Here is a 457,329-nt window from a genome sequence, read left to right on the forward strand (position 1 = left end):
CGCTCCCTGCTCCCCCGGGAACGCTGGGCGGACCTGTCCCTGGCGCAGGTCTACGCCCTGGCCGACTACACCAGCCGGGACTCCGCCAAGGACCCCGTGCTGTCCGCCGCCCTGCTCACCCGGATCGGCCGCGACATCGGCCGGCAGATCGGCCAAGGCATCCGCCAGCCCGGCACGTTTGTCCCGTCCACCGGTTGCACCGCCCAGTAGCATCGGGAGAGGGAACACCGAATACTCCCTGTCCGGCTGGGTACCTTTCCACGGGCAAGGGGCTACGGAGCATCCATGCCAGCACGGAGACGAGCAGTGGAAAGAGGAGCTTATGCGGGAGCCGGGGACCAGCGAGCGCGTTTCGGATGCGGATAACACCGCCGGAGTCGGGGAAGGGGAGGCAGCCGCCACGGAGCCGGCAGCGGACCTGGAAGTCACTTTCGACGAACAGTTCTTCGCCGCCCGGCCAAAAGCGCTGCGGCCCGTCGCGAGGCGGCGCCAATTCGTGGGCAACAGGCCCTCCTTCGAATTCGACGGCCGGAACGCTGCGTACGTGGATTGGCTGCGCAACCAGGCCATGCTCGGTGACGCCAACGTCCTGGCCCGGCAATTGTCCGGCCAGGCCAGCATGTGGCAGAACTCGTACGCGCATCCGAACCCCCGGGCCGCCGTCGAACGCGCCCCTGTCTGGTTCACCGCTTACCCGCTGTCCTTCATCACCGAGCCGGGCCGGTCCTTCCTGTCCGCCCTGGGAGACAAGGCCATGTGGGAAGCCTTCCGCGAGATCGGCATCCGCGGCATCCACACCGGGCCGGTGAAACTGGCCGGCGGCATCAGCGGCTGGTCGCACACGCCCAGTGTTGACGGGCACTTCGACCGGATCAGCATGGCGATCGATCCGGTCTTCGGCACCGAAGAAGAGTTCCGCAGCATGTGCGAGGTCGCTGCCGAGCACGGCGGCACGGTCATTGACGACATCGTCCCGGGCCACACCGGCAAGGGCGCCGACTTCCGGTTGGCCGAAATGAACTTCCGCGACTACCCCGGGATCTACCACATGGTGGACATTCCGGAGGAGGACTGGAACCTCCTGCCCGATGTCCCGGAGGGGGCAGATTCGGTCAACCTCAGCCCTGATTCTGAACAGGCGCTGCAGAAAGCCGGGTACATCATCGGCAGGCTCCAGCGCGTCATCTTCTACGAACCCGGGGTGAAGGAAACCAACTGGAGCGCCACCCGGCCCATCGTGGACACCACCGGCAAGACCCGCCGCTGGGTCTACCTGCACTACTTCAAGGCCGGGCAGCCCTCCATCAACTGGCTGGACCCCACCTTCGCGGGCATGCGGCTGGTGGTGGGCGACGCCCTGCACTCCCTGGTGGACCTGGGTACCGGGGCGCTCCGCCTCGACGCCAACGGGTTCCTGGGCGTGGAAAAGAGCGCCGAGGAACAGCCCGGCTGGTCCGAGGGCCACCCGCTGTCCGAGGCCGCCAACCAGCTGATCGGATCCATGATCCGCAAGGTGGGCGGGTTCTCCTTCCAGGAACTGAACCTCACCATCGACGACATCAAGGCAACCTCCGAATCGGGTCCCGACCTGTCGTACGACTTCATCACCCGGCCCGCGTACCACTACGCCCTTGTCACTGCGGACACCGAATTCCTGCGGCTGACGCTGCGCCTGTCCATGGAGATCGGGGTGGACCAGGCCTCCCTGGTCCATGCCCTGCAGAACCATGACGAACTGACCTACGAGCTCCTGCACTTCGCCGCCGGGCACCGGGAGGAGATGTTCGAACTCAACGGTGAGGAACTCACCGGCGCGCAGCTCGCCGAGCAGGTCCAGCAGACCCTGCGGGACCGGCTGACCGGTGAGAACGCACCGTACAACGCGGTCTTCACCACCAACGGCATCGCCTGCACCACCGTCAGCTTCATCATGGCCGCCCTGGGCATCCAGGATCCGGACGCCGTGACCCCGGAGCAGGAGGCACAGATCCGGGACGTCCACATCCTCCTGGCCATGTACAACGCGCTGCAGCCGGGAGTCTTCGCCCTCTCCGGCTGGGACCTCACGGGCATCCTGGCCCTGGACCGGAGCAGCGTCCGGGAACTCACCTCCCAGGGCGACACCCGCTGGATCAACCGCGGCGCGCACGACCTCATGGGGACCAGCCCGGACGCCACCACGTCCTCGGCGGGCATGCCGCGGGCGCGCAGCCTGTACGGCACGCTGCCGGAGCAGCTTCAGGATGCGAACTCGTTCGCGCGCAGGCTGCAGCGGATCCTTGCCGTCCGCGAGGACAACGGGATTGCCACGGGCACGTTGCTCGATGTCCCCGACGTCTCCAACCGCGGGGCACTGGTGCTGGTCAACCAGCTCCAGGACGGCGCCTTGCAGGTCACGGCGCTCAACTTCTCCGGGCAGGACATCGCCGGCAGCATCCAGTCCAACGAGCTGCCCTCCGGGGCGAACGTCAAGGACCTCTTCAGCGGCGAGACGGTGGGGCAGGTGGACGACCTGCACAGCTTCTTCCTCGAACTGCCGGCCTACGGCGGGACGGCACTGCTCCTTACCGAGGCACGGGAGCTGGACGCGGAGGCTTAACGGAGGACGCCGGGCGGCGCCGGAGGATTCGTTCCCAGCGCCGCCCGGCACTGCTCTGTGCTACCCCGCGATCGCGCCCGCCAGCGTGGCTTCGATGATGGCCGGCGAGAGGACGTACTGGGTGACCAGCTGGCTCGCCCCGAGGACGGCCGCCTGGTCGCCTGCCCGGGAGACATTGATGCGCAGGTGCGAGGTGGCCAGCGGCGGGGAGCGCCGGTACACCACCTCACGGATTCCCGCCACCAGGTGCTCGCCCGTCTCGCCGAAGCTGCCCCCCACCACGATGACGGACGGGTTGAGCAGGTTCACCGCGGTGGCAAGCACCTCACCGATGTCCCGGCCGGCCTGCCGCAGCGCCTGGATGGCCTGCAGGTTGCCGTCGGCGGCGAGCCGGAGCACATCCGCGCCCCTGGCGACGTCCACGCCCTGGTCCCGGAGGGAGCGTGCGACGGCGGGCCCGGACGCGAGTGCCTCAAGGCACCCGTAGTTTCCACAGGCACAGAGGACCTCCGCGCCGCGGGCCACCTGGATGTGGCCAAGGTCGCCGGCCGTGCCGTTCGCGCCGCGCTGCAGCTGCCCGTTGCTGATGATGCCGGATCCGATGCCGGTGGCCACCTTCACGAAGAAGAAATTGTTGTGCTCGGGCCAGTGAGCGGACTGCTCCCCCAGCGCCATGATGTTCACGTCGTTGTCCACGAGCACATGGACGGGCAGGGACCGCTGGACGTAGCTGACCACGTCGAACCCGTCCCAGCCAGGCATAATGGGCGGCTTGACCGGTTTTCCGGTGTCGTGTTCCACCGGCCCCGGAAGCCCGATGCCAATCCCGGCGAGTTCGGTGACGCTGCGTCCCGCGGACGCCAGCAGTTCCTTGCCCTGCGCAACCACCTGGTCCAGCACAGCTTCCGGCCCGTCTGCCACCTGCAGGGACAGCCGATGCTCGGCGAGGATTGTCCCGCCAAGGTCGGTGACGGCGACAATCACGTGCGTGGCACCGACGTCGACGGCCAGCACCAGGCGGGCGGACGGGTTGAAAGCAAAGCGCGACGGCGGCCTCCCGCCGCTGGAGAGTGCCTCACCGGCAGGTCCCACCAGGCCGGAGAGCATGAGCGCGTCGATCCGGGAGGCAACCGTGGACCGGGCGAGGCCCGTGCTTAGGGCGAGCTCGGCACGGGTACGGGCCCTGCCGTCCCGCAGCAGCTGGAACAGGTCCCCCGCGCGCGACAGATTGCCGGCGTCGGATTCCTTTCCGAGCTGTTTCCCGGCGGGTGGAGAAGTCATGCACTAAGTCATAACACTCTTACTTAGCACTGTCATCACGCCAGAAGAATAACGAGAAACAAGCAACTTTTGCTTGACGCGCGGCAAAAGTAGTTCTACCTTGTGACTCAGGGCACATTCGTGAATCCGATGGCTGGTATCCACCACGGTGATCCCACCACTGCAGAGTCCGCTTACGAAGAGGTAATTGAACTTGTCCCATCACACCGCGCCGACAGACCAGCCCTTGGGGGTTGGCATCCTGGGGGCAGGACCGGTGACCCAAGCTATCCACCTTCCCGCCCTGGCCCGGCTCCGCGATGTCCTCGAGGTACGGCACATCATGGACGTCGACGCAGCCGTTGCGGCTTCCGTGGCGGCGCGCGTCGGGGCAACGTCCAGCACCAGCATGGACGAGCTGCTGGGCGATCCGGCCGTGGACATCGTCGCGATCTGCAGCCCCCACCAGTTCCACGCGGACCAGGTCATCGCCGCATGCCGGGCCGGCAAGAAGGCTGTCCTCTGCGAAAAGCCGTTTGCAATGAACGCCGAGGAAGCCACCCGCATCTCTGCGGTCAGCACCGAAACCGGGGTCCCGATCGTCGTCGGCGCCATGCACACCTTCGATCCGGGCTGGCTCGCAGCCGAACAGAACTGGGGCGACCTTCCCGAAACGGCCCACACCATCCGTTCCTCGATCGTCCTGCCACCGAACGCCCGGTTCGAAGACTTCGCCACGGAAATCCTCACCCGCCCCGCCGCCGGGCGGCCGGACTACTCGGACATCGAGGTCCTCAAAGCCGCCCTCCACGGCGGGATCATGGGCCTGGCCATCCACGACCTTCCGCTGGTACGCCGGTTCACGCCCGATTTCGAGCACGTCGACGTCCTGCAGGCACGGCACGTCCGCCCGTTCGGCTACGCGGTCTCGCTCCGGACCCCCTCCCGGGTCATTGAACTGCGGGCCGTCATGAACGGCACCTGGAAGCCCGAGTGGACTTTCGAGGCCATCGCCGACGATTCCGCGCTCCGGATCGACTTCACACCCTCCTACGTCCAGGCCGGCTCCGCTGTGGCCACCTTTACCCGCAATGACGGCAGCGAGACCACCAGCTTCGGCCCGTTCGGCCTCAACGGCTACGAGGGCGAGTGGCGCGAACTTGCCGGGCTCGCCAACGGAACCCGGCAGGCCCCGCCCGCCCAAACCCTGATCGACGACCTCACGTTCGCCCTGGCCATCGCCGAGGCCACGGTGGAAAGCGCCGCCCTGGACCATGCGGCCGCAGCCGACACGGCAGGAGTTTCCGCATGAGCGCCCACTTCACGGTGCACGCCACGCCCGCAGCCCGGGAGGCAGGCGCCGTCACCGAGACCGTGGCATCGCTGCCTGCAACGTTCGGCCCTATGCCGGCCGGCCATTCCGGGCAGGCCGACGTGCGGGTGGTTGCGGGCAGCAGTGGATGGGCCGCCGAAGCCGCCGGCGCCGTGCAGGCAGGGGCCCGCGGCATTGTGGTGGCCAACCCCGTGCCCGAGGACACCTCGGAGCTCGCGGCTGCCGCGGACGCGGCGGGGGCCGTCGTCGTCCTCGATCTCCGTTGGGCAGCGAACCCGGCCCTGGTTGGCGAAGGTTCCGGCGCGGATGCCCGTGGCGCAGTGCGCAGCGGGCTGGGCAGCGCCTCGCTGCTGGACAGCGTGGCGACGGCGGCGCCCGGCACCGATCCACGGCAACTCCTCAGCGACCACTTCGCCGCCTTGCTTGCCGTGGCGGGCCGCCTGGACGGCGTGGCCATCCTGCGCCTGGACACCTCCGGTTACACGGCCAGCGGCAGGCTGGCAAACGGTGCGCCGTTCACCGCCCAGGGGTTGCTGACCGCCGCCCGGCCCGCCGGCGTCGACATCCGCCTTTACACCGCCGACGGCGGGGTTGCCGTCCGGGTCCCCGACCCTGACGCCGCTTGGCCTGCCGAGGTCCGGGTTACCGGGCCGCACGGCGACCTCCTGCTTCCCACCCTGTACGAATCCGCCCACCGGTTTGCGTGGCGGCGCCTGAAGGAACACCTCAGCGCCGGCACCAGGCCGGACGACCTGGCCGGGTTCGCCCGGCTGACCGACCTTTACGCAACCCTTACCGCCACGTAACCACCTTTTAGATACGCAACCGAACACAGCAGCCCAGTCCCACCTCCACTCTCAACGATGAGCAGGACCGTACCCACGGCACACTGCGTCCGACGGTCCCGAAAGGACACACCATGAATGCATCTTCCGAACCACGCCGCTCCTTCTCCCGCCGCGGTTTTCTGGGCCTGACGGCTGCCGCGGCCTCCGTGCCGCTGCTGGCAGCCTGTGGTGGCGGCTCGGCGTCGCAGGGCGGCGGGGGCGGGGCCGGCGGGACCGTCAAGTTCTGGGACATGCCCTGGGCAACGCCGGCCTACAATGATGCCGCCAAGAGCATCGCCGAGGGCTTCTCCGGTGCCAACGGCAGCAAGGCCAGCTACCAGATCATCCAGTGGAACAACTTCTACCAGACCTTCTCCTCCGCGATTGCTTCCAAGACCGGTCCCGCGGTTTCCACCGGCGGCGGCTTCCAGGCGTTCCAGTTCGAGCAGCAGGGCCAGATCGCCTATGCGGACAAGGTGATCGACAAGCTGAAGGCGAACGGCCAGTTCGATGACTTCCTGCCCGGCGTGCTGGACCCCTTCAAGTCGGACAAAGGCTACGTGGCTGTTCCCTGGCAGCTGGACATGCGCGTCTTTTGGTACCGCAAGTCCCTCTTCGAGAAGGCAAACGTTGCCCTGCCCACGGACTGGCCGTCCCTCCTTGAAGCCGGCAAGGCCCTGAAGAAGGTCGGCGCGTTCGGCTTCACCACCGGCGCAGGTGCCGGCAACAACTACGCCAACCACTCCATGATCATGATGATGGTCAACAACGGCGGCGGCGTGTTCAACAAGGACGGCGAGCTGGACCTGTTGAACGACCGCAACGTCGAGGCCATGGAGTTCGTCCTGGAGCTCGTGTCCAACGGCATCGTGGACCCCGCCGCGGTCAGCTATACCACCGACAACATGTCAGCCCAGTGGAAGGACGGCAAGGCGGGCTACGGCCTGTTCCAGGTGAACGTTCCGCAGCGCGTGGGCGACACCTCCGGCGACCTCCTGGTCGCTGACCCGATCAAGGGCCCGCACGGGGACAAAGCCACCATCGTGTTCCCGAACAACATCATGATGTACACCAACACCCCGTCCCAGGACGCCTCCGAGGAGTTCCTGGTGTACTACCTGGGCCAGCTCAAGCAGCTGTGGCAGAAGAAGCTCATGTCCGCACTGCCGGTCTTCAAATCCATCACGGAGATGCCCGAGTTCGCGGACGACCCCAACAACGTCAAGATCGTCAAGGACTGGCAGCCGATCGCCAAGACCTTCGCCTCCCAGGGCAGCAAGCTGAACGCGAATCTTGCCGCCCTCGACGGCGGCCAGGCCCTGAACCAGTTCAGCCAGACCATCATCACCGGAAAGGCCGACGCCAAGACCGCCCTGCAGACCTTCCAGTCCGGCCTCGAGTCCGTCCTGAAGAAGTAAGCGCCCGCCATGTCCTCCACCACTGCACAATCCGGCCTCGCCCGGGCCCGCCGCGGGCTTGCCCCCGGCGGGTCCGGGGCCGCCCCCGGCAAACGCAAGAGCAAGCTCTCGGCCCAGGCCACCAGGACCTTTTTCTGGCTCCTGCTCCCCTCTGTGGTCCTCCTGGTCCTGATCCACGGCTACCCGCTGATCTACGCCGCGGTCCAGGCTACGCACGACGGCGACCTGCTCCAGACCGGCAACTTCGTGGGCGTCCAGAACTTCTCCACTGTCCTGAGCTCACCGGCGTTCTGGAAAGCCGCCCAGTTCACCCTCTGGTTCACCATCGTCGGCGTGTTCGGATCCTGGCTCGTGGGCCTGGGCCTCGCCCTGCTCCTGCGCACCAAGATCCCCGCCGGCAATACGTTCAAGGTCCTGCTGCTCCTGCCCTGGGTGGTGCCGATCGTGGTGTCCTCCACCGCCTGGAACTGGCTGGTGGCCACCCCGGACAGCCTGATTCCCGCGCTGTTCCGGAACCTTGGCCTGGGCACCCCGCTGTTCCTGGCAGACCCCACCCTGGCCTCCATCACCGTGATGGTCTTCAAAGTCTGGGTCAGCTTCCCGTTCATGATGATGATGATCTCCGCCGCCCTGGCCTCCGTGGACACCACCGTCTATGAGGCCGCCAGCATGGACGGCGCCAGCCGCTGGCAGCAATTCACCCAGATCACCCTGCCGCTGATCGCCCGCTCCACCTACATCAGCTGGATCCTGATGACCATCTTCTGCGTCAACGACTTCCCCACCATCTACCTGCTCACCGGCGGCGGACCCGTCAACGCCACCACCTCCCTGGTGGTCTTGGCCTACCGCACCGTGTTCCAGGACTTCGCCACAGGCCCCGGCGTGGCCATCGCCTTCCTCATGACCATGACCCTGGTGGTCATCTCGGTCATCCTGTACCGCCAGATCCGAAAGTCGAGTGTCGAATAATGAGCGCAGCAGTCCACGCCCATCCCCAATCCGGCCCGGCCCTGGGAGTCGGCCAGGCAGGCAACACCCGCCGGGTACTCTCCGAAGCCGGCCAACGCGGCCGCTGGTGGCGGTTCATCGCCATCCTCATCATCACCGCGATCGTGCTGGTGCCCATCATGGTCACCATCGTGCTCGCCTTCACCCCCGGTCCCAACAGCACCGCCACCGGCCTGACCTTCGAGAACCTCAGCAACGTGTTCTCCAAGACCCTTGCCGCCACCTGGCTGAAGAACAGCCTGGTCACCACCCTCTCCACCGTGGTGGTATCGGTGGCGGTGGCCGCACCCGCCGGCTACGTCCTCTCCCGCGGCCGGTCCAAGGCCGTCTCCGGCTACTCCCTGCTCCTGTTCGTCATGCAGTCGCTGCCCATCATCACCTCGGTGGTGCCGCTGTTCATCCTGTTCGCCGGGATGGGCCTGGTGGACAACCTCCTGGGCCTGACCATCATCTACGTCGGTTCCACCATGACGGTGGCCACCTGGATGATGGCCGCATACTTCGACTCCATCCCCATCAGCCTCGAGGAAGCGTCCTGGATCGACGGCTGCTCCGTCTTCGGATCCTTCACCAAAGTGGTCCTCCGAAACTCCCTCCCCGGCGTCCTCTCCACCGCCATCTTCGCCTTCCTCTTGGCCTGGAACGACTACCTCGTGGCCATCGTCTTCCTCCGCTCCAACGAAATCTTCACCCTTCCCATGGGCGTGCAGTCCTTCTTCCAGCAAAACGCGACAGACTGGACCTCAGTCATGGCCCTGGCCGTGGTCATGATGCTTCCGCCCGTCATCGTGTTCGCCGCCCTGAACAAATACTTCAGCGTAGGTGGCATCGGCGGCTCCCTCGCCGGCCGCTGACCGCCGCATTCGACCAACCGCTTCCCAACACCGCTAAGGAAACCCATGTCCTACTCGCTTCAGCTCTACACGCTCCGCAACGCCATCTCCGAGGACCTGCCCGGCACCATCAAGAAGGTTGCCGATATCGGCTTCACCCAGGTGGAGCCCTACAACTTCGTAGCCACGGCCAAGGAACTCGGCGCAGCCCTGAAAGAGAACGGCCTCACCGCACCGTCCGGCCACGCCCCGCTGATGAGCCAGGACCAGGACGAGATCTTCACCGCGGCCAAGGAACTGGGCATCAGCACGGTCATTGACCCGTTCCTGCCCGCCGAGCACTGGCAGAAGGCCGAAGACATCCAAGCCACCGCCGAAAAGCTCAACCAGGCTGCCAGGAAGGGGGCCGAGTACGGCATCCGGGTGGGCTACCACAACCACGCCTGGGAGCTGGAGTCCATCATCGACGGCCGCACCGCGCTGGAATACTTCGAATCCCTGCTGGACCCGGAACTCGTCCTCGAAGTGGACACCTACTGGGTAGCCGTGGGCGGGCAGGACCCGGTGGACATCCTGGCAAAGCTGGGTGACCGGGTGAAGTTCATCCACATCAAGGACGGCCCCCTCACCAGGGACAACAAGGCCCAGCAGCCGGCGGGCCAGGGCAAAGTGCCGGTCATGGACGTGATCGCCGCGGCCACGTCGCTTGAAGTGGGAGTCGTGGAGTTCGACGACTACGCCGGTGACATCTTCGAAGGCATCGCCGAAAGCCTTGCTTTCCTGAACAGCAACACCGCAGCCGAGGGGGCCAACGCATGAGCACGCCCGCAGCAAAATCTTCCCGCAAGGGCCCGGTGGGCGTCGGCGTGATCGGCGCCGGGGTGATCAGCAAGCAGTACCTGGACAACCTCACTGCGTTCCCGGACTTGAAGGTCCACGTCATCGCGGACCTCTTCGAGGAGGCCGCCGAGGCGCGGGCCAAGGAGTACGGCATCCCCGAGTGGGGCGGGGTGGAGAAGGCCCTGAACCACCCCGACGTCGAAATCATCGTCAACCTCACCATCCCGGCAGCACACGTGGAGGTGGCCACCGCCGCCGTCAACGCCGGCAAGCACGTCTGGACCGAGAAGCCCTTCTCCTTGGACCGCGAGTCCGGGCTGGGCCTGCTCAAGACGGCGGACACCGCCGGTATCCGCCTGGGCTGCGCCCCGGACACGTTCCTCGGTGCCGGGATCCAGACCGCCCTGCGCCTGATCCAGCGCGGCGACATCGGCACCCCGCTGACGGCGATGACCACGTTCCAGACCCCCGGCCCGGAGTCCTGGCACCCCAACCCGGCGTTCCTCTTCCAGCACGGTGCCGGCCCGCTGTTCGACATGGGCCCGTACTACCTCACCACCCTGGTCCAGGCGTTCGGCTCCATCCGCAAGGTGGCCGCCGTCGGGTCCAAGGCCAAGGATGTGCGCGTGATCGGTTCCGGCCCCAAGGCGGGCGAGAAGTTCACCGTCGAGGTGCCCACCCACGTCTCTGCCATGGCGCAGTTCGAGTCCGGCGCCTCCTCGCACAGCGTCTTCTCCTTCGAGTCCCCCCGGACCCGGATGGGCTTCGTGGAGATCACGGGCACCGAAGCAACCCTGTCGCTGCCGGACCCCAACTACTTCACCGGCGAGATCAAGCTCTGGCGCGCCGGCGACGAGGACTGGACCACCGTTCCCGCCACCGGGCCCGCTAACGGCCGCGGCATGGGCGTGCTGGACATGGCTCGCTCACTGCGGGCAGGAACAGCCCACAGGGCCACCGGCGACCTGGCGTACCACGTGCTGGACACCATGGTTTCGATCAGTGAGTCCATCGACTCCGGCACGTTCATCGACGTCGAAAGCTCCGCCCCGGCATCCTCCGCCATCCCGGAGGACTGGGCTCCGGAAACCGCCACCCTCTGACAGGCAGCAGGAACGCATCATGAGCACACCCGCACACCCCTCCGATTCCACGCCCTCCCGACGGTCCGGCCGCCCGTTGGGTGTGGCCGCGATCGGTTACGCCTTCATGGGCAAGGCGCACTCCAACGCATGGCGGAACGTGGCCAGCTTCTTCGACGTCCCGGCCTTCGAGCAGAAGGTCCTCGTGGGCCGGGACGCCACCGCCGTGGCCGAGGCCGCGGCCGCGTACGGCTGGGCGGAGTCGGCCACCGACTGGCGCGCCGTGATTGAACGGGATGACATCGACATCGTGGACATCTGCGCGCCGGGGTGGATGCATGCCGAGATCGCGATCGCAGCGCTGGAGGCGGGCAAGCACGTGCTGGTGGAGAAGCCCCTGGCCAACACGCTGGCCGAGGCCGAACTCATGACGGCCGCTGCCGCCAAGGCCCGTGCCCGGGGCGTGCAGTCGATGATCGGCTTCAATTACCGGCGCGTTCCGGCACTGGCCCTGGCCAGGGAACTGATCGCCGAGGGACGCCTGGGCACGGTCCGGCACGTCCGCGCCGCCTACCTCCAGGACTGGCTCGCCGATGCGCAGGCACCCATGACCTGGCGGCTGCGGAAGGAAACGGCCGGGTCCGGCGCACTGGGGGACATCGCCAGCCACGCCATCGACCAGGTCCTCTTCCTCCTCGGCGACCAGGTCAGCGAGGTCAGCGGCCGGCTGCACACCTTCGTGGACCGCCGTCCCGGCACAAGTGGTCCCGCAAGCGGCCTCGAAGAAGTGACGGTCGACGACGCCGCCTGGGCCACGCTGTCCCTCACCTCCGGGGCGGTCGCCTCAGTGGAGGTCTCCCGGGTGGCCACCGGCCGGAAGAACTCCCTCCAAATCGAGGTGTACGGCGAGAAGGGCAGCCTCCTGTTCGACCTGGAAAACCTCAACGAACTCGGCTTCCTGGACGCCACCGCCCCCGCCCGGGAGCAGGGCTTCCGCCGCATCCTGGTCAACGAACCCGAGCACCCCTACCTGGAAGCGTGGTGGCCGCAGGGACACATCATCGGCTGGGAACACACCTTCACCCACCAGGTCCGCGACTTCCTGCTGGCGGTCCGGGACGGAACCCAGCCATCGCCGTCGTTCGAAGAAGGACTGAACGTCCAATACGTCCTGGACGCCGTGGAGGAATCCGCAGCCAATAAGAGCACCCTCACCGTCGTGCGCCACTAGCGCCCCACCACCAAGGAGCCCCCATGCCCCGCCCCTTCACCCTGTTCACCGGCCAGTGGGCCGACCTGCCCTTCGAAGAAGTCGCGCGCCTGGCCTCCGGCTGGGGCTACGACGGACTGGAAATCGCCGTCTCCGGCGACCACCTGGACGCCTGGCGCTGGGACGAACCCGGCTACGTCGAGTCCAAACTCGAGATCCTGGACAAGTACAACCTCAAAGTCTGGGCCATCTCCAACCACCTCAAAGGCCAGGCAGTCTGCGATGACCCCATCGACTTCCGGCACCAGGCCATCGTCGGCTCCAAAGTCTGGGGCGACGGCGACCCCGAAGGAGTCCGCACCCGCGCCGCCGAGGAAATGAAACACACCGCCCGGCTCGCCAAAGCACTGGGCGTGGACACCGTGGTCGGGTTCACCGGCTCCGCCATCTGGCAGTACGTGGCCATGTTCCCGCCCGTCCCGGAAAAAGTCATCGACGCCGGCTACCAGGACTTCGCCGACCGCTGGAACCCCATCCTGGACGTCTTCGACGAACAAGGCGTCCGGTTCGCCCACGAAGTCCACCCCTCCGAGATCGCCTACGACTACTGGACCACCGTCCGCACCCTCGAAGCGATCGGCCACCGCGAATCATTCGGCCTGAACTGGGACCCCTCGCACATGATGTGGCAAGGCATCGACCCCGTCTCCTTCATCTGGGACTTCAAGGACCGGATCTACCACGTGGACTGCAAGGACACCAAGATCCGCCAGACCGGACGCAACACCGTCATGGGCTCCCACCTGCCCTGGGGCGACCCCCGCCGCGGCTGGGACTTCGTCTCCGCCGGACGCGGCGACGTCCCCTGGGAAGCCTCCTTCCGGGCCCTCTCCGCCATCGGCTACAACGGCCCCATCAGCATCGAATGGGAAGACGCAGGCATGGACCGCCTCCACGGAGCCCCCGAAGCCCTCGCCGCCCTGAAAAAGTACGACTTCCCCGCCTCCCAAACCAGCTTCGACGCCGCCTTCAGCAGCAACGACTGACGACGCGTGCGGACCCTCCGGCCGGGGCAGCAGTGCGAGGTGTGGATCGCATCCTGATGGCGAAACCATCTTCCTGTCCGCCAATGACGGCCACACGGAGTCTTTCTCGACCACGCACGGCCATGTCCAGCTCGCCCGGGTCCGTGCAGATGCCACCGGCGTCGAACAACTCCCACGGAGGCTGATACAGCATAAGCCCATACAGCAAAAACGGTGGCCCCTGGTTCCAGTATCTGATCCAGGGGCCACCGTCTTAGGTCGCTTTATCCGGCGTCGAAGCTCTCGTCGTCGTCATTGGGCGATTCCTCCTGCGGGAGGTCGTTTCCGCTGCCGTCCGGAAGGCCCGTGGCTTCCTCGCCGGATTCGGACGAAACCGGCGCCGAACCTTGGGAATCGTCATTCGACTCATCGATTTCCGCGGCGCTGGACGGAAGGTCCATGTCGTGGGGCACCGGTTCCTGGCCCGCTCCCTGCTGCGGTTCGTTGGTGTCCGCGCCGGCGGAAGACCCGCCACCGGACCCCTGGCCCTGCGTACCGGCCGCTTCCTGCTCGGCAGTGGGGGTGCCGTAACCGCCCGGGGCGGACTCGGGTTCAGCCTGCTGGTTTTCCTGCGTCATGCTTCCTCCTGTGTGCCAACTGCGGGTGATAATCAGCAAACTTATCAAATATGGGTGCAAGTGCAACGGGATGCCTTGTTTCCGGGTACGGGAGGAGTAGAAAGAAGACCTGGTACTTGGCCTGCAAGGAAGGAGCACCGGTGTCCGATGTTGAGGACTACACGGGCCGGACGGGACGGAATGAGACCCGCGAGGAGCAGCTGGACCGCAACTGGGCAGAACTCCTGCAGGAGCTTCGCGTGCTCCAGACCGGGGTGCAGATCCTGGCCGGCTTCCTGCTGACGCTGCCGTTCCAGCAGCGCTTTGAAACGCTTGATGGCGTAGAGGTGGCACTCTACCTCGCGAACGTCGTAGTGGCGGCCCTGACCACCGCCTTCATCCTCCTTCCGGTGAGCGTGCACCGCAGGCTGTTCCGCAAACGGTTGAAGGAAACACTGGTTTCCAGCGCGGACACCATCACCAAGATTGCCCTTGGCGGCATCGCCCTGCTCAGCGCGGGCACGGCAGCCCTCGTCTTCGACGTCGCGGCCGGGCGCTCGGCCGGAGTTACTGCCGGCGGAGCTTTGCTGGGCATCATGGTGGTGCTGTTGGTATTCGTTCCATTCCGACTCAACAAGCGGGCTTCGGGGAAGCCCGCTCCGCTCCCTCCCGGCAAGGCGCAGTAAGGCGGACTTGGGCCCCTGCAACCCCTCGCCGGCTAGGCGCCTTCGAGCACCTGGCTTGTTGCCCAGGCGAGGTACTTGCCCGCGTTGGCGACGGCGTCGTCCGGGCTCCCTGCCACGTCCAGCAACTGCGCCGCCGCCACCACACCATGCCCGGCGAGGTCTTCGAGGGTCACCAGGATCCGGCCGGCCACCACGATGACCGGAATCCCGCGCTCCCGGGCTGCATCCGCGAGCGCAATCGGCGCTTTGCCGGTCAGCGACTGCGAATCCATGGACCCCTCCCCCGTAATCACCAGGTCTGCGCTGTCCAGCTGGCCGGCCAGGCCGGTCAGGCCGGCCACCAGCGCGAAGCCGCCCTCCAGCGTGGCGTCGGTGAAGGCAAGGAACGACGCCGGGAAGCCGCCGGCGGCGCCCGCCCCGGGGACGTTCACGTCCCGGCCCGTCACTTCCCGCAGTATGGATGCCCAGTTGCGCAGGCCGGCGTCAAGTAGTTCCGCAGCTTCCGGGCCCGCACCCTTCTGGGGGCCGAAGACGTGGGCTGCACCGGACGGTCCATACAGCGGGTTGCGGACGTCCACGGCGATCCGGAAGGTGGTGGCCGCGAGCCTCGGGTCCAGCCCGGATGTATCCAGGGACACGGCGTCGGCCAGCGACCCGCCGCCCAGCGGCACCACATTCCCGGCACCATCAAGCGGCTTCAATCCCAGGGCGCGCAGGGCGCCGCTCCCGGCGTCGGTCATTGCCGAACCGCCCAGGCCCAGCACGATCTCGGTGGCGCCCGCGTCCAGGGCGGCGGCGATGAGCTGGCCGCAGCCGTAGCTGTGGGCGCGCAAGGCGTTGGCAGGGGTCGGTTCCATGTCGGCCAGTCCGGACGCCTGGGCCGTCTCGATCACTGCCGTGACCGTGCCGTCGGCCCCTTTGTGGATGGCCCAGGCGGCGCCGACGGGGGCAAGGATCGGTCCCACCACGGCGTTGAGCCGCTCCTCGTACCCGGCCGCGACTGCGGCCTCCAGGGTCCCCTCTCCGCCGTCGGCGATGGGGAACTGGGTGGCCACGGCATCCGGGTAGACCCGCAGTGCCCCTTCGGCGATGGCGGCGGCCGCTTCTGCCGCCGTGAGGGACCCCTTGAATTTGTCCGGAGCAATAAGAATGCGCATGCGCTCCATCATGCCAGCATCCGCCGGGAAAGCGCTTGCCATCGTAATACGGACGCCCATGGCGCCGGAAGTGCTGTTACCCCTGGCGCCAGTCGTCGCCGGCGAGGTGGGAGCCCGCTTGCGGTCCCATCTGCAGCATTCCGCCATCCACCACCCAGGCCGCACCGGTCACGTAGCTGGAGGCGGGCGAGGCGAGGAACGCAATGACGTCGGCGATCTCCCGCGCGTGCCCCGGCCGGCCGAGCGGGACACCGGGCCGCCTGATCGTCGTCGGGTCCTGGTCCTCCTGCCCCGTCATGGGCGTGGCGATCTCGCCTGGGGCCACCGTGTTGGCCGTGATGCCGTACTGGCCCAGTTCCAGGGCAAGCGTCTTCATGAGGCCGCCGAGGCCGTGCTTGGAGGCATCGTAGGCGGAGGAGCCGACGCGGGGCTGGAACTCATGGACGCTGGACACCGCAATCAGGCGCCCGCCGCTGCCGGCGCGGACCATGTACCGGGCCGCGGCCTGCAGGCAGACGAAGGCCCCATTGAGGTTGGTATCCAGGATCCGCATCCAGTCGTCGATGCCCATGTCCAAAAACCTGGTGTTCGCCCCGGTGCCGGCGTTGTTCACAAAGACGTCCAGGCCACCCAGCTCCCCGGCGAGGTCGTCGATGACTCCGGCGGCAGCACGGAGTTCGGTGGTGTCCAGCTGCCGGACTACGGCCCTCCGGCCCAGGCTCCGAACTTCCTCGGCAGTACCCTCGGCACCCGCCCTGTCCGTATGCCAGGTGACGCCAACATCCAGGCCGGCGCGCGCGAGCGCCACCGCGGTGGCCTTGCCGATCCCGGAATCGGAGGCAGTGACGATGGCAGCGGTAGGCGTGAAATTGCTGGTGTCCGGCATGGCGGGCCTTTCATCGGGGGCAGGCGGGTAGCAGGTCAGGCGGGGCGGCGGAGTTCCGGCTCGTAGGGCCCGTCGGTGCCGCTGGAGCGCCCGCGTGGTCCGGCGGCCAGGGTGGGCGGGCTCTCGGGCGCAGACATCCACGGCACGGCGAACGTCACCACGGGCCGGCCGTCGTCGTCCGCGGACCTGACGGTCAGGCTTCTGGTGCCGGGAGGCACCGACGGGGCAAAGACCTGCAGGTTGCGGGTGCCCACCGTGGCCGAATCCTGCAGGGTGTATTCGGTCCCGAAGTGATCCTGGAGCGTGAGCCGCGGCTCGGGCGCACCGTCCGAGGGCAGGTGGATGTTGACCACCAGCCCGGACGCCCACACCTCCACGGACAGGATGGTGAATTCGGCAACCTCGGTGACATGCCGCCCGTAGGTGGGCGGGAGCAGCAGCCTGCGGAGCGCCCCGGACGGAATGAACTGACGGGTGCTGTTGCCTTGGTCCCCTGCCACAGCTCTTTCCTTTCCTGCGGCCAATTGATAAGCGTACTTACCATAGAGCCTCCGGATCCGCTCCATGTCAAGGACCCGCGCCAGGACTGTGTGGATGGCCTGCGGAGATACCCACAGGCCTGCGGAAACGTGCGGAAAAGCAGGCCCAGCGCGCTACCGCCGGGGCCGGACCACCGCGTAATATCCGGGCACCCGGTCCTGCCCGGGGACGCCCGTGACCGGATTGGTTTCGATGGCAGCGTGGCCGTCTTCCAGGAGTTCCCAGTCCGACGGCGGGAACGCCCGTTCGCGTTCTTCGGGGCCGAAGTGGCCGGGCATCGGCAGCCCGCGGATGGCCAGTTCCAGCGGCGCCGGGATGCCGCGCGTGGTGGCACCGAGGTGGGACACGTACTCCACCGGGTTCCCGTGGAAGTTGGTTTCCGCCATGAAGACGGTGCCGCGGTTGCCGGCCAAGGTCCCCAGGTTTTCCACGAGCGCCTTCTGGTGGGCGGGATCGAGGACGTGCAGGACTCCGCGAATGAAGACGTTGGCGCCATCAGCACCCGCATGGATTGACTCTGCCAGGGCAGCGCCGGCGCCCGGTGCAGTCATGTCGAGCGCTCCGAAAGCAGGGTTGGCAGCTCCTGCGGACTGCCGCCGCGCTATGTCAACCGCGTGCGGCGACACATCCACGCCAATTACCCGCGGGAAGACACCCGCGAGCGCCCGGGTGAAACCGCCGTGGCCGCAGCCGGCGTCCACCACCGGGAGGGCCGGGTCCAGGTACCGCAGGAGGTTGTCCCGGTAGCCGAGGAACTCGTGGTCGCTGCCCGAATCCCACAGGACCTCGCCGCCCGGGCCCGTGGCGGTGATACCGGCCCAATACTGGTCCCACGCCTTATGCCGGTCCTTCGGAGCACTCCGGGACAACCTGACGAGCTTGGGGATCAACAAGTACTTCCGCCAGGCGGACGACGTCGATTTGGTTCGGGAGGACACGGCTCAAATATATGTTCCCGCTCCCGCAGGCGGCGCACCTTGCGCTACATTACGGCGCGCCCCGGCGCGGGGCGGCGGTTGGGGCGCGGGACGGCCGTAGTGGCCCCCTGCACCCTGCATCCCCCTACAATGTACTCAACTGGGAGGGAAGGGAGCACTGTGACGGCTGTCCCGAGTGATGTGCGCCTGCCCCGCACCGCCGTCGTGGCCGATCCCGACGCCGGGCGCCTGGCCCTTAACGCACACGCCCTGCGGGAGGCCGGCTACACCGTCCTGGAAGCCGCCGACGCCGCGTCCCTGGCCCGGCTGCTGGCTGCCGGCGAGCCTTCCATCATCGTCGCGGACGCGCCGCTGTCAGCGGTCCGGACGACCGCCCCGGTCCTGGTGATGGTGGACCTGGACGATCCGGCGGACATTGGGGCAGCGAACCCGCCCGGCATCCACGACTGCATCACCAAGCCGCCCGCACCGCAGGAACTGGTCCACCGCGCGTCGGTCCTTATCGAGCAGGTATCCCGCCGCCGCGCGTCACGGGAGGAGGCGGAGGGGCTCCGCGAACAGCTGCGTGAAGTGTCCGCGGCGGTGCGCGCCACCAACAATCCCCAGGAAATTGCCGACCACGTCGTTGCCGGATTCGGCCGGACCTTCAAGGCCGATTACGTTGTCCTTTCCACCTTCGAGGACCACAGGGTCCCGGTGATCACGGCCACCTGGCGCCGGGGCGGGCTCGTGGAGCTGCGCCCCGAAGCCCTGCCTGGCGAGGACGAAGCCCGTGCCACGGCGGATGCGCTCTGGGCGGGCACGGAAACGCTGTCTGCCGACGGCAGCGAGGCCGATGCGGATGCCCCCGCGAGGCCCGCACCCGCTGTAGCCGGGGCCGCCTCCACCCTGGCAGTTCCCATCGGCGAAGGAAACTCGTCCCTGGGCATCATCTGGATCGCCATGATGGAGCGGCCCAGGACCTGGTCCAGCGCCGAGCTCGGGCTGATCCAGCACGTGGCGGGCAACGCCGCGTATGGACTGATCCAGAGCCACCTGATCAACAGCCAGCAGCAGGTGGTCAAACAGCTGCGGGAACTCGACAAGGCAAAGACGGACTTCCTGGCCACCGTGAACCACGAGCTGAGGACGCCGCTGACCTCGATCATGGCCTACCTGGACATGATCCAGGAGAGCACTGAACACCCGGTATCCAAGGAAGTCCACCAGATGCTGGACATCGTGGTCCGCAACACTGAACGGCTGCGGACGCTCATCGAGGATATGCTCAGCGTCTCGCGTGGCGGACTGGATGACACCGTGATGCACTTGGCGCCCGTACGCCTGGGGCAGACCCTTGACCTGGTGGCCGCCGCACTGCGGCCGCTGGCCACGCTGCAGAACGTCACCATCGACGTCGATCCCGTTCCAGAGGATCCGGAGATCCTTGCCGACGAGGTACAGCTCCAGCAGGTCTTTACCAACCTGGTGTCCAACGCCATCAAGTTCACCCCCAGCGGCGGACGCATCGAGGTGGGCAGTGAGTCCTACGCCGGTGCCGACGGATCCAAATGGGCCACTGTCCGGATCGCCGACACCGGAATCGGCATTTCCAGCGACGAGATCAACCATGTGTTCACCCGCTTCTACCGGGCCTCCAACGCCATGAACGGGGCCATCCCGGGCACCGGCCTGGGCCTGGCCATCTCCAAGGACATCGTGGACCGCCACGGCGGCAGCATCGATGTGGCCTCCACCCTGGGCGCCGGGACCACGGTGACGGTCAGCCTTCCCCTAGGCACCGACCACGCCCAGGTCAACTAAGCGGGAAGGAGGACTGGCAATGTTTGCCGACGACGACCCCCGGCTTTCCCAGCTGCTGGAAGGCATTGTCCGGCTCGCTTCCGGCGACCTCACCTCCCGGATTGAGGTCTCCCCCGCCCGGGACGAGCTGGACGCCATCATCATGGGCACCAACCTGCTCGCCGAGGACTTGGAGATCATCTACCAGGAACTCGAACAGCGGGTCCAGGTCCGGACCCAACTGCTGCACGAAGCCCACCTGGAAATGCAGAAAATGGCGATGCAGGACCCCCTGACCGGCCTGGCAAACCGGTCCGCCCTCATCGAAGCCCTTCGGACCGCGCTGCTGGCCGTGGACGGAAGGACCCTGGAACCGGCCGGCGAGTGCCCGGCAATCCTGCTGATGGACCTGGACTCGTTCAAGTCGATCAACGACAGCCTCGGACATACCGCCGGCGACCAGGTGCTGGTGACCGTGGGCGAACGGCTGCGGGGCGCGGTGCGCGTTTCCGACGTCGTAGCCCGCCTGGGCGGGGACGAATTCGCCATCGTGATGCCCACGGCATCACCGGACCAGGCCGCCATCGTGGCGCACCGCATCCTGGCGGCGCTCAGCGAACCCATCGAGCTCCCCGGCCGCAGCGTGCGCTGCGGTGCCAGCATCGGGCTCAGCCTGGGCAGCGAAGGCCAGAGCCCTGAGGACATGCTGATGGAGGCCGACGTCGCCATGTACGCCTCCAAGGCGGAGGGCCAGAACAAGCTGCACCGGTTCGAACCCGCGCTGCTGCTGATGCGGCGCCTCCGCAGCCAGCTGGTGGATGACCTGCGCGCAGCCATCAAGGAGGATGGCCTGACCCTCTACTACCAGCCGGTGGTTGAGCTCAACACCGGACGCGTCGAGGGCGTGGAGGCGCTGGTCCGCTGGAACCATCCCACCCGGGGCTTCATCATGCCGGACGAGTTCATCCCGCTGGCGGAGGAGGCGGGGCTGATCTCCGAGCTGGGCCTGTGGGTCCTCAGGACCGCTGTGTGGCAGCTGCGGGAATGGATCGACAGCTCGCTGGTGGACAGCGATTTCTCCGTGCGGATCAACATCTCCGCCACGGACCTCCAAAGCCTGCAGTTCATCGAGGACGTGCGCAACGTCCTGAAAGAAACCCGCGTGCGGCCCGACCAGGTGGTCCTGGAACTGACGGAAGTGGCAATCGTCAAGGGCAATGAGCTGGACCGATACTCGCTGGGCGGCCTGCGGGGCCTGGGCGTGGGCATTGAAATTGACGATTTTGGCACCGGCTACTCATCCATCAGCTACCTCCGCCGTTTGCCGGTGGACCGGGTCAAGGTTGACCGGTCGCTGATCACCGGACTGGAGAGCGATCCCAGCCAGCCGGGCCTGGTGGCAGCAGTCCTCCAGCTGGTGCGTGCCTGCGGGCTGGAAGCTGTCTGGGAGGGCGTGGAAACGGCGGAGCAGGCGGAAATCCTTCGCAACCTGGGCTGCCGCAGCGCCCAGGGCTACTACTTCGGCCGGCCGGTCCCACCCGACCAGATTCCAGGTTTATTGAAAGAGCGGGCGGAAAGCGCTAACCAGTAGTGCGCAAACTACTGCGCTTTTGTGGCCGCCGTTATACGATCAGCGTGCGGTGTCCGGCTTTTTCGTCGCCGCGGAATTTCAGGTCTCACAGCAGCACCGGACTCTAAAAGGCGTTTTTGAAATTGAACATTAATGGGCCAATGGGTCATTACTTCGTCAACTGGGGGCGTAGCTAATGTCGGTTCGTGTACAAGCATGGGGAATTATCGCCGCAGTACTCTCGGATACGGATCCCGCGGGGGCCGCTGTCCGGCAGCGGCTGAGCGACAGCCTCGATGAGAATCCCGGCGTGCCCGAGCGGGCCCTGCTGGAATATCTCCTGGAGGCCCGGAGGAGCGACGCCAACACGGCGGAAACCATTGAATCCGTACGGCAGATGCGCCTGGCGCCGCCCGTACTGCCACCGAAGCTGGCCGAACAGTTGGACGCCATCCGCAGCGCCTCCCGGATCAGCGCCCTGCTGGAAAACCACATGCTGATGACCGCCTTCCAGCCCATCTACGGGCTGGAAGGAAAGGCCGTGGTGGGTGTGGAGGCGCTCTCGCGCTTCGTCAGCGACGACGGCGCCACCGCGGAACTCTGGTTTGCCGAGGCAGAGGCCGTGGGCCTGGGCGCGAACCTCGAGTTCTCAGCCCTTGGCTCGGCTGCAGCAGCTGCCCGTGACCTGCCCGGTTCCCTCTACGTGTCCCTCAACATCTCCCCCACGTCCTGCATGGACCCGCGGCTGCCCGAACTGTTCGAGCACATCGAGCTCCCCATCGACCGGGTGGTGCTCGAATTGACGGAAGACATTCCGGAAGAGGAATACCTTCAGTTCATCTCCGCACTCAATCCCCTCCGCGAAAAGGGCCTCCGGATCGCCGTGGACGACACCCACACCGGAGCCGGCGCCCTGAGCCGCATGATCCACCTGCGCCCGGACTTCCTCAAGGTGGGCCGCAACGTGATCGGTGACGTGGACAAAGACGGCGTCCAGCGCGCCCTCGCCGCTTGCCTGGTGGACTTCACGGACCAGATCGGCATCACCCTGGTGGCCGAAGGCATTGAGACAGTGGGCGAGCTGAAGGTCCTGACGGAACTCGGCATCAGCGCCGGCCAGGGCTACCTGCTGGGCCGCCCCTCGGTACGGCCTGAGGACTGGGCCAACTGGAACACCCGCCTGGACGTGGACGGCCTGGAACGCCACCTGGCCAGCCCCGGCGAGTAGCCGGCACGGAACCTACCGGGGTTCCTGCGCCGGCGGCCACTGGCCGCGTGCACTGAGCACCTCGCGCAGCAGGTCCGCACGGTCCGTGACGATGCCGTCCACCCCCAGCTCGAGGAGGCGGTGCATCTCAGCGGCCTCGTTGATGGTCCAGACATGCACCACCAGGCCAAGGTCGTGGGCGCGGCGGATGAAGCCTGCGGTGACCACGGGGACCCGTCCGTACCGCACGGGAACCTGCAATGCCTGGATATCGCGGAGCGGCCGGCGCATGATCCGGCGGAAGGCCGCCCGCGGAAGGACAGGTCCCAGGAGGGTGAAGAGGGCATTCGAGGCCACGCCGGCGGAGGAGGCCACCGGCCGGCTGAGCAGCTTCAGCACCGCCCGCCGCCGCCGGTCCGAAAAGCTGGTGACCAGCACCCGGTGGTGCACCTGGTGCCGCTCGATCGCGGCGGCAGTGCTCCGCACCGAATCCCAGTCCTTGACGTCGAGGTTCAGCCTGGCCTCCGGCAGGCCGGTGACCAGCTCGTCGAACGTGGGAATGGGTTCACGGCCGTCGATCCGCGCCTTCGCCACCTCTGCGGCGGCAAGATCCCCGACCCTGCCTCTGCCGTCGGTCACCCGGTCCAGGAATTCATCGTGGAACAGCAGCAGCACGCCGTCCGCCGTGGTGTGGACATCCGTTTCGAGATAGCGGAAGCCGAGTTCGATGCCGGCGCGGAACGCGGCCATGGAGTTTTCCAGCCCGTCCACCGAGAAGCCCCGGTGGGCCATGGCGATGGGAAGCTGCCGCCCGGCGTCGTCGGGGTGTTGAAAAAAGGGCAGGGTCACCCTGCGAGCGTACCCGAGGCCCGCACCGTCAGTCCCGGCAGTCGGTCTCGCCACAGGGCAGGATGTCCACGCCGTCGCCGCAGTGCAGCAGGACGCGTCCGCGGCCGCCATCCAGGTGGACCCAGACGGCGCTGTGGTCTGCGGTAATGGTGTCCACTACCCCGCTCGCTTGGAAGCCGGGTGACAGCAGGACGCGGACCCTGTCGCCCTGGCGCAACTGCTTCCAGTGCGGATCAGGCGTTGCCTTGCGCAGCGGCGCATCTGCTGCGCGCTGTTTGACGCTTCGTGCCATCGGAACCCCCTGTGAGCCGGCCGGTGAGGGGCGAACCCTCCAGCCTTGACGGTACAGACGAAAGGTAAACGCCAGGTGAGCGCCAGCTGGAAGTACGGGGCGGGAGTCAGGAAAACTGGACGCCCAAGGCTGCCAGCCTGGCCTCCAGGACCTGGGCCACGCCGTCGTCGTCAAAATGCGGTGCCTGCCGGCCCGCCGCCCTGATGGCCTCGGGGTGGCCGCTGGCCATCGCGTAACCGTGACCGGCCCAGCGGAGCATTTCGATGTCGTTGGGCATGTCGCCGAAGGCGACCACGTCGGCGGCATCGATGCCCAGTGCGGCCGCGTACTCGGCCAGGGTGACGGCCTTGTTCACGCCAGGGAGGGACAGTTCCAGCATGGCGACGCCGGGCGAGGAGTGCGTGGCGGCGGCCAGGTGTTCGACGGCGGGCGCCACCTCGGCGAGGAAGTCGTCCGGGGTGCCCTCCCGGACAATGGCCAGGAATTTGACCACGGAATCGTCCCCGGTGAGCGTTTCATGGAGCGGCGCCGGAGTGAATTCGGCGAGGAGTTCGCTGGATTCGTTTTCGATGAAGCCCGGCTCAAGGTGGAACCCGGTGAGCGTTTCGGCGGCGAACAGCGCGGCGGGACGGAGTTCCTTGATGACGCGGCGGATTTCCAGGACAGCAGCGGTGGCCAGCGCACGGGCGGATACCAGTTGGTCCGCTTCCAGGTCCCAGACGACGGCACCGTTGGAGCAGATCACCCGTCCGGCGTGGCCCAGCTGCTCCTCAAGCGGGTGCAGCCAGCGCGGAGGGCGCCCGGTGACGAAGACCAGTTCGACGCCGGCATCCCGGCAGGCGTGGAAGGCGCGTATGGTGCGCGGGCTGATTTTTCCGTCGTGCCCAAGGATCGTTCCGTCAATATCGCTCGCAACCAACCGCATCCTGCAAGTCTACGTTGGCCGCCGGCTCCCGTTGTCGGCCTGCGGGGCTACACTGAAGTATCGAACATATATTCGAATAAAGGTGTGTTGTGGGCGTTATTATTGGTCCCCGCGTGATAGACGCGGGCGTCTCCTTGTTATCGGTGCTGATCTCGCCCGTGGCAGTGGCGGCGGGGTTTCCGTCGCCCGCACAGGACTACTTCGATGGCCGGATCGACCTGAACGCCCACCTGATCAAGGACATCACCAGCACGTTCGTGGTCCGGGTAACCGGGGACTCCATGGAAGGCGCGGGCATCAGCGACGGCGATGAACTCATTGTGAACCGGGCCCTGGAACCGCGGGACGGGTCTGTGGTGATCGCCGTCCTGGACGGAGAACTGACGGTCAAGCGCCTGCGCATCACCGGCAACGGCGTGGTGCTGCAGGCGGAAAACCCGCGGTATCCGGACATCCGGGTACCGGCCCTGTCCGAGCTGACCATCTGGGGCGTTGCCACCCGGTGCCTCCATCATGTGTGAAGTGCATCGTGGCTAAGCCGGCCCCCATGCGGAGGATGCCGCAGATCGCCCATGTGGACGTCAACTGCTTCTACGCGTCGGCGGAGCGCGCCTTCGATCCCTCCCTGGAGGGCCGGCCGCTCGTGGTCCTGTCCAACAATGACGGCTGCGCGGTTACCCGGTCCCCCGAGGCGAAAGCCCTCGGCATCTCCACCGGGGAGCCCTGGTTCAAGCTCGCGCCGCGGGCCAAGGAATGGGGCCTGGTGGCCAAGTCCAGCAATTATGAGTTGTACGGGGACATCAGCGCCCGCGTCATGGAACTTCTCGGCCGCTACTCGGCGTGGCTGGAGGTCTACAGCATTGACGAGGCATTCCTCGGCGTCAAGGGCGAACCGGACCAGCTGTTGGTCCTTGGCCGCCGGATCAAGGAGGCCGTGCTGCGCCACGTCGGGGTTCCGGTGTGCGTAGGGATAGCTCCCACCAAAACACTGGCCAAGCTGTGCAACAAGTGGGCCAAGAACAATCCCGCATTTGGCGGGGTGTGCCTCTGGGAGTCAGTGCCGCCGCCGGTGCGGGAGGGCTTGATGGGCCGGTTGCCCGTGGACGAGATCTGGGGCGTCGCCGGGCGCCTGGCCAAGCGCCTGAATGCCATGGGGATCTTTACCGTGCTGGACCTGATGCACGCCGACCCGGTGGCGATCAGGGGCAAGTTTTCGGTGGTGCTGATGCGCACCGTCCTCGAACTGCGCGGCACTGCCTGCATTCCCATGGAGGAGGAGCGCGTTGGCCGCGACCAGTTGATCTTTTCCCGCTCGTTCGCCACCCCGGTGACCACGCCTGCCGGTGTGCGGGAGGTGCTGGGCATTTACAGCCAGCAGGCGAGCGCACGGCTGTCCAGACACGGCCTCCAGGCAAAGGTGCTGACGGCGTTCGCAGCCACCTCGCCGTTCCGGAACCAGGAGCAGGCGTATCCTACGGTGTGCGTCCGGCTTCCCATGCCCACCGCGGATCCGCTCCTGCTCACCAGGGCCGCGCACGCGCTGGTGCCGAAAATCCGGGAAGGGCTCAAGTATGCGAAGGCGGGCCTGATGCTGACCGATCTTCGGCCCACCGGCAACCAGCCACCGCTGGAGCCTTTCGAGAACCGGCACGAGGAACGCGGCATCGGGCCGCTGCTGGAGGACGTCAGCCGCCGCTTTGGGCGCGGTTCCATTGGATTGGGGTACGCAGGCGTCAAGTCCGGCCTTGACTGGACCATGAAGCGCAATATGCGTTCACCCCGGTACACAACCCACTGGGACGAACTGCCGCTGGTCAAGGCCGCCTGACCTTCGGGTCCCCGCCGGCGGCACCAAGGCCGGCGGCGGGGACCCTCGTGGCCATCAGGCGCGGGACCTGCCGCGGACAAAGTGGAAGATCAGGACTACCACGGCAACAACCAAAAGGATGTGGATGAGCCCGCCGCCAATATTGGCGAGCAGTCCGAGGAGCCAGAGAACGGCGATGATAATAGCGATCCAAAGCAACATGAATTTCTCCTGCATTGTTATTGGCTGGAACTGCTGCATGTGCAGTACGGCGCCTTAGCCGGGCCTACTGCAAGGAATACACCCCTACCTCCCGTTCCAGGCCCCCATGCCGCTTCCGTTCATCAGCACGGCCGGTAAAACGTCGCAGTGGCCTGCTGAATCGCCACACCAAAATTGTGTGGCAAATCCCAGACTATTTCAGGACGCCCCTGCTGGAAATGGCAGGGCGTCAAAAAAAATAGACGTGTCCCCTTTGTGCATGATTTCGGGCATGGATGCAAAATCCCCGCAGCTCTCCTGGAACGCACCGGGGCCGGGCAGGATCAGGCGGTGGTGAACCGGGCAGTTGCCCCGCCGTCGAGGGCCCCGCTGGGCAGCCGGCGGTCCATGAGCACCATCAGGAGGTGGTGGGCGGCGCCGCGGAGGGGCTCGCCGTCGCCGAAGGCCCAGTCCAGGTCTGTGGCTTCGAGCCGGACGCCGGCCAGGTCAAGCCGGAAATGCTTCCGGCTGAGGGGGCTGGTCGCATGGTCGAGTACCGTGCGGAGGCTTGCATCACTGACCGGGTGTTTGAGGCCGAGCGGGATGGTGATGTCCAGGCCATGGACGATGTCGTGGGTAAGGGCTCCCTGGAGTCCACCGCCGGGCGGTTTCCACAGCGTGTCCTCGTTCGCGCGCCGGCGGTGAAGCAAGGTGCTGACCGGCTCCTGGGCGTCGTGGCGGGCGACCCGATCCGCCATGCGGGCGAAGTTGCCGCGCGAGCGGAGCAACTCGCCGATGAACCGTGGGGTGGAGAAGCGCAGGGGCATGGCCATGTGCGCGACGACTTCCCGCACGCGCCAGCCGGCGCAGAGCGAGGCGGCGTCCCACGCCTGTTGCGGCAGCACTTCCAGGATTTTGGTAAAGGCCCGCCGCTCGGCTGCTATGTTCGCCATGGAGTAGCTGCCCGCACTCATCGGTGGGCTCCGGCGTGCTGTGCCAGGTAGGCCTCGAAGCGGTCCAGCGAGGTGAGGAATCCGGCCTGGGCGGCGGGATCGAGCATTGGCTCCGGAACGTTCGTTTGTTCGATGTCGACTTGGGTACGGCGCGATCCCAGCTCGGTGAAGGTGATGGTCACGGTCATCCCCGAGTGGTCCTCAATCCACGACAGGCGCTCCGGCGGGGTCACCTCAACGTACCGTGCGCTGGTCGGGTAGGTGCTGCCGTCGCGGTCGTTGACCATGACGGTGGTGAAGGCACCCCCGACGCGGGCATCCACGGTGATTGTGTCCAAGGGCGTGGTGACGCCGGCCGGACCCCAGAAGTGGGTCAAATGCTCGGGTTCGACCATGCAGCTGAAGACCAGTTGCCGTGGCGCCTCGAAGATGCGGGTGAAGCGGAGGGTGTTCTCATTCATGGCGGTCTCCATTCGGGGGTTCCTGCAGGTTGCGGAGGTGTTGGTCGAGCTTGTCGAAGCGCTCGGACCAAAGGCGCCGGTTCTCCTCGATCCAGCCGGCAGCGACATCGAGGGCCTGCAACTCCAGGCGGCAGGGGCGGAACTGGGCTTTCCGGCCTCGACTGATCAATCCCGATCTCTCGAGTACCTTCAGATGCTTGGAGATACCCGGAAGGCTCAAGTTGAACGGTTCCGCCAGTTCGTTGACGGTGGCGTCGCCGGCGGCGAGCCGGACCACGATGGCCCGGCGCGTCGGGTCGGAAAGCGCACTGAACATCGCGTCGAGCCGCTGATCTTCCGCAACTGTCATGCGGGGCTCCAGAATTTCTCCATCCTTATATTTTACTTATTAGCTAATTAACCGTCAAGCAAAATAAGATGGCTTCCGGGCTGGCGCTGCCACCCGCAAAAAGACGCTTCACGACGTTTTTCGACGCCTCGCGACGCCACGTTGCGCGTTCGCGTCGCCGGGTGAACCAGTACGACACGAACGATTGTGGGCCTGGTGGGCGCTCCGTAACCTCGTCTCAGCATCCGCCCCAGCAAAGGAATCCCCATGACCAACCCGCAGGACAACGGTCCGCAGAAGTCCACACGCATCGTGGCCGGCCAGTCAGCCAAACCCAAGCGCCCCCTGGGCCTGAAAATCGGCATTGCCGCCGCAATCCTGGCCCTGGTTGGCGGTGGCGCCGCCGTCGCCTCAGCCGTCAACACTGGCGCCCCGGCCGCAACCCCGGAAAGCGCCCCGGCCGGCAATCCGGCAGCCGAGCTGAAGCTGGGCTATTTCGGCAACGTCACGCACGCCCCGGCCCTGGTGGGCGTCAGCAAAGGCTTTATCGCCGGGGAACTGGGCAGCACCAAACTCAGCACCCAGGTCTTCAATGCCGGTCCGGCCGCCATCGAAGCCCTGAACGCAGGCGCCATCGATGCCACCTATATCGGCCCCAACCCGGCCATCAACTCGTTCGTCAAGAGCCAAGGCCAATCGGTGAGCATCATCGCCGGAGCCGCCGCCGGCGGGGCGCAGCTTGTGGTCAAGCCGGAGATCACCTCCGCCGCAGACCTCAAGGGCAAGACCCTTGCATCCCCCCAGCTGGGCGGCACCCAGGACGTCGCCCTTCGGGCCTGGCTCTCATCACAGGGCTACAAAACGAACGTGGACGGCAGTGGCGACGTCGCCATCAACCCCACCGAGAACGCCCAGACCCTCAAGCTGTTCCAGGACGGAAAGCTCGACGGCGCCTGGCTGCCCGAGCCCTGGGCATCCCGCCTGGTGCTGAACGCCGGCGCCAAGGTTCTGGTGGACGAAAAGGACCTGTGGGACGGCTCGCTCTCGGGCAAGCCGGGCGAGTTCCCCACAACCATCCTGATCGTCAACCAGAAGTTCGCGGCGGACCACCCGGACACCGTCAAGGCGCTGCTGAAGGGCCACGTGAAATCCGTTGAGTGGCTGAACAACGCCTCTGCCGCCGACAAGGCCACAGTGATCAATTCCGCCTTGAAGGAAGCCGCCGGCGCGGAGCTGAAGCCGGATGTCATTGACCGGTCCCTGAAGAACATCGTCTTCACTGTGGACCCGCTTGCCGGAACCTACCAGAAACTGCTGGCCGACGGCGTGACCGCCGGTACCACCAAGCAGGCCGACATCAACGGCATCTTCGACCTGAGGGCGCTCAACAGCGTGTCCGGCGAGAAGACCTCGGCAGCCGGGCTCGGCAAGGAATAACTCCTACCCTTGCTTGCTCCGAAGGTGCCGTTTTGTGCACCTACAGCGACTCCTGCGGAGCGCCGTTCACAGCGCGGGGCCGCCCGAACCAGGACGACGCGACGCCCGTGCAAGGAGGGCTCCCCGCAGAGGGCAGCCGGTTAGCTGCCCGGTCCCAGGTGGATGGTGACGATGGTCCCGTACTCGGGGGCGGGACCGAGGTCAAGCCGTCCGCCGGCCGCAGCGGCAATCCGGGCACAGGTTGCCAGGCCCAGGCCGGATCCGGGCGGGTCGCCCTGGCGGTCAAGGCGCACCAGCGGATCGAGCACGCGCTCGCGGTCGCCGGAGGCGATGCCCTTGCCGTTGTCGATGACGCGCAGGACCGCACCGTCCTCGCCACGGTGGCCGGTGATGTGGATGACCGGCGGGACGCCAGGACGGCGGTAGGCCAAGGCGTTGTGGATGAGGTTCTGCAGGAGCACCCGGGTCTGGACCGGGTCAGCGGTAAATACCAGCTCCCCAGAGTCCACGGACGCCCCCGACTCCTCCACAGCGGCGGCCAGGTCCACGATGACATCCCCCACCAGGTCCGCCAGGGAAACCGCGGCCGGCTGCAGGTCGCCGCCGATCGTGGCGAAGGCCAGGACATCCTCAACCATTGCCAGCATACGCCGGCCGGTCCGGCCCACAATGCCAAGGTACTCCGGAAGCCGGGCGTCGTCGCCTGCTTCTGCGTCCATTTCGCCCAGTTCCACGAATCCGAGGATCGAGGTCAACGGGTTGCGGAGGTCGTGGCTGATCCTGCCGGCAAACTCCGCCAGGAGGGTGTTGCTCCGCTCGGCTTCGGCCAGCGCATCAGCCAGGCGGCGTGCGCGGTGCTCCAATTGCAGGACGTCGACGATTTGGGCGGCGAGGATTTCAAGGCCGCGGAGTTGTTCGCCGCTGAGCCGGCCGGTTTCCCGGGCGCCGGCACAAAGGGTGCCAAGGACAAACCCGTCGTCGGTCACCAGCGGAATGGAGGCATAGAACCTGACACTGCTGCGCCGGCCGTCCACGTAGGGGTTTTCGCGGTACCGGGGATCCAAGGAAGCGTCCTCAAGGACGGTGGGTTCACCGCTAAGGAACCCCACCGCGCACATCGAGTCTTCCCTGGTGCACAGATACGGTTCCATGCCCGCGGTGGCTGCCTGGTACTGGAGGTCTTCGGTGATGATGTTGATGGCTGTCACGGGCTGGCCACAGACCGTGCGGGCCAGTTCAACAAGGTTCTGCAAGCGTTCCGACGCAGCCGGAACGTCGACATGTCCGTCCGGGCCTGGAATGGGCAGTCCGGTTCCGGCAAGGACCGCGTCTCGGACCATCTCGTTCACCGTCATGGCCTGCGCGCCTTGTTATCAGCGCGCGCGAACCACCGGCCATCCGCGCGCGCGGTGGCCAAGCCTTCCATGCCGGGATCGTCCACCGGTCCAGCATCCCATACCGGCGTCGCCGCACGGGGAGAACACAGGAGGGCCGGCTCAAATCCATGAGGCGGCCCTCCTTGCCTTCCCCGGCACAGCGGCGTCACGGGGAAGGTGAACCAATCAGCCCGGGACGTTCCGGGGATCGTTGCCGTAGCTGTACTTCTCCCCGATCTGGCCATCCTGGTTTTTGACGACGTGTTCCACCTTGTCTGCTTTCGCGGCGTCGCGACCGGCGGCTACCGCCTCTTCCTTGATGCCGTAGCCGGCACCAAACGCGCGGTCAGCGCCTTCGCGCTTGTTCTTCCACTGGCCGTCTTCGTAGTACGTCTCGATATCGCCCTGAGCCATTGCACACTCCCTCTGCTGTTTGGTTCCAAGACGCCTGCTGCGCAAGCGCGGAAAGCGAAGAGCCCCGCAATACATGTTGTTGTAGAGCGGGGCCTTCGTGGCAACCACTCCGCCTGTTGGGGGGCCGGCGGAGGAGCTGACACCAAACTAATAGAAAGCATGCTTAGTTTTCAAGCCGGCAGATAACTCCTGGGAGCGCCGCTTCCTGCCGTGGCCGTACTACAACCACGAAGGGTAGCGGCTACCCGCCTACGGCGTTCAGCTCAGCCCGTGTCGGCGGGTTGGCGCCCGGGCGCGATACCGTGACGGCCGCCGCACGGGCAGCGTACGCCAGGAGTTCGGCCAGCCCTTCGGCGGGCAGGCAGCGCAGTTCCTCGCGGTTCTGCGCGCCGTCCAGCTCCCGGTCAACCAGGCCGGAGAGAAGTGCGGCCATGAACGAGTCGCCGGCGCCCACGGTGTCCGCCACCTCCACTTTGGGTGCGGGCACCGACGCTTCCCCGGCGCGGCAGATACCCCAGGGCCCGTCCGCGCCGCGGGTGACCACCACCAGGGCAGGGCCCTCCTCCCCGCCAAGCGCCAGCCAGGCGCGCGCGGAGTCCAGCACACCCTGGCCGGGGTAGAGCCATTCCAGGTCCTCGTCCGAGGCCTTGACCACGTCCGCCAGGCTGACGAACTTCTCCGCCTGCCGGCGCGCATAGTCCACATCGGTGATGATGCTGGGGCGACAGTTGGGATCGAAGCTGATGGTGGCGGACGGGTGGGCATGCTCGACGGCGGCCAGCACCTCGGCGGCGCCCGGCGCCAGCATGGTGGCAATGGAGCCGGTGTGCAGAAGCGTGGTGCCCTGCAGCATGAAGCCGAGCCGGTCCACGAGGCCGGGCAGCTCCCAGGCGAGGTCGAACGTGTAGGTGGCGGCGCCGTCGTCGTCAATCAATGCGGTGGCAACGCTGGTAGGCAACTCATCCGGAGGCAGCGGCAGCATCACGGAACTGGCGCGAAGGTGCGCAGCCACAGAATCGCCGTAGGCGTCCCGGCCGTAGCGGCCGATGAACTGCACCGGATGGTCCAGCCGGGCCAGGCCGACCGCGACGTTGAGGGGGCTGCCGCCGACGTGCGCCTCGATTCCCGAGGCACGCTGGACGACGTCGACAAGGCCTTCGCCAATAACTGTGAGCATGGTCATACTCTGCCAGAAAGCGGGCCGGCTCAGCAGTTCATGTCAGCCCAGCAGCCGGGCCGCCAGTTCGCGGCATACCGCATACGCCGGGGACTTGGGATTGATCAGGTCGAAGTGGTCACCGGGCACCATGACCAGGTGCGCCGGCACGCCTCCGGCCCCGCTTGCGTCCACGTACAGCGCCGACATGGCCAGCGGCACGTCGTCGTCCGCCTCTGCGTGCACCGCGTAGACCGGCACATCCAGCGGCAGGGCGCCCATGGGGTCGGCGCAGCGGTAGCGTCGGGGAAATTCCGATGACGATCCGCCAAGCAGGTTGGCCGCCGCACCGTTGCTGAGGTTCAGGCGTTCGGCCTCGGCCAGGTTCAGGACGCCGGATTGGCTGACCACCCCGGCGAGGCGGACGCCGCCGGGGTCTGCGAGCTCCGCGCCCGGACCCGGCCCGGCCAGGTGCCCGCGGCCCGCCGCCCAGACGGCAAGATGTCCGCCGGCAGAATGGCCCACGGCCACCACTTTGCCGAGGTCAAGCGAGTGCCGCCCTGCCAGTTCAGCGAGTTTGTCGATCCCGGCCAGGACATCCTGGAAGGTGGCAGGCCAGCCGCCGCCGTTGCCGGCGCGGCGGTACTCCAGGTTCCAGGCGGCCATCCCATGTTCGGCAAGATCTACGGCAAGCGGCTCCCCAAGTTCTGCCCCGTACGTTGGGCGCCAGTAGCCGCCATGGATCACCACCACTACCCCCCGAAGCTGCCCGGCCGCGGGAGGATCTGGCAGGAAGAGCTCGCCCCATTGGCTGGGGTCCGCGCCGTAGGAGTACTTCAGCCGCTGCACCATGTGCCAGAGACTACAGGGACCGGGCGTGGGCGGAAGCCGCGCCGGCGACAGCTGCAAACGATCCAGCATAAGCGAAAGTTCCCTCTTGCTTAGTTTTTCTATTTGCTGGACTTGGCCTAAGACCTGTGCCTATGCTTGGTGCTGCTTGTAAGAGCAATCTCTGGGGGGAGGCGTTCTGAGTGAAGTCACATCGTAATCCGTGGGCTTTTCTCCGCCCCCTCCTGCTTGCCCTCGCCGCTACTGCCGCCTGGGTAGCGTTGTCCGCCGGCGGCGCTTCTGCTGATACCGGTGCGGACGATTCGGACTCCCGGCATTCCATGCTTGGATCGGTCGGATCATCCCTTCGCTCCGTCACCACCAACGTTGCGCATCAAGCCAAAGGTGCCTTGGAACCGGTGGAGGCCACCCTCAAGGGCGGTCCGGACAATGCGCCTGTCGCGAGTGTTCCGGCGTTGATCCCCGCGCCATCCCTGGGCCCGGCGGTGAAAGACGTCACCGGACTTGCCGACCAGGTGGTGCAGGCCGTTCCCGTCGTCAACCGCGTAGTGCCTGCCGGAACGGTGGGCACGGTGGTGGACCCGGTTGCCGGCACTGTCGATACCGTGCTGGACCGTGCGGTGGAAACCGTGGCCCCAATTGCCGGCGCTGTTCTTGAGCCCCTTGAGCCTGTTGTGGAACCTGTCACCGACGCCGTTCCCCTTCCCGGCGTTAACCCGGCTGACTCCGGCCCGGTTCCCCCCGTGGTCACCGACGCCATCGACACTCTCACCTCTGATCCGGCGTCGACCCCCGCTCCTTCCGTGACCGGCCTTCCGCAGGCAGGCCACGAAGCGGATGCGTCTGTCACGGTCGCAAACGCCGATGCCGCCGGCACCGCGCCGGGTCGAGCCGCGATGATTCTCGGAGACGCCCTGCCCGGAACCGGCCAGGCCTGTGACACCCGAATGAATTCGGTGGCAAACGCCCCGGCACTTGCCGAAGCCGGCCCGGACCACGCACCAATCCATGAACCTTCTGATTCCCTGCCGGGCGTGCCGGGTGCCACTACCGGCGGAAGCAGCTCCTCCGGGGGCAACGGCCCGGTCGTCCCCGCATGGCTCAACGCCCACCATTTCTACGTTCCTGCGGCGGGTACCGCCGCCATCGAGGGCCGTCTGCTCGCAGCCCCGGCACCGGTGTCCTTCGACCCCGGATCTTCCCCTGATTAGTTGAGGCCCCTCCGCGCACTCACGTGCGGAAACTGAGCCATTTCCGGGCCCAAGAAGTATGCCCAAATCAACTTTTCAGGAGAACTTAAAATGATGCATCGCAACATTCGCAGGTGCCTGCTCGGCACCGCATTTGCCGGCGGACTGCTGGCCTTCGGCGGTGTCGCCGCCAACGCAGCAGACACCACAACCTCGGGAAATGACGGGCTACTTTCAGGCACTCAGGTGGTGGCCCCGGTCAACATCCCGGTCAACCTCGGAGCCACTTCGCTGGGACTTATTGGCGACTCCGCAGCGAGCACACAGAATGCCGGAGCACCGGCAGCACCCGCTCCGGCACCCGCCGCATCCACTAACGGCGGCGACGGCATCGCATCCGGAACCCAGGTAGTGGCGCCGATCACCGTTCCCATCACCCTGGGGGCAACCTCAGTGGGCGCTGTTGGCGACTCGGCAGCAAGCACCCAGAACCCCGCCACTTCGGGCACGGCACCGGCAGCCCCCGCTCCAGCACCCGCCGCGAACACCACCGGTAGTGACAGCATCGCGTCCGGAACCCAGGTAGTGGCGCCGATCACCGTTCCCATCACCCTGGGGGCAACCTCGGTGGGCGCTGTTGGCGACTCGGCAGCAAGCACCCAGGACCCCGCCACTTCGGGCACGGCACCGGCAGCCCCCGCTCCGGCACCCGCCGCATCCACAAACGGCGGCGACGGCATCGCATCCGGAACCCAGGTAGTGGCGCCTGTAACTGCGCCGATCAACCTCGGGGCCACGTCCGTGGGCCTGGTCGGGGATTCAGCTGCAAGCACCCAGAACCCCGCCACTTCGGGCACGGCACCGGCAGCCCCCGCTCCAGCACCCGCCGCGAACACCACCGGTAGTGACAGCATCGCGTCCGGAACCCAGGTAGTGGCGCCTGTAACTGCGCCGATCAACCTCGGGGCCACGTCCGTGGGCCTGGTCGGGGATTCAGCTGCAAGCACCCAGAACCCCGCCACTTCGGGCACGGCGCCGGCAGCCCCGGCGCCCGCGGCGACCACCACCGGTAGTGACAGCATCGCATCCGGAACCCACGTAGTGGCGCCTGTAACAGCGCCGATCAACCTCGGGGCCACGTCCGTGGGCGCTGTTGGCGACTCGGCAGCAAGCACCCAAAACCCCGCCACTTCGGGCGCGGCACCGGCAGCCCCGGCGCCCGCGGCGACCACCACCGGTAGTGACAGCATCGCATCCGGAACCCAGGTAGTGGCGCCTGTAACAGCGCCGATCAACCTCGGGGCCACGTCCGTGGGCCTGGTCGGGGATTCCGTCGCCAGTGTTGAGGGCTCCAGCACCGCGGGCACCACGACGGCACCCGCTGGACCCATTACCACCGGCGGAACCGACGGGGTCCTCTCCGGAACGCAAGTGGTCGCGCCGATCACTCTTCCGGTCTCCCTTGGCGCCACCTCTGTGGGCGTGATCGGTAATTCAACGGCCACAGTAGTGAACCCCCCGGTTGTCACGCCGCCAGTTGTGACCCCGCCGGTGGTGAACCCCCCGGTGGTTACTCCTCCGGTCGTGAATCCTCCGGTAGTTACCCCGCCGACCATCACCACCCCGACGGTCACCACTCCGTCCACCGAGGTTCCGGCGGCCCAGCCGGGGGCCGGCGCTGCTGACATCCGCGCCGCAGCGGCTCCGATGCAGGCCAACTATGCTGCAGCCCCGACGGTCCTGGCCAACACGGGGGTGAACACCGGCTTGTTGCTGGTGGGCCTGCTGTTCCTGGCCTTCGGCGGTCTCCTCATCCTGGTCCTGCGTCGGAAAAGGGTCTAATCCCGGTCATGGCGTGAATCGTCTACGCACCTGAGAAGACGCCGGGAGTCGTGGAATTACAGTGGACCCAATCCGGCCGGGAAGGATGAATGGTTACAGCTGTGGCGCCGGGCGGTCGGGACAACGAACCGCTCGGCGCCGCTGCACGACCCGGTCCGGTCCCCCGGAGCCGTTAGCCAGGCGGACGCCTGCGGCCCTTCTTGGTCAGGTATGGAAGGGCCGCCTGGACATCACGGAGTGCCTGGGGGCGGCCGTAGAGATACCCTTGCCGGTAGTCGCACCCAATTCGATTCAGGTAATCGGCCTGCTCGTTGGTTTCGATCCCTTCGGCGGTAACCGCCATGCCAAGGTTGTGCGCCATGTCCACCATGGAGACCATGATTGGCGAGTGGTAGGCACCGCCGGTGATGAGCCGGGTAAAGGACTTGTCCAGCTTAACGGCGTCCACAGGCAGCTCGTGCAGACGGCCAAAGGATGAATAACCCGTACCAAAATCGTCCACGGAAATCCTAACGCCCCGGCGACGAAGCTCCGCCAACTGCGTGATGACTTCGGTCTCCTCACCGAGAAACACACTCTCGGTGACCTCAAGAACCAGTTGTCCCGGATCAACCCCGGCGGTCTGCAAAATCCGCAGCACCGATCCCGCATACTCCGTGTCACGGATTTCCAGCCCCGAAACGTTGATTGCAATGCTGCGCCCGGCATCTTCCGCCAGCCATCCGGACATGTCCGTGCAGGCCTTGGTCAGCATGGCCGCACCGAGGTCCCGGATGAGGCCCGTGCTTTCGGCATGGGAGATGAAGTCGGAGGGCAATCGCAGCTTGCCCTCATGCTGCCACCGGGCCAGCGCCTCCAGCTGGACCACTTCCCCGCTGCGCGCCACCACCACCTGATAAAAGGGGACAACGGCGCCCGTGGCAAGTGCTTTTCGGAGGTTCTCCTGCAGTGCAGCGCGCTCGATGAGCTTGCTCATCATTTCTGGCTGGAAACTCACGAAACGGCTCTTGCCCGCGGCTTTTGCCGCATACATGGCGATATCGGCCCGCCGCAAGAGGTCCTCGCCGCTATCGCGCCCAGGACAATCAGTACCGGACCGTGCTATCCCGATACTCAGGCTCGGCGTGATCTGGACACCCCCCACATCTATGGGTCGACGGGACAGATCTACGAGCCTCTCCGCGATACTGTCCGCGTCGCAGCCGTCTGGGATGATCACGACAAACTCGTCGCCCCCTATCCTGGCGACAATGTCGTCGTTACGGATAACGCCACGGATACGTCGGGCGAGCTCGATGAGCATCCGGTCTCCGGACTGGTGCCCATAGACATCGTTGACCTCTTTGAAATCATCCAGGTCCAACAGCAGCAACGCCGCATGCTGCGGACCGCCGGAGCTGCATGCGCTTCGCAATTCCTCATTGAACAGCGCCCGGTTCCCCAAGCCAGTCAGCGGATCGGTAAACGCGAGCCTCCGCAGGTCATCTGCCCTTTTGGCCAGGTCGCGCATGGCTTGATCGGCCTTGACCTCAGCCTGCCGCTTCGCAGTAACGTCCCGGAAGCTCCATACCCTCCCGACGATTCGATCCCCAATCATCTGGGGGCGGGAAAAACGCTCGAAAACCCTGCCGTCCTTGAACTCCAAAACATCCAGGCTCTCGGCCTGCGGCTGGTCATAGAGCTCCCGGACCTTGGCCAGGAATGCGTCCGGTTCCTCCAGCTGCTCTACCACCAGATCAATCACTGCTTGATCGTCGTGGGTCGCCAACATGGTGCGCGGAATCCTCCACATAGACGCAAAATTTGCGTTGATGCCGGTGATCCGGCCATCCACTCCAACGACCAAGAGCCCGTCAGCAGTAGACTCAAGCGTCGCGTTTAGCAGCGAGACGAGATTCTGCAGCTCTGCCGTTCCACCCTCATGGTCCCGCAGTTCACGAATGGTGAGCACCACGTACGGGTCCCGGCTCGATCCGCCGAAGCCGACTTCAACCGTAAAGCTGTGGCCCCCTACCCACTGTCCACGCGTATGGAAAACGTCGGGGTCGCCTGCGGGTTCATTTGCCCCGGCGACACCCGTGGTTGTTTGCATCTTCCACTCAGGAAGCAGGGACGTGACAGGTACTTCGTCAAGCTCTCCCGGGCCGCGCCCGAACAGTTTTTCCGCGGACGGATTCGCCGAGACGATAATCCCGTCTTCCCGCCTCAGGACGAGAATGGCGCACCGCGCCAGCTCAAGTACCTTCATGGCCGAAAAGGCGGGCCGAACAGCTGCCGCGTGACTGTCCATAAACCCCTCACATCCTCGAATCAGTTGCTGTCCAAGGTAACTTACTCCCGGGTAACCATGTGTGCCGGGTCCTCAGCACGCGTGGCGGGACCGCACGTTGTGCGGGGTGGCGCGTCCTAGGTGTGCGTTGAGCGGATGACGTCAGCGACGCTTTCCAAGTGCACCCGCATCGCATCAGCGGCCGCATCCGGATTGTGCGCGCAGACGGCGTCGATGATCGCAAGGTGCTGGGGCAGCGAAACTGCCGGCCGGCCAGGCTGCCGGGCGAGCCGGAACTGGAAGCGAATGGCCTGGCCGCGGAGCCGGTGGATGGTAGCTGCGGCCGTTTGCTGTGCGCTGATGTCGATGACCCTGGCATGCAGGATCTGGTTGCACTCCGAATAGGAGTCCCGGTCGCCGCGTTCCACGGCGTCCTTCATCCGCCCGGCAAGCTCCTGAAGCTCGACGGCTTCATCGTCCGTGATCCGTTCGGCCGCCTTCCGTGCGCAGAGCGCCTCGAGGGCGGCACGGACCTCGGTGATCTCAACCGCCTCTTCCACGGAAACAGCGCGCACGCGGGCGCCGCGGTTCTGGACCCGCTCCACCAAGCCTTCGACCGTCAGTTCTGCCAACGCCGCCCGAACATTTCCCCGGCTGGCTCCATATTCGGCGGCCAGGTCCGCCTCCACTAAGCGCTGGTTTGGCACCAGGTCTCCGCCCACGATGGCAGACCTCAGCATATCCACCAGTTCGGCAACCGTAAGGGACGGCCGGGCCGTGGTACCTCCCAGGGTTTCCATGCTTCGCCACCTCCGTGCGCCTGTCCAAGGCAAGCAATATTGTCAACAACTTTGTACCAGCCTACTTGCCCCTCCTTCCAGGGACATCCACGGCAAAGCGGACCGTCAACATAAATGTATAAGAAATTGTTGACAATCTTGAATGTAACTTGGTTCACTTGAGGCGACGGCGTCGCAACCGAGGGCGCCCTCCCACATCACCGAAGGACAGACCATGGATGAGGGCATTCCCTTGACGGCGAGCGCAGGCCGTGTGGACCCAGTGGCGCCGCATACCAAGCATGCTCACGTCGGACAGCCAGACGGGGGCCAAACCCCCATACCCTGTTGGCTTATGCGCGGCGGGACGTCGAAGGGCCCGTTCTTCCGTGCCACCGATCTCCCGGCCGACACAGCCACCCGGGACGCGGTCCTGCTTGCTGCCATGGGCTCGCCGGATCCGCGACAAATCGACGGACTGGGCGGCGCCCACCCATTAACCAGCAAAGCCGGTATTGTCTCGATCTGTGATCGGGATGGGGTGGACCTTGAGTTCCTGTTTGCTCAACTCCAGCCGGACAGCAGCCAGGTGGATACCACGCCCAACTGCGGTAACATGCTGGCGGCCGCGCTCCCGTTCGCGATTGAGTCAGGACTTCTAACTCCCGACGGCGACACCACCACGGCGCGGGTCCTCACCGTGAACACCGGCATGGTCGCCGAGATTACAGTCCGGACGCCCATGGGGCCGGCAGGACGGTACGTCGAATACGCCGGAGACGCCCGGATCGACGGTGTTCCCGGCACGGCCGCGCCAGTGACCATCAACTTCCTGGACACGGCGGGCTCGGTCTGCGACTCACTGCTGCCCACCGGCAACCTCCGCGACACCGTGGATATCGCCGGGGTGGGGGCGGTGGAGGTGACCTGCATCGACAATGGCCAACCGCTGGTGATCATCAACGCCGGTGACCTGGGCCGCACGGGGCGGGAGTCCGTCGTCGACCTTAACAAGGACACCGAACTCAAGGGCCGCCTTGAGGACCTGCGGCTGGCATGCGGAAAACTCATGGGCCTCGGCGACGTGACGGGCAAGAACTACCCCAAAATGACCCTGGTCTCAGCGCCGGCCTCCGGCGGTGCGGTCAATACCCGCAGCTTCATCCCGCACATCTGCCATGAATCCATCGGCGTGCTCGCCGCGGTCACGGCCGCCACCGCCGCAATCCTCAAAGGGACTGTGGCGCACGACGTCGCCGTACTGCCAGACGGAACCGCGCCCACGGTCGCAGTTGAACACCCCAGCGGTGAATTCACCGTCGAGCTCGGCCTGGACGCCCACGACCCCACCAAAGTGGTCAAATCCGCGCTGATCCGCACGGCCCGGCTTCTCATGGCGGGCGCCGTCATGGTCCCCGCCCATCCCTCATTCCAGGAGCACACACTGTGATTATCGACATCCACGGCCACTACACCACGGCCCCGGCCGCCCTGGGGCAGTGGCGGGACCGGCAGGTCGCCGCACTGCAGGATCCCGCCTTGGCGCCGTCCCCGTCAGATTTGAGAATTTCCGACGACGAACTCCGGGAGAGCATCGAAGCGAACCAGCTGCGGCTCATGGACGAACGCGGGATCGACCTCACCGTCTTCTCGCCGCGGGCTTCCTTCATGGCACACCACATCGGTTCCTTCGAGACCTCGGCCGAGTGGGCGTCGATCTGCAATGAGCTCTGCTACCGGGTCAGCCGGCTCTTCCCGGACCGGTTCGTCCCGGCCGCGATGCTTCCCCAGTCCCCCGGCGTGGATCCGGCCACATCCATCCCGGAACTCACACGCTGCGTTGAGGAATACGGAGCCGTGGCCTTGAACCTGAACCCCGACCCTTCCGGCGGGCACTGGACCGCTCCGCCGCTGACGGACCGGTACTGGTACCCGATCTACGAAAAAATGGTCGAATTCGACATCCCCGCCATGGTCCATGTCAGCACGAGCGTCAATCCAGCCTTCCACACCACGGGCGCGCACTACCTCAACGCCGATACCACCGCTGTCATGCAACTCATCCAGGGCGACCTGTTCACCGACTTCCCCACCCTAAGACTCGTCATCCCGCACGGCGGCGGTGCCGTCCCGTACCACTGGGGACGCTTCCGGGGCCTGGCCATGGCACTGGGCAAACCGGCCCTCGAAGAACACCTGCTGCGCAACGTCTTCTTCGATACCTGCGTCTACCACCAGCCCGGGGTCGATCTGCTCCTGGACGTCATCCCCACCAGGAACATCCTGTTCGCCTCCGAAATGATCGGCGCCGTCCGGGACATCGACCCCTGCACCGGCCACAATTTCGACGACACTGCCCGCTACCTCGACGCCGCCGGGCTGAACGAAGCCGACCTGGCCGCCGTCCACGAACAGAACGCCCGCACCGTCTACCCCCGCCTCAACGCCCTGCTCAAGCAGCAGGGCCGCTAGCCATCCCAGGAGCCCGAACATGCAGGAACTCGGCGTGGTCCACACCACCATCACCCGCGCAGCGGAACAGGACGTCAAAGCCCTCTCCGCCTTCGGCGTCAGCACCATCCACGAAGCCATGGGCCGGCTGGGCCTCATGCGCCCCTACCTTCGCCCCGTCTACCCCGGCGCCGCCATGTGCGGCACCGCCGTCACCGTGCTGCTCCAGCCCGGAGACAACTGGATGATGCACGTCGCCGCCGAACAGGTCCAGCCCGGGGACGTCGTGGTGGCCGCGTGCACCACCGAAAGCGAAGACGGCTTCTTCGGCGACCTGCTCGCCACCTCACTCAAAGCCCGCGGCGCACGCGGATTGCTCATCGACGGCGGCTGCCGCGACGTCGCCGCGCTGGAGGAGATGGACTTCCCGGTCTTCAGCCGCGCCATCAACTCCAAAGGCACCGTCAAAGCCACCCTCGGATCCGTCAACATCCCCGTTATCTGTGCCAACGCCCTGGTCAACCCGGGCGACGTAGTGGTCGCGGACGTCGACGGCGTCGTCGTCGTCCCCGCCGCGCGCGCCGCGGACGTCGCGGAGGCTGCGCGGAAGCGCGAAGACAACGAAGAGGCGAAACGCCTCCGTTTTGCCAACGGAGAACTCGGACTCGACATTTACAACATGCGCGGACCCCTCGAAGCGGCAGGCCTGCGCTATGTCCACTGACGCACGCGGGACTGCCGCCCATTCACCTGCCGGCCAAAGGAACCCCATGGACAGCACCTTCACCAAGTCACCCGGCTGGCTCGACTGGTACAGCAACCCCTCCACGCCACGCTTCACGCTTCCGGCGGGCACAGTGGACGCGCACTGCCACGTCTTCGGGCCCGGGAACGAGTTTCCGTTCGCGCCGGAGCGGAAGTACACGCCCTGCGACGCCGGCAAGGACCAATTGTTCGCCCTGCGGGACCACCTGGGCGTCAGCCGCAACGTGATCGTGCAGGCCACCTGCCACAGCGCCGACAACAGCGCCATGGTGGACGCCGTCCGAGCCTCCAAGGGCCGCGCCCGCGGAGTGGCCACCGTCCGCCCGGACATCAGCGACGCCGAGCTGGAACGGCTGGACGCCGCAGGGGTGCGCGGTGTCCGGTTCAACTTCCTGAAGCGGCTGGTCAACGCGGCACCGCAAGAGGAACTGGCCGCAATCGCCCGCAGGATCGCCCCGCTGGGCTGGCACGTGGTCATCTACTTCGAAGGCCAGGACCTCGAAGGGCTGGAAGGTTTCTTCGGTTCGCTGCCCACGCCGCTGGTGGTGGACCACATGGGGCGCCCCGACGTGGCCAAACCGGCGACCGGGCCGGAGTTCGGCAGGTTCCTGCGCTTCGTGGAGAACAATGACGTCTGGGTCAAAGTCAGCTGCCCGGAACGGCTCAGCGTCTCCGGTCCGCCCGCGCTGGACGGGGAGCCTGCCCCGTACCGCGACGTTATGGCGTTCGGCCGCACCGTCGTCGAGGCTTTTCCGGAGCGTGTCCTGTGGGGAACCGACTGGCCACACCCGAACCTCACGCACCACATGCCGGACGACGGACTCCTGGTGGACTACATCCCGCACGTGGCCACCACCCCGGAGCTCCAGCACAAACTGCTCGTCAGCAACCCCATGAACCTCTACTGGCCCGGCGAAAACGCCTAGCCTGCCTCCCTCTTGCCCCAAGGATTCCAATGATGCATTCCAACGCCGCCAACCGCCTTGACCGGTTGCCAATCTCAAAGTTCCACAAGATCGCCCTGGTGGCCGTCTCGTTCGCTTACTTCTTCGAGTTCGCCGACATCAACAGCTTCGCCACCACCGTGCCCAAACTGATCAAGCTGTGGGGTGTCAGCGTCAACGAGGTGGCGTACGTGACGTCCGCTTCCTTCGTTGGCATGTTCTTCGGCTCACTCATCGCCAGCTGGATGGCAGACCGCTTGGGCCGCAAGAATGCCCTGGTCATCACCACCCTCTGGTACGCGTCCTTCTCGCTGGTAGCCGCGTTCTCCTGGGACATCGTGTCGCTGGGCTTCTTCCGGATCCTCACCTCGGCCGGGCTCTCCGCCATGACCGTGGTGGCGGTCATCTACGTCAACGAACTGTTCCCCGCGGCCAAGCGCGGCAAGTACCAGGCATACGCGATCGTCATCGGCATCTGCGGGACACCGGCCACCAACCTCATCGCCAGCCTGGTGGTCCCCCTGGCGGACTGGACCTGGCGGCTGGTCTACGTATGGGGCGCACTGGGCATCCTCTTCATCCTGTTCACGCGGCGGCTCAAGGAATCCCCGCGCTGGTATGAAAACAAGGGCGACTACGCCAAAGCAGACGCCATCCTCAAGGAAATCGAGGCCACCGTCAGCGCGGAGAAGGGAGCCCTCCCCGCGCCCGCCGCCCCGGTCGAAACTCCCGCCGCCGCCAAGGCACCCCTGACGCTGCTGCTGCAGAAGAAATACCTGGCACCCACCCTCCTCCTCACCGTCCTCTGGGTCACCCAGACCATCGGCTTCTTCGGCTACTCCAGCTGGGCACCCACGCTGCTGGCCAAGGAAGGCTTCAGCGTTGAAAACTCCATCTTCTACGTGGCACTGACCACGGTCGGCGCACCCCTCGGCTCCTACCTCGCGTCCCTGGTCACGGACCGCTTCGAGCGAAAGTGGTGCCTGGTGGTCTTTGGCACCATCATCGCCGTATGCGGCCTCCTCTACGGCCTCACGTTCAACCCGGTGCTGATCGTCCTGTTCGGCTTCCTGGTCAACCTGTTCGAGCGCGGCTACACGGCACTTGCCTACGCCTACTCGCCCGAACTGTTCGACACCAACGGACGCTCCATGGGCACCGGCGTGTCCTACGGCCTGGGCCGGCTTTCCAATGCCGCCGGTCCGCTGATCATCGCTGCCCTCTATAACGGCAGCGGCTACCAGAGCGTCTTCTTCTTCATCGCCGGCACCTGGCTGTTCGGCGCCGTCGCCCTGGCCATCTTCGGCCCGGCAACGCGGAAGGCACGCCTGTTCGCGGCAACGCGGGCAGACCCCGCAGCCGGCCCGGTTGAAGGCGCCGCCGCCGTCGGGACGCGCGACGGCGGCATCCGCCACTAGTCTGGGGACAACACCACCAATCCGGGAGGACCCAGTGGCACGCATCTTCATCACCGGCTCCACTGACGGGCTGGGCCTGGCGACGGCGGAGACGCTGCTCCGGGACGGCCACGAGGTGATCGTGCATGCGCGGTCCTCCCGGCGGCTCCCCGCGGTGCAGCACCTGCTGGACCGCGGGGCGCAGAGCGTCGTCGGTGACCTGGCCGTCCTGGCGGACGTCAGGCAACTGGCGGCGGACGCCAACGGAATCGGCGGCATCGACGCCGTCATCCACAACGCCGGCGTACTCAGCGGCCCGGCGCTGCTGCCCGTCAACGTGGTTGCCCCTTACCTGCTGACGGCCCTCATGCCGGGTCCGCGCCGCCTGGTCCACCTGAGCAGCGGCATGCACCGCGGCGGCGACGCCGGACTGGCAGGCCTGGACTGGGAAGGGCGCACGACGACGGCCTCCTACTCCACCACCAAGCTCCAGGTCACTGCGCTGACCTTGGCGCTGGCCCGGCTGGTGCCACACGTCGCCAGCAACGCCGTCGACCCCGGCTGGGTGCCCACCCGGATGGGCGGCCGGTCGGCGCCGGACAGCCTGGAACTGGGCCACCGCACCCAGGAGTGGCTGGCCACCAGCGATGATCCGGAGGCCTTGGCCAGCGGCGGCTACTGGTTTCACCAGGAGCGGCAAACCCCGCACCCGGCAGCCGGCGATCCCCGCTTCCAGGATGCTTTGCTGGCGCAGCTCGCGGACTGCACCGGCACCACCCTGGAAGCGCTCAGCTAGACCGTTCAGAAGGCACGGATGGTAATTCCGGAAAATACGGCCGGTCCCCCGTCGCTGTAGAACGAGATGCCGGTATCGCCGTCGGTGAACTGCACCTGCTGCGACAACACCGTGTGCCCGGCGTTCACGAACACCTCCACGCTCTGGGTATCCACGAAGATGCGCAGGTGCACGGACCTGGCGGCGGCGTCAATGGGGGCCGCGGCACGGGTATACGGCACCAGTGAGTAGCCGGCAAGGTCCGAGGGCGCGCGGTCGACGTAGAGCTCAGCACCGTATTTGCCGATATTTGTGTGGCGGGCACCGTCCGCGGAGCGACCGACAGACACGCCAACGTTCGCCGCGGTGCCCCAGGAGATGTCCAGCTCCAGCTCATAGGCCCTGCCATTCCAGGGCAGGACAACACTGCCGTCCACCGTCCGGTCCGGGAGCACCGTGGTGGAGGTGGCGTAGCCTGCGAGCGCGGGAACCGGGCTGCTCAACAGGCTGTACCAGCCTCCGCCCTGGCGCACCAGGCGAATTTCGCGGACGATCGAGTTTTGGCCGTTGTACCCGTCGGTGGCGTCTGTGGGAACATCCCGGGCCGCGTATTTCCAGTTGTTCATCCAGGCGACGGCGTACCGGCGCGTCTCCGGCGCATCCGGCACCGGCCAGGTCACCGCCGCATACCAGTCCCAGCCCCAGTCCAGCCATTGCGGATTGTCCACGTCGTCGGCAAGGAACTGGTTACCGTCCCAGGTTCCGGTCCAGTAGGCGTACGTCATGGGCAGCCCGATGCTGTAGGCGTCCATGCTGGCGCCCAGCACCCAATGCCAGGTGCCGTCGTCGGCCTTCATCTGGAACAGGTCCGGACACTCGATGCCGCCCAGCGCGTGGTTGGGGTAGTCGAAGTTGCGTTTCAGCTGCCAGTCGCGCAGGTTCACGGATGTGTAGAAGGCGGCGTACCGGGCGCGGCCAATCACGCACACCCATTCGTTGCGGGCAGCGTCCCAGTGGATCTTCGGGTCCCGGAACCATTCCGCGTTGTCGATCTCTGCCTGTGTGGTGGCCGCCCGGCCGTCCGTGTTGACGATTACCGGGTCCGCGAGGGCTGTGAACGTGTAACCGCCGTCGGTGGACCAGTAGAGATATTGCTCCTGGTATTTCCTGATGCCGTCCGTGGGCTGCGTGGCGAGCACGACGATCGCTCCTGCGCCGAAGCCTGCGGTGTTGGCGGTGTCCACCACTGCGGATCCGGACCACACGGGAAAATCGGGCTGCAGCGGCAGCGCCACGCCGTGATGGGCGAAGGCCACGGCGTCGGTGGTGCTGGCATGGTCCCACCCGCCCTGCCCGTTGTTTTGCGTGGAATGCAGGTAGTACAGGTGGTGGGCCCCGTTGATGAACACCGGCCGCTGGGGGTCGCACAGCCATCCCGATGGCGGGGTCATGTGGAAGACCGCGCGCAGGGAATCCAGGGCGTGCGCAGGTGGGGCGGATATGGCTCCGGCCGCCAGGAGGGCGAACGCTCCTGCTCCGGTGCCTTGCAGGATGTGGCGGCGGGACATGGCATGGGTCATCATTGACTTCCTCTCGCGGGGGCGGCGGCTCCGCCGCCGGGCGCTCAGTGGGGAACCCTCGTTGGTCCGCACGGTCACCGCAGTGATTAAGCGCTTTAGCAGGACAAGATACCCAGCGGCGGCCGGATGGTCAAGCGTTTCAGCAAAGTGGCCCACGTCATAAATGGAGCCGTGGGCCCCTCGGAAAGTATTTTTGCTAAAACGCTTGATCAGCGCCTGCTTTCACGCTAGTTTCTAGGTGATCAAACGCTTTAGCAGAACGGACATCACCGCTGATGAGCTACCCAGTCTTCTTCCAGCCCGCCGATGCGTGGGTTGGAGACCTTATCCCCTTCCAGAAGGATGGCGAGTTCTGGCTCTTCTATCTTCATGAAGTGCGCGCCGATCCGAAGCCCGGTACGGCGTGGAACTTGGTGACCACCAAAGACCTCACGCAGTTCCAGGACCATGGCGTGGCCCTCCCCCACGGCACCGCAAACGACCTGGACTTCAACTGCTATACCGGCAGCATCGTCGCCGACGAGTCCGGCGTCCACCACCTCTTCTACACGGGCCAGAACCCGGCCAACCTCGGCCCCGGCGGACTGCCCCTGCAACTGGTCATGCATGCCACCAGCACCGACGGGCTGGCCACCTGGTCCAAGCACCCCGAACTCACCTTCGGCGCCCCGGTCGGGTACGATTCCGCAGACTGGCGGGACCCCTTCGTCTTCCGCGATGAGGCGGCCGGCGTGTGGCGGATGCTCCTTGCCGCCAGGCACTCCACCGGACCGGAACGCCGCCGGGGCGTGATCGCGCAGTGCGTCTCCACCGACCTGATGACCTGGTCCCACGCCGAACCCTTCTGGGATCCCCGCCGGTACATCACCCATGAGTGCCCCGACGTGTTCCAGTGGGGCGGCTGGTGGTACATGGTCTACTCGGAGTTCTCCGAAACCTTCACCACCCGGTACCGGATGGCCACGAGCCCCGACGGCCCGTGGACCGTTCCGGCCCGGGACAGCATCGACGGGCGCGCCTTCTACGCTGCAAAAACGGCGGAGCGGGACGGCAGGCGGTTCTTCTTCGGCTGGATCGCCAGCAAGGAAGGAAATTCCGACGACGGCGCCTGGCAGTGGGCGGGCACCATGGCCGTGCTGGAGGCCCGCCAAAACGCCGACGGGACGTTGGCGTTCGGGTTCGCCGACGAACTGGTGGACAGCTTCTGGGACGACGTCCCGCTTGAGCTTGGAAGCGGGCTGCCCCTCCGGCTGGACGTCCCGGACGGCTACGCTGCCGCCATGTCTGCGAATCCGATGCCCACGCAGTTCTACGCCAAAGCGGTGCTGGACATCGGCCCCGGCACCACGGAATGCGGGCTGCTGCTGCGGTCGACCGCGGACGGCGACCACTCCTACGTCCTCCGCCTCGAACCGAAACGCGGCCGCCTGGTGTTCGACCGCTGGCCACGAGCCGTCACCGGCGAAGCCCAATGGCACGTCTCGGGCGACGTCCCGTACGCCATAGAACTTGAACGCCCGTGCGACCTCGCACCCGGACGCCACACGCTGGAAGTGGTGGTGGACGGCGATCTGTGCGTCGCCGTCGTGGACCGGCAGGTGGCCCTGAGTACCCGCATCTACGACCTCCCCACCGGCGCACTGGGCGTGTTCGCCGGCGAAGGTTCGGTCACTGTCACAGATCTCGAAGTCCGCAAGCGCACCGACAACTGAATACCCATCCTCCATTCCATCCGACCCGTTCCAACGATCCGTTCAATCAAGGGAGATTGCCCCAAATGAAAAACCTGCTCCGCGCTGCCGCCGTCGCAGCCGCCACCGCCCTGGCACTGACCGCCTGTGGCGGCGGCAGTTCCACGAATTCCTCCGACGCCAGCCCCACCGGCGAGATCAAGCCCCATGAAATCTCCTGGCTCCTCTCCCGCCCGGCAGATGGCGCCGTCATCAACATCATGAAGAAGCTGGCCGACGAATACGCCGCGGACCACCCCGGCTTCAAGCTGAACCTGATCACCACCCCTGACCGGCCCTCCTACATCCAGAAGCTTGAGACCCTGGCCGCGGCCAACAAGCTTCCCGAACTTTTCGACACCGATGCCACCCCGTTCGCCCAGCAGCTGGCCAAACAGGGCAAGATGCTCGACGCCGAGAAGCTGCTGAAATCCCTGGACATCTACGGCAACTACCGCCCCGGGGCACTGGACTACCAGCGCTTCGACGACGGCTCCCTTTACATGATTCCGTTCCAGTTCGAGCTGGAGTTCATGTGGTACAACAAGGCACTGCTGGCCAAGGCCGGCGTGGCCGTACCCAAGTCCCTGGACGATATCCCCGCCATGTGCACCGCCCTGCGCAGCAAGGGAATCACCCCCATTGCCATCGACGGCCAGGACCAATGGCCGCTGGAGCGGTACGTCGCCTACCAGCCGTTCCGCGAAGCCGGCCCCGACTTTGTGCAGAAACTGAAAAAGGGCGATGCCAAGTTCAGCGATGCCGCCGGGCAGAAGACCGTCAACTGGATGGCCGAACTGGGTAAAGCCAAGTGCTTCCAGGACGGCTTCTCCGCCCAGGGCTACTCCGACGCGCAGAACCAGTTCACCTCCGGCCAGGCCGCCATGTACAACATCGGAACCTGGGAGCTGCCCAGCCTGGCCACCGACAAGCTCAACCCCGCCGTCCGCAACGACGTCGACTTCTTCACCCTGCCCACCACCGCAGGATCGGTGACGGCTGCGAACGAGTTCGTCTCGCCGTCGGGCATTGGCATGGCCGTCAACGCCAAGACCTACGATCCCCTGGTCAGCGACTTCCTGAAGTTCGCCCTGAAGAAGTACCCCGCCCAATACGCGGCCACCGGCGCACTGTCGCCCACCACCGACGTCCAGACCACCGTCCCCGCCAACGCCACGCCGCTGTTCCAAAAGGCCCTGGACCAGGCAAAGGACCTCGGGTCCAAGCAGGCCATGCCGTGGGACACCCAGCTGGACCCCACCACCAACGGCCGGCTCCAGCAGGAACTGGTCCTGCTGGTCCAGGGCGAGGTCACTCCCCAGCAGTTCACGGAAACGCTGGACAGCACCATCGCCCAGAATGCCCCCAAGTTCTTCAAGTAAAGGTCCGCCATGCTGCCCAACAGGTCACGGACATCGGTCCTGGTCTTCCTGCTCCCGCCGCTGCTGCTCTATGGCGCTGCGGTCCTCTTCCCCATCCTGCAGTCCCTGTTCCTGAGCTTCTTCTCCTGGAACGGCATCAGCGAGATGGAATTCGTCGGCCTGGCGAACTACATCCGGATGTTCGTCGGCGATGACATCTTCTGGCGGGCGTTCCTGAACGCGCTGATCTACCTCGCCATCTGCCTGGTGCTGCAGCTCGGCGGTGCCCTGGCAGTCGCCAGCCTCCTTACCTCCCTCCGCCGCGGACGGGAGCTCATCAAGACCCTCTACCTGCTGCCGGCCGTGATTTCCACGGTGGCCATTGCCTTCCTCTTCGTCCGGATCTACTCGCTGGAACCAGTGGGGCTGCTGAACCAGCTGCTCCACTGGATCGGGCTGGGCAGCCTGGAACGGCCGTGGCTGTCGGATGTGAACACGGTCCTGGCGGCCGTGTCCGCTCCGGAAGGTTGGCGGTTCACCGGGTTGTACATGCTGATCATCTACGCGGCACTGCTCGCGGTGCCCAAGGAACTGGAGGAAGCGGCCGTCCTGGACGGCGCGTCCCGCTGGACGCTGTTCAGCAAGATCCGGTTCCCGTACATCCGCCCGGTGTGGATCACCACCACCATCATGGCCACCACGTACGGCCTGCGGGGGTTCGACATCCCCTACCTGATGACCAACGGCGGTCCGGGGCAGTCCTCCGAACTGCTCACCACCTATATGTACAAGACGGCGTTCACCAGCACGGACTTTGGCTACGCGAGCACCATCTCGGTGTTCATCGTCATCGAGTGCCTGGCCGCCGTCGGCCTCATCCTGTTCCTGCTGAAGCGAAAGGCAGACGCATGATCACCCAGGCAGCCCCGCCCGCCCAGCCGCCCGCCGTCGTACCTCCCACGCCCGCCGTGAGGCGCCGCAAGCGCCGGCCGGACCTGTTCCGCACACTCTCCCGCGTGCTGATCATGCTCATCGTGATCGTGCAGGTGTATCCGCTGGCGTGGCTGTTCCTGACCAGCCTGCGCAGCGAACACGACTTCGCCACCGGAGACCCCTTCGCGTTGCCGAGTTCGCTGACGTGGGAGAACTACGCCCGGGCCTTCGAAACCGGCGACCTGGGCCGGAACATCCTGAACAGCTTCGTGGTGACCATGGGCGCCAACGTGCTCATCGTCCTGCTGGGGATGATGGCCGCCTATGCCATCCAGGTGCTGGGGTTCCGGCTCAGCAAGCTGGTCCGCGGGCTGTTCCTCATCGGCATCATCGTCCCGGTGCAGATCGCGCTGGTTCCGCTGTTCATCGACTACTCGCAGGTGAACCTGCTGGATACGTACCAGTCGATGATCATCCCGCTGGCCGGTTTCTCCCTGCCCATGTCCGTCTATCTGTTCTCCTCGTTCTACGAATATATTCCCAAGGAGACATATGAGGCGGCGTCCCTGGACGGTGCGGGACCGTACCGGATCTTCGGCCTGATCACGCTGCCACTGTCAGTGAACACGGTGGTCACCGTGGTCCTGGTGAACAGCATCTTCATCTGGAACGACTTCATTTTCGCCAACACGTTCGTGCTCTCCGAGGACCTCAAGACCATCCCCCTGGGCCTGCAGAACTACATCGGCGCCATGGGCAAGGTGGACTGGACGGCAACCTTTGCGGCCGTATGCGTGACCATCACCCCGCTCCTGCTGGTGTTCCTGGTGCTCAACAAGGCCATGATCCAGGGGCTCGAGAGCGGAGCGACCAAGGGATGACGGCCCCTGCTGCTGGATATACTCCTGAAGGAGGGCAGATGAGTTCAATGGAGAATGGTGCAGGCGCGGCCGGCGGCGTGCCGCAGGATCCGCCGCACGCGCCGGAGCGGGCCCACCCCGTGACCCTCCGCGAGGTCGCGGAAGCGGCCGGTGTTTCCACCGCCACGGTATCGCTGGTGGTCAACAAGAAGAAGGACGCCCGCATAGCCGAGGAAACCCGGCGGCGCGTGAAGGAGGCCCTCCGCACCCTGGGCTACCGGCCCAACGCGATGGCAAAGACCCTGGTCAGCGGCACCTCCAAATTCATCGGGCTGGTGGCCGACGGCGTGGCCACCACGCCCTTTGCCGGCCAGATCATCCACGGGGCGCAGGACGAGGCGTGGAAGCACGGGTATGCGCTGCTCATCGCCAATACCGAGGGCAATGGCGAGCTGGAGCAGGATGCCATCAGCATGATGCTCGAATACAAGGTCCGCGGCATCCTCTACTCCACCTGGTTCCACCGGGCCACCGATATTCCGGCCCCGTTGCGCGAAGCCGACTTCGTCCTGGTGAACTGCTTTTCCGATGAGCCGGGCGCCCGGGCCGTCGTCCCGGACGAGGTCCAGGGTGGCCGGTCTGCCACGGAGATCCTGCTGCGGAACGGCCACCGGCGCATTGCGTTCATCAATGCCACCATTCCGGCGCCGGCCAAGGATGGCCGGCTGGCCGGATACCGGCGGGCCCTTGAGGAGGCCGGTGTCCCGTTCGATCCGGCCCTGGTGATGGAGTCCTATCCGGACCAGGAAGGCGGCTACCGGGCCACGGCGGAACTGCTCACACGGGATGTCACCGCTGTGTTCTGCTACAACGACCGGATGGCCATGGGCCTCTACGACGGCCTGCGGGAACACGGCCTGGCCATCCCGGAGGACATGGCGGTGGTGGGGTTCGACAACCAGGAAGTGATTGCCGCCCACCTGCGCCCGCCGCTGTCCACGGTTGCCCTGCCGCACTACGAGTTGGGCGCTGCGGGTGTCCGGATGCTCCTGGGCCTCGACCCAGCCGTCGGCGGGGCAGCGAAGATCCACTGCCCCGCCGTCGAGCGGACCTCCGTCCAGACCAAGGCCCGGGCGTAACCCCCGGCTGATCCCGCCGGCGGCGTCAGGACGCGCGGAGGCGGCGTTCGACGTCGGCCGTCTCCGGATACGCCGACTGGGTGCCTTTCCGGGTGGTGGCCAGGGCGGCCGCCACAGAGGCGAAGGCGGCAGCTTCGGCGAGGGCGTCTCCGGCGGCCAGCCGGACGGCAACCGCTCCCGTGAAGGCGTCGCCGGCCCCGGTGGTGTCCACGGCGTCCACGCGCGTGGGCGCCACGAAGGTCACCTGGGCGCCGGGAGCCGCCTCCGAATCCAGCACCACGGACCCGTGCGCGCCGAGGGTCACCAGGACCTGCCGGATCCCCCGCCCGGCAAACCGCTCCCGGACCGTATCCCATTGCGCCGCGTGGGCGTCCGCGCCCGGGACCGAAGCCCCGGGGCCAAGGAACAGCGCCGCCTCGTGGGCGTTCACCAGCAGGACGTCTGTCAGTTCAGCCAGCTCCGCCGGAATGTGCGCGTACGGTGACAGATTCAGCAGAACCGTTGCGCCGGCGTCGTGCCCTGCCTGGGCTGCGGCCAGCACGGTGGGCATGGCCACCTCCAGGCAGAGGCTGACGACGGCGGCACCGTCCAGGACGTCCGCGGCGCCGGCGACGTCGGCGGGGGACAGCGTGCCGTTGGCTCCTGCGGAGATGATGATGTTGTTCTCGCCGTGGGCGTCCACGGCAATCACCGCGACACCGGTGGGTTCGCTGGAGGTCCGCACGTGCCCTACGTCCACCCCTGCACCGGCAACCGAGGCCTGGAGCATGTTGCCGTTGGCGTCATCCCCCACGGCGCCCACCAGGCTGACGTGTCCGCCGAGCCGGCCCGCGGCCACGGCCTGGTTGGCGCTCTTGCCGCCCGGGTTCACGGCGAATCCGTTGCCGTGCACGGTCTCGCCGGGCTGCGGCAGGCGTTCGCAGTAGATGGTCAGGTCTGCATTCAGGGAGCCGACGACGACGATCCGGCCGGTGTTCTGCGCCGCGGCACTCACGGGGCCACCTCGGCCTCAACCGGCTTGGGGATCAACAGCGAGGCGGCGAACGCCGCGACGGTGAGGGCCAGCCCGACAAGCACGACGGTCAGGTAGGAGGCCTTCGCATCGCCGAGCGCCTGCGTGGCCACCAGGACGGCGGGCAGGATGAGGAAGCTCAGGCCCGCACCCAGGTTGAAGGCGCCGGCGTTCATGCCGGGCAGGAAGCCGGGGTTGCCGGCGGGCGAGAGGACAACGCCGAGTCCGTTGAGCATGATGTTGACGGTACCGGCGTACATGATGCCCAGCAAGACAGTGCCGGCAATCATCATCGGCAGGCTGCCCAGGCCGAAGAAGGCGATGACGGCCAGTGCGGCGATGCTGCCGAGGAGCCCGATCCGCAGCACCTTGGTGTACCCGAGGACGGGGGCCAGCCGCCCGCTGAGCGGACCCACCAGCCAGCCGAGCAGGGCGTACGGGGTGAGGATGATCAGCGACATTTCGGTGGGGCCGATGCTGAAGCCGGGCGCCGCGGCCTGGACGTAGGCCGGGACGATGCCGTTGATGACGGCGAAGATGCCGGTCATGGTCAGGGTGGTGGTGAGCAGAGGGGCCCAGGTGGCGCGCTGGCGCAGGTGCACGGTTTCCACCATCGGCTGGGCGGCCCGCTGTTCGGTGCGCCAGAACGCGAAGAAGGCGACGGCGGAGACGAGGACCAGCGCCAGGCTCAGCATCAGCGTGGCGGCGGAGAAGCCGGCCACCAGCTTGGAGCCTTCGTTCAGGGCGGTCAGCAGGGCGCCCACGGCCACGACGATGAAGAAGACGCCGCGCCAGTCCATGGTGGTGCCGGCGGCAGGCTTGCTCTCCCTGGCAAGGACCAGGACGAGGGCGGTGGCGGCAGCAGCCAGGACCACCATCAGCCAGAAGATGCTGCGGAAGCCGAAGTGCTCGGCGAAGTAGCCGCCCACGAAGGAGTCGACGCCGGCCACGCCGCCGTTGACGGCGGTGATGAGGCCCATGAGCGTGCCGTATTTGCGCGGGTTGCTCACCGCGGAGCGCAACATGATCAGGCAGAGCGGGACGGTGGGTCCGCTGACGCCCTGGATGATGCGGCCCACGAAGAGCCAGGTGACGTCCGGGGCGAGCGCGGCGATGACGGAGCCCGCGGCCATCAGCACCATCATGCCCACCAGGACCTTCTTGCGTCCCACAATGTCGCTGAGGCGGGGCAGGAACAGTGAGAACAGGGCGGCGGCGGTGAAGAACCAGGTCTGGGAGAGGCCGATGACGGCCTGGTCGGTCTTGAGTTCCTCGCCCATGGTCACCAGGGCGGGGCTGAGCATGGAGGCGTTGAGCTGGAACGCCACGCAGGCGGCCAGCAGGGCGGTCATGAGGGCTGCGGTATTGCCGCGGCCGGTGGCGGTTTCGGTGGTCATGGCAGTCATTTACTTGACCCCTCCGGCGGTGAGGTGGGCACTGTGGCCGGGTTCGACGTCGGACGCGGTGCCGTTGTCCTTAAGGTCACCGGTGCCGGGCTCGCCGATGCGGACCAGTGCGTCGGTGACAAGATCCCAGAACCGTGCGTGGTCCAGGTCCACGGCAACGCTGGTGTGGCAATCGGCGGGAGCGGGGGCGCGGAAGTCGGCCACGGTCATGCCGAGGGTGAGGGTGCCCTGCAGTTCGATGTTGACCGGCACCTTGCGGGTGCTGACGATGCTGGGATCGATCACGTAAGCCACGGCGCAGGGGTCGTGGACGGGCGGATAGTCGAAGCCCTGGGCGTCCTTGTAGGTGTGGGCGAAGAAGTCCATCAGTTCGGTGACGAACTTCGCCGGGGTGGTGCCGATGGCGGCGATTTTCGCCACGACGTCCGGGGTGGCGAGCGCTTGGTGGGTGAGGTCCAGGCCCACCATCACCACGGGCCACTTCTCGTTGAAGACGATGTGGGCTGCCTCGGGGTCGATGATGATGTTGAACTCGGCCACGGCGCTCCAGTTGCCCACGTGGTAGCCGCCGCCCATCAGGACCACTTCCTTGACCCGTTCCACGATGCGCGGTTCCTTGCGGGCGGCCAGGGCGATGTTGGTCAGGCCGGCGGTGGGGACCAGGGTGACGGTGCCGGGTTCGTGGGCCATGACGGTGTCGATGATGAGGTCCACGGCGTGGCGCGGGTCCAGCTCGATGGTGGACTCGGGCAGGGCGGGGCCGTCCATGCCGGACTCGCCGTGGATGTCCGGGGCGGTTTCGATGCTGCGGACCAGGGGCCGCGGGCAGCCGGCGGCGAAGGGGACGCCGGTGATGCCGGCGATGGTGCCTACGGCCAGGGCGTTGCGGGTGACTTTTTCGAGGGTCTGGTTGCCCACCACCGTGGTGACGGCCAGCAGTTCGATGTTCGGGTTGCCGTGCGCGAGCAGCAGGGCTACGGCGTCGTCGTGGCCGGGGTCGCAGTCCAGGATGATCTTCCGGGGCTGGTGCTGACTCTCTTGCGGGTTTGGTTCCACGATGGTTCTCCACGTCATTGGGGCCTGCCGGGGAGGCAGGGGTCCAGTATTCCGGGAGTGATCATGGCACCGTTTTGTGGTCTGCGTCAAGCGCTTAACGTGGCGGTGGCGTTTGCCCACGTCAAACGCTTGATGCCTTGCGGCTGCTGACTGGCCCAGCGGCTGCCTAACCGAAGGGATTCCAGGCCGCATCCGGGAAGAGTGCCGCCAGTGCGGCCCGGAGCATCAGGAACCCCACAATGCCTGCCACCCACAGCACCGCCTCTCCGGCCACGCGACAGCCACGCGCCAAGGCGCGCCAGCGGGGCATCCAGCACGCTGCCAAGGGCAAGCCTGCCGGCCACCAGGAGCCCGGCAGGCAGCAGCATCACCAGGCAGTAGGCGCCAAGCAGGGCAGCGGAAAGGGCCCAGCCAGCACTGGAGGTCGTCAGCAGCCCAATTGCGCCGACATACGGCAGCATGGTGGGCACCTCGAGCAATCCCGCGAGCAGCGCCAGGCCCAGCAGTCCGCCGGGGGTACCCACTGCACGGCCGATCCTCCGCTGCCACCGGGCCTCGACCGGTGATGGCCCGGGCTCCTGCGCAGCGGCCACCCCGCTGGACCGCTCGGCACGGGCGCCGCGGCCCTGGAGGCGTGCAGTGTCCGGGGAACCGGTCATCCTGCTTGGAAAGGGCGGCTCCGTCGCCGTGGAAACCCCGCGCCCGGGCCTTCCTCCCAATACGGCCCACGCCAGCAAGCCGCCGCCCGCCACCAGCATTCCCCACTGCACCGCAGGCAACCCGCCGAGGGCCCCGAGGTCCGCACCCCACGCCCCGGCGGCCCCGGCCACACCTGTCAGCAGGCCAAGTCCGAGCAGGAAGTAGAAGAGCCCGATGGCTGCGAGGTAGGCCGCCGCCTTTCCGGTGACGGCTGCCCGCCCCCCGGAGTCCCGGCGCAGGAGCAGCCACACGGGAATCACCAGCGTGCCGATGCTGGTGCTGTCGATCAGGGCGAGGATGGCCAACTGGGCCAGGAGTTCTGCAGTCACAGGAAGAGTCTTCGCCAACCTGCCTCCTGGCGCGTCAGGCATCGGGGGGAGGGCGGACTCATCCTTTAGTCGCAGAAACTGCGCTTGAGACAGGCCGGCGCTCCCCTCTGCGGCAGGATGGGACCATGCATTCAACACCGGGCACCATCCGCCGTGAGGACGTGGTCCTGGCCCTGGCTTACGCGGGGCTCACCTGGCTGCTGCACTCACTGGGCATTACCGCTACCGGCGCCCCGGCAGTCCCTTCGCTGGAGCCATGGTGGCCCGCGCTGGCGCTGGCCGGATCCGCCGTTGTGGTGCTGCGCCGGAGCACCACCCGGGTAATGGTTCCGGTTTCCCTCCTCGCAGCGGTGGCGCTCCTGCTGGCGGGGGCGGCCGGCGGGTTCTTCCTGCTGTTCGAAGCCGTCTTCTCACTGGTGTTGTTCGGCACCGCGAAAGCGGCCAAGACGGCGGAGGTGGCGGTCCTTCTCCTGTGCGCGGCCGGAGGGGCGGCGGCATGGCTGGCAGGTGGGTCCTTCGCCGATGGCGTTGTAGCGCTGCTCGCCGGTGCCATGGTGCTGCTGCTGCCGGCCGAATGGGCAGGGAATGTCCGCAAGGCCAGGGAACTGGCCGTCAGCGAGGGGGCGCGTGCCGCTGCAATCCGGGGCGCGGCACGCGACCAGGCACGGCTGGCGGCCCGTGAGCACGAACTTGAGCTCGCCGGCGCGCGGCAGGAGATGGCGCGTGAGCTTCACGACGTCCTTTCGTCCAGGCTGTCCGCGATCGCGTTGCAGTCGGCTGCTGCGCTGAACACCGCGGACCCGGCATTGGACCGGGAGGTCCTGGCCCACGTGCGCCGCGAAAGCGTAGCGGGGCTGCGCGACCTGAACGCCATGATCCGGATGTTGAACGCCGGGGAGCCGCGGGCCCTGGCCGGCGATGTCGGGGATTTGGACGCCGTCATTGCCGGCCATCGCGCTGCCGGGATGGACCTCGAATGGAACAACACCCTCCCCGGCGGAGGCGAGGACCTTCCCGGCGGCACGCAGGCTGCCATCCACCGGTTGATTGCCGAATCACTGGTCAACGCCGGGCGGCATGCCGCGGGAGCCAGCGTCCGGGCCAGCCTTGAGGAAGTTCCTTCCGGCATCCGGCTGAGGGTTGCTGACGATGGCGGCACCGAGGAACCGCGGGGATACACGGCCGGAACAGGGACGGGACTGCCCAGCATGAAGGCCCGGGCTGAGCAGCTGGGCGGGTATGCGATCGCCGGCCCTGAAGGCCACGGCTGGAGAGTAGAGGCGTTCCTTCCGACAAACGGCACGGGCACGGTGGAGAACGAGGCACCATGAGCGGACGAATCTCGGTATTGCTCGCGGACGACCATGCCGCCATCCGTGTGGGGATCAGGATGGTGCTCCACGGGGCACGCGGGTTCGATGTGGTCGGCGAGGCAGGTGATGGTGCCACCGCCGTCGCCATGGCCCGGACCCTCCGGCCGGACATCGTCCTGATGGACGTGCGGATGCCGGTGAGGGATGGAGTGTCGGCTACTGCCGAAATAGTCTCTGCCGGGTTGTCGAAAGTCTTGGCTTTGACCACGATTCCTATCTTTTTGGCATGCTGTCCGCCGGCGCCGCCGGCTTCCTGTTGAAGACCGCTGAACCCGCAGAAATACTCCATGCGCTGGGCCGCGTCCACGACGGCGGGACTGTGATCGCCCCCGAAGTGGCCGGGAAGCTGGTGTCGGCGGCCATCAATGGAGCAGCGGCGGCACCCACCCCGGCAGCGCCGGCCGGTGAGCTGACCGCCCGGGAACGGGAGGTGCTGGACTGCCTGGGCGATGGCCTCAGCAATGCCCGCATCGCACGCCACCTGTCCATCTCGGAAGCAACGGTCAAGACCCACGTTTCGAACGTATTGGCAAAGCTGCAGGTGGAATCCCGCCTGCAGGCTGCGTTGGTTGCGAGGACCCTGTAGCGGGAACGGCGCCATACCGCGACGGCGCGTCCATGGCAAGCGGCCCGATCAGCTGCCGGCACCGGGTCGCACTACGATCGAGGTATGGATTCCGGGGAACAGGTTCAACAGCGGGCGCGGCCCCGGAGGGTGACGGCGGCCATGGTGGCCGCGCGGGCCGGTGTTTCGGTTGCCACGGTGTCGCTGGTGGCCAACGGCAAGACGGCCGGCCGGGTCTCCGAGGACAACATTTCCCGGGTGCAGGAGGCAATTGCCGAGCTTGGCTACGTGGTGGATGGCATCGGCAGCTCGCTGGCCAAGGGCGTCAGTTCGATCGTGATCCTGGTGGCACCGGATATCTCCAACCCATTCTTCGCCAAGGTGATCAGCGGGGTCCGGGAATCGCTGGGGCCCAATTACCAGCTGCTCCTCTCGGTCACGGACTCAGGTGAATTTCCCAAGGCTGCGGACGTCCGGAAGCTGATGTCGCTGCGGCCGGCAGGGCTTTTGGTTGATGCCCCGAATGCCGGGTTCCTGGCGGACCTTTCGGTGGCCGGCCCCCTGGTCCTGCTGGATGCTCCCGGCCTGGAGTCATTTGCGCCGGCCGTGAACCTTGACGTCGCCCAGGGTGCGCGGGAGCTGGCCGCGCACCTTGCCGGGGCGGGCCACCGGCGCGTGGCCTACCTCGACAGCGTTACCGGAACCGCCACGTTCACCATCCGCCGGGAGGCCTTCCTGGCCGAAGCCGCATCACTGGGCATGACCGTGGATCCGGACCATATGCCCGCTACCACCATCGATGTGGGTGCTGCCGCGGCTGTCTTCGCCGACGCGTGGCCGGACTGGCAGCGCGCGGGGGTGACCGCCGTCGTCTGCGCCACGGACACCCATGCGTACGGGGTGCTGCAGGAAGCCCGTGTGGCCGGGGTGCGCATTCCCGCGGAGCTGGCCGTGGCGGGGTTCGATGACCTGCCGTATTCGGCGACCAGCAGCCCGGGCCTGACCAGCGTGCACCTGCCGGCGGCAAGCCTGGGGCTGAAGGCTGGTGAACAGCTGCGCCGGCTGATGGAAGGGCGGGCGTTGGAGCAGGAGGAACTGGTCCTGGAAAGTTCCCTGGTGGTGCGCGGCTCCACGTCGGCAGGCGAAACGTAGCGGCGCCGGCGGGTTCCTGTCGGACCCCGGCCGTAAGCTGGGATTATGCCGAGTAACTGGGAGAGTCTGGACGCGTCGCAGCGTGAGTCGGTACAGCACAATGTGGAGATCTATGAGCGCGTCCGCCCTGCCCTGAAGCTCATCACCCGGGACGTCCTCCTCACCCTTCGTGACATGCTCAAGGGTACCGAGGTGACGCCGCTGTTCGTCAGCGGCCGCACCAAGACCGTGGAGTCCTTCAAGGAAAAGATCTCTCGGACCGAAGAGCCCCTGGAGCCCGGCGGCCCGCGGCTGCTCAAGTTCCCGGACCCGTTCCGGACGCTCAATGACATGGTGGGCATCCGGGTGATCACCAAGCTCCCGGCGGAGAACGCCGTGGTGGCCAACATCATCAAGCGCCAGCGGCAACTCTTCGACTGCCGTGGCGACCGGGAGAAGGACATCGGCTCCATCGAATCCGGCACCTACGGATACTCCAGCCGGCACCTGATCCTGCGGACCATCCAGAACGAGGCCGTCAAGGAGTACCAGCAGGTCTTCAACCCGGACGCCGTGCCCAACGGCAGCTACTTCTTCGAGTGCCAGATCCGTACCATCTTCGCCCATGCGTGGAGCGAGATTGAGCATGACATCAGGTTCAAGGCCGAGGATCCGCGCGCGTGGACACCGCACTTCGACCGGCAATTCACGGCCACCGCCGCCATGCTGGAGACCGTGGAGACGGCTTTCGCGGACCTGCATGAACGGTACGAGGAAGTCCGCAGCTTCTGGGACATGGACGGGGAAGGCGCGGCAGCCCTCACCCCGAACCGGATCCGCGACGTCTGGCGGACCCTGCTCCCGCACGTTGACCGGAAAGTGGACGACGACTGGGGCTGGGCCGCGGAACTCCTGGCCGCCCACGGCCTCAACCAGACCGTGCAACTGGCCGGCCTGCTCAGCGCCAACCGCATCACCGAGGTCCGCAAGGCCCTGGACCACCGCTACTCCCCCGGCCCCGACCGGCTGATGGACGACCTCCTGCTGTGGCAGTACGGCACCAAGCACATCGACCTCACCGCAGAACCGGCCGACGCCGTCCCGCACCCCCGGCGCGACAGCCTCCTGCGGCGGCTGCGGCAGATCGAGCGGTACAGGATGACGAAGACGTAGGGGTTCGTGTTAGGAGCATTTGGCTGCTCCATGGGGCGAAACCCTCTTCCCAGGCCGTTCAGGAAAGGTTGTGGACTGCCCCGGCCCAGCGGGGGCCGGAGACGGCCCGGCGGACAGCCCGGGCGCGGGCGTGGAAGTCGATCTTTGGCATTCGCGGAGAAGGGTCAGCGCGACTGCCGGGATCATTCAAGGTGGGGGGCGGTGCCGCTTTGGCGGCTGTTGTGCTGTGGTCGGCGATCAGTCCCATGCCGGCGTATTCGCGTACAGCGGCGATGCCGGCAACGGCGTCGGTCTTGGTATCGAAGGGCTTGGACACTGCCATAACGGTTCCATCGGGTGCTGTCAGCCGGAACCTGAACGCTGATTCTGCGTCGATAAATAGTTCGAACATTCCTGCCATTGCGATCCTTTCGTCTGCGGGATCTTGAGGCGGCACCGTTGCCGCCAGAGGGGCACGAGGCATCGTTGCCTTCGTTTTCCCTGGTAGATCCCGCCGTCCAAATCTTCATCAATTCAGCATGCGTTCCTCGAGTTTCTCGTGGGACCGCTTGCCGGCGCAAGGTGTCCCTCGGCATCCGGTAGAAGTGATCACCCGCTCTCGGGTGCGGGCGCACTTGCTTTCACGAGACGGCGTCGGCTCCCCGCATGTCGTCAACACATGTTGACCCGACTTCCACGCGTCAACTAATGTTGACGCATGGAGGTGGAGCAGATGAAAACTTTGGTTGCATCCATGGACGGGAAAGGACCGGCTGAAGCACTGCAGGCAGTCGCCCAGTTGCAGAAGGAAGTCGGGCGCGCGGAAGCGTCCCTGGTCAGGAAAGCCCGGCAGGCCGGCCTCTCCTGGGAAGCCATCGCCCTATGCCTGGGCGTGAGCAAGCAGGCCGTCCACCGTAAATACGGGAAGCGGTAGATGCTTCCGACTCTTGGCTGCGGGCGGCGAGGTGGCTTCAGCTTTGCGTAACGTCGGTTATCGGCCCTTTAAGACGAGCGGGGGAGTGGCCCCAGAAGGTGTCGTGTTGCTGTCGTTCCTGGCAATTTTTCCTGGGGACACGGGAGGTCAGAACTGCTCTGCCAGTGCTCGGTTTATGGCAGAGATGTCCAGGAAGGCTGGGTCGAATGGTTCGGCAGATCCGGTCATGTCAGCCACCCATGCGGAGTGTTCGTTGTGGTAAGGATGCGACGGATCGGCCAAGGCATCCATGATGTCCTCGTAACCCGGCAAACCTCCGGAATCTTCCAGCGGGCCGCGCCGGGCGCCGTCGATCAAGCGGGCCGGCGGAATGTCGTCGTCTACTGGCCGGCGCGAAACCAGCTCGAGCCGGTGAAGCCAGCTGTCACCGAAGTCGTATTCGTAGAACGCTTCACCCGACCCCAGTGCGGCGTGCCTGGGATTTGGCGTCGATTCGAGCTCCGGGGCTACCTGACTCTAAGCCAGGTACATCAGGTCCTGCAGGCAGCATTTGGCTGGGAGGACGCGCACCTGCACAGGTTTGTAACAAGCGACCCGTTCGCGCCGCTGCGGCCGGTCGACGGTGAATTTCCGGAAGTCCCGCAGTGGCTTCCAAGGCAGCAGTGTGAAGAACCGGGTGACAGGCCCGAGGAGAACTGCACTCTGGATCAACTACTATGTCGACGAGGGCCACGCGAACCTCCAGGACGGAGCCTTGTCCATGTCCAATACCCGGTCTCGCCTCTGAGTTGTCCATGGCACCCATTTTTACAGGCCTCACGGCCCCGCCGTAGGAGGCAGGCCCCTTCCCCCAGCCTCGGCCGTTAGCTTGACGAAAGGTCAATTATCGGCGTTCGCAAATCGGCCCGGGAGGAGCCCTAAGAGTGGTGCTTTCGAGCGTTTCGCCAGGCTTCCCCGACCTCTGCCATCGAAGGCTGGTGCTGGCTAGCGGCTTTCCACGCGTGCGCGCACAGTTCGGTAGGCGAACTCTACGAGGTAGTCGTTGAGGGCATGGCTTGCTTTTTCGGCGTCCTCTGTTTCGCTGTTGAGGATGGCGCGGAGGATTTGGGCGTGTAGGCGTGATCCCTGGCTGACTTCGGCTTGTTCGTCCCGGACGTGGGTGATCCAGAATCGGCGCGAGAGTCCTTGGAGGGGGGCCATGGCGTCGGCGAGGTATTCGTTATGGCTCGCGGCGACGATCATCTGGTGGGTTTCCTTGACTGTGTCCAGGTACTGCCTGAGCGTGAAGCGGTCTGCCTCGAGCAGCTGAACCATTTCCTGCATTGCGTTGCGCTCAAGGCTGGTTGCGGCTTCACAGGCCAGACGCACCGCCAGGGCTTCGAGTACCCGCCGGAGTTCGAGCATCCTTAACTGGGCTTCTACCGAGGCGGGTGGGACGAGTACGCCTTTGTTGGGGTGGATCTCCACGAGCCGGTTCCGGGCCAACTGCTGCAGGGCCTCCCGCACCGGGGTCCGGCCCAAGCCGGTCTTCTCCATCAGGACCGCCTCGGAGACAAGTGAGCCGGGAGTAAGTTCCTGGAAGACGATGAGGCGTTCAATCTCCTCGTAGGCTTGGGCGGCTTTTCCTTGCTGCATCATGCTCCCACTTTAGCCGAACCCCTTGCACAACCGGTATATCGGTCGCATACTGGTGTGACTGGCTTCACCTCCCCTTCCCACTTTCAACAGATTTGAGGTCTGCAATGGCGAAGACCCTTACCGTCGAACGGCGTTCCATCGACTACATCCCACCTGAAGAGCGCCATGGCAAGCCCAGGAGCCTGCTCTTCGTATGGTTCGCTGCCAACACATCCATCACCGCAGTCGTAACAGGTGCCCTGTTTGTCATCTTGGGCAACAGCGCTCTCTGGTCGATCCCGGCCATCATCCTGGGCAACGCGGTAGGCGGGTTTTTCACCGCCCTGCACTCCGCCCAGGGCCCCAAACTCGGTGTGCCACAGATGATCCAGAGCCGGGCGCAATTCGGCTACTTCGGGGCGATCCTGCCGCTGGTCCTGGCCCTGATGATTTACGTCGGCTTCTACGCCACGGGCCTGGTCCTTGGCGGCCAGGCGATCGGCACCCTGCTCCACGTCCCGCCGCAGGTGGGCGCCATGGTCTTCGCACTCATGTCGGCGACACTGGCCATCATCGGCTACGGCTACATCCACAAGTTTTCGCACATCGCCGCCGTCCTGAGTGCCGTCGTGTTCGTCATCCTCCTCGTCCGCATCATCGCCGACGGGAACATCGGCCCAGTCGTGGAGACCAACGCGTTCGATGGGGCCGCGTTCGTCCTGGGCATCTCCCTCTCGGCCTCATGGCAGCTGACCTTCGGACCGTATATTGCGGACTACTCGAGGTACCTACCCGAGGACACCCCCAAGCGCGCCACGATCGGCTGGACCTTCCTGGGCAGCGTCCTGGGCGGCTCCCTGGCCATGACCCTGGGCGCTCTCGCCGCGGCCCTGGGCGGCAAAGCCTTCGGTCACGACCAGGTCGGCTACCTCGCCGGGCTCGGCGGCGCCATCTGGCCGCTGGTCCTGCTCGCCGTGATCCTGGGCAAGCTCACCGGCAACACCCTCAGCTCCTACGGCGGCTACATGTCACTCGCCACGATCATCACCAGCCTCACCGGCCAAGACCGGGTCAGCCCCCGTCAACGCTCGCTCTACGTCATAGCGATCTCGGTCGTTTCACTGGCCATCGCGTTGGCGGCCACCAACAACTTCCTGACCAACTTCACTAACTTTCTGTTGTTCCTGCTCTACTTCATGACCCCCTGGTCGGCCATCAACCTCGTCGATTACTACTGGGTCCGCAAGGAGCGCTACAGCATCGCCCAACTCTTCCTCCGAAACGGCGAATACGGCCGTTTCAACAAAGGCGCCTTCCTGGCATACGCCGTCGGAGTGCTCATCCAAATCCCGTTCATGAACAGCTCGCTCTACGTCGGCCCCATCGCCAACCTGCTCGGAGGCGCAGAAGTGGCCTGGCTCATTGGCCTCGTCGTCGCAGGCGGCCTGTACTACGCCACCTCCCGCGCCGTCCGGAACCGCGCCAGGACCTTTGAATCAATTTCAGAAAAGCCGCATGGGACCGCTGTCCCCGCAACGGCAACCATCACCTCTGAGGAGACCTTGTGAAATACGACCCCGCGCTCGAGCGCAGCCCCCTTCCCTACTCGCCCTTCAAGAGCTGCACCGTTCCCCGACCCATCGGCTGGCTCTCCAGCATCAGCCCGGACGGCGTGGAAAACCTGGCCCCTTACAGCCAGTGGCAGAACCTGACCTTCGACCCGCCCATGGTCATGTTCTCCGCCAACCAATACCCGGACGGGCGGCGGAAAGACACCGTCCTCAACGCGGAGCAGACCGGCTGGTTCATCTGGAACATGGCCACCTACGACCTCCGTGAGGCCGTCAACATCAGCGCCATGGCACTGCCTTTCGAGGAAAACGAGTTCGACCGCGCCGGCATCAGCAAGCGATACGCCGAGCTCTCCCCCACACCCATGGTTGCCGAGAGCCCCGTTCATTTCGAATGCAAGTACCTCTCAACACACAGAATGACAGGCAACTCCAACGTCGGGACCATCGACATCGTCTTCGCACAGGTCGAACGGATCCACATCAACGACGAAGTCCTCACCCCCGACGGCCGACTCGACATCCCGAAAATCCGGCCCCTGGCCCGAATGGGATACCACGACTACACCTCCATCACAGAGACCTTCGAGATGAAAATCCCCCAAGCGTCCGACGACGAGGCATACGGCCTCGCCGGCCAACCCGCCTAACAAACCCCGCGATCCCGAAGACCCTGCACTCCCCCTGCAGGGTCTTCGGCTACACAGCGGAAGTCACCCAATCGGACAAACTACTCCCGGCTCGGCCCAGCCGGTACAGATTTACAGAATCACCATTATCGGTGCTTCGAATAGGCACTAATCTGACGTGAAAATCACGCAGCGGTCGGGTGCGACGCTGTAAAAATTCAAGCGACCGGCGATCTATTGAGCCACTGAGCCACTGGAATCTTCCCTGGTCCTGTAGGTAGTCAGTAACCTTGACTTGCGAATGGGTGTCAGCAGAGAGGCATCGCACTCCACTCCCACTTATGAACAAAGGTCGCTAAACTCCCGGTTCCAGTTGCCGAGTGGCTACCGAAACATCCTGCGCACGTCCACATTATCGGCCGCGGTGGAGAGGCACAAAATCCCGCTGGCCTTGACCGATGTCCACCTCATCCCGAAGCAAGCACACCTCTGCCACCGATCTGATCGCTGCCACCGATAACAAGCAGTCTGCGGCGATCCCCCTCGTCCTTGCACCCTGTGGGGTGAGCCCTATCTTCTGCGTCCTGAAACATCGAGACTGCCCCTTCATCCAACGGTCCACCAAGGTATGAAACAGTGGCGGAATTTTCGGGTCAGGCACGTCTGAAGTTCTCACTCCCACCTCGCCTCATCCCGAATTGGGGGGGGAGGGGCTCGATACCCTCCCTGCAAGACGGCTCCTCTTGATCCGTATTGCGGAGGCTCTTTAATTCGTAGTACCCGTTTCTTGAGAACCTTGTGATCCCGGAACCGTTCTTCGCGTGTTGAAACATCTGTCTGCCTCTTTGTGATTTTCCTTAGCTTGTATAACGTGACCTCGAGTAACCGGCCTCTCTGCTTTTCCACAAGTGAGCGGAAAGGCCGAGGACTGGATTTAAAAAAAATATCAGCTATAAATAGAGGAGTGAGATTTTCCTTTGCGTGATTGCCTGTGAGGAAAATATGATGCTTTTTATTAGTAGTGATCGTAAAATTCAAAAACTGTACCAGGGCGGGGAACTTTCGGCGGCCTCGGGGATGGGGCTGCCTCCGGCGAGGCGTCCCGGCCATTGCGGTGCCGACATGGAGCTCACCATGCAGAGCTCGGCTGCGGCAGGGGATTTCTTGTCGCCCATTTTGGGCGGTCCGGTGCGGGATCTGCATCTGGTGTGGCAGTGCCGATGCGGGTTCCGTCTAGATCCACGGTCGGATCCGAGAAATAAGGTGTGGGCGGCCGCTGCTGCAGTTGAAGGCTGTCAGTGGGAGATGGATCATGCCGTCCTACAGCTGGATATGGCTCTTCGTGCAGCATCGGCAATGGGTGTGGCAGATGAGTTGCTTGCAAAATGGGCCCAGCTATCCCCTCGTGAAATTAAGAGAATTCTCGATCAAAATGCGTGAATTGAGGTTGCCGGAGACGGCGTCGAGCGTATGGAATAAACCGGCTGATCGTAAAGACGAAGGAGTGGAAATGCTGACAAGGGGGCACTCTGTGGTAGACGGAAAGAAGCAAGGAAGAGCTATTGAAGAGTAACGATCTGAAAATCGTGCCAAGCACGTGGAAGCCTCTACGCCGATACACAGAAAGGGCCTCTAAAAATAAACGGACGGGCGTCGGGCCCGCGCAGGCATCCACGTCGGGGAGCTCGACCCCCAGGATCCTCGTCAAGGCCTCAGGCCTCCCGTTTCTGCTAAAGAATAGAAAGGAATAGCTAGCCATGACCACGGCGGCGTGTACCGCGCTCATCATCCCAGCTTCCCTCCCCCAGCCCATACGCGTCGAAGGGATCGTTTTGACCGTTGCCAAAAGGCAGGTCTTGGTGCAAGGAAATTTCGAAGCAATTAGCTACAGAGATTGGCACGTTTACCTAAACGACGAAGCGGACCATATCCCTCTCCCCGTCAACCCGCGGGCCGAAGTGTTGATCAGGGAAGCAGGAGTTGATATCGAAGGGGATATTAGGGGGGCCGCAGTGTTCTTGGGTCACAGCAACGACGGTAAGGATACAGACATACCGACACCCCTGCTTCAACTCGCGGAACGTCTCTTTGACATGGGTCCGGCCCGGTAGCGGACCTGAGGTGAGCCGCTTAACACAGTGTTCCTTCCCTGCCTGATCTGTAGATCCCGGGTGTCGTTCCGCCCCTCAGATGACGGATGCTCCTTAGGTACTCTTGTGGCTGTCAACATGACGGGGACGGACTGCCCGAGGGCTACTTGGGAATTCATTATCAGCGCTCGAACCACGGGATTAGAAGCAGCTCCGAGAGGTTTCGTTTCAGGCTCATTATATGGGCGCATCTTCGTCGAGTAGCGGCAGGCACGGCCCGGCTCACCCATCTTCTCTATCATCCCCGGCTAATCCTCGCCCTGATGCGGGTAAGTGATCCCGCCGTTTTCGACCCGTGCGAACGCATTCATGCTGGCTTGACGAGTTACGGAGATGGACATTATGTCGAAGACCTTTACGCCTGCGACAATGAGTGCATCAGAAATCAGCCGCCTATGGCATCGCCATGGAACAGCTTCGCTGCACATGATCGCAGGCACCCCCTGACTCGCGATCCTCACCAGTTCAGCGAGTCCGGAGCTGAAATTCGCGGTTGCCATGTAATCGGCGTAGTCGCGGAACGCTTTGATTCTCCACGCACCGTTCGGACTGATCGAACCCGCCGGCGTATGTCGGCGGCCGCCGAGGTCCCGAATCCATCTGTACTCGATCTCCTGGGGCATGGCTTTCTGGATCTCCAACTGGTTCCACTGTGGATACTTCCGGGAGGATGGAAACGAACGCACGTCAACCAAATGCGTCACATCGTTGGAGTGCAGCATCGCAATCACCTCGTCAAAGCTACGAGTGGAATGACCAATTGTGTATACTCGCGGTTCCAAGGATCTCGCTCTTTTCCGCTTGTCATCAACTCCCCCATTGCTTGCACGCTACAGAATGAGCATCCTGAATCGGGTCGTCGAGCAAGCTTAGTCCGGCAGACTGAGAGTCACTGCGACTCTCTACTGTGGGATGGCATGGGGCGACCGGAACCCCGATGAATACCGGCGGTCACGTTCGCCCACCACCGGTGATCTGTTTCCATCTGCTGCGCCTGGATGTGAATCAATCAAGGCCATCATTGCCGGCCAGGTTGAGGAGTTCGCTGAGTGGAGGCCGCGGTTCACGGCGCAACCGGATAGCCTCGGGTAGGCCGTGCACGTCGACCGATCCGTCATCGATGTGAATCGAGATCCGTCCTTCCCCAGAAAATGGAACGTTATCGAAGTGAAAGTGCGTGTTCTCTGCCGGCATGGTCGGGGCCAGCCATACTTCGTCCCAGGGTAGGCCGGGGTCAAAACGCAGCAACGTGCGGATGAGCTGGACAGGTGCCGCCGATGCCCAGGCCTGTGGTGAACATGAAGCAGGATAGGGGACAGGTTCAGGGTATTTTGATCGGTCCAGGCCGCAAAAAAGTTCCGGGAGCCTGCCATTGAATCGGTCCGCGGCTTCAAGTAAGGCATAGGCAACTTTGCGGGCTTCATCGACGAAACCGTGCCGCATGAGCCCTGCAGCGGCAATCGCGTTGTCGTGGGGCCATACTGATCCGTTGTGGTAGCTGGCCGGGTTGTATGCACCCATGTTGGCCGCCAGCGTCCGGATCCCCCATCCGGTAAACATTTCAGGGGACAGCAAATGTTCTGCCACCCTGGGCGCCTTGTCTTCGTCAATTATTCCCGTCCACAGGCAGTGGGCCATGTTCGAGGCCACAGCGTCAACAGGTGTCTTATTCCTGTCTAGGGCAACAGCAATATATCCATCCTCGGGCAGCCAGAACTGGTCGTTAAACGCCTTTTTCAGCTTCAATGCCTTCGTTATACAAGAATCAGCGGTCTGCGGATCACCTGCAGCCCTGGCTAATAATGCGCGGCCAACGTAGGCGGCATAAGCGTAACCCTGTACCTCACACAGTGCGATGGGAGGCTCGGCCAAGGTGCCATCTGCGAAATTTATACCGTCGCCGGAGTCCTTCCAGCCCTGGTTTCGCAAGCCCTTGTCTGTCTTCCGCTTGTATTCGATGAATCCGTCACCGTCCAGGTCGCCATAGTCCTCCATCCACCCCAACGCCCTGTCTGCTACAGGAAGAAGCCGGCGCATTGCCTCGTCATCGAGTCCCCACCGGCTTAGCTCAGCCAGGACAATAACGAAGAGCGGCGTTGCATCAACACTGCCGTAATACACTCCGTGGCCGCCCAGCGCCAAACCAGCAGAGGCTCCCAAACGGACTTCGTGAAGGATCCTGCCGGGTTCTTCCTCTGAATCGGGATCGACCTTCGTTCCCTGGTGATCCGCCAACGTCAAAAGCGTCCCTTTGGCCAGCGAAGGGTCCAGGAGTAAGGACATGAACGAGGCAAGCAGGCTGTCCCTTCCAAACAAGGCCATGAACCATGGTGCGCCGGCGGCCACCACCGCCCGGTCCGGATGATCGGGGTTATAGATTCGGAGCGAACCTAGATCTTCCTGGCTGCGCTCGATTACCCGCTCTACCGCTTCATTCCGCAGCTTTGCTGTTGGCATGGACTTGCGCCACTCCATGACGCGGCGCAGGGCATCCTCGCCCGAATCGCCTGCTCCTTTGTGCCCGGGGCCAAGGGGAAGATCCACCACGGGCGTGGCAGTGATGGTGCCGGACCACTGCGCGTGCCCCGCAATGACGACGTCCAGGACCAGAGCTTCGCCCTCATTCCTGGAACCGGGAAACGCCACAGTGATCCACTGTTCCTGACCTTCGCGTCCGGAATCGAGCATTAGTGCATCCCTGCCCGACTTTCGAAAACAATGCCCCTGTTGCACGCGCCCTTCCTTTACTTCAAACAAACTGGCAAAGTCCGAGTCGGCCAACAACTCAACCCGGCATCGCACGGGGTTCTTGGAATAGTTGTGCACCGTCACCGTCTCGACAAGCGCTGCCCCCAGCGTCCGTTCCCGGTCAATGAGCAGCGAAGAGTCGGTGTGATCATTCCTGCGGGCCCTACCAACGAAAACGCAGCGAAAGGGCTCAGGAACGGTAAACGACAAGCCCTCGACCGGGAAGCCCTGAACCTTTAGCGTCCAGTCGCTGATGAATCGGGTGTCCCCGAAGAACACCCCGTGCGGTAGGCAGCCCGACATATCCCCGTTGAACGATGAGATACAGAATGAAGTTCCCTGCACCAGCGTCACCGCTCCCGGCCCGGCTGAATCGGCGCTACTTTCGTTCCCCTGAGTCACTTTTTTGCTTCTTCCACGCAAACACGCTGGAGGACCACTGCCCTTCCTAAAGTGAGGAAGACGCACTCCCCCGGCAATGGGGCAATGCCCTATTGCCAAACCCGGCAGCGGATCGCCGGAGACGGTTTGAGTCTTGATAACCAGGATGTCTCCTGCCGCCACCGGATATCGAACAGTGGTCGTTAAACCCGCTCAGTTGACGCAGTGATGGCAGGAGGCACAGTTGCGTTCGACGGCAGCCGTAAAATCGGTCTGCCATGCTGCCGGTCTGTGGACTGCTGCAAAGTCACAGCAGGTGAGGTGCCTATCAGTTTCATCACGACGGCCCCCACGTGGGTTCGTCACCTTCGAGAACTGCTTCTTGTAGCCCCCGATTCCCGGCGCCAGCCTCGCCGGCTGCTTCTGGGGTCATACCTGCGGGCCAGTTGCGCCAGCGCCAGGGCGGCGACGAGGAGCCCAAAGTCACGGAGGGCAATGTCATAAAAACCAGAAAATGTCAGCAGGTTGATGATGATGCCCGTTAGCCAGAGCGCCACCACGTACGCTGCATAGCGCGGCTTGATGGCCATCATGATTCCGGCTGCAATCTCCACGATACCTACGATGAGCATTGCCGTATGCGCGCTGAAGGGCAGCAAGTCGACAAGCCATGGAGCCAAGTACCGCTCCCAGTCAGTGAGGATGTTGGTGAACTTGTCAAGGCCGAAAACAATGGGCAGGATAACGAAGCCGGTCAACAATGTCAGAAACGCCCCGTACGTCGGTTCTGTTCGCGCCCTATCTAGCACTCGGCTGATCCATCCGTTGCTGGAAGCGGGAATTGGGTTCGCAACCACGATGATCTCCTTATGGCACTGATATTAATATGAGGTGAGTCCCGGAACGCGTCCTCGGGAACCTGCCCGTCTTCGCTTAAGAGAAGGGAAGGGGTGAGTTCCCGGGAGGCTTCGCGAGAAGTGGACGTTCCGCCCGTGCGTCAATGTATGTCGGCGTACCGTCTGTGGCCGCTGATAGGTCCAACGTTTATACACTCCTTCAGCCAATTCCGGGTTTCCCCTCCGCTCTGGAGTCGGCAGAGGCATCAAGGCGATGATGGTTTCCCTGGCTTGGGTCGCCCTGCCAGGTTGATGGGGCTGTTCCCCACAAGAAGGTAGGTGCCTATTCCCATCAGGAGGAAGCCCAGGACGCCGACTGCCGTCACTTGCGAGGCGATTCCTGCGATGAGCAACACAACGCCGATCAGGCACGCCATGACGGCGAAGTAGGTAGTGGCCCCAAATCGTCGTTCGATCAACCCGGAAGATAGTTCCTCGGCCAGACGCGGGTCCTTGGTGACCAGGTCGAGTTCCAGTTCGTCGAGCAGTTTCTGCTCTTTGTCTGACAAAGGCATCTGACGCCTCCCCTGATACCGCTGCCGGGCCTTTTGAAGGGCCCTGCAGCTCAGCCTTTCAAGTAGCATGTGAGCCGTTGAAGGATTCTAAATCTAACATTTCAAATGTTAGTAATCTGACCATAGGAGGGTTCCTGGGGGAAGTCAAGGACTCTCCTCCAGACAGCGAGGGTGGCCGGATCAGCCGGCGCCGTGGTCTTATGGCTCACGGTCTTCTTTGATCAGGGTGCACAGGACTGCTGCTTCACTGATGGCAGGCTCCCTTATCGCCGTCAACAGCGTTAGTGGCCGGTGTTCGGCCAGGACGCGGAGGCGTTCAAGGACATCGGCAGCTTCGGGCGCCCGAAGTTCGGACTGGTATCGCCGGTTGAACTCCTCAAAAAGCCCGGGATCGTGGCGCTGCCGGTTCATTCATGCCTCGCTTCCGCACCGTTTTTCTGGCAACTCCGCCGGAGTTGTCACGTTAGTGGCGTGAGTTCTTCCAGGGTGGCATGTGAGGCCGGGCGGCCGGGGCGGCCTGTGGTTTTCATTGCGTCTTTGATCCTGCTCAGCCAGGCCTGAAGTTTCCACTCCATCTTGCCGCATCCGGAATTGGTAGTCCGAATACCTTCACCGTGCGGCGGAGGTCCTCTTCAGCAACATGGCAAAGCCGTTCCAGTTCATCGAGTCTTTCCTTCGGTATCTCACCAAGCTTGAACTGCACTTCCGCATGCCTAAAAAGTCGTTCAGCCTCTTTAAGGTTGGCTTGAGCTTGTGAAACGGGGTCCACGGCTACCATGACCCCATGATGGCACTTCTATTGACAAAGACCTATAGGCCGGGTGTTCCTAGGCGCTCAGAGGAATAGGTGGCTGTCGAAGACCGAGCGCGGTTGTTGTGCGGGATCGGGGTGGGTGATGACAACGCGCAGTCCGTCAGGGTCGCGTCCTTCGACAAACGTGACGTCGCCAGCGGTGTGAGTGTCGACGTAGTTGCCGGTTTCCTGAAGCGCCTGCTTCAAATTTTCCAGGTCTTTCTGGTTGTCCGTTGCCCACATGAGCAGGTGGAATCCCAAGCCGCTCGGATGGCGTTGAGCATGCCGGCCGCGTTCGATGATGTACAGCTGGAACCCTTCTGTGGTCAGCAGAAGGGCAGCCTCCGCCGATCGGAGGGTTACTTCGCATCCGAATAAGTCGCGGTAAAAGGTCACGGACCTGTCGAGCTCGGATACGTACAGAACGGAAGAGGCTGGTTTGGCCGGGTATCCCATTGAGCCATTGTTGACCTGGAACGTGCGTTTGGCCAGAATTGCGGAAGTTATCCATCGGGACTTTACTCCAGCCAAACGACAGCGGGCAGCCAAAACCAAATGACCGCGGGCCGCAACTCCTGCTGACCGCTGGTTTTCCGCCGGCGGCGTGCTGGGACGATTATTCGGTTGTAGTTGTGAGCCTGGCGCAGCAGGCGGAGCCGTCGGGGGCGGGGGCGACGCGGTGTTGCTGGTCGTTGGACCCATCCAGGGTGCCTTGCAGGAGGGCGGCACTCAACCCGCAGACAAGCTGGGTGTGGTCGGCGGCAAGACGGCGGAACGGGCAATTACATAGGACCAGACCTTGCCCGTCCCGCTCGGGTGCGTAACCGTTGTCAGTCAGAGCCTTTTCGAGATCTCCCGCAACCAGCCCACGTCGATGACCTTCAGCGTAGGCCGCTGAGGCGACGGACATTTCCACTGGTTCTCCGGTCTCGGCGGAGGTTTCGATTGCCGAGGCCAACAAACGCCCTGCCAACTCGTACTCGCGTGCAGGAATCGATAGCTGGACTTCATCCAGTGCCGGGCTGTAGAGCTTGCTGGGCCGGCCGGAACCGGGACCGGTCCGGGATCCGAGCTTCTTGCTTTCGGTCTTCAGGAAGCCGTCTTTAACCAGTTTCTCAAGATGGAAGGACGCCGTACTTGGCGCGAGATTCAACATCTTGACGAGTTGGTCGCGTGTGAGGGGGACCGGGCTGCGTATCAATGCCTGGTAAAGAGCGCGCCTCACGGGGTCGGCGAGTGCACCGACGTCGGGGTTTCTGATGTTGATTTGCGAGGACTTCATAGGGAAATTCAATCACCTCCGGAGGAGCTTGACGGAAAATATTATACGCTCTAAATTCAAAGTAGCCGACTTTAGAGAGGGCGCCATGTTATCTGAGTACTCCACACGGCAAAGCGTGTACTCCGCGCCGGTTGGTGAACTCGACCGGCTCGATCTTGAACGGACAGCACCGACGGGAATTGACCTGGAAGGGGCCCGCGCAGCCGTCACAGACTTGCTGGTTTCGCTGGGCCGGGACGTTTCGGATCCCCATTTGTCGGAAACTCCGCGGAGGGTGGCGCAGGCGTTTGCCGAGATGCTTACCGCCCGGCCCGCTTCGTGGACCACTTTTCCGAACAGTGAGGGGTACTCGGAGTTGGTGATTGTAAAGAACATTCCTTTTCATTCGCTGTGCCAGCACCATCTGTTGCCATTCCGGGGCGTCGCCCACATCGGATATCTTCCGGGCAGCAGGCTAATAGGACTGTCAAAACTTGCCCGTGGTTTGGAAATGTTCGCCCGGGATCTGCAGGTTCAGGAACGACTCACTGTGCAAACGGTCCAATGGCTGATGGACACGTTGGATGCCCGCGGCGCGGGAGTCGTTCTGGAAGCCGAGCACCTGTGCATGTCCTTGCGCGGCGTGCAGGTGGCCGGAACAACCACGACCACGGTGGCCTTCCGGGGGGAGCTTGCGGTACCGGGACCTTTGTCTGACCGCTTCTTTACCAGGTAGGACAGGTGCCCGGCCTGTCGCGCTCGGGAACAGGAGGAAAGAGTCATGATGAGAGACGTAGTAATCATTGGTGGTGGCCTTGCCGGGGCCACGGCAGCGCAAACTCTCCGCGCCGAAGGTTTCCCAGGAACCATCACTGTCGTGTGCCAGGAGAATCGGTACCCGTATCTGCGTCCGCCGCTGTCGAAGGATTTTTTGGCAGGCCGTGACGAAGAGGCTGCCCTCCTGCCGTATACCGTGGAGGATTACAGCAAACACGGCATCGAGGTGCTGCTCGGCGAAACAGCAGTAGCCATCGATCGGGACGCGTCGATCATCACCTTGGCGCAGGGCCAAGTGCTTGAATTTGACCAGCTCCTCCTGGCAACGGGTGCATCCCCCCGTACCCTCGGCGTTCCGGGATCCGGCCTGCCGGGCGTTCATTACCTACGCACCCTGGAAGACAGCCGACACCTCAGGGATGAACTGCGCCGGCTGCGTACAGGACAAAAACGGTGCCAGGTGGTTCTGATCGGTTCGGGCTGGATCGGCATGGAAGTCGCAGCGACGGCGAGGACCATGGGAGCCGAAGTCACGGTAGTGGGCAGGGATAAGGTCCCCTTGCAGGCCGCGATTGGCCCGGAACTGGGGACAGTTTTCATGGAACGGCACAAAGAGGCCGGTGTTGTTTTCACCACCGATACCGCCGTCACGGAGATTGTTGAAGGCAGCGGCAGAGCCGCGGGCGTCATCACCGGCAGCGGCCAGTATCTGCCTGCTGACCTGGTGGTCGTCGCTATTGGGGTCAACCCCAACACGCTGCTTGCAGAAGCCGCCGGGCTAAGCATTGACAATGGTATTCTCACAGACTCGTCATTACGGACCGACGACCCGCGGATCCTCGCAGCCGGTGACGTGGCAAACGCCTTTCACCCTTTCACGGGCAGCCATCTTCGGAGCGAGCATTGGGCAAACGCCATCAACGGCGGCAAAGTAGCCGCCAGGACGATGATGGGTATGCCGGCCGCGTTGGATGAGGTTCCATACTTCTATACTGACCAGTTCGACCTGGGGATGGAGTACTCGGGCTACTCCTCGCTGACGCCCGACGCGAAGATGATCCTGAGGGGAGACCCGGCGGCACACAAGTTCATAGCGTTCTGGCTCATCCCTATGTCATCCACCAAGGGAAGGGTCGTGGCGGGAATGAGCGTTAACGTCTGGGATGTTCAAGACGACATAAAGTTCCTGATATCCAGCGGACAGGAAGTCCAGACGCTGCAGCTCAGGGATGCTGACGTTCAGCTTCGAGAGTTGTCATGACGTCGGCTGTGCCCTTGGCAGGGGAAAAGCCGGAAGCGGCTGGGCATGGGGCGTGCCCGGATATCGCCTACTCGCCGGCGCTCCTTCACCCCGTGCATTGCTTCGGCGCCAGAATCATGGATTTCCGCAGGCAGACCGCCCTTATGGCCATCATCAACCGAACCCCTGATTCGTTCTACGACGCAGGACGAACCTTCGACCTTGAAGCTGCCGTGCACGCTGGCCTGGAGGCGGTGGCGGCAGGAGCCGACTGGATAGACATCGGTGGCCAGCCCTTCGCCCCAGGCAGGCCCTTGACGACAGGAGAGGAAGCAGACCGTGTCATTCCTGTCATCGAGGCGATCCGTGGCCAGTCAGACACGATCCTCTCCGCCGATACGTTCAATCCGGAGGTGGCCGCACTGAGCATCGAAGCAGGCGCGAACGTTATTAATGACACCTCCGGGCTGAGAAATCCGGACATGGCTGCTGTCATCGCAGGGTCAAAGGCCCACCTGGTCATCACGCACAGCCTCGCCCCGCCAAGGACGCCCTGGCCGGGACCTCGCTATCGGGACATCGTTCAGGATGTCCGCGACTTCCTGAGACGGAAAGTCGATCAGGCCGTTGACCTCGGTGTCGCAGAGGAACAAATCATCATTGATCCTGGGCACGATTTGAACAAGAACACCCTTCATTCGCTGGAACTCACCCGCCGGCTTGATCTCATCGCGGCTTTGGGTTTCCCCGTCCTGGCGTCAGTGTCGAACAAGGACTTCATCGGCGAGACACTGGGCAAGGGCAGCCATGAACGGCTCGAAGGATCTCTGGCAGCAGCAGTCATCTGCGTACTGAAAGGGGCACGTATCCTTCGAATGCATAACGTTGCCCCTGCCATATCAGCGCTGCACCTCACAGAGGCAGTCTTGGGTTGGCGGCAGCCACTCTCGCTCCATCACAACATAACCAGTGCCCAGTCTTGCCATACAGGGGGCCAGCCGTGATCGACCGATTGATTCCCAGCCCGATCAGGGGCGCCACTGACGCCCAACTCCTGAGCTGGTACACCCAGCCGCCAGCTCAGAGCACCCGCGTGAGCTTCAACTTTATCTCCAGCCTGGACGGTGCAGCCACCCTGAACGGCCGCTCGGGAGGTTTGGGCAACGCAGCGGACCGTCGAATCATGGTCCTGATGCGCCGCACCGCAGACGTTCTTCTCCTCGGCGCAGGCACGGTCAGGACTGAGGGGTATTCAAGGGATCTGATCGGCACGGCCGGCGTGGAATGGCGTCAAAGCCAAGGTAGAAGCCCACAACCAACCCTGGCCGTCGTCTCCGGCAGCCTGCGGATAAACCCTGACCTGCCCTTCTTCACGACAGCGCAGGAGCCACCCCTGGTGATCACCACGGCCGAGGCCAACAGGGTGAGGAGAAAAGCATTGGAGAAAGTCGCCGAGGTCGTCGCCTGCGGGCAGCGGCGCTTGAATGTGGACCTTCTGATCCAGGAATTAGAGCGGCGCGGTCATTCGCGGATCCACTCCGAGGGAGGACCCCGCCTGTTCGGAACATTCCAACAGGCCGCGCGGGTTGATGAGCTCTGCCTGTCGGTCAGCCCTTTGTTGACAGCAGGTCCCGGCGCCCGTATAGCTGCCAGCTCGCAGGAAAACCTACCCCCTCGACGAATGCGTCTTCAACACGTGCTCCGCTGCGGAGATATGCTCTTCCTCCGCTACCTGGCCCGGCAACCGCACGAGTTGCCCGAAGAGCCACCTGCCGTCAGCAACCGCTTTTAAAGAAGATCAAACAACCCCGCACGGGAAGCCCAGGCAGAGCTCTTCGAGCAGGTACACGGAAGGAGGCGGAACATGGTTCCGCACACGGTTGCCCACAGGTCCCCAGGCACACCGCGGCCAGGGCCAGGAAGGGACTCGGTCCCCTGGGCGACAGCAGGGCCGAAAGTGCCAAGCATGCTTTCCTGGCTCCTGCGTGGTCGACACGGCGGCTGTTGACATGGACTGGTCCGGGTGGGCCCTTTTCGGGCTGTTGGCCACGGGTGGGCTGACGGCCGTGATGATCACAGCCCAAATGGCCGGCTGGACGCGACTGGACCTCCCCCTGGTGCTCGGCACGATCCTGACTCCTGATCCTGATCGGGCCCGGGTCGCCGGATTCCTCATCCACTTGGCCGTAGGTCAGGTTTTTGCCTTGGGCTACGCTGCCGCGTTCGCGCTTCTTGGCTCGGCAACCTGGTGGACAGGTGCGCTTCTTGGACTCTTTCACGTCGCCGTAGCTTTGACAGTGATCCTGCCGCTGCTGCCGGGGGTCCACCCCAGAATGGCATCGACCAGGGCCGGACCTGCCAATAGGGCCGTTCTGGAACCTCCAGGCCTGCTTGCCCTGAATTACGGCATACAAACCCCGGTCATCACGGTCGTCGCCCACCTTCTCTACGGAGCAGTCCTCGGAGTCCTGTTAAGGACCGCGTGACTGGGTGGCGTCTGCACGAGACTGCCGAACAGGAAGTAACAATGTCAAGCCACCACCACACCACGCCGTGGCAGCCTTCCCCCATCGCCGACTACGGGCTGGTCGGTGACACGCGTACGGCAGCCTTGGTTTCCGCTCGAGGTTCTGTGGACTGGCTCTGCGTCCCGGCCTTTGACGGCACACCGGTCTTTGGCGCGCTCTTGGGTGGCGCACAGGCCGGCTCGTTTCTGGCCGGCCCATCCGAGCAGGCACAGTCGGCTACCCGCACGTACCGTCACCACAGCGCCACCCTGGAAACCGTGTGGTCAATCGGTCAGGGTCAACTCATCCTCACCGAGGCCATGATCGCCGAAGTGGCTGGCCAATTTCTGCCCACCACGTTACTCATCCGAAGACTCAGCGCCACGGGGTGCCCCGTGCCCGCTGTCATTAATTACAATCCGCGGCTGGGCGAACAGCATCGTCGTCCCCACATTCGCCGGGGACCCAATCTCGTCTGCGACTGGGGCCCACTGGCCCTGTCCCTGGGATGCAGCCAGGAATTGAGCGTGGAACCGGGCCGGGCGACACACGTCACAGTTCACCCAGATCGTCCTCTGACCCTGGTATTGGCCATCGCCTATGGGGAACCCCTGATCCACGTGGACCCATCAACGGCTTGGGCCCTCGTCGAAGCCGACGAAGCAAAATGGCGTGCGTGGACGGAAGACATCGATGAGGGGATACCTTTCCGGGAAACGGTTCTACGCAGCCTGCTCACCCTCCAACTGCTTACGTACTCGCCTTCCGGCGCGCCAGTGGCCGCCCCGACCACATCCCTTCCTGAGGACCCCGGCGGGGTCCGCAACTGGGACTACCGGTACGCCTGGCCACGGGACGCCAGCATAGGGGTGGGTGCATTCCTCGCTGTAGGCAAAACACCTGAAGCACGAAAATTCTTCGGCTGGCTGCTGCACGCCAGCCGGCTCGAACGCCCCCGCTTGCCATCACTGCTAACACTTGCCGGAGGACATGTCCCGGCGGAACGTAGCCTTCCAGATTGGCCCGGATTCGCCGGGAGCACGCCCGTCCGCACCGGCAATGGTGCCGCTGGCCAGCACCAGCTCGACGGCTATGGTTGGGTCCTGGACGCCGCCTGGGTCCTCGTCAAAAGCGGCCACCGTCTGTACTCAGAGACCTGGCGGGCGATGCGAGGCTTCGCGGACCTGGTAGCAATGCGCTGGCAGGACCCAGACGCAGGGATCTGGGAAATCCGCGATGACGCCGCCCACCACGTGCATTCCAAGATAATGGGCTGGCTGGCCCTCGACAGGGCCCTGCGGATCGGACGAACCCACCGCCTCGGAGCGCGGCAACGGAATCGCTGGCAAAAGGCAAGGCTCGATCTTGCCGAGGCGATCAGGGCAAAAGGCTTTGATCCGGTCAAAAACACCTACACCCGCACCTACGGATCCTCTGACTTGGATGCTGCGCTGCTGCTCCTTCCGGTCACGGAGTTCGAGGACCCCGGCTCTAACCGAGTTAAAGGAACAGTGGATGCGGTCAGCGAAGAGCTCTCTGCCGGCTTTCCCTTCCTGTACCGGTACCCTCCGGGCCAGGACGGACTCCCTGGAAAGGAAGGGGCCTTCCTGCCCTGCTCCTTCTGGCTCGTCCAAGCCCTCGCCCTCACGGGAAGAGGCCACGAGGCGACAGAACTTTTCAAAGCACTCCTCGAGCACGCCAACCCCGTCGGACTCTACAGCGAAGAAATCGACCCCATGACAGGAGGTTTCCTTGGAAACTTCCCGCAGGCTCTGACTCATGCATCCCTTATCCAGGCCGCCCTCGCCCTGCGCGACTCCAGCAAAGGAAGCCCGACTTGCCCCAGCCCCGCTTCCTGCACCAGTAAGGCACACCCCACTTAACTCCACCACAACCCGCACAACGGAGAAAACCAATGGTTGCTCATGAAGTGAAAGTACGACGAATCTATGAAGAACCCCTCGACACAGATGGGTACCGTATCCTTGTGGACCGGCTTTGGCCACGGGGCCTTAGCAAAGAAAAGGCACACCTCGACGAATGGTGCAGAGCCATAGCCCCGTCGGATGAGCTACGCCGATGGTACGGCCACGATCCCGGGCTTGTTGAGGAGTTCAACCGGCGATACCAGTCCGAACTTCGGGTGCCCGAAGCTGCCGATGTCCTTGAACGCCTCCGCGTCCTGGCCGAACACCGGCCACTAACGCTGTTGACGGCGACGAGGGAACCTGCCATCAGTGAAGCAGCAGTCCTGTGCACCCTGATCAAAGAAAACCGTGAGCCCTGTCTGGAGGAGAGTCCTTGACTTCCCCCAGGAACCCTCCTATGGTCAGATTACTAACATTTGAAATGTTAGATTTAGAATCCTTCAACGGCTCACATGCTACTTGAAAGGCTGAGCTGCAGGGCCCTTCAAAAGGCCCGGCAGCGGTATCAGGGGAGGCGTCAGATGCCTTTGTCAGACAAAGAGCAGAAACTGCTCGACGAACTGGAACTCGACCTGGTCACCAAGGACCCGCGTCTGGCCGAGGAACTATCTTCCGGGTTGATCGATCGACGATTTGGGGCCACTACCTACTTCGCCGTCATGGCGTGCGTGATCGGCGTTGTGTTGCTCATCGCAGGAATCGCCTCGCAGGTGACGGCAGTCGGCGTCCTGGGCTTCCTCCTGATAGGAACAAGCACCTACTTTCTCGTCGGCGACGAACCTGATCTCCCCGACGGCATGTGGCCCCCCCTCTGATCAACAGCCCGGAAGACAAAAGGCAGCGGAAACTGACTCCACAGCATGACCTCGCAAGTAGGTACCCGTACAGGGAAGAGAGGCTCCAAAATGGGAAATTCAAGTACAGACAATATACGGGTGCACAGCGAGGCACCGGCTGAGGGAGATAACTCCCGGGAATATCCCGAAATACGCTCCCACTCCCAGGACCCGGCCGAAGGCGCGGATCGGGCCCCGGAAACAGAAGACCTCAAACTCCGTCCGGTCAGTCCAGTTGAAACAACAAATCAAGCACCCGTCACAAGGACAAGCGCAGCCAGAGCCGGCACGTTCGAACTCTTGCTAACAGACCCCGGGGATTTTGAGTTCAGACTACTCTCCCCAGCCGGTGAAGTACTGGCAGTGTCCGGTGTGTATTCGAATCGGAACTCGGCGATTGCTGGCATCCGAGATGCACGGGAATGTGCCGCAACAGCTCTGTTCAAGGACCACACCACACGGCTTCCATCAACCACGAAGCCAGTAAAGCCCGGGCAGCAGGGCCCATCGCGATGGTTCGGATGACCTGAACCAGGTGTCGCTCGAGGGCGTCGATGCCGCCAGTGGCACTTCGAACCTTCACCATGAACCGGCCCTCTCAGTAATGCCTCTGGAGGAGCTTGGGGCACCAAGATATCCGAAACATAAACAAGGCGGACAAAATGTTTCACATCGAGAACTCGCACCTCGCGGCAGGTTTACGAATTCGCTGGAGCGACTAATAATGAACCTGTTTGGACCGCCTGATAGAAGTCCGATCGACATGCCCATCATTCACAAAAACGATGATGCTGAAGCCTCAGCCGTGCAACAGCTCATGGACATAGAGATAGAGCGCGACGACGAAGGGAACGTCTGGGCGGAACGGAAAGACCACACCGTTGCTGACCAGGAATAAGTCGGCTCAGGCACAGTTGGGACAGCGATGACAGCCCAAGAGTAGGAGGGCTAGGCGTTGTCTGGGAGCGGAAGGGACGGAGCCTGTGGATAATTCGTTCAAGATAAAACTTGTAAACGCGAACGAGTACTTGGTGCGGGCTGACGCGGAGGGACAAACCGTGGAGTCTCTCGTCCGCTTAAATCCCGACTTTCTCGAGGAAATCGGCTTGGGAAACCGTGACGAGCAGAAGATTATTGAAGAAACGCTGCAGTTCATGGCCGAGCACCAGTCGGTCGTTGACTTCCCTCCGATGGTTGACCTTGAAGACGTCGCCGCGGCCTACAGCGACTATGCCTCCGAGCTCCGGCGCCGGCTTACTCCTCCCACCGGGTGACCTTATCGCATCCGGCACCATACCAGGCTTCCGAAACCCGGCAACGTGGGCTCTTTCATGGAACTCTCCTAGGGGCGTTGAACCATTCGCAATCGCCCGAGACAGGATCCACGACATTCCTTGATGAGGACCTACAAACCATCACCATCCGGCCCGACCCGGCTGGCACCTACGGCCTCGCCGGCCAGCACGCACAACACCCAATGACCCGCAGCCCCCTGCTTACCCCCCCTTGAGCAGGAGGCTGCGCCAGGAGTACCAGAACCGACAAAGTGGTGCCGCGCCTAAGAGTGAATGCAGATAATGGCGATGTCAAGCACGACTTCCGCACCACGAGTCCGCAAAATCCGGAGCACCACGATAACGCTGACACCCGCAAATAGAAGTACCTGAGACAGCTTTTTCGCGTCCGTTCCCCTGAGACCCTCTCAGCTCGAGCTACACCCCAAGCTGACGTCCCGGGCGTCTGACAAGGGAGGACTCCGCGCGCGAGCGGAGCCATGGCTTGTTTCAGACGCCCGCCCGGTCCCAACATGTGACACAGCCACCCCTTGCCAGGTCAATTCATCAAAAACCAACATTCGTTGGGCTATTACGACTACTACCCACTCGGATCTTCTGCTCCTCCGACTGTCAGGGTGGGATCTGAGAACATGAAGAACCACTGTCTATAAAACGGAATTCCGCACTATTCTGACGCCAGCGTCCGTACCTCAGGCCAACTGCTAGGCATGCGGAACGCGTGCGGGCGGTGCGGACCGCTGCCGCGGCATGCTTAAGGGCCGAAAACCGGCGCAGGCGCGCACGGCCGCTGCCCTGGTCCTGAGTGAAGGGGGTCCGAGCACCGACGCCTTTACTACCGTCGTCATCGCTACCGTGGTGGCCACCGCCCTTGTCATCGCTACCGTGGTGGCCACCGCCCTTGTCATCGCTACCGTGGTGGCCACCGCCGTTGTAATCCCCGTGGTCGTCGTCGGTGCCGCAACTCGCGCTCATTCATGAATAAGCAGGGCAGTATTCATACTTGCTTGCTAAAATCTGAATAAGAGTTTGCCTGTTCAGGGTTTCTGGGAGGACGTCATGGGCGATTGGCCGACACATGGCAGCTTGGTTATGCCTTGGAAATCTCAGGGCAGGCCGCCGCGGGAGGACCGTGAATTCACCGAAGTCATGGTGTCTGTGCCTCCAAAGATCGCAGAGTGCTGGTTCGAGCCGGGACGGGAGACGATCGTTGCCTTGGAAGAGGCCGCTGTCGCTGTCGCTTCACTTGACGTAACGGCAGGTTCCAGGATGGCTGCCATCAGCGGGTTTCTGCTGCGCAGCGAGGCGGTGTCCTCATCAAAAATCGAACAGGTAGACGCCAACCGGAACGACTATGCCAAGGCCATGATCGGGCTCAGGGCAAGTGACAACGCCAAGTCCATGGTTGCCGCTGCCGAAGCTGTACAGATGATGATTACTGACGCAGGAACGACGGGCGAGATCAGGATGGAGGCCATACTCGCAGCCCATCGTGCACTGATGAAGGATGATCCGGTCGATGCGGCCTATGCGGGCAAGATCCGGGATATGCAGAACTGGATCGGAGGCAGTGACTATTCGCCGCGCGGCGCCATCCACGTCCCCCCTCCGCCGGAGCGGGTGCCAGGTCTCATGGCCGACCTGATGGCCTTCTGCAACCGGACCGACGTTCCGATCATGGCCCAGGCAGCGATCGCCCACGCCCAATTCGAATCCATCCACCCTTTCACCGACGGCAACGGCCGCATCGGCCGGGCCCTGATCGGCGCGATCTCGCGGCGCCGGCGCCTGACGAGAAACACTGTCACCCCTATCGCCTCAGCCATGGTCGCTGATGTGGACAGGTACTTCGCCTTGGTCAACAACTACCGCAACGGTGTGGCTGATCCGTTCGTCCTGTACCTGGCCAGGTGTGCCGTCCACGCATCGGAAGCGGCAGCGGAGTCCGTCAAAGCCTTGGACGCCCTGCCGGCCATGTGGTTGGAGCTTGCCCGTCCCAGAAAGAACTCCGCGGATGCGAAGATCATCCCGTGGCTGCTGGAACGGCCCGTCTTCGAAGCGCATAGCGCCGCATACGTCGCCGGCGTCGAGGAGAGGTCCGTCTACGGCGCCTTGGAGCGTTTGACCACGGCCGGGGTCATCACCCAGATCACCACCTCACTGAGGAACCGTGCCTGGGCGGCCACGGAAGTACTCGACGAGGTGGACAGGCTTAACGCCCGATTGGCGCAGGCGGAGGCCGGCAGCTGACCCTATGGGGTCAGCGCTGGCGCGCTGCGTCGCCGAAGACCCCTCGCCCTGGAAAGGCCGGAGTTGTGCATACAGCTGGGATCAGTCCACGCTCAGAGACCTGCAAATGCTGAACCATTTGAGTGGTCACTTCTTGACGAAATCTCCATTATCGGCGTTTGAGGGGACCTGGCTTTAGGGCTGCGATCCAACCTTTATGCTCCTGGTTTGCTCGCAAATGACCCCGGCCAAGTGCGCAGCTGCAGGACAAGGGCGGCTTAAACGGACATGCTGACGTACTGCTTCTTGAAGTGCTCGTGAATCTCCCATACACCGCTCCAGCCATTCGGAATTAGCACGATATCGCCGGCTTTGTGGTCCACCCGTTCACCGGTATCCGAAACGAGAGTGCCTTTGCCCTCGAGCACGAAGATCACTTCATTGATGCCATTGCGGGCAGTCTTGAAGCTGCCTGGAGAGCACTCCCAGAATCCGAGGTCGACCAGGCTTGCGTTGATCGTCAATGCGTTATCGGTGGCATCTTTTGGTTTAGATCCATTGACCGTTGTTGCTTTCTCGACGAGGTCCGGGAAGGACAGGGTGCTTAGGGAACGGAGAATTTGTGCTTCGGCGCTCATCGTTCTGTGGTGTTTCCTTGTCGTCGGTGGTGGGCGGTGCGGTCAGAACGGCAGCGGCAGTTTCGCTGTCCTGCCGCCGTCGAGGGTGATGACCCCACCGGTGAGGAAACCTGCTCGATTGCTTGCCAGAAAGACGGCGAGGTTGCCTATGTCGGCGGGTTCTCCGAGTCGTCCGGCCGGATGCAATTCATGCAGGGCCTCGCGTGCGGCGGCTGGGTCTGGTTGGGATGCCAAATATATTTCGCTGAGTTCTGAGGTAATCCAGCCCGGGGCTATGGCGTTGCAGCGGATGTTGTCAGCGCCCAGGTCGATTGCCAGGGCCTTCGTTAGCCCGTGTATCCCGGCCTTGGAAGCGCAGTAGACGGTGTGCTCGGGGTTGGCGGCCAGACCTTCGATGGAACCGATGTTGATGATGGATCCGCCGCCTCGTTTGCGCATGTGCGGCAGGACGGCCTGCGTGAGGAACAGTGGCGCGCGCATGTTCAGCGCGATCATCCGGTCCCATTCGTCCGCCTGAATATCGGAGACGCTTCGCTCGAACATGATGCCGGCGTTATTAACCAGTACGTCCATGCCACCGAAGCGGCCAACGGTTTGCTGGATGATGGCCGGGATCACGGCGGGGTCGGTGAGGTCTGCTTGGATACCGAGAACAGCGGGATGGCTATCGAGTTCCCGGTCCAGCGGACGCCTCTGGACCACGGCGACCTGGGCGCCCTCGTTCAGGAAGCACTCGGTGATGCCCCGGCCTATGCCTTGTCCCCCGCCTGTGACCAGTGCTATTGAGCCTTCGAGCTGCATGGTTTTCCTAAGTTGTCGTTGGGGCAGCATACCGCTTCGGCTTAGTCCGTTTCGGGGCTGGTGCAATAGAAGCAGTTGTTGGAGTCGCAGTCGTCTTCTGCGGATGCCTGGACAGATCCTGCCGCGGCTTCGGTGTACAACAGGGTGCTCAAGGGCTTGGGCCTTGACCTACTCGCCGTACATCAGGCTGGCAAGGAACGACTCAAGCTCCCGGTGGGTCGCGGCCTGGGGCGCTTCCGTTACCGGCTGTGCCTGGTCAAGATAGAGACCCTCCCATGGGGAGCACTTCAACTCCCCTGTCCCTTCTGTGGACGGTACGTCTGCGTCTTTCCTGGGGGAAGGTGCGGCCACAGTGACGGGCCGGATGGCGGTGTGGCGGTGGCCGAATGCGTTGAAGATGGCCCGATGGCCGAGAGAGATTGACATGAGATCTTCCCTTCTATGCAGGGTCATTGAAACGGCTGTGTTTCAACGACGGTCACTGCCATTTTCCTTAAGAATGAACGTGACGTTCAAAAAATGAACGTAGAATGATTGTGGCACGCCTCACGTCGGAGGGCAAGCTTTAGTCTGTATTTTTCGCCGGGGCGATGACGGTGACTTGTGGCCGGTCGGCGCTGCAGACCATGACCCTCCCGAGTCCGCCGTCCTGGATGATCCAAAAGATTTTGCGGTCCAGGGCCACCATGTCGATACGGCCGGTTGTTATCGTGCCGTCCCTGCGGGCCACTTGTACCGCATCATTTTTTGAGAGCTGGGACCAGTCGGGCACGGGCCTGTTCGCGACAACGCTGCGGCGGGTGCGGGTGGTGATTGGGTGACGATACATCCTTGTGCTCCATTTCCTGTGGCTGGGTCGTGCGCCCGTTTGCGTCGGGTACGTGATCGGGGACACAATAAATAAGTGTTCACCAAATGAACGCCACGTTCAATAGTTACGGCGTAAGCCGTGAGACCTGATGGAGTGACGATGAAGTACCGGCGCCAGCTGCCGAAGCGAAAGCCCCGCCGGCCGGTGGCCGAAATCATTCGGGACAGGCACGAGCGCACAACGGAGGCGCTAATTGCCTGTGTCAGTGAAATGGCCCGGCGTCATGGACCAGGGGCGGTCACGCACAGGGTAGTCGCGGAGCGAATTGGCGTTCCTGTGCGGTATGTGGAGTGGAAGTACCCGTCGGTGGAGACACTGCTTGCAATGGCGGAAGCGTCCCGTGTGGTCGGCGCTTAGGAGAGGGCTTTGGCCACTTCAGCGGCAGCCTGACGCAGTGCTTCGATGGCTTCCTGCAGCTTTTCGGACCGGAAGCGCTGGACGGGACCCTGGGCGGCGAGCACGCCAATGAGCGCGTCCGCATCGTCACGTACGGGGTAGGCGACGGCGAAAAGGCCTTCTTCAAGTTCCTCGTCAATGACGGCATAGCCGTTGGACCGGACGTCGCGGATCTCCTTCAGGAGGGCTTTCCGGTTGGTGATGGTCCGGGTGGTGAATGACTCGAGTTTGTCCGGAAGGCTCGCGGCGATTTCGTCATCGGTGAGTTCGGACAGGAGGAGCTTGCCGGTGGCGCTGGCGTGGGCCGGGTAATTTCCGCCCACATAAAGGTGCGAGGCATTCAGGTAGCGCGAACCGGATGCTTCGGCGATGACGTCATACGTCGTTTCGCTTCGGACCATCGCGAAGCTGATGGTTTCGTTGAGGGTGGTTGCGCACTCGTCAAGGATGGGCTGGATCCGGGCGACGGCACCCGCGTAGGGGTCGGCGAGGCGACCGAGCCGGGCCATCTGCCATCCGAGCATGTAACGGTTGTCCACGCGGTCGACGAAGCCTGTCTGTTCCAGGCTCAGGAGCAGGCGGAACGCGGTGGGGCGGGTCATTCCCGCCGCTTGCGCCAGCTCGGTGACGGTGATGCCTCTGCGGTGGCGTCCGAGCTCAGTGAGCAGGACAGTGGCCTTGACGACTGACTTGTTGGTGAGGTCCACGGCGTCGCTGGCCGCGGCCGCCTGCTCTTCATCCGCCACTGCCGCCTGCACGTCGACGTCTGTTTCCGTTGCCATACCCGTCCCCGATTCGGTTCGCGTGTCAGGGCGCACGCCGCCCTGACTGGTGTCTGAACCCATCCTATGCTCTTCCCCCTGGTTTCGAACGGGACGTTCAGTAGGAGCGTGCCGCAACGTGGGCATCAGGTCCTTGCGGAACCGCCGGCGCTTGTCGTCTCGGTCTTCATGGCGCGGGCCAGGCTCCGCGCTGCGGCTGAGCTTCTTGGCATGAAGGACGCCACACGGAGGGATCTTGCAGGTAGGGGCTGGGCTTATCCACTAAATGCAGCCTCCTGGTGGGCCCGAGTGAGTCGGGGCCACCAGGAGGATGCAGATGCACAGGACATGGTGACATCAGAGAGCAGTGCTCGGCGGGCAGGCGCGGCTGGTGAGGTTTTGGTGGTTCAGATGACTGCTTTTTCTGCCTTCAACGGTGTGGAAGCTAGGACGGCGGTGTGTGCTGCCGCGGCCAGTAGCCCGGTGTCGGTGGCCGTGGGCATGAAGCGGAAGCCAAGTGATTTCATGGTGTCGGCCAGCTCCAGTTCGCCTGCGTAGATGCCGGGTGTGATGCCGGCGGCGGTGCAGCGGCGGGCGATATCTGCGAGGATCCCATCAGGGCCTTCGCCGGTAAGTTCTTCGAAGGTGATGCCAAGGCTGAGGGAGAGGTCGTAGGGGCCGACGAAGATGGCGTCCGGTCCGGTGGCCAAGATGTCGTCGAGGTTGGCCAAACCTGCCGCTGTCTCGACCATCAGGATGCACCGGGCGTCGTCCATGGGATTTCCGGGATCGGGCGTGGGTTGCCAGGGGCGCAGCTGTGTGGGCCCGTAGCTGCGCGCTCCGCGCGGTGCGAAGCGGGTGGCGGCGCCTAATGCTGCGGCCGTTGCGGCGTCCTCCACGGTTGGGAAGATAATTCCGGCCGCGCCTGCGTCCAGCACGCGTGTGATGGTGGCCGTGTCATGGCCCGGTACCCGGATGAGGCAGGGGACGCCGCCCAGGTGGGCGGCCTCGATTAGGGGCTGGAGTTCGGATGTTTCGGGGCCGCCGTGTTGGCTGTCGACGCAGATCCAGTCGAATCCCGCCGCGGCGAGAACGTCAATGACCAAGGAGTCTCGCAGGCTGATCCAGGCGCCCGGATGGGTGCCGCCGTCGTTGAGGGTCAGGGGCGGTGTTACCTGTCGGCTTGAGTGCCCGCGTGCAACGTACGTGTTCATGATGGTCCTCTGCAGATCTGGGTGTATGGGCAGTCATGATGACTGATGCCTGGCCGGGTGCCGGCCAGGCATCAGTAGTTGGAGGTGAAGTTAGGAGACCGCGGCTTTGCCCAGGGGTGCGGAGGCTGCGCCGAGGCTAAGTCCCTTCGTTTCGGGTGCCAGGTACTGGGAAATGACCGCGCCCAGGACGCAGATGCCGGCGGCGATGAGCATCGTGGCGCCTACGCCCAGGCCGGCGACGGACATCGGAAGGATGAAGGTTCCGATGGCGGCGCCGATGCGGGAGAAAGCGGTTGCGAAGCCTACGCCCGCGCCGCGGATTTCGGTCGGGAAGACCTCTCCCGGGTAGACGCCGGTCAGCGCGGTCGAGACGGCGTTGAAGAAGGAGAAGATCATGAAGCAGACCAGGATGATGATGGGCGAGACGTGGGCGAACAGGCCGATCACGACCAGGGCGATGGCGGCGATCCACATCGGGGGGATGGCGAGTTTGCGGCGGCCTACGCGTTCGATGAGGAACATGGACAGCAGGGAACCGGCGACGACGACCCCGTTGAGCAGCAGGGCCCCGGCGAGTCCGTCTTCCACCCCGAGGCTTTCAAGCACGATCGGGGCGAACGTGGCGATGGCGAAGTAGGGCGTGACGTTGCAGACCCAGTACATGCAGACGAAGACCGTGGATTTGATGTACTGCGGGGAGAACAGCTTGCCGAAGCTTGTCGTGCCCTGCTTTTCGTTCAGCATCTCCGCGATGTCGACTTCCTCCATGTATTCCTTGGCTACGGCCATGCCCTCTTCGACGCGCCCCTTGCTCAGCAGCCAGCGGGGGGATTCGGGAGTGCCGAGACGCAGCAGGAAGACGATCAGGGACGGGATGGTGCTCATGCCGAGAATGATCCGCCAGTCGGCGTGGATTGCCGAGGACATGAAGTACCCGAGGGCGTAGGACAGCAGGTAGCCGACGTACCAGGCAACTTCCTGGAAGGCCAGGAGTTTGCCGCGCAGCTGAGCGGGTGAGAACTCAGCCAGCAGGGGCCAGCCGATGGCGTAGTCGGCGCCGATTGCCATGCCCATGACGAGGCGGATGACAAAGAGGTGCCAGGGCTCGGCAACGAAGAACTGGGCGGCCGAGCCGACCAGGAAGATTGCCAGGTCGACGATGAACATGGGCTTGCGCCCGATTTTGTCGGCAAGGTAACCGCCGATGGGTCCACCGAAGAAAATGCCGATCAGAGCGGAGGCGCCGATCAGGCCCTGCCACACGGCGGAGAGTCCTAGGTCGGCGGTCAGAGCGGGCATCACCAATCCGATGCCACCGAGAATGAACCCGTCGATGAACATGCCGCCGGCGATGATGGCGCTCAGCCGGTACAGGAACCGCCGTTTCCGCGGATCGTAGGACTGGTCCGAGCGTAGCGATGGTCCGGAGATCGGTGTTGCAGATGAATTCACGATGGACTTCCTTGTGGATCGTGCTGTCTGGAATGGAGGAACCGCCGGGCGGAGAAGCACCTGGGGCGAATTGGGGGGCCTCTGGAAGGGCCCGAGATCGTTCAAAATTCGAACGTCGTGGTCAAAATATGGCATGCGCCACATTGGCTGTCAATAGCGACTGTTATGTTTCATCCCTCTCACCCAGGGGCCTTGACAGTGAGGTGGCTTACACTCCAAACTGAACGCAGTGTTCATAAAATGAACGTCGAAATCTCCTCCACGGCATAGTCCGGCACGAGTCCAAGGAAGCACTGCTGCCATGAAAAACGAACCTTTGAGCCTCTTCGCTTTTGACGTCTTCGCCCCGTCCCACCTCACCTCCGGGTCCTGGCGCGACGAACGGGACCAGAGCTACCGCTACACCGATCTGCAGTACTGGACCGGCATCGCCCAGATGCTGGAAAACGCCGGCTTCGACGGGATCTTCTTCGCCGACAACGTCGGCTACCACGACGTTTACCGCGGTAACGGTGACGCCGCCCTGAAAGATGCGGCACAGTTCCCCATCAACGACCCCACCGTGCTGATCAGCGGCATGGCAGCTGTCACCAAGCACCTGAACTTCGGCGTCACCGTCTCGGCCACCTACGAGCCGCCGTACCTGCTCGCCCGCAAGTTCAGCACCCTGGACCACCTCACCGCAGGACGTGTCGGCTGGAACATCGTGACCTCCTACTCCGAGGCCGCCGCCCGCAACCTCGGCAAGGAACAGCAGCTCACACCGGCCGAGCGCTACGACATGGCCGATGAGTACATGGACGTCGTCTACAAGCTTTGGGAAAGCTCCTTCGAAGAGGACGCCGTGGTCCGGGACGCAGCATCGGCGACCTACCTTGATCCGGCCAAGGTGCACCCGATCAACCACGCCGGTGACCACTTCACCGTTCCCGGCTTCGGCCTCTGCGAGCCCTCCCCCCAGCGGACCCCCGTGCTGTTCCAGGCCGGATCCTCATCCCGCGGCATGGAATTTGGCGGCAAGCACGCCGAAGCCGTGTTCATCCAGAGCACCTCGGTGGAAGGCGCCAAGCGCACCGTTGCCAAGCTCCGCCAGGCCGTGGCCGACGCCGGCCGCGACCCCCGCGATGTCAAGATCGTCATCCTACTCACCGTCGTGGTGGCACCCACCGACGAGGAAGCCCAGACGAAGTACCAGAAGGCCGTGGACAACGCGCCCATCGACGCCGTCCTCGCCCGCTTCAGCGGCTGGACCGGCATCGACATGTCCGAGTACGAGCTCGACACTCCCCTGCGCTCGGTCGGCACGAAGGCCGGCCAGTCCATGGTGGACATGTTCTCCAAGGCAGACCCTGACCGGGACTGGACCCCCCGCCAGATCGCAGAGTTCCTCGCGGTCGGCGGCACCGGTTCGACCATCGTCGGTTCCCCTGAAACCGTCGCCGCCGAGCTGCGCCGCTGGCGCGACGAAGCCGACATTGACGGCATCAACCTCAGCTACACCACCAAGCCCGGCGGCTGGGAAGACTTCATCGAACTCGCCCTGCCCGAACTGCGCGCCCAGGGCATCATCGCCCCGGTCCGCGACGAAAACCAGGCACCGGTCACCCTGCGTGAAAAGCTCTTCGGCCAGAAATACACCCTCGACGGCCACCCCGCCACGGCACAGCGCGCCCAGCACCTGAGCGACGCAGCCCGCTAAGGGCGCTGCACCAACGGAATCAACACCAAAGGATTTTTCAATGACTGAACAAACTGACGTCGTCGTCATCGGTGCCGGCCTCGCCGGCCTCATCACCGCACGCGAGCTCGGCAACCGCGGCCACAAAGTCGTTGTCCTGGAAGCCCGGGACCGGATTGGCGGCCGGCTCTGGACCGAAGACCGTCTCGGCCAGAAACTGGAGCTCGGCGGCAACTGGCTGCACTGGACCCAGCCGCACGTCTGGGCCGAAGTCACCCGGTACGGACTCGAGGTCTCCCGCGGCCCGCGCTCTGAGGAAACCTACTGGCTGGCCGGCGACGAAGTGCGCCGCGGCAACCTGGATGACTTCATGGAGCTGATCGATCCGGGCATGACCCGGCTGCTCGAAGACACCATGAAGTGGCTGCCCCGACCGGATGCACCCCTGACCGTGGAGAACCTCGCCGAGGTCGATCAGTACAACCTGCAGGAAATGCTGGACAAGCTGGACCTGTCCGAGGACGAGCGCAACGCCAACGAGGCCGCCTGGGTGGGCCACTTCAACGCCCCCCTTGAACAGTGCGCCTACGTCAACGCCCTGCGCTGGACCGCCGGAGCCTCAGGGCACTGGCACCTCATGCACGAAGCCTCAGCGATCTACCGCCTCAAGGCCGGAAACGACACCCTGCCCAACGCAATCGCAGCAGACACCAACGCAGACATCCGCTTCGAAGCCCCCGTCACCGCGGTCCGCCACCACAGCAGCGGCGCCACCGTCTTCTACGCCGACGGGCAGGAAATCGAGGCAAAAAAGGTCGTCATCACCCTGCCGGTGAACATCCTGCACAAGCTTGATGTCCAGCCCGCCCTGTCCGAGGGCAAGCTGGCTCCGAGCCGGGAAAAGACCGCATCCCAGGGCGTCAAGGCCTGGATCCGGGTCAAAGGCCCCATCAAGCCGTTCTTCGCCTACTCCGCCCAGGACAAGCCCCTGTCAGTGATCCGCACCGAGTTCGTCAGCGACACCGACGCCGTCCTCGTTGGCTTCGGCGCCGACGGGAACCGGATCGACGTCACCGACAAAGAGCAGGTCCAGGAAGCCATCAAGGTCTGGCGCGACGACCTTGAAGTCATCGAAGTCACCGGGCACAAGTGGGGCGAAGACCCCTACGCCGAGGAAACCTGGCTGGTCCAGCGCCCCGGCCAGCTCACCAAATACCACGCCGCGCAGCAGGCCAGCGAAGGTGCCCTGCATTTCGCCAGCGGCGACATCGCCAACATCTGGGCCGGCTTCTTCGACGGCGCCATCGAATCCGGCCTGCGCGCCAGCCGCAGCGTCCACGCAGAACTGACGGAACAGTCATGACCGCCACCGCCCTTGCGCCCAGGACCATCGACTCCGACACCTACCGCGCCGTCATGCGGCACCTGCCCACCGGTGTCGCAGCCCTCTGCTCCACCGACCCGGTGACCGGCACCAAGAACGGCATGATCGTGGGAACCTTCGCCTCGCTGTCCATGGAACCGGCGCTGGTGACCTTCAGCGTGATGCACTCCTCCACCAGCTGGCCCAAAATCTCCGACGCCGGGACGTTCAGCGTCAGCCTCCTCGCCGAGGACCAGCAGCAGGTCTGCCGGGCCCTGTCCGCCAAGGGAGAGGACAAGCTCAACTCTGTCGGCTGGTCCGAATCCGCGTGGGGCACCCCGCACCTGCACGGCTCCCTTGCCTGGTTCGATTGCCGCGTTGAACAGCAGTTCACGGTCGGGGACCACATCGTCGTCATCGCCAGCGTCCTGGACATGACACCCGCTGAGCGGACACTCGCCCCGCTCAGCTTCCACGGCGGCCGCTTCGGAAGCTTCCGCGAAACCGCCTGAATCCATCCACCTGGCCCCATCCATTTGATCAAGGAAGACTGATATGGATATCACCCCAAGTCCCGAAAAAACTCCGGACAACGACATCACTCCCGCGCTATACCGCCAGATCCTGGGGAAGCTGCCCACAGGAGTTACCGCGATCACCGGCATCAACGACGACAACGAAAAACTCGGTCTCGTCGTGGGCACCTTTCAGTCCCTCTCGCTCGATCCGCCTCTGGTCATGTTCTGCGTGGACAAGTCCTCCTCCAGCTGGCCGAAGCTGCGCAAACTGCAAAAGTTCACCGCAAACATCCTTTCCGATGACCAGATCAGCAGCTGCAGGTCACTGTCACGGAAAGGACCGGAGAAATTCTCCGGCCTGCCCTGCACCCCCGGTCCCCTGGGAACACCGCACCTGGACGGCGCCACCGCCTACATCGACTGCATCGTCACCGCAGAGGTCGTCGTCGGCGACCACTACATGGTCGTCGGCTCCGTGACTAACATGACCGAGGGAACCGGCGAAGCCCTGCTCTTCCGGGGCGGAAAGTTCGGACAGTACCTGCCCATCGAAATCCCCGCACCCGTGCCCGCCGCCCCTGCGGCACCGGAAACCGAACCTGCAAGGAGCGCATCATGAGCCGCCGCGATACCATCCTGAACGCGTGGAACGGTGCCTGGGGCGACGGGGACCTTGCCGCCTTCGAACAGCTCCTCGCACCCGACTACGTCCGCCGCTCCAAGTCAGGCAGCGAGGACTACGCCAGCCTGAGCAAAACCATCGAAGCGATGCACACCGCATTCCCCGACTCCAGCACCGACATCCTGGAGATCGTGGAGGACGGCACAAAAGTGGCCGTCCACTGGCAAACCACCGGCACCCACCTCGGCGAATTCATGGACGTGCCCCCAACAGGCAGGTCCATCACCGTGACCGGCGCCTCCTTCCTCCGATTCGACAGCGACAAGCTCGCCGAGGAATACGTGGTTTGGGACCCTCGGGAGCTCCTCTCCGCCCTCGGCATCTGGCACCTCGGCCCCGGCAACGCCTGAGGCAGCCGGCAACCCCGCCAGCCGAAGAGACGCCAGCAACCCGGGCCTCTGCCCGCACCCCCTTCATTGTCTTCAGGAGACGTATCAATGACGCTTAACGGACATTCCCTCATCGGAGGGAAGACCACCGCCGGAACAGGCGGCACAACCTATGGGATTAACCCGGCCACCAACGAACAGCTCGAGCCGGCCTACTCACTGCTCACCGAGGACCAAGTCAAAGCCGCCACAGAAGCGGCCGCTGAGGCCTACCCTTCCTTCAGCACCCTGGATCCGGAAACACACGCCGCTTTCCTTGAAGCCATCGCGGACAACATCGAAGCCATAGGCGAGGAACTGATCACCCGCGCCAGTCAGGAAACGGGGCTTCCGGCAGCCCGGCTCCAGGGCGAACGGGCACGCACCACCGGCCAGCTGCGGCTGTTCGCAACCGTTGTCCGCACGGGTGACTTCCGCGGGGTGCGCATCGATCCTGCGATTCCAGACCGCACTCCCCTGCCCAGGGCAGACATCCGGCAGCGCCAGATTCCGCTGGGCCCCGTTGCAGTGTTCGGTGCCAGCAACTTCCCGTTCGCCTTTTCCACCGCCGGTGGTGACACCGCCTCAGCCCTGGCCGCCGGGTGCCCGGTGGTTTTTAAGGCTCACAACGCCCACCCCGGCACCGGTGAACTCGTGGGCCAAGCAGTCGTCAAGGCCGTCAAAGACTTCGGCCTGCATCCGGGCGTCTTTGCACTGGTTTACGGTCCCGGCGCCAGCATTGGTCAGGCCCTCGTCGCCGACCCGGCCATCAAGGCCGTCGGTTTTACCGGATCACAGGCGGCCGGCATCGCACTCATGAAGACCGCCGGAGCACGCCGCGAGCCCATCCCCGTCTACGCCGAAATGTCCTCGCTGAACCCGGTGTTCGTGTTCGAAGGCGCCCTTAAAGGCGATATCGACGCCCTGGCACAGCAGTACGTCACCGCTGTCACGGGCAGCTCAGGCCAGCTCTGCACCTCCCCCGGACTGCTCCTTGCCCCCGAAGGCGAGGCAGGGGACAAACTCGCTGCCGCCGTCGGTCGTGCTGTCTCCGCATGCTCCGGCCAGACGATGCTCACCGAAGGCATCGCCGGGTTCTGGAACGCAGGGACCGAAGCGCTCAGCGCCGCAACAGGGGTGAACCTGATTGGGAAGGGACTGGAAGGGGAAACTAGAAACGCCCCGGCGCCCACCATCTTTGGAACCCAGGTCCGCGACTTCGTGACCAACCACGTCCTGCACGAAGAGATCTTCGGCGCAGCGTCCCTGGTCATCCGCTACACCAGCACACAAGACCTGGTCGAAGCTATCAGCAGGCTGGAAGGTCAGCTCACCGCATCACTGCAACTCACGGAAGAGGACTACTCCACCGCGGCGCCCCTCATCCCCGCACTGGAGCAGAAGGTGGGTCGCATCATCATCAACGGCTGGCCCACCGGCGTCGAAGTCGGCCACGCGATGGTCCACGGTGGACCCTTCCCCGCCACCTCCGACTCCCGAACCACATCGGTTGGAACCCTCGCCATCAACCGCTTCCTGCGCCCCGTCGCCTACCAGAACATTCCGCAGGAACTCCTCCCGGCCCCACTGCAGGACGAAAACCCCTGGAAGGTCAACCGCCTCATCGACGGCCACCAGGAACAGAACTGAACCGGAAGCCTTCCGCTTCATCCTGAACTTCCGGTCCCGGGCACGCCTCCCGCAACGAGTCGCCCGGGGTCGGAAACCCAAGCGACGTAGGGGGCCGCTGATCCTATCCGGGAACGCTTGTCCTCTTGCGTTGTGCTCACGTACACCCCAACCTGACGTTGGAGCCGTCCGACATGGGAAGACTCGCCCCGTGCCCGGTGGATGGGTCTGACGCCCTGTGCCGGCAGAGCCGCAACAGGTGGCATCGCGCCGTTCGTCCCGAGTGGGTGTCATCATTTCCTGATGCTTTGGCCTGATTCGACCGTTCTCGAGCCGATGGACGTGCTTGCGTTGGTTGCGGACTGTCAGCTTGAGATCTGAGATGATCCGCAGCACCTGTCAGTACATCGATTCTGGACATTATTCTTACGCAATGCACCGCTTGAGGCGTCAGATATGCCCTTATTTTCAGCTCGTCAGGGCGGCTGCCCAGGCAATGGCGTTCCGTTGCCGGTAGTCCAGCACATCGATGTCCTGATCGCTCTGGACAAGGGCCAAGTCGATCGATGCCAGCCGCTGCTGCAGAACTACTGGGTCAATCAGCCGGGCGTCCACCAGTGCTCGAACGAACTCGAAGTCCTTTTCGCGGTGTGCCATGAGCTTCGCAACGCAAAGGTCATGGGGGTCCAGGCAGAGCCCTGTGGCGTTGTTTGTGGCTTCGCTGCGCACTCCGACCAGACGGTATTCCCAGTCGGGAGGCAGGATCGCGGTTCTTTTGCCGACCCCTTCGATGTAGAAGCCGTAGGTCGCATGGAGCTCCGACCACTCCCCCACGTCGAAGCTGAGCTGATCACTCAGGGCATCGGCGTCCGCATCACGCATCGGCGCGATGTCAATCTCCGGGGACATCGTGGCCTCGGCGGGCAGCTGATCCTCAGTGTAGGAACCGAGGATCGACTGGCTGCCGATGATGATGACCTGGTCATCTTTGATGATCTGCGTCGCGGCACGGATTGCGTGCTCGAGTTCATCCCTTCGCAAGTAACTGCGCCTTCTTCATCGCAACCAGCCTGTCCTCGGGGCTTAGTGCCCCGGCAAAGGGGCTGATCTGGCGCAGGTCCCTTCCCTCCTCGTCATCGGCCAGCATCGCCTTCTCCAGCTCGTCATCAGGCAAGCGAAGAAGTTCTTCCCACCGGTCCAGCCACCGCTCAGCGACAGCCGCCCGCGGAGTGCGACGCAGACGTTCAAGATTTTCCCGCGCGAGGCCCCGCAGCCGCGACGGATTCTCCCGCAACCTCATCCCCAGCATGACATGCAGTTCAAACGGGAACCGCTCCTCACGCCGCGCTTGCGGATGCCGTCCCTTGGCTGTGCGGATCGCGTCCTGGATCACCGAAGCACTGCTTCCCAACCGCTCGGCGATTCCCCGCACCGACAGGCCCGAGGCGTGAAGACCCAGAATGCACTCCTGCCGGCCACGGGCCAGGACCAGCATCCGCTGCCGGGCCACCTCCGACTCCTCAGCCAAAGCCCTGGCCTCTGCCGATAGCCGCGTGATCACATCATCCATACATGTATGGTACCCCCATACAGTCGCTTCCAGCTTTACGGAATCACCATTATCGGCCTTCGATCAGGGCAATCACCAAACGACAGAATCTCTCACCTGAGTGCCCGGGGTAGGAATCCTACACAGCGTCACCACTTAGCAAGCGGTTATTCGCAAAGTCGATCGGTGTGAATCTTTAGGCATGCCGCCCCGCCCTGCAAAAATGCAAGTTGTGTACGCCCGTACTAGACAGTAACTTTATGGAGGCGACTACCGCACCATCCCCCGTGTCTGAAGGCGCCAGCTGAAGACCCCGAGACGTCCCCCACGCCTCGGGGTCTTCCTGCTTATCCAGCCGGTTATGTCGTCGCTAGCATTGGTGCCGGCACACGCAGGTGCGCTTCCCGCCGGCAGGGGCGGCGTGCGGTCCTACCGCGTTATTTTGTTCATTCGGCGGGCGCCTTGGACCGTTCAGACTTTGAAAGTGGCATGCTTCAAAGTACTTTTGCCGAAGCAATAACGAACGTATCCCCACGTGCGGAGCAGCTAAATGGAAGACCCTCATGGATCGAGTCAACGGACGTAAGGGTCTTTCTCCGTCTCCCGTTGCAACTTCGGGGACGTAGGCCTCCCACAACGAACCGTGCTCCGGAAAGTGAATGAGGAAGGGCGCCACCATCGCGGCGAAGAAGAACATGAGCGCCACGATGATCACCGTTCACGCTAGCACGTCATGTCCACTCAAAATGGGAACGATTCAGATCCACGGCCGACCTCTGCGAGCAGAGACGGTCACGACGATTTCACCGTGTCATTCCACGGCAGTGAGGGTTGATTGCCTGGGCGCCTGCGGGCGTAGTTCTCCCACTTGCTGGCCTGGTGCTCGCCCTCCACGAAACGGATGGTTCCGGACTTGGAACGCATCACGAGGGACTGGGCCAGGACCTTGTCCTTGGAGTAGCGGACGCCCTTCAGAAGGTCACCGTCGGTAATGCCGGTGGCGGCGAAGTAGCAGTTGTCGCTGGAGACCAGGTCGTTGGTGGAAAGCACCCGTTCGAGATCGTGCCCGGCGTCGATGGCCTTCTGCTTCTCTTCGTCGCTGGTGGGGCACAGGCGGCCCTGGATGACGCCGCCAAGGGACTTGATGGCACAGGCCGCCACGATGCCCTCGGGGGTGCCGCCGATACCCATGAGCGCGTCCACGCCGGTGCCGGAGCGGGCCGCGGCAATGGCGCCGGCGACGTCGCCGTCCATGATGAATTTGGTGCGGGCACCGGCTTCGCGGATCTCCTCCACCAGCGGGCGGTGGCGGTCGCGGTCGAGGATCATGACGTTGAGCTGGTTGACCTTCACGCCCTTGGCCTTGGCGATCAGGTGCAGGTTCTGCTTGACCGGCAGGCGGAGGTCCACCATGTCTGCGGCTTCGGGGCCGGTGACGAGCTTTTCCATGTAGAACACGGCAGAGGGATCGAACATGGAGCCACGCTCGGCAACAGCCAGGACGGCCAGTGCGTTGTTGATGCCAAGGGCGGTCAGGCGGGTTCCGTCGATCGGGTCGACGGCGACGTCCACCTCGGGGCCGGTGCCGTCGCCAACGCGCTCACCGTTGAACAGCATGGGCGCTTCGTCCTTCTCGCCCTCGCCGATGACCACGACGCCGTTGAAGTGGACGGTCTGCAGGAAGGACCGCATGGCGTCGACGGCGGCGCCGTCGGCGGTGTTCTTGTCGCCGAAGCCGACCCAGTGGCCGCCGGCGATGGCCGCCGCTTCGGTGACGCGGACAAGTTCAAGGGCAAGGTTGCGGTCCGGCTCGTCGTGGCCCACAGCAAGGGACGGTGAGAGGGTTAGATAGCGGGATGGTTTGGAAGCGATGGGCAAAAGTTTCCTTCTTGAGCGTTAGGAGATGGGTGGCTGCCCTGGCTGGATCGGTAGGGCAGCCCCATGGGTTGCGTGGTCACGGGGCTTTAGCGAACGTCCTCGTCGACCCAATCCATGGATTTGGTGACTGCCTTCTTCCAGAGCCGCATCTGGCGTTCCTTTTCGACCTGGTCCATCTGCGGTTCCCAGCGCTTGTCCTCGGACCAGTTGGCCGAGCACTCGCCCAGGTCCTTCCAGAAGCCAACCGCCAGGCCTGCCGCGTAGGCAGCCCCCAGCGCCGTGGTCTCAATGACCTTCGGGCGGATCACCGGGACGCCAAGGATGTCCGCCTGGAACTGCATCAGGGCGTCATTGGCAACCATGCCGCCGTCGACCTTCAGCTCGCTCAGGGGCACGCCGGAGTCCGCGTTGACCGCGTCCAGCACCTCGCGGGTCTGGAACGCGGTGGCTTCCAGCGCTGCCCGGGCGATGTGGTTCTTGTTGACGAACCGGGTCAGGCCCACGATCGCGCCGCGGGCATCGGAGCGCCAGTACGGGGCGAACAGGCCGGAGAACGCCGGGACGATGTACACGCCGCCGTTGTCCTTGACCGACGCGGCAAGGGTTTCCACCTCGGGGGCGCTGCTGATCATGCCCAGGTTGTCACGCAGCCACTGGACCAGTGAACCGGTGACGGCGATGGACCCTTCCAGGGCATAGTGCGGCTTGGCGTCGCCCAGCTTGTAGCCCACCGTGGTGAGGAGCCCGTTCTTCGAGTGGACGATTTCCTCGCCCGTGTTGAAGATCAGGAAGCAGCCGGTGCCGTAGGTGTTCTTCGCTTCGCCGGCGTCAAAAGCGGCCTGGCCGAAGGTTGCGGCCTGCTGGTCGCCCAGGATGCCCGAAACCGGCGTCTCGCGGAGCAGCTGGGATCCGTGGACCTCGCCGTAGACCTCGGAGGAGGACTTGATCTCCGGCATCATGCTGCGGGGCACACCGAAGATGCCGAGGATCTCGTCGTCCCACTGCAGGGTGTCAAGATCCATGAACAGGGTGCGGGACGCGTTGGTGACCTCGGTGACGTGCACACCGCCGTCCACGCCGCCTGTCAGGTTCCACAGGACCCACGCGTCGGTGTTGCCGAACACCAGGTCCCCGGCCTCTGCCTTTTCGCGGGCGCCGTCAACGTTGTCCAGGATCCATTTGATCTTGGTGCCCGAGAAGTAGGTGGCCAGCGGCAGGCCCACCTTCTGTTTGAAGCGGTCTGCTCCGCCGTCCTTGGCCAGCTGGTCCACGATGTCCTGGGTGCGCGTGTCCTGCCACACGATGGCGTTGTACACCGGCTTGCCCGTGGTCTTGTCCCACACCACGGCGGTTTCGCGCTGGTTGGTGATGCCGACGGCGGCAATATCGTGCCGCGTCAGGTTCGCCTTGGAGAGAGCCGAGCCGATGACCTCGCGGGTGTTGGTCCAGATCTCCGAGGCGTCGTGCTCCACCCAGCCTGCCTGGGGGAAGATCTGTTCGTGTTCCATCTGGCCGGAGGAGACGATGGCGCCGCTGTGGTCGAAGATGATGGCGCGGGTGCTGGTGGTGCCCTGGTCAATGGCGATTACGTACTGGTTCATAATGACGTCCTTGTCTTGTTATTCGAACTGGGTGCCGGGGTTTAGGAAGCGGCGGTGACGATGATCGGAGCGATCCGGGCAACAACTCCGGCCAGGGCGCCGCCGACAAGCGGACCCACCACCGGAATCCAGGAGTAGCTCCAGTCACTGGAGCCCTTGCCCTTGATGGGAAGCACTGCGTGGGCGATGCGGGGTCCGAGGTCGCGGGCCGGGTTGATGGCGTAGCCGGTGGGCCCGCCAAGGGAAACACCGATGCCGACCACGAGCAGCGCGACGGCGAATGGGCCGAGCCCCGAGGGGGTACCACCGAGGGTGAGGATGACGAAGACCAGGACAAAAGTGCCGATGATCTCGGTGATCAGGTTCCATGGGGTGGACCGGATGGCAGGGCCGGTGGAAAAGGTCCCGAGCTTGCCGGCAGGCTCCGGCTCGTCATCGAAGTGCTGTTTGTAGGCCAGCCAGCAGACCACGGCGCCGAGGAACGCGCCCAGCAGCTCGCCTCCGAAGTAGGTCAGGGTGGAGGCGAAGTCGACGGCGACTCCCGGAGCGTATTCGGACTTGCCGTTGAGCAGCAGGCCGAGGGTCACGGCCGGATTCAGGTGGGCGCCGGACTTGGCAGCGACGAAGACGCCACAGAAGACAGCGATACCCCACCCCCATGTGACCATCAGGAATCCCCCGTTGTTGCCCTTCGTCCCCCGCAAAGCCACGTTGGCAACGACGCCGCAACCCAACAGCGTCAGCGTGGCCGTGCCGAAGAGTTCGGAGAGGAAGACTATTCCTAGAGACATCTTTGACTCCTTCTTTGTTATTGGTCCTATTCAGTGAGACAGCTGGGCTAGCGAGGCGTTTTAATCACGCCGGTAGGCTTGTTCAACCCTCTGGTTATCCGTTTCCACGCGATGAAAACGCTGCAGCACGTACTTCGCGTGCAGGATTTCTGCGTTCCGGTCTCCCGCAAGCCAACCAAGGGGGACGGAGAGCACCTCGGCCACTTCGTTGAGGAGGTCATCGGTAACCAGGCCGCGGAAGGCCAGGGAGGTGCGCCGGATGAAGACATCCACCAAGTGCCCCACTTGTTCGTTGGTCGCCATGAACTCCAGTTCCCGGACGCTGAGTTCCCGGGTGGACCGCAGGACGTGGTCGGGCTCGGCGTCGAGGTAGGCGATCACGGCTTCGGCGCGGGTCCCATAGCGGGTCAGCAGGCCGGCCGTCCGGTCTGCGTCGCGGCCGTCGGCCATGTGGGCCTTGATCCATTTCTGCACGCCTGCCTCGTCGGCTGGGAAGCCGGCGCCGCCGCCGATGGGGAGCTGCGCCGTCGAAAGCTTCCGCTGTACGCCGAGTTCGGTGAGGACCTCGTTGGTCAGGTGCTCTGAGAGGGCGCGGAAGGTGGTCCACTTGCCGCCCACCAGGCTCAGCACGAGTGCCCCGGTTCCGTTTGTTCCGGAGGCGCGGCGTTCGATGCGGTAGTCGCGGGAGACGAAGCCCGGCTGGGTGGCGTCATGGCTCGGCAGGGGGCGCACACCCGAGAACGTGTAGACGATGTCGTCAGGCGTGACGTCGATGGACGGGAACACGTGGCCGATGAGGTCGAAGAAGTACTGGATCTCCTCATCGGTGCAGATGGCGTCTTCCGACATGTCCGCATCAACGTCGGTGGTGCCCACCAGCACCCGGTCACCCATGGGGTAGATGAGGACAATCCGGCCGTCGGTGTGTTCAAAGAAGATTTCCCGCCCGCGGCAGGCGGCGAGGAGGCCCGGGTGGTCCAGGACGATGTGCGAACCCTTGGTGCCGCCCATGAAGGCCGACGCCGCGCCCATGGCCTCATTGGTCAGGTCCACCCACGCCCCGGTGGTGTTCACGATGATGTCAGCCGTGAAATCGAACTCTTCCCCGGTGAGTTCATCGCGGAGCCGGACGGTGCTCCCCCGGCCGGTCCGCGGGTTGGGGGTGGAAGACATGGACTGCAGCGAGAGGTAGTTGCTGGCGCGGGCCGTGTCACCCTGCGCGCTGGTGCCCCTCGCGTTACCGGCGCGGCCGGCCTTTTCGCCGTCCTGGAGGACGTCGAGGGTCAGCCGTTCAGGGTTGTGCACGGAGGCGTCGAAGTAGGTGGCCGTGTATTTGACGTCCGGTCGAAGGGCGGGAAGTTCCTGGAGGGCTGCCTTGTGGGTGCGGAACTGATGCCGGGGCACCGTGCCGCCGTCCCGGGAAAACGAATCGTAAAGGCTGAGGCCCGCCTTGATGAGGAACGCACCGCGCTCCTTGGGCTTGCCCTGCTGCTTGTGGGTGAGGAAGCGCAGCGGCGCGGAGAGGATACCGGAGAAGGTGCTGAAGATCGGGATGGTGGTCTGCAGCGGCTTGACGTAGTGCGGGGCGATTTTCAGCAGCCGGTTGCGCTCCACCACTGATTCGCGGACCAGGCGGAACTCGCCGTTTTCGAGGTACCGGATGCCGCCGTGGATCATGTGCGAAGACGCGCCGCTTGCGCCCTGGCAGTAGTCGCCGCGCTCCACCAGTGCAACGTCGACGCCCTGCAGGGCCAGGTCACGGAACGTGCCCACTCCGTTGATGCCGCCGCCCACCACCAGCACCTTCGCGTGCGGACGGCGCCGCAGGCTTTGAATGGAATTTCGTTCCGCCCCAACTCGTGCAGCCGTGAGCGATGGGGACGATGAATTATCGGGATTCAAAAGACTTCCTTGGCTTTGGGGACGCCAGCGAGGCGGCTGGCGGGGTCATCACCATTGTTCGAAGAGGCGGAAAATCGGGTCAAGCAATTTGCACAAACGTGCACGAACTGTTTTGTTCTTGCTGGGGAACCACTGGAGGGGGAGCTAGAAGGGCCTAATTGCAGGCACAAAACCGGAACAGCCGAGGTCCTACGGCTAAGCGTGCGCTGTGTCAGCCCGCAGTTAGGAGCACGCGCTTATCCCTGGGAGTACTTTCGGTAACAAGGGAACTCAGCGGCGGCGGCAAACGAATTGCGGGCTTGCTGGAGCCTAAATGAACGCCGCGTGCAAACAGAGCAGGCTGGAAACTACGGCCGGGCTGAATGATCATGACACCGTTCGCGAGCCAGCGATTTTCCAAATCCAAAACGTCCTCCCCGTTTCGGCCTCCTCTGATCGTCATGGCTATGAGGACCAGAGGAGGCGATTCGGGCTGGCTGACTCAGCAGAGAACGCCCCTGGCCGTTTCTTCAGCCGTCCTGCCCAACCGAAAGCTCTCTATCACTGACATCTTCTGATGATTCGTCCTGTTAGACAGCAAATCGGGCGACCAGGGACTTACCTGCTAGTCCGGATGCGTTAAACGAGATCTGGACATTGGGACTCAGCGCCACGACAGTGATGCCAGGGTCGGTTTGCAGGGTGCTGGTGGCCGGCCCGTCAATGGTTACCGTTACGGAACCGGTGACCTTTTGTGTGGGATCGGTGACGGCGATCGAGAGCTGCCCGTTTTTGCGTGTAGCGACGATGGATGCCCTGTTGTTGGACTGTATGCCCGCAGTCTTCGGGGGCGTAGGTGACCAGAAATTAATCATGGTGGTGCCGGTGCTCGAACGGGTGGCGGCCTGAACATCGTTATTGTTGGCAACCACCGCGATGTCGTTTGAGGACGCCATGCTTGAGGTTTGCGCTTGGGTTGCCGCAGGCAACTGAATGTAGGAGTAGGTGCTGTTGCTGGGGTTCACTCCATGATCTATCCACAGCGTGATGAATCGTCGGCTGTAAGTGGTCGTGTCATCATAGACGCCGCGGTTGTCCATGTCGGTCCACTTGCCTGTGCGATCTTCCCGCAACGCTTTAATCGATGTTCCCGAAGTAAACACGTAGCCGCCGACATTGGGAATCCAAACCCAGTTGGCAGTGAAGGAGCTCGGGGTTGGGCTTGGCGTAGTCAGCACCGAGGTTCCGTCCAGGATAGGAACGGTTGCGCCATTGGGGCCGATGTTACGGTTCTCAATTATGGTCTCCACGGTGTCGCCATCTGTGCTGCTGATGGCACCCCCGAGGCACACGATTGCGTCGTCCATGCAGAACCAGGATTTGCGCCCGCTCAGCGTCTGGGAGGCTGGTTTAAGTCCCATGCCAAGTGCGATATTCCCATCGAGTAAGGCGCCCCCCGCCCACGTATTGAGCGACGTGCGTGTAGCTGCTGGAGACAAGGGTGTTGTCCCGACGGTGGTGCCGGGAATGCGGTACTTGTTGGCCGTGGGCCAATATTGGTTGGCCCAGTGTGCGTTCTGACTGGAAAGGTTCAGGTAGACCGCCCCCTCTCCGGTGTACCAACCGAGACGATTCTCGCCACCGCTCTCGTAAGGCTTGATCACCGTGCTGTCCATTGCCACGGCGTAGGCGAATGTTGGCCGGCGGTGGACTGCTCTGGCCATCGATGTTGCCACGACACTCTGGGTTGATTCGGCCGCTGACGGAATGTTCGTGTCGGCTACGAAAGCTCGTCCCTTCACAATGGAGGGCAGCCGCACCTGTTCAATCGGGACACTGTCGTAGACAAAGAACGGAAGGAACTGGTCAGCGTTGATCCAACCCTTGCACTGCCCCCGAACGACCAGGGCTTGAGCGGCGGGAAATACGGACGCGAGCTGTAGCAGCGTGGCGATCGTTAGTCTCCCTACCCTGTGGTCGGTCTCGTAGAACCGCGAAATTCCTCTGCCCCGAGTCATGTCCATAAAGCCGCCCCCGAAAATCCAGGGGACATAGTTGTCCTGCACCCAGTCGTAGACCTCAGCAATCTGTGCAGCATTGAAAGCCCATGGCGTGCCCAAGGTAGCGACCATGGAGTACGTGAGGTACTGCAGAAGTGAGACGGCGTATCCCCCGTTGTAGGAGAAATACTGGTGTTGAATGAAGCCGCCGTCTGCATAGAACCCGTCGCCCGTCGAGACGTAAGGGAAGATTGCCGCGTAGGCCGTCATTGCACCAGAAATCGTTGCACTGTCCTCGCTGAGGGCACCGCGGACTATGGCTATCGAGCAGGCCCAGTTGCGGTTCGCTCCGGTGGAGGTGCTGCCTGCGGTGATAGTGGGTGTAGGGGCATACCGCTTGATAGCAGCCATCGCGGTAGCAACCAAGGTGGCTGAAAGATCCTCGTAGAGCAGGACGCAAAAGTCGTTGAGCGCCAGGGGAATGCCGATTTGGAAGTCCCACCAGTTGTCATACTGGTTGGTAACACCGTATTTGTTGCTCAGGAACCAATCGAGGGCCGAGGCGATGTCGGCCTTCAGCTGTGCGTTTTCGTAGAGGGAGGATCCCGGAGACTTCAACGCGAGAGCCAGCGTCCGAAGCCGGCCCATGTTGTTCCGTTGAATCGCTGAAATGCTACTGCTGTTGAGGTCGGCCCAAAGGTAGGTGCGGTTGGAAGCAGTCGACAAGGTGTCCCACAAGGACTGTGCTTCCGCCGCTGATGCCGTGACATATTGCTGGACCGTAGAGTCGGAAAGGTCGTAGGTCGAAACCAGGGTGGCGCGCCACTGTGTGCGGACCTGGTCAAAATCCGTGGCCGTCGCAGCCCGGGCTGGCGCCGTGAATAGCGCGCCGACTGCCAGCATGGGGACCGCGGCTGCACCCGCAAGTATCAGCGAGCGACGGGAAACGCCTGGATTAAGAGATGCGCCCCTCGAAAAGGCATCTGAGAACGGCAGTGAATTTGTAGGCGACATAGCGGTCCCTTTCATGATGAGGTGATGGCCAATGCGCCCAAGTACGCGATCAGCTCCCTATCCCCCGATCCTTTGATGCTCCACTGCCCGGCATTGAACCGTCAATAAGATAATACCTATTATCAGAGAGTACCGACTACGGCTCCTCTATGATGATTTGTATTATCAAGTGCTTGGAAAGGAACGCCGATGACGTCGAGCCAGGGGGGAAGAGTTACGCAGCGCAAGATTGCGGAACTCGCGGGGGTGAGTCAAGCGACTGTTTCGCTTGTGCTGAACGGCCGTACCGACAATGGTGTGCGCATACCGGAAGAGACACGGAAACGTGTCCTTGACGTCATCAAAGCGACGACTTATGTTGCCGATCCTGTTGCCCGCAGCTTGGTGGGCGGGATGAACAATCTTGTCGGGGTGTTCACCTACGAACATGCATTTCCCAGCGAAACTTCAGACTTCTATACACCCTTGCTGACCGGCATAGAGAGTGCAGCCGAGGCTTTAGGCCTGGACTTGTTGATGTTCACCAGCGCTCCGCTGGTTGAGGGACGCCGCCAGATATTCCATGAGAATAGTCGGCTCCGCCTGGCTGACGGATGCCTACTGCTGGGTCGGAAGATGGACAACGACGAGCTTGCCAGGCTGCGGGACAGCGGGTACAAGTTCGTTGCTATCGGCCGCCGGGATGTTGAAGGCATAGCCTATGTCGGGGTTGACTATGGCACGCCCACTCGCGAACTGGCTCGTCAAGCCATCGGGGCCGGCCATGCGGCTGCTTTCTACGCCAGGCTGTCTCTCGCTGGCGAATCTTCCCGTGACAGGCATGACGCCCTGACTGACGAACTGGCAGCTGCGGGTATTGCCCTGGCACAGGCAGAGACTACGGCGGTCGGTCTGGCTGAGGTGTGGCGGCGCGTGCGCGCAGAAGGGGCTACCATCCTCTTTGTTGAGGATCCCAAGGACGCAGAAGAGCTTTATGCCCTCGCTGCCGCCGATGACGTCTCCGTTCCTAAGGACCTGTCATTCGTGGTCCTGGGTGAGCGAGATCGTAAAGGCGGGCGGGGGGTTGATTTTACCTGTTTCAGCGCTCCGCGCACCGAGCTTGGGGCGCGCGCCGTAGCCCTTCTCGATCACATACTCAAAGGGGTGCAGGGGCCGACGTTGTCTACCAGGCAGCTGCTGGAGTGCAGGGTGCTTCCGGGAAGAACCCTCGGCGTGCCATCGGTGCGGAGCTACCGGTGAATGCAGGTATGGGCCATTGTTGAGATCATCCCAGCCGGCGCTGCATCCCCGCCCCGGCCACGGAGGTGGATGTTGCTGGTCAGGAGATTTTCGTGGACTCTCGAGTGCATGCGTGGCTGACGCCAGTTGTCAGCAGCACCGTTGTCCTCTCCGGCGCGGACGCAGCTGGCCGAAGTCGCACGTCGTAACCTCCCCTAAAGTCTGCCTGCCCGGCCGTCACAGTTCCCTTTCCGCCCCCGGTGCACCTATATGTAATATGCATGGCTACTAACCTCACCCCTGCACTGGCATGGCGCCGACTGCGCGAAGGCAACGAACGTTTCGTCAACGGCGAGTCCTGCCACCCGAACCAGGATGCCTCACGGCGCTCCTCGTTGGTGGAGACCCAGAATCCGTTCGCCGTGATCTTCGGCTGCTCCGACTCCCGGCTTGCAGCCGAAATCATCTTCGACGTCGGCCTCGGCGACGTCTTCGTGGTCCGCACCGCCGGACAGGTAATTGACGACGCCGTCCTGGGCTCGCTCGAATACAGCGTCGCCGTGCTGGGGGTGCCGCTGATCGTAGTGCTTGGACATGACAACTGTGGCGCCGTCACGGCAACCAAAGACTCCGTTAACACCGGCCAGATGCCGGCAGGATTCATCCGCGACCTCGTCGAACGCATCACCCCCTCCGTCCTGACCTCCCTGCGGAACAACCAGCCCGAGGTCAACGACATGGTGGTGGAGAACGTCAAGCAGATGTCCCATCGCCTCGCGGACAGTTCGCGTGTGATTTCGGACGCAATTGAAAACGGCCGCGCCGCGGTGATCGGCCTCTCCTACCGCCTGGCAGAGGGCCGCACCGACCTTGTGTCCGGAATCGGCGAGCTCTAGAAGCACCCTGCCGGCGGTCCCCCGGGCCGCCGGCAGCAGACCAGATCGCCATGCGCTAGCCCATGCCGAACGCGTCCGGTCGTGGGCGAGGGGCAGAAGGGCTACCGTTTTCTCTGTTGAGGATCAAGGAGGGTTTATGCCCGCGCTGTCGCTGATGGCAGGGGCGGTGACTGAGCCTGTCATCCGCAGTCCGGGGTCAGCGGGAGTGTAAAAGGTCGGGTGGGTGTGCTTCCACATGCCTCAACGCTCCGCGCATCGAGCTTCGCGTGCGTTGTAGTCCTTCTCGATCAAATACTCAATGGGGCGCATGGTCATGAGCTGGTTACCAGACAGCTGCTCGAGTCGCTGTCCTTCCTGGAAGAACCCTCAGTGTGCCGTCGGTCAGGAGTTTCGGTGAATGCCGACGCGGAGCCGCCGTTTGCGACGACCGCTCGCCATTTTGCTACTGCACCCCTCGGGGAATAGCACAACCACACATGTGAGATTGCAGCAAACTTTTGGTGGGCCCGACTACCGGGACGGCTGACGCCAGTTGTCAGCATCAGGAGCGAAGCGTCAAACTTGTGGCGCACTCCGAGCGACGCTCCGAATTTCCTCTAGCGCTATCCGGAGAAGTTGCCGCTGCAGCTGGGGAAGCGTGGCGCGACCCCGGAGGTGGCACTCGAGGACACCATCCCTGGCGTTTCCTCCGATACCTACATAGTGCAGCCATAGCTGATGAGACTGGATGCAATCTTCCATCACCCCGTCGTTGAGGCAGCGGATTTTATCCAATTCGTTGGGGGGTAATCTCATTTACTCATCGCCCCGTAAGGGGAAAGGCGATCACGCCCCCTGAGAGGCATGGCAGTTCAGTGCAGGTTGCCCGGTGACTCATGGCCGTTCTCAGCTGGTTGGCGACTGCGTCCGCAGGCCTATGTGCGCATCCCACCTAGCGGTAGCTTCAGCCAACCCAAACTGTAAACGGAACGTGCGGCAGAACTATTGAAATATCGGATCATACGCATTATCGTGATCTACATCATTAGATAATACGCATTAGCGCATGAAAGGGAAGGATCCTATGAGCGGGCAAAGGGGTGCGGGGAGGATGACGCAGCGCCGCATCGCTGAGCTCGCCGGTGTAAGCCAAACCACCGTGTCATTGGTGATGAACAACCGGGTAAATGCGACGGGGCGAATCGCGAAAGAAACACGGGATCGTGTAATGGAGGTGATCCGGGCGACAACCTATGTTGCCGATCCTGCTGCACGGCGTCTCGCCGGTGGCGAGAACCAGATTCTCGGTGTGTTCACATATGAGGCTGCTTTCCCTCATGAAACCGCGGACTTCTATACACCGCTTTTGACAGGGATTGAGTCCGCGGCAGAGGCGCTGGGTTGTGACTTGCTGATATTCACCAGCGCCCCCGTCGTCAACGGGCATCGACAAATTTTTCATCAGAACAACCGCCTGGCGTTTGCTGACGGATGCATTCTCCTGGGTCTGGAAATGGACACCGAGGATCTGCGGAGACTAGTCGTGGGTGGCTACTCCTTTGTCGCCATAGGTCGAAGGAGTACCCCCGGGGTACCGTACGTCGGCGTGGATTACGTTTCCTCCACGAGGGAGATCGTTGGGCGAGCCCTGCGGTTGGGTCATCGGCGGTTTTTCTATCTGGCGAGGGACAGCCGGGGAGAGTCCGTGCTGGATCGTCGGGCAGGCTTCCGGGAGGCCGTTGCAGGCTTTGCAAATGCACAACACATGTTCTACACCGTCTCGGGGAAGGGCCTGAGGGAGGCATGGAAAGTCACTAGGGCCTACGGCCCTACGGTCCTGTTCCTCGAGTCCGAGGACCATTCCGCGGGACTGCTGAAACTGGCCGCCGAAGCAGGTTATTCGGTACCCAGGGATCTCTCGATCATTGTTCTTGGGGATCCCCCACGGTCAGGTACCACCGATATCGATTTCACACGCCTCAGCGCTCCCAGGGAGGACCTGGGGGCCGGAGCTGTGAAGCTTCTGACAAAAATCATTGCGAGCAAAGAGCGGATTCCTGATTCCGAGCTGCGCGTTCTGCTGAACTGCCGCTTCGTGCCAGGCTCCACTCTTGCTGCACCCAAAAACGAAAGAGCCGCCCAATGAACTATCTCAACACCGACATTCTTATCGTCGGAGGGGGCCTTGGTGGCGTCGCAGCCGCACTGGCTGCACTCAGGGCCGGCCGCCGCGTCGTCCTGACAGAGCAATTTGAATGGCTGGGTGGACAGCTCACCAGCCAAGCGGTTCCAATGGATGAACACGCATGGGTGGAACAGTTCGGCGTTACAGCTTCCTACAGGCAGCTGCGGGAGGGCATCCGGGACTACTACCGTGCATGGTATCCGCTAACGGAGGAGGCTCGGGCAAAAAGCGATCTCAATCCCGGTGCAGGCTTGGTCAGCCGCCTTTGCGCGGAGCCCAAGGTCGCTGTTGCAGTTATTGACGCTCTGCTGGCACCGTATCTGGGTACGGGCCGCCTGACAGTTCTTCAACCTTCGATTCCAGTTGAAGCGGAAGTGTCGGACGCCCGAGTTACGAGTGTCACCGTCAGGGATGCGCGCACGTCAGAACGCACCCAAATCACCGCAAGGTTTGTCCTGGACGCGACTGAAACAGGCGAACTACTCCCCCTCGTCGGAGCGGAATACGTTACCGGCAGTGAGTCGCGGGAGCAAACAGGTGAGCCAAGCGCTCCCGAAACTGCCAGCCCGGATAATATGCAGGCTTTTTCGTGGTGCTTCGCGATCGATCACGTCCCGGGAGATCACACCATTGAGAAACCGCGGGATTACGACTACTGGCGCAACTACCAACCGGAGTTCTGGGGAGCGCCCATGCTCTCGCTCACGGGGCCTGATCCGCGCACCCTCGAGATCGTCACCCGAGAATTCACACCTACAATCGACGATGATCCGCTCGCCATCACCGCGGACCAGAGCCAGGCCGCCGGGGACCGGGAGCTATGGACCTTCCGCCGTATCCTGGCGCGGAAGCTTTTCACCGACGGGCACTTCGACAGTGACATAGTCCTGGTCAACTGGCCGATGATTGACTACCTTGAAGGCTCTATCATTGACAGCCCGGCCCCGGAAAAGCACTTGGAAGGTGCCCGGCAGTTGTCGTTGTCGATGTTCTACTGGTTGCAAACTGAAGCGCCGCGGCCCGACGGCGGAAAGGGTTGGCCCGGACTCCGCCTTCGCGGGGACGTCACCGGAACCACCGACGGTCTTGCCCAGGCACCCTATATACGTGAGTCCCGCCGCATCAAGGCGGAATACACAGTGGTGGAGAACGACTTGTCCGTCGCCGTACGAGGCAGTGGCAAGCCCTCCACTTTTTTCGACAGCGTCGGAGTTGGCATGTACCGAATCGACCTGCACCCCTCCACCGGCGGTGACAATTACATTGACGTCCCATCGGTGCCCTTTGAAATTCCCCTCGGAGCACTGATTCCGGTCCGTCTGGAAAACCTGCTCCCGGCGGGAAAAAACGTTGGTACAACACACCTCACCAATGGAGCCTTTCGGCTCCACCCCGTGGAGTGGAATATCGGCGAGGCAGCAGGTTGGCTGGCAGCCTTCTGCCTGGAGCGGGCGATTGAACCCCGAGCCGTACGTAACACTCCTTCCATCCTGAAGGACTTTCAGACCTTACTCGTCGGGGCCGGTGTCGAATTGCACTGGCCCGACATCACCGGCTACTAATCAAGGAGCACTAAATGAAACCAGCAAAGAAGCTGACAGGAGTGGCGCTGCTGGCAGCAGCGGCATTGACTCTTGCCGGCTGCGGAGGATCGACCGAAGCGAGCAGCGCTCATACTTCCGCCGCCCCTGGAAGCGTCACCCTGCGCATGACCACCTGGACATCGGACGCGACACAGCTCGCCTTGTTCAAATCCATTGCAGATAGCTACAAGAAATCACACCCCGAAATCAAAGAGATCACGTTTGATTCACTGCCGGTGGCGGACTACACGTCAACGCTGACCACGCAGATCGCCGGTGGCAACGCACCCGACATGGCGTGGGTCCTCGAAAAGGACGCGCCAGATTTCGTCAAATCCGGAGCTCTCGCACCTCTCACCGACACCCTGAAAGCAGCCCCTGACTACAACTACGCAGACCTGAACAGCGAAACGACAAAGCTCTGGACCCAGGACAACCAGCTTTACGCATATCCCTTTTCGACCTCCCCCTTGGTGATGTTCGCCAACGACAGTCTGCTCAAACAGGCCGGCCTTCCAACATCGGCAGAGCTGCAGTCACAAGGGAAATGGAACTGGCAGGACCTGGCAGCCCTCGGTTCGGTGGTTAAGGCCAAAACGGATAAGGACGGCATCATCATCCGTGACTTCAACTACTCCGACTGGTCCAACCTCGCCTCTGTGTGGAACGCCTGGGGAGCCGCTCCCTGGAGCAGTGACGGGAAATCCTGCACCTTCAACTCTCCCGAGATGAATACTGCCTTCACCTACATCCACGACGGCATCTTCAAACAGCACGCATTTCCCGGGCCTGGGACCAGCCCGGACTTCTTCGCAGGCGATTCCGCATTTACCGTCACCCAAATTTCGCGTGCTTCACTCCTGAAAGACGCCAAGTTCGGCTGGAACGTCCTGCCGCTACCAACCGCTACCAAAGGCTCCTACTCTGTCGTCGGGCAAGCCGGCGTCGGAGCGCTGGCGAAGGGCGCCCACGTCCAGGAGGCGGAGGACTTTATCGCTTACCTCACCAACCCCTCCAATGCCAAGCAGCTCGCCCAGTTCTTCCCGCCGCCCCGGACCTCGCTTCTGACGGCCGACACCCTGGCGGCCACGAATAAGCTCCTCTCCAAAGAGCAGATCCAGAATGCAGTCATCAAGGGCATCGCAGAAGGCCAAACCAAAGCCAGCCACACCAACTCGGCTGAAATCTCCCAAAAAGTGAAGGCCGCCCTGGACCCGATGTGGCAGCCCACAGCCGACGTGTCGAGCGTGCTCAACAATGTCTGCAGTGCGATCAAACCCCTCCTGGCCGGTTAGGAACGCGCGTGTCTGTTCTAAGCAAGGTAACGCCGGTCCGGGGGGCTCCCCCGGGCCGGTCCACCACCCGTCAATCCCGCTGGCCCTCCGGGCTGAACCGCCGCCGCCGCGACGCTGTCACCGGCTATCTTTTCGTGGCACCACAGGTTCTGGGGATCCTCACCTTCGTGATCGTCCCGCTGTCTCTCGTTTTTTATTACAGCTTCAACGAATGGAACGTGCTGGCAGGAACATTCAAATTCGTCGGAGCAGGGAACTACCAGCAGCTCGTCTCGGACCCGCAATTTGGTGAAGTAATTCTCGCTACTGTCATATTCTCCGTTGGTCTAGTTGCGATCAACATCCCCCTGGCCCTGCTCCTGGCGGTTATGCTCAACCGCCAGGGACGAGGAATAGCGGTGTTCCGAACACTCTTCTTTTCCCCCGTCGTCGTCTCCCTGGTCGCGTGGACCCTCGTCTGGGGATTCCTGCTCCAGGACAACGGGGGGATCAACGGGATTCTGCACGCTGTAGGCATACAAGGACCCAACTGGCTGCAGAGCGGGCCGACCGCCATGGCTGCCGTGATCGTCGTGCAGATATTCAAAAATGTGGGGTTGAACATGGTCCTGTTCCTGTCCGCCCTACAGGGTGTTCCGACGGAACTCTATGAAGCAGCACGGGTTGATGGGGCAACAGCCCGCACCGTATTTCGCCGGATAACTCTCCCGTTGATTTCGCCCACGCTACTATTGACGATCATTATCACCATCGTCGGATCCCTTCAGGTATTCGCGCAGATCGCAGTGCTCACCCAAGGAGGCCCAGGCCTCTCCACCACGGTTCTCGTGTACTACCTTTTCCAGCAAGCCTTCGATTTCCACCACTTTGGATACGGATCGACCCTAGCCATCGTTCTCTTCCTCGTGGTCCTGGCGCTCACTGTCCTGCAATGGCAAATGCGCAAAAGATGGGTATTTCATGAGAACTAGTCAGTTGACCGGTGCACCCTCCATTGGGACCGGGCTGCGGTTCGGAAAGCGATGGACCAGGGCAGCGCTATACCTGCTATTGGCTGTTATGGCCGTTCCCTTCGTCTTCCCGACCTGGTGGATGATTACCTCATCCTTCAAATCAATCAACGAAATCCTTGCCTTCCCGCCCACACCCTTACCGGTAGAACCTTCCCTCCAGGGGTACCTGCAGGCTTTCACCTTCCAACCGTTCGCCAGGCAGTACTTCAACAGCCTGTACATCGCGGCAGTAGTCACAGTCCTGACCATGCTCGTTTCCTCAATGGCCGGATATGCCTTCGCAAGGATCCGTTTCCGGGGGCAAAATATCCTTTTTCTCCTCGTGCTTGCAGGTCTGCTTGTGCCCAGTGAAGTTACCATCGTCCCGCTGTTTCAGATGTTCAATGCCGCTGGACTGGTCAACACCCACTGGCCGCTCATACTGGTGACATCTTTTGGCGCGCCAAGCGTCCTTGCCACATTCATCATGCGCCAATTTTTCATCGCCCTGCCGACGGAACTTGAGGAGGCAGCACGGCTGGACGGACTCGGAAGGCCAGGAATCTGGTGGCGGATCGCGATGCCCCTGGCACGGCCTGCTCTGGCAGCTGTTGCAATTTTCACGTTCTTGAACGTGTGGAACCTGTATCTGGAACCAACGGTTTATCTCTCCTCCCCCGATCTCTTCACGCTGCCACAGGCGCTGACCCGATTCACTGATGCCTACAGTGGGCCTATGTGGAACGTACAACTGGCCGCCGCCAGCATGACCGCCGTGCCTGTGCTGATAGTTTTTGTCATCGCCCAACGCCAGTTCGTAGAAGGGCTCGCCCAGTCCGGGCTAAAGGGATAAGCAGCCGGGTGTCACCGGTCCTAAGGAGCGGTGACACCCGACCTCCCAGACCGAAGTGGTGACCGCATCACGGTCAAAGGCCCTTAGAAAAGTACGAGGCACAGCTTAGACGCCTGTGATGACAAAACCAGCTCCCGCCTCGAGCCGTCAGCAACAAGAGGTCCCTTTCAACTCTCATCGTCGACCAGGAGCATGCCATGGCGCTATTTGACCTATCCCCGGACCTAATGCGTGACTACGCGGGATCGGGGAAGGAACCGGCTGATTTCGATGCATTCTGGCAGCGGACCCTTGCCGCTGCCCGAGCGTTTGATTCCGCGCCGGAAGCAACGCTCGTGGAGACGCCGCTGACGACAATGGACGTCTACGATGTACGGTTTCCCGGATTCGGGGGCCAGACGATATCTGCCTGGCTCCGGGTTCCACGCGGTGCCCACGGACCCCTCCCCACCGTCGTGGAATACGTCGGATATGGAGGGGGGCGAGGTTACCCGGAAGAGTCCCTTTTTTGGGCGTCCAGCGGGTTCGCCCACTTTCAAATGGACACCCGGGGACAAGGCGCGGGATGGTCTGTGGGTAACACGGGAGACGAAGGGCCCAGTGGCCCTTCCCATCCTGGATTCATGACCCGGGGAATCCTAGATAGGGACCATTACTATTACCGCCGGCTGATCACGGATGCGGTTCGTGCCATCGATGCGGCACGAACATTGCCGCAGGTGGATCCGACGAGAATCAGCGTCGTCGGCATCAGCCAGGGCGGTGGATTAGCCCTGGCGGCCGCCGGCCTGGTTCCCGATCTCGCCGCCGCTGCTGCCCTGGTACCATTCCTGTGCGACTTTCCGCGGGCGGTCAATATAACTGATCGCCCACCGTATGGCGAGATCGGCAGCTATCTGCGTGTTCGGCGCGACGAGGTAACAGGTGCCATGGAAACACTGGCAAATTTTGACTGCGTATTTTTCGCGCGCCGCGCTGCGGCGCCGCTCTACGTCTCGGCCGCACTCATGGACACCACATGCCCACCATCGACCGTCCACGCCGCCTTCAACAACTACGCCTCCACCGATAAACGACTTCAGCTCTGGCCCTTCAACGGGCACGAAGGTGGCGGCATAGTCGACCTGAAAAACGCCCTGGACCATGTCACCGTTCACGCGCCTCAACACGCATAACTACCCCGTGACAGTCATGCGTCAGGGAGATTTCACAAAGTTCTCCCACCTCGAACCCTGTTGCTCCAGCATGCATCCACCCCTTCCTGCCCATGCCGGATGCCGTTATGCCGGAAAACGGCAGCGAACTGAAACCCGGTGTGCAATCAGGACGCTTCCAGAGAAAGAAGACCAGCAATGCCGAAAGAACAAAACAAGGTGCTGCCGGAATCGTTAGAAGTTGCGGTCAGGACAAGAAGCGAGCTTGACTCCGCGTTGGACGCCGCCGTCAGAATCTTGCAACCTGCCGCAAGACAAAAGAAAGTGGGCGTAGCTGTCACCCGTGTCGCACCAGGACAATACGTCGTAGCTCTGAGCGCCGAGGTTCCCTACGGCCTCACCTGCGAACGATGGCATGAGCTGGCCGGCAGCCCGCCCACGATCCCGCCCGCTGCCCCGGCAGCAGACAGCAACCGCACGGACCGACAGGATTACAGCATTCGACATTCGTCGGCCGTGCCTTCGGGGGACGTGGTGAGGTCAACCCAGCTCACCTAACTCCCGGGTTTAAACCTACCCACTGCACGCCCTGTGCATACTTCCGCTCAGCAAACCGCGAACCACCACCGACGTCACTCAACCCCGACCTCAGTGAAAACACTGCCAAAGGCAGTCACAGGGTTCGGCGTCCGCCCATCACAATCGGACGCAACCACGGTCTATGCCTCCTCCGGGCATTCCGCAGGAACGCATAGTGATTCCCCTCCCCTAATCGACGGTTCAACCCGCATTCCTTCTTGCATCCGTGGACGCTTCTGCATATCACTGGACTCTACTTTTCATCGCTGCGAAGAATGGCGAGGAATCACGCCGCCGCATCCTGCCCGGTCCCCAAAACCTAAGGAGGAGGTCTTTTGACCGCAATCACTAATTTCTACTACCGCGCGCAAAAGCGCCTCCCGCAGCGGTAAAACAAAGATCAATTCAAAGCCCGAAAATACGCCAGCCAACTCTGCAGCGCTAGTTGGATAACATTCACAATATTTATTTGAACACGGAGCGCCCATGGGTAGTTCAAACCCCATCATTGCCATCGACGCCGGTCAATCATCGATTCGCGCCAGGCTGATATGCAGCGGTAAAACGCAGTTAGAGCGACATTTCCCTCCAGTTCTCACCGACATGTCGCTCATGCCGCAACTGGAACGTGTAGTCTGCGAGACCCTGTCAGGTCTGAATCTTGGGAATATTCAAATCTCCGCAGCGATGTCGGGGCTAACAGCGAGCAACTCTGATGCGCAAGCCGTCCTCCGCAGCTGCCAGGCCGTTGGCGTGGTTTCAGTCCATTTGGCCCATGATTCGGTGTCCAGTTACCTCGGTTGCCTCGGCTCTCGACATGGCTCTGCAATTGCTGCTGGAACTGGAGTAGTAACTCTGGCCACTGGCGCAAACACCTACGCAAGGGTGGATGGTTGGGGGCACATCATGGGGGATGCCGGGAGTGGCTACTGGATAGGTCGGGCAGGCCTTGACGCCGCCATGAGAGCCTACGATGGCAGAGGAGAGGAGACAGCCATTCTCCACCTGATCAAGCGGGACTTCTCAAACATAGAAACAGCTTACGTAGATATTCAGTCCGACGTTGAAAGAGTGTCGTTAGTTGCTTCCTACGCCAAGCAGATAATTGAACTTTCTGCACGGGATGCGGTAGCTGCGCGCATTGTCGATCAAGCTGCGGGCGAATTGGTGCACTCAGTTGGAGTAAGTCTTCGACGTACAGGCTGGCTCCCTGGATCGCAGCCATATGTCAGCTGGGCAGGAAGCATTCTTTCTAATCCCGTTATAGGCATGCCTTTTCGTTACAAGATGGGCAGGGCCTGGCCCAACGCTCTCCTTGTATCTCCATCTGGGAGCGCTTTGGACGGCGCTGCTAAATTGGCCGAACTCACGGCGCACCACCCTCTGTATCACTTGCTTGACGTAGCAGCTTTAGAAACTATAAATGTCTAGTTCCCATTCCGCCCCCTCTGCTGCGCAGTCTGCGAGCTCCTGCACGGGTTATGAAACCGCTTATAAGGCTGTTAGCGAAGGTGACCTGCAAACCCGCTCCGGACCAATCACCCTGGCCTGTAGTCCGCAGTGATTTTGGGCCGACGTGCTCCGATCGGGGCACGTGTGGCCGAAGAAAGCGGTAACCACCACGGCCAAGCAGAAGACAACCTCGTTGAGGAGCAAAACTTATATGCCAGCTACTGAAAGGCTGCGGCACTCCTGCGGTAGCGGATCCATACCTTCCGTTTCTCCAGGGCCGATAACGTACCCACAGCCGGAAAGTGTTGTGGTGATCCTGGGCGTGATGTATCCCAGTATCCTCCCTCAACCCAGCGAAAACGACGCCGGGCTTGATCCTGCACTTCCCTCTTCCTGCTTCGATGCCAACAGACAACGCGAAGACGTGATCCTTTACGACCCCTGTCTTACAGCATCGATAGTGGGGCTTCAGGTCCGGCATCACGAGAAAAATTGAAGGCTAGTGGATACGCAGATCGTGTGGAGGCCCAGAGGATTCTTGCCTGCGATCTTCTGTTGTTGTCGCTGCAACGTGCCGGCAGGCAAGGCCTGGACAATTTTTTACCGCCCTAGCCAACGCAGACGTCGTCAGCGAGTCTCTGGCCGGGTTTCTTGAGCCATGCGGGGAGTTGGCTCAGGCATCGTCAACCAGTACGAACACGCCCTTTAACTTGGAACTCGCCTCGTATCCAGCGTCGGTCCCCCCTCTTAGACGTCCGCTGTTCAGCTAAGACCAAGGCGCCCCTTGGCCAAGGCTTGCCATCCAGACGCTAACCAACCCAACCCGATGGAGGAGTTATGCCAAACCTTGGCCCTAGCCTGAGCACGGACGACTGGGTCTTCCTAAACGCAGGTGACCGTGTTCTTGTCTTGCGCCCAAACGAGCCCCCCTGTTGTGGGACCATAGACGACGTCTCAGAGGACGCGTGCATCATCTGGGTTTGGCTCGACGGCATAGGCCGCATTCTCGTAACTGAGCACGACGCGGTGACCTTCAGACACCCATACAGACCTAATAAATGGGTTAGGTTATGAACCATCCGCGGCAAGCAGCACTTGCAATGTTGCAGCAGAACACGGCAAGCATCGAACAGCTCTGGCTGAGGTACTACGCCAACGGCGGTAACGCCGATCCCCTGGAGTTCGAAGCGTATATATATGGCCTTTTGCCCCACGACGACTTAGACGCCCTAATTCTCCCCTGGGCAATCGAGGACGTAGCCACCGGGTAAGGAATGCCCATCGCCGCTGAAAGGAGTTGCAGGGGTCCTTAGGCCGTAGTTGGAGCGCCCTCACCCCGGCCATACTTCCATATGGCCTACATTGTGAAGTACCGGACCGGAGCCAGTACCGGCTGGTTCAGGGTGGAAGGCATGCACCTCAGCGACGCCGTGGCCAAGGCGAAAGACGCTCTACGCGGTTTGAATTGCGCCTATGCAGTGCTGCTTTTCTCCATCTGCCCAACTCAGCCCAGCGGTGAAGTCTCGGTCGTCGCGACTTACACCCAAGTCGAGGGATGGAGCGTCCAAGAAACTTGGCCGGAACACTAGCCGGCCCCGAAGGGCACGAACTCGCTGACCCACTGGGGTCCGCGCTGCAACACAAAGCGTTGAAAAAGACCGACCATCTATCGCAGGCTCAAATAATGCGCATTCGAACAGGTACCGTGAGTCACAACTACACCCCAACCTGACGTCAGGCAGGAACGAAATATGCGTCTGTATAGGGTCAAATCCAGCTCTCTCTGACAGGTCGCCCGCAGAGTCTTAGGCCCTAATCTGACGATTCGCATATGGACGGCGGCGCAACCGAAGCCCTGGAACCGCCCGCCACCAACTCTCCGGCTCAGCGCAACGGCTCCCTGCAGCGCCCGCACAACTCACTGGATGGAAGCCGCAGGGCCAATGGTCACCCAGGGCGACTGCCGGCTGCGGCTCATGGAGCGGGATGGGACCACCGAGACTGCAACCGATACGACCGGCCGGGCAACCGAACGGCAAGGCTAAGACCCGGCCTAAGGAACTGGACAGACAACAACCGGGGGGCCGTATCCCGAAACCCACGGCACCCCATCCCGGCGACCGCCAGACGTTTCCTAGAGCGCGGCCAGGAGGGTTCGTGCGGAGTCGAGGTATGCCGTTTCAGCATCCTCTCCTGCCAGGGCCGACTGGATGGCACAGCCTTGGATCAGGCCCATGACTGCCGGGGCGAGGCGGCGGGCCTGTAATTCCGCGTCTTCGGAGGGGCGAGAGGCGCGCAGCCACGCCTCCAAATAGGTCTCGATGTGCCCCCGAATTTGGGTAAGGATGCTGCGCGCCACCTCTCCAAGGCGCTCGTTGCGGACGGCTTCGCCCCACACCTGGACCGCGACCCCGGGGAAGAAATCCATCTGCATCAGTCCGGCCATGAGCGCCACAATGGCCTGCTCAGGCGGCGGGACTGAGTCCTGCCCGCCAAGCCCCTCCAGCGCTGCCATCCTTTCGGCGAAAAGCCGCCGGCCCGCATCAACAATCAGTTCTTCTTTGCTGCGGTAGTACACGTACGCGGCGCCAGCAGAAAGGCCCGCTTCCGCGATGATGTCCCCCATCGAGACATTCGAGAAGCCCTTTTCCGCCACGCACTCCAGCGCAGCCTGCTGGATACGCTCACGCATGGCAAGCCGGTGTTCTTCGCTCACTTTCGGCATGGGTACATGCTATGACAAAAGAAAACGAATGATCATTCTTGACGATTCGGCGAGGATGGATCCAAAATGAAGAACGAACATTCTTTTTCACCATTACACCTCGAGGGGCAGCCACTCCATGTCCACACTCACTGAACGCAGCCAGGCTCCCGGCCACCGGCAGGCCCCCACGCCGGGCACTCACACCCCATGGCCGCACGCGCTGCGCACCGCCTTGCTCGCCGCAGCTGCCGTCTGCATCGTCCTGCTGGCCTTTGCCTGGCCAAGCGTCACCGCAAAGGTCCAGAATCTTCCCATCGCGGCGGTGGGAAACCCAGACCAGATTTCCCAGATCACCGCCAAGGCTCCCGCCGGAAGCCTCAACGTACGCACGGCTTCAAGCCGCGATGAGGCTGTAAAGCTCATCGAACAGCGCGAGGTGTACGGCGCGATTGTCCTGGGTGCTTCACCCGAGATCCTGGTCGCCAGTGCAGGCAGCCCGGTCGCATCGCAGGCACTGACCCAGATGGGTGCCCAGATGCAGGCCCAGATCCAGAGCCAGGCCATCGCCAAGCTTCAGGAAGCCCTCACCCAGGCGGCAACGAAAGCTCAGGGCGGCCAAACGGGGCACGCCCAGCAAGGCGCACCGGTCACGGTCCCCCAGGTAACCGTGACCGACGTCGTACCACTCTCACCTGACGACGCGCGCGGCACCGGACTCGCCGTTGCAGGCCTTCCGCTGGCCATGGGCGGCATGATCGGGGGCGTGCTCATTTCCCTCCTCGTCTCGGGGACATGGCGACGACTAGGGGCGATCCTCGCCTACGGCGTTATCGCAGGCGCTGGCCTCGCGGGAATCCTGCAGGCCTGGTTCCACACCCTCCAAGGCAGCTACTGGACGAATGCGGGCGCGATCGGACTGGGAATCGTTGCAACGGCTGCCATCATCGTGGGCCTCAATGCACTCATCGGGCAGCCGGGCATCGCAGTTGGCGCGATCATCACCCTCTTCATCGGCAACCCGCTTTCCTCACTGACCCAGCCCAAGGAGTTCCTCCCCGCACCGTGGGGTGATGTCGGCCAATGGCTGGTCCCCGGCGCCTCCGGGACGCTCCTGCGCGATCTCTCCTACTTCCCCGACGCTGCCACCGCGTTTCCATGGCTCGTACTGGCCGGCTGGGCCGCCACCGGGGCAGTCCTGGTCGCCGTTGGCCACTTTCGCAACGCCCCGGCCATCGCCGACATCTAGAACTGCCCTGCTCTCCACGGGAACAGGACGGACCGAACGGCTTGAAATTCCCGCCCGCGATCCTTTTGCACTAGCGTCACAAGCCGGGCTCAGTGGTTGCCCCGGGAATGCCGGATGCATAACTCATGCAACTATTCGGAACCGTCGTCTGCTGCTTCAAGGTGCTTGGCCATGGCTTCAACTGCCTGGTTCCACCGTAGGGTAAGAGCTTGCCTGCTCAGCGGTTCGAACATGCCGGTCAGGACTTTCTCCAGCGCATCATAAGCGGCGTCTTTGACGCGTTCCTGAGCCGCCGGGCTGTAATAGTTCATACCAATGATTCGAGACTCCACCCGCGAAGGATGGCCGCCTGCGGCCATCCTCCCGGGACCCGTCCGCGGGGGCAGCGGGCACGAATCATCAGTAGAGAGGGCGATACCGTATCGGCCAAGACCTTTTGGAGGGGTGTTCTCGTGACGCGACGATTAACCCAAGCGCCAGCATCGCCCTCACGCCGTCTTGTGATGACGGTAGTAGCGGCCGTATCGATGTTCGCTTTGGCAGGATGCGGCGCGGGTCCTGGTAACCCCGCGTATGTTCCAGGCACGTCGGCAGCGGCCCCAGCTGTTGCAAGCTCCCCACCAGCAGCAGCGCCGTCCGATATTCCCGCTACGGACGCTGGTGGGCCGTCGGGGGCTGCATTGATGGTCTGCGGCGACGAGACGCGGGGCAGCATCAGCCGGATCCTGGCTCTCCCCGCTGCTCCTGCTACCACAGCCTCCTGGGCGGACAAGCTCTACACCTGCACCTACGCGCTTCCCGCCGGGCCCCTCGTCCTCTCGGTCAAAGAAGCCGCGGACCCGGATACCGCCCGAGCCGACTTTCAGGACCTGCAGCAGACCACACCGGCGTCCGCACCGATCGAAGGATTGGCCAACCTCGGATTCCCGGCATTCCAAACGCCCGCCTCCGCCGTCTTCGCGAAGGACAACTTCGTGTTAACCGTGGACGCGGCAGCCCTCCAGGAAACAGTTGGACCAAACCAAGTCACGCGCGCCGCGTTCGCCTACCAGGTGGCGACTACAGTCCTTGCCTGCTGGTCCGAATAGCACCAAATTCCCCCGGCAGGAACTCCAAGCCCGCCTGGTTGGGACGAGGCGTTTCCCGGCAGTGACCAATCCGTGATCCAGGCCACAACGAATTGCTGAAGTCACAGTCATGGGCGTGCCCATCAGGGGAGCGTTCACTGTCAACGGAGGAAACTCGTCATGAAGAAATCCGCTTTCCTGATTGCCCCGGTCCTGGCCCTGGGCGCCCTCGCGCTCTCCACCAGCCCGGCCCTCGCCGCAGACAACACGATGTACCAGGCAAACCTCGCAGCTATCAACGGCAGCAATGCCTCTGGAACCGTCATGATCACCGTCAACGGCGACCAGGCCACCGTGACCGAGAAGGTTTCCGGCCTCGCTGCGATGTTCAACGGCAGCCCCTACCCGCACGTCCAGCACATCCATATCGGTGCCAAGGGAACCTGCCCGGACATGTCAGCTGATACCAGCAAGGACGGCGTCATCAGTACCACCGAGGGCGCCCCCTTCTACGGCGGGATCGGCACCACCTTGTCCACCAGCGGTGACACCAGCCCTGCTGCCGGAACCGACCTGAAGGTCGCCGGGATGGGTGCCTCCTACACCTATAACCGGACCTTCACTCTGGACGCAAAGACGGCTGATTCGCTCAAGGCCGGGACCGCCGTCGTCGTCGTCCATGGCTTGGATCCGGCAACCCTGCCCGCCGCCGCGCAAAAAGAACCCAGCGATCTGGTCCCGTCCCTGCCGCTGGCCGCTACCTCGCCGGCCCTTTGCGGGACGCTGAAGGCAATGCCTGCCGGAGCCCCGGGCACAGGCCTCGCCACTCCGGCCCCGGCTGGCCCGGACCTGGGACTCCTCGCCGCCGGTGGCGGCCTCTTCCTGGCAGCCGGCGGAGCCTACGCGCTGCGCCGCAAGATGGCAGCCTAAGGGCCGAGAAGCAAAGGGAATTTCAGGGCTCTGATGGGATCTGAAACGAGCAGCCGCCGCGGACGCCTTGTCGCGTCTGCGGCGGCCGCCATGCTCCTGGCCGGCGGCATCACCGCCATCGGCCTGGGCCTGCACGCCGAACCACCCAACCCTTCTCCAACCAGCAGGGTGACGGCTGCAGCACCATCTCCCGACCCAACGATTCAGGCGCCCCCTTCGTCGCAGGCGGCTGTGGATCCGGCAGCGACCGACCCGACCATGCTTCCCGCGCCGCCGGACGCCGCCCTGCCGGCCTCCGTCCCGGTCCGGGTCCAAGTCCCCTCCATCGGGGTCGATGCAGGCCTGATTCCACTGGGCAAGCAAGCGAACGGCGAAATCCAGACCCCGTCCGGTGAACCGGGTTCTCCCGGGGGCTGGTACCAGGACTCACCCACCCCCGGCCAAACGGGGTCCGCGATAATCCTTGGCCACGTGAACGCCACCAACAGCGATGTCGGGCTGTTCTACCGGCTTCACGAAGTCACCCCAGGCCAGGACATCACCATCACCCGCGCAGACCACACAGCTGCCGTGTTCACCGTGGACAAGGTCGATGTCTACCGCAAAGCCACGTTCCCCACGATCGAGGTCTACCAAAACGCGGACCGCCCCGAAGTCCGGCTCATCACATGCGGCGGCTACAACCCCACTACGAGGGAATACCTGGACAACACCGTCGTATACGCACACCTCACCTCCAGCCACCCCGCATCCTGATGCCTGCACCGCCCGCCCGTTCACGGTCGGCCTCGGTCCCAGGGCTTTCCGATGCCGATCCCGAAGGCCAACTCCATGAAGACCATCAAGACCAGCCAACGCCTCACCCTGACCCTGATAGGCGCAGCGACGATCATTGGGGCCAGCGCGTGCGGAACCGCCAGCGGCACAAGTTCATCGCCGGCGTCGTCAACAGCGGCCGGATCCGCCAGCGCCTCCATGGATCCAGGCATGAACATGGGCTCCTCCCCAGTGGCTTCGGCAACACCGTCGTCAATGGGAGAGGCCAGCAGTACCGCCGGGACAGCGGCTGAGATGACGATCCACATCAAATCATTTGCCTACACCGGCGCGGACAGTGTCCTCGCAGGGTCAACGGTGACGGTGATGAACATGGACAACGTGGCCCACACCGTGACCGCGGACGACGGATCCTTCGACGCAGTCGTCAAAGCCGGGACCAGCACTACCTTCACCGCCCCGGCAAAGCCTGGCACCTACACCTACCACTGCACCTACCACTCCAACATGCACGGAACACTGAACATCAAATGAGCCGCAGCTTGCCCTATCGCGGGGCCCTAAGCATACTGATGAAACACCACTGAATGAGTGCGACAGGAGACACATGAATCTCGAACAGGACCCCTATTCCCGCCTGCCTCAACTTCCCGAGTTCACGCTGTCCAGCACAGACATTTCCGACGGCGAGAAGCTTCCGGTTGCGCAAGCGAGCGGCAAAATGGGAATAGAGGGAGGCAAAGACCAGTCCCCCCAGCTCGCCTGGGAAGGATTCCCTCCGGAAACCCGCAGCTTCGCGGTCACCGTATTCGATCCCGACGCTCCCACCGGCAGCGGGTTCTGGCACTGGGCGGCGTTTAATCTTCCGGTATCCACCACGTCCTTGCCCTCGGGTGCGGCAGATTCCGGGCTGCCAGCCGGCGCCGTGCAGTTGGCCAACGACGCCGGCATGCGCGGTTTTGTAGGGGCTGCTCCCCCACCCGGCCACGGCGTGCACCACTATCACGTCGTCGTTCACGCCGTTGACGTCGAACACCTGGACATCCCGGCCGATGCCAGTCCCGCCTACCTCGGCTTCAACCTCTTTACCCACGCAATAGCGCGGGCCCGGATAGTGGCAACCTTCGAGCAGCCCTAGCAGGCGGCCTGGCGAACGAAACAGGTCACTCCTGTGGGGCAGCCACCCAGCCCGCGGTCAGGCCGGTGACCCGGCTGCCGTCCAGGTCGGCCAGTTTGGTGGCCACGAAGTCGTGCGCCCAGGACGAGGTCTGGATCCGGAAGGCCGGCTCAGCGCCTTCCATGGTGGCCAGCACCACCGCCGCGACATCCGCCGGTTGCTGCGCGCTGCTGCTGGCGAACTGTGTGCTGGTTCGTTCCAGGTAGGCCGAGATGGCAGGGGTGTAGGAGCCGGCCGTTTCCAGCAGGGCCGGGACATCGATCCCGGCGTTCGCCACGAAATTGCTGGACACGGCACCGGGTTCAATGACGTGCACCCCGACGCCAACGGTCTTGGCCACGGGCTGCAGGCTTTCCAGGAATCCCTCAACGGCGAATTTGGCGGCGCAATAGGCTTCGTTGAAGGGCTGGCCCACTATCCCGCCCACCGAACTGATGGTAACGACACGTCCGCCGCTCTCACGCAGGTGCGGCAGGGCGGCGCGGGTCAGGGCCACCACGCCAAAGAAGTTAACCTCCATGGCGCTGCGGAAATCTTCCAGACCCAGCATTTCCACCGTACCCACCGCCGCACTTCCGGCGTTGTTGACCAGCACGTCCAGCCGGCCGTAGGAACTGATGCAATACGCAATCTCACGGTCGATGTCCGCCGTGTCCGTAACGTCAAGCCGACGAATGTCCAGGGATACTCCGGCCTCATCGGCCGCGGCCCGAAGCGCGTCCGCGCGCTGCAGGTCGCGCATGGTGGCAATGACCGTCCAGCCTGCCCGCGCGGCCTCCACCGCGGTGGCAAGGCCTATGCCCGTGGACGTTCCGGTAATCAGCACCACACCCTTGGCCGGCGTAGGTGACGGGTCAACGTTCTGATCGCTCACGGGCGCTCCTTGGTGCTGCTGGTGCTTGGGCCATTGGATGCCTTCAGTTTCTCCGGCGTCCCCGGATCCAGCAAGGCGCAGGCAGCCTTACCCCTTCCGCTCCGCCCGGTACGCGCTGGGGCTGATCCCGTGCAGCCTGCGGAACTGGCGGGAGAAGTAGAACTGGTCCTGCAGCCCCACCTCGCGGCCCACCTGCGCGATAGTCAGGCCCGTGGTATCCAGCAGGTGCCGCGCCCGCGCCATTTTCAGGGACGTGTGGTGTGCCAGCACTCCCCCGCCGGTCGCCTCCCGGAACAGCTTGCTCAGGTGCGACGACGAGACACCCACCAGCGCGGCCAGGTCAGCCAGCCGGATGGCGCCGTCCGCCCGCTCCTCCAGGTAATTCATGGCCTGCTGCAGCGGCGTCCCCTTCTCCGGAACCCGGCGGTCCACGGCCAACATGGCCAGCAGCTTCCACGCCATTCCCGCCGTGGCAACCAGGCGGGCGGGTGACTGGTCCTTCTCCAGGGCGCTGACGATCTCATCCAGCATCGCCGTCAGCCGGTCTGCCGCCACCACCGGAACAATGCACCGGCCGGGCCTGACCCCGGCTCCCTCAACCAGCTCCGCCGCATCCGTTCCGCGGACGTGGCACCACCAGATCGTCCATGGATCATCCCCGGCGGCACCATACGCGTGGGCCTCGCCCGTGCCGCCGGGAAGGACGACGGCGGTCCCCTTGCCGACGTCGGTCCGCGCACCGGCGGTTTCCACCCACCCGCGTCCGTCAACACACAGGATGACGATGGTTTCGTCCGCACCCTGTGGCCGGTAGCGGCCATGGTCCGCGGCGGCGGGAAACAATCCTGCGTCGGTGACTACCAGGCGCCGGGTGATGGGACGGTTGAGGGCTTCGAGGACCAAGGGCCGGGGAACCACCACCAGCCGCTGATTCTGGAATCCATGCGCCCGTTCCACCTGCGTCCCCTCCGTCAAGAAACGTCCATCCTACGACGGCGGGCGGGCTCAGCCCAGGTCTTCCCGCCAATCGGACCAGCACACCAGCTGCACCCTTTCAACGGCAAGCAAGTCCCCAGACGTGGCGTCCCGCAGGCGCTGGGCCGCGGCGGGCAGCCCCACCTCTGCATCTTTGGAAAGCGGCAGGACCTGGAGCAAGACCTCCGAGCCGGCGCGGATGCCGGCATCGCCGGTGTCGATGACCCACTCCGATCCGTCCCAGAAGCGGTCGGCCACCACACGGCCGTCCACGAGCAGCCGGGCAACGTCACCCGCCCAGGTGACCTCCAGCTCGGTGGGCGCACCGCCGGTGGCGGCGTCCGTCGTCGGAAGTTCAATCCTGTACTCCGCGGAGAGCTCCGCCATCGCTTCCCGGCCCGGCGCGGCAGCCCGGCCCGCCAGCGAGCCGAAGGACGCCGGAATGGCGGCCGCAGCGCGGACCGGCACCAGGGGAACGTCGCGGCGGGCAGGTGCCCTCAACTGCATTGCGGCAGATACAGCCTCAAACCGCCCGGTTTCGCGTGCATACCGCCGGACCGAGGGCGCGCCCAGCGAGCGGCCCGCCAGCAAGCCGCCGGCGTCCATCCATACCGGTTCAGCGGACAGCACCAGCTCCCGGCCGCGCGGCGTCTCCAGCACCCACGCCTGGTCCGCCGACGAAGCAGGGAGGACCAGGATCTTCAAGGCATCCCCGGAACACGTCGCCGTCACCGGAGTCAGGGACGGCCGGACAGCCCAGGCATTCCCGCCCAGCGGAGCAGCCTCGCCTTCCAGCACCGCCCCCTTGGGCAGGCACAGCCGCGGTTCGATGCCGGCTTCTGCGGCGAGCACCAGCGTCGGCGATCCCCCGGGATCGAGCACTGTCAGCGCGGACGCGGTGGCCCAGCGCAACCGGACGCCGCCAACCTCCAGGTTCACAGGCCAGGCCGCAATGGTGCCTGCGGGGACGTCGACCGGCACGTCGGGAACCGTCACAGGCCCATCTGCCAGACCCAGGCGGAACTGCGCACCACTATATGCCGGAAGCGGTATATGCGGCTGGTGCCAAGTGAGGAACACAAAGCCGGACGACCCGTCGGAGCGCAACGCCCAGCGCAGCGTCTCCGTGTCATCCACCCCGCACGGCTCCCGGTCCGGCAGAGCGGACGGCATCGGCGCCAGGAGCTCCCCGAACGCGGCGAGGAACGCGTGCTGCCGGCGCAACAAGGCAAAGCCCGGCGCCAGCCTGCCGGATGCACCGATGGGCGCATGGAAGTCGTAGTCGAACTCCGGGAGGTCGTTCGGGTAGCCAGTCGCCTGGGTCTCCTGCAGGCCGGCCGCGGGGTTCGTCCCGCCGGCGAACATGTAATAGCCCTGCCAGCCGGAGCCGCTGCCGATCTTGTTGTTGGACACGGCCGCCACGTCCTTGCCCGCTGGCCATGGCCGGCGTTGATAGGCCGTGGCCATGCCGCCGGTCAGCTCGCAGGTGGCCGCCGGATAAAGGTCGGAGGTGGACCGGGGCGGCGCGGCCTCGTTTCCGGACAGGTGTTCGCGGAGGTCGGCGCCGATGCCGGGGTCGTCCCACTGGTGGCTGAAGAAGTAGTGCTGGCGGAACGTCGGATCCCACGGCGCGCCGGCATCCACCCAGAATCCGTCCCCGTAACCGCCGAAGACCGGCAGCACCTCGGCCCCGGGCAGGTCCGCCCCGCCCCACGCGGTCGCGGTCCAGAGGGGGGCGCCGAGCCCGGCCGCCCGGGCCAGCTCCTTCAACCGGGAAAGATGGGCCGGCTGGTCGTAGAGCTCGTTTTCCAACTGGATGCCGATCACGTTGCTGTCCGGCCCGCACAAGCCGCGCAGTTCGCCCCCCAGCCGGTTGTACCAGTGCTCCACCATGTCCAGGTAGGCGGGATCATTGGTGCGGTGGCGGACGGGGGCCGCCTGCACCCAGTCCGGAAAGCCGCCGTTGCGGACCTCGCCGTGGGCCCAGGGCCCGATGCGCAGGACGACGTCCAGGTCCAGCGCGGCACAGAGCCGGACGAACGCCGCAACATCGAGGTTGCCGTCAAAGCGCGGATCACCTTCCACCGGCTCGTGGTGGATCCAGAAGACGTAGCAGGCCACTACGGTGATACCGCCGGCTTTCATCAGGCGGAGCCTGTCCTCCCAGCGGTTCCTGGGCAGCCGGCTGAAGTGGATTTCCCCGGAGACCGGGATGGCCGGGCGTCCGCCACACTCCAGGTAGTGGTTGGTGACCCGCCACCTGCCGTGCGGATCCTCGGTGTTGCTCATGGCCGGCCGCAGCAGGGCATTGCTGTGCGGCCGGTGGGTGGCGGTCAGGAGGTCAAGGGCCGTGTTCGGGGAGGGCATGGCGGATCTTTCAGGTCACAGGTGCGGTACGGATCAGGTGGTTCATGCGGCGCTGCCAGTCTTCGTCGGCCCACAGGGGGTGGTGCGGCGCAGCATTGGAGCACAGCACCATGCCCCACACGCCGTGCTCCAGGGCGGTGCGGATGCCGTGTTCGGCGAGCTCGCGCCCCACCGGCCCCTCCTCGAAGGTGCCCAGCAGCGGTGTGTAACCGATCCAGCCCTCGCCCACCACCGCGGGAACGTCCTTCCAGCGGGCCCATGCGGCGATGGCGGTCACCCGCGATTCAATCTCGCGCCGCATCACTTCCCGGTAGGGCCCGTATTCGTTGTACAGCCAGGTGTCCCAGGCATCGGGATCGAGCCAGTCGTAGCCGTAGAGCATCTGGCCGGTGACCACGGTGGCGCGGTACTTCCACTCGGGCAGGCGGCCATACTCCGCGACCGAGGGTGCGCCAGGCTTCAGCAAAGCCCGCAGTGCCCGGTTGGGAAACCCGCCGCTCCCTTCGGAACGGATGTCGATCTGCTGCTGCAGGGCGTCCAGCACGCCGTAGCTGTACACGTGGAACTGCGCCGCGCCCAGGCCCTCCGGCAGGGTATGCATGGCAAGGTGCGGCGGCTTGCCGTAGCTGGCCGTGATCAACAGGTCCGGATGCAGCGAGCGCAGCCGCTCCACCTCACTACTGCCGTTGGCGAGCGGCGGGAGGATGGAGAAGTCCACCTCGTTGTGCAGTTCCACCAGGGCGATGCGGTCCCGGTGCCCGGCATCCGACACCTCGCCGATCAGCCGGTCCCAGGCGTCGGCCAGGGCACGGTACCGGTCTTCCAGCGGGACGGCGTCAATGGCTTCGAACCATTCCGGCGATTCTGCGAAGGCGGGTGACTGCTGGTACTCCCAGCTGGCCAGGATCACCACCAGCCCGTGCCGTGCGGCGGCCTCGAACAGGTCCAGGAGCCGGGCCCGCAGGTTGATCCGGTACCCGCCGGGAACGTCATACCAGCGGGTCCCCCTGCCGTATATCCCGCCGTCGGGCGCCGTTCCCAGTCCTTCGATCGCCAGGTCCTCCGCGAGCGCCTCCAGCCCCAGCCCGACCTGGAGCAGCAGCGGTGCGGCGCAGATGCGGACGGCGTTGTATCCGAGCCCGGCGGCCCGTGCGCAGGCGGCGTCCAGGTCCGCGAAGGGTCCGCCGGCCTCGGCGCGGGTATACCAGGAGAAGTCCCAGAGGCTGATGGCCAGGCGGGGCGGAAGGTGCGACGGCGGTGCGCCCGTCAGGGAGCACGTGTCGCCGTGCACCGTGCCGGACCCGAGGTAGCGGGGTGCTTCAGTCATTGGGTTGACACTCCTTCCAGCTTCGGGCTGCCGGTGAGCAGGCGGCCCTGCCCGGCCAACTCCCGCAGTGACGCAGCCGCGGTGCGACGGGATGCAGCGGTGTCGGTGGCGAACAGCAACAGTTCAGGGAGGGATGTTGCGAAATAGTCGGGCGCGGCGGGAGCGGCTTCCAGTTCGTCGGCCCGTTCCTCCAGCCGGCGCCATACGCCTTCGGCGTCTCCACCCCTGCCCAGGCGGGACATGGCAACGCCGCGCCAGTAGTCGGCCGGGCCGGCCGGGCCGGGGTCAACGGCCAGGGGGCCGGCCTGCCGGCAGGGTCGAGTCCAGGCCTCCACCGCGGCCTGAGTGTCCCCGGCACGTTCCAGCGCATCGCCGAGCGCCACGAAGCGTTCAGCCATGCTGTCCCGGGGATGCCGCCCTTCGCCCAGGTTCGCGGGCGCTTCGACGCCCGTGCGCAGCAAGGTGGCGGCCGCCGTCGGGTCCTGCTCCATCAACGTCCGCGCATGCTGCACCGCTGCCCGGTCGTATGCCGCGAGCACCAGGCCCTCACCCCCCTCGAACGGCTGGAACGTGCGGGATCCAAGGAGTGCCAGGGCCTCCTGCGGCCGCCCCGCGTCGGTCAGCAGGTTGGCGTAGAGAACAGCAAGATCGTCCCGCGCCAGGACGGCCGGTCCATGCTGTTCGATGGCGGCGAGCCGCTCCCCGGCGGGCAGCCCGCGGAGTTCCGACAGGACGGACCGTTCGAAGACGAGCCGCGCGTCATCCGGGCTTAGTTCCAGGGCCCGGGCAAAATACGCATCAGCGGCGGCGGGGTCGCCACCGGTATTAACCGTGGCCAGTGCAGCATTGCGCCACACCACGGGATCGGTGGACCCGTGGATCATCGCTTTCTGCAGGTGGCCCAGCGCATCCTTGGTCCGTTCCGCGTCAAGCAGCCAGCAACCCAGCAGCCCGTGCGCCACGGGATCACGCGGGTCGGCTTCGAGGGCCCGGTGCAGCGCATCGAACTCGTCCAGGCCGTGCGGGAAGGCATGGGTGGTGTCCGCCCGCCGCGCCTTTGCCCGATGCGCGGCAGCCTCCTGCGGGTCCAGCAGTTCCGCCAGCCATCCGGCGCGCAAGTAGTGGCGGATGGGCGCGGGGTTGCCGAAGGCCGGGTCAGCACCCGCGGGCGGCGCGCTTTCGGTCAGGTCCAGGGCGAGCTGCCACTGGCCTGCGCGGGCCAGCCAGCAGGCGACGGCCAGGCCGGTCTTGGGGTCTGCGACGTCAAGGGATCCGGCGAGCGAGAGGGCCACGGGATCGAGTGGATCCGCGGCCAGGATGTCCTGCAGCAGCCGGGCGCTGTCAGCCCTGCGGCCCAAGTTTTCCAGGGCCAGGTACCGGAGATGCCTGGCTTCCGGGCTGGTTGATTCCAGGGCCAGCGCGGCATCGGCATGACGGAGCCCGGTGGCCGGCTCACCTTCCCGGAGGGCCAACCGGGCCAAGGCGAGGCGGGCAGGGTGCGCCCAGGCCCTGTCCCAGGCGGCCTTCCCGAAGCGTTCACGGGCCTCAGCGAGCCGGCCCGTTCGTTCCAGGACCAGGCCCAGCCGGTAGCTTGCCTCCCCGCTGGGAGGGTTCAGGTTGCGGCCGGTCAGCCGGTCCAGGGCGGTTTCAAGGAGCTTCCGGGCCCCGGCATAGGCCCCGGTCCGATACTGGGTGGCAGCAAGGGCGGTGGCGGCGCGGGAATCCCCTGGATCCCGGCGGAGCATCTCCTCAAGGTAGGGCTGGGGCCTCCTGGTGGGGTGCCGGTTTTGGGCCAGGTGGGTTGCGGTGACATGGAGCTCGTCAGCGCTTTCGATCTCCCGCGGAGGCGCTGGTTCGGTGGCTGCCCAGGGCTCTGCGGGACGGTCCGTTGGCTGCCGTGGGGTCCAGGAGATGAGTTCCCTGGCGCCTTCCATGACGCTGAGGGCCAGGTCCGTTTCCTCGGCCGGGGCGGGCAGCTGAACCGTGGCGGTGAAGGGCCGGTCCGGGGATAGTCCGGCGGTCCACGTGTGGAGGGTTTCGCCATGCAGGGCCAGGACCACCGTGGCATTTTCCGTATGGCCCGTGCCGGCAACACCCACCGTGGCGGTCCGGCCGGCGTCGTCAAGGGTAAGCGCGACGGCGGCCTCCAGGTTCGCCTGGTGCGCCGGGCCGATGTGCCGGATGGGGTACCAGTACTGGCTGAAGGTGCGCATCTCGCCAGGAGCGAGGTAGCTGAAGTCCGGCTGGTTGTCGGTGAAGACGCCGGCCATCAACTCGACGTACGGGCCGTCGTCGTCCGTTAGGTGCTTGTCCCAGGCCTTGCCCACGGAACCGTTCCCCCACGTCCACTGTTTCTTGCCGGGTGCAATGCTGCGGTCCGCCCAATGCACGAAGCCGGCCTTGGCGTCGTGGTCGTATCCGCCGAAGAAGCTGTCAGCCGTGTCTGTGACCATGTAGGACGTGGGGACGGGGATGTTGGCGTAGAAATCGAGCCGGTCGGCATCCGGGGTTCCATGCTGTCCGGCGAGCGCGGGGTAGTCCACGCCGTAGTAGGGCCGGTCGGCGCGGGGGAAGGCCGTGATGGCGCGGCGTGCATGGTCCGCCACGTGGGACACGTCGGTGGGGAAGAAGGACTGGTAGTTCCCGTGCACGCGGGCGGCGGCGTTCGCCCACCACAGGAAGGTTTGGGGCTCGTCCGTACGGTTGTAGAGCCGGGCCTCCACCTCGATGAGGGAGCTGCCTGGCCGGAGGCGGACGCCATGGGTTCCGCGCATCCGCTGCAACGGGTCCAGGTCCGTGTGCCAGGCGGTGACGCTGCCGTCGCCGGCAGGCTCCACGGCGGTTTCCACCGGCAGGAACGTGCCGGGCCGGTGGTGCTGGGGCCAGTTGAATTCCACTCCGCCGGAGATCCAGGGCCCGGCCAGTCCCACCAGCCCGGGCTTGATCACGTTGTTCCGGTAGAAGAAGTCATAGCCTGCGGTCTTGTCATATCCCACGTGGATGCGGCCGCCGATTTCGGGCAGCAGCATCAGGCGGACGTACCGGTTTTCCAGGTGGATGGCCTGCCACAGCCTGGGCTTCTTGTCCGGTTCGATGCTGTCGATGAACGGCATGGGGTACACCTTGCCGCTGGATCCCTGGTACACCCGCCGGTCAAGGAACAACGGATACCGGTCCGGCTCCCCTGGGGTGTAGGTGTCGATAAGGACGGGTTCGCTCCAGCAGGCCACGCCGCCTGCATCCAGGATGTCCTGCTGGTCCTGCGGCGCATCGGGCAGCACAATCCTGCCCGGCGGGGTAAGTTCGTTGGTCACCCCCAAGGCTATGAAGGCGCCCTAGGCGGTGGCCATGGCAAAAACGCGCGATTATATGGACGATCGTGTACGCGGCGTTGGCCCCGATGAGCCTAAAGCGCCAGCCGCGGCCCGTCCCCGGCGGGATGGACCGACGGCATGACCGGCAGGGACCCGGTAAGGGCTTCCACCACAGCGAGCTGGCCGGTGCCGTCCGGAACCCCCGGGTACTGGACCTGCGCCGGTTCGAGGGAGGGGGCCGGGTCTTCCTGCCGCATCCGGACCAGCGCCACCGCGGAGATCAGGAACCAGGCCACGTTCGTGACGACGGACGGCCAGGCCCCGTGCAGGGTTCCGTTAATGATGAAGGCAACGGAACCGAACAGGTTGGCCGTCTGGAAGCCCTTGCCTGCCTTCAGCCAGCCCATGGAAACGGCCAGGTACGCACTGAGTATCGCAACCGCGCCTGCCCAGCCGGCAATTTCCCACAGCAGTTCCATGGCGTCCTTCCAAGGTGGTGCCTGCGCAGTATCCGGGCAGGGCTCAAGATGGTGAATCAAGGGTTGGTTTCGCCGCGTGCCGGACCCGCGGGACCGCTCACATCCAGCTCTGCGTTGCCTCAAGCCCTGTTCGGGCGAGGACCTCATACGCTGGCCGGCGGCATAATCATACCCCGCACCCCGGAGCACTTTTGACGCCCGGTTCCCCGCCGCCGAAGAGGGTGGACAAGACCCCCGCGGCGTAGCACGATCGGAGCTGTGACCAGCAGTCCAGCCGCCGATCCCTACCTCCGGGAACTCACCCAACTCCGCCGCGTCAAGGACCGGATGGACCGGGAGTACGCGCAGCCGCTGGACGTTGAATCCCTCGCCAGGGACGTGCACATGTCCGCGGGCCACTTCAGCCGCCGGTTCAAGCTCGCCTACGGGGAATCCCCGTACAGCTACCTCATGACCCGCCGCATTGAACGCGCCATGGCGCTTCTCCGCATGGGGGACCTCAGCGTGACGGACGTGTGCTTCGCCGTCGGCTGTTCCTCGCTGGGTACCTTCAGCACCCGCTTCAGCGAACTGGTGGGGATGCCGCCCAGCGTCTACAAGCAGGAGGCAGCGAACTCGACGGCGGGGATCCCCGCCTGCGTGGCGAAGCAGGTCACCAGACCGGTCAGGAATCGAGAAGCGCCCGCCCCTGAGCCGTTACTAGCATGACTGCCATGGACATCAACATTTCCTCAACCTTCCTTCCCGCCACCGATCCCGACGCCTCGCTGGCGTTCTACCGCGACGCCCTGGGCTTCGAAATCCGCAACGACGTTGGCCGGGGCACCATGCGGTGGATCACCGTGGGGCCGGCCGGCCAGAAGGACGTCTCCATCGTCCTGCATCCGCCGGCGGTGGACCCCGGCATCACCGACGACGAGCGCCGCACCATCGCCGAAATGATGGCCAAAGGCACCTACGCCACGATCGTCCTCTCCTCCCCGGACGTGGACGCGGCGTTCGCCAAGGTGGAGGCGACCGGCGCCGACGTCGTGCAGGAACCCATCGACCAGCCCTACGGGATCCGCGACTGCGCCTTCCGCGACCCGGCCGGCAACACGGTCCGCATCAACCAGCAGCCTTAGGCATATAACCAGCAACGTATATAACGGACGACGCCGCGGGAGGCAGCCAGCGCAGCCTCCCCGCAGTGCCGCCCAGGACACAGGGGGACACCTTGAGCACCGACACCAGCACCGACGCCGCGCACACCGGAATGCATCTGGCCGACAGCCACGACCTCATCCGGGTCCAGGGCGCACGGGAAAACAACCTCAAGGACGTCAGCCTTGAGCTGCCCAAGCGGCGGCTCACCGCGTTCACGGGAGTATCCGGGTCGGGCAAGAGCTCCCTGGTCTTCGCCACCATCGCCGCCGAATCGCAGCGCATGATCAACGAAACCTACAGTGCGTTCGTCCAAGGCTTCATGCCCAGCCTGGCCCGGCCTGATGTGGACCGGCTGGAGGGGCTCACGACGGCGATCATCGTGGACCAGGAGCGGATGGGCGCCAACCCGCGGTCCACCGTGGGCACCGCCACGGATGCCAACGCCATGCTGCGGATCCTGTTCAGCCGGCTGGGCCAGCCCTACGTCGGGCCGCCCACCGCCTTCTCCTTCAATGTGCCCACCCGCAAGGCCAGCGGCGTCATGAGCACCGAAAAGGGGGGCCGGGTGGAAAAGAACGTGGTCCGCCAGGTGACCTACCTCGGCGGCATGTGCCCGAGGTGCGAGGGCATGGGCAACGTCAGCGACATCGACCGGACCGCCCTGTACGACGATTCGAAGTCCCTGGCCGAGGGCGCACTCACCGTCCCCGGCTACTCCATGGACGGCTGGTACGGCCGGCTGTTCGAGGGTATGGGCCTGCCCATGGACAAACCGATCGCTACGTTCACGGCGAAACAACTGGACACGATGTTGTACGCCGAGCCCACCAAGATCAAGGTGGAGGGCGTCAACCTCACCTTCGAAGGCATCATCCCCAAGATCCAGAAGTCCATGCTGTCCAAGGACGTGGAGGCCATGCAGCCGCACGTGAAGCGGTTCGTGGAACGGGCGGTCACGTTCGCCACCTGCCCGGACTGCGGCGGCACGCGCCTCACGCCGGAGGTGCTCGACTCGCGGATCAACGGCAAGAACATCGCGGACCTGTGCACCATGCAGATCAGCGACCTCGCGCAGTGGATCCGCGGCCTGGACGAGCCCACGGTGCGCCCGCTGCTGGCCGGGCTGCGGGACCTCCTGGATTCCTTCGCGGAGATCGGCCTGGGCTACCTGTCACTGGACCGTCCGGCCGGCACCCTGTCCGGCGGCGAAGCGCAGCGGACCAAGATGATCCGGCACCTGGGCTCGTCCCTCACCGACGTCACCTATGTCTTCGACGAGCCAAGCATCGGCCTGCACCCGCACGACATCGAGCGGATGAACACGCTCCTGCTGCAGCTGCGGGACAAAGGCAACACCGTCCTGGTGGTGGAGCACAAACCGGAGATGATCGCGATCGCCGACCACGTCGTCGACCTCGGTCCGGGCGCCGGTGCCGGCGGTGGTGAGATCGTCTACGAGGGCGACGTCGACGGGTTGCGTGCCAGCGGCACCATCACCGGGCGGCACCTGGGTGACAAGTCCCGGCTGAAGGACTCGGTCCGGGCGGCCCGCGGCGCGCTGGAGGTGCGCGGCGCCTCCACCAACAACCTGCGCGACGTGGACGTCGACGTGCCGCTGGGGGTGCTGTGCGTGGTGACGGGCGTGGCGGGGTCCGGCAAGAGCTCGCTGATCCACGGCTCATTGGCGAAGCGTGACGGGGTGATCGTCATTGACCAGGGCGCCATCAAGGGGTCCCGGCGCAGCAATCCGGCCACCTACACCGGGCTGCTGGAACCCATCCGCAAAGCCTTCGCCAAAGCCAACGGGGTCAAGCCCGCGCTGTTCAGCTCAAACTCCGAGGGCGCCTGCCCCACCTGTAATGGCGCCGGCGTGATCTTCACCGAACTCGGCGTCATGGCCACGGTGGAGTCCACCTGCGAGGAATGTGAGGGCCGCCGGTTCCAGGCCGCCGTCCTGGAGTACACCCTGGGCGGGAAGAATATCGCCGACGTCCTGGACCTGTCCGTGGACGCGGCGCTGGCGTACTTTGCCGACGGCGAGGCCAAAACGCCCGCGGCGCACAAGGTCCTGGAGCGGCTTGCCGACGTCGGGCTGGGCTACATCACCCTGGGCCAGCCACTGACCACGTTGTCCGGCGGCGAGCGCCAGCGGCTCAAGCTCGCCTCGCAGATGGCCGAGGCCGGGGAGATCTACATCCTGGACGAGCCCACCGTCGGCCTGCACCTGGCCGACGTCGAACAGCTCCTTGGCCTGCTGGACCGGCTGGTCGGCTCCGGGAAATCCGTCATCGTCATCGAGCACCACCAGGCGGTCATGGCGCACGCGGACTGGATCATCGACATCGGCCCGGGAGCCGGGCACGACGGCGGCTCGATCGTTTTTGAGGGTACGCCGGCCGATCTGGTGGCCGGCCGGGCCACGCTCACCGGGCAGCACCTGGCGGCCTACGTCGGAGCTTGATCCGGGCGGTGCCGGCGGTTGCGCCTGCCGGCGGTTGCGCCTGCCGGCGGTTGCGCCTGCCGGTGGTTGAGTCTGTCGAAACCTAGCTCCGCTGGAGCTGCCCCAGGAAGGACACGGTAGCTGCAGCGATCTGCTGCTGCGCTGCCTGCCGGCTGATACCGGGTTCGCCGTCACCGGGCTGCGCCCCGTAGTCGCCAAAGAACGCGTGCACCCCGCCCTGGACCGCGGCGAACTCCGTATCCACGGGGAGGAGGTCCCGGGATGCCTGGATCTTGGCGGGGGTGCTGAGTCCGTCCTGGCTGCCGGAAACGGACAGGACGGACAGGCCGGTCCGCCCGCGCAGGGATTCGATCGGGTAGGAAGCGTAGAGAACCAGCCCGCTGACATCGGTGTTGGCCAGGGCGAATGACGATGCTGATACCCCGCCAAGTGAGTGGCCGCCCACCGCCCAGGTCCTGATGTCCGGGTTGTCGGCCATGGCGCTCCTGGCCTGGCTTCCGTCCAGCAGGCTGAGCCCCAGCGGTTCCTTCAGGATGACCACCCGGTATCCGGCCCCCACGGCGGGGGCCAGGATGTCCTGGTACGCCTTGGCGTCCACCCGGGCACCCGGGTAGAAAACCAACCCCTTGGTGGCAGTCCTGCCCTCCGGTGACATGGTGATGGCGGTGGCTGACTCGGTGACGGCGAGGTCCGACGTCGGGCCCGCCTCCGCTGCCTGGCCCGGCTGGTAGGCAAAGGGGCTTAGCCAGGCCAGGCCGGCGGCGAGCGCCAGCACGGCGATCCTGCCCGCCCAGGCGCCGACGGCCCGGACACGGGAGCGGGGCCGCGGAACATCGCGGCGCACCCACAGCAGGATGGCCCAGACGACGCCGGACGCAGCCGCCGCCAGCAGGAGGCCCGGCAGCAGGGGGTGTCCGCCCAGGACGGCGGGATTGCCGGCAAGCATCCACGCGGGAACCAGGATGAGGGCGGCGGCACAGGCCACCGACGCCCAGAAGAGGACGGTCCTGTGCCTGGCGGGCAGAACCCGGGCTGCGGTTGGTGAGGTATCCATGGGTCTGATCTTTCCACCGGGCGGCCGGATTGCGGGGAACGGCATACGCTGGCGGTATGGCTGAAAGCTTCCGGTACGACGTCGAGATCCTGCACCTGCTGGTGTCCCCCGCGCACGCCTACTTCGGCCGTGCCCGGGACGGTGCCGCCGATGTTCCGACCGAAGATGCTGCGCAGGCTGAGGTGGTGGCCGGGAAGGGCATCGTGGGCGACCGGTTCTTCGGCAAGGCCGCCCACATGGACGCAGCGGTGACCCTGTTCGCCGTCGAATCCCTTGAGGCGATCGCCGCCGAGCTGGGCTCGCAGCCGTTCGATCCCCTGCTGACCCGGCGGAACGTGGTGCTCCGCGGGGCGCAGCTGGCGCCGCTGCTGGGCCACGATTTTGCGCTGGAGTCCGGCGGGGACGTGGTGGAGTTCCATGGCGGCAGGCATGCCCAGCCCTGCGCGTGGATGGACGGGATGCTCGCCCCGGGCGCCCACCCGGCCATGCGCGGCCGCGGCGGCATCCGGTGCCGCGCCCTGACCGGCGGGTTCCTGCACCGGGGCCCTGCCGTGCTGGCCAGTCCGGTGCCGCTGGATCCGGGCCGGGCCGGGGAGTCGAGTTTCCTGCGGCCGTCGCGGCTTCCCTAGTAACGCGTACGACGGCGTCACGCACGGCACGCTTTCGGCCCGCCATCGGCGGGGAAGCCCCGGAATCCCGGCCCACCGCCGTCGTCCGCTGCCTGAAAGCGTGCCCTGCGTGACGCGGGTGCGGCCTCAGCTGGCTTTTTGCCCCTCGAGGTCCTCAAGCGACTTGCCTTTCGTGTCCGAGGACATCAGGGTGGCCACCGCGGACACCAGGCAGATCCCCAGCGTGGTCAGGCCGATGGTGAGCGGCACGTTGGTGGAACCGGGAGGAGCGATCGCGGTAAAGATGCTCGGGAAGAATGAAGCGATCATCAGCCCGATGTTCTGCGAGACGGCGAAGCCGGTGACCCGGATCCGCATGGGGAACTGCTCCTGGAAGAACGTGGCGAAGGTGGCGTTCCACATCTGGAAGAAGATGCCCTGCACGATCACGACGCACACGAAGACCAGCGGCAGGCTGCCCTGCTGGATCGCCCACAGGTACCCGGTGACCAGTACGCCGCCAATGACCCCGCCGGCCGCCATGAGCATCCGCCGGCCGATCCGGTCGGACAGTGCACCGAAAAACGGGATGGTGATGACGGCAGCAATGTTGGCTACCAGGGTCACCCAAAGGAACTCGCTGCTGGAGAAGCCGTTGCCGTAGCCCTTCTGGGTGGCGTAGGAGACGCCGAAGATCAGGGTGGCCATGCCGATCACGTTGGTGAACGTCATGGCGACGCAGCGGACCAGGACGCCGGGGCGGGTGCGGAGGAGTTCGATGAGCGGGAAGCGCTGCTTGGCCGGGGCTGCTCCGGACTGCGCGGCGTACGCAGGGGGTTCGGTCACGCGGCGGCGGATCAGGTACCCGGCCAGGATGACGACGGCGCTGAGCAGGAACGGGATGCGCCAGCCCCAGGAGCTGAACTGGTCCGCCGGGAGGAGGGCGGCGAGCGGGAGGAGGACGGCGGTGGCCAGGATCGAGCCCACCTGGGTGCCCTGCAGGCTGAAGCTGGCGAAGAACCCGCGCTTTGCGTCAGGGGAATGCTCCACGATCATGGCGCTGGCACCGCCCAGTTCACCGGCAACGGCGAAACCCTGGATGAGCCTGAGGATCACCAGCAGAGCGGGCGCCAGGAGGCCCACCTGGCCGTACGTGGGGAGCAGGCCAACAGCGAACGTCGCGAAGCCCATGAGCAGCATCGCGAACACGAGCACTTTCTTGCGGCCGTGCCGGTCACCATAGGCGCCGAGCACCACGGCGCCGATGGGACGGGAGACGTAGCCGACGGCGTAGGTGGCCAGGGAGGCGATGATGGCGACGGTGGGGTTCCCGGACGGGAAGAAGATGGCGGGGAAGACCAGGGTTGCCGCCAGGGAGTACAGCGCAAAGTCGTAGTACTCGAGGGCGCTTCCGATCCAGCCGCTCATCGCGGCCTTCCTGGGGTCCCGAACCCCGGCTCCAGCCCCTTGGCTGGTGAGGGGCGCGCGGGTGGGGGTGGTGCTCATGTGCTTGTCCTTCGTCTTCATTGGCAAGGAACCGGAACCGCTGGTCGTCAGCAGGATTCAGGGTTTGGTGTGCTGCGCCGGAGCCGGATCGGGGCAGGAGCGGCAACTCTTGAATCGATTCATCCAATATAGAAGGTGACGCGGATAACGTCAACGGCAAGCGCTATCCCGCGCGGCTGGGGCGCTTTGGAACGGAGCTCCTGCTACCGGCTGGCGTGATAAGCGGCGGCCATGTCCTGCTTGGCGCGGCCCTGGTCCGCCACCCGGTCCAGCCGGGCGGCAGCCGCCTCGGCTCCATCGAGTTTCAGGCCTTCGGCCGCGGCGGCATCGACAATGAGGTGGGCGTCCTTGCGGGCGGTGTCCACGGCGAAGGACGCCGGCTCCAGCCCGTCGTCAAGGATGAGTCCCATCTTGGTGCGCAGGTAGGGCAGGTCCAGCGGACCGCCGTCGAGCACGTTGAGGAACTGCCCGGGATCAACGCCCAGCGCCTGGGCAAGCGCAACCACCTCGCCCGCGGCGTTGGAGGCGGCAATGACCCAGCTGTTGACCACCAGCTTGAGCCGGGCGGCCGAACCCTTGGCGGGGTCCTCGCCGGTCCAGAGGGTGCGGGCGCCGATGGCATCGAGGACCGGCGCTACGCGGGGGCGGATGGCTTCGGGGCCGGCGGCGAGGACCAGCAGTTTGCCCGCCTCGGCGGGCGCGCGGGTGCCGGAGACAGGTGCTTCCACCAAGTCCAGGCCGAGGTCGGCGGCCAAGGCGGCGAGAGCGGGAACGTCCTGCACTCCCACGGTGGCGGACTGGATCCAGGCCGTGCCGGCGCGGATGCCGGGCGCCGCCTGCCGCATGACCTGCGCCACCGCGGCGGCGTCGTACAGCATGGTGAGGACAACGTCGGCGGCTTCCACCGCGTCGGCGGGGCTGGCCGCCCGCAGGGCACCTTCGGCGGCGAGCGGCTCAGTTTTGGCCGGATCCCGGTTCCACACCGACACCTTGTGGCCGGCCCGGAGGAGGTTGCGCGCCATGGCCGCTCCCATGATTCCGGTCCCCAGCACCGCCACGCTCATCGAGTTATCCGAGTTATCCATGCGTCTATTCTCCTGACCCTGCCCTGCTCTCAGGGCAGACGAACAGCAGGTACCCATGCCGGGATGAGCCCAAACGCGGGAGAACGCGCGTCACAAACGGGAGCGGCGCCGCTGGATTGGCGGCAAAGAAGCGGCTACCAGGCCTGGTGTTCCCGGGTGAGGCCGAAGGGGACCGCCTCGCTGAGGGCAACGGTGAATTTGTCCACGCCGTGCCGGGTGACGAGGATACCGTGCCGCTTGCCGGTGAGGGCGTGGGCCTTGGCGGCTGCGACGGCGGCGTCGAGTTCGCTGTCCATGCTCTGGCGGTCGGACACGGTCAGGGTCAGGGGGAAGTTCATTGAATGGCGCCTTATGTCTTTCGTGGGGTTGGGGTGGTCATTCGACGCCCTGCGCTCCCCCTGGCTGCATAGGCGGTAGGCACTCACGTGCCTCGCACCATGGTGCCTGAGCAAATAAGTGCCAGCAACTTTAGATAAAGGCCGCAGGTCAGGCGCGTGGAGTCCCTGGATTGTCCTGACAATTATTGGCGGAGATGCGCCGTGAATTAGAGTTGAACGGGACTGGAACCCGAAATCCAAGGCCTCCAATCTCCATGAGACCCGCTTCGGGGCATGACCCGAGCCATTTTGCGCCGCCGCTGACAGTGCAACGACCTGACAAGGAATCCGCCATTTCCACCGACGCTCTCTTCGGCAACCTCACCCGGATCCGCGACGTCATCCTCCCGGCGAGGGTGCGTACGGCGTTGAACAGCGGGCGCGGACTGCTGGGCGGCTTCATTGTGGTGCACCTGGTCTTCCTGGTGTTCGGCGCATCCTTGTCCCTGCGCGGTGAAGCTTTCAGCGACACCTTCATTTACCGCGAGTGGGCCATGGCCGGCTTCAACGACGCGAACCTCTCCGGCGGCCCCAGCCCCTGGGTCTACCCCATCCTGGCCTTGATCCCCATGGCCATAGCGGGCGTGGCGGGACCGGGGCCGTTCTTCTTCCTCTGGGTCCTCATGACCACGCTCCTCAACGGCTGGGCGCTGCTGAAACTCACGGAGCGGGGCCGCAACACCAACGCCATCCCCGCCGGCTGGTGGTGGCTGGCCTTCACGTTCCTGATGGGCTGGCTGGGATTCGCCCGCGTGGACGGACTCACCGCCCCGCTGGTCCTGGTAGCCCTGGCGTACGGGGTCCAGCGCCCGTTCGTGGCCTCGGTCCTGCTGGCCATCGGCACCTGGGTGAAGGTGTGGCCGGCAGCCATCATGCTGGCCCTCTTCGCGGTGGTAAAGAACCGCCTGCTGGTGGTGCTGGCAGGAATCGCGACGACGGCGGGCGTCGTGGCGCTGGCGGCCGCCCTGGGCAGCGTTCCCAAGCTCCTGAACTTCCTCACGCAGCAGGGCGACCGTGGCATGCAGCTTGAGGCCACCTTCACCACGCCTTGGCTCTGGCTGTCCGTCCTGAACGCGGGCGGTTCCCGGATGTACATGAACACGGACATCAACTCCATGCAGGTGGACGGTCCGGGCACCGCCACCATGTCCTTCCTGATGCAGCCGCTCCTGGTCCTGGCCGCGCTGCTGGTGGCAGGCCTTGCGTTCTGGGCGCTGCACAACGGCAAGCAGCACAAGGTGGCCGGCGGTGTAGACCGCACCGAACTGCTTCTCGCCGGCGCCCTCGCCCTGGCCGCCGCCTTCGTGGTCTTTAACAAGGTGGGCTCCCCGCAGTTCATGGTGTGGCTGGGACCTGCCGTCGCCGTCGGCCTGGCGCACAGCTGGCGCGAATGGCGCGTCCCGGCGGCGATGCTGATCGCCATCGCCGTGGCCACGTACTTCATCTACCCGCTGTTCTACGACGCCCTCAGCCACAACAACCCGTGGATGGCCCTGGTCCTGACCATCCGCAACGTCCTGCTCGTGGTCCTGTTCCTGTGGAGCGTCCGGCGCCTGTACTCCCTGGGCAGGAAGACCGCAGCACCCGCCCCCGCGCTCAAGGAGACCTGAGATTTCCACGAGGTTCTTTGACCGCCTGGTGACGGTCCGCAGCAAAGTCCTCCCGGCCACGGTGGTGGACTGGTTCGCCCGCCCGTCCAGCGTCTGGTGGGGCTTCGCCGTCGTGCACCTGTATTTCCTGGGCTGGATGGCGTCCTTCTTCCTGAACGGCAATACGTTCAGCGACACCGAGCAGTACCGGCAGTGGGCGATGGCCGGCTACAACCCGGCGGACCTGACCGGGAAGATCAGCCCCTGGGTCTACCCGGTGCTGGCGCAGATCCCCATCTTCCTTGCCAACATCGCCGGGCCCGGCCCCTACCTGCTGGTCTGGTTCCTGATCATCACGGCGCTGAACGCCGTCGGACTGCTCTACCTGACCCGCGGACCGCGGACCGTCACCGGTGTTGCCCCGGCCTGGTGGTGGCTGTTCTTCACGGTCTTCATGGGGTACCTCAGCTTTGCCCGGGTGGAAGGGATCACCGCCCCGATCGTCCTGATCGCGCTGCTCTATGTGGCGGAACGGCCCGTGGTGGCAGGCGTCCTGCTCAGCATCGCCACCTGGATCAAGGTGTGGCCCGCAGCCGTGCTGGTGCCCATCGTGATCGCCAGCCACAAGCGTGTCCAAGTGGTGCTCGCCGGCGCCGCTGTGACCGCCGTCGTCGGCCTGGGAACCTGGCTGACCGGCGGCCTGCCGCACATCATGGATTTCCTCACCAACCAGGGCGAGCGCGGCATGCAGCTCGAGGCCACGTTCTCCACCCCCTGGGTGTGGCTCAGCGTCTTCCACATTGCCGGCTCGAAAATGGCGGACAACACCGCCATCAACTCCACCGAGGTCTACGGGCCGGGGGCCGACGTGGCCGCGTTCCTGATGCAGCCGCTGCTCATCCTCGCCGCCCTTGGCGCTGCCATCCTGCTGGTGCGTGCCCTGCGGCGCGGCGCCGAGCGGGAAGAACTGTTCCTCGAAGGCGCCCTGATGATGGTCACCGCGTTCATCGTCTTCAACAAGGTGGGCTCCCCGCAGTTCATCATCTGGCTGGCACCGGTGATCATCGCCGGCCTCACCCACGACTGGGATCGTTGGAAGGTCCCGGCAGCGTTGCTGATGGGCATCGCCATGACCACCTTCGTGATCTACCCGCTGTTCTACACGCCGCTCATCCACGCCCACCCGGTCATGGCGGCCATCCTCACCACCCGCAACGTGCTCCTGGTGGTGCTGCTGTGGTGGTCGGTGAAACGCACCGCGGAGCTGGGCCGGAAAACCGCCGCGCAGGTACCGGCAGGAGCCTAGGGCGCCTCGGAGCGGTCGACGGCGGCGCGGGCTTCAGCCCGTCGCGCAGCCCGACGTTCCACCGCCCACGTCCACGCCCGCCGCGCCACATCCAGCGGCCTGCCTTCGATCAGCAGTTTCCGGGTGTGGACATCCAGGACCAGCAGGTAGAACGTGAAGGCCAGGGCGGTGAAGAATGCCAGGGACGAGGCGTCGATGGGCAGCTCCACGAAGGACCAGACCGAAAGCTGGTCCTGGGCGCCGAACACCACGAAGAACGTCACGCCCACGTACAGCGAGCGGATCTGCCAGTCGTCCCGGATGCCGGTGACGGCCAGAAACGGCAGGAACCACAGGATGTACCACGGCTGGATGATGGGGGAAAGCATCACGACGGCGGTGAACGCCAGGGCCATCCGCCGCACCGCCCGCGAGTAGTCGCCGCGGAACATCAGCAGCAGGACCAGCCCGATGGCCGCCCACTTCATGCCGGTCCGCAGCAGGGTGGCCAAGGTTCCGCCCGGCAGGCCCAGGGCGTTGGCCAGCATCTCCACCTGCTGGCCCAGGAAGCCGGAGGGGGAATAGCCCGTATAGCCGGGGGTGGGGTCCATGATGGCCCAGGTCCAGCCGATGCCCAGGTTGAACGGGATGCCGCTGAGAGCCAGGACGCCAAAACTGATGCCCGCCGTGGCCGCCCACATGAGGAACTTCCGCGGCCAGGTGGCGCCCGGGCCCGCCCACATCAGGCCGATGAACGGCAGCAGCAGCACCGTGATGGGCTTGATGCCGATTGAAGCGGTCACCAGGAGGATGCCCAGGAGGTAGCGGCGGGTGGCGGCCAGGTACACGCCGGCGACGGCGAGCCCCACCATGAGCGCGTCGTTGTGCGCGCTGGCGATGAAGCTGATGAGGAACAGCGGGTTGGCCACGGAGACCCAGAGTGCGCGCGCCCCGTTGATGCCGTGCAGCTCGGCGAGCTTGGGCACGTAGATGACGCAGAGCAGCACGCCGACGCCGGCCAGCAGGCGGAACAGCAGGACGGATGCGTCCGGTTGGGCACCGGTCAGTCCCACCACCCCGCGGGCCAGCCACAAGAAGTAGGGGCCGTAGGGTGTCCGGTTTTCCGCCCAGGCGGGGTCGGCGCCAAGCGCGAACCAGTTGTTGAGGGTGGAGATGCCAACCTCGTAGGGGTTTTGGCCTTCCATCACCAGCCGGCCCTGGCCCGTGTAGGCGTAGACGTCGCGGGAGAAGACCGGGACACAGAACAGCAAGGGCAACGACCAGGCGGAGATGGCCACCACCACGGACCGCAGCGACGAATGGCCCCAGTCCCCCAGCCGCTGGCCCAGCCGGAGCCAGGAGCGCATCAGCAGCATGGCCCCGGCGGTCAACAGGACGGTGGAGACCGCCACTCCCCACCCCTCGGTGCGGAGCGCGATCACCACGGGCTGGCGGATCATGGGCGAGCCGTTGGCAATCCAACCCGTGCCGATCGAACCGACGAACATCATCAGGGCGCCGATGAAACCTTCAATGGTTGCCAGGTAGGCGCGGCCCTTGGCAGGCACGGAAGCATCGGCCGGTTCGCCCGGCCGGCTGTCCGATGTCCTGAGGTGTGACCCGCCTGCCGTCATGATGTGTGTGGTCCCCTACCTTGTTACGGCCCTGGCTCAACCAGCTTCAAGGCCGCCCTGCAACCCGGCCATTTTATCAGCCATGCTTATTGCTGCCCCGGGCCATCCTGCCGGGCACGAAGCAGCGCAAGGAATTCGTCGGCCATGCCAAGTTGTTCCTCCAGCTTGGCCCGGCGCCGGGCAGCCTCCTCGATGAATTCGTTCAGTTCGGACCTGACACTTGCGTCCTCCACGCCCGGTTCGGCCGCCTCCAGCGCGTCGATGACCCGCAAGAGGCCGGACATGGCCTCGAGCGTGAACCCCAGTGGCTTCATCCGGCGGATCAGGAGCAGGCGCGTGAAGTCACGCTCGGTGTACAGGCGGAACCCGCCTTCGGTGCGCCCCGACGGTTTGAGCAGCCCAACCTCGTCGTAGTGGCGGATGGTCCGTAACGACATTTGGGAACGGTCGGCCAGTTCCCCGATATGCATCGTGGCCACCACTTCTTCAGCGGTCATTTCGTTCACCATCACGTCACCAATCCGGCCCAACCCTCACGTTAGGGTAGTGTTGCAGATGCAGCCGAGAGTTCCCGGCGCATTCTCTCTCCATCCCCATTGTCTTCCATGACCGGGCTGGATCCGTGCGCACCGTGGCGCGCAAAACGTTGACCACCCACCCTCCCCTGAGGGCCCACGTCCCTGGAGCCGCCCCTTGTCCATCGCCGACAATCCCCGCCTTCTTCGGAAGCCGGTCACGGTCCTGACCGCGCTGCGCTCCCCGCGGCAGCTTTCCCGCGAGGTCCTTGCCGGCATGGTGACCACCCTTGCGCTGGTCCCTGAAGTCATATCGTTTTCGATCGTCGCCGGTGTCGATCCAATGGTCAGCCTGGTAGCCTCCATCGTGCTGGCCCTGACCATGTCGGTCCTCGGCGGCCGGCCGGGCGTGGTGACGGCGGCGGCGGGCTCCGTGGCATTGGTGATCGCGCCGCTGGTCCACGAGCACGGCGTCGAGTATGTCCTGCCCACGGTGCTCCTCGCCGGCGTCATCCAGATCGTCTTCGGCCTGGCCGGACTGGCCCGGCTGATGCGGTTCATCCCGCGTTCGGTGATGATCGGCTTCGTCAACGCCCTGGGCGTGCTGATCTTCATGGCACAGGTACCGCACGTCCTCAATGTCCCCTGGCTCGCCTACGTCCTGTTCGGCCTGACGTTCGCGATCATCTTCATCCTCCCGCGCTTCACCAAGGCGGTCCCGTCGCCGCTGGTGGCGATCGTCGTCGTCACCGCCATCGCCATCATCGCCGGCCTCGCCGTTCCGAACGTCGCGGACGAGGGCCCGCTCACCGGCAAGATGCCCGGGATCACCCCGTTCCTGTTCCCGGTGAGTGTTGAGACCTTCCAGCTGATCCTGCCTACCGCGCTGAGCGTGGCGTTCGTGGGGCTCATGGAAACGCTCCTCACCGCAAAACTCGTGGACGACATCACGGACACCCCGTCGCACAAGGGCCGCGAGTCCTGGGCCCTGGGCGTCTCGAACATCTTCGCCGGCCTCTATGGCGGCATCGCCGGCTGCGCCATGATTGGCCAGACCGTCCTTAACGTAAAGACCGGGCAGGCCCGCACCCGCATTTCGACGTTCGTGGCGGGGATCTTCCTTTTGGCCCTGGTGACGGGACTCAGCTCGATCATGGGACAGATCCCCATGGTGGCACTGGCGGCCGTGATGATGGTGGTCGCCGTGACCACTGTGGACTGGCACAGCGTCAAACCGTCCACGCTGAAGCGGATGCCGGTCCCCGAGACGCTCGTCATGGGTGTCACGGTCGCCGTCGTGGTCCTGACCGGAAATCTCGCGTACGGGGTTCTGGTGGGCGTCATCCTCGCGATGGTGCTGTTCGCACGCCGCGTGGCCCACGTCATCACCGTTGAGCGGACCTTGGCGGTCGACGGCGGGAGCGTCCGCTACGAGGTGGTGGGGCCATTGTTCTTCGGCAGCAGCAATGACCTCGTGGAGCACTTCGCCTACGCCGACGACCCCGCCTCCGTGATCATTGACCTCAGCCGGGCCCAAATCTGGGACGCTTCAACCGTTGCCGCCCTGGACTCGATCGAGACGAAGTACGCGGATCATGGCGCCGAAGTGGCAATCGAAGGCCTGGACGAGCGCAGCACCGGGTTCCACCGCCGCCTCACGGGGCATTTGGGCGCCTGACCAGCCCAGTCCTGCCTGGGGCATGGCGTCGTGGGTCTACCCTGAGCCATGAGCCTCCAACAGAAGACCTGGCACGAGAAACACAAAGCTTCCCTGAGCAAGGGCCAGCGTGCCGCTGACATCATGCGCAACGGGATGGGAAGCTGGCCCTTCGTTGGCAGCTTCATCGGCTTCATGCTCATCTGGGCCGCCATCAATACCGTGGCACTTGCCGCCAACGCCTGGGACCCGTACCCCTACATCCTGCTGAACCTCCTGCTTTCCATGCTCGCCGGACTGCAGGGCGCCATTTTGCTCATCGCCGCCAAGCGGCAGGACGCCATTGCCGCAGCCATGGCCCAACACGACTACGACACCAATGTCGAGGCAAAAAAGGAGATCGAGCTGCTGATCTCCATGAACCGGGTCCAGCTGGAAATCCTGCAGGAATTGAAGAAGGCGGCCGCCGGATAGGGCGGCGCCCTACTGGGCGGCGTCGTATCCTGCCAGCAGGCGCCGGGACGCTGTCTGCATGTGCGAGCGCATGGTGGCGGTCACGGCGTCGGCATCGCGGGCCGCCAAGGCTTCGTGGATCCTGGCATGCTCCTTGAGGGCGGCCGCAGCATGGCCCTCATCAGTGAGGGCCCGGTCCACCCAGATCCGCAGCAGCGAGCGGATACTTTGCAGGAGTTCCTGGAGAACCTGGTTGCCTGAAGCCGCAGCGATTTCGCGGTGGAAGGCTGCGTCCGCCTCGACGAAGGCGCCGAGGTCATCCAAGGTGCGGGCCATGGTGTCCAGATTGTCGCGCATCCGTGCCAGCGCTTCATCCGTAATGCGCTCCGCGGCCAGCTGGGCAGCCTGCACTTCCAGTCCGCTGCGCAGTTCCACGAGCTCGCGCGTGCGTGGGGCGCCCAACATCATGCCCCAGCTCAGGGTGCGGGGCAGAAGCTCCGAGACACCGTCCCGAAGGTAGGTTCCGGACCCCGGCCGGACCACCACGATGCCCAGGATTTCCAGCGCGGCGAGGGCCTCACGCACCGCAGACCGGCCCACGCCAAGGGAGGCGGCCAGCGTGCGCTCGGCAGGCAGCCTGGTTCCCGGTGCAATGTCGCCGCTCGTAAAGAAGGCCAGCAGGCGCTCGGCCACTTCCGACACTACTGAACCCTGCCCCAGAGAGCCCAGGGCGGCACTGATCTTGGCCGTCGAGGCGGCGGATTCTACGGACACCTCCCAAGCGTAACAACTGGTTGACCACGCCCGACTGCAGGGAGGGTCCGCATGATGACCGCAATGTACTGACACCAACTCGTCAACCGGTTGACCAATTTACTTTTCGGTCCTATGGTGGAACTCACAGCTTCACGCACCGCGGCGCCTCCCAGTCCGCGCGTATCTGAGACAACCCCACGCCTCCAGTGACGGATGCGGCCGGGGCACCAACATCTAGGAGTCAATGTGGACACCACACAATCGGTGGTCGAAAAATCCGCAATCAGGAAAGTGGCGATCCGGCTTGTCCCGTTCGTCGCACTGATGTTCTTCATCAACTACCTCGACCGCACCGCCATCTCTTTCGCCGGCCCCAACGGCATGAACAAGGACCTGGCGCTGAACGCCGCCCAGTTCGGTTTCGCCTCGGGCGTGTTCTTCATCGGCTACATCCTGCTTGAAGTCCCCTCCAACCTGGCGCTCCACAAGTTCGGCGCCCGCCGCTGGCTGGCCCGCATCATGGTCAGCTGGGGCATCGTCTCCCTGCTGTTCACCTGGGTGGCCAACGTTGAACAGCTCTACATCCTGCGCTTCATCCTGGGTGTGGCCGAGGCCGGCTTCTTCCCCGGCGCCATCCTCTTCCTGAGCCTCTGGGTTCCCGCACGGCACCGCAGCAAGATCCTGGCCTTGTTCTACCTGGCCCAGCCGCTCACCACCGTGGTCGGCGCCCCGCTGGCAGGCCTCTTGATCCAGCAGCACGGCCTTTTCGGCCTTGAAGGCTGGCGCGTCATGTTCCTCGGCGTGGCCGTTCCCGCCATCCTGATCGGCATCATTTCCTGGTTCTACCTGGCCGATTCCCCCGCGAAGGCCAAGTGGCTCTCCGCCGAGGAAAAGACCTGGCTGACGGGCGCCCTGGAAAAGGAAAAGCACGAAACGGCCGCCGGCAACAAGCACGTCAGCGTCCGCACCGTGTTCGGCAACGGCCGCGTCTGGATGCTCTCCCTGATCTACTTCGGCTTCATCTACGGCCTGTACGCCCTCGGCTTCTTCCTGCCCACCATCATCTCCGGCTTCGAAGGCATTTACGGCACCAAGTTTGACGTCCTCCAGAAGGGCCTGATCACAGCCATCCCGTACCTGCCGGCAGCCTTCGCCCTCTACTTCTGGTCAAAGGACGCCACCAAGCGCGGCGTCAAGACCTGGCACATTGCGGTTCCGGCACTGGTGGGTGGACTGAGCATCCCGCTGGCACTCTTTGCGGGAAGCCCGGCAGCCACCATCGCCGTCATCACCATCACGGCCATGGCCATCTTCGCGGCACTCCCCAACTTCTGGACGGTTCCCACCCAGTTCCTGACCGGCGCGGCAGCGGCAGCGGGCATCGCCCTGATCAACACCGTGGGCAACCTGGCAGGCTTCAGCGCCGGCTACATCACCGGCTGGCTCAAGGACTGGACAGGCGACTACACCGTGCCGATGTTCGTCGTGGGCGGGTTCATGCTGCTGTCCGCCGTCCTGATGGTGGCCCTCAGCCGCTCCGGCCGTGCCAGCGAGGGCGTCCGCACCGAGGCACTGGATCCCGCCGGCGCCGCACAGCACGCCGAACCGTAGCAGCCCGGGGGCATCCGCCTCATCCGCGGATGCCCCCGCACCATCCCACCCCCCCGAACCAGATCGTCCCCCCAGCCAGGCCCAGGAGCTTTCCCATGACCCGCCTCTTCAACGAACCTTCAGCCTTCGCTGACGAAATGATCGAGGGCTTCGTCGCCTCCCACGGACGCTGGGTCAAACGCGTTTCGGGTGGCGTGGTCCGCAGCACCAAGAGCACCCCGGACACGGTGGCACTGGTGATCGGCGGAGGCTCCGGCCACTATCCCGCGTTTGCCGGCCTGGTGGGCCAAGGCCTGGCGCACGGTGCCGCGATGGGCAACCTGTTCGCGTCGCCGTCGGCGCAGCAGGTTTACAACGTGGCCAAGGCGGCCAACAACGGCACCGGGGTGCTGTTGGGCTACGGCAACTATGCCGGCGACGTCCTGCACTTCACCCAGGCCCAGGAGAAGCTGCGCAGGGAAGGCATCGATTGCCGCAGCATCGCCGTCACCGACGACGTCTCTTCCGCCCCGGTCGAAGAGCACACCAAGCGCCGCGGCATTGCCGGGGACCTGACCGTATTCAAGGTGGCGGCCGCCGCCGCGGAAGCACGCTACGGAATGGACGCGGTGATGGAAATCGCCGAACGCGCCAACCACCGCACCCGTTCCTTCGGGGTGGCCTTCAGCGGATGCACCCTGCCGGGAGCCACCCAGCCCCTGTTCTCTGTCCCCGAGGGCCGCATGGCCGTCGGCATGGGCATCCACGGAGAGCCGGGCATCGACGAAACGGCGATTCCGACGGCGGATGAGCTCGCCGGACTCCTCGTCGCCAAGCTCTTGACCGAGGTGCCGGAGGGCGTGGACCCCAAGGGTGCACGCGTGGTCCCCATCCTGAACGGCTTGGGCAGCGTGAAGTACGAGGAGCTGTTCGTGGTCTACCGCCGCGTGGCGCAACTCCTCGCCGAGGCCGGCCTGCAGGCAGTGGATCCGCAGGTGGGCGAGCTGGTCACCAGCTTCGACATGGCCGGCACGTCCCTGACGCTCTTCTGGCTCGACGACGAACTCGAAGCCCTCTGGAACGCCCCAGCGGACGCCCCGGCCTTCCGCCGCGGCGCCGTCACGGCCGAAGCGCTGCAAGAGACCGTCGACGAGGTGGCCGACGTCGAACTTCCCATTCCCGAGGCGACTCCCGCGTCCCGTGCCGGGGCCGTCCGTGTCCTCGCAGCGCTCGGCGCGGCCAAGGACGTGGTGGACGCCAACGCAGGCGAACTGGGCCGCATCGATGCGGTCGCCGGCGACGGCGACCACGGCATCGGCATGGAGCGGGGCGTCGGGGCCGCCGTGAAGGCCGCGGCAGACGCCGTCGCCCGCGGCGCCGGGGCTGCCACCACCCTCTACTTCGCCGCAGACGCCTGGGCGGACAAGGCCGGCGGCACCTCCGGCGCCCTGTGGGGCATGGCCCTGCGCGCCGTCGGTGACGCTGTGGGCGATGACAAAGCTCCCGACGCCGGTGCCGTCGCCACCGGAGTGGCCGGCGCCGCTGCAGCCATCATGGACTTCGGCAAGGCCAAGGTAGGTGACAAGACGCTGGTGGACGTGCTGGTTCCCTTCCGGGATGCCCTCACCGCCGGCGTGGACAGCGGAAAGCCGTTGTCCGGAGCCTGGGACGCTGCCGCCACCGCCGCGCAGCAGGCCGCCGAGGACACCGCCAACCTGCTGCCACTGATGGGCCGGGCACGTCCGCACGCCGAGAAGAGCCTTGGTACCCCGGACGCGGGCGCCGTCTCCATGGCCCTGATCGTGCGGGCCATCCACAACACCCTCAGCCAGAACACCACCATCAAGGAGAACGCATGAGCGCCAAACTGCGCCTGGTCATCGGAGCCGACGACGCCGGTTTCGACTACAAGGAAGCCCTCAAGGCCGACCTCGAGGCCTCCGACCTGGTCGAGTCCGTCGCTGACGTGGGCGTGGAGGCCACCAGCCACACCCCTTATCCCTCCGTAGCCATCGCAGCGGCGGAACTCATCGCCGCAGGAAAGGCCGACCGCGCGCTGCTCGTCTGCGGAACCGGGCTCGGCGTCGCCATCGCAGCGAACAAGGTCCCCGGCATCCGCGCGGTGACCGCCCACGACAGCTTCTCCGTTGAACGCGCCGTCCTGAGCAACAACGCCCAGGTCCTGACCTTCGGCCAGCGCGTCGTCGGACTTGAACTCGCCCGGCGGCTCGCCAGGGAATGGCTCACCTACACCTTCGACGAAACCTCCGCCTCGGCAGAGAAAGTTTCCCTGATTAAGGACTACGAAGGTGTCACTTCCTGCTAAGCCCCGCACCGGACCCACGGCCATTATCGGTGTCAGCCTGAAGATGTACTTCGGCTACGCCCGCTCGGTGGACTACTGTCGCGATATCGCATCCATCGCCTTCGCCCACCCCGCGGTGCAAAACGGCGACATCGAACTCTTCGTCCTGCCCATCCTCCCGGCGCTCCCGGAAGCGGCACGGATCCTCGGTCCGGCAGGTGCTGCCACCGGAGCGCAGGACGTCTTCTGGGAAGACGAAGGCGCGTTCACCGGCGAAGTCGGCGGCAAAACAGTAGCTGAACTCGGTGGCCGGTACGCCGAGGTGGGCCACGCTGAACGCCGCCGGATCTTTGACGAGGACCAGCGCGTGATCGGACTGAAGACCGCCGCGGCCTACCGCAATGGCCTGACCCCCGTCCTGTGCGTCGGGGAACTGCACCGCGGATCCGTTGAGGAAGCCATCGCCCAGTGCACGGCGGAAATCGATGGCATCCTCAAACGCGCGTCATCGCTGGCAGCGGCCGCCAGGACCATCGTGGCATACGAGCCGCAGTGGGCCATCTGCGCTCCGGAGCCGGCCACGCCCGGGTATATCAACGCCGTCATTTCGGGCCTGGACGAGCACCTGCGCAGCCTCCCGGGGCAGGAAGACAGCCGCGTCATCTATGGCGGCAGCGCCGGGCCGGGCCTGATCACCCAACTCGGTCCCGCCGTCGCCGGCCTGTTCCTGGGCCGCTTCGCCCACGACCCCACAGCACTGAAGGCCGTCCTTGACGAAGCCGCGGCGCGGCTGCAAACGATGGCGGTGCCGGCATGACCTCACGGATTGGGCTGAGCAGTTACGCCTTCTTCTGGCAGCTCTCGGCCAAGGTCTCCCAGCCACTGAGCCTTCATGATGTCCTGGAGCGGACCGCGGAACTGGGCGTGGACCTGTTCCAGGTTTGCGACTACGCACCCCTGGAGGCCATGGCTGACACGGAACTCCGAGCCGTGCGGGACACCGCGGACAGGCTGGGAATCTCCCTGGAGCTGGGCACCAAGGGCATCCGACCGGACCACCTGCGAAGGTTCCTGCACATCGCCGGCATCCTCGGCTCGCCGCTTCTGCGCACCATGGTCCACGCCCCCGGCCACAGCCCCACCACGGAGGAAGCGGTGGCGATCTTCAAGGACGTGCTGCCGGAATTCGAGGATGCCGGGGTGAAGATCGCAGTGGAAACCTACGAACAGGTCCCCACCGCCCGCATCCTGGACGTGATCCGCGGCGTGGACAGCCCGTACCTGGGGATCTGCAGCGACCCCGCCAACACCGTCGCAGCGCTGGAAATGCCCCGCGAGGTCATTGACGCCGTCGCCCCCTACGTCCTGAACATGCACATCAAGGACTTTGCCTTCAGCCGCAAGGACGGATGGGTGGGCTTCACCTACTCCGGCGCGCCGCTTGGCGAAGGCCTGCTCGACTACGCGTACATGGTCGAAAAAATCCGGCCGCACGAAAGAAACATCAACCAGATCGTCGAACACTGGCTGCCCTGGCAGGACACCGAGGCGGACACCATCCGGCTCGAAAACCAGTGGACCCGGCACAGCATCAAATTCCTAAGGAGCAAGTGAAATGTCAGCAGAAACTTTGACCGTCGCCGTCATCGGAGCCGGAGGCAAGATGGGGATGCGCGTTTCCCGCAACCTCCAGAAGTCCGGCCACATCGTCTTCTACAGCGAGAACTCCCCCGCCGGCCAGGAACGCGTCCAGGCCGAAGGCCGCCAGATCACCGCCACGGACGGCGCCGTCAAGGGCGCCGACGTGGTGATCCTCGCCGTCCCCGACACCGTCCTGGGCATCGTCTCCGAAGGTGTGGTGCCGCAGATGAAGGCCGGCGCCATCCTGCTCACCCTTGACCCCGCTGCCGCTTACGCGGGCCTGCTGGCCAAGCGCGACGACGTCGTCCAGGCAGTCGCGCACCCGTGCCACCCGTCGGTGTTCCTGGAGCGCACCACCAAGGAGGAATGGGCCGACACCTTCGGCGGCGAGGGCGCCCCCCAGAACGTCGTCGCCGCCATCGACGACGACGCGCCGGCAGCCACCCGCGACTCTGCGGAGGCCGTCATCCGCATCATCTACGCGCCGGTCATCGACGTGCACTGGGTCACCGTCAAGCAGCTTGCCATCCTGGAGCCCACCCTGGTGGAAACCGTGGCCTGCATGATCGGTACGCTGCTCAACGAGGCGCTGCACGAGACCGTCCACACGGCCGGCGTGCCGGAGGAGGCGGCCAAGGCCATGTTGTTCGGCCACGTCCAGATCGCCCTGACCAACGCCCTGCGCGGGTCCAACCCCTTCTCGGAAGCCTGCGAAATCGCCATCCAGTACGGCAAGGACACCATCATCAAGGACGACTGGAAGAAGATCTTCGACGACTCCGAACTCGACGGCGTCATCGCCAAGATGCTCAAGCTCGAAGCCGTCAAACGCTAGGAATCCCACCCGCACGGCGGCTGCCACCCCGGTCTTTTCGGCCGGGTGGGCGGCCGCCCGTCGTTTAAATCCTGGACCGGGCCAGGCCCCGTGCTCGCCGTCAGTCCGCGGGAGGTGCAGTGGATTCCCGGACGATCACCTGCGTGGCCAGTTCCACGCGGTGCGAATCCAGGACCTCACCGCGTGCTTGCCGCAGCAGCGACCGCAGGGCAGCCCGGCCCATCTCCTCCAGCGGTTGGGCCACGGACGTCAACGCCGGGACGGACTCTTCACCCTGGATGGTGCCGTCGAACCCGATGAGGCTGATGTCCCCGGGGACCCGGAGGCCGTGGTGTGCAGCTTCGGCCAGAACCCCCAGGGCAATGCTGTCGCTTCCGGCGAAGATGGCCGTGGGGCGGTTTTCGAGGCGGAGCAGTGCCTTCAGGCCGGCAACTCCGCTATCCCGGCGGAACCTGCCGCCGGTGACGATGTATTGGGGATCCACGGGCACGCCGTGGGCCGTCAAGGCCGCCATGTAGCCGTGCAACCGGGCCTGATTGCACTCCGCCCGCTCGATTCCGCCGATGTAGGCAATGCGCCGGTGGCCCAGGTCCAGGAGGTGCTCGGTGGCGGCCTTCCCCCCGGCCCAGTTCGTGGCACCGATGCTGACCACGTCCGCCGGCGGCGGATTGAGCGGATCGATGACGACGACGGGAATGTGGCGCCGCCGGAAGGCATGCAGCTGCGCCTCGCTGAAGGCCGAGGTCACCACGATCATTCCCGCCCTGCCATCGTCGACCATGCGCTGGGCCCGGCGTTCAGCGCTTTGGGCGGAGGGTGCCGTGGGGCCCGTAACGCTCAGCATGACCTCGACGTCCTCGGCTGCGGCGAAGTTCAGTACTCCCGCCAGGACTTCGGAGGTATAGGCGGATGTGAGGACATCCACCACCACTTCGATCACCGTGCCTGTCCTGGTGGCGGTACGCCGCTGCACCGGCGACTGGTATCCGGCTTGTTCAAGTGCCCGGAGGATCCGGGCCCGGGTATCCGGTGCCACGTCCTCACGGCCGTTGACCACCTTCGAAACCGTGGGAGTCGAAACCCCTGCCTGCAAGGCAACTGCCGCCAGAGTCGCCTTTTGCGTGCGCTCAGTCCTTACCAAGGGACCATCCCATCCTTCGAAACATTTCGACTACGGCAATCTTGCACCCAATAACCCGAGGGGTCAATGAAGTCCCTGTAAGAATGCAAAAAGAGGCTGCGTGTGGCCCTTGACTGTGATGCGGCTCACCGATACATTTTGACAACCGGCCGCAAGTTTTCGAAATATTTCGAGCTATTGTCGGTGCGACCATCAACCGAATCGATGTGGGTGATCCGCCTCGGAGCCGAGGCAATGCCTGCTTCATACGTTACCGGGACCCAGCGTTGAGCCCGGAGGATGAACGGAAACGACATGACATTTCGAAAGTTGCGTTCGGCAGCCGTGGCAATCACTGCGGCAGGACTGGCAGTCAGCCTCGCCGCCTGCGGTTCTTCAGGACCGGCAGGTTCCAGCGTCAGCAGCGACTCGGCCAGCATGTGGGGCCTGACCGGCGGCAACCAGCCTGTCCTGCAGAAATCGGTGGACGATTGGAACCAGGCAAATCCGGACAAGTCGATCAAACTCGATTTCTTCGCCAACGACGCGTACAAGACAAAGGTCCGCACGGCCATCGGCGCCGGTGAAGGACCCACGTTCGTCTACGGCTGGGGCGGCGGCGTGCTGAAATCGTACGTCGATGCCGGCCAGGTGGATGACCTGTCCACGTTCGTCAAGGACAACCCGCAGGTCAAGGACCGCTACCTTCCATCGGTGCTCAAGAACGGTGAAGTAAACGGCAAGACCTACGCGTTGCCGAACAACAACGTCCAGCCGGTCGTCCTCTACTTCAACAAAGACGTCTTCGACAAGGTCGGTGCCCAGCCGCCCAAGACCTGGGACGACTTGATGGCCCTGGTGCCGAAGTTCAAGCAGGCCGGCATCGCTCCCTTCTCCCTGGGCGGCCAATCGAAGTGGCCGGACCTTATGTGGCTCGAGTACCTCGTGGAGCGCATCGGCGGCCCTGAAGTCTTCGCCAATATCGCTGCCAACAAGCCCGGTGCCTGGTCTGATCCTGCCGTGAAGGAAGCGCTCACGAAGATCCAGGAGCTGGCCGGCGCCGGCGGGTTCATCAACGGCTTCTCTTCGGTGGCTGCCGACAGCAACGCGGACCAGGCCCTGATGTACACGGGCAAGGCAGCCATGATCCTGCAGGGCGGCTGGATCTACCAGGGCATGAAGAAGGACGCCGCGGACTTCGTCAAGAGCGGGAAGCTTGGCTACACCACCTTCCCCACCGTCTCCGGCGGCAAGGGAGACCCGGCGAACGTCGTCGGAAATCCCTCCAACTTCTGGTCCATTTCAGCCAAGGCGACTGACGCCCAGAAGAAGGCCGCCTTGGACTATGTCAAGGACGGCATGTTCACCGACGCGAATACCGACGCCCTCATCAGTTCCGGCGCTGTGCCGGTGGTCAAGGGAATTGAAGACAAGCTGGCCGCCTCGCCGGACAAGGATTTCCTGACCTTCGTCTATGGCCTGGCCAAGAACGCCCCCAGCTTCACTCTCTCCTGGGACCAGGCGCTCAGCCCGGCCCAGGGAGACGCCATGCTGTCGAACCTGGACCAGATCTTCCTGCAGAAGATCAGCCCGGACCAGTTCATCAGCACCATGAACGCCACGATAGGAAAGTAAGCGGCCATGGCGGTTCTTGGTTCTACCAACCGGGGGGTCCGTGACTCGGGCCCCTCGGGGTGGCTCGCGGTCCCGGCGCTGGTCTTCTTCCTCGCCTTTGCCGTCATCCCGCTGATCGGCGTTGTCTTCCTCAGCTTCACAAGCTGGAACGGACTGGGCGAGATCAAGCTGCAGGGCCTGGCCAGCTGGACGACGGTACTGACCGATCCGGTAACGGGCAACGCGCTGGTCGTGACTGCCAAAGTCATGTTCTTCTCGTTCATCGTCCAGGCCCCCGTCAGCCTGCTGCTGGGGGTCTTCACCGCCGGCGGCCAAAAGTACCGGGCGGCCCTTGCCGTCCTCTACTTCCTGCCATTGCTGCTGTCGTCCGCGGCCGTTGCCATCGCCTTCAAAGCCCTGCTCGATCCCAACTTCGGCCTGGGCCCCGGATTCAACCTGCCCATCCTCGCCCAAGACTGGCTGGGCAACTCGGATCTGGTCCTCTTCGTGGTCGTCTTCGTTATTGCCTGGCAGTTTGTCCCGTTCCACACACTGATCTACCAAGGCGGCGTGCGCCAGATCCCGGCCTCGCTCTATGAGGCAGCTGAAATCGACGGCGCAGGCCGGTTGCGCCAGTTCTGGAACATCACCCTGCCGCAGCTGAAGTACACCATCATCACCTCCTCCACCCTGATGGTGGTGGGCAGCCTGGCCTACTTCGACCTGATCTTCGTGCTTACCGGCGGCGGACCGGGCTACAGCACCCGGCTCCTTCCGCTGCATATGTACCTCACGGGCTTCAAGGCCAATGACATGGGCGCGGCGAGCGCCCTCGGCGTCATGCTGATCGTCATCGGCCTGGGACTGGCGCTCCTGCTCCAGCGCCTGGGCGGAAAGAACCGCAACGCGAGCCAATTGGAAGGTGCCTGATGGCGTCCACGACACAACTCCCGATTCCCCCTTCGCCGGCCACCGGAACCATCGCGGAAAAACCGGCTGTCAGGTCCAAGGGGCCAGGCCGGATGCGGCCGAACCTCCTGGGCGGCTTGGGCGGCTGGCTTTGGCTCGCCGTCATCATCGTGCCCATCTATTACGTGGTGATCACCAGCTTCAAGAACCAGGCGGGGTTCTTCACGTCCAACCCGATGCTGCCGGCAACGGAACCTACGCTGGATAACTACAAGCTGGTGCTGGACAACAACTTCGCCAGGTACTTCGCCAACAGCCTGATCGTCACGCTGGGCACGGTGCTGCCGGCGCTGCTGGTCTCCTTCATGGCCGCGTACGCCATCGTCCGCGGACGGGGAAAGTTCCTGAGCCTGACGAACAACCTTTTCCTCCTGGGCCTGGCCATCCCGCTGCACGCCACGATCATCCCCATCTACTGGATGATCACCAAGGCCCACATGTACGACACGTTGCTGGCGCTGATCCTGCCGTCCGTGGCCTTTGCCATCCCGGTCAGCGTCCTCATCCTCTCCAACTTCATGCGGGACGTCCCCAATGAGCTGTTTGAGTCGATGCGTCTGGATGGTTGCTCGGACTGGGCCATGATGTGGCGGCTTGCGCTTCCCATGACCAAGCCCGCCGTCATCACCGTGGGCATCTACAACGCCCTCCACGTCTGGAATGGCTTCCTCTTCCCACTGATCCTGACGCAGAGTCCCGCCACCAGGGTGCTGCCCCTGTCGCTGTGGACCTTCCAAGGCGAGTTCAGCGTGAACATCCCCGCCATTCTTGCCTCCGTCGTGCTGGCCACCCTTCCACTCCTCGTGGTGTACGTCATCGCCCGCCGGCAGCTGCTCAGCGGCCTGACCGCCGGCTTCAGCAAGTAGAAAGGACCGATGCCATGAGCATCGCCAAACCCCTCCGGGTGGGCATGGTGGGCTACGCCTTCATGGGTGCCGCCCACTCCCACGCCTGGCGCACCGCGCCACGGTTCTTCGACCTGCCGCTGCAGCCACAGCTCACCGCAGTGGCCGGGCGGAATGCCGACGGCGTCCAGGCGGCCGCAGACAAGCTGGGCTGGGACTCCGTGGAGACCGACTGGCGGCGCCTGATCGAACGCGACGACATCGACCTCATCGACATCTGCACGCCCGGCAACACCCACGCGGAGATCGCCATCGCGGCCCTCGAAGCCGGCAAGCACGTGCTGTGCGAAAAGCCGCTGGCCAACTCCGTGGAAGAAGCCGAACGGATGACCCTTGCCGCGGAGACCGCCGCGAAGCGCGGCGTCCTCTCCATGTGCGGCTTCAGCTACCGCCGGACCCCCGCTTTGGCGCTGGCCAAGCGGTTCGTCGAACAGGGCAGGCTCGGCGAGATCCGCCATGTCCGCGCCCAGTACCTGCAGGACTGGCTCGCCGACGCCAACGCCCCCATGACCTGGCGGCTGGACAAGGCCAAGTCCGGATCCGGGTCCCTGGGCGACATCGGTGCGCACAGCATCGACGCCGCCCAGTGGGTCACGGGGCAAAACATCAGCGGGGTCTCGGCACTGCTGGAAACCTTCGTCCCCGAACGTCCGCTGGCAGGCGACCTGGTGGGCCTCGGCGGCCACGGCGACGTCAGCAGCGAGGCCCCGCGCGGGAGTGTCACCGTCGATGATGCGGCCATCTTCAGCGCAAGGTTCGACGGCGGCGCCTCCGCGGGCGCGATCGGCGTGTTTGAAGCTACGCGGTACGCCCTGGGCCGGAAGAACGCCATGCGGCTGGAGATCAACGGCACCAAAGGTTCCCTCGCCTTTGACTTCGAGGAGATGAACGTCCTCTCCTTCTACGACGCGGCTGAATCGCCCGACGCAGGATTCCGCCGGATCTTCGTCACCGAGCCCGAGCACCCGTACGTCGGAAACTGGTGGCCCACCGGGCACGGCCTCGGGTACGAACACGGCTTCACCCACCAGGTGGTGGACCTCGTCACCGCCATCGGCGAAGGCCGGCAGCCTGAACCGTCCTTCGCGGATGCCCTGCAGGTACAGCGGGTCCTTGCTGCCGTGGAGTCCAGCGCCGCGAATTCGAGCCAATGGCAAAAAGTCTGAGCGATCCACAGCTCCAAGAACCCAAGGAACACCCAATGACACGACCAATCACGCTGTTCACCGGCCAATGGGCCGACCTGCCCTTCGAGGAAGTGGCCCGGCTTGCCGGCGAGTGGGGTTTTGACGGGCTGGAAATCGCCTGCTGGGGCGACCACCTGGACCCCCGCCGGGCAGCGGAGGACGACAACTACCTCCAGGGCCGGCTGGACATCCTCGAGAAGAACAACCTCCAGGTGTTCGCCATCGCCAACCACCTGACCGGCCAGGCCGTCTGCGACGACCCCATCGATGAGCGCCACCAAGGCATCCTGTCGGCGGAAGTCTGGGGCAACGGCGAGCCTGAAGGGGTACGCCGCCGGGCAGCGGAAGCCATGAAGGACACCGCGCGGGCGGCCGCACGGCTTGGCGTCAAGACCGTGACGGGGTTCACCGGTTCCTCCATCTGGAAGGCCGTCGCCATGTTCCCGCCCGCCACGCAGGCAATGGTCGACGCCGGCTACCAGGACTTCGCGGACCGGTGGAACCCCATCCTGGACGTCTTCGACGACGTGGGAGTCCGGTTCGCCCTGGAGGTCCACCCGTCCGAGATCGCCTACGACTACTGGACCACGAAGCGGACCCTTGAAGCTATTGGCCACAGGGAAAATTTTGGGCTGAACTTCGATCCCTCCCACTTCATCTGGCAGGACCTGGATCCCGTGATGTTCCTCCAGGACTTCGCGGACAGGATCTTCCATGTGCATGTGAAGGAATCCGTCCGGCAGCTGGATGGGCGCAACGGCCGGCTTGGCTCACACCTCGCCTGGGCGGACCCCCGCCGGGGCTGGGACTTCGTCACGGCAGGACACGGTGACGTGCAGTGGAACCGGATCTTCCGGACCCTGAACGCCATTGGCTACGAGGGTCCCACCAGCATCGAATGGGAGGATGCTGGAATGGACCGCCTCATCGGCGCCCCGCAGGCCCTTGCCATGGTCCGGGAACTGGCACGCATCGCCCCGCCCGCAGCCGCTTTCGACGCCGCCTTCGCCAGCCGCTGATCCCTGCTCTTTCCGGCCCGCGAGGCCGGTAGCCAAACAAAGGAAATCCAATGACAGAACGCAAGCATGCACTGGTGGTCCGGGGCGGCTGGGACGGCCACCAGCCCTACGAGGCCACCGAGCTCTTCATTCCCTATCTCAAAGACAACGGCTATGACGTCCGGGTGGAGGAATCCCCCAAGGTCTACGCCGACGCCGCGTACATGGCCGGGGTGGACCTGATCGTGCAGTGCATGACCATGTCCACCATCGAAAAGGACGAGTTCGCCGGACTGCGGGCCGCCGTGGAGAACGGCACCGGCCTGGCCGGCTGGCACGGGGGAATCGCCGATTCCTACCGGAACACCTCCGACTACCTGCACCTGATCGGCGGCCAGTTCGCCTGCCACCCCGGCAAACACCCGGATGAGTGCATCGGCGAGCAGTCGGACAACTATGTGCCCTACACCGTCAATATGCTGCCCGCGGCGGCCGAACACCCCATCACCCGGGGCATCCAGGACTTCGACCTGGAGACCGAGCAGTACTGGGTCCTCTCGGACGACTACATCGACGTCCTCGCCACCACCACCCAAAAAGTCCGCGAGTGGGACCCCTGGCACCGCGAAGTCACCTCCCCCGCCATCTGGACCCGCCAGTGGGGCAAGGGCCGGATCTTCGTCTGCACGCCCGGGCACCGGGTGGAAATCCTGCAGGACCGGAACATACGCACCATCATCGAAAGGGGCCTGCTGTGGGCAAGCCGTTGAACGTAGGGATCATTGGCTGCGGAGCCATCATCGCCCAGTACCTCGCCAACTTCCGGCGCCTGGACCAGATCCAGCTGGTGGCCGTCGCGGACTTGGATCCCGCGCGTGCCCAGGCCGTGGCGGATGACTACGACGGAGTCCGCGCCGTCTCCGTGGACGAACTGCTCGCCGCTGACGACATCGACCTGGTCCTGAACCTGACCATCCCCGCCGCGCATGCTGACGTTGCGCTAAAGGCGATCGCCGCCGGCAAGAGCGTCTACGGCGAAAAGCCGCTGGCAGCCACAACCGAGGAAGCAGGCCAGGTGCTGGATGCGGCACGCGAGGCCGGTGTCGCCGTCGGCTGCGCCCCTGACACCGTGCTGGGCACCGGGATCCAAACCGCCCGCAAAGCGATCGACGACGGCCTGATCGGCGCACCCATCTCGGCCACCGCCACCATGGCAACTCCGGGGCACGAACGCTGGCACCCAAACCCGGACTTCTACTACCAGCCCGGCGGCGGGCCCCTCCTGGACATGGGGCCCTACTACGTCACGGCCTTGGTGACGCTGCTGGGACCGGTGGTGTCCGTGGTGGGTGCCGCCAGCCATACCCGGAACCAACGAACCATCGGGTCCGGACCGCGGCAGGGCGAGCAGGTAGCCGTTAACATCGACTCCCACGTCACGGGCGTCCTGGTCCACGCCTCGGGTGCACTTTCCACCCTGTTCATGAGCTTCGACGCCGTGAAGTCCAAGTCCCCGAACATCGAAATCCACGGCGAACGCGGATCCCTGGTGGTGCCGGACCCCAACCACTTCGACGGCGACGTCCAGCTGTTCTCCCTGGGCGCCGAGGACTGGGAAACACTTCCCGCCTCCGCAGGCTACATCGACTCCGGACGCGGGTTCGGCATCGCTGACCTGGCTTCCACCCCGCAGGGCAAGGAACCGCGCGCGGGAGGTGCCCTGGCCTACCACGTCCTGGAAGTCATGGAATCCATCCTCGATTCGGCCCGCAAGGGCACCTCCGTGGCCATCCAGAGCACCGTGGACCGGCCCGAAGCCGTGGCCCTGACGCTCCTTGCCGGCCAGGCGGACGCCCTCCAGCCGCACTGACCGGCAGTCCGGAGCCGCGCCGCCCTACAGCATCTCGTCGCTGCGGGCGGCGCGGTTCCTGCCCAGCGATTTGGCCCGGTAGAGGGCCGCATCGGCCGAAGCGATAAGGCGGTCCACGCTGGAGGTGCCGGCGTCGTAGACGGAAATCCCGTAACTGGCCGTGGGCAGCTCCAATCCGCCCGGCGCGGCAGCGTCGGCAAGCCGCCTGCTGATCTCCTCCGCGATTGCCTCCGCCCGCTCGGCGCTGGCCCCGGGAACCAGGATGACGAACTCCTCCCCGCCGTACCTCCCGGTCAAGTCCGTGGAACGCACGGTGGCTACGCAGGCGTCAGCGAAGGCCTTCAGGGCAAAGTCCCCGGCAGCGTGCCCGTAGGTGTCGTTGACCGTCTTGAAATGGTCCAGGTCGGCAAGGATCAACGCCCCGGATCCGCGGGTGATGGCGCGGTCTGCGAGCTGCTCGGCAGCAAGGTCCAGGAACGCCTTGCGGTTCAGGAGCCCGGTGAGGTCATCGCGGGTGGCCACCACGCGGAGGGCACGCGTCTGCTGTTCGCTGCTCAGTGCTGCCATGCTGAAGGAGACCACCACCAGCAGCACCATGGTCACCATGGTGGTCACGGCGGACCCGAAGACCGTGACGAACACTGGACCGTCCTGGCCGTCCAGGAGGAAGGCCACCCACCGGAACAAGTAGAAAACGGACAGCCCTCCAGCAGCCACGGCCATGGGAATGCGGACCCTCGAGTAGCCGGGTTCCAGGCGCCACAGCTCATGGGATGCCAGCCCGATGGTGGCGCTCATGGCGGCGAGGAACACGGCGCCACCGGACCATGTGTTGGTGGCCGGGTGGTCCAGCACGGAGGCAACCAGCGTGACCAGCGGGATGCCCGTGAAGGCCCACTTCGGCGGCGGCGCCGTCCGCAGGGAACGTGCCCCGGCCCAGACCGCCACCGCACCGTACACCAGCACCGCGTTACCCAGCGGATTGGCCCAAACCTGGTGGGGGGTGCCGTTCAGCAGGAAGCAGCCCGACCCCGCCAGGAAGAACACCAGCGCAACGCACCACCAGCCGCTGTACGGCGAGCGCGTCACCCGGTAAGCGGAAAAGTAGAAGAGGACCACCAGCGCCAGGGCCATCAGGCCAAACGCGATGCGCAGGGTTGCGGTGTCCAGAACCATATGCAGGAAGTCCCCCCAAAAGCCCGAATGCTGCCGCAGCAAGTATCACACCCCGCCGCGCCTGGCAGAAGAACCCCGCACCATGATTAAGCGCGGAACCCCGCACTGGACGGGATCTGGAACCCGCTGGGAACTTCGCCGGCGGGAGCAGAGTTGAACCGGTTATGGACGACCCTCCTTCACACATGCCCTGGCCCCTCTGCCGCCTGACCGGACCACCGGCCACCACAGGAGAGGGGCGCCCCAATGTATGAATGGATCATGCTGGGCATCGGCCTGGTCCTGACCGTCGGTACCGGCTTCTTCGTCGCCTCCGAGTTCGCCCTGGTGAACCTTGACCGGCATGACCTCGAGTCCCGACAGGCCCGCGGCGAGAAGCGGCTGGGCCCCACCATCAAAGCGCTGCGGATCACCTCAACCCACCTTTCCGGTGCGCAGCTGGGCATCACGCTGACCACCCTCCTCACCGGCTACACCTTTGAACCGGCCATCAGCCGGCTGCTCAGCGCGCCGCTCACCTCGCTGGGCGTTCCCGATGCGGTGGTTCCCGCCGTTGGCTCCGTTGCCGGGATCTTCCTGGCCACGGTCTTTTCGATGGTGGTGGGCGAGCTCGTCCCGAAGAACTTCGCCCTGGCACTGCCGCTGGCTACCGCCAAGGTGGTGGTCCCGTTCCAGGCCCTGTTCACGGCTGTGTTCAAGCCGGTGATCCTGCTCTTCAACAACACAGCCAACCGGATCATCCGGGGGTTCGGGATCGAACCGAAGGAGGAGCTCTCCGGTGCGCGCAGCGCGGAGGAGCTGAGCTCCCTGGTGCGCCGCTCCGCCGTGGAAGGGGTCTTGGACCTTGACCACGCCACCCTGTTGCGCCGCACCCTGCGTTTTTCGGAGTACAGCGCAGCGGACGTGATGACTCCGCGCGTGCGCATGGCCGCTGTCGGGTCCGGTGACACCGCCGAGGACATTGTGGCCCTTGCCACGGCCACCGGCTACTCCCGCTTTCCCGTGATCGGCCGCGACCGGGACGAGGTGCTGGGCCTCCTGCACGTCAAGCAGGCGTTCGCGCTGCCCCTGGACCAGCGCGCCGGGACCACCGCGGCGGGGCTGATGGTTGAACCGCTCAGGGTCCCGGAGTCGATGGGCGTGGACACCCTCTTGGGCCTCCTCCGCCGGCAGGGGCTCCAGGTGGCCATCGTCTCCGACGAGTACGGCGGTACCGCCGGAATCGTCACGCTCGAGGACCTGGTGGAGGAGATAGTGGGCGAACTCGAGGATGAACACGACCGCGCACGGGCGGGTGTGGTCCGGGTTGGCCGGTCCGTCACGTTCGACGCGGCGCTGCGCCCCGATGAACTGCTGGACCGCACCGGCATCGAGGTTCCGGACGGGGAGGAGTACGACACAGTTGGCGGGTTCGTCACAGACCAGCTGGACCGGCTGCCGGAGCTGGGCGACGAAGTGGCGGTCGACGGCGGCACCCTCCGTGTGGAGCGCGTGGCGGGGATGCATGTGGAGCGGCTCCGCTTCACTCCCGCCGGGGCCGCCGAACCGCCGCGGAGCCCGCATGACCGGATGATCGACAACCTGACCCAGGAGCTGGCCCATGAGTGACTACCTTCCCGGCATCATCTGGCTGGCCGTGCTCCTGCTGGTGAACGGCTTCTTCGTCGGTGCCGAGTTTGCCGTCATTTCCGCACGCCGGTCCCAGATTGAGCCCAAGGCGGAGGCGGGGAGCAAGGCGGCCAAAACCACCCTGTGGGCCATGGAGCATGCCACCCTCATGCTGGCCACCAGCCAGTTGGGCATCACTGTCTGCTCGCTGGTCATCCTGAACGTCTCCGAGCCCGCCATCCACCATCTCCTGGAAATCCCGCTGGGCCTGACATCCCTGTCCTATGAGGCGATCAGCATCATCGCGTTCGCTGTGGCGCTGCTGCTGGTGACGTTCCTGCATGTAGTGGTGGGGGAAATGGTGCCCAAGAACATCTCCTTCTCGGTTCCCACCCGGGCGGCCCTGTTGCTCGCTCCCCCGTTGGTCCTGGTGGCCCGGGTATTCAAACCGGTGATCTGGTCGCTGAACGGGATTGCCAATGCCGTCCTCCGGCTCTTCCGTGTGGAACCCAAGGATGAGGCCACCAGCGCTTACACGCTGGACGAGGTCGCCACCATCGTGGAGCAGTCCACCAGGGACGGGATGCTGGCCGACACCAGCGGCACCCTGAGCAACGCGTTCGAATTCACGGCCAAGACCGTGGCAGATGTCCAGGTCCCCATGGCGGAGATGGTGCTGCTGCCGGAGTCGGCCACGCCTGCTGATATCCAGCTGGCCGTAGCCAGGCACGGCTACTCCCGGTACATCCTGACCAACCCGGCCGGGGAACCTGGCGGCTACCTCCACCTGAAGGACGTCATGGACCTGACCACGGCCGGGAAGTTCCACCAGCCGGTGCCGGCCAAGCGGATCCGGCGCCTCGCCTCGGCCTTTGCCGGCGCCGACCTTGAGGATGCGCTGGCCGCCATGCGCCGGACGGGGGCCCACGTGGCCCGGGTGTTCGACGCCGGCGGCAGGACCACAGGGATGCTCTTCCTCGAAGACATCATCGAGGAGCTGGTGGGCGAGGTCCAGGACGCCACCAGCGCCTAGCGGCCGGAAGGGGGTGGATCCACGGGAGTCCGACCCCCTTGTGGTCCAGGCTCTGGTGCCCGACGCCGGCGGCCACTAAAGTGGGACCCGGCCCCATCCTGCCGTTCCCGGCAGGGTGACGGGACCCGCACGAGGGAGAGGAGGTGGCTTTGATGACTGCGACTGCCGCGCGCCGTGAGCGCCCCGCATCAACACCATCAACCATCCTTTCCCGTTGCACGCGCCGTTCCTGAGATTCCTGACCGGTACCTCGCGCCTGCTCCGGGAACCTTTCCGAGGACACCAACGTGCATATTCCTTCAGGCAACGCCCTGGACAACCCTGGCATCAACAACCCTTCAACGGCCGAGGGCCCTTTCGCCTACGGCTACACGCCCGCCGTCGCCCGCCATTTCGCCGCGCATCCCAACCCCGAGGCCACCGGCACCGGGCGGGTGGTGCGCGTGGACCGAACGCTGCTGCTGGTCGCCGTCGCCGACGGGCTGCTCCACCTGCCCTACCCGCTCACCGGCGACCAGCCCGTCACCGGTGACTGGGTCTGGATCGGCCCCAACCGCGCCGGCGGGCGCCAGATCCTGGCCATCCTGCCCCGCCGGTCCGAGCTCAGCCGCAAACGTGCCTTCGAGGACTCGTCCGCCGAGCAGGTCCTTGCCGCCAACATGGACACCGTTGGCGTGGTGGTGCCCGTGGACCGGCCGCTCACCCACAACCGGCTGGAACGGACCCTGGTGGCGGTATGGGACTCGGGCGCCACTCCCCTGGTGATCATCACCAAGGCTGACCTTGCGCAGGTGGCGGACGACGTCGTCGGGAAGGTGGTCCTTCAGGCGGCGGGCGTGGACGTGGTGACCACCTCTGCCGAGAACGGCGACGGCATCGACGAATTGATGGGCCGCATTCCGGCCGGAGGCACCATTGTGCTCCTGGGTCCGTCCGGAGCCGGCAAGTCCACCTTGATCAACGCCTTGGCGGGGCAGGAACTCCAAGAGACCGGTGCGGTGAGGTCCGGCGATTTCAAGGGCAAGCACACCACCACCGCCCGCGAACTGGTGCCGCTGTCCAACGGCACGGTGCTGATGGACACACCCGGCGTGCGGGGTTTCGGGCTCTTCGACGCCGGCGAAGGCCTGGGCGGGATGTTCGGCGACGTGGAGGAACTGGCCGCGGGCTGCCGGTTTGCGGACTGCGCGCACGGAACTGAGCCCGGTTGCGCAGTCCGGGAAGCGATTGACGGGGGCGTCCTGGAGGAACGGCGCTGGAATTCGTACCTGAAGATGCAGCGTGAACTCGCAGCCCTGGCCCGCCGCTCCGACGTTGCCGCCCAGCGCGCTTACCACCGGGAGTGGCAGCAGAAGGTGGTCTCCGCGGGAAAGTCGCAGCGCTCCGCAGAGCGCGAGGCCTTCGAACGCGGCAGCCGGAACGCCGGGAAGGGCCGGAATCGGAAGCGGTAGCGGCCCCTTGCTCCGGCGCAGGGGGTGGGGGGTAGGGTGCGGTCATGGACATCATCCTGGTACCCGGATTCTGGTTGGACGCTTCATCCTGGGCGGAGGTGACACCTGCCCTGGAGGCAGCGGGCCACCGCCCCCACCCCCTGACCCTGCCCGGACTGGAATCGGTGGACTCCAGTCGGGCCGGAATAGGGCTGCAGGACCACATAGACGCCGTGGTCCAGGCCGTCGATGCCATCGGCGGCAAGGTGGTCCTGGTGGGGCATTCGGGAGGTGGCGCCATCATCCACGGGGCCGTTGACGCACGGCCGGACAAGGTGGAGCGCGCCATCTACGTGGACAGCGGCCCACTGGGCGAAGGGGGTGTGATCAATGATGAACTGCCCGCCGAGGGTGACGACATTCCCCTTCCGCCTTGGGAAAGCTTCGATGACGCCGACCTGGTGGACCTGGACGACGGGCTCCGCCGGGCCTTCCGCGAACGCGCCATTCCCGAACCGCGGGGCGTGGCCTACGGCAGGCAGCACCTTCATGACGAGCGCCGCTACGCCGTGCCCGCCACTGTGATTGCGTGCGCGTTTCCCGCGGCCCTGCTCAGGGAGTGGATCGCGGCCGGCAGTCCGTTCGTCGCCGAGCTGGCGCGGGTCCACGACGTCGACTATGTCGACCTGCCCACCGGCCACTGGCCGCAATTCACCAAGCCGGCGGAACTGGCACGGGCCATCCTGGCGGCAGTTGACCGGTCAGGCATGGACTGAATTGGCGTAACCCTTGCGCACGACACATCCGCCTCTCCATAATAAATGAATGTCATTCATTTATTCGACCGCTGTTGGGGCCACCGCCGCCCCCAACCACGTTTCGCCCTCCGCCACCACCGGGATGCCCGCCGAGTGGGAGGCCCACCAGCGCACCTGGATGGCATTTCCGCCACCCAACGAAACCTTCGGTCCAACAGGCAGCCCCACCCTTGACCGCGCCCGCGCCGCGTGGACCAGGGTGGCACAGACCATCGCCAGGTACGAGCCGGTCACCGTGGTGGCCGATCCACGGGACGCCACGGCGGCACGGGAATGGCTCGGCACGGGCATCGACGTCGTGGAGGTCCCCCTCGATGACGCCTGGCTTCGGGACAGCGGGCCCACTTTCGTACACCAACCGGACGGATCAGTGGCCGCCGTGGACTGGATCTTCAACGGTTGGGGCGCCCAGGAATGGGCAGCCTGGGGCAACGACGAAGCAGTGGCAAAGGCCGTCGCCGCCACAACCGGCGTCCCCGTCCGGACAAGTTCACTGGTGAACGAGGGCGGCGGATTCCACGTGGACGGTGAGGGGACAGTGTTGCTGACCGAGACCGTCCAGCTTGATCCCGGCCGCAACCCCGGCGCCACCAAGGACTCCGTGGAAGCGGAGGTTTCCGCGGCCCTGGGGACCAGCAAGGCCATCTGGCTGCCGCGCGGACTCACGCGCGATTACGACGAATTCGGCACCCGCGGCCATGTGGACATCGTGGCAACCTTCGCTGGACCCGGCACCATCCTGCTTCACCGCCAAGACGACCCCGCACACCCGGATCACGCCGTCTACCTCCAACTGAAGGCTGTCCTGTCCGGCCAAATGGACGCCCAGGGCCGGCCGCTGCGCATTATCGACGTTCCCGCGCCCACAACCCTCAAGGACGACGAAGGCTGGGTGGACTGGTCCTACATCAACCACTACGTGGCCAACGACGTGGTGGTGCTGTGCAGCTTCGATGATCCCAACGACGCCATCGCCGCAGGCATCCTCGAGCGCGCGTACCCGGGCCGAACGGTGGAACTGGTGGACGCCCGCGACATCTTCGCCTTCGGCGGCGGCATCCACTGCATCACCCAGCAGCAGCCTGCCCCGAGGGAGGAGGCCGCGTGAAACTGGTCGAGGAGCAAAAGTCCGCGCCCGCAGCCCGCCCGTTCAACGTCGTCGAAGCCGGCATCAGCCGGCTGCGTGCGGCGCTCGAGTCCGGCGAGGTCACCAGCGAGGAGCTGGTGGAGCTGTACCTGGAGCGGATCCAAAAATATGATTCATCGGGCATATGTCTAAATGCCATGGTGGTCATAAATCCGGAGGCGGTGGCCGAGGCGCAGGCGTCCGATCGGCGCCGGGCGGCCGGCTTCACGCTGGGCCCGTTGGACGGCATCCCCTACACGGCCAAGGACAGTTACCAGGTCCGCGGCCTCACCGTGGCCGCCGGTTCCCCGGCGTTCAAGGACCTGGTGGCGCAGCGCGACGCCTTCACCATTGAACGGCTCCGGGCCGGCGGCGCAGTCCTGATCGGGCTTACCAACATGCCTCCCATGGCCAACGGCGGGATGCAGCGCGGGGTCTACGGGCGGGCAGAAAGCCCCTACAACGCGGACTACCTCACGGCCGCCTTCGCGTCAGGTTCGTCCAACGGCTCCGGGACCGCCACCGCCGCCAGTTTCGCGGCGTTCGGCCTCGCGGAAGAGACCTGGTCCTCCGGTCGCGCCCCGGCGTCCAACAACGCCCTGTGTGCCTATACCCCCTCGCGCGGGGTCATTTCCGTCCGCGGAAACTGGCCCCTGGTGCCCACCATGGACGTGGTGGTTCCGCACGCCCGGACCATGGCCGACCTGCTCGAAGTCCTGGACGTCGTGGTGGCGGACGACGCCGAGGCACGCGGGGATTTCTGGTGCGTCCAGCCGTGGGTGCCGGTACCCAAGGCATCAAGTGTCCGCCCGCCGTCGTACGTTGAGCTGGCCGTGCCGGACGCTTTCGCAGCAGCCGGCGTCCTCGCGGGCAAGCGGCTGGGTATCCCCCGGATGTACATCAACGCCGATCCCGACGCCGGGACGTCGGACCATCCGGGCATCGGTGGTCCCACGGGGCAGCGGATCAATACCCGGGACTCGGTGCTGGACCTCTGGAACGCAGCCCGGCAGGACCTCGAGGCCGCAGGCGCGGAGGTCATCGAGGTGGACTTCCCCGTGGTGTCCAACTACGAAGGGGACCGGCCGGGCGCGCCCACCATCGCCACGCGGGGATTCGTGTCCCCGGAGTATCTGCGGCGGGAGATCGTGGACCTGTCAGCCTGGGCGTGGAATGACTTCCTTGATGCCAACGGTGATCCGCGGCTGAACCGCCTGTCTGACGTGGACGGCTCCGCCATCTTCCCAGCCCCTGAAGGTTCGCTGCCGGACCGCTACGACGGGTTCGATGACGACATCAGCGACTATCCCGCCTGGATCCGGGAGTACGGCGTTCCAGTCCTGGCCGATATTCCGCACCTGCCCGAAGGATTGGCGGGGCTGGAGGAAACCCGGCGCGTCGACCTGGAGGAATGGATGGACCGGCTGGGACTGGATGCCGTGGTGTTCCCGGCAGCTGCCGACGTTGCACCCGCCGATGCCGACAGCAACGAGGCTTCCGCAGACATCGCGTGGCGCAACGGCGTGTGGGTGGCCAACGGAAACCTGGTCCCCCGGCACCTGGGCATCCCCACGGTCACGGTCCCCATGGGAGTCGCGGCTGACCTTGCCATGCCCGTGGGCCTGACCATCGCCGGCACAGCGTACAGCGACACGGACCTGCTCCAGCTGGCCGCGGCCTTCGAAACCACCGGCAGCCGCCGCGTCCCGCCGCCGCGCACCACGCAGGCAGGAGATACAGGGACCTCCTGACAGAGCACGCCCGCAGTGGCTATTCTGGACGCAGTGACTTCCATGCATTCCCAGTGACATCCCGCTGCCGGCAGTTCTTGTCCTTCCGTACAGGAACGGTGATTCCGTGCGCCCCGGAGGGGAACCCGAACCCGGGTTCCCCTCCTTTCCGCACCCTTATCGGAACCACCCCAGGGAGCCCCCATGGAACCCACCACCCCACGCCTCACACCTGACTGCACCCAGTGCTTTGCACTGTGTTGCACCGCCTTCGGATTCACCCGCTCCGCGGACTTTGCCATCGACAAGCCGCCAGCCACCCCGTGCCCCAAGCTGGCAGGCGACTTCTCCAGCACAATCCACCGCAGCCTGCGCGCCCGCGGGTTCGCGGGCTGCACAGTCTTTGACTGCTTCGGCGCCGGCCAGGCCGTCAGCCAGCGGCTCTTCGGAGGGACCAGCTGGCGGGACGATCCCCGGTCGGCCAAGGACATGTTTGCCGCCTTCAAGGTCCTGCGGCAGCTCCACGAAATGCTCTGGCAACTGGACCGGGCGGAGTCGCTTGCTTACAGCCCGGAAACGGCACGGGAGGTGGACCAGGTACACAGCCTCGTACAGGGAATCGCCGGTGGAAGCCTCGAAACGGTCCTTGCAGCCGAGGTCGGGTCCCTCCATGAGAGTGTTGGCGCGGTTCTGCGGGAGGTCAGCGAGGAGGTCCGCGCAGGTTGCCGCGGCGCGGGGCAGCGCGGCCACGAGCCTCCCGGCGGGTATCGGACGGCCCGGACACTGGCGGGCCGCCGCCCGCACAGCGGAAGTGCCTTGACAGCCCACTTTGTTAGCGCTGACAGTGGAATGACCCCAACACCAAGCGAAAGCCACTCAATGAAGAACTGGGCAGGAAACCTCCAATACTCCTCCGCTGATGTCCGGCGGCCGGAATCGGTCAGCGAACTGGCTGCCATCGTCGCCGGATCGACGCGGGTGAAGGCCTTGGGGTCACGGCACTCATTCAACAGCGTCGGAGACACGGACGGTGTGCACGTCCTCCTCGATGCACTCCCCCAGCAGGTGGAGGTGGGTGCGGACCGTTCAACGGTCCGGGTCAGCGGCGGGGTGAGCTACGGTGCCCTGTGCCGGAAGCTCGAAGAGGCCGGCCTTGCCATCCACAACATGGCATCACTGCCGCACATCTCGGTAGCCGGCGCGGTGCAGACTGGCACCCACGGTTCCGGCGTCAACAACCCCGCACTGGCCGGCGCCGTGGAATCGATCGACATGGTTCGGGCCTCGGGCGAGCAGGTCACGCTGTCCCGGAAGGACGGGGACGACTTCCTGGCCAGCGTGGTGGGCATGGGTGCCCTCGGCATCGTCACCGGGCTGGAACTGGCGGTACGGCCAAGCTTCAGCATGCGCCAGCGCGTCCTGGAAGACCTTCCGTGGGATGCCGCGCTGGAGGACTTCACCGCCATCGTGTCCAGCGCCTACAGCGTCAGCCTCTTTACGGACTATGCCGGTGACACCGTCAACCAGGTCTGGCGCAAAGCCCTTGCCGGGGAAGAGCCGCTGGCCAACCTGTACGGCGCCACACCGGCCCAGCGCCCGCGCCATCCACTGCCGGACATGTCTGCCGAGAACTGCACCCTCCAGCTGGACCAGCCCGGGCCCTGGCTGGACCGTCTGCCGCATTTCCGCCATGAATTCACGCCGAGCAACGGGGACGAGCTGCAAAGCGAGTTCATCCTGCCCATCGGGCAGGCCCCCGCGGCCCTCCAGGCGGTCCGGGCCCTCGCGGACGAGCTCGCACCCCTGCTCTTCGTCTCGGAGATCCGCACCGGCGCCGCCGATGAGTTTTGGCTCAGCCCGTTCTTCCGGCAGCCGAGCGTGGCCTTGCACTTTACCTGGAAGCCGATGCAACCCGAGGTGGAGGCTTTCCTTCCGGTCCTTGAAGAAGCCCTGCGGCCCTTCGGGGCGAGGCCGCACTGGGGGAAGCTGTTTACCGCGGACGCTTACGACTGGGAGAAGCTCTATCCGCGCTTCGCAGACTTCCGGGCCTTCGCCGCCGGGCACGATCCGGAGGGCAAGTTCCGGAATGGGCTCCTGGACAGCATCCTGGGGGTTCCCGCGCGCCGGTAGGCTGGAAGCATGATCCGCCGCCACGCAGCCCTCACCGCCGTCCTGTCCGCAGGTTTGTTGTTGACCGGATGCGGAGCGGCAGGGGACGCGGCCGGCAACGCGGCCAGCGCCGCCGCTTCCCAGGCCGCCTCCGCCGTTGCCCAGGAGGTCACCAAGCAGATCTGCGCCAGGGTCCAGGACGGACTTGTCAGCGTGGACGATAAGAAGGCGCTGGCAGGGTTGGTGTCCGCGGCCCGGGAGGCCGGGGTCCCGGCGGAAATCACGACGCCGCTCGGCGACGTGGCTGCATCCGGGGACCAGGTGCCGGCGGACTCGGTCAAAGCCCTCAAGGACGCCTGCCAAGCGTAAAGCTCCAAGGGGGGTCGGAAGTCCCTTCAGCGTGCCCCACTCCGCGGCTACGGTAAATTGACGAACCGCACCCGGGGTTGCGTCAGTACGCGCGGAGGAGACCGTCATGGCAGAACAACCTGGTTCGGGCCTGGAAGCGTACGCACACCTCTTCCGCCTGCAAGGTCCGTGGTGCACGGCCTATGTCGCCGCCGGGACCGGGACGGTGGACACCTTGGAAGCCGGCGACGTCAGGCCCGGCAACGCCCAAACCCGGCTTGAAGCACAGGGGGCAACATCCGCCGACATCCAGGCAATGGGCCAGGTTCTGACACCGGCGGCTGGTGTGCCCGCTCCTGCGTCCAGGTTCGTGTTGGTCCGTGCCGGGAAAGCTGAAATCAACGAGGTGCTCCCCGGCAGCCCCATACTCCCTGAATATATGGAAGTTGGGCCAGTCCCGAACCTGATCCCCCTCCTCAAGCACCGGCCGGAAGTAATTCACTACATCGTTGCAGAGGTAAGCCGGGAACACGGAGAAATCAGGTTGTACCGCACCGGGGCGAGCTTTCCAGGCAACGTGCGGGAAGTGGAAGGAAGCTCCGAGCACGTCCACAAATTTCATGGCGGCGGCTGGTCGCAGCTGCGTTTCCAGCACCACACAGAGGAAGTTTGGCGCCGCAATGCCAGCGACGTGGCGACGGAAATTGACCGGGTGGCAAGCGGCAGCCACGCGAGGCTGATTGTTCTCGCAGGTGACGTCCGGGCGCGCGGGCTGGTGCAGGAAAGCCTCTCGGACTCCAGCAGGGCTCTCGTCTCGGAGGTGGATTCCCATACCCATACGGCCGGTGCGGACAGTGCCGACCTGGATGACGAGGTGAACCGGCGCGTAGCCGCGTTGTGGGCAGAGGAGCAGGACGCCGTGCTTGACAGGCTGGCGCTTCAGGGAGGCAGGCCCAATTCGGGTTCCGCCCGCGGAGTCGATGCGGTGGTCAAAGCATTCCAGCAGGCGCAGGTGGAATGCCTGATCATGGATGACGCCGCCTTGTCAGGAGGGACCCTGCTGGCGTTGGATGCCGAACCGTGGGTCGCCGCCGCCCCGGACGAAGCCTTGGCTGCCGGAATTCTTGGCGTAGTTCCGGGCCCTGCGGCACTGGTGCGCGCCGCAGCCCTGACCGACGCCCGAGTCCTGTTGGTACCGGGACCGCTTCTGCCGGGCAACGACCACGTTGCGGCCCTGCTGCGCTGGCATTCCGGACCGGAAATGCCGTCGTCGTAGCACCAAGGGCATGCGCTGGTCATCGAATGATCGACTGCCGAACCGCCGGCACTGCAGTTGCGTGGCCGATTATCCGCCTGGACGGGATTGGTCCCAGCCGCGCAAGCCGCCGGCACGGCTGGCCTGGCCGCGGTGCCCCGTACGGTGTTCGGCCGGCGCGAAGGGAACTACTCCGGAGTCATGGCCCGGCGGGACCGCGTGGACGAACTTCGTCAGCTCCTCGCGGAGGGCTTTCCACGAAATATCGGAGTCGCGCGGGTAGGCGTTGACCTCCGCTTCCCGTGCGGCTTCGACCGCGGCACTGCCCGCATCCGTCAGTTCCACCTTTAGTTGCCGGCGGTCCGTGACCTGGCGGGTCCGGGTTATCAGGCCGGCGGCTTCGAGCCGCAGGAGGACCCGGCCCAGCGTCTGGCTCTGGACCCGGATTTCCTCCGCAAGTTGTTCCTGGTTCAGCGGACCGTCCGTCAACCCTTCCAGGGCAATGACGGCGGCACGGGTGAGGCCAAGGTGCGCCAGGGCATCGTCCTGGCGCCGCTGGATCAGGCGCGCCGCCAACGCGATCAGGCGGTAACTGCTCCGGGCATCAGGATCGAGGTTGCTGGTCATCGGGCCGCGGCCTTCCTGCAGGTGGCAAGGTGCTGGTCACCCCGCGTCGCTACCCTCCTACAATAAGCATGCTTAGCAACATATTCGCAAGTAGACTTATTATTTGGCCGCGACGGACCCGTAAATGATTATCTTTTGCCCTTTTTCCGCGATCCCCTGCCACGGCCCTTGTCCGGGTTGGGAGCATAGCGCTGGGCCACTTTCGGGGCTTTTTTGGTCCCGGTTCCCCGCCGGTCCGGTTTGGGATCCTTCTTTTCCTTGACCGGCTGGGCAGAGGGCTGCCGCGAACTGTGGGCAGTGCGCCCGCGGACGATGCCGATGAACTCTTCAAGGACCTCGTCCGTGGCGTCAACAGGCCAGGCCAGCCCGATTTCCGTCCCGTCCAACCCGGTCAGCCGCCGCGCCACCGTGTCTTTGACGTTGAGGTGGCGCGCCACCGGCATGGGGAGGATCACCAGCCCGGCGCCGGTGGCAACCACCTGGAGCGCCGCCTCCGGTCCACCCAATGAGGCCACATCCAGGATCAATTCCTCTTCCAGGTCGGCGAGCGCCACTTCCTCGAACACGGAGATCTCGTGGCCTTTGGGGGCCACCACCACGGGCTGCTCCTCATACAGCGGGATGACATTGAGGCCGGTCCGGTCCACCGGAAGCCGGACAAAGGCCATGTCCGCCCTGCCGTCGCGAAGCACCTCCAGCTGGTCGCCGTCGTCAACCATGGATGCGCGCAGCGGAATATCCTGCATCCGCTCCTCCCACCGGCGGATCCACTTACCGGGCGTCACTCCTGCCACGTAGGAGATGCGAAGCATCCGCGGCTCTGCGCCGGCAACGGCGTCAGGGGCGTCAGGGGCAGGGGTATTGTCGGCGGGCACGTCTTCACAGTACCCGCCGCCCGGATACCCTTGAAGCATGACCTCTGCAAACTCCCAGTCCATGAAGCCGGCCACCGTTGCCAAGAAACTTGGCATCTACCTGCCTGCTGCGCCGCAGGAGTTCCAGGATTCAACCATCACCCGCGAGGAATTCGCCGAGCTCCAGGCCAACCCGCCGGAGTGGCTCGCCGAGCTCCGCCGCAACGGCCCGCACCCCCGCCCGGTGGTGGCACAGAAGCTGAACGTGTCCATCAGCGGCCTTGCCCGCGGCGGCGTGGAGGAAGCGCTTACGACGGCGGAAATCACCGCCCTGCTGCAGGCACCGCCACAATGGCTGGTCACCGAGCGTTCCACGCACGCTGCCGTCCGCGCCGAGGCCCAGCGGGTCAAGGAAGAGGCGGCGAAAAAGCAGGCCAAGAAGGACCGCGCGAAGGCGGAGTAGCCCTCAGTCCTGGTGGATCTGGATGTAGTTGCCGCAGCCGTCGTCGAACACGGCACTGGTGCCGAAGGGATCCGTGGTGGGCGGCGTCTTGAAGCTGACGCCGGCCGCCGTCAGCCGTTCGAATTCGGCCTGGACGTCCGGGACGCCGAAGACGATGGCGGGCAGGCCCGCTTCGCGCACGGCGTTCATGTAGTCCGCGCCGATCGGGTTGTCGCTGGGCTCCAGGAGCAACCCCGTGGAACTGTCGTCCGCGCCGGGGTCCTTGATGATGTAGAGGTTGTACTCAGGCATGGCCATGAGCGTGTCAAAGCCCAGGGTCCCCGTGTAGAAGGCATGGGCCGCTGCGGGATCCTGGACATGAATGCTGCACATTTTGATACGCATGGGTCCACGCTACCCACCTCCCGATGCTTTGCAGTACCCCCTGTGGCCATTCCCTGACGCCATTGACGCGGTGCCCGGAAGACGATGCAATGGAATGACCAGCCCGGGCGTTCCGGCCGGGGCCTGCGGGCGCTGGAGGTGCACAATGTCAGCCATGGCCGAATTCCTGTTCCAGGGACTGCATCAAGGTGCGTGGGCGGTCCTGTTGTGTGGTCCGGTCCTGGTTGCCAGCGTGGCCGCCACAGTTTTTGCCGTACGACGCCGGGCACTGGGACCCAAGGGCCGCGCCGCCGAGGTGCCGGACCAGCTGTTCTGGGACCTTTTCCTGGGCTCGTGCGTTGCACTTCCGGCGTTGATCATCCCTGCGATGGTGTCCCCCTGGTCCGGGCTTGTCATGGCGGGCGCGGCGGTGGCCGCGGGAATTGCCGCCCACCACGCCACCCCCCGGTACCTGGCCTGGCATGCGGGCCGCCGTGAGCACCGCCGGCAGCTCTCTGCCCATCAGGCGGCGACAGCTCGGCATGACGAGCTTTTGCTCCGCTGGCGCCGCTATGAGCTCGATCCGGCCAGCATGATCGACTACCCCGCCCTGACGGACGTGCGCCTGCCGGAGACCTCCGCCCTGATCAAGGCGATGCGCACGGCGGACCAGCTGCGCACTGCCGCGCACGCGACGTACCCGGACGCCGTCGGGAGCCTGGCGGCGACCCTGGCGGCGGCCGAACGGGCGGCCGGAATTCCATCCCGCCAGCCGGCCGACCAGGCCGGCTGAGGTTAACTGCTGTGTCGGGGGCGGTGGATCGGGCCGCCGCCCCGGCGATAGCATCCGAAGATGAAGCCTGAGGAAGTGCCCGTCCGTGACAAGTTCGGCCGGCTGTTGGAGGACCGTGGAGTCTGGCGCCAAGCCACTACCCTTGAGGCCGCCGGGGAACTGACGGCCCGGTGGCTGGAGGGCGGTAGTTCCTACCAGCCCGGACACTTTGCCCCGGGCTCCGACGACGAGACCAGGCCCATCGCCGGGGCCTTGGCAGAGCTGAACCGGCACGGCCTCTTCACCAAGGAATCCCAACCGGGCATCCGGGACGGTGCGGCGGCGCAACGCGAATACGTCACGGGCTTCTGCAGTGCCGCCACCGCTGGTGAACTGCTGGCGCTGTCCACCCGCACCGAACTGGTGACGGTGGCGCACGCGCCTGGCGAGGCCAGCAGCGCAGCCATCCCCGTGACCATCGCCGGATCGGAAGTGACCACGGTCCTCGGCTCCAGCGAAAACCCGGTGGAAGAGGAACAGATCCGGGACTGGGCCGTGGAAACCAACGATGCCCTGGCCCTGCTCCTCGCGGACTCCTGGTACGTGGAGATTCTGGATCCGCTGTGGGGCCGCAATGACGTGCTGCTGCCGGCAGTCCTGCAGGCGTTGAAAAGGGCGGAGCAGCCGTAGCCGCTCCGCCCCCTGGTTCTGCTAAAGCTCCACGGTTTCGCTCTCGCCAACACTCATCCGACTGTTGGTGACCTTAGACTTCACCCACTGCAGCACGGTGGCCGCAGTGCCACCCGGGCTGGTCCAGTACTCCGCGGAGTCCGATTCGACCCGGAGCAGGCACACTTCGGGGGTGTCCGGACCGTCGGGGAACCACGCCTCGACCACCTGGTTCCACATTTCGTGGATCTTGGCCCGGTCCGTGACCACCTCGGCGGTTCCGGCAACGGAAACCCATTCGGTGTTCTTGCCAAAGGCGACGTTGACGCGCGGATCTGCCCGGACGTGCGCCACCTGCGAGGTGCCCAGGCCGGTGAAGAACCACATATCGCCGTCGTCCATGACCTCCTGGACTGCCAGCGGCCGGCTGACGAGGGCGCCTTCTTCGTTGATGGTGGTGACCATCCCGATCTTGGCATCGTTGATGATCTCAGTAACCTTGCTGATGCTCTGCGCGTCAGTCATGCCTCACCTCGTTCGTCTGAAGTCGGGGACGCTCCCCGCCGCCAGCCTATTAGTAAGCATGCTTATTTACCAGCCGGCGGCAACCGGAACCTTCGCCACCTCGGCGATGCGCGCGGCGGTCAGGCGCCCCATGCGGACGGCACCGTCGACGTGCTGGTAGCCTTCCGCGGCCAGGTCGGACGAGGACCAGTAGATAGGACCCACGGGTGCCAGCTGGTCCTTGCCGTAACGGTGCAGGCCGCCCAGGTCGTAGCTGGCAGCGTAGGCGCCCCGGGTCCACTCCTCCGAGCCCCAGTCGGACTCGTAGTAAACCTCCGGAGCCAGAGCTTCGTCGCCAAGGAAGCCGGCAATGGATTCCAGGATGGCCTTCTTCCGGGCGTCGGCGCTGAGCTCAAAGACGGCGTCCGCCTTCTCATCCGAGACGAAGCCCACCAGCGTGCCGCGGGAATCTCCGTAGTTGGTGTTGTCGTAGACCTCCTGCACCAAAGCATCCGCCCCAAAGCCAGTACCCGAAAGTCCCTTGTCCCGCCAGAAAGGAGTGGCGTAGACGGCGTGGACCTTGATGACCAGGCCCAGGGACTGGTGCTGGTGCATCTGGTGCTGGCGGCGCGGCAACGGCGGGTTGAACGAGACTCGGGAATAGAGGTTGGGCGGCACGGCCATGACCACAAACCGGGCGTTGACGGTAGCGCGGTCAGACTCGACGGCGACCCGGTAGCCGCCGTCGGCATCCTGCTCCCAGTTGATGGTGCGCACCGGGGAGTCCAGGACGACGTCGTCGCCCAGTTCCTGCGCCTGAAGCAGCGAAACCTGCTGCATCCCGCCCACCACGCGCCGGTCGAGGATGAAGTCCTCGTCCGTCAGGTGGGTGAACGAGCCGGCGGAGGCGGCCATCAGGACCGCCTGCAGGGCGGAGAAGGCGTGGGCCGGCTTGGTGAGCATGCCGCCTGCGATGAAGAGGCCAATGTTCTTGCAGGCTTCCTCGTTGGCCGAGTGTTGCCGCAGCCAGTGATGGAAGGAAATGGTGTCCAGTTCGCGGGCCTTCGGGTGGGCCCACGGTTCCGTGGCGCCAATCTCGGCGGCCAGGCCGTCCAGGAGGGCCACCAGGCGGTCCATTTCGACGGCGGTGTCCGCGTCCACGGGGAAGGAATCGCCGGTGTAGCGCACGGGGATGCCGTCCGCGCCGATGTAGATGGACTCGCCGTCGCGGTAGCGCGGGTAGGTCTCCAGGTTCAGTTCCCGGAGGAGTTCCAGGAGGGCGGTCTGGTCCGGGGAAACCCACTGGCCGCCAATCTCGAGCATGGCGCCGTCCACGGTGTCCGTCCAGGTGCGGCCGCCCACGCGGTCGCGGGCCTCAAGTACGGCGACGGTGAGGCCGGCCTTCTTCAGTTCACGGGCGGCGGTGAGTCCGGACGGCCCGGCTCCAACGACCACGACGTCGCGGTTCAGGTTCAGCATGATGTCCTCTCTTCGGTTTCCCTAGTGATGGAAACCACTAAATGAATGGCATTCATTTAGTAGAACTATAACCGGTGGCATCCGGGAGCGGAAGTCCCGGATGGAATAATGCTGGAGACCACCGACGAAAGGGCAGGAATGCCGGCACTATCAGCCGCACAGGGACGCGCCGCCACCAGCGGGGGCGCGCAGAAGAGGCGGGCGGGCAGGCCGTCGGCGGCGGTCTTGGACAAAGCGGGGATTACCTCGGCCGCGCTGAAGCTGGTCAGCCGCAAAGGCTATGACGGGCTGACCATGGCCGCCCTCGCCAAGGTGTTGGACGTTGCGCCGTCCGCCCTCTACAACCACGTGGCGTCCAAGCACGACGTGCTGCTCCTGGTGGAGGACCATCTGATGTCCTTGGTGGATGTCTCCGGATTCGGCGGCAGCAGCTGGGAAGACGCCGTGCGCACCTGGGCCTGGAGCTACCGGGATGTCTTTGCAGAACACACCCCGCTGATTCCCGTCATCGCCGTCCTGCCTGTGACGGATGCCCCGCAGACCCTCGCCATGTACGAGACCGTCAGCAAGGGATTTTCGGACGCCGGCTTTCCCCAGGACCGGATCGTACCCTCCATCGTGGCACTGGAGTCCTTTATCTTCGGCTCCGCCTACGACGTCACGGCGCCCGAGGACATTTTCGACGCCGGTTCAATGGCGGAATCCACGCCCTATTTCACGGCGGCCGTGAGACATTCGGCATCAGGGCAGGAGGCCTCGGCCGGGCAGGAACGCGGCCGCCCGGCCGACACCGCCTTCCGCCTCGGACTCGAGGCGCTGATTGCAGGATTCGGCGCAATCAGGAAATAACGGGCAGTTGCGGACTCAGACTGTGTGATCCACCGTCACCACGATCTTGCCCCGGGTATGCCCCTCCATGTTGAGCCGGAATGCATCCGCCGCCCGGGCCAGGGGAAACACCTCGGCAACCTCCACCCGCATCTTCCTCTCATCCACCAGGTCCGCCAGTTCCTGAAGCTGGGCGCCGACAGGGCTGACCCACATCCAGGTGCCGCCATGCTCTTCAACGTCACTGTCGGCGATCGAGGCATGCCGTCCGCCTTCTGCAAGCACGGCGAGGGTGGCTGCCAGGTTGCCGCCGACAAAATCGGCAACCACGTCCACCCCTCCGGGCCGGAGGGACCGGACCCGGTCGGCAAGACCGTCACCATACGTGACGGGGTGCGCGCCCAGGGAGCGGAGGAAATCGTGGTTCTTTTCCGACGCCGTCGCAATGACTTCGGCGCCCAGCGCCACGGCAATCTGGATGCCCAGGGATCCCACGCCGCCGGCGCCGCCATGGATCAGTACGGTCTCGCCTGCGCTGAGGCCAAGGCGGTTCAGCACCTGGTAGGCAGTCAAGCCCGCCAGCGGAAGGCCTGCGGACCCGTTCCAGTCAAGGGCGGCGGGCTTCCGCGCCAGGAGCCTTTCGGGCAAGGCAATGTATTCGGCGAAGCTGCCGCCGTGGACGTAGTCCTTGCGCCCGTAGGCGATCACTTCGTCGCCAGGTTTGAACTGCCGGGAATCGATTCCCACCGACTCCACCACGCCTGCCACATCCCATCCCGGGATCGCCGGGAACTGCAGGTCCATGGCCGCATCCAGGTAACCCGCCATGATCTTCCAGTCCACCGGATTGACTGCAGCCGCCTTCACCTTGACCAGGACCATTCCCGGACCCACCTTCGGCATGGGCTGCTCGGTGAGCTCAAGGACGTCGGGGCTGCCGTATTCGCTGTAGGTAATTGCTTTCATGCCTGGGTCAACAGCACCGCAGCCCGGCGCTGTTCCTGCCGCGATCCCGGAGTGGTGAGCACAACAAAAGCCCAAACTTGTAATACAAGTTATCAACTTATATCCTAAAGAGGTGGGCGATGGAGCCCAGTCACGCCCCTAGGAGTATCAATGAGTACTGTCGATCTGATCCGGCACGTCAAGCTGTCCACCGCGCGCCTGCCGCTCACTGTTCCCATCAGCGACGCCAAAGTCTTTACCGGCCGGCAGAAGCCCATGACCGAGGTGGTCTTCCTGTTCGCCGAGATCACCACCGAACTCGGGCATTCGGGCATCGGCTTCAGCTACTCCAAACGGGCCGGCGGACCGGCACAGTACGCCCACGCCAGAGAGGTCGCCGAGGGCCTGATCGGCGAGGACCCCAACGACATCGCCAGGATCTATACCAAACTCCTGTGGGCCGGGGCCTCCGTGGGCCGCTCCGGCGTCGCCACCCAGTCCCTGGCCGCCGTCGACATCGCCCTGTACGACCTGAAGGCAAAACGCGCGGGCCTGCCCCTGGCCAAGCTCCTGGGCTCGTACCGCGACTCGGTGCGGACCTACAACACCTCCGGCGGCTTCCTCAACGCCACCCTCGAAGAGGTCAAGGACCGGGCCAGCCGGTCCATCGAGGAAGGCATCGGCGGCATCAAAATCAAAGTAGGCCTGCCGGACAGCACGGAAGACCTCCGCCGGGTCGCCGGCATCCGGGACCACATCGGCCCCGACGTTCCACTGATGGTCGACGCCAACCAACAGTGGGACCGCGCCACAGCCCTGCGCATGGGCCGCCGCCTCGAAGACTTCAACCTGGCCTGGATCGAAGAACCGCTGGACGCCTACGACTTCGAAGGCCACGCCCACCTCGCCCACGTCCTGGACACCCCCATCGCCACCGGCGAAATGCTCGCCTCCGTCGCCGAACACAAAGCCCTGATCAACGCCAACGGCTGCGACATCATCCAACCCGATGCCCCACGCGTCGGCGGCATCACCCAATTCCTCCGACTCGCCGCCCTCGCCGACGAACGCGGCCTGGGCCTAGCCCCGCACTTCGCCATGGAAATCCACCTCCACCTCGCCGCCACCTACCCCCGCGAACCCTGGGTAGAGCACTTCGACTGGCTCGACCCGCTGTTCAACGAACGCCTCGAAACCAAAGACGGCCGGATGATCGTCCCGGACCGCCCCGGCCTCGGCATCACCCTCAGCGACCAAGCCCGCGCCTGGACAACCGAAAGCGTGGCCTTCGGCGCGTAACCTTGACCCATGAGCAGGAACCTCACCGCGGATCTCGCCGCTGACCTTCGCAACCGCATCGTCGACGGTGTCATCCAGCCGGGCGAGAAGCTGCCCAGCGAAAACACGCTCATCAATGATTTCGGCGTCAGCCGCACGGTGGTGCGTGCAGCCCTGACAAGGCTGCAGGCCGAGGGACTCGTTGAAACCGAACGCGGACGCGGCAGTTTCGCCCTCACGCCGCCCTCGGACGCACCGCCGGCCATGCCGGGTGGACGTCCAGTGGCCAGCACAGAGGACAGGCTCCACCTGCTGGAATTCCGCATGGGCGTGGAGACGGAGGCCGCGGCACTGGCGGCCCGCAACCGCACGGACAGGCAGCTGCGGGCCGTCGGCACCGCACTGGAAGCCTTTACCGAAAGCTCGGGCCACCCCGCCCACGCCATGAAGTCGGACTTCGAATTCCACCGGGCCGTGGCGGCGGCCTCCGGCAACCCCTATTACTCCGACTGCCTGGCAGCCCTGGGGCAGACCATGATCGCGATGCCGCGCACCCGCCTGATGACCGGCGTCGAGCATTATGCCCGGGACCATTTCGACCAGGTGGTGCTGGAGCACCGCTCCATCCTGGAGGCCATCGCCGATGGTGACGAGGCGGCCGCGGCAGCTGCCATGCGGAGCCACCTGGCCAATTCACGACGCCGGTTCAAGGCGTCCGCGCGCCCGGCCGCGCAGCAGGACGCTTCGCCGCCGCATTCCTAAGCGTGTTCGCACACCCGCTCTTTATAGGGACGGATCCGCGAACCAGCCCATGAGCGGCCGGGAACGCAAAAAAAGCCCCGGTCCAAGACCGGGGCTTTTCCATATGCGTGCGCGAGGGGGGATTTGAACCCCCACGCCCTTTCGGACACTGGCACCTGAAGCCAGCGCGTCTGCCGTTCCGCCACTCGCGCGCAACTTCTTCCACTCAGTCGGCCCGGATTTCCGTACCTGCACCTCGTAAAAGCAGCGAGATCAAGCATAACGGACACATGCGGCAAATTACCAATTGGCCGCCAGGCCGCCGCCTTCGGCATCCCCGGACCCGGCTGTCGGCAGCGCAAAAACTGCACCGGAACGGGCCTGGGACGCTGCCGAACGCCGGGCCGGCGCGAGGGACGCCCGGGTGTGAAGACGAACTTTTGCCGCCGCCCGGCCGTTGTGGATTAAGGTCATTCACGGGGCTGGCCAGTAGTATCGGATACAGGAGCGGCTGCCGTCGGCAGCCACCCCACAATGCGGCGCACTGCACTGCAGGTGCTGGTCAGGAACAACGGCTTCCCTGGAACCGGGGGGAAAGGAGAAGAACCATGGGTCTGCTGGACAGGGTCGAACGCGGCATTGAAAAGGCCGTCCGCGGTGTCTTCTCCACCGGTTCCAAGGCCCAGGTCGAGCCCGTGGAGATTGCCAGCAGGCTCCGCCGCGAAGTGGACCACAAGGCCCTTACTGTGGCCGCAGGCCGCACATTGGTGCCCAACGTTTTCGATGTCCAGCTCAGCGATGAGGACTTCCGCCGGGCACAGGAGTGGGGCACTCCCCTCGCCGAAGAACTCTGCGACGTCGTCATCAACCATGTCCGCGGCCAGGGCTACATCCTCCAGGGGCCGGTCAGGATATCTTTTCGCCGGGAGTCCGGGCTTCGGGCCGGTGACTTCGAGATCGCTTCCTCGACCGAGAAATCCCAAGGTGCCCCGGCTCCGGCACCCGCCCAGGTGCGGCCCAATGTTCCCGCGGCACCGAGCCGGCAGCCGGCGAGGCTCCAGCCTGTGCTCGATATTGACGGCCAGCGTTATTCGCTGAACGCCCAGTCCATCATCCTGGGCCGGTCCTCCGAGGCAGACATCCACATCGAGGACACCGGTGTCTCGCGCCGCCACCTCGAAATCCGCACGGCCGACGGCGTAACGAATGCGGTGGACCTTGGTTCCACCAACGGCAGCTACGTCAACGGGCAGAGGGTCTCCGGAAGCACCGAACTCACGGACGGCTCCACCATCACGATGGGACGGACAAAGATTATCTTCCGCCTGCTTCCTGCCAGCCCGGGTGGCCGCGCATGAGCGACCTCACCATCACCGCGCTGCGGTTCGGCTTCCTGCTGCTCCTCTGGGTGCTCATCTTCAGCATCGTCTCGGCCATGCGCCGCGACCTCATGGTGGGCCGCAAGGCAGCTGCCGGCGCACCCACGGCACGCCAGGTCCGCCGTAACCCGGAACTGGCCGAACCGCTGCAACAGCCTGTGAAGCAGCAGGCCCGGCAGCTGGTCGTGGTGGAAGGCCCACTCAAGGGCAAAACCCTTCCCCTGGCCGCCAGCCCCATCCTCCTGGGACGCGCCCAGGAAGCCACCCTGGTCCTGGAGGACGATTACGCCTCCGGCCGCCACGCCAGGCTGTTCCCGCAGGGAAGCCGGTGGTTCATCGAAGATCTCGGCTCCACCAATGGAACATACCTGGGAGACCAGCAACTGACCCGCGCCTTGCCGGTTGAGCCAGGGGTACCCGTGAGAATCGGCAAGACGGTCATCGAATTGAGGCCGTAGCCGTGGCCGTCACTGAAAAAACCGCACCCGGACCCGATCCGGCGGAGCGGCCCCTCATCATGCGTTACGCAGCGCGTTCGGACGTGGGCCGGATCCGCTCCAAGAATGACGACTCCGCCTACGTGGGCCGGCACCTCGCGGTGGTGGCCGATGGCATGGGCGGGCACGCAGGTGGTGACGTCGCTTCCGCCGCCACCGTCCTGGACATGATCCACCTGGACCGGCCCGACTACGGCGACGATGCCGGCACCATCCTGGCCGACGAAATACAGACCGCCAACTCCCTGCTCTCCGAACTGGTGCACATCAACCCCAAGCTCGCGGGGATGGGCACCACCGTGACCGCCCTGCTGCTGGCCGGGGGGAAGCTGCACTTCGCCCACATCGGCGATTCCCGCGCCTACCGGCTCCGCGACGGAGAATTCAAGCAAATCAGCGTAGACCACACCTTTGTCCAGCGGCTGATCGATGAGGGCCGCCTCCGGCCCGAGGAAGCCGAAACGCACCCGCACAAGAACGTCCTGATGCGCGTCCTGGGTGATGTCGACGCCAGCCCCGAGCTGGACCTGGACACACTGGAAGCGCGGCAGGGCGACCGCTGGCTGCTCTGCTCGGACGGACTGAACTACGTTGCAGGGCATGCCGTGGAACGGACAATCCGGGAAACCAAGGACCTGCGCGAGTGCGCGGAAACCCTGGTTGACCTGACCCTTGAGGCCGGATCCCCGGACAACGTCACCGTGGTGGTGCTGGACATCGTCCCGGAAACGGCCGACGACGTCAGCACGGCCGCCGTCGAGATCATCATGCCGCCGCCTGGCAGCAAGCCCGCTGCCGCGGCAGCTGCCGGAGGGGCCGCCAAGCCTGCAGCCCCCGCTTCGGATCAAGCCAGGCAGGCTCCCGCGCCGCCGGACACCGGCACCGGCGACGATGCAAAGGACCCTACATCCACCGCAGCCGGCGACGGCGACGCCACTGACCCGGACTCACGTTCCGCCGAGCCCGGCAGCACGGACCCGCACCTGGGCGAACACCTGTCCGCCGAGGTCCTCCGCGAGGAGCTTGCCTCCCGCCCGCATGAACTGGTGGGTGCGGCTGCTTCCGCCGCGGAATCCGGGTCCATCCCCACGGTTGCCGGGCGCACCGTGGCCAGGCGCGCAGCAACATTGCTCACCCACAAAGCGGAACCGGCCGGCGACACCGCGGACACCCTTGTTCCGCTTCGTCCCCGCCGCTGGATCGCGTGGTCCGTTGCAGCCGCCGTGGTGGTCGTGGTGGCCATTGGCCTCTGGCTGGGCTATGCCTGGACTCAAACCCGCTATTACGTGGGCGAGTTTGATTCCCGGGTGGCCATCTACAACGGGGTTTCCCAGCGGCTTGGCCCCATCCAGCTCTCATCCCTCGAAGCCGTGACTGATATCCGGATGGATTCCCTGCCGCCCTTCTCGCAGCAGCGCGTCCGCCAAACCGTGCCGGCGAACGACCTCTACGACGCCCAGCGGATCGTCAAGAACCTCGAGCTGACGGGCAGCACGTCACCGGAAGAGGAATGCCCCAAGCCGTCCGCGTCCGCGTCGCCACCCGCACCAACCGACAGTGCGGCTCCTCCGCCGGCATCAGGCGCCCCCGTACCGGCGCCCACCCCGACGGCACCGTCACCATCTCCCACACCCACCATCACCTGCCAGGGGGCCAAATGAGCCAGGTCAACACCGCCCCCAAGCCCCGCCGCAACGTTGAGCTCCTCCTGCTGCTGCTTGCCCTGACGGTGGGCATCGGCGCGAACATGCTGGTGGGTGTGGACCAGCAGAAGGCCTTTGACTCCGATTTCTGGTTCCAGTCAAGCCTGTTGGCCGCAGCATCCCTGGCGTTCCACGGCGTCCTGCGCTTCCGCGCGAAATATGCTGATCCGGTAATACTTCCACTGGTAGTTGCCCTGAACGGCCTGGGCCTGGCGATGATCCACCGGCTGGACCCTCCCGGCGGTGATACCGGGAACAACCAGCTCCGCTGGACCCTGATCGCCATGGCCGTGGCCATTGCAGTCATCTGGTTCCTCAAAGACCACAGGGTGCTGCGCCGGTTCACGTTTATTTCACTGGCGGCCAGTGCAGTCCTGCTGGTGCTCCCCCTGATTCCAGGCATCAGCGCCGGTGAAATCCTCGGTGCCCGCGTGTGGATCCGGATAGGTCCCATGACCTTCCAGCCCGGTGAAATCGCAAAGATCACCCTGGCGATCTTCTTTGCCGGCTATCTCTCCTCCAACCGGGACCTCATCCTGCTCGCAGGCCGCAAGGTGGGGCCGCTGCAGTTCCCGCGTTTCAAGGACCTCGGCCCCATGATCGCCGCCTGGCTGGTGAGCATTGGCGTCCTGGTCTTCCAGAGCGACCTTGGCTCCTCCGTCCTGTTCTTCGGCCTGTTCATCGTCATGATCTATGTGGCCACCAGCCGCATCAGCTGGGTCGTCATTGGCATGGCGCTGTTCCTGGGTGGCGGCCTCATCGCCTCGCAGGTTTTCTCCCATGTGGGCCTGCGGATCGACGGCTGGCTGAACGCCTTCACCGATGAGGTCTACGGGCGGCAATACGGCGGCAGCTTCCAGATCGTCGAGGGCCTCTTCGGCATGGCCAACGGCGGCCTGGTGGGTACCGGCCTGGGGCAGGGGCGCCCCGACCTGGTTCCGTTCGCCAACAGCGACATGATCATTGCCTCCCTGGGCGAGGAGCTGGGCCTGATCGGACTTTTCGCGGTGGTCCTGATGTACCTGCTGCTGTTCACCCGCGGGTTCCGGGCCGCCCTGGGTACCCGGGACGCCTTTGGAAAGTTGCTGGCCTGCGGACTGTCCTTCGCGGTGGCGCTTCAGTGCTTTGTGGTGATCGGCGGCGTCACGCGGCTGATTCCGCTGACCGGCCTCACCACGCCCTTCCTGGCTGCGGGAGGCTCGTCCCTGCTGGCCAACTGGATCATCGTGGGGCTGCTGCTGATGATCTCGCACACGGCCCGTGGGCCGGTTGACACCACTCCGCTGCCGCCGTCGGCCGGGTCCGAATCAACAGGTATTGATACTCCAACCGAGGCGGTGAAGCACGCATGAACCAGGCAATACGGCACTCATGGGTCGCGGCCATCGCAATGTTCGCCCTGATCTTCGGGGCCATCAGCTACGTGCAGGTGGTGGGCGCCGATGAGCTCAAGGACAACCCGTGGAACAAGCGCGCCATCCTCCAGACCTACTGCAATGACCGGGGTTCGATCATTGTGGGCGGAACTCCGGTGGCGGAGTCGGTGGAGAGCAACTCGGAAACCTGCAAATTCCAGCGCACGTACACCCAGCCCGAGCTGTATGCGGGACTGACCGGGTATTTCTCCCAGAACTACGGCGCCACCGGGCTGGAGCAGTCCATGGGGGCCGAACTGGCAGGCAACTCGGACCAGCTCTTCCTGGACCGCGTAGGCCAGCTCTTCCTGGGCAACCAGCCCAAGGGCGCGTCGGTGGAACTGACCATCGATCCACAGATCCAGCAGTTGGCCTACAGCCTCATCCCGGATGGCCAGCGCGGCTCGATCGTCGTCACCAATCCCAAGACGGGCGCCATCCTTGCGATGGTGTCCAAGCCGTCCTACAACCCGAACCTGGTGGCCACGCAGGATCCCACTGCGGAGAGCACCAACATCAACGAACTGGTCAAGGTGCCCGGCATTAACCTGAACCAGAACGTCAGCGGCCCCACCGGCGCGCTGCTCGCCCCGGGATCCGTTTTCAAGCTCGTGGACACGGCGGCCGCGCTTGCCTCGGGGAAATACAACAAGGACAGCGTGCTGCCCAATCCCGCTGAGATGCCATTTGACGGCATCCAGTACAAGCTGCCCAACTACGCCGGCGGCAACTGCTACACCAGGGACACCGCCACGTTCGCGTTCGCACTCCAGCAGTCCTGCAACACACCGTTCGCGAGCATCGCATTGGACCTTGGCCGCAACGCCATCGCCGACCAGGCTAAGAAGTTTGGGATTGGCGAGGATGTCGGGGACCAGCTCAAGCTCGGCCATGCCCAAGGCAACGTGTTCCCCGACAACCTGGACAAGCCCGGACTGGCCCAGTCCGCCATCGGCCAGAAGGACGTCCGGGTCACGCCGCTGCAGGTCAACATGATGACGAACGCCATCGCTAACGGCGGCGTCCAGATGGCGCCAAGCCTGGTCAAGACCCTGCGGTCCCCGGATCTGCGCGTCATTGACGAGCCCCAGCCGGCACAGCTCAGGACGTCCACCACCCCGGAAATCGCCAAGCAAATCACCGACTGGATGACCAGCGTGGTGACCGACGGCATCGCCAAGGGCGCGGCCGTCCCCGGGGTACAGGTCGCTGGCAAGACCGGCACCGCTGAACTCGGAAACGGAACCAACAACTCGTGGTTCACCGGGTTCGCCCCCGCTGATAACCCGAAGGTCAGCGTCACGATTGTCATGGAAGGCGTAGACATCTACGCGGGAGCAAAGCTGACCAGTCCCAACGCGAAGAAGATTTTTGAGGCGGTGTTGAATAAGTGAGGCCTACAACCGGAATCACCCTCGGCGGCAGATTCCAGCTGACCACGCGGATCGCGATCGGCGGTATGGGCGAAGTCTGGAAAGCCAAAGACCTCGTCCTGGGCCGCATCGTAGCGATCAAGGTGCTGAAGGAGGAGTACACCGGCGACCCCGGCTTCCTGCAGCGTTTCCGCGCCGAGGCCCGCCACACGGCCCTGCTGAACCACGTGGGCATCGCCAACGTCTTCGACTACGGCGAAGAGGAGGGCTCCGCCTACCTGGTCATGGAACTGGTTCCGGGGCAGCCGCTGAGCAGCATCATCGAGCACGAGCAGGTGCTTTCGCCGGACCGTACGCTCTCGATGATCGCCCAGACTGCCCGGGCCTTGGCCGTCGCGCACGCGCAGGGCCTGGTCCACCGCGACGTCAAGCCGGGAAACCTGCTGATCACCCCCGACGGCCGGGTCAAGGTGACCGATTTCGGCATCGCCCGCCTCGCCGACCAGGTCCCCCTGACCCAGACGGGCCAGGTCATGGGAACAGCGCAGTACCTGGCGCCGGAACAGGCCACCGGGCAGACCGCCACCGGTTCATCGGACATCTATTCCTTGGGCGTCATCGGCTACGAGTGCCTCACCGGCCACCGGCCTTTCTCCGGTGAATCGCAGATCGCCATTGCCTTGGCCCAGGTGAACGATGCACCGCCACCGCTCCCGGAGTCTCTCCCCACCCCAGTCCGTGCGCTCCTGATGTCCATGCTGGCCAAGGATCCGAAGAACCGCCCGGCCAACGCCATCAAACTGGCCGAGGCCGCGGAGGCCATCCGGAACGGCGACATCAACGCAGCTCGCGCCGCCGTGCCGGGCATGCTGCTGTTCGATGCCGAGACCGGACCCATCACCGCCCCGGTGGACACAGCCACTGCTCCCACCGGCGTCATCGGCGCGCAGCGTGATTCCGCTCCCACCGCAACGTCGGCATTGCCGGTCCTGGGCGCCGGTGCCGCCGGTGCCGCGGCCGGGGTTGCTGCAGGCGCAGCGGCCGCCGGCGCGGACGGCCCGCAGGGGCATCTCGCGCGCGCCAACGCCCTGGCGGCGGAACGGAACTGGGACCAGGAGGAGGAGAGGTACGACGACGGCCCCGCCGACGAGCCGCGGCGCAAGGGCCGCAGTCCCTGGACTTGGCCTTTGGTCGCCTTAATCCTGCTGCTCCTGTTTGCCCTGGTGGGTTTCCTGTTGAACCAGGTGGGCCTCTTCTCGCCGGCCGGCAACCCGACGTCCGGCACCAGCACCAGCAGCACCCCTTCCCCGTCGGCCACCCCAACCCGCACCACCGCGTCGGCCACGCCCACGCAGACCCGCAGCACACCGACGCCCACGCCCACGCAAACCCAGGACACGGTCAACGTGATTCCGGCGGCCTACCTGGGCAAGGATTACCGGCAGGTCCAGGCTTCGCTGGCCGGTCTGGGGCTCCAGGTGACGGTCCTGCCGCAGGAGAGCACCGCGACCCCGGGAACTGTCCTGGAGCTGAACCCCACCGGAACAGTGCCCAAGGGTTCGCTGATTACGGTCATCTACGCGACGGCTCCGAAACCCGCCCCCACCACGGCGGCTCCGACGCCGGCGCCCACCACCTCACCCGTGGCGGGGCCGACGCCCATCTCACCGCTGCCAACCTGTGCGGCCGGCCAAACGCCCGGAACGCCCCCGACCTGCACTCCCTGACCGCCGGGACCACCAGTGAATGAGTCATCACGCACACCGCTGCACCGGGAGGACAACGTCCCGGTGGATAACCGGCGTGTCCTGAGCGGCCGGTACGAGCTCGGCAGCCTCATTGGCCGCGGTGGCATGGCTGATGTCTACCGGGGAACCGATACCCGCCTCGGCAGGACCGTGGCCATTAAACTGCTGCGCCCGGACATGGCCAGGGACCCTCAGTTCCAGGCACGGTTCAAGCGCGAGGCCCAGGCGGTGGCTGCCTTGAACCATCCCTCCATCGTGGCCATCTTCGATACCGGCGAGCACCTGGTCCACGATGGCTCCGCCGAGGATGTGCGGGTGCCCTACATCGTGATGGAATTCGTTGAGGGCAAGACGCTGCGCGACATGATCCGCGCCAAGGAAGTGACCATAGATCACGCCATCGATTACTGCCTTGGCGTGCTGGCGGCCTTGGAATACAGCCACAAGGCCGGGATCGTTCACCGGGACATCAAACCGGCCAACGTGATGTACTGCCCCGGAACCAATTCGGTGAAAGTGATGGACTTCGGCATCGCACGGGCCATCGCTGATTCCTCCGCCACCATGACCCAGACACAGGCGGTGGTGGGCACGGCGCAGTACCTGTCTCCGGAGCAGGCGAGGGGCGAAACTGTCGACGCCCGCAGCGACCTCTACTCCGCAGCGTGCCTGCTCTACGAAATGCTGACCTCCCGGCCGCCGTTCGTTGGGGACAGTCCGGTATCCGTGGCGTACCAGCACGTTCGGGAAATCGCCGATCCACCCAGCAGCCTGAACCCCGACGTTTCTCCCGCCTTGGATACGGTCATCGCCAAGGCTCTGCAGAAGAACCGCGACGACAGGTTCCAGGATGCCGCAGCTTTCCGGCGTGCCCTGCGGGCTGCGAAGGCCGGCGTGGCCGTGCCGGTCGTGGCGGCGTCGGAGGCGCCAACGGATCCCAACGACCATGTACCCGATGCCCAGCCGCGCACTGAGGCTTTCGCGGCAACGGGCGCAAGCTTCCTTGATGATTCTCCCACCGGGCGGCTGGCTGCCGCCGGCCTGTACCACGACGACGACCCGGCCGGTCCGCTGGAAGTGGCGGACGCGCACACAACGGCTGAGCCGCTCCCGCTCGGCCTCCCTCCGGAACGCGAGCCCAGCAGGCCGCAGAAGTCCCGTCGTCGTGCGTGGATTGCCACCCTGGTGATCTTCACCCTGCTGGTCCTGGCAGGGGCCGGCCTCTGGCTATACGAAACAGTCAACCGGCCGGCGCCCGTGGCCAAGGTTCAGATACCTTCGGTGGCGGCCATGACGGAGAGCGCCGCGCTGCAGACGCTTTACAACGCGAACCTGCGTCCCAAGATCACCAGGCTTCAGAACGATACCGTTGCCAAGGGAACGGCCATCGGCACCGACCCTTCGGCCGGGGCGTCGATGGATCCAGGTGCCGAGGTGGTCCTGAACGTCTCGGATGGGCCCAGTGCGGTGAAGATTCCTGACAGCCTTCCGGGCAAGACCGAGGCTGCCGCACGGGACATCCTTCGCCAGGTGGGCCTGGTGGGCGCTCCATCGACCACCACGGCCAACAGCGTCACGGTGCCGGCGGGAATCGTCATTACGTCGAACCCGGCTCCCGGGCAGAGCGTAGGCGTGGGCACCAGCGTCGAGCTGGTGGTGTCCACGGGCAAGGTGGTGGTTCCAGAACTGCGGGGCCTCTCACGCGAGGAAGCCGAGGCCGCGCTGAAGGGGATCGGTTTGGTCCCCCTGGTGGTGGAGGTGGAGAACTCCCAGGTGGAACCGGGCAAGGTGACGGATCAAAGCGACCCCGTCAACGCCGCCGTCGAACAAGGAAAGACCATCACGGTGGTGGTTGCCAAGGCCCCCGCCCCGGCGCCGTCCCCGACGCCGACCCCCACCGACACGCCCACGCCCACGCCGAAGCCCACCAAGAAGGGCTGAAGCGCCGCCCGGCGGTCCGGTTAGTGCTGGATAAGTGGGCTTAGCTTGGCCGCACGCGCCGCGGCGCCCTTCATGCCCAGGGACTCAAGCCAGTTGCCAAGCATCTGGTATCCGCCCTCGGTGAGGACCGATTCCGGATGGAACTGGACGCCGCAAAGCGGTGCGGTCTTGTGCTGCAGTCCCATCACCACCCCGGACGCGGTTTGTGCCGTGACCTCCAGGACGTCGGGAATGGATTCCCGGACCGCCGCCAGCGAGTGGTAGCGGGTGGCCGTGATGGGGGAGGGGAGGCCGGCGAACACGCTGGTGCCGCTGTGCTCCACCTGCGAGGTCTTGCCATGCATCAACTCCGGGGCATGGGTGACCGTGCCGCCGAACGCCTCCGCCAGTGCCTGGTGGCCCAGGCACACACCGAACATCGGCACGCCGTGTTCACCGCACCACTTGATCAGCTCGATGCAGACGCCTGCCTCGGCGGGGTTGCCGGGGCCGGGTGAAATCAAAACGCCGTCCCGGGCCCCGGCGAGTTCGATCGCCTCGGCCAGGGTGACGTCGTCGTTGCGGACCACCGTGGTTTCGGCGCCGAGCTCCTGGAGGTAACCCACCAGGGTGTAGACAAAGCTGTCGTAGTTATCCACTACGAGGATCTTGGTTGTGGTCATGGCTGGTCTGCTGAACCAATCGTCGAGTCGGTGAATTGGGTGAAGTGGGACATCCAGGGGAACAGGAACTGGACCATCAATACCAGGGCAAGGGCGACCAGTACCAATGAGAAGACAATCCTCAGCCAGAGCGGACCAGGGAGGTGGCGGAATATCCAGGCGTACATGCTCAGCCCTTCCCTGTGGCGGCTGCAACCTGTGCCGCGATCTCGGCCGGCGGGCCGGCGGACGCGGGACGCCAGCTGTCCAGCAGTGCATAGGCAATGATGCGTTCTTCGGCGCCGAAGCGGGGGTTGCAGCTGGTCATGGTCAGGTAACTTTCCGTGGGTGCCACACCGGGTTGGGTGGGTACCGGTTCCAGGACGTCGGTGCGCGACGGCAGCACGATCTGGTTGTTGCGAAAAACGTAGACATAGAAGCCGTCCCTGGTCTGGACGTAGATCTTGTCCCCCGGCACCAGGGTATGGATGTTGTCCAGCACCGCGCCGTGCGTCTGGCGGTGGCCGGCGACCGCGAAGTTGCCCACCGCACCGGGCATGGCCGTGTTGCTGTAGTGTCCCAGCCCCAAGGTGTCCAGCACATCCTGGCTGGTCCCCTGGACAATCGGACGGGTGTAGGTGGCTCCGAACCGGGGGATGTACATGATGCCGATCGTGCCGGCGTGGCCCGGGGCGGTACCCACCACTGGCGTGCCGAAATCCTGCCCGCCTGCCGGTGGCGCGGCGGGTGCTGTTGCTGCCGGGGACGGCGCAGCGGTGCTGAGGTCCTGGGCAAATTCCTTGATGACCTGGCTCTGCTTGGCGTCTGATTCAACGTTGGTCCACCACAGCTGCCACGCCACGAAGAGCAGGAGGATGATGCCGGCGGTGATCAACAGTTCACCGATGACCTGGATGGTTCCACGTAGCAGGGAGCCACGGCGGGCGGGCGGGACCACGGGCCCGGCCTTCTCCTGCAATACCACGCGTTCTCCTCCGGGCGTCCACCCAGGGCACCGGGTGCCCATCAACTGCGGCTAGAATTGGCTGCTAGTAAGAATCCAGATTTGACCAAGATCGCGCAGACCGCTGGCAATTTCCTTCTTGCAGGATATCAAGCCCGGGCCGCCGAGCTTGCCCAGCCTGCCAAGGAGAGCCAGTGCCCGAGTCGAAACCTCGCAAGAAGACTGCCAGCACCGCCCAGCCGGCTTCCACCGATTCATACAAGCCCAACCCCGTCTGGTTCAAGCCGGTGATGTTCGGCCTGATGATCATCGGACTCTTCTGGATCATCACGTTCTACATCAGTGAGGGACGTTTTCCGGTCCAGGCGTGGCAGTCGTGGAACATCGTGGCAGGCTTCGGCATTGCCATCGTGGGGTTCCTGATGACCACCCGCTGGCGTTCCTGACGCGTTCGCAACGCTACTTTCGAGGAGGATCCCCCTGTCTCCCGATTCCGCCGGCGTGATCATTGGCGACGACGGCCTGGCCCGGCCCGCGTGGGCATCCACGGATCCGTTGATGCGCGCGTACTACGACCAGGAGTGGGGGCTGCCCGTCACTGACGAGCAGGGCCTCTACGAACGTATTTGCCTGGAGGGATTCCAGGCCGGGCTCTCGTGGGCCACCATCCTGCGCAAGCGTCCCGGCTTCCGTGCCGCCTTTGCCGGTTTCGATCCCGACGCCGTGGCCTTGTTCGGCGATGCGGACGTGGAACGGCTGATGCGGGACCCGGGCATCGTCAGGAACCGCCTGAAGATCCACGCCGCGGTCAAGAACGCCCGGGCCACCGTGGAGCTTCGAAACGACGGCGGGCTGGTGGACTTTGTCTGGAGTTTCCGCCCGGCGAGCACCCCGCGTCCCCGAGTAGCGTCGGACATTCCCACCCAATCGGCGGAGTCGGTCGCATTGTCCAAGGCGTTACGGAAACGGGGCTTCTCGTTCGTTGGCCCCACCACCATGTTCGCCCTGATGGAAGCCGTGGGAATAGTGGACACGCACCTCCTGGCGAGCCACCGTCGCGGTTCCTCCGGGATCTGGGCCGAGTAGCGCCGCGCCGCGTCGGCTGTCCGCAGCTGTTGGCAAGGTTATCCACAGTGTGGATAACCTTTGTGGCATCGTGCCTCCGAGGTCTCCTGTGGCGCGTTGCTGCCCGACCGGCCGAAATTTGCCCGCAAGATGTGGTTGTTAACAGTGTGGAATACCTGTGGATAACCAGCGTTGCGGCCGGACCCGTCATTACGGACGGCTGCGCCTCACGGGGTGGTGGCTGGTGATGGAAACCCGATTGAAGGCATTCATGGTGACAGCCACCCAGCTCACCGCGGAGAATTCCTCCGCCGTGAGGCACTGCCTTGCATAGGCTTCTTCACTCTCGCGCGATTCCTGGTCGGGGAGTTCCGTAATGCTTTCCACCAACGCCAGCGCAGCCCTTTCCTTGTCCGTGAACAGGGCCGTTTCCCGCCATGCCGGCAGCACCGCGAGCCGCTGTGGACTTTCACCTGCCTCAGCGGCCTTCCGCACGTGCAGGTCCAGGCAGTAGGCGCAGCCGTTGATCTGCGAGATCCGTACATTGAGGAGCTCCAGCAGGCCAGCGCCCAAGCCGGCGGCTTCCGCTGCTTCCTGCACCTTCAGTCCAAGGCCGCTGATCGCCCTCCACAAAGCCGGGTGCTGCTTGTCGAGGTACAGGTGCTCGGTGGCGCTCACGGGAGTCCTTCAAGGTAGTACGGCTGGGCAAGGCACCATCATAGGCAGAGGCGCCTGAGGGGCCGACGACGCGGTTATGCACTTAACAACATCCCGATACCCACAAGTTATCCACAACTGTGGGTAACCCCGTGGAAATCACAGGCGGTTGGGCGGTCTGGCCTACTCGCACCACGGATCCAGCGCGGGAAACTACAGGGTTGTTACTTATTAACAGTGTGCATAATGCTGTCGATAAGTCCGGGTATTGCCTTCTATTGGCGCGCTCGGGGGGTGCTTTGCGGGCAGTTGTCCACATGTTGGTCCCGGATCGTCCGCTTATCCACTTACGCACACCCCTATCCCCACAGGTTATCCACAGGTGTGGAGAAATCGAGGATATCCGGGGCCGAGAAGTAAATCGCTAGCCACTGTCCGGGAAACGGCGCCTGAACTACACCCCTGTAAGTTACCAACACTGTGGATAAGGCCTGTGGAAAAGACGAATGCCCGGCACCTGTGGTGCCGGGCATTCAGGGGTGCTTCTGGACCGCGGGGAGTTACAGGGAGACCCGCAACCATGTCAGGGCAACAAGCAGGGCCACCACCGCGGCGAGCCCTGCGGCCTGGATGAGGCCCTGCCGGCGTCCCCGCGGGGTATAGGCGAGGACGGCTGCACAAAGCCCGCCGGTGACCAGTCCGCCCAAGTGGGCCTGCCAGGCGATTTGGGGGACCAGGAAGCCGATGACACCGTTGATGGCAATCAAGACCCACAGCTGGCGGGTATCGCCTCCGCGCTGGCGCTGGACCAGCAGCATGGCGCCGAAGAGGCCGAAGATCGCTCCGGACGCCCCAACCACCCCGAAGAGTTGCTGGCCGGGAACATAAAGCGGTGTCAGCAGCAGGTACCCCACGGAACCGCCCAAGGCCGAAATAACGAACAGCGCTAGGAACCGCAGGCGGCCCAGGATTGGTTCCAGGGCCTGGCCGAAGATCCACAGCGTGTACATGTTAAGCAGAATGTGGAGGAGGTTGTCCGGCGAGTGCAGGAATGCCGAAGTGAGCATCCGCCATGGTTCGAACTCGTTGTACTTCGGTTCTGCGTAGATGTTGGCAAAGGCCAAGGCCCGGTAGACGCCTTCATTGGGAATGACGAACTGCAGGACCTGGAGAAGCGCGCAGACCGCAATGATGGCAAACGTCACCATCGGCCTGCCGGTGGCCACGGCCCCGCCGTAGACCGTCCGGACTTCGGGCGTCGTCCGCCGGGTTTCGTTGACGCAGTCAACGCACTGGAATCCGACGGCGGCCGCCCGCTGGCAGTCCGGGCACGCCGGGCGTCCGCAACGCTGGCAGCGCACATAGGAGGGCCGGTCCGGATGCCGGGGGCAGACCGGAACCTGCGCGGACGGCTCAGCCGACGGAATTCCGTAACTCATGCTGTGGTGTTAAAGCTGTTCGATGTCGATGCTGTTGATGGTGACATCCTCCACGGGGCGGTCACCCATGCCGGTGCGGACACCCTCGATAGCGTCGACGACCTTCTTGGACTCCTCGTCCGCCACCTCACCGAAGATGGTGTGCTTGCCCTGCAGCCAGTCCGTGGGAATGGTGGTGATGAAGAACTGTGAACCGTTGGTGCCTTTGCCCATCTGGATGCCGGCGTTGGCCATGGCGAGCTTGTAGGGCTGGTTGAAGCTCAGTTCCGGGTGGATTTCGTCATCGAAGCGGTAGCCGGGGCCACCGGTTCCGCGGCCCAGGGGATCGCCGGCCTGAACCATGAAGTCCTTGATGATGCGGTGGAAGATGGTTCCGTTGTACAGCGGAGTGCCGGTCTTGTCCTCACCGGTTTCCGGGTGGGTCCAGGCCTGCTCGCCGGTGGCAAGGCCAACGAAGTTCTTGACCGTCTTGGGCGCGTGGTTCCCGAAGAGGTTAACCACGATGTCGCCGAGGCTGGTGTGGATGGTTGCTTTTGCAGTTGCGATGGCAGTCATAAGCCTCATTCTTCCATGTCCCCTATGGGCGGCAACGGCTGCGGCAGCAGTTCCGCGCTGGGTGAAATCGGCCTAAAATCCGCAGAGTGAATAGCCCGGGGTGGTCCGGGCACGTAGGCTAGCGACAGAACCGTCACATTAATCGGGAGGTAGTTGTGAAGAAATCGGATCGTATTGCCCGTGACCTTGAGCAGTCGGTCACCAGTGCGGTGGAAAATGCCAAGGACTGGGCGGCCCCCCGGGTGGAAGCAGCGGTGGATTGGGCTGTCCCGCGGCTCCAGCACAGCCTGGATACCGCATCTCCCAAAATCCAGGAAGGCCTGAAGACCGCAGCTCACAACCTGGCTGATGGTGTTGCCACCGTGACGCCCAGGATCCAGGACGGACTGGCCCAGTTGGCGCCGAAGATCAACGACGTCGTGGAAAACGCATCACCCAAGCTTCACGACGCCCTGGACAAGGCAACGCCGGTGGTCCTGAACGCCCGTGACCGCGTGGTGGTGGACTACCTGCCCAAGCTCTCCGACCAGATCGGCGTGGCCTCGGAGGCCGTTCACCGCACCCTTGAAGGCGCACCTGCCCGCGTCGACGCCGTCGCCCAGAAGCTTGGCGACGCGGGAATTGTGCACGCCATCCAGGAACAGGCACAGGCCACCGGTACGCAGCTCAAGGCCGCCGCAACCGAGGCTGGCCGCACCGTCGGTATCCAGCTGTCCCAGCCCGAGCCCAAGAAGAAGCGCGGCTGGCTGGTCTTTGGCGTGATTGCCGCCGCAGTGGCCGCGGGCGTTGCCGCGTGGAAGGCTTCCAAGCCCGTGGAGGACCCCTGGAAGACTCCGTCGCCGGTTACCCCCACGCCTGCCCCGGTGCCGGCCACCACCGTCAGCGAGGTCAAGGAACACGTGGCTGACGCCGCAGGTAAGGCTGCAGACGCCGCAGGTTCCGCAGCCTCCGCCGTCGCGGACAAGGCAGCGGACGCCGCCGAAGCGGTCAAGGACAAGGCTGCAGACGCCGCTGACAAGGCCAAGCACGTGGCCGACGACGCGGCCGACGAAGCACCCACCGCCGCAACTGACGCCAAGACGGCTACCAAGAACATCGCGTCGAACATCGGCAACGACGTCAAGGGCACCACCGAGGCCTAGTCCTTCGCCGCGCACAAGGGGCTCCGTTTTGAACGGGGCCCCTTTTGTGTGTCCGCGGAAGCTCATGGGCCACGCCGCGGCAGGACACGGCCCGGATGCTAGATTTGATCTGATGTCAGCCGATCGATCCTCTGGGGATGCCTTGAACGACGCAGCCGAACAGCTCCGCGTGTCCATCGTTATCCCGGCGTACAACGAGGAAAGCGTTATCAGGCAGTGCCTCATCGCTGCCATCTACCAGTCGGTTCCCGCCCACGAAATCATCGTGGTGGACAACCTCTCGAGCGACCGCACTGCCGCGATCGTCAGCCAGATGCAGCTCGAATACCCGGAAAGCCCCATTATCCTGCTCAGCCAGGACCGGGAGCAGGGCCTGATCCCCACCAGGAACTTCGGGCTCGACCACGCCACGGGGGATGTCCTCGGGCGGATCGACGCGGATTCCATCGTCGAACCCGACTGGGTGGAGCAGGTCCAGAAGGCCTTTGCAGATCCCGTCGTCCAGGCCGCAACGGGGCCGGTGGTGTATTACGACATGCCCATGCGCCGTTTTGGGCTCAAAGCGGACGACAAAATGCGCCAGCTCATGCTGAAGCTGGCCAAGCACCAGTACCACTTCCTGTTCGGCTCCAACATGGCCCTGCGTGCCAGTGCCTGGGAAACCATTCGGGCCGAGACCTGCCGGGACGAGAAAGACGAGATGCACGAGGACATCGATTTGTCCCTGCACCTTGCCGACCATGAACTGCCGGTCCGCTACTGGCCGCAGATGGTGTCCGGCATGTCCGCACGCCGGCTTGAGGACTCTCCGCGGGACTACCGCTACTACGTCACCCGCTTCGATCGGACCTACAAAGCCCACAACGTGCGCAAAATGGCATTGAAGGCCCCCATGGTGGTCTTCTTTTCGGTGTATTTCCCGGCAAAGCTCCTGCGGGCCATCCACACCGTCAACACCGCCCAGCCCGTCCGCCGCGGCGGACAGTAAGGCCCGGCGGCGGCAGGCTTCCTGTCAGTCCGTTCCCAGTTCCGCCAACGGACGGCCCGACGGCGGTTCCTCCCCGGGCGGCAGTGGCCGCTTCCCTGCCCTTCCGGACCGTTGCCCCAGGACAACGACGGCGAGTCCCGCCAGGATGAGGCCCAGCCCGGCGTACGTGCCAGCCGGAAGGGTCTCGTGCAGGAAGACGGCGGCCAGAAGTGCGGCCCCGGGAATTTCCAGCAGGATGATCATGGAGACGATGAGGGGACTCATGGTGGCCAGCAGGTGGTTGAAGGCCGTATGGCCCACCAACTGCGCGCAGACGGTGATGGCCGCGATACCCAGCCACCCTGCCGGCTCGAACCCTGCCAGGGGCTGGCCGGCCGCCAGGGCCAGCACCGCCACGAGGACCGCGCACATCCCGTAGCAGAGCGTGGTGTATGTCCCCGTGGTCATGCTCTGCCGGGCCTTGCCGCCTGCCAGCGTGTAGAGCCCCGCCAGCGCGCCGCCGGCCATCGCCAGCAGGTCTCCGGTCAGTGCCTGCGAAGAGGTTCCCAGGTCGAAGCCGGTAATGGCGACAACACCGCCGAAGGCAATCCCCAGTCCAGCGAGGACCTGCCAGCGGTGCCGGGTTCCGCGGACGAGCTGGAAGACGGCAATCCAGCCGGACTGCAGGCACACCAGGGCTGTGGCGGCCGCAACGGAGGTCAGTTGCAGCGAAGTGATGAAGCAGGCGAAGTGCAGGGCGAGGGCGACGGCGGCCAGCAGGGACCAGCGGAACTCGCGGGCCGTGATGCTGCCGAACTTGCGGGGCTCCCGGATGAGCGTGGGGGCAGCCATGACCACGGAACCGATGGCGTTGCGCCAAAAGGCAATGGCGAGGGCGCTGACGCTCGTGGCGCCCAGGGTTGCGGCGATCAAGGGGCCTGACGAGGCGACGCCGAGGACACCCAGGGCCGCGAAGAAGAAGTTCAATGGATACCCCCTGGAGCCGTCCCCGGAGGGAAAGGAGAACAAAAAGTCCCGGCCGGCGTTTCCGCTGACCGGGACTTTCCTATGGTGGAGGCACGGGGACTCGAACCCCGAACCCCCTGCTTGCAAAGCAGGTGCGCTACCAATTGCGCCATGCCCCCATAAGAAGCAACCCGTCCATCATACCCCAGGAACCGCGAGGCCTTGACGGCTTCCTTACCTGGCGCCCAAGCTAGTCAACCGTATCGGTTGACTTGCTCCAGACTGTTTTCCGGGCTTCGGATTCCTGTGCTTTACGGAAGACCAGGAAGCCTGCGATTGCCGCTGCGAGTACCAGCAACTTCTTCACATGCTCCCCGTTCCGGCCGGGTACCGGATGTATCCGGACCAAACCTCCGTTTGAAACCTGCACAGGTTCCGTGGGCGTACCAGGACTTGAACCTGGGACCTCTTCGTTATCAGCGAAGCGCTCTAACCGCCTGAGCTATACGCCCCGATGCCTCATCGGGCCGAGATATGACTTTACAGCACATCCCGGCCCGATCTCAAATCGGGCATTTCCACCGGATTACCCCCGGTGAAACCGGGTTCTTAATCGTCCGTCAAGGTGACGCCGATTCCACCCACCAGCGTGGCGGAAATGTTGTAGAGGACGGCGGAGAGCATGGACAGCGCCGTCAGCAGGACAACGTTGACCACAGCGATGATGGTGGCGAATGAGGCCACCTGCCCCAGCGATGCCACCTTCTTCAGTTCGAAGCCGCCGCTTTCGGAGCCGGCGAGCGTTCCCAGCAGGCTGTCCACCTGGTCGAAGATTCCGGTCAGGTCCAGCACCGTCCACAAGACGATTGCTGCCACCACGGTGACAATGCCAAGTGCCACCGAGAGCAGGAATGCCATCTTCAGTACGGACCAGGGGTCCACCTTGCTGATCAGCAGCCGGGCCCGCCGTACCTTTGCTTTCGGCGCGGGCTTCACCAGGCCGGGATTACCCTGTCCCTGGGCCGGCCGCTGGCCGGAGGCTGCAGGGCGCTGGCCCGGCTGACCCTGGAAGGGCCGCTGGCCGGGCTGCGCGGGGCGGTCGCCCTGCTGCGCGCGCTGGCCCGGAACCGCGGGACGCTGGCCCGGGGCACCTGCGGCCGCTGCCGGTCGCTGCTGCGGACGGACGGGGGCGTTCACGCGGGGCGCCGCTGAAGGCCGGTTCCCGTCAGGAACAGTGCTGTTCGGCTTGGGAAATGAGTCGGAATTACTCACTCGTTACCTCCGTGTTGTCTTCGTTCGGCTCAGCGTCGCCCGAGGCGTCCTCTGACTCAACGGCCGGTGATTCTTCTGCCATTGCTGGCTCGGCGGAATCCCCAGCGGGACCGCCATCTTCAGCCAACGTTACGTCATCCTCAGCGGATTCATCGTCCTCGAGGCCCCGTTCGCTGTTACGCGCCACCTCGATAATCCGGTCATTCTTGTCCGGCTTGGCGAAGATGACGCCCATCGTGTCACGACCCTTGGCCGGAACACCGGCCACGGAGGACCGGACCACCTTGCCGCCCTCCATGACCACCAGGACTTCATCCTCTTCCTGGACGATGAGGGCTCCCACGAGGTGGCCGCGTTCTTCCTGGTATTTGCCTACCTTGATGCCGAGACCGCCACGGCCCTGGAGGCGGTATTCCTCCACCGCCGTGCGCTTGGCGTACCCGCCTTCCGTCACGATGAAGACGAACGAGCCGTCAGTCACCACATCGGCGGCCAGCAGTTCGTCGTCCTCGCGGAACTTCATCCCGGTAACGCCGGAGGTTGCCCGGCCCATGGGTCGCAGGGCGTCGTCCGTAGCGGTGAAGCGGATGGACTGGCCCATGCGGGAGACCAGGAAGAGGTCGTCTGTTTCCGAGACGAGCTGCGCCGACACCAGTTCGTCGCCGTCGCGCAGGTTGATCGCAATGACGCCGGCGGAACGGTTGGTGTCGTAGTCCTCGAGCCTGGTCTTCTTCACCAGGCCCCGCTTGGTGGCGAGCACCAGGTACGGCGCCTGCTGGTAGTCCTTCAGGTCCAGCACCTGGGCAATGTGTTCATCAGGCTGGAATGCGAGCAGGTTGGCAACGTGCTGGCCCTTGGCGTCCCGGCCCGCTTCCATGAGCTCGTACGCCTTGGCACGGTATACACGGCCGAGGTTGGTGAAGAAGAGCAGCCAGTGGTGCGTTGTGGTGACGAAGAAGTGTTCCACGACGTCGTCGCCGCGAAGCTGGGCACCCTTGATGCCTTTGCCGCCGCGCTGTTGTGAGCGGTAGTTGTCACTGCGCGTGCGCTTGACGTAGCCGCCGCGGGTGATGGTGACCACCATTTCCTCTTCGGGGATCAGGTCTTCCATGGACATATCGCCATCGAAGCCCATGAGGATCTTGGTGCGGCGGTCGTCGCCGTGCTTGTCCACGATTTCGGCCAGCTCGACGCTGATGATCTCGCGCTGGCGCTGTTCGGAGGCCAGGATCGCGTTGTATTCGGCGATCAGGGCCTCGAGCTCGGTGTGCCGGTCCTGGATCTTCTGGCGTTCCAGGGCGGCGAGGCGGCGCAGCTGCATGTCCAGGATGGCGCGGGCCTGCAGCTCGTCGATATCAAGAAGTTCCATCAACCCGTCGCGTGCGGCTTCGGTGGTGTTCGAGGCGCGAATCAGGGCGATGACTTCGTCGAGCATATCCAGTGCCTTCAGCAGGGCGCGGAGGATATGGGCTTCCTCCTCGGCCTTGCGCAAGCGGTACCGGGTTCGGCGTGCAATGACGTCCATTTGGTGCGTCACCCAGTGCCGGATGAAGGCGTCCAGGCTGAGTGTCCGGGGCACGCCGTCAACGATGGCCAGCATGTTGGCGGAGAAGTTGCTCTGCAGCTCGGTGTGCTTGTAGAGGTTGTTCAGCACCACCTTGGGTACGGCGTCGCGCTTCAACACGATCACCAGGCGCTGGCCGGTGCGGCCGGAGGTTTCATCGCGGAGGTCCGCGATGCCGGAGATTTTGCCGTCCTTGACCAATTCGGCGATCTTGATGGCCAGGTTGTCAGGGTTGGCCTGGTACGGCAGTTCCGTGACCACCAGGCAGGTGCGTCCCTGGAGTTCCTCCACCGCGACCACTGCACGCATGGTGACGGAACCGCGGCCGGTCCGGTAGGCGTCTTCGATGCCCTTGTGTCCCAGGATGGTGGCACCCGTGGGGAAATCCGGGCCCTTGACCCGCAGCAGCAGTTCTTCGAGGAGTTGCTCGCGGGTGGCGCCGGGGTTGGCCAGGTACCACTGGACCCCGTCCGCCACTTCCCGCAGGTTGTGCGGCGGGATGTTGGTGGCCATGCCGACCGCAATGCCGGAGGATCCGTTCACCAGCAGGTTGGGGAACCTGGCGGGCAGGATGGTGGGTTCCTGGTTCTTGCCGTCGTAGTTGTCCTGGAAATCGACGGTTTCCTCGTCGATGTCGCGGACCATTTCCATGGCCAGGGGCGCCATTTTGGTCTCGGTGTACCGGGGTGCGGCGGCACCGTCGTTGCCTGGTGAACCGAAGTTCCCCTGCCCGAGCGCCAGCGGATAGCGCATGGTCCAGTCCTGGATCAACCGGACCAGGGCATCGTAGATGGCAGTGTCGCCATGCGGGTGGTACTGGCCCATGACTTCGCCCACCACGCGGGCGCACTTGTTGAAGGAACGGTCGGGGCGGTATCCGCCGTCGAACATCGCGTAGAGCACGCGGCGGTGGACGGGCTTGAGGCCGTCGCGGACGTCCGGGAGGGCGCGCCCTACGATGACGGCCATGGCGTAGTCCAGGTAGGAACGCTGCATTTCCGTCTGCAGGTCCACCTGTTCAACGCGGTCGATCAGCACGTCGCCTTCAAGAACGGTGTCCGGTTCTCCGGCCTCGGGGGCGGGAATCTCGGGGGTTTCGTCGCTCATTCTTTATTTTCCGTTTCAGGTATATGTCTGGTTCCGAATACTTTGGAGCGGGTCCTTAGATGTCCAGGAACCTGACGTCCTTGGCGTTCTGCTGAATGAAGTTGCGCCGTGACTCCACGTCTTCGCCCATGAGGACGGAGAAGATCTGGTCGGCGGCGAGGGCGTCATCCATGGTCACCTGCAGCAGGGTGCGGTGGTCAGGGTCCATGGTGGTATCCCAGAGTTCGGTGTAGTCCATCTCGCCCAGGCCCTTGTAGCGCTGGATGCCGTTGTCCTTCGGGATGCGGCGTCCAGCCGCTTGGCCAGCCACCAGTTTGGCGTCGCGTTCGCGGTCGCTGTACACGTAGTCGTGCGGCGCGTTGGACCATTTGATCCGGTACAGCGGCGGTTGCGCCAGGTAGACGTAGCCGTTCTCGATCAGGGGACGCATGTAGCGGAACAGCAAGGTCATCAGCAAGGTGGTGATGTGCTGGCCGTCCACGTCGGCATCAGCCATGAGGACGATTTTGTGGTACCGAAGTTTGGCGAGGTCGAAGTCCTCGCCAATCCCGGTGCCGAACGCGGTGATCATGGACTGGACCTCCGCGTTGCCCAGGGCCTTGTCCAGGCGGGCACGTTCCACGTTCAGGATCTTGCCGCGCAGGGGCAGGATGGCCTGTGTTTCGGGGTTGCGGCCGCGCTTGGCGGAACCGCCGGCGGAGTCGCCCTCCACGATGTAGACCTCGCACTTTTCCGGGTCCTTGGAGGAGCAGTCGGAAAGCTTGCCCGGCATGCCGAACGATTCCAGCGGGCTCTTGCGCCGGGCGTTGTCGCGGGCCTTCCGCGCGGCCATGCGTGCCTGGGCCGCCGAAATGGCCTTGCGGATGACGTCACGGGCGGGACCGGGGTTGCGCTCCAGCCAGTCACCCAGGCCGTCGGTGACCACGCGCTGGACGAATCCCTTGACCTCGGAGTTGCCCAGCTTCGTCTTGGTCTGGCCTTCGAACTGGGGCTCCGCCAGCTTGACGGAAATGACGGCGGTGAGGCCCTCGCGGATGTCGTCGCCCGTGAGGTTGTCGTCCTTTTCCTTGATGATGCCCTTTTCCCGGGCGTACCGGTTTATCAGGGACGTCAGTGCGGCACGGAAGCCTTCTTCGTGGGTGCCGCCCTCGTGGGTGTTGATGGTGTTGGCGTAGGTGTGCACGCTCTCGGAGTAGGCACTGGTCCACTGCATCGCCATTTCCAGGGCAATCCGGCGTTCGGTGTCCTCGGTTTCGAAGGCGATGACGTCCTCGTGGACCACCTCCACCTTCTTGCCCGAGTTCAGGTGCTTGACGTAGTCCAGCAGGCCTTCGTCGTACTGGTACACCACGGTTCGGTGTTCGGCGCTGATCTCACCGTCGGTGCTGAGGTCGTCAAGGTCGAGGTCGCCGTCGGCTTCATCACCTTCGGCGGCACGCTCATCCGTCAACGTTATGCGCAGGCCCTTGTTGAGGAAGGCCATCTGCTGGAAACGGGCGCGGAGGGTCTCGAAGTCAAACTCGGTGGTTTCAAAGATCGCCGGGTCCGGATAGAAGGTCTGGGTGGTGCCGGTGGCATCGGTCTCTTCACCCTGGACCAGGCTGCCCTGCGGCTTGCCTCCGTCGGCGAAGGACATCCGCCAGACGTGGCCCTGGCGCCGTACCTCGGTGTCCACCCTGCTGGAGAGGGCGTTGACCACGGAAATGCCCACACCGTGCAGGCCGCCGGAGACCGCGTAGCCGCCGCCACCGAACTTGCCGCCGGCGTGCAGGATGGTCATTACCACCTCGACGGTGGGCTTGTGCTCGGTGGGGTGCATGTCCACCGGGATTCCGCGGCCGTCGTCGACAACTTTGACGCCGCCGTCGGCCTGCAGGACCACTTCGATATGGCTGCAGTAACCGGCGAGTGCCTCATCCACGGAGTTGTCCACCACCTCATAGACCAGGTGGTGGAGTCCTCGGGGACCCGTGGAACCGATATACATGCCCGGGCGCTTGCGGACAGCTTCGAGGCCTTCAAGGACAGTGATGTCGCTGGCACCGTACTCCCTTGGGCTGGTAGACGCAGCCGGGGTGTCAGGGGTACGGCCATCCTCGACCGCTGTATCTGCTGCCAGAATATCTGTATTGTCGTTAGCCACAGGCGCTGCGACTCCTCTGTTCTCGATGATGGCCGGCTGATTTCTTTTCGCAGGGAAAAGTGACCCGCCAACAGGCACAAACTTATGGCGCCGGTGACTCGATGACGGTCGGTGATCCGCGCTCTGCGTGCGGGACGCGCGCGGAGAACGGACTGAAGTCAACGTTTCATCCGCGCCCAGTTATCTCGGTCAATTCTACCGCGAACACGCCCAGATCCTCGCATTCCAAGGCCGTGGGCGGACGGTGAATGTGCCTGTGCGAGGCTCTTGGCCCCGCCTAGGACGGCCCGGTGGTACGCCCTCCGGGTGCCCATACACGCCGCGGCCCTTACCGGCCTCTATACGCCTTTGGGCGAAGTTTCAAGACCTGCGGCCCGGCTATCCGTAGGTGTCCCGCGGACCACGCCCGTTGACACTGCGTCCACCCTTGCGCCAGCTGGGCGCTGTGGGGCCGAGGACCTGGATCCTGGTGACCACGCCGTCGCCCAGTTCCCGGCGGAATTTCTCCAGCAAGCTGGTGCTCAGCAGCCTGAGCTGGGTGGCCCAGGCCGTGGAGTCACACCGAACGTGCAGGGTGGTGTCGGTGAAGCTTTCGGGTGTGCAGTGGGCTGAAATCTCCGGGCCCACCAAGGTGGCCCACTCCGCCATGACGGAACCCACCGCTACCGGGGAGGTCCAGCCGCGTTCTGCAACCAGCCGCCCAACCACTTTGCCCAGGCCGAGCGGGTCCCGGCCGGTGGCATGAAACTGGCTGAAGCCCCGGGTGTCACGGATACTGCCCTTGGCTTTTTGCGAACCGGGCCGGGGCGCCTTCCTGCGGACTTCGCCGCGGGCGGCAGCCGCCTCCCGCATCCTGTTCAGTGCTGCTTGCGGGGCATCGATGTGGTCAGGTTCGCGGCCGGGCTGCAGCCCGGCATCCTCGTCACTGCTCATCGATTCCTCCCGGGATGACCTTCACCCGCCGTCCGGACAGCTCTTCCGGAATATCGGCGTCGACGGCGGCGGTCACCAGGACCTGTTCCGCGCCGGAGACTATAGCCGCCAGTTTACGCCGCCGCTGGACATCGAGTTCGGCAAAGACGTCGTCCAGGATGAGGATGGGGGCGGACCCGCCGGTGCGGGCGTCATCGAGCATGACGTAGTACGACGCCAACCGCAGGGAGAGGCACATGGACCAGGTCTCCCCGTGCGAGGCATATCCCTTCGCGGGTGCCTGTCCGAGGATGAGCTCCAGCTCGTCGCGGTGCGGGCCGACGAGCGAGATGCCACGTTCCAGTTCTTTCTTCCGTGATTCCGCGAAAGCCTGGATGTAGCGCTCCGTCAGCTGTTCGACACTGAGCAAGCGCAGGTCCTCCTGCGCGGCGGACGAAGCCCCGGCCGTGGTGCGCTGGGCATGTGCGGCCGGGACGCCGTCGTCGTCCATCTGGTTCTGGAGGGTCGAACGGTACAGGGCATCGGCGGGCTTGGAAGCATCCGTCAGCTCGGCGTAGGCGCGGGCGAGGTGCGGGCGGAGCCGTTCCACCAGTTCCAGCCGTGCGTGCAGCAGCTGTGCTCCGGCACGGGCCATGTGCTGGTCCCAAACATCCAGGGTGGCTTCATGGGCAGTCGTGAACCGTCCGGCCCGCGCTGATTTCAGCAGGGCGTTGCGTTGCTTCAGGACGCGGTCGTAATCGCTGCGGGTGGCTGCATGATGCGGAATGAGGCTGGCGAGCAGTTCGTCCAGGAAGCGCCGGCGGTTGGCGGGATCCCCCTTGACCAATGCCAGGTCCTCGGGAGCGAACAGGACGGTCTGGCAGATGCCCAGCAGGTCGCGGGCACGGACCGGGTTGCTGCGATTGATCCGGCCGCGGTTGGCCCGGCCGGCATTGATTTCCAGCTCCAGCACCGTGGTCTGCTCTCCGCGGACCAAACGGGCCCGGACCAAGGCGCGCTCCGTGCCGAACCGGAGCAAGGGGCCATCGGAACTGACCCGGTGGGAGCTGAGCGTGGCCAGGTAGCCGATGGCCTCCATCAGATTGGTTTTGCCGATGCCGTTGTACCCCACCAGGACGGTAACGCCCGGGCCGAGGCTGAGGTCAACCTGGGCGTAGCTGCGGAAGTCCGTCAGGGAAAGATGTTCAAGATACACGCGGTGGTCGGCAATTCTGGAACCGGTGGCGGCTCCTGGTGGATGCTACTTGGCGGGACGGGTTGCATGGCCACCGAACTGGTGGCGCAGCGCAGAAACCATCTTCATCGCGGGGGACGTGTCCTCCCGGGAAGCAAAACGGGCAAACAGGGCGGCCGTGATGGCCGGGGCCGGAACCGCATTGGCGATGGCCTCTTCAACTGTCCAGCGGCCCTCACCCGAATCCTCCACGTAGTCGTCGATGGACTCCAGGCCTGGATCTTCATCCAAGGCTTTGACCATGAGGTCCAGCAGCCAGGAACGGACCACGGTTCCCTTTTGCCAGGCGCGGAACGTGCCCGGCAGGTCCGTGACGATGTCCTTCGCGGCAAGCAGTTCGTACCCTTCGGCGTACGCCTGCATCAGGCCGTATTCGATCCCGTTGTGGACCATCTTGGCGTAGTGGCCGGCGCCGATTCCGCCAACGTGGACAAAGCTGTCAGCCCTGTCGCCCTCAGGCCGCAGGGCATCAAAAACCGGCATGGCGCGTTCAATGTCGCCGGCGTCACCGCCTGCCATCAGGCCGTAGCCGTTCTGCAGGCCCCAAACCCCGCCGGACACCCCGCAGTCGGCGAACCGGATGCCCTTGGCGGCAAGCACCTCACCATGTTTCTGGTCTTCAGTGAACCGCGAGTTTCCACCGTCGATCACAAGGTCGCCGGGCTCGAGTTTGCCGGCCAATTCGGTGATGACGGCGTCTGTCACGGGGCCGGCCGGGACCATGACCCAGATGACCCTCGGCGCCGGGACGGCGGCGATCAGGTCTTCGACGCTTGCGGCATCCGTGACATCGGGATTCCGGTCGTAGCCGGTGACCTCCACGCCGCCCTTGCGCAGGCGTTCACGCATGTTGAAACCCATTTTGCCGAGGCCAATCAGTCCAATGTGCACGGTGAGACTCTTTTCTGCGCTGGTGTGTGAAGGCTGGGAGCCGATGGGTGGACCCACGCCGCCCGGGTTCCCTGGCCGAGCTTGCGAGGCAAGGCGGCGGTGGGGACTAGTTGGGCAGGCGGACAGGCATCACCAGGTAGCGGTAATCATCCTGGTCTTCGCCGTCGGCATCTGCCTGCGCCGTGATCATGGCGGGCTTGGGTGCCGTGGTGAACGAGAACCGGACGAATTTCGTCTCGATGACACTGAGGCCCTCAATCAGGTAGTGCGGGTTGAAGGCCACCGTGATGTCCTCGCCGGACAGCTGCGCTTCAAGCTCCTCCGACGCCTGGGCGTCCTCGCCGGTCCCGGCATCAAGGTTGAGCAGTCCGCTGCTGAATGCCAGGCGGACCGGAGTGTTGCGTTCGGCGACAAGTGAGACGCGGCGGACGGCTTCCACCAGCTCTTGGGTTTGCACCGTGGCATGGATCGGTGTGGATTCCGGGAACAGGGACCGGATCTTCGGGTAATCGCCATCCACCAGCAGGGACGTAGTGGTGCGGCCGCCGCTTTCGAATCCGATCAGCCGGCTGTCATCGTCGGAGAGGGCAAGGTTGATGTCGCCGCTGTTGCCGAGGGTTTTGGCCACTTCGTTGAGGGTTTTGGCCTTCACCAGCGCGCTCGTGGAGATTCCCGGAGTCACAGGCTTCCACGGCACTTCGCGCATGGCCAGCCTGTACCGGTCGGTGGCAAGGAGGGTGATCAGGTCATCCTCGATTTCCATCCGCACGCCCGTGAGGATGGGCAAGGTGTCGTCCTTGCTGGCTGCGATGATCACCTGGGAAACAGCTTGCGCGAAAGCGTCGCCGGGAACGGTGCCGCTGATGGCAGGAAGGGCAGGCAGCGGCGGGTACTCGGCTTCCGGCATGGTGGCCAGGTGGAAGCTGCTTCGACGGCAGGTGAGTGTGACCTTGTTGCCGTCGGTTTCAACGTCCACCGGGGCCGAAGGGAGGCTGCGGCAGATGTCCGCAAGCAGCCGGCCGGAAACCAGGATGGTTCCTTCGTCCCTGATATCGGCGGCGATTTCCAGCCGTGCGGATGTTTCGTAGTCAAAGCTCGAGAGGCTGACTGTTCCCGCTTCGGCCTTCAGGAGCAGGCCGGAAAGGACGGGGACCGGCGGCCGCGGAGACAACGAGCGGGCTGTCCAGGTGACGGCTTCGGCCAGGACGTCCCGATCGACTCTGAACTTCACGGAAGGGTGCCGCCTTTCATTGCTGCTGCCATGTAAACCCGGGAACTTCGCAGTGAAACTCCGGAAGATGTTGTGCGCGCCGCGGCCGGTGCATGGTCCGTGCAGACGGAAACCACACAAAACCCAGGGATGGGAGCGCTGCTGACAGCTTAGCCGGAAGAACCGCGATTAACCCATCCCCAAGCACCCGGCCCGGCCCTTCCAGGGGCCGGAGGGCCCGCCCGGTGGAGGTGCCGATGGATCTTGTTGTTTGAGGGAATTCAATTTTTTGGGATTCGTAGTGTTAATAACTGCTGTGGAAACTGTGGATAACCCGATCCTGGCCCACGTTTCCGGGGTTAAGCCCTGTTCACGGACTGTGCGTTACCTGGGTTTTAAACAGGGTGTGGATGGGGACAACCCAAAGAGCCATTTTTGATGATCCACAGACGGCTTAAGGGTTTTAAGCCCATTAAGCGCGCTTGTCCCCTTAAGTATCCACAGGCTTATCCACATGCCCCTGTTAATAAGGTATAGAGTGCGTGGCCCGGTGTGGATTCAGGAGTCGCGCTGCTGCTGCTTGATCCGGTTGGTCAGTTCCGTCACCTGGTTGTAAATCACGCGGCGTTCGGCCATCAGCTCACGGATCTTGCGGTCGGCATGGATCACTGTGGTGTGGTCGCGGCCGCCGAGTTCCTGGCCGATCTTGGGGAGCGACATGTCCGTCAGTTCCCGGCAGAGGTACATGGCGATCTGGCGGGCGGTGACAAGGGTCCGGGTGCGGGACTTGCTGCAGAGCTCTTCCATGCTGAGCTTGAAGTAGTCAGCGGTCTGCTGGAGGATCTGCGCTGACGTGATTTCCTGCGCACCGTCGTCAGTGATCAGGTCCTTGAGGACCATTTCCGCAAGCGCAACATCCACCGGCTGCCGGTTGAGGCTGGCGAAGGCGGTGACGCGGATCAGGGCGCCCTCAAGCTCGCGGATGTTGCTGGAAATCTTCGACGCGATGTACTCCAGGGCGTCATCAGGTGCCGACAGTCCCTCGCTGAGCGCCTTTTTCCGCAAAATTGCGATGCGCGTTTCGAGTTCCGGCGGCTGGATGTCTGTCAGCAGTCCCCATTCGAACCGCGACTTCATCCGGTCTTCGAACCCGGCGAGCAGCTTGGGCGGCTGGTCCGAGGTGATGACCACCTGTTTGTTGTTGTTGTGCAGCGAATTGAACGTGTGGAAGAACTCCTCCAGCGTGCGGTCCTTGCCGGCCAGGAACTGGATGTCATCGATCAGCAGGACGTCCACGTTGCGGTACGTGGTTTTGAAGCTGGCGCCTTCGTCGTCCCGGATGGAGTTGATGAAGTCGTTGGTGAATTCTTCGGAGTTGACGTACCGGACCCGGATCCCGCTGTAGAGCCGGCGGGCGTAGTGCCCGATGGCGTGCAGGAGGTGCGTTTTGCCGAGGCCGGAGTCGCCGTAGATGAACAGCGGGTTGTAGGCCTTGGCGGGTGCCTCGGCAACGGCGACGGCGGCTGCGTGGGCAAATCGGTTGGAGGAACCAATGACGAACGTGTCGAAGACGTACTTGGGGTTCAGCCGGCCGAATTCATGCGACGTGCTGGGCAGCATGGGCTGCGGCTTTTGTTCGATCAGCTGGTCCGGTGCGAACGCAGGCTCGACGACGGGTTCGGGCTCTTCGTGGATGGGCACCAGATCGGTGTCGACGTCGATGGCGCAGCGAATGTCCTCGGAGAAGACATTGTGCAGAGCATCGTCCAGGGCGTCCTTGACCTGGGTCTGGAGCACTTCGCGGGTGAGCTCGTTGGGGACGGCCACCAGGAGGGTGGAGCCGATCAGGCCTTGGGCCTGGGCGAGGATGACGAAACCCCGCTGGCGCGGTGAAACACGGTGGTCCTGTTCCAGCAGGCTGACAACCCGGCGCCAGGAACTTCCGACAGTATTGGCGTGGTTGGCTTCGTCTACTGTCATCAATCGGTTCCCTCAAAACTTGCTATGCCTGCATTGCCTGCAGCCCAAGTCCGGAACCAGGCTGCTGGCCCAACTTAATCCACAGGGTTATGCACAGTCCGTGGATAATCGGCTACTGGGACACTCTAGGGGATCAAAAGCCTAGAAGATAGCTGGCTATCCGGCTGTGGATAATTACACGGTTGTGGTTCCTTGGAGGCCCCTGTGAGCCACTTCATCCACAGCCTGTTGGGATACTTAGGCACAGCTGGGGATAGCACCGCAGGGCCCTCGCGGTTTGACTCGGGGCCTCGAATTGCCCTAACGTTGTGAAGTCCTTTGTGTCCGCTTTTTGGCCCCATCTGAACTTCCAGGCGCAGTGCGCTTGGACAGCCGGGGGAAGCGTGCATATACAAAACTTAGCGTCGGCCAGTTCTTCCCCATATTGATCGGGTGGGCGCACCTTTGATCCACTGGAGTAACTAACGTGAGCAAGCGGACTTTTCAGCCGAATAACCGCCGTCGAGCCAAGAAGCACGGCTTCCGCCTTCGTATGCGTACCCGTGCCGGCCGCGCCATCCTGGCAGCCCGTCGTGGCAAGGGCCGCACCGAGCTTTCGGCCTAAATAACTGACTTGTCGGTAGACATCCCTTTGCGAGTTTAAGGTGCTGGCCGCCCGCAACCGCCTGAGGACTGCAACCGATTTTTCAATAACCGTACGTTCCGGTGTCCGCAATGGACGCCGGAACGTAGTGTTATATGCGGCAGCCATCGCTGCCGACGAACCCAGCCGGATCGGGTTCATTGTTTCCAAGAGTGTAGGGAACGCCGTGGTCAGGAACCTCGTTAAGAGGAGACTGAGGGAAGCGGCTGCCGCCTCACTGAGTGAACACGCAACTGGACTCGCCATCGTGGTGCGGGCACTGCCCGCCTCCGCGTCTGCCAGTTGGGATCAACTGCTGGCGGATTACAACGCAGCACTGGAAACAACGCAGAACCGGCTGGCCGGACGGCCACCACGGCCTGCCGCCAAAGGTTCGGCCGGTACAACACGGGAGGGGACAACGCGTGCCTAGCACCACTGCCGCCGTCGCCCGCATCCGGAACGTGACCGCCGCCGTCGCAAAGTTCCTCTGGAACCTGCCCCGGAACATCCTCATTCTCTTGCTGATGGCCTACCGCAAGGTGGTTTCTCCCTTGTACGGCCCCGTCTGCCGATTCTTCCCTTCATGCTCGGCCTATGCCCTTGAAGCGGTCACCGTACACGGCGCTGTGAAGGGAAGCTGGCTCGCAGTCAGGCGCCTTGGCCACTGCCACCCATGGAATGCCGGCGGAGTGGACCACGTCCCCGCCGGCGGCCGGGAATGGCCTGCGGGCCGAACCCCCACAATTGTTGTGCTGAACAATCCGGACCGGTACCTGGTTGCTCGGACTGATGAAGAAGGCCGCAGTGCGGCCTGACGAATAGGGATAAGTATGGACTTCTTTGGAACAATCATGGCCCCGTTCAAGTGGCTGGTTTCCATCATCATGATTGGATTCCACGATGGCTTGAGCGCCATTGGCATGCCCGCCGCAAACGGCTGGACCTGGACTCTGTCCATCATCGGACTGGTGCTGGTGATCCGTGCCGCCCTGATCCCCGTATTCGTCAAGCAGATCAAGGCGCAGCGCGGCATGCAGCTGCTCCAGCCCGACCTGAAGAAGCTGCAAGACAAGTACAAGGGCAAGACGGACCAGCTGTCCCGCCAGGCCATGGCCCAGGAACAGATGGCCATGTACAAGAAGCACGGCACCAACCCGTTCTCCGCCTGCCTTCCCATGCTGATCCAGATGCCCTTCTTCTTCGCACTGTTCCAGGTGCTTTCGGGCATTTCCCAGGCGAAAGACCAAGGAGCCGGCATTGGTGCGATGAGCCACGAACAGGTAGTGGAGTTCGATGCCTCCAGCATCTTCGGCGCGCCGCTGTCCGCCGCCCTGCTGCACGGCGGTGCCGGGAACACAGCCGTGGTGGTGCTCTCGATCGTGATGATCCTGGCCATGACGGCGTCCCAGTTCATCACCCAGAAGCAGATCATGGCCAAGAACATGTCTGAAGAAGCCATGGCCAGCCCATTCATGCGGCAGCAGAAGATGATGCTTTACATCCTGCCGGTAGTCTTCGGCGTGGGTGGCATCAACTTCCCCATCGGCGTTCTGATCTACTGGACCACCACCAACCTCTGGACCATGGGACAGCAGTTCTTCGTGATCCGCCGCATGCCGACGCCGGGATCCCCCGCTGCCAAGGCCCTCGCCGAACGCCGCGCAGCCAAGGGCCTGCCGGCCCTTTCCGTCCTCACCGGCAAGCGGGATAAGGCAGCCGACGCCGCCGCGGCTGCCGCCGTGGAAGCCAAGGGACAGCGCGTCCAGCCCCAGCGTAAGAACAGGAAGAAGAAGTAATGTCAGCCGAGAGCACCGAGCACGTCCTTTCCGAAGAGATTGCAGACCAGGACGAGTCCCCCGCTAAGGCCTCTGCGGCCAGCCGCCTCGAGGAAGAGGGCGACGTCGCCGCAGACTACCTGGAGGAACTGCTGGACATCGCCGACATCGACGGCGACATCGACATCGAGGTCCGCAACGGCCGCACCTACATCTCCATCGTCGCGGAGGAAGAAACCGAGGGCCTCGAAGGCCTGGTAGGAGAAGACGGCGAGGTGCTGGAGGCTCTCCAGGAGCTCACCCGGCTGGCCGTACTCTCCGCTACGGAGAACCGTTCACGGCTTGTGCTGGACATCAATGGCTACCGCCAGGAACGTACCGGCCACCTGCAGAAGATCGCCGAAGATGCCGCAGCATCCGTCAAGGAGACCGGTAAGCCGGTTGCCCTTGAGCCGATGAGTGCCTACGAGCGCAAGATCGTGCACGACGCCGTGGCTGACCTCGGATTGGTCAGTGAGTCCGAGGGTGAAGGCTCCGGACGCCACATTGTTGTTTCCGCAGACTAGAGAGTGCCAGCACGATAACCATGGTTGATATCACGGCAGCAGAGCTTCGGGCTGCTGAGAAGATTTTCGGCGACCGCCTGGACCTGGCCAAACGCTATGTTGAGCACCTGGCCACCTCCGGGACCGAACGCGGGCTGATCGGGCCCCGCGAGGTTCCCCGGTTGTGGAGCCGCCACGTGCTCAATTGCGCGGTCATTGAAAGTGAGATCCCCCAGGGAAGCCACGTTGCCGACGTCGGAAGCGGCGCAGGCCTGCCTGGCCTTTGCCTCGCCATTGCCCGCCCAGACCTCGAATTGACGCTCATCGAACCCCTCGAACGAAGGGTTATTTGGCTCCAGGAAGTGGTGGACGACCTCGGACTGGACAACGTCACCGTAATGCGTACCAGGGCCGAACTGGCCGTGGGGCAGGTGGACGCCGACGTGGTCACGGCCCGTGCCGTGTCAGCCCTGACGAACCTCGCAGGCCTGACCATCCCGCTCCTGGCCGGACACGGTGAGGTGGTGGCCATCAAGGGCCGCAGTGCCGGGGAAGAGATCGAAAAGGCCGCGAAGGTCATCCGCAAGCTTGGCGGTGTGCAGACATCGGTGGTCACCGTCGGTGACAACATCCTTGAGGAGCCCACCACCGTGGTGCGCATCGTAGTGAACAAGTCCCAAAAGAAGTCCTAAAGTGGGCCCACTGACGGTGGTCAGACGGGTGGAGCAGTTAGGCTAGACAACGGCAGCAAAATTGGCTGAACGAGAGTGAGTGTGCCCCAGTGACGAGTAGTGAAGCCTCCGCACAACGGATCCCGCCGTTTGTGTCTCTGGGGTCGGCACGTTCCGTCGCTGGGTCCGGGTTGGCCGGTTTGGGAATGGCCCCGGCCCGGGGCGGGAACCATCCACGGCCGGCCACCGGCGCCGTTGGAAGCGGAGTTTCACGTGAAACAACCTCTTCCGGTAGGTCGAACGTCATCGATGCCATTGACGATTCGAGTCCTATCGCCCGTGAGCTCGCACACGAGACCAAACGCCGGGAACGCCTGATGGGTCGCCAGCTCCCGCGTCCGGAGCAGACCCGGATCTTCACCGTCTCCAACCAGAAGGGCGGCGTGGGCAAGACCACGACGACCGTAAACATTGCCGCAGCCCTTGCGGCCGCCGGACTCAACGTCCTGGTCATCGATATCGACCCCCAGGGAAACGCCTCCACCGCCCTCGGCATTGAACACCACGCCGATGTGGACAGCATCTACGACGTCCTGATCAACGACATCCCGCTGGCGGATGTTGTGGCTCCGTGCCCGGACATCGGGAAGCTGATCTGCGCCCCGGCCACCATCCATCTGGCCGGTGCCGAGATCGAGCTCGTCTCCCTGGTCGCCCGGGAACAACGGCTGCGGCGCGCTATCGACGTGTACGCCAAAACCCGCGAAAAGAAGGGCGAAGAGCGCCTCGACTACGTCTTTATCGATTGCCCGCCCAGCCTCGGCCTCCTGACAGTCAACGCCTTCTGCGCCGCCAGTGAAGTGCTGATTCCTATCCAATGCGAGTACTACGCCCTGGAAGGCCTCAGCCAGCTCCTCAAGAACATCGAGATGATCCAGAAGCATCTCAACGCGGACCTCGTTGTTTCAACGATCCTGCTCACCATGTACGACGGCCGGACCAACCTCGCTGCCCAGGTTGCTGCTGAAGTGCGCCAGCACTTCCCTGAACAGGTGCTCTCCGCCGTCGTTCCCCGCTCGGTGCGGATCTCTGAAGCGCCCAGCTACCAGCAGACGGTCATGACCTACGACCCGTCCTCGAGTGGTGCCCTGTCCTATCTGGAAGCCGCCGCTGAAATAGCGGAACGCTAGAATCTTCAATACCGCAACGCATGGAGGCCCGGGTCATCCTGGCTTCACCACTGGAGGGATTTACCCATGAGCGAGAAGCGACGGGGCTTAGGCCGCGGTCTTGGCGCGCTGATTCCAAGTTCCGCCGCAGCCAATGGTTCTGCCAACGGTGCAGCGCAATCGCGGCCAGTGGACTTGTTTTTTCCGGAAGGCCGGAAGAAGACCGAACCCGTAGAGCAGCCTGCACCGCCGGCTGCAGCCAAGGCACAGGAAAAAGAAGGCCAAGCTCCCGCGGCCCGGATTTCCGCAGCGAAGACTACCCCCGCAAAATCGACAGCCACCGACAAGCCCTCCAAAACGGCCGCGGCCGCCAACGGGGCAGCCGACACGAAGGCCCCCGCCAAGAAGGCGCCGGGCCTGCGCTCCAAGGCTGCGGATGGGCCCGCCCCCTCAACGCCACCAGCGAAGGCACCCCAACCGGCTGAAGCCGGCGCAGCGGATAAGGTGGAAGCATCAGCGGCCCCGGAATCCGGCGTTGAGTTGGTTGAGGTACCAGGCGCACGGTTCGCGGAATTGCCGGTAGGCGACATCCACCCCAACCGTAAGCAGCCCCGAAATGTCTTCGATGAAGACGACATGGCCGAGCTGGTGCACTCCGTTCGTGAAATCGGAGTCTTGCAGCCAATTGTCGTTCGTACATCAACCGAATCTGGTAGTGAACCCTATGAACTGGTCATGGGTGAGCGCCGTTGGCGGGCGGTCCAGGCGGCAGGGCTGGAGACCATTCCTGCCATCATCCGTGACACCACCGATGACGACCTGCTGCGCGATGCCCTCTTGGAGAACCTGCACCGCAGCCAGCTGAATCCCCTGGAAGAGGCGGCGGCGTACCAGCAGCTCCTCGAGGACTTCGGTACCACCCACGAGCAGCTCGCTGACCGGATAGGCCGCTCGCGTCCCCAGGTTTCGAACACGCTCCGCCTGCTGAAGTTGCCGCCGCTCGTGCAGCGCCGCGTAGCCGCGGGCGTCCTGTCGGCCGGCCACGCCCGTGCTCTTCTCTCGCTGCCGGATGCAGCGGCCATGGAACGGCTCGCCCAGAAGATCGTGGCCGAGGGCATGTCCGTGCGCGCCACTGAAGAAGCAGTCACGCTCTACCAGGACCCGGCTAAACCGGCCAAAAACAACATCCCCCGCCCCGGGGCGCGGCATGAACGGCTCGACTACTTGGCGTCATCGCTTTCGGACCGGCTGGACACCAATGTGAAGATTTCCCTTGGCGTCCGAAAAGGTAAAGTCAGCATCGAGTTCGCCAGCGTAGAGGACCTCAACCGAATCATGGATGTGCTGGCGCCGGGAGCGACCAACTAGCGCTCACCGTTACTGGAGCCTAGGGAGGCCCGATTCACTGCGAATCGGGCCTCTTTGCGTTTCTGGGACTGTCGGCAAGACGGCCCCTGGATGCGAGGTCTCCGGGGCTGGCGAGAACTGACTCGGTTTAGGACCTTTGATGGCCCGAGTTCGTCTGCCTGCTTACTGGGTCCCCGCTATGGAGCTTTGCCGCATCCGATCGTCCGATGTGGCGGCATGGGTGTACTTCGCCTGCTTCGCGGGCATATTTGTTCTGGTTATGTCCACGTTCCGCTGGGCGTAGGACGTACAGCCGGCGTTGTCTGGGCCAGTCGGGGGCGGTGCGGGTAGTTTGTGGCAAACCGTCGGATCGGGGCCTTGCGGTACCCGCGAGGGCCCTTAGGTCGAATACCAGGCGCAGGATTGTCAGCGCTGGTCGAAAAGTGAGCCATTTCGCTGGCTGAAAACTGAGCCACTTTGACGTTGGTTATTCTGCCGTATTTTCCGGTCTTGTCGAGGGCAGCGAGTCGACCTGAGTGTGTTTGAGCCGGTAGCTGGAGCCCTTGAGGGTGATGACTTCGGCGTGGTGGACGATGCGGTCGATCATGGCTGACGCGACGACCTGGTCGCCGAAGACGTCGCCCCAGCGGGCGAAGGGCAGATTTGAGGTCAGGATCAGCGAGGCGTGTTCGTAGCGCGATGAGACCAGTTGGAAGAACAGGTTCGCGGCGTCCTGCTCGAACGGGATGTAGCCGACTTCGTCGACGATGATCAGTCCGTAGCGGCGTAGCCTGACCAGTTCTTGGGGCAGCCGGCCGTTCTGGTGGGCTGCCTGGAGCCGGGCGACCCAGTCGATGGCGGTGGCGAACAGGACGCGGTGACCGAGCTGGGTGGCTCGTAAGCCCAGCCCGGTGGCGAGGTGTGTTTTGCCGGTGCCGGGCGGTCCGAGCAGGACGATGTTGGACGCTTCGGTGAGGAACGCGCCGGTGGCCAGGTGCGCGATGGTGTCGCGTTTGAGGCCGGGTTGGTGATCGAAGTTGAAGTCCTCGAGTGATTTCCGGGCCGGGAAACCAGCTGCCCGGGCCCTGAGCTCGGCGCCGGAGGCTTCTCTGGCTGCGACTTCCCGGGACAGGACAGCGGCGAGGTATTCCTCATGGCTCCAGCCTCCTTCACGGGCCTGGTCCGCGAGCCGGGTTGCTGCTTCCCGGATCCGGGGTGCCTTCATCGCCCGGGAGTAGTACTCGATCTGGCCAGTCGTTTCTTTGACGTTGGCCATCAGGCGACCTGCCCGTCATCGAGGACCACACCGAAGGCGCGGTCGTAGTCCGCCAGGTCCCGCAGCCCGGTTGTTTCGCCCGCGGGCGGTGGGGTTTGGAAGGCCTTCCGCAATGCCCTTGCCGCCTCGACGTGGGCCGGGTCGGTGATGGTCAGTCCGGAGCCCCACGACCGAGGGTGGGTGCCGACGGATCTGCCGTCCAGGCTGATCATGACGGTCGTCAGGTCCGCGGTGACGTCGACGAACCGGCCGATGGCCTGCGGGTGAACGGAGTAATCATTTGATCCCATCCTGACGTAGTAGTCCCTCGGCAGGCGGACCCGCGCGACGAATCCCGTCACCGGTGGAACCGGCGGCAGCGCCAGCATGGCTGCTTTGTCCGCTGCGAGCAGCTCCGTGGGCCGGGCGCCGATCCGCCTGACCATCCGGGCGTTAGCCTTCGGCAGCCACTGCCCGAGCTGATTATTGAAGTCTTCCGGCGAGGTGAAGATTCGGCCCGGCAGGAAGGACGTCTCCAGGAACTGGTTGGCCCGTTCGACCACGCCCTTGGTTTCCGGGTCGTAGGGTTTGACCTGCACGACCCGGGTGGCCAGGACACCGGCGAACGCGGAAACGCCGGCAGCGTAACTGTTCCGGCGGCCGATGCCGGTTTCGTTGTCCCAGATCAGCCGCCGCGGAACAGCCCCCAATCCACCGAGCAGTTCCCACATTCCGGCCAGCAGGTCCCCGGTCATCCGGGACGGGATCATCCGGGCCATGATGAACCTCGAATGGGAGGAGACCATCACCAGTACCGGCAGCACCCTGGCTTTGCCGGCGCCAACGGGTATTCGGACCTCAGGGAACCACAGGTCGCACTGCGCCTGGTCCCCGGGCTCGTAGCTAACCCGGTCTGCAGGATCAGCTGGGGCATATTCCGGCCGGATCCTGGCCACGTTCTCCCGGAACCAGGCTGCCGATCCGGACCAGCCCACCCGCTCAGCCAATACTGTCGCCGGCATCCGCGGGTTCTCCAGCAGCAGCGCACGAATTGCCGGTTCCACAGCTTTGATCCCGGAGTTCCGCGGCGCACGGACGTACGCCGGCGGACCATCAGCACTGACAGCTTTCGCGACGGTATTCCTGGAGATCCCCAACCGTGCCGCTATCGACCTCATCGACTCACCCTCGGCAAGATGCAACCGCCGAATAAGCGCCCAATCCTCCACTGTGATCACCCACCCAATCGTTTGGAACGGGTGGCTCAGTTTTCAACCGTCACAATGGCTCAGTTTTCGACCGTCACCGACAAGGATCAGGGCTATTGGAAGGCACCCGGCTCCTCAGCGGCTCTCCTGGTGCCGCTGAAGCGCTGCTTCCGGATGTTCGGTCGAGACCCTACTGACGTCGGCGCACAGGGATGTGTGGATGGAAGACGATTATTAGAGGTGTCGGAGCCACACTGGCAGTGCACTTCCGTCCGTTGTTTCACGTGAAACGCGAGCAATGTGCTGCGCTCCTTGATGTGCCGGCCAATTGCATCTCCCCTGTGGGTACATCCGCGGCCGGTTGACTTTTCTCAAGGGTGTGCGGACAAGGGCTTGGGTGCCATAGTTCGCGGGCGAATGTGCTTCTGTCATCGGCAGGCCCAAATGCCATGGTCCTGCCGCAGAAAGTCATCAAGTTTTACTGTGACTATTTGATTGGGCTACCTGGTGATGGATTTCCGTCAATATCGAAAGACGGTTGTGTCCGCAAAGACGGTTGTGTCCTTAGGTTGGTGATATGCCACGTCTGCGGTTCTTGCGCGCGTTGTAGGGCCACCGACTTCGCCGAAGCCGCACCGTGCTGCTAACGGGCTGCTGTGAACCGGGCATCACTAACACTGATCATTCGCGGGTCCTTGTGGCACGAAGCCAAGGACCCACCTGAAAAGAAATCACCAGGCTGGTGTCGCCGATCATCTCGTGACACAGGTGTCGTATCTCACCAGGCAAGTGGTGCATAATCAAAATGCGGCTGTGCGATTTGGTCGAGTGCCCCGATACGGGAGAGTTCGGCTGATGTATGCAGTAGTACTGCTCCTCCTTAGTATCCATACTTGGCGATAGATTATTGGGACGTACTTTGTCGAAAGTAGCCATCCGTGTGGTTCCGTGTGTGCGGAGACCGTAGCTGTCCGCCTTGCACTGCCCGTCAATGTTTCACGTGAAACGGCGCAACTCCGGGTGGTGGCCGGCGCAGTCTAGATATGTTTCACGTGAAACACAATTGGTCGCTACTCATTCTCTCTCGCATAGGGAGTCGGAACTCCCGTGAGAGAGCCGGCGGAGCACGCGCATCCAGCTTCACGCGCTGCACTGCGGATGGACCCGAGAGCGGGGCGGACCTCGTGGCCGGCAAGGAAGGATGTTTCCGATCCACCACCCCTGAATCACTGTGTGGCGTGGATGTCCCACAGCGTCCCGTGCTTCTTAGCGGGGCACATGGGAAGTGCATCGAGTGCAGTGTTCGACTATGGGTTCCACGGTCTTCGTTGGTGATCAGTAGTTCCTGAGGAGTCCTGCATTGGGCACTCGCTCAGTGAGTTGGAGTGCAGAAGCAGAGCTGCGAGGGCGCGTTGGGCCCCGCAATGATCAGGAGTATGACCTAAGCCGTCTTGCTGTTGTTGAGTGCGCTCAATACGCACTATGGGAACAGACATACGGTGTTTGCTTAGGTCGTGGAAGAGTCTCGTGGAAGGCGGATCAATATCGCCACGACGCTGCCCTGGGGCGTGTGCCACCACGGAACGAGTTGGCGCGGTTACTTGCACGGAATCCTTGCGATGAGCATGGGCACCGTGAGTCCCTAGCCTTCGATACCTGCTCCCCGATGACCCTGTCCCCCGGCCTTCGGCGTCGTCCTGGATAACCCATTCTGGGTTTGGTACAGAGGCAAGGCGTGTGGCAATGCACTACCTCCTAGCGGCGCTGCCGACTACAGAGCTGCCGATGGCTATTGTTCGGCGGTGTTGGAACTACGCTCCGGGACGGAGGTTCGAGGCTTCACGGAGGTGTAGTTCCTTCGTTACGGCGCCCAACCGACACTTTGCCGGGCGGAGGTCTTCCACGTCGGATTGGCGTCGCGGGAGGCTGCTGTCCTTAGGAATCTCAAGAACCGCCTGTACGCCGTGCGTCGACGTTGGGCAGCGTTGTTTGAAGCAATGGTGTTGCACCGAGAAGGCCGCCTAGCTCGGCGCGAATGTATCGGCACCGGTGAACCCTGGAAATACCCGGAGCGCAACGGGCGATCCCCCGGAGCGTTTCATCTGTTTCGTTCGGCGGCAGAGTATAGGTGGATATTCCTGTGGATAACTTTGTGAATAAGTTCTGTCCCTTATCCAGAGCTTCGCAGCGCCTTGTGCGTCGCGACTTGCTGCGGGAAGGCTACAAACCTTGCGGCAACGTAACCCCTAAGCGTGACCGCGACGACGGCGTTTCACGTGAAACATCGTGTGGCATTGCACGGCAGCGATAAGCGCACATTTTGAGTGGAAAATGACGACATTTCCGGCGTGTATGAGCTAGATCAGCTCGTACCCTCGCGCGGTCGTTCCCGCGAATAGGCGGACATGGTGTCTAGACGAACACCTTGGGATTCGAATAGGCCGTTGAGGATCTGAGAAACCCTCGAATGGACGATCAGGCTGCCTGTGGATATCGCTGTGAATAACTTGATAGAGGCCCTGTGGATAACGTGTGCGTAACTCAAAGCGGGATTGCCAACGAGCGGCTCGATTGCCAGATCAAAATCCTCGATGGTGTCACTCCCATATAACCAAGAGGGAAACTTGTATCCAAGGTGGATTCGAGATCCTAGTTGTCTTCGAAGTTGAACTGCCCCAGCCGGAGCCCATGGGGCGAACACTGTTCCGCTTGAGGAGCCCCAGGGATGCCGCCCGTGTAAGAGGCGGAGTCTTCATGTCGCACCGCTCACGGCCAATCCAGCGGTGCACCGCAGGTAGATCTTGGACGTGCCAACTCCCAATACCAGTCGGATGCAGGCAGCGGCATGCCCCCACTCCTCCCATAAGATCAAAAGGGATATCGGAACGCGTCTTCGTTTCACGTGAAACATCGAGCCTCTCCGAGTCCAGGTCGACATCAGCGGCCGTACACGGGCAATCTGAAGACACCAATGAATAGCCGCGATGGGATGAATTGCCGTGTAAGGGCGTGTGCGCTGAACTGAGCGCCAACGACGACGAACCATAGAGCTCTTAGGCTCGGCATCGATCCGATGCGTTGGAGGGCCGTTCGATCATTGACGCGGTGTACCGGTGACAGCGCTGCACGCCCCCTGGGCGAGCTCACGACCCGACGAGGATCTGGCTCATGCGTCCGTGTCACCGGGTGGGGCCCGCTGGTCCGGGTCAGGAAAGCGTAAAGAGGGGGCGCGGCTCCGCCTGGTCTCCCCCCAAGCGCTAGGCAAGCGACCTTGAAGGTCCGAGGGCGGTCTGTCTGAGAACCCCGTCCCCGCATGGACCGCATTCTTGCCGGCTGAAGCGTGTATGCCTGGGTCCGGAGCAGGATTCGAAGCGTCAAGTTGTGAAGGAGCTAGGCAGGAAAGCAATCTCCCCGGGCCATGGATGGAGGCGCTGTACATTTGTGCTTTTCGTCTGGGCCTAAGGAATTGTCACCTCACCGGTTCGCGCGGTCGCCGATGCCAGTTGCGATTTCAGCTTGATCTTGGACTTCGTAGGACGATGGGAATGAGACCAGAAGTATCAATCGTCCGTTCTCGATGTGTGCACTTGATGATTGGCTTCTCACAGGAAGCACAAGCAATCTCCAGCTTTGCGCAGAAATATATGCCAAATGACTCGATTCGCACTATCCAAGCCGAGACTCCCCTCCGCTGTGTCCCGTAGACGGCACGCGATCCTATGACCGCATCGGCGCTTGCCATTGGGGTGACAGCGTCTACGATGTTTCACGTGAAACCGCAGGCGCCTCACACACCTCCGGCTCACATATTGCGCACCCTCGTACGCTACCGTGCCAGTGTCCCGCGATGTAGAGATGGCGGCCTCCGACAGCTTGAGGTGAGACGCGATGCCTATTCGGCACCGCACAGGCGTGGCGTAGCAGGCAGCCAGAGACTCCCCTTGGGAGGTAAAGTTCCCCCGCATCTATGCCCCACGTCTTACATAGGTCAGAACCATCGACAAGGGGCCACGTCCAATGGGGTCAGTTAGACGGGACCGGGCGCGAAGGTGTTTCACGTGAAACGAACCTGTCAAGAACGATCTACGGTCACCCAAGCAGTGCCGAATTCAGGGTTGGATAGAAGTAGGCGCTCAAGCACGGCAGGCACTGGACAAAAAAGTGGCCCCCGCCAGGCGACGGGAGCCACTCTTTGACCTACTTCAGGTCAAGCCATATAGGCTGCAGTTCAGGAGAGGACGTCAGAGAATTCCTTCTCAAAGAACTGCTTCGGCTTTGCGCCGATAACAGTGCTCTTCACTTCGCCGCCCTGGAACAGGTAGACGGCCGGGATCGAGGTGATGCCGTATTCGGCAGCGATTGCCGGGTTGTCATCCACGTTGACTTTGACGACGTCGACTTTCTCGCTGTACTCGACCGAGATCTCGTCAAGGATCGGGCCAAGCTTACGGCAGGGGCCGCACCACTCAGCCCAGAAGTCGACGATGACAGGCTTTTCGGAGGACAGGACGTCAGTGCCGAAACTTGCGTCAGTTACATCTTTTGCGTTGCTCATAACCTTGTCTTTCTCTTCGGATAACAGTGTCGCGGATTATGCGGGCAGATCGGCCAGGTAGTGCTCGACGTCAATAGCCGCAACACATCCTGAACCGGAAGCGGTGATTGCCTGGCGGTACGTCGGGTCAACAACGTCGCCGGCAGCGAACACACCCGGGAGGCTTGTCCGGGAACTCCGGCCCTCCACGGCGATGGTGCCCTCGGGTGTCAATGCCAGGACGTCCTTGACCAAATCGGTCCGGGGATCGTTGCCGATGGCGACAAAGACACCCGTAACGGCAAGCTCAGACACTGACCCGTCCACCAGGTTCTTCAACCGCAGTCCGGTGACTTTGTCCTCGCCGAGAACGTCCTCTACCGTGCTGTTCCACGCAAAAGTGATCTTCTCGTGTGCGAGTGCACGGTCCGCCATGATTTTGGAAGCCTTGAGCGAATCACGGCGGTGTACAACCGTTACGGATTTCGCAAACTTTGTGAGGAAGAGGGCCTCCTCCATTGCTGAGTCGCCGCCGCCAATGACGGCAATGTCCTGGTCCTTGAAAAAGAAACCATCGCAGGTTGCGCACCAGCTGACACCATGTCCGGACAGGCGCTTTTCGTTGGGAAGCCCCAGTTCCCTGTAGGCCGACCCGGTGGAAAGGATGACGGCCTTTGCGCTGAAGGTCTCCCCCGTGCCGATGGTGACTTTCTTCACCGGTCCTTGGAGGTCGAGCCCGGTGACATCCTCAAACTGGATTTCAGTTCCAAACCTGGCGGCCTGCTTCTCAAAGTTCTCCATCAGGTCCGGCCCCATGATTCCTTCAGGGAAACCGGGGTAGTTTTCCACGTCCGTGGTGTTCATCAGCTCGCCGCCTGCAGTCACTGAACCTGCGAGCAACAGAGGCTTGAGGTTTGCCCGTGCGGTGTACACGGCCGCCGTGTACCCTGCCGGTCCCGAGCCTACGATGATGACATCACGTACGTCGGACGCCGTGTTTTCTGCGATGGTCACTGGAACGTGAACCTCTTCCTTGTTCGACTCGCCTCCCTTTGGAGGCCGGCCACATGGCACAACCGTGCCCGCGTGCTGAATATTCCAGCGCCCGGACAAGGTGAACCACCGCAAAAGGTACAGGACTATCCTTCGCAGGGCGCTCTTTCCAGATTACATTCCCCGCGCGCGGCGCCTGTCGCGGCTGTAACAACCGCGGCGTCGGGGCTTACTGGACCTTGATTTCTGCCAGGCGGAGACCGTAACCGTAACGGGTCTTTGGAGCCGCCAGCTTGGGAAGCGAATTGATGGAAACAATCACGTACTGCGCCTGGACCGGCTCGGGAAGGGGCATGTTCAGGTCCGTGGAGGTGAAACTGCTGGTGCCAATGGACTTGGCTCCATCCAGGGATGGCTGGTCGTTGGTGTACACGGTGATGTTGCCGCCGGATCCCCCGAGCTGGGAGAGCGTAATGGAAGAAACCGTGGCCTTGCTCTTCAGCTTCACCACCAGCGGAACTCCCTGCGGGGCCAGGCCACCCCAGTTCTCCGTGGCGAACTCCATGTCGGACCAGTAGCTGGCGTTGTTGCCGTCGTAAGCCTTGACCAGGTCGCCATCGAATGTGGCAGCAAAGTCGAAGTTCCCCTGCCGGGTCACACTTTCAATAGCGGGCGGTACCGCCGGCGGAGCTGACGGGGCCGCCTGGGTGGCCGACGCAGACGCCTGCGGTGCGCTGGTGCTGGCGGGCGGAGTGGACTTGGCTTGGGGCTGCCCTGGGGTGAAGAGGCTGCCAAGGTTGGTGACGGCGAAGATCAGGCCTGCAATCAGCACAACGGCCAGGAGGCCGCCAACCAGCCAGCGCATGGAACGGGGCTGGTCGTCGGACTCATCATGGTCGTCGTCGCGATCGGCAAATGCGGTGCCGGCAGCGGCCGGGGCCGCCGCACGGGCAAACAGGGCTGACCTGCCGTTGCCGCTGCGGGGCTCTTGCGGGGCGTCGCCGTCCTGGTGATCGTCGTCGTCGCCCGATTGGGCGTAGTCGTCGTCAGACCACAAGGAAACCTTCGGCTTGCCGTCCGAAACGGACTGCTGTGGATGTGCCTGGGTGGTGTCGGTTGGACCGGTGTCCGTATCCGCAGTGTTTGCCGGCTCGAAGCCGGCGCGCTCGGCTGCAGGCTGTACGGGCTGGGCGGCAGTGGCATCGGGATCCACGTCGGCCGGTCGTCGTCCCGCCGAGGCTGCCGCGGCTGCTGCTGCACCTGCACCTGCACCTGCGGCGCCAGCGGCACCGGTGCGGCCTGAACCCGGGGGAACAGCGGGAGCCTGGCTTGCGGGCCGGACTGTGGGCCTTGGCGGCGCGGCCGGCGCCGAAGGATAAGGATCAACCTGGCTCGGGTGCGAGTCGGCGTAGTTGATGTACCCGGCGTCGACGTTGTCTTCCTCGTCGTAGGGCTCGGGTTCGTGGGAGCGGGCCTGGCCGAAGATCTCACTGCCCAGCGTGTCCGTGAAGAACGGTTCGACGTAGGGCGGGTTGGATGCCACCACAAGATCCAGTAGGTCTGCGGCGGAGGTGTGGTTGGTGATGAGGTAGGTGGTGTCTTCGGTGACGCCGAGGTCCAATACCTGTACCGTGCCGGGGCGTTCGCCGGTGGCCACTTCGCGGGCGCTCTGGGCAACCTGCTCGGTGTTTTCCGGGCCCGCCACCAGGATGCTGACCGGCCGGTTAAGGACCTGGTCCACGCCGTCCAGCACCAGATCGTGGTCGTGGGAGGCCAATACCGTGGCTGTGACCTTGTAACGGCCACCCAGTACTGATCCGACATCGATCGGGTTGGACACGTGTTCCTCCTAGACTGTCCGGGATTGCCGGCCTCAATGACGCAACCGCCGATCAGGAGCCGCGCACGGCCGAACCCTGACTGCAACTACCCCTGTACCTGTTCGATCCTAGCCGATCAGCCCCGGACGGCCGTGGAGAAGACCGGTGCCAGAGCGCCACGGCATCACTTTTTCCGTGGGCGGCGTTTCTTGAAGTACGGGTTCTCGCCGGCCTTGCCCTGGTACGTCCGGCGGCCCGGAAGGGGAATCTGTTCGCTGAGCAGGCCCCCACGCGCCGTGGCGGGCTGCTCCTCACCAGGCAGGTACTCGGCCACCGGCACCTGCTGGCGGCCGTCGTCGTGCAGGTCCTGGCGGCGCACGCCGCGCTCCGGATCCGGACCCGCACGGAACGAGACGGCATCGAACTCGCCGGAAATCCGTGGAATGAGGCCGGTGTCCACGGAGGTGGTGGCCCGTTCAGGACGGTGCCCGGAGGAACCTGGGGCAGGAGCGGACGACGGCGCGTCCCCGGCTTCAGCAGCGGGGGCTTGGCCCCCGCGGCCCAGCCGGCCCAGCAGCGGCCGGAGCATGTCGCCCAGTTCGGTGACCCGGAACAGCCGAAGGAGCACGAAGTAGACGCCGAGCATGACAGGCCCTGCCACCGCGACCGTAAGCAGGGCCTGGAGGCGGCCGCTCCAAGCGAAACCATCAGGGTTGTAGCTGCCCAGCAGCCAGAGGGCGGCCGAACCGGCGACGGCGGAGCCAAGGGCCGCATAGCCCATGCGGATGTACGAATTGGCGATCCGCGGACCGTCCAGGCTGCCCAGCATGCGCCGCAGGAAGACCGCGCTGATGACCACCGAGAGGATGTTGCCCACCATATACAAAACGGCGATGGCGTAGATGATCTGGCCCACCGGCAGGAATTGGATGGCGAACGCACCGGCTACATAGACCACAGCCAGCAGCAGCTGCACGTAGAACGGCGTGCGGGCGTCCTCGTTGGCATAGAACACCCGGGACATCATGAAGTTGGCACTCATGAAGGGGGTGCTGAGGGCAAGGATGGTGAGCGTCTGGGCCAGCATGACGCCGTCCTGGCGCGAGCCGCCGGAGAAGAACATGCCCAGTGGACCCGCCAGCGCAAACAGCGCCAAGGCGCCGAACACCGTGGCGACGGCCATGGTGCGCAGCCCGTGCGAGAGTGCGTCACGAAGCTCCGCCCGGTTGCCGTCCTGCGAAGCCCGGGTCATCCGGTTGAACAGGACGGTGGCCAGGGACAGGGCAATAATCGAGTGCGGCAGCAGGTACAGCTGGCTGGCCACCTCCAGGACCGCGTTGCCGGGGAGGGTGGAGGCGGACGGGTCCCCCGCCTCCTGCAAGCGGATGCGTTCAGCGCCGGGAATGGTGGCGATGCGCATGACATAAAGGAAGGCCAGCTGCCCGACGGCGGCCGTCAGGAGGGTCCATACGCTCAGCCGCGCAGCGTGCCCCAGCCCCACGCCCCGCCAGCCGAACCGGGGCCGGAGCCCGAGCTTCAGACGGAAGACCGGCACCAGCAGGATGGCGGTTTGGGACAGTACGCCGATGGTGGAGAACCCGGCCACCAGGAGAGTCTGCGCAGAGCCCCAGTTATCGATGGTGTGGGCACTGAACTCGTTGGTCCCGAAGATCCAGATGAACATGCCCAGGCCGGCGATGGCCACCAGGTTGTTCAGGATGGGTGCCCACATAGCCGGACCAAACGCGCCGTTGGCGTTCAGGACCTGGGTAAGCAGGGCGTAAAGGCCGTAGAAGAAGATCTGCGGCAGGCACCAGAACGCGAACGTTACCGCGAGGGCCTTCTGCTGCGGCGAATATCCCTGGGTGGTCAGCTCGATGACCCCCGGCGCGGCCAGCGTCACCAGCGCCGTCAGTCCGAACAGGAGCAGGACAGCGAGCGTCAGCAGCCGGCTGATGTAGTCCGCTCCCCTGTCCGGGGCCTTGCTTGCCTTGATGATCTGCGGGACCAGCACGGCATTGAAGACACCGCCGGCAACCAAAAGGAAGATCAGGTTGGGCAGGTTGTTGGCGTTGATGAACGTGTCGTTGACCGTCGAGCCCAGGCCCAGCGCGGTGCCCAGCATCCAGGTCTTACCGAAGCCCAGGAAACGCGAAACGAGCGTCCCTGCGGCCATGATGGCGCTGGAACGGGACTCGCTGGGACCCGCGGCCGCGGGCTGCGCGGTCTCCGGTGCGGCCGCCCCGGCGGTGGCGTCGCCGGGTGCGGCATCATCGGGCCGGCCGGACCGGTCGGAAGGAAAGTTGGTAGCTGACATCGAGTTCATCGTCTCACCCACCGGCCCGTAACACCGCAATGACGACGGCGGCGTCCGGGCTTAGAGGTGTCCGGGCAGGACCTCGCGGGCAAGGTCCGCGATGCGGCGTTCGTTGGGGAAGGACAGCTTCCGGGCCAGTTCCTGGATGGGCACCCAGGCCACATCCACGGCTTCCTGGTCGGGATCGTTCTCGATGGTGAGCTCGCCTCCCGTGGCGCGCAGGAGGTAGTGGTGCACGGTCTTGTGGACCCGGTGGCCGCTGACCGTGAACCAGTAGTCGATGCTGCCCAAGGGCGCCAGGATGTCTCCCTCGATGCCGGTTTCTTCGGCAATTTCGCGGACGGCAGCCTGCTCGTTGTTTTCCTTGCCCTCCGGATGCCCCTTGGGGAGGCACCATTCCAACCGTCCGCCGCGATTAAGGCGGGCGATGATCGCAACCCTCAATTCGGCGTCGGACGTGTCCACCACAACGCCGCCGGCCGAGACTTCCTCAACCGTTGGCAGCGAGGCCGGTGCCGATTGCTGGGCAGGGGCAACGTGCGCCCCGATTGCCGATGGCAATGGTGCGTTCGTCCTCCTGCCGGGAGCGCTCGGTACTGGATGGGCCATGGAGTCCACTCTAACGACTGTTGCCCGTTCGTGATGACCGGAACATGACACCAACATGGACGGGATGTGACGCATTTTGGGGCCGGGAACGTCAATCAGCGCTGATCTTGACGCTTTTTTGGACTGCTGCGCCGCTGGTTTCTGCCAAGCTTAAGGAACTATGTCGCACGCACATCACAAGATTGATTCCCACACCGTTGACTTCAAGGTGGACCCGGTGGTCCTGGAGCTCGGTCAGCGGTTCGTGGATGCCGGCCACGAGCTGTCCCTCGTGGGCGGGCCGGTGCGCGACCTTTTCCTTGGCCGGGTTTCCCCCGACCTCGACTTCACCACGGATGCCACGCCGGACCAGACGGTGGCACTGATCAAGAAGTGGGCGGATAACTTCTGGGAGATCGGGCGCGCGTTTGGCACGATCGGCATGCGCAAGGGCGGCTTCCAGATCGAGATCACCACCTACCGGGCGGAGGCCTACGATCCCGACTCCCGCAAGCCCGTGGTGGCGTTCGGTTCCTCCCTCACCGACGATCTGCTGCGGCGCGACTTCACGATCAACGCCATGGCACTGAAACTGCCTTCCCTGGAACTGGTGGATCCGTTCGGCGGGGTGCGGGACCTGCATGCTTCCCTGCTGGCCACTCCCGGGGCGCCGGAAGGCCTCCTTCTCAGATGACCCCTTGCGGATGATGCGGGCGGCCCGCTTCGCCGCGCAATTGGGCGTCTCGGTCCGCGACGACGTCCGCGAAGCCATGACCCACATGGCTGACCGGATCAAGATCATTTCCGCGGAGCGGGTGCGGGATGAACTGGTCAAACTGATCTGCGGTGCCCGGCCTCGCGTGGGCGTGGACCTCCTGGTGGACACGGGGCTGGCCGAGTATGTGCTGCCCGAGGTCTCCGCCCTCCGGCTCGAAGCCGATGAGCACCACCGGCACAAGGATGTCTACCAGCACTCCCTCCAGGTGTTGGAGCAGGCAGCGGAGCTTGAAACGGACGCCGAAGGCCCTGTGCCGGGCCCGGACTTCGTGCTGCGCTTCGCGGCGTTGATGCACGACGTCGGCAAGCCGGCGACGCGCCGGTTCGAACCGGGCGGGGCGGTGAGCTTCCGCCACCACGACATGGTGGGTGCCAAGCTCACCTCCAAACGGATGAAGGCGCTGCGCTTCGACAATGACACCACCAAGGCCGTTGCACGGCTGGTGGAACTCCACATGCGCTTCTATGGCTACGGCGATGCCGGCTGGAGCGACTCGGCTGTCCGGCGGTACGTCACCGACGCAGGCCCGCTGCTGGAACGGCTGCACCGGCTTACCCGGTCCGACGTCACCACCAGAAACCAGCGCAAGGCCGACCGGCTGTCCTTCGCTTACGACGACCTTGAGTCCCGCATTGCGGCGCTCCGGGAACAGGAATCCCTGGACGCAGTACGCCCGGACCTGGACGGAGCCCGGATCATGGAGCTGCTGGGCCTCAAACCGGGCCCCGTGGTGGGCCGCGCCTACAAGTTCCTCCTTAATGAGCGGATGGAACACGGACCGTTGCCCGCGGACGAGGCCGAGGCGCGCCTGCTCCGCTGGTGGGCCGAACAGCCTGAATCAGCACCTGCCGGGACCGAGCCCGGAACCCCTCCCGCCGACGTCGAACCTTCACCCGCTGAGGAGTCCAAATGACCAATCCCGCCTTCGCTCCGCGCCCCCAGCTGTGGATCCTCCGCCATGGTGAAACCGAATGGTCCAAGAGCGGGCAGTACACGGGCCTCACAGACCTCCCCCTGACAGTGGAAGGCGAACAGCAGGCCGTGGAGGCACGCAAGGTCCTGGACGGCGTCGACTTCGACCTGGTGCTCACCTCGCCGCTGCGGCGTGCACGGCGCACTGCCGAGCTCGCCGGTTTCCCGGATGCCCGGCACGAACCGCTCGCGGTGGAGTGGAACTACGGGGACTACGAAGGCATCAGCTCGGACCTGATCCGCAAGGACAATCCCGACTACCTGATCTGGACCCACGGCGTTCCCAACGGTGAAAGCCTTGATGAGGTGGCCGCGAGGGCGGACAAGATCATCGGCCGGATCCTGGAATCCGGGATGGACAATGTGCTGATCGTGGCGCACGGTCATTTCTCCCGGATCCTTACCGCGCGCTGGCTGGAATTGCCGCCCACGGAAGGCCGCCACTTTATCCTCGGTACCGCCAAAGTATGCACCCTGGGCTGGGATAAGAAGACGCCCGCTATTGTGCGCTGGGGTCTCTGAATCGCCTTTAGTAAAAAACTTTTCCGCATTTCCCGGGAATTGCTGGCCTTTCGCGGATTCCTGGGGTACCTTTATTCCTGACCCCGCGGCAATCTGCCCGGGTCCAAGACCGCATTGCACACCACGCAGCGGACAGCAGAAAAGGAGGTTGGGAAAATGATGACTTTGACTGGCGAATGGAACACCCCCATCAATGCATTCCCGGCCTTTGCTGGTGCTGCGCGCGTTGCTCCGGTCGGCACCGGGTGGCGGTCCGCCGCCTTCCCCGGTTCTCCACGGCGCCGCTAACCGGAACCACGTTCCCCGGGACTTCGCCCTGCCTGGGCCAGTCCCCGGGATAACGGCCGGTACGCCGCCGCACCTCCTGCGCTGACTCCCCGGAACAGCACCTGCCTGAGCCCACGCTTCGCTGACGCCTGAAACCGCGTCCGCGCACTTGAGCGTTCCTGCTCTGCGCCAGGTGCTTGCTTTCCGGCTTTGCCGGCGTCCCCCGGAATTTGTGTTCTTTCCTGCAATTTCCGCCTATTCCCGCAATGGAATTCACGCGCCTTCTTTTCGGGCTTTTTCGCGCCGAAAAGTAGCGCTAATTCGCCATGCACTTTTGTGCCCCATTAAAACGAAAGGAGGTGCCTTCCTTGATGCGAAAGATCCTGGGATTCCTGTCCCGCCCCCTGCAGCGACGCAGTTCGTTCAACAGTGACCTGTTGGAGCAGCATCGAAACGAAGTCTTCGTGCTCATGCACCAGCAGCTCGGCGGCTTGCGCTGACTGCCGGCCCCCGCGCTTTGCGCAGGGGCCGGCTGTAAGCTCGACTCCATGCACGAGACCCAGCCGCCGGAGGGTGGACGACGGCCCCGTATCGTGGTGCCGAGCCGCAGCGATGCGCTGCTCCGTAATTTCACGGAGGTGATCGGCGGGCCACTCGGGGCCAAGGCGGATCCCGGCGTTGCCTCCCCCGGGATCTTCACCGTGGAACGTGTGCTGGTGGTCCTGGCAGCACTGGCCGCCTTGGTGGGCATCCTGCTTAAGGGCTACTGCCGGGTCAACGGCTGGGAGACCCCAACCCAGTTCTACGCCACGTGCTACTCGGACTTCCCGGAGCTGTTCCGGAACCGCGGCCTGGCACAAGGGGTCTTCCCCATCCTCGGCGGCGGCAGCCAGTTTGAATACCCGGTGCTCATCGGGTTGATTGCGGGGCTGACGGCATGGCTGGTTCCCGGAGGAGACGCCAACGCCAGGGCTGTGGCCTACTTCGACATCAATGCCGTGCTGCTGGCGGCCGTGGCCATGGTCACTGTCCTGGCAGTTGCCCGCATGCCCGGCCGCCGTCCCTGGGATGCCGCCATGGTGGCGGTCGCCCCGGGGATTATCCTCGCCGGAACCATCAACTGGGATCTCTGGGCAGCCTGCCTGCTGGCTGTGGGCATGTACTTTTTCGCCAAGAACCGCCCGGTGCCGGCCGGCATCCTGATCGGGCTGGCCACGGCAACCAAGCTCTACCCGCTGCTGGTCCTCGGGGCCATCCTGCTGCTTGCCGCGCGGACCGGCCGGTGGCGGCCGCTGCTGGTGACCGCCGGCAGCGCCGCCGCCACCTGGCTGGTGGTCAACCTGCCGTTCGCGGCGGCCAACCCGTCCGGCTGGGCCTATTTTTTCCAGTACAGCGCGGAGCGGGGCGCCGGGTACAGTTCCCCGTGGTTCGCCTACAACCTGGTGGCCGGCAGGCTGGGCTGGTCCGGGCTGGCACCGGACGGAGTCAGCGCACTGTCAGCCGGACTGTTCGTCCTGTTGTGCGCCGCCATAGCAGCCGTTGCACTGACCGCTCCCCGCCGCCCCCGCCTGGCGCAGCTTGCTTTCCTGATCGTCGCGGCCTTCATCCTCACCAGCAAGGTCTACTCGCCCCAGTACGTCGTGTGGCTGATCCCGCTGCTAGCCCTCGCCAGGCCACGGTGGCGCGACTTCCTGGTCTGGCAGGGGATCGAAGCCCTGCACTGGGCCGCAATCTGGATGTACCTTGGACAGGTGACCAGCGCCGGTTCGTCCCAACACAACCTGGACATGCCGTACTACGTCCTCGCCGTCGCCGCTCACATGGCCGCCGTGGCGTACCTCATGGCGCGCATCGTGTGGGACATCTACGACCCCGCCTTTGACCCCATCCGCCGCCACCATGTTGATGATCCGCACGGCGGGCCGTTCGCGAACGCGCCCGACTGGTTCCGGCTGGATCCCGCCCGGCCCTCGGAATCGGTTACCCCCTGGAAAGCAGGGTCCCGTGCCTGATGTCGCGGTAGTAGGCTCCGGTCCCAACGGACTCTCTGCAGCGGCCGTCATGGCAAGGGCAGGGCTGTCGGTGGAAGTCTTCGAGGCAGCCCAGACCATCGGCGGTGGCACGCGCACCACCGAACTCATGCAGCCCGGACACTTCCACGACGTCTGCTCCGCGGTGCATCCCATGGCGCTGGCATCCCCGTTCTTCCGTGCCTTCGAACTGCCCCGGAGGGTGGACCTGATCACCCCTGAAGTGTCATTCGGGTCCCCGCTGGATGGCGGCCGGGCGGCTTTGGCGTATACCTCGCTGGAGCGGACTGCGACGGAGCTGGGCCGGGACGGCGCTGCCTACCGCAGGCTCATGGAACCGCTGGTCCGGCATATTGGCGACATCATGGATTTCACCCAAAACCAGCTGCTGCGGATCCCCCGCAACCCGGTGATGGCGGGCGTTTACGGATTGCGGACGCTGGAGCAGGGAACCGGATTATGGAACGCACGGTTCCGGGAGGATCTTGCACCCGCCCTCCTGAGCGGGGTTGCCGCCCACGCCATCTCGCATTTACCGTCCCTGGCGGCGTCCGGGGCCGGCCTCATGCTCGGTGCCCTGGGACATGCGGACGGATGGCCCATCCCCCGCGGCGGTTCCGCCTCCATCGCGGCAGCCCTCGCTGAAGACATCCGCGCCCACGGCGGCGTCATCCACACCGGCACCCCCATCGACCGGCTGGAACAACTGCCGGCCACCCGGGCCACCCTGCTGGATGTGGCGCCCCGCGGCCTGCTGGACATGGCAGGCGATGCGCTGCCTGGCCGCTATCGAAAAGCCCTCGAGGCGTTCCGGTACGGAAACGGCTCCTGCAAGGTGGACTTCATCCTGTCCGGTCCGGTGCCGTGGCAAGCCAGCGGGCTTGCCGACGCCGGCACGGTCCACGTGGGCGGGACCCGGACCGAACTGGCGGCTTCGGAGAACGAGGTCAGCGCCGGCCGGCATCCCGAGCGGCCGTATGTCCTGGTGGCCCAGCCCTCCCGGTTTGATCCGGGACGGGCCCCGGACGGGCGGCACACACTGTGGACGTATTGCCACGTCCCCGCAGGCTCCACGCGGGACATGACCGGCGAGGTGATGGCGCAGCTGGAACGGTTTGCCCCGGGATTCCGGGACCTCGTGGTGGAATCGCACGCCATTACGGCGGCGCAGCTGGCGCAGTACAACCGCAACTACGTTGGCGGCGACTTCAGCGCCGGAGTCATGGACGTGCGCGGCCTGGTCCAAAGGCCCGTGGCGTCTCCCGTCCCGTGGCGGACACCTCTGCTGGGCGTCTACCTCTGCTCATCCTCAACGCCACCGGGCCCGGGTGTCACGGGGATGCCCGGGATGCACGCGGCTACGTACGCCCTGAAGGACATTTTCCGGCTGCCTGTTCCGGACCTTTCCCTCGGCTAGGTCCTGCCGGCCGGCAGGACCCGCCACAACCTCCTGGCCCGCGACGGCACGGCACAGCACGGTGCCGGGGCGGGGGATAATGGCCGCATGGGGAAATCAACAAAACTTTCGCTTGCCGTAGCTGCGCTCGTCCTGGGTACCTCCCTGGTGGCCTGCGACGACGGTAAGAGCGGGGCCGAAGCCGCGGCCCAGCAGTTGGCCGGCGCGGTCTCATCGCTTGACGTTGGCTCGGTGGCCTTTGACGGCAAGGACGCCGCCGCGGCCAACGACCAGCTGCACCAGGTCTTCGCTGCCCTGGATCCGCAGAAGCCCGAGGTCCAGGCAGGCGGACTCACCCTCGACGGCGATAAAGCGTCCGCGCCGCTGAGCTATACCTGGAAGTTCGGCGACGCCGAATGGAAGTACACCAGCTCGGCGAACTTCAAGAAGTCAGGGGACAAGTGGCTGACGGTGTGGGACCCGGCCCTCCTGGCACCCGGCCTGACGGACAGTGAAATTGTCACCAAGGGCTCCCAGTCCCCCCAGCGTGCCGACATCCTTGGTGCCGGCGACGTACCCTTGGTCACCTACCGTCCCGTGGTGAATGTCGGTATCGACAAGCCGCAACTGGGCGCCGCAGACCCCTCCGATTCCGCCGGCAAGCTGGCCGCGCTGGTGGGAGTGGACCCGGCGGCGTATGCGCAACAGGTCAAGGCTGCCGGTGCACAGGCTTTTGTCCCTGCCATCACGCTGCGTGAAGAAGGCAGGACCATCTCGGATCAACAGATCCAGGCGATCCCCGGAGCGCGCGGCATCCCCGCGTCCATGCCGCTGGCTCCCAGCAGGACGTTTGCCCGCGCCGTGCTCGGTTCGGTCGGCGAAGCCACCGCGGAACAGATCGATGCATCCGAAGGCGCCCTGGACGCAGGGGATGTCACGGGCATCGGCGGGCTCCAGCAGCAGTACGACGCACAGCTCCGAGGATCAGATGCCGTGGTCATCCGGGCGCAGCGGGCCGACCTGACGCGCGAACAGATCCAGTCCGCCGGCACCGACCCCAGGCGCGTCCTTTTCGAGGTGGCACCCAAGCCCGGTACGCCGTTGAAGACCACCCTCGATCCGCGCCTCCAGACCCTGGCTGAGTCCACCCTGGAGGGTGTGGGCCCGGCGTCGGCCATCGTGGCGCTCCGGCCCTCCACCGGCGCCGTACTCGCCGCCGCCTCCGGCCCGGGCAGCAACGGCTACAACACGGCCATGCTGGGCCAGTACGCCCCGGGCTCGATCTTCAAGATGGTGGATTCCCTGGCCATGTTCCGCAACGGCATGAATCCCGATTCCACCGTCCAGTGCACCCCCACCCTCACAGTAGACGGGCGCACCTTCAAGAACTCCGAGGGCTACCCCGCGACCTCCCTTGGCGCGGTGACCCTCCGGGACGCCTTTGCGCACTCCTGCAATACCGCCTTCATTTCCCAGCGCGACTCGGTATCGCAGAGCCAGCTCGAAGCCGCGGCCACCTCCATGGGCGTCGCGGTGGAAGCGCCGAAACTCGGGGCGGAAGCGTTCTTGGGTTCCGTGCCGGGGCAGGCCCAGGGCACCGAACACGCGGCCTCCATGATTGGCCAGGGCAAGGTTTTGCTCTCCCCCCTGGCTGCTGCGATCATGGCCGGCTCTGTTGCCAAGGGCGCCCCCGTTTCGGCGCAGCTTGTCCTCAACCCCGATGCCGCTGCCCCCGCTGCGGGAACCACCGCGGGGTCCACTGCCCCGGCCGCCGCACCGACTGCCACGGCGACGGCCGAGGCGCCGTCCACGGCGTCGGACAAACCGATCACGGCAGCGGAGGCGGCATCGCTGGCTGACATGATGCGCGCCGTGGTTACTTCCGGGCATGCAGGCTTCCTGTCCAGCGTCCCCGGGGCACCGGTAGGGGCGAAGACCGGAACGGCCGAGTTCGGCACCGAGAACCCGCCCAAGACGCACGCGTGGATCGTGGCCGTCCACGGGGACCTGGCGGTGGCCGTCTTCGTGGAAGACGGCGGCCTGGGCGCCACCACCTCGGGTCCGCTGCTGAAGCAGTTCCTCACCGCCGCCGGCTAGGCTCCGCCGTGGGAGGATTGACGGCGTGGCCCATATTGACGTTTCCGGCATCGACTACTTCCTCTCCGACGGCACCCAGCTCCTGAACGGAGTCACCTTCAAGGTCCCGGACGGTACCAAGACCGCCTTGATCGGGCCCAACGGCACAGGAAAGACCACGCTTTTCCGGATCATCGCCGGAGACCTGGTCCCGGATGAGGGCGTCATCGGGCGGTCCGGGAACATGGGCATCATGCGCCAGTTCGTGGGGCAGGTCCGTGACGGTTCAACAGTCCGGGACCTCCTGGTGTCCGCTGCTCCCCCGGCTTTGGCGGCCGCTGCGCGCGAGGTGGATGATGCCGAGCTGGCCATGATGGAGCACGACGACGAGCCCACCCAGATGCGGTACGCACAGGCCATCGTGGACTGGGGGGACGCCGGAGGCTACGACGTCGAGACCGTCTGGGACGAGGTCTGCATGGCCGCCCTGGGACTGCCGTTTGACCGCGCACAGCACCGCCCGGCGTCGACCCTTTCCGGCGGCGAGCAAAAGCGCCTGGTGCTGGAAGCACTGTTCGCAGGCCCGGACGACCTCCTCCTCTTGGACGAGCCGGACAACTACCTTGACGTGCCGGGCAAACGCTGGCTCGAGGAGAAGCTGAACGAGTCAAGGAAGACCGTCTTCTTCATCAGCCACGACCGCGAGCTGCTGAACAACGCCGCCGGGCGCATTGTCACCCTGGAGCCGGGGATCAACGGAGCCGCCGCATGGATCCACGGCGGTGGATTCGAATCGTACGTGGAGGCCCGCGCGGACCGGAACGCCCGGTTCGAGGAATTGCGGAAGCGCTGGGACGAGGAGCACATCAAGCTCAAGGAACTCGTCAACATGTACAAGAACAAGGCCGCGTTCCGCTCTGACATGGCCAACCGCTACCACGCCGCCCAGACCCGGCTGGCAAAGTTCCTCGAAGTGGGTCCGCCGGAGGCACTGCCGATCGAGCAGAACGTCCAGATGCGGCTCAAAGGCGGACGAACCGCCAAGCGCGCCATCGTTGCCGAACGGCTGGAACTGACCGGCCTGATGAAGCCCTTCTCCACCGAGGTCTGGTTCGGCGACCGGGTCGGCGTGCTCGGCTCCAACGGCTCCGGCAAGAGCCACTTCCTGCGGCTGCTCGCCACCGGCGGCACCGACCCCGAGCGGGAACACCTGCCGGTCTCCGATGTGGAAATCGCCGAGGTCCCGCACGAAGGGACCGTCAAGCTCGGTGCGCGGATCCGGCCCGGGTTCTTTGCCCAAACCCATGTCCGGCCGGATCTCCTGGGCAAGACGCTCCTGGAAATCCTGCACCGCGGTGACGAACACCGTTCGGGGCTGGGGCGGGAGGCGGCCGCCGGCGCCCTGGACGGCTATGGCCTGGCGGGACAGTCCGAGCAAAAGTACGAGTCGCTGTCCGGCGGCCAGCAGGCGCGTTTCCAGATCCTGCTCCTGCAGCTGAGCGGAGCCACCCTGCTGCTGTTGGACGAGCCAACGGACAACCTGGACCTGCACTCCGCCGAGGCGCTGGAGCGCGCCATTGACCACTTTGAGGGCATGGTCCTTGCCGTCACCCATGACCGCTGGTTCGCTCGGACGTTCGACCGGTTCCTGGTGTTCGGATCGGACGGGAAGGTGTACGAATCAGCGGAACCGGTCTGGGACGAACAGCGGGTGGAACGCGCCCGCTGAGAATTCGGTGAGCAGTCTGATGAGCAAATGATCATCAATTGATAGCATTTGATCATGAAGACGGATGAGCGGCACAGGACTATTGCCGAAATCCTCCGGCGGCAGGCCGAGGTGAGCGTCGAAGAACTGATGCTGGCCTGCGATGCTTCCGGGGCCACGATCCGTCGCGACCTTGAAGCACTGGCAGGCAACGGCGTCCTCCGTCGGATCCACGGCGGAGCCAGGAGCCTGATCGGGCAAGGGCAGCACCCCGGCTACGGGCTCCGGGAGCTGGAGGACCGGGACGCCAAGAGGCGCATCGCCGCCGCCGTCGCCGGGCTGCTGCTGGAACGCGAACACGTGTGGCTGGACAGCGGGAGCACGGCAACCGAGGTGGCCCGTGCCGTGACCGGCCGGGAACTGACCTTGATGCCGATGTCCCTGCCCGGACTCAATGCGGCCGCCGGCGGGGACACTGCCGCAGGCTCCAGGCCTGCACTGTTGCTGCCAGGAGGGAGCCTGGTGCCCGGTGAGCTCTGTTTCCGCGGACCCCTGGCGGAGTCCAACATCAGGTCGTTGCGTTTTGATACCGCCGTGCTCACCCCCTGTGCCGTTGACTTTACTGACGGCCTCCTGGCCCACGACCTGGACGATGCCGCGGTCAAGAGGGCCGGCCTGGACGCGTCGGCGCGGGTGGTGGTTGCCGCATCGGCGGCTAAATGGCAGGCGCACGCGAGGGTCCTTATCGGCGGCCTGGACCGGGTTGACGTGATTGTCACCGACCGGAAATTCAGTGGCCGGGAACAAGCCCAACTCGACCAATACTCTGTGGAAGTAGTGAACGTATGAGCACCAACGCCGGCACCGAACAGCACGTTGGACTGAAAGCGGCGGCCGCGGCCACGTTCGTGGTCTTTGGCATTAATGGACTGGTGTTCGCCAGCTGGGCTGCACGGATCCCGGCCGTCACGCAGACGCTGCACATCACCTCCGGCCAGATGGGCACGCTGCTGCTCTGCACGGCCGTCGGGTCGCTTTTGGCGCTCCCCACAGCGGGCATGGTGGTAGGCCGGATCGGAACGGCGAACACGGTCCGCTTCGCCGGCCTGCTGGCGGCCGCCGCGGGCATCGGCATCGCCCTGGCGCTCTCGGCCACCTCCATACCCGGAACCGCGGTCTCGCTGTTCTTCTTCGGAATCGGCATCGGCCTGTGGGATGTTGCGCAAAACATCGAAGGCGCGGACGTAGAACACAAACTCCGCCGGACTGTCATGCCGCAATTCCACGCTGCCTTCAGCGGTGGTGCGTTCGTAGGCGCACTGGTTGGCGCCGGCCTGTCCAGCCTGGGCGTGGACCTTCCCCTGCACCTGATGGTCATTGCCGGTGTGGTGGTGCTGGTGGCCCTGACCGCGCCGCGCTTCTTCCTCCCCCACATTTCCACGGCAGCCACGCCCGGGGAGCCCGAACCTGCCAAGGGCCCCTCGGCATGGCGAGACAGCAGGACGTTGCTGATCGGCGTCGTGGTCCTGGGAGCCACCCTCACCGAGGGGGCCGGCAACGATTGGATCGCCAAAGCCTCCGTGGACGGCCTGGCCACCTCGGAGTCCACGGGCGCACTCATGTTTGCCCTCTTTGTCCTTGCCATGACAGCAATGCGCTTCCTCGGCGGCCGGGTGATCGACAAGTACGGCCGGGTGGCCGTGCTGCGGGCCAGCATGGCGGCCGCAGCAGCCGGGCTGGGCCTTTTCGTCCTGGCGCCGAACATCTGGCTGGCCGGTATCGGTGCGGCACTGTGGGGCGTCGGCGCAGCGCTGGCTTTCCCGATGGGGATGTCAGCAGCCTCCGACGACCCCAGGCATTCGGCAGCACGCGTATCCGTTGTATCCACTTTGGGTTATATATCGTTCCTGGCCGGCCCGCCGCTGCTCGGGTACCTCGGCGACCTCACCGGCATCCACACCGCGCTGCTGGCGATCATGGCACCGATCCTCGTGGCACTGCTGCTGGCCGGTGCCGCCAGGCCCCTGCGGCTGGAGGACACCAAGGAGCCCTGACAGGATCCGGGCCGCCGCGCAGGCAAGGGCGTGGAACCGAATGCTAAAGCGGCAGGGGTTTAGGGTGATCACATGCAAAGCACCAGGCACCGCCGGCGGAGTTGGCCCAGCCGCGTCGACAGATTCCTTCTCCAGCATGTTTCTAACCTTCCCGGCGGCAGCCACGACGTGTTCTTCCGACGGCTCTCGGCCTCAGCGAACCAGGGAAAGCTCTGGATCGGTATCGCAGCCGTCCTGGCGCTGTTCCCCGGCAAATCCCGGCGCGCTGCCGTCCACGGGCTGATCGCCCAGGGCGTCGCCTCGGCCGTTACGAACATGGTGTTCAAGACCCTGCTCCCCCGGACCCGGCCGAAGCCGGAAAATCTCCCGGTGTTCCGCTTCGTCCACCCCCAGCCCCAGAGTTCCTCCATGCCTTCGGGGCATTCAGCGTCCGCCGTCGCCTTCGCGGTGGGCGCCGGCCTGGTCCAGCCCGCCCTTGGCGCTGCTTTGGCGCCCGCGGCCCTTGGTGTGGCCTACTCGAGGGTCCACACCGGTGCGCACTGGCCTTCGGACGTCATCTTCGGTTCGGCCCTCGGTGCGGGCGCCGCCCTGGTGACCCGGCACTGGTGGCCGGTCCGGCCGCCCATTCCGCAGACGGCCCGGACGTGGACCGAGGCTCCAGGGCTGCCCGGTGGGGAAGGCCTCAGCATCGTGGTCAACACCCTGGGTGGATCCTTCAAGGTGGAAACGGCCGCCGCCCTCAAAGATGTATTCCCTAAGGCACATATAAACGTCGTGCAGCCGGACGATGACCTCGTGCAGCAGATCAACGCGACCGCGGACGTCCCCGGGACCCTTGCCCTGGGTGTGTGGGGCGGCGACGGAACCGTCGGCGCCGCGGCTGCTGCCGCCGTCGACCGTTCCCTGCCCCTGCTGGTTCTGCCCGGGGGAACCCTCAACCACTTTGCGCGGGACGCGGGGATCGGAAACCTCAAGGACGCCGTGAAAGCGGCGACCAAGGGTGAGGCCGCACTGGCGGACATCGGCCTGGTGACCGCGGAGCGTGGCCTCGCGGGCCATCCCGAAGTGTCCGAGCTGGTCATGCTCAACACGTCCAGTGTGGGCCTCTATCCCAATCTCGTACGTCGCCGGGAGCACCTGCAACCCGCGCTTGGAAAGCCGCTGGCCGGCGTCGTGGCCATGTTCCGCACGTTCGCCGCGGGAACCCCCATCACTCTTTCCGTCGACGGTGTCCGGCACAAGGTGTGGATCGCCTACCTTGGACGGGGCCGCTACTACCCCCGGGACCACGCGCCGCTCATCCGGCCCGTCATGGACGACGGCGTACTGGACGTCAGGCTGATCACCGCCGACGAGTCGTTCGCCCGCGTGCGGCTGCTCTGGGCCGTCCTGACCGGAACGGTGGCAAGTTCCAGGATCACGCACCTGCGCGAGGCCTCCACGGTCACCATTGATGCCGACGGCGCACCCATGGCCCTTGCCGTGGACGGTGAGGCACTGGCCGGAGTGCGCCGGGTCGCTTATTCAGTGCGGCGCAACGCGCTGACGTACTACTCCCCACGCCCCTGAACAGGGAAGGCTTTGGTCCGGAGCAACCCTGATTCTCCCCTGAATCATCCCTGAGTAGGGCGAAATGCGGCGGTGGCCCCGTTAGCGTAGGGAGTGAACTCCCACAGAACGCCATCTGCAGCCACGCGCTGCCGTCAAAAGGAAAATTCATGATCGAGGCAAACGGGCTGACAAAGGTGTACGGGGCGAAGACCGCCGTGGCCGGTGTCAGCTTCACCGTCAGGGCAGGGCAAGTCACAGGATTCCTGGGCCCGAACGGGGCAGGAAAGTCCACCACGATGCGCATGATCATGGGACTGGACCGGCCGACATCGGGATCGGTCACAGTGAACGGCCTCCCCTACGTCAAGCACACGGCTCCGCTGCGGCAGGTGGGCGCCCTGCTGGATGCGAAAGCGGTCCATACCAGCCGCAGCGCGTACAACCACCTGCTGGCCATGGCCGCCACACACGGTATTCCCAAATCCCGGGTGCACGAAGTGATCGAGATGACCGGCCTCGACGCGGTGGCGCGAAAGAAAGCCGGCGGCTTCTCACTGGGCATGGGCCAGCGGCTGGGCATCGCTGCGGCGTTGCTCGGCGACCCGCAGACCTTGATCCTGGACGAACCCGTCAACGGGCTGGACCCGGAAGGCGTGGTCTGGGTGCGGAACCTGGTCCGTTACCTCGCCGGGCAGGGACGTACCGTGTTCCTCTCCAGCCACCTCATGAGCGAGATGGCCCAGACCGCCGACCACCTCATCGTCATCGGCCGCGGCCGGGTGATCGCCGATGCGCCCATCCGCGACATCATTACCGGCAAGGGCCAGGCCCGCGTCCGCGTCCGCACGGACCAGCCGGACCGGCTGCGGCAGCTGCTGGCCGGCCGCGGCGCCTCGATCGAGGTCCCGGAACGGGAAATGCTGGAAGTGACCGGCCTCGAACCGAAGGCAATCGCCGCGGCAGCCCTGGAAAACCAGGTCATGGTCTATGAACTCACCCCCCTGACGGCCAGCCTCGAGGAAGCGTACATGGAACTGACCAAGGACGACGTCGAATACCACTCCCTGCCCGCCGCGGAGGTAAGCAAATAATGAGCGCCATGACCACAGAATCCACGGCTTCGCCCGAACCGGCATCATCGTCCGCAGGCCACAGCCACGGCCACGGAGGGTCCCTGCCGGGCCCCACGTTCTTCCGGGTGCTCAACTCGGAACTCATCAAGTTCCGGAGCCTGCTCTCAACGCTGATCCTGCTCGCCGCCACGGCGGTTGTGATGGTGGGCTTTGGTGCGCTGTCCGCATGGGGCACCGGCCAGTTCGCCAACGCGGCATCGCGGGATCCGCAGGCGGCCGTGCGGGCAGCCTCCCAGGGCGGGGACCTCGCCATCAGCGTGCCCACCTCGGGGATCGCCTTCGCCCAGCTGATCCTTGGGTCCCTGGGCGTGCTCTTGATGAGCTCGGAATTCACCACCGGCATGGCGCGGTCCACGTTCGCGGCAGTGCCCAAGAGGCTGCCTGCGTTCACTGCCAAACTGGTGGTGGTCATGGTGGTCTCCTTCGCGGTCACGGCCCTCTCCACCTGGGTGGCCGGACTGGTGGCGGTTCCCATCCTGGACAACTACGGACTGAAGCTGGACTTGGCAAGTTCCGAATCCGTGAAACTGCTCCTGGTCAACAGCATCTACGTTGCAGCCGTGGCCGCGATCGGCATGGCCCTGGGCACGCTGCTTCGGAACTCGGCCGGCGGCATCATGAGCCTGGTGGGCATCTTCTTCGTGGCACCCATCGCTTTCCAGCTCATTCCCGGCGACTTCTTCAAGGAGGCCCGGAAATACCTGCCCGGCAACACGGTTGAGCCGCTGACCGCCGCCCAGCACGTGCCGGACACCCTCGAAACATGGCAGGCGGCCTTGGTCCTGGGCGCCTGGGTGGTGATCCCCGTGCTGATCGCCGCCGTCCTGCTGAAGCGCCGGGACGTGTAGGAGGGAGATCCTGCGCCGGCCACCCGGACGTGGCCGGCGCGTGGTTTCCGGCACATTACAAAAGTGCCTGGTGGGAAACATTATTTGCCCATCATGGTTCCTGCTTGGAGTGCCGTCCTGTTAGGCGCAACCAGATCTGTTGGAGTGCACAAAGCAAGGCGCATAATGGCGGACCTAGGGTGAAACGACGATGTGGTGCACCACACGGTCCGCCGCGGTGCACCAACGAACGTCGCACAACCTCTGCAATTTCCCAACAGGACGGCACTTCCATGCATGCTGACCAGCAACTCTCAAAGTCCCTGAAACCCAGGCACCTGTCCATGATCGCCATAGCCGGCGTGATCGGTGCAGGGCTCTTCGTCGGCTCGGGGGCCGCGATCCAGCAGGCCGGCCCGGGCATCCTTGTCGCGTACGCAGCCGCCGGCCTCGTGGTTATCCTGGTGATGCGCATGCTGGGTGAAATGGCCGCAGCCAACCCGGAAACGGGCTCTTTCTCGACCTATGCGGACAAGGCCCTGGGCCGCTGGGCAGGGTTCAGCATCGGCTGGCTCTATGCCTGGTTCTGGATTATCGTCCTGGGCATCGAGGCCACCGCCGGTGCGGCCATCATGCACCGGTGGGTGCCGGGCATCGACCAGTGGGTCTGGGCCCTGGTCCTCATGGTGCTGCTGACCTTGACCAACCTCGGCTCGGTGAAGTCCTACGGCGAGTTCGAGTTCTGGTTCGCCTCCATCAAGGTGGCCGCGATCGTCCTCTTCCTGGTCTTTGGCGCCGCCGCCATCCTGGGCCTGGTCCCCGGCGTCCCGGCCCCCGGCCTGAGCAACCTGCTCAACAACGGCGGATTCATGCCCAACGGTCCGGGCGCCGTCCTGGCCGGCATCCTGGTGGTCGTCTTCTCCTTCTTCGGCGCCGAGATCGCCACGATCGCCGCCGGCGAATCCGAAAACCCCGTGGACGCCGTCAAGAAGGCCGTGAAGTCAACCGTCTGGCGCATCCTGGTGTTCTACATCGGTTCCATCGCCGTGGTGGTCACCCTGCTCCCCTGGAACTCTGCGTCCGTCGCCAAGAGCCCGTACGTTGCGGTCATCGAACTGTTCGGCATCCCCGGTGCCGGCACCATCATGGACGTCGTGGTCCTGACCTCCGTCCTGTCCTGCCTCAACTCCGGGCTGTACACCGCAAGCCGCATGCTGTTCTCGCTCTCCACCCGCGGTGACGCCCCGCGCTCCTGGACGAGGATCTCCCGGCGCGGAGTTCCCGCCGCCGCCGTGCTCGCTTCCACGGTGGTCGGCTTCATCACGGTGGGCCTGAACTACATCGCACCGGACACGGTGTTCCTGTTCCTGGTCAACACTTCCGGTGCCATCGCCCTCTTCGTCTGGCTGGTCATCTCCGTGTCGCAGCTGATCCTCCGCCGCCGGATGGGTGCCGCCGCACAGGACCTCCAGCTGAAGATGTGGCTGTTCCCCTACCTCACCTGGGCAGCAATCATCAGCATCGTGGCCCTGCTTATCGGCATGGTGATCGTGGAATCGACCCGCGAATCACTGTTGCTCTCCATCGCGTTGGCGGTGGTGGTGGTTGCTGTGGGCGTGCTGCGCTACCGGCGCAAGGACGCGGCCATGGCAGCGGAACCGGCAAGGGCATCCGAGGCCGCAGCGCCGGTGGAGTAGGCCGCATTAGACTCGGGACCATGCCTTTGACTTCCTCTGCCGCAGACCACATCCAGGACCTTGGCGCCTTTGTCAGCGCATCGCCGTCGAGCTTCCATGCTGCCCACGAGGGCGGCCGGAGGCTGGAGGAAGCCGGCTTCCTCCGCCTGGACGAGCTGCAGCCGTGGGAGGGCGGGCCCGGCTCCTTCTTCATGATCCGCGACGGCGCCCTGATCGCCTGGGTGGTTCCCGAAGGAGCCGGACCCGCCACCGGCTTCAATATCCTTGGCGCCCACACCGACTCGCCGTCCTTCAAGCTCAAGCCGAAGCCCACCACCGGCGCCCACGGCTGGCTCCAGGCCGGGGTGGAAATCTACGGCGGGCCCCTGCTCAACTCCTGGCTGGACCGGGAGCTCCGGCTCGCCGGCCGGCTGGTGATGCTCGATGGCACGCAACACCTGGCCGCCACCGGGCCGCTGCTCCGCTTCCCGCAGCTGGCTATCCACCTGGACCGGGCAGTGAATGACGGGCTTACCCTGGACAAGCAGCGCCATATGAACCCGGTGTGGGGGCTGGGAAACCCCACCGATGCGGACCTGTTGAGCGTCCTGGCCGCGTCCGTTGACGGCGCCTCCGTTGATCCTGCCGGCATTGGCGGGTACGACGTCGTCATTGCGGACACGCAGGCGCCTGCGGTTTTTGGGGGCAAGGGGGAGTTCTTCGCATCCGGGCGGCTGGACAACCTGTCGGCCACGCACGCCGGGCTTGCGGCCCTGGCCGCGCATGCTGCGTCCGGCACGGCCGGGGGACCCATTGCCGTGCTCGCAGCGTTCGACCACGAGGAAATCGGCTCCAACTCCCGCTCCGGTGCCTGCGGACCCATCCTTGAAGACGTGCTGGTGCGCATCTCCGACGGCCTGGGTGCGACGGTGAGCGAACGGCGGCAGGCCCTCGCGGCGTCGTTCTGCCTGTCGGCCGACGCCGGGCACGCGGTCCACCCCAACTACGCCGAGCGGCACGACCCCGCCAACCACCCCGTGCTCAACGGGGGACCGCTCCTGAAGATCAACGCCAACCAGCGCTACGCCACGGATGCGTTTGGCGCGGCCTTCTGGGCCAGGCTTTGCGGCGAAGCGGGCGTGCCGTACCAGGAATTCGTCTCCAACAACGTGGTGCCCTGCGGTTCCACCATCGGACCCCTCACCGCCACAAGGCTGGGCATCCGGACCGTGGACGTGGGCGTGCCGTTGCTGTCCATGCATTCCGCACGGGAGCTGTGCGGAGTGGAGGATCCCCTCCGCCTCGCCGCCGTCTCGGAGCTGTTCTTCCGCACCCCGGCCTAGCCAGGCAGTTTGTGGCACCACAAAGGTTCGTGCGGGTACCCACATAGGTAGCCTGCCGGACTCCGGCTAGGGGGTTTCCCCGGCCTACGGTGGGGACACACGGATGCCGTTGGGTGTCCGGCCCACGGTTCCGGGCCGGACACCAGGTCCTCGCAGTCCTGCCAACGATGGCATCCGTCGACCACTGACAGATGCGACAGGTGCCGTGCCGGGTGACCGGCGCGAGGCTGAAACGGGGAGTGCAGACCCCTTTTCCAGCCGACGTGCTCCTGCGCTGTGACCATGGAGCCGGAATGACATCTGCACTTGGGCGCCTGCCCCGCCGCATCCACAAACTGGGGATGGCCGGGTTGGTGACACCGCGGGGAACAACGGCCCTCGAGGGCCCGCTGCAGCGGGCTGTCACGCTGGGTGGCGTCAGGGTCGACCTGATGAGCCGTGAGGACGCCCTGGCAGCCATCATGGAACGAGCCGCGGGTGCCCCCGAGACCCCCCTGGGTGTGCTCTCCGCGAACCTGGACCACGTCAACCACTTCGGGACCGGCGGCCGCTGGGAAGGAACGCTGGAGATCCCGCAGTTGGAGTGGCTGACGTTGCTGGACGGCGCCCCCTTGGTGGCCAAGGCGGCGGAACTCACCGGCCAACGGTGGCCCCGCCTCGCAGGAAGTGACCTGATCGGCCACATCCTCGATGACGCCGCTGCACAAGGACGGACCGTCGGTTTCCTGGGTGGGAGCCCGGAAGCCCAGGAATTGGTTGCCACGCGGATCGAAGCGGAGCGCCCCACCCTGCGCGTGGCCGGCTGGTGGGCGCCGTCCCGCCAAATGCTGGGTGATGCCACCGCCGTCACGGAACTGTGTGCAGACATCCGGGCCGCCGGAGTGGACATCCTGGTGGTCTGTTTGGGCAAACCACGGCAGGAACTCTGGATCGGGGAGTACGGGCCGCAGACCGGGGCGAAGGTCCTGCTGGCGTTCGGGGCGGTCGTCGATTTCCTCGCCGGCCACATACGCCGTGCGCCCCGGCAGGTCAGCACCATGGGCCTTGAATGGGCGTGGCGGCTGGCCATGGAGCCACGACGGCTCGCCAAACGGTACGTCGTGGAGGGGCCCGAAGCCTACCTGAAGCTCCGCCGGCACAGTGCCAACGTCGCGCCCGGGCCAAGCACAGGCCCCGCCCCTCGACCCGCTTCCGGTCCCACCCGGCGGGCCGGCACCACGGCAGGGGACTTCACCCCGACCGACCAGCACGCCGATGTTGCCGCTCTGGTGGTGACCTACAACAACGGCGCGGACGTCTGCGGGCTGCTGGAGAGCCTCCGGCTGCAGACCCGGGAACAGTCCATCAAGGTAGTGGTTGCGGACAACTCGCCGAACCCGGAGACCCTTTCCTGCCTGCAGGAGTTTCCAGGCGTGGCCGCCTTCCCCACCGGCGGGAACCTCGGGTACGCGGGCGGCATCAATGCGGCCTGCGCGAAGGCGGGAAGTGCGGATTCGTACCTGGTCCTCAACCCGGACCTTAGGCTCTGCCCCGGCGCGGTGATGGCCCTGCGGAAATCCATGGAGGGCACCGGCGCGGGAGTGGTGGTCCCCTTGTTGCGAGACGACGACGGAAGCGTCTACCCCTCGCTGCGCAGGGAACCGAGCATCTCGCGCGCGCTGGGCGACGCCCTCCTCGGAAGCAGGTTCCAAGGACGCCCCGGATGGCTGACCGAAATGGACTTCGACGCCGAAAGCTACGCCCACCCGCACAAGGTGGATTGGGCCACCGGCGCCGCGCTGCTGATCCGCTCCGACATCGCGAAACAGGTCGGCGGCTGGGACGAGTCCTACTTCCTGTACTCGGAGGAGACGGACTACCTGCACCGTGTCCGCGAGCTCAAGGCCGACGTCTGGTTCGAGCCCCTTGCAGCCATGGTCCATTCCCGAAGCGGGTCCGGGAGCTCACCGTCCCTGGATGCCCTCATGGGGGCGAACAGGATCCGCTATGTCCGAAAATTCCATCACGGAAGCTACGCACGAATCTTCCGTGCCGCCGTCGTACTTTCTGCCCTGCTGCGGGCACCGCTGCCCGCCCACCGGGGAATCCTGGGACTGATCGCCAGGGAGTCACGATGGGCCGACCTGCCGCACGCCGTCGCCTACCCGGGTGGCCCCGGCCAGGAAGGGGATTTCCCCTCCGGGACGGTCATCATTCCAGCACACAACGAGGCCCCGGTCCTCGGGCGGACGCTGGCAGCACTCACCGCACCCATCGCGAGCGGGAAGGTGGACGTGGTGGTTGCCTGCAACGGTTGCACCGACGGAACTGAAGCCGTGGCCGGTTCCGTGCCGGGCGTCCGGGTTGTCTCCGTGGAGGCCGCGTCCAAGACCGCTGCCCTCAACGCCGGCGACCAAGCCGCCTGCGGGTGGCCGCGGCTGTACGTTGACGCCGATATCGAGGTGCCGCCGGCCGCCCTGCGTGCCACCTTGGAGGCATTGTCCGACGACGGCGGGCCCCTTTGCGCCCGCCCCGCCTTCACGTATGACACAGCGGGCGCCTCCTGGCCGGTCCGCGCCTACTACCGGGCACGCAACCGGCTGCCCCAGGCATCGGCATCGATGTGGGGTGCCGGCGTTTACGGCCTGAGCCGCAAGGGGCATGAACGGTTTGGTGAATTTCCGCCCATCACGGCCGACGACTGTTACATCGACCGATTGTTCGACGCCTCCGAAAAAGAAGTCATCGCCTGCCCGCCGGTGACAGTCCGCACGCCACGGACCGGAAAGGCCCTGCTCTCCACCCTGAGGCGCGTATATCGCGGGAACAACGAACTCCGCGATGTTCCGGGCACGCAGTCGGGACGCACGGCCAGTCAACTGGCGCATTCAATCAAGGGTCCCGGCTCCGCGGTGGATGCCGCCGTCTATGCCGCCTTCGCGCTTGCGGGCCGTGCGGCCCGGCGCCGAAAAAACACCGCGTGGGAGCGGGATGACAGCAGCCGCAATTATGAATTGCATTCCTGGGGAGTGGGTTGGGGATAAATTCCCTGAATTAAGGACCGAATTTAATCCCCGCATTCCTCGATAGCCGCCTATTCCTTGATCCGGGTAGTGCAGGCACCTGGCGCTATTCACGTCTCGAAATGGAGTTAAAGTGTTTGCAAAATCAAAGCCCGTCGAAAGCAGGCTGCGTGCGGCAGCAAGTTTTTCCGTATTGTTCCTTATCGCCGCGATGCTGTCTTTCAGTTCCACTCTTTACCAGGCTCCGGCGGCCCACGCCGATGCCTGCACGCCCCCCGTTGCCAGCGCCGTCGCGTGTGAAAACTCACTGCCCGGCACCCCGTCCTCGGACTGGGAGGTTTCCGGATCCGGCGACTCGTCCATCCAGGGCTTCGGAACGGCGATGAGCGTCAACCAGGGTGAATCCATCAGCTTCAAGATCAAGACCACCGCCAGCGCCTACCACATCGACATTCTTCGATTCGGCTACTACCAGGGGAACGGGGCCCGCAAGATCGCCGCCAGCATCCCACTAACGGCCAAACTGCCGCAATCCCAGCCCGCCTGCCTGACCCAGTCCGGGACGGGCCTCGTCGACTGTGGAAACTGGGGGGTTTCCGCGTCGTGGACAGTCCCGGCATCCGCAGTCTCGGGCGTGTACTTCGCCCACCTGGTCCGCAACGATACCGGCGGGGACAGCATGATTCCGTTCGTAGTCCGCAACGATGCGGGAAAGAGCGGCATCGTGGTGCAGACGTCCGACACAACGTGGCAGGCCTACAACACTTACGGCGGCAACAGCCTCTACCAATGCACGGTGGCATGCCCCACCGGCAATCCACAGGCCTACAAGTCAGCGTTCAAGGTGTCCTACAACAGGCCGTTCCTTTCCACGGGCGACCAAGGCCACAGCTGGCTCATGGACACCGAATACCCGATGATCCGCTTCCTGGAGGCGAACGGCTACGACGTCAGCTACATCAGCGGCCTGGACACGGCGACGCGAGGCCCGCTGCTGCTCAACCACAAAATGTTCATGTCCTCCGGACACGATGAGTACTGGAGCGGAACACAGCGCAGCAACGTGGAAGCCGCCCGGAACGCAGGCGTCAACCTGGCCTTCTTCAGCGGCAACGAGGCGTTCTGGCGCACCCGCTGGGAGGCCTCGATCGATGGCAGCCAGACCTCCGGGCGCACACTGGTCTCATACAAGGACACCCACTACAACACGCCCGTAGACCCGGTGGAATGGACCGGGACCTGGCGCGACCCGCGCTTCGGCACGTCCACCGGTGGCGGAAACCCCGAGAACTCGCTGACCGGACAGTTCTTCCTGGTCAACTCCGGCTCCGCGGACATCAAAGTCCCCGCGCAATACGCGGGCATGCGGCTGTGGCGCAACACTGCGGCCGCCAAACTGACGGGAACCCAATCACTCACGCTCGGAAGCGGCCTGGACACGCTCGGTTACGAGTGGGACATCGACGCCGACAACGGATTCCGTCCTGCCGGCGCATTCAAATTGTCCTCAACCACTGTTTCGGTGCCTGAGGCATTCACTGACTACGGCAGCACCACTGCTGCTTCCAGCCAAACACACAACCTGATCATGTACCGCGCCCCCAGCGGCGCACTTGTCTTCGGCGCCGGCACGGTCCAATGGGCTTACGGCCTGGACAACTTCACCATTCCCACGAGTACCCCCGACAAAAACATGCAGCAGGCCACCGTCAACCTGTTCGCCGACATGGGTGTCCAGCCGGTTACCCTGATGACGGGGCTGGTAGCGGCGGCAAAGTCCACCGACACCAGCGCCCCCGTTTCGACCATCACATCGGGGCTAAACGGCCAGACCCTTGCCGACGGCTCCAGCGTCACCATCTCGGGAACGGCCTCCGACGCCGGCGGGGTAGTGGCCGGCGTCGAAGTATCCAGCGACGGTGGAACCACGTGGCGCCCGGCCACCGGGACCACCAGCTGGTCCTACACCTGGACGGTGCACGGCAGCCCGGCAGTGACCGTGAAGACCCGAGCCACTGACGACTCGGGGAACACCGAGGTGCCAGGATCCGGGGCTGCGGTCAACGTTTCCTGCCCGTGTTCCATCTTCGGGTCCAGCATGATCCCCGACACGCCCGATTCCGGCGACGGCGGAAGCGTGGAAGTCGGGATGAAGTTCACCGCCCAGGCGGCAGGAACCGTCACCGGCGTCTCCTTCTACAAGTCAAGCCTGAACAAGGGAACGCACGTCGGCAGCTTGTGGACATCGGGCGGAGCCCGGCTGGCCACGGCAACCTTCACCAACGAGACGGCAACCGGCTGGCAAACGGTCAACTTCGCCACACCAGTGGCCATCACCGCAAACACCACCTATGTGGTCTCCTACTTCGCCCCCCAGGGGCACTATGCGCAGGCCGCAGGCTTCATGTATCCCAACCCGTCGCCCATGCCGGCCGGACACTCGTCCCTTGACAGCGGCGTGCTGCATGGCCTGAGGAACACCCCCAGCTCCGGCAACGGCGTCTACACCTACGGGGCCAGCAGCGTCTTTCCCCAGTCCTCCTACAACGCCGAGAACTATTGGGTGGACGTCAAGTTCGTTCCGTCGGCATCAGTGCCGCCGGCAGTCTCTTCGACCGACCCGGCCAATGCAGCCACCAACGTCGCAATCACCAAGGCGCCGTCGGCTACCTTCAACCAGGCCGTAACGGCGGGCAGCATCACCTTCACGCTGAAGAAACCTGACAACACGGCAGTGGCAGGCAACGCCGCCTACAGCTCGGGCACAGTCACCTTCACCCCTTCCGCCGCGCTGGCGTACAACACCACGTACACGGCGACCGTCAGCGGCGCCACCAATGCGGCCGGCCAAGCAATGGCGAGCCCCTACACCTGGACGTTCACAACCGGGGCACCACCTCCCGCTCCGGCGGTCAGCAGCACATCGCCGGCAAACCAGGCCACGGGTGTGCCCATCTCCGTGACCCCGTCAGCGACGTTCAACCAGGCAGTGGTGCCCACCTCGGTGGTCTTCAGCGTGCTGGATCCGTCCCTGAACTCAGTGCCCGGGACAACCAGCTACAGCTCCGCGACCAACACCTCCACCTTTGCGCCCGGCAGCCCGCTCGCGTACAACACCACCTACACGGCTACGGTCAGTGGTGCCACGAACAGTTCCGGCCAAGCGATGGCAAGCCCTTACTCGTGGACCTTTACAACCGCCACAGCACCTGTCCCGCCCGCCGTGACGTCAACGCTGCCGGCAGACAAGGCGACGGCGATTGGCGTCAATACGGCACCAAGCGCGACGTTCAACCAGGTGGTTACCGCCAACAGCATTACCTTCACCCTCCAGGCCGGAACCACCAGCGTGACGGGTACCAGCAGCTACTCGGGGACCACCGTGACGTTCACGCCGGGCTCAGCACTGGCCTACAACACCACGTACACGGCGACCGTCAGCGGGGCGACGAATGCGGCGGGACAGGTAATGACCGCGCCCTACAGTTGGACCTTCACTACGGTGGCCCAACCCACGGCCAATTGCCCCTGCAGCGTGTTTGCCGCGAACGCCCTGCCCGGGACCATTGACCAGCCGGACGGATCGTCGGTGGAACTTGGGATGAAATTCCGTTCGGATATTGCCGGGAACGTCACCGGCGTCCGCTTCTACAAGAGTTCCGCAAACACCGGCACGCACACCGGAAAGCTCTGGACCAGCGGAGGGCAGTTGCTGGCCAGCGTGACCTTTACCGGAGAGTCGGGGTCCGGTTGGCAGCAGGCAAACTTCTCCACACCCGTGGCCATCCAGGCGAACACGACGTACATCGTTTCGTACTACGCACCCAACGGGCACTATTCGGCGGACGGAGCTTTCTTCACCAAAGGCGTGGACAACTATCCGCTTCACGGCCTGGCCAGCGGGGTGGACGGACTCAACGGCGTGTACCGTTACGGCACCTCCGCGTTCCCCTCCAGCAGCTACAACAACGCCAACTACTGGGTGGATGTGGTGCTGAACGGGTCGGCGTCGGTCAGCGTGCCCACGGTGTCATCCACCTCACCGGCTGCCGGTGCCACCAACGTGGCCACCACCAGCACGGTGAAGGCGACCTACGACAGGGCCGTTGACCCCAGCACCGTGGTCTTCAACGTCAAGGATGCTGCAAACGCCAACGTACCCGGGACCCTCAGCTATGACACGCTGACCAACACCTCGGTGTTCACCCCCGCCACTGCGCTGGCCTACAGCACAACCTTCACGGCCACGGTTTCGGGTGCCAAGGGAAGCAACGGACAGGCCATGGCAGCGCCCTATACCTGGTCGTTCACCACGGCTCCGCAGCCAACGGCCGGCTGCCCGTGCAGCGTCTTCGCTCCCACCGCGGTTCCATCCACGGTCACCGCCCAGGACAACTCATCGGTGGAACTGGGCATGAAGTTCACCTCGGACACCAACGCCACCGTCACGGCGGTCCGTTTCTATAAGGGACCGCAGAACACGGGTACGCACGTTGGCAAGCTCTGGACCTCAGGAGGCCAACTGCTGGGCTCGGTCACGTTCACCAATGAGGGCGCGTCCGGATGGCAGCGGGCAACGTTCGCGACGCCGATTCCTATCAGCGCCAACACGGTCTACGTGGTCTCGTACCTGGCGCCCAATGGGTATTACTCGGCAGACGGCGCCTTCTTTGCCGGCAAGTCGGCGGACAGCGGCATCCTCCACGGTTTGGCTGACGGCACCAGCGGTCCCAACGGCGTCTATGCCTACGGCGCCGGAGGGTTCCCGAGCAACACCTGGAACGCCACCACCTATTGGGTGGATGTGGAAGTCACCACCCCCTAGCAGCCGGGGACAACCGGCGGGGCAGCTGCAGGGGCCCGCGACGCAATCCAGCGTCGCGGGCCCCACCCGTGCCAGGAGCGGGATGGGCGGGACATGATGCTTAGCCTGCGCAGTCGTCTTCCACGAGGTCGACCTTCACAAGGGCCGGGAAAGGGGGGCCTCAGCCAAGGCCGCAGGTGTTGCCTCCGTTGAGGCGGTAGATGTGTACCGCATTGGCGTCGCTGAAGGAGTCCGTAAAGGCGTGGTTCGACACGGGCACCGAACGGTTTTCATCCAGCGCTTCTGCCTGGTCCGGGCCGCCGCACCGAACAGAGAAGGTCACGGACTGGGGCCCGGGACGCGTGGCTGCCGCCAAAATATAGAAGTGGCCCGCATTGGCTTTCACGGAGAAATCAACGTCCTTGCTGTTTGCGGTCACGAGCCCCGTTACCGAACCCGTGTTCAGCGCCGGAGCGAGGGTGGTGATGAGCTTGTTCACGGCGGCTACCGTTGGACGGATCGCGGTGCCGCATTCATCCCGGAGCACATGCTGGGACTGGCACTGGCCGCCAAAATTGTGGTTGAAATAGACGATTCCCCGGGCGCCGTGGATGATGCTGCTCCATACGGCGGACCGAAGCTGGGCGGGACTGATGGTGAGTGAATCACTTTCGGAAAATGGGTGGCCCACCTCGACAAACGCCCAGACCGGTTTGGAGCCGGCGGGCTGGACCAGGGACCGTACCCGGTCAACCGTCCAGCCGTAGTGGGCCCCGGTGCGGCATTCCGCGTCAGTGAGATCCCGCCCATCCGCGAAAACTGCCCCGCCTTCGACATGGCTGCAGATATAGGGATCCGTAAACCAGTAGTTGTCCGCGGAGACGACGTCCTGGTAGCTGTTGACGAATTGCGCGGCCTGCGGATTCTTGAGTTGGAACGTTACGCCCTTGCCGTAATTGGAATAGAGCAACGCCCGGGGCGGGAAGAGTTTCACCAGCGCTTCCTGGACGGTGAAACCGCATTCGGAGGCCACAGGCTCGCAGATCACACCTTCACCTTGGGACTTGCCGGTCCACGAGGAGTTTCCCCCGCCTGCCCACATGTCCACTTCATCGGAGACGACGAACCCGGAAGCGCCGGGGACCACTGTGGAGGGGAGCGCATGAAGGCCGCTGCCCCGCACCAGCTCCACATTCGAGTCATCGGTGAGCTGCACGTAGGTGTTCAGGCCGGCACCGCGGTCCGCGGCGATATCCTCTTCCTGCAGGACGCTTTCAAACCACACGCCCAGGGGAAAGAAGTTCGGCTCGGCCGGCAGGGTCGGCGAGAACTTCCCGTAGAAGCCCGGGCCGCCGTCAATCCCCTGGACGCTGACCCCTTCAGGAAGCGGATCTTGAGCCGATCCTGAGGACGCGGAGAAGGCGCTTGACGACATGCATGACGTTCCTAAAAGGCAAGTCAATAGAATTGCGGTTTTCTTGATGAGTTTTGTGGAATTGCGCATGTCCCGGGCGGTTTTTCCAGGTGCTTCGAACAGGTTTTTCATGGCAATTCCTGTCGTAAAATCATGGGTCAAATGTCATACTGGATAAAAGGGAAATAAGCGGCGACAAGCAATGATTTTGGAGCTACGCTATCACCCTGAACATTGCGTGTATAAGGGTATTTCAACCCCGGCAGGAAGATTGGGGGGATGTGGGAAAGCATCTGCCAGCTCCATCCGCGCTGGGTCCGGAAGTCCGACTGGACACACCCCTGCGCGTTGACGGCGACGAGCAAAAGCCACCGCTGCTCCTGCGGGTGACGGCGGTAGCCTGTTTCGTTTTCCCCTCCAACCTCGTTCTGGAACCGCTGGGTGCCGCCGGCTATGTGGCCCACATTCTTGCGTTGCTGGTTTTCGCGCTGTGGGTGACGTCAGTCATGCTCGGCCTGCACAAGACCATCGACCGCGAGCACCCCGGACGCTTCGCGCTGGCAGCCCTTTTCGCGGTGTCGTGTGCCTCCTACGCCGCGATGTACGTGGGTATCAGCGGGAGCACGACGGATGCGACACGCGCGAGTGCTGACCGCTGGATGTTGTTGATGGTCGCCTCGTCCGGCCTGGTGCTCGTAACCACTGAGACAACGCGGACCGTGGACGCGGCGATGATGCTGGTGCGTGCGCTCCTGCGCGGTGCCGTGTTCTGCAGCATGGTGGCGGCAATCCAGTTCACCACCCATGTGGACCCCATGGCCTGGTTCCAAGGGGTCTTGCCCGGGTTCAAGGACAACGGCGGGAACCAGCCGTTCCAGGAACGCGGAAGCTTCCTCCGGGTGGCCGGCAGCACCTTCCATCCCATCGAGCTGGGGGTCATCGCCTCGATGCTCCTTCCGCTCTCGCTGTGGCGCGCACTGTACGACAAATCGGGCCGCGCCTGGATGCACTGGACGGGGACGGGCTTCATTGTGTTCGCGATCGCCGCCACGATTTCCCGCTCGGCGGTCCTGGGTGTCCTGACCGTGGCACTGGTCTTCCTTCCGTTCCTTCCTTCCAGGTCCAGGCAGTGGACGGTCCTGGGGTTCGCCGGCGCTGCCACAGTGCTCTTCCTGGCGGTTCCCGGATTTGTCGCAACGCTGTTTGGTTCCGTCACCGCGGGGACGGCCGATCCTTCCATCACCGCACGGCTTGAGGACTACCCCAGGGTGGAAGCCATGGTCTCGGCCCGGCCGTGGCTTGGAATAGGTCCCGGGGCGTACCTGACGAGGAACGCCATTGAGGTCCTGGACAACCAGTACCTGAAAACCATCGTCGAACTGGGAGTGCCGGGGTTCCTTGCACTCCTGCTGTACATGGTCGTACCCGGGATAGCGGCCTGGCTGGCGGCCTTCAACGCCAAAGAGGAACGCTTGAAGACACTTGCGGCCGCAGTCGCCGCCGCCTGCCTGGTGGCCGCCCCGGCGTCAGCCGCCTTTGACTCGCTGGGCTTCCCCGTCCTGGCACTCGTGTACCCGATATGCGTCGGGCTCTCCGGGACGGTCTGGTTGCTCGTCGCCGGCGAACGGCGGGCGCTTGGCCCAACTACCAAGGAACAAGGCGCCAGCCTTGCAGAATCTGAAAGGCTCCCATGACTCCCGTCTCGGTTCTTAAAATCCTGTGGCGCCACAAGGTTTCGATGATTACCGTCCTGGTGCTCACCCTTGCTGCGGCAGCCTACGTCTTCTTCTTCGCGCCCCGGAGCTACATGGCGTCGACGGTGTACGTCCTGGTGACGCCCCGCGTGCCCAGCGTGGAAGAAATGCGCACCGATCCCGCCGTCGCCGCCGCAAACTCGGACAACCCCTACCTGCGCTCGGCGGACAGCTCCCTGATCACCCAGGTGATGGCGACAAAGTTGAGCTCAACCGACGTCGTTGACTCGCTTAAGGCCGCCGGCTTGTCACCCGACTACACGGTGACCCTGCCGGCCACCACGGGGGCGGGCCAGCTCATCAGGATGGAGGCCACGGGCCCCAGCCCGCAGCTGGCCATCACGACGGCAGAAGCCTTGGGCCAGCATCTCACCGCCAAACTGCGGGATGCGCAGAAAGTCAACGGGGCCGATGACCGCTACCTCTTCACGGCCCTCCAGATTGATCCCCCGAGCAAAGCGACAGAGCAATTCTCCAGCCGGCTCCGGTCGATGATCGTGGTGCTGATTGGCGGCGTCATCCTCCTGTTCGGCGCTGTTTCGATCGCCAGGATGCTGGAGAATTCGCGGGCTGCCCGGAAGGACGCGGCGGACAAGGGCAAGCCTGTGTCCCGGCGCAGGCGCTCCGCCGACCGCCACGCCGAACCGGCCGCAGTTGCGAACGACCAACAGGACGGCGAACCTGGTGGCGGCAGTGTCGTGGCGGCGCGGGCGGTGAAGGACCGGAAGCCCGCAAGGTATGCGGTTGATGAGCCGCCGCTCCTGTTGCCACAGCCTGGGCTGGAGGACCTTTCCTTCGAGGAGCGACGCTCTGATGTCCCCGTCAAACGCTGACCGGGAGGGGCGAGTCCCGGTCTCTGTCGTCTGCGTCTTCAACAACCCGGCAGTGCTCCAGGAGTGCCTCACGGCTTCCGTCGAGGCCGGCCTCCCATGCGCCGTGGACCTCGAGTACCTGCCCATCGACAATACGGCACGGCAATTTTCCTCCGCCGGAGCGGCATTGAACCATGGTGCTGCCTCGGCGCGGAACGATGTGGTGGTCTTTGTCCACCAGGACGTTTTCCTGCACTCCATCCCGGCCTTGGAGAAGATCGCCGCCGCATTGATGGCAGATCTTTCCCTGGGCATGGTGGGCGCAACCGGGATGACCGGGGAGGGCCGCCTCGTGGGGCAAATCCGCGACCGCATCGTGTTATCCGGCCATCAGGAATCCGGGCTGGCGGACGTGGACAGCCTGGATGAAGTCTTGTTCATGGTGCGGCGGGACCACATCCTCCGGCAGCCGCTCAGCGAGGAGCCGGACCTGTCCTGGCACGCCTATGCCGTGGAATACGGAGCCCGGCTCCGGTCTACCGGCCACCGCGTGGCGGTAGCCAACATCCCCCTGACCCACAACAGCCTCACCATCAATCTTGACCGGCTGGCCGAGGCGCACCAGTGGATCGCCGGGGCGTATCCCAACCAGTTGCCGATCGTGACGACGTGCGGGACAGTGCAGCAACGGCGCCGTGTACCCTCCCTCCTCTCCGGCCTGGTGGACTCGCAGAAGTGGCGGTACCGGTGGCTCCGGGAATCGGTATCGGCGCACAAGCTCCGGAATAAAGCCCCGCTGCGCCCCGTCACGGTCCTGGGTGACCTGCGCCGCGACATTGACGACATCTGTGCCGCAGCGGGCGCAGGCGCTGCCACCGTGATCAATGTGCTCCCCGGCGGACCCGGAGGGCATGAACTGGGGAAGCCCCTGGAGCTGGGGCGGCGAGGTGTCCGGTTCCGTTTCCTTGCAGCGGACGAGCGGGCCGTCGCTGCCCTGGTGCGCGCCCAAGGGCCGGACGTCACCGTCGCCGTGACCAACATCAGCTTTGACACTGCCGGCGAAGTGGTCGGCGCCCTGTCGGGCCGGAAGGTCATCCTGGGATTCCACGAAAATACAGGGCCATGGCTGCTCACCGGCCCGGCGGTTGATGCGGCCGGCGAACACTACCGCACCCCCCGCTCTACGCCCCTCGCTATGAAGGTTGGCTAAGGCGCCTGCGTGAGTCCGAAACCCACGCGCGGCTGTGGTCCGGTACCAACTGTGCCAGGCCCACATGGGGTGACTTCCGCCAGGCCGTCCACTGCCTGATGCGCTGGGCCGTTCCGAGGAAGGGCAGTATGTCAGCCCAGGCCGCATCCAGGCCGGCGAAGCCGGTCTCATGCTGCACCAGCCCCACCAGCTGGTCCAGGGGTCCGTCCGCCCAAGGAGTGGGTCCCGGTGCGATCGGTCCGCTTCGCGCCAGGGCGGCCTCGGTATAGACGCGCTCCGCTGTCTCCCGCCAGGCTGAGGGGCTGTGACCTTCAACGATTGCCCTGCGGGTGGCCGAGCCCCGAGCCGTCCTGGTGGACACCGAATCTGCCAGGTCCGCCAGGGTTGAGACGAAACCCGCCGGAGTCGAGGGCGTGAGGAGGAGGTCATCGAGGCCTGGTGAATCCGAGCCAAGGACCGCACATTCGGCCGGATGGCCCCTGTATGTCACCAGCGGCAGCCCGTGGGCACCGGCCTCCAACATTGAGGTCAACGAAGCGAAGGGAAACGAGTCAACGTAGGCATCGGCGATGGACAGAAGCGACGAGATGTTGGCAAGCCGCCCGACGGCCCGGATCCTTCCATTGGTGGCAGCCGCCGCGGCAGCCCAGGCTCCGGTGGGGGACGGGCCGGCCACGAGGAAGTGTGCATCCGGGCGCCGGAGCAGGAAGGACCGGAAGAGGCCTATCAGCGAGTCCGGGCCAACGGGATCGTATTTGCTGCCTGCCGCGGCGGACACCACGACGAAATCCGTCGCCGGGATGCCCCATCCAGTCCGCGCGGCCAGTTCATTCGATTCCTCCGCAGGCCCGGCAGGCGCAAGTTCGAGGGGCCGGTTGGCCACCATACAGCGGCCGGCATCAACCCCGCGGCGGCGGACGGTCAGCTCCCGGCCGCTTGCCCGCAGGCAGAGGACGACGGCGGCCGCCGAGGTCCCCTGCCAAAAGACGTGGTCAGCGTGGTTGACGTAGACAGCCGGAGGCGCTCCGGGGACACCCAACGCAAGGGAGGGGACGACGTCGTGTGGATGCGCATGCACAACGACGACGTCGGCCGGAGCGATGACCCGGCGCAATGCTCCCGCCCTTCTCATGAGCCCCCCGGGCCGGCGGTCCAGGAGGACCAGGTCACGGGGATCCGGCAGGCACGCGGCAATCTTGGCTGGACATTCGGTGCTGCCTTGGCGGGTGAGGACAACGTGGTGCCGCGAGCCAGGATCCTGGCGGATCCAGTGCGCAATGCTCTGGGTATGGCCGCCGGTCCCGTACAGCTGGGTGGCCACGTGGACCACAAGGCGCCCGGCCGGCTTTCCCGGCGCCGGGGGCGGAGGCTGTGGGATGGAGGACCGGAGCATCCCCAGGACTTCTTCGAGTCCCTGGTGGCCGAAATACCCGGTGTGGTCGGTCCAGGCGAAACGGGCGGCAAGCTGTGCCTGCACCGCCGCCTGCTCCCACCGTCCGGCTGCTGCCAGGCGGCCGGCGACCGCCACCAGGCGTTCAAAGGTGTCCCTGTTACCGCTGATGCCCTGCAAGGCCCCCGCTCCTTCCCAATTTCTTCAACGTGGCAACGTCGGCCCGCTTGAACCAGAGCAGGCCAGCGGTGACGGAGCCGGCTGCTGCCCCGGAGAGCAGGAGTGCCCAGGGGACACCGAAGTCCATCCGGCCGAGGAGGGCAGAGGCGGCCAGCAACGCTGCCGAAGCGGCCGAGGGCAGCAGCAGTTGCCGGATCACCCCGAGAGGCGGGACACCCACTGCCCGCAACCGCCAAAGATACAAGGGCAGGACCAGGGCGGCGACGACGAAGAATTGGGCCATGGCCACCCCGGCGATGCCGGCGCCGGTGCCAAGGAACAGGGCCGGTACCAGGGCCACCAGCCAGCACACCTGGATGGACATGATGGACCCTGTCATTCCCGCAACCACCAGGTAGTCGTAGATCAACTCGAAGAGGATCCGGAACCCGGCCACCATGGCAAGCCAAAACAGGGCGGCGCTTGCCCCCGCCCAGACGTCGCCGTACACAATCCGGACGACGGTTTCGGACTCTGCCGCCAGGAACGTGACAGCAGGGAAGACAACGCAGGACATCACCCCGATCAGGGCGGTGACTGTGGAGCGCATCCTTTCGGGGTCATGCTGCAGCCGGGCCAGCACGACCGGAGCCACGCTTCGCAGCGGCTGGGAGAACATGGTCACCGGCCAGCTCGACAGGTTAAAGGCCAAGACGTACATCCCCAGCATGACCGGACCGAGCGTACTGCCCGTCACCAGTTGGTCCAGGTAGCCGACGCAGAAGACGATGATGCTGGTCCCTGCCAGGGGCAGCCCGAACCGCAGCAACGGCATCAGGACGGTGCGGTCGAGGCCCAGCCGCAGGGGAAGCGGCGACCTGAGGACGAAGAGCAGGCCCCCGGCCACCGTCCCCGCGAGCCGGCCCACCGCCAGGCTCATTGCGCCCATGCCGGCCAACACCAGGCAGATTGAAACGATGGCACCCACCCAGACATTCACCTGGTCGATCAGCATCTTCGTCTTTTGGTCAAAGGCCCGCTGCATCAGCGCTGCCGGTGTGGCGACCACCCCGCTGACCAGGACGCAGCACACCATGACCCGGACCACGTCGGTGGCACCGGGGTCGCCCATGCGGTCCGCGAACCAGGGGGCTGCGGCAAGGCCGGCCCCGCAAAGCACCGCACTGGAGAGGATCGAGATAGTGGTCACGGTGGGTGCGATCCGTGCGGGATCCTCCGGCCACCTCACGATCGCGAGGCTGACCCCCAGTTCGTTGATGGTCAGGACCGCCAGCAGCGCCACCATGGCCACCGCGAAGCTGCCGTACGAGTCGGGCCCCAGCAGGCGGGCCAGGACGATTCCGATTCCCAGCGTGCCGAACCTGGCCACCGCAGTATTCAGCAGGCTCCAGCCCAGTGCGGAGGTGGCGCCGGACGCATTCTGCGAGCCGGTGGGTTGGCGCCCGGCCTCCTGTACGGATGCCAGGCCGGGGCGCTTCATCGCCTTCCCCGCACGGACGGCCTCAACGGACTACTGCTTCGTCACTGCGCATGACAACGCCCCAGCAACCCGTTCCTGCTGTTCGGCAGTGATATGCGGGAACAGCGGGAGGGACAGGATGCGCCCGGCAGCATCCTCGGCCACGGGGAATGAACCGGATGTCCGGCCCGCGTACGCCCCGCTGCGGTGCACCGGAACCGGGTAGTGGATTCCCGCCTGAATCCCCGCCGCGTGCAACGACTCAAGGACAGCGTCCCGGTGCCGGACACGCACCACGTACAGGTGCCACACATCCGCGTTCCCCGGTGCCTCCTGCGGCAGCTCGACACCCGGCACATCCGCCAGCAACGCCGCATAGCGTTCCGCCGCAGCCCTGCGCCGCAGGTTCCAGCCCTGCAACCTCGCCAGCTTCGCTTTCAGGACGACCGCCTGGACGGTGTCCAGGCGCGAGTTGAAGCCGATGGCGTCGTGCCGGTACTTCACCGAACTCCCGTGCGCCCCCAACAACCTGACCTGGGCATCCACGCCGGGGTCGGATGTCAGCACGGCTCCCGCGTCCCCGGCGGCGCCAAGGTTCTTGCCGGGGTAGAAGCTGGTCCCGGCGGCAAGGCCCCAAGTGCCCGCGTGCCGGCCGAACCGTGTTGCGCCCTGGGACTGCGCGGCATCCTCGATGATCACCGCGCCGCAGGAGTCTGCAACGGGGATCAGTTTTTCCACGAAGGCGGTTTGCCCGAACAGGTGCACCGGCACGATCGCCTGCGTGCGGGAGGTTACGGCGGCCGCGGCGGCGTCGGGATCGATCAGGAGGAAGGAAGGGTCGACGTCGACAGGCACCGGGACTGCCCCGATCCGGCTGACCGCCTCGGCCGTGGCGATGAAGGTATTGGCCGGCAGGATGACTTCCCCGCCCGGCCGCACGCCCCCGGCACGCAGGGCAAGTTCCAGCGCATCCGTTCCGTTGGCAACGCCGGCGCAGTGCCGTGCGCCCAGGAAAGCGGCGTACGCCGCCTCGAACGACGCAACGGCCGGGCCGCCAATGAAGGACGCCGAACTCATGACTGTGTCCAGTTCGGCCATCACCTCGTCATGGATCTCAGCCTGCTGTGCTGCCAGGTCCACCAGCGGGACTGCCTGCACATCCACGTCGGAATTCATGAAATACCCCCAACACTGAATCTTCCGTCGTCAATTTCGTGGGCCGGCACCCCAACCCACGTCTGTCCGTCAGGCACGTTGCTCAGCACTGCCGCTCCCATCCCCACGGTGGCGTAGGCGCCCACTGAAGTGCGTTCGCGCACGCTGGCGTTCATTCCCACGTAGGCTGCCCGGCCAATCCGGACTCCGCCGCCCAGTGACACACCCGCGGCGAACGTGGCGAAGTCGGCCACGTCGTCGTCGTGCGTGAAGGTCACCGAAGGCATGGCCACCACGTGCGCTCCCAGGGTGACGGAGGCGGTGAGCGTGACGTTGCGGAGCAGGATGCTTCCCCTGCCCACCCGGCATCCTTCCGGGTACTGGACCGAGGGGTCGATCGCCGTCGCGTAGCGTGCCTCCGTGAGGCCCATGGCCGTCAGCCGCTCCACGACGGATTCCCGGATCCTGCCGGAACCAATGCATACCAGGACGAACGCGTGCGTGTACTTCGCGGCGTCATCGATGGTCCCAAGGACGGGTGCCCCGTCCACGGTGACGCCCGCCATCTCCTTGTCGTCGTCCAGCAGGCCGACGACGTCATATTGGCCGCTGCTGCGCACCATCGCCAGGACTTCGCGGGCCAGGCCACTGGCAGCTATCAGGATCAGCTCACTCACGCGCGTATCCTGCAGCCGCGCCCCGGATGGTGCCGATGATCCGGTCCAGCCCTTCGTCGTCCAGTTCGTGGTAGACGGGAAGGATCAGGGTCCTGTCGTTGAGCCGCTCGGTTTGTTGCAACAGGGAGCCGCCCGCGTTCCGCCACCGGTAGGCCGGCTGGCGGTGCGCGGCCATGATGCCCCGCCGTGCAGAGATCCCGGCGTCCGCCAGCAGTTCCATCAGCCCGTCCCGCGTGGTCCCGAAGCTGGGCAGCACCTCCACCCAGAACGACTGGAAGTTGGTGGTGCCGTAGGGCGGGTCCGATACCAGCCGGAGGCCCGGCACCCGGGAAAGGCCGGCCACGTAGCGCGCCGCGATGCTCCGCCGCCGCTCCAGCACCTCCGGCAGCCGGCCCAGCTGGACGATTCCGACGGCGGCCTGCAGGTCCGTCATCCGGTAGTTGAACCCGACTTCCAGGTACACCTCCGGCGGGGCCAGGAGCGATCCGTGCCGGTCGGCGGCGGACACGCTCATCGAGTGCTCCCGCAGGGTCCTGGCCCTGGCCGCCCAATCTGCCCGGTTGGTGGTGAGCATGCCGCCCTCACCGGTGGTGAGGATCTTGCGCGGATGGAAGGACCACACGGCCACATCCGCGCCCGCACCCACCGGCCTGCCCTTATACATCGACCCCACTGCGCAGGCGGCGTCCTCGATCACCATGATCTCGTGCCGGTCACAGAGTTCGCGGATGGGGTCCAGGTCCAGCGGCACGCCGCCCTGGTCCACCACAATCACGGCCCTGGTGTCCAGGGTGAGGGCCGCGTGGAGGGTTTCCGCCGTCACGTTGCCGGTGGCCGGATCCACGTCGCAGAACACCGGCCTGGCACCGACGTAGGTCACCGCGTTGGCCGTGGCAATGAAGGACAGGGAGGGCACCACAACGTCATCCCCGGGTCCGATTCCGGCCACCACCAGGGCGAGGTGCAGGGCGGTGGTGCAACTGGACGTGGCCACCGCATGGCGGACACCCTGGTACTCCGCGAACCGGGACTCGAACTCCTTGACCTTGGGCCCCTGCGCCACCCAGCCGGAGGCCACCACCTCGGCCAGGGCCCGTGCCTCCTCGTCGCCGAGCCAAGGCTTCATGACATTGATCCGGGCGAGGACTGGTTCGGCAGTCATCAGGCACCAACTTTCCGTGTGGCGGCGATTTCGTTGCGCAGCGGCATCCACCAGCTGACGAGTTGGCGCAGTCCTTCGTCGAGTTCCACTTCCGCTTTGAAGCCAAGGTCGCGGGCGGCCGCGGACGTGTCGGCCAGCCGGCGCACCACGCTGTTCACCTGCCGTGCGGGGCAGTGCTCGACGCTGAGGTCCGAGCCCATGACCCGCAGCAGGGTGCGGGCCATGTCCAGCAGGCTGGTTTCCGTCCCGCTGGCCACGTTGTAGGTGCCTTCGGCAATGCTGCTGCCCGCGGCCAGCACGTTGGCTCGGGCCACGTCCGCCGTGTGGATGAAGTCCATGGTCTGGAGTCCGTCGCCGAAGATCAGCGGCGGCTGCCCGTCCATGATCCGTTCCATCCACCGCACCAGGACCTCGGTGTACAGGCCGTGGACGTCCATTCGCGGCCCGTAGACGTTGAAGTAGCGCAGCATCACGTAGTCCAGGCCCGTCATGGCACGGAAGCTCCGGGCCATCCCTTCGTTGAAGGACTTGGCAGCGCCGTAGAACGTGTCGTTGTTGGCGTGGTGGTGCCGTTCCGCGGTCGGGAACTCCTCGGCCATCCCGTAGACCGACGCACTGGAGGCGGCCACGAGCTTGGCCACCTTGTGTTCCGCGGCGGCCTCCAGGACATTGAAAGTGCCGTCCACCAGCACTTCCAAAGCCAGCCGGGGTTCCTCGGCGCATTGGGTGATCCGGATGGCCGCCTGGTGGAATACCAGGTCCTTGCCTCGGGTGAGGTCATGCACGAGGTCACGGTCCTGGATGCTGCCCCGCACCAGTCCGACCTGCCCGGTGGCCAGGGCGCCGGAGAGGTTGTCCAGCCTGCCGCGGACCAGGTTGTCCAGGACATCGATGTGGCGCACTCCCGCGGCCAGCAGGGCGTCCACCAGGGTGGAGCCGACGGTGCCGGCTCCGCCGGTGACCAGGACGTTGGCGCCCTCCAGGGTGCTCACCGGGCCCCCTCCAGTTCCGCGCCGGTGCCGGCCATCGCGGCACCCGCCACGGGGGTGGGCCGGCCGTCCAGGGTCAGGCTGCGGGTGACCGCTTCGAGGACGGACAACACCCGGAGCCCGGAGGCGCCGCCCGTCCGTGCCTGCCGTCCGGTGCGGATGCAGGAGGCGAGTTCCTGCACCACCTGGCCGAGGGCCTCACGTTCGGGCAGCGCCGGGGACCACGTGTCCCCCAAACGGTAGGAGACGGCGGTGGACGCCTTCTCGCCGGCCGTTCTCGGCTGCCGGTCCAAACTCACCCCGCGGTCGTAGACGCTGAGCCGTTGCTGGGGGTTCAGGTCGTCCCACACCAGCGTCCGCAAGGATCCGCCGATCACCATCTGGCGGATTTTGGTGGGACTGAGCCAGTTCACGTGCACGTGGGCGGTGGCATCGTTGGGGAGCCGGAAGTTCAGGTGGCCCACGCAGTCGCGGCCGGTCCCCAGCGGGTCCGCCCCGAACGCCGAGACTTCGGCGGGGTTGAGGCCGCCCGGGAGGACGAAGTCCAGGATGGACAAGTCGTGCGGGGCGAGGTCCCAGAAAACGTCGACGTCGGGCTGCACCAGGCCCAGGTTGATCCGGGTCGAGTCCACGAACAGGATCTCGCCCAGGGATCCGGACTGCACCAGCTCCTGCATCTTCAGCACCGCCGGGGTGTAGCAGTAGGTGTGGTCCGCCATCAGGACCAGGCCGTTTGCCCGCGCTTCGGCCACCATCTCCAGCCCGTGTTCCCTGCTGTCCGCCAACGGCTTTTCCACCAGGACGTGCTTTCCGGCGCGCAACGCCGTCATGACCGCGCCATGGTGTGTTCGCGCCGGCGTCGCGATTGCCACGGCATCGACGTCGAAGCTGTCCAGGAGCTCGTCCATGGACTCGACGCAGGGTATCTGCCCCAGCGTGGCCGCCAGCTTGCGGGCCCGGTCGATGTCCAGGTCGCAAATGGCCACCAGGTCCCAGTCCGGGCTTGCCTGGAGGTTGCGCGCCAGGTTGGGACCCCAGTAGCCGGCTCCGACGACGGCGATGCCGAGTTTCGGTGCAGGTTGCGGGTGGTTGGCGGAGTGGAAGGGACTGCCGAATTTTCTCATGTCATTGTCTTCCCATTTGTGAGTGTGTCAGTAAGCGCCGGACGGCCGGACGACAGCCCGGAACGTCCGCCAAAGAATCAGGAGGTCACCGGCAAGGGACCAGTTTTCGACGTAGTAGAGGTCCAGCCGGACCGCTTCCTCCCACGGAAGGTCCGAGCGGCCGTTGATCTGCCAAAGGCCGGTGATACCCGGCTTGATCAGCAGCCGGCGGTGGGTGTGGCGCTCGTAGCCGCTGACCTCCCGGTCCAGCGGCGGCCGGGGACCCACCATGCTCATGTCGCCCAGCACCACGTTCCAAAGCTGGGGGAGCTCGTCGAGCGAGTATTTGCGCATCCAGCGGCCGCAGCGGGTCACTCTGGGATCGTCTTTCATCTTGAAGAGCACCCCGGCACCCTGGTTTTGCTGGTTCAACCCCGCCAGCCGCGCCTCGGCGTCGACCACCATGGACCGGAACTTGTACATCCCGAAGACGTGGCCGTCCTTGCCTATCCGGGCCTGCCGGAAAAGGACCGGCCCCGGACTGTCCCGTTTCACGATCAGCGCGAGCACCACGAGGACCGGTGAGAGCACCAGAAGGGCCGCCAGCGCCGCGGCCACGTCCATGATCCGCTTCATGGCGTGTTTGGCCCCGCCGTACTGCGGGATGTCCACGTGCATGAGGGGCAGGCCGTCCACCGGCCGCCAGTGGATGCGGGGACCGGCAACATTGGTCAGTGTTGCTGCGAGGATCAGCTCCGCGGAGGACTCCTCGAGTTTCCAGCCAAGCTCGCGGATGAACCGGTTGCCGCCCGGCAGGGGGCCGGCGATGATCACGGAGTCAGCGTCCACCAAGCGGACTGTTCGGGCGATATCGTCCGTGGAGGACAGGACCGGCACCGTGCAGCCGTCCACCCGCAGTCCTGCGCCGCGGCGTGCCCCCGGAAGGCAGGCGCCGAGAATCTCGTAGACAGCCCCGGACTTGCGGACCTGCTGGACCACGTACCGGACGTCCTCCGGCTCGCCTACCACCACGGCGCGGGAGAGGTGGCGCCCCTTGGCCTTTTCGGCGGTCAGGCGGCGGCGGAATGCCCGCCGGTTGAGCGTCAGGGCCGCCAGGCCCAGCGGAAGGGACACGGTCACGAACGCGCTGGCACCGTGGATGGAAAAGATCACGGCAGCGAGGGCCAGGAGGCCAAAGATGCGGAGCGTGGCAGCGGCCACCCGCTTGTACTCGTCAGCGCCGATTCCAAGCACCCTCGGATCCCTGGTGTGGTAGAGCTCCAGCGCCGCCAGCCAGGTTGCCGTCAGCGCGGCGGCCGCGGCAGCGGCGCCGCCGTCCCTTGGGCCCTCGGGTGAGAAGCCCGCTTCGGAAAGCAGGAATCCGGCATAGGCGGAGAGCATGACCACCACCGCGTCAGCGGACCGGAGGAGGTTGGTGTGCCGGTTGATCCAGGCTGCCGTTGCCTTGCGGGGCCGGGCGTGTGCCGCGGGAAGAAAGGGGGCTGCCGGTGGCAGGGGGAACCGGGTTCCTGCGGCTTCCCCTGCCACCGGCTGCTGTGTTGCCGCCCGCTGTGCAGCAGCGGGCGGAACAAGCCAGTCGAAGGCTGAACGTCGGGTCCTGACAACTGGTATCTCTGCCATGATCACCCTCTCGGTCGTAGCGCCTGTCCCCTGGCTGTGAAGCAAAACTAGCCGCGGAAAGTCGGCTTTGAAGGAGGCCGGCGCGGCCTTTGTGGGTCTTGCAAGGGAAGGCTGTGGAAACTGCGGGTACCGCAACTGAAGGGATTTCGCCTACAAAACGGGCAACACGTAGGGTTCCCTGGCGGCCGGTCCCTTATCCGCCGCGAGGGCGGTGAGCTGGGCCCGGGACTCGACACCAAGTTTTCGGTAGATGGCAGTCAGGCGCACCTCCACGGTGCGCACCGAGACATACAGCGTGGCGGCAATTTCCTTGTTCCGCATGCCGCGGGCCACCATTTTGGCCAATGAGCGCTCATGGTCTGCGAGCATCAGCAAGGCCGGGTTGCCCTGCTGCCGGACCGGTTCCACGCGTTCGTCCAGGAGCAGGGCATCCACGTGCTGGGTCCAGGCGTCCGCTCCTGCCTCGTCGAACATCACCTTTGCCCGGAGCAGGGCGTCCCGTGCGTCGCGCAGCTTGCCAAAGGCGTGGAGCCGCTCCGCGTAGCACATCAGTGTCCTGGCGTGCTCCAGCATGTGCCCGTTCCGGCCCTGGAGGGCCTGGGAGAAGAGCTGCAGCGATTGTTCGCCGTCGGCCAGCATGGCGCGGCTCCGGGTTACGACCATCATCAGCCAGGGGGAACGCAACCCTGCGGAACGGCCCTCGAGGCGCATTAGCGCCTGGGTGGCCTCATGGTGCCGGCCAAGGCGGATGAGCACCTCCACCAGATCGGCCTCGCACCGCAGGAGGGTGGGGTTGCCGAACCCCATGCCGATCTCGACGGCCCGCGACAACTGGGCAACGGACTCCGCCAAGTCACCGCGCAGCAAGGCAAAATGCCCCTGGCATGCGGCGAGCTGGGCAGTAAGGGCCGGGTGGCTTTCCGTGCCCGCATAACGGTGGGCCTCGACGGCGTGCGCCTGGGCACGTGCGGCATCACCCGTGGCGTAGGCGCGCCAGACCCGGAAGTAGTGCCGTACCCCTCGGTGGTATTTGATCTCCGGTTCGGTGCGGTCCAGGTCGTCGATCAGCGTGACTGCGGCGCGGACGTTCCCCGCCCTGATTTCGTTGTCGACTGCCATCAGGGCTGCGGTTTCGCGCCAGTTGACGTGGCCGGGTTCGGCCGAGCCCCGGAGCATGGCAAAAGCTTCCTGGGCGCTTTCATAGTGCTCGGCGTAGGTCAGCGCCCGGCCTTGGACCAGGAGCCCGGCAACCCGCGCGGTGCCGGATTGCTCGTACTTGGAGGCAAGGTTCGCGGTGTTGCCGCTGATGGATTCCACGAGGGTTGCGGCCCGGCCGGCAATAGCCAGGCACTGTGCGGAAGCGGAGCCTTTGAAGCCGCTGCCGCACCGGAGGAGTTCGGCCGCGTCCTTCAACTCCCACCGCTCGGCGTAGTAGAGGGCTCCGATGGCCAGCAGGCTCGCCGCGTAGGCGGGATCGTGCTGGCCGAACTCTTTCACGAGGCGCAGCACCATGCTGGAGCGCACGGCGGCGCCCTGGGCGAACTGGATCTCGAAGGACAGGCCGGTAAGCCGCAGGATCAGCGCCGGGTTCCGGGTCACCCGCTGCGCCCATTCCAGGTAGCGCCGGGCATAGACAAATTCACCCCGGTTGAACAGGAGTTCCGCCAGCGTGGTGAGCCGTGCCGCCGTTTCGGCCTCCCAAGGATTGATGGTCAGTGCCCGTTCGATGTACTCCACTGCGAAAACCACCTCGCCGCCGCGGATCAGGTCGACGGCGTGCCGGAGCAGCTGGAATGGGGTCTTGCGTTCCAGTGCGGTGAAACTCAGGTGCCACCTGCGGGCGTAGGGGTCGGTGTTGTTGGCTGCTTCCGCCAGGGCGCGGTGGTTGGCGGTGCGCACCGCAGGGGTCATGGCGTTGAAGACGGCTCCCCTGAGCAATTGGTCGCTAATCCCGAGGTGCGGCCCGGTGCGCTTGACCAGGCCGGCGCTGAGGAGCTCGTCCACGCTGGTCCACACGTCGTGGTCGATCTTTTCGATCGTGGAAATATCGCTGCGGTAGGACAGCGCCAGCAGGTCCAGGACGCCGCGGGCGCCGGGGGTCAGCGCACCCACCGCTGACGCGTGCTCGGCGTCAAAGCTTCCCACCGATGCGAGCGGGACGGGCAGGGCGTACTTTCCTTCAGCGTGCCTGTCCATGAGCTGCTTGTAGAGTTCGACGGCGGCAAGGGGGTTGCCGCGGGTGGCTGCGGCCACCGCATGGGCGGCCGCCGTCGTGGTCCGCTTGGTGGGGATGCTTTCGAGCACCCGCACGGTGTCGCTGTACGTGAGCGGGCCAAGCTGCAGCACGGGCAAGCCGCTGAAAGGGCCTTCGGGCAGGTCCGCCCGCAGTCCGAAGACCAGGACGACGTCGGTGCCGGCGAGCCGGCGGGCCAGGAACCCGAGGACTTCCTGGCTGCTGTGGTCCAGCTGGTCGGCGTTGTCGATCACGATCACGGTCCGGGACGACGAACGCTGGTGCAGGCCGTTCAGGAGCATGCCGGACACGGCGGGAACGTTCAGGTCTCCGGCGGTGTCGCGGAGAAGATCGTCGGCGATCCGGTTGAGGACCGGATCGTCCATGTTGTTCAGGAGCGCCGTCAGTCCGGACAGCGGCCAGTCCGATTCGGCGGCGCTGGCAGCCATGAAGACGGTCCGGTAGTCGGACAAGGTGGGGATTTCTGCAAGCAGGGCTGATTTTCCCGTGCCCCTGTTGCCGGCTATCGCCAAGGCAGCTTCCTTGGGTCCGCGGACGACGGACAGGATTCGGTCCAGTTCTTTGTTCCGGCCCACTAGCGGCATGGCGTTCCCCATTCGTCGAAGAAGGAGACCGCATTCTTGCACTGCCAATTTAAGGTTGATTCACGCGCCCCAGCGCGGGTTCATCCGGTATGAGTGAATATAGCCCCGGAATGAACCATTCCACCACACCGTTACCGCTGGATTTCATCAAGATTTGGCACGGAAATTACTCAAGAATGCGTCAGTATGCATTTGGTGCGAAATTTACTTCGCCATTTTTTGTATTTCGCCAAACGGCAAGGAGCGGCCCCGGGGCCGGTATGGATCCCCGGAACCGCTTCCCTTATCGCTCGTCGGGTATGCCTAGGCGGCCGGCTTAAGCGCCGTTCGCCAGGCAACGATCGCGCGGGCAGCACTCAACGTCCAGGTGGCTGTTCCGCTGGCCCCCGCCGTCGCCTGCGGTTTGTCCGCCTGCTCGGCAACCTGGCCGGCCGCGGCCTCCCAGCGTTCGGTCCAGCCCGATGGCGCGGTGACCACCGGGGCGCTGCAGTCGCAACCCACTCCGCCGATCAGCATGGCGCCGTTGGTGGCCGTGGTGATGCTGCCCACCGTGATGCTGGTGGCGGAGTAGCTGGTGTCAGCCGCCGTCACCACCGGGCTGTCCAGCGGCGCGGTGTTGTTGACTCCACGGTATGCCGTGATGCCGCCACCCCATTTTGCCGCTGAACTGAGGGTCCAGTTATAGGTGGCCGGGTCGGCGGCGCCCACCACTTTGTAGAAGGCGTAAGCCCGTGCTCCGGAGGTGGAGGAACTGTTGATGGACTGCCCGTTGACGATCGCGGTCCAGCCGGCAGGCGCCGTCAGGCCGGGATTGAGGTCCACGGTGATGGCGGCAACCAGGACGTCACCGGCGGAAGTGCCGGCGGGAACTGCCAGCGAAGCCGTGGTCACGGCGGTGCCCGAGTTCGCTGTGTTGGCGTTCACCACCGTGATCCCGCCGGATGTCGGCGGTGGTGGTGTGCTGGTGACGCTGATAGTGGCCGTCGCGGAGGACGAACCCGTGCTGTTGGTGGCCGTGAGCTTGGCGGTGTAGGTGCCGGCCGCCGCGTAGGAATGGGCGGGATTCTGGATTGTTGCCGTGCCGCCGTCGCCAAAGTCCCACGCCCAGGACGTGGGCGTATTCGTGGACGTGTCCGTGAAGGTGACGTTCAGCGGCGCCGTGCCCGTGGTGGGGTTGGCGGTGAACGATGCCACCGGCGCCTGCCCTGCCGGCGGCGGAGTGCCGCCCAGGGGCCGGTCGGAGAACCAGTAGCGCTTGGCCACGTTGTCGCTGGCCATGACCACCAGCCCGGTGGTGTTGTTCACGCTCTGCTTGCTGGTGGTGACGTCATTGATGTTCGACGACGACGCAGCCTGCATGATCGGTGTGCCGCGCCCCGATCCAAAGACAGGATTGTCCATGGAGGCGGTCTTCTCGTAGATGCTGCCGGCGACGCCGGAGAACGCGCAGCCGGACACCGACGTGGGCGGTGCCGTGTGGAATGCCCGCACCAGGTTGTTCTGGGTGTCCAGCACGATCTGTGGGCGGGAGACGCAGTCGCCGGTGGTGGCAATGGTGGACTGGGTGAAGGCGCCGGTGCCCGGCTTGAAGACCAACAGGACCAGCTGCGGAAGTGTCTTGTTGGAGGACGTGTCATTGAGGCTCGTCTTCACTGCGGCGAACACCCGGCCCGAGGTGTCTGCCTGCAGGGTCTTGAGGTTCAGGTGGTCATCGGCCTGACCGTTGCCCCTGATTGCCGGCTGGAGTTTCCAGTTGGAGTTGGCGGGCTTTCCGTCGGCGTGCGTGGCCCACCACATCGTGTCGGTCCGCTGGTCGCTCCACATGACGCCGATCTGGCCGCCGCCGAATGCCACCACGGCCGAAATGTCATCGGGCGCCGGGTTGGGGCTGGCCACCGGGAGGATGAACGGGGTACCCCACGTTGCGCCGTTGTTGCTGGAGTAGTTCACGTAGACGGTGTTGGTGAAGCCGGACGTCGAGTTCCCGCCCACCTGCGTCCACGTCGCCCAGATTCCGCCGATGGAGTCCGCATCGATCGTCATGGATTCACTTGAATTGTTGGTGATCGTGGTGGGAAAACCGCTGTCCAGCGTGTACTTGCCGCCTGAATAGCTGTACCGGTAAAGCTTTGCCGGCTGGCCGGAAAGTGATGGCTTGGGAGTGCCGTCGGTGCTGACGGTCACCACATGCGAGGCGATGAACAGATGGGTGCCGTCCCAGAACGTATCCGCGAGGGTGCTGCCCCGGGTGTCGTTCACGACTCCGGTATCCACCCAGCTGTTGGAGGTCCGGTCCAGCCGGTAGATACTCCATCCGGTGCCGGTCTTCCACATGTCCGCCCACCAGGATCCGTCGTTCCACCACAACTTGCTCTGTGGTTTGTCCGATGTGGGCGGGTTCGCCACCCCGGAGTAGGCCATGCCTTGGGTGCCGTAAACGGTGTCGGCCACAGCGGCACCGGGTACGCCGAGGATGGAAGCTGCGAGAACGAGTGCGACGACGAGGGCCTGGCCCATCCGATGGGGGAAGTGTCTGAGCTTCATAAGGGAACTCCTGGGGCATGAGGAAAAGTTCAGGGGACGTATGCCCGTTGGCCCAGAAACAAAGAGCTCAAGCCCCCAAGTACCGAGAAGCGTAAGCCTGAACGCCGCCGTGGGCAATGTAGGTGGCTTACCTAAATGGGGGTTTTTGCACTCCCCCTACCTAATGGTTTCGGGCGCGCAGTAATCCCCTATACCTAATCGGAACGGCAAACACCGAGCCCTCTACTTGCCTAACAGGGGGTAAACCCCGGGTAAAAAGTGAGTACCTACTACTCGTGATACCCGGATTAGGTAGGGGGTAGTCTGCCGGGAACGGCCAGAGGATTGGCGATGGGTTGCTGGGGGATCAGCGACCAGACCATGACCGGATCAAGCGTATGTGCCGCGGCGAAACCGCCGGCGGCATTGTCCAGAATCCGAACTGTCATGAAGTGGTGAGGCAATTGTCGATTTCGCCCCAACTGCCGGCTTTGTTTTCCCAGCCGGGACTCTTATTTCCACAAGCTTCAATCAGCGTTGTTATTCCCACGTTGAACGAGGAAAAGAACCTTCCCTGGGTTCTGCGCCGGATGCCCTCTTACGTCGATGAAGTGGTGATCGTGGACGGGCGTTCGCAGGACAACACCGTCGAAGTGGCCAAGGCGCTTCGCTCGGACGTCGTGGTGGTCAACGAACCCCGGAAAGGAAAGGGCGTGGCCCTTCGTTCCGGCTTCGCGGCCGCCAGCGGGGACATCATTGTGATGCTGGATGCCGATGGCAGCATGGATCCGCAGGAGATCGGGTGGTTCGTGGCGCCCCTCCAGCACGACTTCGATTTCGTCAAGGGATCCCGGCACGTCACCGGCGGCGGGTCCGAAGACCTGACCCGGCTGCGGAAGGCCGGCAACCGGGCACTGACGGGACTTGCGAACGCTGTCCTGCACAGCAACTATTCGGACCTCTGCTACGGCTACATCGCTTTCCGGCGCGAATGCCTGGAGGTGCTGGAGCTTGAGTCCGACGGTTTCGAAATCGAAACCGAACTCATCGTCCGGGCCGCCAAGGCGGGACTGCGGATCGCCGAGGTCCCCAGCCTGGAGCTGGACAGGATCTCCGGCGCCTCCAACCTGCAGACGTTCCGCGACGGGTGGCGCGTGCTGCACACCCTGGCCCGGGAATGCGCCGTGTGGGAGGCCCCCACAGCCGGAGCACGCCCCGAGGCCCTCCGCCGCGTGAAGTACACCTACTCCAACGTCCGCTTCCCGCGCCTGCCCGTGGACCCGCACAGCGTCCTTACTCCGGCGGTGAGCCACCATGCTTGATCGCATGAAACCCCTTTCCGTGACGGTGGTGATCTGCGCGTACACGTCGGCGCGGTGGGGGATGTTGCTCGATGTCATCGAGTCGGTGCGCCAGCAAACCCTGGCCCCGGACCAGGTGCTGGTGGTGGTTGACCATAACGAGGACCTGTACGAGAGGCTGGTCGAGATCGTCGACGACGTCACCGTGGTGGAGAGCACCGGGCAGGCCGGTCTGTCCGGGGCACGCAATACCGGCGTCGGGCTCGCTGAGTCGGACATTGTCGCCTTCCTTGACGACGATGCCGAGGCAGCGCCGGACTGGCTCGAGCGCCTGGTGGCGCTGTACGACGATCCGGACGTTTTGGCCGTGGGCGGCAAGGTGGTCCCGCTGTGGGAGGCCGGCCGGCCGGGCTATTTCGCGGAGGAACTTGATTGGATCGTGGGCTGCAGTCACCGGGGCATGCCGCGGGTGGCCTCCGAAGTCCGCAACGTCATCGGTGCCAACATGTCCTTCCGGCTCGAGGTCCTGCGCCAAGTAGGCGGATTCAACCTCTCGCTGGGACGCAAGGGCACCTTGCCGCTGGGCTGTGAGGAGACCGAAATCTGCATCCGCTCCCAGATGGGGTCGCCCGGCTCGCGCATCGTGTACGAACCGGCGGCGCTGGTCCACCACCACGTCCCCGCCTCCCGCGGAACGTTGCGGTACATGATGTCCCGCTCCTGGTCCGAAGGGCTCTCCAAAGCCCAGGTCAGCCAGTTGGTGGGCCACAAACGGGCCCTCGGGCCCGAGCGCCGGTACGTGCGCAGCGTCCTTCCGCGGGCGGTGTTCACCGGGCTGCGTTCCTGGGGCCGCGACGGCAGCGCCGACGGGCTGGGCCGTGCGGGGGCCGTGATTGCGGTGCTTGCCTGCACTGCGGCCGGGTACTTCCAAGGGCGCCGCCTCCAACACTGGACGGGCCCCGATGAGGCGGACGACGCCCTGGTTCCGGCCGGCGGTCAGTGGAGGGAAGTGCAATGAGCGAGGGCGCCAGCCGTGTGCTTGAGGGGCTTCAGGGCGAAGCACTGATCCTGGTGCCCGCCATGGAGTCCGTGTTGCCTCCGGTCTGGCCGGGGGCCCGGTGGATCGGGTCAGTGGACCTGGAGGATCTTGCGGATTGCTCGCACTTTGAACTGGAGAACCATGCCGGATACGAACGGGCACGGCTGTTGGTGCGCGCGTCGGGGGTCGTGCGGGGATTCGTCGACGTGCCGTCGCCGTCGGGAATCGTGGATCGGGTTGTATTCGAGGACGCCTTGGCGGCCTTGCCACGTGTCACTTCATTCCCGCCGGCAGTGACGGCCCCGCACATCACAGTAGTGGTGTGCACCAGGGACCGCACGCCGCAGCTGCGGGCGGCGCTGATGACCATCCTTGCGCTCGACTATCCCCGCTTCGACGTGGTGGTGGTTGACAACGCACCGGCGACGCACGACACGGAGGAACTGGTGCGCCGGGACTTCAGGGACAAGCGCGTGCGCCTGGTCACCGAACCCGCTCCCGGCCTGTCCAACGCCAGGAACACCGGCCTGGAACACGCCAGGGGAAGCCTGGTGGCGTTCACGGACGACGACGTGGTTGTCGACAGGTCCTGGTTGTGGGAGATTGCCGCTGCGTTCGAAGCCGCTCCCGAGGCGGCCTGCGTCACCGGCCTGGTCCCGGCAGGGGAGCTCAGGACCCCCACCCAGGGCTACTTCGATGCGAAGGTGAGCTGGTCGCGGAGCCTGGTGCCGCGGGTCTATTCCCTGGCAGACCCGCCCGAGGGGCTGCCGAAGTTCCCGTTCAGCCCGGGGGCTTTCGGGACCGGAGCGAACTTCGCCCTGAAGCGCCACGCCGCCCTCACCCTCGGCGGATTCGACCCGGCCTTGGGCGTGGGCACCCCCACGGGCGGCGGCGAGGATATCGACATGTTCACCCGGGTCATCCTGGCCGGATATGCCCTGGTGGTCCAGCCGGCAGCGATCGTGTGGCACCGCCACCGGGACGGACTCGAAGACCTCCGGGTGCAGGCCCGCGGGTACGGCACCGGGCTGGGCGCATGGATGACGAAAGTGATGATGGACCCGCACACCGCCAGGCTGGCGCTGGCCAGGAGCTGGGGCGTGGGGATGGAATACCTGGCCCACCAGCACCCTGCCCGGCCGGCTCTCCAAGGTCCACCAGCCCACGGTTCCCTCGAAGCCCAGGTGGCCAGGCTCGCCTGGCTGCAGATGTTGGCCGTGGCCGTGGGCCCCTACAAGTACCTGCAGTCCCGCCGGACAGCCGGCAGTTAGCAAACACAGTCCACCCAGTGCTGGTGCGGAGAAACCCTCCGCCAGTGGCAAGCCAACCCAGGAGTTGAAACAGTATGGCGCTTCTTATCAGGGGTGACGTCTCCGGTCCCATGAACTCCCGCACGTCGCGCCGGCGCAGGCCCGGATACGCCGATTACGCCCTGGCCTTGTTGAGCACCGTGACGGCGGCCCTGATCCTGTTCGACATCGGGGGTGAGACCTTCGCCGGCGCCAAACTCCTGGCTTGCCTGGTCCTGCCCGGCTGGGCGCTGGTGCGGTGGCTCCCCAGTGTGGACCCGGCAGCCCGCCTGGTATTCACGCTCGTTGCCGGCGCTACGGCCTTCGCCCTGACCGCCGCGGCCATGGGTTGGCTGCAACTCTGGAATCCCCGGCCCGCCGCCGTCGGGATCATGCTGGCAGCCGCCGTCGCCCTCCTGGTTCCCGGCCCGGAACGGATCCGGGCTGCCTCCTCCCCGCTGCCTCGCCCGCAACCCGGCACCTATGCGCCGTGGCTGGTCCTGGTCGCCGCCATGGGCATGTGGGTGGCCTCCCTTGCCGCGACTAACCCGCGCCTGGGTGACTTAGGGCTCCTGACTGCCTTCCCGGTGACCTGGTACGCCGCGCTGGCGCTGGTCGTGGCCCTGTGCATCTGGAGCATCTCGCGGCAGCGGATGCATTCAGGCTGGCTCGCGGGAGCCTCCCTGACCGGGCTGGTGGTGATGTTGTACTCCTCTGCCGGGCTGCTGACCGCCGTCCCGCGGCTGCCGTGGACGTACAAACACATTGCCGTCACGGACCTGATCCAGACCACCGGGCATTTCGATCCCAGCATCGATATCTACAACCGCTGGCCCGGGTTTTTCCTCTTCAGCGCCTTCCTCGGCGAATCCAGCGGATACCAGGACCCCATGGCGTACGCAGGCTGGGCTGAACCGGTGTTCGCGCTCATGAGTGTTGCGCTGGTGCTCGCAATCGCCCGGGCCCTGACCCGGAACCCGCGGATCTACTGGACCGCCGCCCTGGTGTTCACCCTCACCAACTGGCTCAACCAGAACTACTACTCACCGCAGGCCTTTGCCTACACCCTGCACCTGACGATGTGCCTGGTGATCCTGACGTTCCTGCGCGGCACACCAGCCGGCTGGGTACTCAAGCTGGAGCGCCGGGTGGCGGCCCGGCTCGCCAAGTCCGGGGCCCAGGTGGATGAACCCCCAACGTACAGCGGCCTGCAGCAGGCGCTGGCCATCGTTGCGGTCCTTGTCCTGCAGGCAATGATCGTGATGAGCCACCAGCTGACTCCCTACCTGGCCATCCTGGGGCTCTTCCCCCTGTTCCTGACCCGCTACTTCAAGCCCGCCTGGGTTGCACCGGCACTTCTGCTGATGGCTTTGCTCTACCTCCTGCCCAACGTCGATTTCGTAGCGGGCAAGTACGGCCTTTTGAGCGGCTTCGATTTCTTCGCCAACGCCGGGTACAAGGCGTCCAACGGAAGTCCCGGCCCCTCCCTTCTCTCCGGTCGGTGGCTGGCCCGCGAGGCGCTCGCCCTGTCCTTGTTCACCGCACTGCTGGCCGGTCTTGGATTCATCCGCAACATCCGCCTGGGCAACATCCGCACCACCCTGATCGTGGGGACGCTGGCTGCAACGCCGATCCTTGGGCTTTTCGGCACCTCCTATGGCGGCGAAGGCAGGCTCCGCGTGTTCATGTTTGCCCTTCCGTGGCTGGCCATCGGCGCGGCGTGGTTCCTCTGGGCCGGCAGGGTGCCCACCAGGAGGACGGTGGTAGGGGCAGCGTCGGCGGTCACGGTCCTGGCGGTCATGTTCACCGCGGTGTATTTCCAGAACGAGGCCAACGTCCGGGTGCCCGCGGCGGATGTTTCGGCCAGCCGCTGGCTCGATTCGAACGTCCGGAAGGGCGATGCGGTGGTGGAAACCAACTACCACCTGCCGCTCCTGATTGGCCCGCACTATTCCTTCTACCTCCGCACCGGCCAGTTGGTTTCGGTTGCCTCCAAGCTCCACAGTTCCACCCAGCCCTTCACCGGGGACGACATGGTGGCCTATGTGGACAAGACCCGGGCCGGAGCGAACCTGCGGGCCTCGGACCGGCTGTTCGTTGTGGTCTCCGACCTCCAGCAGCGGACCTCGACCGGTGTCCTGCGGCAGTTCTCCAAGGATGCCATGGTCCCGTTGGAGCACGACCTGGACGTATCCAAAGCCGCACAGGTTGTCTTTGAGAACAAGTCGGTGCGTATCTATGAGGTTTCCCGTGCTGACTGGGGCAACTAGCGGCCGGGTGTACCAACTGTCGCTGGTCACGGCGACGTCCCTTTCCCTGGTGGGGGCGGCCCTGCTGGCCCTGCATGCCGATTCATCGCAGGTCAACGGGGCGCCCCGCGGGGACCTGCCCTCCTGGCGCCAGACCATGGTCCAGGACTTCAACGTCGCTGCGGCACCAGGGGCCGTAGGCGGCGTCTACGGCCAGGACATGCGCGGTTACGACGGACTCTCCGATTCCTCAGGGTTCGGAACGTACACCCCTGACCAGGTCTTGTCGGTCCACGACGGCTACCTCGATTTCCACCTCCACTATTCGAACAACCGGCCGCGGGTGGCCAGCGTCATCCCGTTCGGGTACTCGGGCCAGACTTACGGAAGGTATTCCGTCCGGTTCAGGTACGACTCCATTCCGGGCTACAAGGTGGCATTCCTCCTCTGGCCGGCCAGCGACGACTGGAACGAGGGAGAGATCGACTGGCCGGAGGGCGCCCTGGACGGGTCCCTCTACGGAAACTCCGCGATCAAGGGAACCCGGACGCCGACCGGCATGCAGTTCGACCCCGGTGACAGGCGCTATTCGGCGGGCCGGCCGGGGCAGTGGCACGTTGCCACCATCGAATGGCGTCCCGGCCTGGTCCAGTGGTTCCTTGACGGGAAGCTCGTGGACCAGACCACCAAGCCGGCGGGAGTGCCGGACACCCCCATGCGCTGGACGCTCCAGGTGGAAACGGCCGACGACGGCTCCAGTACCTTCCCCGCCCCCGGCACTGCCGGACACCTCCAGGTCGATTGGGTGGTGCAGTATGCCTACACACCCTAGGCCCCCCGAACACCTTTGCCCCGTACCCCCGGAGTTGGCTCCGGCAACCGATTGGAGGGTGGCGCCGTGGACGTCCTGAACAACCTGCCGGCCGGTGGTGCCGCGACGGAAATCCTGCGTGTCCATCCCCGGCTGGCCGCGGTCTTCGATGCCCTCGATGCGTGCAGCTGGCCGTGGTTGCTGCTCCGCGGCGGAGATGACCTCGCCCTGCCGGCCGGCGACGTGGACATCCTTGTGGACAAAGGCGTCTTGCCCGTTCTGGATGGACTGCTGGCTGCCGCGGGGTTCTGCCGGGTCCGGGCGCCGGGCCACGGCAGCCACAGGTTCTACTTCCACTATGCGGTGGATGACGGGGCCTGGATCAAGCTCGATGTCGTCTCCGACCTCGCGTTCGGGCCCTACCAGCAGTGGCGCACCCCGTGGGCGGCCCGCTGCCTGCGCCGAAGGGTGCGCCGCGGAACGCACTGGATGCCGGACCCTGCCGACCAGGCATGGCTGCTCCTGCTCCACCTGTTCATGGACAAGGGCAGCATTTCCCCGGAGCGGCACCCGTTGGCGCGTGCCGCAGCAAGGACAGCGGCCGACGGCGGGCGCATCGCGGAGTCGGTCAGGCGCCGGGTGGGTGCCGGGCTGGTGGCCGAGATGGTGGAATCGGTCCTGGACGGACGGTTCGACGACGTTCCCGGGACGGCGGCCCGCATGCGTGCCGCTTGGCGCGGCGGCTTGAGCCCGCGCCTGATTGCGGGAGCCAACAGGGTGCTGAGGCATGCCGGGGCCCAAGTCCGCGGGCACACTCCGCTGCTGGGCGTCATGGCACCGGACGGAGCCGGGAAGACCACGTTGCTCAACGGCCTGCACGCCGACGTTCCGCTGCCTACCAAGTACGTTTACATGGGCCTGTGGGGAGCCGGCCCCTGGGACAAGGTCCTAGGCCGGATCCCCGGCGGACGGACCGGGAAGAAGATCTACCGGCTGGTGCGCGGCGGAGTACTGGCCAGGTTCTACCGCCGCATGGGCAAGGTAGTGCTGATGGACCGCGTAGCGTACGACGCGCTGCTGGGCGGCTCCGGCGGCGGACCCCTGGCCGGGATGAGCAACGCACTCGCGCTGGCGGTAATCCCGGCCCCGGACGTCCTCCTCGTGCTGGATGTACCCGGCCCCGTGATGTTTGAGCGAAAAGGCGAACACAGCCCGGAGCTGCTGGAATCCTGGCGGCAGGACTACCTGAAGCTGGCCGGGCGCCTCCCCGGCGGCCGGGTGGTCGATGCGGCGCAGCCGGCGGCGGCCGTCCAGCGGGTGGCCACCGGCATTGTCTGGGAGACGTTGTCCCGCCCTGCCGGCACCCGACCGGCCACCCGACGTCGCAATCCCGGTAACGGCAGGAGTCCTGCTGCGCAGGAAAGTGTGGCCCCGGTGGCCCCGGCGGCTCCTGGCGCCGGCGCGGCAGAGGCCCTGGCCCTGCACCTCTGGCGCCTCCTGGACTGGCGATTCCTGATTCCGGTCCTGCAGCCCCGCAACCTTGGTTTCGCCGGACAGGTGAGCCAGGAAACGGAGGCGGCGCTGCGGCTCTTGGACCCGGAGGCCGTCCGCCTGGCCGGCCCGGCCGGCGCGTCATGCGACGTGGTGCTGCTGGCATCTCCGGGCCGCGGACACGTGGAAGCCGCCGGCCTGGCGCTGGAACCCGGGGGATGGATTTGCGTGGAAGCCAGCCGTTCGTTGCTCCAGCGCTCCGGCCCCCGGACGCTCCGGGGATGGAAGCGGACACTGGAGCGCCGCGGATACCAGGACGTCACCCTCTACTGGAATGCCCCCAACCGTGACCGCACCGCCAGGCTGGTTCCGGTCCGGTCGGGCGTGGCCATCCGTGACACCTTGGCGCTGCGGAAGGATGTGCGGTTTGGAGCGCTCAAAGCTGCCGCGGCCCACCTGGCCCTGGCACTTCACGTCTTCGACCTCATGGTTCCGGAGGGCACCGTCACGGGCAGGCGTCCGGAAGGGGGAGGCCGGCCATGAGCTTCGTCGACCAGTTCCTCCGGGAGCACTTCGAGGAATTCGCCCTTGACCGCTACGGCCTTGGCAGCGGGTGGGAAACGCTGCTGCTGACCCCGCGCTTCACCACCTCCCGGCACGTGGTGGCCCTGGTTTTTCCGGCCCGTGGAAGCGAACCCGCCCTGGTGGTGAAGATCCCGCGCCAGCCCGGAGACAGCAGCGGAGTCAGGCGTGAGGCCGCCATGCTGGACCAGCTCTCAGCCGCCGTCGACAGCCCGGGTGTTCCACGCCTGGTGGGAATCCGCGACGAGGGACCGTACACGGTCCTGGTCGAGACGGCATTGACGGGTATTCCCCTGGATCCGCGGAAGGTGGCCGCGGACCTCCCGGCTGCCGTCGCGGCCGGGACGGGCTTTGTGGGGTCCCTGCCCTGCACCCATGCTGCAACGGACAACCCTGACTGGTACCAGCGCGCCGTCACCGCCCCGCTGGCGGCCCTGGAGCGGCTGGCCGGACCGGACGCCCAAACCGGCCAGCTGGTTGAGCGTACCCACGAACTCCTCGAACCCCTGCGTGCCGCCCGGCTCCCGGCCGTCATTGAGCACGGCGACCTGAGCCACCCCAACCTGCTGGTCAAGCCCGGCAGTGGCCTGCAGGTCATGGACTGGGAACGCTCCCTGACCGACGGCGTCCCCGGCCACGACCTGGTGTTCTACCTCCAGTACCTCAGTGAGTCCAGCGAGCAGGCGTTCGCCCGGGACGCCCAGGTCGCAGCCTTCGACAAGGCATTTGGCCCCGGGGGTTGGGCGCTGGACCCGCTTTCGCGCCACCTTGGCACGCGGGGAGTGGAAGGCCTCGCTGCTGCCGCTGCTGGTGATCACCACCTGGGCGCGGTCCACGGCAACGCTCGCCGACCGCCTGGCACAGGAAACGGAAGCCGATCCGTCGCAGGGCAGGGACAAGGTTCGTGCCGCACTCCAGGCGGACCGGGACTACTGGCTGTGGCGCCACGCCGTCACAGCCGCCTAGGAAACGGCGCCGCCCGGGACACGCCGGCCTTTCGGCGGCGCCCGGGAAACGACAGCGGCCCTTGGGAAACCGCCGGGCTCAGGACGCGTGGTCGCGTGCCGGACCTGAGGGTTCGTGGCGGCGCTTGAAGAGCCCCAGGATCTCGTCGTGCAGGTCCCGGTAGCCGAACCGCAGGACAGCGTAGACCAGGCCCACGCCGGCAACAACCATGACGGCGAGCGTCAGCACCGGTCCCAGCGCATGCCGTGACAGGTTGAACAGGCCCACCAGGGCCACGGCCGCCCCGCACGCCAGGCCGGGTGCCGCGGCGCGGAGCATGCGGCGCATCCTTGTCCCCATGACCCTGGCGGCTACGGCCTGCATACCAAAAGCGAAGACCACCGCCACCACCATCTGGGCACACGCGACACCAACGATGCCCCAGCGCGTGGCGAAGACCAGCGCAGGGAGCAGGACCACCAGGCGGACCACGGAGATCCAGATGGAAAGCCCCGGCCTGCCCAGGGCTTTATAGACGTCATTCGCTCCGGCGCCCAGCGATCGAGCCGCCGCGTACAGGGCAAGGAACACCAGCGGCGTCACTGATTCCTCCCACTGCTGCCCGAACAGGACCGGCACCAGGACCGGAGCCACCACGGCAAGTCCCACCCCTGCCGTGATGCCGTACAGGGCCTGCACCGTGACGCTTTTCAGGTACCCGTCACGCAGTCGCTGCCGGTCACCGCGGACTTGCGTATACAGCGGAAACAGGACGGTGGACAGCACGAAGAACACGTTGAGGATCAGGGCCTCCGGGAGCCGGAAGGCGAGCGTGTACAGGCCCAGCGCATGGGCCCCCAGGACGATCCCGATCACCAGGTAGTCGACGTCGAAGATCGCCCTGGCCAGCATCGTGCTCCCAGCAACAGGAGCACCAAAGCGGATGTTCTCGCCCAGGGCACTCCTGCTGACGCGCCAGAGTTGCCACGGCGCCTCGTGGCGGACCAGGAACCAGCAGGTGGCAGCGTAGGCCACCGAGCCTGCGGCCGTTCCGACGGCGAGCGACCACGCGCCGTGGCCGGTGAAGGCCAGGTACAGGGTCACCGTCCCCATGGTCGCGGCACGCAGCACCGGAGCGGCGGTGAGTTGCCGGAACTTCAGGTCCCGGCGCATGATCGCTTCCGGAACGGCGCCGCAGGCCGTGGCCAGGACGGAGACGCCGAGAACCCGCACCAGGGGAGCCACGCCGTCGAGCCCGATGAGGTCTTCCACAGCATCGGCCGCGAGCACGGCGGCCAGGGCCAGTACGGTTCCCAGCGCCACCGAGAGCAGGAGCGCTGAACGGGCAATCACCTTCGTTTTGGGCAGATACACCAGTGCCTGGCCCACCCCGGCATCGGCGATGGTCTCGGCGTATGCCATGAGGACCAGCGCCAGGGCTACGAGGCCATACTCTTCAGGAGAGAGGAGCCGGGCCAGCACCACGGTGGTGACCAGCACAATGATCCGCCCGGAGGCAAAGGCCAGCCCCTGCCACAAGGCTCCCCGGACTCCCCTGCGTTCCAGCTCGCCGGGCGCGTAGGTCACAGTTGCCTTGACGTGCCGGATAAGTCCCCGGCAGGGGATGACGCGGCCACGGCCGCCCGCACTTCGGCCAAGTACTCCGCGGCCACCGTGTCCCAGGAGCGGACGGCGCCGGCGGCCTGGTCCGGTACGCCGCCGGGGGTTACGTGCGGCGGCCGGGGTGCCCTGAGATGTTCTACGACCTTGCGGACCATCGCGTCGTGGCCGGCCTCGACGGTGAGCAGGGGGTGCGGCGGAAGTTCACGTGCCGCCACCGGGGAGGCCACTACAGGCAGCCCGGCGGCAAGGGCCTCAAGCACGGAGTTTCGGATGCCTACGCCGTGTTCGTCGGGGAAGACGGCGACGTCGGCCCCGTTGAAGACATCCGGGAGTGAGGGCACGTTGGCCAGGATTTCGATGTGTGGACCGGCCAGCGCCTGGACTGCCGCCGTGGGTTGCCGCCCGGCGATGACGAACCGTGCCTCCGGGACCTCCCGCCACACGAGGGGAGCGATACGGGTGGCCAGGACCGTTGCGCTGTCCACGTTGGGGGCGTAGTTGAGGCTGCCCGCGAAGCAGACCACCGGCGCCTTCCGGTCCGGACGCGGCCCCGCGGCCACGCTGGTTCCGTTGGGGATGCTTTTCACGGACCGGCCGAGCTTCGCGGACCAGGCTGCAGCGTCCTGTGCCCCGACGGTCAGCAGCCGCGCCCTGGCGGGCAGCGACCGTTCCGCCCGTTCGGCGAGGTGCTCGCGCAGCCGGTAGGCCGGCCGGAGGGAGCGGGCAATATCCGTGTCCATGGCGGCCCGGATGGACCAAGGGTCCACCGTTTGCAGCACCACGGGACCGGCCACATGATGCGAAAGGAAGAGGGCGTGCGGGCCATGGATGAGGGTGGCCTCACTGCTGCCGGACAGGGTGGCTGCCGCTGCCCGCGCTGACGGCGTGGAGCGCCGGTGCTTTCCCAGGCCGGCGAGGCCGCCGAAGGAGCGGACAAATGCGGCGGGGTCGTCCCGCGGGGCTATTTCGTGGACGGTTTCGCAGCGGGCCCGGACCTCCGCCGGAACCGGGACAGGGCCGGAAAACGTCAGCAGCGTGACGGCAACATCCGCGGGAAGGTGAAGGATCACTTCGTACGGGATCATGGAGCTTCCATCACCGAGTTGCGGGTCCCGGTTTGGCACGCTTTCCGTCACGTACAGGAGCTTCATTGCAAGAGTGTACTGGATCACACTCGGGTGGCAGGGTTGCTCTGGGCAACTTTGTGGGGAACCGCAGGAAGCCAAAAAGGGCGACGGCGGGAAGTCCCGCCGTCGCCCTTTCCAAGGGGGGCGCGTGGCCGGCTACTGCCAGGCGCGGACGTAGTCCACCAGGAGTTGGGACTGCGGGCCGTACACCGGGTTCGTCGATGAAGCGCCGACGTTCAGCACGATGTACTGCGGGGCGTTTCCGTCGTCCGTGGGGTAGGACTTGACCTTCACGCCGTCGAAGTAGACGTCCGACGAGTTGGCCATCCGGTGCAAGCCGAAGGTGTGGTATTCGTTGGCCCAGTTGCCGCCAACGCCACCCTGGTTGTGTGACCCGGAGCCGGAGTGGTAATTCACGGTCATCTTGCCCTGGAGGACCTCCGCGATGTCGTTCTCGCCGGTGGCGGGCCAGGACTGCCCGGTGGTCCAGAACGCGGGCCAGTTATAGAGGCCGTTGGCGTTGCCGGGGAACCTGATGCGGGCCTCGACGTACCCGGTGGTGAACTGGTACCCGGTGCCCGCTCCACCCTTCGGGTTCGTGGAGACCAAGGACCCGGAAGACGAGGAGGCAAGGCTAAGGGCCAGGTTGCCGTTGGCCACGGAGACGTTGGCTGGGTTGGTGGCCACCTTGTTCATGGTTCCGCAGTTGGGGGAGAACCAGCAGTTGGACCACTTACCGCCGTCCAGGCCTGAACCGTTGAACTCGTCAGCGAAGGTCATGGTCCAGTTTCCGGGGACCCCTGCGGGCATGGGCGTCCCGCTGTTGGCCAGCGGTGCCGAGGCTGGTGCCACGGCGATGGGGGACTGCGGTGCAGGAGCCGCAGCGGCCGGAGCCGGGGCGGGTGCCGCGGGAGCCGGCGCCTGGGCCGGAGCCTGCTCTGGTGCGGGTGCGGGCGCGGGTGCGGCTGCCGGTGCCGGGGCGGGCGCCGGAGCGGACTGGACTGCGGCCGACGGGGTGGGCTGGACCTGTACCTCGCTGCCGGCCCCGGCGGCGCTGGCCACCCGGGATACGTCGGCAGCTTCATTGCCGTTGGCGACGCCGAGGCCAAGGGAGGCTGCGCCGAGGACGGCTGCTGCCAGGCCGGCGGCCAAGGGCAGGCGGCGGGAATCTCTGGATGTCAAGAACTGACGGAGCCCGGCCGATGGGGTCTCATTCTGATGACGGCGGGCGCGTTTGGCGCTCAATTTGCGGGATGCGGGCATGGGGAATTTACCTCTCAACGCCGGCGGGGTTAGCTGTCGGGTTCGAATGCTGCCATTCGGCCGCGGATCGCGGCTTCACCCCGAGGGCAGGCGGGAGCCATACCCGTGACACTTGGGTCCCCCGCCTCTGCCTTGGAACCTGAGGGATCGCGGAAGCGGCAGAGTTGGGCGTCTTCCGGGATTGGGGCCGGCTGGGGCGGCCCACCCGAAGACCGTACACGAAAATCCCTGCGGAATCACAATTGGGTAACGGAAGCGGCGCGGTGGGCGTGGCGTCCCGCGGTGCACCCGCATAGACGTCTATTGGCGAACGGCACACTCCTGCGTTTTCCACATAGGTGTCCGGTCAGGCTGCTCCTGCCACATCACGCGGCTAGCCTTGAGTCAAGCGCGAATCGCCTATCAGGTCCAGATGCACTAGGATATTGAAGTCTGTGCTGCGTCCTGCCTCCGTATTGGTGGCAAGGCACTGTGCAGAATCGCAAATGAACCTCCTGTTACGGAAATGCCGTAACCGCTTAGCCCAAAGGAGGTGGGTTCACATATGCGTCCTTACGAATTGATGGTAATCATCGACCCCGAGGTCGAAGAGCGTACCGTTGAGCCGTCGCTTCAGAAGTTCCTGAACGTCATCACCAACGATGGTGGAACCATCGAAAAGGTTGACATCTGGGGCCGTCGCCGTCTGGCTTACGAGATCAAGAAGAAGTCCGAAGGTATCTACGCCGTGGTGAATTTCACCGCCAAGCCGGAAACCGCCAAGGAACTTGACCGCCAGCTGTCTCTTAACGAGACCATCATGCGCACCAAGATCACCCGCCCCGAAGAGCAGAAGGTTGTTGCTGAGTAATCAGCACCAAAATTCATTCTTTACCCCGCAGGAACGCACTCTTCACCCAGGATCGAACAAGGAGGCAGTAGATGGCAGGCGAGACCACCATTACGGTCATCGGTAACCTCACCAATGACCCGGAATTGCGGTTCACACCGTCCGGTTCCGCAGTAGCGAACTTCACCATCGCTTCCACCCCCCGCACCTTTGATCGACAGTCCAACGAGTGGAAGGACGGGGAGACCCTGTTCCTCCGCGCCGCGGTCTGGCGTGAAGCTGCCGAGAACGTCGCCGAATCCCTGACCAAGGGCATGCGCGTGATCGTCACCGGCCGCTTGAAGAGCCGTTCCTACGAAACAAAAGAAGGCGAAAAGCGCACCGTCATCGAGCTTGAGGTCGACGAAATCGGCCCCAGCCTGCGCTACGCCAACGCCAAGGTCAACCGCACCCAGCGCTCCGGCGGACAGGGTGGGGGCGGCGGCAACGGCGGCGGTGGCTTCGGAGGCGGCAACCCTGGTGGAAACCAGGGCGGCAACTCCGGTGGAGGCTGGGGCGGCGGCAACCAGCAGGCTGCACAGGACGATCCCTGGGCCACGCCCGGCGTGTCCAATGCAGGCGGCTGGGGCAACGGCCCCGATTCCGAACCTCCCTTCTAAAACCCAAACAACGGCCCGATGCCGGGAATGCCCGGGAGCCGCAAGGCACCCAAGGTTTTGCCGCCGTCGGACCACCACCATCCCGTGGATCAATATCCACGGGCTCCCTAGAATAGGAGCTCCACGATGGCTAAGGCTGAACTCCGTAAGCCCAAACCAAAGTCCAACCCCTTGAAGGCCGCTGACATCACTGTCATCGACTACAAGGACGTAGCATTGCTGCGCAAGTTCATCTCCGACCGCGGAAAGATCCGCGCCCGTCGCGTCACTGGCGTCACGGTGCAGGAACAGCGCAAGATCGCCCAGGCAATCAAGAACGCCCGCGAAGTTGCTCTGCTGCCTTACTCCGGCGCTGGCCGCGGCTAAGGAAGGGATTAACTAACATGGCAAAGCTCATTCTGACCCACGAAGTAACCGGTCTCGGTGCTGCTGGCGATGTTGTCGAGGTCAAGGACGGTTACGCACGTAACTTCCTGCTGCCCCGCGGCTTCGCCCTGACCTGGACCAAGGGTGGCGAGAAGCAGGTTGAGTCCATCAAGGCTGCCCGCGCCGCCCGTGCGCACGCTTCTGTTGAAGCTGCACAGGCACAGGCCCAGGCTCTGTCCTCCAAGAAGGTCAAGCTCGAGGTGAAGGCCGGCGAGTCCGGTCGTCTCTTCGGCACCGTCAAGCCTGCTGATGTCGCTGCCGCAGTCGAGGCTGCCGGCCTCGGTGCCATCGACAAGCGCAACGTTGAACTGCCGAACCACATCAAGTCTGTCGGTTCGTACACGGCCAACGTCCGCCTGCACGAGGATGTTTCCGCTGTCATCGACCTTGAGGTCGTTGCCGGAAAGTAGTTTCCGCACCGCAGTTCAATGGCCCCCGCCCGGGATTCCGGTGCGGGGGCCATTTGCGTGCAAGGTCACTGCCGGGGTTTCCAGCAGCCGGCTGCGGGCGCCATAGGCTTGGGTGCGGGCCGCTGTTACTGGCCTGCACCACTCCACCGTTTCCACGGAAGGTCACCCAGCATTGCCGTTCCTCTTCGTCAGCTGCATCCTCCTGCTGGCCGCAGCCGTCAGCTTTGCGACCGACCGGAGGCGCCTGCGGAACGGAGTCTTCCTTGTCTCAGGGGCAGTCATCGGCTGGCTTGGGCTCCTCCTGGTCTCCGGCAACAACTCCAACAACTCCGTCCCTGTCCTCATAACCGTGGCCTTGGGCCTCCTGCTCATCCTCTCAGTGCCCATCCTGGCCGTGTTCCTTGTCCTCAACGGCCTCATCATGCTGCGCCGCGAAGGCCGCAGCCTGGCAAACCTGCTGTCCCTGCTGGCAGGGCTGGCCGTGGTGGCCGTTCCCCTTGTCCTGGCCGCCCTGCAGACGGCCGTACCCGCGCTAAGGGCGCTCACGTCGGCGGCTGCCCTGCTGACCGGCTACGTGGGCTTCGTGTTCGTCAGCTATCTGGTCTATTCGCTGATTTACTCGCACCTGCCGCCGCGCCGCCATCCCGAATACGTGGTGGTGTTGGGTTCCGGCCTGGCCGGCAGCTCGGTTCCGCCCCTGCTGGCCGCCCGGCTTGACGCGGCGGCGCGCCTGTACCGGGGCAAGCATGGCGGGTCCATCAGGGCTCTGATTCCGAGCGGCGGGCAGGGAGCCGATGAACTCCTCGCCGAAGGGACAGCGATGGCCCGCTACCTGCAGGAGCAGGGTGTTCCTGCCAACAGGATCATCGTGGAGGACCGGGCAGCCACCACCATGGAGAACCTGCACTTTTCGCGCGCGCTGATGGAGCGGCCGGACGCGCCCGTCACGGTGGTCACCAGCAGCTACCACGTGTTTCGCGCGGCCATGTTCACCCGGCGCGCGGGCCTGCGCGCCCACGTCACCGGGGCCAGGACGGCGGGCTACTTTATCCCCAGCGCGTTCCTTCGGGAATTTATCGCCATCCTCGCAACCTACCGGTGGATCAACCTGGGCTTTTGTGCTGTGCTCACCGCCGTTCCGTTGGCCGCCATGGCCCTGCCGCTGCTCCCTTCCTAGGACCGGCAGTCCGCCCGGCGGGCCGGTGGTAACCTGCTCCGGTGAACCCGACACCCAGCAGCCGTCCTTTCCACCAGGTGGATGTTTTCGCCGGCAACGCCTACCGCGGCAACCCGCTCGCCGTCGTCCTCGATGCCCACGGTCTTGACGCGGCAACAATGCAGCACTTCGCGAACTGGACCAACCTCTCCGAAACCACCTTCCTCTTGCCCGCGGAGGATCCCCGCGCCGACTACAAGGTCCGGATCTTCACCGGGAGCGAGGAGTTCCCGTTCGCGGGGCACCCCACGCTGGGATCCGCACATACCTGGCTGCAGGCCGGCGGAGTTCCGAAGTCCAGCGGCTTCGTGGTCCAGGAATGTGGTGCCGGTCTGGTCAGGATCAAGCGCGACGCCGGCCGATTGGCTTTCGCCGCACCGCCCTTGACCCGCTTTGAGGCCGTGGACGAGCCCCTTCGGCGCCAGTTGGCTGTCGCCCTGGGAATCCCGGCCGGTGACATCGTGGACGCATCCTGGCTGGTGAATGGGCCGGAGTGGATCGGTGTCCTGCTGGGGTCTGCGGACCAGGTGATGGCGCTCGTGCCGGATCCGGTGGCCATGGGGAACCTGAAGGTCGGAGTCATCGGGCCGCATCTGTCCGGAGGGGACGCCGACTTTGAGGTGCGGACGTTTATCCCGGGTGATGCGATGGTGGAGGATCCGGTGACGGGCAGCTTCAACGCTGGGGCCGCCCAGTGGCTTATTGGTAGCGGCAGGGCACCCCGGCGCTATGTCGCCGCGCAGGGTACCGTCCTGGGCCGGGCAGGGCGTGTACATGTCACCGCCGAGGACGACGATGTGTGGGTGGGCGGAGAGTCCACTACCTGCATCCAGGGCACCGTCCTGCTTTGATGCGGGTCACGGGAATACATGAGGAGGTACCGCGGTTCAGGGATATAGATGCAAATGCATGTATGATCGAATGAACGAGCACCAGGAGAATGCCATGGAAACCCGCCGTATCACAGTCCTCTCCGCCGGTCTTGGCGTCCCGTCGTCCAGCCGGCTGCTGGCCGACCAGCTGGCGGCCGCTGCCGAGCGGCGGCTCACCGCCGGTGGCCACGAGGTGCTGGTCGACGTCGTCGAACTCCGGGACCTCGCCGTCGACATCGCCAACAACTTCGTCACGGGATACGCCGCACCGCGCTTGGCGGAAGTCATCGCCGGGGTGGAGGCGTCGGATGGGATCATCGCCGTGACGCCGGTCTTCAGCGCCTCCTACAGCGGCCTCTTCAAATCGTTCTTCGACGTCCTGGACCCCAAGTCCCTGGACGGCAAGGCTGTCCTGCTGGGCGCCACCGGAGGTACCGACCGGCACCAGATGGTGCTGGATTACGCCTTGCGCCCGTTGTTCAGCTACCTGCGCACCCGCACGGCCGCCACGGGAGTCTTTGCCGGGCCCCAGGACTGGGGAACCGCGGAAGAGGGTGGCTCGTCGCTGGCCGACCGCATTGAGCGCGCTGCCACCGAATTTACCCTGCTGTTGGAGGGTCCCCAGCCGGGCCGGAAGCCCGCACCCCTGGAGTCCCTGCCTTTCGAGCAACTCCTGGCCGGAATCGCCGGACCGCGCTAGTCGTCCAGCAGCGCGATGAATTCCCGGGCCTGGACCGGGGAGATGTCCGAGTGGCGCGTCAAGGCGGTAACGGCAGCCTCGGTGTCCCCGCTGCGGGCCAAGGAGCGGATCCGGCCGTAGATTTCGTCGTTGAGCATATTGCTGCTCACTTCACGGGTCACGTCGCCCTTGCTGGCGATGGCGCGGTAGCGGTAGGGGAAGCGTTGTGGCTCGTCATCCTCCTGCACAGCCTCTACCGGCTCCTGCTGGCGGTAGGGCTGGGGGTGTGCCGCCAGGGCGCCGACGGCGTCGCGCGAGGCCCGGAGTCCCTCGCCCGTGACCTCCCGGTACAGCCTGATGGCGGCCAACGGCTGCCCCTGCGCGATCATGGCGTACAAGCGACGGTGTTCGCTTTCTGACAACTTGCCGGCAGCGGCGCGGGCCAGTTCCGTCGCCTGGTCCTGTGCCGGGCCGGCCGGCCGGGACGGGGCTCCTCCATCTGACGCCCTGCGCCCGCGGACTGCGCGGTAGGTCACGATGACCCCCGCAACGACGGCGAGCAGGATAAGGACCGGGACCACTAGGGATTCCATTTTTTACGAGCCGTTCTGTGTACTTCCTGGCGGTCGCCAAGGCGGTTGCGTTGCCGGCTGTCCGTCCAGCCAAAGCCATACCTAGAGCTTAATCCAGAACCCGGTTATCCACAGCAATATTCACCGTGCTGCATACTGCAGCGTTCCCCTGCCGGTCAAGCTCCGCCAAGGGAATATGAGCAGCGCCACGCAGGCGGATGCCGGCATGCCGCGACCGGCCCCAGGCCGGTTCCGGCCTGCGGGTGCGGGCGCCGAACCTGTGGATGAAATTCCTGGAAAGAAATATTTACTCCACATGCTGGTGAAGATGTTTCCGCAGGTCAGAGGGCTTTTAGGAGGTAAAAAAATTCTGTATCCACAGACTTCCCCACAGGCTGTGCACAAGCTATGCCCCGTAGTGCACAGGTTATCCACAGCAGTTCCGGCGTACTGGCTTTGCCGCTGGACCGGGGGCGGCTACCGTAGCGGGGTACCTGTTTTTCACGGCCAGGCCACGGCCTGTACGCCGCGATCCAGAGCCTCTCCCATGGCCCTTTCCGGGCGCTCTGTGGAAAAGCTGTGGATAGTGGGGATAACTTCCGGCCGGAGGCGGCATCCGGCCCGCGGGTGCCTCATTGTCAGAGCTTCCGGGTAGTACTGGACGCGTGGCGGTTCTGTTTAGGATCCGCAAACAGGATGGATCACCGGGCGCCTGGCCCGGCACAAATGGAGGACGGCAGCTTTGACAATCGCGCATCTGGACCCGGTGGAAGCGACCCGCGGATCGGACGCGAGCCGGAAACCTCCCCAGGACATCCCCGCGGAACAGTCGGTCCTGGGCGGCATGATGTTGTCCAAGGACGCCATTGCTGATGTCGTGGAGATCCTCCGGGGCCAGGATTTCTACCGCCCGGCCCACGAGACCATTTATGAGGCCATCATCGACCTCTACGGACGCGGGGAACCGGCGGACGCCGTCACGGTGTCGGACGAACTGACCAAACGCGCCGAAATCAACAGGATTGGCGGCCCTGCCTATCTGCACGAGCTCATCCAGACCGTACCTACGGCGGCCAACGCCGGGTACTACGCCGAGATCGTCGCCGAACGGGCCGTACTGCGCCGGCTGGTCAACGCCGGCACCAAGATCGTCCAGTTGGGCTACGGCTCGGACGGCGAAGTGGAAGACCTGGTGAACCAGGCGCAGGCCGAAGTCTACGCCGTGGCGGAACGCCGCACCGCGGAAGACTACGTGGTCCTCAAGGACGTCATGGAATCCACGGTGGATGAAATCGAGGCGTCCGGCCACCGCGGCGAGGGCATGACCGGTGTGCCTACCGGCTTCTACGAACTCGATGAGCTGACCCACGGCCTCCACCCGGGGCAGATGATCGTCATCGCGGCCCGCCCCGCCGTGGGTAAATCAACCTTCGCCCTGGACTTCGCACGGTCCGCGGCCATCAAGAACAACCTGTCCACCGTCATGTTCTCCCTGGAAATGGGCCGGAACGAGATCGCCATGCGCCTGCTGTCCGCCGAGGCCACCATTGGCCTGCAGGACCTCCGCAAGGGAACCATCAAGGACGAGCAGTGGTCCAAGATCGCCACCACCATGGGCAGGATGAATGATGCCCCGCTGTTCATCGACGACAGCCCCAACATGTCCCTGATGGAAATCAGGGCCAAGTGCCGGCGCTTGAAGCAGCAGCACGACCTCAAGCTGGTCATCCTCGACTACCTGCAGCTGATGAGCTCAGGCAAGAAGGTGGAATCGCGCCAGCAGGAAGTGTCCGAGTTTTCCCGTGCGCTCAAACTCCTCGCCAAGGAACTCCAGGTGCCCGTGATCGCACTGTCCCAGCTGAACCGTGGCTCGGAACAGCGCCAGGACAAGCGGCCCATGGTCTCTGACCTCCGCGAGTCAGGCTCCATCGAGCAGGACGCCGACATGGTGATCCTGCTGCACCGCGAGGATGTCTACGACAAGGAATCACCCCGTGCGGGCGAGGCGGACATCCTGGTGGCCAAGCACCGTAACGGCCCCACCAAGGACATCGTGGTGGCGTTCCAGGGCCATTACTCCCGCTTCGCCAACATGGCGGGCGACTCCGGGGGCGGCGGCTTCTAGGCTCCGTTCGCGGCGGTGGCTGCGGGAGCCGTGCCGGCCAGCAGGTGGTTGGGCAGCCGGTTTCCGGGCGCCGTTCCCCGGATCTCCAGGAGTTCGCGGGCGTGGGCGTGCAGCCGCTTGTCTTCGGCGCTGACCGGCACCCAGGGTGGTACGGGGACGGAGTTGCCGTCATCGTCGCGCGCCACCATCACGGTGAGGCAGTAGGTGGTGAGGCTAAGTTCGCGTCCCTTCGGGTCGCCGGAACGGACGTGGACGGCAATGTGCATGCCTTTGTTGCCGGTGTACACCAGCCGGGCCTCCACCTCCACCACGTGGCCGATCAGCAAAGGCCGGTAGAAGCGCACGCCGCCGGAGAAGACGGCCACGGTGTCCCGGCCGCAGTAGCGTGAGGCACACAGGTAGGCGGCCTCGTCGATCCACTTCATCACGATGCCGCCGTGGACCTTGCCGCCCCAGTTCACGTCGGTGGGGGCGGCCATGAACCGAAGCGTGACGCGTTCGGCGGTGCCGGCGTCCGTATATTCCTGGTGGTTCATGGCTTCCACGATCTGTTCGCGGACCTTGATCCTTGCCAGCGCATGGTCGCGCTGCTCAACCTCGGCGGGGGTGGCGGGCTCAAACTGGGGCACCGGGATGGGTTTGCCGTCCGCCCCTACGGCTACGAAGATCACCATGCACTGGCTGCGCATGGTGGCCGGGCCGCCTTTCGGATCCCCGGATGAGACCACGGTGCGGATATGCATCGAGGAGCGGCCGGTGTAGACGATGGTGGCTTCAACCTCCACCATGTCGCCGCTGTTGACCGGGTCGGCGAAGTGGATGTTTCCCACGTATGCGGTCACGCAGTAGGACTTGGCCCAGCCCACGGCCGCCGCGTACGCGGCCTTGTCCACCCATTCGAGCACCGTGCCGGCGTCCACGGAGCCGCTGTGCCCCACATCGGTGGGGGCGGCGAGGAAGCGGAGGGTCACGGAGTTGGGGTGGCCGGTCTCAGTCATGCTGCGATCATACTGAGGGCCCAGGTTACCGGCCGGTTCACGCCGCAGCGGCCTGGGCCGGCGTGCAGCCGCCCGGCGGAGCGCCGCTTAACGTCCGACGGCGGCCGGTCACCATGGCGTGGCCGGCCGCCGTGAGGCGTTTCGGGACGGAAGCGGACTAGGCCAGGACGGCCAGCCGTGAGGTGCGCCGGCCGAACAGCGCCCGGTCAATGGAGAGCCGGCCGGGGCCGGCCAGTGCCAGCGCGAAGGCTGCCGCGGCCAGGAGCAGTGCCAGTTCGTAGCCTCCGTTCGCCGCGAAGACACCTGCGGGAGCGTGGACCAGGAAGAGTGCACCGAGCATATCGAGGACCAGGAGGGCGGCCACCACGCGGGTGAGGACACCGAGGATCAGGGCTGCGCCGCCTGCCAGTTCAAGGACGGCGACGGCCGGGGCCATGACGTCCGCAGCGGGGACGCCCATCTTGGCGAAGGAGGCCTGGGTGCCGGCGATGGTCCATTCATTGAACTTCTGCCAGCCGTGGGCCGCGAAGAGGAAACCCAGGATGACACGCAGGACGGCAAGGGCAACTGTGGTCAGTCGTGACTGGTTCATGGATTCCACCCTTCCCCACATATGCTTGAAGAGTCAACAAAATCCGGACGATTGTGGTCTTTGTCATGCTCTCTTCCGGGGTCATTGCGCCCGGTTAAGCTGGCACGGTGCCAATAGATCCCTCATCCGCCGCCACGGCCCCTCCCCGGAGCCATTCCCGGGAGATACTCCGCCTCGCCGTGCCAGCCTTTGGAGCGCTGGTTGCCGAGCCGCTCTTCCTGCTGGCGGATTCGGCCATCGTAGGGCACCTCGGCGTTCCCCAGCTCGCAGGCGTGGGCCTGGCCTCGGCGGTGCTGCAGACCGTCGTCGGACTCATGGTGTTCCTTGCCTACTCAACCACCCCCGCCGTGGCCCGCGCCCTTGGCCAGGGCCAGGTGGGGAAGGCCTTGGCGGCCGGGCGCGACGGCGCCTGGCTGGCGCTGCTGCTGGGCCTGCTGCTGGCCGTGGCTGGATTCATCGCCGCGGAACCGCTCATCGGCCTGCTCGGCGCCGACGGCAGCGTGCGCAGCTTTGCCATCGACTACTTCCGCTGGTCCATGCCCGGACTCGTGGCCATGCTGCTGGTCTTCGCCGGGACCGGTGTGCTGCGCGGGTTGCAGGACACCAGGACGCCGCTGGTGGTGGCCACCGCGGGGTTCGGCGTGAATATCGTCCTGAATGTGTGGCTGGTGTACGGGCTGGGGTTGTCCGTGGTGGGTTCGGCGATGGGCACCAGCCTGGCGCAATGGGCCATGGCCGCCGTCTACCTGGTGATGGTGCGCAGGTACGCGGTCCGCCAGGGCGTCCCCCTGGTGCCCAGCTGGCGGGGCATCCGGAGCATGGCGCGCGTCGGGTCCTGGCTGATGCTGCGCACCCTCAGCCTGCGTGCGGCGATCCTGGCCACCGTGGTGGTGGTGACGGCGCAGGGTGAGGTCAACCTTGCCGCGCACCAGCTGGCCATGACCATCTTTTCCTTCCTGGCGTTCGCGCTGGATGCCTTGGCCATTGCCGCCCAAGCGCTGATCGGCAAGGAACTGGGCGCCTCCAATGCGGCCAAGGCCCGGGAGTTGACCAGGACCATGGTCCGTTGGGGAGCGGGGTTCGGGTTGGTGACGGGCGTGCTGCTCGCGGCGGTGGCCCCCTGGGTGGGGATCTTGTTCACCCCTGATGCCCGCGTGCAGTCGGTGCTCGCCGTTGCCCTGTGGGTGCTGGCCGCGGGCCAGCCCATCGCCGGATATGTCTTCGTCCTGGACGGGGTGCTGATCGGTGCCGGCGACGCCCGCTACCTGGCGCTGGCCGGTGTGGTGAACCTTGCTGCCTACCTGCCGCTGCTGGCGGCGGTGGCGCTCTCCGGTGGCCCGGGCGCTGCCGGGCTGGGGTGGCTGTGGGCTGCTTTCGCCCTGGGTTATATGGCGGCGCGCGCCGTCACCCTCGGACTGCGCGCCCGTTCAGACCGCTGGATGGTGCTTGGTCCAGCCTGAATATCGGCTGCGGGGTCCGGTTCTACCTTCCAGCTGCCCCCACTAAACTGGACCGGTGACGCAACCATCGATTCCCGCGGGCGCAGTTCCCGGAACCTCACCCCGCCCTGAACTCTGGAAGCCAATCCTGCTCCGTTCCGTGGTGGCGCTGGTGTTCGGCGCCGTAACGGTCTTCTGGACCTCCCCCTCCGTTGAGGTCATGGGCTGGGCGGGAGGACTCTACCTGCTGGCCGCCGGCGTCGTGTCCCTGCAAGCCATCCCGGCCGCCGGGTTTGCCCGGAACTCGGCTCCCGGCAAGCTGCTGTCCGCAGCGGGGTCGGCGCTTGCCGGCGCCGGTGTGGCGGTGATCCTGCTGCACAGCGACCTGCTGTTTGGTGTCATTGCCGCCTTGGGTCTCGGCGTGGCCGGGGTTCTTGAGCTGGCGTGCGGCCTGCGGCATCGGGGGCGGCACGTCCTGGCACGGGACTGGATCGCATCCGGGGCGATCGGGATTGGCACGGCAGTGCTGCTGCCGTTCTTCATCAACCTTGGTGCCCATGCGCTGCTGGGCGTGGCCGGCGGTGGCGCGATTATTTCGGGTGTGCTGTGGGTGCTTTCCGGCCTGACGCTGCGCCACGATGCCCGCGCCGGTGCCGTCAAGCCGTAAACTAGGAAGAGCGCCCTTCTACTAGTTGTAGAAATTTTGGTGCTACACCGCAATTCGTGAAACCAGGCCGGCCGCGTGCCGCCTGCAGGGAGGAACCACAGTGGCTGACCAGCATCCAGGAAAACCGCGCAAGCTGCGGACCTCGGTGAAGGGGCCGCTGATGTTCTCGGCGTTCTGGGCCGTCGTCGCTTTCGTTGCCGTGCTGATCTTCGCTTCCGGCGGCAGTGCGCGCGCGCCCCGCTTCGATCTCGCCTTCACCGCAGCCGGCATCGCCTTCATCGTCACCCTGGTGGTGGCCGCCATGTTGTCCATGAGCTACAAGGAAAACGCCGAACACCTCGGCAAGGGATCCGGCGTGAACCTCAGTTCCGCGCCCAAGCCCGGCCATGGTTTCGGTACGCCCACCAGCCAGGACCCCGAGGACGACACGGGCGGCACCCGGCACCAGGGATAGGCACGCTGCGGCGGAACGCCTAACCCGCCGCTGCCTGCCTGGCACGGTAGGCGGCAACGTGTGCACGGTTGGCGCAGTTGCCGGTATCGCAGTACCGCTTGGAGCGGTTCCGGCTCAGGTCCAGGACGGCAGCATCGCAGTCCTCCGATTCGCATGTCCGCAGGCGGTCCATTTCCTTGCTGCGGATCACATCCGCCAGGGCCATGGCCGCCTCGGTGCTCATCCTGTCCGCCAGCGGGGCCTCGGGAGCCGTGGCATGCAGGTGCCAGTCCCAACCGTCGTGCTTCATCAGCTGCGGGAGGGCGTTGGCGTCCCGCAACAGCCGGTTGACGGTGTCCACGGCGGCGTCCTCGCCCGCTGTCCACACCCCTGCCAGTAAGCCCCGCAACTGCCGGACGCTCTGCAATTCCGCGGCGTCCCGTGTCCTCGCCCCGGAAAAGCCCTCGGCCGCCAGGAAGCTGTCCAGGTCCCTGACCGAGGCCAACCCTTCCCTGCCATTCGCGGCCGTATTGATGAGGTTCACCACCGTGCGGAGGGCCACCTCCGTGTCAGGGGCGAAAACCATGTTGACTCCTTACAGTGCGGAAGCGTACTGTCATGACCATTACCCCACTTTACTCCTGACAGGAGGCGACGGTGCCTGCCGCCACGAACCACACTCACCCGCAAGCGCCCTTCAGGCGGCCCGGCTTCCTCGCCTCCGGGCTTGGCATCGCGCTTTTTTCCTCCGCTGTCTTCGGCCTGTCCGGGTCCTTTGCCAAAGCGCTCCTCGAAACCGGCTGGTCCCCCGGGGCGGCCGTCACCGCCCGGCTGACGGGCGCCGCGCTGATCCTCGCCCTGCCGGCAGTCTCCGCGCTGAAGGGCCGCTGGCACCAGTTGCGGGACAACTGGCTCACCATTGGGCTGTTCGGGCTGATCGGGGTTGCGGCCTGCCAGCTGTTCTACTTCAACGCCGTGGCCCGGCTGTCCGTCGGGGTTGCGCTGCTGCTCGAATACCTTGCCCCGGTGATCATCGTCCTATGGCTCTGGGCCGCAAGCCGGCGGCGCCCCCGGGTGCTGACCTCCGTCGGGACGCTGCTCTCCCTGGCCGGGCTGATACTGGTCCTTGACCTCACCGGCGCCGTCAAGGTTGATCTGGCAGGCGTCCTGTGGGGCATGGCGGCCGCCGTCTGCCTGGCCATCTACTTCTTCATCACCGCAAAGGAAAACGACACCCTGCCGCCCATCGTCCTGGCCTCGGGCGGACTCCTGGTGGGTGCAGCCGTCATGTGGCTGGCGGGTGCCACGGGCGTGCTCCCCATGGCATTCAGCACGGCGGACACCCGCCTGGGCCCCTGGACCATGCCATGGTGGGGGCCGCTGGCGGGTTTGGTGGTGCTGGCCACTGTCCTGGCCTACACCTCAGGCATCATGGCGGCCCGGGCCCTGGGCTCCAAGGTGGCATCTTTCGTGTCGCTGACCGAGGTGCTGTTCGCCGTCGTCTGGGCGTGGCTGCTGCTGGGCGAGCTGCCGGGCGCCATCCAGCTGCTGGGCGGCGTGCTGATCGTCGGCGGCGTCATCCTGGTGCGGCTCGACGAGCTCCGCGCCGCGGCCGCGGACGGGGAAGCGCCCGGGGCTCCCATGCCGGCGTCGGCCCTGGAGCACGCGAACGACGTCGAACCCGTGCCGTAGCCGCTGCCGTCCAGGGGAACCCATGCCTTAAAGGACAACGGCCCGGGCACCTTGCGGTGCCCGGGCCGTCCGGGCGGCACATCGTGCCGCCCAAGGCATTAGCCGTTCGAGGCCTGGCTCTGCTGCTCAGCATTGCGCTTGGCCTTGCTGCCGGCCTCTTTCAAGGCCTCGGCAACCTTGGTCAGCAGCGTGGAGTGCTGGCCATCCCATTCGCTCTTGAACTTGTCCGCGTCCGGGCCCTTCCAGTCGGTCCCGTGCAGAAGTTTGGTAAGTGTGGATTTCTGCGTCTCGATCTCGGACGCCCCTGCCTGAAGCTTGCTGCCGAGCTGGCGAAGCTGCTCAACGTCTGCACCCCAAATAGCCATCAGTTTCTCCTTGTTAGAACGTGGATCCGAACCTGGTCGGCATCCCCAGCGGCCCCCCGGCTCATCCGGAAGATCCATTGCCTAAAACCTACCCCGGTCCGTAAAACGGTGTCGATGGGCAGCCCTGCCCATGCAGGCCTCCCCATGGCGCCGTGGCTGGATCCGGTAAAAAAAGGGGTCGATCCCAGGCGTTCGAAGAGCCTAGCATGGCGGTATGTGCCGGAATATCCGAACCCTTCACAACTTTGAACCGCACGCCACGTCGGAGGAAGTCCATGCTGCCGCATTGCAGTATGTCCGCAAGATCAGCGGCAGCACCAAACCGTCCAAGGTCAACCAGGAAGCCTTTGACGATGCGGTGCACGAGATTGCGCACATCACGCAGCACCTGCTCGACGCCCTGGTGACGCAGGCGCCGCCGAAGGACCGTGAGGCCGAAGCGGCCAAGGCCAGGGCGCGCGCGTCCGTGCGGTACGGTACCGCCTGAGGTTCACTGCCCCGGTTTTCCGAAGCTGCGCAACCGCAGCGAGTTGGCAACCACCAGGACGGAGCTGGCGGCCATCGCGGCTCCGGCAACCATAGGGTTGAGCAGGCCGAAGGCCGCCACCGGGATGCCCACCGCGTTGTAGAAGAATGCCCAGAACAGGTTGGCCTTGATGGTGGCCAGGGTCTTCCGGGACAGCTCGATGGCCTGCGCCACTTGGGCCAGGTCGCTGCCCATGACGGTCAGGTCGGCGGCCTCGATGGCAACGTCGGTTCCGGACCCCATGGCAATCCCCAGATCCGCCTGCGCCAGGGCGGCGGCGTCATTTACGCCGTCGCCGGCCATGGCCACCGTGGCACCGCCGGCCTGGAGTTTGCGCACCGCTTCGACCTTTCCTTCGGGCAGGACGCCGGCGTGGACATCGTCCGCGGCGATGCCGACGGCGGCGGCCACCCGGGCGGCGACCGCGGCATTGTCCCCGGTCAGCAGGATGGGCCGCAGGCCCAGCGCCTTCAACCGGGCGACGGCGGCCGCGGAACCTTCCTTGACGGTGTCCCGGAGGCTGATGATTCCGGCCGGCATGCCGTCCACCGCGACGCAAACAGCCGTGGCACCGCTTTCCTCGGCGGCCATCAGGTTTACCTGCTGGGCGGGGTCCAGGATGATGCCGTTCTGCTCCAGCCAGCCGCTGCGCCCCGCCAACACAAACCTGCCCTGCACGGTTCCGGATACCCCGCCGCCCGGGGCGGAACTGAACCCTTGCACCGGCGGCAGGCCGTCGTCGTCCGTTGTGCCTGCAGGATCCAGGGCGGAAGCCGCGGCCGCAACGGCCCGGCCCACCGGGTGCTCGGAGGCGCGGCCTCGACGGCGCCGGCGAGCCGGAGGATTCCACCCCGGGTGAACCCGGGGAATGCCAGCACGGCGTCTACGGCCAAGGCGCCGGTGGTGACCGTGCCGGTCTTGTCCAGCAGGATGGTGTCCACGGTGCGGGTATCCTCCAGGACCTGCGGGCCCTTGATCAACAGGCCCAGCTGCGCTCCGCGGCCGCTGCCCGCCAGCAGGCCGACCGGGGTGGCCAGGCCCAGGGCGCACGGGCAGGCAATCACCAGCACGGCGACGGCCGCCGTGAAGGCCTGTCGAAGGTGGCCGCCGTCCGCGTCCGGGCCGGCGAGCAGGAGCCACAACACGAACGTGAGGGCGGCAATGGCCAGGACCACCGGAACGAAGACGGCGCTGATGCGGTCCGCGAGGCGGGCAATAGGTGCCTTGCCGGTCTGGGCCTGGGATACCAGGCGGGCCATCTGGGCCAGGGTGGTCTGAGACCCCACCCGGGTTGCCCGGACCAGCAGACGCCCGGAAGTGTTGATGGTGGCGCCGGTTACGCGGCTGTCCGGGGCCACCTCCACGGGAACGGACTCGCCCGTGACCAGCGACGTGTCCACGGCGGAATCGCCCTCGATGACCACACCGTCGGTGGCGATCTTCTCGCCCGGGCGGACCACCAGGACGTCGCCCACCTGCAGGTGGTCCGCGGGGATCTGCTGTTCGCGTCCGCCGCGCAGGACCGTGGCGTCCTTGGCGCCCAGGTTCAGCAGGGCCTGGAGCGCGTCGCCGGCCTTGTGCTTGGCGTTGGCCTCCAAGTAGCGGCCGAGGAGCAGGAAGGTGGTGACCACGGACGCCACCTCGAAGTACAGGCCGCCGGACATGGCCTCCATGCCCGGGTGCTCCGTCATGCCGGGGTCGGCCACCAGCTGCCAGGCCGAGAAAAGGTAGGCGGCGGCGACGCCGAGCGACACCAGGGTGTCCATGGTGGATGCCAGATGCCTGGCGTTGACTGCGGCCGCGCGGTGGAAGGGCCACGCCGCCCAGGTAACCACGGGAAGCGACAGCAGGGCCGCCGCCCAGCCCCAGTTGGGGAACTGGAACGCCGGGACCATGCTCACCAGGAAGACCGGAACGGTCAGGACGGCGGCGAGGATGAGGCGGGGGCGAAGCTGTGCGGCGGCGTGTTCGACGCTGGGTTCCGCCGTGCGCGGCACGCGGACGCTCGCTGTGTACCCTGCGGCGTTGACCGTGTCCACCAGCTGCTCGTCGGTGATGCCGTCCGGGGCCGTCACGTAGGCCTGCTCCAGCGGGAGGTTGACCGCGGCTGCCACGCCGTCGAGCTTGCCGAGTTTCTTTTCCACCCGGTTGACGCAGGAGGCGCACGTCATCCCCTGGATGTCCAGTTCCACCACGCGGGTGCCCGGCGGGTGCAGCAGTTCTTGGTGGCTCATGTCCGCTTTCCGGTATGGGAGGGGTTTTTCAGGCCTCGTTGGCGACCATCAGGTAGCCGGCCTCAGCCACGGCCTCCCCGAGGTCCTGGGGCGAGAGGCCGCCGCTGGACGTGATGGTCACGGTGGAGATGCCGCCGGCGTTGAGGTCCACCTTCACGGCTTGGACCCCGTCCAGGGCTTCGATTTCTTCGCTGACCGCGGATACGCAGTGGCCGCAGGTCATGCCCGAGACACTGATGGTGGTGATGGCGGGGGAGGTGGTGCTCATGGCGTGCTCCTTCTTTCTGGCCGGCGGTAGCCGGGGTGGGGTTCTGTGGTCAGCGAAGCAGGCGGCCGATGGCGTCGGCGGCTTCCTTCACCTTGGCGTCGATCGCCTCGGCGCGCGCGGCGGGGTCCGGTTCCGAGGCAGCGCCCACCACGCAATGGCCGATGTGTTCCTCGACCAGGCCCAGGCTGACGGCATGCAGGGCCTTGGTGACGGCGGAAACCTGGGTCAGGATGTCGATGCAGTACTTGTCTTCATCCACCATGCGCGCGATGCCCCGGACCTGGCCTTCGATGCGCTTCAGGCGCCGAAGGTAGGCCTCCTTGCTCCCCGTGTACCCGTGCTGGGGTGTTTCATCGCCGGCCGGGCGGGCAGTATCCACCGCCGCGGCAGCTTCTTCGGTAGGGTTCATGTACCCAAAACTATACCCCGTGGGGGTATCCGGCAAGTACCCCGTGGGGGTATTAATCCCCGAAGGGATTCCTGCGTGGCCGGCTGCTGAAAGGGCACAAAAAAGCTCCGGAGTGCGTTATTGGGGGATACGCACTCCGGAGCAGCATTTGGGCAGTTTCCCGTTTTCCACTTCCGCGGAACCGGCCTGCTTGAATCAGCTTACTGGCTGGTAGGGCACCGCGCCAGCTACGCGAATAACTACTTTCGCTTTACTTTAGGCGGTCACCCGGCGGGCTGTTTGCCTTTGGAATCCGCGGGTCACGGTACGTCCTCATGGGCTGGCATCCGATAGGGGACCACCAGGACGGGGCGGCTCTGGTGATGGCTGAGCCACGTGCCCGCCGAGCCGCTGAGGGTCTCCGAAAGGCGGTGCGAAAAGCCGCGCTCGGAGGTTCCCACGATGATCATCGGGGCGTCCAGTTCGGCGGCGAGCTGCCCCAGGGCGCGGGCCGGATCCCCGGCAAGCGTGCGGAGCGACCACTCCGGCGCGCCGCCGCCGGACGCCGCTTTGTCCACGGCAGCACGGATCAGGGCCTTCAGTTCGGTTGCAACGCCGCGGATGTCGCTGTCATCGTCCGGGTGCAGGGAGAGGCGGTGGGCGGATCGGGCAGGGTCCCACTCGACCAGGTAGCTGGCCTCATCCACGTAAGCGCATACCAGGGGCGCGGCCAGTCGGGCTGAAAGGTTGGCGGCGGTCTGGAGGACCTCGGGGTGCTGTCCGGGCGTAACGCCCACCAGCAGCGGTGCACCGTCAGCGTATTCCCACGTCATGCTGCCCATTGTCCGCCCGCGGGGTCCGGCGTCAACAGGTACCTTCGGCCTGTCGCATGGAGCCGTTCGCCCTGCGCTGTTGCCGGTTTCGGCGCTAGGCCGCTGCCGGGTAGGCAGTGACCACAACATTCTTGCCCCACGGATCTTCCGTGTAGCAACTGATCAGGACCAGCCGGTTGGGCACCATGTCCCAGACCGGGCTGTCCTTCAGGGTGGACTTCACGTAGGTGGTGACACTGTCCACCTTGTAGGTGATGGTGCCGGCAGCGGTTTCCACCTCAAAGCGGTCGCCCACGGCCGCCGTTGAACTGAGGTGGTTGAAGGGGGCGTCCGCGCCCTCCCAGCTGTGGCCGATCACGTAGGTGGTGTTGCCGGAGCCTTTGCCCGGGACTCCGAACGGTGTCAGCCAGTAGCCGTCCTTGGTGGCAGGCGGCTCGATGGTCCGGCTGGACTGGGCGGCGCCATCGAGGTCCAGGGGATGGATGGCTACATCGAAGTCAGCGGAGGGGTAGCGGATGTGGACGGGTTGCGCCGCAGCCGGAAGCTGGGGTCCTGCCGGGGCCGCCGAGCCCGGGATTGCGGCCGGTGACGCCTGGACAGGGGCGGACGTGGCATCCGGCGTGCCTGTTGACGCCATCGGGGCGGCCGCACTGCCGGACGGAACGGCGCCTGGCGTCATGGGGACCGTGACCGCGGAGCCGGTGTGGGACGCCGCGTGTCCTTGGGGGAACAACGGACTGCCAAAGGTGAACGACAGGAAGGCCACCACGCCGCAGGAGAGGATGGCCAGGTCGCCCCGGTTCACGCGCCGCCACGGCCGCCTGGCCCGGGCAGCATGCCGGCTCCGTTCCTGTGGCATGGCACTCCTCCTGCGTTGTTCGGTGGTGGAAGGAAGGCGTCCTGCCGGGCACTGGCAGGACGCCTTCCTTGTCGCGGGGCCGCTGCGAGCGGCCTGTCCCGGCTAGCCGGCGCTGTTCACGGAGCGGGACCGGCGGCGTACTGCCACCGCAGCTCCTGCGGCCGCCAGTGCCCCCACGCCGGCAAGCCATGCCGGGCCGCCGTCCCGGGCGTCAACCGCCGTCTGGGCGTTGAAGCCCTGGTTGGTTCCCACGCTGACTGGGGCTGCCACCGGAGCGGCCTGGGCTGCGGCCTGCGGGGACGCGGCAACCTGCTGGGCGGCAGCGGGCTGGGCCGGCGCGGCCGCAGCGACGACCGGGGCCGGCGGGTTGACCACCGGAGCCGCGGCCGGCGGCTGCACCACGGGCTGAGCGACGACGACGGGCGGATCGACGGCCGGCGGTGTGACCACGGGGGGAGCGACGACGACGGGCGGATCGACGACCGGCGGTGTGACCACGGGGGGATCGACGACGACCGGCGGTGTCACGACCGGTGGGGTCACCACGGGGGGATCGACGACGACGGGCGGATCGATGACCTCGCCCGGGGGCAGCGGCGCGCAATTGGCGACGTAGAGGATCTTTCCTGCGTTGGTCCAGTTCTTTCCCTGCGGAAGTTTGGGCGTTGGCGGGATGATGTCTTGTGCATGCTGGTCGTGACCGCCAATCCCGTTGACGTTGAACGACAACGGCGTCAGGCCGCCGCTTCCCTGATGGCAGACCACCACCTGGTCGGAGGCCGCCATGGCGGGTGCTGTGACGCTGAGCAGGCCCAGCCCCATCACCCCCAGTGTGGCTAAGGTGCGTTTCATGTTTTCTCCCCATATATATGTGTGAAACGGACCATGGTGGGGAAAGGCAGCGGTGACGCCAATGGCCCCAGCAGCACGGTCAGCTTGCGTGAGTTTTCAGGCTAGGGGCGCCCCCGAAGGCAGTCGCGAGTAGCGGCTACTCGTCTTTTCTGCGGCCGGGGCGGCCAGGTTACTTGCGGGTACCCTAAAAGCCGCACGGCCCACCTGCTTCCGCTGCAAAGCCTTGTCCGCCACCTGCGCCGCGCCTAACGTTTTAAGTGACGCAGGGAGGTGAACATGGAAATCTTCATGTGGTGGCTGGACCTGGACCTTGCAAGCAAAGAGTGGCTCCGGGAAAACCTCTATGCGGAGGAGTTGCCGCTTCCGGTACTCCAGGGCATTGCGGAGGCCGGCGGACCCCACCCCGGTAATCCGGCGGCCGTCCTTAACGCCGCCGACTGGGACTTCATCCAGACCCAATCGGAGTTCGTGGACTGAACGCCTGCGGGACCCTGGAAACCATTGCGCGCTGATCCCTCGGGTGGTTGCATGGTGCGCATGGCAACGGCGCAAACATTCCTCCTGGCGATCGGCACTAAAAAGGGACTCTGGCTGGCCACAAGCCAGGACCGGCAGGAGTGGTCTTTCACCGGGCCCCATTTCCTGATGGCAGAAATTCCCAGCATCGGGATCGATACCAGGGAGGGCCGCACCAGGATCATGGTGGGAGTCAGCAGCCCGCACTGGGGTCCCACGGTGGCGCACTCCGATGACCTCGGCGCCACCTGGACCGAGCCGGAGCACGGGGCCATCAGGTTCCCGGAGGATACGGGCGCGGCCTTGGAGCGCGTCTGGCAGATCTATCCGGACGCGGAGTCACGCCCCGGTGTGGTGTGGGCAGGAGCCGAACCCATCTCGGTGTGGAAGTCCACGGACGGCGGCGAGCACTTCGAGCTGAACCGCGGCTTGTGGGACCACCCCCACCGCAGCGAATGGGGAGCCGGCTATGGCGGGGCGGCGGCGCACTCGATCGTGGTCCACCCCGGAGGGGACACCGTCCACGTGGCCATGAGCACCGGCGGTGTTTACCGCTCGCTCGACGGCGGCACGTCGTGGGAAGCGCGCAACAAGGGAATCTCCGCGTACTTCATGCCGGATCCCAACCCCGAGTTTGGGCAGTGCGTGCACAAGATCGCGGCGGACGCGGTGGTGGACGGGCGCCTCTACGCGCAAAACCATCACGGGGTCTACCGGACGGACAACAATGCCGAGAGCTGGGACTCCATCGCCGAGGGCCTGCCGGCCGATTTCGGCTTCGTCATGCTGGCCCACCCGCGCAGGGCGGGGACGGCATGGGTGGTTCCGCTGAAGGCCGACGGCGAACGCATCCCGCCCGGGGGCCAGCTCGCCGTGCACCGGACGGACGATGCCGGGGACACCTGGACGAGGCTCGATGCCGGCCTGCCGGACAAGGAATACAACAGCGTGCTCCGGGATGCGGCGTCGGTGGACACGGCCGAGCCGGCAGGGGTGTACTTCGGCACCCGGGGAGGGGCCGTTTACGCGAGTGCGGATGAGGGCGGAACGTTCACGGAAGTGGCCACCCACCTGCCGGACGTCCTGTGCGTGCGGGCGGCAGTGGTGGCCGGTGCCTGACATTTCGTTGGTGCTTCCCAGCGTCCTGCAGCCCTTGGCCGGCGGGCAGTCCGTGCTGACTGCACCCGCCGACGGGCCGGTGACGGTGGGAAAACTCCTTGACTCGGTGGCCGCCGACTACGCCATCCTGGGCCGGCGGCTCCGCGACGAAACCGGCGCGCTGCGGCGGTTCGTCAACATCTACGTGGGTGGCGACGAGGTGCGGCGGCAGCAGGGCCTGGACACTGAAGTCGCGCCGGGCCAGGAGGTCCTGGTGATCCAGTCGGTGGCGGGCGGCTGAACGGCAGTGCCCGGTCGGCCTGGCGGCGGGCAGTCCTGACTGACTGCGCCCGCCGCCAAACGTCCGGTGCCTAGGCCACGCGCCACACGCTGCATTCGTCCGTATTGATGGCTTTCCGGACCCCCGTGATCCGGTCCAGGATCCAGACCACGCCGATCCCGGGGGCGGTTTCCTGGACGCTGCCGCGGCGGATCACCACGTCGTCGTAGGAGGGCCCCACCGAGAGGCGGGCTTCGATTTCGTCACCGCGGTGGAGCTGGTCCAGTGCGCGGACTCTGGTTACATGCGTGGTCGCCTTCTTCAACATCGCGGGGCCTCCTGGCTGGAGCTGGTGCCGGCTCTTGCCTGCGTTAACCAGTGTGGGCGCGGATTGTTGCGTGCCGGTTTCCTCGCGGTTAGGGCGCGGTTAGTTCTTCGCGCCGCGGCGGTTTCATGCCGCTGTTCCGCCCCGGTAGGCGGCCAGGAAGCTGGATATCCGGCGGACCGCTTCCTCGATGTCCAGCACCGAGGGGAGGATCACGAAGCGGAAGTGGTCCGGTGCGGGCCAGTTGAAGGCCGAGCCGTGGGAGACCAGGATCTTTTGGTCCCGGAGCAGGTCCAGGACGAACTGTTCGTCGCTCTTAATGGGGTAGAGCTCCGGATCCAGGCGGGGAAAGAGGTACATGGCGCCCGACGCCGGCACGCAGGTGACGCCGGGGATGGCCGTGAGCAGCTTGTGGGCGAGGTCGCGCTGTTCCCGCAGCCGGCCGCCCGGCTTCACCAGGGCCTCGATGCTCTGGTAGCCGCCCAGGCAGGTCTGGATGGCGTGTTGGGCGGGTACGTTGGCACACAGGCGCAGCGACGCGAGCAGTTCCAGGGCTTCGCGGTAACCGGCGGTAGCGGCCAGCGGCCCGGTGACGGCCACCCAGCCGGCCCGGTAGCCGGGCATCCGGTAGGCCTTGGACAGCCCGCTGAACGTCAGGCAGCAGATGTCCTCGGCAACCGCCGCGGTATGGATGTGCTGGGCATCCGCGTACAGCACTTTCTCGTAGATCTCGTCAGAGAACAGGACCAGGTTGTGCTTCCGGGCCAATGCCGCGAACTGCTCCAGGATGTGGCGCGGGTAGACGGCGCCGGTGGGGTTGTTCGGGTTGATGATCACGATGCCCTTGGTGCGGGCAGTGATCTTCGCTTCCACATCGGCCATGTCCGGCCACCAGTTCTCCGCTTCGTCGCAGAGGTAGTGCACCGGCTTGCCGCCGGTCAGGGTGACGGCGGCCGTCCACAGCGGATAATCCGGTGCCGGGACCAGGATTTCGTCGCCGTTTTCCAGGAACGCCTGCAGGCACATGTTGATCAGTTCGCTGACGCCGTTGCCGATCACGATGTCCTCGACGCCGATATTCATCAGGCCCCGGGTCTGGTAGTACTGCGAGATGGCGGTCCGCGCCGTGAAGATACCCTTGGAATCGCTGTAGCCCTGGGCGCCGCGGAGGTGGTGGATCATGTCCACCACCACGGACTCCGGCGCTTCCAGGCCGAAAGGTGCGGTGTCCCCAAGGTTCATCTTGAGGATCCGGTGGCCCTCGGCCTCCATGTTCTTGGCCGCCTGCAGGATCGGTCCCCGGAGTTCGTACCGGACGTTCTGGAGTTTGCTGGAATGTTGCATGGCGCGCATGGTTGATTTTTTCACACCCGCCGGTCCGCGGCGTGCGGCAGCCCACGTCGTGGACGCCTGCCGACCGAAGGCCACTTGTTCGATAAGTTGGATACTTGTAGTCCCACTTGTCCCGAACCGGGCATCAGTCGCGGGACCGGAAGGAAGTACCTCCTATGGGCGGAGTGCTCATCGGCCTCGCCGTGATCGGCGTCGTGATCGCCGTGGGCTACCTTGCTGCGCGCTGCGGCCTGGGCGACGAACCCACCATCATGGCACTGACCCGGACCGCCTTCTTTATCACCAACCCGGTGCTGCTCTTCACGGTGGTGTTGAAGTCGGATCTGTCAGTGGTCTTCTCCGCCTACGTACCGCTGGCCGTGATCACGGCCGCCGCCACCGCGTTGCTGTATGTGGCAGCCAGCCGGATCTGGTTTCCGCGGCCGCTTGCGGAGACGGCCGTCGGCGCGATGGCGGGGTCCTATGTCAACGCCAACAACATTGGCATCCCCATCACGCTCTACGCCTTGGGGGACGCCACACCTGTGGCCCCCGTGCTCCTGGTCCAGCTGCTCCTGTTCGCCCCGCTGGTCCTCACCCTGCTGGACCTCTCCGCCGCGGGACGGTTCTCTCCCCGGCTGATGCTCACCCAGCCCTTCCGGAACCCCATGATCATCGCCTCGCTCCTGGGCGTGGTCCTGGCCGCGTTGCACGTGGAGCTCCCGGCCCCGGTGATGGCCCCGCTGACGCTCCTGGGCGGGGCGGCCGTCCCGGTGGTGCTGCTGGCATTCGGGATGTCCCTGCGCGGAACCACCATGCTTCGAAGTGCCGGCCACACCCCCGAAATCCTTACTGCCACGGCACTGAAGTCAGCAGTGATGCCCGTGGTGGCCTTCGTCGTCGGACGCTTTCTGTTCAACCTTGACCATCACATGCTTCTGGGCGTGGTGCTCATGGCGGCACTTCCTTCGGCGCAGAACGTGTTCCTGTTTGCCAGCAAGTACGGCCGGGGCGTGGCCGTGGCACGGGAAACCATCCTGCTGTCCACTGCCGCCGCGGCGCCGGTGCTGGTGCTGATCGTCTGGCTTTTGGCCGCCTGAAACCGTGCCGCCCTACCGTCGAGGGGTGCGGCCGGGCAAGAATGGGCGCTATGGAACTTCCCGTGATGCCGCCCGTCCCGCCCATGCTCGCCAAGGCCGTCAGCGGCATCGATGGCATTCCAGGCGGCGGGGACCTCAGCTACGAGCCCAAATGGGACGGCTTCCGGTCCATCATCTTCAGGGATGGGGACGACCTGGAGATCGGTAGCCGCAATGAGAAACCCATGACCCGGTACTTCCCGGAACTGGTGGCCGCCCTGAAGGAGAACCTGCCGCCCCGCTGCGTGGTGGACGGCGAGATCATCCTGGTGGGCGCCTCCGGAGACCGGCTCGATTTCGATACCCTGCAGCAGCGCATCCACCCCGCCGCCAGCCGGGTGAAGCTGCTGGCCCAGCAGACACCTGCCTCCTTCGTGGCCTTCGACCTCCTGGCCCTGGGCGATGACGACTACACCGGCCGGCCGTTCTCGGAGCGGCGGGCAGCCCTGGAGAAGGCGCTCGCGGGCAGCAGCGCGCCCGTCCACCTGACGGCAGCCACTACGGACAAGGACACCGCCGCGCAGTGGTTTGAGCAGTTCGAGGGGGCGGGCCTGGACGGTATCGTGGCCAAGCGGCTGGAGGGCCGCTACGAACCTGACAAGCGCGTGATGTTCAAGGTCAAGCACGAACGGACCGCTGACTGCGTGGTGGCCGGCTACCGGCTCCACAAGAGCGGGCCCGACGCCATCGGTTCCCTGCTGCTGGGCTTGTACAAGGACGACGGCGGCCTGGCCAGCGTGGGCGTGATCGGCGCCTTCCCGATGAAGCGGCGCAAGGAATTGTTCGACGAGCTCCAGCCGCTGGTGACGGACTTCGACCACCACCCATGGGCCTGGGCCAAGCAGGAGGAGGGTGAGCGGACGCCGCGGAACGCCGAGGGCAGCCGCTGGAGCGCCGGCAAGGACCTGTCCTTCATCCCCCTGCGGCCCGAGCTCGTGGTGGAAGTCCGCTACGACCACATGGAGGGCGAGAGGTTCCGGCACACCGCGCAGTTCAATCGCTGGCGCCCGGACCGGGACCCGGAATCCTGTACCTACGCCCAGCTCGAGGAGCCGGTGAACTTCGACCTCGCTTCGGTGCTGGAGACCGGCCGGCCGTAGCAGACTGCTGCGGAAGCAGCCCACCTTTATCAAAGGAAAGCCCGCCATTTGGGGGAATGGCGGGCTTTCCGGCTCTAAAACCGGGCTGGTGTGACGCTTTCGGCGCCTATTTCACGCCCAGCAGCCTGGTGGGGGTGCGGAAGGACTCCCTGGCAGTCAGGGCCGAGACGGCGGCGATGGCGCAGATGATGCCGGTGAAGACGGAGATCTGAACCCAGCCGCCGGGCTGGATGCCGCCCATGGCCGCAACGATGGCGGGGGCGAAGCCTGCCATCAGGAAGCCGAGCTGCGTGCCGATGGCCAGGCCGGAGAAGCGGACTTTGGTGCTGAACATCTCGGCGTAGAAGGATGGCCAGACGGCGTTGGCTGCCGCGTAGCCTCCGGAGAAGTAGCCAATGGCGGCCAGGAACATCAAGGGGATGCTGCCGGACTCCAGGCTGAGCAGGAACACCGGCGTGAGGATCGCGCTGGCCACGGCGCCGTAGATGAAGACGGGCTTGCGGCCGATCTTGTCCGCCAGCATCCCGAAGAGCGGCTGCGTGCCCAGGGCCACCAGGTTTGCACCCACCACGAGCCACAGGGTGGTGGTGCCGTCGACGCCGGCCACGGTCTTGGCGTAGCTGATGGCAAGCGTGCCGAACACTGTGGACACGGCGGCGATGAACGCGCAGCAGATGACGCGGAGGACGTCGCGCCAGTGGCCCTTGAGCAGGTCGGCGACGGGCAGCTTGGCGATCTGGGCGGTCTTGCGGGCTTCTTCGAAGGCGGGCGGTTCGTGCAGGGTGCGCCGGATCAGGAACGCCACAACCACCACAACGGCACTGAGCCAGAACGGGATGCGCCAGCCGATGCCGAACTTGATCTCATCCGGCAGGGCCAGGACAGGGATAAAGACGAGTGCGGCGAGGATTTGGCCGCCTTGGGTGCCGGTAAGGGTCCATGAGGTAAAGAAGGAGCGGCGGTTGTCCGGGGCGTGCTCGAGCGTCATGGAGGAGGCGCCGGCTTGCTCGCCTGCGGCCGAAAGGCCCTGGCAGAGGCGGGCCAGCACCAGAAGGACGGGAGCCCACCAGCCGACGGTCTTGAAGTCCGGCAGGCAGCCGATCACGAAGGTGGAGGCGCCCATCAGCAACAGCGTAAACATCAGTACCTTGCGGCGGCCCACGCGGTCGCCGAAGTGGCCCAGGATGATGGCGCCCACCGGCCGGGCCACGTAGGCGAAGCCGAACGTCGCAAAGGACATGATCGCGGCATTCGTGTCGGCGTCGGGGAAGAAGACCTTGGGAAAGATCAGTGCGGCTGCGGAGCCGAAGATGAAGAAGTCGTAATACTCGACGGCGCTGCCGAGGAAGCTGGCAAGGGCTGCCTTCTTGGGCGTCCCGCCGGAGGTGAGGGCACCCGCCCCGGCGGACGGAAGTGTCTGGCTCATGGTGTTCCTTTGGTGTGACGACATTGTCGCGGATGGATCTGGTGGTCGCAGCCGCCGCTGCCTGGGTGCGGGCGGCGCGATGCGGCTGGAGTCCGGAAAGACCCGGCAATTCGTAGCCACATGGTGAGAGCTACTTTTGCGATACAGAAACTATGACTGTGAGCGCAGTCACTTGTCAAGAAAATACTCACGATCTAGAAATAGCTCTCACATTGTGGCAACATCGAAACATGAGTGTGAACCAAGCCACAGTGGCCGGCGATGAATCCACTGTTCCAGGACCGACTGTCCCCGACCAGGCGCCCGTCAATGCTTTGCCTCCCGAACCCAAGGCCGCCACCAAGGCGGCCGAGCGCCCGGACATGGTGGGCAAGGCCCTCAGCCTGCTGGTCCTCCTGGGGGACGAACCCCGCGGTGCAAGCGCCGCCGACATCTCGCGGCGCGCGGAGCTGCCGTTCAGCACAACGTACAGGCTGCTGGGGTCGCTGGCGCGCGACGGTTTCGTTGATTATGAGCCGGAGGGCCGCCGCTACCACTTGGGCTTGCGGATCTTCCAGCTCGGCCAGCGGGTCTCCAACCATCACGGCTTCGCCGGCACCGCCCTGCCCATCCTGCGGCGGGTGACCGAGCGGACGGGGGAGGCCACCATCCTCAGTGTCCGCAACGGCCTCCACCACCTGACGGTCAGCAAGGTGGACGGCCCGCAGATCTTCCGGGTCACCAGCGACCCCGGCCACCTGGGCTCACTCTCCACCACTGCCGTGGGGAAGGCCCTGGTGGCTTTCGCCGACGATGCGGAACGCGAGCGGCTGCTCTTGGAGCTTCCGCTGGAAGCCCTCACCGAACGTTCCATCACGGACCGCGATGCCTTCCGCAGGGAAATCGACGAAGTGCGCCGCCGCGGCTACGCGGTCATGGACGAAGAGAATGAGGCCGGCATGCGCGCCGTGGCCGTCCCGCTGCTCAACAGCCAAGGGCACGCCTTCGCCTCATTGGCCACGGCAGTCCCCGTGTTCCGCCTCAGCCTTGAAGAGCTGGAGGCACACGTTCCCGTCCTGCAGGAGGCGGCCGCAGAGCTGGCTGACCGCCTGCCCCAGCGCGGCTGACCGCCTCGAGCCGCGCCAACCAACCCTGCAAGCCATCAAAATGTTCGTATCTCGAACTAGAGTGCGCAAGGTGAACAATTGCTGTATTGTAATCCCTGTCACCGGACAAGCCGCTCCCCGCGTGGAGGCAGCTCTCCGGTGCCGTTACCAAAGGAGCTGCACGGATGAGTCATCGAACTGAGTCCTACCTCGTGGGACTGGTCGGAGACGGCGTCACGCCATCACTCACCCCTCCCATGCATGAACGCGAAGGGGACGTGCAGGGCCTGCGCTACCTCTACCGGCCCATTGACCTCCTCGATCTGGGCTTGCCCGGCGAATCCGTCGGCACCATCCTGCAGAGCGCACGCACCCTGGGCTTCAACGGCCTGAACATCACCCACCCGTGCAAGCAGCTCGTCCTGGAACACCTGGATGAGGTCTCCCCGGACGCCCGCCGCCTGGGTGCCGTCAACACCGTGGTCATCCGGGACGGCCGCTTCATCGGGCACAACACCGATTTCTCCGGTTTCGCCGCCGCCCTGGCATCCGGCCTCCCCGGAGCCCGCCTGGACCGCGTCGTGCAGCTGGGCGCCGGCGGCGCCGGATCCGCCGTCGCCTATGCCCTGCTCACCGCCGGCGTGCGGACCCTTGACCTCGTCGACATGGACCCTGCCCGGGCAGCTGCCCGGGCCGCCGAGCTGCAGGGCTTCTTCCCGGACAGCACCATCACGTCAGGGACGCCGGGGGACCTGCCGCGGCTGATGCCGCTGGCCGACGGGCTGGTGCACTGCACCCCCGTGGGAATGGCCGCCCACCCAGGCCTCCCGCTGGACCTGGGCCTGCTGGAGCAACGCCACTGGGTGGCGGACATCGTCTACCGTCCCATCGAGACCGAACTGGTCCGTGGGGCCCGCGCCAAGGGCTGCGAGGTCCTGGACGGCGGCCGGATGGCCGTGGGACAGGCAGCGGATGCCTTCCGGATCTTCACCGGCCAGGACGCGGACCCGGACCGGATGCGGGCACACTTCCTGGAGCTTGTAGCCGCCGAGGAGGTGGCGGCCTGATGCGTACGGGAATCGCCACGGTCTGCCTGTCCGGGACGCTGAAGGAAAAGATGCAGGCCTGCGCGATCGCCGGGTTCGACGGCATCGAGATTTTTGAGCAGGACCTGGTCACGTCGCCCCTCAGCCCGGAGGACGTGCGGAAAATGGCGGCCGACCTTGGCCTCGGCCTGGACCTCTACCAGCCGTTCCGGGACTTCGACGGCGTCACCCCGGACCTGCTCAAGGCCAACCTCCGGCGCGCCGAGGCGAAGTTCAAGCTCATGTCCCGCCTGGGCATGGACACCATCCTGGTGTGCTCCAACGTTGCCACGGCCACCATCGACGACGACGGCCTGCGTGCCGAACAGCTCGCCGAGTTGGCACAGCTGGCCGGGGACCACGGCGTCAAGGTGGCATACGAGGCACTCGCCTGGGGCAAGTACGTCAACGACTACGAGCACGCCTACCGGCTGGTGGAGACCGTGGACCACCCCAACCTGGGGACCTGCCTGGACTCCTTCCACATCCTCTCCCGGGACTGGGACACCTCCCACATCGAAGCCTTCAACCCGGACAAGATCTTTTTCGTCCAGGTGGCCGACGCCCCCAAACTCTCCATGGACGTGCTGTCCTGGAGCCGCCACTACCGGGTTTTCCCCGGCGAGGGGCAGTTCGAGCTGGCCAAGTTCATGGGCCACGTGGTCCGTGCCGGGTACACCGGCCCGGTTTCCCTGGAGGTCTTCAACGACGTCTTCCGGCAGTCCGACGTGGACCGCACAGCCGTCGACGCCATGCGGTCACTCATCTGGCTGGAGGAACAGAGCGCCAACTGGCTCGCTGACACCCCCGCGGCCGGCACCGAAGGCGCACCAAGCAACGGAGCCGCGCCCCGCCGTCGTTATCCCATGGAACTGGCCACCCTGCCCAAGGTCAACGAACCGGCCGGGTTCAACTTCGCCGAGGTCAAGGCGGACGATACCGCGCAGCTGGAGAAGCTCCTGGGCCAGCTCGGCTTCGCGTTCGAGGGGCGGCACCGCACCAAGGACGTCCAGCTCTGGAGCATGGGCCAGGCCCGCGTGATCATCAATGAACAGGCGGCCTCGCACGCCGAACCCGCCATCGCCGCGCTGGGGTTCGACGTCGATTCCCCCGTGATTGCCTCGGCCCGGGCCCAGCAGCTCAAGGCGCCCGTGGTGGCCCGCAAGGTCCAGGCGGACGAGGAAGTCTTCCAGGGCATCGCCGCCCCGGACTCCACCGAAATCTTCCTCTGCCAGGGCAGCCCGGACGGCACCGCCGCCTGGACCCACGAGTTCGGCGAAGGCCTCGAACACCCCTCCGCGGGCGCCCGGGCCGTGATTGACCACGTCAACCTCGCCCAGCCGTGGCAGCACTTCGACGAAGCCGTCCTCTTCTATACCAGCGCCCTGGCCCTGGAGCCCCAGCCGTTCGCCGAGGTGCCCAGCCCCAGCGGCCTGGTGCGCTCGCAGGTCATGCAGACCTCCAACGGAGCGGTGCGGCTGGTGCTCAACCTCGCCCCGGTGCAGCAGGCGCACGGCCAGAAAACGTACCAGGAACACATCGCCTTCGCCGTGGACGACCTCGTGGCCACGGCCCGCGCCGCCCGCGACAAGGGCCTCGAGTTCCTGCAGATCCCCGCCAACTACTACGAGGACCTGGACGCCCGGTTCGACCTTGAACCCGGATTCCTGGCCACGCTGCAGGAAGTCAACCTGCTCTTCGACCGGGACGCGGACGGGGAATTCCTGCATTTCTACACCGCCACCGTTGGCAGCGTGTTCTTCGAAATGGTGGAACGCCGCGGCAGCTACGACGGTTACGGCGCCCCCAACGCCCCGGTGCGCCACGCGGTTCAGTACGACTCACTGCACCGCACGTGAGCCAACCCAGACCACAGACACTGCAAACCCAACAGATGAGAAAGGAGCCAGCCATGCCGGAAGACATCACCGCGGAGCTGGAGTCGGAGGAACTCGTGCCCCCGGCCGAACCGAAGGCTGCCCACCAGCCACTGGACAAGGCCATCGAATCGCAGGCGGACCTCAGCGCAGAGATCAACGCCATCGGCGAGGCATACCAGCGGGCATTGAAGGACGGCGCCCAGCCGGAAACCCAGCCGCGGCTGGACTACCCGCCGTACCGCAGCAGCATCCTGCGCCACCCCACCAAGAGCCTGCAGCACGCCGACCCCGAAACCATTGAGCTCTACTCGCCGGCCTTCGGGCACCAGGACGTGCACGCCCTGGAGTCCGACCTGACCATCCAGCACAACGGCGAACCCCTGGGTGAGCGGATCATCGTCTCCGGCAAGGTCCTGGACGGCGAGGGCCGTCCGGTGGCGGGACAGCTGGTGGAGATCTGGCAGGCCAACTCCTCAGGCCGGTACATCCACAAGCGTGACCAGCACCCGGCCCCGATCGACCCCAACTTCACGGGCATCGGCCGCTGCATCACGGGCCCGGACGGCTCGTACCGGTTCGTCACCATCAAGCCCGGTGCCTACCCCTGGAAGAACCACCTGAACGCGTGGCGCCCGGCGCACATCCACTTCTCGCTGTTCGGCACCGAGTTCACCCAGCGCATCATCACCCAGATGTACTTCCCCGGCGACCAGCTCTTCCCGCTGGACCCGATCTACCAGACCATCGTGGACCAGGACGCCCGCGACCGGCTGGTGGCCACCTACGACCACAGCCTCACCGAGCCCGAATGGGCGCTGGGGTACAACTGGGACATCGTCCTGACCGGGCCCAAGCGGACCTGGACCGAAAACGAAGCTTTCGGTACAGCAGGCGACAGTAGTGACGAGGCAGGAGAGTAGGAAAATGAGCACCAAACTTGTTCCCACCCCGGGCCAGACCGTTGGCCCCTTCTATGGCTATGCGCTTCCGTTCGAGAAGGACAACGAGCTCCTGGCACCCGGATCGCCCGGCTCCATCCGCCTCCAGGGCACCGTTTACGACGGTGCCGGCCACACCGTCCCGGACGCCATCCTGGAAATCTGGCAGCCCGATGCCAAGGGCAACGTCGTCCAGCGCACCGGTTCCCTTGTCCGTGACGGCTACACCTTCACCGGGTGGGGCCGCGGCGCCGTGGGCAACTCCGGCGTTTTCACGTTCACCACGGTCAACCCCGGTCCTACCAAACCGGGCGCGGCGCCGTTCATCTCCGTGGCGCTCTTTGCCCGCGGCCTGACCAACCGGCTGTTCACCCGTATCTACCTGCCTGAGGACGCCGAGGCGCTGGCCAAGGACCCCCTGCTCAGCTCGCTGGATCCGGAGCGCCGCAAGACGCTCATCGCCCGCCGCGACCCTGACGGCGGCCTCACCTGGGACATCCGCCTCCAGGGCGAGGGCGAGACGGTCTTCCTGGACTTCCAGTGACCAACGCCGCCCCGGGAGATCTGCGCGCCTTCGCGGAAGAGGCCGACGCCGGCCTGCTCAGTCCCGTATCAGCGTCACCGTTGGTGGCGGCGCTGACGGGGGACCGGGCAGTGCTGGCGGCGATCCTCGCCGTCGAATCGGGCTGGGCAGCCGTGCTGGAAAGGGCCGGCCTGGCGCCTGCCGGTTCTGCCGCCGTCGTCGCTTCCGCTGCCGAGGCAGGGCGATACGACCTCGCCGACATCGCGCTGCGCGCCCAGGGCGGCGGCAACCCGGTCATTCCGCTGCTGGCGGACCTCCGGAAGAAGGTGGCCGCGCTGGACAGCGCCGGGATTGGTGCCGGGAAAGCCGTCCATACCTCCCTGACCAGCCAGGACGTGCTGGATACCGCCCTGATGCTGGTGGCCCGCAACACCGTCCATGCCGTGCTGGCCGACCTGAAAGGCACCGCGGCGGCGCTCGCGGCCCTGGCGGGGCAGCATGCGCAGACGCTGTGCGTGGGCAGGAGCCTGGCGCAGCATTCGCTTCCGTATACCTTCGGGCTCCGGGCCGCGCAGTGGTTCCAGGGCGTGGCCGCCGCAGGCCGGCAGCTGGAAGGCCTGGAGTTCCCGGTCCAGTTCGGCGGGGCGGCGGGAACGCTTGCTGCCGGAACAGTGCTGACGGAGGGCTCCACCGCCACCCCGTTTACCTTGGCCGATGCCCTGGCAGCCCAGCTCGGCCTGGCCCCCGCGCCGGCTCCCTGGCACACCAACCGCCTGGCCGTCACCTCCCTGGGGCACGCCCTGGCGTCCGTGCTGGACGCCTTTGGCAAGATCGCCGCGGACGTCCTGTTCCTGAGCCGTCCGGAATTAGCCGAGCTGGCCGAGCCGCGGGCCGCCGGCCGCGGCGTGTCCTCCGCCATGCCGCAAAAACAGAACCCCGTGCTGTCCGTCCTGGTCCGCAGCGCCGCGCTGCAGGCACCGCAACTGGCTGCCCAGCTGCACCTGGCCGCCGCCACCTTCAACGACGAACGCCCGGACGGGGCCTGGCACACCGAGTGGCCGGCTCTCCGGCAGCTGCTGGCCCTTACCCTCGGGGCCGCCGGCCATATCCGCGAACTTGCCGAAGGGCTGCGGGTTTTCCCGGACGCCATGCGCCGCAACCTGGACCTTGCCGGACCGCTGCTGCTGGCCGAGGGCGTGAACGCTGCCGTGGCTCCGCTGCTGGAGGAGAAGGACGGCCGAAGCGGCAAGCAGCAACTGCAGGACATGGTGGACCAAACGCTGCAGGCGCCCCCCGCTGGGCAGGCCGGCACCTACCGGAAGCTGCTCCGCGAAGCCGTTCCCGCCGCCGTCGTTCCTGACGCAAGGCTGGAAGAGCTTCTGGACCCCGCCAGCTACCTTGGCCAGGCGGCGGAGATTGCCTGCCGCATCCTGGCATCTTTCCCAGACCATGTTTCCCCCAACGCGAACGGAGCTTCCCGTGGCTAAACCGGCCGTCAAAGCAGCGCTGCTCTCACCCCAGCGACCCTTGGGTGACCACCCCCTGCTGGTGGTCGGTCCTTCCCTGGGCACATCATCCATCCTCTGGAACCGGGCGGCGTCCCTGCTCGGCAACGACTACGACGTGGTGGCCTGGGACCTGCCCGGGCACGGCGTCTCACCGGCCGCAACGGAACCCTTCGACGTCGCTGCCCTGGCTGACGCCGTTGTGGACCTGGTGGATTCCATCGCCCCGGACGAGGCGTTCCACTACGCGGGTGTCTCCCTGGGCGGCGCGGTGGGCCTGCAGCTCGGGATCCAGCACGGGGAACGGCTCAAGAGCCTCTCCGTACAGAACAGCGGCGCGAAGATCGGCACCCCGGAAGCCTGGCTGGAGCGCGCCGAAACGGTCCGCACCCAGGGCACGCCCGTGATGATCCAGGGCTCCGCCCAACGGTGGTTCGCCCCCGGCTTCATGGACCGCGAACCGGAGTTCAGCAGCCGGCTCCTGCATTCACTGCGCGATGCCGACCGCTTCAGCTACGCTTTCTGCTGCGAAGCTCTGGCAGCCTTCGACGTGCGCGGTGAACTCGGCGGCATTACCGTCCCCACCCAGGTCATTGCGGGTGCGCTGGACGCCGTGGCCACGCCGGACATGGCGGACGAAGTGGCCACCGGCATCACCGCCGGGGGCGGCACTGCCACCGCCGTGACGGTGGAAGGCATCTCGCACCTCGCTCCCGCGGAAGCCCCCGCCCACGTGGCCGACCTGATGCGCAGCCTGATCAGCTGGGCCGAAACACGGGAGGCCGCCAAATGAGCGCCGCCGAGCGCGCCGGCCTGGAGCGCCACGGCGTGGTCCAGCCCGGCGCCACCAGCCAGGAAATTTACGACGGCGGCATGGTGGTCCGGCGCGAAGTGCTCGGCGACGCGCACGTGGACCGGGCCAACGCCAACAAAGATGAGTTCACCAACGACTTCCAGGACATGATCACCCGGATCGCCTGGGGCGGCATCTGGACCCGGCCCGGACTGTCCCGGCAGATGCGTTCCGCAGTCACCATCACCGCCATGGTGGCCCACGGGCACTGGGAGGAGCTGGCCATGCACATCCGCGCCGCCCTTCGGAACGGCCTCAGCAGGGACGAAATCAAGGAAATTTTGCTGCAGACCGCCATCTATTGCGGAGTTCCCTCCGCCAATACCGCCTTCAAGACTGCCCAGCAGGTCTTCAAAGAAATGGATGCCCCGTCATGAACCAGGCATTTGTGTACGACGCCGTGCGCACCCCCTTCGGCAAGTTCGGTTCCGGCCTCGCCGGGGTCCGGCCGGATGACCTTGCCGCGCACGTGATCAAGGAATCCGTGAAGCGGGCACCCGGGCTTGATCCCGAGCGGATTGATGAGGTGGTGTTCGGCAACGCCAACGGCGCGGGCGAGGAAAACCGCAACATCGCCCGGATGGGAACCCTCCTGGCCGGGCTGCCGGTGTCCATCCCGGGCACAACGGTCAACAGGCTCTGCGGTTCATCCCTGGACGCGGCGATCATCGCGTCCCGCCAAATCAACGCCGGCGACGCCGACCTGATGCTCGTGGGCGGGGCCGAGTCGATGTCCCGTGCCCCGTGGGTGCTGCCCAAGACGGAAAAGCCCTACCCGGCCGGGGACATGACCCTGGCCTCCACCACCCTCGGGTGGCGGCTGGTGAACAAGGCCATGCCGAAGGAGTGGACCATCTCCCTGGGTGAGGCCACCGAGCGGCTCCGCGAAAAGTACGGGGTGACCCGCGAGGCGCAGGACGAGTTCGCCGCTGCCTCGCACAATCTCTCCGCCGCGGCCTGGGATGAGGGGTTTTACGACAACCTGGTCGCCCCGGTGCCCGGGACGGACCTGGTGCGGGACGAAGGGATCCGCGCCGGTTCGTCGGCCGAGAAACTTGCCGGGTTGAAGACGGTGTTCCGGGCAGAGGACGGCACGGTCACTGCGGGGAACGCATCCCCGCTGTCCGACGGCGCCTCCGCGGCCTGGATCGGGTCCGAGGCGGCCGCCGGGCTGCTGGGGCTGGACCCGCTGGCCCGGATCGCGGGCCGCGGCGCGCACGCGAACGATCCGCAGTTCTTCGGCTACGCACCCGTCGAGGCGGCGAACAAGGCCCTCGCGAAGGCGGGGATCGGCTGGGACCAGGTGGGCGCCGTCGAACTTAACGAAGCCTTTGCTGCGCAGTCCCTGGCCTGCATCAATGCCTGGGGGATTGACCCCGGAATCGTGAACCGGCAGGGTGGGGCGATCGCCATGGGGCACCCGCTGGGTGCTTCCGGCACCCGGATCCTGGGCACCCTGGCCCGGTCCCTGCAGGCCTCCGGCGAACGCTGGGGTGTGGCCGCGATCTGCATCGGCGTGGGCCAGGGCCTGGCCGTGATACTTGAGAACGTGACCGCTGGGAAGGACCAGTAATGCTGACTTTTGTTGATTCGGTCCAGGAGGCCGTGGCCGGGATCAAGGACGGTTCCACCGTGATGATCGGCGGGTTCGGCAACGCCGGGCAGCCGTTCGAACTGATCGATGCGCTGCTGGAGTGCGGGGCCACGGACCTGACCGTGGTGAACAACAACGCCGGCCAGGGCGACCAGGGCTTGGCTCTGCTCATCAAGGAAGGCCGGGTGCGGAAGATGATCTGCTCCTTCCCGCGGCAGTCTGATTCGTGGCACTTCGATGCCAAGTACAAGGCCGGGGAGATTGAGCTGGAGTTGGTGCCGCAGGGCAACCTGGCCGAACGCATCCGTGCCGCCGGGGCCGGGATCGGCGGGTTCTTCACGCCCACCGGGTACGGCACCATGCTGGCCGAGGGTAAGGAAACCCGGATCATTGACGGCCGCGGGCAGGTCTTCGAGACCCCCATCCACGCCGATGTGGCCCTGATCAAGGCGCTGAAGGCGGACGGGAAGGGCAACCTGGTGTACCGGAAGACGGCCCGGAACTTCGGCCCCATCATGGCCGCGGCGGCGAAGCACACCATCGTCCAGGTCTCCGAGATTGTCCCCACCGGCGGGCTGGACCCGGAAAACGTGGTCACCCCCGGCATTTACGTCAACACCGTGGTAAGAGTTGCCCGCAGCGGCAGCGCAGCAGAAAAGGTGGCCTGAGATGAGCCTCACCGAAACCAGCATCAAGACGTCCGAGACGCCCCTGGGCCGTGATGACCTGGCCCGGCTCGTGGCCCGCGACATCGCCCCGGGCTCGTTCGTGAACCTCGGGATCGGCCAGCCCACCCTGGTGTCCAACTACCTCACCGAGGAACAGAACATCACCCTCCACACCGAGAACGGGATGCTCGGCATGGGACCCGAAGCCACGGGCGGGGAGATTGACGAGGACCTCATCAACGCGGGCAAGATCCCGGTCACCGAACTGCCCGGCGCCTCGTACTTCCACCACGCCGATTCCTTCGCGATCATGCGCGGCGGGCACCTGGACATCTGCGTCCTGGGCGCCTTCCAGGTCTCGGCCACCGGTGACCTCGCCAACTGGCACACCGGGGCACCCGGGGCAATCCCCGCCGTCGGCGGCGCCATGGACCTGGCCACCGGCGCGAAGGACGTCTTCGTCATGATGACCCTCCTCACCCGCGATGGCGCCTCCAAAATCGTCGAGGCCTGCACCTACCCGGTCACCGGCGTCGGCTGCGTCACCCGCGTCTACACCGACAAGGGCGTCTTCCTCACCGGCCCCGAGGGCGTCACCGTCCGCGAAACCTTCGGCTGCACCCTCGAACAACTCCAGGAACTCCTCCCCGTCCCCCTCAAGGCCGCGGCTGCCTGAGGACAGCCCTAGGATTGGGAACCATGACCGACGCCGTCCGCACAGACACCCAGGCCACACCGCAGGCCAGCGACCAGTACGTCCAGTCGCTGGCCCGCGGCCTGGCCGTGATCCGCGCCTTCGACGCCGAGCGTCCCGTCATGACGCTCACCGAGGTCGCGTCCCGCACCGGCCTGACCCGGGCCACCGCTCGCAGGTTCCTGCACACCCTGGTGGAACTGGGCTACGTGCGGACCGACGGGAAGACGTTCGCGCTGACGGCCAAGGTGCTCCAGCTGGGATACGCGTACCTTTCCGGGCTGTCACTGCCGCAGCTGGCCCAGCCGCACCTCGAGGAGCTCTCCCTGAAGCTGGGCGAGTCCACCTCCGCCGCGGTGCTGGACGGTACGGACATTGCCTACATCGCCCGGGTGACCACCCGCCGCATCATGAACATCGGCATCACGGTGGGCACCCGCTTCCCGGCGTACGCCACGTCGATGGGCCGCGTCCTGCTGGCGCACCTGCCGGCGTCGGACCTCAAGGCCTACCTGGCGGCGGCCGACGTCAAGCCGCTCACCCCCCGCGCCTTGGGCAGCGTCCTGGAGTTGCTGACCGTGCTGGAGACCGTCCGGGCCCAAGGCTGGTGCCTGCTGGACCAGGAACTTGAGCTGGGCCTGATGTCCGTGGCTGCCCCCGTCTATGACGGTTCCAAGGTGGTCGCTGCGGTCAACGTGTCCCTGCAGGCCCAGTCGGTGGACGCCAAACCGGACCGGGACGCCTACCTGGCTTCCGTGGCACGCGAAATCGTGGCGACGGCGAAACTCATTTCCGCCGATCTCACCGCCCGCGGTTAAGAGGGAATTAGCTGGTCCGGGTCTGTGCGAACAGCCGGCGGAGTGTGAAGAAGCAGCCCAGCCCGCTGAACAGCAGGGCCATCAGGAAATCGCCGCCGTACCCGTCAACGAGTTCGCGGTTGGTGGCCAGGTTGAAGAACAGGAGATCCCAGGTTTCGGCATCCGCCAGCATTGTCAGCGGAGAGCCGCCGCCAAGGAACTTCGCCGCGTCTACCAGCATGCCGCCCCAAAACGCCAGCAGCACGGTCCCAACGGTCACGACCGCAACAACCCAAACGCCCCGCCGGCTGATCAGTCCTCCTGTTCCGAGGACGTACAACCGGGCAGCCAGGGAAGCGGCGATGAGCGCGACGATGGAGGCCACCCAGCCCATGTTCCACAGCACCAGCCACGCCACTACGCCAACGGGTACGGCCGCAAGGGCATGGACAGCCCCGCGCACCACATCTTCCCGTGCGGCCGGTTGCGGGAGCGGGGGCTGAAAATGCTCCGCAGGAGGTACCCACGCGTCGGAAGATGTCTGGCCGTACTGCGGTAGGCGAGCTCCATGCCCACCCTCCCGGCCGGACGGTGTGGAATCGAAATCTGCGCGCTCTGACATGGGTCCCCCAAAATGTGTGATGTGTAAATCCCGCCTATTCTCACACAGCCGCTCCCGGAGCGGGACGACACAAAAGGTCCCCAGCGCCCCGCTCCCACCATTTTCACGGCATTTCTTCAGGTGCCCCTTTTAAGGTCCAGCCATGACCTCAAAATCCCTTGTTATCAACCTGGGCCTGGGCGCCGTCATTCTCGCCCTCGGCGCAGGCACCTACCTCACGGCCACGGCGGCTGGCTCCACCACCCCGTCGGCGGCCGCGCGCACGGTAACGGTGGGCAAGGCGGCCATTTCTTCGGTGGCCACAGCCTCGGGTAATGTCGCCCCGCAAACCACCACGGTGGTCAGCGCCCAGAACTGCAGCGGCGTGATCCAATCGGTGGCAGCGACATTGGGCCAGCAGGTGACTGCCGGGCAGTTGCTCGTGTCCATTGATCCCGCCAACGCCCAGAACGCCCTGAACGCGGCCCAAGCCCAGCTGGATTCGGTGACGGCACAGGCCAACCAGCAGCAGGTATCCGCCGCCGGGCAGGTGGCATCGGCGAACCAGAGCCTGGTGAACGCCCAGCAGTCCGCCGGCCTGGACTCCTCCCAGCAGTCCGCTGCGGTGGCCGCGGCCCAGAAAGCCGTGGATGCCGACAACGCTGCCGTGACCGCCTCCCAGGCAGTGCCCGCCCCCACCCCGAAGCCTGCCAACTGGACGGACCCTGTGGCGGCGGCCCAGAACCAGCTGGCCAAGGACCAGGCCGCGCTGACCCAGGCGCAGAACCAAGCCGCCTCCACACAGCTCAAGGACAAGCAGCAGGTTGCCTCCGCCACCACTGCCCTGGGCAATGCCCAAAACGCGGCGGCCTCGGCAGGGGGGACCAATGTCACCAGTGCCCAGCTCGCCGTCGAGACGGACAAAGCGAACCTCGCCGCGTGCAACCTGACCTCGCCGGTGACCGGAACCGTCACGTCGGTCACCGCAACGGCCGGTGCGCTGACGGGATCCTCCTCGGGGTCCCCGGCAGCGTCGTCAGGGTCCGCCGCCAGCGGGGGCACCGGAGCGGCCACGTCCGCGTCCTCCGGGGCAGCGTCCTCCGCCGGGTCAAGCTCCGGCAGTGGCCTGGTCACCATCAGCGACACCGGCCACCTGCAGGTGGTGGCCGGGTTCTCCGAGTCTGATGTCACCAGCATGAAGCCGGACCAGACGGCCCAGTTCACCTTCCCCGCCCTGGCCCAGGATCCTGCCGCCCCACCGGTCACCGGCAAGGTGGTTTCCATAGCCCAGACTTCAAGCACCACCAACGGCGTGGTCACCTATCCGGTGACGGTCTCCATCGCCAACCCGCCTGCCGGACTGCGCCTGGGCCAGAGCGCCAACATTTCGGTCACCACCGCCACGGCCGACGACGCCCTGGTGGTGCCCAGCCTCGCCATCACCACCACGGGGAACCGGCAAACGGTCAACGTCCTCAAGAACGGCACCCCGACGCCGGTGACGGTCACCACCGGGATCAGCGCCAACGGGCGCACCCAGGTCCTGACCGGTCTGGCCGACGGGGATCAGGTGGAGCTTCCGGCTATTTCCGGCACGCTTGACAGCGGCAGCACCTCCACCGGAGGCGGATTCGGCGCCGGCGGCCTGGGCGGCGCGGGCACCCGCGGCGGCGGCACCCGGAACGGCGGCCAGTGACCGTGGCAGCCGTCATCGAACTGTCCGGCGTCAGCAAGGTCTACGGCAAGGGTGAGGCAGAGGTGCGCGCGCTGGACGCCGTGGACATCGCGATCGAGCGGGGCGACTTCGTGGCCATCATCGGAGCCTCGGGTTCCGGGAAGTCCACGATGATGAACATCATCGGCTGCCTCGACGCGCCCAGCACCGGAAGCTACCACCTGGACGGCATCAATACCCGGGAACTGGACGAGTACCAGCAGGCCCAGATCCGCAACCGCAAGATCGGCTTCGTGTTCCAGAACTTCAACCTGATCTCCAGGACCCGGGCGGTGGACAATGTGGCCATGCCGCTCGCCTACGCCAAGGTGGGACGCCACGAGCGGCGCAGCCGCGCACTGGCCATGCTCGATACCGTGGGGTTGTCCAGCCGCGCCGGCCACAAGCCGTCGCAGCTCTCCGGCGGCCAGCAGCAGCGCGTGGCCATTGCGAGGGCCTTGGTGACCAACCCCGTCCTCCTGCTGGCCGATGAGCCCACGGGGGCGCTGGACTCGCGGTCCTCGGCCGAGATCCTGGACCTTTTCGGGAACCTGCACGCCAGCGGGCGGACCATCGTGATGATCACGCACGAAATGGATGTCGCCGAGCGGGCCGGCAGGGTGGTGCGTATGCAGGACGGCCGGATCGTCTCCGATGTCAGGCAGCAGCCGGTGCCCGCGGGAACCTTCGCGGTGGCGCCGTGAACCTCCTCGAATCGGCGCGCTTCGCCCTCTCCGGGGTGGCCGCCAACAAAATGCGTTCCGTCCTCACCACGCTGGGGATCCTGATCGGCATCGCCGCCGTCATCATCCTGCTCGCGGTCGGTGCGGGGACAAGCAACAACATCAAAGCCCAGATCGGCAAGCTGGGCACCAACGTCCTCACCGTCAGCCGGTCCACCAGCGTGGGCGGCCGCAGCACCGGCGGCCAGGCCGGGGCAAGCCGTACACGCAGCACCAACCTCACCCTCGAGGACGAGCACGCCCTCACGGATGCAGTCCTGGCCCCCGATGTGGCCCGCACGGCGCCGATCGTCCAGGCGCAGGGCGTCACGGCAACGTACACCAGCGCCACCCACTCCGTTGCCAGCTTCCTCGGGACCACGTCCTCGTACTTCGATATCACCAACAGCGCCATGGCGTCCGGGGCGTCCTTCACCGAAGCCGACCAGCAGGCAGGGAACCCGGTGGCCGTCATCGGAAATACGGTGGCCAGTGATCTCTTCGGCGCCACCACCGGTTCCGCGGTGGGCCAGACCATCCAGCTGAACGGCCAAAATTTCACGGTGTCCGGCGTGCTCGCGGTCAAGGGGTCCACCGGCCTGAACGATCCCGACGACATCGTGGTGGTGCCGTTCTCCGCCGCGCAGAACAAGTTCACCGGCTATGCGCCCACCCTCGCGTCCATTACGGTGCAGGCGGCCTCCGCGGACGTCATGAACCAAGCCCAAAACGAGATCCAGATGATCCTGGACGCCCGCCACCACGTCGACTCCACCAACCGGGACTACCAGGTCCGCAACCAGGCGCAGATACTCACCACCGCCACCAACACCACCCAAACACTGACCATCCTGCTGGGCGCGGTGGCTGCCATCAGCCTCCTGGTCGGCGGCATCGGCGTCATGAACATCATGCTGGTCACCGTGACGGAACGGACCCGGGAGATCGGCATCAGGAAGGCCATCGGCGCGTCCCGGGGCAGTATCGTGACGCAGTTCCTGATCGAATCCCTGGTGATTTCGGTCATCGGCGGGGTCGCCGGGATCGCCGTCGGCTTCGCGGGCAGCGCGTTCCCCGTGCTCGGCGTCCAGCCCGAGGTGCAGGCCTGGACAGTCTGGCTGTCCCTGGCGGTGTCAGCCGTCATTGGACTGGTTTTTGGGGTCTACCCCGCCAACAAGGCCGCGAAGCTGCGGCCCATCGATGCCCTCCGCTATGAATAGGAAACCCGTGAACAGCTCCAGCCCATACACCCCGGACACCGACGCAGCCACCGAAGCGCTGCCCGTTCCCCTGACCGCCCCCGGCGAGGACCACGGGCCGTTCCGGGACCAGCCGGCGGAAGTCCCCGCCGACGACGAACCCTTCATTCCCAGGAAGCGGTACACGCCAGGCCGTACCACGAAAGTCCTGGTCTGCGTTCTGCTGGTGGTGGCCGGATTCTTCGGCGGCTCGATGGTGCAGAAGCAGCTTGACCTCGGCGCCCGGGCCGGCCGGACCAACGTGGGCAACTTCCAGGGAACCAACGGGCGTGCCGGGGCCGGTGCCGGCGACACCCCCGGCACCCAAACGCCCGGCCAGGGTCGCCGCAACGGCAACAACGGTGCTGCCGCGCCAACCGCCGCGCCCACCGGTGCTGCCGGCCAGTAGGGGGTCCGGCCCGCAAAGGTGAGGCCGACGGCGGGAGCTGCGTCCCGTCGTCGGCCTCACTTTTCGCTGCGGGTCCGGACAGTCCGGGGTCTACCTGACCGGGTTGCCGAGTTCACGCAGCGGGGTGAATGCAGACGCGCCGAGCCGCAGGCCAGGACATCGAGGCGACAGTCCTCCCCGAGTTGCTGGAAGCCACGCGGCGGATCGCCCTGGATTACGGCGGGTCGGCGGGCGCTGCCGCGAGGTAACTGTTTGCCATCCAAGCCGGCCACCCTACTCCCGCCGCGGCGCGCAGGGCTCTAGACTCAAGCCAACTGCGTGCAGCAGAGCCGCTGCCACGCCCTTCAGGAAGAGGAGGCAGCGGGTGAAACTGGGCATTCCGCGGGAACGCCGGGAGGGCGAGCGGCGCGTGGCCGCCACCCCCGACACCGTCAGGCAGTTGACCGGAATGGGCCTGGACGTCCTGCTCGAAACCGGGGCCGGGACGGCCGCGGGCCACTCCGACCATGACTACCGGCAGGCGGGCGCGGAGATCGTCGCGGAACTGGACCACGGCGCCCTCGACGTCCTGGCCCACGTCCGACCGCTGGACCCGGACACCGCTGCCGCCTTGAAACGGGAAGCGGTGGTTGTGGGGCTCGGGTCGCCGTCGTCCGAACTGCCCACGGTGCAGGCGCTCGCGGACAACGGCGTCACCTCCTTCGCCCTGGAGCTGGTGCCCCGCATTTCCCGGGCCCAGTCCATGGATGCGCTGACCTCGCAGGCGCTGGTGGCCGGCTACCGCTGCGTGCTCGAAGCGGCCATCCGGCTGCCACGGTTCTTCCCGCTGTACATGACCGCCGCCGGGACCATCCCGCCGGCCCGCGTCCTGGTCCTCGGCGCGGGCGTGGCCGGACTGCAGGCCATCGGGACGGCAAAGCGGCTGGGGGCGCGGGTGTTCGCCAACGACATCCGGCCCGCCTCCGCTGACGAGGTGGCTTCCATGGGCGGCACCTTCATCCGGCTGGACCTTGAAACCGCGGAAGCGGCCGGCGGCTACGCGCGGCAGCTGAGCTCCGATGCCGGCACCAGGCAGCGCCAGCTGCTGGCCCCGCACGTCGCCCAATCGGACGTTTTGATCACGACGGCGGCCGTCCCGGGCCGTCCCGCGCCCCTCCTGGTGACCCGCGAGATGGTGCAGGGCATGCGCCCCGGATCGGTCGTCGTCGACCTCGCCGCGGAGTCCGGTGGAAACGTGGAGGGATCCGTGCCCGGCCAGGACATCCCTATCCCCACCGCGGACGGGTCCGGGCAGATTACCCTGGTTGGCCTGAAGGACCCGGCCTCCGCGATGGCGTCCGACGCCTCCCGCCTGTACGCCAAGAACGTGGCCAACCTGCTGGCCCTGATGGTGCGGGACGGCGCGCTGGCCCTGGATTTCGACGACGAAGTGGTGGCCGGAGCCTGCCTGACCCACGGCGGCGTGGTGCGGCACCAGCCCACCGCCGCACTGCTGGCCGCCCGGACCGGCGCAGCTGCCACGGCCCGGCAGGACGGAGCACTCTGATGGACGGGACAGCCCTGCTGACCATTACCGTACTGGCAGTGTTCGTCGGCTTCGAGGTGGTGTCCAAGGTCTCCAGCACCCTGCACACGCCGCTGATGTCCGGCGCGAATGCCATCCACGGGATCATCCTGGTGGGTGCCATCATCGTGGCCGGCCAGGCGGCGGACCCGTGGGTCCTGGCGGTGGCACTGCTCGCGGTGGTCCTCGCTACCGCGAACCTGGTGGGCGGGTTCGTGGTGACGGACCGGATGCTGCACATGTTCCATGCGAAAAAGGATGCCGGGCAAGCCAAGGGCGGCAGCAAATGAGCATCCTCGATCCCGTCTGGACCGCCCTGCTGTACCTGGCCGCAGCGGTCTTCTTCATCCTGGCGCTGCGCGGACTCAGTTCGCCGCGCACCGCCCGCCGCGGAAACCTGGTGGGCGCCCTGGGTGCCGTGATCGCCGTCGTGACCGTCTTCCTGTCCGCCCGGCTCGAGAACATCCCGTGGATCCTGGGCGCGATCGTGGTGGGCTCCGCCGTCGCCGCTCCCGTGGCGCGGCGGGTCAGGATGACGCAGATGCCGCAGCTGGTGGCCCTGTTCAACGGGGTGGGGGGCGGCGCTGCCGCGCTGGTGGCCCTCCTCGAGCTGGGCCATGCGGGGGAACCGTGGGTCCGCGTGGCCATCGTTTTCACGCTCCTGGTGGGGGCCGTTTCGTTCGCCGGCTCGGGCATCACGTTCGCCAAGCTGCAGGAGCTGATGACCACCCGGCCCGTGGTGTTCTCCGGGCTGCCCGTGGTGATGTCGGTGGTGCTGCTGGCGGCGGTGGCCTCCGGCGTCGCCGTCGTCGTTTCCGGGTCGCTGCCCCTTGCGGTCCTGCTGCTGGTCCTGGGCCTGGCCGCGGGCGTCCTGCTGGTCCTGCCCGTGGGCGGCGCGGACGTGCCCATCGTCATCTCGCTGCTCAACGCCTTCACCGGCCTGGCCGTCGCGGCGTCCGGCGTGGTGCTCGGCAACGTCCTGCTGGTGGTGGCCGGCACGCTGGTGGGCGCCTCCGGCACCATCCTCACCCGCGCCATGGCGGCGGCCATGGGCCGGAGCGTCGCGGGCATCCTGTTTGGCGCCTTCCGCGGAGGGTCGACGGCGGGATCCACGGCAGTGAGCGAGCGTCCGGTCCGGTCCTCCTCGCCGGAGGACGTGGCGGTCCTGCTGGGCTACGCCCAGCGCGTGATCATTGTTCCCGGCTACGGCCTGGCCGTGGCGCAGGGGCAGCACACCGCCGCCGAACTGGCGCTGGCCCTGGAAGCCCGGGGCATCCAGGTGGACTTCGCCATCCACCCGGTGGCCGGCCGCATGCCCGGCCACATGAACGTGCTGCTGGCGGAAGCCAACGTTCCCTACGAATCGCTCAAGGAAATGGGCGAGATCAACCCGGAGTTCAAGACCACCGACGTCGCCCTGGTGGTGGGTGCCAATGACGTGGTCAACCCGGCGGCCAAGACATCCTCCGGGTCGCCGATCTACGGGATGCCCATCCTGGAGGTGGCGGAAGCGCGGCAGGTGGTGTTCCTGAAGCGTTCCATGCGCCCGGGGTTCGCCGGCATCGAGAATGAACTCCTGTTCGAGCCGCAGACGTCCCTGCTGTTCGGCGACGCCAAGGAGTCCCTGGCCCAGGTGCTGGGCGCCGTCAAGGCATTGTAGGCGCGGAACTGCAGCCGCTTCGGGTTACTCTTCTCTCAACAGCCTGCTTGCTTTCCACCCCACCAGAGGACGCCATGACTGACACCAGCTCCACTTCGCCCAAACGTGCCGCCATCATTGTCAATCCTGCCAAGCCGGTGGACTTCGATGTGCGCGGCCTGGTGGCCAAGCACTGCGTCGAGAACGGCTGGGGCGAGCCCATCTGGCTGGAGACCACCAAGGAGGACCCCGGCGTCGGGCAGGCAAAGGAAGCCCTGGCTCAAGGGGCGGACCTCGTCATCGCGGCCGGCGGCGACGGTACCGTGCGCTGCGTCGCCGAGGTCCTGGCCGGCGGTGATACGCCCATGGGCCTGCTCCCCCTGGGGACCGGGAACCTGCTGGCACGCAACCTGGGCATGGACGTGACCGATTACGACGGCGCCATGGCCGGCGCCCTGACCGGCGCCGAACGGAAGATCGACGTGGTCCGCGCCAAGCGGAGCGATCCGGACCAGGACCAGCTCTTCCTGGTCATGGCGGGCCTGGGCTACGACGCCACCATCATGGGCGACACCAACGAGGACCTCAAGGACAAGGTGGGGTGGCTGGCCTACGTGGACGCCGGCATCCGGAACCTGCCCGGAAAGCCCGTGAAGGCCACCTTGGCGATTGACGGCAAGACCGTGATGCACCGCGGCGTGCGCAGCGTGATGGTGGGCAACTGCGGCAAGGTCCAGGGCGGCGTGGAGATCTTCCCCGACGCCAAGATCGACGACGGCCTGCTGGACATCGCGGTCCTGGCACCCCACCACGGCAAGCTCGGCTGGCTGTCGGTGCTGGCCGGCATCATCGGCAAGGGCCGGAACCGGGATACGGCGGTGGAGTATTTCCAGGGCAAGACGGTTGAGATCACCCTGGAGCACAAGGACGACTACCAACTGGACGGGGACCACGAGGGTGAGGGCAAGCACGTGCTGATGAGCATCGAGCCCGGAGCCCTGACCCTGCGGATGTAAGCGCCCGGCGGGGCAGGCCGGCTAGGCCAGGAGCCTGCCCCAGCGCGGGTCCAGCAGCGGAGCACCCGCCAGTTTCAGGGCGTGCCAGAGGGTGACCGCCACGGAGTCAAGGACCGGGACGCCGGTGCTCTCCTCGATCTCGGCGGTAATGTTGGCGCCGTAGAGGTTGGTGCACAGGTACACCAGGGCGTCGGGCGCGGCGGCGGCGAGTTCCCGCGATCCCGGCAACATCTCCGCGTCCGTGACCCTGGCGAACGACTCGTTGTCGCTGAGCCCGAGCGCCCGGTGGTCCACGGTCTTAATGCCTTCGCGCTCGTAGGAGGCGATGACCTTGTGGTTCACATCGCCTGTATACGGCGTGAACAGGCCGATCCGTTCAGTGCCGAAGGCCCGGAACGCCTCAAGGTAGGCCAGCGTGGAGGTAGTGGCCGGGACGCCCGTGGCGCCGGTAATTTCCGCCACCAGCTCCCGGTCGTGCGCCGAACCCAGCCACGACCCCGAGGTGCCGTTCCAGGCGATGACGTCCACGTCCGCCGTCGCCAGCAGCCGTGCGGCCTCCCGCATGACGGCGGGGTCGAACTGGCGGTTGGCGGAGTCGTCCAGGGCTATCCGGGTGACGGGAATGCGGGTGAAGTGGACCGTGACGTCGCTGCGGCCACCGAGGATCCGGTAGGTCTGCGGCTCCAGGCAGGTGTTGGAGGACGGCACGATCATGCCGATCCGGCGGGGACGTGTGGATGCAGGCATGGGACCTCCTAGAGGGCGGCGGCGGCGTGCGCCGCACCGGCGGAAAGGGACTGGTGCTCGCGGAAGCCGTTGCGGGTGATGAACCGGCCTGCGGGGCCGGGATCGTGGAAACCGTCCGCGTCCAGCACCACCCGGCCGTTGGAAACCACGACGGCGGGCCAGCCGGTGAGTGCCTTCCCGTCGAAGGGCGAGAAATCCGTCCCCATGTGCAAGGCGGCGCCATCCACCGTCCGTTCCTCGGCGGGGTCGAAAACCACCAGGTCGGCGTCGAACCCCTCGGCGATGCGGCCTTTGCCGGGGACCGCGTTGATGCGGGCGGGGCCGGCCGCGAAGGCCTCGACGAACTGCTCCACGGAGGCACCGGCGGAGGTCATCGCGGTGAACGTCACCGGCATCCGGGTCTCCACGCCGGGCAGCCCGTGCGGCATGGCGCGCACGTCATCGGTGCGCTCGCGCTTCTGGGACAGGTCGTAGCAGGAGTGGTCGGAGGACATGGTGTGGATGGCCCCGGACGCCAGCCGCTCCTTGAGCGCGGCCACGGTTTCCGGGCTGCGCATGGGCGGGCAGCAGGCGAACCATTCCGGGAAGGCGGACGCGTAGACAGTGTCGTCCAAGGTGACGTAGTGCGGGCAGGTCTCGGAGAACGTCTCCAGTCCCCGGGAGCGGGCTTCGCTCACCAGGTCCACGGCCCCGGGCGTGGATTGATGGACAAAGTACACGGGTGCGCCGGTGTATTCGGCCATGGCCAGGGTTTCCTTCACCGAGATCTCCTCGGCCAGCTCAGGCCGTGTCCGGTGCAGGTGTTCGATCCCAATCCGGCCGTCCTGGGCGTGCTGTTCGGTGCAGTCGGCGATGATGGGATCGTGTTCGGCGTGGATGTAGGCCAGGCCGTCCAGCCGGACCAGCTCCCGCATGACCTTCAGGATGGTGTCCCCGTCAGCCATGGTGGTGCCGCGGTTGGTGGTGTACATCTTCACGGAGCGGACGCCCTCGGCGGCAAGCTGCTCCAGCTGCCAGGGGATGGTTTCGTCCCAGGCGACCACCGCGCCGTGGAGGGCGACGTCGCACCGGGATTCGGTGGCGAGTTCCTTCTTGTGCAGGGCGGCGGCGAGCGGGGTCTCCTGGGCGTCCCGGGGGATGCCGAAGTCGATGATGGTGGTGGTACCGCCCCACAGTGCCGCGGTGGACGTGGTCCGGAAGTCGTCAAGGGTACGGAAGCGTCCGGTGACCTGGGCGACGTGGCAGTGTCCGTCAACGCCGCCGGGGACGACAAGTTTGCCGGCGGCGTCGATGGTGCGGCTGGCGGCGGGGACCGGCTGGTCAACGTCGATGAGGGCGGCGATGCGGCCCTCCTGCACCACGATGTGGGCGGCCTGGCGGCCATGGCTGTTGACGATTGTGGCGTTGGCAATGACGAGTTCTGGCTGGTGGGACATCGGTGTCCTCCTTGTGGGTATGGTGTCTGGCTTTAGGCGGCAGGCTGGGGCGCGCCGGCGTGCTCCTGGCGGGCCGCAAGGGCTGCGTCCAGGCTGCCGGAGAGGCCTTTTCGGTCTTTCGCCGGGGGAGGGGCGAACGCGCCGGCGCGGTGCGGTCCGGACTGCAGCCCGGCCACCGCCTCGGCCATGCGGATCCCGGCGGAGATGCCGTCAACCACCGGCACGGGGATCTGCCCCTTGAGGTCGCGGGCGAGTCCTGCCAGCGGGGCGCCGGCGAGGATGACGACGTCGGCGCCGTCCTCCGCCACGGCCTGCCGGCTAAGTGCCAGCAGGGTTTCCTTGAAGTCCTGCTGGACCGAGCCGATGCTGGTGAGGGACTCGTTGATGGAACGGATGGAGGCCAGCCGGCCGGCGAGCCCGAAGCGTTCCACGCACTCGCGGTACCAGGGCTTGATCCGGTCCGAGATGGCGATGATGGAGAAGCGGTGGCCCTGCAGCGCCGCCGCGCAGAGTGCGGCCTCGGTGATGCCGATGACCGGGACGTCCGCCAATTCCTTCAAGGCGGGCATGCCGGGGTCGCCGAAGGCTGCCACCACGATGGCGTCAACCGGGTCCGCGCCGGGGCGGGTGTGCTCGGCGACGATTTCGGCGACGGCCCCGGCGGCGATGAGGGCTTCGAACCGGGTTTCGATGTATTCGACGCCGTGGCCGGCGGTCCGCACCAGCAGTTCGGTGCCAGGGGCTGCGGAGCGGTGCGCCTCGGATTCGATCAGGGCCGTGACGTCGGCGCTGATGTTGGGGTTGATGACCAGGAGTTTCATTTTCTCTTCCGGTGGAATTCTGGTTCGGTTTTCTGGAAGTCCTCGGGGAACTGTTCCCGGTACTTTCCGATGTGGGAGGCGGATTGGGCGGCCGCCCGGTCGGGGTCGCCGCTGGCAATGGCGGCGTAGAGCTCCCGGTGTTCGCGGATCAGTTCGGGCAGGTCGCTGACGTGCCGGAACAGCCAGTGCATCCGGCCCTGCAGGGGTTCCAGGGCCGATTTGAGGAAGTTGTTGTCCGCAATCCCGGTGATGGCGTCGTGGAACTCGCTGTTGGAGCGGTGCGCTTCCATCACCGCGCCCTTGGCAAGGAAAGCCTCTGCGTTGTCCAGCAGCCCCTTAAGGTAGGCCAGGTCTTCAGCGGTGGCGCGGCGCGCGGCGAGCCGGCAGGCCAGCACCTCGAGGGACTGGCGGACATCGAAGAGGTCCTCAACATCCTTGGGGCTGAGGCTGCTGACTTCCGCCCCGCGGGCCCCGCGGTCGCTGATGAGGCCTTCTTGCCGGAGCATGCGGAGGGCTTCGCGGACCGGCAGGCGGGACACGGAGAATTCGGCGGCGAGGTCGCGTTCCACCAGCCGCGTGCCGGGAGCGTAGTGCCCTTCGAAAATGCGGGTGCGGAGGGTGTCCCGGACAGTCTCGCGGAGGGGGCGGTCCTTGTCCTGGGTCTCTTCTGCGGTCAGCATGGTGCTCCATTTTCGATTCTTGTATGGCACTGCTCCCGGCTGCGGGGGCATGGTTTGCAAGTTTCCCTGCGAGGGCCAGCTTAGACAGGAAGCCGCTTGTTGTAGTTCAGGGTGAGGACCGATGCGCCCATGATCACCGCGGAACCGACAAAGTACAGCAGCGCCCAGGTGTAGGAGCCGGTGGCCCCGACGATCAGGCCGACGACGATGGGGGTCACGAAGCCGGAGATGTTGCCACTGAGGTTCATGGCGCCGCCCAGGACCCCGGCGTTGGTGCGTCCGCCGAGGATGGACGGAATGCTCCAGAACAGGCCCACCCAGCGCAGGAAGAACAGGACCACGGAGAGCAGCACGACGGCGGTGGTGGCGTCGGGGACCACGGTGACGCCTACCAGACCCGCTACGACGATGGCGCTGGAGATGCCCAGGAGGGTGCGCATGACCAGGTTTGCGGAGGCGCCGGAGGCCCGCCATTTGTCGGCGATGGTGCCGCCGATGATTTCTCCGACGAACCCGGCGCCGAAGATCACCAGGGTGGACCAGCCGATGGTCTTCAGATCGAAGCCCTTGGCTTGGGCCAGGTACAGCGGCCCCCAGGTCAGCAGGCCGTAGAAGACTCCGTTGAATCCGAGCCAGCCCAGGCACATGGCCCAGAAGGAGCGGAACTTCAGGTAGGGTAGGAGGCCGCGTTTGCCCGTGCTGCCGTCCAGGGTGGCTTCGGCGTCCTCGGCGGCGTGCGAGGCTTCGATGTAGGATGCTTCGGCTTCGTTGACGGCACGGTGTTCCCGGGGGTTGTCCCGGACGTACCACCAGACGGCGAGTCCCATGAGGACGGTGGCGGCGCCGGCGATCACGAAGGACCAGCGCCAGCTGCCGGTGGTGGCAATGAGGCCGGCAATGATGATGCCGCCAAGCCCGGCACCCAGGGGTGCGCCGGCGTCCAGGATGGTGGCGCCGCGGCCGCGTTCGGACCGGTGCATCCAGATGGCGTTGAGCTTGCCCCCGGCGGGCATGACGCCGGCCTCGGTCACGCCGATTCCAAGCCGGGCGATGAACATGCTCAGGAAACCGCCGGCCATGCCGGACGCTGCTGTGGCCGCGCCCCAGCCGATGCAGGAGGCGGTCATGACCTTGCGCGGGCCGAACTTGTCGATCAGCCAGCCCACGGGAACCTGCATCAGGGCGTAGGTCCAGAAGAAGGCGGACAGCAGCAGGCCCACCAGTTCGGGGGCGAGGTTGAATTCCTTTTGGATGATGGGCAAGGCCACGGAGATGGAGCCGCGGTCGATGTAGTTGACGGACACGAGGACCAGGAGCAGCAGGAAGAGCCGCCACCGGACGGAGCTGCGCCGTTGCAGTCCGTCCTTTCGGGGCTGGGTGGTTTGGGATGCGGATTCGGCGGATGGCGCCGTTGTTTCAGTGTTTGGGACGGACACAGCTTCTCCTTCACGGGGAAGTTCACGAATGGGGAGGATTCGATTTTGGGATCCCAATTTGGGATCCCAAAAACAAAGTTAGAAGTGACTCCCGCCACTGTCAAGGGTTTTTTGCCCGACAGCGTTCCGCGGCTCCTCCGAACGGATTGTGACTGGTGCCCGCACGGTCTCGACGACTAGGGGGAGGAACCCGCGGGGCGGTGGGATAGGGTTTCGGCCAGCTCGGCGAGGCGGTGGGCCCGTGCGGATTCGGCCGGAGTGAACGGCTCACCCGGCCGGGAAAAGGTGATGGGCCCCTGCCAGGCCGTGGGGATCTTCAGGCGCGTCCCGTCGTCGGCCGGTGACCCGGCGTCCTGTGGCGGCACGATCTGCGCATGCAGCAGCTCGGCCACCGCCAAGGGGAGTTCGTCCGGCGCGGCAGCGATCCGCGCCGCGAGGCTGAGCGCCTTCGTCTGCCCGTCCGCCATCGCCAGGGACGTGGTGGGCCATACGTGCGGACGGCTGCCGCCGCCGTCGTGCAGGGCTGCCAGCAGCTCGCGCTCGCCCACCTCGCCCGGGACCGCGAGGACGAACTCGTCCAGGACGCCGGCCGGGGCGGGGTGCACGTGCAGGCCCAGGATGTTGGCATCCAGCCGGGCCAGTGCCCGGGTCATCCTTTGCAGCGAACCGGGCTGGTCCGCCAGCAGTGTCCGTGCCCGCCACAGCGACGGGGCCGCCGCCAGCTGGCGGCGGTGCCGCAGTGCCGGCGCATGGAGCCAGCTGCGCAGGATCCTCGCCGCCGACGGTTCGGCCACCCAAATCACCAGGACTGTGGCCGTCAGGGTCAGCACCAGGACCTTGGCCACGTAGGGAAGGTGGGTCTCCACCACCAGGGCGTGGACCAGCAGCTCGATGGGCAGCATTACGGCCACGTTGGCAACGGTGAGCCGCGCCTTGGGCGGCTCGGGCATCCGGCCGCAGACCTCGCAGCTCAGGTCGGCCGCGGGCGTGTTGTGCGGAGGGCGCTTCATGACTCAAGCATCACCGGGTGCTGTTTCCGCCGCGTTGCCTCCTGATTCCATTCATGGGAACGTGCCAGGGGCCTTCCGGGTCCCGCACCGTAGGATTTATCAGGAACGTCAGCGCGGCCGCCCGTCAGAATCCACCCCCAAGGAAGGCGCTGCCCACGTGAAGTTGTTTGCCGAGATGTTCAGCATTGGTCCCGGCAACAAGGACCACCATCCTGCCTTGAGGTGCGCTGTCGGTGTGTTCGTGCCGCTGATTACCTTGGTGCTCCTGGGCCGGCTGGACCTGGCAATCTTCGCGTCCTTCGGGGCGTTCACGGGCATCTACGGCCGCGGCGAGCCGCACGCGGTCCGGTTCGTGCTGCAATTGCGGGCCGGACTGCTGATGTTGCTGGTGATCTTCCTGGCGGCGCTCGCCGCACGAATGGAATCCGCCTGGGGTCTTGAACGCGCCACCACCACCTGGCTGCTGGTCCTGGCCACCACCCTGGTTGCCGGGGCCTGCTCGGTGGCTATCTCCTGGTTGCGGCTTCGCCCCGCCGGGTCCCTCTTCCACATTTTCGCCTTTGCCGCCATCGCTTCCATTCCCAACCAGCCGCCGCTGTGGCAGGGGATGCTGGTGGCCGTCCTCACCACCGTGGTCGCCCTGCTCATCGGCTTCTCGGCCCGGATCCTTCCCAGCCACCGGACCCCCTGGACCCGGCCGGCCCCGATCCGCCGTACCCCCGCAGAGAAGCGTGCGGCCCGGCTTGAAGGCTTCGGTTACCTGGTGGCCGCCGGACTTGCCGGGTCACTGGCCACATGGGCCGGCAGCCGCCTGGGATTCGGCCACAACTATTGGGCCATGGTGGCGGCGGTGGTGCCCCTGGTGGGCCACTCCACGCGGCACCGGGTCCGCCGGGGCATCCAAAGGATCATCGGCACCGTCCTGGGCCTCGCGGTGCTGGCCGCCGTCCTGCTGCTCGGCCTGCAACCCTGGCAGACCGTGCTCGTCATGGCGCTGTGCCAGTTCGGCGCCGAAATGTTCATCCTCCGCCAGTACCTGCTGGCCCAGGTTTTCGTTACGCCCCTGGCGCTGGTGTCAACGCTGCTGGTGGTCCCGGCGTCGCCAACCCTCTTGCTGCGCGACCGCATCATCGAAACCGTCATCGGTGCCGCCGTCGGCATTGCCGTGGTGCTGGCGCCCGGCGCGTGGCGCCGCCTCAGGCAGCGTTCGACGACGGCCTGACCGTCTTGTGCCTGCCCCTGCACCAGGGGCAGGGGCAGACGGTGACGCGTTACGGACGTTCGGTGGCTGATGCTTCCGGGACCGCTTCTGCCCGGACCGCAGCGATGGCGTGCGGCACCGTCACCAGCGCCACCACGGCAATCGCGGCAGCAGCCGCAAAGACGTAGAAGCCCCAGGGATAGGCGATGTTGGCAGCCACCAGCGTGCCGGTGACGGCAGGGCCCATGATCGCGCCGAGCCGGCCCACGCCGGCGGCGAAGCCGAGGGCTGTAGCACGGAGGGTTGCCGGGAACAGCTGGCTGACCCATGCGTAAACCAGTACCTGTGCGCTGAAGACGAACACGCCGGTGACAAAGACTGCCGCGTTGAGCAGCAGTTCACTCTGGATCTTAACGCTCAGGACAGCCAGGAAAACCGCAGAGAGTCCGAACCACAGCAGCACCACACGCTTGGTGCCGTGCTTGTCGGCCAGGATCCCTGCGATCACCAGGCCCACCACGGCCCCCACGTTGAGGACCAGCAGGAGGACCAGGCCGGTGCTGACGGTGTACCCGGCGCCGGCCATCAGCTGCGGAAGCCAGGTGTTCAGGCCGTAGACCAGGAGCAACCCCATGAAGGACGCCGCGGCGATGGCCAGCGCCACCAGTGGGTAGGGCTTCCGTGCCAGGTCCCGGAAACCGGTGCGGGCTGCGGCCGGTTCGGTTCCTGCCTCAGCCGGGGGAAGGGTTTCGGGGAGCTTGAACCACAGGAAGGGTGCCAGGGCGAAGCCTGCGAGTCCGCCCACGATGAACATCATCCGCCAGTCCGGGATCAGCAGCAGGGCAAGGAAGGCCGTGGCCACAGCGCCGGCGTGGTAGCCGGTCATGGTCCGGGTGGTCGACTTTCCGGCGGTACCTGCCGGGGCGTAGTCGTTCATGTAGGCCAAGGCGGCCGGGAGGCAGGCGCCCAGTCCCAGCCCGGCAAGAAGCCGGAAGGCGCAGAACACCGCCACGTTGGGTGCGAACACCACGGCGATGGTGAAGATCGAAAACCACAGGACGCAGGCCACCAGGAGGCGGCGCCGGCCAAAGCGGTCGGACAGCGGGGCGATGAACAGGGCACCGGCGCCAACGCCCACCAGTGAGATTGTGGCGGCCAAGGTGGCGCCCACCGCGTCGAAGCCAAGGTCATGGGTCTTGATCAGTGTGGGAATGACGGTGCCCAAAACCACCAGGTCAAAACCGTCCAGAACCATGGCCAGCCAGCAAAGCCAGACCGGCCACGTGGAACGGTGCTGGGATGGCGCAAATGACATAGAAATACCTCGGTGTATCTTCCAGGAGTTTTGAGCGGCAGGCTGCTTTGCCGGTCGTAGGTGGGCGGCAGGCCCGCATCCCCAGTGAGGTTTGTATCACTATCGGGTGTAATCTGGGACAACTTTTCCCATTCAATGGAAGCAGGTGGTCACGCTGGCCAACTCCCCGTCCGGCGACTCCGTGGTGGACCGGATCGTGCGGCTGATCTCCGCGTTTCCCCAGGATGTCAATGCCCTCCAGTTGTCTGACCTTGCCGGCCGGGCAGGCCTTCCGCTGACCACCACCCACCGGCTGGTGGGCCAGCTGGCAGGTCACGGACTGCTGGAGACTGCTCCCGGCGGGATGGTGCGGCCTGGACTCCGGCTGTGGGAACTGGTGAATCGTGCCTCGCCGGCGCTGGCGCTCCGGCAGGCAGCCATGCCGTTCATGGAGGACATCCAGCAGGTGCTGAACCAAAACGTGAACCTGGCAGTGCTCGATGGCTGGGAGGCCCTCTTTGTGGAGCGCCTGTCACGGCGCGGCTCGGTGGCCAACCGGGCCCAGGTGGCGGGGAGGATGCCCATCCATATCTCGTCCGCCGGACTGGCACTGATGGCCCACCAGGACAAGGCCATGCAGCAGGAGTACCTGGGCCAGTTCACCGATCCCGAGGGAAGGCTGGCTGCGGCCGACGTGCGGGCGCTGCTGGCCGAGGCCGCCCATCAGGGCTTTGCGCAACTGAAAGGCGTAGTGGATGCGGGCACCTGGGGAATCGCGGTGCCCGTGCTGGACCGCCGGCAGCGGGCCGTAGCCTCACTGGGTGTCGTGGTGCCCCTGCAGGAGATGCGCCTGCAGGCACTGGTTCCGGCCCTGCAAACGGCTGCCCGGGGCATCGCCCGGCAACTTGCCGACGCCTGAGCCATTCAACGGAATTTCTGTAACGCCGGTCACCCGGCTTCCCCCACACTGATGGCAGACAAACGATCCGGTGCCGCCCGTGGCGGGACCCGCAGCGAAGCGAGACGCAGCCATGGCACGAAAAACCATCACCACCCAAGTGGCCATCATGGGAGGCGGTCCGGCAGGGCTGATGCTGTCCCATCTCCTGGCGAAGGCAGGCATCGAGTCAACGGTCATTGAGGTCCGCAGCCACGAGGAGATCGCCCACACCGTCCGCGCCGGAATCCTGGAGCACGGCACTGTGAATCTGCTGGTGGACAGCGGGGTTTCGGACCGTGTGCTGCGCGAGGGCGACCGGCACGATGGCATCGAACTGCGGTTCAACGGCGAGAGCCACCGCGTCGACTTCAAGGACCTCGTGGGCGAGTCCGTCTGGCTCTACCCGCAGACGGACGTCTTCCTCGACCTCGCCGCGCGGAGGAAGGACGACGGCGGCGACGTCCGCTTCAGCGTCACCGACACCTCCGTCCATGACCTGGAAGGCAGCCCGAAGGTCTGGTTTACCGACGCCGAAGGCGTTGAATTCGAGATCCAGGCGGATTTCCTGGTGGGTGCCGACGGCTCCCGCAGCCACTGCCGGTTCCAGATCCCGGAGGCCCACCGCAAGTGGTACTTCCACGAGTACCCGTTCGCATGGTTCGGCATCCTGGCCGAGGCTCCCCGCAGTTCCGACGAACTGATCTACGCCAACTCGGCCAACGGCTTCGCCCTGATCAGCCAGCGTACGGAGACGGTCCAGCGGATGTATTTCCAGTGTGATCCCAAGGAGAACGTGGCGGAGTGGGACGATGACCGGATCTGGGCCGAATTCCGGAGCCGCGTCAACGGGAACGGCTTCGAGCTCAAGGAGGGCCCGGTCATCGAGAAGATGGTCCTGCCGTTCCGCAGCTTCGTCCACACCCCCATGCGCCACGGCAACCTGTTCCTCGCCGGGGATGCCGCACACACTGTGCCGCCCACCGGAGCCAAGGGCCTGAACCTGGCCATCAACGACGTCAAGGTCCTCTTCGAGGGGCTGGACAGCCACTACAACTCCGGATCGGGACACCTGCTGGACACCTACAGCGACCGCGCCCTGGACCGGGTCTGGAAGGCGCAGCAGTTCTCGTACTGGATGACCACCATGCTGCACACCCCCGCGGACGCCGACGACTTCTCCCGGGCCCGCCAGCTTGGCGAACTGAATTCCGTGGTTTCATCGCGGCACGGCATGGCCTACCTTGCCGAGGCGTACACAGGCTGGCCCGGCGCGTCCTAGGGGCCAGGGAGGACGACGACGGACTGCCGGGCCCGCTTTACGGGGCCAGCAGGCGGCGGATCGCCGCTGCGGTTGCGGCCACGTCGGGTTGCTGGTCCCGGCGGACGGTGAGCAGGTGGAGCAACAGGCCGTCGGCGTAGTCGGCGACGTCCTGCGCCCGCCTTGCTGCGCCCGCCACTCCCAAACCATCCAGGGCCTGCTCCAACCCGCCCACCAGCAGGTAGTGGCCGGCGGTCACCGCCTCGGGCCGGTCCAGCGACAGGGCCAGCCGCGCCCGCGTGAGGCCGGCGTGCTGCCGGGCCAGGGCGAGCACCATGGCGGCCAGCTGGTCCGCCAGTTCCGGAATGCCCGGCGGCGGTCCGGCCGGACCGGCCTCCCGCAGCAGTCCGGCGTCAAGCTGCAGGAGGCGGTCCAGCGCGGCCTCCACGAGGGCTGCCCGGCTCCGGAAGTAGTTGGACGTGGTGCCTTCCGGGAGTCCGGCGGCGGCGTCGACGGCGCGATGGGTCAGGCCTTTCATTCCCTTGTTCGCAACCACCCCCAGGGCGGCATCCATCAGTTCCGTGCGGCGGTCAGGCATGCGCCCAGTGTAAGTGCCTCTTCCATGCCACTACAAAAGTAGTAAAATTGCCTGCATGGAAGCGATCTCGATCGTGGGCGGCGGCATCGCGGGCCTGGCCCTGGCGGCCAGCCTGGACCCTTCACGCTATGACGTGTCCATCTTCGAGAAACGCCCCGAACTGCCCACGGTGGGCACCGTGCTGGCCATGTGGCCCAATGCGCAGCGTGCGCTGGCGCGGGTGGGGGTCCTGGCCGGGGCGCGTGCGGTTAGCCCGGTGCTGGGAAACGGGTCCATCCGCAATGCCGCAGGCAAGCCCTGGGTCACCGTCCGGGGCGGGGAGTTGTTCGGCATTTCCCGGGTGGACCTGTTGCGGCTGCTGGATGGAGCCGTGCCCGGAACCGTCCGCAGGGTGGCTTCCCATGTGCGGCAATTGCCTCCGGTGGACCGGCTGCTGGTGGGTGCCGACGGGGTGCACAGCGTGGTCCGCCGCGAAGTGTGGGGCACTGCATCGGATGCCAGGCTGACTTCCGCCCTCGCTGTCCGCGGCACCATTCCGTCCCCGGTAGAAGCCGGCGAGGTGGGGGAGTATTGGGGGCGGGGCGACCTGTTCGGCATTGCCGCCGCCCCGGGGGGAACCAACTGGTACGGGAGCTGGCGGTCAACGCTCGGCCCCACGGGAATCGACGTGGAAGAGGCGCTCACGCAGGCCAGGCGGCGCTTTGCGGACCACGCACCCGCCATCCGGCAGGTGCTGGCCGCCGCGAGTCCGGAGCTTTCGTTGGCCCAAAGGATCTGGACTGTGCCCCCATTGCGGTCCTATGTCAGCGGTGCGGCGGTGCTGGTAGGGGACGCGGCGCATGCCATGACGCCCAACCTCGGCCGGGGCGCCTGTGAATCGCTGGTGGACGCCGTGGTCCTGGCGGATCTGCTGAACAGCCTGCCGCGGGAAAAGGCGCTCGCCGCCTACGACCGGCAGCGCCGGCTGCGGACGCGCGCCCTTAGCCTAGGGTCCGCGGCGATGATGAAGGTGGCTCTGGCGGACGGTGCCCAACCCTTCCGGGACCGCCTGCTCAACCTCGCCCGACGGCTCAGTCCTGCTGCAGCGTATCCGTGAGGCGGTGGGTGGGGATCCGGTCGCGGTCGTAGGTGGTCTCCGTGTAACCGTGCGCTGCGGATTTGCCGGATGCGTTCAGGTTGACGGAGGCGATCTCCTCGATGGTGAGGACGGCTTGCCTGGCGATCATGCCGGTCCTAGGCCATGGCCGTGTGGGCGGCGCTGCGGGCGTTGATGCTCTTGGCGTAGCAGTAAGAGTGCTCTACCCCGATATAGGGCCCAAAATTTGGAATCGCCTCAAAGCCGGAATTTTCGTAGAAATTCCTTCCGTCGGGCTGGGCCGAGCCGGCTTCCGCCTTGATGCGCGTGATGCCCTGCTTGAAGGCCTCTGCCTCCAGGGCCGCCAGGATGGAGCTGGCGACGCCCGAACCGCGCGTGTAGGGCAGGACGTAGAGCCTTTTGATCTCCGCCGTCGATCCGTCCAGGAGCCGCAGCCCGCCGCAGCCCACGGGCTGTCCCGAGCCCTTGTCGTAGGCCACCAGGAAAACGGCGCAGTCGGCGCCCGACGGCGGCGGGCCGGGTTCGTGGTCCGGCCGGCCAAAGCGGGCGTCGAGTTCGGCCTGCTGGGCGCGGCGAAGATCAGCGCCCACGGGATTGGACCAGGGGACCTGCCTGATGTTCAGCCTGGGGTTTGTCTGCATATCTGCCTCGATTCGCCGGAGGGGTATGCCTGACAAGGCTAGGTGCCCGGGATTACGCGGGTGTTTCCTAACGGTAAGCACCTGGATAACGCCATTCCGCTGCGTATCCGTAAGTTGCTTGGCAGGCTAGTTATCAGTTGGTCTAAAATGATTCCATGGTTTCTACGGGCAATGAGGGCTCCGGCTACTGGTACGGGCCTGACGGGCAGCTGGACTATAGCGCAGCGGTTTTGAAGTCGCTCCGCGACTACCGGTCGGCGGAGACGGAAATCCGCCGTACCACCAGGGATTCCATGGGCATGGGCGAAACGGACATTCTCGCCCTGCGGTACCTATTGCGGGTGCAGGCGTCCGGCAAGCAGGCGGTGCCCAAGGACCTGAGCCAGTTCCTCAATATCACGAGCGCTTCCACGACGTCGTTGATCGACCGGCTGGTTGCCAGCGGCCATGTCCGGCGTGAACCGCACCCCACCGACCGGCGCTCTGTGGTGGTCATCGCCACCGGGGAATCGGATAAGGAAGTCCGCGAAACGCTGGGGGCCATGCATCGCCGAATGATGTCCGTGGCGGAAAGCCTCTCGGCCGAGGATGCGCGCATCGTGGTTGATTTCCTGCAGCGGATGACGGACGCCCTTGCTGCGCATGACGGGGAAGCAAAGAAGATTAGCTAGGCGGACTAGCTAGATCAACTAGTTATATGTAAGCTTACGATTGTTCCCCGAAGCTGCTTCCCAACGGAGTCGTGAGTGAGTTGGTTACTTTCACCGAAATTTCACCGCCTGATCCCTGCGATGATGCGGCAATGCTGACGAGTCCCCGCCTGGTGCGACCCTCCCTGGACGGCAATTCCGCGCCGCAGGGAAAGTCCGCGATCCACTGCGGTACTGCAATGCGGCTGGTCTCTCCCGCTGTGGGCTCCGAGGGCGCCAGCTACACGTTCGCGCCGGCTGACAGCAACAGCATTGAACTTCCGCCCGTGTGGCGCTGCGGCTGCGGGTTCCAGCTCGATGCGTGGCCTGCGGGCGGTGACCGCAAACGATCAGCGGGCGCCTCCCGCCAGGGATCCTCCTCAGCTGTCCTGCCGGCATGACCGCCGTCGGGACGGTGCTGCCCGCGGCAGTGCAGCAGCCCCCCAATCCGGCCGCGGGCGTCGTGTTGGCCGGGAGGTACCGGCTTGGCGAAAGGCTGGGTCGCGGATCCGCTGCCGAGGTGTTCCGGGCCGTTGACTTGGAAGGCGGCCCCGATGCCGCCGTCAAGATTGCCACAGCAGGACACCGGAAGCACCAGCAGCGGATCCACAATGAGGCGTCGGTCCTGGCCGGACTGGACCACCCCTCCATCGTGAGGTTTATTGCCGGAGGCGTCATGCCTGCCGGTAGTCCTTCCGCCGGGCATGCCTTCCTGATCGAAGAACTGGCGCTCGGGACAAGCCTCGCGGAGGCCATCCGGATGCGGAGCATGCCCCAGGCAGATATTGCCGTGTGGGCGCGCGGTCTCTTCGGTGCGCTGGCGCACCTTCATTCCAGGGGCCTGGTGCACCGCGACATCAAACCGGCCAACCTGATGTTGAGCGGCCTGCGGAGGAGTCCGGTGCGGATTATCGATTTCGGGATTGCCGCGCCTGCGGGTTCCGCCCCCGAACCGGGCATCTCCTCCGGCACTGTGCATTACATGAGTCCGGAGCAGGCTTCCGGCCACGTAGCGGACCCGTCGTGGGATGTTTATGCCCTGGGCCTGGTCCTCCTGGAACTCCTCACCGGGACCAAGGCGTTCCCAGGGACGGCAATCGAGTCCCTCGTGGCCCGGACCCTGAGGTCCCCGAAGGTCCCGGACCACCTGGGCGACTGGGGCGTCCTGTTGCGCGCACTGACTGCGATGGACGCCACGCAGAGGCCGGCGGCGGCGGACGCAGCCGCAATGGCAGCCCGGCTTGTCCCCGCGGTTCCGCGGGGCAGCCAGGGCAGTCCGTGCAGGACGCGGCGGATCTTCCCCGGCCGCCGGCACCGGCAGCAGCTCTAGGGAGCCGTGACGTCCCGGCCGGTCGGATCTTCTGCCGTCGGGTCGGCCAAGGCAAGGCCGCCTACGGGGCTGCCATCCCAGTGGATCAGGTTCCACCCGCCATCCAGGCTCCCCTCGACCGCCACGATTCCGGTGTTTGCCAGGATGTGCCGGGCCGCAAACTCGTGTCCTGCACCCCGGGCCCGCAGCCCCGTCCACGTACGGATCGCGGCGCCGTGGCTGACGACGGCCGCCGTGCCGTGCCGGTCCCGCACCGCCCGCTCCACCACGTTCGCGATGGCAGCGTCGAAGCGGTCGAAGAAGGCATGGCCGTCGGGTCCCGCCGGCATGCGCTGGTCCAGGTTCCCGGCGGCCCAGGAGATAACGGTCCCCATGTAGCGCTTGTGCGATTCGTGGTCCGTGAGCTTCTCCAGGGAGCCTGCCTCGATTTCATGCAGGCCGTCCAGGACTTCAATGTCCAGGGAATGCAGCCGGGCCAGCGGGGCCGCGGTGATCTGCGTCCGGATCAGCGTGGAGGCGTAGAGCGCCCCGATCCGCTCGTTGGCCAGGGCCCGTGCCATGGCCTCGGCCTGGCGTTCACCCAGTTCGGTCAATCCAGGACCGGGGTGGTCGGTGTCCAGTTGGCCCAGGACGTTGCCGGGGGTCTCGCCGTGTCGGATCAGGAGCAGCCTCATGATTCCAGTTTCCCACCCGATCGGACACCGGCTCTCACCTGCGCCGCAGCGGCAGGCCGGCACGCGGGCCGGGATTCACGGACGGCGCCGGACCCTCCCGGGCCCGGCGCCGTCGTCGTGCGTTCCTGCCCTGCTGTGGGCTTTACTTCAGGTGGTCCACCAGCTGGTCCGCAATGCCGGTGTACTTGCCGGGCGTGAGGTCCAGGAGCCGGGCCTCGGCCTCGGGGGACAAGCCCAGGCCCTGCACGAATTCCCGCATGCGGGCGGCGTCCACGCGGTGGCCGCGCGTGAGGTCCTTCAGCCGTTCGTACGGGTTCTCCATGCCTTCGACGCCGGCGATCGCCTCTGCGCGCATGACCATCTGGATGGCCTCTCCCAGGACTTCCCAGTTGGTGTCCAGGTCGCCTGCCAGCACGTCCGCGGCCACGTCCAGGCGCTCCAGGCCCTTGGCAACGTTCGAGATGGCAAGCAGGGAGTGGCCGAAAGCGACGCCGATGTTGCGCTGGCTGGAGGAGTCGGTGAGGTCGCGCTGCCAGCGGGAGGTGACCAGGGTGGAACCCAGGACGTCCAGCAGGCCGGAGGAGATCTCCAGGTTGGCTTCAGCGTTTTCGAACCGGATGGGGTTGACCTTGTGCGGCATGGTGGAGGAGCCCGTGGCGCCGGCGACGGGGATCTGCGCGAAGTAGCCGATGGAGATGTAGCTCCAGATGTCGGTGCAGACATTGTGCAGGATCCGGTTGAAGCGGGCGACGTCGGCGTACAGCTCGGCCTGCCAGTCGTGGCTTTCGATCTGGGTGGTCAGCGGGTTCCAGGTGAGGCCCAACCCCTCAACGAAGGACTTGGACACCTGCTGCCAGTCAGCACCCGGGACGGAGGCCACATGGGCGGCGTAGGTGCCGGTGGCGCCATTGATCTTGCCCAGGTATTCGGTCCTGGCAATCCGGTCCAGCTGGCGGGTCAGGCGGTGCGCGATGACAGCCAGTTCCTTGCCCAGGGTGGTGGGGGTGGCCGGCTGGCCGTGCGTGCGGGACAGCATGGGAACCGCGCGGTTCTCCTCCGCCATGGTGCTGATTTGCGCCACGAGCTTGCGGGCAGCGGGGAGCCACACGTCCTCCACGGCACCCTTCACGCCGAGGGCATAGGACAGGTTGTTGATGTCCTCGGACGTGCAGCCGAAGTGGACCATGGCGGTCAGGTTTTCGATGCCGATGGCGGGCAGGCGGCGCCCGATGTAGTACTCCACAGCCTTCACGTCGTGGACCGTAACGGCCTCGATCTCTGCGAGTTCGGCCACCGAGGCGGCGTCGAACTCCGTGACGACGGCGCGGAGCTGCTCCTGCTGTTCCGTGCTCAGCGGGCCGGCGCCGGGAAGGACGTTGTTGCTGGTCAGGTGGATGAGCCACTCCACTTCAACGGCCACGCGGTCCCGGTTCAGTGCTGCCTCTGACAAGTAATCGACCAGGGGCGCGACGGCGGGCTGGTAGCGGCCGTCGAGGGGTCCGAGCGCGATTTTTTCCGGCGACGCGGCGAGGGCCAGGCGTCCTGAGGGCGTACGGGTGTCAGCTGTGGCGGCAGTTTCAGGCATGCGTTGATTCTTTCACGAAGTCGGGCGGCGCCTTAAGCGGGCAGCTCACGTTACTTGTCCACATAGCCGACGGCGGCCCTTATGCGCGGCGGCCGGTGTTCCTAGCGTTGGGATGGCAGGTGGTGGGGCGGGGCGTGATGAGCCCGGAAGGCAGGGTAGGAGAGGGCATGGGGAACGATGTGACGGAGGGGATTTGGGGCAGTGCGCAGCGCACCGGCGGCGAGCTCCAGCAACTGACAGGCCGGATCGCGGGCTGTGAGGGCCGGGTGGAACAGGTCTTGGCAGGTATCCGCGACACCCAGCTGCTCACCTGGGAGTCGCCGGCGGGCCGCGCCTACCGGGATGCGCTTTCAGTGCAGGCTGCCGCGTTGCGTTCGGCAGTCAGGTGGCTGGAGGATGCCAGGCAAGCGGTGGGCCGCCGTGCGGGCGAGCAGGTTCCCCTGCTCCCCACCGGTTCGGGGTGGCCGGGATGACTACAGACTTTCCGCCCGGCTCCGAGGGCATCAGGCTGTCCCGCTCCTCGAGGGACGGGGACCTGACGGTGCGCGGCGGGGTCGGCGGCATCAGCGTTCAGCTCGAGGAACTGACAAGCGGCGCACGCAGGATTGATGACCTTGCCGGAGATCTCCTGGACGCGGAGGTGGAGATGGGGCGTGTCCTGGACGACCTCTGCATGCTCGACCATCAGCCCCCGTGGTCAGATGCGCCGCACGTGGGGGCTGTGCGGGAAGGCCACTTCCGGCTTCGCACTGTGCGCAGCGGGATGCAGGAACTTGCCGCCCATGTTCGGGCCTGCGTGCGTGACTACGCTGACGCCGAGCACTGGGCCGCAGCGGGCCGGCGGATTGGTATCAACTGGTCCAGCGACGCCGGACCTTCCCTCGAACTCATGACCCAAGCCCGCGCGGTGGACCGTTCCGCGATGGAATCGATCATCGTGGGCCTGGGACTTGGGGCGCCGGAAATGCAAAAGGGCATCGACAATGCTCCCCATGCCAGGGACCTGGTCCTGAAGCTCTTTGCCGGGAACGCGGTTCCACGGGCCATCTCTGTTCGGCAGGAGGAATCAGTGCGTGTTGACCTTGATACCTCACCGGCCGGTCTCCTGGAACAGATCCGCCTCATCGATGCCCGCGGGGCCGGTTTTATCGAGGTCATCCAGGTCGATAACGGCGGTCAAAAGACGTTCGTCGTCGTGATTCCGGGTACCCAGTCCGCCGGAAAGTACGCCGGCGGTTCAAACCCTTTCGATGAGGCCGGCATCGCCGAGGGAATGCTCTATGACTCCGAGCAGATCAACGCTGCCGTGCTCCAGGCACTGGCCGCCGCCGGGGCCGACCCAGGAGCACCCGTGGTGGCGGTGGGATACAGCCAGGGTGGCATCCACGCCATGAACTTTGCCTCCGACCCGCGGGTTGGGCAGGAATACGACGTGAGGTATGTGCTGACGGCAGGGTCGCCGGTGGCGGGGATCAGCGTTGACGAAAAGATTTCGGCCCTGCACCTGGAGCACCAGGCCGATTGGGTTCCGGGCGCGGACGGTGCGGCGAACCCCGAAACCCGCAATCGTGTCACCGTCTCCCTCGACACCCCGCTCCGTGAGGTGCAGGGCGAGGGCGCCCTCGGGCTGGGCCACGGCTTGGCCGGCTACCAGGAAGGTGCGCGGCTGGTCTCGGCAAGCAGCGATCCCTCACTCGTCAGGTCCACCGCAGCTTTGGACGGCGTCTTGGGAGCAGGCGGGGTTGCCACTGCCACGCGGTTTTCCTTGACCCGGGCAAAAGCGCCATCATCCCTGGTTCCCCCTGATGCCCGCGCCAGAGAGCGACACCTCGGCGGCCGCTGAATCACGCGATCTGGGCGGCATGCATCGCGGCGTAGGCATCAAGCGGGGCCGGGTCCGGCGGCGGGACCGACAGCGGAGCCGCGGGGGCGGGGGCCGCGCCGGGGCACCGGTAGTTGTAGTCGAGGTCCCCGTCAGTGAACTGCGTGAGGGCAACCATGCCGCCTGGCGTGAGGGGTGCTTCCCCGCACAGCTCCCGCGCCGTGGAGGTGGATTCCGCACCCGCCAGCCAGCTCTTGAGCCCGGAGAGGTTGCTTCCCGGATTGATGGCGCCGACGATTTCGCCGAATTGATATGCCGTGGAGTAGATCCCCACCTCTGCCCCCGCGCTTTGCAGGTACGCCGCCATGCCTTCCAGTTCGGCGGCGTTGGCGGCCTTGTCCCAGAGCCAGCTGTTTCCGGTTTCAACGTCCAGCCACCACGTACGCCGCTCCCCGCCGCCCGCTTCCTTCAGGATCGCCACGTCATTGAGGGCCATGGCGTACCCGTGGACATAGGCGCAGGCCGGCGATGCCGAGCCGTCGCACACTCCGTAGGGGTTCCCGACGTCCTTGCCCTGGTACGTGTTGCCCGCCGGCCACCACAAGGGTTCCACCGGCCCGGTGGCGGCGGTGTTCACGTACACCGCCGCCGGAGTTCCTGCGGTGGCATCGGAGGTGCGCTCCGCCCAGGCCAATTGGGCGGACAGGCAGGGATTGACCGTGTCCGGACGCCCGCCGTTGACCCCCACGATCGCAAAGGCCGGCGGTCCGGGAAGGTCGCCGCCGCATTGCGGCCAGGAGATGTCGCTGCCGAGCGCGGCTCCGTCGGCAGGGGCGGCCCCTGCTGTGACTGCCCCTTGTGCCGGGCCCGCCTGCCAGGCGAACAGCAGGCAGGCGGCAACCATGATTCTTATGGCCCTCACTGATGGCCCCCGTTCCAGTAACTGACAGCAACGGGCCGCACGGCGGCCCAACTGGCAGCAGCCTAGGAGGCCGGGTCCCGCGGGTCATGGGTGGCCGGTACTGCAATTTCAGAGCGGTTCAGAGGACGCGCACCTGCCGAGTACTTGGTTCGGGGCGTATTCCTACTTGGGCGGGAAGGTCCCGGACGGCCGGAATCAGCGCCGGCGGCCCGGCAGGATGCCCGCCACCATGGAGACCAGGGAGATGATGATGGCGGCCAGCACCGCGGTCCAGAAGAAGGAATCAATGGTGAGGTGTACGGGGGTGTAACTGCTGATCCATGCGGTCAGGTAGAGCATGGCGGCGTTGATGACGATGGCGAACAGGCCAAGCGTCAGGATGGTGATGGGCAGGGCCAGGAGCCTTACCAATGGCCGCACGAAGGCGTTGACCACCCCGAAGATGAGGCCGATGAAGAGATAGGCCAGGACAATCCCGATGGTGCCGGTATCCTGCGATATCCCGGACCGTGCCACCGCATCGGACGTCGCGGTGCTTGAGATGTCCATTCCCGGCAGTATCCAACTGGCCACCCAGAGGGCTGCTGCGTTGACGATGACGCGAAGGATGAAGGAACCCATGTCACCATGCTTCCACATGGTCAGGGGCGCCGGCTTGCAGCGCGGGCGTGGATTTCCGGGTTTGCCTCCCGGGTGCCCCCGGCAGCCGCGAAGTAGGCTGGAACCATGACCTCATCTGAGACCAGGGAAGGCGGAATAGCGCCGCGCCCGGTGCTGGACCGACTGCCCCGTTATGCCGCAGGAAAACCGCCCGCCGCCGTCAGCGGACTGGCCAGCTATAAGTTGTCATCAAACGAGAACCCGCTGCCGCCGATTCCTGCGGTGCTGGAGGCCATTGCCCGGCAGGATGACTTCAACCGGTATCCGGATCCCCTGAGCAGCAAGCTGAGGGCAGCACTTGCCAAATTCCTTGGCGTACCGGCCGAGGACATCGTGACCGGCGCGGGAAGCCTGGGGGCCCTGGGCCAGATCCTTGCGGCCTTTGCCGGTCAGAATGAGGACGGCAAGGCCGACGAGGTGATCTATGCGTGGCGGTCTTTCGAGGCCTACCCCATCAGCGTCGGCCTTGCAGGTGCGGAAAGTGTGCGCATCCCCGTGCTGCCGGACGGCCGGCATGACCTGGACGCCATGGCCGCTGCAGTCACAGCCCGCACCAGGGTCATCATCCTCTGCACGCCCAACAATCCCACCGGGCCCGCCCTCACGGCGGCCGAGACTGAGGCCTTCATCCGGTCCGTTCCCGCCGATGTGGTGGTGGTGATCGACGAGGCCTACCAGGAGTTCGTCAGGGCGGCAGGCGCCGTCGACGGGATCGACCTCTACCGCAAATACCCCAATGTCGTCGTGCTCCGGACGTTCTCCAAGGCCCATGGCCTGGCAGGACTCCGGGTCGGCTACAGCGTGTCCCGTCCCCAGCTGACCCAGTACCTTCGCATCGCAGCAACGCCCTTTGCGGTGTCCCAAATTGCGGAGCGTGCGGCCATTGTTTCACTCGAGAACTATGGCCAGGTTGTGGAAAGGGTACAAAAGCTCGTCGACGAGAGGGAGCGTGTCACCGCTGGCCTGCGGGATCTGGGCTGGGATATTCCCGATGCGCAGGGCAACTTCGTATGGCTGGCCCTCGGCGCCGAAAGTGCTGCGTTTGCGGAGCTGGCAGGCTCGCGTGCCCTCTCCGTGCGGGCGTTTCCCGGCGAAGGTGTAAGGGTAAGTATCGGGGAGGCTGAAGCCAACACGCGTTTCCTCCAGTTGTGTGCCGACTATACAAAGGCACCGGCCAGTTCCTAGCACTTAACAAGTAGCCCTTCCGCTACCTACCGAAGATAAAGTTAGGATCAGTAAGCCAATGTATATGCCGCAAGCGGAATGTATTCCATGTGCGGCATATATCCCAGCGACATTTGCATTGCATCCGGATGCGGCAAGCAAGGAGACGGTATGGGCACTCATCTGCCTTCCACCGAGTTCGACGGAACAGCGGTAGACGACCAGCGGGAAGCTGATGCTGAGGCTGTCTTGGGCGAGCCCGCGGCCCCCATGGTCCAGCTGCTCGGCCCCGATGGGAAGCTCGGCGCCGATCCGGTGTTCAGCAGGTATGCGGACAAGCTCACCCCCGAAGCGCTGCGCGGCCTGTACGCCGACATGGCCGCGATCCGCCGGTTCGACGTTGAAGCCACAGCCCTGCAGCGCCAGGGCCAGCTGGCATTGTGGGTGCCGCTCACGGGCCAGGAAGCTGCGCAGATCGGCTCGGGCCGTGCCAGTCAGCCGCAGGACTACATCTTCCCCACGTACCGTGAGCACGGCGTCGCCCTGACCCGCAACGTGGACCTTGCCGAACTCCTGCGCCAGTTCCGCGGAGTCTCCAACGGCGGCTGGAACCCCAAGGACACCAACTTCCACCTGTACACGCTGGTCCTGGCCGCACAGACCCTCCATGCCGTTGGCTATGCGATGGGAATCCAGCGCGACCAGAAGCTCGCCGCAGCAACCGATGGCGCAGGCAAGGAGCCGGACGCCGCCGTGATCGCCTACTTCGGCGACGGCGCCAGCTCCGAAGGCGACGTCCACGAATCAATGGTGTTCGCCTCCTCCTACAACGCCCCGGTGGTGTTCTTCTGCCAGAACAACCACTGGGCCATTTCCGTGCCCACCAACGTCCAGACCCGGGTCCCGCTTTCCAACCGCGCCAAAGGGTATGGCTTCCCGGGCATCCGGGTGGACGGCAACGACGTGATCGCCGTGCACGCGGTCACCGAGTGGGCGCTGGAGCACGCCCGCCAGGGCAAGGGGCCGGTCCTGATCGAGGCCTTCACATACCGGGTGGGAGCGCATACCACCGCCGACGATCCCACCAAGTACCGCCAGTCTGCCGAAGAGGACGCGTGGCGGGCGAAGGATCCGCTGGCGCGGCTGGAGAAGTACCTGCGCGCCGAGGGCCTGGCGGCTGACGACTTCTTCGCCAAGGTCAAGGCCGACGGCGACGAGCTCGCCTCCTACGTCCGGCGCACCGCCCACGACCTTCAGGACCCGGACATCCGGCAGGCTTTCGCCAACGTCTATGCCGAGGCCCACCCGCTGGTGGCCGAGGAACTGGCGTGGTTCGAGGAATACAGCGCAGGATTTGCCGGCGAGGACGAGTCCGCCGGGCAGGCAGCAAAGGCAGGCCACTGATGACCACAATGACCATCGCGAAGGCCATCAACGAAGGCCTCCGCGCCACGCTGGCGGCCAACCCCAAATCGCTCCTGATGGGCGAGGACATCGGCCCTCTCGGCGGGGTCTACCGGGTAACGGACGGGCTGATCGGCGAATTCGGCCCCGACCGGGTCGTGGACACGCCGCTGGCCGAGTCCGGGATCATCGGCACCGCGATAGGCCTTGCCCTGCGCGGGTACAGCCCGGTATGCGAGATCCAGTTCGACGGCTTCGTTTTCCCCGGCTTCAACCAGATCACCACCCAGCTGGCCAAGATCCATTCGCGCAGCAGCGGCAACCTCAGCGTGCCCGTCGTCATCCGGATCCCCTACGGCGGCGGCATCGGCTCCATCGAACACCACTCCGAGTCTCCCGAGGCGCTGTTCGCGCACACGGCCGGCCTGCGCATCATCACCCCGTCCAACCCGCATGACGCCTACTGGATGATCCAGCAGGCCGTGGAGTGCAAGGATCCGGTGATCATCTTCGAACCCAAGCGGCGCTACTGGCTCAAGGGCGACGTTGACGTCCAGGCCCCCGGCCCCTCCGCGGACCCCTTCAAGGCCCACGTCCTCCGCGAGGGAACGGACGCCACCGTGGTCGCATATGGCCCCCTGGTGCCCGTTGCCCTGGCGGCCGCGAATGCCGCGGAGGAGGACGGCAGGAGCCTTGAGGTCATCGACCTCCGGTCCATTTCCCCGATCGACTTCGACACCGTCACCGCGTCCGTCCTGAAGACCGGCCGGCTGATCGTCGCGCACGAGGCTCCCACGTTCGGCGGAGTGGGCGGCGAGATCGCCGCCAGGATCAGCGAGCGGGCGTTCCACTACCTGGAGGCGCCGGTAATCCGCGTCGGCGGTTTCCACATGCCGTACCCCGTTGCCAAGGTGGAGGAAGACTACCTTCCGGACATCGACCGCATCCTGGAGGCGCTGGACCGCGCCCTCTCCTACTGAGGACACCATGACCCTTAACAAGTTCAACCTGCCGGACGTCGGCGAGGGCCTTACCGAGGCTGAAATCGTTTCCTGGAAGGTCAAGCCGGGCGACGCCGTCGCCATTAACGACGTGATCTGCGAGATCGAAACCGCGAAGTCGATCGTGGAACTGCCGTCCCCCTTTGCCGGGACCGTCAGCGAGCTGCTGGTGGCGGAGGGCGTGACCGTTGACGTCGGCACGGCCATTATCAGCGTCAGCGACGAAGTCTCCGGCGACCCCACTCCTGCCGATGTCCGCGCGCCGGAGCCCCCGGCGCAGCCGCTGTACGGCAAGCTCCCGGTGGACGCGGCAGAAGAGCCGACGGCGGCCGGCAGCGGGAGCTCCCCGGCCAATGCTCCCTTGGTGGGCTCCGGACCCAAGGCCGACGCCGTCAAGCGGCGCCCCCGCAAGAACGCACCCGCCGCCTCGGTGACGGTAAACGCTCCCGAAGTTGAGCCGGTGCAGCCGCGGACGCCAGCCGAGGTGACCGGCAGCGAAACTGCCGCCGTGGACAACCGCCCCACCCTTGGCGGCACCATCACGGGCCTGGTCAACCGGGTCCTGGCCAAGCCGCCGGTCCGCAAGATCGCCCGCGACCTCGGCATCGACCTCGCGGATGTGGTGGCCACCGGTTCCCGCGGCGAGGTCACGCGCGAGGACCTGGTCAGCTACCAGGCGCAGCGCGATGCGGAACTGGACAAGGCTGACGGCTTCTGGGGCAAGGCCGGCAAGCCACAGGACCAGCGCATCGAGCGTATCCCGGTCAAGGGTGTCCGCAAGGCCACGGCCAAGGCGATGGTGGAGTCTGCTTTCGCGGCCCCGCACGTCAGCATCTTCGTGGACGTCGACGCCAGCCGCACCATGGAATTCGTCAAGCGGCTCAAGGCCTCCCGCGATTTTGAGGGCATCAGGGTATCCCCGCTCCTCATCCTCGCCAAGGCCGTTATCTGGGCCGCCGCCCGCAACCCCAGCGTGAACGCATCGTGGGTGGACAACGACGACGGCAGCGCCGAGATCCAGGTCAAGCACTTCATGAACCTGGGCATTGCCGCCGCCACCCCGCGCGGATTGATGGTCCCGAACATCAAGAACGCCCAGGACCTGTCGCTGAAGGAACTGGCCCTGGCGCTGAACAACCTGGCCACCACCGCCCGGGCAGGGAAAACCCAGCCCGCGGAAATGCAGGGCGGCACGCTCACGGTCACCAACATCGGGGCACTGGGCATCGACACGGGAACGCCCATCATCAACCCGGGTGAGGTGGCCATCGTCGCGTTCGGCACCATCAAGCAGAAGCCGTGGGTCCTGGATGGCGAGGTGATTCCGCGCTGGATCACCACGCTGGGCGGATCCTTTGACCACCGTGTGGTGGACGGTGATTTGTCCGCCCGCTTCATGGCCGACGTCGCGGCCATCCTGGAAGAGCCCGCGCTCCTCCTGGACTAGGCCGTGCCCGTCAACACCGTGCCGCTGCGGGCGAAGAACCGCGCGGCCACCTGGATCACGGAGGTGTTCCAGCCGCCGGTGGTGGTCAGCATCCAGCTGTTGATCAGCCCGCTGGCCGAGCCGGGATTTCCGGGAACCATCGGCTACGGTGCACTCGCGGCGTTGTTTGTCTGCGTGCTGCCGCTGGCGGTGCTGCTGGTCCTGGTCCGGCTGGGCAAGGTCACGGACCACCATGTAAGCGACCGCAAGCAGCGCGCGCCCGTGCTCCTGATGGCATTGGCATGCATCGCCGTCGGACTGCTGGTCCTGGCAGCGGCAGGTGCGCCGCACAGCGTGGTTGCCATGGTCCTGGCGGTGGTGGGCGGCGTGGCGGTGTTGGCCGCGGTCAGCCTGTTCTGGAAAATGAGCGGCCATGCCGCTGCCATATCTTGCGCCGCCGTCGTATCGGTGCTGATGCTCGGCGCCGCCTGGGCGCCGTTGCTGGTGCTGGTTCCGGCGGTCTGCTGGTCGCGCGTTGTGCTTCGGGCGCATACGCTGCCCCAGGTGGTGGCCGGTGCACTCTTTGGCGGGGTGGTGATGGCCGGGATCTGGTGGCTGCTGCGGGGCTGGCTGGTGGGCTGAATGCCCGTCCCGGGGTACGGGGAAGTACGGCGCGCGGGCCTAGTAGGCGGCGTAGGCCGTGAAGGCTTCAAGGACGGCCGGGTCGGCGCTGGTGCCGAGGAAGACGGTTGCGGCCGTCATCAGGCCTCCCAACAGGGCTGCTGCACCTGCCCAGGCGCTGAGGAGTTTCCAGTCTTCGCGCAGGACGCTGCGCACGGTCTGCGGCAGCTGCAGTCCGGGGGCGATCAGGTTGGGAGCGCTGTCCAGGCTGCCGTCGTCGAGCAGTGCCACCACCCTGCCGTTGCTGCGGTCCACCCGCATTGAGGAGATGTGGTTCCCGTGGCGGGCCAGGAGGATGTCGTGGCCGACGAGCTGACGGCGCTGCAGAGTAATCAAGGGAGGCCTTTGCTGGAGGTGAATGGACGTGTCCACGCCTTTGGGGGCCTCTCCAATTTTATCGTTGCAGACCGTGCCGGGCCGCCGTTTCGGCGGTGAGAACGGACACCCCCCGCAGCGATGTCCGCCACCACGGGGAGTGTCCGCCGTTACGCTTCAGTCGGCGTCGTAGGTGTTGGCGATGTAGACATCGCAGGGCGCGTTGTGCGCCACGCTGTTGGCCACGCTGCCCAGTACCCGGCCGATTCCGTGCATCCGCCGGTTCCCCACCACAATCATGCGTGCGTCCACGCGCAGGGCTTCCTTGATGAGGGCGTCCGCCGGCCGTCCGCGCGCGGCCGAGTACGTCACCGTGACATCCCGGCCCAGGGATTCCGCCACCGTGCGGGCAACCTGTTCGGCGGCATCGGCGTCGGACACGATCCAGCGGTCGCTGCCGCTGCCGAACACCTCAGTCTTGTCGCTGTCGAACGCGGACACCACGTGCAGCGAGCTGCCCAGCGCCGCGGCCAGGTCCTTTGCCGACTCGGCCGCTTTCTTTGCCGTTGCGCTGCCGTCGACCCCTACAACGATGATTCCACCCATATGCATGCTCCCTTGCTCGGTTTTCGGCACTCGTGAGCCTTACGCTACAGCGCCGCAATCGCTTCCTGAAGCACCGGCGCCAATCGGCGGACGCCTTCCGCGATGGCGTCCGGGGGGACAGCGCTGAAGGCGAGCCGCAGCTTGTTGGACGGCTCGTCCGACGGCGTGAAGGCGGCTCCGGGGATGAACACCACACCGGCGTCGATCGCCTTGTGCAGCAGCGGGTAGGTGTCCACGCCCTGGGGCAGCGTCACCCAGACGAAGAACCCGCCCTGCGGGCTGGTCCAGGTGGTTCCGGCCGGCATGTATTCCTCGAGGGCGGCCAGCATGGCCCGGCACCGTTCGGCGTAGAGGACCCGGTAGGTTTCGATCTGGCCCTTCCAGTCGTACTCGCGCAGGTACGCGGAGACCAGCATCTGGTTCAGGGCCGGCGGGCAGAGGGTGACGGACTCGGCGGCCAGGTAGTAGCGCCGCTGCAGGTGTTCAGGGACCAGTGCCCAGCCGATCCGCAGGCCCGGGGCGAAGATCTTGGAGAACGAGCCCAGATAGATGACGTCGTCGGGATTGGCGGCGCGCAGGGGTGCCAGCGGTTCGCCCTCGAAGCGGAGGAGTCCGTAGGGGTTGTCCTCGAGCACAAGGATATTCGCTCTGCGGCATATATCCACCACCTGCTGCCGGCGCTCCTTGGCCAGCGTGATGCCGGAGGGGTTGTTGAAGTTGGGAATTGTGTACAGGAACTTGATGCTTTTGCCGGCGAGCTGGAGGGCCGCGATCCGGGCTTCCAGCAGCTCCGGGACCAAGCCGTACTGGTCCATCTCCACCGTTTCCACCTGGACCTGGTAGGCCTCGAACGTATTGAGCGCCCCGACGTAGGTGGGGTCCTCCACCAGGACGACGTCGCCGGGATTGCAGAAGAGCTTGGTGGCCACGTCCTGTGCCGACTGCGAGCCTGCGGTAATCACCACGTTCCGGGGGTTCGCGTCCAGGATGCCCTCCGCGGCCATGACCTCGCAGATCTGTTCCCGGAGCTCCTCCGTGCCCTGGCCCGCCCCGTATTGAAGCGCGGTCAACCCGTCGTTGGCGATGATCGCGGCCGCCGTTTCCGCCAGACGTTCCAGCGGGAGCGACTGCAGGTAGGGGCTGCCGCCGGCCAGCGAGACCAGGCCGGGGCGCAGCGAAATGTCGAAGACATCCCGGACGGCTGACTGGCGGATGTTGGCAGCCCGTTCGGAGAAGAGCTCCTCGTGGCGGTGTGCCGAGGTGGCGGCACGCTCGATCGCATCGATGGCCTCCGCGGGCAGCGTGCCGGCGGACGCGTCAAGTGTTTCGTGGGTCACAGAGCCAGAATACAACCAGCTGTTGCTTGAAAGGCAACAGCTGTTGATTCCTTATTTACGCGCGCGGGATGTGGAACCCCAGGAGACGCCGGTGCCCGGCACGCGTGATGCGTACCGGGCACTGAAAAGGATGCCGGGCCGTCTTATGCCGCCGGGGTGGAGGCGGCGAGGGAGTCGAAGATGCCCTTGATCTGTTCCACGATCTCTGCGTCGTCCTTGGGGTGGACTTCGGCGAAGCGGACCATGGAGCCCGGCACGGCAAGCTTGACGTCCTCCAGGACGCGGGCGCCGGCGATGCCGGCGGCCTTGCGTGCTTCGTCCTGGGCCCAGACGCCGCCGTACTGGCCAAAAGCAGTCCCGACGACGGCGGTCGGCTTGCCTGCCAGCGCGCCGGCGCCGAAGGGGCGGGACAGCCAGTCGATGGCGTTCTTCAGCGTTGCGGGAACGGTGCCGTTGTATTCCGGCGTGACCAGCAGGACACTGTCGGCCTCCTCGGCTGCGGCGCGCAGGGCGGCGGCCGCGGCCGGCACCTCGCCTTCGACGTCGATGTCCTCGTTGTAGAAGGGGATGTTGCCCAGGCTCTCGTGGATCACAACGTCCACCTGCTCCGGTGCGTTGAGTTGGATCGCTTCCGCCAGCTTCTGGTTGGTTGACTCGGCGCGAAGGCTGCCGACGAGGGTCAGTACGGTGCTCTTGCTCATGGGAACTCCTGGCTAGGGGCGCGGCGGGGGCCGCGATCGGTCAGAGGGCAGGCTCAGGGGAGCCTTCATCAGACTAAACGGACCGCGGTCCGTTTATATTCCCCATGGCTACACTGTCTTTGTGAGTTCCATCCCAGTGCGGCCGGGTATGACGCCGGTGACGGCCGCGGAACGCAGCGATGCTGCCCGCAACCGGGAGCGCCTCCTGCTCGCTGCCCGCGACCTGATCGAACAGGGGGGCGCCGCGGCGCTCACCATGGACCGCCTGGCGGAACACGCCGGAGTGGGCAAGGGGACGGTCTTCCGGCGTTTTGGGAGCCGCGCGGGACTCATGCTGACGCTGTTGAACGACTCCGAGGCCGCGTTCCAGGCCCGATTCCTGTTTGGGCCGCCGCCCCTGGGGCCGGGCGCCGCGCCTATGGACCGGCTGATTGCTTTCGGTACCGAAAGGATCGCCTATGTGGTCGAGTACGGGGACTTGGTCCTGGCTGCTGGAAACGCCTCCCGGGGCAGGTTCGAAGTTCCGGCGGTGGCCCTCTGGAACCAGCATGTGGAAATGCTGCTGCGCGCCGGTGGCGTCGAGTCCCGGGAGCCGGGGCTGCTGGCCGGTTCCCTGACGGCGACCCTCGACCCTGAGCGGCTCCTGCACCTCATCCGGGAGCACGGCGTCACGAGCGAGCGCCTGGCCGCATCGTGGTCCGAACTTGTCACACGGGTGGCGGGGTCGGCGTAGATTACGCGGAGGAAAGCCCTTTCGTCCAGTCAAGCCAACTTCACAGAACTATTCATAACGATCTGATACGGCCCGCTGTATTTCGGGGGATTACTGCGCTTTCCGGCTGATGGCTTGTGATAGTTTCCTCTGGAATGTGACCCGCAACATAGTCCACCAGGACGTGCCCTAGAGGCGGCGGGAGGCCAGCTATCCGCTGGCCGCAGGTCCCGGGGAGGCCGGCACAACCCGTGCTCGCCCGGGGAAGACGGAAGGATCCAGCAGTGATGGTTGATGTGGGCGGCATGGCATACCAGCGGACACCGGAGTGTTTTTCGATTCACCGCACGGCGGCGCCGCGGAAGAAATAGCGCCCCATGCTCAAATACCTCGCCAAGCGCGGCATTACCTACGTGGTGATGATCTTCCTCACCACGTCCGCCGGCTACTTCCTGGCTGTCAGCTCACTCAAGCCGGCACTCCTCGAGCAGGAACGCATCCCCCGGCCCACCCCCGAACAGGTCGCCAACTCCATGCGGCTCAAGGGCCTGGACCCGGACCTCAGCCCGTGGGAGCGCTACGTTGACTGGCTCACCGGCATCATCACCCGGTGGGACTGGGGCAGGAGCCCCAACGGCGCGTACATCAACGCCGAATTCGGGGACCGCGTCTGGATTTCCACCCGCCTTTTCCTGGCCTCGATCATCCTGACCCTGGTTATTGGCGTCGCCCTGGGCGTGTACTCGGCGGCGCGGCAGTACAAGTTCCAGGACCGGGTCATCACGTCCTACAGCTACCTCGCCTACATCGTGCCCGCACCCATCGCCTACTTCCTGGTGCAGCTGGGTGCCATCAACATCAACGAATCCGTCGGTGACCGGATCTTCTTCGTCACGGGCATCTCAACCCCGGGTGTTGCACCCGGCTGGCCCCAGTTCGCCGACCTGATGGCACACTACGTGGTGCCCACGGTGGCCATCACCCTCGTGGGCTGGGGCGCCTACCAGATCGCCCAGCGGCAGTACCTGCTGGACAACGTCAACGCCGATTTTGTCCGCACCGCCCGGGCCAAGGGCCTGAGCCGGAACCAGGCGATCGCGCGGCACGCGCTGCGGGTTTCCTTCATTCCGGTGGCCCAGAGCATCGCCTTCACCATTCCGGCCATCTTCGCCGGCGGTTTCTTCGCCGAGAAGATCTTCGCGTGGCCCGGCGTGGGGTCGTGGAGCATTGACGCCATCTCGCTGCAGGACGTCAATGCCGCCACTGCCACGCTCGCTTACGGCTCAGTGATCTTCGCCTTGGGCGCCATCCTGGCGGACTTCGCCACCACGCTTGTCGACCCGAGAGTGCGGGTGCAGTAGCCATGACCAACCTGAACGCCGTTGACCCGGCAGCCGTGGCGCAGGACGCGCACCTGGAAAGCGCGGACGTCGTCATTGGCAAGTCCACCATCATCATCCGCCGGTTCCTGCGCAATAAGACTGCCGTGACGGGCTTGGCCATCTTCGTAGCCCTGACCGTCTTCTCGTTCATCGGGGGCTTCTTCACCCAGTGGGACAAGGAAACCATCGACCCCTTCAACATCGGGATGCCGCCCTCCGGCGAGCACTACCTTGGCACCTCGCAGGCGGGGATCGATCTCTACGCCATGACAGTCGAAGGAACCAGGATCTCCATCCTGATCGGCCTGGTGGTGGGCCTGGTGTCGGTGCTGATTGCCGCCGTCTACGGCTGCAGCATGGCCTACTTCGGGGGCAAGGTGGACAAAGTCATGCTGTTCATCCTGGAAGCACTGATCATGATGCCGGCGCTCCTGGTGGTGGCCGTTGCCACCAGCGGGGGCGGGGCGGGACTGAAACGCGACCTGCCGTCCTGGCTGCTGCTGATCATCGTCCTGCTCGTGTTCAGCTGGATGGGAACCGCCAGGCTGATCCGGTCCATGTCCATGTCCCTCATGCAGCGCGACTTCGTCAAGGCGGCCCAGTACATGGGCGTCCCGCCGCGCCGGATCGTTTGGCGGCACCTGGTGCCCAACATCGGCTCACTGCTGATCCTGGACATCACCCGCGGCGTCACCGCAGCCATCCTGGCCGAGGTCGCCTTCTCCTTCATCGGCATCGGCATCAAAGTCCCCGACGTGAGCCTGGGCGTGCTGATCGGCCAGGCCACCTCCCAGGTCTCAACCTTCCCGTGGATGTTCTGGGTTCCGTTGACCGTGATGTTCCTGCTGACCGGCTCCCTGGCCATGATGAACGACGGCCTGCGCGACGCCTTTGACCCCAGCTCCACTTCCAGCGGCAAAGCCAAAAAAGCCAAAGCCCGGACTATCCGTGCGGAGAAGAAGACGCCATGAGCAGCGAAACCACAACCGGAGCCACGGACCCGTCGCAGTCGACCGTGGAGCGCCTGCACGTGGCAGGGCTGCACGCCCCCGGGGACGCCGTCCTGTCAGTCCGGGACCTGAACGTGCGGTTCAATACCGAAAACGGTGTTGTGCATGCCGTCCGCGGTATCGATTTCGACCTGCTGCCCGGCCGCACCCTGGGAATCGTGGGGGAATCGGGCTCCGGCAAATCGGTCACGTCCCTGGCCATCATGGGCTTGCTCGCGCCGACGGCCGAGGTCACCGGATCTGTCCGGCTCAAGGGCCGGGAGTTGCTCGGGCTGAGCGACAAGGCCATGTGCGAATACCGCGGCAACGAGCTCGCGATGGTCTTCCAGGACCCATTGTCATCCCTCACCCCGGTGTTCACCGTGGGCACCCAGATCATCGAAGCACTCACCATCCACAACCCCACGATGAGCAAGAAGGCCAAGGAAGCCCGCGCCGTCGAACTCCTGGCCATGGTGGGAATCCCCAGCCCCAAGGACCGGCTGAAGGCCTTTCCGCACGAATTCTCCGGCGGCATGCGCCAGCGCGTCATGATCGCAATCGCGATCGCCAACAACCCGCGCGTCCTGATCGCGGACGAGCCGACGACGGCACTGGACGTCACCATCCAGGCCCAGGTCCTCGAGGTGCTGCACAAGGCGCAGGAGGAGACCGGCGCCGCCGTCGTCATGATCACCCACGACCTGGGCGTGGTGGCCGGAATGGCCGACGACATCATGGTCATGTACGCGGGCAAGCCGGTGGAAACCGGGGCCGTGGACCACATCTACTACAACCCGCGGATGCCCTACACCATGGGCCTGCTCGGCGCCGTCCCGCGCGTGGACGTGGCCGAGAAATCCTCGCTCGTGCCCATCGAGGGGATGCCGCCGAACCTCCTGCGGGCCCCCACCGGCTGCTCGTTCGCGCCCCGCTGCCCGCTGGCGTCGGACGCCTGCCTTGACGGCGAACCCGCTCTGGCACCCGTGGCCGACGACGGACTGCACCGCGCCGCCTGCATCAAGTCCGACTCCCTGGGCGGGACGGTGGACGTGCACGATGTCTTCGCCGCCCCGCCGGTACCGGTCTCCCGTTTTGACTCCATCCCGCGTGCTGAACGGGCCACCGTCCTGCAACTCACGGACGTCCGCAAGCACTTCCCGCTGACCAGGGGCGCCCTGATCAAGCGCAGGATTGGCACCGTCAAGGCGGTGGACGGCCTGAGCTTCGACATCCGCGAGGGCGAATGCTTCTCCATCGTGGGCGAGTCCGGCTCGGGAAAGACCACCACCCTCCTGGAAATCATGGAATTCCACCCGGACCAGGACGGCGAGGTGGTGATCGGCGGCCTGAGCAACAAGCAGGCGGCCGATGCCAAGACCAAGGGCAAGATGCGCCGCGAACTCCAGATGGTCTTCCAGGACCCCACAGGTGCCCTGGACCCGCGCTTCACGGTCTACGAGGTCCTGGCCGAACCACTGCAGAACGCGGGCATGGACCGGGCGGCCATCAAGAAGCGGATCATGGAGCTGATGAAGCTCGTGGGCCTGCAGCCGGACCACGTCAACCGGTTCCCCAACCAGTTCTCCGGTGGCCAGCGGCAGCGGATCGGGATCGCCCGGGCCCTGGCCGTGAATCCCAAGCTGGTGGTCCTGGATGAACCCGTCTCCGCATTGGACGTATCGGTCCAGGCCGGCGTCATCAACCTCCTGGACCAGCTCCGCGCCGAACTGGGCCTGAGCTACCTGCTGGTGGCCCACGACCTGTCGGTTGTGCGCCACATTTCCAACCGCGTGGCCGTGATGTACCTCGGGAAGATCGTGGAGATCGGGGCTGTGGACCGGGTGTTCGACAACCCCCGCCACCCCTACACCCGTGCCCTCCTGTCCGCCATCCCGGTACCCGATCCGCACCTGGAACGGACCCGCGAACGCATCATCCTCCAAGGCGACCTGCCCTCCCCGCTGCAAGCCCCCAAAGGCTGCAACTTCGCCACCCGCTGCCCGGTCTTCGCCGCGCTGCCGCCCGCGAAGCAGGAAAAATGCCTCACCCTCGAACCGCTCCTGGAAGCCGCGGCACCCTCGGCGGCCGTGCAGGTCCTGCAACAGGCTCCCGTGCCCGTGCCGGACCAGCAGTTTGCCTGCTTCTATCCGGACGGGGAAATTGATGAGGACATGCTGGTGGTCCATGAACCGGCGGACCACCTTGCACCCTAGGATTTTTTCGACCCACCCGCACCACCACTCGCACCAATCGAAGGGAAAACCATGAGGAAACTGAACAGGATCGGCGGGGCAGCAGCCATTGCTGCCGCCCTGACGCTGACGGCCTGCGGAGGTGGCGGTGCCAGCGGCCCCGAAACAGCCAAGGGGCAGGAGGCAGGCAGCGACCTGTCCAAGCTGATCAGCATCAACGAGAAGCCGGCAGCCGACCTCCAGCAGGGCGGCAAAGTCACCCTGCCGCTGGGCAATATCGGCCCGGACTTCAACGGCTTCTCCAACAACGGAAACAGCGCTGACAACTCTGCCCTGCAGATTCCCATGAACCCGGTCGCCATGAACAGCGGCGGCATTGGTGGCTGCTGGAAGGTGGACTTCAAGGGCAAGGTCACCCCGAACCCCGATTTCTGCGAGTCGGTGAAGAGCGAGGTGAAGGACGGCAAGCAGACCATCACCATCGAGGTCAACCCCAAGGCCACGTACAACGACGGCACCCCGATTGACGTCAAGGCCTTCAAGAACACCTGGAATATCCTCAAGAGCGCGGACGCCGGCTACGACATTGTCAGCTCCGGAGCCTACGAATTCGTGGATTCCGTTGAGGCCGGCAGCAGCGACAAGGAAGTCATCGTCAAGACGTCCCGCCCGGTTTTCCCGGTCGATTCGCTGTTCTTCGGCCTGATCCACCCCGCCGTGAACACCCCGGAGATCTTCAATGAAGGCTTCAACGGCAACATGCACCCGGAGTGGATGGCGGGACCGTTCAAGCTGGACCAGTACGACACCGCGGCCAAGACCGTGACCCTGGTTCCGAACGACAAGTGGTGGGGCCAGAAGCCGGTCCTGGCCAACGTGACCTTCCGCCAGTTGGAGACCAGCGCACAGATCGCGGCGTTCAAGAACGGTGAGATCGATGCCATGTCCGCCAACACCATCTCGCTGTACAAGCAGCTGGACGGCACCAAGGATTCAGACATCCGCCGCGGCCAGCGCCTCTTTGCCGGTGGCCTGAACCTCAACGCCCAGCGCATCACCGACGTCAACGTCCGCAAGGCCATCTTCGCCGCCGTGGACCGCGAAGCACTCCGCAAGGTCCGCTTCAACGGCCTGAACTGGGAAGAGCCCAGCTCCGGTTCCATGATGCTGCTGCCGTTCTCCGAGTACTACCAGGACAACTACCCGGTCAAGGAAACCGGCCCCGACGCCGCCAAGAAGGTCCTCACCGACGCCGGCTACACCGCCAACGCCAGTGGCGTCATGGAGAAGGACGGCAAGCCCGCCTCCTTCAAGATCAGCAACTTCGGTGACGATCCCACCACACTGGCCGTGGCCCAGACCCTGCAGAAGCAGCTCCAGGCCGGCGGCATGGATGTGGGCATCGACCAGCGCGCCTCCGCCGACTTCGGCAAGGTCCTGGGCAGCCGCGAGTTCGACCTGAGCATCTCCGGCTACACCGTGGGCCCGGATGCCACCGACGCCGTCAAGCAGTACTACGACTCCAAGGTCAACGAGAACAAGCTGGGCGACGCCGACCTGGACAAGAAGATCGCCGACCTCGCCTCCATTGAGGACAACGCAGCGCGCAACAAGGCTGCCATGGACGTGGAGAAGGAGCACATGGCGAAGTACTACTCCATGGGAGTGGTCTTCAACGGCCCGCAGATCTCCTTCGTCCGCACCGGCCTGGCCAACTACGGCCCGTCGCTCTTCCAGAGCACCTCGCAGGTCCCGGACTGGACCACCATCGGCTGGGAAAAGAAGTAACCCACCGCAGTCCAACCAAAAAGCCGGCACCCCTGGTTCACCAGGGGTGCCGGCCCGTTTAACGCTGCGCGCTCCGCGGTAGCGTAGCTTCCATGACTGGAGCTGAAGGCGACCCCCGCACCATCCGCACCGCCGTCGTCGGCTACGGGCTGGCAGGGAGCGTGTTCCACGGCCCGTTGCTGGCAGCCAACGGCAACTATTCGCTGGACCTCATTGCCACGTCCGACGCCGGGCGGCAGGCGGCTGCCGCATCCCGGCTGCCGGGGGTGGACGTGGTGCGCGACGGCGCCGCTGTCCTTGCGCGGGCAGCTGACCTTGACCTGGTGGTATTGGCGACGCCGCCGGACACGCACTATCCGCTGGCCAAGGCGGCCCTGGAGGCTGGACTGGACGTGGTGGTGGACAAACCGTTCACGGTGACCCGCGCGCAGGGGCAGGACCTGGTTGAGGTGGCCCGGCAGCGGGGCAGGGTATTGACGGTGTTCCACAACCGGCGGTGGGACGGTGATTTCCTGACCTTGCGGAAACTGCTGGCTGCCCGGTCCCTGGGTGAGGTGACACGCTTCGAGTCCCGGTTCGAGCGCTGGCAGCCCACCATCGCCAAGCCGTGGAAAGCACGGGCCACGGCCGCGGACGGGGGAGGGGCACTGTTCGACCTTGGCAGCCACCTGGTGGACCAGGCGCTGCAGTTGTTCGGTCCCGCCACGGTGGCCCACGCCGAGCTGTCGGCGCGCCGGTCCGATGAGCGCGCGGACGATGACGTCTTCCTGGTCCTGCGGCACGAATCGGGCGTTACCAGCCACTTGACCATGAACATGCTGTGCGCGCAGCAGGAGCCGCGCTTCCGGGTGCTTGGTTCGGTGGGCGGGTACACGAAAAACGGCGTGGACCCCCAAGAGCCCTACCTTGCCGCCGGCGGCAGCCCCCTGGACGCCGCGTACGGGCAGGAAGCGCCTGAGTGGGCGGGGCTGCTGGGCCGTGACGGCCACCTGGACCGACTCCCCACAGAACGGGGGAACTACCCGGAGTTCTACCGGATCCTGGCGGACAAGATCCTCGACGGCGGCGTCAGCTCGCCGTTGCCGGCTCCCGTAGACCCGGAAGACGCTGTCGAGGTCCTAAGAATCATTGAAAAGGCACGTGAAATGGCCTCATAAGTGCCTTAACGTCGGAACGGCAGCCATCCAGAAAGCGTGCGTCAAAGCGACGAAGGAGCAGCACGCGTTGGATGACTGCCGTTCCGACGGCAACAGGGCCTAGGCCGAAACGAGGTCGTGCCAGTCGGCGACGAGCGGCAGGTTGTGCGCCTCGGACACCGAGTGGTGTGCCACGTGGCCGGCGGCGATGTTGAGGCCGGCGGCCAGGGCGGGGTCGCGGTCGAACGCGGCCTTGACGCCCAGGTTGGCCAGGGACACGGCGTAGCGCAGGGTGACGTTGGTCAGTGCGTACGTGGAGGTGTTGGGCACGGCGCCGGGCATGTTGGCCACGCAGTAGAAGATGGTGTTGTGCACCTTGTAAGTGGGTTCCTGGTGCGTGGTGGGGTGCGTGTCCTCGAAGCAGCCGCCCTGGTCCACGGCGATGTCCACCAGGACAGAACCGGGCTTCATCCGGGCCACGAGGTCGTTGGTGACCAGCTTGGGGGCCTTGGCGCCGGGGATCAGCACCGAACCAATCACGAGGTCGGCGTCCACCACTGACTTTTCGATCTCGTACTTGTTGGAGGCGACCGTCTTCAGCCGGCCCTGGTACTGGGCGTCGAGTTCGCGGAGCCGGTTGATGTTGATGTCCAGGATGGTCACGTCGGCGCCCAGGCCCAGGGCCATGGCGGCGGCGTTGGTTCCGGCCACGCCGGCGCCCAGGACAACCACCTTGGCGGGGCGGACGCCCGGGACGCCGCCCAGCAGCACGCCCTTGCCGCCGGCGGGTGCCATCAGCGAGGTGGCGCCCACCTGGACGGACAGGCGTCCGGCCACCTCGGACATCGGGGCCAGCAGCGGCAGCGTGCGGCCTTCCTGCACGGTCTCGTAGGCGATCGCGGTGACGCCGGAGTTGATGAGTTCCTGCGTCAGTTCCGGCTCTGCTGCGAGGTGCAGGTAGGTGAACAGGATCAGGCCCTTGCGGAAGCGGTGGTACTCGGCCTTCACCGGTTCCTTGACCTTCATGACCATGTCGGCGCGGGACCAGACGTCGTCTGCCTCATTGACGATCTCGGCGCCCGCGATCGCGTATTCCTCGTCGGTGATGCCCGAGCCCAGGCCGGCCCCGCGCTCCACCAAGACGGTGTGGCCGTGGGTGCGGAACTCGTGGACGCCGGCAGCGGTGATCGCTACGCGGAATTCGTTGTTCTTGATCTCTTTGGGGACGCCGATGATCATCGTCTGCTCCAAGGTGTGGTCCCGGCGGGCCGGGAAAGTGGAAGGATTTTCGTGTTTCAACGATAAATCCGCCTGTGAGCCAGGCGACATGGGCGGGGGTGAGGCCGGCCGGCGCAGGCGCGTGATTCCGGGGTTTTTGCCGTGCCAGGCTCGACAACTGTCGACTCCTGAAGCGTCAGGTGTCGCCTCGTGTTGGTTCGTGGGTCCGGCTGCGCAGGCAGTAGTGTGAGCCCATGCAGCAGCAGGGTGTGGAGCAACTCGTCGAACAGGTGGCACAGAAGCTTGGCCGCGGCCTATCCCTGGAGGACCTGGACGGCCTGCTGCTTGCCTACAGCTCCAACCAGTCCCACGCAGACCGAGTCCGGGTGAATTTCCTGCTGAGCAAGAAGGTCCCGGCGGATGTCAGCGCCTGGCAGCTCTCCCACGGGATCGCCACCGCCGTCCGGCCGGTGGTGATTCCGGGTAATCCGGACCTGGGCATGCTTGGCCGGGTCTGCGTCCCGCTGATGGTCCGGGGCTTCCGCGTCGGCTACCTGTGGGTGCAGCAGGACTCGGCAGAGGAAAGCCCGACGGCGATCCTCACCCAGTTGCCCGGCGTCAACCATGAGCTCGAGCTGCTTTCGGGGCTCCTGCTCGACTCGAACACGGCGGAATCAGAATTCCGGCGGGGCCGGGAGCGCGAGTTCCTGGCAGCCTGCGCCGGGGAACCCAACGCGGTGGCGGCGGTGGCGGGCTGGAAGGAAGTCCAGGGCCGCGGCCCCTGGCAGATGGTCACCATCCTCGACGCGGACGGCTGGGCCAGCGGGCCGGACCCCATCGCATCGGCCCTGATCCACCGTTCTACGGCGCTGCAGGCAACGGTGGGTGTGGATGCGGCCCTCTTCAGTGCCGGCACCGAAACCCATTCGGTGGTGCTGTTCCGCGAATCGACGGGCAGGGCCAACCACGCCCAGGTGCTGGTGCACTACCAGCTGGAGCTGGCCAAGCGCTCCGGCCGGCCGGTCCACCGGATCATTTTGGGCATCAGCGAGGGGTTCGCCAGGACGCGCCAGCTCGCAGAGGCCTACCGGCAGTCCCGGCTGGCAGCCCAGGCGGCCGCCGTCGACCCGCAGCTGGGCGAACTCGTGGACTGCCGCGCCACCGGCGTCTACCAGCTGCTCGCGTCGGCCGGCGGGGGAGTGGGTGCGTGGGCGGACTCCGGGTCCGTGTACTTCCGGATGCTTGAGGACCACGACCGCAACGGCGAGCTCATCCCCGTCCTGGAGCTGCTGTATGACAATGACGGCTCCGTCCAGGACGTGGCAACCCGGCTCCACTTGCACCGCAGCAGCATCTACAACCGGCTGGGGCGGATCCGTCAACTGCTGGGGGTGGACCCGCTGAAGGGCTTGCCGCGGCTGGAACTGCATGCCGCGCTCAAGATGCGGCGCTGGGCGGCAAGGCCCAGGATCTGACGCCAGGGAATCCCGGTTAGCGGGAGGGCGCCCCGTCGAAGGACCGGATGGCCTCCGCAACCTGCCGCGGGCGCACATGCTGGACCACGTGGCCTGCCTGCGGTATTTCCACGAAACTTCCCTGCGGCACGGCCTGGGCGAGCCGGATGCACCACTCCGGCCCGGCCACCTGGTCATGGTTGCCGCGCAGGACCAGGACGGGCACATTGATGCCGGCCAGCCGCCGCTCCGTGGGGTAAGCCATCATCACCGGCACTTCAGTGAGATACCAGCGCGGCCCGCAGCGGAAGTAGTCGGTGACCACGATCCAGTTGGATGAGGCACTTTCCCGGAGCAGCGCGTCCAGGAAGAGGGCCACTCCCTGCCGCGGGACGCTCCGGTGCCGGGAATCCACCACGGGTCCCATCAGGACCAGCCGGCGTGCCCGCTCCGGTGCGTAGAGCGCGGCCTCGATGGTGAACTGCACGCCCATCGAGTGTCCGACGAGGATGTAGGAGTCGATGCCGCTTGCCTTCAGTGCCTGGGCGATGAACGCGCCGTAGTCCTCCGCGGAGAGCTGCCTGCCGGGCCGGGGGGTGCCGGCGAAACCCGGCAGGTCAAGGGAGTAGGTGGGGGCGCCGGCCAGTTCGCCGTGCAAACGGCGAAGGTAGCGGTGGGAGACGCCGATGCCGTGAATGAGGACATAGGCCGGTCCGGCCGGGTTGCCTGCAGCGTCCTGTCCGGGTGCGGGCGTACCGTCAGCCCAGAACAACCTCCCCGTCAAACCATTGGCGGCCACCTCCGTAGAGCGCAGCCCGGCGTCTTTCCGGCGCAGGCCACGGGGAAACCGCACTACTCCGCCTCGCCGGCGCGGCCGGCGGCGGCCTTGTCCTGCTTGCGCTTCCGGTCCTCAAGCTTCTGGTGCTCCAGCCATGCAAGGATGTCGGCCTGCCGGATCCTGCGGTGCGAGCCGCGGTACTCCACCGGGATCTCGCCGCGGTCGGTCATGTTGCGCAGGTACGTGTGCGAGATCCCCGCCAGTTCCGCGGCCTGGGAGGTGGTCAGCATTTCCTCCACGCTGCTCACAGTCACCGTTTCGCCGCGGCCCAGCCGTGCCAGGAGATCCACGACGGCGTCCCGTGCCTGCGCGGGCAGCCGGTGGACGGTGCCGTCAACGAAGACGGTGATGTCGTTGCTGTCCTCCAGGGCGCGCGCAAGGCTGCCGGCCTCGCCTGCGGGCAGGCCGGCCGTAACGCGGGGGGCTATCAATGCCATGGACGTAGCCTATCCCGCGTCCGGCTGCCGGCAGGCGAGGCCGTTCCTCCGGATCAGAGCCCCAGTTCCTCCAGGACCGGCAGTTTCTCCCGGACCCATGCGCGGGCTTCCGTGGCGCTCGGCGCGGAGAGGGCAAGTTTTGCCAGTTCCTGGGCCTCGGAGAGCGTCACCGTCTTCAGCACGGCGGCCACCGCGGCGAGCGAGCGGGCCGTCATGGACAGGGTGGTCACGCCAAGCCCGGTGAGGACGACGGCGAGGGCGGGGTCCGCGGCAGCCTCACCGCAGACACCCACGGGCTTGTTGTGGCCTTCGGCCCTGGACCCTTCAACCGTGAGCCCGACGAGGCGCAGGACCGCGGGCTGCCACGGGGTGTTCAGGTTGGCCAGGGGGCCGAGCTGGCGGTCGGCGGCCATGGCGTACTGGGTGAGGTCGTTGGTGCCCAGGCTGGCGAAGCCCACTTCGCGGAGGATCGCTTCGGCGGTGAGGGCGGCGGAGGGGACCTCCACCATGACGCCAGGGGTCTTGATGCCGGCGTCCGCGCACATGGAGGCGAAGCGCGCGGCTTCCTCGGCGGTGGAGATCATGGGGGCCATGACCCAGACGTCGGCCTCGGACTGCTGCTGGGCCAGTGCGATGGCTTCCAGCTGCCGGTCCAGGACGCCGGGAGTGGTGAAGTCGGTGCGGTAACCGCGGACCCCCAGGGCCGGGTTGGGTTCCGTGGAGTCGGTCAGGAAGGGCAGGGGCTTGTCGGCGCCGGCGTCCAGTGTGCGCAGGACCACTTTCTTGCCGGGGAACGCGTCGAAGACACTCTTGTAGGCAGCTGCCTGCTCTTCGACGCTGGGTTCGGTGTCGCGTTCCAGGAAACAGAACTCGGTGCGGAACAAGCCCACACCCTGGGCTCCGAGCTTCGCAGCGGCCTCGGCGTCCTTGCCGCCGCCCACGTTGGCGAGCAGCGGCACCTCGTGGCCGTCCGCCGTCGTGCCCTTGCCGTTGAATTCTGCCAGCAGCGACGCCGTGGCAGCCCAGGCCTCGGCTGTCGCCCGGAGGGTCTCGTCCGGTTCCGAGGTGATGTTGCCGGCAGCGCCGTCGACGTACACCTCGGTGCCGTCCGCGAGTTCGTCAACGCCGACGGCGGCAACGACTGCCGGCAGGCCCAGGGACCGGGCGATGATGGCCGTGTGGGACTGCGGGCCACCTCCAGCGGTGACCAGCGCCAGGACCTTGTTGGGGTCCAGCGTGGCGGTGTCGGCCGGCGCCAGGTCCTCGGCCACCAGGACGAATGGGGTGTTGGAGGCGGGGATGCCGGGGGCGGGAACCCCGCGGAGCTCCGCGACGATCCGGGCACGGACGTCCAAGACGTCGGTGGCGCGTTCGGCCATGTAGCCGCCCAGGTTGTGCAGCATCTCGGAAACCGAGGAGCCGGATTCCCAGATGGCGCGTTCAGCGGAGGTCCCGCGCGCCACAAGCTTGGCCGCGCCCTTGATGAGCATGGTGTCCTTGGCCATCAACGCAGTGGCTTCCAGGACGGCCTTGCCGTCACCCACGGCATGGGTGGCCCGGTCCTTCAGTTCGTCGTGCACGGCCTGGGCCGCGGCCTTCAGTGCTGCAGTCGCTTCCTCGGCAGTGGTGCCGGCCGCCAGCTGCTCGCCGGCGGGCGGCTCGCTGATTGGTTTGGGCATCTGGCGGATGGTGCCGATGACGCGGCCCGGACTGACGCCTACTCCTGGGAAGTTCTGCACTGAAGGTCCTCATTCTCTGCCGGTAGACAGGCCCGCCAAGGTCTCCGGCGCCGTGCCGGGGCTGCCGGTGGACTGCTACGTCCAGGGCAGGAAACGTGCCTGAAAAAATTGTATGTGATTCAGTTCATATAGCAACGCTATAGGTGCTAGGGTAGCGGTTATGAGTTTGGATGGCCAGCTTCCCCCAAAAATGCGGCTGCTCCGCGCAGCCGCGGAGTTGCTGGCAAATTCCGCGGGAGCGCCGGTGTCCACCCGCCAGATCACCCAGCTGGCGGGCGTTTCGGCGCCCACGCTGTACCACCACTTCGGTGACAAGGAAGGACTGTTCGACGCCGTCGTCGCCGCAGGGTTTGAGGAATATGTCGCGGGCGAAAGGGATTTCGCCCCTTCCGGACAGCCGCTTGAGGACATCCGGAGAATGTGGGACAACCACGTCCAGTTCGGCCTGAACCAGCCCGAGCTGTACCTGGTGATGTTTGGCAACATCCGCCCGGAGAGCCGGCCCGCCATCGTGGCGGACGCCGAGTCGCTGATGGAGGAGATGCTGAACAAGGCAGCGGCGGCGGGCCAGCTGAACGTCCAGCCCAGGGAAGCGGCCAGGTCCATCCTGGCGGCCAACGTGGGCGTGACGTTGATGCTGATTGCGGAGTCTGCCGCCGAGAGGAACCTCGAATTGTCCACCATGACCCGGGACGCCATGATCTTCGCGGTGTCCGCCGAGCCTGCCAGCGGCCCGGCCGCGGGCAGCACCGGAAAATCCTCGGTGGTGGTGGCAGCGATCGCCCTGAACGCCGCACTTCAGGCCTCGCACTCTGACCAGCTTTCCAGCTCGGAACTCAAGCTCTTCCTCGAATGGCTGCACCGGATCTCCACCAGCACCGCCGGCTAAGCCCCAATCAGCGCATTACCCAGCACTACGTCGTCGTAATCATTCGGACCATCCTGCGGAGCAGCAGGAATGACGGTTAGGAAATCACATGGCAACAGAGACAGTTGCAAAACCCCGCACCAGCGCGCGCGTGCACGTCCAAAAGTTCGGGACATTCCTGTCCGGCATGATCATGCCCAACATCGGTGCGTTCATCGCCTGGGGCATCATCACCGCCCTCTTCATTGAGAAGGGCTGGCTGCCGGTGCCGCAGCTGGGTGGATTCGGCGAGACCGACGGGAAGCCCAACATCGGCCTCGTTGGCCCCATGATCACCTACCTGCTGCCCCTGCTGATCGGCTACACCGGCGGCAAGATGGTCTACGACGTCCGCGGCGGCGTGGTGGGTGCCATCGGCACCATGGGTGTGATCGTCGGTGCCGGCATCCCCATGTTCATCGGCGCCATGATCATGGGCCCGCTGGGCGGCTGGACCATGAAGAAGATCGACATGCTGTGGGAAGGCAAGATCCGCCCCGGCTTCGAGATGCTGGTCAACAACTTCTCCGCCGGCATTTGGGGTGCCTTGCTGGCCCTGCTGGGCTTCTACGGCATATCGCCCCTGGTCACTGCGTTCAGTACTGCTGCGGGCAACTTCGTGCAGTTCCTGGTCCACAACGGCCTCCTGCCGCTGACCAGCATTTTCATCGAGCCGGCCAAGGTCCTGTTCCTGAACAACGCCATCAACCACGGCGTGCTCACCCCCCTGGGCGTCCAGCAGTCGCTGGACCAGGGCAAGTCCATCCTGTTCCTGCTCGAAGCCAACCCCGGCCCCGGCTTGGGTATCCTGCTCGCGTACACGTTCTTCGGCCGCGGCGCAGCCAAGGCGTCGGCCCCCGGCGCAGCCATCATCCAGTTCTTCGGCGGCATCCACGAGATCTACTTCCCCTACGTCCTGATGCGCCCGCTGCTGATCCTCGGCGCCATCGCCGGCGGCATGACCGGCATCGCCACCCTCGCCGTCACCAACTCCGGCCTGGTGGCACCGGCCGCCCCGGGCTCCATCTTCGCCGTGCTGGCCCAGACCTCCCGCGACAGCTACTTCGGTGTGATCCTGTCCGTGGTCCTCGCGGCGGCAGTTTCCTTCCTGGTGTCCTCGGTCATCCTGCGGACCACCAAGCACAGCGATGAGGCGGACCTCGGCGACGCCACCGCCCGCATGGAAGAGATGAAGGGCAAGAAGAGCTCGGTTGCCTCAACCCTCACCGGCGCCGGCGTCGGAACTGCCGCGGGTGCCGCCGCCGGCCGCGGCGGGGTAGGCGTCCTGGCCGGCCCGGTGCGCAACGTGGTGTTCGCCTGCGACGCCGGCATGGGCTCCAGCGCCATGGGAGCCTCGGTGCTGCGGAACAAGATCAAGGCCGCCGGGTTCCCCGACGTCAAGGTCACCAACGCCTCGATCGCCAACCTCACCGACAGCTACGACGTCGTGGTCACCCACCAGGACCTCACCGAGCGTGCCAAGCCCGCGACGTCCAGCGCCGTGCACTACTCCGTGGACAACTTCATGAGCAGCCCGCGGTATGACGAGATTGTTGAACTGGTCCGCGAGAGCAACACCGAGCGCGAAGGCTCGGCCGACGCCGGCGCCACCCACGGTGCGCACGCCGCGGAAGCCCCGGTGGACGCTGCGCCCGCTGCCGCGGCAGGAACCGCCGCTTCCACGGCCGGGACCTCCGAGATCCTGGCACGGGAGAGCGTGGTCCTGACGGGTTCGGCCACCACCCGCGACGCTGCCATTGACGAAGCCGGGAGGCTCCTGCTGGCCCGGGGTGCCGTGGATGAGGGCTACATCGCCGCCATGCACGAGCGCGAGGAATCGGTGTCCACCTACATGGGCAGCTTCCTGGCCATCCCGCACGGCACCAACGCCGCCAAGGACCACATCCGCAAGTCCGCGGTGTCCGTGATCCGCTACCCCGAAGGCATCGACTGGAACGGCAAGGAAGTGAAGTTTGTGGTGGGTGTCGCAGGCATCAACAACGAACACCTGCACATCCTGTCCTCCATCGCCAAGGTCTTCACGAACAAGGAGCAGGTGGCCCGGCTCGAGGCTGCCACGTCCGAGGATGAAGTCCTGGAGCTTTTCGGAAAGGTCAACTCATAGTGAAGGCAGTACATTTTGGCGCCGGCAACATCGGCCGCGGCTTCGTGGGCCTGCTCCTGCACGATGCCGGCTACGAGGTGGTGTTCGCGGACGTGGCCGATGAACTGATCACCCGGCTGGCGGCCGCGGACAGCTATGCGGTCCACGAGGTGGGTGAGAACCCCGCCGTGCGGACCGTGGACAACTTCCGGGCGCTGAATTCCAACACCCAGGAGGCTGAGCTGGTCGCGGAAATCGCGACCGCGGATATCGTCACCACAGCGGTGGGTCCGCACATCCTGAAGTTCGTGGCGCCCGTGATCGCCAAGGGCATCGTCGCCAGGGAGCCCGGCCGGGCTCCCCTGCAGGTGATGGCCTGCGAGAACGCCATCAACGCCACGGACATCCTGGCCAAGGAAGTGGCCGCCCAGCCAGGCGCCGCAGCCGGGGCCCTGGATGGGAAGGTGGTCTTCGCGAACACGGCCGTGGACAGGATCGTGCCCAACCAGGAGCCCGGCCAAGGCCTGGACGTCACCGTGGAAACCTTCTACGAATGGGTCATCGACCGCACCCCGTTGGGTGACTCCGCGCCCGTGATCCCCGGGGCCACCTTCGTGGACGACCTCTCGCCGTACATCGAACGGAAGCTCTTCACCGTGAACACCGGGCACGCCTCCGCCGCCTACCTGGGGTTTGAGGCGGGGCTGGAAAAGATCTCCGACGCCATGGCGGACCAGGATGTGGCGGAAGATGTCCGGGCGGTGCTGGAGGAGACCAAACAGCTCCTGGTGGCCAAGCACGGGTTCAGCAACGACGAGCAGGAGGCGTATGTCCGGAAGATCCTGGTCCGGTTCTCCAACCCCTACCTGCCGGACACCGTCAACCGGGTGGGCCGCGCCCCGCTGCGGAAGCTGAGCCGCCACGAGAGGTTCATCGGCCCGGCGGCGGAGCTGGCAGAACGCGGCGTGGTGCCGGAGGCCCTGCTGGGCGCGATCGCTGCCGCACTCCGCTTCAACGATCCCGCAGACGCCGAGGCCACCGAACTCGCGGGCATCCTCGGCTCCGCCAGCCCGGCTGATGCCACGGCCAGGATCACCGGACTTGAAGCGGACCACCCGCTGTTCAGCGCCGTCGCCACCCTCGTGGAGGAACGGCAGGCCGAACTGGCAGGCGCCCCCGCCTGACGCGCGCCATCCCAGCGACGCCGGCACCCACTTCATCGCAGGAGTGGGTGCCGGCGTTCGTCCGTCGTGCAATACCCCGGAAACCCCCGCTCACCTTTTGCCCGCTTTCCCGCAACGCCCGCTCACCTTTTGCCCGCTTTCCCCAAACCTCCGCTCAGATCCTGTGCCAAGCTGGGCAGGTGACCGATACCCAACGTGCCGTGACTCCCTTGCTGACCGCCGACGTCGACGGCGGTACGTTCCGCCTCCGCCATGCCACCCCTGCCGACCTCCCGGCCATGGTGCAGCTGCTCGCCGACGACGCCCTGGGCGCCGGCCGCGAGACCGCACAGGACATGGAGCCCTACCAGCGGGCCTTTGACGCGATCGACGCCGACCCCGCCCACTTCTTGATCGTCGGCGAGGCCGTGCCGGTGGGGGACCAGGCCGGCCCCGTGGTGGCCACCTTCCAGCTCAGCTTCCTTCCCGGCATCTCCCGGCAGGGTGCCTGGCGTTCGCAGCTTGAAGGCGTCCGCGTTGCCGCGTCCCTTCGCGGGCAGGGCCTGGGGAAGCTGATGGTGGGCTGGGCCGTCGCGGAGTCCCGGCGCCGGGGTTGCACCCTGATGCAGCTGACCACGCACCACAGCCGCTCCGCGGCGCACCGGTTCTACGAGCAGCTGGGCTTCGAGGCCAGCCATGTCGGGATGAAGTTGACGCTCTGAGCCTTGACTGTTAGGTGCCCTAAATGTTAGGCTACCTAACGATGAACGACGATAACGCACTCCAGGAACTTGCCAGCGGATTCCGCGAGGCCCTCCGCCACAGCGTCTACCTGGTCCGGCGCCTCGACGCCGACGGTGAACTCAGCGCCGCCCAGCTCAGCACCCTCAAAATGCTGCTTGACGAGGGCCAGCGCGTCGGCGAGATCGCCCGCAATCTCGGGGTCCGCGTCCCCAGCGCCACCGAGCAGATCATCAAGCTCGAGCGCGCCGGGCTGGCCCGCCGTGAACCGGACCCGAACGACTCCCGCGCTGTCAGGGTGATCCTGACCCCCGAGGGCCGGGACGCCGTCGACTCGGCAAACCGGCGCCGCAACCAGGTGATGGCAGGCATCCTGAGCACCCTCAGCGACCAGGACCGCAAAGCCCTGGCTGACGCGCTGCCGGTCATCGACAAAATCAACGCTTCCCTCCAGAACTGAACCAGTGACGAATTTAGGAGTACCCTCCATGGACGGCCAGCTCGCAGAAACCCTGCCGGCACCAGAAAACACCCTGCAGGCTGAAAAGGCCTCATTCCTCAAGCAGCCGAAGGCGGTGTGGGCCACCGCGCTCGCTGCAGTGTTCGCCTTCATGGGCATCGGCCTGGTGGACCCCATCCTCCCCGCCATTGCCACCAACCTGCAGGCGAGCCCCAGCCAGGTCTCGCTGCTCTTCACCAGCTACTTCCTGGTCACTGCACTTGCCATGCTGATCACAGGGTTTGTCTCGTCACGGATCGGCGGCAAAAAGACCCTCCTGATCGGCCTGGCCGTCATCGTCATCTTCTCCTCGCTCTCCGGCCTGTCTGCCAGCGTCAGTGAGCTGGTGGGCTTCCGGGCCGGCTGGGGATTGGGCAACGCCCTGTTCGTGGCCACGGCCCTTGCCGTCATTGTCGGCGTCGCCAGCGGCGGTGCCGGGACCGCTATCATCCTCTACGAAGCCGCCTTGGGCCTGGGCATCTCGCTCGGCCCGCTCCTGGGCGCCCTCCTGGGCGGCTGGCAGTGGCGCGCGCCGTTCTTCGGCACCGCCGTCCTCATGGCGGCCGCCTTCATCGCCCTGATCGCCCTGCTGCCCAAGACGCCGCTGCCCGAGCGCAAGGTCCGCCTGCGGGACCCCTTGCTGGCACTGGGCCACAAGGGACTGCGGACGACGGCGGCGAGCGGCCTGTTCTACAACTACGGCTTCTTCACCATCCTGGCTTTCACCCCGTTCATCCTGGGCATGAACGCCTACGGAATCGGCGGCGTCTTCTTCGGCTGGGGCGTGGCCGTGGCTGTGTTCTCCGTCTTCGTGGCACCGCCGCTGCAGGCCCGCTTCGGTGCCGTCAAGGTGCTGACCGGCACGTTGTTCCTGCTCATGCTGGACCTGGCCGGGCTGGGCCTGGCGGCGGGGCACTCGGTGCCGGCCGTCGTCGTCCTGGTGATCGTCGCCGGTGCCCTGCTGGGCGTCAACAACACCATCTACACGGAACTGGCCATGGGTGTTTCCGATTCGCCCCGCCCGGTGGCGTCCTCCGGCTACAACTTCGTCCGCTGGATGGGCGGTGCCCTGGCCCCGTTCGCGGCCGCACAGCTCGGTGAGCACTTTGGCCCGCAGGTTCCGTTCTTTGCCGGCGCGGCGGCCATGGTGGTGGCCATCCTGATCGCCCTCGGCGGCCGGGCCTACCTCTCCTCACACGAACCACACGTGGTGTAAGCGGCCGGCAACAAACAAACCCTCCATCACGCCAGGTGATGGAGGGTTTTGTTGTTTCCAGCGAAAGCCGGGGCGGCGTTACGAGGCCTTCTTGGAACCCTTGGGCACGAACAGCGTCTCTGCCTGCTCCAGGGACATTCCGTTGGTCTCCGGCACCTTGAACATCACGAAGAAGAAGGAAGCCGCCGCGAACAGCGCGTACATGGCGTACGTCAGGGGCAGCGAGCCTGCGGCCATCACCGGGAAGCTGAGGGTGATGGCGAAGTTGGCCACCCACTGCGCGGCAGCTGCCAGGCCCAGGGCCCGGGCGCGGATCTTGGATGGGAAGATCTCGCCCAGGAGCACCCACACCAGCGGTCCCCAGGACGCGCCGAAGCTGATCACGAACACGTTGGCTGCCACGAGCGCCACCGGTCCCCAGGCGCCCGGCAGGGTGATGTCCTCGCCGCTGCCCGTTGCCGAGGAGAACGCAAGGGCCATGGCGCCCAGGGACACCGCCATTCCCACGGAGCCGGTGAGGAGTATGGGGCGCCGCCCAATACGGTCCACGAGGGCGATGGCCACCAAGGTAACCAGGATGTTGGTGACCGCCGTTGCCACCGAAATGGCCAGCGAGTCCTTTTCCTGGAACCCGACGGCCTTCCACAGGGTGGTGGAGTAGTAGAAGATCACGTTGATGCCCACGAACTGCTGCAGCACGGACAGGATGATGCCCACCCACACCACCGCCTGCAGGCCAAACGCCTTGCCGCGCAGGGAACCCTTTTGGCCGGCCAGCTTGTCTTCCTCGATGGCTTCCCGGATGTCGCGGATGTGCCGGTCGGTGTCCTCGGCGGGCGCAATCGAATCGAAGACCTTCCGCGCCTGGTCCTCCTTGCCCTGGAACACCAGGAAGCGCGGGGATTCAGGCAGCGTGAAGGCCACCCAGCCGTACACGACGGCGGGAACGGCGGCGGCAAGGAACATCCACCGCCAGGCTTCGATACCGAGCCAGAACGACTGGTCCGCGCCACCGGCCGTCGTGGCCAGGAGCGCATCGGAGAGCAGGGCCGCGAAGATACCGGTGGTGATGGCCAGTTGCTGCAGGGAGGCCAGTCGTCCCCGGACCTTCCGCGGTGAAATCTCGGAAATGTAGGCGGGGGCGATCACGGACGCCAGGCCGATGCCCAGGCCGCCCACCAGGCGCCAGAAGATCAGGTCCCAGACGCCGAAGCAGAAGCCCGTGCCCACGGCGCTGACCAGGAAGAGCAAGGCGCCCAGCTTCATGGCGGGAATGCGGCCGTAGCGGTCCGCCACCTTGCCGGCCAGGAAGGCCCCGGCGGCGCAGCCAAGCAAGGCGATGGCGACGGCGAAGCCGGTCACGGCCTCGGATAGGGCGAATTCTTCCTTCATGGCGTCCACGGCACCGTTGACCACGGACGAATCGAAGCCGAAGAGGAATCCGCCCACCGCCCCCGCGAGCGCCAGCCAGATCACCCGCCGTGGAATCCGGGCGGTTGTCTGCTCCTGTGCAGTGGGCATGGTTCTCCCTGGTGTTGGGGGTTTATGGATGCGGTGCGGACGTCGTCGGCTGCTGTACCGGCCCAAAGGGCCGGCGCACACGCGCTAAACAGTGTGGCACGCCACCGCCGCAGGTTCCACTTGGCGCCCCTTGCCCCACAACTTGCCCCGCAACGAAAAACGACGACGGCGGGCCGTGCCGCCGTCGTCGTTTCTCCGTGCGCTTCCGGGCCTAGTGGGCCGGAATCTGCATGTCGTCCTTGTCCTGCGGCGAGGCCTTCTGGTCCGTCAGCTTCTTCCGCGGCAACGCAAAGCTGATGAGGAACGCCAGGCCCGTCAGGGCAGCAGCGGTCAGCATCACGGTGTCGATCGAGGTGGCGAAGCCTTCGGTGATGGGCCTGGTCAGGGTGGAGTTGGCCGTGTGCAGCCAGCTGGTGTCGTTCAGCGAATCGTTGGAGGCGCCGTTCTTGAAGAAGTCATACAGCTTGGCGTTGGCGGGATCGGACGCGACGGCGGGGTCCTTCAGGACGGCGAGGTAGGCAGGATCCGTGGTGGCGCTCTTCATGCCGTCCGCAATCCGGCTGGCGGCCAGGCTGAAAAGCATGGAGATGAACACGGCGGTACCCACGGCGCCGCCCATGGAGCGGAAGAACGCCGCGGACGAGGTGCCTACGCCCATGTCGCGCGGCGGAACGGAGGTCTGCATGGCAAGGGTGAGGGGCTGCATGCAAAAGCCCAGGCCCACGCCGAAGAACACGGCGATGAGGCCGGGAACCCACAACCCGGTGTCCACGCCCAGGGAGAAGCCCATCACCAGGGCGGCAGCGGTCAGGATGCCGGTGCCCATGATGGGGAAGATGCGGAACGTTCCGGACGCGGAAATGGTGCGGCCGGCGGTGATGGAACCGAACAGGATGCCCACCGTGAAGGTGATCATCATCAGGCCCGCCTGCGTGGGGGTTAGGCCCTTCACCAGCTGCAGGTACATGGGAAGCATGGCGATGGCGCCGAACATGCCGATGCCGATGATGAAGTTCAGCAGCGAGGACAGCCCGAACGTGACGTTGTGGAAGAGCCGCAGCGGGATCAGGGCGTAGTCGCCGGCGCGCTTCTCGGCGAGCAGGAACCAGGCAATGCCCACGACGCCCAGGCCGTAGCAGAGGAAGGAGTTGACCGAGGCCCAGCCCCAGGAGCGGCCCTGCTCGGCCACCAGCAGGAGCGGAACGATCGCCACCGTGATGGCTGCGGCGCCCCAGTAGTCGATCTTCTGCTTCAGGTGCTTCGCCGGCAGGTGCAGGAACAGGAACACCACCGTCAGGGCGGCAAGGCCGATGGGGATGTTGATGAAGAAGACCCAGCGCCAGCCGTCAAAGCCCAGGATGTTGGCTGATCCGGCGAACGCGCCGCCCACCACAGGGCCGAGAACCGAGGAAATACCGAAGACGGACATGAAGTAGCCCTGGAACTTGGCACGGTCCTTGAGGGAGACGATGTCGCCGATGATGGTCAGCGCCAGGGCCAGCAGCCCGCCCGCGCCGAGGCCCTGGATGCCGCGGGCAATGGCCAGTTCGGTCATCGAGTGCACCGAGCCCGCGTACAGCGAACCCACCAGGAAGATGGCGATGGCCGTCAGGTACAGCGGCCGGCGGCCGAAGATGTCGCTCAGCTTGCCGTACAGCGGGGTGCTGACGGTGGACGTGATCAGGTACGCGGTGGTGGCCCACGCCTGCAGCGAGAGCCCGTCGAGATCGTTGGCGATGGTGTAGATGGACGTCGAAACGATGGTCTGGTCCAGGGATGCGAGGAACATGCCCAGCATCAGGCCAACCATTACCGTGACGATCTGGCGTTGCGTCAGTGTTTCTCCGGCGCGGGGCGCGGCAGAGGCTTTGGACATGGGGGCTCCAGGGGAAGAAAAGGATATAAGCAGCGATAGTTGCTTTCAGTAACTATCTTACTCGCACTTTTTATTCCCCGCCCTGCCAACTTTCCGCGGTTGCCGTTGCCGGGCGGCGCTCCCTGCCTAGGCCTCCACGAGGATGCCGTCCGGGTCGCACCAGATGGCGGCCCCGGCACGGATGGTCACGCCGTCGATCACCACGTCCACGTCGACCTCCCCGGCGCCGGCCTTCAGGCTCTTCTTCGGGTTGCTGCCGAGTGCCTTGACCCCAAGGTCCAGCCGGGCAAGGGCCTCCCGGTCCCGGATGGCGCCATTGATCACGACGCCGGCCCAGCCGTTCGCCACGGCGCTTTCGGCGATCATGTCCCCCATGAGGGCCGTCCCCAGCGATCCGCCGCCGTCCACCACCAGGACGGCGCCGTTCCCCGGGGATGCGAGCGTCGACTTCACCAGGGCGTTGTCCTGGAAGCACCGGATGGTCCGGGCCGGGCCGTTGAAATGCGTCCGTCCGCCCAGGGACTGGAACTGCAGGGAGATCGATGCCAGTTCGGAGCCGCGTTCGTCATAGAGGTCTGCAGTGTTCACGGGTGGGTTTCCCGCGGGAGTGGGTGCGCTCATCTGTTGCTCCTTGGTCTTCAGTGACGGGGCACCGGGGCGGGGCCCCGCGGCCAGGTACGGCCCACGATAGTCTGATTCCCACCGCCAACCGGCCGCACCAGGGGGAGCCAAGCCAATGAGTCTGTCCAAGAAGCCTCTGCCGCCGCCCGGCTCCGCACCGGAAAGTGCGACGGCGGCGCTCGCCGAGCCGGTGCAGAAGGTCACCGCTCGGTGGGTCACCGGCCTGGTATTGGTGAACGTCGGCATCAACGCCGCCTTCTTCGGCCCGATCAACGTGTTCATCGGCCAACAGGCCATCAGTATCGACGCGCCCAGCAAGGAAGCCATCCTTTCCTTGGTGACGGCCTGCGGTGCCGCCGTGTCCTTGGTGGCCAACCCGCTTTTCGGCGCCCTCTCGGACCGGACCACCTCGCGCTTTGGCCGCCGTGCCCCGTGGATTTTGGCAGGGGCGGTGCTGGCGACGGCGGCCCTGCTGGCGATGTCGTTTTCCGGCGCCGTGGCGCTCATGGTGCTTTTCTGGTGCCTGGTGCAACTGGGTGCGAACGCCGCCTATGCTGCCATCACCGCCGCCGTCCCGGACCGGGTGCCCGTGGCCCAGCGCGGCGGCGTGGGCGGGCTCGCGGCCATGGGCCAGACCCTGGGCATCCTCACCGGCGCCGTCTTCGGGGCGGTGGTTGCCGGCAACTTCATGGTGGGCTACTGGCTGTGCGCCGCGGCCCTCCTGCTGTCCGTCCTGCCGTACCTCTTCCACCGGAACGATCCCGTCCTGCCGGCGTCGGAACTGGAGGCGTTCCGCCCCCGCGTCTTTGCCAAAGGCTTCTGGGTCAGCCCGGTGCGGTATCCGGACTTCGCCTGGGCGTGGCTGACGCGGTTCCTGGTGAACGTGGGCAACCAGCTGACCATCGTGTACCTGCTGTTCTTCCTGCGGGACGTGATCGGCTACCCTGACCCGGCCGCGGGGGTACTGGTCCTGACCGGCATCTATGCCGTGATGGTGATGATCACCGCCGTGCTGGCCGGTCCCTGGAGCGACAGGGTGGGCCGGCGGAAGCCGTTCGTCATCGGTTCGTCCGCCACGATCGCCATGGCCGGGGCCATCATGGCGTTCTTCCCCGTGTGGCCGGGCGCCCTCGCGGGGGCAGCGGTCCTGGGCATCGGCTTCGGTGCCTACCTCGCGGTGGACTTCGCTCTGCTGACCCAGGTCCTCCCGTTCGCCGTCAGCCGCGGCAAGGACATGGGCGTAATCAATGTGGCCAACTCCCTGCCCCAGGTGGTTGCCCCGGCCCTGGCGCTGGTGGCCGTGACGTACGCGGGCGGCTACCGGACCTTGTTCCTCACCGCCGCCGTCATCGGGCTTTTGGGCGCTGTTTTCGTCGTCAAGATCAAGGGCGTGGACTGACCCGAAGGCGGCCGAAGGTAAGCCCGCTGACCAACCTGCTCGGTGCGGTTGCCGTATAGTTGAACCGGGCTGCAGGGTGGTACGGAAGTGGGGGCACTCCTGGCCGCAGTCCCCTAAAACACAACCCCGGAATGCTTATGCCCGAGACTTTTTCAGACCATCCGCCCATGGCCGCCCGGCCTTCCGCTCCCCGCCAGCGCCTCCGTTACGCGCGGATCCTCGACACCGCCGCAGCGTTTGCCCGCAAGGGACTGGACGCTGTGGAGCTCTCCGAAGTCGCAGAAAAAGCCGACGTCCCGCTGGGGACGCTCTACCGGTATTTTCCGTCTCCCACCCACCTGATGCTCGCGCTCTTCCGGCACCAGCTGGACGAACTGCAGGCCGGTGCCCGTGGATCATCGCCGCGTTTCCGCGGACATGCCCTCTCCGGCCTGGTGATGGAGATTTTCCACATGCGCGTCATGCAGCCTGCCGTGGAACAGTGCCTGAGCCGGAGTGTCTACCTGCCGGAGCGGGATACCACGGAGCTCCTGCGCGAGATCGACGCGCTCAGCGAGAAGCTCGTTGCCGGCGCGTGCGGCGATGCGGTGGGCGCGCGGGTCCTCCTGCTGACCGTCACTGGTCTGGTCCAGTCCGTGCGGAACCGCCGGCTTTCCCTCTTCGAAGCCGAGGAAGACCTCAAAAAAGCCTGCGGTCGCTTGTCTCCGGAGGCTGAATCCGGATTAACAGTGACTAAATCCGCGTAACTGGTCTAGACCAACGCGCGATTAAATCCGCCATAATACCGTGATCTGGATCACTAAAAGGCCTGCTTAAACCTTTTGGCACTGCATCAGGGGTTCCTTGACGTTCCTGCCGGACGTTTGTGGGTGCCTACCATGGTCGCACCGGAGCGGCAGGGCGGAAACACCCCCGGCGTTCCCCTGGACCCGCCACCCTTGGGTTTCCGGTCGCACTACTTTCCCCGCTGGGCCCGGCCGGGTTCCAGCTCCATGTGCCGTGCGCCCACGGCGAGCACCAGGAGACAACGACGTGTCCATTGACGCAGTTACCGCCACCGACAACTCAGCAGCGACGGCCCTGACCGAAAACGAAATCTTCGGCGCCCACCAAGGCGGCAAGCTGTCCGTGACCAGCACCGTTCCGCTCTCCAACAAGCGGGACCTGTCCATCGCCTACACCCCTGGTGTTGCCGAAGTCAGCCGCGCCATCCACGCCAGGCCTGAACTGGCCCGCACCCTCACCTGGGCCGAGCGCCTGGTGGTCGTGGTCAGCGACGGCACGGCCGTCCTGGGCCTGGGCAACATCGGCGCCAGCGCCTCGCTGCCCGTCATGGAAGGCAAATCGGCGCTCTTCAAGACCTTCGGCGACCTCGACTCCATCCCGCTGGTCCTGAACACCACCGACGTGGACGAGATCGTGGAGACCCTGGTCCGGCTGCGCCCCAGCTTCGGCGCCGTCAACCTCGAAGACATCTCCGCACCGCGCTGCTTTGAACTCGAGGAAAAGCTGATCGAGGCGCTGGACTGCCCCGTCATGCACGATGACCAGCATGGGACCGCCGTCGTGGCCCTCGCAGCCCTCACCAACGCCGCCAAGGTGACCGGCCGGGGCCTGGAAGGCCTCAAGGTGGTGGTGTCCGGTGCCGGTGCCGCCGGGATCGCCGTCGCCGAGATCCTGCTGGCCGCCGGCATCACCGACGTCGTCCTGCTGGACTCCCGCGGTGTCATCAACAGCAGCCGCGCCGACCTTGCGGCCGACACCGCCAGCAAGAAGGCGGACATCGCAGCCCGCAGCAACCCCCGCGGCATCACCGGCGGCCCCGCCGAAGCGCTGGCCGGCGCGGACGTGTTCATCGGCGTCTCCTCCTCCAAGCTGGCCGAGGAACACCTGGCCCTGATGAACCAGGACGCCATTGTGTTTGCCCTGTCCAACCCGGACCCCGAAGTCCTGCCCGAGGTAGCCGTGAAGTACGCCGCGGTGGTGGCTACCGGCCGCAGCGACTTCCCGAACCAGATCAACAACGTCCTGGCCTTCCCGGGTATCTTCCGCGGCGCGCTGGACGCCGGCGCACGCCGCATCACGCCGGCCATGAAGCTGGCTGCCGCCCGCGCCATCGCGGAGCTGGCCGCCGAGGACCTGTCGGCCGACTACATCGTGCCCAGCCCGCTGGACCCCCGCGTCGCCCCCGCGGTCACCGCAGCCGTCGCCGCGGCGGTGGAAGCGGAGTAGGCCCTCGCCTGGGGACAGGCAACGACGGCGGTGCCTCCTTCGCGGAAGGAGGCACCGCCGTCGGGCGCTTGAGGAGCGCCCCTAGACTGGGGACCATGACCTCCGAAACCGTGGTGACCATCCTGTGCGGCCTGGGAATCCTGGTGGGCGTGGCCGGCACCATCATCCCCGTCCTTCCCGGCAGCGTCCTGGTAGGCATCAGCCTGCTGGCCTGGGCCATCTGGGGCGGCGCCGGCACCGTGGGGTGGGTGGTTTTCGCGGTGGCCATGATCTTTGTTGCCGGGGGCATGACCGCCGGCGCCGTGCTCACCGGCAGGAAGCTCAAGCAGCACGCCATCCCCAGCCGGAGCGTCGTGGTGGCGCTCGTGGCAGCCGTTGTGGGGATGTTCATCATCCCGGTGCTGGGACTCTTCGTTGGTTTTGCCGCCGGCCTGCTGGTCAGCGAGTTCCTCCGCACCAGGGATTTTCCGACGGCGGCCAGGTCCAGTTGGGCTGCCCTGAAGGCCACCGGCCTGGGGATGCTCGCCGAGTTCGGGCTGGCCTGCCTGGCCGCCAGCACCTGGGTGGTCGGAGTATGGATTGCGGCCGCCGGCCGCTGACCGCCCGGCGGGGCCCCGCCCCTTCCCGGTTAGCATGGAACGATGAGCGCCGGGGACACCGCACCGATCTATTGGGACAGCCGTGACCTCACGCCGTTCGGGCACGCCCAGCTGCGGACGCCGGTCCACGACCTTGCCGGCGGCGTGGGCGGCCTGCTTACCGGCGTGCTGGGCGGACGGAACCCGGCCCTGCTGTCCATCGACGGCGAGGTTCCTCGGCTTAAGCGGTTGCCGTCAAAGCCCGCCAGGGCAGTCCACGAGGCGGTTTTCTCCAGCCGCGAACCCGAGCGGCTGATCTACCTGGCGCGGACCTACCCCGGCTGGGCCGGGCTGTGCTACCTCATGGCAGGCCTCCTCGAGTACAAACACGGCGGCTACCTCCGTGCCTCCGAACTCCTGCAGCGCGGGCTGACCACCCGGAACGATGAGGAGGCCAACCGGTACTCCTCCACCTACCTCACCAGGATCGTCACCCGGATCGAACTGGCTGAACGGGTGGAAATCCCGGTGCTGTTCAGCGAGGAGTCGGTGTTCCTGGCCCTGGCCCATTCGTTGCGCGAGACAGGCCGCACGGAAGCTGCCCTGGACGCCCTCTCGGGGTTGCCGCCGTCACTCCCCATGGCCTTGGCCCGCTGCTCGCTGGCCCTGGACCTTGGCCGGAGCCGCACTGTCATCGACTGGACGGAGGGCTTGCTGAACGCCGACGACCTCTCTGCTGCCCTGCTCCTGGTCCGAGCCCGGGCGCTGCGCCGGGAAGGTCGGCTGGACGCGGCGCAGCAGGCCATCGCCGAGGTCCTGCGCCGCCGCAAGACCCACCTGGCACTCCGCAACGACGCCCTGACGGACCGCGCGCTGCTGGTCTTGGAGTCAAGCCGGCGGTCCCTGAATCCGCGCGACTGGGGACGCCGGCGCGGGGACCCGGAGCCGCAACGGGAAATCGGGGCGCCGGTGCCCATCCGCAAGGACGAGGAAATGCGGCGGATGTGGGAGCAGGACTGGAAGGAACTCAGCGGTGACTAGGCGCGGCCGGCGAGGAACGGCACCACCTGCTCGCCGAGCAGGACGGTCCCCAAAGCAACCATGATGATGCCGCTGGCAAGGGTCACCACGCGCGCAGCCCCGGGCCGGCTCTGCAGGAGCGTCCTCGAGAGCAGTGCCACCGCCGTGTAGACCAGCCCCGCCAGGGCCACGAACGTCATACCCAGCAGTCCCGACTGCACCGGCACCGGCAGGGAGGCGTCCGCGCTGACGAACTGCGGAATCAGCGTCACATAGAACAGCAGCCCCTTGGGGTTGATCCCGCTGGTCCCCATGCCCTGCAGGAAGGTGCGCAGCCGCGTTCCGGAGCCGCCTGCCGCCGCGGCACCAAAGCTTGCACCCCGCCAGGACCGGAGGGTCCCAATGCCGAGCCAGAGAAGATAGGCCGCACCGGCCAGGGTGATCCAGCCCAGGAGACCAGGCATTCCGGCCAACAGCGCCGCCAGGCCTGCCACCAGCAGGACGGTGTGGAGGATGTAGCCACCGCAGAGCCCCGCCACCGCCGGCACGAAACTGCGCTGCCGGAGGCCGGCGGCAATGGTGTACGCCCAGTCCACTCCCGGCGTGCAGGCCAAAGCGGCGGCCACCACGATAAAGGCCAGGAACAGCTGGGGATTCACGGGGGTTCTCCTGTCGACGGTGTCTCAAGAGCAACCTTAGAGAGAATCACGCCATAAGTGCTGTCCGGTTTTCGCCCGCCTCGCGGTACGGGCAGTATGTTTATTGCGTGATAGACGCCATTGACAGGAATATTTTGCGCTACCTCCAGGAGGATGGCCGGATGACTGCCACGGCGCTCGCCGCAAAGGTGGGGCTGACGGTGGCGCCCTGCCACCGCCGGCTGCGTGACCTGGAGCAGTCCGGCGTGATCCGCGGCTACAAGGCGGACATTGACCCGGCGGCGGTCGGCCTGGGTTTCGAGGCGATCGTGTTCGTCACCCTGCGCCAGGTGGACCGTCCCACCATGGAAATCTTCGAGAACCGGGTGGCGGACAATCCCAACATCGTGGAGGCGCAGCGGTTGTTCGGCTCGCCCGACTACCTGCTGAAGATCATCGCCGCAGACCTGCCCGCCTACCAGCGTTTTTACGACACCGAACTGACATCGCTTCCCGGGGTGGAGCGGTTGACGTCCACCCTCGTGATGAAGAACCTCAAGTCCAACGCCGGTCCGCCCGTGTAGGAAGGCTAGGTCAGCGGGTTGACGTGGACGATGATGACCTGGACGTCCTTTGAGCCGTCGTAGCGGAGGTCGTAGTTCACTTCAAGTCCCGTGCTGGTGCCGGACGTGATGGAGAAATTGCTCTTGGTGCCCGGATTGCTTTCCATGCTGCTGATCCACCTCTCCGCGGCGGCAGAGTCCACCCCATACTTCTCAACCCCGTCCCGGATCAGGCCGGTGTACTCCTCCAGCGACCCTGCAGTCAGGAAATAGGTCACCTCGCGGAAATCGGGCTCCTGTTCCGTGGTGCTGAAGCGGATGCGGTCTGTTTCGGCCTGCACGTCTCCGGTGGGACCGGCAATGGTCAGGGAAATCTTGCCGAGGTCGCGGGTGTTGATCTCCGGGCCAAAGCTGTCGTCGGTCAGCCTCACCGACGCTTTTTGCAGCCTGCCCGAGCGCATGTCCAGGCGGGCCGTCCTCGTCTCGCGGATGGCATCCACGCCGGCGGCGTCAAGGGTGGAAAATTCGGAAGTGTGCACGGTGCTCCCTGCGGAAGGTGATGAGGCGGACGGCGGAGTGGAGGTCGGGGCGGCGGGCGCGCAGCCCGCCAGTGCAGCAGCGGCCAGGAGGACCAGGACGACGCCGGCACGCGGCCGCAGTGCGCGGCCGGCAGAAAGAAAGGGCGTCATCACTGGTGCACCTCGGCTCCGAAACCATCAAGGAAGCGGCCCATGACGGCAGGGATGTTGTTGGTGGGCCGGTACTGGTCCACCCGGGCATCGAAGTCGGATCCGATGATCCCGGCCGCGCGGGCCGGATCTGTTGCCAACAGATGCTGATAGGCAGGCAGCGTGTCCTGCTTGATGAGGTTCCAGCGCTGGTCCGCGTTGGCGATGTTGCCGTCCGGGAAGCCGGTGGTGAAATCGGTGCGGAACTGGGCCGGGTTGTCCCAGTTGGTGAACGGGATGTTCTGCGGGCCGGGACTTTCCACGCTGAAGCTGTAAGGAAATACCTCCGGATAGCTCCTGGCGCCCGGGATGGAGGGTTCGCCGGCGAGGGTCACCATGTATGTCACGGCTTCGCCGCCGGGGTGGCTGCGCATGGAGTCGTAGTCGTCCGCGATGATGTCGTTCTGCTCGCGGTAAAGCAGGGCCGTATTGCCCTTCCGAACTTCATCCGGAATGCCGGAGTCCACCTGGGCCCATGCACGCGCCGTCTCGGGATCGATGGCGCCTGAGTCGCGGAGCCGGTTGATTTCTTCGATACCGCCGTTGAGGTAGGCCTGGTGCTGGCGTGCCTGGTCAAGGAAGATTTCCTTGTTCATGTCCAGCATGCTGGTTTCGTAGAAGCGGATCTCCTGGTCTGACATGCCGGCAAGCTGCTCCAGCTGGTCCAGGACCGGCAGGGGAACATCGGAGGCCGGGTTGTCCGCGATCTGGCGGGCCAAGTCCCGCAGCACGGCCATGTCCCGGAAACCGCCGGCGAACGATGGCCCGATCATGTTGGCCATTCCAGCCCACTGGAGGTCGGGGTTCGCGAGGTAGGCCTGTCCGTAATAGTCGTAGACGCTGCGGATGGTATTCCAGTTGTATTCGGTCCCCTTGGAGGTGTCCCAGGTGGAGGGGTCGATCCCCATCTGCAGCATCGCCTGGTTGTTCCAGTACGAGCTGAGGAAGTCCGCATATTCCGGGGACTTCTTCTCGATCAGCCCGGAATCTGCGGCGGCGTCCATTGCTGCCTTGGCCGCCTCCGGGTTGGCCAGGGCCCACTGGCGGAACTCCGCGCCCTGCAGGTACTGCAGCCGCTCCGAGGGGGACATGCCGGTCAGCAGATCCGTCAGTTCCTGCGCAGTACCGCCACCGGACGCGCCCGAGCCTCCTGTTCCAGTCCCGCCGGAACCGCCGGCACTGGCTTTCTCCTGCTCGTCCGCGTTGGCCAGCAATGCTTTGGACGCCGATTCCAGCCCTGCGGTGGCAGACCTCAGCAACCTGGCGTGGGAGGAGGTCCACTCGCTGCGGAACCTGTCGCCGTCGTGCCCCTTCCACAGCCCTGAAGCGATGCTGCTGGAGAGCTGCTGGCCCAGGGACTCGAGCCGGCTCGCACTCCTGGACAGGTCCTTGGCAAGCTGCCGGAGCTGTGCCACATCACCGCCGTAAAAATTCCCCGCCATATTTTCCCCCTGTTGGATCCCGTGCCAGCCTAGCCGCAGCCGCCGACCGGCGGCGATGGGGAGAGCTGCCCTGTGGGCGCCAGGCTACCCCTGCCCCTCCTGCAGGAGCCCGGTGGTCCGGTACGGGATGACCTCGCGCAGGAACATGCTCGTTGAGGTGCGGACAATGCCCGGGCAGAGGCGGATCTCCTCGGAGACCCGGTAGAGATCGTCGGGGCTTTTGGCCACCACGCGGATCAGCAGGTCAGTGTCCCCCGCGGGGGCATGGCATTCCAGGACTTCGGGGATCTTGCGCAGCGCAGCGATCGCCTCGTTAAGGTGGCTTTGGTCCAGTTCTGCGCTGACAGCTGCGGCCACGCCACGGCCGAGCGCGGAGGGCAGGACCCGGCTGCTGTTGGGGCGGAGGGCGCCCGAGGCGGCCATCCGCTCCAGGCGCGACTGGACGGTGCCGCGGGCAAGGCCCAGTTTCTGGGCAAGCACCATGATGGGCACCCGTGGATCGTTATCAAGCGCGGCCAGGATGCGCCTGTCGGTCGAATCGAGTTCCTGCAATCTGACCACTTCCTGCTTTGCTGTGCATCATCAATTAGTCAGTCTGACCAGTCCGAGTGACCTCGGTTGCGCCTACTGTAGGGCATCTGCTGAAATCATGGCAATAAGGGATGCAGGCTACCGCCGCAGTCCCGCAGGCTACAGGATCCCCGGCACACCACCCGGTCCCTGGACCAAGCTTCCCGCAAGGACGCTGCCGCAGATTGACTCTTGTTCACACCAATGTCATTCCGCATCACACGGCAAGAGCCCCTGAGCTACCGACGTCGGCATTCCCCGAAGTCATCGGTAGCTGAGGGGCTCTTGTGCTGTTCCGTTTAAGGTGGATTTATGACCTCCGCCGGACGTTTCGCCCCCAGTCCCTCCGGTGACCTGCACGTCGGAAACCTGCGGACCGCCATCCTCGCCTGGCTCTTTGCCCGATCCACGGGACGGGCGTTCCTCCTGCGGGTGGAGGACCTGGACCGCGCCCGCGCCGGATCAGAGGCGGGGCAGCTGCGGGACCTCCAGGCCGTCGGCGTGACCTGGGACGGAGACGTGGTGCGGCAGACGACACGCGGGCCCCTCTACGCCCGGGCCATTGCCGGCCTGGAACAGGCGGGGCTCACCTACGAGTGCTTCTGCACGCGCCGGGAAATCCAGGAAGCAGCCTCCGCGCCGCACGCTCCCCAAGGCGGCTACCCGGGGACCTGCCGGAACCTGGGCCGGGCGGAGCTGGAGTTCAAGCGCTCCACCCGGCCCGCGGCCCTCCGGCTGCGGGCGGACGTCACCGAATTCACGGTCCATGACACCCTGCACGGCGAGTTCACCGGGGTGGTGGACGATCTTGTGCTGCGCCGCAATGACGGTGTCACCGCGTACAACCTCGCGGTGGTGGTGGACGATGCCGCGCAGTGCATAGACCAGGTGGTCCGGGGTGGGGACCTCCTGCCGTCCACGCCACGCCAGGCGTATCTCGCGTCCCTGCTGAATATTCCCGTACCGGAATATGCGCATGTGCCCCTCGTGGTAAACGTCGACGGCGCCCGGCTGGCGAAGCGCGACGGCGCCGTGACCTTGGCGGACCTGGCAACGGCCGGAGCGGACCCAACCCGGGTCCGCGACGCCATCCTTGAGTCCGTGGGCCTTCCGCCCGGTTCGTTGGACCATGCCCTGGAGTCCTTTGACCCCAGCTCGCTCCCCATGGAGCCATGGACGTGGCCGGGCGTGCCCGGGGCGGGCGCGTAGGCTGGACCCATGCCAGAAACAGGAACCGCGGACGCGAGCCTCCACGGGCCGCGATTCACGGTGGAGACTGCCAAGGTCCTCGCCGAAGTTGCCCACAACCGCCAAAAGGACAAACTCAAGGGGCCGTACCGCGAGCATGTCCTGGCCGTCGGCGACGCCCTTGCGGACTTCGACGACGACGTCCGGATTGCCGGCTACCTTCATGACATTGCCGAAGACACCCCGATGACCCGGCAGGCTCTGCTGGACATGGGCGTCTCCGAGCGCGCTGTGCGCATCATCGAGCGCGTCACCAAACGGCTGCACGACAACCCCGACGACTACCAGGCCGGAATCCGCTTCATCGCCGAGGACCACGACGCGACCCTGGTCAAAATTGCCGACAACGCCCATAACTCGCTGCCCGAACGGGTGAAGGCCCTCGCGGAAAAGTGGCCGGACAAACCGCCCGTCACCCGCTACGACGACGCCCGGCCGGTGCTGTACGCGGCGGTTCCCGTGGAGGAAACCCGCAAGATCCTGGCCCGGATCAACCCCTGGCTGCTGGAGGAATTCGACGCCATGCTGGACGAGGACGACGACACCGACTACGAGAACCTCTCCTACGACGACGTTTCCGGGGATTAGACCCGGCCCAGCGAGCCGATGTCTTCCAGGAAATCCGCCTGCACCTCCGCGCTGACGGTGGTGCGCGTTTCACCGATCGCATCCAGGTAATCCTGGGTGGACGGGCCCTTCCGCACCGCCTCGCGCACCGAAGCGTCACCGCCGGAAGCCAGCCCGCCGTCGTCGTACACTGCCTTTTCCAAAGCCCGCTGGGAAGCGCTGCGGGCAGCGTACTCGATGTCCGCCGGCGAAAACCCTTCGGTGCGTTCTACCAGCAGTTCCACGTCCACGGCGTCCACCACGGCCGCGGGGATGAACCGCTGCCACATCGCCTCGAGTGCCTGCCGGTCCGGCAATCCGATGGGAATCACGTAGTCGAACCTGCCGTGGCGCAGGAAGGCGGAGTCCAGCGCCCGGATGAAATTGGTGGCGCAGACCAGGAGCCGGCCGGGCTGCTCGCGGAACGCGGGGATGATCTTCAGCAGTTCATTGGTGACGCCCTGCAGCGGCGACGGCGGGTCCCCTGCGCGCTGGGAGGCGATCTCCTCCACCTCGTCGATGAACACCACGGCGTGCTCCAGCTCCGCGATCTCCAGGAAGGTCTCCCGCAGCGCACCGGCCAGGCCCTGCGGGTCCCCGGCCAGGCGGGACGGGAACACCTCCACGAACGGCCACTCGAGCCGGGATGCGATGGCCTTCGCGAACGTGGTCTTGCCGGTGCCAGGCGGGCCGAAGAGGACGACGGCGCGCGGCGGCACCACGCCGAATTCATCCGCAAGGTCCGCCTCGGCCAGCGGGAGCACCAGGCGGCGTTCCAGCAGCTCCTTTTCCTTGCGCATGCCGGCCACGTTCTCCCACAGGTCCCGGGCGAGGACGCGGCCGCCCAGCTGGCCCAGGGCCCCCAGTTCCTGGCGCTGCACCGGAATGGTGCGCTCGAAGTACCGCAGGTTCTTCTTCAGCGCAAAGCCCCTGCCCAGGAAGGCCTCCACCCGCGTTTCGGACTCCGGCATCAGCGCTGAGAGCTTGTTCAGCCCGTGCGGGGCCATCCGGCTCTCGACGGCGGCCAGCAGCGAGGTGCCGATGCCGCGGCCCCGGTATTCGGGGAGGGTGGCCAGGAACACGATCCACCCTTGGTCGTGCGCGGCGCGTCCGACCGCGGCGCCCACCACCTGGTCGCCCTGAACCGCCACCACCGCGTGGTCCTTCTCGCAGGACGCGAGGACCTCCGAGAGCGCATACACAGGTTCGACGTTGTTCGCCTTCAGGGTCTCCCAAAGGTGCAGGATCCCGTCGAGGTCCGCTGAGTGGAAATCCCTGATCCGCCAGTTGGTCATGGGTTGCTCCTGTTGGTTCGTCGTTGAGCCAGTGTGGACATCTCAGGTGAGCATATGCGAACCGCGCAGCGGGCGGGGTTGCGGCGGCGTTGCATGACGCCGGCCGCCCGTCCCCGTGGCCCCGCTCAGATCCCCAGCCTGTCCATCGTGTTCCGCAAGGTGTCAGCGGAAACCTGCAGGGCCGCCAGTTCACCGCCGTCCATGGGTGTGTCCAGGACCCGGTGCACCCCGCCGCGGCCCACCACGCTGGGAAGTGACAGCGCCACTCCCGAGATTCCGTACTGCCCGGACAACACCGTGGAGACGGGGAGGACGGCATTGTCATCGCGCAGCAGCGCCTCCACGATGCGTGCGCCGGAGAGGCCGATGGCATAGTTGGTGGCCCCCTTGCCGGCGATGACCTTGTACGCGGCCTGCACCACGTCCCGGGCCGTGGCGGCCAGGTTGTCGGCGGTGAAGACCCGGCCGCCGCCGTCCGTCCAGTCGCGGATCGGGACAGGCCCGATCGTGGCCCCGGACCACAGCGGAAATTCGGTGTCGCCGTGTTCGCCCACCATGCTGGCATGCACGCTGGTGACGGAGACACCTGCACGCCGGGCCAGCAGCCAGCGCAGCCGGGAGGTGTCCAGGACGGTGCCGGAAGAGAAGATCCGCTCCGGTGGCAGCCCGGAGATGCGCTGGGCCGCGACCGTCAGGACGTCGCACGGGTTGGTGACCAGGACGTAGACGGCGTCCGGCGCCCGCTCCAGGAGCTGCGGCATCAACTGTTCAAGGATCCGGACGTTGGTGCCGGCCAGGTCCAGGCGGCTCTGCCCCGGGTTCTGCTTGGCACCCGCGGTAATCACCACGACGTCGGCACCCTCCGTGACGGCGATGTCCCCGCCGCCGGCCACCGTCGCGGACGCCGCGGCGAACTGGCTGCCATGGGCAAGGTCCAGGGCCTCCGCTTCGGCCTTGGGCGCATTGACGTCGAACAGGGCGATACTGCTTGCCGAGCCACGGATCAGCGCGGCGTAGGCCAGCGACGTGCCTACGCTCCCGGCCCCCACTACGGCGAGTTTGGATCCACCAGGCATGGTGCCCTTCCTTTCGGAATCGTTGAGTGTGTCCTACCCGAAGAGTAGCGTGGCCACCATCACACGAACCCCCACTAAGGAGCCACCATGCCACATTTCGGACGCCGGCTCGCTGCTGTGACGGCGGCGCTGGCCATCGGCGTGACCACCGGGGCCATCAGTCCCGCTGCAGCGGACCCCCGGCAGACCGACAAGAGTCCCACGGCCACCGGGTACGGCGGCGCGGTCAGCACGGTGGACCCGGAAGCGTCGGCAGCGGCCATCGAAGTCCTCCGGAAGGGCGGGAACGCCGTGGACGCCGCGGTTGCCGCCGCAGCCACGCTGGGCGTCACCGAACCCTACAGCGCCGGCATCGGCGGGGGCGGCTATTTTGTCTACTACGACGCCAAGTCCGGGAAGGTCAGCACCATTGACGGCCGCGAGACTGCGCCGGCCGGAATCAAGCCGGATGCCTTCATCAATCCCGCTACCGGCAAGCCCTACCCGTTCACCCCGGAACTGGTCACCAGCGGCGTCTCCGTGGGCGTGCCCGGCACCCCGGCCACATGGGAACGTGCGCTGGACCGCTGGGGCAGCATCAGCCTGGGGGAGGCACTGAAACCGGCCATCAAGGTGGCGGACCGAGGTTTCGTGGTGGATGAGACCTTCCGCAACCAGACCCAGGACAACCAGACGCGGTTCGCGGCGTTCACCTCCACCAAGGAGTTGTACCTCCAGGGCGGCAAGCTGCCGGAGGTGGGCTCGGTCTTCAAGAACCACGACCTCGCGGACACCTACCGGCTGCTGGCACGCAACGGAATGGACGCGTTCTACAACGGCCAGCTCGCCGAAGAGATCGCCAACACCGTCCAGAATCCGCCCAAGTCCCCGGACACCAAGCTTCCCGTTCCCGTTGGCTCCATGACGGCGGAGGACCTGGAAAACTACCAGGCCGTGGACCAGGACCCCACCCACGTGAACTACCGCGGCTATGACGTCTATGGCATGGCACCTTCCAGCAGCGGCGGCACCACCGTCGGGGAGTCCCTGAACATCCTGGACGTCTTCGACCTGCCGGCCTTGAAGGAAGACCAGCCTGAGGTCCTGCACCACTACCTCGAAGCCAGTGCCCTCGCGTTTGCCGACCGCGGGAAGTACGTCGGCGATCCTGCCTTCGTGAAAGTCCCCACGAAAGCCCTGACTGATCCCGTCTTCGGCAAGGAACGCGCCTGCGAGCTGGACCCAGCCCATGCCGCAACCAAGCCGGTCCTGCCCGGCGACGTGACCTCCTACGACGGCGCCTGCCCGGCCGGGCCGGCTGCTGCCGCCGAGGAGAAGGACACCGAAAACATCTCCACCACCAACATGACTGTCTCCGATAAGTGGGGAAACGTGGTGGAGTACACGCTGACCATCGAACAGACCGGCGGGTCCGGCATGGTGGTCCCCGGCCGCGGCTTCCTGCTGAACAACGAGCTCACGGACTTCTCCACGGTGTACAGCGCCACCGATCCCAACCGGATTGAGCCGGGCAAACGGCCGCGGTCCTCGATGTCGCCCACCATCCTGCTGGAGGACGGCAAGCCGTTCCTGGCCCTGGGCTCCCCGGGTGGCTCCACCATCATCACCACGGTGCTGCAGACCTTGGTGAACAAGATCGACTTGGGTATGAGCACCCCGGACGCCATCGCCGCGCCGCGTGCGTCGCAACGGAACACGGCCAGCGTCACGGCCGAGCCTGCCTTCATCGATAAGTACGGGGCAGCCCTGACCTCGCGATTCGGCCACACGCTGACCCCGTCCGGCGACTCCTTCACCTCCGCCTCGGAGATCGGGGCGGCCACCGCCATCGAATTCCTGAAGGACGGCCGGACCCTCGCCGCCGCGGAGCCGGTCAGGCGCGGCGGCGGCTCGGCCATGGTGGTCAAACCGTCACAGTAGGAGGACCACCGCATTAAGCGCCCGACGGCGGCACCCGGGTTCCGGAATTCCAGAACCCAGGTGCCGCCGTCGGCGGTTAAGCCCGAAGGCCGTTACTTCTTGAAGGTGTCAGCCGGTGCGTTGGCGACTACCGGGGACGTCCCGGTGTAGCCGTCGCGGGTTTCGGCGATGTGGCGGATGCGGTGGCGGCAGGCGTACCAGCCGGCGACCATGAGAATGGAGGCGATGGCGGTGACGAGCATGGTCAGGGGTGAGTCGATGAAGACCATGATGAGGACGCCGATGAGGAAGAGGAGGGAGAGGTAGCCGGTGTAGGGGGCGCCGAACATGCGGAAGGTGGGGCGTTGGACCCAGCCTTTGTCGGCCCAGCGTTTGAGTTGGATTTGGCATAGGACGATGGTGGCCCAGGTCATGATGATGCCGACGGAGGCGATGTTGAGGACGATTTCGAAGGCGTCGGCGGGGACGAGGTAGTTCAGGGGGACGCCGAGGAGGGAGACGGTGGCGGTGATGGCGATGCCGCCGTAGGGGACGCCTGCTTTGTTCATGCGGGAGGCGAAGCGGGGGGCGGAGCCGTTGACGGACATGGAGCGCAGGATCCGTCCGGTGGAGTAGAGTCCGGCGTTCAGGGAGGACAGGGCGGCGGTGAGGACGACGAGGTTCATGATGACGTCTACGCCTTGGACGCCGATGGAGCCGAAGAACGTCACGAAGGGGCTGACGCCTTTTTGGTAGGTGGTGTAGGGGAGCAGGAGGGCGAGGAGGATGACGGAGCCGACGTAGAACACGGCGATGCGGAAGACTACGGAGTTGATGGCTTTGGGCATGATTTTTTCGGGGTTTTCGGTTTCGCCGGCGGCGGTGCCGACGAGTTCGATGGAGGCGTAGGCGAACAGGACCCCTTGCATGAGGATGATCATGGGCAGCAGGCCGGTGGGGAAGATCCCGCCGTGGTCGGACAGGAGGCTGATGCCGACTTGTTGGCCGTCCACGGGGGTGCCGAAGATGACGAAGTAGGTGCCGATGATCAGGAATGCGATGAGGGCGGCGACTTTGATCAGGGCGAACCAGAATTCCATTTCGCCGAAGACTTTGACCGAGACGAGGTTCAGGGCGAGGACGACGAGGAGGGCGGTCAGGGCCCAGGCCCACTGCGGGACATCGGCCATCCAGGGGATGTAGTTGCCGAAGAAGTGCATGTAGAGGGCGGCGGCGGTGATGTCCACGATGGTGGTGGTGGCCCAGTTGATCCAGTAGAACCAGCCGGAGACGAACGCGGCTTTCTCGCCGAAGAATTCACGGGCGTAGGAGACGAAGGAGCCTGAGGAGGGCCGGTGCAGGACCAGTTCGCCCAGGGCGCGCAGGATCAGGAACGCGAAGAACCCGCAGACCGCGTAGGCGATGACCAGGGACGGGCCCGCGGCGTTCAGCCGGCCGCCGGCGCCCAGGAACAGGCCGGTACCGATCGCACCGCCGATCGCGATCATCTGGATCTGCCGCGGCTTGAGGTTCTTGTGGTAACCCTTGTCCTCCGCATGCAGGGAAGTCTCGGATGCATGCGCGTGACCACCATCAAATACATGGTCTGGAAGGGGGGAATTTGTCATGGGAGTGTCCTTCGGGGATGTGGGGGGCCCACGGCCGCCTGGTTCCCTGGCCGGGCTTGCGGGGCCAGGGGGCGGAGGGGGACTACTTGCTGAGGTTTGCCAGGCGCTCGGGGCTGAGGAGGTCCTGGAGCTGGGCATCGGTGAGGAGCCCGTGCTCAAGGACCAGTTCAGCCACGCCCTTGCCGGTGGCAAGTGCTTCCTGCGCGATGGCGGTGGCGGTGGCGTAGCCGAGGTGGGGATTCAATGCGGTGACCAGGCCGATTGACTGCTCCACGGTACGGCGCAGGTGTTCGGTATTGGCGGTGATCCCTCTGATGCAGCGGGCCGTGAGGGTGCGGCAGGCGGCTTCCAGGTGGGAGATGCTCTTGTGGAGGCTGTGGACGATGATCGGTTCGAAGGCGTTGAGCTGAAGCTGCCCGGCTTCGGCGGCCATGGTGATGGTGACGTCGTTGCCGATGACCTCATAGGCCACCTGGGAGACCACTTCGGGGATGACCGGATTGATCTTGCCGGGCATGATCGAGGAGCCGGACTGGACGGCGGGGAGGTTGATCTCGCCGAAGCCGGCGCGGGGTCCTGACGAGAGCAGGCGCAGGTCGTTGCAGATCTTGGACAGTTTGACCGCAACACGCTTGAGCACGCCGGAGAGGTGCACGAACGCCCCCACGTCCTGGGTGGCTTCAATCAGGTCGACGGCGGTGACCAGCGGCAGGCCGGTGATCTCCGCCAGGTGCCGGCAGGCCGCGTCGGCGTAACCCGCCGGGGCGTTCAGGCCGGTGCCGATGGCGGTGGCGCCGAGGTTGATCTCATGAATCAGCAGTTCGGCCTCCGCCAGGCGGAGCCGGTCCTCGCCGATGGTGACGGCGTAGCTGCCGAACTCCTGGCCCAAGGTCATGGGGACTGCGTCCTGCAACTGCGTGCGGCCCATCTTGACCACGGTGCGGAACTCCACGGCCTTGGCGGCGCAGGCGTCCTCGAGTTCTTCGAGTGCGGCCAGCAGCTCGCGGGCGGCAAAGATGGTGCCCAGCTTCACGGCCGTGGGGTACACGTCGTTGGTGGACTGGCTGAGGTTGACGTGGTCGTTCGGGTGCAGCCTGGCGTAGTCGCCCTTGGGGTGGCCGAGGATTTCCAGGGCACGGTTGGCGATGACCTCGTTGGCGTTCATGTTCGACGACGTCCCGGCACCGCCCTGGACCACGTCCACCACGAACTGGTCGGCAAGCCGGCCGGCCATGACGTCCTGGCATGCCTGCTCGATGGCATCGGCGCGGTCGGCGTCCAGCAGTCCGAGTTCACGGTTGGTCCGTGCGGCCGCGAGCTTGACGGCGGCGAGCCCGCGGACCAGGTGCATGTTGGAGGACAGTTTTTGGCCGGTGATGGGGAAATTCTCTACGGCCCGGAGCGTGTGCACGCCCCAGTAGGCGTTCGCCGGTACGTCGCGGTCGCCGAGCAGGTCGTGCTCGGAACGGACGTCGGCGGCGGTGTCGATGATGGTCATGGGGTCCTCACAGGGCTTCGTTGTCGGGCGTGGACGGGGTGGTATCCAGGAAATCGGTGGCCAGCAACTGCCCCACTTGGTGGCCGCCGCCCAGGACGGGGGCGGTGGCGATACCGGCGAACGGTTCGATGTCCACGCCCAGCGCATCCAGCAGGCGGACGGTGGCGGGCATCCGGGCGCGGTCGCCGCCGTCGGAAATCTTGACGGCTGCTGCGCCGCCGTTGGCCAGGCCCACCAGCTGGACGCCTTCGAAGCCATCCTTGGCCACGGCCCCCGGGAGCAGCCGCATCAGGTCGGTGACATCCCGGCCTTCACCGGCAACCATGTCGGGGTGCTGCTGCATGGCCAGCCCGACGGCGGCTTCCGCGCTTCCGGAACCGGGCCCGCCGTCGTCGTGCGTGGCTGCAAGGGACGCCGCCCGGGCGATCCGGCCAAACGCGCGGGCCATGCCGCCCAGGGTGAGGGCGAACAACGGGGTGCCGCAGCCGTCGGTGCTCAGGGCAGCGGGTGACTCTCCCGTCAGCTCGGTGACGGTCCGCGCCACGAGCTGCTGCAGCGGGTGGGAGGGATCCAGGTAGCCCCGGACGGGCCAGCCGTTGATCACGCAGGTCGCGGCCATGGCGGCGTGCTTTCCGGAACAGTTCTGGGTGGTCTGCGTGGGGCCGCCGCCGGTGCGCAGCCAGTCCTCACGTTCGGCGGTGCCGTAGGGGAGGTCGGAGCTGTTCTCAAGGTCGGTGGCGGCCAGCCCGTGCAGATCGAGGATGCGCCGGGTGCCGTCGCGGTGCGCCGCGGAGCCCGAGTGGCTTGCGGCGGCGAGGGCCAGGAGGTCGGCCGGAAGGTCCAGACCGGCCCGGACCATGGCGACGGCCTGGAGCGGCTTGAGCGCTGACCTCGGGTAGAAGGGGGCCTGGGGATCACCGGCGGTTGCCGCCACGGACCCGTCAGCCGCGAGGGCGATTGCCGAGCCGTAGTGCACGCTCTCCACGAGGCCGTCACGGACGGCGGCCACCAGCGGGGTGTGGTGCGGCAGGGCCGCCTCACCCAGGGCAGCGGTGCGGGCAGCGGAAAACACGGGGGATGGCATGGCGTCCTTGGAAAGGTTGGTTGGATGTGTCTAATTGTTGAGGATGGAGTCCAGGGCGGCGCCCACGGCTTCCAGGTGGTGGGCCATGGCGGCGCGGGCCTTGTCCGCGGAGCCTGCCTCGATGGCGGCCAGGATCTGCTGGTGTTCCACGTCGGAGGCGTGCTGGCGGTCGGCCACCATGTTCAGCGTTTCGGACTGGTGGGCCAGCGCGTCACGGATGTCCGTCACCACGCTGGCGAAGACCTTGTTGCCGCTGGCGCGGGCGATGGCGGCATGGAAGGAGGAGTCCAGGGCCACCCAGGACTCGGGGTCGGTTTCCGTGGCCATGGCCGCCACGATGTCGCGAAGGGTATCCAGTTCTTCAGGGGTGCGCCGCTGTGCGGCCAGTCCGGCGGCGGGGACCTCGATGTGCGGGCGGGCCTCGGTCAGGTCCCGCGCCGAGTACTGCCCCAGGGTCAGGTCGTTGGCCACCTTGCCGGCAATGACGAACGTGCCTTTGCCGGTCCGGGTAACCGTCAGGCCCAGGGCGGTGCAGGAACGGAGCGCTTCCCGGATGACCGAGCGGCTGACCCCGTATTGCTGGGACAGTGTGGCCTCCGAGCTGAGCTTGCTGCCCACCGGAAGGGTGCCGGACTCGATGTCCGCGCGGAGGGCGTTGAACACCGCCTCGGCAGCGCTCAGCCGGGCAAGGGGACGGTAAGCAGGCTGTCCTGCTGTCCGGCTGTCTGACAGGTTCACGCCTTAAATATGGCACCCGTCACAGTCACTGTCAAGCCCTCCCTAGTCCTGCCGTTGCTCCGCGGCGCGGTGGTGTTGCCGCCGTCGCCGTGAGCGGAAGTGCCAGGCAACAAGCGCGGCCACCGCCACCGCGGCGATGACGACGGCGATGTCCCGGCCGGCTGCCTGGGCCACGGCTTCATAGGAGTTGCCGGCCAGGAAACCCAAGAGGACGAAGCCGATGCCCCACACCACGCCGCCCGCCGCGTTGTAGGCAAGGAAGCGGCCGTACGGCATCCGCGAAGTTCCGGCCAGGGCGGGCATGACCGCCCGGAAGAAGGCGGTGAAGCGCCCGAGGAAGACGGCGGAGCCGCCCCGGCGGCGCAGCAGGTCCTGGGCGTTCTGCAGCTTTCCGGAGTGCCGGGCCAGCGCCCTGGTCTTCAGGATGCGGCTGCCCAGGTGCTTGCCCACCTCGTATCCCACGCTGTCGCCCACGATCGCGGCGGCGACCACCAGGGCCATCATCGCTCCCAGCTGGACTTCGCCCCGGCTGGCCACCACTCCGCCCAGGACGGCCGCGGTTTCTCCCGGGATGACGAAGCCGATGAACCATGCGTCCTCGGCAAAGACGAGACAGAACACCGCGATGTACGCCACCAGGGGGCTGACGTTCATGAGGCCATCGATGAACCCCGTCATGGCAGCAACCCCAGGCCCGCATCGCCGGGCTGAACACCGCACCGGCGAACGGGGGACGCGGCAGGTGCCGCGGGCGCAGCGCCGATCGGGCGGGTGGGGGCGGACGTCACGGTAGAGCCTTCTTTGGCCGGCGGTCAGGTACGTACGAGTATGCGCCTTTGCGCCTGGAAATTCCCTGACAGTTTGGTCCCGCCAGCCCTGCTCATCGCTGCCGGCGGAAAGCCGGTGGGCGGCGCTGATTCAACCCTAGAGGTGCTGGATGCCCGCCCGCTGCATGGCATCACGGTAGGTTTCCACGCTCTTGGCCAGGAGTTCTTCCTGCTTGGCCTCTGAAACAGCAAAGGCCCTGCCGCCGAGGGCGGAGGCCTTGTAGATTTTGATGCCGCTGTTCTTCAGCGACGAGTGGTAGGTCTTCTCAAAGAGAGTCAGGAACGTCGAGGCGTCCGTGCCGTGCGCGATGACGGCAGAGACCCGGGAATTGATCTTGAGGAACTGGCGGAAGGGGCGCAGGCCGTCAGTTTTCTCCTGGACGCTCAGCGCCGACGGGCTGCCGCTGTCGCGGATCCAGGGGTAGGCGTTCCACGGCATGACGTACTGCGGATCCAGTTCGGCGAGTTCGTAGATTTGGGTGGCGCGGCGGGCTGCCTCGTCGTCGTTGTAGAGCGAGACGAACCCGGATTCGGTGCCCTTGCCCGGGCTGGCCTGGAGGCTGATGATTCTGCACTCGTCTTCGTCATGCACGGGGTCGATGTAGGGGACGGTGGAACCGGGCTTCTTTTCCATCAGTTCTTCGCAAAGTTGGGTCACCTTCGCGATGTTCGGTTCCTGTAGCAGGGCCTTTTTTTCGTCCCAATCAATTGTCACGATTTCTCCCTTTGCAGCGAGGCGTCCAGAATCAGGCGTCCTCTGTCACTCTACGCTTCCGCGGCGAGCGGTGGGCACACTTGATTTTTGGCCGGGGCCAGCCTAGTGGCGGCCCCGCAGGTGCTGGTTGTGGAGCGCATCGAGCTGCTCGTCGGTCAGTTCATCGAAAGCCACGGCTTCCCGCTTGTCGCTGCGCGAGAAGCGGATGAACATAAGGATGATCAGCGGCAGGTCCACCACCTCGCAGATGAACCAGAGCAGATTCCCTGCGAACTGCTGGTCCTGGAGGGCGTCCCGGAACCACCACTGGGGATCCGGGACGGTCAGTGCATGGTCGAGGACCTGGCCGTTGAGGCTGAGGAGGATGCCGGGCACGGCGTCGATGAGCAGCTCAATGAACACGAACATGAATTCCAGGGTCAGGTAGGCGCTGGACCGTTGGAAGTTGGATTCTTCGATGATGGGCAGGGCCATGAGCATGCCCAGCAGGGGGACGCCGAGCGTGAGCAGTGCGTCGGCCGCGGGGCTGGTCCGCAGCGTGTAGAAGGCGGGGGTGAGGAAAGTGGAGAAGAGCGCCAGCCCCAGCAGGGGTGCGCCGAATGAATTGCTGACGAACCGCACCGGACGGCTGGAGAGCACGGCGTCGAAGACCCTAATTCCGTGGTCCGGCAACGCCGCACGCGCCAGCGTCAGCGGCTTGCCCAGGCCGATGAGCAGTGGGACCACAAAGAGCAGCAGCGAAATCTTGAGGGTGAAGGCCCATCGTTGCTGCGGGCCGTACACGCCGGTGAAACCGCAGGTCAGGATGACGAAAGTACCAAGGCCCAGGACGTAGAACGCCACCGCGCGCCAGGCCGGCCACCGGTGGCCATTCCGTCCGGCTGAACGCATCCCCCACCCGTAGAGGACTCCGGCCGCAACGACGAAAGCCGTGGAGGCCCAGTCCAGGCGCCAGGAGGAAACGAGGATCTCAAGGGGTGGCACGCGGCAATGGTAGCCAGTCTTCCTGGGAGGAGGATGGGCGTTTACCGGAAACCGGGGCTGCACTGCCGGGATGCTGTTCAATGTGAGGATGCAGTTCACCAGGAAGGGCCTGAAAGACGACGGCTTCTTGGGCTTCCGGCCCCTGAAGGACCTTGACGTCATGCGGGTCCCGCGGGGAACGGGTATTTTCGCCGTGATAGCGCCCGACACGTTCCAGCCGGAATTCCTGACAAAGAGCACCGCCGGTGTCTTCAAGAAGAAAGATCCCTCCCTGACGGAGCGGGACCTCCGAGCGGCCTGGCTGGACACCGCAGCCGTCCTGTACCTCGGCAAAGCCGGTCCGGGCAGCAAGGGCAACCGCGGGCTGAGGCGGCAGATCCAGGAGTTCCTGGACTTCGGACACGGAAAGCCGCCGGGCCACTGGGACGGCCGGCTCATCTGGCAACTCAGGGATGCGGGCGCGCTGCTGGTTGCCTGGAAGGAAATGGCCGCCGAAACCCTCAACCAGGCCGAGGCGGATTACCACACGGGCTTTGTCGAGGAATACGGGAAACTGCCGTATGCGAACCTGGTGCGGGCCCGCACCAAAAGCTGACCCAGGGCAGGGCAGGGCAGGGCAGGGCAGGTCAGGCCGGCCCCTTGAGGCGCTCCATCTCCCGGCGGTCCTTCTTGGTGGGCCGCCCGGCGCCCCGGTCGCGCTGCGGGAGTCCCAGTGCCGGCAGGACGGGCCGTGGGGGAGTGTGGTCCGTAAAGCAGTGGGAGGCGGCCTCGGCTCCCACCCGCTTGGCGATCAGCCGCCGGACCTCAAGGATGCGCTCGTACCCGGACATGCGCACCGTCACCGTGTCTCCCGTGACCAGCGTCGCGGAAGCCTTGGCGGGACTGCCGTTGAGGCGGACATGCCCGGCGCGGCAGGCGGCAGTGGCGGCCGACCGTGTCTTGTAGGCGCGGACGGCCCACAACCACGCATCGATTCGGACGCTGGCGGGGGAGGAAGGGAGGCTGGTCATGATTGGCACCGAGTATAGCCCCGGGCCCGCCGGCTTCACTCCACCGTGACCGTGACCCGCTGCACCACGTTGTTGCCCATCCCCTGGTAGTTCCAGTTCTGCTCCAGCGGCTGGGTGGCGCCGGTGGTGTCGCTGGCGCGGCAGGCCAGGAGATGCTCACCGGGCGCGGCCTCCCACTGCATGCTCCACCCCCGCCACGCGTAGCCGCCCGCGGGCTTGTCCAAACGGGCAGGCAGCCACGTGCCATCAACGGCCACCTCGACGCCGGCCACGGCACCTTCCCCCGACCAGGCGCGGCCCTGCAACATGACCGGGCCTGGGCGGACAAACCGCCGGCGGGTGAAGAAGTCCGGGATACCCGGCGGAACCATCAGCGAACGCACCCTGATCCTCGAAACCGGCCTGCCGGCGTCGTCCGCGGTGGCCTGGTACCGGTAGGCGGACTGCTGCTGGAACCCGGTGAACGGCTCCCTGGCCACTTCGATCGACTCCAGCCACTTGACGCTGGCCATCCCGTACCAGCCCGGAACCACCAGCCGCAGCGGGTACCCATGCTGCGGCGGCAGTTCGGCGCCGTTCATGGCGTAGGCAAGGACGACGTCGGGACGCAGGGCTTCGCGGACCGGAAGGCTGCGCGCGAAGTGGTGCGGGACGCCGCCTTGAACACCCGCGTCCGCGCCGGTGAAGACCACTTCCAGGGCGCCGGGCAGTATTCCCGCCTTATCCAGGAGATAGGCCAGCGGAACACCGGTCCATTGCGCCGTGCCCACCGCTTCCAGCACCCACGGCTGGCTGAGGGGCCGCGGCTCCAGCAGCGACCTGCCGTTGCCCGCGCACTCAAGGGTGACCGGGACGGTGATGGCCGGGGCCCTGCGGAGGGCTGCGAGGTTCAGCTCCAGGGCCCGTTCCACCGCACCCCGGATCCGCAGGTGCCAGGACGTGGCCTGGATGTCCGGGATATCGAAATGCGTGAGTACGTAGTGCAGCCCGGGAGGCGTGAGGTCGCGGCGGAGCGCTTCCAGCGGCATTGAATGGTTGCGGGCGGAGAGCTGCAATTCCTCGGGAGTAAGGGGACCCTCCGACGGGCCCGCGGATACCGGCGGGGCTTCCGCAGCCGGTGGCTGGCTGTGTTCTCTGGTCTGTGTCATGGCGCCGGGATTCTGTGGGCCGTGCTCCGCCGGGGTGGCGGCGCCTAGGCACTGGTCTACGCCGGGATCCCCGGTCCGTCAACAGCCCACGGACCGGGGAGCGGAGCGCTACAGGACGGGCCGCGTCAGGAACTCGGCCAGGCTGATGGGGTCCTGGCCGGTCAAGCCGTGCACGTCAGGTGAAAGCCCTGCCATTTCGCCGGCCGCCATGGCCGTGTACGTACTCACCCATGCGTCCAGCTGCCATTGCGGAGCGCCGTAGGACGCCCGGGAGGCGTAGGCTTCCTCCACTGTCTCCGGGTGGTAGCTGACGGTCCGTCCGGTTCCGTCGCTCAGCACCCGGGCGGCCTGCGCCATGGTCAGTTCTTCCGGCCCGGTCAGGTTGTAGGTCATTCCCTTGTGGATCGCCGGGTCGCGGAGCACTGCGTGGGCGGAGCGGGCCACATCCTCCCGTGCCACCCCGGAAAACACGCCGTCACCGGCGGGCCCGCGGATCACGCCGTCCTCTCCGGCCATGAGCGGCAGGAAGTCCAGGTAGAAGTTGTCCCGTAGGAACGTGAAGTCCATACCGGAGGCCTTGATCCGCTCCTCCGTGGCGTAATGGTCCCGGGCCAGGGTGAACGTGGCATCCGGCGCGGCGCCGTAGAAGGACGTGTACACCACATGCTGGACTCCCGCGTCGGCGGCTGCGTCCACGAACGCATAATGCTGCTGCAGCCGGTCCTCGGCCTCGGCAGCGGAGACCATGAACAGGAGCTTCACTCCATCCAGGGCCTGCCGGGACGCCGCACCGTCGCCGTAGGAACACACCACGGCGGAGGCCCCTGCCAGTTCCGGCGCCCGGGCCGGGTCGCGCACCAACAGCCGCTGCGCGAAGCCGGACGTGGCAAGTTGCCGCGCCAGCATGCCGCCCAGGCCTCCGGTGGATCCGGTGACCGCCAGCTCAGGAAGATCGGCCGGGGCGGCCATTCAGGCTTCCCGGGTGGCAGGCGACTTGGTCTGGGCCGGGTCGCGTTCGGCCAGGCCGCCGATGGCGTCGTCAATCTTCTTGAGGACCTCGGCATCCAGCCTCACTCCTGCCGCCGCAACGGTGTCCGCGATCTGTTCCGGCCGGGACGCACCCACGATGGCGGACGCCACGTTCGGGTTCTGGAGGACCCACGCAACGGCGAGCTGCGGCATGGTCAGGCCGGCTTCGGCGGCAATCGGCTTCAGGTCCTGCACGCCGGCCAGGACGTCGTCGCGCATCCACCGCTCAATCATCTTGGCGCCGCCCTTTTCATCGGTGGCGCGGCTGCCTTCCGGGGCCGGCCGGCCGGGAAGGTACTTGCCGCTGAGGACGCCCTGGGCCATGGGCGACCAGACGATCTGGGATACCCCCAGCTCTTCCGACGCCGGGACCACTTCCGCTTCGATGACCCGCCACAGCATGGAGTACTGGGGCTGGTTGGAGATGAGCTGGAAGCCGAGTTCCTTGGACAGCCGGTGCCCTTCACGGAGCTGGTCGGCGGTCCACTCGCTGACGCCGATGTAGAGCGCCTTGCCTTGCCGGACGATGTCCGCGAACGCCTGCATGGTCTCTTCCAGCGGCGTCTCGAAGTCGTAGCGGTGGGCCTGGTAGAGGTCCACGTAGTCCGTCTGCAGCCGGCGCAGGGACCCGTTGATGGATTCCATGATGTGTTTGCGGGAGAGCCCCACATCGTTCTTGCCCTTGGGGCCGGTGGGGCCGAAGACCTTGGTGAAGATTTCCAGGGACTCGCGCCGCTCGTCCTTCAAGGCCTCGCCCAGGACGGTTTCCGCTGCGGTGTTTGCATAGACATCCGCGGTGTCGAAAGTGCTGATGCCGGCGTCAAGGGCTGCCCGCACGCATTGGGTGGCAACGTCGTTTTCCACCTGCGAGCCGTGCGTCAGCCAGTTGCCGAACGTGATTTCCGAGACTTTGAAGCCACTGTTTCCGAGGTATCTGAATTCCATGGGTTTCACGCTAACCCAGTTGGTTGCTCAGGGTAAGGGCTTAGCGGTTCTCCGGCGCTTTGCCCTTGAGGACCTGCTTCGGGCCTGCGAGCGAAACGAGGGACCCGGTGTCCAGCGGCGGCACCGGATGCGGCGGCACGGGCTTCTTGAAGGACCTCGGCAGTTCGTGCGGCGGCCGGTGGTTGTGCAGGGCGGATTCCACCAGTGGGGCTACCTGGGCAACCTTGTCGGCGGGCGCCGCCGGGTCCGGAAGGTCCCGCACCGAGAGCTTGATTTCGGGCGCGGCGGCCCGTGCCCTGGCCTCGGCGCGTTTGTCGGCTTCGGCCACGGCTGAGGCCCAGTCTTCGGCCAGGACAGGCGGCTCGGCCCGGGCCGCGGCAAGTTTGGGGTGGCGTACGACGACGGTGCGCAGCGACTCCCTGAGCCGTGCCGGCTTCACGGCGGCTGCACGTTCCCGCCAGGATGGGCGGCCCTCCGGGCTTTCGCTCCGTGCCGCCATTAACAGCGCACTGCCCTTCCGGGGGCCCTTTCCGAACAGGGCCATCACCACGATGCCCGCCAGCCGGCCCACGCCGGCAAGGACCAAGGTAAGCACCCCGAGGAGGAAGAGGACCAGGAACATCAGGAGGGCTACGCCCATGGTGCCGAAGAAGGTCAGGTTGAGGACCAGAGTGTCCGGTTGCTCCACGTCATCACTCCTTTCCACCAACATCCCGGGCCCGCTGCCGGCGCACAGCGCCAGGGGCAAGCTCCTTCTCAACCATACGGATTTTTGGCGTCCCATGCCGCCGGGCGCGGTGGCATGGACAGGGTTGTAGCGAAGCTGTTACCCGATGTGACAGCATCACCGGATGACCGAATCGAATGAGTCCGCGAACTGTGTATGCCTGTCCGGCGAACAGTACGCCGAGTGCTGTGGCAGGTTCCATTCCGGCACGGCGGAAGCTTCAACCGCGGAGCAGCTGATGCGGTCCCGCTACAGCGCGTTTGCCCGGCTGGATGAGGCCTACCTGCTCCGGACCCAGCATCCATCAACGGTCCCGGCCGGCCTCGACCTGGATCCGGCCATGCAGTGGCGGCGCCTCGACATCGTTGCCACCAGCCAGGGCGGTCCGTTCGACACCGAAGGGACTGTGGAGTTCAAGGCCTATTACCGGCACGGCGCGGACCGCGGGGTTCTCCATGAAGCCAGCAGGTTTGTCCGCGAAGGCGGCCGGTGGCTCTATGTGGACGGCGACATCCTGTCCCCCTAGCAGCGGCGCGCCGCCTGCGGGCTACTCGCCGTCGTCGTAATACTCGCTGTCCGGGGTGAAACCGGCACGGTCGACCCTGCGGTGGAACCGCATCCCCGCAAGGCCGCCGAGGACGGCGCCCACCAGGGCCACAGCCGCCACCACCACGGCTGCGATGATGCTGGTGGTGGTCAGTTGGCCCTCGTTGACGGGAATCCGCGGGAAGCTGTTGAGGTTGGCCAGGACGTTGAACTGCTGACCCGCCACGAGGCCGAGGATGGCGACCACAACGGCCGCGATCAGGGCCCAGATCCACACCATGAGACCCTGCCTTGCGCCGTTGAAGCGCGCCATCCGGCCGGCGACGTAACCGCCGCAATAGTAGGAGAGGAACAGGATCACCAGCAGGACGATGATGCCCACCAGCCCCACGGTGCCGCTGTTCTGCGCGGCCTGGTTCACGGCCGCGTTGACGTCCGTGTTGTTGGCCAGCCCCACAGCGGTCCCGGCAGCAGCAACCAATGCAGTCAGCAGCACGGCCATTCCGGTGGCGGTGAGCCAGCCGAAGAACGCAGAGCCGGCTTTGATGCCGCCGAACCGTTCCTTTTGGCGGGCGACGGCGGTTTCCCCGTCCGCGAGCGCCGGGTCCACCACGGGTGCCGCAGCAGTAGCGGGGGCAGGGCGGTACTCCCGCTCAGCGGACGGGGCGGCGCCGTAGTCCCGGTCGCGTTCCCGCTCGCGCGGGCGGGCCGGTGCCTGGTCGATCGACCGTGTGGCGGGATCCTCCGCTGCGTCCGCGCGGGGGTTGCCGCGGCGGGAGGTCTCATCCTCCCGGGCATGGCGGGGAGGCAGGTTCTCTGGGTCCGTTGAGCTGCTCATGAACTAACTCAACCACCCGCCCCCACCGATAGCAAGCGTGCTTATTATTTCGTGACCTGCGGTTTTACCGGTATTTGCGGTGCAGGTCTTCCTTCCTGGACGGCCCGGCAGAGGCATCGGCGATCCACGGGCCGGTCCCCTCGGACTGGTCAAGCACGCCGGCTTCCAGCCAGGTGTAATCGTCGGCGAGGACCTTGCGGGTCAGCGCGTGGTCGGCGTCGTCCGTGTTCCTCCACAACTGGTCGAAGTACTCGTCCACCCGCACTTTTGCCTGCTCGCAGTAGGCATCGGCAAGTTCGTAGGCGCCCGCGGCCGTACCGGGGGAGGTGCGAAGCAGCATTTCAGCGCGGGAACAGCATGCGGTCATGGCGAAGAGTTCGGCGCCGATGTCCACGATGCGGCCCAGGAAGGCCTGCTTCCGCTCCAGCTTTGCCTGCCACCGGCCCATGCCGTAGAAGGTTTGCCGTGCCAGCCGGCGCGAGGAGCGTTCCACGAAGCGCAGGTGCTTGGCCAGCCGGCCGAAGTCGCTGTAGGAGCGCGGGTCCATGCCGGCGCCCGCCACCAGCTTGGGCAGCCATTTTGCGTAGAAACCGGAGGCGCCGACGGCGGCCCTGGCTTTATCGGCAAGGCTCGCATCGAGGGACGCGAGGTCGCCCGCGGCCGCCAGATGCGCGTCCACGGCCTCCCGGGCAATAAGCAACCGCATGATCTCGGAAGACCCCTCGAAGATCCGGTTGATCCGCATGTCGCGCAACTGCTGCTCGGCCGGTACCGCTCGTTCGCCCCGGGCCGCCAGCGACTCGGCCGTTTCAAATCCGCGGCCGCCGCGGATTTGCACCAACTCGTCCGCGATCCGGCAGCTGATCTCCGTGGCCCAGAGTTTGGCGAGCGCGGCTTCGATGCGGACGTCCTTCTGCCCGGCGTCCGCCAGTTCGGCGGCGAGTTCAAAGACCGCGTCCAAGGCGAAGGCGGACGCCGCGATGAACGCGATCTTCTTGCCCACGGCCTCGTGTTCGCCCACGGGCCGGCCCCACTGGGTGCGGGCGTTGGACCATTCGCGGGCAATTTTCAGGCTCCAACGCCCCGAGGCCACGCACAGCGCCGGCAGCGCCAGGCGGCCGGTGTTCAGGGTGGTCAAGGCGATCTTCAGGCCCTGGCCCTCGCGGCCCAGCCGGTTCGCGGCGGGGACCCGCACCTGGTGGAAACGGGTCACGCCGTTTTCGATGCCGCGCAGGCCCATGAAGGCGTTCCGGTTCTCCACCGTGATGCCGGGCGAGTCCATCTCCACCACGAACGCGCTGATGCCGCCTTTGTGGGTGGTGCCTGCGGCGTCGGTGTGGGCGGGAACCAGGGCCATCACCACCACCAGTTCGGCGATCACGCCGTTGGTGGTCCACAGCTTCACGCCGTCCAGGAGGTACGCCTCGCCGTCGTCCGTTGGCGTTGCCGTGCTGCCCATCCGGGCGGGATCGCTGCCGACGTCCGGTTCCGTGAGGAGGAACGCCGTGACGGCGCCGGCAGCGCAGCGGGGAAGGTATTCGCGTTTCTGCGCGGGCGTGCCGAAGACCTTGACCGGCTCCGGAACGCCGATGGACTGGTGGGCGGAGATGAGCGCTCCCAGGCTGGGATGGACGCTGCCGAGAAGGGCAAGCGCCCGGCCGTAGTACACCAGTGAGAGGCCCAGGCCGCCGTATTCCTCCGGGATCTTCATGCCGAAGACGCCCAGGGCGGCCAGGTCCCTGATGTACTCGTCAGGAATCCTTGCGTCCCGTTCAATGATCCGCCCGGACATGGACTTGGCGTATTCGGTCAGGCGGGCCATGAAGGCCTCGCCCTTTTCCACGGACGCCGGATCGGCGGCCGGCCAGGGGTGGACCAGGCCGAGGTCGAAGCTGCCCAGGTAGAGGCCTTTGGCGAAGCTGGGGCGGTCCCAGCCGGTTTCGCGGGCGGCCTCTGCGACGGCCCTGGCATCTTCGGCGGTGGCTCCGGCCCCGATGTTGCCGGCCGGAACGGGGATTTCCTCAGCCGGGGCGTCTTTGGCCTGGCTGTCAGTTGCGGAGCTCATGGGTTATCTCCTCGGGCCGGAATGGCCGGTGTAGCCATGGATCCGCCGGGTTGGAGAACCCTTCAGCTGTCACTCAAGATTACCCGCGGGTAGGTTCCCGTGCCAGGGGCCGTTTGCCCCTTGAAATCGCCGGACAGATCGACGGCGGCCGCACGGTGGACCAGCCTGTCCCACCCGGCGTTGATTCCGTGGACCACCGCCAGGAGCGTGGTGGACAGCACCGTCCACGTGAGCTTTCCGGCGCCCAGCACCACCAGGGCAACCAGCCCGGCGGCCAGGACGAATCCGGCCAGGACCGCGCCGAACACCAGCGTCCCGATGAAAACCAAGGTGGCTGTTTCCACTGTGCTCAGATCGAACTGCATGAATCCCCCTGCTGCGGCGTTGCGGTGGCGAAAGACTGCTGTGGTGAAGACCATTAGCTGAAGCGTAGGGGGACAGTCCCGCCGCCAGCCAGAGGCGGGTGGGGCTGGAGGGGCTGTTGATACGGGATCGAGACACTACCCGGAGGTAGGTCACGGAGTGGTCGCGGCGGCCTGCGTTAACCTTGTAGTTGGCAGTTTTCCGGTCCACCCCCGCTGCCGCCCCCGCCACCCGATCCCAAGGAGAGTGCGTGCCCCGCTCCGCCAGGTCATCCGCTGACGCCATCAGCGCCCGGCTTCGGGACCTCGAACTCCTCACCAAGGGACCCGCCTGGGCGCTGACGCGTTCGGCGCCGTGGGTGATCGCGGTGCTGCAGGCTTCCTTCACCCGCACCCGGCCGCAGCTGCCGCTGGAGGAATTCCATGCCGACGTCGACTCCTTCCTTGAGGAGCTGCGGCGCCAGGAACCCGGGCTGGGCGGAGGGGCCAACGGAAAATCCTTCGGCGACGAGTGGACCCGGCGGCAGTTCCTGACCCGCCGCAACCAGTCAGGCCAGATCGTGTACGAGGTCACCGAACCGGCAGCGCGCGTGCTGGCCTTCCTGGACAGCCTCTCCAGCGAACGGTCCACGTTGAACGGTTCCCGGCTGGGCACCCTGCTGGGGGACGTGGAGAAGCTCGCCAACGAAACCAACCCGGACCAGAGTGCGCGCCTGGAGGCCCTGGAAGAGGAAATCGAGGAGCGGCAGCAGCTCATCGAGGACATCAGCACCGGCGAGTTCGACGGCCTCCTGGACGATGACGAGGCAGTGGAGGCCGCCGGGAACATCCTGGACCTGGCCGCCAGCCTGCCCGCGGACTACAAGAAGATGCGCGACAGGATCGAGGAACTGGTGGGCGGCCTGCGCAACCAGATCATTGAGGAGTCGCTGACCAAGGGCGCCACCATGGCGCAGGTGCTGGAGGCGGACAAACGGCTCCGCCAGAGCCCGGAGGGCCGGACGTTCCGGTCCTTCACCGCCTTCCTGGAGGACCCGCAGCAGCAGCTCCGGTTCCGGTCCGCCATCGGCGAAGTCCTGAGCCGCCAGTTCGCCGACGACCTCTCACCCGAGGACCGGGAGACCCTGAAAAACCTGGTGGCGGAGCTCCGGCAGCAGCACAGCCAGATCCAGCGCATCTACGGCAAGCTCAGCGAGAGCCTCAACACGTACGTCCAGAGTGACGATTTCCGCCAGTCGGTCCGGCTCCGGCAGGTGCTGCGGGAGGCCGAGCAGGCCATCCGGTCACTGCCGTACGAGCGTGAACGCCCCGGCCTGGTGCCTGGCCCGGTCCTGTACAACGCGGGCTTCGAGTCGCTGTCCATGGTGAAGCTGTTCGATCCCGACGAGTTCGCGGCTCCGCCCCGCCTGGCCGATCCCATCGCCTTCACGGACTCGGACCGGGTGCGCTCGCCGAGGACCGGCAAAGCCAAGCCCGCGGTGGTCCGCGCGGCCATGGCGGGGGCTGCCACGCTCGCTGACGCCTGGCAGCAGTTGCCACCCGGGGAGCAGCACATCAACACCATTCGCGCCCTCCTCTCCGAAGCCCTGCACCGGGGTGCCGACTTCAACCGCGGGGCCTGGGACGGCCTGGACTTCGAACAGATAGACGGTTCCACCCGCAGGGCCTACCTGCCCGTGGTCACGCTCGCAAAGGATTCAGATGACTGAGGAAATCACGACACCGCTGGACGAGCCGGTGGCTGAGCCTGTCGAAACCCCGGTGTCGCCGAGCCCCACCCCCGGAGTGGTCTCCCCCCGGGACACCTTCGTGGACGGCGCAGCCCTGTTCCCCGGCGATACCGGCGTGCTGCCGATGAAGGTGCGGCAGGCGCTGGTCAAGCTCCTCAAGGGCCCGTACACCGATGGCGGCCGTGACGAGAAGCTGTGGACGGTGCTGCTGGACAACCAGTTGATCCTGCGGAGCCGCCTCTCCGAGCTGTTCCTCACCCTGCAGCTGGACCATGAGCGGAAGATCGCCGTCCTCCGTCCCGTCGACCCGGAGGTCATCGGCGGCAGCACCCGGTCCAGCATCCTGCGCCAGCAGCGTGCGCTGAGCCGGGTTGAAACCATCGTCCTGCTCCGGCTCCGGCTGCTCCTGGACCGGCACGTCACCGCCCAGACGGACCCCACCATCACCCGGGAGGAGATCACGGACCTGGTGGCGCACTACCAGCCGGCGGGCCAGCAGGACGCCCTCCGCGATTCGGATGTGGTGACCCGTGCCATCACCAAGCTCCTGGCCCGCCAGCTCCTGCTCCCCACGGGCCTGGAGGATGTCTACACCATCTCCAACGCCCTGCCCTTGGCGCTGCCGTTCGAAAACATCGGCGACATCCCGGCCCACATCGAAGCGCTGGTGGCGGCGTCCGCGGACCAGTCAGGAACTGAACCGCTCCTGGATCTTGACGGCGACGCTGAGGCAGGTGCCGAGGATGGAGCAGAGGACGACTCTACCAATGGTGACGAGGCGTCAGAAACCACGAATGAGGTGACCAAGTGACCATCGCAAGCATGCTCCCGCTCGGGGACGTGACCAACCCGGGCCAGATGCGGCTTGCCTTGGTGCAGGTGGTCAACTGGGGGACGTTCCACGGCGCGCACACCATGCATGTGGACCGGAACGGCACCTTGCTGACGGGTAACTCCGGCGTGGGCAAGTCGACGTTGTTCGATGCCATGTTGCGGGTGTTCGATGCGCGGCCGCGGTCCAACGAGGCGGCGGCGCAGCGTTCCGGCGGTGCGGTGGAGGACAAGCGCACCACCTTCACCTATATGCGCGGCAAGGTGGGGGACAAGGCCGTGGGGGACGGCTCGGCGAGTGCGTTCCAGCGCCCGGGTGCCACCTGGTCCGCCGTCGCGCTGACGTTCGACAACGCCGCCGGCACCAGGGTGACGGTCTCGGCGCTGTTCGACCTGCCCAAGAACGGGACCGAGTCCAGCGTGGGCCGGTTCTACCTGATTGACAACGTGCCGCTGGACCTGGAAGCCGTGGAAGGCATCGCGGACAAGCGCTTCACCAAGGGCGCACTGGAAACGATCTTCCCGCACGCGCAGGTGTTCGATGTCCACAAGGCGTTCGCTGAACGCTTCCGCCGGCTGCTGGGAATCAGCTCGGACCAGGCGCTGCCTTTGCTGCGCGTCATCCAGGCGGGGAAAGGGCTGGGCGGCAGCGTCAACACGTTTTTCCGCGACCAGGTGCTGGATGCCCCTGCAACATTGGCCGCCGCGGATGACGTGGTGGAGGAGTTCAGCAACCTGATGTCCATCCGCCAGCGGCTGGAGGACGTCCGGCAGCAGCGCGACCAGCTGGCCCCGGTGCCGGGACTGAACCGTGAATACGCGCAGTCCCTGCTGGACGCGAACCGGCTGAGGGACCTTGTGGGGGAGGAGTTCGAGGCCTACAAGCAGAAGCTGGCGGTCGAGGTCCACCAGAAAACCCTGGTCCGGTTCCGTGAGCTGGCGCAGGCGAAGGCCAAGGAGCTCGGCGCCGAACGTGCGGTCCGTGACGGCCTGGCCAAGGAGCTTCGGCAGCTGGAGACCGATTACAACAACCAGGGCGGCAACGCCATCTCGGCGATCGAGCAGTCCCTGGAGAACGCCCGGGTGGGGCTGAAGCTTCGCCGCCAGGTGGAAGAGGCGGCCCAGCAGGCCTTGTCCGACGCCGGGCTGCAGCTCGAGTGGAGCGCGGCCGGCTGGGAGCAGGCGCACGAACAGGCGGCGGCGAGGTCGGCCGAGCTGAAGGACGATTCACAGGCCCTGCAGGAGCTCCGGTTCGAGGCGTTCGACGCCCATGCCACCCGCAAACGGGAGCTTGCGGCCGCCGAGCAGGAACTCCTGTCGCTGAAAACGCGCAAATCCCTCCTGCCGCCGTCGAGCATTGAAAACCGCGCCGCGATCGCCGCCGCCACGGGGATCCCGGAGGACCGGATGCCGTTCGCAGGCGAGCTCATGGACCTCGCCGAAGGCGAGGAGCGGTGGCGCCCGGCAGCGGAGCGCGCGCTCCGGAGCCTGGCCACCACCCTGCTGGTGCCGGGGGAGCACTTCGGTGCCGTGACCCGGTACCTCAACGACCATAACGTCCGCGGCGCGTTGCGGGCGGTGGACGTCTCCAAGCCGCTGGCAGGCGGCGCGCTCGCCGTGGAGGACGTGCGCGACGGCGACCTGCTGGCCAAGCTGGACATCCTCGCCGCCGGTGCGGTGGCCGAGGCCGGCGAATGGGTCCGCGAGCGGATCGCACTGGACTTTGCCTACCCGTGCGTCGAGGATCCGGACGAACTCGCAGCCCTGGAGAAGGGCCTGAGCCTGGGCGGCGTGGTCAAGCGGAACCGGCACACGGTGGAGAAGGACGACCGCTTCACCAGCCGCCAGGACTACGTGCTCGGTTTCGACAACGCCGCCAAGCTCGAACTCGTTGCCGGCCAGGTGGAGGACCTCCGGCAGGAAGTGGCCAAGGCCGCAGAACTGGCCCAGAGCCGCGAGGACTCGCACCAGGGCATGAGCCGCCAGCTCGATGCCCTGCGCCGCATCGCCGAGGACGACCGCCCGTGGGAACAAGTGTCCGCGGCTGTCGCGGCGGACGAGCTCGCCCGGATCGAGCAGCGGCTCAAGGATGCCCTGGCCGCCCAAGCGGACCTGGAACCGCTCCGCGCCACCATCGAGGAGGTCCGGCAGAAACACCAGTCCAGCACCGAGTCGGCAGCAGTCCTGCAAAGCGAATACAAGGCCCTGGACCGCCAGCTGACGGGCGCGGACGCGCTGCTCGAAGCCGCGCGCGTCCGCCTGGCCCAGGCACCGCCGTCGGACGCCACTGAGGCAGCGCTCGAACCGCACTTCGCGGAATTCGGCGACGTGACCGAAATGCATGAACTGGACAACCTGGCCAACCGGGTACGGACGGTCCTGCTGGGCGAACTGCACGCAGCCGAGTCGCGGGGACAGGCCACGGCCGAGCGCCTCACCCGCATCTTCGAGGGCTTCGTCCGGGAGTGGGGCAGCGCCATTTCTGCCGACCACGGAACCAGCATTGGCGCCGCCAGCGAGTTTGAGTCCCGCTACCACGCGATCGTGAATGACGGCCTGCCCGCGCAGGAGGCCGAGTTCCGGCAGTTCTTCAACCAGCGCACGCACGAGTCCTTCAGCACCCTGCTGCACCTGCTGGACGAGGAACGGCGCTCCATCACCAGCCGCATCCTCCCGCTGAACGGCATCCTGTCCCAGGTCAACTTCCATGAGGGCAGCTACCTGGAACTGGACATCAAACAGACGCTGCCGCCCACTGCCAAACAGTTCAAGGACGCCATCCAGAACGCGCTGAAGGCACGGCACACCCGGCCCGCGAAGGCGGAGGCAGGCCGCTCAGACGGTTCCGGTCCGGACAGGGACGACGACGCCGAGCTCACCGCCCGCTACAAGTCCCTGGAGACCCTGGTCAAGCGGCTGGGGTCGCAGGCGCCGGAGGACCGGCGCTGGCGCGCCGAGGTCCTGGACGTCCGCGGCCACCTGTTCATCCAGTGCAAGGAACACCGCGAAGTCGCCGCCCCCACCTCGGGAAAGAAAGGCGGCAGCAGGAAGACAGAAGTGTTCATGCACGCCGACACCGGATCGATGTCCGGTGGCGAGCGGCAGCGGTTCACGGCGTTCATCATGGCCGCCGCCCTGAGCTACCAGCTGGGAATTGCCGAGCAGGGTTTCACCACCTACGGCACGGTGATGATGGACGAGGCCTTCGTGCTCGCGTCCGAGGAGTTCGCCGGAGCCGGGATCAAGGCGCTGCACGAATTCGGGTTCCAGCTGCTGCTGGCTGCGCCCGAAAACGTGATCGACCTGTCCCGGCACCTGGGCTCCGTGACCGAAATCCTGCGTGACAAACGCACCAACCGTTCCGGCGTCCTGACCGCACCGGTCATCCGCCCCCGCCCGGGGGAAGAAGGCGCCTGGCGGTCCGAGGCGAACCCGGTGGATATCGTCCTGCGGTAACCGGCAGCACGTGGAGTGCGCCGGTTACCTGGACTGCACTGGTTACTTGGACTGAACCCTGGCCAGGAACTGGGCCGTGCGGTCCTGCAGCCCCTGGATTTGGCGCTGCACGACGACGGCGGGGTCCGGGTTGATCTCGTTGGCCGGCGGTTCCCTGCGGACGTTGCCGCAGCAGAGGAAGTCGGCGCAGATCAGGGTGCCGACGGTGTTGCCGTCGCGCCCCGACTGGCCCGAGCGCTTGGCGACCCAGAGCAGGACGTCCTCCTTGGAGAAGACGTCCCGGCAGAGTTCACACAACACGGAACGGTTCTTCCGGACGCCTCCCTCGGGGGCCCGGAGCATGATTCCGGTGAGGCCTTTCGGACCGGGGACCACCAGGTAACCGCGCAGCGGCATCTTTCCGTCCCGCCAGCCCAGGAACTCAAGGCTGTCCCAGTCGAGGGAATCGAAGTTTTTGGGCAGCGTCAGTTTCGCCGCTTCCGAGCGGCTGGCGTTGACGAAGGATGAGCGGATTTGCTGGGGCGTGACTGATTGCATGGCTGAACTTTCGTAGCAGTGGGCGGCCCGGATCCGGGCCAAGGGTAACAGGGGAGTCAGTCAGTCTCCGCGGAGCAGGCCAAAGCGGCCACCCCGCTCTCCATGGCAGCGGCGGCCGTGATAGCCCTCTGCATGCGCATTTCCTGTTGTCCTGTCCGATGTTCAGCGTTTGTTCAGCGTTCCGGGCGGCTTCGTCCGGCCCGGCAAGGCCATCCTGCCAAATTGGGAGCCAACTGTCCAAGGAACGGCACGTGGATGTGGCGTTGGTCACCCAGCCTGGATTAGGTGACAAAAATGTTGCGTAATGATGATTTACATAGGTTAGCCTTACTTAAGTTTTCATCCGCCCCCTTGAAGGAGCCCCGTGACGTCCCCCCTTTTCCCTGGTCCCCTCCCCACCCGCCGGAGCCTCTTCTCCTCCACCGGTAAAGCGGCAGCCATCCTCGCCGCAGCTGCGCTCACGCTCTCTGGTTGCTCCACCGGCCCCGCCGCCTCCGTAACCGACGCCACCAGCGCCGGCGGCAGCACGGCGTTCCCGGTCACCATCGAGCACGTGTTCGGCAGCACCACCATCGAGAAGCAGCCCACCCGGGTGGCGACGGTCTCCTGGGTAAACGACGACGTCGCCATCGCCCTGGGCGTGGTGCCCGTCGGCGTCCCCAAGAACGAATGGGGCGGCAACAGCAAAGGCTCCACCCCGTGGAAGGACGCCGCCCTGGAACAACTGGGTGCCGGATTCGGTTCGGCCAAAGCGCCGGTCCAGTACTCCGAAGCCGACGGCATCAACTTCACCGAGATCGCCAAGCTCAGCCCCGACGTCATCCTCGCCGCCTACTCGGGCCTCACCGAGGAGGACTACAAGAAGCTCAGCGAGATCGCCCCCGTGGTGGCCCACCCCCAGGTGGCGTACGGAACCTCCTGGCAGGACTCAACCACCATCATCGGCAAAGCCCTGGGCAAGGAAGCGCAGGCAGCACAACTGGTGGCGGACACCGAAGCCACCGTCAAGGACAAGGTCGCCAAGTACCCGCAGATCGCCGGCAAGAGCTTCATCTACGGCAACCTCGAGCCCGCCAAGGGTGACGGCGTGAACGTCTACACGGCCAACGACAACCGTCCCCGGTTCCTCACCGAAATCGGCATGACCCTGGCACCGGTGGTGGCAGAGAACTCCAAGGGCTCCAAGGAGTTCTACATCCCGTGGTCCGCGGAAAAAGCCAACGAGCTGGCCTCGGACATCTTCGTCACCTGGGTCCCCGACGCCTCCACCACGGACGCCATCAAGGCCGACCCCCTGCTGGGCCAGATCCCCGCCATCAAAAACGGCGCCCTGGTGGCCGATTCGGACAACACCCTGACCCTTTCCATCTCGGCATCCTCGCCGCTGAGCCTGCCGTGGTCCCTGGACACCTTCCTGCCGCAGCTCGCCGGCGCAGCGGATGCAGTGAAGTAGGTCCAGCGCCATGAGTACGACGACGGCACGTCCCGCGGCGGACGCCGGCACCCGGGTGCCGGCCCGGGCGTCGGCCGCTCCCCTCCGCGGCAACGCCCCGGAAAGGAAGCGCACCGCCTGGCTGGCTGCCGCCGTCGTCGTGCTGGTACTCATGGCCGGGGCATCGCTGGCGGTGGGTGCCCGGGATGTTCCACTCGGCACGGTGTGGCAGGCGCTGGCAGCGTTCGATCCCGCGAACGGGGACCATGCCGTGGTCCAGGCGCGGATTCCGCGGACTCTCCTTGGCCTGCTGGCCGGGGGCGCCCTGGGGCTGGCCGGCGCGGCCATGCAAGGAGTTGCCCGCAACCCGCTGGCCGATCCCGGCATCATCGGCGTCAACGCCGGTGCAGCCCTGGCGGTGGTGACCGGCATCTACGTCTTCGGCGTAACCGGCTTTTCCGGATACATCTGGTTCGCCTTCATCGGCGCCGCAACCGCCGCCGTCCTGGTGTATCTCATCGCATCGCTGGGCCGGGAAGGCGCCACGCCGGTCAAGCTCGCGCTTGCGGGGGCTGCCCTGAGCGCCGGGCTCTCCTCCCTCATGAACGTCATCCTGGTCTCCAGCCAGGACACCCTGGACAGGTTCCGGTTCTGGCAGGTCGGCGGAATCGCCGGCAGGGACTGGTCCGTGCTGCTTCCCGGCCTGCCCTTTTTGGCCGCAGGCGCACTCATTGTGCTGTTGAGCGGCAGGATCCTCAACAGCCTGGCCCTGGGCGACGACACCGCCCGCGGGCTTGGACAGCGTGTTGGCGCCGCCCGTGCCGTGACCGCACTGGGAATCGTCCTGCTGTGCGGTACGGCCACGGCTTTGGCGGGACCCATCGGCTTCGTCGGCCTGGTGGTGCCGCACGCCGTCCGTTTCCTCACCGGTCCGGACTACCGCTGGATCCTTCCCTTCTCCCTGGTGGCCGCTCCGGCGCTGCTGCTCGCGGCAGACATCATCGGGCGCGTGGTGCTGCTACCCGGCGAGGTCCCGGCCGGCATCATGACCGCCCTCGTCGGCGCCCCGGTCTTCGTCTGGCTGATCCGCCGCGGGAAGGGAGCCGGGCTGTGAGGGTCCACCGGACTGCCGTGCTGGCCTCCGCCGTAGTGGTGATGTTCTTCGTGTCCGTCCTGCTTGGCAGCTACACGGTCACCGTCCCCGACTTCTTCACCATCGTCGCCAACCATCTCACCGGCGGCCCGAAGATTCCGGGCGCCAGCTTCATCGTGATGGAGAACAAGCTTCCGCATGCCGTGGTTGGAACCATGATCGGAGTTGCGTTCGGACTGGGCGGCGCCCTCTTCCAGACCATGCTCCGGAACCCGCTGGCCAGCCCCGATGTCATAGGCATCAGCTCCGGGGCCAGCGCGGCGGCCGTTGTTGCCATCGTTGTTTTCGGCGCATCCGGTGCCACGGTGTCCGGGGCGGCGCTGGCCGGTGCGCTCGCCGTGGCCGTCCTGATCCATGCGATCTCCAGCGGCAGGAACCGCGGGCCCGGCCGGGGAAACGCAGCCGGGAACCGCCTCGTCCTGGCCGGTGTAGGCATCGCCGCCGCCCTGCAGGCAGTGGTGAGTTTCCTGATGACCCGCGCCGATATCCGGACCGCCGCCGACGCCCTGGTCTGGCTGAACGGCTCCCTGAACTCCGCCAACTGGGACCGGGCCGGCGTCCTGTTCCTGGCGCTCGCGGTGCTGGTTCCCGCCGTCGTGTTCCTTGCCGGGCCGCTGCGGATCCTGGAACTGGGCGACGACGCCGCCGCCGGACTGGGACTCCGCGTCGCCGGCACCCGCCTGGCCCTCGTGGTCATTGCGGTATCGCTCGCGGCGGTGGCGACGGCGGCGGCCGGGCCGGTCGCATTCGTCGCCTTCCTGGCCGGACCCATCGCCCGCCGCTTCACCGGCAAACCCGGCCTGCCGGCGTCGGCCCTGGTGGGTGCCCTGATTGTCCTCGCGGCGGACTACTTCGCCGCCAACCTCGCCCCGCTGCTGCTGGACGGCACCGTCCTGCCGGTGGGAGTGGTCACCGGCGCGCTCGGCGCCCCGTTCCTGCTGTGGCTCCTGATCACAGCCAACAGAAAGGACGCCTGACGTGCCCGTCCTGGAAGCACACGGCCTGACACTGCAATACGACCAACGCCGCGTGGTGGACCGGCTCAGCATCCGGATCCCCGAAGGCAGGGTCACCATGATCGTCGGTGCGAACGCCTGCGGGAAGTCCACCCTGCTGCGCGGCCTGTCCCGGCTCCTCAAACCGGCGGCCGGGGCCGTGACCCTGGACGGCAAGGACATCCACGCCCGCCCGGCCCGCGAACTGGCCCGCACCCTTGGCCTGCTTCCCCAGCATCCCGCCGCCCCGGACGGAATCACCGTCCGGGACCTGGTGGGCCGTGGCCGCTACCCGCACCAAGGCCTGTTCCGCAGCTGGAGCGGCAACGATGAAGCAGCCGTGCAGCGCGCGCTGGAAGCCACCGGGACGCTGGACCTGGCCGGGCGCGAGGTGGACGAACTCTCCGGCGGCCAGCGCCAGCGCGCCTGGATTGCCATGGCGCTGGCGCAGGAAACGGAGGTGCTGCTGCTGGACGAACCCACCACGTACCTCGACCTGGCGCACCAGGTGGAAGTCCTGGACCTGGTCACGGACCTGAACCGCACACGGGGCACCACTGTGGCCATCGTCCTGCACGACCTCAACCTCGCCGCACGCTACGCAGACCACATCATCGCCATGAAGGAGGGCGACGTAACGGCCGCCGGCACCCCCGCCGACGTGGTGACCGAACACCTGGTCCGCGACGTCTTCGGCCTCGAAAGCCGCGTCATCCCCGACCCCGTCTCCGGGACCCCGCTCATCATTCCCATCGGCCGCCACCACGCCACCGCCAACGAACTGGAGCCCGTGGCATGAAGACCCGCGAAACCGCCGCCACCCAGCCGATGAGCCTGGCCTTCGGGGTCAGCGTCACCTCGGTCCGCGACCTCAGTCCCAACTTCCGCAGGATCACCTTCGGCGGGTACTCGCTGCGCGGGTTCGGCGTCCACGGCGACACCCTTGACCTCCGGATCAAACTGCTGATCCCCTCGCTCGCCGCCGACGGCACCCAACTGCCGCTCCCGGCCTTCAACACCAGCCGGCCGGGCTGGTACCGGGACTGGCTTGCCATGGACCCGGCCGTCCGCGGCGCCATGCGGACCTATACCGTCCGGGAGGCCAGGCTGGACGCGGTGTACCCGGAGATCGACGTTGATTTCGCCCTGCACGGCAATCACCGCGGGCTGCCCATGGACGCCTCCGGCCCGGCTGCGAAATGGGCCGTGAACGCCAAACCGGGCGATTCCCTGACCATCATCGGCCCCAACAACCGCGCAGCGCACTGCGTCACCGCGGAAACCTACTCCGGCATCGAATGGCGTCCCGGGCTGGCCCAGCGCATCCTGCTCGCCGGCGACGAAACCGCCGTCCCCGCGATCTCCGCGATCCTGGAAACCCTTCCCCCCTACATGAGCGGGCACGCGTTCCTCGAGGTTCAGCAGCCCGCGGACTTCCTGGAACTCAGCTCCCCGGCGGACATCGAGATCACCTGGCTGGCCCGCGGTGCCGCCATCGGCAGGTCCAGGCCGCACGGCCAGTTGCTGCAGGAGGCAGTGCGCCAGGCCGTCCCCGTGCCGGGCTGGGTGGGCATCACCGCGGACGGCGGCGGCGCGGGGCCGGAGCCCGAAGACGTCAACGTCGACGTGGACATCCTTTGGGAAACGCCCGCCCGGATGGAGGCCGCCGCCGTCACCGCCTCCAGGAATCCGAGCCTGCCGGCCGGTGCCATGCCCTTCTACGCCTGGATCGCCGGCGAAGCGGCCGCCATCCGGGACCTGCGCCGGTACCTGGTCCGCGAGGTAGGCATCGACCGCAAGCAGGTGGCGTTCATGGGGTACTGGCGGCAGGGCAAAGCCGAGGGCTGAGTCTTCCTGCGCCTGGGTGCGCCGGCGACACTATTTCGCCGTCGCTTAGCGGTTGGACCCTTCCCAAACTTCGCAAGCTCAGTTCGGGGCCCTCGGGTCCGCCCTTCCTCCCTGCACTTCGTTCCGGCCGCGGGCGGCCTCTCTCCGCTCCGGTCGGCGATGCGCTCCTACGCGAAACAGCGTCGCCGGCTTAGAGCCTCTCCGTCACCCAAGCTTTACCTCGGCTTTCCCTGCGCTTACTTTGTTGTGGCTAGGTTGGCGTGGTGCCTGAATCCTTGCTTCCTGACTCGGGGCGGCGGGTGTTTGTTGCCCTGGGGGACTCTTTCACCGAAGGGGTGGGGGACCGGGATGAGCGGCTGCCCAACGGGGTGCGGGGCTGGGCCGACCGGGTGGCCGAGAAACTGGCCAAAGCGCAGCCCGGCTGGAAGTACGCCAACCTTGCCATCAGGAGCAAGCGGCTCAGGCACATCATCGACGAACAATTGGAGCCCGCCCTGCGCATGCGGCCCACGCTGATCACGCTCTACGCCGGCGGCAACGACATCCTGGACCTCAAGACGGACATGGGCGCGCTGATGGCGGACTACGAGCAATTCGTCGCCGCACTCGCAGGGACCGGGGCTACCGTGGTCCTCTTCACCGGGTTCGACGTCAAGGTTTCGGCGCTGCTCGAGCCGCTGAAGAAGCGCAATGCCTGCTACAACCAGCGGGTCCGGGAGATCGCCGCGAAGCACGGGGCCCTGTTGGTGGATTACTGGTGCCTGGACGCCTTCCATGACCGGAGGATGTGGGACTCAGACCGGCTCCACATGTCCAAGGCCGGGCACAAATACCTTGCCGGGCAGGTGCTGGACCAGATGGGCGTACCGCACAAGATCAAGCGCAAGGACTGGGAACCGGCCGCACGGCTCAGCGTGCGCGAATGGGAGCAGCAGCAGCGGCGCTGGGTCCACGACTGGGTCCTGCCGCTGTTCGGCCGCAAGCTCCGCGGCGTCACGCTGGGGGATACGCTCACCCCGCGCTGGCCGGAGCCGGTGAAAGTCCCGCGCAAAGGGCTGAAGAAGCTTGCGGCGGAAACGCCCGACGACGGCGCCGTGCCTTAGCCGGTCTGGGCGGGCGGGGTGTCCAGCAGGTTTTCATACCCCGGCGCCACCCGGCCGGCATGGAACTCCAGCACCTCGAAATCGGCCACCCCGTTGGAGTAGAACGGGTCCTGCGCCAGGCTGGCGTCGAGGGTGGCGCGGTCCGCCTGCGACAGCAACAATCCTCCGGTACGCGGAATCTTGCGGCCCGCGGCGATGAACACGCCGTCGTCGAAGGCCTTTTGTAGCCAGGCGATGTGGGCGTCGTTATGGAAGTCGACGATCTCCTGGGGCACGCGGTAGGTGAGGGAGACAACATACATGGGCCAAGCCTACCGGCGTCGCAACAGGCTACTTGAAAGATCAATCGTAGAATGGGTTCATGACCGAACCCCGATGGCTCAACGCAGACGAACGCCGTGCCTGGCTGGCGCTGGTGAGCATCAACACGTTGCTGCCTGCGGCGCTTGATACCAGGCTGCACGGCGCGGGGAAGTTGTCCCTTTTCGACTACACCGTCCTGGCCATGCTCTCCGAAGCCGAGGACCGGTTCCTGCCCATGAGTGAGCTGGCCGCCCGCAGCAGCGCTTCCCTGTCCCGCCTCTCCCATGTGGTGACGAAGCTCCAAAAACGGGGCTGGGTGGAGCGCCGGCCGCATCCCCACGATGCGCGGGTCACGACGGCGCACCTCACCGAGGAAGGCATGGCGACCATTGTGGGGCTGGCACCCCGCCACGTTGAGGATGTCCGGGACCTGTTCCTCGATGCCCTGACCGAACAGGACGTCCTGGACCTGGCGCGGATCGGCGAAAAAGTTGTCGGACGGCTGGACACAGACCACTGGATCCTGCGCGAAACCAAGGGCTGAGCCGCCGATTGGTTGCTTCCGGCAACGGATGGCAAACTTACCGCATGGATTTCACTTCCCGGTTCGTGGCCCTGGGCGATTCTTTCACTGAAGGCGTTGGCGACGACGACCCCGCCCGCCCCAATGGCGTGCGCGGCTGGGCCGACCGCCTGGCCGAACAACTGTGCGCCGCCGATCCCGGCTTCGGCTACGCCAACCTGGCCATCCGCGGCAGGAAGCTCCGCCAGATCCTTGCCGAGCAGGTGGACGCCGCCGTGGAACTCAAGCCCACACTGGTGAGTATTTACGCAGGTGCCAATGACATCCTCCGGCCACGCGTGGACATCGACGAACTTCTGGTGGAGTACAACGACGCCGTCGGCCGGCTGGCCGCTACCGGCGCCACCGTGGTGATGTTCACCGGCTTCGATGCCCGGGGGTCAAAGGTCTTCGGCACCATGCGCGGCCGGACGGCTATCTATAACGAGCTGGTCCGCGGCATCGCGGGGGACCACGGTGCGCTGTTGGTGGATTACTGGCGCTTCAGCGAGTACTACGACTGGGGCATGTGGGCCCACGACCGGATGCACATGTCCGCTGCGGGCCACGCCAACATGGCCAAGCGTGTGCTCGAAGTCCTCAAATATGACCACTCCATCGACATCCCGCCCATGACGCCGGTCCCCGAACTCAGCGGCAGGGAGGCGCTCCGCGCCAACGCACAATGGTTCCGGGAATATGCGGCCCCGTGGGTGGTCCGCCGGGTCACCGGCAGGTCGTCCGGGGACAACCTCCGGCCCAAGTACGCCCAGCTCACGCGTCTTTGACCCCGCAGTGTCCGGCCGCCGTCCTCAGGCGTACCGGAACGCCGGAGTAGCCAGCATCGAGCCGTCGGCGCGGATCGCCAATACGGCAACATCCCAGGAGTCCGCGGCCAGGTTCAGCATCGGCATTCCGCCGGAAACGATTGCCGTGGCCAGCACATCGGCGGTAACGATGTCCGCCGCGGCCGCGGTGACCTGGACGAATTCCGTCCCACCGCCCAGCCGCCAGATGTGCTCGCCCCGCTCGGCGGAGCCTGAGGTTGCAAAGGCTGCGTGCTGGCCGCCCGCCCCAAGCGCATACCCGGTGATCAGCGTGCGGCGGTCCGCCGGATCCACAATCCCGGCCTTCCATGGCTCCGTGCTGCCGGGCCGGGGCGAGCCGCTCACCAGGACGTCGCCGCCGGCGTTGAGGCACCAGTCGCGCCGGCCCAGGGCCAGGAGCGAGGTCCCGGCCTCGCGGATTGCGTGGCTTTTGACGAGGCCGGACAGATCAAGGACGCCGTCGGGCCTCTCGGGGGTAAAAGCGCCTTCCGTGCGCAGCCGCCATTCGTGCGCTTCCGCGTACCGTTCCCGCATTTGCGCAGAGGCCGTCCGCAGCGTCAGTTCCCCGCGGGCCAGCCGGCTGGCTTCGGAGTCCGGGCGGTACAGGCTGAAGGTTTCGTCGAGTTCCCGGAAAAGGCGTTCGACGACGGCGGTGGCGGCGGCGAGCTCATCAAGCCGAGGCTGCCCTTCCGCGGCCATTCCGACGGGCATGGTCAGGCTGATGACCGTACCCATGCACTCGAAGGTGCGGGCTTTCAGGGCCGGGGTGCCGGTTTGCGCCGGCAACGGGCTAGAGGTGCGCTGCATCGATCGCTGCCTGGAGTGAGGTGAGGTAGGCGTTGCTGGTGACGGTGGCGCCGCTGATGGTCTTGATGCCGGCCGACTGGGCAGCCAGCGCCTCGCTGCGGAGCAGGGGTGCCGCACGGTTGCTGATCTGGACCGACTTGCCGTCGGTGTTGGTCAGCTGGAGGGCCGTGACATCCGTGATCTTGCCGTTCGCCACCGTGATCTGGACCTGCACGGGGCCGAACCTGGTCTGCACCGCGGTGCCCTTGTAGGTGCCGGAGGCGGTGGAACCCGACGAACCGGACGAGCTCGAGGAGCCGGTCGTCCCCGACGTGCCGGACGAGCCTGTTGTGCCGGAGGAACCCGAAGCGGTGGAGGAACCCGTCCCGGATGCGCCGGTGCCGGTGGCGCCCGTGGTGCCTGTTGCCGTCGTGCCTGTAGCGACGGTGCTGATGCCTGATACCTGCGTGCCGGCCTGCCAGCCCGCCAGGAGAATCCCGGCGGAGGCAAAGGCGGCAGCGGCGAGTCCGCGTATTTTCACCAGTCAAACCTTTCGTGATGGATCTGGTCCTCGCGGACGCCGGCCTTCGCGGCGTCCGCTATGACGTTGGCCGCCCAGGTGGCCGGTCCGCAGACGTAGACGTCTGCGTCCTTGATGTCCGGGACGTAGGAGGTGAGGCTGTAGCCGTTGCGCACGGCGTCCTCGGGGAGCCAGGTGGAGCGGCCATGGGACCGCGGCCCGGTGAGGTGGAAGAGCCTGACCCCGCGTTCCTGGCAGAGCTCCAGGATTTCGCCGCTGAGATAGAGTTCCTGCTCCGTGTGGCCGCGGAGCAGGACGCTCGCCTCCCCGGGGCCGAACGGCGTGGTTTCCAGCAGCGCGCGCAGCGGAGTGATGCCGATGCCGGCACCGATCATGACCACTTTGTTCTTGGTGCGGGCAGCGGTGCTGAGCAGGCCGTACGGTCCCTCCAGCGCCACTTTGGTTCCCTTGCGGAGCCGGAGGAGACCGGCCGATCCGTCGCCCAGGTTGCGGACGGTGATCCGCATGGTTCCCTGGCCGTCGGGTCCAGTGAAATCGGGCTCGGCAGAGAGGCTGAACGGGTGCGGATGCCACCACATTCCCGGGGCCAGGAACCGCCAGATGAAGAAGCGTCCGCCGGTCCCCGCCAGCTGGTCCAGCTGCCGGCCGCGCATGACGATGTTCACGACGCCGGGCGCCACGGACTCGACCTTGGCCACAGTGAGCTGGTGCCTGAGGGTGGCCAGTACCGGTTCCAGGATGCGGAAGTACACCAGTGCCGTTCCGGTGGAGATGCAGATGGCCAGCCAATACCAGCGCTGCCAGGTCCCCGCGGCGAACAGCCCGCCCACGCTGAACTGGTGCGGGATTGAGGTGGCGACGGCGGCATACGTCAGCAGGTGCACCACGTACCAGAACTCGTACGGGAAGCGGCGCCGGACGGCCACCAGGGACGTCACCACGACGGCGATAAACAGGGCCATGGAGACGAACGCCAGCCACATATCGGGGACCTGCATCCAGAGGTTGACGGACTCGGTGACAGGGTCGAGCCCCTCCGCCATGCCGTACCCGATGGCGATCAGGACGCCGTGGGCCAACAGCAGGTAGAGGGAGGGCTTGCCCAGCTTGCCGTGGAATTCCAGGGCGCGGTCGTGGCCGATGGTCCGGTCAATGAAGGGGATCCTTGCGGCCAGGAGCAGCATGAGCAGGACAAGGTCCATACCCGCCAGTCCGGCCACGATCCCGCCCGCGGTGAACAGCCCCGCGGGGGATGTGATGGTCGAAGCCCCGCCGTCCGCCAGCCAGAGGGCAATGGCCGCGGCAACGGAGGCCCAGGCAATCACGGTCAGGAGGTCGGTGCGGAGCATGCGCTGCTTGTGCTGGCCGGCGAACCGGTCGCGGACGGGCCGTGGTGTGGACAGGGAAGGGCGCTCCGGACGGCCGGAGCTGCTTGCGGCCGGTGTTGTCGGCAGGAGCTGCGTGTTCATGCCTCCAAGATTGCTGTGGGAAGCTATGTCCCTGCTGTGAAAAGGGGGAACAAGCTGCTGTGACCTTTCGGTCCCGCTGCCGCCCTTATACACCCGATTGGTCTTTAATTGCGTCAACTCGTAGACTTGGTAGGCGCTAAGTGCGCGGAGCGTGCGCAATTGCTCCGGTTGCCCGGTAATTTTCTCCAGGGCGGCCGGTAGTTAGGGGCTCAAGTTGCGTGACTAACCGTTGCCCTTCTTCACTTTTGGGTCGCCCTTAGCAGCATGGTCCAGCAGCAGATATGCGGATCATTACTTTCAATTCTTGAGGAGAAGTCATGGCAGCACACTGCCAAGTGACCGGAGCCGAGCCGGGCTTTGGGCACAGCATTTCGCACTCGCACCGCCGCAACAAGCGTCGGTTCGATCCGAACATTCAGAAGAAGCGCTACTGGGTTCCGTCCCTGCGCCGTAACGTCACGCTGCAGGTCTCTGCACGTGGCATCAAGACCATCGACGTGCGCGGCATCGACGCAGTCGTCGCCGACATTCTGGCTCGTGGGGTGAAGCTCTAGTGGCTAAGGACAAGGACGTACGTCCGATCATCAAGCTCAAGTCGACCGCGGGCACGGGTTACACCTACGTAACCCGCAAGAACCGTCGTAACGATCCTGACCGCATGGTCCTGAAGAAGTACGACCCCAAGATCCGCCAGCACGTCGAATTCCGAGAGGAGCGCTAAACATGGCTAAGAAGTCCAAGATTGCTCGCAACGAGCAGCGCAAGGTCATCGTTGAGCGTTACGCTGCGAAGCGCCTCGAGCTGAAGAAGACCCTGGTTGACGAAAACGCAACCGACGAAGCACGCGAAGCAGCCCGCCTGGGCCTGCAGAAGCTGCCCCGCAACGCGTCCCCGATCCGTCTGCGCAACCGCGACATCATCGACGGCCGTCCCCGCGGTACCTTCCAGAAGTTCGGTATCTCCCGTGTTCGCTTCCGCGACATGGCTCACCGCGGTGAGCTCCCGGGCATCACCAAGTCTTCCTGGTAATCCAGCACTGCTGATACCAGCTGCTTGAGAAGGGCCGGCAACCATGTGGTTGCCGGCCCTTCTGCGTTTAACCCACTCCGCGGGTGGTGGTTGAGCATGTGTGCGCCCTGTGCGGCAGCACACACGGCGGGATGACGACGGCGGGAGGCGGCCTGGGTGCCAGTTGGCCCGTTTCGCCGCGGAATCCCGGGGATGTACTCCGCTGGGAGGGCCGGTTTGCGGTGACGCCGGTGGGCGTGTATTGTTTTCTAAGTCGCCGCGGGGGAGACAGTGAAGAACTGATCACCGGGCGGCCACAAACCCCAAATCAAAGCCAAAATCTGGTTGCTCTTTAGGGCGCTGGAAATCGGTGGGGGTGGTCTTCTTCCTGGTGTGGGTCCTGAGTGATGGATTTGTGTTGGGGTGGGGGATCGGGTAAGTTTGGAAAGTTGCTCCGGAGCGATCTGCGACTGGTTTTTGGTTGTGGTGGTGCCGGGTGTGTCTGTTGTTTGAGAACTCAATAGTGTGCCAAGTTTGTTGATACCAATTGTTTTATGGATTGGTTGTTTTGGCTGGATCCGCCACCCCGTGGTGTGGTCTGGTTTTTACAGCTGGTTTCAAATTTTGTGCAGCCGGGTGTGGTGTTATTTCCACCTGCTTGGTTGTGTCTGTTTTACTTCAACGGAGAGTTTGATCCTGGCTCAGGATGAACGCTGGCGGCGTGCTTAACACATGCAAGTCGAACGATGAACTGGTGCTTGCACTGGGGATTAGTGGCGAACGGGTGAGTAACACGTGAGTAACCTGCCCTTGACTCTGGGATAAGCCTGGGAAACTGGGTCTAATACCGGATATGACCTTCCATCGCATGGTGGTTGGTGGAAAGCTTTTGTGGTTTTGGATGGACTCGCGGCCTATCAGCTTGTTGGTGGGGTAATGGCCTACCAAGGCGACGACGGGTAGCCGGCCTGAGAGGGTGACCGGCCACACTGGGACTGAGACACGGCCCAGACTCCTACGGGAGGCAGCAGTGGGGAATATTGCACAATGGGCGGAAGCCTGATGCAGCGACGCCGCGTGAGGGATGACGGCCTTCGGGTTGTAAACCTCTTTCAGTAGGGAAGAAGCGAAAGTGACGGTACCTGCAGAAGAAGCGCCGGCTAACTACGTGCCAGCAGCCGCGGTAATACGTAGGGCGCAAGCGTTATCCGGAATTATTGGGCGTAAAGAGCTCGTAGGCGGTTTGTCGCGTCTGCCGTGAAAGTCCGGGGCTCAACTCCGGATCTGCGGTGGGTACGGGCAGACTAGAGTGATGTAGGGGAGACTGGAATTCCTGGTGTAGCGGTGAAATGCGCAGATATCAGGAGGAACACCGATGGCGAAGGCAGGTCTCTGGGCATTAACTGACGCTGAGGAGCGAAAGCATGGGGAGCGAACAGGATTAGATACCCTGGTAGTCCATGCCGTAAACGTTGGGCACTAGGTGTGGGGGACATTCCACGTTTTCCGCGCCGTAGCTAACGCATTAAGTGCCCCGCCTGGGGAGTACGGCCGCAAGGCTAAAACTCAAAGGAATTGACGGGGGCCCGCACAAGCGGCGGAGCATGCGGATTAATTCGATGCAACGCGAAGAACCTTACCAAGGCTTGACATGAACCGGTAATACCTGGAAACAGGTGCCCCGCTTGCGGTCGGTTTACAGGTGGTGCATGGTTGTCGTCAGCTCGTGTCGTGAGATGTTGGGTTAAGTCCCGCAACGAGCGCAACCCTCGTTCTATGTTGCCAGCACGTGATGGTGGGGACTCATAGGAGACTGCCGGGGTCAACTCGGAGGAAGGTGGGGACGACGTCAAATCATCATGCCCCTTATGTCTTGGGCTTCACGCATGCTACAATGGCCGGTACAAAGGGTTGCGATACTGTGAGGTGGAGCTAATCCCAAAAAGCCGGTCTCAGTTCGGATTGGGGTCTGCAACTCGACCCCATGAAGTCGGAGTCGCTAGTAATCGCAGATCAGCAACGCTGCGGTGAATACGTTCCCGGGCCTTGTACACACCGCCCGTCAAGTCACGAAAGTTGGTAACACCCGAAGCCGGTGGCCTAACCCCTTGTGGGAGGGAGCTGTCGAAGGTGGGACTGGCGATTGGGACTAAGTCGTAACAAGGTAGCCGTACCGGAAGGTGCGGCTGGATCACCTCCTTTCTAAGGAGCACCTACAACGGTTGCTGTCCCGTGTATGCGGGGTGGTGGTGTTGTCAGGAGTAAAGGCCCGTTTCGCGGACGAGTGTTTCGTGGCGGGTGCTCAAGGGTGGAATATCAACAAATAGCGGTCGTGGTGTTTTCTGCTTGTCTTAGTACGAGCCAGTGATGGTTCTGGAACGGTGGGTGGGTGATGGCGCGGTTTAGTGTTTGGCACACTGTTGGGTCCTGAGGCAACAGGGCCACGGATGGCTCCTGCCTGTTTGGGTGGGGGTTGTTGGTGGGTTTGTTTGTTTCTGGTTTCCTGGCTGCATCGATCATGCATGGGTGCGTCTGCTGTTGCGGGCGTGGTGTGTGGGGTGTGTGGTTTGGGGTTGTTGTTTGAGAACTACATAGTGGACGCGAGCATCTTGTATAAGAAGCAATTTCCAAGAATATGAACCTGGATCTGGCTGCGCTGTTGATGCCCTTTGTGGGTGTTGGGGTGTGGTTGGTTTCTGTGGTTCTCTCGAGAAATTTTTTGATCTTTGTGGTCAAGTTTTTAAGAGCACACGGTGGATGCCTTGGCATTAGGAGCCGAAGAAGGACGTAGGAATCTGCGATAAGCCTGGGGGAGTCGATAACCGGACTGTGATCCCAGGGTGTCCGAATGGGGAAACCCCGCTGAGCGCGCGAGTGACTTGGTGACCCGTACCTGAACACATAGGGTGCGTGGGGGGAACGCGGGGAAGTGAAACATCTCAGTACCCGCAGGAAGAGAAAACAATAGTGATTCCGTTAGTAGTGGCGAGCGAACGCGGATCAGGCTAAACCGTTCCATGTGTGATAGCCGGCGGGCGTTGCATGGTCGGGGTTGTGGGACTTTCCATACCAGTTCTGCCGGGC

General features: G+C 65.6%; 421 protein-coding genes, 3 tRNA genes, 2 rRNA genes, 2 pseudogenes and 1 riboswitch (2 of these 429 running past the window's edge). Of the genes and pseudogenes, 250 read left to right on the forward strand and 178 right to left on the reverse strand.

Annotation, left to right across the window (positions count from 1 at the left end; all coding sequences use genetic code 11):
- Together AC4EEO_RS17960 and treS are read left to right on the forward strand one after the other, a co-directional pair.
- A protein-coding gene (locus AC4EEO_RS17960; RefSeq protein WP_491339413.1) for a glycerate kinase crosses the window boundary here: on the forward strand, positions 1–210 show its end. Its footprint begins 987 nt before the window's first position; the window shows 210 of its 1,197 coding nt (coding positions 988–1,197); the start codon falls outside the window, past its left edge; its stop codon occupies positions 208–210.
- 112 nt (positions 211–322) lie between these two features.
- On the forward strand, positions 323–2,599 hold the full coding sequence (gene treS / locus AC4EEO_RS17965) for a maltose alpha-D-glucosyltransferase (RefSeq protein ID WP_491339414.1): 2,277 nt from the start codon (positions 323–325) through the stop codon (positions 2,597–2,599).
- A 60-nt stretch (positions 2,600–2,659) separates the two neighbouring features.
- Here the strand turns inward: treS and AC4EEO_RS17970 are convergent, their stop codons facing one another.
- On the reverse strand, positions 2,660–3,880 hold the full coding sequence (locus AC4EEO_RS17970) for an ROK family transcriptional regulator (protein WP_491339415.1): 1,221 nt from the start codon (positions 3,878–3,880) through the stop codon (positions 2,660–2,662).
- 193 nt (positions 3,881–4,073) lie between these two features.
- On the opposite strand from AC4EEO_RS17970, the gene AC4EEO_RS17975 reads away from it, so the two are divergent.
- The 9 genes from AC4EEO_RS17975 (at position 4,074) to AC4EEO_RS18015 (ending at position 13,459) form a co-directional block, all read left to right on the forward strand.
- Positions 4,074–5,171 carry a Gfo/Idh/MocA family protein gene (locus AC4EEO_RS17975; RefSeq protein WP_491339416.1) on the forward strand — a complete coding sequence of 366 codons (1,098 nt, stop codon included), beginning with the start codon at positions 4,074–4,076 and terminating at the stop codon, positions 5,169–5,171.
- Positions 5,168–5,998 carry a hypothetical protein gene (locus AC4EEO_RS17980; RefSeq protein ID WP_491339417.1) on the forward strand — a complete coding sequence of 277 codons (831 nt, stop codon included), beginning with the start codon at positions 5,168–5,170 and terminating at the stop codon, positions 5,996–5,998. Before AC4EEO_RS17975 ends, AC4EEO_RS17980 begins: the two co-directional genes overlap by 4 nt.
- A gap of 113 nt (positions 5,999–6,111) precedes the next feature.
- Positions 6,112–7,437: an ABC transporter substrate-binding protein gene (locus tag AC4EEO_RS17985; RefSeq protein WP_018762697.1), complete on the forward strand. Its 1,326-nt coding sequence runs from the start codon at positions 6,112–6,114 to the stop codon at positions 7,435–7,437.
- Between the two features lie 9 nt (positions 7,438–7,446).
- Entirely contained in the window at positions 7,447–8,409 is a 963-nt protein-coding gene (locus AC4EEO_RS17990) for a carbohydrate ABC transporter permease (RefSeq protein ID WP_018762698.1), read from the forward strand.
- Positions 8,409–9,302: a carbohydrate ABC transporter permease gene (locus tag AC4EEO_RS17995; RefSeq protein ID WP_018762699.1), complete on the forward strand. Its 894-nt coding sequence runs from the start codon at positions 8,409–8,411 to the stop codon at positions 9,300–9,302. The genes AC4EEO_RS17990 and AC4EEO_RS17995 overlap by 1 nt, the downstream gene beginning before the upstream one ends.
- Positions 9,303–9,347: 45 nt before the next feature.
- Positions 9,348–10,100: a sugar phosphate isomerase/epimerase family protein gene (locus tag AC4EEO_RS18000; protein ID WP_018762700.1), complete on the forward strand. Its 753-nt coding sequence runs from the start codon at positions 9,348–9,350 to the stop codon at positions 10,098–10,100.
- Positions 10,097–11,224 carry a Gfo/Idh/MocA family protein gene (locus AC4EEO_RS18005; RefSeq protein ID WP_018762701.1) on the forward strand — a complete coding sequence of 376 codons (1,128 nt, stop codon included), beginning with the start codon at positions 10,097–10,099 and terminating at the stop codon, positions 11,222–11,224. Before AC4EEO_RS18000 ends, AC4EEO_RS18005 begins: the two co-directional genes overlap by 4 nt.
- Positions 11,225–11,243: 19 nt before the next feature.
- Positions 11,244–12,434, forward strand: a complete 1,191-nt coding sequence (locus tag AC4EEO_RS18010; protein ID WP_491339418.1) for a Gfo/Idh/MocA family protein — start codon at positions 11,244–11,246, stop codon at positions 12,432–12,434.
- A gap of 23 nt (positions 12,435–12,457) precedes the next feature.
- The gene (locus AC4EEO_RS18015; protein ID WP_491339419.1) at positions 12,458–13,459 is read left to right on the forward strand and encodes a sugar phosphate isomerase/epimerase family protein; all 1,002 of its coding nucleotides are present in this window, start codon (positions 12,458–12,460) and stop codon (positions 13,457–13,459) included.
- Positions 13,460–13,722: 263 nt separating this feature from the next.
- Here AC4EEO_RS18015 and AC4EEO_RS18020 read toward each other — a convergent pair whose 3' ends face one another.
- Positions 13,723–14,076, reverse strand: a complete 354-nt coding sequence (locus AC4EEO_RS18020) for a hypothetical protein (RefSeq protein ID WP_018762704.1) — start codon at positions 14,074–14,076, stop codon at positions 13,723–13,725.
- Between the two features lie 140 nt (positions 14,077–14,216).
- On the opposite strand from AC4EEO_RS18020, the gene AC4EEO_RS18025 reads away from it, so the two are divergent.
- A complete protein-coding gene (locus tag AC4EEO_RS18025; RefSeq protein WP_109044102.1) occupies positions 14,217–14,741 on the forward strand; it encodes a DUF6328 family protein in 525 nt (174 codons plus the stop codon).
- Between the two features lie 32 nt (positions 14,742–14,773).
- On the opposite strand, the gene AC4EEO_RS18030 is transcribed toward AC4EEO_RS18025, so the two are convergent.
- The 4 genes from AC4EEO_RS18030 to AC4EEO_RS18045 form a co-directional block, all read right to left on the reverse strand.
- Positions 14,774–15,898 carry a glycerate kinase gene (locus tag AC4EEO_RS18030; RefSeq protein ID WP_491339420.1) on the reverse strand — a complete coding sequence of 375 codons (1,125 nt, stop codon included), beginning with the start codon at positions 15,896–15,898 and terminating at the stop codon, positions 14,774–14,776.
- A 76-nt stretch (positions 15,899–15,974) separates the two neighbouring features.
- The gene (locus AC4EEO_RS18035; RefSeq protein WP_491339421.1) at positions 15,975–16,784 is read right to left on the reverse strand and encodes an SDR family oxidoreductase; all 810 of its coding nucleotides are present in this window, start codon (positions 16,782–16,784) and stop codon (positions 15,975–15,977) included.
- A 35-nt stretch (positions 16,785–16,819) separates the two neighbouring features.
- Entirely contained in the window at positions 16,820–17,284 is a 465-nt protein-coding gene (locus AC4EEO_RS18040; RefSeq protein ID WP_018762708.1) for a hypothetical protein, read from the reverse strand.
- A 153-nt stretch (positions 17,285–17,437) separates the two neighbouring features.
- The gene (locus AC4EEO_RS18045; RefSeq protein WP_491340444.1) at positions 17,438–18,214 is read right to left on the reverse strand and encodes a class I SAM-dependent methyltransferase; all 777 of its coding nucleotides are present in this window, start codon (positions 18,212–18,214) and stop codon (positions 17,438–17,440) included.
- A gap of 207 nt (positions 18,215–18,421) precedes the next feature.
- Between AC4EEO_RS18045 and AC4EEO_RS18050 the strand changes: the two genes are divergently transcribed.
- The 3 genes from AC4EEO_RS18050 to AC4EEO_RS18060 all read left to right on the forward strand — a co-directional run bounded on the left by AC4EEO_RS18050 (position 18,422) and on the right by AC4EEO_RS18060 (position 22,842).
- A complete protein-coding gene (locus AC4EEO_RS18050) occupies positions 18,422–20,065 on the forward strand; it encodes a sensor histidine kinase (RefSeq protein ID WP_240617658.1) in 1,644 nt (547 codons plus the stop codon).
- Positions 20,066–20,084: 19 nt separating this feature from the next.
- Positions 20,085–21,635 carry a putative bifunctional diguanylate cyclase/phosphodiesterase gene (locus AC4EEO_RS18055; RefSeq protein WP_109044106.1) on the forward strand — a complete coding sequence of 517 codons (1,551 nt, stop codon included), beginning with the start codon at positions 20,085–20,087 and terminating at the stop codon, positions 21,633–21,635.
- A gap of 175 nt (positions 21,636–21,810) precedes the next feature.
- Entirely contained in the window at positions 21,811–22,842 is a 1,032-nt protein-coding gene (locus AC4EEO_RS18060) for an EAL domain-containing protein (RefSeq protein WP_026264838.1), read from the forward strand.
- A gap of 12 nt (positions 22,843–22,854) precedes the next feature.
- On the opposite strand, the gene AC4EEO_RS18065 is transcribed toward AC4EEO_RS18060, so the two are convergent.
- The 3 genes from AC4EEO_RS18065 to AC4EEO_RS18075 all read right to left on the reverse strand — a co-directional run bounded on the left by AC4EEO_RS18065 (position 22,855) and on the right by AC4EEO_RS18075 (position 24,887).
- Positions 22,855–23,670, reverse strand: a complete 816-nt coding sequence (locus AC4EEO_RS18065; RefSeq protein WP_018762713.1) for a glycerophosphodiester phosphodiesterase family protein — start codon at positions 23,668–23,670, stop codon at positions 22,855–22,857.
- Between the two features lie 28 nt (positions 23,671–23,698).
- A complete protein-coding gene (locus tag AC4EEO_RS18070; protein ID WP_285246709.1) occupies positions 23,699–23,962 on the reverse strand; it encodes a hypothetical protein in 264 nt (87 codons plus the stop codon).
- 106 nt (positions 23,963–24,068) lie between these two features.
- On the reverse strand, positions 24,069–24,887 hold the full coding sequence (locus AC4EEO_RS18075; protein ID WP_109044109.1) for an HAD family hydrolase: 819 nt from the start codon (positions 24,885–24,887) through the stop codon (positions 24,069–24,071).
- Between the two features lie 89 nt (positions 24,888–24,976).
- On the opposite strand from AC4EEO_RS18075, the gene AC4EEO_RS18080 reads away from it, so the two are divergent.
- Entirely contained in the window at positions 24,977–25,408 is a 432-nt protein-coding gene (locus AC4EEO_RS18080; protein WP_026264842.1) for a LexA family protein, read from the forward strand.
- A 26-nt stretch (positions 25,409–25,434) separates the two neighbouring features.
- The gene (locus AC4EEO_RS18085; RefSeq protein WP_491340445.1) at positions 25,435–26,715 is read left to right on the forward strand and encodes a Y-family DNA polymerase; all 1,281 of its coding nucleotides are present in this window, start codon (positions 25,435–25,437) and stop codon (positions 26,713–26,715) included.
- A gap of 54 nt (positions 26,716–26,769) precedes the next feature.
- Here AC4EEO_RS18085 and AC4EEO_RS18090 read toward each other — a convergent pair whose 3' ends face one another.
- The 4 genes from AC4EEO_RS18090 to AC4EEO_RS18105 all read right to left on the reverse strand — a co-directional run bounded on the left by AC4EEO_RS18090 (position 26,770) and on the right by AC4EEO_RS18105 (position 28,658).
- On the reverse strand, positions 26,770–26,916 hold the full coding sequence (locus tag AC4EEO_RS18090) for a lmo0937 family membrane protein (RefSeq protein ID WP_109044233.1): 147 nt from the start codon (positions 26,914–26,916) through the stop codon (positions 26,770–26,772).
- Between the two features lie 323 nt (positions 26,917–27,239).
- Positions 27,240–27,848, reverse strand: coding sequence for a maleylpyruvate isomerase family mycothiol-dependent enzyme (locus tag AC4EEO_RS18095; RefSeq protein WP_491339422.1), 609 nt, complete (start codon positions 27,846–27,848; stop codon positions 27,240–27,242).
- A gap of 17 nt (positions 27,849–27,865) precedes the next feature.
- Positions 27,866–28,309, reverse strand: a complete 444-nt coding sequence (locus AC4EEO_RS18100; RefSeq protein WP_165837967.1) for an SRPBCC family protein — start codon at positions 28,307–28,309, stop codon at positions 27,866–27,868.
- Complete coding sequence (locus tag AC4EEO_RS18105) at positions 28,302–28,658, reverse strand: ArsR/SmtB family transcription factor (protein ID WP_109044112.1); 357 nt, start codon at positions 28,656–28,658, stop codon at positions 28,302–28,304. The genes AC4EEO_RS18100 and AC4EEO_RS18105 overlap by 8 nt, the downstream gene beginning before the upstream one ends.
- 246 nt (positions 28,659–28,904) lie before the next feature.
- Between AC4EEO_RS18105 and AC4EEO_RS18110 the strand changes: the two genes are divergently transcribed.
- Complete coding sequence (locus AC4EEO_RS18110) at positions 28,905–30,074, forward strand: ABC transporter substrate-binding protein (RefSeq protein ID WP_133831348.1); 1,170 nt, start codon at positions 28,905–28,907, stop codon at positions 30,072–30,074.
- A 140-nt stretch (positions 30,075–30,214) separates the two neighbouring features.
- Here the strand turns inward: AC4EEO_RS18110 and AC4EEO_RS18115 are convergent, their stop codons facing one another.
- From AC4EEO_RS18115 to AC4EEO_RS18130, 4 genes are all read right to left on the reverse strand, one after another.
- Positions 30,215–31,429: a sensor histidine kinase gene (locus AC4EEO_RS18115; RefSeq protein ID WP_491339423.1), complete on the reverse strand. Its 1,215-nt coding sequence runs from the start codon at positions 31,427–31,429 to the stop codon at positions 30,215–30,217.
- Positions 31,430–31,636: 207 nt separating this feature from the next.
- A complete protein-coding gene (locus AC4EEO_RS18120) occupies positions 31,637–31,864 on the reverse strand; it encodes a DUF2188 domain-containing protein (protein WP_491339424.1) in 228 nt (75 codons plus the stop codon).
- A 241-nt stretch (positions 31,865–32,105) separates the two neighbouring features.
- The gene (locus AC4EEO_RS18125; protein ID WP_491339425.1) at positions 32,106–33,047 is read right to left on the reverse strand and encodes a carbohydrate kinase family protein; all 942 of its coding nucleotides are present in this window, start codon (positions 33,045–33,047) and stop codon (positions 32,106–32,108) included.
- A 36-nt stretch (positions 33,048–33,083) separates the two neighbouring features.
- A complete protein-coding gene (locus tag AC4EEO_RS18130; RefSeq protein ID WP_491339426.1) occupies positions 33,084–33,872 on the reverse strand; it encodes an alpha/beta hydrolase in 789 nt (262 codons plus the stop codon).
- Between the two features lie 179 nt (positions 33,873–34,051).
- Here AC4EEO_RS18130 and AC4EEO_RS18135 point away from each other — a divergent pair, with 179 nt between their 5' ends.
- Positions 34,052–35,080, forward strand: coding sequence for a hypothetical protein (locus tag AC4EEO_RS18135; RefSeq protein ID WP_491339427.1), 1,029 nt, complete (start codon positions 34,052–34,054; stop codon positions 35,078–35,080).
- 90 nt (positions 35,081–35,170) lie between these two features.
- Complete coding sequence (locus AC4EEO_RS18140) at positions 35,171–36,901, forward strand: cell wall anchor protein (RefSeq protein ID WP_491339428.1); 1,731 nt, start codon at positions 35,171–35,173, stop codon at positions 36,899–36,901.
- A 172-nt stretch (positions 36,902–37,073) separates the two neighbouring features.
- On the opposite strand, the gene AC4EEO_RS18145 is transcribed toward AC4EEO_RS18140, so the two are convergent.
- Positions 37,074–39,191, reverse strand: coding sequence for a putative bifunctional diguanylate cyclase/phosphodiesterase (locus tag AC4EEO_RS18145; RefSeq protein WP_491339429.1), 2,118 nt, complete (start codon positions 39,189–39,191; stop codon positions 37,074–37,076).
- 116 nt (positions 39,192–39,307) lie between these two features.
- The gene (locus AC4EEO_RS18150; RefSeq protein WP_491339430.1) at positions 39,308–39,970 is read right to left on the reverse strand and encodes a GntR family transcriptional regulator; all 663 of its coding nucleotides are present in this window, start codon (positions 39,968–39,970) and stop codon (positions 39,308–39,310) included.
- A 262-nt stretch (positions 39,971–40,232) separates the two neighbouring features.
- Between AC4EEO_RS18150 and AC4EEO_RS18155 the strand changes: the two genes are divergently transcribed.
- From AC4EEO_RS18155 to AC4EEO_RS18180, 6 genes are read left to right on the forward strand one after another with little or no spacing between them, the layout of a single operon-like run.
- A complete protein-coding gene (locus AC4EEO_RS18155; RefSeq protein WP_491340446.1) occupies positions 40,233–41,399 on the forward strand; it encodes a 4-oxalomesaconate tautomerase in 1,167 nt (388 codons plus the stop codon).
- Entirely contained in the window at positions 41,396–42,421 is a 1,026-nt protein-coding gene (locus AC4EEO_RS18160; RefSeq protein WP_491339431.1) for an amidohydrolase family protein, read from the forward strand. The genes AC4EEO_RS18155 and AC4EEO_RS18160 overlap by 4 nt, the downstream gene beginning before the upstream one ends.
- A gap of 19 nt (positions 42,422–42,440) precedes the next feature.
- Positions 42,441–43,124, forward strand: a complete 684-nt coding sequence (gene ligK, locus AC4EEO_RS18165; RefSeq protein WP_491339432.1) for a 4-carboxy-4-hydroxy-2-oxoadipate aldolase/oxaloacetate decarboxylase — start codon at positions 42,441–42,443, stop codon at positions 43,122–43,124.
- 46 nt (positions 43,125–43,170) lie between these two features.
- A complete protein-coding gene (locus AC4EEO_RS18170; RefSeq protein WP_491339433.1) occupies positions 43,171–44,091 on the forward strand; it encodes an amidohydrolase family protein in 921 nt (306 codons plus the stop codon).
- 29 nt (positions 44,092–44,120) lie between these two features.
- Positions 44,121–45,527 (forward strand): MFS transporter, encoded by a 1,407-nt coding sequence (locus AC4EEO_RS18175; RefSeq protein ID WP_491339434.1) that lies wholly within the window; start codon positions 44,121–44,123, stop codon positions 45,525–45,527.
- A 34-nt stretch (positions 45,528–45,561) separates the two neighbouring features.
- Positions 45,562–46,302 carry an SDR family NAD(P)-dependent oxidoreductase gene (locus AC4EEO_RS18180; protein WP_491339435.1) on the forward strand — a complete coding sequence of 247 codons (741 nt, stop codon included), beginning with the start codon at positions 45,562–45,564 and terminating at the stop codon, positions 46,300–46,302.
- A 5-nt stretch (positions 46,303–46,307) separates the two neighbouring features.
- Here AC4EEO_RS18180 and AC4EEO_RS18185 read toward each other — a convergent pair whose 3' ends face one another.
- Positions 46,308–47,861, reverse strand: a complete 1,554-nt coding sequence (locus tag AC4EEO_RS18185; protein ID WP_491340447.1) for a glycoside hydrolase family 32 protein — start codon at positions 47,859–47,861, stop codon at positions 46,308–46,310.
- A 275-nt stretch (positions 47,862–48,136) separates the two neighbouring features.
- On the opposite strand from AC4EEO_RS18185, the gene AC4EEO_RS18190 reads away from it, so the two are divergent.
- The 5 genes from AC4EEO_RS18190 to AC4EEO_RS18210 all read left to right on the forward strand — a co-directional run bounded on the left by AC4EEO_RS18190 (position 48,137) and on the right by AC4EEO_RS18210 (position 53,884).
- A complete protein-coding gene (locus tag AC4EEO_RS18190) occupies positions 48,137–49,573 on the forward strand; it encodes a glycoside hydrolase (protein WP_491339436.1) in 1,437 nt (478 codons plus the stop codon).
- 65 nt (positions 49,574–49,638) lie between these two features.
- The gene (locus AC4EEO_RS18195; RefSeq protein ID WP_491339437.1) at positions 49,639–50,973 is read left to right on the forward strand and encodes an ABC transporter substrate-binding protein; all 1,335 of its coding nucleotides are present in this window, start codon (positions 49,639–49,641) and stop codon (positions 50,971–50,973) included.
- A 9-nt stretch (positions 50,974–50,982) separates the two neighbouring features.
- On the forward strand, positions 50,983–51,864 hold the full coding sequence (locus tag AC4EEO_RS18200) for a carbohydrate ABC transporter permease (protein WP_018762754.1): 882 nt from the start codon (positions 50,983–50,985) through the stop codon (positions 51,862–51,864).
- On the forward strand, positions 51,861–52,766 hold the full coding sequence (locus AC4EEO_RS18205) for a carbohydrate ABC transporter permease (protein WP_133831363.1): 906 nt from the start codon (positions 51,861–51,863) through the stop codon (positions 52,764–52,766). Before AC4EEO_RS18200 ends, AC4EEO_RS18205 begins: the two co-directional genes overlap by 4 nt.
- 47 nt (positions 52,767–52,813) lie before the next feature.
- Positions 52,814–53,884 (forward strand): LacI family DNA-binding transcriptional regulator, encoded by a 1,071-nt coding sequence (locus AC4EEO_RS18210; protein ID WP_491330880.1) that lies wholly within the window; start codon positions 52,814–52,816, stop codon positions 53,882–53,884.
- Positions 53,885–53,909: 25 nt separating this feature from the next.
- Here the strand turns inward: AC4EEO_RS18210 and AC4EEO_RS18215 are convergent, their stop codons facing one another.
- From AC4EEO_RS18215 to AC4EEO_RS18230, 4 genes are all read right to left on the reverse strand, one after another.
- Entirely contained in the window at positions 53,910–54,878 is a 969-nt protein-coding gene (locus AC4EEO_RS18215) for a ribokinase (RefSeq protein WP_491329051.1), read from the reverse strand.
- Positions 54,875–56,302: a uridine transporter UriT gene (uriT, locus tag AC4EEO_RS18220; RefSeq protein WP_491339438.1), complete on the reverse strand. Its 1,428-nt coding sequence runs from the start codon at positions 56,300–56,302 to the stop codon at positions 54,875–54,877. The genes AC4EEO_RS18215 and uriT overlap by 4 nt, the downstream gene beginning before the upstream one ends.
- Positions 56,303–57,376 carry a uridine-preferring nucleoside hydrolase UriH gene (gene uriH, locus AC4EEO_RS18225; RefSeq protein ID WP_491329049.1) on the reverse strand — a complete coding sequence of 358 codons (1,074 nt, stop codon included), beginning with the start codon at positions 57,374–57,376 and terminating at the stop codon, positions 56,303–56,305. It abuts the gene before it with no gap.
- A 68-nt stretch (positions 57,377–57,444) separates the two neighbouring features.
- The gene (locus tag AC4EEO_RS18230; protein ID WP_491339439.1) at positions 57,445–58,386 is read right to left on the reverse strand and encodes a GAP family protein; all 942 of its coding nucleotides are present in this window, start codon (positions 58,384–58,386) and stop codon (positions 57,445–57,447) included.
- 125 nt (positions 58,387–58,511) lie between these two features.
- Between AC4EEO_RS18230 and AC4EEO_RS18235 the strand changes: the two genes are divergently transcribed.
- The 5 genes from AC4EEO_RS18235 (at position 58,512) to AC4EEO_RS18255 (ending at position 62,628) form a co-directional block, all read left to right on the forward strand.
- Positions 58,512–59,717 carry a sensor histidine kinase gene (locus AC4EEO_RS18235; protein ID WP_491329047.1) on the forward strand — a complete coding sequence of 402 codons (1,206 nt, stop codon included), beginning with the start codon at positions 58,512–58,514 and terminating at the stop codon, positions 59,715–59,717.
- Positions 59,714–60,019 (forward strand): response regulator, encoded by a 306-nt coding sequence (locus tag AC4EEO_RS18240; protein ID WP_491329046.1) that lies wholly within the window; start codon positions 59,714–59,716, stop codon positions 60,017–60,019. Before AC4EEO_RS18235 ends, AC4EEO_RS18240 begins: the two co-directional genes overlap by 4 nt.
- Positions 59,986–60,345: a LuxR C-terminal-related transcriptional regulator gene (locus AC4EEO_RS18245; RefSeq protein WP_491329045.1), complete on the forward strand. Its 360-nt coding sequence runs from the start codon at positions 59,986–59,988 to the stop codon at positions 60,343–60,345. Before AC4EEO_RS18240 ends, AC4EEO_RS18245 begins: the two co-directional genes overlap by 34 nt.
- 141 nt (positions 60,346–60,486) lie before the next feature.
- Positions 60,487–61,476: a LacI family DNA-binding transcriptional regulator gene (locus AC4EEO_RS18250; protein WP_491330879.1), complete on the forward strand. Its 990-nt coding sequence runs from the start codon at positions 60,487–60,489 to the stop codon at positions 61,474–61,476.
- A 45-nt stretch (positions 61,477–61,521) separates the two neighbouring features.
- Positions 61,522–62,628, forward strand: coding sequence for a GTP pyrophosphokinase (locus AC4EEO_RS18255; protein ID WP_026264859.1), 1,107 nt, complete (start codon positions 61,522–61,524; stop codon positions 62,626–62,628).
- 58 nt (positions 62,629–62,686) lie between these two features.
- Here AC4EEO_RS18255 and AC4EEO_RS18260 read toward each other — a convergent pair whose 3' ends face one another.
- Positions 62,687–63,019, reverse strand: a complete 333-nt coding sequence (locus AC4EEO_RS18260; protein WP_491339440.1) for a YegP family protein — start codon at positions 63,017–63,019, stop codon at positions 62,687–62,689.
- Between the two features lie 306 nt (positions 63,020–63,325).
- On the opposite strand from AC4EEO_RS18260, the gene AC4EEO_RS18265 reads away from it, so the two are divergent.
- Positions 63,326–63,541, forward strand: a complete 216-nt coding sequence (locus AC4EEO_RS18265; RefSeq protein WP_109044167.1) for a transcriptional regulator — start codon at positions 63,326–63,328, stop codon at positions 63,539–63,541.
- Positions 63,542–63,688: 147 nt separating this feature from the next.
- Here AC4EEO_RS18265 and AC4EEO_RS18270 read toward each other — a convergent pair whose 3' ends face one another.
- The gene (locus tag AC4EEO_RS18270; RefSeq protein WP_491340448.1) at positions 63,689–64,006 is read right to left on the reverse strand and encodes a plasmid pRiA4b ORF-3 family protein; all 318 of its coding nucleotides are present in this window, start codon (positions 64,004–64,006) and stop codon (positions 63,689–63,691) included.
- 6 nt (positions 64,007–64,012) lie between these two features.
- Between AC4EEO_RS18270 and AC4EEO_RS18275 the strand changes: the two genes are divergently transcribed.
- Positions 64,013–64,408 (forward strand): IS1096 element passenger TnpR family protein, encoded by a 396-nt coding sequence (locus AC4EEO_RS18275; protein WP_491340449.1) that lies wholly within the window; start codon positions 64,013–64,015, stop codon positions 64,406–64,408.
- 117 nt (positions 64,409–64,525) lie between these two features.
- Here AC4EEO_RS18275 and AC4EEO_RS18280 read toward each other — a convergent pair whose 3' ends face one another.
- Positions 64,526–65,179 (reverse strand): GntR family transcriptional regulator, encoded by a 654-nt coding sequence (locus tag AC4EEO_RS18280; RefSeq protein ID WP_133832764.1) that lies wholly within the window; start codon positions 65,177–65,179, stop codon positions 64,526–64,528.
- Positions 65,180–65,283: 104 nt separating this feature from the next.
- On the opposite strand from AC4EEO_RS18280, the gene AC4EEO_RS18285 reads away from it, so the two are divergent.
- The 4 genes from AC4EEO_RS18285 to AC4EEO_RS18300 all read left to right on the forward strand — a co-directional run bounded on the left by AC4EEO_RS18285 (position 65,284) and on the right by AC4EEO_RS18300 (position 69,469).
- Positions 65,284–66,726 carry a purine-cytosine permease family protein gene (locus AC4EEO_RS18285; protein WP_491329044.1) on the forward strand — a complete coding sequence of 481 codons (1,443 nt, stop codon included), beginning with the start codon at positions 65,284–65,286 and terminating at the stop codon, positions 66,724–66,726.
- The gene (locus AC4EEO_RS18290; protein ID WP_476741550.1) at positions 66,723–67,379 is read left to right on the forward strand and encodes a flavin reductase family protein; all 657 of its coding nucleotides are present in this window, start codon (positions 66,723–66,725) and stop codon (positions 67,377–67,379) included. The genes AC4EEO_RS18285 and AC4EEO_RS18290 overlap by 4 nt, the downstream gene beginning before the upstream one ends.
- Positions 67,380–68,360: 981 nt before the next feature.
- Entirely contained in the window at positions 68,361–68,798 is a 438-nt protein-coding gene (locus AC4EEO_RS18295) for a hypothetical protein (RefSeq protein WP_476741549.1), read from the forward strand.
- Positions 68,799–69,115: 317 nt separating this feature from the next.
- Positions 69,116–69,469, forward strand: a complete 354-nt coding sequence (locus tag AC4EEO_RS18300; protein ID WP_491329043.1) for a DUF3846 domain-containing protein — start codon at positions 69,116–69,118, stop codon at positions 69,467–69,469.
- Positions 69,470–69,756: 287 nt separating this feature from the next.
- On the opposite strand, the gene AC4EEO_RS18305 is transcribed toward AC4EEO_RS18300, so the two are convergent.
- From AC4EEO_RS18305 to AC4EEO_RS18340, 8 genes are all read right to left on the reverse strand, one after another.
- Positions 69,757–70,290: a DUF488 domain-containing protein gene (locus AC4EEO_RS18305; RefSeq protein WP_476741547.1), complete on the reverse strand. Its 534-nt coding sequence runs from the start codon at positions 70,288–70,290 to the stop codon at positions 69,757–69,759.
- A 223-nt stretch (positions 70,291–70,513) separates the two neighbouring features.
- Complete coding sequence (locus tag AC4EEO_RS18310; RefSeq protein ID WP_476741546.1) at positions 70,514–72,658, reverse strand: amylo-alpha-1,6-glucosidase; 2,145 nt, start codon at positions 72,656–72,658, stop codon at positions 70,514–70,516.
- 341 nt (positions 72,659–72,999) lie between these two features.
- Positions 73,000–73,494 carry a hypothetical protein gene (locus AC4EEO_RS18315; RefSeq protein WP_476741545.1) on the reverse strand — a complete coding sequence of 165 codons (495 nt, stop codon included), beginning with the start codon at positions 73,492–73,494 and terminating at the stop codon, positions 73,000–73,002.
- A gap of 245 nt (positions 73,495–73,739) precedes the next feature.
- Positions 73,740–74,048: a DUF3040 domain-containing protein gene (locus tag AC4EEO_RS18320; protein WP_491329039.1), complete on the reverse strand. Its 309-nt coding sequence runs from the start codon at positions 74,046–74,048 to the stop codon at positions 73,740–73,742.
- A 198-nt stretch (positions 74,049–74,246) separates the two neighbouring features.
- Entirely contained in the window at positions 74,247–74,459 is a 213-nt protein-coding gene (locus AC4EEO_RS18325) for a DUF488 family protein, N3 subclade (RefSeq protein ID WP_491329038.1), read from the reverse strand.
- A 136-nt stretch (positions 74,460–74,595) separates the two neighbouring features.
- Complete coding sequence (locus AC4EEO_RS18330; RefSeq protein WP_476741543.1) at positions 74,596–74,826, reverse strand: hypothetical protein; 231 nt, start codon at positions 74,824–74,826, stop codon at positions 74,596–74,598.
- 57 nt (positions 74,827–74,883) lie between these two features.
- On the reverse strand, positions 74,884–75,297 hold the full coding sequence (locus AC4EEO_RS18335) for a VOC family protein (RefSeq protein ID WP_491329037.1): 414 nt from the start codon (positions 75,295–75,297) through the stop codon (positions 74,884–74,886).
- A gap of 160 nt (positions 75,298–75,457) precedes the next feature.
- Positions 75,458–76,123 (reverse strand): helix-turn-helix transcriptional regulator, encoded by a 666-nt coding sequence (locus AC4EEO_RS18340; protein WP_476741541.1) that lies wholly within the window; start codon positions 76,121–76,123, stop codon positions 75,458–75,460.
- A 28-nt stretch (positions 76,124–76,151) separates the two neighbouring features.
- Between AC4EEO_RS18340 and folE the strand changes: the two genes are divergently transcribed.
- From folE to AC4EEO_RS18405, 13 genes are all read left to right on the forward strand, one after another.
- Entirely contained in the window at positions 76,152–76,838 is a 687-nt protein-coding gene (gene folE / locus AC4EEO_RS18345; protein ID WP_476741540.1) for a GTP cyclohydrolase I, read from the forward strand.
- A 45-nt stretch (positions 76,839–76,883) separates the two neighbouring features.
- Positions 76,884–78,140, forward strand: coding sequence for an NAD(P)/FAD-dependent oxidoreductase (locus tag AC4EEO_RS18350; protein WP_491339441.1), 1,257 nt, complete (start codon positions 76,884–76,886; stop codon positions 78,138–78,140).
- Positions 78,137–79,123, forward strand: coding sequence for a dihydropteroate synthase (gene folP / locus AC4EEO_RS18355; protein WP_476741538.1), 987 nt, complete (start codon positions 78,137–78,139; stop codon positions 79,121–79,123). The genes AC4EEO_RS18350 and folP overlap by 4 nt, the downstream gene beginning before the upstream one ends.
- Entirely contained in the window at positions 79,120–79,911 is a 792-nt protein-coding gene (locus tag AC4EEO_RS18360) for a pyrimidine reductase family protein (RefSeq protein WP_491339442.1), read from the forward strand. The genes folP and AC4EEO_RS18360 overlap by 4 nt, the downstream gene beginning before the upstream one ends.
- A 217-nt stretch (positions 79,912–80,128) precedes the next feature.
- Positions 80,129–80,605 (forward strand): hypothetical protein, encoded by a 477-nt coding sequence (locus AC4EEO_RS18365; protein WP_491329034.1) that lies wholly within the window; start codon positions 80,129–80,131, stop codon positions 80,603–80,605.
- A gap of 41 nt (positions 80,606–80,646) precedes the next feature.
- Positions 80,647–82,509, forward strand: a complete 1,863-nt coding sequence (locus tag AC4EEO_RS18370) for a glycoside hydrolase family 15 protein (RefSeq protein ID WP_491339443.1) — start codon at positions 80,647–80,649, stop codon at positions 82,507–82,509.
- A 32-nt stretch (positions 82,510–82,541) separates the two neighbouring features.
- Entirely contained in the window at positions 82,542–82,931 is a 390-nt protein-coding gene (locus AC4EEO_RS18375; protein WP_491329032.1) for a DUF488 domain-containing protein, read from the forward strand.
- A gap of 144 nt (positions 82,932–83,075) precedes the next feature.
- On the forward strand, positions 83,076–83,369 hold the full coding sequence (locus tag AC4EEO_RS18380) for a DUF3040 domain-containing protein (RefSeq protein ID WP_491329031.1): 294 nt from the start codon (positions 83,076–83,078) through the stop codon (positions 83,367–83,369).
- Between the two features lie 90 nt (positions 83,370–83,459).
- Complete coding sequence (locus AC4EEO_RS18385; protein ID WP_491339444.1) at positions 83,460–83,915, forward strand: YegP family protein; 456 nt, start codon at positions 83,460–83,462, stop codon at positions 83,913–83,915.
- Between the two features lie 199 nt (positions 83,916–84,114).
- The gene (locus AC4EEO_RS18390; protein WP_491329029.1) at positions 84,115–84,288 is read left to right on the forward strand and encodes a hypothetical protein; all 174 of its coding nucleotides are present in this window, start codon (positions 84,115–84,117) and stop codon (positions 84,286–84,288) included.
- A gap of 208 nt (positions 84,289–84,496) precedes the next feature.
- Positions 84,497–84,664 carry a hypothetical protein gene (locus tag AC4EEO_RS18395; RefSeq protein ID WP_491339445.1) on the forward strand — a complete coding sequence of 56 codons (168 nt, stop codon included), beginning with the start codon at positions 84,497–84,499 and terminating at the stop codon, positions 84,662–84,664.
- A gap of 771 nt (positions 84,665–85,435) precedes the next feature.
- Entirely contained in the window at positions 85,436–85,666 is a 231-nt protein-coding gene (locus AC4EEO_RS18400) for a hypothetical protein (RefSeq protein ID WP_491329027.1), read from the forward strand.
- 111 nt (positions 85,667–85,777) lie between these two features.
- Positions 85,778–86,935, forward strand: coding sequence for a Fic family protein (locus AC4EEO_RS18405; RefSeq protein ID WP_491329026.1), 1,158 nt, complete (start codon positions 85,778–85,780; stop codon positions 86,933–86,935).
- A gap of 257 nt (positions 86,936–87,192) precedes the next feature.
- Here the strand turns inward: AC4EEO_RS18405 and AC4EEO_RS18410 are convergent, their stop codons facing one another.
- From AC4EEO_RS18410 to AC4EEO_RS18440, 7 genes are all read right to left on the reverse strand, one after another.
- Positions 87,193–87,552, reverse strand: coding sequence for a cupin domain-containing protein (locus tag AC4EEO_RS18410; RefSeq protein WP_491339446.1), 360 nt, complete (start codon positions 87,550–87,552; stop codon positions 87,193–87,195).
- Positions 87,553–87,594: 42 nt separating this feature from the next.
- Positions 87,595–88,353, reverse strand: a complete 759-nt coding sequence (locus AC4EEO_RS18415) for an SDR family NAD(P)-dependent oxidoreductase (RefSeq protein ID WP_491339447.1) — start codon at positions 88,351–88,353, stop codon at positions 87,595–87,597.
- A gap of 168 nt (positions 88,354–88,521) precedes the next feature.
- Entirely contained in the window at positions 88,522–88,779 is a 258-nt protein-coding gene (locus tag AC4EEO_RS18420; RefSeq protein WP_486416345.1) for a hypothetical protein, read from the reverse strand.
- 139 nt (positions 88,780–88,918) lie between these two features.
- Positions 88,919–89,182, reverse strand: a complete 264-nt coding sequence (locus AC4EEO_RS18425; protein ID WP_491339448.1) for a hypothetical protein — start codon at positions 89,180–89,182, stop codon at positions 88,919–88,921.
- Positions 89,183–89,577: 395 nt separating this feature from the next.
- On the reverse strand, positions 89,578–90,402 hold the full coding sequence (locus AC4EEO_RS18430; protein ID WP_491339449.1) for an IclR family transcriptional regulator: 825 nt from the start codon (positions 90,400–90,402) through the stop codon (positions 89,578–89,580).
- 386 nt (positions 90,403–90,788) lie between these two features.
- Positions 90,789–91,595, reverse strand: coding sequence for an HpcH/HpaI aldolase family protein (locus AC4EEO_RS18435; protein ID WP_491339450.1), 807 nt, complete (start codon positions 91,593–91,595; stop codon positions 90,789–90,791).
- 90 nt (positions 91,596–91,685) lie between these two features.
- A complete protein-coding gene (locus tag AC4EEO_RS18440) occupies positions 91,686–93,047 on the reverse strand; it encodes an MFS transporter (protein WP_486416342.1) in 1,362 nt (453 codons plus the stop codon).
- Between the two features lie 301 nt (positions 93,048–93,348).
- Between AC4EEO_RS18440 and AC4EEO_RS18445 the strand changes: the two genes are divergently transcribed.
- The 6 genes from AC4EEO_RS18445 to AC4EEO_RS18470 all read left to right on the forward strand — a co-directional run bounded on the left by AC4EEO_RS18445 (position 93,349) and on the right by AC4EEO_RS18470 (position 99,306).
- Positions 93,349–94,746, forward strand: a complete 1,398-nt coding sequence (locus tag AC4EEO_RS18445) for an LLM class flavin-dependent oxidoreductase (RefSeq protein WP_491339451.1) — start codon at positions 93,349–93,351, stop codon at positions 94,744–94,746.
- A 40-nt stretch (positions 94,747–94,786) separates the two neighbouring features.
- On the forward strand, positions 94,787–96,088 hold the full coding sequence (locus AC4EEO_RS18450) for a flavin monoamine oxidase family protein (RefSeq protein WP_491339452.1): 1,302 nt from the start codon (positions 94,787–94,789) through the stop codon (positions 96,086–96,088).
- The gene (locus AC4EEO_RS18455) at positions 96,085–96,600 is read left to right on the forward strand and encodes a flavin reductase family protein (protein ID WP_491339453.1); all 516 of its coding nucleotides are present in this window, start codon (positions 96,085–96,087) and stop codon (positions 96,598–96,600) included. Before AC4EEO_RS18450 ends, AC4EEO_RS18455 begins: the two co-directional genes overlap by 4 nt.
- 43 nt (positions 96,601–96,643) lie before the next feature.
- Entirely contained in the window at positions 96,644–97,225 is a 582-nt protein-coding gene (locus tag AC4EEO_RS18460) for a flavin reductase family protein (RefSeq protein WP_491329018.1), read from the forward strand.
- The gene (locus AC4EEO_RS18465) at positions 97,222–97,638 is read left to right on the forward strand and encodes an ester cyclase (RefSeq protein ID WP_491339454.1); all 417 of its coding nucleotides are present in this window, start codon (positions 97,222–97,224) and stop codon (positions 97,636–97,638) included. Before AC4EEO_RS18460 ends, AC4EEO_RS18465 begins: the two co-directional genes overlap by 4 nt.
- Positions 97,639–97,725: 87 nt before the next feature.
- A complete protein-coding gene (locus AC4EEO_RS18470) occupies positions 97,726–99,306 on the forward strand; it encodes an aldehyde dehydrogenase (NADP(+)) (RefSeq protein ID WP_491339455.1) in 1,581 nt (526 codons plus the stop codon).
- A gap of 447 nt (positions 99,307–99,753) precedes the next feature.
- Here AC4EEO_RS18470 and AC4EEO_RS18475 read toward each other — a convergent pair whose 3' ends face one another.
- The 7 genes from AC4EEO_RS18475 to AC4EEO_RS18505 all read right to left on the reverse strand — a co-directional run bounded on the left by AC4EEO_RS18475 (position 99,754) and on the right by AC4EEO_RS18505 (position 109,888).
- Positions 99,754–100,326 (reverse strand): DUF6036 family nucleotidyltransferase, encoded by a 573-nt coding sequence (locus tag AC4EEO_RS18475; protein ID WP_491339456.1) that lies wholly within the window; start codon positions 100,324–100,326, stop codon positions 99,754–99,756.
- Positions 100,313–100,855, reverse strand: coding sequence for a hypothetical protein (locus AC4EEO_RS18480; protein ID WP_491339457.1), 543 nt, complete (start codon positions 100,853–100,855; stop codon positions 100,313–100,315). The genes AC4EEO_RS18475 and AC4EEO_RS18480 overlap by 14 nt, the downstream gene beginning before the upstream one ends.
- A gap of 771 nt (positions 100,856–101,626) precedes the next feature.
- A complete protein-coding gene (gene glpX / locus AC4EEO_RS18485) occupies positions 101,627–102,712 on the reverse strand; it encodes a class II fructose-bisphosphatase (protein WP_491339458.1) in 1,086 nt (361 codons plus the stop codon).
- A gap of 86 nt (positions 102,713–102,798) precedes the next feature.
- Complete coding sequence (gene glpK, locus AC4EEO_RS18490; RefSeq protein WP_491339459.1) at positions 102,799–104,313, reverse strand: glycerol kinase GlpK; 1,515 nt, start codon at positions 104,311–104,313, stop codon at positions 102,799–102,801.
- 41 nt (positions 104,314–104,354) lie between these two features.
- On the reverse strand, positions 104,355–105,104 hold the full coding sequence (locus AC4EEO_RS18495) for an MIP/aquaporin family protein (RefSeq protein WP_491339460.1): 750 nt from the start codon (positions 105,102–105,104) through the stop codon (positions 104,355–104,357).
- Positions 105,105–105,164: 60 nt separating this feature from the next.
- Complete coding sequence (locus AC4EEO_RS18500; protein WP_488316006.1) at positions 105,165–106,940, reverse strand: glycerol-3-phosphate dehydrogenase/oxidase; 1,776 nt, start codon at positions 106,938–106,940, stop codon at positions 105,165–105,167.
- 635 nt (positions 106,941–107,575) lie between these two features.
- A complete protein-coding gene (locus AC4EEO_RS18505; protein WP_491339461.1) occupies positions 107,576–109,888 on the reverse strand; it encodes a polysaccharide lyase 8 family protein in 2,313 nt (770 codons plus the stop codon).
- Positions 109,889–110,188: 300 nt separating this feature from the next.
- Between AC4EEO_RS18505 and AC4EEO_RS18510 the strand changes: the two genes are divergently transcribed.
- From AC4EEO_RS18510 to AC4EEO_RS18555, 10 genes are all read left to right on the forward strand, one after another.
- Positions 110,189–111,238 (forward strand): LacI family DNA-binding transcriptional regulator, encoded by a 1,050-nt coding sequence (locus AC4EEO_RS18510; protein WP_488315336.1) that lies wholly within the window; start codon positions 110,189–110,191, stop codon positions 111,236–111,238.
- A gap of 260 nt (positions 111,239–111,498) precedes the next feature.
- A complete protein-coding gene (locus tag AC4EEO_RS18515) occupies positions 111,499–112,113 on the forward strand; it encodes a carbonic anhydrase (protein ID WP_488315337.1) in 615 nt (204 codons plus the stop codon).
- A 1,090-nt stretch (positions 112,114–113,203) separates the two neighbouring features.
- Complete coding sequence (locus AC4EEO_RS18520; protein ID WP_491329012.1) at positions 113,204–114,238, forward strand: LacI family DNA-binding transcriptional regulator; 1,035 nt, start codon at positions 113,204–113,206, stop codon at positions 114,236–114,238.
- Complete coding sequence (locus AC4EEO_RS18525) at positions 114,235–115,839, forward strand: FAD-dependent oxidoreductase (protein WP_488315339.1); 1,605 nt, start codon at positions 114,235–114,237, stop codon at positions 115,837–115,839. Before AC4EEO_RS18520 ends, AC4EEO_RS18525 begins: the two co-directional genes overlap by 4 nt.
- A 14-nt stretch (positions 115,840–115,853) precedes the next feature.
- Entirely contained in the window at positions 115,854–117,155 is a 1,302-nt protein-coding gene (locus AC4EEO_RS18530) for an ABC transporter substrate-binding protein (protein WP_488315340.1), read from the forward strand.
- A gap of 8 nt (positions 117,156–117,163) precedes the next feature.
- Entirely contained in the window at positions 117,164–118,126 is a 963-nt protein-coding gene (locus AC4EEO_RS18535; protein WP_488315341.1) for a carbohydrate ABC transporter permease, read from the forward strand.
- 88 nt (positions 118,127–118,214) lie between these two features.
- Entirely contained in the window at positions 118,215–119,000 is a 786-nt protein-coding gene (locus AC4EEO_RS18540) for a carbohydrate ABC transporter permease (RefSeq protein ID WP_488315342.1), read from the forward strand.
- Positions 119,001–119,197: 197 nt separating this feature from the next.
- Entirely contained in the window at positions 119,198–120,175 is a 978-nt protein-coding gene (locus AC4EEO_RS18545) for an acetylxylan esterase (RefSeq protein ID WP_491329011.1), read from the forward strand.
- 1,044 nt (positions 120,176–121,219) lie between these two features.
- Positions 121,220–122,164 (forward strand): N-acetylglucosamine kinase, encoded by a 945-nt coding sequence (locus AC4EEO_RS18550; RefSeq protein WP_491339462.1) that lies wholly within the window; start codon positions 121,220–121,222, stop codon positions 122,162–122,164.
- A 1,121-nt stretch (positions 122,165–123,285) separates the two neighbouring features.
- The gene (locus AC4EEO_RS18555) at positions 123,286–123,456 is read left to right on the forward strand and encodes a hypothetical protein (protein ID WP_491339463.1); all 171 of its coding nucleotides are present in this window, start codon (positions 123,286–123,288) and stop codon (positions 123,454–123,456) included.
- 863 nt (positions 123,457–124,319) lie between these two features.
- Here the strand turns inward: AC4EEO_RS18555 and AC4EEO_RS18560 are convergent.
- Entirely contained in the window at positions 124,320–124,910 is a 591-nt protein-coding gene (locus AC4EEO_RS18560; protein ID WP_491339464.1) for a TetR/AcrR family transcriptional regulator, read from the reverse strand.
- Positions 124,911–125,028: 118 nt separating this feature from the next.
- Here AC4EEO_RS18560 and AC4EEO_RS18565 point away from each other — a divergent pair, with 118 nt between their 5' ends.
- Complete coding sequence (locus AC4EEO_RS18565; protein ID WP_491339465.1) at positions 125,029–126,138, forward strand: ABC transporter permease; 1,110 nt, start codon at positions 125,029–125,031, stop codon at positions 126,136–126,138.
- 131 nt (positions 126,139–126,269) lie between these two features.
- Here AC4EEO_RS18565 and AC4EEO_RS18570 read toward each other — a convergent pair whose 3' ends face one another.
- Entirely contained in the window at positions 126,270–126,449 is a 180-nt protein-coding gene (locus tag AC4EEO_RS18570) for a hypothetical protein (protein WP_285246593.1), read from the reverse strand.
- 372 nt (positions 126,450–126,821) lie between these two features.
- Between AC4EEO_RS18570 and AC4EEO_RS18575 the strand changes: the two genes are divergently transcribed.
- From AC4EEO_RS18575 to AC4EEO_RS18585, 3 genes are all read left to right on the forward strand, one after another.
- On the forward strand, positions 126,822–127,226 hold the full coding sequence (locus AC4EEO_RS18575) for a hypothetical protein (RefSeq protein ID WP_491339466.1): 405 nt from the start codon (positions 126,822–126,824) through the stop codon (positions 127,224–127,226).
- 159 nt (positions 127,227–127,385) lie between these two features.
- Positions 127,386–128,135: a hypothetical protein gene (locus AC4EEO_RS18580; protein WP_285318870.1), complete on the forward strand. Its 750-nt coding sequence runs from the start codon at positions 127,386–127,388 to the stop codon at positions 128,133–128,135.
- Positions 128,136–128,168: 33 nt separating this feature from the next.
- Positions 128,169–128,891: a class F sortase gene (locus tag AC4EEO_RS18585; protein ID WP_491339467.1), complete on the forward strand. Its 723-nt coding sequence runs from the start codon at positions 128,169–128,171 to the stop codon at positions 128,889–128,891.
- Positions 128,892–128,911: 20 nt separating this feature from the next.
- Here the strand turns inward: AC4EEO_RS18585 and AC4EEO_RS18590 are convergent, their stop codons facing one another.
- Entirely contained in the window at positions 128,912–129,220 is a 309-nt protein-coding gene (locus tag AC4EEO_RS18590) for a hypothetical protein (RefSeq protein ID WP_461839709.1), read from the reverse strand.
- On the opposite strand from AC4EEO_RS18590, the gene AC4EEO_RS18595 reads away from it, so the two are divergent.
- Positions 129,207–129,446, forward strand: coding sequence for a cupredoxin domain-containing protein (locus AC4EEO_RS18595; RefSeq protein ID WP_285246588.1), 240 nt, complete (start codon positions 129,207–129,209; stop codon positions 129,444–129,446). The genes AC4EEO_RS18590 and AC4EEO_RS18595 overlap by 14 nt on opposite strands.
- A gap of 73 nt (positions 129,447–129,519) precedes the next feature.
- On the forward strand, positions 129,520–130,050 hold the full coding sequence (locus AC4EEO_RS18600) for a YbhB/YbcL family Raf kinase inhibitor-like protein (RefSeq protein ID WP_491339468.1): 531 nt from the start codon (positions 129,520–129,522) through the stop codon (positions 130,048–130,050).
- A 25-nt stretch (positions 130,051–130,075) separates the two neighbouring features.
- Here AC4EEO_RS18600 and AC4EEO_RS18605 read toward each other — a convergent pair whose 3' ends face one another.
- The 6 genes from AC4EEO_RS18605 to AC4EEO_RS18630 all read right to left on the reverse strand — a co-directional run bounded on the left by AC4EEO_RS18605 (position 130,076) and on the right by AC4EEO_RS18630 (position 139,425).
- Positions 130,076–130,963: an SDR family oxidoreductase gene (locus tag AC4EEO_RS18605; RefSeq protein ID WP_491339469.1), complete on the reverse strand. Its 888-nt coding sequence runs from the start codon at positions 130,961–130,963 to the stop codon at positions 130,076–130,078.
- Positions 130,964–131,050: 87 nt separating this feature from the next.
- Positions 131,051–131,938 carry a helix-turn-helix domain-containing protein gene (locus AC4EEO_RS18610; protein WP_491339470.1) on the reverse strand — a complete coding sequence of 296 codons (888 nt, stop codon included), beginning with the start codon at positions 131,936–131,938 and terminating at the stop codon, positions 131,051–131,053.
- A 30-nt stretch (positions 131,939–131,968) separates the two neighbouring features.
- A complete protein-coding gene (locus tag AC4EEO_RS18615; RefSeq protein WP_491339471.1) occupies positions 131,969–134,305 on the reverse strand; it encodes a beta-galactosidase in 2,337 nt (778 codons plus the stop codon).
- Positions 134,306–134,315: 10 nt separating this feature from the next.
- The gene (locus AC4EEO_RS18620; RefSeq protein WP_491339472.1) at positions 134,316–135,632 is read right to left on the reverse strand and encodes a cellulase-like family protein; all 1,317 of its coding nucleotides are present in this window, start codon (positions 135,630–135,632) and stop codon (positions 134,316–134,318) included.
- On the reverse strand, positions 135,629–138,946 hold the full coding sequence (locus AC4EEO_RS18625) for a DUF5107 domain-containing protein (RefSeq protein WP_491339473.1): 3,318 nt from the start codon (positions 138,944–138,946) through the stop codon (positions 135,629–135,631). Before AC4EEO_RS18625 ends, AC4EEO_RS18620 begins: the two co-directional genes overlap by 4 nt.
- A gap of 92 nt (positions 138,947–139,038) precedes the next feature.
- Complete coding sequence (locus tag AC4EEO_RS18630) at positions 139,039–139,425, reverse strand: CBU_0592 family membrane protein (protein WP_018763332.1); 387 nt, start codon at positions 139,423–139,425, stop codon at positions 139,039–139,041.
- 258 nt (positions 139,426–139,683) lie between these two features.
- On the opposite strand from AC4EEO_RS18630, the gene AC4EEO_RS18635 reads away from it, so the two are divergent.
- The 3 genes from AC4EEO_RS18635 to AC4EEO_RS18645 all read left to right on the forward strand — a co-directional run bounded on the left by AC4EEO_RS18635 (position 139,684) and on the right by AC4EEO_RS18645 (position 143,032).
- The gene (locus tag AC4EEO_RS18635) at positions 139,684–140,133 is read left to right on the forward strand and encodes a helix-turn-helix transcriptional regulator (protein ID WP_133831393.1); all 450 of its coding nucleotides are present in this window, start codon (positions 139,684–139,686) and stop codon (positions 140,131–140,133) included.
- On the forward strand, positions 140,130–140,549 hold the full coding sequence (locus AC4EEO_RS18640; RefSeq protein ID WP_109044183.1) for a VOC family protein: 420 nt from the start codon (positions 140,130–140,132) through the stop codon (positions 140,547–140,549). The genes AC4EEO_RS18635 and AC4EEO_RS18640 overlap by 4 nt, the downstream gene beginning before the upstream one ends.
- Positions 140,550–140,641: 92 nt before the next feature.
- Positions 140,642–143,032, forward strand: coding sequence for an ATP-binding cassette domain-containing protein (locus AC4EEO_RS18645; protein WP_491339474.1), 2,391 nt, complete (start codon positions 140,642–140,644; stop codon positions 143,030–143,032).
- A gap of 82 nt (positions 143,033–143,114) precedes the next feature.
- Here the strand turns inward: AC4EEO_RS18645 and AC4EEO_RS18650 are convergent, their stop codons facing one another.
- Entirely contained in the window at positions 143,115–144,086 is a 972-nt protein-coding gene (locus tag AC4EEO_RS18650; RefSeq protein ID WP_491328994.1) for an alpha/beta hydrolase, read from the reverse strand.
- A 56-nt stretch (positions 144,087–144,142) separates the two neighbouring features.
- Here AC4EEO_RS18650 and AC4EEO_RS18655 point away from each other — a divergent pair, with 56 nt between their 5' ends.
- Positions 144,143–144,715, forward strand: coding sequence for an MOSC domain-containing protein (locus AC4EEO_RS18655; RefSeq protein ID WP_018763337.1), 573 nt, complete (start codon positions 144,143–144,145; stop codon positions 144,713–144,715).
- Positions 144,716–144,841: 126 nt separating this feature from the next.
- On the opposite strand, the gene AC4EEO_RS18660 is transcribed toward AC4EEO_RS18655, so the two are convergent.
- The 3 genes from AC4EEO_RS18660 to AC4EEO_RS18670 form a co-directional block, all read right to left on the reverse strand.
- Positions 144,842–146,200 carry an MFS transporter gene (locus tag AC4EEO_RS18660; RefSeq protein WP_133831396.1) on the reverse strand — a complete coding sequence of 453 codons (1,359 nt, stop codon included), beginning with the start codon at positions 146,198–146,200 and terminating at the stop codon, positions 144,842–144,844.
- Positions 146,201–146,403: 203 nt separating this feature from the next.
- Entirely contained in the window at positions 146,404–147,342 is a 939-nt protein-coding gene (locus tag AC4EEO_RS18665) for an NAD(P)-dependent oxidoreductase (RefSeq protein ID WP_491339475.1), read from the reverse strand.
- Between the two features lie 77 nt (positions 147,343–147,419).
- A complete protein-coding gene (locus AC4EEO_RS18670) occupies positions 147,420–147,623 on the reverse strand; it encodes a hypothetical protein (protein WP_018763349.1) in 204 nt (67 codons plus the stop codon).
- 305 nt (positions 147,624–147,928) lie between these two features.
- Here AC4EEO_RS18670 and AC4EEO_RS18675 point away from each other — a divergent pair, with 305 nt between their 5' ends.
- A complete protein-coding gene (locus AC4EEO_RS18675) occupies positions 147,929–149,272 on the forward strand; it encodes a glycosyltransferase family 87 protein (RefSeq protein WP_285318894.1) in 1,344 nt (447 codons plus the stop codon).
- Positions 149,273–149,300: 28 nt separating this feature from the next.
- Positions 149,301–150,557, forward strand: coding sequence for a glycosyltransferase 87 family protein (locus AC4EEO_RS18680; protein ID WP_018763351.1), 1,257 nt, complete (start codon positions 149,301–149,303; stop codon positions 150,555–150,557).
- Here AC4EEO_RS18680 and mptB read toward each other — a convergent pair.
- A complete protein-coding gene (mptB, locus tag AC4EEO_RS18685) occupies positions 150,554–152,170 on the reverse strand; it encodes a polyprenol phosphomannose-dependent alpha 1,6 mannosyltransferase MptB (protein ID WP_018763352.1) in 1,617 nt (538 codons plus the stop codon). The two genes, AC4EEO_RS18680 and mptB, sit on opposite strands and share 4 nt — an antisense overlap.
- 86 nt (positions 152,171–152,256) lie before the next feature.
- A complete protein-coding gene (locus AC4EEO_RS18690) occupies positions 152,257–152,679 on the reverse strand; it encodes a MerR family transcriptional regulator (RefSeq protein WP_018763353.1) in 423 nt (140 codons plus the stop codon).
- 184 nt (positions 152,680–152,863) lie between these two features.
- Between AC4EEO_RS18690 and AC4EEO_RS18695 the strand changes: the two genes are divergently transcribed.
- Both AC4EEO_RS18695 and AC4EEO_RS18700 read left to right on the forward strand, forming a co-directional pair.
- Positions 152,864–154,363, forward strand: a complete 1,500-nt coding sequence (locus AC4EEO_RS18695) for a SulP family inorganic anion transporter (RefSeq protein WP_491339476.1) — start codon at positions 152,864–152,866, stop codon at positions 154,361–154,363.
- Between the two features lie 48 nt (positions 154,364–154,411).
- The gene (locus tag AC4EEO_RS18700) at positions 154,412–154,816 is read left to right on the forward strand and encodes a DUF1003 domain-containing protein (RefSeq protein WP_491328988.1); all 405 of its coding nucleotides are present in this window, start codon (positions 154,412–154,414) and stop codon (positions 154,814–154,816) included.
- 9 nt (positions 154,817–154,825) lie between these two features.
- Here AC4EEO_RS18700 and AC4EEO_RS18705 read toward each other — a convergent pair whose 3' ends face one another.
- Positions 154,826–155,569: a FadR/GntR family transcriptional regulator gene (locus tag AC4EEO_RS18705; RefSeq protein ID WP_018763362.1), complete on the reverse strand. Its 744-nt coding sequence runs from the start codon at positions 155,567–155,569 to the stop codon at positions 154,826–154,828.
- A 228-nt stretch (positions 155,570–155,797) separates the two neighbouring features.
- On the opposite strand from AC4EEO_RS18705, the gene AC4EEO_RS18710 reads away from it, so the two are divergent.
- The 6 genes from AC4EEO_RS18710 to AC4EEO_RS18735 all read left to right on the forward strand — a co-directional run bounded on the left by AC4EEO_RS18710 (position 155,798) and on the right by AC4EEO_RS18735 (position 161,922).
- A complete protein-coding gene (locus AC4EEO_RS18710) occupies positions 155,798–157,162 on the forward strand; it encodes an MFS transporter (RefSeq protein ID WP_018763363.1) in 1,365 nt (454 codons plus the stop codon).
- A 95-nt stretch (positions 157,163–157,257) separates the two neighbouring features.
- The gene (locus tag AC4EEO_RS18715) at positions 157,258–159,000 is read left to right on the forward strand and encodes a dihydroxyacetone kinase family protein (protein ID WP_491339477.1); all 1,743 of its coding nucleotides are present in this window, start codon (positions 157,258–157,260) and stop codon (positions 158,998–159,000) included.
- Positions 158,997–159,467: a ribose-5-phosphate isomerase gene (locus AC4EEO_RS18720; protein ID WP_491339478.1), complete on the forward strand. Its 471-nt coding sequence runs from the start codon at positions 158,997–158,999 to the stop codon at positions 159,465–159,467. The genes AC4EEO_RS18715 and AC4EEO_RS18720 overlap by 4 nt, the downstream gene beginning before the upstream one ends.
- On the forward strand, positions 159,451–160,263 hold the full coding sequence (locus tag AC4EEO_RS18725; protein WP_491339479.1) for a triose-phosphate isomerase family protein: 813 nt from the start codon (positions 159,451–159,453) through the stop codon (positions 160,261–160,263). The genes AC4EEO_RS18720 and AC4EEO_RS18725 overlap by 17 nt, the downstream gene beginning before the upstream one ends.
- On the forward strand, positions 160,260–161,060 hold the full coding sequence (locus AC4EEO_RS18730; RefSeq protein WP_491339480.1) for a sugar phosphate isomerase/epimerase family protein: 801 nt from the start codon (positions 160,260–160,262) through the stop codon (positions 161,058–161,060). Before AC4EEO_RS18725 ends, AC4EEO_RS18730 begins: the two co-directional genes overlap by 4 nt.
- A 1-nt stretch (position 161,061) precedes the next feature.
- A complete protein-coding gene (locus AC4EEO_RS18735) occupies positions 161,062–161,922 on the forward strand; it encodes a phosphogluconate dehydrogenase C-terminal domain-containing protein (protein ID WP_491339481.1) in 861 nt (286 codons plus the stop codon).
- A 100-nt stretch (positions 161,923–162,022) separates the two neighbouring features.
- On the opposite strand, the gene AC4EEO_RS18740 is transcribed toward AC4EEO_RS18735, so the two are convergent.
- Complete coding sequence (locus AC4EEO_RS18740; protein WP_026265037.1) at positions 162,023–163,063, reverse strand: LacI family DNA-binding transcriptional regulator; 1,041 nt, start codon at positions 163,061–163,063, stop codon at positions 162,023–162,025.
- Between the two features lie 294 nt (positions 163,064–163,357).
- Here AC4EEO_RS18740 and AC4EEO_RS18745 point away from each other — a divergent pair, with 294 nt between their 5' ends.
- From AC4EEO_RS18745 to AC4EEO_RS18775, 7 genes are read left to right on the forward strand one after another with little or no spacing between them, the layout of a single operon-like run.
- Positions 163,358–164,677, forward strand: a complete 1,320-nt coding sequence (locus AC4EEO_RS18745; RefSeq protein ID WP_133831408.1) for an extracellular solute-binding protein — start codon at positions 163,358–163,360, stop codon at positions 164,675–164,677.
- A 6-nt stretch (positions 164,678–164,683) separates the two neighbouring features.
- Entirely contained in the window at positions 164,684–165,586 is a 903-nt protein-coding gene (locus AC4EEO_RS18750) for a carbohydrate ABC transporter permease (RefSeq protein WP_018763371.1), read from the forward strand.
- Positions 165,586–166,491, forward strand: a complete 906-nt coding sequence (locus AC4EEO_RS18755; RefSeq protein ID WP_133831410.1) for a carbohydrate ABC transporter permease — start codon at positions 165,586–165,588, stop codon at positions 166,489–166,491. Before AC4EEO_RS18750 ends, AC4EEO_RS18755 begins: the two co-directional genes overlap by 1 nt.
- Before the next feature lie 14 nt (positions 166,492–166,505).
- Positions 166,506–167,696, forward strand: coding sequence for a Gfo/Idh/MocA family protein (locus tag AC4EEO_RS18760; protein WP_491339482.1), 1,191 nt, complete (start codon positions 166,506–166,508; stop codon positions 167,694–167,696).
- Between the two features lie 35 nt (positions 167,697–167,731).
- Positions 167,732–168,736 carry a sugar phosphate isomerase/epimerase family protein gene (locus tag AC4EEO_RS18765; RefSeq protein WP_285318906.1) on the forward strand — a complete coding sequence of 335 codons (1,005 nt, stop codon included), beginning with the start codon at positions 167,732–167,734 and terminating at the stop codon, positions 168,734–168,736.
- Between the two features lie 50 nt (positions 168,737–168,786).
- Entirely contained in the window at positions 168,787–169,485 is a 699-nt protein-coding gene (locus AC4EEO_RS18770) for a ThuA domain-containing protein (protein ID WP_491339483.1), read from the forward strand.
- Positions 169,470–170,585 carry a Gfo/Idh/MocA family protein gene (locus AC4EEO_RS18775; protein WP_491339484.1) on the forward strand — a complete coding sequence of 372 codons (1,116 nt, stop codon included), beginning with the start codon at positions 169,470–169,472 and terminating at the stop codon, positions 170,583–170,585. Before AC4EEO_RS18770 ends, AC4EEO_RS18775 begins: the two co-directional genes overlap by 16 nt.
- 24 nt (positions 170,586–170,609) lie before the next feature.
- Here the strand turns inward: AC4EEO_RS18775 and AC4EEO_RS18780 are convergent, their stop codons facing one another.
- The gene (locus AC4EEO_RS18780; RefSeq protein ID WP_026265040.1) at positions 170,610–171,761 is read right to left on the reverse strand and encodes a GGDEF domain-containing protein; all 1,152 of its coding nucleotides are present in this window, start codon (positions 171,759–171,761) and stop codon (positions 170,610–170,612) included.
- 246 nt (positions 171,762–172,007) lie between these two features.
- Here AC4EEO_RS18780 and AC4EEO_RS18785 point away from each other — a divergent pair, with 246 nt between their 5' ends.
- From AC4EEO_RS18785 to AC4EEO_RS18825, 9 genes are all read left to right on the forward strand, one after another.
- Positions 172,008–173,369: a hemolysin family protein gene (locus tag AC4EEO_RS18785; protein ID WP_491339485.1), complete on the forward strand. Its 1,362-nt coding sequence runs from the start codon at positions 172,008–172,010 to the stop codon at positions 173,367–173,369.
- Positions 173,362–174,402, forward strand: coding sequence for a hemolysin family protein (locus AC4EEO_RS18790; RefSeq protein ID WP_491339486.1), 1,041 nt, complete (start codon positions 173,362–173,364; stop codon positions 174,400–174,402). Before AC4EEO_RS18785 ends, AC4EEO_RS18790 begins: the two co-directional genes overlap by 8 nt.
- Positions 174,403–174,689: 287 nt before the next feature.
- Complete coding sequence (rsgA, locus tag AC4EEO_RS18795) at positions 174,690–175,853, forward strand: ribosome small subunit-dependent GTPase A (protein WP_491339487.1); 1,164 nt, start codon at positions 174,690–174,692, stop codon at positions 175,851–175,853.
- 44 nt (positions 175,854–175,897) lie between these two features.
- On the forward strand, positions 175,898–176,608 hold the full coding sequence (locus AC4EEO_RS18800; RefSeq protein WP_491339488.1) for an alpha/beta fold hydrolase: 711 nt from the start codon (positions 175,898–175,900) through the stop codon (positions 176,606–176,608).
- Between the two features lie 49 nt (positions 176,609–176,657).
- A complete protein-coding gene (locus AC4EEO_RS18805) occupies positions 176,658–177,758 on the forward strand; it encodes an agmatine deiminase family protein (RefSeq protein WP_491339489.1) in 1,101 nt (366 codons plus the stop codon).
- On the forward strand, positions 177,755–179,527 hold the full coding sequence (locus tag AC4EEO_RS18810) for an amidase (protein WP_491339490.1): 1,773 nt from the start codon (positions 177,755–177,757) through the stop codon (positions 179,525–179,527). Before AC4EEO_RS18805 ends, AC4EEO_RS18810 begins: the two co-directional genes overlap by 4 nt.
- Positions 179,528–180,385: 858 nt before the next feature.
- On the forward strand, positions 180,386–181,636 hold the full coding sequence (locus AC4EEO_RS18815; protein ID WP_491340450.1) for a D-arabinono-1,4-lactone oxidase: 1,251 nt from the start codon (positions 180,386–180,388) through the stop codon (positions 181,634–181,636).
- Between the two features lie 9 nt (positions 181,637–181,645).
- On the forward strand, positions 181,646–181,984 hold the full coding sequence (locus tag AC4EEO_RS18820; RefSeq protein WP_133831422.1) for a hypothetical protein: 339 nt from the start codon (positions 181,646–181,648) through the stop codon (positions 181,982–181,984).
- 106 nt (positions 181,985–182,090) lie between these two features.
- On the forward strand, positions 182,091–183,239 hold the full coding sequence (locus tag AC4EEO_RS18825; RefSeq protein WP_133831423.1) for a baeRF2 domain-containing protein: 1,149 nt from the start codon (positions 182,091–182,093) through the stop codon (positions 183,237–183,239).
- Positions 183,240–183,308: 69 nt separating this feature from the next.
- Here the strand turns inward: AC4EEO_RS18825 and AC4EEO_RS18830 are convergent, their stop codons facing one another.
- Positions 183,309–183,845: a MarR family winged helix-turn-helix transcriptional regulator gene (locus AC4EEO_RS18830; RefSeq protein WP_491328976.1), complete on the reverse strand. Its 537-nt coding sequence runs from the start codon at positions 183,843–183,845 to the stop codon at positions 183,309–183,311.
- A 128-nt stretch (positions 183,846–183,973) separates the two neighbouring features.
- Positions 183,974–184,795, reverse strand: a complete 822-nt coding sequence (locus AC4EEO_RS18835; protein ID WP_208294390.1) for a LysR substrate-binding domain-containing protein — start codon at positions 184,793–184,795, stop codon at positions 183,974–183,976.
- Here AC4EEO_RS18835 and AC4EEO_RS18840 point away from each other — a divergent pair.
- Positions 184,758–185,162: a DUF5997 family protein gene (locus AC4EEO_RS18840; protein WP_026265045.1), complete on the forward strand. Its 405-nt coding sequence runs from the start codon at positions 184,758–184,760 to the stop codon at positions 185,160–185,162. The genes AC4EEO_RS18835 and AC4EEO_RS18840 overlap by 38 nt on opposite strands.
- A gap of 3 nt (positions 185,163–185,165) precedes the next feature.
- Here the strand turns inward: AC4EEO_RS18840 and AC4EEO_RS18845 are convergent, their stop codons facing one another.
- The gene (locus tag AC4EEO_RS18845) at positions 185,166–185,546 is read right to left on the reverse strand and encodes a VOC family protein (RefSeq protein ID WP_018763390.1); all 381 of its coding nucleotides are present in this window, start codon (positions 185,544–185,546) and stop codon (positions 185,166–185,168) included.
- Between the two features lie 145 nt (positions 185,547–185,691).
- Between AC4EEO_RS18845 and AC4EEO_RS18850 the strand changes: the two genes are divergently transcribed.
- On the forward strand, positions 185,692–186,318 hold the full coding sequence (locus tag AC4EEO_RS18850) for a hypothetical protein (RefSeq protein WP_109044221.1): 627 nt from the start codon (positions 185,692–185,694) through the stop codon (positions 186,316–186,318).
- 60 nt (positions 186,319–186,378) lie between these two features.
- Positions 186,379–186,987 carry a DUF6919 domain-containing protein gene (locus AC4EEO_RS18855; protein ID WP_018763392.1) on the forward strand — a complete coding sequence of 203 codons (609 nt, stop codon included), beginning with the start codon at positions 186,379–186,381 and terminating at the stop codon, positions 186,985–186,987.
- A gap of 21 nt (positions 186,988–187,008) precedes the next feature.
- On the opposite strand, the gene AC4EEO_RS18860 is transcribed toward AC4EEO_RS18855, so the two are convergent.
- Together AC4EEO_RS18860 and AC4EEO_RS18865 are read right to left on the reverse strand one after the other, a co-directional pair.
- On the reverse strand, positions 187,009–187,491 hold the full coding sequence (locus AC4EEO_RS18860; RefSeq protein ID WP_491328974.1) for a pyridoxamine 5'-phosphate oxidase family protein: 483 nt from the start codon (positions 187,489–187,491) through the stop codon (positions 187,009–187,011).
- 66 nt (positions 187,492–187,557) lie between these two features.
- A complete protein-coding gene (locus AC4EEO_RS18865; RefSeq protein ID WP_491328973.1) occupies positions 187,558–188,949 on the reverse strand; it encodes a flavin monoamine oxidase family protein in 1,392 nt (463 codons plus the stop codon).
- Positions 188,950–189,057: 108 nt separating this feature from the next.
- Between AC4EEO_RS18865 and AC4EEO_RS18870 the strand changes: the two genes are divergently transcribed.
- The gene (locus AC4EEO_RS18870; RefSeq protein ID WP_018763395.1) at positions 189,058–189,798 is read left to right on the forward strand and encodes a TetR/AcrR family transcriptional regulator; all 741 of its coding nucleotides are present in this window, start codon (positions 189,058–189,060) and stop codon (positions 189,796–189,798) included.
- Positions 189,799–189,813: 15 nt separating this feature from the next.
- Here AC4EEO_RS18870 and AC4EEO_RS18875 read toward each other — a convergent pair whose 3' ends face one another.
- The gene (locus tag AC4EEO_RS18875; protein ID WP_491328972.1) at positions 189,814–190,743 is read right to left on the reverse strand and encodes an NADP-dependent oxidoreductase; all 930 of its coding nucleotides are present in this window, start codon (positions 190,741–190,743) and stop codon (positions 189,814–189,816) included.
- Between the two features lie 150 nt (positions 190,744–190,893).
- On the opposite strand from AC4EEO_RS18875, the gene AC4EEO_RS18880 reads away from it, so the two are divergent.
- Both AC4EEO_RS18880 and AC4EEO_RS18885 read left to right on the forward strand, forming a co-directional pair.
- Positions 190,894–192,021 (forward strand): L-talarate/galactarate dehydratase, encoded by a 1,128-nt coding sequence (locus AC4EEO_RS18880; protein WP_491339491.1) that lies wholly within the window; start codon positions 190,894–190,896, stop codon positions 192,019–192,021.
- A gap of 9 nt (positions 192,022–192,030) precedes the next feature.
- Positions 192,031–192,762, forward strand: a complete 732-nt coding sequence (locus tag AC4EEO_RS18885; protein ID WP_491339492.1) for a FadR/GntR family transcriptional regulator — start codon at positions 192,031–192,033, stop codon at positions 192,760–192,762.
- A 108-nt stretch (positions 192,763–192,870) separates the two neighbouring features.
- On the opposite strand, the gene AC4EEO_RS18890 is transcribed toward AC4EEO_RS18885, so the two are convergent.
- Positions 192,871–192,953, reverse strand: a tRNA-Leu gene (locus tag AC4EEO_RS18890).
- A gap of 396 nt (positions 192,954–193,349) precedes the next feature.
- Here AC4EEO_RS18890 and AC4EEO_RS18895 point away from each other — a divergent pair.
- Genes AC4EEO_RS18895 through pknB form a run of 7 tightly spaced genes read left to right on the forward strand, consistent with a single transcriptional unit; the run spans position 193,350 to position 202,797 of the window.
- Complete coding sequence (locus AC4EEO_RS18895; protein WP_491339493.1) at positions 193,350–194,099, forward strand: FHA domain-containing protein; 750 nt, start codon at positions 193,350–193,352, stop codon at positions 194,097–194,099.
- Complete coding sequence (locus AC4EEO_RS18900; protein WP_018762789.1) at positions 194,096–194,578, forward strand: FHA domain-containing protein FhaB/FipA; 483 nt, start codon at positions 194,096–194,098, stop codon at positions 194,576–194,578. The genes AC4EEO_RS18895 and AC4EEO_RS18900 overlap by 4 nt, the downstream gene beginning before the upstream one ends.
- A 2-nt stretch (positions 194,579–194,580) precedes the next feature.
- Positions 194,581–196,278, forward strand: a complete 1,698-nt coding sequence (locus AC4EEO_RS18905; RefSeq protein ID WP_491339494.1) for a PP2C family protein-serine/threonine phosphatase — start codon at positions 194,581–194,583, stop codon at positions 196,276–196,278.
- A complete protein-coding gene (locus AC4EEO_RS18910; RefSeq protein ID WP_018762791.1) occupies positions 196,275–197,672 on the forward strand; it encodes an FtsW/RodA/SpoVE family cell cycle protein in 1,398 nt (465 codons plus the stop codon). Before AC4EEO_RS18905 ends, AC4EEO_RS18910 begins: the two co-directional genes overlap by 4 nt.
- Complete coding sequence (locus AC4EEO_RS18915) at positions 197,669–199,129, forward strand: peptidoglycan D,D-transpeptidase FtsI family protein (RefSeq protein WP_026264867.1); 1,461 nt, start codon at positions 197,669–197,671, stop codon at positions 199,127–199,129. The genes AC4EEO_RS18910 and AC4EEO_RS18915 overlap by 4 nt, the downstream gene beginning before the upstream one ends.
- Entirely contained in the window at positions 199,126–200,835 is a 1,710-nt protein-coding gene (locus AC4EEO_RS18920) for a serine/threonine protein kinase (RefSeq protein ID WP_491339495.1), read from the forward strand. Before AC4EEO_RS18915 ends, AC4EEO_RS18920 begins: the two co-directional genes overlap by 4 nt.
- Positions 200,836–200,850: 15 nt before the next feature.
- A complete protein-coding gene (pknB, locus tag AC4EEO_RS18925; RefSeq protein WP_491339496.1) occupies positions 200,851–202,797 on the forward strand; it encodes a Stk1 family PASTA domain-containing Ser/Thr kinase in 1,947 nt (648 codons plus the stop codon).
- Between the two features lie 20 nt (positions 202,798–202,817).
- Here the strand turns inward: pknB and AC4EEO_RS18930 are convergent, their stop codons facing one another.
- Both AC4EEO_RS18930 and AC4EEO_RS18935 read right to left on the reverse strand, forming a co-directional pair.
- The gene (locus AC4EEO_RS18930; protein WP_018762795.1) at positions 202,818–203,459 is read right to left on the reverse strand and encodes an aminodeoxychorismate/anthranilate synthase component II; all 642 of its coding nucleotides are present in this window, start codon (positions 203,457–203,459) and stop codon (positions 202,818–202,820) included.
- 169 nt (positions 203,460–203,628) lie between these two features.
- Positions 203,629–204,423, reverse strand: a complete 795-nt coding sequence (locus AC4EEO_RS18935; protein ID WP_491339497.1) for a class E sortase — start codon at positions 204,421–204,423, stop codon at positions 203,629–203,631.
- Positions 204,424–204,596: 173 nt separating this feature from the next.
- Between AC4EEO_RS18935 and AC4EEO_RS18940 the strand changes: the two genes are divergently transcribed.
- On the forward strand, positions 204,597–204,848 hold the full coding sequence (locus AC4EEO_RS18940; protein ID WP_018762798.1) for a cell division protein CrgA: 252 nt from the start codon (positions 204,597–204,599) through the stop codon (positions 204,846–204,848).
- A gap of 34 nt (positions 204,849–204,882) precedes the next feature.
- Positions 204,883–205,488, forward strand: coding sequence for a DNA-3-methyladenine glycosylase I (locus AC4EEO_RS18945; protein WP_109044856.1), 606 nt, complete (start codon positions 204,883–204,885; stop codon positions 205,486–205,488).
- Positions 205,489–205,677: 189 nt separating this feature from the next.
- On the opposite strand, the gene AC4EEO_RS18950 is transcribed toward AC4EEO_RS18945, so the two are convergent.
- From AC4EEO_RS18950 to AC4EEO_RS18960, 3 genes are all read right to left on the reverse strand, one after another.
- The gene (locus tag AC4EEO_RS18950) at positions 205,678–206,145 is read right to left on the reverse strand and encodes a carboxymuconolactone decarboxylase family protein (protein WP_018762800.1); all 468 of its coding nucleotides are present in this window, start codon (positions 206,143–206,145) and stop codon (positions 205,678–205,680) included.
- Between the two features lie 539 nt (positions 206,146–206,684).
- Positions 206,685–207,563 carry a rhomboid family intramembrane serine protease gene (locus AC4EEO_RS18955; RefSeq protein WP_109044855.1) on the reverse strand — a complete coding sequence of 293 codons (879 nt, stop codon included), beginning with the start codon at positions 207,561–207,563 and terminating at the stop codon, positions 206,685–206,687.
- A gap of 9 nt (positions 207,564–207,572) precedes the next feature.
- Positions 207,573–208,118, reverse strand: coding sequence for a peptidylprolyl isomerase (locus AC4EEO_RS18960; RefSeq protein ID WP_018762802.1), 546 nt, complete (start codon positions 208,116–208,118; stop codon positions 207,573–207,575).
- A gap of 155 nt (positions 208,119–208,273) precedes the next feature.
- Between AC4EEO_RS18960 and AC4EEO_RS18965 the strand changes: the two genes are divergently transcribed.
- Together AC4EEO_RS18965 and AC4EEO_RS18970 are read left to right on the forward strand one after the other, a co-directional pair.
- Positions 208,274–209,260, forward strand: a complete 987-nt coding sequence (locus tag AC4EEO_RS18965; protein ID WP_018762803.1) for a hypothetical protein — start codon at positions 208,274–208,276, stop codon at positions 209,258–209,260.
- Between the two features lie 112 nt (positions 209,261–209,372).
- Positions 209,373–210,248: a glycosyltransferase family 2 protein gene (locus AC4EEO_RS18970; RefSeq protein ID WP_109044853.1), complete on the forward strand. Its 876-nt coding sequence runs from the start codon at positions 209,373–209,375 to the stop codon at positions 210,246–210,248.
- Positions 210,249–210,272: 24 nt separating this feature from the next.
- Here AC4EEO_RS18970 and AC4EEO_RS18975 read toward each other — a convergent pair whose 3' ends face one another.
- The 12 genes from AC4EEO_RS18975 to dnaA all read right to left on the reverse strand — a co-directional run bounded on the left by AC4EEO_RS18975 (position 210,273) and on the right by dnaA (position 223,527).
- Positions 210,273–211,214, reverse strand: a complete 942-nt coding sequence (locus AC4EEO_RS18975; RefSeq protein WP_133832425.1) for a DMT family transporter — start codon at positions 211,212–211,214, stop codon at positions 210,273–210,275.
- Positions 211,215–211,296: 82 nt separating this feature from the next.
- Positions 211,297–211,372 (reverse strand) — tRNA-Ala (locus tag AC4EEO_RS18980).
- Positions 211,373–211,443: 71 nt separating this feature from the next.
- Positions 211,444–211,623, reverse strand: a complete 180-nt coding sequence (locus AC4EEO_RS18985; RefSeq protein WP_491339498.1) for a DLW-39 family protein — start codon at positions 211,621–211,623, stop codon at positions 211,444–211,446.
- A gap of 8 nt (positions 211,624–211,631) precedes the next feature.
- Positions 211,632–211,705: transfer RNA gene (locus AC4EEO_RS18990), tRNA-Ile, on the reverse strand.
- A 97-nt stretch (positions 211,706–211,802) separates the two neighbouring features.
- A complete protein-coding gene (locus tag AC4EEO_RS18995; protein ID WP_491328967.1) occupies positions 211,803–212,465 on the reverse strand; it encodes a DUF3566 domain-containing protein in 663 nt (220 codons plus the stop codon).
- Positions 212,458–215,136 carry a DNA gyrase subunit A gene (gene gyrA, locus AC4EEO_RS19000; protein ID WP_491339499.1) on the reverse strand — a complete coding sequence of 893 codons (2,679 nt, stop codon included), beginning with the start codon at positions 215,134–215,136 and terminating at the stop codon, positions 212,458–212,460. The genes AC4EEO_RS18995 and gyrA overlap by 8 nt, the downstream gene beginning before the upstream one ends.
- A 55-nt stretch (positions 215,137–215,191) precedes the next feature.
- Complete coding sequence (gene gyrB, locus AC4EEO_RS19005) at positions 215,192–217,279, reverse strand: DNA topoisomerase (ATP-hydrolyzing) subunit B (protein ID WP_026264879.1); 2,088 nt, start codon at positions 217,277–217,279, stop codon at positions 215,192–215,194.
- A 378-nt stretch (positions 217,280–217,657) separates the two neighbouring features.
- On the reverse strand, positions 217,658–218,212 hold the full coding sequence (locus AC4EEO_RS19010; protein WP_018762810.1) for a DciA family protein: 555 nt from the start codon (positions 218,210–218,212) through the stop codon (positions 217,658–217,660).
- Positions 218,202–219,407: a DNA replication/repair protein RecF gene (gene recF, locus AC4EEO_RS19015; protein WP_018762811.1), complete on the reverse strand. Its 1,206-nt coding sequence runs from the start codon at positions 219,405–219,407 to the stop codon at positions 218,202–218,204. The genes AC4EEO_RS19010 and recF overlap by 11 nt, the downstream gene beginning before the upstream one ends.
- 45 nt (positions 219,408–219,452) lie before the next feature.
- The gene (gnd, locus tag AC4EEO_RS19020) at positions 219,453–220,337 is read right to left on the reverse strand and encodes a phosphogluconate dehydrogenase (NAD(+)-dependent, decarboxylating) (RefSeq protein WP_018762812.1); all 885 of its coding nucleotides are present in this window, start codon (positions 220,335–220,337) and stop codon (positions 219,453–219,455) included.
- A gap of 106 nt (positions 220,338–220,443) precedes the next feature.
- A complete protein-coding gene (dnaN, locus tag AC4EEO_RS19025) occupies positions 220,444–221,568 on the reverse strand; it encodes a DNA polymerase III subunit beta (protein ID WP_018762813.1) in 1,125 nt (374 codons plus the stop codon).
- Between the two features lie 537 nt (positions 221,569–222,105).
- Entirely contained in the window at positions 222,106–223,527 is a 1,422-nt protein-coding gene (dnaA, locus tag AC4EEO_RS19030) for a chromosomal replication initiator protein DnaA (protein ID WP_018762814.1), read from the reverse strand.
- A 466-nt stretch (positions 223,528–223,993) separates the two neighbouring features.
- Here dnaA and rpmH point away from each other — a divergent pair, with 466 nt between their 5' ends.
- The 8 genes from rpmH (at position 223,994) to AC4EEO_RS19070 (ending at position 229,680) form a co-directional block, all read left to right on the forward strand.
- Positions 223,994–224,131: a 50S ribosomal protein L34 gene (rpmH, locus tag AC4EEO_RS19035; RefSeq protein ID WP_003800212.1), complete on the forward strand. Its 138-nt coding sequence runs from the start codon at positions 223,994–223,996 to the stop codon at positions 224,129–224,131.
- Between the two features lie 40 nt (positions 224,132–224,171).
- Positions 224,172–224,582 (forward strand): ribonuclease P protein component, encoded by a 411-nt coding sequence (gene rnpA, locus AC4EEO_RS19040; protein ID WP_081624186.1) that lies wholly within the window; start codon positions 224,172–224,174, stop codon positions 224,580–224,582.
- Complete coding sequence (gene yidD / locus AC4EEO_RS19045) at positions 224,575–224,967, forward strand: membrane protein insertion efficiency factor YidD (protein WP_018762815.1); 393 nt, start codon at positions 224,575–224,577, stop codon at positions 224,965–224,967. Before rnpA ends, yidD begins: the two co-directional genes overlap by 8 nt.
- 15 nt (positions 224,968–224,982) lie before the next feature.
- The gene (gene yidC, locus AC4EEO_RS19050; RefSeq protein WP_491339500.1) at positions 224,983–225,948 is read left to right on the forward strand and encodes a membrane protein insertase YidC; all 966 of its coding nucleotides are present in this window, start codon (positions 224,983–224,985) and stop codon (positions 225,946–225,948) included.
- Positions 225,948–226,493, forward strand: a complete 546-nt coding sequence (locus tag AC4EEO_RS19055) for a Jag family protein (protein ID WP_109044848.1) — start codon at positions 225,948–225,950, stop codon at positions 226,491–226,493. Before yidC ends, AC4EEO_RS19055 begins: the two co-directional genes overlap by 1 nt.
- A gap of 20 nt (positions 226,494–226,513) precedes the next feature.
- Positions 226,514–227,164 carry a 16S rRNA (guanine(527)-N(7))-methyltransferase RsmG gene (gene rsmG, locus AC4EEO_RS19060; RefSeq protein ID WP_018762818.1) on the forward strand — a complete coding sequence of 217 codons (651 nt, stop codon included), beginning with the start codon at positions 226,514–226,516 and terminating at the stop codon, positions 227,162–227,164.
- 89 nt (positions 227,165–227,253) lie between these two features.
- A complete protein-coding gene (locus tag AC4EEO_RS19065; RefSeq protein ID WP_491339501.1) occupies positions 227,254–228,333 on the forward strand; it encodes a ParA family protein in 1,080 nt (359 codons plus the stop codon).
- Positions 228,334–228,399: 66 nt separating this feature from the next.
- Positions 228,400–229,680, forward strand: a complete 1,281-nt coding sequence (locus tag AC4EEO_RS19070) for a ParB/RepB/Spo0J family partition protein (RefSeq protein WP_026264882.1) — start codon at positions 228,400–228,402, stop codon at positions 229,678–229,680.
- Positions 229,681–230,146: 466 nt separating this feature from the next.
- Here AC4EEO_RS19070 and istB read toward each other — a convergent pair whose 3' ends face one another.
- From istB to AC4EEO_RS19105, 7 genes are all read right to left on the reverse strand, one after another.
- Positions 230,147–230,935, reverse strand: a complete 789-nt coding sequence (gene istB, locus AC4EEO_RS19075; RefSeq protein WP_440745464.1) for an IS21-like element helper ATPase IstB — start codon at positions 230,933–230,935, stop codon at positions 230,147–230,149.
- Entirely contained in the window at positions 230,935–232,152 is a 1,218-nt protein-coding gene (gene istA / locus AC4EEO_RS19080; RefSeq protein ID WP_440745465.1) for an IS21 family transposase, read from the reverse strand. The genes istB and istA overlap by 1 nt, the downstream gene beginning before the upstream one ends.
- 4,198 nt (positions 232,153–236,350) lie before the next feature.
- Positions 236,351–236,677, reverse strand: coding sequence for a thioredoxin (gene trxA / locus AC4EEO_RS19085; RefSeq protein ID WP_018762822.1), 327 nt, complete (start codon positions 236,675–236,677; stop codon positions 236,351–236,353).
- Between the two features lie 36 nt (positions 236,678–236,713).
- Positions 236,714–237,670 (reverse strand): thioredoxin-disulfide reductase, encoded by a 957-nt coding sequence (gene trxB, locus AC4EEO_RS19090; RefSeq protein ID WP_491328964.1) that lies wholly within the window; start codon positions 237,668–237,670, stop codon positions 236,714–236,716.
- Between the two features lie 208 nt (positions 237,671–237,878).
- Positions 237,879–239,489 carry a discoidin domain-containing protein gene (locus AC4EEO_RS19095; RefSeq protein ID WP_491328963.1) on the reverse strand — a complete coding sequence of 537 codons (1,611 nt, stop codon included), beginning with the start codon at positions 239,487–239,489 and terminating at the stop codon, positions 237,879–237,881.
- A 164-nt stretch (positions 239,490–239,653) separates the two neighbouring features.
- Positions 239,654–241,786, reverse strand: coding sequence for a murein biosynthesis integral membrane protein MurJ (murJ, locus tag AC4EEO_RS19100; RefSeq protein WP_133832418.1), 2,133 nt, complete (start codon positions 241,784–241,786; stop codon positions 239,654–239,656).
- A gap of 60 nt (positions 241,787–241,846) precedes the next feature.
- Positions 241,847–242,347 (reverse strand): NUDIX hydrolase, encoded by a 501-nt coding sequence (locus AC4EEO_RS19105; RefSeq protein ID WP_018762826.1) that lies wholly within the window; start codon positions 242,345–242,347, stop codon positions 241,847–241,849.
- A 208-nt stretch (positions 242,348–242,555) separates the two neighbouring features.
- Between AC4EEO_RS19105 and AC4EEO_RS19110 the strand changes: the two are divergent.
- From AC4EEO_RS19110 to AC4EEO_RS19185, 16 genes and pseudogenes are all read left to right on the forward strand, one after another.
- Positions 242,556–244,065 (forward strand): annotated as a pseudogene (locus AC4EEO_RS19110) (CCA tRNA nucleotidyltransferase).
- The gene (locus AC4EEO_RS19115; RefSeq protein ID WP_133832416.1) at positions 244,062–244,646 is read left to right on the forward strand and encodes a histidine phosphatase family protein; all 585 of its coding nucleotides are present in this window, start codon (positions 244,062–244,064) and stop codon (positions 244,644–244,646) included. Before AC4EEO_RS19110 ends, AC4EEO_RS19115 begins: the two are co-directional and overlap by 4 nt.
- Positions 244,647–245,281: 635 nt before the next feature.
- Entirely contained in the window at positions 245,282–245,413 is a 132-nt protein-coding gene (locus tag AC4EEO_RS19120) for a hypothetical protein (protein WP_255414772.1), read from the forward strand.
- 48 nt (positions 245,414–245,461) lie between these two features.
- Entirely contained in the window at positions 245,462–246,925 is a 1,464-nt protein-coding gene (locus AC4EEO_RS19125; RefSeq protein WP_491328962.1) for a glycosyltransferase family 87 protein, read from the forward strand.
- The gene (locus AC4EEO_RS19130) at positions 246,918–248,360 is read left to right on the forward strand and encodes a phytoene desaturase family protein (RefSeq protein WP_491328961.1); all 1,443 of its coding nucleotides are present in this window, start codon (positions 246,918–246,920) and stop codon (positions 248,358–248,360) included. Before AC4EEO_RS19125 ends, AC4EEO_RS19130 begins: the two co-directional genes overlap by 8 nt.
- A gap of 87 nt (positions 248,361–248,447) precedes the next feature.
- On the forward strand, positions 248,448–250,436 hold the full coding sequence (locus AC4EEO_RS19135; RefSeq protein ID WP_018762832.1) for a penicillin-binding transpeptidase domain-containing protein: 1,989 nt from the start codon (positions 248,448–248,450) through the stop codon (positions 250,434–250,436).
- A 25-nt stretch (positions 250,437–250,461) separates the two neighbouring features.
- The gene (locus tag AC4EEO_RS19140) at positions 250,462–252,144 is read left to right on the forward strand and encodes an ATP-binding cassette domain-containing protein (RefSeq protein ID WP_491339502.1); all 1,683 of its coding nucleotides are present in this window, start codon (positions 250,462–250,464) and stop codon (positions 252,142–252,144) included.
- Between the two features lie 54 nt (positions 252,145–252,198).
- Positions 252,199–252,972 (forward strand): DeoR/GlpR family DNA-binding transcription regulator, encoded by a 774-nt coding sequence (locus tag AC4EEO_RS19145; RefSeq protein WP_133832412.1) that lies wholly within the window; start codon positions 252,199–252,201, stop codon positions 252,970–252,972.
- Positions 252,969–254,177 carry an MFS transporter gene (locus AC4EEO_RS19150; RefSeq protein ID WP_018762835.1) on the forward strand — a complete coding sequence of 403 codons (1,209 nt, stop codon included), beginning with the start codon at positions 252,969–252,971 and terminating at the stop codon, positions 254,175–254,177. Before AC4EEO_RS19145 ends, AC4EEO_RS19150 begins: the two co-directional genes overlap by 4 nt.
- A 72-nt stretch (positions 254,178–254,249) precedes the next feature.
- Positions 254,250–255,746 carry a bifunctional phosphatase PAP2/diacylglycerol kinase family protein gene (locus AC4EEO_RS19155; protein WP_133832411.1) on the forward strand — a complete coding sequence of 499 codons (1,497 nt, stop codon included), beginning with the start codon at positions 254,250–254,252 and terminating at the stop codon, positions 255,744–255,746.
- A 149-nt stretch (positions 255,747–255,895) separates the two neighbouring features.
- The gene (locus AC4EEO_RS19160) at positions 255,896–256,819 is read left to right on the forward strand and encodes an ABC transporter ATP-binding protein (RefSeq protein ID WP_109044837.1); all 924 of its coding nucleotides are present in this window, start codon (positions 255,896–255,898) and stop codon (positions 256,817–256,819) included.
- Positions 256,819–257,709, forward strand: a complete 891-nt coding sequence (locus AC4EEO_RS19165) for an ABC transporter permease (protein WP_231369906.1) — start codon at positions 256,819–256,821, stop codon at positions 257,707–257,709. Before AC4EEO_RS19160 ends, AC4EEO_RS19165 begins: the two co-directional genes overlap by 1 nt.
- Before the next feature lie 272 nt (positions 257,710–257,981).
- A complete protein-coding gene (locus AC4EEO_RS19170; protein ID WP_018762839.1) occupies positions 257,982–259,385 on the forward strand; it encodes an amino acid permease in 1,404 nt (467 codons plus the stop codon).
- A 20-nt stretch (positions 259,386–259,405) separates the two neighbouring features.
- Complete coding sequence (locus tag AC4EEO_RS19175) at positions 259,406–260,707, forward strand: M18 family aminopeptidase (RefSeq protein WP_133832409.1); 1,302 nt, start codon at positions 259,406–259,408, stop codon at positions 260,705–260,707.
- Positions 260,708–261,000: 293 nt separating this feature from the next.
- Positions 261,001–263,730, forward strand: coding sequence for a WecB/TagA/CpsF family glycosyltransferase (locus tag AC4EEO_RS19180; RefSeq protein WP_491339503.1), 2,730 nt, complete (start codon positions 261,001–261,003; stop codon positions 263,728–263,730).
- Positions 263,731–263,842: 112 nt separating this feature from the next.
- On the forward strand, positions 263,843–268,534 hold the full coding sequence (locus AC4EEO_RS19185) for a DUF4082 domain-containing protein (RefSeq protein WP_491339504.1): 4,692 nt from the start codon (positions 263,843–263,845) through the stop codon (positions 268,532–268,534).
- 160 nt (positions 268,535–268,694) lie between these two features.
- On the opposite strand, the gene AC4EEO_RS19190 is transcribed toward AC4EEO_RS19185, so the two are convergent.
- Positions 268,695–269,948, reverse strand: a complete 1,254-nt coding sequence (locus AC4EEO_RS19190) for a hypothetical protein (RefSeq protein WP_491328954.1) — start codon at positions 269,946–269,948, stop codon at positions 268,695–268,697.
- Positions 269,949–270,208: 260 nt separating this feature from the next.
- Between AC4EEO_RS19190 and AC4EEO_RS19195 the strand changes: the two genes are divergently transcribed.
- Genes AC4EEO_RS19195 through AC4EEO_RS19205 form a run of 3 tightly spaced genes read left to right on the forward strand, consistent with a single transcriptional unit; the run spans position 270,209 to position 273,703 of the window.
- Positions 270,209–271,621 carry an O-antigen ligase family protein gene (locus tag AC4EEO_RS19195; protein ID WP_133832405.1) on the forward strand — a complete coding sequence of 471 codons (1,413 nt, stop codon included), beginning with the start codon at positions 270,209–270,211 and terminating at the stop codon, positions 271,619–271,621.
- On the forward strand, positions 271,618–272,514 hold the full coding sequence (locus tag AC4EEO_RS19200; RefSeq protein WP_491328953.1) for a YveK family protein: 897 nt from the start codon (positions 271,618–271,620) through the stop codon (positions 272,512–272,514). The genes AC4EEO_RS19195 and AC4EEO_RS19200 overlap by 4 nt, the downstream gene beginning before the upstream one ends.
- The gene (locus tag AC4EEO_RS19205) at positions 272,495–273,703 is read left to right on the forward strand and encodes a glycosyltransferase (protein WP_491328952.1); all 1,209 of its coding nucleotides are present in this window, start codon (positions 272,495–272,497) and stop codon (positions 273,701–273,703) included. Before AC4EEO_RS19200 ends, AC4EEO_RS19205 begins: the two co-directional genes overlap by 20 nt.
- Here AC4EEO_RS19205 and AC4EEO_RS19210 read toward each other — a convergent pair.
- From AC4EEO_RS19210 to AC4EEO_RS19255, 10 genes are all read right to left on the reverse strand, one after another.
- On the reverse strand, positions 273,687–275,273 hold the full coding sequence (locus tag AC4EEO_RS19210) for a glycosyltransferase (protein ID WP_018762847.1): 1,587 nt from the start codon (positions 275,271–275,273) through the stop codon (positions 273,687–273,689). The genes AC4EEO_RS19205 and AC4EEO_RS19210 overlap by 17 nt on opposite strands.
- Positions 275,254–276,753, reverse strand: a complete 1,500-nt coding sequence (locus AC4EEO_RS19215) for a lipopolysaccharide biosynthesis protein (RefSeq protein ID WP_491339505.1) — start codon at positions 276,751–276,753, stop codon at positions 275,254–275,256. The genes AC4EEO_RS19210 and AC4EEO_RS19215 overlap by 20 nt, the downstream gene beginning before the upstream one ends.
- Before the next feature lie 30 nt (positions 276,754–276,783).
- Positions 276,784–277,908 (reverse strand): DegT/DnrJ/EryC1/StrS family aminotransferase, encoded by a 1,125-nt coding sequence (locus AC4EEO_RS19220; RefSeq protein ID WP_018762849.1) that lies wholly within the window; start codon positions 277,906–277,908, stop codon positions 276,784–276,786.
- Positions 277,905–278,564 (reverse strand): acetyltransferase, encoded by a 660-nt coding sequence (locus tag AC4EEO_RS19225; protein ID WP_491339506.1) that lies wholly within the window; start codon positions 278,562–278,564, stop codon positions 277,905–277,907. Before AC4EEO_RS19225 ends, AC4EEO_RS19220 begins: the two co-directional genes overlap by 4 nt.
- Positions 278,557–279,726 (reverse strand): DegT/DnrJ/EryC1/StrS family aminotransferase, encoded by a 1,170-nt coding sequence (locus AC4EEO_RS19230; RefSeq protein ID WP_018762851.1) that lies wholly within the window; start codon positions 279,724–279,726, stop codon positions 278,557–278,559. The genes AC4EEO_RS19225 and AC4EEO_RS19230 overlap by 8 nt, the downstream gene beginning before the upstream one ends.
- A complete protein-coding gene (locus tag AC4EEO_RS19235; protein ID WP_491328951.1) occupies positions 279,726–280,718 on the reverse strand; it encodes an NAD-dependent epimerase/dehydratase family protein in 993 nt (330 codons plus the stop codon). The genes AC4EEO_RS19230 and AC4EEO_RS19235 overlap by 1 nt, the downstream gene beginning before the upstream one ends.
- On the reverse strand, positions 280,715–281,839 hold the full coding sequence (locus AC4EEO_RS19240; RefSeq protein WP_491328950.1) for a Gfo/Idh/MocA family protein: 1,125 nt from the start codon (positions 281,837–281,839) through the stop codon (positions 280,715–280,717). The genes AC4EEO_RS19235 and AC4EEO_RS19240 overlap by 4 nt, the downstream gene beginning before the upstream one ends.
- A gap of 27 nt (positions 281,840–281,866) precedes the next feature.
- Positions 281,867–283,459 carry a sugar transferase gene (locus tag AC4EEO_RS19245; protein ID WP_243835521.1) on the reverse strand — a complete coding sequence of 531 codons (1,593 nt, stop codon included), beginning with the start codon at positions 283,457–283,459 and terminating at the stop codon, positions 281,867–281,869.
- A gap of 150 nt (positions 283,460–283,609) precedes the next feature.
- Complete coding sequence (locus tag AC4EEO_RS19250) at positions 283,610–286,297, reverse strand: helix-turn-helix transcriptional regulator (RefSeq protein WP_491328949.1); 2,688 nt, start codon at positions 286,295–286,297, stop codon at positions 283,610–283,612.
- A gap of 303 nt (positions 286,298–286,600) precedes the next feature.
- Positions 286,601–288,841, reverse strand: coding sequence for a PKD domain-containing protein (locus tag AC4EEO_RS19255; protein ID WP_491328948.1), 2,241 nt, complete (start codon positions 288,839–288,841; stop codon positions 286,601–286,603).
- A gap of 434 nt (positions 288,842–289,275) precedes the next feature.
- Between AC4EEO_RS19255 and AC4EEO_RS19260 the strand changes: the two genes are divergently transcribed.
- The 7 genes from AC4EEO_RS19260 (at position 289,276) to AC4EEO_RS19290 (ending at position 298,676) form a co-directional block, all read left to right on the forward strand.
- A complete protein-coding gene (locus AC4EEO_RS19260; RefSeq protein ID WP_231369907.1) occupies positions 289,276–290,142 on the forward strand; it encodes a glycosyltransferase family 2 protein in 867 nt (288 codons plus the stop codon).
- A gap of 4 nt (positions 290,143–290,146) precedes the next feature.
- Complete coding sequence (locus tag AC4EEO_RS19265; protein ID WP_018762858.1) at positions 290,147–291,139, forward strand: glycosyltransferase; 993 nt, start codon at positions 290,147–290,149, stop codon at positions 291,137–291,139.
- Complete coding sequence (locus tag AC4EEO_RS19270; protein ID WP_018762859.1) at positions 291,136–292,431, forward strand: glycosyltransferase family 2 protein; 1,296 nt, start codon at positions 291,136–291,138, stop codon at positions 292,429–292,431. The genes AC4EEO_RS19265 and AC4EEO_RS19270 overlap by 4 nt, the downstream gene beginning before the upstream one ends.
- A 74-nt stretch (positions 292,432–292,505) precedes the next feature.
- Positions 292,506–294,719, forward strand: coding sequence for a hypothetical protein (locus AC4EEO_RS19275; protein WP_491328947.1), 2,214 nt, complete (start codon positions 292,506–292,508; stop codon positions 294,717–294,719).
- On the forward strand, positions 294,700–295,530 hold the full coding sequence (locus tag AC4EEO_RS19280) for a glycoside hydrolase family 16 protein (protein ID WP_491339507.1): 831 nt from the start codon (positions 294,700–294,702) through the stop codon (positions 295,528–295,530). The genes AC4EEO_RS19275 and AC4EEO_RS19280 overlap by 20 nt, the downstream gene beginning before the upstream one ends.
- Positions 295,531–295,596: 66 nt before the next feature.
- Positions 295,597–297,543, forward strand: coding sequence for a hypothetical protein (locus AC4EEO_RS19285; RefSeq protein WP_109044825.1), 1,947 nt, complete (start codon positions 295,597–295,599; stop codon positions 297,541–297,543).
- Positions 297,540–298,676 carry an aminoglycoside phosphotransferase family protein gene (locus AC4EEO_RS19290; protein WP_491339508.1) on the forward strand — a complete coding sequence of 379 codons (1,137 nt, stop codon included), beginning with the start codon at positions 297,540–297,542 and terminating at the stop codon, positions 298,674–298,676. Before AC4EEO_RS19285 ends, AC4EEO_RS19290 begins: the two co-directional genes overlap by 4 nt.
- On the opposite strand, the gene AC4EEO_RS19295 is transcribed toward AC4EEO_RS19290, so the two are convergent.
- The 3 genes from AC4EEO_RS19295 to AC4EEO_RS19305 all read right to left on the reverse strand — a co-directional run bounded on the left by AC4EEO_RS19295 (position 298,627) and on the right by AC4EEO_RS19305 (position 302,459).
- A complete protein-coding gene (locus AC4EEO_RS19295; RefSeq protein ID WP_491339509.1) occupies positions 298,627–300,114 on the reverse strand; it encodes a lipopolysaccharide biosynthesis protein in 1,488 nt (495 codons plus the stop codon). The genes AC4EEO_RS19290 and AC4EEO_RS19295 overlap by 50 nt on opposite strands.
- The gene (locus AC4EEO_RS19300) at positions 300,111–301,301 is read right to left on the reverse strand and encodes a glycosyltransferase (protein ID WP_491339510.1); all 1,191 of its coding nucleotides are present in this window, start codon (positions 301,299–301,301) and stop codon (positions 300,111–300,113) included. The genes AC4EEO_RS19295 and AC4EEO_RS19300 overlap by 4 nt, the downstream gene beginning before the upstream one ends.
- Before the next feature lie 132 nt (positions 301,302–301,433).
- On the reverse strand, positions 301,434–302,459 hold the full coding sequence (locus AC4EEO_RS19305; protein WP_491339511.1) for a glycoside hydrolase family 16 protein: 1,026 nt from the start codon (positions 302,457–302,459) through the stop codon (positions 301,434–301,436).
- Positions 302,460–302,544: 85 nt separating this feature from the next.
- A riboswitch (cyclic di-AMP (ydaO/yuaA leader) is annotated at positions 302,545–302,714 on the reverse strand.
- A gap of 370 nt (positions 302,715–303,084) precedes the next feature.
- On the opposite strand from AC4EEO_RS19305, the gene rpsF reads away from it, so the two are divergent.
- From rpsF to AC4EEO_RS19340, 7 genes are all read left to right on the forward strand, one after another.
- The gene (rpsF, locus tag AC4EEO_RS19310) at positions 303,085–303,390 is read left to right on the forward strand and encodes a 30S ribosomal protein S6 (RefSeq protein WP_013602900.1); all 306 of its coding nucleotides are present in this window, start codon (positions 303,085–303,087) and stop codon (positions 303,388–303,390) included.
- Positions 303,391–303,461: 71 nt separating this feature from the next.
- Entirely contained in the window at positions 303,462–304,028 is a 567-nt protein-coding gene (locus AC4EEO_RS19315) for a single-stranded DNA-binding protein (RefSeq protein ID WP_491339512.1), read from the forward strand.
- 126 nt (positions 304,029–304,154) lie between these two features.
- Complete coding sequence (rpsR, locus tag AC4EEO_RS19320; RefSeq protein ID WP_003800144.1) at positions 304,155–304,394, forward strand: 30S ribosomal protein S18; 240 nt, start codon at positions 304,155–304,157, stop codon at positions 304,392–304,394.
- A 17-nt stretch (positions 304,395–304,411) separates the two neighbouring features.
- Positions 304,412–304,864 carry a 50S ribosomal protein L9 gene (gene rplI / locus AC4EEO_RS19325; protein WP_018762867.1) on the forward strand — a complete coding sequence of 151 codons (453 nt, stop codon included), beginning with the start codon at positions 304,412–304,414 and terminating at the stop codon, positions 304,862–304,864.
- 172 nt (positions 304,865–305,036) lie between these two features.
- Positions 305,037–306,041, forward strand: coding sequence for a YdcF family protein (locus tag AC4EEO_RS19330; RefSeq protein WP_491339513.1), 1,005 nt, complete (start codon positions 305,037–305,039; stop codon positions 306,039–306,041).
- Between the two features lie 41 nt (positions 306,042–306,082).
- A complete protein-coding gene (locus AC4EEO_RS19335; protein ID WP_018762869.1) occupies positions 306,083–306,931 on the forward strand; it encodes a PhzF family phenazine biosynthesis protein in 849 nt (282 codons plus the stop codon).
- Positions 306,932–307,025: 94 nt separating this feature from the next.
- Positions 307,026–307,652, forward strand: coding sequence for an FMN reductase (locus tag AC4EEO_RS19340; RefSeq protein WP_491330873.1), 627 nt, complete (start codon positions 307,026–307,028; stop codon positions 307,650–307,652).
- On the opposite strand, the gene AC4EEO_RS19345 is transcribed toward AC4EEO_RS19340, so the two are convergent.
- A complete protein-coding gene (locus AC4EEO_RS19345) occupies positions 307,649–308,224 on the reverse strand; it encodes a hypothetical protein (RefSeq protein ID WP_491328941.1) in 576 nt (191 codons plus the stop codon). The two genes, AC4EEO_RS19340 and AC4EEO_RS19345, sit on opposite strands and share 4 nt — an antisense overlap.
- A 721-nt stretch (positions 308,225–308,945) precedes the next feature.
- Between AC4EEO_RS19345 and dnaB the strand changes: the two genes are divergently transcribed.
- Positions 308,946–310,328 carry a replicative DNA helicase gene (dnaB, locus tag AC4EEO_RS19350; protein WP_109044819.1) on the forward strand — a complete coding sequence of 461 codons (1,383 nt, stop codon included), beginning with the start codon at positions 308,946–308,948 and terminating at the stop codon, positions 310,326–310,328.
- Here the strand turns inward: dnaB and AC4EEO_RS19355 are convergent.
- Both AC4EEO_RS19355 and AC4EEO_RS19360 read right to left on the reverse strand, forming a co-directional pair.
- Positions 310,325–311,326, reverse strand: coding sequence for an acyl-CoA thioesterase (locus AC4EEO_RS19355; RefSeq protein ID WP_018762873.1), 1,002 nt, complete (start codon positions 311,324–311,326; stop codon positions 310,325–310,327). The genes dnaB and AC4EEO_RS19355 overlap by 4 nt on opposite strands.
- Before the next feature lie 157 nt (positions 311,327–311,483).
- Positions 311,484–311,918, reverse strand: coding sequence for a DoxX family protein (locus AC4EEO_RS19360; protein WP_491339514.1), 435 nt, complete (start codon positions 311,916–311,918; stop codon positions 311,484–311,486).
- Between the two features lie 179 nt (positions 311,919–312,097).
- Between AC4EEO_RS19360 and AC4EEO_RS19365 the strand changes: the two genes are divergently transcribed.
- From AC4EEO_RS19365 to AC4EEO_RS19375, 3 genes are all read left to right on the forward strand, one after another.
- The gene (locus AC4EEO_RS19365) at positions 312,098–313,378 is read left to right on the forward strand and encodes an MATE family efflux transporter (RefSeq protein ID WP_491339515.1); all 1,281 of its coding nucleotides are present in this window, start codon (positions 312,098–312,100) and stop codon (positions 313,376–313,378) included.
- Positions 313,379–313,433: 55 nt separating this feature from the next.
- Positions 313,434–314,024 carry a hypothetical protein gene (locus tag AC4EEO_RS19370; RefSeq protein WP_491339516.1) on the forward strand — a complete coding sequence of 197 codons (591 nt, stop codon included), beginning with the start codon at positions 313,434–313,436 and terminating at the stop codon, positions 314,022–314,024.
- Positions 314,025–314,124: 100 nt separating this feature from the next.
- Entirely contained in the window at positions 314,125–314,478 is a 354-nt protein-coding gene (locus AC4EEO_RS19375; protein WP_018762877.1) for a hypothetical protein, read from the forward strand.
- Positions 314,479–314,497: 19 nt separating this feature from the next.
- Here AC4EEO_RS19375 and AC4EEO_RS19380 read toward each other — a convergent pair whose 3' ends face one another.
- Positions 314,498–315,043: a CGNR zinc finger domain-containing protein gene (locus AC4EEO_RS19380; protein WP_285318981.1), complete on the reverse strand. Its 546-nt coding sequence runs from the start codon at positions 315,041–315,043 to the stop codon at positions 314,498–314,500.
- A 71-nt stretch (positions 315,044–315,114) separates the two neighbouring features.
- Between AC4EEO_RS19380 and AC4EEO_RS19385 the strand changes: the two genes are divergently transcribed.
- Positions 315,115–316,149 (forward strand): EamA family transporter, encoded by a 1,035-nt coding sequence (locus AC4EEO_RS19385; protein ID WP_133832385.1) that lies wholly within the window; start codon positions 315,115–315,117, stop codon positions 316,147–316,149.
- Between the two features lie 98 nt (positions 316,150–316,247).
- On the opposite strand, the gene AC4EEO_RS19390 is transcribed toward AC4EEO_RS19385, so the two are convergent.
- On the reverse strand, positions 316,248–316,514 hold the full coding sequence (locus AC4EEO_RS19390; protein ID WP_018762880.1) for a WXG100 family type VII secretion target: 267 nt from the start codon (positions 316,512–316,514) through the stop codon (positions 316,248–316,250).
- A 214-nt stretch (positions 316,515–316,728) separates the two neighbouring features.
- Here AC4EEO_RS19390 and AC4EEO_RS19395 point away from each other — a divergent pair, with 214 nt between their 5' ends.
- Positions 316,729–317,001 (forward strand): DUF2277 domain-containing protein, encoded by a 273-nt coding sequence (locus tag AC4EEO_RS19395; RefSeq protein WP_018762881.1) that lies wholly within the window; start codon positions 316,729–316,731, stop codon positions 316,999–317,001.
- 3 nt (positions 317,002–317,004) lie between these two features.
- Here AC4EEO_RS19395 and AC4EEO_RS19400 read toward each other — a convergent pair.
- The 6 genes and pseudogenes from AC4EEO_RS19400 to AC4EEO_RS19425 all read right to left on the reverse strand — a co-directional run bounded on the left by AC4EEO_RS19400 (position 317,005) and on the right by AC4EEO_RS19425 (position 322,474).
- Positions 317,005–319,274 (reverse strand): annotated as a pseudogene (locus tag AC4EEO_RS19400) (heavy metal translocating P-type ATPase).
- Between the two features lie 28 nt (positions 319,275–319,302).
- Positions 319,303–319,542: a heavy-metal-associated domain-containing protein gene (locus AC4EEO_RS19405; protein ID WP_018762883.1), complete on the reverse strand. Its 240-nt coding sequence runs from the start codon at positions 319,540–319,542 to the stop codon at positions 319,303–319,305.
- Positions 319,543–319,591: 49 nt separating this feature from the next.
- Positions 319,592–319,951 carry a metal-sensitive transcriptional regulator gene (locus tag AC4EEO_RS19410; protein WP_491339517.1) on the reverse strand — a complete coding sequence of 120 codons (360 nt, stop codon included), beginning with the start codon at positions 319,949–319,951 and terminating at the stop codon, positions 319,592–319,594.
- Positions 319,952–320,250: 299 nt separating this feature from the next.
- Complete coding sequence (locus AC4EEO_RS19415) at positions 320,251–320,763, reverse strand: universal stress protein (protein ID WP_491339518.1); 513 nt, start codon at positions 320,761–320,763, stop codon at positions 320,251–320,253.
- 94 nt (positions 320,764–320,857) lie between these two features.
- Entirely contained in the window at positions 320,858–321,622 is a 765-nt protein-coding gene (locus tag AC4EEO_RS19420; protein ID WP_018762886.1) for a class F sortase, read from the reverse strand.
- Between the two features lie 102 nt (positions 321,623–321,724).
- Positions 321,725–322,474, reverse strand: a complete 750-nt coding sequence (locus AC4EEO_RS19425) for a hypothetical protein (protein WP_491339519.1) — start codon at positions 322,472–322,474, stop codon at positions 321,725–321,727.
- A gap of 276 nt (positions 322,475–322,750) precedes the next feature.
- Between AC4EEO_RS19425 and AC4EEO_RS19430 the strand changes: the two genes are divergently transcribed.
- The 3 genes from AC4EEO_RS19430 to AC4EEO_RS19440 are packed head-to-tail and all read left to right on the forward strand — an operon-like array spanning position 322,751 to position 324,389.
- Positions 322,751–322,951, forward strand: a complete 201-nt coding sequence (locus AC4EEO_RS19430) for a hypothetical protein (RefSeq protein WP_018762888.1) — start codon at positions 322,751–322,753, stop codon at positions 322,949–322,951.
- Between the two features lie 51 nt (positions 322,952–323,002).
- Positions 323,003–324,109, forward strand: coding sequence for a WD40/YVTN/BNR-like repeat-containing protein (locus tag AC4EEO_RS19435; protein WP_491328937.1), 1,107 nt, complete (start codon positions 323,003–323,005; stop codon positions 324,107–324,109).
- Positions 324,102–324,389, forward strand: a complete 288-nt coding sequence (locus tag AC4EEO_RS19440; RefSeq protein WP_026264908.1) for a MoaD/ThiS family protein — start codon at positions 324,102–324,104, stop codon at positions 324,387–324,389. The genes AC4EEO_RS19435 and AC4EEO_RS19440 overlap by 8 nt, the downstream gene beginning before the upstream one ends.
- A gap of 70 nt (positions 324,390–324,459) precedes the next feature.
- Here the strand turns inward: AC4EEO_RS19440 and AC4EEO_RS19445 are convergent, their stop codons facing one another.
- Together AC4EEO_RS19445 and AC4EEO_RS19450 are read right to left on the reverse strand one after the other, a co-directional pair.
- Entirely contained in the window at positions 324,460–324,696 is a 237-nt protein-coding gene (locus tag AC4EEO_RS19445) for a hypothetical protein (protein ID WP_018762891.1), read from the reverse strand.
- Positions 324,697–324,819: 123 nt separating this feature from the next.
- Positions 324,820–326,046 (reverse strand): pyridoxal phosphate-dependent aminotransferase, encoded by a 1,227-nt coding sequence (locus AC4EEO_RS19450; protein ID WP_018762892.1) that lies wholly within the window; start codon positions 326,044–326,046, stop codon positions 324,820–324,822.
- Positions 326,047–326,201: 155 nt separating this feature from the next.
- Between AC4EEO_RS19450 and AC4EEO_RS19455 the strand changes: the two genes are divergently transcribed.
- Both AC4EEO_RS19455 and AC4EEO_RS19460 read left to right on the forward strand, forming a co-directional pair.
- Positions 326,202–327,125: an AEC family transporter gene (locus AC4EEO_RS19455; RefSeq protein WP_018762893.1), complete on the forward strand. Its 924-nt coding sequence runs from the start codon at positions 326,202–326,204 to the stop codon at positions 327,123–327,125.
- 50 nt (positions 327,126–327,175) lie between these two features.
- Positions 327,176–328,264: an ATP-dependent DNA ligase gene (locus AC4EEO_RS19460; RefSeq protein ID WP_387452945.1), complete on the forward strand. Its 1,089-nt coding sequence runs from the start codon at positions 327,176–327,178 to the stop codon at positions 328,262–328,264.
- A 106-nt stretch (positions 328,265–328,370) separates the two neighbouring features.
- Here the strand turns inward: AC4EEO_RS19460 and AC4EEO_RS19465 are convergent, their stop codons facing one another.
- On the reverse strand, positions 328,371–329,690 hold the full coding sequence (locus tag AC4EEO_RS19465) for an MFS transporter (RefSeq protein ID WP_018762895.1): 1,320 nt from the start codon (positions 329,688–329,690) through the stop codon (positions 328,371–328,373).
- A 230-nt stretch (positions 329,691–329,920) separates the two neighbouring features.
- Between AC4EEO_RS19465 and AC4EEO_RS19470 the strand changes: the two genes are divergently transcribed.
- The 12 genes from AC4EEO_RS19470 to AC4EEO_RS19525 all read left to right on the forward strand — a co-directional run bounded on the left by AC4EEO_RS19470 (position 329,921) and on the right by AC4EEO_RS19525 (position 341,333).
- Positions 329,921–330,796, forward strand: coding sequence for an IclR family transcriptional regulator (locus AC4EEO_RS19470; RefSeq protein ID WP_491339520.1), 876 nt, complete (start codon positions 329,921–329,923; stop codon positions 330,794–330,796).
- A 164-nt stretch (positions 330,797–330,960) separates the two neighbouring features.
- Positions 330,961–331,842, forward strand: a complete 882-nt coding sequence (locus tag AC4EEO_RS19475; RefSeq protein WP_285318993.1) for a shikimate dehydrogenase — start codon at positions 330,961–330,963, stop codon at positions 331,840–331,842.
- Entirely contained in the window at positions 331,842–333,719 is a 1,878-nt protein-coding gene (locus tag AC4EEO_RS19480; RefSeq protein ID WP_491339521.1) for a bifunctional sugar phosphate isomerase/epimerase/4-hydroxyphenylpyruvate dioxygenase family protein, read from the forward strand. Before AC4EEO_RS19475 ends, AC4EEO_RS19480 begins: the two co-directional genes overlap by 1 nt.
- Positions 333,720–333,772: 53 nt before the next feature.
- Positions 333,773–334,660: a protocatechuate 3,4-dioxygenase subunit beta gene (gene pcaH, locus AC4EEO_RS19485; RefSeq protein ID WP_491339522.1), complete on the forward strand. Its 888-nt coding sequence runs from the start codon at positions 333,773–333,775 to the stop codon at positions 334,658–334,660.
- Between the two features lie 4 nt (positions 334,661–334,664).
- Entirely contained in the window at positions 334,665–335,222 is a 558-nt protein-coding gene (pcaG, locus tag AC4EEO_RS19490) for a protocatechuate 3,4-dioxygenase subunit alpha (RefSeq protein WP_109044808.1), read from the forward strand.
- Entirely contained in the window at positions 335,219–336,688 is a 1,470-nt protein-coding gene (locus AC4EEO_RS19495; protein WP_491339523.1) for a lyase family protein, read from the forward strand. The genes pcaG and AC4EEO_RS19495 overlap by 4 nt, the downstream gene beginning before the upstream one ends.
- Positions 336,681–337,499 (forward strand): alpha/beta fold hydrolase, encoded by an 819-nt coding sequence (locus tag AC4EEO_RS19500; protein ID WP_491339524.1) that lies wholly within the window; start codon positions 336,681–336,683, stop codon positions 337,497–337,499. The genes AC4EEO_RS19495 and AC4EEO_RS19500 overlap by 8 nt, the downstream gene beginning before the upstream one ends.
- A complete protein-coding gene (gene pcaC, locus AC4EEO_RS19505) occupies positions 337,496–337,936 on the forward strand; it encodes a 4-carboxymuconolactone decarboxylase (RefSeq protein WP_018762903.1) in 441 nt (146 codons plus the stop codon). Before AC4EEO_RS19500 ends, pcaC begins: the two co-directional genes overlap by 4 nt.
- Positions 337,933–339,132 carry a thiolase family protein gene (locus AC4EEO_RS19510; protein ID WP_109044805.1) on the forward strand — a complete coding sequence of 400 codons (1,200 nt, stop codon included), beginning with the start codon at positions 337,933–337,935 and terminating at the stop codon, positions 339,130–339,132. The genes pcaC and AC4EEO_RS19510 overlap by 4 nt, the downstream gene beginning before the upstream one ends.
- Positions 339,132–339,821 (forward strand): 3-oxoacid CoA-transferase subunit A, encoded by a 690-nt coding sequence (locus AC4EEO_RS19515; RefSeq protein ID WP_018762905.1) that lies wholly within the window; start codon positions 339,132–339,134, stop codon positions 339,819–339,821. Before AC4EEO_RS19510 ends, AC4EEO_RS19515 begins: the two co-directional genes overlap by 1 nt.
- A gap of 1 nt (position 339,822) precedes the next feature.
- Positions 339,823–340,497, forward strand: a complete 675-nt coding sequence (locus tag AC4EEO_RS19520; RefSeq protein ID WP_018762906.1) for a 3-oxoacid CoA-transferase subunit B — start codon at positions 339,823–339,825, stop codon at positions 340,495–340,497.
- A gap of 23 nt (positions 340,498–340,520) precedes the next feature.
- Positions 340,521–341,333: an IclR family transcriptional regulator domain-containing protein gene (locus AC4EEO_RS19525; RefSeq protein WP_491328931.1), complete on the forward strand. Its 813-nt coding sequence runs from the start codon at positions 340,521–340,523 to the stop codon at positions 341,331–341,333.
- 7 nt (positions 341,334–341,340) lie between these two features.
- On the opposite strand, the gene AC4EEO_RS19530 is transcribed toward AC4EEO_RS19525, so the two are convergent.
- On the reverse strand, positions 341,341–341,775 hold the full coding sequence (locus AC4EEO_RS19530; protein ID WP_018762908.1) for a hypothetical protein: 435 nt from the start codon (positions 341,773–341,775) through the stop codon (positions 341,341–341,343).
- A 301-nt stretch (positions 341,776–342,076) separates the two neighbouring features.
- Here AC4EEO_RS19530 and AC4EEO_RS19535 point away from each other — a divergent pair, with 301 nt between their 5' ends.
- From AC4EEO_RS19535 to AC4EEO_RS19570, 8 genes are all read left to right on the forward strand, one after another.
- Positions 342,077–343,609, forward strand: a complete 1,533-nt coding sequence (locus AC4EEO_RS19535; RefSeq protein WP_491328930.1) for an efflux RND transporter periplasmic adaptor subunit — start codon at positions 342,077–342,079, stop codon at positions 343,607–343,609.
- Entirely contained in the window at positions 343,606–344,331 is a 726-nt protein-coding gene (locus AC4EEO_RS19540; protein WP_018762910.1) for an ABC transporter ATP-binding protein, read from the forward strand. Before AC4EEO_RS19535 ends, AC4EEO_RS19540 begins: the two co-directional genes overlap by 4 nt.
- Positions 344,328–345,569, forward strand: coding sequence for an ABC transporter permease (locus AC4EEO_RS19545; RefSeq protein ID WP_285246436.1), 1,242 nt, complete (start codon positions 344,328–344,330; stop codon positions 345,567–345,569). The genes AC4EEO_RS19540 and AC4EEO_RS19545 overlap by 4 nt, the downstream gene beginning before the upstream one ends.
- 7 nt (positions 345,570–345,576) lie before the next feature.
- A complete protein-coding gene (locus AC4EEO_RS19550) occupies positions 345,577–345,996 on the forward strand; it encodes a hypothetical protein (protein WP_018762912.1) in 420 nt (139 codons plus the stop codon).
- Positions 345,997–346,360: 364 nt separating this feature from the next.
- Entirely contained in the window at positions 346,361–347,542 is a 1,182-nt protein-coding gene (locus AC4EEO_RS19555) for a Re/Si-specific NAD(P)(+) transhydrogenase subunit alpha (protein ID WP_491339525.1), read from the forward strand.
- On the forward strand, positions 347,542–347,850 hold the full coding sequence (locus AC4EEO_RS19560) for an NAD(P) transhydrogenase subunit alpha part 2 (protein WP_018762915.1): 309 nt from the start codon (positions 347,542–347,544) through the stop codon (positions 347,848–347,850). The genes AC4EEO_RS19555 and AC4EEO_RS19560 overlap by 1 nt, the downstream gene beginning before the upstream one ends.
- Positions 347,847–349,220, forward strand: coding sequence for an NAD(P)(+) transhydrogenase (Re/Si-specific) subunit beta (locus AC4EEO_RS19565; protein WP_491339526.1), 1,374 nt, complete (start codon positions 347,847–347,849; stop codon positions 349,218–349,220). The genes AC4EEO_RS19560 and AC4EEO_RS19565 overlap by 4 nt, the downstream gene beginning before the upstream one ends.
- 74 nt (positions 349,221–349,294) lie before the next feature.
- Positions 349,295–350,215 (forward strand): diacylglycerol/lipid kinase family protein, encoded by a 921-nt coding sequence (locus AC4EEO_RS19570; RefSeq protein ID WP_018762917.1) that lies wholly within the window; start codon positions 349,295–349,297, stop codon positions 350,213–350,215.
- A gap of 21 nt (positions 350,216–350,236) precedes the next feature.
- Here the strand turns inward: AC4EEO_RS19570 and AC4EEO_RS19575 are convergent, their stop codons facing one another.
- From AC4EEO_RS19575 to AC4EEO_RS19600, 6 genes are all read right to left on the reverse strand, one after another.
- A complete protein-coding gene (locus AC4EEO_RS19575) occupies positions 350,237–350,962 on the reverse strand; it encodes a maleate cis-trans isomerase family protein (RefSeq protein ID WP_491339527.1) in 726 nt (241 codons plus the stop codon).
- 8 nt (positions 350,963–350,970) lie between these two features.
- Positions 350,971–352,398 carry an amidohydrolase family protein gene (locus tag AC4EEO_RS19580; RefSeq protein ID WP_491339528.1) on the reverse strand — a complete coding sequence of 476 codons (1,428 nt, stop codon included), beginning with the start codon at positions 352,396–352,398 and terminating at the stop codon, positions 350,971–350,973.
- A gap of 32 nt (positions 352,399–352,430) precedes the next feature.
- Positions 352,431–353,219, reverse strand: coding sequence for an aspartate/glutamate racemase family protein (locus tag AC4EEO_RS19585; protein ID WP_491339529.1), 789 nt, complete (start codon positions 353,217–353,219; stop codon positions 352,431–352,433).
- Entirely contained in the window at positions 353,216–353,899 is a 684-nt protein-coding gene (locus tag AC4EEO_RS19590) for a GntR family transcriptional regulator (protein ID WP_109044792.1), read from the reverse strand. The genes AC4EEO_RS19585 and AC4EEO_RS19590 overlap by 4 nt, the downstream gene beginning before the upstream one ends.
- An 80-nt stretch (positions 353,900–353,979) precedes the next feature.
- Complete coding sequence (locus AC4EEO_RS19595; RefSeq protein ID WP_018762922.1) at positions 353,980–355,335, reverse strand: MFS transporter; 1,356 nt, start codon at positions 355,333–355,335, stop codon at positions 353,980–353,982.
- Between the two features lie 176 nt (positions 355,336–355,511).
- Positions 355,512–356,345 (reverse strand): ACT domain-containing protein, encoded by an 834-nt coding sequence (locus AC4EEO_RS19600; protein WP_109044791.1) that lies wholly within the window; start codon positions 356,343–356,345, stop codon positions 355,512–355,514.
- A 157-nt stretch (positions 356,346–356,502) separates the two neighbouring features.
- Between AC4EEO_RS19600 and AC4EEO_RS19605 the strand changes: the two genes are divergently transcribed.
- On the forward strand, positions 356,503–357,567 hold the full coding sequence (locus AC4EEO_RS19605) for an FUSC family protein (protein WP_491339530.1): 1,065 nt from the start codon (positions 356,503–356,505) through the stop codon (positions 357,565–357,567).
- A gap of 49 nt (positions 357,568–357,616) precedes the next feature.
- On the opposite strand, the gene AC4EEO_RS19610 is transcribed toward AC4EEO_RS19605, so the two are convergent.
- Positions 357,617–358,861: an MFS transporter gene (locus AC4EEO_RS19610; RefSeq protein ID WP_491328922.1), complete on the reverse strand. Its 1,245-nt coding sequence runs from the start codon at positions 358,859–358,861 to the stop codon at positions 357,617–357,619.
- A gap of 154 nt (positions 358,862–359,015) precedes the next feature.
- On the opposite strand from AC4EEO_RS19610, the gene AC4EEO_RS19615 reads away from it, so the two are divergent.
- A complete protein-coding gene (locus AC4EEO_RS19615; protein ID WP_109044861.1) occupies positions 359,016–359,759 on the forward strand; it encodes an IclR family transcriptional regulator in 744 nt (247 codons plus the stop codon).
- 112 nt (positions 359,760–359,871) lie between these two features.
- Complete coding sequence (locus tag AC4EEO_RS19620; protein WP_109044789.1) at positions 359,872–361,059, forward strand: 4-hydroxybenzoate 3-monooxygenase; 1,188 nt, start codon at positions 359,872–359,874, stop codon at positions 361,057–361,059.
- A 37-nt stretch (positions 361,060–361,096) separates the two neighbouring features.
- Here the strand turns inward: AC4EEO_RS19620 and AC4EEO_RS19625 are convergent, their stop codons facing one another.
- On the reverse strand, positions 361,097–361,636 hold the full coding sequence (locus tag AC4EEO_RS19625) for a TetR/AcrR family transcriptional regulator (RefSeq protein WP_018763706.1): 540 nt from the start codon (positions 361,634–361,636) through the stop codon (positions 361,097–361,099).
- Positions 361,637–361,691: 55 nt separating this feature from the next.
- Here AC4EEO_RS19625 and AC4EEO_RS19630 point away from each other — a divergent pair, with 55 nt between their 5' ends.
- Entirely contained in the window at positions 361,692–362,732 is a 1,041-nt protein-coding gene (locus tag AC4EEO_RS19630) for an FAD-dependent monooxygenase (RefSeq protein WP_491339531.1), read from the forward strand.
- Here the strand turns inward: AC4EEO_RS19630 and AC4EEO_RS19635 are convergent.
- Together AC4EEO_RS19635 and AC4EEO_RS19640 are read right to left on the reverse strand one after the other, a co-directional pair.
- Positions 362,707–362,862 carry a hypothetical protein gene (locus AC4EEO_RS19635; protein WP_491339532.1) on the reverse strand — a complete coding sequence of 52 codons (156 nt, stop codon included), beginning with the start codon at positions 362,860–362,862 and terminating at the stop codon, positions 362,707–362,709. The two genes, AC4EEO_RS19630 and AC4EEO_RS19635, sit on opposite strands and share 26 nt — an antisense overlap.
- A 7-nt stretch (positions 362,863–362,869) precedes the next feature.
- Positions 362,870–363,373: a GNAT family N-acetyltransferase gene (locus tag AC4EEO_RS19640; protein WP_491339533.1), complete on the reverse strand. Its 504-nt coding sequence runs from the start codon at positions 363,371–363,373 to the stop codon at positions 362,870–362,872.
- Positions 363,374–363,528: 155 nt separating this feature from the next.
- Between AC4EEO_RS19640 and AC4EEO_RS19645 the strand changes: the two genes are divergently transcribed.
- The 3 genes from AC4EEO_RS19645 to AC4EEO_RS19655 all read left to right on the forward strand — a co-directional run bounded on the left by AC4EEO_RS19645 (position 363,529) and on the right by AC4EEO_RS19655 (position 365,392).
- Positions 363,529–364,044, forward strand: coding sequence for a MarR family winged helix-turn-helix transcriptional regulator (locus AC4EEO_RS19645; protein ID WP_018763702.1), 516 nt, complete (start codon positions 363,529–363,531; stop codon positions 364,042–364,044).
- Positions 364,045–364,175: 131 nt separating this feature from the next.
- Entirely contained in the window at positions 364,176–364,463 is a 288-nt protein-coding gene (locus AC4EEO_RS19650) for a hypothetical protein (RefSeq protein WP_491339534.1), read from the forward strand.
- Positions 364,460–365,392 carry a serine/threonine-protein kinase gene (locus tag AC4EEO_RS19655; protein ID WP_491339535.1) on the forward strand — a complete coding sequence of 311 codons (933 nt, stop codon included), beginning with the start codon at positions 364,460–364,462 and terminating at the stop codon, positions 365,390–365,392. The genes AC4EEO_RS19650 and AC4EEO_RS19655 overlap by 4 nt, the downstream gene beginning before the upstream one ends.
- Here the strand turns inward: AC4EEO_RS19655 and AC4EEO_RS19660 are convergent.
- Together AC4EEO_RS19660 and purB are read right to left on the reverse strand one after the other, a co-directional pair.
- The gene (locus AC4EEO_RS19660) at positions 365,389–366,066 is read right to left on the reverse strand and encodes a histidine phosphatase family protein (protein WP_285319027.1); all 678 of its coding nucleotides are present in this window, start codon (positions 366,064–366,066) and stop codon (positions 365,389–365,391) included. The genes AC4EEO_RS19655 and AC4EEO_RS19660 overlap by 4 nt on opposite strands.
- A gap of 142 nt (positions 366,067–366,208) precedes the next feature.
- Complete coding sequence (gene purB, locus AC4EEO_RS19665) at positions 366,209–367,651, reverse strand: adenylosuccinate lyase (protein WP_491328918.1); 1,443 nt, start codon at positions 367,649–367,651, stop codon at positions 366,209–366,211.
- A gap of 167 nt (positions 367,652–367,818) precedes the next feature.
- On the opposite strand from purB, the gene AC4EEO_RS19670 reads away from it, so the two are divergent.
- Together AC4EEO_RS19670 and AC4EEO_RS19675 are read left to right on the forward strand one after the other, a co-directional pair.
- A complete protein-coding gene (locus AC4EEO_RS19670; RefSeq protein ID WP_109864191.1) occupies positions 367,819–368,124 on the forward strand; it encodes a hypothetical protein in 306 nt (101 codons plus the stop codon).
- On the forward strand, positions 368,121–369,494 hold the full coding sequence (locus AC4EEO_RS19675; protein ID WP_491328917.1) for a hypothetical protein: 1,374 nt from the start codon (positions 368,121–368,123) through the stop codon (positions 369,492–369,494). Before AC4EEO_RS19670 ends, AC4EEO_RS19675 begins: the two co-directional genes overlap by 4 nt.
- 1 nt (position 369,495) lies before the next feature.
- On the opposite strand, the gene AC4EEO_RS19680 is transcribed toward AC4EEO_RS19675, so the two are convergent.
- Both AC4EEO_RS19680 and AC4EEO_RS19685 read right to left on the reverse strand, forming a co-directional pair.
- A complete protein-coding gene (locus AC4EEO_RS19680; RefSeq protein ID WP_491339536.1) occupies positions 369,496–370,395 on the reverse strand; it encodes a hypothetical protein in 900 nt (299 codons plus the stop codon).
- Between the two features lie 195 nt (positions 370,396–370,590).
- Positions 370,591–371,016, reverse strand: a complete 426-nt coding sequence (locus tag AC4EEO_RS19685) for a phage holin family protein (RefSeq protein WP_018763694.1) — start codon at positions 371,014–371,016, stop codon at positions 370,591–370,593.
- Between the two features lie 105 nt (positions 371,017–371,121).
- Here AC4EEO_RS19685 and AC4EEO_RS19690 point away from each other — a divergent pair, with 105 nt between their 5' ends.
- The 5 genes from AC4EEO_RS19690 to AC4EEO_RS19710 all read left to right on the forward strand — a co-directional run bounded on the left by AC4EEO_RS19690 (position 371,122) and on the right by AC4EEO_RS19710 (position 376,692).
- A complete protein-coding gene (locus AC4EEO_RS19690) occupies positions 371,122–372,240 on the forward strand; it encodes a histidinol-phosphate transaminase (RefSeq protein WP_018763693.1) in 1,119 nt (372 codons plus the stop codon).
- A 150-nt stretch (positions 372,241–372,390) separates the two neighbouring features.
- Positions 372,391–373,623 carry a pyruvate dehydrogenase (acetyl-transferring) E1 component subunit alpha gene (gene pdhA, locus AC4EEO_RS19695; RefSeq protein ID WP_133832359.1) on the forward strand — a complete coding sequence of 411 codons (1,233 nt, stop codon included), beginning with the start codon at positions 372,391–372,393 and terminating at the stop codon, positions 373,621–373,623.
- Positions 373,623–374,603: an alpha-ketoacid dehydrogenase subunit beta gene (locus tag AC4EEO_RS19700; protein WP_491339537.1), complete on the forward strand. Its 981-nt coding sequence runs from the start codon at positions 373,623–373,625 to the stop codon at positions 374,601–374,603. Before pdhA ends, AC4EEO_RS19700 begins: the two co-directional genes overlap by 1 nt.
- Positions 374,604–374,610: 7 nt before the next feature.
- Positions 374,611–376,071 (forward strand): dihydrolipoamide acetyltransferase family protein, encoded by a 1,461-nt coding sequence (locus AC4EEO_RS19705; protein WP_491339538.1) that lies wholly within the window; start codon positions 374,611–374,613, stop codon positions 376,069–376,071.
- Positions 376,072–376,074: 3 nt separating this feature from the next.
- Positions 376,075–376,692 (forward strand): phosphatase PAP2 family protein, encoded by a 618-nt coding sequence (locus AC4EEO_RS19710; protein ID WP_018763689.1) that lies wholly within the window; start codon positions 376,075–376,077, stop codon positions 376,690–376,692.
- Positions 376,693–376,731: 39 nt separating this feature from the next.
- Here the strand turns inward: AC4EEO_RS19710 and AC4EEO_RS19715 are convergent, their stop codons facing one another.
- From AC4EEO_RS19715 to AC4EEO_RS19730, 4 genes are all read right to left on the reverse strand, one after another.
- The gene (locus AC4EEO_RS19715; protein WP_018763688.1) at positions 376,732–377,067 is read right to left on the reverse strand and encodes a hypothetical protein; all 336 of its coding nucleotides are present in this window, start codon (positions 377,065–377,067) and stop codon (positions 376,732–376,734) included.
- A 156-nt stretch (positions 377,068–377,223) separates the two neighbouring features.
- On the reverse strand, positions 377,224–377,652 hold the full coding sequence (locus tag AC4EEO_RS19720) for a universal stress protein (RefSeq protein ID WP_018763687.1): 429 nt from the start codon (positions 377,650–377,652) through the stop codon (positions 377,224–377,226).
- 44 nt (positions 377,653–377,696) lie between these two features.
- Positions 377,697–378,989 carry an aminotransferase-like domain-containing protein gene (locus AC4EEO_RS19725; RefSeq protein ID WP_026265129.1) on the reverse strand — a complete coding sequence of 431 codons (1,293 nt, stop codon included), beginning with the start codon at positions 378,987–378,989 and terminating at the stop codon, positions 377,697–377,699.
- Positions 378,990–379,132: 143 nt separating this feature from the next.
- Positions 379,133–379,690 (reverse strand): NAD(P)H-dependent oxidoreductase, encoded by a 558-nt coding sequence (locus AC4EEO_RS19730; RefSeq protein WP_018763685.1) that lies wholly within the window; start codon positions 379,688–379,690, stop codon positions 379,133–379,135.
- A gap of 121 nt (positions 379,691–379,811) precedes the next feature.
- Between AC4EEO_RS19730 and AC4EEO_RS19735 the strand changes: the two genes are divergently transcribed.
- The 6 genes from AC4EEO_RS19735 (at position 379,812) to AC4EEO_RS19760 (ending at position 387,913) form a co-directional block, all read left to right on the forward strand.
- Positions 379,812–380,423 (forward strand): TetR/AcrR family transcriptional regulator, encoded by a 612-nt coding sequence (locus AC4EEO_RS19735; protein WP_491328911.1) that lies wholly within the window; start codon positions 379,812–379,814, stop codon positions 380,421–380,423.
- 356 nt (positions 380,424–380,779) lie between these two features.
- Positions 380,780–381,763, forward strand: a complete 984-nt coding sequence (locus AC4EEO_RS19740) for an ABC transporter permease (protein ID WP_018763683.1) — start codon at positions 380,780–380,782, stop codon at positions 381,761–381,763.
- Between the two features lie 2 nt (positions 381,764–381,765).
- Positions 381,766–382,755: an ABC transporter permease gene (locus AC4EEO_RS19745; RefSeq protein WP_018763682.1), complete on the forward strand. Its 990-nt coding sequence runs from the start codon at positions 381,766–381,768 to the stop codon at positions 382,753–382,755.
- On the forward strand, positions 382,752–384,989 hold the full coding sequence (locus AC4EEO_RS19750) for a dipeptide ABC transporter ATP-binding protein (protein ID WP_491339539.1): 2,238 nt from the start codon (positions 382,752–382,754) through the stop codon (positions 384,987–384,989). The genes AC4EEO_RS19745 and AC4EEO_RS19750 overlap by 4 nt, the downstream gene beginning before the upstream one ends.
- A 51-nt stretch (positions 384,990–385,040) precedes the next feature.
- Positions 385,041–386,756: an ABC transporter family substrate-binding protein gene (locus AC4EEO_RS19755; protein ID WP_133832354.1), complete on the forward strand. Its 1,716-nt coding sequence runs from the start codon at positions 385,041–385,043 to the stop codon at positions 386,754–386,756.
- Positions 386,757–386,848: 92 nt separating this feature from the next.
- Positions 386,849–387,913 (forward strand): Gfo/Idh/MocA family protein, encoded by a 1,065-nt coding sequence (locus AC4EEO_RS19760; protein ID WP_491339540.1) that lies wholly within the window; start codon positions 386,849–386,851, stop codon positions 387,911–387,913.
- A 99-nt stretch (positions 387,914–388,012) separates the two neighbouring features.
- Here the strand turns inward: AC4EEO_RS19760 and ald are convergent, their stop codons facing one another.
- The gene (gene ald / locus AC4EEO_RS19765; protein ID WP_133832433.1) at positions 388,013–389,131 is read right to left on the reverse strand and encodes an alanine dehydrogenase; all 1,119 of its coding nucleotides are present in this window, start codon (positions 389,129–389,131) and stop codon (positions 388,013–388,015) included.
- Positions 389,132–389,364: 233 nt separating this feature from the next.
- Here ald and AC4EEO_RS19770 point away from each other — a divergent pair, with 233 nt between their 5' ends.
- On the forward strand, positions 389,365–390,585 hold the full coding sequence (locus AC4EEO_RS19770) for a PucR family transcriptional regulator (RefSeq protein ID WP_018763677.1): 1,221 nt from the start codon (positions 389,365–389,367) through the stop codon (positions 390,583–390,585).
- 16 nt (positions 390,586–390,601) lie between these two features.
- Here AC4EEO_RS19770 and AC4EEO_RS19775 read toward each other — a convergent pair whose 3' ends face one another.
- From AC4EEO_RS19775 to ptsP, 3 genes are read right to left on the reverse strand one after another with little or no spacing between them, the layout of a single operon-like run.
- Positions 390,602–391,417, reverse strand: a complete 816-nt coding sequence (locus tag AC4EEO_RS19775) for an alpha/beta fold hydrolase (protein WP_491339541.1) — start codon at positions 391,415–391,417, stop codon at positions 390,602–390,604.
- Positions 391,417–391,839, reverse strand: coding sequence for a helix-turn-helix domain-containing protein (locus AC4EEO_RS19780; RefSeq protein WP_018763675.1), 423 nt, complete (start codon positions 391,837–391,839; stop codon positions 391,417–391,419). Before AC4EEO_RS19780 ends, AC4EEO_RS19775 begins: the two co-directional genes overlap by 1 nt.
- Before the next feature lie 53 nt (positions 391,840–391,892).
- Positions 391,893–393,578 (reverse strand): phosphoenolpyruvate--protein phosphotransferase, encoded by a 1,686-nt coding sequence (ptsP, locus tag AC4EEO_RS19785; protein WP_491339542.1) that lies wholly within the window; start codon positions 393,576–393,578, stop codon positions 391,893–391,895.
- 160 nt (positions 393,579–393,738) lie between these two features.
- On the opposite strand from ptsP, the gene AC4EEO_RS19790 reads away from it, so the two are divergent.
- From AC4EEO_RS19790 to AC4EEO_RS19815, 6 genes are all read left to right on the forward strand, one after another.
- Positions 393,739–394,467: a TetR/AcrR family transcriptional regulator gene (locus tag AC4EEO_RS19790; RefSeq protein ID WP_109864202.1), complete on the forward strand. Its 729-nt coding sequence runs from the start codon at positions 393,739–393,741 to the stop codon at positions 394,465–394,467.
- Positions 394,468–394,555: 88 nt separating this feature from the next.
- Positions 394,556–396,610 carry a PTS mannitol transporter subunit IICBA gene (locus tag AC4EEO_RS19795; RefSeq protein ID WP_018763672.1) on the forward strand — a complete coding sequence of 685 codons (2,055 nt, stop codon included), beginning with the start codon at positions 394,556–394,558 and terminating at the stop codon, positions 396,608–396,610.
- Entirely contained in the window at positions 396,610–397,773 is a 1,164-nt protein-coding gene (locus AC4EEO_RS19800) for a mannitol-1-phosphate 5-dehydrogenase (protein ID WP_491339543.1), read from the forward strand. Before AC4EEO_RS19795 ends, AC4EEO_RS19800 begins: the two co-directional genes overlap by 1 nt.
- Before the next feature lie 209 nt (positions 397,774–397,982).
- Positions 397,983–398,474 carry a GNAT family N-acetyltransferase gene (locus AC4EEO_RS19805; protein ID WP_133832431.1) on the forward strand — a complete coding sequence of 164 codons (492 nt, stop codon included), beginning with the start codon at positions 397,983–397,985 and terminating at the stop codon, positions 398,472–398,474.
- 41 nt (positions 398,475–398,515) lie between these two features.
- Entirely contained in the window at positions 398,516–398,953 is a 438-nt protein-coding gene (locus tag AC4EEO_RS19810) for a MarR family winged helix-turn-helix transcriptional regulator (RefSeq protein ID WP_133832347.1), read from the forward strand.
- A 28-nt stretch (positions 398,954–398,981) separates the two neighbouring features.
- Complete coding sequence (locus AC4EEO_RS19815) at positions 398,982–400,208, forward strand: MFS transporter (RefSeq protein ID WP_109864205.1); 1,227 nt, start codon at positions 398,982–398,984, stop codon at positions 400,206–400,208.
- 78 nt (positions 400,209–400,286) lie between these two features.
- Here the strand turns inward: AC4EEO_RS19815 and AC4EEO_RS19820 are convergent, their stop codons facing one another.
- The 3 genes from AC4EEO_RS19820 to rraA all read right to left on the reverse strand — a co-directional run bounded on the left by AC4EEO_RS19820 (position 400,287) and on the right by rraA (position 404,226).
- On the reverse strand, positions 400,287–401,729 hold the full coding sequence (locus AC4EEO_RS19820; protein ID WP_491339544.1) for a sugar porter family MFS transporter: 1,443 nt from the start codon (positions 401,727–401,729) through the stop codon (positions 400,287–400,289).
- Positions 401,730–401,940: 211 nt separating this feature from the next.
- Positions 401,941–403,605 carry an MDR family MFS transporter gene (locus AC4EEO_RS19825; protein WP_018763666.1) on the reverse strand — a complete coding sequence of 555 codons (1,665 nt, stop codon included), beginning with the start codon at positions 403,603–403,605 and terminating at the stop codon, positions 401,941–401,943.
- A 126-nt stretch (positions 403,606–403,731) separates the two neighbouring features.
- On the reverse strand, positions 403,732–404,226 hold the full coding sequence (gene rraA / locus AC4EEO_RS19830) for a ribonuclease E activity regulator RraA (RefSeq protein WP_133832345.1): 495 nt from the start codon (positions 404,224–404,226) through the stop codon (positions 403,732–403,734).
- Between the two features lie 115 nt (positions 404,227–404,341).
- Between rraA and AC4EEO_RS19835 the strand changes: the two genes are divergently transcribed.
- From AC4EEO_RS19835 to AC4EEO_RS19855, 5 genes are all read left to right on the forward strand, one after another.
- On the forward strand, positions 404,342–405,625 hold the full coding sequence (locus tag AC4EEO_RS19835) for an MFS transporter (protein ID WP_491339545.1): 1,284 nt from the start codon (positions 404,342–404,344) through the stop codon (positions 405,623–405,625).
- 137 nt (positions 405,626–405,762) lie between these two features.
- Positions 405,763–406,371, forward strand: coding sequence for a TetR/AcrR family transcriptional regulator (locus AC4EEO_RS19840; protein ID WP_491339546.1), 609 nt, complete (start codon positions 405,763–405,765; stop codon positions 406,369–406,371).
- 286 nt (positions 406,372–406,657) lie between these two features.
- A complete protein-coding gene (locus tag AC4EEO_RS19845) occupies positions 406,658–407,857 on the forward strand; it encodes an NAD(P)-dependent malic enzyme (RefSeq protein ID WP_491339547.1) in 1,200 nt (399 codons plus the stop codon).
- A gap of 95 nt (positions 407,858–407,952) precedes the next feature.
- Positions 407,953–408,456: a DUF456 domain-containing protein gene (locus tag AC4EEO_RS19850; protein WP_491339548.1), complete on the forward strand. Its 504-nt coding sequence runs from the start codon at positions 407,953–407,955 to the stop codon at positions 408,454–408,456.
- A gap of 42 nt (positions 408,457–408,498) precedes the next feature.
- The gene (locus AC4EEO_RS19855; protein ID WP_285319051.1) at positions 408,499–409,476 is read left to right on the forward strand and encodes a hypothetical protein; all 978 of its coding nucleotides are present in this window, start codon (positions 408,499–408,501) and stop codon (positions 409,474–409,476) included.
- On the opposite strand, the gene AC4EEO_RS19860 is transcribed toward AC4EEO_RS19855, so the two are convergent.
- Complete coding sequence (locus tag AC4EEO_RS19860) at positions 409,473–410,114, reverse strand: LysE family translocator (RefSeq protein ID WP_491339549.1); 642 nt, start codon at positions 410,112–410,114, stop codon at positions 409,473–409,475. The two genes, AC4EEO_RS19855 and AC4EEO_RS19860, sit on opposite strands and share 4 nt — an antisense overlap.
- 107 nt (positions 410,115–410,221) lie before the next feature.
- Here AC4EEO_RS19860 and AC4EEO_RS19865 point away from each other — a divergent pair, with 107 nt between their 5' ends.
- Positions 410,222–410,677, forward strand: coding sequence for an Lrp/AsnC family transcriptional regulator (locus AC4EEO_RS19865; protein WP_491339550.1), 456 nt, complete (start codon positions 410,222–410,224; stop codon positions 410,675–410,677).
- 5 nt (positions 410,678–410,682) lie between these two features.
- Here AC4EEO_RS19865 and AC4EEO_RS19870 read toward each other — a convergent pair whose 3' ends face one another.
- The 3 genes from AC4EEO_RS19870 to AC4EEO_RS19880 form a co-directional block, all read right to left on the reverse strand.
- Positions 410,683–411,345: a hypothetical protein gene (locus tag AC4EEO_RS19870; protein ID WP_018763657.1), complete on the reverse strand. Its 663-nt coding sequence runs from the start codon at positions 411,343–411,345 to the stop codon at positions 410,683–410,685.
- Positions 411,345–412,826, reverse strand: a complete 1,482-nt coding sequence (locus AC4EEO_RS19875) for a WXG100 family type VII secretion target (RefSeq protein WP_491339551.1) — start codon at positions 412,824–412,826, stop codon at positions 411,345–411,347. The genes AC4EEO_RS19870 and AC4EEO_RS19875 overlap by 1 nt, the downstream gene beginning before the upstream one ends.
- Before the next feature lie 84 nt (positions 412,827–412,910).
- Positions 412,911–413,378 (reverse strand): Lrp/AsnC family transcriptional regulator, encoded by a 468-nt coding sequence (locus AC4EEO_RS19880; RefSeq protein WP_018763655.1) that lies wholly within the window; start codon positions 413,376–413,378, stop codon positions 412,911–412,913.
- A 330-nt stretch (positions 413,379–413,708) separates the two neighbouring features.
- Between AC4EEO_RS19880 and gluQRS the strand changes: the two genes are divergently transcribed.
- Both gluQRS and AC4EEO_RS19890 read left to right on the forward strand, forming a co-directional pair.
- Positions 413,709–414,605 carry a tRNA glutamyl-Q(34) synthetase GluQRS gene (gene gluQRS, locus AC4EEO_RS19885; RefSeq protein WP_491339552.1) on the forward strand — a complete coding sequence of 299 codons (897 nt, stop codon included), beginning with the start codon at positions 413,709–413,711 and terminating at the stop codon, positions 414,603–414,605.
- A gap of 9 nt (positions 414,606–414,614) precedes the next feature.
- On the forward strand, positions 414,615–415,232 hold the full coding sequence (locus AC4EEO_RS19890; protein ID WP_491339553.1) for an HD domain-containing protein: 618 nt from the start codon (positions 414,615–414,617) through the stop codon (positions 415,230–415,232).
- Here AC4EEO_RS19890 and AC4EEO_RS19895 read toward each other — a convergent pair.
- Positions 415,229–416,545 (reverse strand): ATP-binding protein, encoded by a 1,317-nt coding sequence (locus AC4EEO_RS19895; protein ID WP_491339554.1) that lies wholly within the window; start codon positions 416,543–416,545, stop codon positions 415,229–415,231. The genes AC4EEO_RS19890 and AC4EEO_RS19895 overlap by 4 nt on opposite strands.
- A gap of 125 nt (positions 416,546–416,670) precedes the next feature.
- Entirely contained in the window at positions 416,671–417,621 is a 951-nt protein-coding gene (locus AC4EEO_RS19900; RefSeq protein WP_491339555.1) for an L-lactate dehydrogenase, read from the reverse strand.
- 87 nt (positions 417,622–417,708) lie between these two features.
- Here AC4EEO_RS19900 and ggt point away from each other — a divergent pair, with 87 nt between their 5' ends.
- Entirely contained in the window at positions 417,709–419,541 is a 1,833-nt protein-coding gene (gene ggt, locus AC4EEO_RS19905) for a gamma-glutamyltransferase (protein WP_491339556.1), read from the forward strand.
- Positions 419,542–419,633: 92 nt separating this feature from the next.
- Here ggt and AC4EEO_RS19910 read toward each other — a convergent pair whose 3' ends face one another.
- From AC4EEO_RS19910 to AC4EEO_RS19940, 7 genes are all read right to left on the reverse strand, one after another.
- Positions 419,634–421,148, reverse strand: coding sequence for an amino acid permease (locus AC4EEO_RS19910; RefSeq protein WP_491339557.1), 1,515 nt, complete (start codon positions 421,146–421,148; stop codon positions 419,634–419,636).
- A gap of 82 nt (positions 421,149–421,230) precedes the next feature.
- Positions 421,231–422,646 carry an aspartate ammonia-lyase gene (locus tag AC4EEO_RS19915; RefSeq protein ID WP_491328899.1) on the reverse strand — a complete coding sequence of 472 codons (1,416 nt, stop codon included), beginning with the start codon at positions 422,644–422,646 and terminating at the stop codon, positions 421,231–421,233.
- Between the two features lie 7 nt (positions 422,647–422,653).
- Positions 422,654–423,730 (reverse strand): asparaginase, encoded by a 1,077-nt coding sequence (locus AC4EEO_RS19920; protein WP_018763913.1) that lies wholly within the window; start codon positions 423,728–423,730, stop codon positions 422,654–422,656.
- Between the two features lie 30 nt (positions 423,731–423,760).
- Complete coding sequence (locus AC4EEO_RS19925) at positions 423,761–424,468, reverse strand: FadR/GntR family transcriptional regulator (protein WP_018763914.1); 708 nt, start codon at positions 424,466–424,468, stop codon at positions 423,761–423,763.
- Between the two features lie 42 nt (positions 424,469–424,510).
- Positions 424,511–425,146: a DedA family protein gene (locus tag AC4EEO_RS19930; RefSeq protein ID WP_491339558.1), complete on the reverse strand. Its 636-nt coding sequence runs from the start codon at positions 425,144–425,146 to the stop codon at positions 424,511–424,513.
- A gap of 246 nt (positions 425,147–425,392) precedes the next feature.
- Positions 425,393–425,953, reverse strand: a complete 561-nt coding sequence (locus AC4EEO_RS19935; protein WP_491339559.1) for a uracil-DNA glycosylase family protein — start codon at positions 425,951–425,953, stop codon at positions 425,393–425,395.
- A 159-nt stretch (positions 425,954–426,112) separates the two neighbouring features.
- Complete coding sequence (locus AC4EEO_RS19940; RefSeq protein ID WP_491328897.1) at positions 426,113–426,994, reverse strand: cytochrome c oxidase assembly protein; 882 nt, start codon at positions 426,992–426,994, stop codon at positions 426,113–426,115.
- An 88-nt stretch (positions 426,995–427,082) separates the two neighbouring features.
- Here AC4EEO_RS19940 and AC4EEO_RS19945 point away from each other — a divergent pair, with 88 nt between their 5' ends.
- On the forward strand, positions 427,083–427,589 hold the full coding sequence (locus tag AC4EEO_RS19945) for a hypothetical protein (protein WP_026265185.1): 507 nt from the start codon (positions 427,083–427,085) through the stop codon (positions 427,587–427,589).
- Positions 427,590–427,620: 31 nt separating this feature from the next.
- Here AC4EEO_RS19945 and AC4EEO_RS19950 read toward each other — a convergent pair whose 3' ends face one another.
- The 5 genes from AC4EEO_RS19950 to AC4EEO_RS19970 form a co-directional block, all read right to left on the reverse strand.
- Positions 427,621–428,004, reverse strand: coding sequence for an RNA-binding S4 domain-containing protein (locus tag AC4EEO_RS19950; RefSeq protein ID WP_018763919.1), 384 nt, complete (start codon positions 428,002–428,004; stop codon positions 427,621–427,623).
- Positions 428,005–428,039: 35 nt separating this feature from the next.
- Complete coding sequence (locus AC4EEO_RS19955) at positions 428,040–429,152, reverse strand: sulfite oxidase (protein WP_491328896.1); 1,113 nt, start codon at positions 429,150–429,152, stop codon at positions 428,040–428,042.
- Positions 429,153–429,260: 108 nt separating this feature from the next.
- A complete protein-coding gene (locus AC4EEO_RS19960; protein WP_109864274.1) occupies positions 429,261–430,121 on the reverse strand; it encodes an SDR family oxidoreductase in 861 nt (286 codons plus the stop codon).
- Positions 430,122–431,126, reverse strand: coding sequence for an aldo/keto reductase family protein (locus AC4EEO_RS19965; protein WP_491339560.1), 1,005 nt, complete (start codon positions 431,124–431,126; stop codon positions 430,122–430,124).
- Positions 431,127–431,166: 40 nt separating this feature from the next.
- On the reverse strand, positions 431,167–431,814 hold the full coding sequence (locus tag AC4EEO_RS19970) for a hypothetical protein (RefSeq protein ID WP_026265188.1): 648 nt from the start codon (positions 431,812–431,814) through the stop codon (positions 431,167–431,169).
- Between the two features lie 163 nt (positions 431,815–431,977).
- On the opposite strand from AC4EEO_RS19970, the gene AC4EEO_RS19975 reads away from it, so the two are divergent.
- Positions 431,978–432,379: a YchJ family protein gene (locus AC4EEO_RS19975; protein WP_133832827.1), complete on the forward strand. Its 402-nt coding sequence runs from the start codon at positions 431,978–431,980 to the stop codon at positions 432,377–432,379.
- Positions 432,380–432,400: 21 nt separating this feature from the next.
- Here AC4EEO_RS19975 and AC4EEO_RS19980 read toward each other — a convergent pair whose 3' ends face one another.
- From AC4EEO_RS19980 to AC4EEO_RS19990, 3 genes are all read right to left on the reverse strand, one after another.
- Entirely contained in the window at positions 432,401–433,237 is an 837-nt protein-coding gene (locus tag AC4EEO_RS19980; protein WP_491339561.1) for a YrzE family protein, read from the reverse strand.
- A 64-nt stretch (positions 433,238–433,301) separates the two neighbouring features.
- The gene (locus tag AC4EEO_RS19985) at positions 433,302–435,302 is read right to left on the reverse strand and encodes an acyl-CoA dehydrogenase family protein (RefSeq protein WP_491339562.1); all 2,001 of its coding nucleotides are present in this window, start codon (positions 435,300–435,302) and stop codon (positions 433,302–433,304) included.
- Between the two features lie 62 nt (positions 435,303–435,364).
- A complete protein-coding gene (locus AC4EEO_RS19990) occupies positions 435,365–435,667 on the reverse strand; it encodes a hypothetical protein (RefSeq protein ID WP_491340451.1) in 303 nt (100 codons plus the stop codon).
- 248 nt (positions 435,668–435,915) lie between these two features.
- Here AC4EEO_RS19990 and AC4EEO_RS19995 point away from each other — a divergent pair, with 248 nt between their 5' ends.
- Genes AC4EEO_RS19995 through AC4EEO_RS20005 form a run of 3 tightly spaced genes read left to right on the forward strand, consistent with a single transcriptional unit; the run spans position 435,916 to position 441,681 of the window.
- Positions 435,916–437,373 (forward strand): DUF3375 family protein, encoded by a 1,458-nt coding sequence (locus AC4EEO_RS19995; protein ID WP_018763928.1) that lies wholly within the window; start codon positions 435,916–435,918, stop codon positions 437,371–437,373.
- Complete coding sequence (locus tag AC4EEO_RS20000; RefSeq protein WP_491339563.1) at positions 437,366–438,205, forward strand: DUF4194 domain-containing protein; 840 nt, start codon at positions 437,366–437,368, stop codon at positions 438,203–438,205. Before AC4EEO_RS19995 ends, AC4EEO_RS20000 begins: the two co-directional genes overlap by 8 nt.
- Entirely contained in the window at positions 438,202–441,681 is a 3,480-nt protein-coding gene (locus AC4EEO_RS20005; protein WP_491339564.1) for an ATP-binding protein, read from the forward strand. Before AC4EEO_RS20000 ends, AC4EEO_RS20005 begins: the two co-directional genes overlap by 4 nt.
- A gap of 42 nt (positions 441,682–441,723) precedes the next feature.
- On the opposite strand, the gene AC4EEO_RS20010 is transcribed toward AC4EEO_RS20005, so the two are convergent.
- Positions 441,724–442,218 carry an FBP domain-containing protein gene (locus tag AC4EEO_RS20010; protein WP_026265190.1) on the reverse strand — a complete coding sequence of 165 codons (495 nt, stop codon included), beginning with the start codon at positions 442,216–442,218 and terminating at the stop codon, positions 441,724–441,726.
- A 364-nt stretch (positions 442,219–442,582) separates the two neighbouring features.
- Between AC4EEO_RS20010 and AC4EEO_RS20015 the strand changes: the two genes are divergently transcribed.
- The 6 genes from AC4EEO_RS20015 to AC4EEO_RS20040 all read left to right on the forward strand — a co-directional run bounded on the left by AC4EEO_RS20015 (position 442,583) and on the right by AC4EEO_RS20040 (position 448,749).
- The gene (locus AC4EEO_RS20015; protein WP_133832831.1) at positions 442,583–443,671 is read left to right on the forward strand and encodes an iron-siderophore ABC transporter substrate-binding protein; all 1,089 of its coding nucleotides are present in this window, start codon (positions 442,583–442,585) and stop codon (positions 443,669–443,671) included.
- A gap of 10 nt (positions 443,672–443,681) precedes the next feature.
- Positions 443,682–444,764: a FecCD family ABC transporter permease gene (locus AC4EEO_RS20020; protein WP_133832832.1), complete on the forward strand. Its 1,083-nt coding sequence runs from the start codon at positions 443,682–443,684 to the stop codon at positions 444,762–444,764.
- Positions 444,765–444,805: 41 nt separating this feature from the next.
- Positions 444,806–445,780, forward strand: coding sequence for a FecCD family ABC transporter permease (locus tag AC4EEO_RS20025; RefSeq protein ID WP_491340452.1), 975 nt, complete (start codon positions 444,806–444,808; stop codon positions 445,778–445,780).
- Position 445,781: 1 nt separating this feature from the next.
- Positions 445,782–446,597 (forward strand): ABC transporter ATP-binding protein, encoded by an 816-nt coding sequence (locus AC4EEO_RS20030; RefSeq protein WP_018763935.1) that lies wholly within the window; start codon positions 445,782–445,784, stop codon positions 446,595–446,597.
- Positions 446,594–447,646, forward strand: coding sequence for a siderophore-interacting protein (locus AC4EEO_RS20035; RefSeq protein ID WP_491339565.1), 1,053 nt, complete (start codon positions 446,594–446,596; stop codon positions 447,644–447,646). Before AC4EEO_RS20030 ends, AC4EEO_RS20035 begins: the two co-directional genes overlap by 4 nt.
- 260 nt (positions 447,647–447,906) lie before the next feature.
- On the forward strand, positions 447,907–448,749 hold the full coding sequence (locus AC4EEO_RS20040; protein WP_491339566.1) for an SGNH/GDSL hydrolase family protein: 843 nt from the start codon (positions 447,907–447,909) through the stop codon (positions 448,747–448,749).
- Here the strand turns inward: AC4EEO_RS20040 and AC4EEO_RS20045 are convergent.
- A complete protein-coding gene (locus tag AC4EEO_RS20045) occupies positions 448,746–449,051 on the reverse strand; it encodes a YciI family protein (RefSeq protein ID WP_285320780.1) in 306 nt (101 codons plus the stop codon). The two genes, AC4EEO_RS20040 and AC4EEO_RS20045, sit on opposite strands and share 4 nt — an antisense overlap.
- A 59-nt stretch (positions 449,052–449,110) precedes the next feature.
- On the opposite strand from AC4EEO_RS20045, the gene AC4EEO_RS20050 reads away from it, so the two are divergent.
- Together AC4EEO_RS20050 and AC4EEO_RS20055 are read left to right on the forward strand one after the other, a co-directional pair.
- Positions 449,111–449,596, forward strand: a complete 486-nt coding sequence (locus AC4EEO_RS20050) for a MarR family winged helix-turn-helix transcriptional regulator (RefSeq protein ID WP_018763939.1) — start codon at positions 449,111–449,113, stop codon at positions 449,594–449,596.
- Positions 449,597–449,640: 44 nt separating this feature from the next.
- Entirely contained in the window at positions 449,641–450,402 is a 762-nt protein-coding gene (locus AC4EEO_RS20055; protein WP_133832837.1) for an SGNH/GDSL hydrolase family protein, read from the forward strand.
- A gap of 24 nt (positions 450,403–450,426) precedes the next feature.
- Here AC4EEO_RS20055 and AC4EEO_RS20060 read toward each other — a convergent pair whose 3' ends face one another.
- The 3 genes from AC4EEO_RS20060 to AC4EEO_RS20070 are packed head-to-tail and all read right to left on the reverse strand — an operon-like array spanning position 450,427 to position 453,237.
- The gene (locus tag AC4EEO_RS20060; RefSeq protein WP_491339567.1) at positions 450,427–451,248 is read right to left on the reverse strand and encodes an FAD:protein FMN transferase; all 822 of its coding nucleotides are present in this window, start codon (positions 451,246–451,248) and stop codon (positions 450,427–450,429) included.
- Entirely contained in the window at positions 451,232–451,768 is a 537-nt protein-coding gene (locus tag AC4EEO_RS20065) for an FMN-binding protein (RefSeq protein ID WP_133832838.1), read from the reverse strand. The genes AC4EEO_RS20060 and AC4EEO_RS20065 overlap by 17 nt, the downstream gene beginning before the upstream one ends.
- Positions 451,765–453,237, reverse strand: coding sequence for a ferredoxin reductase family protein (locus AC4EEO_RS20070; RefSeq protein WP_491339568.1), 1,473 nt, complete (start codon positions 453,235–453,237; stop codon positions 451,765–451,767). Before AC4EEO_RS20070 ends, AC4EEO_RS20065 begins: the two co-directional genes overlap by 4 nt.
- Positions 453,238–453,554: 317 nt before the next feature.
- Here AC4EEO_RS20070 and rpmB point away from each other — a divergent pair, with 317 nt between their 5' ends.
- The 5 genes from rpmB to AC4EEO_RS20095 all read left to right on the forward strand — a co-directional run.
- Positions 453,555–453,791 (forward strand): 50S ribosomal protein L28, encoded by a 237-nt coding sequence (gene rpmB, locus AC4EEO_RS20075; protein ID WP_018763944.1) that lies wholly within the window; start codon positions 453,555–453,557, stop codon positions 453,789–453,791.
- A complete protein-coding gene (gene rpmG / locus AC4EEO_RS20080; RefSeq protein WP_013602737.1) occupies positions 453,791–453,958 on the forward strand; it encodes a 50S ribosomal protein L33 in 168 nt (55 codons plus the stop codon). The genes rpmB and rpmG overlap by 1 nt, the downstream gene beginning before the upstream one ends.
- A 2-nt stretch (positions 453,959–453,960) precedes the next feature.
- A complete protein-coding gene (rpsN, locus tag AC4EEO_RS20085; RefSeq protein WP_015938870.1) occupies positions 453,961–454,266 on the forward strand; it encodes a 30S ribosomal protein S14 in 306 nt (101 codons plus the stop codon).
- Positions 454,267–454,923: 657 nt separating this feature from the next.
- Positions 454,924–456,447, forward strand: a 16S ribosomal RNA gene (locus AC4EEO_RS20090).
- A gap of 528 nt (positions 456,448–456,975) precedes the next feature.
- Positions 456,976–457,329, forward strand: a 23S ribosomal RNA gene (locus AC4EEO_RS20095) (it continues 2,775 nt past the right edge of the window).
- Together the 16S and 23S rRNA genes form the textbook arrangement of a ribosomal RNA operon.

This window comes from Pseudarthrobacter sp. MOO13 (genome assembly GCF_058267655.1).

Coding starts and splice junctions, on each gene's coding strand:
- treS (WP_491339414.1), top strand. CDS start 323: ATGCGGGAGCCGGGGACCAGCGAGCGCGTTTCGGATGCGGATAACACC.
- AC4EEO_RS17970 (WP_491339415.1), bottom strand. CDS start 3,880: ATGACTTCTCCACCCGCCGGGAAACAGCTCGGAAAGGAATCCGACGCC.
- AC4EEO_RS17980 (WP_491339417.1), top strand. CDS start 5,168: ATGAGCGCCCACTTCACGGTGCACGCCACGCCCGCAGCCCGGGAGGCA.
- AC4EEO_RS17985 (WP_018762697.1), top strand. CDS start 6,112: ATGAATGCATCTTCCGAACCACGCCGCTCCTTCTCCCGCCGCGGTTTT.
- AC4EEO_RS17990 (WP_018762698.1), top strand. CDS start 7,447: ATGTCCTCCACCACTGCACAATCCGGCCTCGCCCGGGCCCGCCGCGGG.
- AC4EEO_RS17995 (WP_018762699.1), top strand. CDS start 8,409: ATGAGCGCAGCAGTCCACGCCCATCCCCAATCCGGCCCGGCCCTGGGA.
- AC4EEO_RS18000 (WP_018762700.1), top strand. CDS start 9,348: ATGTCCTACTCGCTTCAGCTCTACACGCTCCGCAACGCCATCTCCGAG.
- AC4EEO_RS18005 (WP_018762701.1), top strand. CDS start 10,097: ATGAGCACGCCCGCAGCAAAATCTTCCCGCAAGGGCCCGGTGGGCGTC.
- AC4EEO_RS18010 (WP_491339418.1), top strand. CDS start 11,244: ATGAGCACACCCGCACACCCCTCCGATTCCACGCCCTCCCGACGGTCC.
- AC4EEO_RS18015 (WP_491339419.1), top strand. CDS start 12,458: ATGCCCCGCCCCTTCACCCTGTTCACCGGCCAGTGGGCCGACCTGCCC.
- AC4EEO_RS18020 (WP_018762704.1), bottom strand. CDS start 14,076: ATGACGCAGGAAAACCAGCAGGCTGAACCCGAGTCCGCCCCGGGCGGT.
- AC4EEO_RS18030 (WP_491339420.1), bottom strand. CDS start 15,898: ATGCGCATTCTTATTGCTCCGGACAAATTCAAGGGGTCCCTCACGGCG.
- AC4EEO_RS18035 (WP_491339421.1), bottom strand. CDS start 16,784: ATGCCGGACACCAGCAATTTCACGCCTACCGCTGCCATCGTCACTGCC.
- AC4EEO_RS18055 (WP_109044106.1), top strand. CDS start 20,085: ATGTTTGCCGACGACGACCCCCGGCTTTCCCAGCTGCTGGAAGGCATT.
- AC4EEO_RS18060 (WP_026264838.1), top strand. CDS start 21,811: ATGTCGGTTCGTGTACAAGCATGGGGAATTATCGCCGCAGTACTCTCG.
- AC4EEO_RS18070 (WP_285246709.1), bottom strand. CDS start 23,962: ATGGCACGAAGCGTCAAACAGCGCGCAGCAGATGCGCCGCTGCGCAAG.
- AC4EEO_RS18075 (WP_109044109.1), bottom strand. CDS start 24,887: ATGCGGTTGGTTGCGAGCGATATTGACGGAACGATCCTTGGGCACGAC.
- AC4EEO_RS18085 (WP_491340445.1), top strand. CDS start 25,435: ATGCGGAGGATGCCGCAGATCGCCCATGTGGACGTCAACTGCTTCTAC.
- AC4EEO_RS18090 (WP_109044233.1), bottom strand. CDS start 26,916: ATGTTGCTTTGGATCGCTATTATCATCGCCGTTCTCTGGCTCCTCGGA.
- AC4EEO_RS18095 (WP_491339422.1), bottom strand. CDS start 27,848: ATGGCGAACATAGCAGCCGAGCGGCGGGCCTTTACCAAAATCCTGGAA.
- AC4EEO_RS18100 (WP_165837967.1), bottom strand. CDS start 28,309: ATGAATGAGAACACCCTCCGCTTCACCCGCATCTTCGAGGCGCCACGG.
- AC4EEO_RS18105 (WP_109044112.1), bottom strand. CDS start 28,658: ATGACAGTTGCGGAAGATCAGCGGCTCGACGCGATGTTCAGTGCGCTT.
- AC4EEO_RS18110 (WP_133831348.1), top strand. CDS start 28,905: ATGACCAACCCGCAGGACAACGGTCCGCAGAAGTCCACACGCATCGTG.
- AC4EEO_RS18115 (WP_491339423.1), bottom strand. CDS start 31,429: ATGACGGTGAACGAGATGGTCCGAGACGCGGTCCTTGCCGGAACCGGA.
- AC4EEO_RS18120 (WP_491339424.1), bottom strand. CDS start 31,864: ATGGCTCAGGGCGATATCGAGACGTACTACGAAGACGGCCAGTGGAAG.
- AC4EEO_RS18125 (WP_491339425.1), bottom strand. CDS start 33,047: ATGACCATGCTCACAGTTATTGGCGAAGGCCTTGTCGACGTCGTCCAG.
- AC4EEO_RS18130 (WP_491339426.1), bottom strand. CDS start 33,872: ATGGTGCAGCGGCTGAAGTACTCCTACGGCGCGGACCCCAGCCAATGG.
- AC4EEO_RS18140 (WP_491339428.1), top strand. CDS start 35,171: ATGATGCATCGCAACATTCGCAGGTGCCTGCTCGGCACCGCATTTGCC.
- AC4EEO_RS18145 (WP_491339429.1), bottom strand. CDS start 39,191: ATGGACAGTCACGCGGCAGCTGTTCGGCCCGCCTTTTCGGCCATGAAG.
- AC4EEO_RS18150 (WP_491339430.1), bottom strand. CDS start 39,970: ATGGAAACCCTGGGAGGTACCACGGCCCGGCCGTCCCTTACGGTTGCC.
- ligK (WP_491339432.1), top strand. CDS start 42,441: ATGCAGGAACTCGGCGTGGTCCACACCACCATCACCCGCGCAGCGGAA.
- AC4EEO_RS18170 (WP_491339433.1), top strand. CDS start 43,171: ATGGACAGCACCTTCACCAAGTCACCCGGCTGGCTCGACTGGTACAGC.
- AC4EEO_RS18175 (WP_491339434.1), top strand. CDS start 44,121: ATGATGCATTCCAACGCCGCCAACCGCCTTGACCGGTTGCCAATCTCA.
- AC4EEO_RS18185 (WP_491340447.1), bottom strand. CDS start 47,861: ATGACCCATGCCATGTCCCGCCGCCACATCCTGCAAGGCACCGGAGCA.
- AC4EEO_RS18190 (WP_491339436.1), top strand. CDS start 48,137: ATGAGCTACCCAGTCTTCTTCCAGCCCGCCGATGCGTGGGTTGGAGAC.
- AC4EEO_RS18195 (WP_491339437.1), top strand. CDS start 49,639: ATGAAAAACCTGCTCCGCGCTGCCGCCGTCGCAGCCGCCACCGCCCTG.
- AC4EEO_RS18200 (WP_018762754.1), top strand. CDS start 50,983: ATGCTGCCCAACAGGTCACGGACATCGGTCCTGGTCTTCCTGCTCCCG.
- AC4EEO_RS18205 (WP_133831363.1), top strand. CDS start 51,861: ATGATCACCCAGGCAGCCCCGCCCGCCCAGCCGCCCGCCGTCGTACCT.
- AC4EEO_RS18210 (WP_491330880.1), top strand. CDS start 52,814: ATGGAGAATGGTGCAGGCGCGGCCGGCGGCGTGCCGCAGGATCCGCCG.
- uriT (WP_491339438.1), bottom strand. CDS start 56,302: ATGACTGCCATGACCACCGAAACCGCCACCGGCCGCGGCAATACCGCA.
- uriH (WP_491329049.1), bottom strand. CDS start 57,376: ATGACGTGGAGAACCATCGTGGAACCAAACCCGCAAGAGAGTCAGCAC.
- AC4EEO_RS18235 (WP_491329047.1), top strand. CDS start 58,512: ATGCATTCAACACCGGGCACCATCCGCCGTGAGGACGTGGTCCTGGCC.
- AC4EEO_RS18240 (WP_491329046.1), top strand. CDS start 59,714: ATGAGCGGACGAATCTCGGTATTGCTCGCGGACGACCATGCCGCCATC.
- AC4EEO_RS18245 (WP_491329045.1), top strand. CDS start 59,986: ATGCTGTCCGCCGGCGCCGCCGGCTTCCTGTTGAAGACCGCTGAACCC.
- AC4EEO_RS18250 (WP_491330879.1), top strand. CDS start 60,487: ATGGTGGCCGCGCGGGCCGGTGTTTCGGTTGCCACGGTGTCGCTGGTG.
- AC4EEO_RS18255 (WP_026264859.1), top strand. CDS start 61,522: ATGCCGAGTAACTGGGAGAGTCTGGACGCGTCGCAGCGTGAGTCGGTA.
- AC4EEO_RS18260 (WP_491339440.1), bottom strand. CDS start 63,019: ATGTTCGAACTATTTATCGACGCAGAATCAGCGTTCAGGTTCCGGCTG.
- AC4EEO_RS18265 (WP_109044167.1), top strand. CDS start 63,326: ATGGAGGTGGAGCAGATGAAAACTTTGGTTGCATCCATGGACGGGAAA.
- AC4EEO_RS18280 (WP_133832764.1), bottom strand. CDS start 65,179: ATGATGCAGCAAGGAAAAGCCGCCCAAGCCTACGAGGAGATTGAACGC.
- AC4EEO_RS18285 (WP_491329044.1), top strand. CDS start 65,284: ATGGCGAAGACCCTTACCGTCGAACGGCGTTCCATCGACTACATCCCA.
- AC4EEO_RS18295 (WP_476741549.1), top strand. CDS start 68,361: ATGATGCTTTTTATTAGTAGTGATCGTAAAATTCAAAAACTGTACCAG.
- AC4EEO_RS18300 (WP_491329043.1), top strand. CDS start 69,116: ATGACCACGGCGGCGTGTACCGCGCTCATCATCCCAGCTTCCCTCCCC.
- AC4EEO_RS18320 (WP_491329039.1), bottom strand. CDS start 74,048: ATGCCTTTGTCAGACAAAGAGCAGAAACTGCTCGACGAACTGGAACTC.
- AC4EEO_RS18325 (WP_491329038.1), bottom strand. CDS start 74,459: ATGAACCGGCAGCGCCACGATCCCGGGCTTTTTGAGGAGTTCAACCGG.
- AC4EEO_RS18330 (WP_476741543.1), bottom strand. CDS start 74,826: ATGGTAGCCGTGGACCCCGTTTCACAAGCTCAAGCCAACCTTAAAGAG.
- AC4EEO_RS18335 (WP_491329037.1), bottom strand. CDS start 75,297: ATGGGATACCCGGCCAAACCAGCCTCTTCCGTTCTGTACGTATCCGAG.
- AC4EEO_RS18340 (WP_476741541.1), bottom strand. CDS start 76,123: ATGAAGTCCTCGCAAATCAACATCAGAAACCCCGACGTCGGTGCACTC.
- AC4EEO_RS18350 (WP_491339441.1), top strand. CDS start 76,884: ATGATGAGAGACGTAGTAATCATTGGTGGTGGCCTTGCCGGGGCCACG.
- folP (WP_476741538.1), top strand. CDS start 78,137: ATGACGTCGGCTGTGCCCTTGGCAGGGGAAAAGCCGGAAGCGGCTGGG.
- AC4EEO_RS18365 (WP_491329034.1), top strand. CDS start 80,129: ATGGACTGGTCCGGGTGGGCCCTTTTCGGGCTGTTGGCCACGGGTGGG.
- AC4EEO_RS18370 (WP_491339443.1), top strand. CDS start 80,647: ATGTCAAGCCACCACCACACCACGCCGTGGCAGCCTTCCCCCATCGCC.
- AC4EEO_RS18375 (WP_491329032.1), top strand. CDS start 82,542: ATGGTTGCTCATGAAGTGAAAGTACGACGAATCTATGAAGAACCCCTC.
- AC4EEO_RS18380 (WP_491329031.1), top strand. CDS start 83,076: ATGCCTTTGTCAGACAAAGAGCAGAAACTGCTCGACGAACTGGAACTC.
- AC4EEO_RS18385 (WP_491339444.1), top strand. CDS start 83,460: ATGGGAAATTCAAGTACAGACAATATACGGGTGCACAGCGAGGCACCG.
- AC4EEO_RS18390 (WP_491329029.1), top strand. CDS start 84,115: ATGAACCTGTTTGGACCGCCTGATAGAAGTCCGATCGACATGCCCATC.
- AC4EEO_RS18400 (WP_491329027.1), top strand. CDS start 85,436: ATGCTTAAGGGCCGAAAACCGGCGCAGGCGCGCACGGCCGCTGCCCTG.
- AC4EEO_RS18405 (WP_491329026.1), top strand. CDS start 85,778: ATGCCTTGGAAATCTCAGGGCAGGCCGCCGCGGGAGGACCGTGAATTC.
- AC4EEO_RS18410 (WP_491339446.1), bottom strand. CDS start 87,552: ATGAGCGCCGAAGCACAAATTCTCCGTTCCCTAAGCACCCTGTCCTTC.
- AC4EEO_RS18415 (WP_491339447.1), bottom strand. CDS start 88,353: ATGCAGCTCGAAGGCTCAATAGCACTGGTCACAGGCGGGGGACAAGGC.
- AC4EEO_RS18420 (WP_486416345.1), bottom strand. CDS start 88,779: ATGTCAATCTCTCTCGGCCATCGGGCCATCTTCAACGCATTCGGCCAC.
- AC4EEO_RS18425 (WP_491339448.1), bottom strand. CDS start 89,182: ATGTATCGTCACCCAATCACCACCCGCACCCGCCGCAGCGTTGTCGCG.
- AC4EEO_RS18430 (WP_491339449.1), bottom strand. CDS start 90,402: ATGGCAACGGAAACAGACGTCGACGTGCAGGCGGCAGTGGCGGATGAA.
- AC4EEO_RS18435 (WP_491339450.1), bottom strand. CDS start 91,595: ATGAACACGTACGTTGCACGCGGGCACTCAAGCCGACAGGTAACACCG.
- AC4EEO_RS18445 (WP_491339451.1), top strand. CDS start 93,349: ATGAAAAACGAACCTTTGAGCCTCTTCGCTTTTGACGTCTTCGCCCCG.
- AC4EEO_RS18450 (WP_491339452.1), top strand. CDS start 94,787: ATGACTGAACAAACTGACGTCGTCGTCATCGGTGCCGGCCTCGCCGGC.
- AC4EEO_RS18455 (WP_491339453.1), top strand. CDS start 96,085: ATGACCGCCACCGCCCTTGCGCCCAGGACCATCGACTCCGACACCTAC.
- AC4EEO_RS18460 (WP_491329018.1), top strand. CDS start 96,644: ATGGATATCACCCCAAGTCCCGAAAAAACTCCGGACAACGACATCACT.
- AC4EEO_RS18465 (WP_491339454.1), top strand. CDS start 97,222: ATGAGCCGCCGCGATACCATCCTGAACGCGTGGAACGGTGCCTGGGGC.
- AC4EEO_RS18470 (WP_491339455.1), top strand. CDS start 97,726: ATGACGCTTAACGGACATTCCCTCATCGGAGGGAAGACCACCGCCGGA.
- AC4EEO_RS18480 (WP_491339457.1), bottom strand. CDS start 100,855: ATGGATGATGTGATCACGCGGCTATCGGCAGAGGCCAGGGCTTTGGCT.
- glpK (WP_491339459.1), bottom strand. CDS start 104,313: ATGAACCAGTACGTAATCGCCATTGACCAGGGCACCACCAGCACCCGC.
- AC4EEO_RS18495 (WP_491339460.1), bottom strand. CDS start 105,104: ATGTCTCTAGGAATAGTCTTCCTCTCCGAACTCTTCGGCACGGCCACG.
- AC4EEO_RS18505 (WP_491339461.1), bottom strand. CDS start 109,888: ATGCTGGCAGTCGGCGCGCTATTCACGGCGCCAGCCCGGGCTGCGACG.
- AC4EEO_RS18510 (WP_488315336.1), top strand. CDS start 110,189: ATGACGTCGAGCCAGGGGGGAAGAGTTACGCAGCGCAAGATTGCGGAA.
- AC4EEO_RS18515 (WP_488315337.1), top strand. CDS start 111,499: ATGGCTACTAACCTCACCCCTGCACTGGCATGGCGCCGACTGCGCGAA.
- AC4EEO_RS18520 (WP_491329012.1), top strand. CDS start 113,204: ATGACGCAGCGCCGCATCGCTGAGCTCGCCGGTGTAAGCCAAACCACC.
- AC4EEO_RS18525 (WP_488315339.1), top strand. CDS start 114,235: ATGAACTATCTCAACACCGACATTCTTATCGTCGGAGGGGGCCTTGGT.
- AC4EEO_RS18530 (WP_488315340.1), top strand. CDS start 115,854: ATGAAACCAGCAAAGAAGCTGACAGGAGTGGCGCTGCTGGCAGCAGCG.
- AC4EEO_RS18540 (WP_488315342.1), top strand. CDS start 118,215: ATGGCCGTTCCCTTCGTCTTCCCGACCTGGTGGATGATTACCTCATCC.
- AC4EEO_RS18545 (WP_491329011.1), top strand. CDS start 119,198: ATGGCGCTATTTGACCTATCCCCGGACCTAATGCGTGACTACGCGGGA.
- AC4EEO_RS18550 (WP_491339462.1), top strand. CDS start 121,220: ATGGGTAGTTCAAACCCCATCATTGCCATCGACGCCGGTCAATCATCG.
- AC4EEO_RS18555 (WP_491339463.1), top strand. CDS start 123,286: ATGTTGCAGCAGAACACGGCAAGCATCGAACAGCTCTGGCTGAGGTAC.
- AC4EEO_RS18560 (WP_491339464.1), bottom strand. CDS start 124,910: ATGCCGAAAGTGAGCGAAGAACACCGGCTTGCCATGCGTGAGCGTATC.
- AC4EEO_RS18565 (WP_491339465.1), top strand. CDS start 125,029: ATGTCCACACTCACTGAACGCAGCCAGGCTCCCGGCCACCGGCAGGCC.
- AC4EEO_RS18570 (WP_285246593.1), bottom strand. CDS start 126,449: ATGAACTATTACAGCCCGGCGGCTCAGGAACGCGTCAAAGACGCCGCT.
- AC4EEO_RS18575 (WP_491339466.1), top strand. CDS start 126,822: ATGGTCTGCGGCGACGAGACGCGGGGCAGCATCAGCCGGATCCTGGCT.
- AC4EEO_RS18580 (WP_285318870.1), top strand. CDS start 127,386: ATGAAGAAATCCGCTTTCCTGATTGCCCCGGTCCTGGCCCTGGGCGCC.
- AC4EEO_RS18585 (WP_491339467.1), top strand. CDS start 128,169: ATGGGATCTGAAACGAGCAGCCGCCGCGGACGCCTTGTCGCGTCTGCG.
- AC4EEO_RS18595 (WP_285246588.1), top strand. CDS start 129,207: ATGACGATCCACATCAAATCATTTGCCTACACCGGCGCGGACAGTGTC.
- AC4EEO_RS18590 (WP_461839709.1), bottom strand. CDS start 129,220: ATGTGGATCGTCATCTCAGCCGCTGTCCCGGCGGTACTGCTGGCCTCT.
- AC4EEO_RS18600 (WP_491339468.1), top strand. CDS start 129,520: ATGAATCTCGAACAGGACCCCTATTCCCGCCTGCCTCAACTTCCCGAG.
- AC4EEO_RS18615 (WP_491339471.1), bottom strand. CDS start 134,305: ATGCCCTCCCCGAACACGGCCCTTGACCTCCTGACCGCCACCCACCGG.
- AC4EEO_RS18620 (WP_491339472.1), bottom strand. CDS start 135,632: ATGACTGAAGCACCCCGCTACCTCGGGTCCGGCACGGTGCACGGCGAC.
- AC4EEO_RS18630 (WP_018763332.1), bottom strand. CDS start 139,425: ATGGAACTGCTGTGGGAAATTGCCGGCTGGGCAGGCGCGGTTGCGATA.
- AC4EEO_RS18640 (WP_109044183.1), top strand. CDS start 140,130: ATGACTGCCATGGACATCAACATTTCCTCAACCTTCCTTCCCGCCACC.
- AC4EEO_RS18650 (WP_491328994.1), bottom strand. CDS start 144,086: ATGGATACCTCACCAACCGCAGCCCGGGTTCTGCCCGCCAGGCACAGG.
- AC4EEO_RS18655 (WP_018763337.1), top strand. CDS start 144,143: ATGGCTGAAAGCTTCCGGTACGACGTCGAGATCCTGCACCTGCTGGTG.
- AC4EEO_RS18660 (WP_133831396.1), bottom strand. CDS start 146,200: ATGAGCACCACCCCCACCCGCGCGCCCCTCACCAGCCAAGGGGCTGGA.
- AC4EEO_RS18665 (WP_491339475.1), bottom strand. CDS start 147,342: ATGGGTACCTGCTGTTCGTCTGCCCTGAGAGCAGGGCAGGGTCAGGAG.
- AC4EEO_RS18670 (WP_018763349.1), bottom strand. CDS start 147,623: ATGAACTTCCCCCTGACCCTGACCGTGTCCGACCGCCAGAGCATGGAC.
- mptB (WP_018763352.1), bottom strand. CDS start 152,170: ATGACGGCAGGCGGGTCACACCTCAGGACATCGGACAGCCGGCCGGGC.
- AC4EEO_RS18690 (WP_018763353.1), bottom strand. CDS start 152,679: ATGGTGAACGAAATGACCGCTGAAGAAGTGGTGGCCACGATGCATATC.
- AC4EEO_RS18700 (WP_491328988.1), top strand. CDS start 154,412: ATGAGCCTCCAACAGAAGACCTGGCACGAGAAACACAAAGCTTCCCTG.
- AC4EEO_RS18715 (WP_491339477.1), top strand. CDS start 157,258: ATGACCCGCCTCTTCAACGAACCTTCAGCCTTCGCTGACGAAATGATC.
- AC4EEO_RS18720 (WP_491339478.1), top strand. CDS start 158,997: ATGAGCGCCAAACTGCGCCTGGTCATCGGAGCCGACGACGCCGGTTTC.
- AC4EEO_RS18730 (WP_491339480.1), top strand. CDS start 160,260: ATGACCTCACGGATTGGGCTGAGCAGTTACGCCTTCTTCTGGCAGCTC.
- AC4EEO_RS18735 (WP_491339481.1), top strand. CDS start 161,062: ATGTCAGCAGAAACTTTGACCGTCGCCGTCATCGGAGCCGGAGGCAAG.
- AC4EEO_RS18745 (WP_133831408.1), top strand. CDS start 163,358: ATGACATTTCGAAAGTTGCGTTCGGCAGCCGTGGCAATCACTGCGGCA.
- AC4EEO_RS18750 (WP_018763371.1), top strand. CDS start 164,684: ATGGCGGTTCTTGGTTCTACCAACCGGGGGGTCCGTGACTCGGGCCCC.
- AC4EEO_RS18755 (WP_133831410.1), top strand. CDS start 165,586: ATGGCGTCCACGACACAACTCCCGATTCCCCCTTCGCCGGCCACCGGA.
- AC4EEO_RS18760 (WP_491339482.1), top strand. CDS start 166,506: ATGAGCATCGCCAAACCCCTCCGGGTGGGCATGGTGGGCTACGCCTTC.
- AC4EEO_RS18765 (WP_285318906.1), top strand. CDS start 167,732: ATGACACGACCAATCACGCTGTTCACCGGCCAATGGGCCGACCTGCCC.
- AC4EEO_RS18770 (WP_491339483.1), top strand. CDS start 168,787: ATGACAGAACGCAAGCATGCACTGGTGGTCCGGGGCGGCTGGGACGGC.
- AC4EEO_RS18780 (WP_026265040.1), bottom strand. CDS start 171,761: ATGGTTCTGGACACCGCAACCCTGCGCATCGCGTTTGGCCTGATGGCC.
- AC4EEO_RS18785 (WP_491339485.1), top strand. CDS start 172,008: ATGTATGAATGGATCATGCTGGGCATCGGCCTGGTCCTGACCGTCGGT.
- AC4EEO_RS18790 (WP_491339486.1), top strand. CDS start 173,362: ATGAGTGACTACCTTCCCGGCATCATCTGGCTGGCCGTGCTCCTGCTG.
- AC4EEO_RS18800 (WP_491339488.1), top strand. CDS start 175,898: ATGGACATCATCCTGGTACCCGGATTCTGGTTGGACGCTTCATCCTGG.
- AC4EEO_RS18805 (WP_491339489.1), top strand. CDS start 176,658: ATGTCATTCATTTATTCGACCGCTGTTGGGGCCACCGCCGCCCCCAAC.
- AC4EEO_RS18815 (WP_491340450.1), top strand. CDS start 180,386: ATGAAGAACTGGGCAGGAAACCTCCAATACTCCTCCGCTGATGTCCGG.
- AC4EEO_RS18820 (WP_133831422.1), top strand. CDS start 181,646: ATGATCCGCCGCCACGCAGCCCTCACCGCCGTCCTGTCCGCAGGTTTG.
- AC4EEO_RS18825 (WP_133831423.1), top strand. CDS start 182,091: ATGGCAGAACAACCTGGTTCGGGCCTGGAAGCGTACGCACACCTCTTC.
- AC4EEO_RS18830 (WP_491328976.1), bottom strand. CDS start 183,845: ATGACCAGCAACCTCGATCCTGATGCCCGGAGCAGTTACCGCCTGATC.
- AC4EEO_RS18840 (WP_026265045.1), top strand. CDS start 184,758: ATGACCTCTGCAAACTCCCAGTCCATGAAGCCGGCCACCGTTGCCAAG.
- AC4EEO_RS18845 (WP_018763390.1), bottom strand. CDS start 185,546: ATGCGTATCAAAATGTGCAGCATTCATGTCCAGGATCCCGCAGCGGCC.
- AC4EEO_RS18850 (WP_109044221.1), top strand. CDS start 185,692: ATGTCAGCCATGGCCGAATTCCTGTTCCAGGGACTGCATCAAGGTGCG.
- AC4EEO_RS18855 (WP_018763392.1), top strand. CDS start 186,379: ATGAAGCCTGAGGAAGTGCCCGTCCGTGACAAGTTCGGCCGGCTGTTG.
- AC4EEO_RS18860 (WP_491328974.1), bottom strand. CDS start 187,491: ATGACTGACGCGCAGAGCATCAGCAAGGTTACTGAGATCATCAACGAT.
- AC4EEO_RS18865 (WP_491328973.1), bottom strand. CDS start 188,949: ATGCTGAACCTGAACCGCGACGTCGTGGTCGTTGGAGCCGGGCCGTCC.
- AC4EEO_RS18870 (WP_018763395.1), top strand. CDS start 189,058: ATGCTGGAGACCACCGACGAAAGGGCAGGAATGCCGGCACTATCAGCC.
- AC4EEO_RS18875 (WP_491328972.1), bottom strand. CDS start 190,743: ATGAAAGCAATTACCTACAGCGAATACGGCAGCCCCGACGTCCTTGAG.
- AC4EEO_RS18880 (WP_491339491.1), top strand. CDS start 190,894: ATGAGTACTGTCGATCTGATCCGGCACGTCAAGCTGTCCACCGCGCGC.
- AC4EEO_RS18885 (WP_491339492.1), top strand. CDS start 192,031: ATGAGCAGGAACCTCACCGCGGATCTCGCCGCTGACCTTCGCAACCGC.
- AC4EEO_RS18895 (WP_491339493.1), top strand. CDS start 193,350: ATGGGTCTGCTGGACAGGGTCGAACGCGGCATTGAAAAGGCCGTCCGC.
- AC4EEO_RS18900 (WP_018762789.1), top strand. CDS start 194,096: ATGAGCGACCTCACCATCACCGCGCTGCGGTTCGGCTTCCTGCTGCTC.
- AC4EEO_RS18910 (WP_018762791.1), top strand. CDS start 196,275: ATGAGCCAGGTCAACACCGCCCCCAAGCCCCGCCGCAACGTTGAGCTC.
- AC4EEO_RS18915 (WP_026264867.1), top strand. CDS start 197,669: ATGAACCAGGCAATACGGCACTCATGGGTCGCGGCCATCGCAATGTTC.
- AC4EEO_RS18930 (WP_018762795.1), bottom strand. CDS start 203,459: ATGACCACAACCAAGATCCTCGTAGTGGATAACTACGACAGCTTTGTC.
- AC4EEO_RS18955 (WP_109044855.1), bottom strand. CDS start 207,563: ATGAGTTACGGAATTCCGTCGGCTGAGCCGTCCGCGCAGGTTCCGGTC.
- AC4EEO_RS18960 (WP_018762802.1), bottom strand. CDS start 208,118: ATGACTGCCATCGCAACTGCAAAAGCAACCATCCACACCAGCCTCGGC.
- AC4EEO_RS18970 (WP_109044853.1), top strand. CDS start 209,373: ATGTCAGCCGATCGATCCTCTGGGGATGCCTTGAACGACGCAGCCGAA.
- gyrA (WP_491339499.1), bottom strand. CDS start 215,136: ATGAGCGACGAAACCCCCGAGATTCCCGCCCCCGAGGCCGGAGAACCG.
- AC4EEO_RS19010 (WP_018762810.1), bottom strand. CDS start 218,212: ATGAGCAGTGACGAGGATGCCGGGCTGCAGCCCGGCCGCGAACCTGAC.
- dnaA (WP_018762814.1), bottom strand. CDS start 223,527: ATGACAGTAGACGAAGCCAACCACGCCAATACTGTCGGAAGTTCCTGG.
- yidC (WP_491339500.1), top strand. CDS start 224,983: ATGGACTTCTTTGGAACAATCATGGCCCCGTTCAAGTGGCTGGTTTCC.
- AC4EEO_RS19055 (WP_109044848.1), top strand. CDS start 225,948: ATGTCAGCCGAGAGCACCGAGCACGTCCTTTCCGAAGAGATTGCAGAC.
- rsmG (WP_018762818.1), top strand. CDS start 226,514: ATGGTTGATATCACGGCAGCAGAGCTTCGGGCTGCTGAGAAGATTTTC.
- AC4EEO_RS19070 (WP_026264882.1), top strand. CDS start 228,400: ATGAGCGAGAAGCGACGGGGCTTAGGCCGCGGTCTTGGCGCGCTGATT.
- istB (WP_440745464.1), bottom strand. CDS start 230,935: ATGGCCAACGTCAAAGAAACGACTGGCCAGATCGAGTACTACTCCCGG.
- trxA (WP_018762822.1), bottom strand. CDS start 236,677: ATGAGCAACGCAAAAGATGTAACTGACGCAAGTTTCGGCACTGACGTC.
- murJ (WP_133832418.1), bottom strand. CDS start 241,786: ATGTCAGCTACCAACTTTCCTTCCGACCGGTCCGGCCGGCCCGATGAT.
- AC4EEO_RS19115 (WP_133832416.1), top strand. CDS start 244,062: ATGACCAATCCCGCCTTCGCTCCGCGCCCCCAGCTGTGGATCCTCCGC.
- AC4EEO_RS19125 (WP_491328962.1), top strand. CDS start 245,462: ATGCACGAGACCCAGCCGCCGGAGGGTGGACGACGGCCCCGTATCGTG.
- AC4EEO_RS19135 (WP_018762832.1), top strand. CDS start 248,448: ATGGGGAAATCAACAAAACTTTCGCTTGCCGTAGCTGCGCTCGTCCTG.
- AC4EEO_RS19145 (WP_133832412.1), top strand. CDS start 252,199: ATGAAGACGGATGAGCGGCACAGGACTATTGCCGAAATCCTCCGGCGG.
- AC4EEO_RS19150 (WP_018762835.1), top strand. CDS start 252,969: ATGAGCACCAACGCCGGCACCGAACAGCACGTTGGACTGAAAGCGGCG.
- AC4EEO_RS19155 (WP_133832411.1), top strand. CDS start 254,250: ATGCAAAGCACCAGGCACCGCCGGCGGAGTTGGCCCAGCCGCGTCGAC.
- AC4EEO_RS19160 (WP_109044837.1), top strand. CDS start 255,896: ATGATCGAGGCAAACGGGCTGACAAAGGTGTACGGGGCGAAGACCGCC.
- AC4EEO_RS19165 (WP_231369906.1), top strand. CDS start 256,819: ATGAGCGCCATGACCACAGAATCCACGGCTTCGCCCGAACCGGCATCA.
- AC4EEO_RS19170 (WP_018762839.1), top strand. CDS start 257,982: ATGCATGCTGACCAGCAACTCTCAAAGTCCCTGAAACCCAGGCACCTG.
- AC4EEO_RS19175 (WP_133832409.1), top strand. CDS start 259,406: ATGCCTTTGACTTCCTCTGCCGCAGACCACATCCAGGACCTTGGCGCC.
- AC4EEO_RS19180 (WP_491339503.1), top strand. CDS start 261,001: ATGACATCTGCACTTGGGCGCCTGCCCCGCCGCATCCACAAACTGGGG.
- AC4EEO_RS19190 (WP_491328954.1), bottom strand. CDS start 269,948: ATGTCGTCAAGCGCCTTCTCCGCGTCCTCAGGATCGGCTCAAGATCCG.
- AC4EEO_RS19200 (WP_491328953.1), top strand. CDS start 271,618: ATGACTCCCGTCTCGGTTCTTAAAATCCTGTGGCGCCACAAGGTTTCG.
- AC4EEO_RS19205 (WP_491328952.1), top strand. CDS start 272,495: ATGTCCCCGTCAAACGCTGACCGGGAGGGGCGAGTCCCGGTCTCTGTC.
- AC4EEO_RS19215 (WP_491339505.1), bottom strand. CDS start 276,753: ATGAAGCGCCCCGGCCTGGCATCCGTACAGGAGGCCGGGCGCCAACCC.
- AC4EEO_RS19220 (WP_018762849.1), bottom strand. CDS start 277,908: ATGAATTCCGACGTGGATGTGCAGGCAGTCCCGCTGGTGGACCTGGCA.
- AC4EEO_RS19230 (WP_018762851.1), bottom strand. CDS start 279,726: ATGACTGCCGAACCAGTCCTCGCCCGGATCAATGTCATGAAGCCTTGG.
- AC4EEO_RS19240 (WP_491328950.1), bottom strand. CDS start 281,839: ATGAGAAAATTCGGCAGTCCCTTCCACTCCGCCAACCACCCGCAACCT.
- AC4EEO_RS19245 (WP_243835521.1), bottom strand. CDS start 283,459: ATGGCAGAGATACCAGTTGTCAGGACCCGACGTTCAGCCTTCGACTGG.
- AC4EEO_RS19250 (WP_491328949.1), bottom strand. CDS start 286,297: ATGCCGCTAGTGGGCCGGAACAAAGAACTGGACCGAATCCTGTCCGTC.
- AC4EEO_RS19255 (WP_491328948.1), bottom strand. CDS start 288,841: ATGAAGCTCAGACACTTCCCCCATCGGATGGGCCAGGCCCTCGTCGTC.
- AC4EEO_RS19265 (WP_018762858.1), top strand. CDS start 290,147: ATGAAACCCCTTTCCGTGACGGTGGTGATCTGCGCGTACACGTCGGCG.
- AC4EEO_RS19270 (WP_018762859.1), top strand. CDS start 291,136: ATGAGCGAGGGCGCCAGCCGTGTGCTTGAGGGGCTTCAGGGCGAAGCA.
- AC4EEO_RS19275 (WP_491328947.1), top strand. CDS start 292,506: ATGGCGCTTCTTATCAGGGGTGACGTCTCCGGTCCCATGAACTCCCGC.
- AC4EEO_RS19290 (WP_491339508.1), top strand. CDS start 297,540: ATGAGCTTCGTCGACCAGTTCCTCCGGGAGCACTTCGAGGAATTCGCC.
- AC4EEO_RS19300 (WP_491339510.1), bottom strand. CDS start 301,301: ATGAAGCTCCTGTACGTGACGGAAAGCGTGCCAAACCGGGACCCGCAA.
- rpsF (WP_013602900.1), top strand. CDS start 303,085: ATGCGTCCTTACGAATTGATGGTAATCATCGACCCCGAGGTCGAAGAG.
- AC4EEO_RS19315 (WP_491339512.1), top strand. CDS start 303,462: ATGGCAGGCGAGACCACCATTACGGTCATCGGTAACCTCACCAATGAC.
- rpsR (WP_003800144.1), top strand. CDS start 304,155: ATGGCTAAGGCTGAACTCCGTAAGCCCAAACCAAAGTCCAACCCCTTG.
- rplI (WP_018762867.1), top strand. CDS start 304,412: ATGGCAAAGCTCATTCTGACCCACGAAGTAACCGGTCTCGGTGCTGCT.
- AC4EEO_RS19340 (WP_491330873.1), top strand. CDS start 307,026: ATGGAAACCCGCCGTATCACAGTCCTCTCCGCCGGTCTTGGCGTCCCG.
- AC4EEO_RS19345 (WP_491328941.1), bottom strand. CDS start 308,224: ATGGAATCCCTAGTGGTCCCGGTCCTTATCCTGCTCGCCGTCGTTGCG.
- AC4EEO_RS19355 (WP_018762873.1), bottom strand. CDS start 311,326: ATGACTGAGACCGGCCACCCCAACTCCGTGACCCTCCGCTTCCTCGCC.
- AC4EEO_RS19360 (WP_491339514.1), bottom strand. CDS start 311,918: ATGAACCAGTCACGACTGACCACAGTTGCCCTTGCCGTCCTGCGTGTC.
- AC4EEO_RS19380 (WP_285318981.1), bottom strand. CDS start 315,043: ATGGTTTTCGCCCCTGACACGGAGGTGGCCCTCCGCACGGTGGTGAAC.
- AC4EEO_RS19390 (WP_018762880.1), bottom strand. CDS start 316,514: ATGGCTATTTGGGGTGCAGACGTTGAGCAGCTTCGCCAGCTCGGCAGC.
- AC4EEO_RS19395 (WP_018762881.1), top strand. CDS start 316,729: ATGTGCCGGAATATCCGAACCCTTCACAACTTTGAACCGCACGCCACG.
- AC4EEO_RS19405 (WP_018762883.1), bottom strand. CDS start 319,542: ATGAGCACCACCTCCCCCGCCATCACCACCATCAGTGTCTCGGGCATG.
- AC4EEO_RS19410 (WP_491339517.1), bottom strand. CDS start 319,951: ATGAACCCTACCGAAGAAGCTGCCGCGGCGGTGGATACTGCCCGCCCG.
- AC4EEO_RS19415 (WP_491339518.1), bottom strand. CDS start 320,763: ATGACGTGGGAATACGCTGACGGTGCACCGCTGCTGGTGGGCGTTACG.
- AC4EEO_RS19420 (WP_018762886.1), bottom strand. CDS start 321,622: ATGCCACAGGAACGGAGCCGGCATGCTGCCCGGGCCAGGCGGCCGTGG.
- AC4EEO_RS19425 (WP_491339519.1), bottom strand. CDS start 322,474: ATGAAACGCACCTTAGCCACACTGGGGGTGATGGGGCTGGGCCTGCTC.
- AC4EEO_RS19430 (WP_018762888.1), top strand. CDS start 322,751: ATGGAAATCTTCATGTGGTGGCTGGACCTGGACCTTGCAAGCAAAGAG.
- AC4EEO_RS19435 (WP_491328937.1), top strand. CDS start 323,003: ATGGTGCGCATGGCAACGGCGCAAACATTCCTCCTGGCGATCGGCACT.
- AC4EEO_RS19445 (WP_018762891.1), bottom strand. CDS start 324,696: ATGTTGAAGAAGGCGACCACGCATGTAACCAGAGTCCGCGCACTGGAC.
- AC4EEO_RS19450 (WP_018762892.1), bottom strand. CDS start 326,046: ATGCGCGCCATGCAACATTCCAGCAAACTCCAGAACGTCCGGTACGAA.
- AC4EEO_RS19455 (WP_018762893.1), top strand. CDS start 326,202: ATGGGCGGAGTGCTCATCGGCCTCGCCGTGATCGGCGTCGTGATCGCC.
- AC4EEO_RS19460 (WP_387452945.1), top strand. CDS start 327,176: ATGGAACTTCCCGTGATGCCGCCCGTCCCGCCCATGCTCGCCAAGGCC.
- AC4EEO_RS19465 (WP_018762895.1), bottom strand. CDS start 329,690: ATGAGCCAGACACTTCCGTCCGCCGGGGCGGGTGCCCTCACCTCCGGC.
- AC4EEO_RS19470 (WP_491339520.1), top strand. CDS start 329,921: ATGAGTGTGAACCAAGCCACAGTGGCCGGCGATGAATCCACTGTTCCA.
- AC4EEO_RS19475 (WP_285318993.1), top strand. CDS start 330,961: ATGAGTCATCGAACTGAGTCCTACCTCGTGGGACTGGTCGGAGACGGC.
- AC4EEO_RS19480 (WP_491339521.1), top strand. CDS start 331,842: ATGCGTACGGGAATCGCCACGGTCTGCCTGTCCGGGACGCTGAAGGAA.
- pcaH (WP_491339522.1), top strand. CDS start 333,773: ATGCCGGAAGACATCACCGCGGAGCTGGAGTCGGAGGAACTCGTGCCC.
- pcaG (WP_109044808.1), top strand. CDS start 334,665: ATGAGCACCAAACTTGTTCCCACCCCGGGCCAGACCGTTGGCCCCTTC.
- pcaC (WP_018762903.1), top strand. CDS start 337,496: ATGAGCGCCGCCGAGCGCGCCGGCCTGGAGCGCCACGGCGTGGTCCAG.
- AC4EEO_RS19510 (WP_109044805.1), top strand. CDS start 337,933: ATGAACCAGGCATTTGTGTACGACGCCGTGCGCACCCCCTTCGGCAAG.
- AC4EEO_RS19515 (WP_018762905.1), top strand. CDS start 339,132: ATGCTGACTTTTGTTGATTCGGTCCAGGAGGCCGTGGCCGGGATCAAG.
- AC4EEO_RS19520 (WP_018762906.1), top strand. CDS start 339,823: ATGAGCCTCACCGAAACCAGCATCAAGACGTCCGAGACGCCCCTGGGC.
- AC4EEO_RS19525 (WP_491328931.1), top strand. CDS start 340,521: ATGACCGACGCCGTCCGCACAGACACCCAGGCCACACCGCAGGCCAGC.
- AC4EEO_RS19535 (WP_491328930.1), top strand. CDS start 342,077: ATGACCTCAAAATCCCTTGTTATCAACCTGGGCCTGGGCGCCGTCATT.
- AC4EEO_RS19560 (WP_018762915.1), top strand. CDS start 347,542: ATGGACGGGACAGCCCTGCTGACCATTACCGTACTGGCAGTGTTCGTC.
- AC4EEO_RS19565 (WP_491339526.1), top strand. CDS start 347,847: ATGAGCATCCTCGATCCCGTCTGGACCGCCCTGCTGTACCTGGCCGCA.
- AC4EEO_RS19570 (WP_018762917.1), top strand. CDS start 349,295: ATGACTGACACCAGCTCCACTTCGCCCAAACGTGCCGCCATCATTGTC.
- AC4EEO_RS19575 (WP_491339527.1), bottom strand. CDS start 350,962: ATGCCTGCATCCACACGTCCCCGCCGGATCGGCATGATCGTGCCGTCC.
- AC4EEO_RS19580 (WP_491339528.1), bottom strand. CDS start 352,398: ATGTCCCACCAGCCAGAACTCGTCATTGCCAACGCCACAATCGTCAAC.
- AC4EEO_RS19585 (WP_491339529.1), bottom strand. CDS start 353,219: ATGAAACTCCTGGTCATCAACCCCAACATCAGCGCCGACGTCACGGCC.
- AC4EEO_RS19590 (WP_109044792.1), bottom strand. CDS start 353,899: ATGCTGACCGCAGAAGAGACCCAGGACAAGGACCGCCCCCTCCGCGAG.
- AC4EEO_RS19600 (WP_109044791.1), bottom strand. CDS start 356,345: ATGAAGCGCCCTCCGCACAACACGCCCGCGGCCGACCTGAGCTGCGAG.
- AC4EEO_RS19610 (WP_491328922.1), bottom strand. CDS start 358,861: ATGTCATTTGCGCCATCCCAGCACCGTTCCACGTGGCCGGTCTGGCTT.
- AC4EEO_RS19620 (WP_109044789.1), top strand. CDS start 359,872: ATGGCACGAAAAACCATCACCACCCAAGTGGCCATCATGGGAGGCGGT.
- AC4EEO_RS19625 (WP_018763706.1), bottom strand. CDS start 361,636: ATGCCTGACCGCCGCACGGAACTGATGGATGCCGCCCTGGGGGTGGTT.
- AC4EEO_RS19630 (WP_491339531.1), top strand. CDS start 361,692: ATGGAAGCGATCTCGATCGTGGGCGGCGGCATCGCGGGCCTGGCCCTG.
- AC4EEO_RS19635 (WP_491339532.1), bottom strand. CDS start 362,862: ATGATCGCCAGGCAAGCCGTCCTCACCATCGAGGAGATCGCCTCCGTC.
- AC4EEO_RS19640 (WP_491339533.1), bottom strand. CDS start 363,373: ATGCAGACAAACCCCAGGCTGAACATCAGGCAGGTCCCCTGGTCCAAT.
- AC4EEO_RS19645 (WP_018763702.1), top strand. CDS start 363,529: ATGGTTTCTACGGGCAATGAGGGCTCCGGCTACTGGTACGGGCCTGAC.
- AC4EEO_RS19650 (WP_491339534.1), top strand. CDS start 364,176: ATGCTGACGAGTCCCCGCCTGGTGCGACCCTCCCTGGACGGCAATTCC.
- AC4EEO_RS19655 (WP_491339535.1), top strand. CDS start 364,460: ATGACCGCCGTCGGGACGGTGCTGCCCGCGGCAGTGCAGCAGCCCCCC.
- AC4EEO_RS19660 (WP_285319027.1), bottom strand. CDS start 366,066: ATGAGGCTGCTCCTGATCCGACACGGCGAGACCCCCGGCAACGTCCTG.
- purB (WP_491328918.1), bottom strand. CDS start 367,651: ATGCCTGAAACTGCCGCCACAGCTGACACCCGTACGCCCTCAGGACGC.
- AC4EEO_RS19670 (WP_109864191.1), top strand. CDS start 367,819: ATGGGGAACGATGTGACGGAGGGGATTTGGGGCAGTGCGCAGCGCACC.
- AC4EEO_RS19675 (WP_491328917.1), top strand. CDS start 368,121: ATGACTACAGACTTTCCGCCCGGCTCCGAGGGCATCAGGCTGTCCCGC.
- AC4EEO_RS19685 (WP_018763694.1), bottom strand. CDS start 371,016: ATGGGTTCCTTCATCCTTCGCGTCATCGTCAACGCAGCAGCCCTCTGG.
- AC4EEO_RS19690 (WP_018763693.1), top strand. CDS start 371,122: ATGACCTCATCTGAGACCAGGGAAGGCGGAATAGCGCCGCGCCCGGTG.
- pdhA (WP_133832359.1), top strand. CDS start 372,391: ATGGGCACTCATCTGCCTTCCACCGAGTTCGACGGAACAGCGGTAGAC.
- AC4EEO_RS19700 (WP_491339537.1), top strand. CDS start 373,623: ATGACCACAATGACCATCGCGAAGGCCATCAACGAAGGCCTCCGCGCC.
- AC4EEO_RS19705 (WP_491339538.1), top strand. CDS start 374,611: ATGACCCTTAACAAGTTCAACCTGCCGGACGTCGGCGAGGGCCTTACC.
- AC4EEO_RS19720 (WP_018763687.1), bottom strand. CDS start 377,652: ATGGGTGGAATCATCGTTGTAGGGGTCGACGGCAGCGCAACGGCAAAG.
- AC4EEO_RS19730 (WP_018763685.1), bottom strand. CDS start 379,690: ATGAGCAAGAGCACCGTACTGACCCTCGTCGGCAGCCTTCGCGCCGAG.
- AC4EEO_RS19740 (WP_018763683.1), top strand. CDS start 380,780: ATGCTCAAATACCTCGCCAAGCGCGGCATTACCTACGTGGTGATGATC.
- AC4EEO_RS19745 (WP_018763682.1), top strand. CDS start 381,766: ATGACCAACCTGAACGCCGTTGACCCGGCAGCCGTGGCGCAGGACGCG.
- AC4EEO_RS19750 (WP_491339539.1), top strand. CDS start 382,752: ATGAGCAGCGAAACCACAACCGGAGCCACGGACCCGTCGCAGTCGACC.
- AC4EEO_RS19755 (WP_133832354.1), top strand. CDS start 385,041: ATGAGGAAACTGAACAGGATCGGCGGGGCAGCAGCCATTGCTGCCGCC.
- AC4EEO_RS19760 (WP_491339540.1), top strand. CDS start 386,849: ATGACTGGAGCTGAAGGCGACCCCCGCACCATCCGCACCGCCGTCGTC.
- ald (WP_133832433.1), bottom strand. CDS start 389,131: ATGATCATCGGCGTCCCCAAAGAGATCAAGAACAACGAATTCCGCGTA.
- AC4EEO_RS19770 (WP_018763677.1), top strand. CDS start 389,365: ATGCAGCAGCAGGGTGTGGAGCAACTCGTCGAACAGGTGGCACAGAAG.
- AC4EEO_RS19780 (WP_018763675.1), bottom strand. CDS start 391,839: ATGGCATTGATAGCCCCCCGCGTTACGGCCGGCCTGCCCGCAGGCGAG.
- AC4EEO_RS19790 (WP_109864202.1), top strand. CDS start 393,739: ATGAGTTTGGATGGCCAGCTTCCCCCAAAAATGCGGCTGCTCCGCGCA.
- AC4EEO_RS19795 (WP_018763672.1), top strand. CDS start 394,556: ATGGCAACAGAGACAGTTGCAAAACCCCGCACCAGCGCGCGCGTGCAC.
- AC4EEO_RS19810 (WP_133832347.1), top strand. CDS start 398,516: ATGAACGACGATAACGCACTCCAGGAACTTGCCAGCGGATTCCGCGAG.
- AC4EEO_RS19815 (WP_109864205.1), top strand. CDS start 398,982: ATGGACGGCCAGCTCGCAGAAACCCTGCCGGCACCAGAAAACACCCTG.
- AC4EEO_RS19820 (WP_491339544.1), bottom strand. CDS start 401,729: ATGCCCACTGCACAGGAGCAGACAACCGCCCGGATTCCACGGCGGGTG.
- AC4EEO_RS19825 (WP_018763666.1), bottom strand. CDS start 403,605: ATGTCCAAAGCCTCTGCCGCGCCCCGCGCCGGAGAAACACTGACGCAA.
- rraA (WP_133832345.1), bottom strand. CDS start 404,226: ATGAGCGCACCCACTCCCGCGGGAAACCCACCCGTGAACACTGCAGAC.
- AC4EEO_RS19835 (WP_491339545.1), top strand. CDS start 404,342: ATGAGTCTGTCCAAGAAGCCTCTGCCGCCGCCCGGCTCCGCACCGGAA.
- AC4EEO_RS19840 (WP_491339546.1), top strand. CDS start 405,763: ATGCCCGAGACTTTTTCAGACCATCCGCCCATGGCCGCCCGGCCTTCC.
- AC4EEO_RS19850 (WP_491339548.1), top strand. CDS start 407,953: ATGACCTCCGAAACCGTGGTGACCATCCTGTGCGGCCTGGGAATCCTG.
- AC4EEO_RS19855 (WP_285319051.1), top strand. CDS start 408,499: ATGAGCGCCGGGGACACCGCACCGATCTATTGGGACAGCCGTGACCTC.
- AC4EEO_RS19870 (WP_018763657.1), bottom strand. CDS start 411,345: ATGACGCCCTTTCTTTCTGCCGGCCGCGCACTGCGGCCGCGTGCCGGC.
- AC4EEO_RS19875 (WP_491339551.1), bottom strand. CDS start 412,826: ATGGCGGGGAATTTTTACGGCGGTGATGTGGCACAGCTCCGGCAGCTT.
- gluQRS (WP_491339552.1), top strand. CDS start 413,709: ATGACCTCCGCCGGACGTTTCGCCCCCAGTCCCTCCGGTGACCTGCAC.
- AC4EEO_RS19890 (WP_491339553.1), top strand. CDS start 414,615: ATGCCAGAAACAGGAACCGCGGACGCGAGCCTCCACGGGCCGCGATTC.
- AC4EEO_RS19895 (WP_491339554.1), bottom strand. CDS start 416,545: ATGACCAACTGGCGGATCAGGGATTTCCACTCAGCGGACCTCGACGGG.
- AC4EEO_RS19900 (WP_491339555.1), bottom strand. CDS start 417,621: ATGCCTGGTGGATCCAAACTCGCCGTAGTGGGGGCCGGGAGCGTAGGC.
- ggt (WP_491339556.1), top strand. CDS start 417,709: ATGCCACATTTCGGACGCCGGCTCGCTGCTGTGACGGCGGCGCTGGCC.
- AC4EEO_RS19910 (WP_491339557.1), bottom strand. CDS start 421,148: ATGACAAATTCCCCCCTTCCAGACCATGTATTTGATGGTGGTCACGCG.
- AC4EEO_RS19915 (WP_491328899.1), bottom strand. CDS start 422,646: ATGACCATCATCGACACCGCCGCCGACGTCCGTTCCGAGCACGACCTG.
- AC4EEO_RS19920 (WP_018763913.1), bottom strand. CDS start 423,730: ATGCCATCCCCCGTGTTTTCCGCTGCCCGCACCGCTGCCCTGGGTGAG.
- AC4EEO_RS19930 (WP_491339558.1), bottom strand. CDS start 425,146: ATGACGGGGTTCATCGATGGCCTCATGAACGTCAGCCCCCTGGTGGCG.
- AC4EEO_RS19945 (WP_026265185.1), top strand. CDS start 427,083: ATGCAGTTCACCAGGAAGGGCCTGAAAGACGACGGCTTCTTGGGCTTC.
- AC4EEO_RS19950 (WP_018763919.1), bottom strand. CDS start 428,004: ATGACCAGCCTCCCTTCCTCCCCCGCCAGCGTCCGAATCGATGCGTGG.
- AC4EEO_RS19955 (WP_491328896.1), bottom strand. CDS start 429,152: ATGACACAGACCAGAGAACACAGCCAGCCACCGGCTGCGGAAGCCCCG.
- AC4EEO_RS19960 (WP_109864274.1), bottom strand. CDS start 430,121: ATGGCCGCCCCGGCCGATCTTCCTGAGCTGGCGGTCACCGGATCCACC.
- AC4EEO_RS19965 (WP_491339560.1), bottom strand. CDS start 431,126: ATGGAATTCAGATACCTCGGAAACAGTGGCTTCAAAGTCTCGGAAATC.
- AC4EEO_RS19975 (WP_133832827.1), top strand. CDS start 431,978: ATGACCGAATCGAATGAGTCCGCGAACTGTGTATGCCTGTCCGGCGAA.
- AC4EEO_RS19980 (WP_491339561.1), bottom strand. CDS start 433,237: ATGAGCAGCTCAACGGACCCAGAGAACCTGCCTCCCCGCCATGCCCGG.
- AC4EEO_RS19985 (WP_491339562.1), bottom strand. CDS start 435,302: ATGAGCTCCGCAACTGACAGCCAGGCCAAAGACGCCCCGGCTGAGGAA.
- AC4EEO_RS19990 (WP_491340451.1), bottom strand. CDS start 435,667: ATGCAGTTCGATCTGAGCACAGTGGAAACAGCCACCTTGGTTTTCATC.
- AC4EEO_RS20000 (WP_491339563.1), top strand. CDS start 437,366: ATGACTGAGGAAATCACGACACCGCTGGACGAGCCGGTGGCTGAGCCT.
- AC4EEO_RS20010 (WP_026265190.1), bottom strand. CDS start 442,218: ATGCAATCAGTCACGCCCCAGCAAATCCGCTCATCCTTCGTCAACGCC.
- AC4EEO_RS20020 (WP_133832832.1), top strand. CDS start 443,682: ATGAGTACGACGACGGCACGTCCCGCGGCGGACGCCGGCACCCGGGTG.
- AC4EEO_RS20025 (WP_491340452.1), top strand. CDS start 444,806: ATGTTCTTCGTGTCCGTCCTGCTTGGCAGCTACACGGTCACCGTCCCC.
- AC4EEO_RS20035 (WP_491339565.1), top strand. CDS start 446,594: ATGAAGACCCGCGAAACCGCCGCCACCCAGCCGATGAGCCTGGCCTTC.
- AC4EEO_RS20045 (WP_285320780.1), bottom strand. CDS start 449,051: ATGTATGTTGTCTCCCTCACCTACCGCGTGCCCCAGGAGATCGTCGAC.
- AC4EEO_RS20050 (WP_018763939.1), top strand. CDS start 449,111: ATGACCGAACCCCGATGGCTCAACGCAGACGAACGCCGTGCCTGGCTG.
- AC4EEO_RS20055 (WP_133832837.1), top strand. CDS start 449,641: ATGGATTTCACTTCCCGGTTCGTGGCCCTGGGCGATTCTTTCACTGAA.
- AC4EEO_RS20060 (WP_491339567.1), bottom strand. CDS start 451,248: ATGCAGCGCACCTCTAGCCCGTTGCCGGCGCAAACCGGCACCCCGGCC.
- AC4EEO_RS20070 (WP_491339568.1), bottom strand. CDS start 453,237: ATGAACACGCAGCTCCTGCCGACAACACCGGCCGCAAGCAGCTCCGGC.
- rpmB (WP_018763944.1), top strand. CDS start 453,555: ATGGCAGCACACTGCCAAGTGACCGGAGCCGAGCCGGGCTTTGGGCAC.
- rpsN (WP_015938870.1), top strand. CDS start 453,961: ATGGCTAAGAAGTCCAAGATTGCTCGCAACGAGCAGCGCAAGGTCATC.